The organism is Plantactinospora endophytica (assembly GCF_016862915.1).
GTDB classification, from domain to species: Bacteria; Actinomycetota; Actinomycetes; order Mycobacteriales; family Micromonosporaceae; genus Plantactinospora; species Plantactinospora endophytica.
This window is the reverse complement of sequence record NZ_BONW01000013.1, coordinates 1-461,373: the sequence shown is the minus strand read 5'-3', so window position 1 is coordinate 461,373 and position 461,373 is coordinate 1. Positions and strand designations below refer to the sequence as shown.

The following is a 461,373-nucleotide window of genomic DNA, read 5'->3' as shown; positions in this document are numbered from 1 at the left end:
GTCCTCGTCCATGCCGCCGGCGTACGCCACGATGGCGCCGATCGGCACGGTGCCTGGACTGACCGAGCCCGGCTCGTCCGTCCCAGCCGTCATGATGCTCCCTCCCGATACTTGTCGCCCCGTACGGGCGACGGTCGTGGTGGGCAGACGGGCCGAGTGGCCGGGCTGATACCGACGTGTCGGCTAGCGGACTTGCCCCGAGTCGCGGACCAGCGGAGGCCCTGCCTGTCGACGAGCGACGACACAGCCCGTCGGTGAGCGGGGGCACAGCTCGTAAAGCGTCCTAGGACAATGTTGACCGTCGCGGCGGCGTCGGGCGTACCGGGCGGCGCGGAGTCCGCCGGGTTACCGTTACGGCATGTCCCGGGAGACGTGGACCGTGATCTTGGTGCTGGGTGGCATCGTGGCCGTCGCCACGCTGGTCGGAGCCATCATGCTCGCGGTCAGGGTGCTGCGTACACGCAAACTGCTCGGCGAGTTGGGTGCCGGCGGCAAGGTGGCGTTCTACGGTGCGCTGATCTACACGGTGCTGCCGGTCGACCTGCTGCCCGATCCGATCTACCTCGACGACATGGGCGTACTCGCCGGTGCGCTGCTCTTCCTCACCCGGCTCGTCCACCAGCGCCGGACGGACCGCGTCGGCTCGTTACGTGGTGACTCCGGGGACAGCGCCCCGAAACCGCTGGGCGGTGCCACCCGGGACAGGGCGGGCCGGCCACGGTAACGGCCGGATTCTGCTAGGTTGGCCGCCGTGGCAGTCGTACGCGTGTTCGAGGACGACGATTACGGCCCCGAATACGGCCTCCTCGTCGTGCGCGACCCGGACGGATCCGAAGAGCCGGACGACGAGGTGGGGTTGCCGCGCGAGCGCGAGCAGGGCACCGAACCGACCGGCACCTTCGCCGGGGCGGGTGCGGGCTGGCTCACCGCTCAGGCCGGCGACGGCTGTCACGTGGTGCGCCTGGAGCTGCACGACGACGGTCCCCCGCCGGCCGACCACGCGGACTTCGACGAGGTGCTGGAGACGTCCTACCGCGCCGGGTCCGGCGGTCTGTCGCTGACCGTGCTGACCGGTGGCGTCGGCGGGGTCGACCTCGATCTGGGCGGTGCCGGCGACTACCGGGTCCGGGTGGCGTGCCGGCGGGGCGACACCGAGGACGGGTTCGGAGATCGCTGGCTGTTGCGTTTATGGCCCGATGCCGCACCCGGACCACCGGTCTGGCTGGCGCGTACCCGGCCCGCCGTGGGTCCGGGCTACGACGGCTGGCAGTCCGAGCTGGGGTACGAGCCGATGGAGCTGGCGGGGATCGTCGGCGCGGCGGCCCGGGAGCACGGCGGGCCGGTGACCGTGGCGCAGCTCGACGACTGGGGCCGTGCACATCTGCGCCCGGCCGGCTGGCTCGACGCTCCAGTGTGGCCGCCGCCCCGCGAACCGCTCAGCACCGGCCACGAGGACCTCGACCGACGCAACGCCACCCAACGGGCGGAGGTGCTGGCCCGGCTGGCCGGTCAGCAGCACCGGCTCGACGAGATCGCCGCCGAACTGGGCGTGCCGCCGGTACGCCGCAAGCGCGACCTGCTGCCGCTGCTGGCCGCCGCCGGCATCCTGCGGCCCGAGGGCCCAGGCGGTTACCGCGCCGGACGGCCGGCCCGGGTGGACACCGTACTCTCCCTGCCGCCCGACCGGGTCCGGGCCGTGCAGCAGCAGGACGCCCGCAACCGGTACGGCCGGCTCGCCGAGGATCTCGATGCGGTGCTCAGGTGGACGTCCCGGTTACCGCTGGAAGTTCCGGCCGCCGAGCTGGCCGAGCGGCTGCTGGTGAGCGAGGCGGAACTCCGCGACGGGCTGGCCTTCGCGGAGCGCGCCGGCCTGCTGCACACCGACGGCGCGGAGCCGCTGCGGATGTGGCCGGGCCGCCGCCCGCAGCCCGCCCCGACAGTACCGACAGCACCGAAGGCGCGGGCGCCGCGCAGCGCACCGGCTCGGCCGGCGTCACCGAGCACCGCGTCGGCCGCCGCACCGACGCTTCCCGGGCCGGCACCGGACCGAAACCCCGGGGCGGGGAGCTTCCGGCTGGGCGCGATGGTGCGGTTCACGGGTAACGCGGCGGACGACCGTCGGGTGCGCGCGGCGCATCCACGGCGCAGCCGGAAGGAACCGGCCGGCCCGCCGTTCGGTGCGCCGCCACGGGCCGGCGTGGTCGAGCCGGACGGCACCGTGCTTGCCTGGCACGACGGCACGCGGGTGGAACTCGCCCGACTCGGGGCCGCGCGCTGGAGCCGGGCCCTGCAGACCACCCTCGGTGTGCTGGTGCTGGGTCACGAACAGCCGGCCCGACTGGTCTCCACGGCCGGCGAGGTGACCGGGTTCGCCGACATCCGCACGCCGGGCGTGCTGCTGGGCGACGGCCGGCGGATGGCGATGGTCGACAGCGAGCACCGCCGGCTGGTGTCGCGGTACCGGCTGCGGGTGATCGACCTGGCCGGCGGCCCGGTACAGACGATGCCGTGGCCGCACGACCGGGCGATCGGGCTGCTCGGCGCGTACCGGGACACCGTCTTTTTCGTCGACCAACAGGCCCACGGTGTGACGATGCGCTGGACGCCCGGTGCCGAGCCGGAGCCCTACCCGCACCCGGTGCAGCAGATCGACCCGCTCACCGGCACCGGCGGCGCGCGGACGGCCCGGGGCGTGACGGTGGTGCGGCCGGACGGGACGTCGGTGACCGTGCCGGTCGACCTGTCGGCCCGGCTCGCGCCGGGCGGCACCGGACTGTGGACGATGCGCTCCCACCCGCCGGCGCTGACGCTGTTCCCGGTGCGGCCGGAGGTTGCGCCGCAGGTGTGGTGGTTGCCCGAGGACAGCCGGAGTTCACCACAGGGGACGTACCGGGAGCCGGTCTGGGAGGACATCGAACACGTGCTGTTCGGGTACCAGCCCTGGCACTTCCCGCGCGAGCCGGCGAGCGGGGTGCGGCTGTCGGTACGCGACGGCACGGTCGAACGGTTACCCGCCATCGGACCGCGCGGACGGTCGGTGATCTTCGTGGAGCCGCTGCTGACGCCGTAGCCGTCGGGCGGAAACGGAGCGCCGGAGTCGACCGTCGCATCCGGAAAGGCGCCGGGCGTCAACCGTCGCCCTCTGGAAGGCGCCGGGACCGACCGTCAGGCAACCGTCAGGTTCGCGGGTGCCGGGTCGTCAGGTACGCGCGGTCTGCTGGAACTCCCTGATCCACGACCGCTGGGAGTTCTCCGTCATGGCCGCATCGCTCCACCGGCTCGGCGCCTGGGCCTGTCGGCGCCGCCGGACCGTTCTGCTGGCCTGGCTGGCCGTTCTCGTCGCCATCGGTACGCTCGCCGGCACCGTCGGCGGCACGTACTCCGACGACTTCTCGATCCCCGGAACGCGCGCCCAGCAGACCCTGGACACCGTCGCCGAGCAGTTTCCCGCCTCGTCGGGTGCCGCCGCGCAGGTGGTGTTCGTCGCGCCGGCCGGCGGCCGGGTCGCCGAGTACGAAGCCGTGATCGGGCAGACCCTCGCCGCCGCCGCGAGGGCGCCGCAGGTGGCCGCGGTGGTGGACCCGTTCACCGCGCAGACGGTCTCGTCGGACGGTCGGGTCGCCCTGGCGTACGTGGACTATCCCGTGAGCCGGGCCCGGCTGGCGGACGGCTCCCTCGGCGCGCTGGAGGACGTGTTCCGGCCGGCCCGCGAGGCGGGGCTGCGGGTGGAGGTCGGCGGGTCGGCGTACGGCGACAGCTCGGGTGAGGGTGGCCACGGCGCCGAGGCCGCGGGGTTGCTGGTCGCGCTGGTCGTCCTCGTCATCACCTTCGGTTCGCTGCTGGCGGCCGGGCTGCCGCTGCTCACCGCGCTGCTCGGGGTGGCCGCGACCGTCGCCGGCCTGGCCACGGTAGCGGGCCTGCTGACCCTGCCGACGACCGCGCCGGCCCTGGCCCTGATGCTGGGGCTGGCGGTCGGGATCGACTATGCGCTGTTCATCGTCGCGCGGCACCGGTCGCAGTTGGCGGCCGGGATGCCGGTGGCCGAGTCGGTGGCCCGGGCGATCGGCACGGCCGGTACCGCCGTGGTGTTCGCCGGGCTCACCGTGGTCATCGCGCTGGCCGGGCTGACCGTCGTCCGGATACCGTTCCTGACCGCGATGGGACTGGCCGCAGCCGCCGCCGTGGTCGTCGCGGTGCTGGTGGCGGTCACCCTGATCCCGGCCGTGCTCGGCTTCGCCGGGGACCGGCTGCGCCCGAGGCCCGGCTCGCGGGCCGTCCGGCGGGAGACCGGGTACGGCCGACGCGCCCTGAGCGCGCGCTGGGTCCGGCTGGTCACCCGCCGGCCGCTGGTCACGACGCTCGCCGTCGTCGCGGCGCTCGGCGTGCTGGCCGTACCGGCGCCGGGGTTGCGGCTCGCGCTCACCGACAACGGTTCCGCGCCGGCGGACAGCACGCAACGGCAGGCGTACGACCTGACGGCCGCCGCGTTCGGGCCGGGCTTCAACGGCCCGCTGCTGGTCCTGGCCGACCTGACGGACGAGGATGACCGGCAGGGCGCCGCCACGGCGCTGGCCGAGCGGCTCGGCGCGGTGCACGGGGTGGCCGCCGCCGGACGCCCGCAGTTCTCCGCCGACGGCCGGTACGCCCTGCTGACGGTGATCCCCGAGACCGGGCCGCAGGACGAACGTACGGAACGACTGGTCGCCGAACTCGAAGCGGTTGGCGGGAAGTCCGTCGGGGTCACCGGCGTGACCGCGTTCGGCATCGACATCTCCGCGCTGCTGAGCGCCTCGCTCGTACCCTTTGCCCTGCTCGTCGTGGGTCTGGCCGTCCTGCTGTTGATGGTGGCCTTCCGGTCGCTGGTGGTGCCGCTGAAGGCGACCCTGGGCTTCCTGCTGTCGGTCGGCGCGACCCTCGGCACGGTGGTCGCGGTGTTCCAGTGGGGCTGGCTCGCCGATCTGGTCGGGGTCGCCCGCACCGGGCCGGTGATCAGCTTCATGCCGGTCATCCTGCTGGCGGTACTGTTCGGCCTGGCGATGGACTACGAGGTGTTCCTGGTCAGCCGGATACACGAGGAGTACGCCCGCAGCGGCGACCCGCAACGCGCGCTCACCCACGGGTTCCGGGCCTCGGCACGGGTGGTCGCGGCAGCCGCCCTGATCATGATCGCGGTCTTCGCGAGCTTCGTCCCGGCGGGCGACGCCACGCTGATGCCCATCGCCTTCGCCCTCTCGGTCGGCGTACTGCTGGACGCGTTCCTGATCCGGATGACGCTCGTGCCGGCGGTGCTGGCGCTGACCCGGCACCGCGCCTGGTGGCTGCCCAGGTGGCTCGACCGGATGGTGCCGAAGCTGGACGTGGAGGGCACGCGGCTCACCGGGCGCGTTTCCGTCCCGGTGGTGAGATAGGGGACGTGGACAGCATTCTGGTGGTGGACGACGACCCGGGCCTGCGCGAGCTGCTGCTGTCCGCGCTGCGGTTCGCCGGGTTCGAGGTCGAGGCGGTCGGCGACGTACCGGCCGCGCTGGCCGCGATCACGGCACGTACGCCCGACGCGATCGTGCTGGACGTGATGCTGCCCGGCACGGACGGCTTCGACCTGCTGCACCTGTTGCGCTCACGGGACGTACAGGTGCCGGTGATGTTCCTGACCGCGCGCGACGATCTGGACGACCGGGTACGCGGGCTGCGCCTGGGCGGCGACGACTACCTCGGCAAGCCGTTCGACGTGGTGGAGGTCGCCGCACGGCTGGAGGCGCTGCTACGGCGTTCCCGCCGGCTACCGCCGGTGGTGCCGGACGGCGTGCTGCGCTGCGCCGACCTGGAGCTGGACGAGGCGCGGCACGTGGTGACCCGGGGCGGGCGTCCGGTCGACCTCTCCCCCACCGAGTTCCGACTGCTGCGCTACCTGCTGGCCAACACCGGGCGGGTGGTCTCCAAGGCGCAGATCCTGGACCACGTCTGGCAGTACGACTTCGGCGGCGACGCGGGCGTGGTGGAGCGGTTCGTCTCCAACCTGCGCCGCAAGATCGACTTTGGCGGCCCCTCGCTGATCCACACCGTGCGGGGGTTCGGCTACAGCCTGCGGCCGGTGCGGCGGTGAACCGGTCGTCCCGGTGGCGGCTGACCCTCGTCCTGCTGCTCGCCGGGCCGGAGGCCGCGGTCGCCGCCGCGGTCAAGCAGGCGTTCGATGCCCGGCGGCGGGCCGAGGACCGACTGCGCAGCTTCGTCGCCGACGCCAGCCACGAACTGCGTACCCCACTGACGACCATGCACGGCTGGATCGACCTGTACGTCCAGGGTGGCCTGCGCGACCCCGAGCAGCTCGACCACGCCATGGAACGGATGCAGGCCGAGGTGGGCCGGATGCGGCTGCTCGTCGACGAACTGGCGCTGCTGGCCCAGCTCGACGCGGCCCGGCCGCTGAACCGTACGCCGGTGGACGTGGTGACGCTGGCCGGCGAAGTGGTGGACGACGCCCGGGTGGTCACCGCTGACCGGGCCATCACCCTGGCCGGGGTGGCGGAGGCCGTCGTCGACGGGGACGGCCCACGCCTCCAGCAGGTGCTGCGCAACCTCGTCGGCAACGCGGTGCAGCACACCCGCCCCGGCACCCCGGTCACGGTCACCGTCAGCCGTCAGGACGGGCAGGTGGTGGTCGCGGTACGCGACGAGGGCGCCGGCATCGCGCCCGAGCATCTGCCGCACGTGTTCGAGCGGTTCTACCGCGCCGACCCCAGCCGCAGCCGCGACGGCGGTGGCTCGTCGGGGCTGGGGCTGGCCATCGTCGAGGCGATCGTCACCGCGCACGGCGGCACGGTCGACGTCACCTCGGCGCTCGGGCAGGGCACCACCGTCCGGGTCACCCTGCCGGCGACAGCCAGCCCGGACAGGTCGGCGGCGGACGCGGTCGTCAGCGGCCGCAGGACCCCACGTCGACGCGGAGGTATCTGGCGTTGACCCAGCGGCAGAGCCAGGTGCCGACCACGATGCCCCCGATCGTGACGAGCGCCGGGACGTAGCCGCTGGCCACCTGGACGATCGGGATCGCCGGGCAGCCGCCGGAGAGCGCCCAGCCGCCGCCGAACAGCACCGCACCAGGAATCACACCCTTGTGGATGCGTCCCGGCGAACGACGTACCCGGATCAGGGCGAAGACCACGACGACGAGCGCGACACCGCCGGCGAACGCGCCCAGCATGCGCAGGTCCTGGAACGTGAACATGCGGTTCAGTTCGGCGAAGTCACCGAACCCGATGTTCGCCACGGTGAAGCCGAGGGCGAGCCCGGCGATGACGTTGGCGATGAGAAGTCCGCCCCGGGTACGCATCACACCACCTTCCAGAGCAGGAACGACACCAGTACGGCGGTGCCGAAGAAGACGGCTGTCGCCACGAGGCTGTCCGGATGGAGCCGGCCACAGCCGTTGAGCCCGTGGCCCGAGGAACATCCGCCGGCCAGCCGGGTGCCGAACCCGACGAGGATGCCGCCGACGAACAGGGCGCCGACCATCTGGGGTGGGCTGTCGGTGACGATCTCGCGGAAGCCGTCGCCCATGTCCAGGCGGAGGTCGAACCGTCCGGCCGTGACCGCCGCCAGCCAACCGCCGACGAGGATCGACAGCAGCAGGGCGGCCTGGGTGACCAGTGGCGCCGGGCGGGTAGCCGTGGTCGGTTCCACCGCCCGGTCGGGCGCCTGCGTGTCGACGGCGTACGGCGGGGCGGTCGGGCCGGGGCGGGTGCCGAAGTGCTCGGCGGTGGCCGCCGCGAGCGCCTCGGTGAGGGCACGCTCGTCGGTGAACTGGGCCTCCAGCCGTTCGGCACGACGCTCCTCGCGCCAGTGCAGGACGCGATCCCACGCCGACGACACCCCGAACGACCGGTCGGTGCTCACGGTGTAGTTGATGGTGACGACGGCGAGGCCGAGGGCGCCTGCCCACCAGGGCCAGTAGTTGCTCATGCGGGACCTGAGATCCAATCGGTGAGTCGGGTCCACCAGCGGCGCCGTCGTTGCGGCGACTCCGCCGGGGTGCTCGCGGGGGTCTGCTCGGCGGGGGGAAACAGCGGGTGCGCCGGCGGTCCGGCCGGTGCCGACGCCTGCTCGAAGAAGGCTGCCGGCGGCGGGTCCGACGGCTGCCGGAGACCGCGCCCCGGCCCACCTGGCGGCGTCGGTCGGGCCGGTGCGGCCGGGTCGACACGGGCAGCGGCGGCCCGCAGGTGCTGCGCGTTGGCGCCGTTCGGCAACAGGACGATCGGCACGACGGCACCGGTCAGGGACAACCGGTACCGCGCACAGTCCCGCCAACCGTCCCCGGTGTCGCAGTAGTATTCCCGCCAGCTCCGCAGACTGGCTTTGAGCAGCGGAAACAGCGGGCATTGTCCGGCGTGCGGGCAGGTCATATCGCTCCAGTCTGACCGGCTCCACCGCCCGGCGGCGGTCGGGCGCGGTCCCTGTCTGCTGATCCAGCCGGCAAGCATAGAGCATCCAGAGTGCGACGACAGTCGATGCACGACGGATCGCACCGACCTCGGTGGCGCCGGTTTGCGAGCCGGCAATGGCGGTCCCCGACGGGCCGCTGGAGCGATGACCGGAGCGTGGGTGGTCGGTGGCAGCACCGGCACCGTGGGCTCCAGCGCCGGCACGGCGTTGGGGTCACCGAACCGGCGCGGCGACCTCAGTGCAGGCCGAGGCGGAAGACCTCGAAACCGGCCGCGTACCGGACACCCAGGCGGCTGCCGGTCTGCCGGGAGAAGCCCTCCAGGAACTCCTCGGGGTCGAAGTCCCCGGCGCCGAGACCCCGCAGATAGGCGGCGTGCGCCTCCAGCGACCGGACGCCCAGGTCGAAGGTGTCGGTGACGTCGACCGCGTGCTTCGACAGCGGGGAGCCGGCCGCCCACACCTCCCGGACGCCGCCCCACCGCTCCAGCCCCTCGTCGAGCTGGTCACGGAACACCCAGCGGTTGGCCGCGTCACGGACGGCATCGAGTACGGCCCGGCCGGTGACGATGTGGTCGGCCATGTTCAACGCGTCGCCGCCCTCGTCCCAACTGTCGCGGAAGTTGTTGGTGATCACGATGTCCGGCCGGTACCTCCGGATCACCCGGCTCAGGTCGCGGCGCAGCGCGACGCCGTACTCCAGGACACCGTCGGGCAGCCCGAGGAAGTCGACCTGGGAAACTCCGACGATCGCCGCCGACGCGCGCTGTTCCGCCTCACGCGTCGGCCCGGCCTCGGTCGGGTCCATCCCGTCGATGCCCGCCTCGCCGCTGGTGAGCAGCACGTAGGTGAGCTCCTTGCCCTGCCGGGTCCAGCGGGCGACCGCCGCCGCCGCGCCGAACTCCAGGTCGTCCGGGTGGGCGACGATGGCGAGCCCGCGCTGCCAGCTCTCGTCGACGGGCTGGAGCGGGTTCTGCACGGTGGGCGTGTCAGCAGTCATGGAACCCATCTTCCTCGACGTCGCCGCCGATGCCCTGACCAGGGACACCACGGTACGGCGCGACGCCTCGTCAGCCGCGTCCCGAAAGGTGCGACCGGACGACGGGCCACCGGGTCCGTTCCGGCCGAAACCGACCGCCCGGCCGGACGATCCGGTACCGGTAACCACCAGATCAAGATCGAGCCAGAACAATGCCATCGGGACGAATGCGTTGGTACTGTGCGCAAGTGTCTCCCCCGCTAGCCGCCGAACGCACCCGGACCGACGCGACCGCAGATCCTCCCGCGCCAGCGCGTGACCGGCCCCGACGCGAAGCTCCACTCTCCTGGCTGCTGCTTCTGCCATCGGTCGTGGTCTTCGCCCTGTTCATCTTCTGGCCCCTCGCCCGCACGTTCTATCTCTCCACCCACGGCAACGACATCTTCGGTGCGCCGAGCACGTACGTCGGTCTCGACCACTACACCGAGATGTTGTCGGGCGAGTTCGGAGAAGTACTGGCGACGACGGCGTTGTTCACGCTGGTCAGCGTGCTGCCCGCGATAGTCGGCGCGCTCGTCGTGGTGTTGCTGCTGGAGGCGCGGCTACGCGGCGTACGGGTGCTGCGGACCGCCTTCGCCCTGCCGTTCGCCTTCTCCGTGGCGACCGCGTCGGTGGTCTTCGCCGTCATCTACAACCCGGCGATCGGCATCGCGAACGGCCTGCTCGGAGCGGTCGGGATCGACCGGGTCGACTGGCTCACCGACCCGTCCATCGCGCTGCCCGCCGTCGGCCTGGCCACGGTCTGGATGAACCTCGGCTACAACGTGCTGGTGCTCTCCGCCGGGGTGGCGGCGATCCCGCCCGAGGTGGTGGAGGCGGCCCGGCTCGACGGCGCCACCGGCTGGCGGCTGGCCACCGGCATCACCATTCCGCTGCTCTCCCCGCAGCTGTTCTTCCTCGTCGTGGTCTCCACGATCCACGCGTTGCAGAGCTTCGGGCAGATCCACATCCTGACCAAGGGCGGTCCGGACGACGCGACCACCACCCTGGTCTACTCGATCTACGAGCGGGCGTTCGCGTTCGGGTCCTCCGACTTCGGCGGGGCGAGCGCGCAGGCGGTGGTACTGCTGGCGATCATGCTGATCTGCACGGCGGTCCAGTTCGGCATCCTGGAACGGCGGGTGCACTACCGATGAGAAGACCCGACCCCGGCCGGATCGTCGTCTACGTCGTCCTCGGGCTGGCCCTGATCCCGGTGCTCTTCCCGGTCTACTACGCGTTCGCCGGTGCCGTGATGGGCCCCGGTGACCTGGCCAGCTATCCACCGTCGCTGGTGCCGAGCGCCCTGCACTGGGCGAACTTCGGCGACGTCTTCCGGTCGGTGCCACTGGGCCGGTTCTACCTCAACTCCGCCGTGCAGGCCGGCGTGATCACCCTCGCCCAGGTGGTGACCAGCATCCTGGCCGCGTACGCCTTCGCGTTCCTGCGGATGCCGGCCAAGGCCGCGACCTTCGGTCTCTTCCTGGCCACCCTGATGGTGCCGTGGGAAGCGATCATCATCCCCAACTACCTGGCGATCTCGGACTGGGGGCTGACCCGGGGCGGACTGACCTATCTCGGGCTGGTACTGCCGTTCCTCGCCTCGGCGTTCGGCACCTTCCTGCTGCGCCAGGCGTTCCTCCAGTTCCCGTCCGAGCTGCGGGACGCGGCGGTGATCGACGGTTGCGGCCACTGGCGGCTGCTGTGGCGGGTGGTCGTACCGCTGTCCAAGCCGTCGATCGCGGCGGTTGCGGTCTACGTCTTCCTCTCCGCGTGGAACCAGTACTTCTGGCCGTTGATCCTGATCCGGGACGCCGAGTACCAGACCCTCCAGATCGGCATCTCGCAGCTCAACGACGCCGAGGCGGCCCAACCCGGCCTGGTCCTGGCCGGCGTGGCGCTCTCCCTGCTCCCCACGTTGGCCGTGGTCCTCTTCGGCCAGCGGTACATCGTGCGCGGGCTCACCGCCGGCGCGCTGCGGTAACCCCTGCCGAGGACCAACGAACCTCTGGAAAGGAGTAGCAATGGCAACTTCGCGGCTACGTCGGACGGGTGTGGCGGCCGTCGCCCTGCTCGTCGCCACCGCGCTGGTCGGCGGGTGCGGCTCGGGTGCCGACGACGGCGACTCCGCCGGGGCTCTGGACGCGCCGGGTGCCGAGGTGCTGGACAGCGCAGACGGCACGACGACCGTCGAGTTCTGGCACGCGATGAAGGGCGCGAACGCCACGGCGGTCGACAAGCTGGTCGCCGACTTCAACGCCCGCAGCGGTGGCAAGGTCGAGGTCAAACCGGTCTTCCAGGGCAGCTACGACGAGACGATCGCCAAGTACAAGGCGTCGGTGCAGCAGAAGAACACCCCGGCGCTGATCCAGGTCTACGACATCGGCAGCCGGTTCATGGTGGACTCCCGGCAGGTCGTGCCGATGCACCGGTTCATCGAGAAGGACGCCTTCGACACCGCCGAGATCGAGCCGAACATCGCCAGCTACTACTCGGTCGAGGGCAAGCTCTGGTCGATGCCGTTCAACTCCTCGACCCCGCTGCTCTACCTCAACAAGGAGGCGTTCGAGCGGGCCCGGCTCGACCCGACCAAGCCGCCGAAGACCCTCGCCGAGATCGGCGAACTGGCCAAGCGGCTCACCGTCAAGGACGGCAGCGGCAAGACCACCCAGTACGGCTTCGGCGCCGCGATCTACGGCTGGCTGCTCGAACAGCTCCTCGCCACCGACGGCAAGGAGTACTGCGACAACGGCAACGGGCGGGACAAGCTCGCGACGAAGGTCCAGTTCGACCAGGCCACCGGCGTGCAGGTGGCGCAGTGGTGGGCGGACCTGGTGCGCAACGGGTACGCGACGAACACCGGGCGGAAGACCGACGACGCCCAGGCGGCGTTCAAGGCCGGTACGGTCGCGATGCACCTCGAATCCACGAGCGTGCTGCGCGGGTACGTCGACGCCGCCAAGGGCAGGTTCACGGTGCTGACCGCGCCGTACCCGAAGGTGACCGACGCCTCCGCCGGTGGACCGATCATCGGTGGCGCCTCGCTCTGGATCAACGGCGTCGGGCACAGCGACGCCGAGAAGCGGGGTGCCTGGGAGTTCGTCAAGTTCGCCTCCGGCGCCGCCCAACAGGCGCAGTGGCACACCGGTACCGGCTACGTGCCGATCAACCCGAAGGCCCTGGAGGAACAGATCGACAAGGACTGGGTGGCCCAGTACCCGCAGTTCCGGACGGCGGTCGACCAGTTGCACGCGCTCCCGCCGTCGGTCGCGTCGGCCGGCTGCCTGCTCGGCGTGATGCCACAGGCGCGGAAGGCCGCCGAGGACGGCCTGGAAGCCGCGATCGTCGGCGCCAAGCCGGCCGAACAGGCGTTGAAGGACGCCGCCGCGAGCGTCCAGCCGGAGATCGACAGCTACAACAAGTCCGTCGGCTGACCCCAGCGGCGACCGAAGCCATAGCCCGGCGGACGACCGTGGGCGACGTCCAGCACCGCTGGACCCACCCCCGACGGTCGTCCGCCGTGCCGATTCATCAGTCGGACTGCTGACACGACGGCTTCTCAGCCGGCGACAGGGGGTCAGATCGGAGGACGCGACGGGAGTGCCGGGTCGAGGGGAGGCCGGATGGCAGTGCACGAGGACCCCGCACCCTCGCTGCCCGTGCGGCAATACGCGGGTAGCCCGATCGAGGCCGAGAACCGGCGGCTGCTGACGGAGGCCGCCGCGCTCTCCGACACCGAGGTGCTCACCGAACTGGTGTCCCGGCATCCCCAGTTGCTGAACGCGTACGTGCTTCGGCAGGAACTCGACCGGATCCCCGAGCCGGAGCGGATCCTGGAGAACCAAGCCTTCCGGGTCGTCGCCCTGCTCGATCGTGGCCGGAACCTCCTCGAAAGCAACCCGGAACGCTACCCGCTCGGTCACGGACCGATCGAGCCGATCTGGACTGCGGTGACGCAGCGGTACATGAGCCGCCCGGAGGCGGCCCGCCACGCCGCCACCCCCGACGTGGTGTGGCGGGTGTCAGGTGCCTATCTGCGCGCGCTGTGTCGGACCGTGACCCGGCTGGTGCAGGACGAGGCGCGGCGTGCCGACGGCTGGGATCTGCAGGAACTGGTGCTCGCCACCGTGCAGGCGCTGCCCACTGTGGACGACTCCGGAGAAGTGGGCCGGATGGCCGCCGCCGACTTCGCCTACATGTACGACGAGACCGCCGGCGACTGGCTGCTGACCACGTTGGTCCAGCTCGGCGCCGTGCCCGACGGCCGGATCTACCGGCGGGGTCAGGCGATCGCCGCGAACCTGGTCCAGCGGTTCCAGGCCAGGGGCGAACGGCAACGTGCCGGGCGGGCACTGCACCGGGTCGCCAGCCTGGGCGTCGACCCGTACAACGGCCTGCCCGTCGACGAGGAGGTCGTACGTCGGGAGCTGCGCCGCCGGCTGACCGGTGCGCTCGATGCCGCCGAGGCACGGGAACTGGACTGGGCGGAAGCCGACATGCCACCGCCGCTGGAGGCGCTGACCGTGGCGGAGCGGCAGTACCGGGAAGCCACCGCGCTGCGGGTCGGCCACGAGAGCGGCCTGTCCGCGAAGGGACATCTGGAGACGTTGTACGGGCTGCGCTCGCTGGGCCGGGAGGTCGCCGACGAGGAGCTGCTGACCACCGCGCGGACGGCTCTGGCCAAGCTCGACCCGGACAGGTCGGAGCAGCACATCCTGTCGATCCACACGATGTTGCGGGAAGCCGGGCTGGCCGTCGGAGAATCCGCCGCAGCGCTGCCGCCGGACGGTGGTGTGCCCGATGCGTCCGGCCCCGATTCGAGCGAGGCACACTTCCGGGAGCTGGAACTCGGCTTGCAGCGGGCGCGTCAGGTCGGAGCCGAACAGCGGGAGAAAGCACTGTGGATACTCGTCGGGCTGCACACGTACGCGGACACGCTGGGTGACGTGTACCGGGAGCGTCTATGGCGCGAGGAAGTGTCGCAGTTGGCGAACATCGTGCGACACGGGAGCCCTCGGGTCCGGCGCGGCCCGCTGGCCCGGCACGACCGCAGACCGTTGACCAGACTGGCCGGAGCCGTGGACCGCGCGCTCCGCCTACAGCGGGACGACCGGGAGCAGGAGGCGCTCGACGAGCTGGCCGGCGCGCCGTCGGTTGCCGATCTCGGCACCGAGTGGCAGAAGCTGTCCGAGCCGCTCCGGTTCTGCGCCATGGGCCTGTCGGTCGGCGCCGCCGTGAACGCCGTACCCGTCGATCCTGCCGCCGCCGTCCGCAGGTACGCGAAGGCTCTCGAGCACGCCGGTGGGCTGCGCCTGGCGGGCACGGTCGCCGACCTGCTCCGGCGGATGGGCTGGCTGGCCCGGGACGCCCCGGGTGCTGCGGTGGCGTTCGAGATCTGCGTTGCCCTGCTTCCGGTCGCGCTGCCGCTCATCCGCGCGAACCCGCAGATCCGGTACGAGTTCCAGCACACCTGCCTGCTGGCGTTCGCCGCCGGTGCCCGCAGCGACATCGACGCCCGGACGGCCGACGTACTGCGACAGATGGTCAAGGGACTCTCCTTCGCGGTGGCCCTGCGGCGAGACGCCCGTTATTCGCCCGTGGACGACCCGGACGGGCGTCGGTTGCTGGCCGAGATCGAGGGGCTGGAGGTCACGGACCCGGCCGCCGGTCACCCGCTGTTCGACCAGGACACGTTGCTCACCACGTACGTCAACAGTCGCGAGGTGCGTCCCGGCGCCAACCCGGAGGAGCGACTGGCCAACCTCCAGCGCGCCTTCGACGAGCGGGTGTTCGAGCGGCTCGTGGGCGGTGGAGATGGCGGACACGGCGTACGGGTACCGGGTCTCGCCCTCGACCAGCTCGACGACCGTACGGCCGTGCTGGACCTGCTACTCGGTCTCGACGTCGACGGACAGTTGGTGGTGTACACCTGGTTCCACACCAGTGCGGGCACGCACCTGCTGGCCCGGCGCAGTGCCGATCTGCCCGGCGCACCGGTTTGGCACGGGGACAACCGCGAGTTGCTCGTCCATCCGCTTGCCGCCGAGGTCCGTGCGGTGCGACAGTCGATTCAGGACTATCCCGGCCTGGGGCGGCCGGTCTCGTCGGAGGGGGCGGAAGCGCTCCGCGCGATGGCCGACCAGCTGTTCGGGGACGGTGGGGAGCTACTCGACCTCGCGGCCGCCGGACGGGACCGGTTGATAGTGGTGCCGCACGGGCCGCTGCACTTCCTCCCGTTCCACCTGCTGCCGCTCGGGGACCTGCTGCTCGCGGACGTCTTCACCGTCAGCATCCTGCCGAACCGGGAACTCCTGCACGCGGCACCGGCGCCGCCCGCCGAGCGGTCGGCGACCTCGCTCGGCCTGTCGTTCGGTGCCGGCGAACCGTTCGGGCTGCCGCCGTTGACCGCCTCCGAGCGGGAGGTACGCGAGGTGGCCGATTGCTTCGGCACCGGCCCCGTACTCGACAGCGCCGCCACCGAGCAGGCGTTCGTGGCCGCCCTGCGGAGCAGCCGGTACGTACACCTGTCGACGCACGGCCGGAACAGCACGGCCGGCGCGGCCTTCCAACTGCTCTACCTCTGGCCGGCCGGCGACTCCGACGGCCGACTGCACGCGTTCGAGCTGCTGGACCTCGACCTGCACGGTCTCGAAGTCGTGTCGCTTTCGGCGTGTGAGACGGCACTCGGCCGCTTCGATCTGCTCGACAACCTGCGCGGACTGCCGGCATCCCTGCTCCTTCGCGGCGTACGCACCCTGATCGGCACGCTCTGGGAGGCCGAGGTGGACGCGTCGAGCACCTTCTTCACATCGTTCTACGCGCATCTGCGTACCGACCCCGACGACGTGGCGGCGGCCTTCCGCTCCGCCCGCGACGTCACCCGACAACGGCACCCGGCGTACCGGGACTGGGGTGCCTTCTACCTGATGGGAGCGAGCTGAGCATGTTGCTGCCCGAGGCCGGCCTGGACTGGACCGAAACCGTGCTGGCCCCGGAGAGTCGGGCCACCAAGGGGGTTCCCGAGGCGACACCGGACGAGCCCCTCGCCACCCGCATCCTGCTCGGCGGGCCGGTCTGCCGCCCCCTGCACGCCGACGCCGTCGACGATCCGGGCGTGGCGGCGACGCTGACCACCGAGCGGGACGCCAGCGACTACACGATGGTCGACCTCGGCGTCACGTTCAATCCGGCCGACGGGGAACGGATCCAGAATGCCTGGGTACAGGTGATGCTGAGCGTGCCGGCCGGTATCGAGCCGGCCATCGCCTGGTCGATGACCCCGGAACGGCTCGCCTCGCCCGACCTCCTGACGACGGAGATCGAGGTCAGGACCGACCTGAAGATCCTCTCTCTCGGTGCCAAGACCTCCCGCGCCGTCACCCGGCAGGACACCTTCCTCCAGGCGCTGAATCCGCTCCGGGCCGATCCGACGTGGGAGTTCTCCCGCACCAGCAGCGCCGAGATCGTCGGCGCACTGCGGATGGCGCTGATGGTCCGCTCCGCCGTCGGCAGTCCGGTCCGGGGTGCGCTCCGCATGGTCGCCGTGATCCGCCGCAAGCGCTTCAAGGCCATCCCGTACACCGTGCTGGCCGCCGACGGCAACCACACACCGGAAGCCGGCGCCGTTATGTTCGACGTGCGATGACGCCCGACAACCGCCGGGCGGACCACCCGGCGGCGCCGCTCGGGTACGGTGCGCGGACCGCCGCCGGTTTCGGGGACGGCGGCGACACCGGATCCGGGCCGGACACGGCTCCTCCCCAGGCGGCACGGCGGCCAGGTGTGGACGGCGTTCGGGGACACCTCCGGACCTCACCTCGGCCATACTCCGGTGATGGGGAGGGCCTCAGCAGCGACGTGGTGCCGCGCGGCGGCGTGTCTTCTCGTCGCCGCAGTGGCCGCGTCCGGAGGCGATCAACGCCGCGGGGCGACGCCGGATCGTGGTGCGTCGACCGATGGCGCGGCGCGCGTCGCCGAGGTGCTCTGCGAGGTGGGCGACCCTGCGCAGGAGCGGCGGCGGGACCCCCCGACCGCGCCGGATCTGCGCCGGGAGTTCCTGGAGATGGCCGAGGCTGACCAGGCCGAACGTACCGGCAAGGTGAATGCCAACACCGACGCCCGCCGGACGGACCGGCTCCGCGAGGTCATGGCCGAGCACGGCTGGCCGGACGCGAACCTGGTGGGCACCGACGGTGCCAGCGCGGCCTGGCTGATCGCCCAGCACGCCGACAACGATGTCGAGTTGCAGCGCCGGGCGCTGGAACTGATGTGCGTGGCCGTGGCCGCCGGGGCCGCCGACCCGACCGAGTTGGCCTATCTGGAGGATCGGGTGGCGGCGAACTCCGGGCGGCCACAGATCTACGGTACCCAGTTCGGTGGATGCCGGGACGGACGCCCGGTGCCGGCGCCGCTCGCCGACGAGGCCGGAGTGCACGACCGGCGCGCCAGGGTCGGCCTGCAACCGCTGGACGAGTACCTGGCAGAGTTCCAGGACGTCTGCGGCGAATAGGCGATCCTGCCCCGGTGGCGGCGACGATCCGGCCTTGGGCCGGTGCTACGCGGGTGTCGTCTCGTAGTCGGGAAGCGCGGCCGTGGGAGTCCGGGGCGCCGGACGCATGGCCAGGACCAGCACGGCCAGCCCGGCGAAGATGACCGTGGCGGCGACGCCGGTGACGTGCAGGCTGGCGGTGAACGCCTCCCGCGCGTCGTGCAGCAACTCCGTACCCTGGTCGGCCGGCAGTTGCCGGCTCGCGGCGACAGCGCCGGCCAGTGAGTCCGACGTGCCGTCCATCCGACTGTGGTAGACCACTGCGGCCAGCGCACCCAGCAGCGCGAAGCCGAGCGACCCGCCGAAGTAGTTGCCGGTCTCGGACATCGACGCCGCCGACCCGGCGCGCTCGGCCGGTACGGACCCGACGACCAGACCGGTGCCCAGCGCGAACAGCGGACCGGTACCCAGCGCCAGCACCGTGATGCCGACCATCGCCATCGGCAGGGCGAGTGCACCGTCCACACCGACCAGCAGCAGGCTGCCCGCTGCCGAGCACACCAGCCCACCGGCGATCGCGGCCGTCCGCCCCGTCCGCCGGGCCAACGCCGGGGCGAGGATGGTGCCGACCGCGGTGCCGAGCCCCATCGGTGCGAACAGCATCGCCGAGGCGACCGGCGAGAATCCCAGTACGCTCTGCAGATACTGGGTCACCAGCAGGCCCGTACCCGCCATGGCGATGCCGGCGAAGACCAGCGCGACGAGTACGGCCGTGAACGGGCGGTTGCGGAGCAGCCGCAGGTCCAGCAGCGGCGTCTCCAGCCGCAGTTGCCGGCGTACGAACACTGCGGCGGTGACCGCGCCGACGACGAGGGCGACCGCCGGCACGAGCGGGTCACTCCCGACGGCGAGTTGCTTGACGCCGTAGATCATCGGGAGCACGGCCACCAGCGACAGTCCGACGCTCGCCAGGTCCAGCCTGCCGGCGTGCTCGCTGCGGTACTCCGGCAGCAGGGCCGGGCCGGCGAGCAGCAGCAACGCCATCGCCGGCACGGCGGCCAGGAACACCGACCCCCACCAGAAGTGCTGGAGCAGCAGCCCGGCGAGTACGGGGCCGAGCGCACCACCGGTGAACTGGCAGGTCGCCCAGATCGCGATGGCCCGCCCGCGCTGCCGTTCGTCGTTGAACATGTTGGTGATCAGGGCGAGCGTGCACGGCGCCAGGGTCGCGCCGGCCACGCCCAGCAGTGCCCGCGCGACGATCAGCACCAGCGGGTCGTCCGCGAAGGCGGCCACGATCGACAGCACCCCGAACGCCCCCGCACCGATCGTCAGCAGCCGCCGTCGGCCGATCCGGTCGCCGAGCGTACCCATCGTGATGACCAGACCGGCCACCATGAAGCCGTAGCTGTCACTGATCCAGAGCTGCTGGACGTTGGTGGCGCCCAGGTCGGCGCTCAGCCGTGGCAGCGCGAGGAGCAACGCCGTGGTGTCGATCGCGACGAGCGATGTCGGCAACATGAGGAGGGCTAGTCCCAGCCATGCCCGGTTGACTCTCATATCCGAAATTTCCTGTTCTCTCGATGTCCGCCTGTTGGTCGGAGCGGTCGAGAGCTTCTTGACACGGGTACGGAGGAAAAATCTCTCGCACCTGGCCCGGCCGGCGTCACCCGAACTGACGACCTCGCGGTCCGGGTGCTGCGACGGCAGAAAGTCGCGTGCGAAAGTCCTGGCCGGGATGTCAAGACGACGGCGGCGGCTCCGACTGGACGGCGGAGGGCCAGCCAGGGCCCACGAACCACGAGGAGTACCAGATGCAGTTCCTGATCAGCCTGCACCTCAACCCGGCGGTGCTGGACGCGCTGACCGACGAGGAGAAGGCGGCGATCGGCGAAGGCCACGGCAGGTTCATCGAGGCGCTGAAGGAGTCCGGCGAACTGATCAGCACGCAGGCGCTGGTGGACCCGTCGCAGGCCGCCGTGGTGCGGGTACGCAACGGCCAGCCGGTGGTGACCGACGGCCCGTTCCTGGAGTCGAAGGAGTACCTGGGCGGTTTCTACCTGCTCGACTGCGAGAGCCGGGAACGGGCGATCGAGCTGGCGGCGCAGATCCCGGACGCCGCGATCGACGGGCTGGGTGTCGAGGTCCGGCAGGTGATGTTCGCCGACGGACAATTGGAGGCATGACGGGACGAGCCATCGAGGACCTGCTGCGGGAGCTCACGCCGCAGGTCCTCGGCACGTTGGTACGTCGGTACGGCCAGTTCGAGGGCTGTGAGGACGCGGTGCAGGACGCCGTCCTCGCCGCCACCGTGCAGTGGCCGGCCGAGGGTGTGCCGGACAACCCGCGCGGCTGGCTGGTGACCGTCGCGTCCCGGCGGTTCATCGACCAGTTGCGCAGTGACCGCGCTCGCCGCGAGCGGGAGTCGGCGGCAGCCACCGACCTGGTACCCGAGGACGTACCGGACACCGACGACACGCTCGTCCTGCTGTTCCTGTGCTGTCATCCGACGCTGACCGCGGCCTCGCAGACCGCGCTCACCCTGCGGGCGGTCGGCGGCCTGACCACCGCCGAGATCGCCCGCGCGTTCCTGGTGCCGGAGGCCACGATGGCGGCCAGGATCAGCCGGGCCAAGCAGCGCATCAGGGCCGCCGGCAGCTCGTTCCGGCTGCCGGAGGGAGCGGAGCGGGAGGAGCGGCTACGGGTCGTCCTGCACGTCCTCTACCTGATCTTCAACGAGGGCTACACCGCCTCCTCGGGCGATGCGTTGCACCGCGCCGACCTCGCGCACGAGGCGATCCGGCTGACCAGGATGGTGCACGCGCAGCTTCCCGAGGACGACGAGGTGACCGGCCTGCTCGCGCTGATGCTGCTGACCCACGCCCGCCGGCAGGCGCGTACGACGGCGGGCGGCGACCTGGTGCCGCTGGCCGAGCAGGACCGCACGAGGTGGGACCGCGAACTGATCGACGAGGGCATCGAGCTGACCAGATCGGCCCTGGCCGGACCGGCGCTGGGGCCGTACCAGCTACAGGCCGCGATCGCCGCCACCCACGACGACGCGGCCACGGCCGAGGAGACCAACTGGGCGCAGGTGCACGCCCTCTACCTGATCCTGGAACGGATTGCCCCCAACCCGATGGTCACGCTCAACCGGGCGATCGCGCTCGCCGAGATCGAGGGTCCGCCGGCCGGGCTGGCCCTGCTCGGCACGCTGGACGACGACGAGCGGATGGCCGGACACCACCGGCTGCTGTCGGTGCGGGCGCATCTGCGGGAGAAGACCGGCGACACGGCCGGGGCGTACCAGGACTACCGGCGGGCCGCGCGGTCGACGGCCAGCATCGCCGAGCGGCGCTATCTGGAGTCCCGGGCCAGCCGGGTGAAGGCGTGACCGCGACCGCGCGCCACCGGGGCAACGGATTCTGACGCCCCGGGGTCACCGGCGCCCGGCGGCTGTGCCAGGCGCCGCTGCGGCGGTCAGCTCATGTCGACGGCGTACGCCTCCTCCCGCACGTCGGCGTCCGGGTGCCGGCGCAGTCCGACCAGCAGGTCCCGCCACGGTGCCGGCCAGCCGAAGCCGGCCCCGTGCCGGACGAGCGCCACCGCGAACAGGCCGCCGGCGAGGTCGCCGCGCCCCGCCAGTCGCGCGACGGCGTCGGCGAGGACCGCCGGATCGGGCCACTCCCGCAGGCCCCGCAGGCGGGCGCCGACCCGTTCGGCGGCACGGACCGCGAGGACCGGCCGGCCCGCACACAGCCCGGCGACCTCGTCCAGGTTGTCCAGCCGGCCGAGGTCGACCAGCAGCCCGACGGCCGTACCGACGAAGGCGGGACGACCGGCGAGCCACCGCGCCGACTCGACCAGCCCGGTCCGGTCGGCACCGGCCGGCCGGCTGGTGGACCGGACGACCGCGCCACGGGCGAGGAGTTCGACGCGGCGGCGGGCCGGACGGTCCGCAGCCGGGTCGCCGGGACGGTCGTCGTCCGCGTCGCGCTGCACCAGCCCGGCCAGCGCGGTGCCGAGTACCGCGTCGCCGCCCGCCCTGAGCAGGTTGGCGACCTCGATGTGCGCCATCGTCTCGCCGAGGTCGCAGAGCCGGTCCACGACCAGCTCGGTGATCCCGGCCAGCCACGGTGCCCACTCCCCGAGCTGGCCGAACGCGGCCCGCCGGACCTCCCGGTCGGTGGCCCGGCACGCCCGCACGAGGAGCGCGCCGTAGCGCGGGCGGTGCCGTTCCGGAATCGTGTACGGGTAGGCGCCCAGGACCGCGCGACGCTCCTCCCGGCTCCCGTCGACAGCGGTCCGCAGGATGGTCCAGCTCGCTTCGGTGTCCAGCCGCTGCCGCGCGGCGGAGACGATCGCCGCCCGCACGTCCCGGTGCGCATCCGGATCCGTGTACGCGTCGAGCAGCGTCGCCATCACCCGGGGCGGCCCGTAGCGGGCCAGCAGCCGGGCCGCCTCCTTCCGACTCGTGATCTTCGCGGGAGCGGTCAGCAGCTCGCCGAGCACGTCGGCCAACCGGGACGGCGGGACGTGCCGGGCAGCGCGACCGGCCGCGTACAGCGCGACCCGCGCCCGGTCGCCGTCGGCGTACCGGAGCAGCACCGGCAGCGCCTCGTCCGGCCGGTCGGTCCAGACCAACGCGCCCAGCGCCGCCTCGGTGATCGCCACCTCGGGCGCGTCGAGGTGACGCAGCACCAGTTCGCGGCCGGCGCCGGGAACTCCGGCGGCGGCCCGGATCGCCGCGACCCGCCGCCACACCCCCTGTCCCGTGTCGGCGACCACCAGTTCCTGCAACTCCACGAAACGGGCCTGCTGGCGGGGCAGCCAACGCTCGACGTGCGGTGCCCAGTCGGGCACCCACCGCGTCCCCGACTCCACGAACCGGCCGCGCGGACGGCGGTCGAGCACCAGGTCGAGCAGGTCGGTACGGGACGAGCAGACCGCCACCCACACCCCGTGCAGCGCCACCGCCGTCGGTTCGGTCTCGATCACCTCGGCGACGCGCTCCGGGCGCGAACGCGGATCGTCGAGCCAGAGCCCGATCGCCGTCCGGGCCACCGAGGGGAGCGTGTGCGGGCCGATCGCCCGACGCAGCAGGTCCTGCAACCCCGGCAGCCGCCAGGCCCGCCTGCCGAGCGCGTGGGTGAGCGCGAAGAGCGGACCGTACCGGCCACGGGCCATCCCGGCCTCGACCCAGCCGCGCAGCCGCTCGAAGACCATCGTCTCCTGGCCACGGCGCAGCACGCTGTCGAAGCGGCGCAGTACCGGCACGTTCGCGCCGGTGCTCACCAGGTCGATCGTGAGCAGCGCCCAGTCGCGCAACTCCGGCACGGCGACGTGGTGCCGGAGCACGTCGGCGGCGAGCGTGCTCAGTGCCGTCGTGGTGGCGGCCGACGCGTCGCGGGCGTCGACCGCGTCGGTGGTGAGCCGGGTCAGTCCCGCTGCCGTGTCCACAGTGAGCAGTGCTGCCACCTTCGCCAGCGCGGTGAGCGCCGCCGCGCGTACCGGGTCCTGCTCGTTGCGCAGCCGGCCCAGCCGGACGACCACCTCGCCCACCGCCTGCGGATCCCGGGAGCGGCGGGCGGCCTCGACCAGCAGCGTGTAGCCGTGCGCCCGCTCGTCGGCGTCGCCCGAACGCACCGCGACATCCAGCGCCGAGGACGCGTCCGGCCAGGCCAGGTACGCGCTCCAGACCCGCACCTCGGCCTCCCGCTCGCGGATCCTCGCCAGGCCCAGCACCCGGGTCGCCTCGCGGATCCGGACCGCCGCCGGCAGCACCTCCATGATCGCCGCATCGGGGACCAGCACCGCCGTGTCGACCTCGGCCAGGGCCCGGTCGTACAGTTCTCCGCGCCGGGCCGGCGGTACGGCGTCGAGCAGCGCCGCCAGCGCCCGGCCGTGGTCACGGAACCGACTGGCGAGCGGCGCCAACTCGTCGGTGGGCAGCGCCGCGAGCCGGCGGAGCACGGCCGGCGGCAGCGCGACCCGCTTCCGCCAGGCCGCGCGGCCGGGCGTGCCGAGCAGGCGGGCGACGCGACCGGCGTCGTGTGCCGCGAGCACCCCGTACGCGTCCAGCGCGCCGGGCAGCGACTCCTCGGGTGCGAACCGTTCGAGCAGGTCGAGCGCCTGTCCCGGGTCACACCGCAGCACCGCACCGGCGGCGGCACCCCAGATCCGTCCGCGCAGTTCTGGCGGGGCTGCGGCCAGCCGCTCGCGTACCCGGTCCAGCAGCGGGACGGAATGCCACCGGACCAGCCGCTCGAGGTCGACCGCGTGCTCCAGGTCGGGCAGCAGATCGCGTACCGTGTCGGCACCGCAGGCCGGCAGCAGCGCGGCAGCCTCCTCGTCGCCGAACCGGGCACGGACCTCGGTGACGAGCACGTCGGCGACGGCCGACGCGCGCGTGCGGCGCAGGGCCCGGTAGATCCGACGGCGTTCCACCGCCGGTCGCTCGGTCACGTCGCCGATCGGGATGCCGGCACGCAGCGCCGCGGTGAGCGCGGCACCCCTGATCGACGGCTGAGGGTCCCGCGTCGCGGCGGCGATGCCGTCGGTGTCCTGGGTCGCCAACGCGACGACCAGGGCGAGATGCCGCTCGTAGGGACCCTGTTCGCGCAGGTCGGCGCAGACCTGCACGCGGTCGGGCGCGGTCGACGCCCATGCCACGAGGCGGTTGCGCCGCTTCCGGTACGGCAGCGGATCGAGCGAGGTCAGCAGGGTACGGGTGGCGGCGAGCACGGCGTACATTCTGCCGGCGGGTCCCTCGGGACGAGATCGATTTTGTTCCCGGCGACAAGGCGTCGACGATCGTGTCGGCCGACGTCGATGCCATGCCACGGCTGACTCGGACCGCGACGGGGGTGCGTCGGCACCTCGACGCGGGCCGGCCCGCGCTCGAACCGCGACGGGCGCGTCGGCACCCCGATGCGGACCGGCCCGCGCCCCGATGGCGGTTGTGCCGGGCTCTCGGCCAGCGCTACGGGGCGATGTTGTGGTTGACGCGGAACAGGTTGCGCGGGTCGAAGGCACGCTTGAGCCGCACCAGCCGGCGGTAGGTGTCCGGTTCGTAGGCTCGTGCCACCGCCTCGGCCGTGGTGTCGTAGCCGGTCAGGAAGTTGGCCTGCCGGCCGCCCGTCGCCCAGGGCGCCATCGCGTCGGCGAGCGCGGCCAACGGCGCCCGGAACTCCTCCGCCCTGCCCGGCGCGCCGAACCCGGCGGCGGAGAGCTGGAAGGCGGCGTCCCGGTTGCCGACGGCGTTCGGCACGCGCGGTGCGCGGGCGAGCGCACCGCCGAGCTGACGGATCTCGATCATTCCTACCGGGGTGTCGACGTCGGGGCCGGCGGCGGCGACCAGCGCCTGCGCGGCCTCGGCGGGAAGTTCGCGGAGCAGGGCCGACATCTCGTAGGTCGGAGCCGGTTCGACCGGGTCGGCGTGGATGCCGGCGATCGACGTGTACGGCATCTCGGCCACCGTGTCGATCAGGGTCGGCGCGGTGCCGCGCAGATCCGCGACGAGCCGCTCACCCTGGGCCGCCGACCCCAGGTAGGCGATCCGCACGTGCACGGTGAAGCGGTCGCGCAGCGGTTCCGGCACGGTCGGCGCCGACGGCAGCCGCAGGAACGCGAACGAGACCGTCGACTCCTCCGGGCCGACGGCGACCAGCCGGCGGTACGCCTCGACCACCGGCGTGACGTGCTCGGCGGCGAAGTACAGGCTGCCGCCGTACAGGCTGGTCGTCGGCACCAGGTCGATGGTGAGCGAGGTGACCACGCCGAAGTTCCCCTGGCCGCCCCGGATCGCCCAGAACAGCTCCGGTTCGTGGTCGGCGTCGATCCGGCGGAGCGAGCCGTCCGAGGTGACGATCTCGGCGCTCCGGACGTGGTCGGCGGCGAACCCGTAGCTGCGGCCGAGGGTCGGGCTGAGCCCGCCGCCGAGGACGTAGCCGACGACGCCGACGTTGGGCGACGAGCCGGCCAGCGGTGCCAGACCCACCCCGGCCGCCGCCTCGATCAGTCGCTGTGCTGGGACGGCCGCGCCGATCGTCGCCGTACGTGACCGGGCGTCGACATCGATGCCGTCGATCCGACGCACGTTGATCATGACTGCGCCGTCTGCGGGCACCACCGCACCATGTCCCGTGGCGACCACGGCGACCGGCAGACCGTTCGCATCGGCGAAGCGTACGGCGGCCTGTACGTCGGCGGCGGAGGTGGCACCGACCACGACGGCCGGGCGTTGCACCAGGGCGGTGTTCCAGGTGGCGGTCTCCCCGGCGTACCCCTCGTCGTCGGGGAGCAGGACCGGGCCGGCGACCTCCGTGGTCAGCCGGGCCAGGTCGCGCCGGTCGATCACGTACGTCATCCCGTGGCCTTCCTACCCGCCCTCGTCGACGGTACCGCCTCGGTGCGGCCCACCACCCGGCGTCACGGATACCCGGCCGGCCTGCACAGATGCCCGGCAGGGCTGCACGGATACCGGACCGGGCTACCCGCCTCGGCGGGCCTCGGCGCGGTAGAAGACGATCCGGCCGAACCAGGCCCTGCCGCGACCGTTCTCGGTGACGTTGGTCAGGCCGGCATCGGCCAGTGCGGCGAGTACCCGCTCGGGAAGGCTGCCCGCCACCCGGGCGTCGCGGTGGACGCGGCCCGCTCCCCGCTCGGGCGGGGTGCCGTCGATGTCGACCACGTGCAGTTCACCGCCGGGACGCAGCACCCGCCCGACCTCGCGTAGCGCGGGCGTACGCCCGTCCTCGGCGAGGTGGTGCAGCATGAACGCGGACAGCACCCGGTCGAAGCTGTCGGCGGGCAGTGGCAGGTCGGTGGCGAACGCGCGCTCGTACCGGATCGGCAGCCCGGCCCGGACCGCCTTGCGGCGGGCGCGGCGCAGCGCGATCGGATCCGGATCGATGCCCACGGCGTCGACGTCGGGTTGGCGACGCCCGAGCGCCCGCAGGAGGTTGCCGGTGCCGCAGCCGATCTCCAGGATCCGCTGACCGTGCCGGAGGTCCGCCCGGTCCAGAAGTTGTCCGTGGATCCGCCCGACGCCGGCGAGCCGGGTGAGCGGATCGTAGAGGGGCAGCAGCCAGTGCTTGCCCATGGCCGGCAGGTAGGACTGCTCGCGCTCGGTGCCGGGCTGTCCGGGCATGTCACGCTCCAATATCCGATGAAGTTCGGTCGTACTCTCAGCCTCGTGCGGCGCGAAGCTACGGACAATGGAGGAACTGTGGACCGGATGCGACAAAGTTCGGTTCGGCTGTCCCGTGCTGTCGGGGTGACCGGCCAGGGCGTACCGGTCTTCGGCTTCGGGCACGTGCCCGGAATCGCTCCGATCGGGGTGGCCCGCGTCCCCCAGCACCTGCCGGCCGTCGACCCCGCCACCGGCGGCGCGCACACGCACGACTTCCTGGTCCTCTGCTACGCGCACTCGGCGGACGGGACGGTGCTGATCGACGGCCGGACGTGGACGGTGACCGACGGGGACCTGTTCGTCATCGCGCCGGGGCAGGTCATCTCCTTCGCCGACCCGTTCCAGGAGGTCGTCACCGACGGCTGGACGGTGTGGTTCCCGGCCGACGTGGTGCGACCCGGGATGTCCGGGGCGTACGCGTCGTGGCGGGCGCACCCGCTGCTCCTCCCGTTCGCCCGTGGCGCCGACCGGGCGCAGCGGCTGCGCATCCCATCGGCCGAGCGGGCGGCCTGGACCACCCGCTTCGCCGCGCTCGACGAGGAGTTGCGGGCCCGGCGCGACGGTCACCAGGAGGCCGCACTCGCCCACCTGACCCTGTTGCTCGTGGCCGCGGCCCGGCTGTCGACCGGCGTCGCCGACCAGCTACGGTCCTCGGACGAGCCGCTGCTCGCGGCCGTCTTCGAGGTCATCGAGCAGCGCTACCACGAGCCCATCTCGCTCGCCGACGTCGCCGCCGAACTCGCACTCACCGCCGGTCACCTGACCACCGTGGTACGCCGCAAGACCGGCCGGACCGTGCAGCAGTGGATCGCGCAGCGCCGGATGCGGCAGGCACGCCTGCTGCTCACCGAGACCGACCTGACCGTGGCGGCGGTCAGTCGCCGGGTCGGCTATCCGGACGTCAGTTACTTCATCAAACGCTTCGGTGCGGAACACGGGGTGACCCCGACGCAGTGGCGTGTCGCCGCCCCGCCCGCTCCGTGAACGGCTCCCGGCTCCGGCCCCGTAGCCCGACGGATCAGCCAGCCCGGCAGGTGGTCAGCCGCCGTAGCCGACGAATCAGCCAGCCTGGCCGACGGTCAGGCGGCGTGGCCGTCTGGTCACCGGGCGCGGTCGAGGCGGTTGGCGTTGTCGTAGGACTCGCGGGCGTCGAGCAGTTCGTCCCAGTGCCGCTCGGCCCAGGCACAAGCCACCGCCATCGGTTCGAGCATGCTGCGGCCCACCGGCGTCAGCTCGTACTCGACGTGCGGGGTGCGCACGGTGCGCCTGACCAGACCGTCCCGTTCGAGGGAGCGCAGCGACTGGGTGAGGACCTTGGGGGTGACGCGGCGCAGCGGCACCCGCAGCTCGGAGAACCGACGGGGCCCGTGCTCCAGGCAGCGGATGACGAGTGCCGCCCACTTGTCGCCGAACCGGATCGGATTGAGCGAGGACGGGCACAGCTCGTCGAACATGTCGGCGGGCAGGGGTTGCCTCATGCGCCTCACGATAGCCGGTATCCGGGTGGTAACCGCCGGTCCCGATAGCGTCGGCGCACCGGCCGGAGGTACGGACCCCGGCCCTGGTGGAGGGCGGTTTCTCATGGACATCGTGGTCTTCGGTGCAGGGGGCCGGGCCGGGCGGCAGGCCGTCGCCGAGGCGCGTCGGCGTGGTCATCGGGTCACCGCGGTGGTGCGGGAACCGGCCGGCCACGGCGACCTGGCCGATGCCCAGGTGGTGGCGGGCGACGTCACGGACGCGGTGAGCGTCGCGCAGGCGGCCGTCGGGCAGGACGCCGCGATCAGCGCGGCGGTGGACCTCTCCGTGCCACCGCACGACTTCTTCACCGAGTCGTCCCGCGCCCTGGCCGCCGGTCTGGCGAAGGCGGGCGTACGTCGGCTGGTGGTGGTCGGCCTCGCGTCGATCCTGCCCGGGGCGTCCGGTGCCGCCCTGATGGACGAGCCCGGCTACCCGAACGAGTACCGCTCTTTCTACCTCGGCCACGCGGCGGGCCTCGACGAGCTGCGGGGCTGCGATCTCGACTGGGCGTACCTGGCCCCGGCGGGCGACTTCGACCGGGCCGGCGCCCGCACCGGCCGCTACCGGTTCGCCGAGCACGGCGATCCGGCCAGCCGGATCAGTTATCCGGACTTCGCGGTCGCGCTGCTCGACGAGATCGAGGCGCCCCGGCACCACGGCGCCGCAGTGAGCGTCCGGGAGGCATGAACGCGGCGGCGCCCACGGGCCGGCCTCGACGTCGGCCCGGCCGAGTGGGACGCCGCGCAGGCGCCCCGGCCGGTCAACGCGCTGCGGCGCTCCGGCCGGTGACTCCGCACGCGGCTCGGACCACGGGTGCGGACATCACGACCTGGGGACGGGCGGGCCGAGGTAGGGGAACCGGGCCAGCATGTCGTCGTGCGGCTGGAGCCCGGTCGGCGGGATCTTGCCGTTGGTCAGCCACCCGAAGCGATAGCTGAAGACGTCGTCCACGAGCGCCCGGCCGTTGGGGTAGGAGGCGGGTTTGCTCCGGTCGTAGCGGAGGATGTCAGGCAGGCACTGCATCGCGGTCTTCTTGGCCTCCTCCGGTGAGTAGCCGCCCTTCTCCAGCAGTTGCGACCACGGGCCCAGGTAGTTGGCCACGTCGTCGGCGGGCTGCCGGGAGTTGTACCGGTTCTTCTCGCCGTCGGGGTTGATGAACGGATTGATGGTCGGGTTCCCGCCACGGTCCATCTGTTCCAGCACACCGTCGTTGCGCCGGCTGATCGAGGCCCACACCCCGATCGTCGGTCCGCCGAGCAGGTCGGAGGGTACGTCCAGCGCGATGGAATCGACGTTGTTGCCGGCGAAGTCGTCGTGTCCCGTCCATTTCATCCCGTGCAGGGCGCCCTCGACGTCGGCGAAGAACGGGTCGCTGCGCAGCCCGGCGAAGAGCCGGATCGGCGCCGGTTCGTCGATCAGGACGGGCTGGACGGTGCCGTCGAAGCTGACCGGGAAGGACTCGGCGAGCACCTGGCCGGCGGGCTCGGGCTGGCGGGCGTCGGCTCCGGTGGCGTACCAGGCGGTTCCCGTCTGGCCGCCGTTGTCGTACTCGGAGAAGGTGAAGGTGAAGGCGATGTCGGCGTGCGCGTCGCCGTCGGTGTCGATGTTGATCCGGAAGACCGCGCCGGGACAGAACTCCGGGCCGGTGCTGGCCGGTGGTACCGGGGGCGGCGCGACGGTCGGGTTCGCGTCCATGATCAGTACCGTCCGGTCGGGGTCCTCCATCGAGGCGAAGACGTACAGGTCGGTGAGTTCGAGGCGGCGGTCGTCGCCGGGAAACCCCAGGTTGTCGGCGCTGAAGTGGTTGGACATGGTGGCCCCTCGACGGTCAAGGACGGGGTTTCGGTCGCGCACGGAGATCGGCAGTGCCGTTCCGCCGCGGGACACGGCTGCTCGGCCTGCTCACGACGGGACGCTAGTGAGATCGGGGCCGCCGCACAGGCGATTCAGGTTCTCGTGCCCGACCGGGTGAACGGCCCCGCCCGGTGGAGGTGTCGGACTGGTCGGCCGATCGATGTCGGCCGTGCGACCCGTCGCACCCGGGCTGGGCCGGGGGCGGGAGGACCACGTCCGCGCCACCGGCTCGCCCCGGCGGGTTCCGGTGCCTGCCGGCAGGGGTACCCGACTACTTCATGGCGGCAATCTGGATCAGGTTGCCGCAGGTGTCGTCGAAGACGGCGGTGACCACCGGCCCCAGGTCGGTCGCGTCCTGGGTGAACTCGACGCCCAGCCCCTTCAGCCGCTCGACCTCGGCGTACACGTCGTCGACGGCGAACTGGGTGAACGGGATGCCGTCGGCGACCAGGGCACTCTTGAACGGTCCCGCCGCCGGGTGGCCGTCCGGCTCCAGCAGCAGCTCCACCCCGTCCGGGTGGGCCGGGGACACCACGGTGAGCCAGCGGGCCTCGCCGACGGGCTCGTCGGTCTTCTTGATGAACCCCAGCTTCTCGGTGTAAAAGGCGAGCGCCTTCGCCTGGTCGTCGACGAGCACACTGGTGATGTTGATGCGAATCACGGATTCGGTTCCTCTCGGTCGATGGGCCACCGCTCGACGATCGACCGCAGCGGGCCGGTGTCGATGTGGTGGAACTTGTACCGGCCCTGCCGCCGGGTGTGCACCAGTCCGGCCTGTTCGAGCACGGCGAGGTGCTGCGAGATGGCCTGGCGCGTGGAGGCCAGGCCGTGTTTCATGGCCAGCCGGCCGCAGATCTCGAACAACGTCTGGCCGTCCCGGTCGATCAACTCGTCGAGGATGGTGCGTCGTGTCGCGTCACCGATGGCTTTGAACAGCTCGGAGTCTGCGTCCATGCGCACAGTTATAGGCAAGTAGCCACTTGCCTGTCAAGCGCGACCGCAGCGGAAGAGCGCCGTTCACGCTGCCGCCGACCCCGCGACCGAACACCCGACACCCGGCATCCGGTACCCGCGCCAAGGGCGTCCGGGTAGCCGTCAGTCGTGGTCGTAGACGGTGGTGGCGACGTCGCGGTCGCACAGGGTCGCGCGGATCAGCGGCTCGACACGCTCCCACCGACCACCGGCCAGGCCGCAGCCGATGCGTGGCATGTGGACGGTGGCCGACAGCCGTACGGCGTGTTCCGCGACGGCGGTCAGGCAGCGCTCGACGGCGTCGTAGCGGATCGGCGGCCCACTGCTCCCGGTACGCGTGCCGCGCTGGGCCACCATGTTGGCCACCCAGGTGTCCGGCGGGACCTGCACCAACTGGGTGGCCCCAAGGCCGAAGTCGTTGCCGGAACGTTCACGGTGCCACTGCCGATAGGCCCGCTCGGGCTCCGGCCACCGCCGCGAGACCGCCAGGACGAAGCCCTTCCCCCAGCCACCGAGATCGTTGCAGACGTGGGCGATGATCTTCGGTCCGCTCGCCTGGGGACTGGTCGCGTCTCCCCTGATGATCTTCAGTGGCACCATGCGGTCATGCTCGCACCCGACGATCGGCCGCCGCGACCCACCCGAAGGTCGGCGCCGCAGGGCTCACCAGGCATCGGCGGCGTCGGGGCTCACCGTGCGTCGACCTGGCCGCGCAGGCGGCGCTTGTCGGGCTTGCCGGCCGGCGAGACGGGTACGTCGGCGGTGAAGGTGACCCGCCGGGGAACGCTCGCCCCGCCGAGCCGCTCCCGCACGAACGTCCGGAGTACGTCGGCGTCGGGCCGGCGCCCCGGAACGGGTACGACGAAGGCGTGCACCGCCTCGCCGGTCTCCTCGTCCGGCGCGGCCACCACGTACGCCTCGGCGACGTCGGGATGGCTGGCCAGCACCCGTTCGATCGGACCGGCGTACTGGAGTTCGGCGTTGACGATGACGACGTCCCGGGTCCGGCCCAGCAGGTGCAGGTAGCCGTCGGCGTCGCGTCGGCCGAGGTCACGGGTGCGTACCCAGCCGTCGACGAAGACCTCGGCAGCCTCGGCCGGATCGGACCAGTACCCGCCCGCCTGGGCCGGGGTGCGGACGAAGAGTTCTCCCTCGGCGCCGTCCGGCACCGGACGGCCCTGCGGGTCGCGGATCTCGACGTCGACCACGGCCGGCGGGCGCCCCACCGAGGCGAGGACCGCCGCCGGACGGCCCGTGGCGGCCTGCTCGGCCAGCGCGGCGGTCAGCTCCGTCGGCGTCACCATCGAGATCATGCCCGTCTCGGTCTGGCCGTAGCCGTGGTAGAGCACCGGTCCGAGCACGGCGACCGCCTCGGCGAGCCGGTCCGGGTCGAGCGGTGAACCCGACACCAGCAGCGCGCGCAGGCTGCCGAGGTCGACCGGGTCGTCGCGCTGGGCCGCCACCATCCTGGCCAGCCGGGGCACGGTGACCACGCTGGCGGTCGCCCGGTGCCGGGCGATCGCACCGGGCAGGAAGGGTTGCGCTCCCCCGGTCGGCTCCGCGACGACCATGGTGCCGCCGGCAGCCAGGGTGAGCAGGCCGTACTCCAGCATGACCTGGCTGCTGAGCGAGCCGAAGACCAGGTAGCGGTCGAGGTTGGCGGCGAGGTCCCGGATCGCCGGGGGCCACCGGTCCGGCTGCGGCGCCCAGGCGGCGGCGAGTGCGGCGTACGTCTGGACACAGCCCTTCGGGTTTCCGGTGCTGCCACTGGTGTAGACGACCCGGGCGACGTCGTCCGGCCGACCCGCCGGCCGGGGTGCGGTCCGTGGCACCGCAACGGTGGTCAGGTCGGGTATCCCGTCGACCCGGCCCACCGCCAGCACCGGCAGCCCGGCGGAGGCCGCCCGTAGCTCCGGGGACGCCGTCGACGGGTCCACCAGCACCGCCGCGATCCGCTGACCGAGGAGGTGCCGGAGCTGCCCGGCGGTGAGCCCGGCGCGTACCCCGGCCACCCGCGCACCGACCACCTGGGCCGCGACGATCGCGGCGAACGCCTCCGGCGACACGCCGAGGACCACCGCCACCCCGTCGCCCGGACCGATGCCCGCCTCCGTCAGCCCGGTGGCGAGCCGGGCAACGAGGTCGGACAGTTCGTCGGCGGAGACGGTCCGGGCGCCGTGTTCGAAGACCGGGCGGTCCCGACCGGCGGCGAGCAGGTCGAGCACCACCTGCGGATAGACCGACCCGGCCCGGTGCGGCTCGGCGGCCCGCTGTGGCGGTGCGGCCCGGTGCGATTGGACGGCCCGGTGCGGCTCAGCACTCCGCATCGGCCAGGTGTTCCTTGACGAAGACGGCGAGCGGCTGCTGGTGGACCCCGGCCAGATTCCACTGGTTCTCCAGGTTCTCCGCCAGGTGGTGTACGCCGACCACCCGCCCGTCCCGGTAGTGCCGGACGACCGGGTGCAGGTAGCTGGCGTCCTGCGCGGCGGTCGCGTCGTTCTCGCGCGGTCGGGGTACGGAGATGTCGAACGGGTCCACGGTGTCGTGGCCGGCTCCGTACTCCAGGGTGGTGACGAGGAAGGAGCCCTCGCCCAGCCCACCCTCGGCGAGGTACGCCACCGGCACCTCCTCGTGGTAGGTGGCGGTGCCGCCGGAGACCGCGACCACGTCCCCGAGTACGCCGAACTGCTGCCACAGCGCCGAGGAGCGGTTGATCCGGGCGATGATCGCCTCGGTGATCGCGTCCGGGGTCGCCTCGACCGGCGTCGCCGGCCAGCCCGCGCCGTGGTAGCGGGAGCGGAGGATCCGGTGCAGCGCCCGGGTGCCGTACCGGAAGCCGTGGATGAAGCCGCTCGTCGAACGCTTGAAGTCCCGCTGCTGCGTCAGCGTGCCCGCGAAGTAGAGGTCGGGGACGGTGGTCGACTCGTACGCCGAGGTCTGCTCCGGGAACCGGTCGTCGATCACCAGCCGGGGCCGGCAGCTCTCGTCGAAGATGCTCGCGTCGAAGCGGAAGCCGGTGCAGGCGATGACCCGGTCGTACTCGATCTCCCGGATCGCCTCCACGGTGCGGGCGTAGCGGAACCGGACCAGGTAGCCGCCCTCCGCCCGGCGGTGGATGCTCTCGACCGTGCCGTCGAGTACGGCGTTCTGCGACTTGAGCTGGTAGGTGTCGAGGAAGTTGTTGTTCACCGCCCGCAGGTGCCCGACGTAGTGCGTCTGCCAGGCGAACCTGACCGAGTGCGGCCCGGCCACGTGCACCACCGCGGCGGTCTCCACCAGGTTGTCGGCGGTTTCGAAGGCGGAGTTGCCCTTGCCGATGATCATGACTCGCTGGTTGACGAAGTCGCGCGGGTCGACGCTGACCGTGTCGTACCGTTCGGCGGTCTCCATGCCCTCGATCGGCGGCAGGTACAGCCGGGACACACCGGTCGCGACCACCAGCCGGCGTCCGCGCCAGCTCCGGCCGGCGTCGTCCACCGCCTCGAATCCGTCGCGGTCCCGGCCGACCCGGACGATCCGGGTCCGGTAGCTGACCCGCACCCCGGTCCGCGCCGCGAAGTCGACGAGATACCGCGACAGGTCGTCGGCGGCGGGGAAGTACCGCTCGCTGTACCGGCGGAACAACAGTTCGGGGTCGTCGCTGAGCAGGGAGTTCCAGTCCATCCGGAGGTTGAACTCGGGATCGTCGGAGCCGGTGTAGACCTTGTTGATGGAAATGAGCTGACGGTGCCGGGGATAGCTGGCGAAGAAGGTACCCGGCCCGGCCCCGGCCTCCAGGACGCGGTAGTCGGCACCGTCGCGCTCCAGCAGGGCCGCGAGTTGGAGTCCGGCCGGCCCGGCTCCGAGGATCAGGTAATCGTGCGTCATGCCGCCGGACGGTAGCCACCGGGAATCAGAGATAACTCAGATCGCTCTGAGAACCGGTGGCTACGGTCGGCCCGATGAGGACCGAGAGCGTGCCCGGAGTCGCCCGTACCGTCGACCTGGCCCGACCGCTGCGGGTGGCGGACCTGCGACGGGCCGCGACCGGGGTCGACGTCGAGATTTCCGCCCCGGTCCGGGACCGGGTGGCGCGCGGCCGGAACTACCTGCGGACCGTCCTCGGGGACGACCGCCCGGTCTACGGCGCCACCACGGGTTTCGGCGCACTCGTCGGGTTCGCCGGCCGGGACGACGAGGCGGACCAGTGCGACAACACCCTGGCCCACCTCGGGGCGGGTCAGGGACCGGAGATCGATCCGACCGTCGCCCGGGCCACCGTGCTGGTCCGGGTCTGGTCGCTGGCCCAGGGCGTCTCCGGGGTGTCCGCACGGGTCGTGGACGGTCTGGTGGCGATGCTGGCGACGACGTTCGCCCCGGCGATGCCCCGATTCGGCTCGGTCGGGGCCAGCGGTGACCTGATCCCGCTCGCCTACGCCGCGCAGTCGCTGCGCGGTCGCGGCTGGGCCTACCTGGACGGGGTGCGGATGCCGGCCGGGACAGCGCTGACCCGGGCCGGGCTGACACCGCTCGTCCTCGACGGACGCGACGCGCTGGCGCTGGTCAACGGCACGTCGCTGACCACCGCCGCCACGGCACTCGCCCTGGATTCCGTGCGCACCTCGCACCGGGCCGTCCAGATGCTCACCTGCCTCCTCGTCGACGTGCTCGGCTGCGAACCCGAGCAGTTCCTGCACCCCCGGCTGATCACCGCGTACGGGCATCCCGGCGCGGTCGACGTCGCCGCCGGAATGCGTACGCTGCTCGCTGGTGCGGTGCCGTCGACCGGCCGCCCGCTCCAGGAGGCGTACAGCATCCGCTGCGCCCCGCAGTTGCTCGGCGCGGCCGAGGGCGCGTTGCGGTACGTCGACGACGTCGTGGCCGCCGACCTGAACAGCGTCAGCGACAATCCGCTCTTCTTCCCCGACGACGATCTGGTGCTGCACGGCGGCAACTTCTTCGGCCAGCCGGCCGCCTTCGCCGCCGACGTGCTGGCGACGGTCACCGCCCAGTTGGGCAACCTCGTCGAACGCCAACTCGACCTGCTGGTCGACCCCGCGCGCAACGGTGGCCTGCCGCCGATGCTGGCCGCCGGGCCCGGCCGTCAGCACGGGTTGCAGGGGGCGCAGTTGGCGACGACCGCGATGGTGGCGGAGATCCGGCGCAACGCCGTGCCGGCCAGCATGCAGAGCCTGCCGACCAACCTGCACAACCAGGACGTGGTGCCGTTCGGGACCCAGGCGGCGCTGCGGGCGGTGGACCAGGCCGGGCTGCTCCGGCTGCTCTGCGGCTCGCTGGCGGTCGGGCTGCGCCAGGCGGTGCACGTCGGCGCCCGTCCGCCGACTGCGCCGGGCTGCGCGGCGGTGCTGGAGCGGCTGGTCGAGACGGTGCCGGCGGTCGACCCGGACCGGCCGCTCGACTCCGACGTCGTCCGGGCCGCGGAACTGCTCCACTCACTCAACGCGTCTCGGGACGAATGCTGATTTTTCTCTGAAATCTCGTTTGTAGGTTCGTTCCGTGACCGGAGAGATGCTCGACTATCTGATCATCGGCGCGGGGCCGGCCGGGCTCCAGCTCGCGGCGTTCCTCGAACGGGACGGCCGGCGCAACTACCTCGTGCTGGAGTCGGCGGACGTTCCCGGCGCGTTCTTCACGAGGTTTCCCCGGCACCGTCAGCTCATCTCCATCAACAAGCCGCGCACCGGCTCGGACGACCCCGAACTGAACCTGCGGCTGGACTGGAACTCCCTGCTCACCGACGATCCGGCGCTACTGTTCACCCGGTACACCGACCGGTACTTCCCGGACGCCGAGCTGATGGTCCGCTACCTGGCGGACTTCGCGACCGCCGCCGGGGTCCGGGTGCGCTACGGCAGCCGGGTGGTCCGGGTCGCCCGGACCGCCGAGGACGGTTTCTCGGTCACCGACCAGCAGGGTACGACGTACCGGGCCGCCCGGGTCGTGGTGGCGACCGGGGTGTCGCAGCCGTACGTACCGCCGATCCCCGGGGTCGGCTACGCGGAGCGGTACGACGCCATGTCGGTCGACCCGCACGACTTCACCGACCAGCGGGTGCTGATCATCGGCAAGGGCAACTCGGCGTTCGAGACCGCCGACAACCTGATGGAGACGACCACCCTGATCCACCTGGCCGGTCCGCACTCGATCCGGATGGCCTGGCGCACCCACTACGTCGGGCACCTGCGGGCGGTGAACAACAACTTCCTCGACACCTACCAGCTCAAGTCGGCGAACGCGATCCTGGACGGCAACGTCCGCCGTATCGTGCGGGACGCCGACGGCTACCGGGTGACGTTCAGTTTCTCCCGGGCCGACGAGGTCACCAAGGAGCTGCGCTACGACCGGGTACTGCTCTGCACCGGTTTCCGGTTCGACCCGTCGATCTTCGACGACTCCTGCCGGCCGGAACTCGTCATCGACGACCGGTTCCCGGCCCAGACCTCCGAGTGGGAGTCGGTGAACGTGCCGGACCTCTTCTTCGCCGGCACACTCTCCCAGGAGCGGGACTTCAAACGGTCGACCAGCGGCTTCATCCACGGCTTCCGGTACGCGGTCCGGGCGCTGCACCGCGTCCTCGAACGGCGCTACCACGACGTCCCGTGGCCGGCGGAGAAGCTGGACGCCACCGCCTGGTCGATGGCCGACGCGATCATCGCCCGGGTGAACCGCTCCTCCGCGCTCTGGCAGCAGTTCGGCGTACTCGCCGACGTGCTGACGGTGGCCGGGCCGGACGCCCGCTACCAGGAGGAGGTGCCGGTGGAGTACTTCACCCGGCACGGGTTGTCCACGATGGACCATCCAGCCGAACACGCCTTCCTCGTCACCCTGGAGTACGGCCCCGAGCACGACCAGGTCGACCCGTTCGACGTCTCGGTGAGCCGGGTCGCCCAGGACGTGGTCGGGCAGGCGCACGACGCCGCGTACCTGCATCCGGTGGTCCGACACCACCACCAGGGCCGGGTGGTGGCGGTCCACCACCTGGCGGAGAACCTGGAGAACCGGTGGGACCGGCCGGACGTGCACCGGGCCCCGCTGGTCGCCTTCCTGGACCGCTGCCTAGACGGCGCCGGGGACTGACGGTCATGTCCCCGGTGACGGACCGGGTGGGGCCGCGCCACAATCCCACGGCCGGCGCGGCCCTCCCGGTGAACCTCAGGGACCTGCGGGACGAGGCGTGGCGGCGGCTCGACCCGGCGCACCGGGACTACTTCACCGGCGGTGCCGGCGACGAGCGGACCCTGCGGGCCAACGAGACGGCCTTCGACGCGTACCGGCTCCTGCCCCGGGTGCTGCGCGGTGGCGGGGAGCGGGACCTGCGTACGCCCCTGCTCGGCGGAACGCTGTCGATGCCGGTGCTGGTCTCCCCCACCGCCTTCCACCGGCTGGCCCATCCGGACGGCGAGGTCGGCTGCGCGCGGGCGGTCGCCGGCGCCGACACGGTACTGGTGCTCAGCATGGCCGCCACCACGCCGGTCGAGGCGGTCGCCGCCGCCATGGACGCCGCCGACCGGCCGGGGCGGCTGTGGTTCCAGCTCTATCCGCAACCCGATCTCGGCTTCACCGAGTCGCTGGTCAGACGGGTGGAGGCGGCCGGCTGTCGAGCCCTGGTCGTCACCGTCGACTCACCGGTGCTCGGCCGGCGCGAGCGGGACCTGCGCAACGGTTTCCTCGACCTACCGCCCGGCCTGGGGTGCGAGAACATGCGTGATCCGGAGACCGGGCGGATCCGGGACATCGTGCTGGACGCCGACCTCGACTGGCCCCGGATCGACTGGCTGCGCGGGGTGACGCGGCTGCCCGTCGTACTCAAGGGAATCCTGCATCCGGCCGACGCCCGCCTCGCGGTCGCGCACGGCGTCGACGCCGTGTGGGTCTCCAACCACGGTGGACGGCAGCTGGACGGCGCGGCAACGGCCGTCGACGCGCTGCCCTCGGTCGTCGACGCGGTCGGGGACCGGGTTCCGGTGCTGCTCGACGGCGGAATCCGCCGGGGCACCGACGTCCTCACCGCGCTGGCCCTGGGCGCGACGGCGGTCGGGGTCGGCCGACCGGTGCTGTGGGGGCTCGCCGCCCGGGGCGAGCCCGGGGTACGCCAGGTCCTCGACCTGCTCCGCGCCGACCTCGGTCAGGCGATGACCCTGGCCGGAGCCGTCCGCCCCGCCGACCTCGGGCCGGATCTGCTCAACCGGATGCCGCGATGAGCGCGCTCGGCGTGCTCGGCACCGTCCTGACGGTCCCCGTGGCGGCCACCGTCTGGCTGCTGCCCCGGTGGCTGCCGCCGGCCGTGGTCCGGCTCCGGGAGCGGATCTTCGCCCGGGTGAACGGCACCGAGGGGATCCCGGTACCCGGACCGCTGGTCGGCCCCGAGGACTTCGCCCGGGTGTACGCCCATCCGGCGGCCGACGGGCGCAGCCGGGGCGCCGGGCTCTCCGACCTGTTCTGGTACTGGCTGGCGCCCGGCCCGCAGATGCACCAGGAGCACCTGGAGCCCGGCGAGCGGTACCGCACCGTGGCGAGGACGACCCGGCGGGTGCTGGCCGTGTCGCACCGCCGGTCGACGGAGCTGGCCACGGCGTCGGCGCGGCGCGTCCTCGCCGACCTGCCCGTCGACCGGAGCAGCCGGGTCCGGTTGCGGGACCTGATGATGCCGATCTGGGCCGAGGTCTACTACGAACTCGTCTTCGGCGCGGCCTGCCCGCCCGACGTCCGGGCACTGGTCGTGGCCAACGCCCACGACGTGGTCACCGCGCTCAAGTGCTGCGGACTGCGGCACATGGAGCGGCGGAACCGGCTCACCCGCTATCTGCGGGCCCGGGTCGAGGCGGGTACCTCGCCGGTCACCCTGCCGGAGCCGTTCACCGCCGAGGAGACGGCCTGGTACCTCCAGGGCGCGTTCTTCAACACCGCCGTGGTGCAGATGTCGGAGGCGATGGCGCATCTCCTGCTGGCCATCGCCCAGCACCCGGCCACGCAGCAGGAGCTGCTGGCCGCCCTGGACGACACCGACGAGGCGGGCGACCGGGTACTGGACCGGGTGATCGACGAGACACTGCGGGTACATCCGCTCTTCGGTGTGGCGCACCGGATCACCTCGGCGCCGATCCGGGTGCACGACACCGTCACCATTCCGGCCGGCTCGGTCCTGCTCTTCAACTACCTCGCGTTCCAGCGCACCGGACCGGCCGGCGACGACACCTTCGCCCCCTCCCGTTGGCGCACCCTCGACCGGGGTGAGGCGCACTTCGTCCCGTTCGGGATCGCCGCCAACCGGGCCTGTCCGGCCCGGGGCGTCGCGCCGGTGATGATGCGCGCGGTCACCCGCGAGGTGCTGCGCCGGTACGCCCTGGTCTCCACCGTCCGGCACAGCCGCTCGTTGCCGAGTCGGGGCCCCTGCTTCCTGGTACCGGCCGGTGCGCCGCCGCCCGGGCGTTTCCGGCTCCGGCTGATGCGGCTCGGCGACGGCTGGGCGGACGTGTGGCGCAGCCTCGTCCAGCTGGTGCTCGGCAGCTGGATGGTGGTCGACGCGCGACGGCAACGACTCTGTGCCAGCTACTTCGAGGAGGTTCGACGATGAGCACGGTAGGTGCGGGCCGGCAGGCCCCGGCACGAGGCGGTCCGGCATGACCCCGGTGGAGCTGGCCCCTCGGTTCTTCATCGCCGTGGTGGTCATCCTGCTCTTCTGCCGCCTGATGGCGTGGCTGCTCGGCAAGGTCGGCCAGCCGGCGGTGGTGAGCGAGATGCTGGCCGGCGTGCTGCTCGGGCCGTCCCTGCTCGGCCTGCTGGCGCCGGCCGCCCAGGACGCACTGTTCCCCACGCAGCTCTATCCGGTGCTGTACGTCGTCGGCCAGGTGGGCCTGGTCATCTTCATGTTCCAGGCCGGGTACGCCTTCACCTCGCACCCGGTGACCGGGCTGGCCGGCACCGCCGGTGCGGTGTCGATGGCCGGCGTCGTCGTGCCGCTGGGCCTGGGGGTGCTGCTGGTGCTCGCCACCGCCGGCAGTGCGCCGGTGATCGCGGACGGCGCCTCGGTCGGCGTCTCCGCCGCCTTCGTCGGGGTCGCCCTCGCGATCACCGCCTTTCCGATGCTGGCCCGGATCATCACCGAGCGCGGGCTCGCCGGGACCCGGCACGGCTCGCTCGCGCTGGCCAGCGGCGCCCTCGACGACGTGGTGGCCTGGATGCTGCTGGCCGTCGTCCTCGCCACCGCCTCGGGCGAGCCGGGGCCGGCACTGACCACCGTCGGGGGTGCGGTGCTGTTCGGGCTGGTGCTCTGGACGGTCGGGCGGCGGGTCGCCGTGGCGCTGGTCGGCAGCGATCGGCTCGGCGACCAGTCCCGGCTGCTCGGCCTGGTCGCACTCCTCTTCGCGGTCGCCTGGTACACCGACGAGATCGGCCTGTACGCCGTCTTCGGCGCGTTCGCGGTCGGTGTGGTCATGCCGCACCACGACCGCACCGACCGGCTGGTCGCCACGGTCACCCCGGTCTGCCAGATCGTCTTCCTGCCGCTCTTCTTCACCTACTCGGGTCTGCACACCGAGTTCGGTCTGCTGGGCCAGCCGTCGGTGCTGCTCTTCGCGCTCGGCTGCGTCACGGTGGCCATCGTGGGGAAGTTCGGCGCCTGCTGGGCCGCGGCCAGGCTGCGCCGGGAGCCGAACGGGGTCGCCCTGCGGATCGGGGCGTTGATGAACGCCCGGGGGCTGATGCAGCTCATCGCGATCAACGTCGGGATGGCCGCCGGTATCGTCAACTCGACGTTGTTCACCGCGCTGGTGCTGGTCGCGCTCGTCACGACGCTGATGACGACGCCGCTGCTGAGCTGGATCGAGCGGCGGGAGGCGAGGAACGCCGCTCCGCCCGACACGCAGGAACCGGCCCTAGCGGTTCAACCGGCGGGAGACAAAGCATAGAGATATCTATCACAGTCTATGTCTCGGACTGGTGTGGGATCCTCGACGTGTGCTGACGGCAAGCGAGGCGCCACCCGGCGTACACCGCCTGCTCCTGGTCGAGGACGACACGGACCTGGCGGACATGCTTACCGAGGTGTTGACCGACGAGGGATATCTCGTCGACGTCGCCCCGGACGGCCAACGCGGCCTGCACCTCGGCCTCACCCGGCCGTACGACGTCATGGTGATCGACCGGCTGCTGCCGGCGCTCGACGGGCTCAACCTGTTGACCCGGCTGCGGTCCCGGGCGGTGGGCGCCCGCGCGCTGATGCTCACCGCCCTCGGCACGGTCGACGACCGTGTCGCCGGCCTGGACGCCGGCGCCGACGACTACCTGATCAAGCCGTTCGAGCTGGACGAGCTGACCGCCCGGATCCGGGCGCTCTGCCGGCGCGCCTCCGACGGCGCCGAGACGCTGCCGATCGGCGCCGGCCGGCTCGACCTCAACCTGCGGGACGTGCTGCTTCCCGACGGCGCCCGGATATCCCTCTCCGCCCGGGAGTTCGAACTGCTGCACCTGCTCGCGGTACGGCCCAGGGCGGTGCACTCCCGGCCGGAGTTGCGCCGTCGGGTCTTCGGCGAGGCGGCCGCCACGTCCATCGTGGACACCTACGTCTACTACCTGCGCCGCAAGCTCGGCCGGGCCGCGGTGCGCACCGTACACGGCCTCGGCTACCGGTTGGGTGAGCTGTGAAGGCCCGGGGCCCGGCCGACGTGCCGGCGGGAGTCTCCTGGATGGCTGCCGAACGGGTGGTGGTGGCCCGCGCCCGGCGCCGGGTCGGGGTGCTGGTCGGACTGGCGGTGACCGTCCTGATCACACTGATCGGCGGCGTCGCCTACGCCATGCTGGTACGCGGCCAGGAGGCCCAGATCCATCGGGAACTCGCCTACACCGCGACCCGCAGCGACCCGTCCGGGCCGCCCGGATGCACCTGGCTCTTCCTCCTGCACGAGGGCGAACTGATCAGCGGCGGCATCCCCGCCCCGGCCGGCTTTCCGCTCGCGGAGCCGCTCGGCAGGGTGGTCGCCACCCGGACCGCCACGGTGGACACGGTCGAGCGCAACGGCACCGTCTACTTCGTGCTCACCCAGCCCCGGGGCGACGACGTCGTACAGGCGATCTTCGACGCCCGCTACCAGCTCGCCGACCGCCGGCACCTGCTCTTCGCGCTCACCGTCACGGAGGCGATCGGCCTGCTCGCCGCGCTCGCCAGCGGAGTGGCGGTGGGCCGGCTCGCCGTCGCGCCGCTCGCCGACGCGCTCGCCCGACAGCGCCGGTTCGTCGCCGACGTCAGCCACGAACTGCGTACGCCGATCGCCCAGGTGCACACCCGGGCACAGGTGCTGGCCCGCCGGGCCGGGAACACCGGAGTTCCCGCCGCCTACCGGGCCGAGCTGGAACGGCTGACCGGCACCACCCGCTGGCTCGGCGAGGTCGTCGACGACCTGCTGCTCTCCGCCCGGTTGGCGACGATGCCGGACGTGGAGCGGGGCACCAGTACCGTGGACCTGGCCGCGCTCGCCGAGCATGCCGTGGTGGCCGAGACCGATCGCGCCACCGAGTACGGCGTCACGCTCACGCTCAGCCGTCCGGACGTTCCGCTGCCGGTGCTCGGGGTGCCGTCCGCCCTGCGGCGGGTGATCGGTGAACTGCTGACCAACGCGCTGACCCACACGCCCACGGGCGGCCTGATCGAGGTGACGGTACGTCGCGCGGCCGAGGCGGGCCCGATCGAGTTGACCGTCGTCGACACCGGTACCGGGTTCGACCCCGCCGAGCGGATCTTCGAACGGTTCCGCAGCGGTGTCGGAACGGAACGTCGGCGCACCGGCCTCGGGCTGTCGCTGCTGCGCGAGGTCGTCACCGCGCACGGCGGCACGATAGAGGCACAGGGTCGCCCCGGTCGCGGCGCCACCTTCGTGGTGCGACTGCCGGCCAAGACCGATCCGGTGCTCGCCAGAAGCCGTCCGGGCCGCTGAGGGGCTGTCTCACTGCCGGCCAAGACCGATCCGGTGCTCGCCAGAAGCCGTCCGGGCCCGCTGAGGGGCTGTTTCGCAGATCTTCTGGCGGCCTGCGGCGGGCCTTGACGGGGACAGGTCGTGGGCTCCGGCGATTCCCGGCAACCCACGACCTCCGCCCCCCCTCGGTCGCCTTCAGACGTCCGGCGCGGACTACCAGGCGCAGCCCCAGCGCTCCTGCACCTGGATGGTGACCGGAACGCTCTGCGTAATCACCCCGTCCGACGCCGTCAGCTCCGGCTGGTAGATCCCGAACGGCAGCGGCGGCAGGGTCATCGCGATCAGGTTGAGCGCGGTAGCGCCGTTGCTCGATCCGGGCGGCAGCGGCGCGTGCGGCAGGCTCGTGGTCGTGCCGGAGGGCAGGTTCCGGGCGCCGACCTCGATTGGCCTCGTCCACGTCCCGTCGATCGTGATCCAGAAGTAGGTCCACCAGGACTCGTCGGCGGGGATGCAGATGCGCTGCCCGATGTTGGTCAGCCGCCAACTGGTCGTCGAGGTGGTACTGGTATCGGCCGCGACGGCCGGCTGGCCGCTGACCAGCGCCAGCGTCACGGCGGTGAGCAGCCCGAGCGCCAGCCGAGCGGCGCCGAAGCTCGATCGCAACATCGAAGCCTCCCAAGAGCTCGTCCGATGGGCGGCCGAGACCCGGAACTGCTGTTCCGCATGTCGCCGCCCCGAACCCGGAACCTAGCGGCCCGGTCTCAGAGGGTTATCAAAGACCGATGCCGTACCGCCGACCGCCCGTCAGCCCTTCAAACCGGTGTGGGCCAGGCCCTCGATGAACTGCCGCTGGGCGATCACGAACACGACCAGCACGGGGATCGCGGTCAGCGACGCCGCCGAGAGCTGGACGTTCCACATCGGACCGCCGTACGCGTCGACGAACTGGGTCAACGCCTGCGGCAGGGTGAACTTCTCCGGCGTGGAGAGGAAGACGATCGGCTCCAGGTAGAGGTTCCAACTGTGCAGGAAGGTGAAGATGGAGACCGCGCCGAGGGCCGGCCGGGACAGCGGCAGCCCGATCCGCAGGAAGGTCGCGAAGCGGCCCAGCCCGTCCAGCCGGGCGGCCTCCTCCAACTCGACCGGCAGCGCGATGAAGAACTGCCGCATGATGAAGGTGGCCAGTACGCTCGGCGCGCCCAGGATCGGCACCAGGATCAGCGGCCAGTGGGTGTCGACCAGCCCCGCCGCGTTGAACATCCGGAACAGCGGGACGATCGTCACCTCGCTCGGGATCAGCAGGCCGAGCAGCACCACGAGGAAGAGGGCGTTCTGCCCCCGGAAGCGGATCCGGGCGAAGGCGTAGCCGGCCAGCGCGGAGACCGCGAGGGTGCCGAAGGTGACGACGAGCGCGATGTACGCCGAGTTGAGGTACTGCCGGGCGAAGGGCTGCGTGGCGAACGCGTCCCGGTAGCCGTCGAAGTTCACCGAGGTCGGAACGAGGCTGGGCGGGAACGCGAAGATCTCCGCGACCGGCTTGACCGACGAGGTGACCATCCACCAGGTCGGGAAGACGAACGGAATGGCCAGCACGCAGAGCGTGCCGTAGAGGAGCACCTTCGTGCGGGGCGAGAGCCTACTGCTCATGGAAGACCCATCTCTTGCGCATCTGCCACTGCACGACGGTCAGCGCCAGGACGAGAAGGAACAGGAGTACGGAGATGGTGGCGCCGTACCCGAAGTGGTGGAACTGGAACGCCTGTTGGTAGAGGTAGTAGACGAGGACCGTGGTCGACGAGCCCGGGCCGCCCTGGGTGAGCACCGCGATCTGGGCGAAGACCTGGAGCGAGCCGACCACCGTGATGATCGAGGTGAGCAGGATGGTCGGGCTGATCAGGGGTACCGTGATCCGGCGGAACTGGGTCCACCGGCCGGCGCCCTCGACCCGGGCCGCCTCGTAGAGTTCGCCCGGCACGCCCTGGAGCGCGGCCAGGAAGAGCACCATGTTGAGGCCGACGTTCTTGACGACCTGCACGACGATCACCGAGAGCATCGCGGTGGCGTCGCCGCGCAGCCAGTTCGGGCCGTCGACGCCGACGGTGTCCAGCAGGCCGTTGATGCCGCCGTTGTCCTGCAACAGGAAGCCCCAGACGATGGTCCAGGCGACCAGCGACACGACCACCGGTGAGAAGAAGAGGACCCGGAAAAAGGCGGTGCCGCGCAGCCGCTGGTTGAGCAGTACCGCGAGGAAGAGCGCCAGGCTCAGGTTGAGCGCGACGAGCCCGACCGAGAAGAGCGCGGTCGCCCGGAGTACGCCGGGCAGGTTGGGGTCGTCGGCCATGGCCCGGTAGTTCTCCGCGCCGACGAAGTCGAACGTGTCGGCGAGCACGTTCCACTCGTGCAGCGAATACCAGACCACCAGGCCGAGCGGGATCAGCACGAACAGCACGCTGCCGACGAGCTGCGGCGCGATGAACAGGTAACCGGCCAGGTGGTCGCGGCGGCGGGTGGTCCACCAGCGACGCGTACCGCCCGGGGCGGGCCGGTGCGAGGTCCGGCCCGCCGTGCGGTCGTCGGTCAGCAGTGCCATCTACTTCGCCAGCAGCGGGTTGATCGCGGTGCACACCCCGGCGAGTACGGCCGGCACGTCGGCGTCCGGCTTCCACAGCGGGTCGAGCGCCGAGCGGACCGCCTGGGACAGCTCCGCCTGCCCGGTGTGGCTGGGCTTCACCACGCCGGTCGAGATGCCGTCGATCACGACCGCCTGCAACTGCTCCGGCTTGAGCAGCGGGTTGGTCTTGGCGAGCGTCTCGGTGGTGAGCAGCGAGGTACGCGGCGGCGGGAAGAACTGCGCGAGCTTCGCCGAGTTGGTGGGGTTGGTGAAGAAGGCGAGGAAGTCCGCCGCCACCTCGGCGTGCTTGCCCTTCTTGAGCACGCCCAGCCCGCCCTGGCCGATCACCGCGTACCCGCCCTTCGGGCCGGTCGGCAGCGGGACCAGGTCCCAGCCGAACTTCGCGTCCTTGAGCAGCGAGGCCCGGGAGATCTGGGTGATCGTCAGGCCCGCCTCCCCGGCGAAGAAGTCGGCGGTGGTACCCGGACCGGGGAACGCCTTGTCGGTGAAGGTCGCGTCGTGCAGGAACCGCATCGCCTCGACCATCTCCGGCTTGTCGAAGCCGCAGGTCTTCCCGTCCGCGCTCCACGCCTGCGCGCCCCAGCCGGTCCACACCGTGGACAGGTTGTCCCAGCCCTTGTAGTCGAAGTCGCGCACCACCAGGCCGGCCTTGCCGGTCTTCGCGTTGACCGCCGAGGCCAGCTTCGCCGCGTTCTCCCAGCTCCACTGGTTCGCGGCGATCAGCTCGGCGGGCGACTGCGCCCCGGCCGCCTTGACCAGGTCGGTGTTGACGAAGATGCCGAACGGCGAGGTGGAGAACGGGTACCCGTACAGCTTGCCGTCGGCCTGCCAGAGCTTCGTCGCGGCCGGGGCCAGCTCGTCGAACTGGTACCCGTCGGTGCCCTTGAGCGTGTCGTCGAGCGGCAGCAGCGCGCCGGAGGAGACGAAGTCGGGTGCCGCGTTCTCCAGTACCCAGGCCAGGTCCGGCGGGTTGCCACCGGCGATCTGCGTGGTCAGGGTGGTGGTGTAGTTCTCGAACGGAATCGCGTCGAAGGTGATCGCGGTGACGTTCGGATGGGTCTTCTTGTATTCCTCGGCGATCTCGTCGAAGAGCTTGACGTGCGCCTCGTTCGCCGACCAGGTGGTCATCCGCAGGGTGACCGGGCCGTCGTCGCCCGCGCCGCCATCGCCGGAGCCGCAGGCGGTGAGGCCGAGCAGCGCCGCCACCGCGATCGCGGCCGTTGTTCGTGCTCTCATATGAGTTCCTCTCAGTAGCCCGAGACGTCGGGCCAGCGCAGCTCGACACCCTCGGCGGTGAGACGGTTCTGGAAGTCGGCCAGCAGGCCGGGGGTGTCGCGCACGGCGGCCGGAGTGGTCCGGCGGGCCAGGCAGAAGTCGGCGAGAACTCCGGCGACCTCGCCGGTGTTCCACTCGACGGGGTGCAGTCGGTAGGAACCGTTGGTGATGTGGGTGGTGCCGATGTTCTTCCCGCCCGCGATCAGGTTGGTGACCCGCCGGGGCAGCAGCGCACCCAACGGGATCTCGAACGGGCAGGACGCGACGTCGATGTAGTTGTCGCCGCCGGTCGACGGATGCAGGTCGATGCGGTACATGCCGACGCCCACACTGTCCGGATAGGACACCGCCCCCTTGTCCCCACGTACGGCCAGCGACAGGTCCTGCTCCACGACCGTGTACCGGGCGCGGATGCGGCGGGACTCCCGGATGTACGGCGCCTGCGCGAGCCCGTCGGCGCTGCCGGTCACGTCGCCGCGCAGCCGCAGGCCGGGAAAGCCGGTGCCGCCGTCCGGGCGGGGCGCCTCGGTCTGCAACCAGTAGAGCATCGAGCGGGACAGTTCCCGGGCCGCCGCGATCCCGGCCGCCGGATCGGCGACGTCGATGACCGGCGCCTCCAGGTAGTCGATCTGCGGCCAGTTGACCAGGCAGATGTCGCTGTCGTAGAAGCCGTCCCGGAAGTTGCGCCGGGCCGCGATCCGGCGGAACGTCCAGAGGTTGCCGTCACCCGGGTCGCGCCGCTGGTCGGCCAGCACCAGGGCCGGATCGTCGTCCGGGTTCGGGGTGAACGACCGCTCGGTGGTCTCCAGGGTGCGCGGGTGCGGCGCACGGAACGACAGCAGCCGGTCGCCCCAGAACGGCGGCTGGTACGCGCGCCAGAAGTCGTACCGCTCGGGCCTGTCGATGGTGTGGTCGCCGTCGACGTGGTCGACCGCGAAGCAGACCGAGATCGCCTGCATGTTGGCCGGCTGCGCCTCGTCCGGGGCGCTCGGCTCGCCGGTCTCCGCCCGCGACTCGAAGCCGGTGACGTACTCCGTGCCGGTCAGCGGCAGCAGCTCGCCGGTCTCGGTGGCGTCCACAACGTAGGGTGCGGTGATCGTCACCTCGCGGTCCTGGTGCGCGACGGTCACCGCCGTCACCCGGTCGCCGTCGGTGTCGGCGGAGACCGCCCGGGCCGGCTGGAGGACAACCAGACGACCACTGCCCCGGTACGGCGCCAGCATGCTCTCCAGCACCGCCACCGCGACGCGCGGCTCGTGGCAGAGCCGGCTCACGTGGCCGGCGCCCGGGTTGAGGTGGCGGTCGGCGCGGGCCCGGTCGGTCAGCGGGTACCAGCGGCGGTAGTGCTCGCGGATGCCGTCCCGCAGGGCCCGGTAGGAGGCGGTCACCCCAAACTGCTCGACCCAGCTGTGCTCGTCGGGCGGTACGGCCTGGCTGGTGAGCTGGCCGCCGAGCCAGTCGTACTCCTCGGTGAGCACGACCCGCCGCCCGGCGCGCAGCGCGCCCAGTGCGGCGGCGACGCCACCGAGACTTCCGCCGACGACCAGCAGATCGCACGTCAACTCTGACAACAGATGCCCTTTCCTCCGAACGTGGCTGTTCATCGCGGCGGCGCCAGCGTGGTGCCCTCGACCTGCTCGCAGTCGAGGAGGATCTGCGTCGGGCTCTGCCCGACGTGCTCCGGGTCGACCGGGGCGCCCACTCCGGTCCGGTCCGGTCGCTGTCCCGCGCCGGACCGGACCTCGCCGCTCTCCGGGCCGGGTGTTCCCTCGATGAGCCCGGTGAGCACCTCGACCGCCTGCCAGCCCATCTGGCGCCGGGGAATCCGGAACATCGTGAAGTCCACATCGGAGGGCGCCGGCCGGGTCGGGTCACCGAGAGCCGCGACGGAGAGGTCGCGGGGGATGTCGAGGCCGCGTTCGCGGGCTGCGGCGACGATGGCGGAACCGTCCGCGTACTCCTCCATCAGCGCGACCGTCACGCCCCGGGCCAGCAACGAGTCGAGCAGTTCGGCCGGGGACCGGTCCTCGACGGGCTCGTGGATGCCGGTGACCCCGGCGGCGGCGACGGCAGCCCGGAACCCGCGCTCGCGGTCGGCGTGCGACTCCGGCGCGGCCGGCCGGTCCTGGCCGTCCAGCCCGGTCTGCGGCGCCGGACCGACCGGATGGTTGCCCTGGCCCACGTAGGCCAGGGTGCGGTGCCCCATCGCGACGGCCCGCTCGACGATGGCGCTGGTCGCCCCCGGGTAGTCGGCGCCGACGTACGGCACCGGGCCGCCGGCGTCGTCGCGCCGGCCGACCGAGACGAACGCCTGCCCCTCGGCGACCAGCCGGGCCAGCTCGTCCCGGTCGAGCGAGCGACCGAGCAGGACGCAGCCGTCGGCCAACCGCAGCCGGTTGTCCTCGTGGAAGATCCGGCGCCGACCGTCCACGACGGGAGCACTGGTGAGCAGCAGGAGGTCGCAACCGAGCGACTCGGCGCCCTCCTCGATGCCGACCAGGAACGGATGGTAGAAGTCCCCGGTGCCGGCCGGGAACACCGGCTCGTACGTGAAGACGCCGAGGATGCGGTTGCGGCGGGCGGCGAGCCGGCGGGCGATCGGGTCGGCGACGTACCCGGTGCTGCGGATGGCGTCGAGCACCCGTGCCCGGGTCTGCGGCGCGATCCGGACGTCGCTGTCGGCGCGGCCGTTGAGCACCAGCGACACCGTCGCCTGGCTCACGCCGGTCATCCGGGCGATGTCCTGTTGGGTCACGCGTCTGCTACGCGGTTCAGTCACGCTGGGTGCCCACCTGTTTCCTGCTAATACGCATTACGGTTTCGTTGGCGTGAACTGTAGTCACGGCGACCGCCCGCTCGTCAAGACCTTCCGCCGAGGAAGATCCCGGCGAAGTGCCGGTGATAATTCGTATTAGCGTCTTGACGTACCGGACCGGCGGGGATTGACTTCTGCACCAACGAGCGGCGTCCAGCTCAGGACGCCGGATCACCGAGGGTTACCGGAGGACCGTCCCATGGCCCGTACCCCTGACATCAGCCGCCGCACCCTGCTCCGTGGCGCCGCCGCGGTCGCCGGTGGCACCGTCGCCGGCCTGAGCACCGTCGCCCCCGCGCTGGCCGGACCCGCCGGCTTCCCCAGCTACCGGTACGTCCGCGACGCGTTCGCCGGGCCGCTGCGCTACAACCCGACCGGCGAGTTCATCTTCCCCTGCGTACGCGGGGTCTACGACAAGATCAGCAACCGGCTCGGCCGCTACTACCTCTACTACGGCCCGCACGACGCGCCCGGCGGAATCTGCCTGGCCTACGCGGACCGACTCGAAGGCCCCTACACCGAGTACCCCGGCAATCCCGTCGTCGACCGCAACCTGCCCGGTGGCGCGACGGTCAGCCACGTCGCCTCCCCGCACGTGGTGTGGGACGCGCCGACCCGCCAGTTCTTCCTCTACTTCCACGGCGAGAACCACACCACCCGGGTGGCGAGGTCCACCGACGGCATCCACTTCACCGACGAGACCCCGATCCTCTCCACCAACCTCGTGCCCAACACCACCGAGACCTCCTACGCCCGGGTCTTCGAGCACTCGGTCGCCGGCCGGGGCAACCGCTACGTGATGGTCTTCATGGCCGTGCACACCATCGGGCCGGGCACCCGCAAGATCTTCTGGGGCTGGTCGCCGAACGGCTGGAGCGGCTGGCAGTTCTCCCCCACCCCGCTGGTCTCGCCCACGCCCGACGGCTGCACCGACATCTCCGCCGCCCACCTGCTCAAGCGCAACGGCACGGCGTACCTGGCGTACCACGGCAACACCGGCAACATGTACCTGACCGAGGTGGGCAACAACTTCGACCGCGAGGTGCACCTGGGCGTCTTCCACCGCCCGATCGCCTCCGACAACGGGCGTACCGCGTCGCCCGCGTTCGGCACCGACGGCGGCGTCGAGTACATGCTCTACGAGGCCGGCCCACGGCTGGACGCCCGGATCTGCGTGGCCCGCGCCGTCTGACGCTCCGGGCGCGCGCCGCCCGGTCGGCGCGTCCGACAGGTACCCTCGGCCGATGTTCTCGGCCCAGGGACCGTCGCTGCGCGAACTGTGCGTCCAGGCGCTGTCCTCGGTCGAGCGCGGCTACGACCTGTTGGCGCCGAAGTTCGACCACACGCCCTTCCGCACCCCGGAGAGCATTCTCGGTGCGAGCGCCGAGGCGCTCTCCGACCTCGGGCCGTTCGACCGTGGACTGGACGTGTGCTGCGGTACCGGCGCGGGCATGCCGGTTCTCCGGTCCCGATGCCGGGGACGGATCACCGGCGTCGACTTCAGCGCCGGCATGCTCGCGCAGGCACGCACCGCGCACCCGGACGCGACCTGGGTACGCGCCGACGTCCGAGCCCTGCCCTTCGACGGGGACTTCGACCTCGCGGTCACCTTCGGGGCGCTCGGGCACTTCCTGCCCGCCGAACGGCCCGCACTGTTCGAGGGGGTGTACCGCGCACTGCGCCCCGGCGGGCTGTTCGCCTTCCCGCTCGGTACGCCACCACCGCCGACCTCGGTCTCGCACTGGGTCACGCTCGGATTCGACCTGGCGATGCGGATCCGCAACGCGGTCTGGCGCCCGCCGTTCGTGATGTACTACCGCACCACCCCACTGGCGGCGGTACGCGACGACCTGACGGCGGCCGGCTTCACCGTGACCGTCGCCGCCCTGGCCGCCCTCGGGCAGCACCGGAACGGCGGCCCACGGTACCGGCTCGTCCTCGCGCGCAGGCCGATCGATTCCCACTGACGCCCGGACCCGACGTGCTCACCCCCGGTCGGCACGCGCCCAGGTCGGGTCCGGGCCCCGCCGTTCGCCCCGCCTCGCCGGCCCGGGGCGACCCCTTGCACGGGATGGACGGCGAGGGCCGGCGGGCGGCGGGCACGGTTTCCGGGAAGCTCCGATCGGCGAGGTCGCGGACCACTAGCTTGGGGTTATGACAGCGACAGTCGGGCGGATCATCGACACCACGTTCTCCGCGCGGCGGTTCACCATCGCCAGTTCGGCGCCGTACGACGACTTCCGACGTCGTTACGAGGAGGCTGTCCCGCCGTTCGACGCGGCCGCGTTCGGCAGTCTGGTCGAGCGGAAGGCGCCCTGGTCCGAGGTGCTCGACCTGATGGACAGGTCGGCACCGCACGGCTTCCTGAACTACCACATCCTCGACGCACAGCCGCTTATGAGTCTGGCCGGCGACCTCGCGCCGTGCGTCGAATACCTGATGGGCAACCACACCGTCGCCGAACGGATGTTCCGGCACGATCCCGCGATCCTGGCGTACGTGCCCCTCCGCACCGTCATCAGCGGTTTCGACGGTGGAGTCCGGTTCACGGTCGAACAGCCGAGCAGCGCGCTCTCCTCCTTCGGCAACGACCAGATCACCGCCGTCGGCGTGGAACTCGACCGCAAGGTGGCGAAGCTGCTGGCCCACCTGGATGTGGCCGTACCACCCGCGCTGACCGGCTCCTGACCGGACCACGCCAGGCGCGCCGGCGACGACCCCTACCGGGCTCGTCGTCGCCGGCGCGACGACTCAGTCCTCGTAGTACTCGTGCCCCAGGTGGGTGATCTGCTCCTCACCCATCAGCCAGCGAAGCGTGTTCTTCAGCTTGGTCTGCTGGATGAACAGGTCGTGCTCCGGGTAGAGGCTGGGCGCGTGCTGCGGGCTCTTGAAGTAGAACGAGAGCCACTCCTGTACACCCTTGAGCCCCGCCCGCGCGGCCAGGTCCGTGAAGAGCACCAGATCGAGTGCCAGGGGCGCCGCCAGGATCGAGTCGCGGCACAGGAAGTTGACCTTGATCTGCATCGGGTAGCCGAGCCACCCGAAGATGTCGATGTTGTCCCAGCCCTCCTTGTTGTCACCCCGGGGCGGGTAGTAGTTGATCCGCACCTTGTGGTGGAAGTTGCCGTAGAGCTCGGGGTAGAGGTCCGGCTGCAGGACGTGCTCCAGCACGCCGAGCTTGGTAACTTCCTTGCTCCGGAAGCTGTCGGGGTCCTCCAGCACCTCACCGTCGCGGTTGCCGAGGATGTTCGTGGAGTACCAGCCCTCGAGCCCCAGCATCCGAGCCTTCAGCATCGGCGCCAGCACGGTCTTCAACAGGGTCTGCCCCGACTTGAAGTCCTTGCCGCAGACGGGCACGCCGGTCTCGTTGGCGAGTTCGATCATCGCCGGCACGTCGGTGGTGAGGTTGGGCGCTCCGTTGATGAAGGGCACGCCCTCCTTGAGGGCCGCGTACGCGTAGATCATCGACGGCGGGACGCTCTCGTCGTTCGCCTCCATCGCGGCTTCCAGCGCGGCCAGGCTCTCGTGCGCCGGGCCGGGCTCGATGAAGATCTCGGTGGACGCGCACCAGATCACCACCAGCCGGTCGCAGGAGTTCGCGGCCTTGAAGTCACGGATGTCCTTGCGGACGGCCTCGGCGAGTTCCAGCTTGTTCGCCTTGGACTTGACGTTGTTGCCGTCGAGCCGCCGCACGTAGTTCTGGTCGAAGACGGCCGGCATCGGCTCGATCTCCTTCAGCTCGGCCGCGACCGGTTCGATGTGGCTGTACCGGTCGAGCACCCCGCACTTCAGCGCGGCTTCGTAGGCGGTGTCCGAGATTGGGTCCCAGGCGCCGAAGACGAGCTGGTCGATGCCGGCCAGCGGCACGAAGTCGCGGATGAGCGGCACCCGACCCTCTGTCCGTTTGCCCAGGCGAATGGTACCCATCTGAGCGAGTGAACCGACGGGCTCAGCAAGGCCGCGCCTGATCAGCTCGACGCCGGCGATGACGGTCGACGCCACGGCGCCGAGCCCCACCGTCAGGACGCCCAACCTGCCGGCAGCAGGCTCGATGTGGTGCTTGGATGTCTCCACGATGTCTCCAGCCTCCAGGACGATGCCGCGCTGACGTCTTCGGCGCCCGCGCCAGCAGAGCTTGACGACTAATGCGCCGCGATACGGCCGGTCCGCGCACTTCGCTCGGCCGCGCTCTGGCGTTTGCGCGACATCCGCGCCAGCGCGCACTACCCAGCGAACCGGTGGATACGGCGGATCAGGTAGCGATCTGCCGGCCCGATGTATCGACTTGATACATCGTCACGATATGGGCTGCGGTACGTACCGCGCAAGTCGTTGGAAGTTGCTCGCCCGACACGCGCCGTGAGGATCACCGGACCGTGACAGCATTCGGGAGACCAGGGCCTGGTGCGGGCCGGGTTCCCCCGCTCGGGCCGCTGTCCCGCGATCTGGATCGGGCGCGTCGGCGCCCTGGATGCGGCGGTGCCCTGAATGGGGCGGTGCCTCGGATGCGGCGGTGCCCTGGATGCGGCGAGGTCTTCCGGTGGGTGGTCGATCGACCAGGAAGATCCGGACAACGGAGACCTGCCCCGGGTGGAGTCGTCGTAGACGCAGGCCGGCGGACCGCAGTCGGTCGACGGAATCCGGCGACGGAGGCGGATCCGATCGGGCGTAGCCGGGCGGCACCGCACGGCAGGCGGTGGCGACCACCGACCGGGGGCGCACCGCTGGGTGACGCCCGGCGGCGTACGGGTCGTGGCGGACGGCGTACGGGGCGATCAGCCGGTGGCGGCGACGGATCCCGCCGTCCGGATCGGCGACCTTCCCGTCAGCCCCGCCCCCCTCGGAGGACTGCCGGGACAGGGGGCAGCGCGACGCTGGGCGGGCCGCTCAGCAGGCGGCACTCCAGCACCAGCCAGCCCTGGTAGCCGATCTCTTCGAGTGCGGACACGGTGCCGTTCCAGTCGTAGTGACCGGCTCCGGGCTCCAGCCGGTTGCTGTCGGCGACCTGGACGTGGCCCAGCACGTCGGCGTGCCGGCGAAGCGAGTCCGCAGGATCGGCCTCCTCGATGTTCATGTGGAACGTGTCGGCCATCAGCCTGACGGTCGGCAGTCCGATCTCGCGGACGAGCGAGGCGCCGTCGGCCAACGTGTTCACCATGTAGTCCTCGTACCGGTTCAGCGGTTCGAGTAGTAGCACCCCGCCCACCCGCTGGGCGTGGTCGCCCAGTTCCGCGAGCGCCTCCAGGAGCACGGCCCGGTCCTCCTCCGCCGAGCGCGGCGGTTCGGACCGGGACATCCGCTTGGAGAACATCCCGAACGAGGCCGGGGTGATCGCGCCGAATCCTCCGGCCTCGACGATCACCGAGAGCAGGGTCTTCATGACCTGGATCGCGTCCCGCCGCTTCTCCTCGTCGAAGTCCCCGATGAAGTGGTCCATCGCCACGCAGACCGAGGGCATGACCACCCCGGCCCGGCGCGCCCGCCTGAGCTCGTCCAGCCGGTCGGCGAACTCCGGGCCGCCGCGCAGCTCGATGCCGTCGAAGCCGAGAGCCGTCGCGAACCGCCACTTCTCCTCCAGGCTCCGTCCCTCCAGCGACCGGTCCTGCACGCCCAGCCTCATCCCGGCGCTCACTCGGCACCGTCCTCGAACGTGAGCACCACCTGGAGGACCCGCTCCCGCGAGTTGTCGAGCAGCTCGAATGCCTCCGCAGCCCGCTCCACCGGCAGGACCTCCGTCACCAGTTGTTCGAGTTGGAGCCTGCCCGACGCGGCGAGGCCCATGACCGTACGTTGGAGCCGCTCCTCGTTCCACCGGTGGCCGAGCTGCGGCGAGACGCCGGAGATCTGTGAGCACCTGAGCTCGACCCGGTTGTGGTGGAACTCCTCCCCGAGCGCGAGCCCGGCGGCCTCGCCCTGGAAGAACCCGGCGGCCACCACCCGGGCGTTGTAGGAGACGGACCGGACCGCCTCGTGGAGCGCCCGGTACGAGCCGGTCACCTCGAGCGCGACATCGGCTCCCCGCCCGTCGGTCAGCTCGCGGATCCGCTCGCCGACCGAGCCCTCGTTGGCGTTGACGGTGTGGGTGGCGCCGAGCGACGCGGCGGTCTTGAGCCGGCTGTCGTGGGGATCGACGGCGATCACCTCGGCACCGTTGCGCCGCGCCAACTGAGCGACGATCTGACCGGGCACCCCGAGGCCGAACACCGCGACCGTCTCGCCGACATGGATGTCCGCGTCCAGGACCACGTTGAGGGCGATCGCGCCGATCTGGGAGAAGACGCCGAGGAGAGGATCCGTCCCGACCGGCAGCCTGCGCCGGCGTACGTAGTCGGCCGGCTTCACCGTCGAACTCCGGTGCCCCCACTTGCCCCAGACGATCTCGCCCGGTACGACGTCGTCGACCTCGGTGCCCACCTCGACGACGGCACCGACCTCCTCGTGGCCCTTGCCGTCGATCGGATAGGAAAGGGTCGTCGCCGCACCGTCGTCGCCGACCTGCCGGAACAGCCGCTGGTCGGGGTCCCAGCGCTTGCTCAGGTACGGATTGGTGCCGCGATAGTAGGACATCTCGGTGCCGGCGGAGATGCCGGAGAAGAGGGTGGCGATCCGCACCTCCGGCGGTGCCAGTTCCGCGTCCTCCTCCTCGACGATTGTCACTTCTCGCGGTGATGCGAAGCGCACGACCCGACCCATCTGTTCCTCTCTTCCCCCATTGGCACACGGCGGAGCCGGCCGGAATCCACCGGACCGCGACTGGCGTCGGTCTACTCGGTGAGACTCCCCCAGCGTGGTGGGCGGCCCGTTTCCAGGACGTGCAGGATCTCCTCGGCGACCCGCCGCCGCTGACTCAGTTCCGAGTCGGCGGACAGGAACGCGCGATGGGAGGTGACGATCACCTGGTCGAACTGCAACAGTTTCCGGTTCCACTCGTGGTCGTTCGGGTCCTCCGGCGAGAAGACGTCGCTCGCGTAACCGCCGATCCGACCTGCGGCGAGGGCGTCGTGGACCGCCTTCGGATCCACCAGTCCGCCGCGCGCCGTGTTCACCAGCAACGCGTCGTCCTTCATGTGCCCCAGGAACGAGTCGCCGACCAGGTTCTTCGTCTCGTCGTTCAGCAGGCAGTGCAGGATGACGACGTCGGCCTCCGCCAGGAGGTCCGGCAGGGTGTGCCGCTTCTGCACGCCGTACCCGATCATGTGATCGCCGTGGATGTACGGGTCGTAGCTGATCACCTTGCCGTAGAAGTTTCGGATCTTCTGGGCGGTGGCCTTGCCGATCCGGCCCAGCCCGATGATCCCGACCGTCAGTCCCTGGAGCCGACGCGGGTACCCGCCGTCGTAGATGTCCCACTGCCCCCGTTTGAGATGGTCGTTCTGGAGACAGACGTGCCGCTCCAGGGCGAGTACGAGGGACATCGTGTGCGTGGAGACCTCGTCGACGCAGTAGTCCGGGACGTTGAACCCGAAGATGCCGTTCGGTTCCAGGAACGGCAGACCGATGTTGTCGTACCCGACGCCCTGCCGGCCGATGACCTTGACGTCGCCGCGGATCGCCGCGAAGACCTCCTCGGTCATCTGTGCCCGGTAGATGGCGAGTGCGGACGCGCCTCTCAGGTTGTCGACGAAGCGCTCGCCGCTCTTCACGTAGGCACCGTTCTCGACCACGCCGAAACGGAGGTCGACCTTGTCGCCGAACACGTCCCGCTCGACGGCCGCCAGCGCCGGGTTCACTGCCCCGTTTTCGAGCGCCCAGAATGGATCGGTGTAAACAACGAGGGGTTTCACGGGCATCCTAAAAGACGATGGTCTTGACGGTGGTCATCTCTTCGATGGCGAACCTCGCGCCCTCGCGCCCGAGGCCGCTCTTCTTCACGCCGCCGAAGGGGATGAACGGCGACTCGAACTGCGGGCCGTCGTTGATGATGACGGCGCCGGACCTGATCCGCCGCGCCGCCTCGAACGCCAGCCTGATGTCGGCGGTGAAGACCCCGGTCTGCAGGCCGTAGTCCCCGCCGTTTATGCACTCGACGGCCTCGTCGAGGTCCTTGACGCGGACGATCGGGGCGCACGGCCCGAAGGTCTCCTCGCGGACCAGCGCCGAGTCCTTCGGAACGAAGTCGAGAACCTGGGGACCCAGCACCACGCCCTCCCGGGGCGGCCCGTAGAGCAGCTTCGCTCCGGACTCCACCGACTCGCTCACGCGCTGTTCCACGGCCCGCGCGGCCGGCTCGTCGATCAGGCAGCCGATGTCGTTCTGTGTCGAGAAGGGGTCGCCGAACCTGATCTTCTTCGCCTGGTCGACGAGCAGTTCGGCGAACCGGTCCGCCACGCCCTCCTGGACCAGGAGTCGTTTCACGCCCCGGCACGACTGCCCGGCCGTCGCGAAGGCGCCCTTCGCGGCGACGTCCGCGGCGAGGGCCAGGTCGGCGTCGTCGAGCACGACCAGGGCACCGCTGTCACCGAGTTCGAACGCCGTGCGAATCATCCCCGCACTCCTGGCGATGCGTTCGCCGACGGCGCGGCTCCCGGTGAAGGTGATCATGTCGACGTCGGGGCAGGTCACGAGGGTTTCGCCGACCTCGCGGGGGTCGCCGGTCACGACGGAGACCATCCTGGCCGGCAACCCGTTCGCGATCAGGCACCGCACAAACTTCACCGCGCTCAGCGGCGTCTTCTCGGACGGTTTGAGGATGACCGAGTTGTTCGCCGCGATGGCCGGCGCGAGTTTCACCACGACCTGGTTCAGCGGCCGGTTGAAGGGGGTGATGGCGCAGACGAGACCGACCGGCACCCGGAGCGTCACCGCGAGGTTCCGCTTCCGGTCGGCGGTGACGTCGGTGGGGATCGCCTCGCCGGAGATGCGCCTGGCCTCCTCCGCGCAGACCCTGAGCAGGGTGACGGCGCGCCGTACCTCCTTTTGTGCCTCCTGCACGCAGGCGCCACATTCGGCGACGATCTGGGCGACGAACTCCGCTTCGTCGCGCTCGATCTGGGCGGCGGTGTTGGCGAGAATCTCGTACCGGTCGAAGGCCGTGAGGTTCGACTCGTACGCCTTGGCGTGCCTCGCCGCAGCCAGCGTCTGCTCCCGGGTCGCCCGCGAGGCATAGCCGACGATCTCGTTGTTGAACGGGTTACGAACGGCAATCCTGTCGTCCGTCTCCAGCCACTCGCCGTCGATCAGCAACATCGCGGTCGTCACCTCCCCGTCGTACGCCCCGTCACGCGCCACGCTTGACCGGCTTCCTGAACCACCCGTCCCTGAGCCGGAACGCGCTGGTCACCATCGCGCGGTAGATCTCGATGTCGGTGTCGCCCAGGTGCGAGTACCGCTGCACGATCCGGGGTTCGAGCGAGCTGATCCCCGCGCCGTGCTGGCCCCGGAGCTTCGCGTTGAAGAGCAGGTGGAAGGGCAGGTAGGACTCGGCCGAGGCGTGCATCCCGGCGACCATGAGCGGAAACTTCCAGAACAGCTTCTCGACGTCCGTCCGCTGGCCCTCGTCGAACCCCTCCGGCGGCTTTCCGCCCGCGTCGAGGTACCTGACGAGGTAGTCGTGGATCCAGGGGAGCTTGTCCCCCCAGTCCTCCCGAGGTCCGGCCCGCTTCGAGATCAGGTCCAGCATCAGTTCGACGTTGTGCGGGCTGATGCTGAGCCACTTGGGATCGACGCCGAGAAGATACTCGCAGACGGCTGGCTGTAGGAAGGGGAACCGCGCTTCGATCGGCCCCTGCTCCATGAAGATGATGGAGGCCCGGCGCATCATGTTCTCCCAGATGTTGTTGATGAACAGGAGGCGCGCGGCATAGGTGGACTGGACGGCGTGCGGCTTGTTGAGTTCCTTCCAGTTGTCGTAGGCGCCGAGGAGTTCGTCGACGCCGTGCCCGCCGATCGTCACCTTGAACCCGTCCGCCTTCATCACCGGTGCGAGGTAGTAGTAGATCGGCAGCGGGTAGACGCTCAACGCCTTGATGTTCCGCATCTCGAAGAGCGTGATGATGTCCGGAAGGTCCTCGACGAGCTGCTCGCCCGTCGCGTAGACCTCCTTGTGGACGAGCCCGATGTCCCGGAAACCCTCGGCGGCGATCTTCGCCCGGCGGATGTCCGGCGAATCGAACCCCTCGACGGCGAAGACGTACGACGTCGGTTGGTAGGAGACGTTCCGGAAGTCGATATTGGACAGTACGTAGTACGTCGTCATCAGGCTGTCGATCCCGCCGGAGAGCATCGTGCAGATCGGCACGTCCCCCATCGTCCGGTTCCGCGCGCTCTGGTGCAGGCGTTGGTGGAGCTCCAGGCCGATGTCGAGGATCTCCTGGTCCTTCTTGATCGCCTTCACCTGGTAGTAGCAGGTGTCTTCGAGCTCGAACGTGTCGAGGTCCAGCGCCAGGTAGTGGCCCGGAACCAACTCGTGCGCGTTGTTGAGGTCGACCCGGTCCAGCGTCCGGAGACCACTCAACTGGCTGGAGAACAGGAACGTACGGCTGTCCTTGTCGTAGTAGTAGAACAGCGGTACGCGACCCGGCCAGTCGCGCGTGACGTAGAGCTTGTTCGCCTCGCGGTCCAGGATGCCGAGGGCGAACATCGAGTCGATGTCCCGGCGCTTGAGGAAGTCGATGCCCTCGGCTTCGTAGAGTTTGAGGAAGACCTCGGTGTCGCCCTCGGTCTTGAAGGGGGCGTACCCGAGGTGGCCGGCCCTGTGCTCGTCGAAGTTGTAGAACTCGCCGTTGAAGACGAGCGAGACGGGACGGTCGTCGGAGTCGTACGGCTGGTCCGACTGGCCTTCGCGGACGCCTTCCTTGTTGGAGATCTTGACCAGGTGGCGTCGGCTGCCCAGCACGACGTCCCGGTAGGCCCGGACCGTGATCCCGTCGTTGCCCCGGTTGATGTTTTCGAGGGCGATCCGGGCTTCCTGCTCGCTGACCCCGACGCCGCCAAAGATTCCGCACACCATCTACTCCAGAAGTTGTCGAAGGGCCTCTGCTGGCCGGGCGGCTCGCCGACGGTCGGAGTCGCCGCCCACCGGCGCGCTGCCCACCTCGTGAACAGTCCGTCCCGACCGGTCCGCGTGACGTCGCCGGGCCTGACCTACCGATCCGTGGCGTGCTTGCCGCCGATCATGATCCGCAGCATCTCCCGACCGCCGGAATAGGCCCGGCGCCCGTGGAACCAGAGGTCGTTGCGGAGCGCATATCCCTTGCCGGGGCTCAACGGGAACGCCTGTTCCGCCTCCTTCAACGCACGTTCCAGGGCCGGCAGCGCGTGGGCGGCGTCCACGGCGAAGTAGACGTACGGGTCGTAGCGCAGCCGCACCTCCTGGAGAACTCCGTCGTGCATCCGGAAGACCGGGCTGACCATCTCGTCGGTGCCGGTGCGGAAGATCGCCGCGTCGGGCTCGCAGAATGCCGCCAGGGCCTGCGGGTCGATCTCCTTCAGCCGGGCGACCACGTCGGTCCCGCGCAGGACCGTGGCGTCGCCGCCGTCGGTGCTCGCGCTGCGACACCAGAGCAGCAGCACCCTGGGCGGCGTCTTGATGGCCGGGCGATCGGTATGCGGCCGAAGGGTTTCCCTGGTGAAGCCGATGCCACGGTCCCGGCCCAGGCCCGGTGTGTTGCGCAGGTACGTGATGCCACGGGCATCCGCGTCGCGGTGCGGCAGCACCACGCCGTACTCCTGGGCTGCCTGGAGGAATGCCTCCTCGCTGTCGCAGTCGAAGGTCGCGAAGCCGTCGCCGGCCTCCATCGCGTCGTGCAGCATGCTGCCGGTAAGACGCCCCAGGTAGTTGGGCAGACTCAGATCGGCCAGGGTCATGTTCCTCTTCCTTCCGAGGATGCGGTCCAGTAGGTGGTCGCCCGCCGCCGTCGCCGTCGCGTCAACGGGTCGTGCACGAGCCGGCTCGCCCAGCCGAGCGGTGTGGCGACCAGCAGATATGTGAAGAGCAGCAGGGGAGCCATCGCTTGCGCAGCCTCCGGGGTGAATGGGGTCGGCGGGACGCTCAATCCAGGGGAATCTCGGCTCGCCAGTCGCTCTCCTCGGACCACGCGGGCTGCTCGCTCTTGTGCAGCAGGAAGTTGCCGATGGCGAGCATGTCGATGTTCGTACGCATGAAGCAGGTGTATGCGTCGTGCGGCGACCTCACGATCGGTTCGCCACGGACGTTGAACGAGGTGTTGACGAGTACCGGGCATCCCGTGCGGGCTCTGAAGGCGGTGAGCAGTTTGTGGTAGGCGGGGTTGCTGTCCGGGGTGACGGTCTGCACCCGCGCGGAGCCGTCGACATGGGTGACGGCGGGAATGGTGGAGCGCCGTACCCGCAACAGGTCGATGCCGGTCGCGCCGGTCTCGGTCACCGGTACCTGCTGGGCCGCCGCCACCTGCGCCACCAGCAACATGTACGGGCTCTCCTGGCGGAGGTCGAAGTAGTCCTTGGCCTCGGCGGCCAGCACCGCGGGCGCGAACGGGCGGAACGACTCACGAAACTTGATCTTGAGGTTCATCGCGGACTGCATCGCCGGATCGCGGGGATCACCCAGGATGGAACGGGCACCCAGCGCACGCGGGCCGAACTCCATGCGGTCCTGGAACCATCCGACGATCTTGCCGTCGGCCAGCGCCGCCGCGACGTCGTCCACCAGACGCTCCGGGTCCAGACGGTGGTACGGGATCCGACGACTGCGCAGGTAGTCGGCGATCTGCGCGTCGCCGAACGCCGGACCCAACAGCGCGCCGGACATCGCGTCCCGCCCGCTGCCGACGTGGCCACGCGCCGCTCCCCGGTCCATCGCCACCGCCAACGCGGCGCCCAGCGCTCCCCCGGCGTCGCCGGCCGCCGGCTGCACCCACACCTCGTCGAAGAGCCCGCTGTCGACGATCTTCCCGTTGGCGACACAGTTCAACGCCACCCCGCCGGCCAGGCAGAGCGTGGACTCCCCGGTCCGCTCCCGGGCGGTGCGCGCCAGGCCGAGCATCACCTCCTCGGTGACGTCCTGCACGGAGGCCGCCAGATCGAACTCGCGCTCCGTCAACGGCCCTTCCGGGGTACGCCGGGGACCGCCGAAGAGCTTCTCGAACGCCCGGCCGGTCATCACCTGCCCGCGCAGGTATTCGAAGTACCGCATGTCCATGTGGAACGAGCCGTCCGGCTTGACGTCGATCAGACGCTCCCGGATCAGGTCGGCGTACCGGGGCCGGCCGTACGGGGCCAGGCCCATCAGCTTGTACTCGCCGGAGTCGACCTTGAAGCCGCAGAAGTAGGTGAAGGCGGAGTACAGAAGTCCGAGCGAGTGCGGGAACCGGATCTCGGCCAGCGGCCGGAGCGCGGTGTCCCGGCCGTGCCACAGCGTGGTGGTCGCCCACTCGCCCACCCCGTCGACGCACAGGACCGCGGCCGACCGGTACGGGCTGGGGAAGAAGGCCGAGGCCGCGTGCGACTCGTGGTGCCGCCGGACCACGATCTCCGGCACCGTCCCCAGCTCCGCCGACTCGAGCTCACGCCGGACGACCTGGACCGCCCGGAGCTTGCCGTCGGCCCGCAGCCACCGGGGCAGCGTCTCGCGGAACGACGTGAAGCCGGTCGGTGCCGTACCCACCAGGGTGGCCAGTACCCTGCGGAACTTCAGCCGGGGGTCCTCGTAGTAGGCGACCGCGGCGACGTCGCCGAGCGAGACTCCCAGCTCGTCGAGGCAGTACCGGACCGCCTGCGCGGGAAACGACGGGTCGTGCCGCTTCCTGGTGAAACGCTCCTCCTGCGCCGCCGCGACGGGCACCCCGTCCCGGACGAGCGCCGCAGCGCTGTCGTGATAGAACGCCGAGATCCCGAGGACCAGCTCAGACACCGTTGTACTCCTCCGTCGCCGACGCCACCGCTGTCCCCCGCCACCGCCGGCCTGCCGGGATCCGGGCGCGCCGGGCGGCCCGCCGGGCCATGAACCCGCCGGGCGGGTTGAGCGAGCGGTATCCGGCCCGTACCCGCGCCCAGACCTCGGACCGACCGCCCGCCCCGGACGAGTCCGGCAGGCTGGACATGAGGGTGTCGACGGCGTCGGCCGCCCACGCGGAATGTCCGGTGGCGACGTTGTCGATGGTGTTGTGGATGTCCACGAAACGGGTGCTGAAGCCGTACGTCCGCAGCGCCTGGCTGGCCCGGCGGTAGCTGCCGCCCACGCCGGACAGTTCCATGGCCAGGTTGAGGCCGAGCACCTCGGGCAGGAACGTACGCGGAAACCGCCCGATGCACAGCCAGTAGACGGGCAGCTCGAACGACACGTCGCGAAAGCCCGGCCAGGCGGCGAACTCCGGCGATGCCGTGGGCGGGAGGTCGACGTCCATCTCCCGCAGCACCTCGCGGTAGATCAGCGGATGGTTGAGCGCGGCCTCGCCGTTGCCGAGCTCGTCCCAGTAGGTCGCGAAGAGCGAGTGGCCGATGTCCGACGATGCCAGTTCGTAGTCGGTGAACCCCTGGAGCCAGCTTCCGTCGATCAGCGTCAGCAGCGCCGTCTGCACGGCGTCGTCCACCACCGCCTCCCGGGGCGGCAGCGGAATGTCAGCGCTTTCCTCGAACTCCACGCCGTGCCGATCGTGCTGAGTCTGGAGCCAGGGCCGCAGGCCCTCGGTCGTCCACCGCACGGGTAGCGGCACCGACCGGGGAGTCATCCGATGCCGGGCACGGGCCAGCCAACCGTTGACGTACCGCAGAGACCAGTCGCGCAGTTCCGGGCCGCCGGTACGGGTCATCAACATCCGGTACGCCTCGCGCAGGTCGCTCGGGCCACGGCCGGGCGCCGCTCCGGCCTCCAGCAGGTCCGTCAGCACTGCCAGCCGCTGCCGGTCGGGCGTCCCTTCGACGGCGGCCCGGGTGCCGGCAGGTTCGTCGGCCACGGCAGCCGCCGGGGAGCCGGGCGTGGCCGGAAGAGCGTCGATCCACCGGCGGATGATGGTGAGGTCGTCCGGCGAGAAGACCCGGAACATCGGGCCGCGCTCGCCGACCAGTCCCGTGACCAGGAGACTGGCGGCGGACCGCCCGGGCTTCACCAGCCTGCTCCGGGCCAGTACGTCGAGGAAGGGCCGGGGGTCGTCCCGGCAGTCCGTCAACCACGCCGACAGGGACCGGTCCTCGATCCGGACCTGGTGGTGGTAGACCGAGCCCTCCCTGGCGCGGAGTCTCATCAGCTCGGCCATGTCGTACCCCGGGTCGAGCGACGCGTGTAGCTGGGCGTGCAACGCCTCGGCCTGGTCCCGCAGCGCGGCCAGCGTCCAGGCGAAGCCCGCGAGCACTCTCGCCGCCGACTCCGGGGCCTTTCCCGCCAAGGCGTCGGCGATGGCGTGGCACTCCTCGGTCGGCGCCGGACCGCCGTCCCTGGCGGCGGAATAGTCGATCGCCGCCCAGTCGGCCCGCAGCTCCGGCCTGGCCAGGGCGAGCGGGGGCGGCAACCCCACGGCCCGCAGGCACAGGTCCGCTCCGACGAGTTCCTGGCAGAAGTCGCCCGGGCGCCGGCTCATCAGGAGCAGCAGGGCCGGCAGGCGGAACGCCGTGTCGTCGATCCGCGGTTCACCGGCCAGCCGGGCCAGCGGTACGGCGTTCTCCGAGGCCCGCAGTTGCCGTAGCAGGCCGAGGTAGGCGTCGCCCCTCGCGGCACCGGGGTGACCGGCACCGATGTCGGACGCGTAGAGCCGGAGGATCCGCAGGAACAGCGGCTGGTCTGCGGTTCCCGGGCTGGTCAGCCACTGGAGCCATGCTCCGGACGCGAGGCCGAGCGGCGCCCAGCCGAGGGCCGCCCTGCGGACCACGAGTCGGCGGGCGTCGTGGTCGGCGAGGTCCGCCACCGCCCGGAACCGCTCCGCCGAGGTGGTCGACCAGTCGGCCGCCTTGCCGACCAGGCGGTCGAGAGGCTGCCCGGTGCCCGGCGAGGCCCGCCGCAGCTCCGTGCGAATCACCTCGGTCAACTCGCCGCCCGGGATGGACGCCTCGGGATCGGCGGCGCGGGCGTAGAGCCTCCGGAAGGTGGCGTCGGCGCTCGCGCCCGGCAGGTACGACGTGGTCCTCACGACGCCGTCGGCCGTCGCATCACCGTGCATGATCGTCCCCCGCTCATGGACCCGGCAGACGTGCCGGGTGAGGTGGTGCGTTCAGAACATCGGATAGATCGATGCGTCCTTCTTCCGCTTGGGAGGTCTCCTGCGCCGGAAGAGCCTGTCGATGATCCTGCGGACTAGAGACATGCCGTACTCCCTTGGGCAGCGCGCGAACTGCGCGTTCGTAGGGACGGAGACTCGTAGGGACGGAAGACCTAGACCAGTTCGAGCGCTTCGGCCGTCACCCTGGCGACGATGTCGTGACCCGTGTCGCTGTAGTGGACACGGTCGACGAACATCCAGTCCCGCTCGGTTGCCACGTCGGCGACGACGGGGTTCAGGTCGAAGAACCGGACACCCTGCTTCTCGCAGCCGACGCGGAGCGCCGTGGCGTACGCCTGCGCGAACGTCGTCGTCGCGATGTCCCCGTAGACCTCCTCCCACGGGCCCAGCTCGGACATCCGGTCGTTCTCCTGGAAGAGCACCGTCTCCTCGGGCGCGGGGGTGTAGCGCATCCACCGCGTCATCGGCTGGAGAACGTAGGAGATCCGGGTGTCCGGCCCGGCTATCCGTCGCCAGATGTCGAGCTGGCGGAGGGTCGCCTCCGCGGCGGAGCCGATCACCGTCGGGATGTCCCGGCGTACGTCGTCGAGTGTCGCGACGGTGGCGGCCCGGCGGCCGAAGAGTCTGCCGCCCTTGCGGTTGCGCTCGCGCAGCTCCGCCATCTTCTCGAAGTATTCGCCGCAGAAGAAGAACGCGCCGTGATCACCCTGCTGCCACTCGGGCAGCCGGGCCACCATGACGGCGTTGATCCCCGAGAAGATGACGATCTCGTCGATGTCCCCGAGCAGGTGCCGGTAGAGCGTGAGGAGCAGGACCTCCTGGGTGGGGTTGAAGCAGTAACTGCCGAAGTTGAGCCACGGCGCCGAGGGCGCGTACCGGCTCCAGAGAAGGGAGGCCAGCGTGGTCGAGTCGGTGGAGGCGCCCACCCCGAGCGCGGTCGAGCCACCGGCGAGAATGCGAACCGGCCCCGGCGGGACGTGGCCGGCGGCCGACGCCCTGACGCCGTCCGGTCCGGTGCTGATCCGGAATCCGGACCGATCGGTATTGACCGTGGGCGAGGCGAAATTGGCCCGGTGGAAGTACATGAGGTAGGGCACGTATCGGCGCTCGCCGGGGTCCTTCAGCGCATCGTAGTCCCGCATTTGCGGCGTGAGCTCGTATCGTTTGAGCTTCACGAGGACTCGTTCCGCCCGCTACCCGGATCGCGCGCAGTTAAATCAACACCACGGCGGCTCAACGACCATCACGTCCCCCCGAAAACGGACTTGTAACGGTTGTGTCACTCTGCCATACCGCACAACACGTCGGCAACCCCCGATGCCTCGACGGAGTCGTACCGGCCGAACGCTCCGCTTTGGACACTCGCTCCCGGCGCCATCCGCGATGCACTTCGCGGGAGGTCCCGTCGCGAGCCGGAGTGCAGGTCCTCGGTCGGATACGTGCCCGCTGACCAGCAGCTACACCCGGCAGCGTCCAATTTGGAGGAATTGGCTCACCGCGCTTGCCGACGTACTCGCGGTCGCGAAGTGCGGCCGGGTAACACCCGGTCGGCCGACGATCTCCCGCCACACACAGGGGTGGCGGCAACGATGGCCATCGCCTAGGGTTCGTGCATGGGGATCGATCAAGACGAGTTGCCGGCCGGCATCGAAGGCGGCTTCGGAAATTCAAGCGTATGGTTCTTTGACGCTTTTTCCCACCAGTCGCCGACTCACCCAGAACAGCACTAGCCCGTCGATGGTGCGCGTTCTAATCGCAAACCACACTCCCATTCACGGCTCTGGGAGCGGGACGTATATCCTGGCCTTGGCCACCGGCCTCGCCGAGCGCGGGCACGACGTCGCACTGCTGACACCTCCCGGTGGAACCCGGGTTCCCCTGCCACCGAAGATCCAACATTTCGAGGCGCACGAGCTGGCCGGCGAATTTCCCTCCTTCACCGGGCATCCATGCAGCTCGCGGCTCTACAGCCAGATGTCGCCGGATGACCTCGCCGATGTCACCGCCACCTGGGAGCGGTCCCTCGACGCCGTGATCCGGGACTGGGCGCCGACGGTCGTGCACTCCCAGCATCTCTGGCTGTTGACGAGCGCGGCGCTCAATCTGGGACAGACCGTGGTCGCCACCTGCCACGGCTCCGAGTGTCCGTACCTCGACGCCGAGCGGTCGCAGCACCGTCGCTTCCAGGACAAGGGTTCACCGGCTGCGGTGATCTCCATATCGCGCTACGTCCAGCGCCTGGCCAGCAACCACCTCATCGCCGGCACCCCGCACGTGGCGATGCTCAATCCGTACGACGCGCGACGCTTCCACTTCCGCCCGCGATCGACGGCGGGGCGCGGGCCACGCGTCGGCTTCGTGAACCGCCTGGTCGGCTACAAGCGCGGCGACCGGTTCCTCGAAATCACCCGGGGCCTCGTCGACCTCGTGCCCGACCTGGAGGCGTGGATCGTCGGCGACGGCACCGAGCGTCCCGCGCTCGAACGCCTCTCGGCGTCGCTCGGACTGGACGGGCACGTCCGGTTCCTCGGCTTCCAGCCGCTCGCGTCGATGCCGGACGTCTTCCGCGATCTCGACGCAGTCGTGATGTGCAGTCCCAGCGAGCCGTTCGGTCTCGCGGCCATCGAGGCGGCGGCGTGCGGCACCCCGGTCTTCGTACCCGACGAGGGCGGCCTCGGTGAACTCGCGGTGAGTCCCTACATCCGGGGCTACCCGCTGGAGTCGCCGGCCGTGGTGGCCGAGATCGCCGGCCTGCTGACCGAACCGGAGACCGAATCCCAGCGGGAGCGGCGCAGCCTGCACATCGCGGAGCGGTACTCGCTCGACTCGTACCTCGACCAGCTAGAGGACGTCTATTCCGGGGCGATCGCACACAGCCGGGGAGAACACCCATGAGTACGACAGACCAACCCGGTCCCGAGCCGGCCTACGCGGCACGCGCCGCCGCACTGCTGCGCGCCGCCGCCAACGACCTCAAGCGGAACGACTCGGCCGCGGAGGCGGACCTCGGCCTTCCGCCCGGGACCTTCGCCGAATACACGTCCGGCCGGCAACCGATCACCTGGGACCTGATCGGCCGCGCCGCCCGGGTGTGGCCGCTCAACGAGCGGGACCTGCTGCCCATCCACGACGACACCACACACGGGCTGCGCATGGTGCGTGCCAAGGAGTCCGAGGCGAGTTCCCGGATCATCGAGCGGGGCGGCGGACCGTACTACGAATACCGGGACACGGCCATGTCCCGGCTGGCGTCCTACCGGCCGGAGTGGATCAGGATGCTCCGCCTCGTCGAAGACGACGACCCGGACAACCCGGCCGTCAACTGGAACAAGGGGCATCTCCTCTACCAGTTCACCTACTTCGTCGGCCCGGTCAACTACTACTACCGCAGCGACGGCCGGTCGTACTGCGTGGAGATGCGGACCGGCGACTCCGTGTGGGGACTTCCGTTCGCGCCGCACTCGTTCACCGCGCGCTCGGACGCCGAGCCGGCCTACATCCTCGCGCTCACCTACGGCGGCGAGCTGACCGGCGACTCGCAGCGTGAACTGTCCGCCTTCGGCCGGGCCGCCACCGGCGCACTCGCGCTACCGCTCGGCGACCACGGGGCACTGCTGCGCTCGATCATGGCGGGCCGGTTGATGACGGTTGGCGAACTCGCCGACCGCTCCGGCCTGACTCCCGACCGGGTGGCGGCGCTCTGCGCGGCGTCGACCCGGGCCGACTGGTCCGAACTGGTGGTGCTCGCCGACGCCCTCGGTGTCTCCGTCCGCGAACTGGTCGCCCCGCACACCACGACCGAGGCCGACGTCCGCATCCAGCCGGGCCGTACCGCACCGCGCTGGGCCTACCCCGGGGACGACCGTCCCGCGTACCGGTTCACGCAGCTCGCCAGCGACCCGCTGCACCCGCACACCACGAGCCTCGAGGTCGAGGTGTTGACCTCACGACCGGACACGGCGCTGCCGGCCACCTACCAGCACCAGTACCTCTACGTACTCGGGGACGAGCCGGTGGCGGTGCGGTGGCGGCACGACGGTGAGCAGTTCGACGGCCAGCTCGAACCCGGAGACTCCGGCTACGTCGTCCCCGGCATCGAGCTGCGCCTGTCCGCCGCGAAGCCCACCCGGCTGCTGATGCTGCGGATCTCCGGTGCGGCCACACCGGACGTCCGGTTCGCGCTGGGTGCCATGCGGCCCGACGCGATCGGCCGCTACGTCGCCGAAGACCGGCTCTGGTACTGACCCCCGAACACCGCGTGCGTGCCGACAACCGCTGGAAGGGACCTCATATGACGGGCGATCCCCAGTCCCTCGTCGCGCCGGCCGGCCCAGTCGCCACCGCAGGGCGGGCGAAGGCCGCGACGTCGTGATCACCTCACAAGGCATGCTCGACACGCTGACGGCCCGGGGCTACGGACTGGTCACCGGCGTGCCCTGCTCCTACTTCAAAGGTCCCCTGCGGCTGCTCGCCCAGGGCGCGGCGCCGCGTTACATCGCCGCGGCGAACGAGGGAAGCGCGATCGCGATCGCGGCCGGCGCGGAGCTCGGCGGACAACTGCCGCTGGTGATGGCGCAGAACTCCGGCTTCGGCAACATGATCAATCCACTGACCTCGCTCGTGTTGCCCTACCGCATTCCGCTGACCGTGATGGTCAGTATGCGCGGCTGGCCGACCGCGGACGCGGGCGAGCCCCAGCACTACTGGATGGGGCGCGTGGTGCCGAGCTGGCTCGACTCGCTCGGCATCGCGTACTGGATGCTCACCTCGGACGGGCCGTCCCTCGACGAGTTGCTGCGGAACGCACGTCACGTGCTGGACGAGGGTCGACCCGCGTTCATCCTGGTCGGAAAGGGAGCCATCGCGAACGACGCGCCACCGGACCGGCCGGCGGCGTCGCCGGTGCGGCGGCCGACCCGGGACGACGTGGTGGCGGCGGTACTCGCGGAGGCGGGCAACGCGCACCTGCTGAGCACGACCGGATACCTCTCCCGCAGCCTGTTCCAACAGGGTGACAGCGACCGGAACTTCTACATGCAGGGCTCGATGGGGCATGCGGCGGGGATGGCACTCGGTGCGGCTCTGGCCAGCCCGCAGACCCGGTTCGTCGTCCTGGACGGTGACGGCGCCGTGTTGATGCACATGGGTTCGCTGGCCACCATCGGCGATCTCGCCCCGGCCAACCTGACACACGTCGTCTTCGACAACGGCGTCTACGACTCGACCGGCGGCCAACCGACCGGGCGCCGACAGACCGACTTCGCCTCGGCCGCGCTGGCCTGTGGGTACCGCGACGCGCAGCGGGTCGAGACGGCGGACGCGCTACGCGATGCACTGCGTGCGGCGCTCGGGTCGGTCGGCCCGTCCGCCATCGTCGTCCGAGGAGCGCCCGGCGGGTCCGCCGGTGAACGGGCATCGTCCAATGTGGGCGTTGCGGAGATCGGCGACCGGTTCCGCAAGAGTCTGACCGCACGTGCGCCCCTCGCCGAGGGCTGGACGCCGGCATGACCCCAGAGGTACGGATCGGTCCCGGGGTGGTGGGGCAACTTCCGGAGGTGCTCGGAGCCGCCCGGCGGGTGCTCGTCGTGCACGGCCTCAGGTCGTTCCGGGCGGGTGTCGCCGCCACGCTGGTGGACCGGCTCGACGCGGAGGTCCGCTGCTATCCGGGTGTGCGTCCGAATCCGGCCCTGGCACAGGTCCGTGAAGCGGTCGCGCTCGCCCGGGAGTACGCCCCCGACGCGGTCGTCGGTGTCGGCGGCGGCAGCGCGATGGACGTGGCCAAGTGCGCCGCGGTGCTCGCCGGGTGCGGCGGCGACCCGGAGGCGTACCTGCGCGACCCCGACCTGATCCCGGCGGACAGGACCACCATGCTGGTGCAGGTGCCGACGATCGCGGGATCCGGCAGCGAACTCACCAGCTTCGCCACGGTGTACGTCGGGCACCGCAAGCTTTCGCTCGACCACCCGAGCGCACGGGCCGACCACATCCTCATCGACCCCGACCTCGCGGCGACCGTACCGGCCCCCACGGCGGCCGCGAGCGCCCTGGACGCGCTCGCCCAGGCGGTCGAGTCGGCGTGGGCGGTCGCCGCCACGCCCGAGTCCCGTGACCAGTCCGTCCGCGCGCTCGGGACGCTCACGCCGGTGCTCGACGCGGCGACGCGGCACGGGACGTTCTCGGACCCGAGGCTGCGGACCGAGCTGGCCCGGGGCGCCGCACTCGCGGGCGCCGCGATCAACACGTCCCGCACCACCGCGGCACACGCGCTGTCCTACGCCCTGACCGCACGGCACGGCATCGCCCACGGTGCCGCCGTCGGGCTCCACCTACGGTGGCTGATCGGCTTCAACGCGGCGGCGACGGACGCGGACATCCGCCACCCGGACGGCGCCGAGGCGCTGCGGCACCTTGTCGGCGGCCTGCAACAGATCTGTCTCGACAACACCAGGATGCCACTGGAGAAGCTGATAGATCGCCTGCTCCTGATGCACGGCCTGGGCGACTTCCGGATACCCCGGCGGAACTGGCAGGACGACCTCTCCTCCGGCCGGGCGGAGAACAACCCACGCGTACTGAGCGCTGACGACGTGCTGGCCAACACGAGCGAGATGACGCACCGGAGCGTGATGACCGTGATCGCCGACCGGTAGGTCGGGCCCGCCGCACGCGTCACGGCTGACCGTACCGCCCGACGACCCGAGGAGACGCACGAGTGAGCCTTTCCCCACCCGGACCGCGCGGCGCCCGCGCACCGACTGCCACCCCCGGCTACGACCGACCGCAAGGGGAGGTCGAGAGAGGTTCGGTGCGGCTACGGACGCTTCTGCCGGGGCAGACCTGTCAGATCTGGACCGCCGAGCCCAGCGGTGGGGAGCCGGTCAGGCAGTTCGAGACGGCACTGTGCCGGCTCGAGTCGCCGAACTGGCTGTCCTCCGGCGACGCCCTGGTCCTCAACGGCGAGGGCCTGCTGTGGCGGCTGTCCCTGGCCCCGACACGACAGCTCGAAAAGATCGAGGTCACCGGCGTCCCGCAGCTCAACAACGACCACGTACTCGACCCGGACGGCGAACACATCTACCTCTCGGCCTACGACCGGCAGATATATCGCGCCCCCGTTTCCGGCGGAGCCGCCGAGCTGGTCACCACGGACTCCTCGGTCGGGGTGCAGCACTTCCTGCACGGCGTACACCCGCGCGGCGACCGGCTCGCGTTCATCGGGCTGCGGCCGGCACCCGGGGACGGACGGACCCTGGCCGACGTCTTCACGATGTCGGTGGACGGCGGCGACTACCGCAAACTCACCTCCGGACCCGGGCACTCCGACGGCTGTGAGTACTCGCCGGACGGCGAATGGGTCTACTTCAACACTGAATTGTTCGACGGGCACGCCCAGATCGCCCGTATCCGCCCGGACGGCAGCGGTCTGGAGCGGCTGACGTTCGACGACCACGTCAACTGGTTTCCGCACATTTCGCCAGACGGCAGGTGGGCGACGTACCTCGCGTTCTCGCCCGGCACGGAAGGACATCCCTCGAACGTCTGGGTCGACGTGAAAGTCGTCGCGCTGGACGACTGGTCCTCGGCCACCACCGCAGCTCGTCTCTTCGGTGGTCAGGGCACCTTGAACACCCCTAGCTGGGCCCCCGACAGCTCGGCCTTCGCCTACGTGAGTTACCCGACCGATCCCGCCGAATAGCGTCGCCGAAACCGCTGCCGGGCCGGTCGTCACGGCACCGGCCGATACGCCGTGCCCGCGTACGGACGCGCCGGAAAACGCATCCTCAGGCATTGACGGATTCACACATGTCAGCAATATAGTGGGCAGATGTCTGCTGTATATCAAGAAGGCACTCCCTCTCCCCCGGCGAAGGCTTATTTCGGCGGAGGCGCGGCTCTCTACGACCGGTCCAGGCCCACATATCCGGAGGCCCTGATCACGCGAATCGCCGGTACCCTACCCGGCCGCGACATCCTGGACGTCGGATGCGGCAGCGGCATCGAGGCCCGACAGTTCCAGGCAGCCGGGTGCACGGTGCTCGGCGTCGATCCCGACGCGCGGATGGCGGAGTACGCCCGCAGCACCGGCGTCCCGGTCGAGGTCGGTACGTTCGAGACCTGGGCGGCGGCGGGCCGGACGTTCGACGGGGTCGTCGCCGGAACGGCCTGGCACTGGGTGGACCCGCTGGCCGGGGCGACCAGGGCCGCCGAGGCGTTGCGCCCGGGCGGCCTGCTCGCGCCGTTCCACCACGCGTCCCTCACCCCGCCCGAGTTGGCCGATGCCGCCGGGATGTCGCTGCCCGCCTGGGGCAGCCGCTCCGCCGATGCCTACCGGCGGGTGGCGCCCGACTCGCTGTTCGACCTCGCCGGCCAGCGGAGGTCGCCGTTCGACCTCTACCAGCCGCTGTTCGACCGGATCGCCGACGGGATCCGGCAGACAGGCAGCTTCACCGAGCCCGAGCAGTGGCGGTTCGACTGGGAGCGGACGTACTCGCGGGACGAGTGGCTGGAGCTGCTCCCCACCCAGGGTGCGCTCGCCAAGCTCTCGCCGGACGAGCTGGCCGGGGTGCTGGACGCGGTCGGTGCCGTCATCGACCGGATGGGCGGCAGCTTCAGCCTGCCCTACGCCACCGTAGCCGTGACCGCGGTGCGCAGGGACGCCGGCTGAGCCCGTTCCAGCGCCGGTACCGGCAGCGGTGGGCAGGGGCGCTCGGGAATCACGAGCTACAGCTCGCGCGTCCGTAGAGTCGGAACTCCCAGCCGGGTCGCTGGACCTCGTCGTTGTGCACGACGATGTCGGCACGTTCGGCCGGGCGGGACTCGGCGAAGTACAACTCCTGGGCCGGAAGGTAGCGGAGCCGGAAGCGCCGCTCGACCTCGGCGACGGAGTCGAGCCGCGCCAGGTCCCGGATTCGGGCCCGCTCCACCAACCGCTCGGACGAGGCCGACACGAAAATGCGGAGGTCCCACAGGTCGACCAGTTCCGGGCGCTGGAGGAACACCCCGTCGACCAGCAGCACCGCGTGCACCGATGCCGTAGCCGGCGGCTCGGACAGCGCGGTGTCGGCATGCCAGTCGTACACCGCGGGCCGGTACCGCCGGTCGCCGCCCGGCCCCAGCGGATCGAGCAGGACCCTACGCAGCGCGCCGTAGTCGAAGGAGTCCCGGTAGCAGGCATCGGGCGAGCTCCTGCCACGCCGGTAGCGCACCACCCGGGGCAACATGAAGTTGTCGATCGACGCGCGGATGACCTCGCGGCCCCGGGCGCGCAGGACCACGGCGAGTTCGTCGGCCAGCATGGTCTTGCCGGCGGCGGGCGGGCCGTCGACGGCGACCCGGAGCGGGTACGCGGCCGTGGCGGACCCGATCGCCCCGGCCAGCCGGTCGAGAAGTTCACCACGAGTGCCGCTGGCCATCTCCCGCCCCGTTCCGCCGTCGACCCGCCTCGGCACAGCCGCTGTGCCGACAGGCTGGCCAGAATCCACGTGACCTGACAGCGAACCGGATCGGACGGGACCGACCGCCCCGCTCATTCTGAACCGCGCGCGGCGACTCCGGCGGGTGCGGCGTCCGCCGACGCGGCGCGGGGCGCGTACCGGCTCGGCGGCCGGGGCAGGCCGTAGTGCTCCCGCAGGGTGGTGCCCTGGTACTCCGACCGGATCAGTCCACGCGTACGCAGTATCGGCACCACATGCTCGACGAACAGCTCGAACCCGGACGGCAGCGTCGCCGGCATGATGTTGAACCCGTCCGCCGCGCCTTCCCGCGCCCACTGCTCGATCACCTCCACGACCTGCTCCGGAGTACCCGCGAAGGTGCGGTGTCCCCGGCCGCTGCCGAGCCGCCCGACCAGCTCCCGCACGGTCAGCTTCTCCCGGCGAGCCAGTTCGACGATCAGCGTGAACCGGCTCTTGTCGCCCTCGATCTCCTCCTCGCTGGGCAGGTCGTCGGGGAGCGGCTTGTCCAGCGGCAGTTGCGCCGGGGTGAGGCCGAGCTGCCGGGCCAGCCGGTCACGACCCGACTCGGCCAGGACCAGCCGGTCCAGTTCGGCATTCAGCTCCAGCGCCTCGGCCTCGGTCGAGCCGATCACCGGGACGATCCCGGGCAGGATCTTCACGCCGTCGGGGTCCCGCCCGGCGAGCTTGACCCGGCGCTTCAGGTCGGCGTAGAACGCCTGCCCGTCGGCGAGGGTGTGCTGGGCGGTGAAGACCGCCTCGGCGTGCCGTGCGGCGAAGTCCCTGCCGTCCTCGGACGATCCGGCCTGCACCAGGACCGGGTGGCCCTGTGGGGAGCGGGGGGTGTTCAGCGGGCCGCGTACCGAGAAGAACCGCCCGCGATGGTCGATCGTGTGGATCTTCGATTCGTCGGCCCACACACCGGCTTCCCGGTCGGCGACGATCGCGTCGTCTTCCCAACTGTCCCAGAGCTTCTCGGCGACGGAGACGAACTCGTCCGCCCGCTGGTACCGCTCGAAGTGGGACGCCTGGGAGTCGAGGCCGAAGTTGCGGGCGGAGGCGTCGCCCGGGGTGGTGACGATGTTCCAGCCGGCCCGGCCGCCGCTGAGCAGATCCAGCGCAGCGAACCGGCGGGCGAGATTGAACGGGTCGTTGTAGCTGGTCGAGGCGGTGGCGATCAGTCCGATCCTGGTCGTCGCCCGGGCCACCGCCGTCAGCACCGTGAGCGGGTCGATCCGCCCGGCGGGCCGGCGGGCCGCCCCCTCCAGCGCGACATGGTCGGCGAGGAACACGGAGTCGAACATCACGGACTCGGCGAGCTGGGCGAGCCGCTCGTGGTACTCGATGTCGAGGTTGGCCAGCGGGTAGCTGCCGGGAAGCCGCCACGACGCCTCGTGGTGGCCGCTGCCGTTGTTGAACAGGTTGAAATGCAGGGGCCTGCCGTGCGGGAAGCCAGGCATCAGTCGGTCACCACCACTGAACCTTTTTCAACCTGAACCGCGCGGCGCTCACGCACCGCGTCCGACCCTGCTGTCCGGCGGACCGCAAGGGGAGGTTGAAAAAAGTTCACCGAAGGCTTGCCGATGGACGGTCTCCACGCCACTGGCATCCCGGCCACCCGCTGTTGCGGCCCCGTCCGGGCGATGTCGATGTGTGCGCTGCCCGCTCCGACGTGTGCGGGCAGCGACCGTACGCCGAGCGGCGCCGGGCCGTCGGCGGCGCCGGACATTCGTCGACCGGTGTCCTGGATGGCCGTCATGACGATTCCTCTCCTGTTCTGCAACGGCGTCGACCGCGTCCGATCACCACGGATCCGGGCCGGTGCCGATGACGGTACGCAGCCCGGGCCGCGTCATGCGGCGTGGACCTGGTGCGGAAGGTGGGTGCCGAAGGCGCGGTTGTGGTAGGTCAGCGGCCGGGCCCGGGTCGGGCGTGCGGACAGAACCTCACCGAGCAGCACGACGTGGTCACCACCTTCGACGAGCTGACTGACCCGGCAGGCCAGGAAGCCGGCCGCGCCTGGAATGCGCGGCACACCACCGTCGGACTGCCAGGGCACACCGGCGAACTTGCCGGTCCCGCCCTTGCGGGCGAAGTTGAGCGCGAGGGCGGACTGCTCGCTGGCGAGCACGTTGACGCCGAAGCAACGGGTGGCACGGACGACGGCCAGCAGGTCGGAATGCCGGCCCAGCGAGACCAGGACCATCGGCGGGTTCATGGAGAGCGAGGCGAAGGCGCTCACGGTCGTACCGTGCGGCAGGCCGCCGGACACGGCGGTGACGACCGAGACCGGCGTGCAGACGTGCGCCATCACCTCGCGGAATTCGTCTTGGAGGAACGCGGGCTGGCCCGCGTCGTCGGTTGCGGTCAAAGCGGTCTCCGAAGGATCGAAGAGCGGAGTCGAAGTAGTGGCCGAGGCGGGACGGTGAGCAGACTCGCGGTGTCCGGTGCGGCAGCTCCAGCGGCGTGACGGCGAGACACCGGGCTGCGTACTCTCAGGCGCCTCGGGTCGCCGGTTGCTGGATGCGCCGTGCTGCGATCTGTGCTGCGGGTGCGGCCACCTCCAGGGCTGCCGCCACCTGGGCCGGCGGACTGGTCCCGTCGATCCGGACGACGACCCCGAGCGCCTCGTAGTGGTCCAGCAGTTCCACGGCACCCTGACGTTGCCGCGCCAGACGCCTGCGGAAGGTCTGCTGATCGTCGTCCGGGCGCCGGACGAGTTGCCGGCCGCACCGGACGCAGGCCGTACCGGGCACGGGAATCGCGTCGGCCACGATGGTCTCGCAGCTCGTGCACACCTCGCGCGTCATCACCCTGGCCGCGGCGACCTCGTCGGGGACGTTCAGGTAGACGAGCCGGTCCACCCGCAGGCCACGATCGCCGAGCACGCCGTCCAGGGCGCGGGCCTGCGACCTGTTGCGCGGGAAGCCTTCCAGGACGACCCGGGTGGCGGCCGGCAGGCCCTCGTCCAGCCAACTGGCGATGCCGTCGAAGATGAGTTCGTCCGGATGCCAGACCTTCGTGTCGTGGAATTTCTTGGCCCGCAGCCCGAGGGGCGTGCCCTGTTCGATCTGCCGCTCGAAGAAGACCCGCACTCCGAAATGGATGAGTCCGGGAAAGCGACGCCGGAACGCCCTCATCGCGGTGGACTTACCCGCGCCGGGCGGACCGGTGAGGATCATGACCGGTACGTCGGCGTGGCGGTCGGTCGCGGCAACGGTGGCAGGGGTGGTCGGCACGGATGTGTCCTTTCGTACGGATGCGGTGTCGATCGTCGCGAACAGCGGCGGACCAGGTCATGCCTCGGCGGGCGAGGCGGATCCGGCCGGTCCCGTCCTCGCTCCGCGCCCACAGCGGGCGTACGGCGGCTCCGCGTGCTCGGGACGATCGGTCAACGCCTTCGTCGTCCAGTCGGACAAGGATGAAGCGCAGCCGGGCCAGCGGCCCAACGGTCGGCCCCGACGACTCGGGTGGTAGCCGGTCGCGGGAACCCCGGTAGCCACATCCGGTGCGAGGATCTCCGGCCGCCGCAGCCTGGGGCAGGACGGCGGACGGAGACGTCATCTCGGCCGACCGCGACGTCGGTTGCACCGGATTCGGGCCGGCCGCGACCTCTGGTGGTGTCCCCACCCCAGGTCCCGCGCACAGACCCTCTTAAGTCGGGGGTCGAGGACCGCCGCCTCGCTGGCCGTCGCTCAGCGCTCGTTGGCTGGCTCCGGCACGCCCTGCCAGGGAGCATCGCCCAGCACGTCGTTCATGCCGATCAGCTGGAACATCTCGCCCAGGGTGGCCAGCGAGGACTCGACCTCGGAACTCGAGTCGTGCTTGGCGATCGACGCCAACGTCTCGGAGACCGCCTTGGTCGAAGCCCGGATCGCCTGGTTGGCATAGATGATGGCGCTGATGCCCATCTCGCCCAGCTCGCGGGCGGTCACGTTCGCATATGTGGTGGGTACGCACAACACGGGCACGTCCCGACCGGTCCGCTGCCAGCGGTCGCAGAACTCACGGATCTCACCGGCGTGCGAGGCCCGGCTGTGGATCAGCACCGCGTCGGCGCCCGCGTCGTGGTAGAGCTCGGCCCGGGACAGCGCGTCGTCCATGCCGGCACCGGCGATCAGGGACTCGAGCCGTGCGATGACCACGAAATCGGGGCCGCGTTGGGCGGCCTTCGCGACCGCGATCTTCTGGGCGAACGCGCCCGGAGCTTCCATCAGGTGGCCGTCACGGAAGCTGTTGCGCTTTGGGTACTGTTTGTCCTCGATGCAGATCGCGTCGATCCGCGCCGCCTCGTAAAGCTGCACCATCCGACGGACGACGTTGATGTCGCCGAATCCGGCGTCCACATCGGCGATGACGGGAAACCTGCACGCGGCGCGCATCTGGACGGCCGCGTTGAGGAACTCGGTCATCGTGAGCAGACCGGCGTCGGCCACCCGGAACGACGACGATATGCCAAGGCCACCGGCCCATACCGCATCGAATCCGGCGTTCTCGGCGAGTGCCGCCGTGAGCCCGTCGTGTGCACCCATCACCCGCAGGTAACCTGGACCACCAAGCAGCTTACGAAAGGTACCGTCCACCGTCTCACCTTCCCCGTGTACGTCAGCTCGCTCTGGTCAGCCGTCATCCGCCGCACCGGTGCGGCTTTGGACGATTATGGCCTCCATCAGGCAACCGCAATCTCATCACAAGAGATGTATTCGTGGCAAGAGCTCTCCGCGCGTCCCCTGCGTCATCAGAATGCGATGTAGACCATTATCGGGCAACCACTACCCCGACTCTTGGCCACCGGCCGAAATCGCCAGCAAAATGGGGCATCGCCCGACAGTCGGTCACAGATAAATGCGCCGCCGACGGACCGACGGAATGCCGGATCCGCAACCGGCCCGGCCGTCCGATACTCGGGCCGGACTTCGGGCTTTCCCCAGGGAGACCGCCTGGACAATCCCGTTTCCAGGAGGGCAGGGGTCGGAGGCGACGGGGAAGGTGTTTCATTGGACCGCCTGGCGGCGGTAGTGCACTGTGCGTGGCCGGACTGTCGTCCCGCCTCCCCCGTCGAATGGCCAGCCTAGGGAGGAATACGGGGTGCCGGGAAGAGCCAGTCCGGGCAGCCCAGGTGGTCCAGGCCGGGGCGCGGTCGGTGGACCGCCGGGTGGGGCCGACAATGCGCGGGTGGCACAGGTCGGGGCCGGCGAGGCGACCGGGCGGCTACCAGGCGCTCGCGGTGGCGCCACCGTAGCGCCGCGCGCGACATCATCCCGTCCGGTCGGCGACCCGGCCGACGGAACCTCCGACCATCCGCCGATCCCGGCGGTTCGACGGTGAGGACGGTGACGTTGTCGAGGATGACCCCGCCGGATGTGGGCGGGCAGGGCGGCGCGGGCCCCACGATGGTGGCGTGACCGGTCCGTTCGAGGAGGACGCGGGACTCGCCGTCGTCCCGAGCGGTGTCAGGGTGAACCTCGGAGCCGTGGACGACAACTGTCTCGGTGTCCCGACCGAGCAGGCCCGGACGGATCACGGCGCCATGCCGACCGGCACAGTCGATCGGCAGCCCGCAGGCCCTCCACCCCAGGTCGCCTCGCACCGTCTGGACCGCCTCACCGTCGGCGAGGCCCTGCGATCTCCGCAATGCCAGCACCGACACGATCGCCGAAGCCGACAGCAGGGGCCGGCCACGCATGGACGGGAACATCCTGTCCGGGAACAACACCTCACGATGCTCGGCCGGCAACGCACACACACTGCGCGCCGGCACCAGACGCCCACCCAACGCCGCAGCGTCCCACGACTCCGGCTCGGGACCGGAACGACCCTGCACCCATCGAACTATAGATCAAACCCAATCGAACCGGAGTGCCCGTACGCCGGATTATTCGTCGGTCCGCTGTAGACGGCCGGGTTCTGCGGAGTATAGCTCGACCGGAATCGTCGCATAGCCCGTTGCGGATATCCGCAACGTTCGTCGGGCCGATTCTGATCGGGCCTACCGGGTCCGTCCCGACAGTCCGGCTGGCCTGCCGATGCGGCCCACCCGCACCGGCGGCGGAGCAGTCACGTCGCCCGGGATCGACCACGACGCCGTGGACGGCCGTCCACGACATCGCGGACTCCATATCGGACAGTCACCGGCGATCGCCGCGGTCCGGGCCGGGAACATCCGCGAGCATACCCCAGAAACCGATGATCGGAATGCACGCGTGGATCGAGACTCGTGTGGACCTTGACGATGTGCGCGGTTCGGCTGTTACATTCAGCGCGCCGACGGGGATCGATGGGCGATGGTGATTTCCCCGTGCGGTCGTCTATGGCGTCTCACGACGGGACGGTTTGCAATGGGAGGCTCGACCCTTGTGCCGGGGGCTCGGCAAGGGCTCGGCTCGAAGGCGGAATTACCCGGATGCCTCGAGGAACGGGAACGCGCAGGCGTTGTGCCCGTCGAGCAGGTGGCCGTGCGGCGCGTCGGCGCCGTGGCCCGTAGCTGGGCGAACACCAGCAGCAACCACCACGTCGCCGTGGTCGGGCGTGCTCCGTGGCGCACGGCGCGCCGGAGGATCCCCAGACGTGGGTGACGCGAGTTGTCAGCCGGTGCCGCGAGCTGACGATCGGGCCGGAGCACGGACGCTGGAGGTCGTGTCATGAACGCTGTCCTGCCGCAGGAGGCGGAACGGGTCAAGCTGGTCCCGGCGATGCTCGATCGCGCCGTCCTCGCCCGCGCCGAGGCGACCGCCGTACGCGACCGGGACGGTGCGCTGACGTACGCGGAGTTGGACCGGCTGTCCTGGGCGGCTCGTACCTGGTTCGCCGAACAGGGCGTCGGCCCCGGCGACCGGATCGTCATCCGGGCCACCGGACGAGGTCTCATGGTCGCGGCGCTGTACGGCTGTCTGCGGCTCGGCGCCGTCGCCGTGCCGTACAGCCCCGAGCTGACCCCGCACCAGCTCGACTATCTGGTCTCGGACACCGCGCCTGCCCTCCTGATCGGCGCCGACCCGGACCAGTCGGCCCGGTACGCGGTTCCGGGCGCCACCCTCGATGGTCTCGCCGCCGGGCTGGCGGCGGTGTCGGAGCGCCCGGCGGTCCTCGGTGCCGGCACGCCGCCCGGACCCGCTCCGGACGATCTGGCGCTGCTGCTCTACACGTCGGGCAGTACCGCCCAGCCGAAGGCGGTGGCGTGCACCCATGCGCAGATCTGCTTCGCCGCCGGCGCGATCGCCGACCGGGTCCGCTACCGGCCGGAGGACGTGGTCTTCTGTCGCCTTCCACTCTCCTTTGACTACGGCCTCTACCAGGTCTTCCTCTCCACCCTCGCCGGCTGCACGCTGGTGCTGGCCGACGCCGGGCAGCACACCAACCTGATCGGACAGTTGGCGCGGCACGGCGCCACGGTGGTGCCGCTGGTGCCGTCGCTGGCCACCATGCTGCTCGCCCTCGGTGCCCGGCAGTCCGTCGCCGCCCAGGAGGTGCGGGTGAGGCTGTTCACCAACACGGGCGAGCAGCTACCGCCCGCCACGGCCGACGCACTGCGCGCCCGGTTCCCGGGATCGGGCGTACAGATGATGTTCGGCACCACTGAGTGCAAACGGATCACGGTGTCGGAGACGGACGCCTATCTGACACGGCCCGGTTCGGTGGGTCGGGCGCTGCCCGGAACCCGGGTACGGATCCTCGGGCCCACGGGCGACCAGCTTCCGCCGGGGGAGATCGGGGAGATCTGTGTCTCCGGTCCGCATCTGATGGAGGGCTACTGGAACGCGCCCGAGCTCACCGCCGAGCGGTACCGCCGGGACGCCGGCACCGGCGAACGGGTCCTGCACACCGGTGATTTCGGCCGGCTGGACGCTGACGGGCACCTGTACTTCGAGGGCCGTCGGGACCACATCTTCAAGTTACGCGGCATCCGGATCTCCACCACCGAGGTGGAGTCCGCCGCCGCCGCGCTGCCCGGGGTACGCACGGTGGCGGTGGTTCCGCCCGCCGTGGGCCGCGAGGCGACGGTCTGGGTGGCGGGCGAGACCACCGGCGAGGACGTGTTGCGGCACCTGCGGGAGCTGCTCGGGCCGGCCAAGACGCCGCCCCGCTGCCGGGTCCTGCCGGCCCTTCCGCTGACCCGCAACGGCAAGGTCGACCGGCTCCGGCTCGAACGGATGACGCAGGAGAGCGAGACATGAGCGGCACCACGACACCGGACGAGGTACGCACCGCGCAGCTTGGCTGGTCCACGGCGGCGACGCTCGTCGCCCGCTACGGCAGCCCGCTCTACGTCTACGAGCTCCGGGCGGCGGAGGAGGCCGTCACCGAACTCCGCCGTTGCCTGCCCGAGCCCAGCGCGTTGTACTACTCGCTCAAGGCCAATCCGCACCCGGTGCTCACCGGCGCGCTCCATGCCGAGGGATGCCGGGCCGAGATCAGCTCGACCGGTGAGCTGGAGGCGGCCCTCCAGGCGGGGATTCCCGGCGACCGGTGCCTCTACACCGGACCCGGCAAGAGCCGGCAGGAGATCTCCGCCGCCCTCGCCGCAGGGGTGCGCAGGTTCTCGGTGGAGTCTGCCGCCGACTACCGGAAGGTCGACCGGGAGGCATCGGCGCTCGGCACCACCGCGCACTGTCTGCTGCGCGTCAACTCGCAGCGCAGCCACGGCGGCAGTGGACTGCGGATGACGGGTGCCGCCACGCAGTTCGGCGTGGACCTGGCCGAGCTGCGGCGCGCTCCGGCCGCGTACGCACCGCTGCCCGGAGCCCGGATCGTCGGCCTGCACTTCTTCCCGCTGAGCAACGCGGAAGCCTGGCAGGCGGTCGCCGACGAGATGGTCGCGAGCATCGAAGAGGCGGCCCGGCTGCGGGCGGAGCTGGGCATCGAGCTGCGGGTGGTGGACCTGGGCGGCGGGTTCGCCGCGCCGTACGCCGCCGCCGGGCCGTCCCCGGACTACTCCTCGCTGCGCCCGGTCCTCGAAGCCGCGCTGGACACGCACCTGCCCGGCTGGCGGTCGGGACGACCGGAGATCGCCTTCGAGTCCGGACGGTTTCTGGCGGGCCGGTGCGGCCGGCTGTTGTGCACCGTCGAGGACGTCAAGCGCAGCGGGGACCGCACCTTCGTGGTGCTGGACGGCGGTATCAACCAGCTGGGCGGACTGTCCGGACTGGGACGCCTGCTGCCGCTCAAGGCGGCGGTCCGGCAGTTCGCGGAACGCGGTGCCGGCCCAACCGGTCCGGACGAGGAGACCGTTGCGGCACAGGTGTGCCAGGGGGCGGCCACGGTCGTGGGACCGCTCTGCACCCCCGCCGACCGGCTCGCCGCCGACCAGATGCTGGCGGGCGCCCGCCCCGGGGATCTGGTCGAGATCCCCAACGTCGGTGCGTACGGCCTGACCGCGAGCCTCGTCGGCTTCCTCGGCCGGCCGGCCGCCGCCGAGGTGGTACTCCGGGACGGTACGCCGTGCGACGCGTCCCGGCTGACGCTGCGCCGCGATCCTGTCGTCCCGTCCGTCGCGCCTGCCTCGGACAGTTCCGACCACATGGGGGAGTGATGGAGTCGTCCCGGCGAAGCGAGGTGCTCGAGGCAGCGGCCCGGGTGCGTACGGTGCTGCGGCAGCATGCCGACGCGGCCGACGAGGAGGCACGGGTCAGCGAACCGGGGATGGCCGAGTTGCGGCGCAGCGGCCTGATGGGGCTGCTGGTACCGCAGGAGCACGGCGGCCTCGGCGGAGATCTGGCGGACCTGGTGGAGATCGCGCAGCTCCTGGCCGACGGCTGCACCTCCACGGCGATGATCTGGGCGATGCACTGCCAGCAGACCGACGCGCTGGTCCGGTTCGCCGCTCCGGCGCTGCGTGACCGGCTGCTGCCCCGGGTCGCCCGTGGCGAGCTGTACCTGGCGTCGATCACCACCGGTCCGGGCACCAGCGGTCATCTGCTCTCCAACGCCTCCCCGCTCAGCGGTACGACGGAGGGGCTCCAGGTGCTCCGCGAGGCACCCATCGTCACCGGCGGGACGCACGCCGAGGGCTTCCTGATCACGATGCGCAGTTCGCCGGACGCCCCGGAGAGCGAGATCTCGCTGGTCTACGCCGACCGCGAGCAGTTGGACGTCGTCGAACGTCAGGACTGGGACACGCTGGGCATGCGCGGCACGCACAGCCTCGGGCTCAAGCTCACCGGTGTGGTGCCCCGGTCGCAGGTGGTGGGCGAGGACGGCGGATTCCGTACGGTGGCCCTGGAGAGCATGGCGCCGGTCGGGCACCTGGCCTGGGCCGCCTGCTGGCTCGGTGCCGCCCGGAGCGCACTCGGCGGGCTCGTCGGACTGCTCCGCTCCCCCGAACGACCCCGGAGCATCGACGTCCGCTCCGAACTGGTGGCCGAGCGGCTCGCCCGGATCCGGATGGACCTGGAACTGGTCGGCGGCTACCTGCACCGCGTGACGGACGAGGTCGGCCAGCTCCGCGCCGCCGGATCGAGCCTGGCCGGTACGGCGACGCAGATCCATCTGAACACCCTGAAGGTCACCGCCGCGGAACTGACCTTCCGCAGTGTCGACCGGATGGTCCAGCTCGCCGGCCTGTCCGTGGGATACCGGCGCCGGTCTTCCGTGCCCCTGGAGCGCCACTTCCGCGATCTGCGGTCGGCCGCCCTGAACTACTCGAACGACCGCCTGCTGACCGCCACGGGAGCGCTGACCCTCATGGACCGATCCGTACAACTGGCGTGACCTCTGGACCGCTCCGGACACCTGGCGTGACCTCGCCGCCCACGGCCCGAACAGGAGAAACGCGATGACCAGTGCCAACTGGCCGGATGACTTCGAGAAGGCGGTCCGGCAGCACCTGCCGCTGCTCGGGGAGGGCGCGCCGCTCACCGCCGAGTCGTCCCTACCCGCGCTGGGCCTGGACTCCCTGGCCACCGTGGGGCTGCTCGTCGAGGTGGAGGAGGCGTTCGCCGTCCAGTTCCCGGACGAGGATCTGCACGCCGAGACCTTCGCCACCCCCGCCGCGCTGTGGGCCGTGGTCGGACGGCTGCGCGACGGGGCGGAGACATGACCGGCGACCGTACGCCGGCTCCGCTGACCTTCGGTCAACTGTCCGTGTGGCGGGTGATGGAGAGCTATCCGCTGGAGCGCTGGTCGGAGACGTACCTGCGGGAGTGCGTTCCGGTGCCGGCCGGTACCACCACGGACCAGGCCGTCCGGGCGGTCGGCACGCTGTGCCGCCGGCACGAGTCGCTGCGTACGCTGTTCGTCGACTCTCCGGCGGGGCCGCGTCAGCACGTCCGGCCCGCGCCGGAGACGGTCGCCGTCGAGGTGGTCGAGCACGACGACGCGACCACGGTCGCGGCCCGGCTGGCCGAGGAGCGGATCGCCCGGGAGAGCGAGTTCGGCTGCCGGTTCGCGGTGGTCACCCGGGACGGACGGCCGCGTACCGTCGTGATCGTCGTGGACCACATCGTCTCCGACGGGTACGGGCTGATCCGGCTGGCGGCCGAACTGTCGGCGCTGCTGGGGTCGGCGAGCCCGACGGGTGGGCGATGGCTGGCCGAGACTCCGCCCGCCCCGGCCGACCTCGCCGCCGAGCAGTGGTCGCAGGCCCGGCACCTCCACCGGACGACGGTGCTGCGGCACTGGCAGGAACTCCTGCGCACCCTGCCGGAGAAGCAGTTCCCGGTCCCCCGGTCCGACGGGGACGTTCCGGGCCGGATCGAAGCCGTCCTGTACTCGGCAGGCGCGCGGGCGGCACTGGAACTCCTCTCGGCGCGTACCGGGGCGTCGCCGCAGAGCCTGCTGCTCTCGCTGAGCGCGGTGGCGTGCGCCGCCGTCACCTGCACCCGGCAGCCGGTGCTGACGTTGCAGTCCGGCAACCGCTCCCACCCGCGCTGGAAGTCCATCGTCAGCTCCATGAACCAGTACGTCCCGCTCCCGGTCGACCTCGGCCCGCCCCGGGCGGAGTACGCCGACCTCGCCGCCCGGCTGCAGGCATCGGCGCTGCGGGCGTACCGGATGGGCTCCTATGACTTCGACGCGGTCACCGACCTGGTGCGTCGGGAGCGGGAGATCGATCTCGGCTTCGACCACTTCTTCAACTTCATGCCGACCGACATCGTGGCCCGGCCCGCCGCCGAGCTGGCCGGTCACCCGCCGCCCCGGATCGTGCAGAGCCGGCCGAGCCGCCAGATCGGACCCCGCTTCGACATCAAGATCCGGCCGGGCGCCGAGATGCCGGTCGTGCTCCGCGTCGACCCCGAACTGTTGCCCGCGCCCCGGCTGCGTGCGCTCGCCGGATGGTTCCACGAGCAGTTGTACCGGCTGGCCGACGGAACGGACACCACCGTGCGCCAGGTGGCCGACCGCTGCGCACTGGCTCTGGAGGGATGACGGCGGATGACCCGATGGCGAACGGTGGGGCGGCAACGGCTCGAGTTGCTGAGGCTGCTCAGCGGTACGGGGCGCGGGACACTGACCGGGCTGCTGCTGGCACACCTGGTCTCCGCCCTGGCCCCGGCCGCCACCGCCCTGGCCATCGGGTGGCTGCTCACCCGCGCCCTACAGGCGGGGTCGGTCGGCGAGATGCTGCCCCACCTGGCCCTGGTCGCGGTCGTGGTGCTGACGGGGCAGTGCACGGAACTCTGCCGCGAGCCGCTGGACGTACTCGCCGCCCGCAGGATCGACGGCCGACTCCGCTCGGACCTGCGTCGCCGGGTGTCCGAACCGAGGGGCATCTCCCACCTCGACGACGGCGAGTACGGCACGGACGTGGCCCGGGTGTCGGAGCTCGGCGGCTGGCGTACCCGTACCCCGGGGACCGGCGCCGTCGGTCAACTCGTCCTGCTGGGGCGGCTGGCCGGGGCGGTCGGCTGTGCCGGGGTGCTGGCCTGGTACGAGCCCTGGCTGGGGGTGGTACTGCTGACCCTCACCCTCCTGATGCGGGCCGTCATCCGGCGGCAGTGGGTACGGCTCGGCACCATCTGGGACGCGCGGGCCGGCGACCGCAGCCGGATGGCGTACTGGTCGGACACGCTCACCGGCTCCGCCGCCGCCAAGGAGGTACGGCTGTTCGGTTTCGGCGGCTGGCTGAACACCCGGCACCGGGCACAGGCCGAGGAGTGGCTCGGCGAGATCTGGCGCGAGCGGCGGGGCATCCTGCGCCGGCAGTGGAGCACGTTCGCCCTCGCCGGAGGAGCGGGCTTCGCGGCGCTGTACGTCCCGGGTACGGCCCTGGCGGGCGGCGAGCTGACGGCCGGTGGCCTGGTGACGATGGTCCTCGCCGCCTGGGGGGTCTTCGCTGCCGGGGTGATGGGACACGAGGCGTTCGACATCGAGTACGCCACCGGCGCGTTGCAGGCGTTCGAGCGGCTGCGCTCACACGAACTGGCCACCGCAGGGCGGGCGACCGCAGAGCAGGAGCCCGGGGAGCGGCCGGCCCCCGAGTCGGCCCCGCACATCAGCTTCGAGGGGGTCGGGTTCTGCTACCCGGGCACCGACCGCAGGGTGCTCGACGGCCTGGACCTGGAGATCCGGCCCGGCGAGGTGCTGGCCGTCGTCGGCCGGAACGGCGCCGGGAAGACCACCATGCTGAAGGTGCTCGCCGGGCTGCAACAGCCGACCGAGGGGCGGGTACGGGTCGACGGCACCGACCTGGCCCAGCTCGACGTCACGTCCTGGCGACGCCGCATCTCCGCGGTCTTCCAGGACTTCGTGCACTATCCGCTCACCGTCCGGGAGAACATCGCCCTGGGTGCGCCGGAGGCCGAGGCGACCGACGGGAGCATCATGGCCGCGGTCGAGGCGGCGGGTGCCGGTGACCTCGTCGAGCGGCTTCCGCACGGGCTGGACACCCTGCTCAGCCGGGAACACCGGGGTGGTGTCGACGTCTCCGGCGGGCAGTGGCAGAAGATCGCCATCGCCCGGGCGATGTTCGCGGTGGCCCACGGTCGCCGACTGCTCATCCTCGACGAACCCACCGCCCATCTGGACGTCCGGGCGGAGATGGGCTTCCACCAGCAGGTGATCGCCGCCGTCCCGGACGTGAGCGTGGTGGTGATCTCGCACCGGCTGTCGACCGTACGCAACGCCGACCGGATCGTGCTGCTGACCGGTGGCCGGGTCACCGAAGCGGGCGACCACGGCGAGCTGATGGACCTGGACGGCCACTACGCGAGGCTGTACCGGCTCCAGGCGGACCGGTTCGGCGACGGGTCGACGGCAGTCGGTGCGGCCAGGGCCACGGCGCCGGCCCGCCCGGAAGGAGCATCGGCGTGAGGGCCGGGGCCAGCGTGGTACTCGCCATGCTGCGCATCGCCCACCGGGCGGACGCGAAGGCCACCACCACCGTCCTGGTGCTGGCGTTCCTGAACGCCATGGCGGTGGCCGCCACCGGCCTGGCCGTGCGCAACCTGTCCGACTCCGCCGGGCTCGGCGGAGGGCACGGGATCCTGCTGGCCGCCTCGATCGGCGCCCTCGCCTACGCCATGATCGCCTCGGCCCAGCGGGTGCAGAACAACCTACAGGTCGACCTGACCGAGCGGGTCGACCTCGAACTCTGCCAGCGGCTGCACACGATGACCGCCGATGCCCCGACGCTGGAACATCTGGAACGCACGGAGTTCCTGGACCGGCTGAGCCAGATCCGGTCGAGCACCGAGACCCTCGCGGGCGCCTGCTGGGGGGCGGTCAGTGCCGCCTCGTCGCTGCTGAGTCTGGGACTGAGCGCCTGGCTGCTGGCCGACGTGCACCCGGCGCTCGCCGCGCTGGTGCTGCTGGCCGCTCCGCCGCTGTACTTCTCCCGCCGGGCGTCGGCGCTGCTCGCCCGTGCCCGGGACTCCAGCGCCGGGGCCGAGCGCCGGGAGCTGCGGCTACACCGGCTGGCCACCTCGGCGGAGGCGGCCAAGGAGCTTCGGATCAGCGGCAGCGACCGGTACGTGGACGGCCGCGCGGCCGAATACTGGGAGCGCGCGACCCGGCAACTCGTACGCGCACTGCGCGCCGCGTCGCTCTGGCAGGTCGCCGGCTGGACCTGCTTCGCCGCCGGTTATCTGGCCGCCCTCGCCTTCGTCGCGCACGAGGTGAGCCAGGGCCGGGGAACCCCGGGCGACCTGCTGATGGTGGCCAGCCTCTCGGCGTACCTGCGGACGCAGCTCACCGGCACGGTGAACGGGCTCGCCCAACTCGCCGAGGGGCGGCACACCGTCCGCCACTTCCGGTGGCTGGAGACGCACACCGAGCGGCAGGCGCACGGCGGTACGAGACCGGTGCCGGCCCGGCTGACCGACGGCATCCGGCTGCGCGGGGTGACCTTCGGCTACCCCGGCACCGACCAGCCCGTGCTGCGCGGGGTGGACCTGCACCTGCCGGCCGGCGCCACGGTGGCGGTGGTCGGCATCAACGGCGCGGGAAAGACCACCCTGGTCAAGCTGCTCACCGGAATGTACGAACCGGCGCAGGGCGAGATCCTGGTCGACGGCGTACCGCTGCGACAGCTCAGGCTGGCCGACTGGCGGGCCCGGACGACCGCCGCCTTCCAGGACTTCTTCAAGCTGGAGGGCCGGGCCCGGCACGCCGTCGGGGTCGGCAGCGTGTCGCAGGTCGACGACACCGAGGCGGTACGCGTGGCGGTGGACGCGGCACAGGCGCGGCAGGTGACGGAGCGGCTGCCGCAGGGACTCGACTCGATGCTCGGCCGGACGTTCGGGGGTGCCGAACTCTCGCACGGCCAGTGGCAGCGGCTGGCGCTGAGCCGGGCACTGATGCGCCGCAAGCCGCTGCTGGCGGTGCTGGACGAGCCGACCGCCGCGCTGGATCCGCAGGTGGAGCACGAACTCTACGAGCGGTTCACCGGCCCCGCCCGCCCGGCCGACACCAGCGACGGCGGCATCACCCTGCTCGTCTCGCACCGGTTCTCCACGGTCCGGGCGGCGGACCTCATCGTGGTGCTCGACCAGGGGCGGGTGGCCGAGCTGGGCACCCACGACGAACTCAGCCGCAACCAGGGGAAGTACGCCGAGCTGTACACCGCGCAGAGCCGGGCGTACGCGCCGTGATCCCGCTGTCGCACGCCCAGCAGCGGCTGTGGTTCCTCGACCGGCTCTACGGCGCCGACCCGACCTACCACCTGCCGGTCGTGCTGCGGCTGCGGGGACCGCTGGACCGTGCCGCGCTACGCGCCGCCCTCGGGGACGTGATCGCCCGGCACGAGTCGCTGCGCACCGTCTTCCCCGACACCGACGGCACGCCCTGGCAGCGGGTACTGGCCGCGCCGGCCGAGGGCCCGGAGCTGACCGTGACCGCCGTCGCGCCGACGGAGTTGGACGCGCACATCCAGGCCGCCGCGTCGGCACCGTTCGTACTCGCGGACGAGCCGCCGCTGCGGGCCGACCTCTTCGTGAGCGCGGCGGCCGACGCCGTGCTGCTGCTGACGCTGCACCACATCGTCGCCGACGGCTGGTCGATCGAGGTGCTGCTGCGCGACCTGGCGACCGCGTACCGCTCCCGCAGTGGCGGCGCCGGCCCGCCCGACTGGCCGGAACTGCCGGTGCAGTACGCCGACTACACGCTCTGGCAGCGGGAACTGCTGGGCGACCGGCACGACCCGGAGAGCGTCGCCGGCCGGCAGCTCGGCTACTGGCGCGACACCCTGGCCGGCGCCCCGGCCGCCCTGCCGCTGCCCGTCGACCGTCCCCGCTCCGCCGTCGCGGGTCACCCCGGGGCCGGCGTCGCGGTCGACTGGGACGCCGACCGGCACCGGGAACTGCTGCACCTCGCCCGGCAGCAGAACTGCACGGTGTTCATGGTGGTGCAGGCGGCACTGTGCGCGCTGTTGTGCAGGATGGGGGCGGGCACCGACATCCCGCTCGGCACGGTGACGGCCGGGCGTACCGACGAGGCACTCGACGATCTCGTGGGCTTCTTCGTCAACACGCTGGTGCTGCGTACCGACCTGTCCGGTGATCCGTCCTTCACGGAGCTGCTGCACCGGGTCAGGGGTGTGGCCCTGCCGGCGTACGCGCATCAGGACCTGCCGTTCGACCTGTTGGTGGAGGAGCTCAACCCGCCGCGTTCGGCGGACCGGCACCCGTTCTTCCAGGTCATGCTCGCCTTCGACACCAGAGTGCGGCAGGAGCTCGACTTCGGCGCGGTCACCGTCGAGCGGCCGGCGGTGGACGTGCCGGCGGCGAAGGCCGACCTGAACCTGCAACTGACCGAGCACGTCGACGCCGACGGCACCCCGAGGGGGATCTCCGGGGTCCTGGAGTACGCCGCCGACATCTTCCGCGCCGAGACGGCCGGGTTGCTGGCCGACCGGCTGTCCCGGCTGCTCGACGCGGCCGTCCGGGCACCCGGCCTGCCGATCAGCGCGCACTCCCTGCTCACTCCGGACGAGCGGGATCAGGTGCTGGCGTCCTGGAACGACACGGCCCGGCAGCTACCCGTGACGACGCTGCCGGCGGCGTTCCGTGCCCAGGCCGCACGCACCCCGCAGGCCACCGCCCTCGTCTCGGCGCACGGTTCGCTGACGTACGCGGAGCTGGACCAGCAGTCGGATCGGCTGGCCGGCGGGCTGCGCGAGTTGGGGGCGGGTCCGGGGACCGTCGTCGCCGTGGGACTTCCGCGCTCCGCCGCGCTGGTCGTCTCGCTGCTCGCGGTGGTGAAGGCGGGCGCCGCCTATCTGCCGCTGGCCCCCGGCGATCCGGACGAGCGGCTGCGGATGATGCTGCACGACGCCCGGCCGGTCTGCGTACTGGGCGACCGGGAGCTGTGCACGCGGCTGGACGGCGGCGAGGTCCGCGTGGTCACCCCGGACGAGCTGACGACGGACCCGGCGCCCGGCACCGGTGAAGCCTCCGGCACCGGGCCGGCGCTCCGGCCGGGGCATCCGGCGTACGTCATCTACACCTCCGGTTCCACCGGGCGCCCCAAGGGCGTGGTCGTCTCGCACGCCGCGATAGACAACCGGCTCCGCTGGATGCAGGCGGCCTGTCCCCTCGCCGCCGACGACCGCGTCCTACAGAAGACTCCCAGCGGGTTCGACGTCTCCGTCTGGGAGTTTTTCTGGCCGCTCCGGGTGGGGGCGACGCTGGTGGTGGCCGGGCCGGACGAGCATCGTGACCCGGCCGCCCTGGCAGGTACCATCGTGGACAGACACGTCACAATTGTCCACTTCGTACCGTCGATGTTGGACCTGTTCCTCACCGAGCCGGCCGCCGCCCGCTGCGCCGGGCTGCGCCGCGTCTTCTGTAGCGGCGAGGCGCTTCCCCGCGAATCGGTGCTCACCTTCCACCAGGTCCTGCCGGGCGTCGCCCTGACGAACCTGTACGGGCCGACCGAGGCCGCCGTCGACGTCACCCGGCACGACTGCGTGCCGGGCGAGCAGGGCCCGGTGCCGATCGGCCGCCCGGTCTGGAACACCCAGGTGCGGGTACTGGACGACCGGCTGGCCCCGTGCCCGGTCGGGCTGGCCGGCGAGTTGTACCTCAGCGGGGTGCAGCTCGCCGACGGCTACCTGGCCCGGACGGCGCTGACGTCGACCCGGTTCGTGGCGGACCCCTACGGCCCGCCGGGAAGCCGGATGTACCGCACCGGTGACCGGGTCCGCTGGACGCCGGACGGCGTGCTCGTCTTCCTCGGCCGAGCCGACGACCAGGTCAAGCTGCGTGGCCAGCGGGTGGAACCCGGCGAGGTGGAAGCCGCGCTGCTGGCCGAGGAGTCGGTCGGTGGCGCCTGCGTGGTGGTCCGCGAGGACACCCCGGGCGACCAGCGGCTGGTCGGGTACGTCACGCCGGCCGCCGGACCGTCGGCGCGCGGATCGGTGCACCCCCAAGCCCTGCTCGCGAGCCTTGCCGACGTGCTTCCCGGCCATCTGGTGCCGGCCACCGTCGTGGTGCTGGACCGGCTCCCGCTCAGCCCGAACGGGAAGCTCGACCGCCGGGCTCTGCCGCCGCCCCCGGTCGACGTACGGCCGGGCCGAGCGCCGGGTACCCGGGTGGAACGGGCCCTGGTGCGGCTGTACGCGGAACTGTTGGGCGTACCCGAGGTGGGGGTGGAGGACGACTTCTTCCGGTTGGGCGGACACTCGATGCTGGCCGTCCGGCTGGTCCGGCGCATCCGTGCCGAACTCGCGGTGAACCTGCCCGTGCAGAGCATCTTCCGCCATCCCACCCCGGCCGCGCTGGCCCGGCAGTTGTCCCGGAGCGAGGCGGCGGAGAAAGCCTTCGGGCCGGTACTCGAACTGCGCTCCGACGGGCCGGGCGAACCCCTCTTCCTCGTCCACCCCGGCACCGGCCTGAGCTGGTGCTACTTCCGGATCCTGGAGTTTCTGGGTACCGGCCGGCCGGTCCACGCGCTACAGGCCCGAGGCTTCGCCGAGGCGGTGGCGGGTGACCCGCTGCCGGCACCGCCCCGGACCGTCGACGAGATGGCCGCGGACTATCTGGCCCAGATACGGAAGATCCAGCCAGCCGGCCCGTACCACCTGGCCGGCTGGTCCTTCGGCGGCCTGGTGGCGCACCGGATGGCCACCCGGTTGGAGCAGGAGGGGGACCGGGTGGCGGCCCTGGTCGTCCTCGACGGCTACCCGGAGCCGCCCGGGGCGGAAACCGCGAGCCGGCCGCTCCGGGAGGCCCTGCACAACGTGCTCGGCGTCCCGCCCGACGACGCTGCCGGCAACGCCCGGAACCCGGCCGAACTCGACGGTCGGGTCCTGGACGAGGTGCGCCGGCGCTTCCCTCCGCTGGCCGATGCCAACGACCACGGGATCCGGGCGGCACTGAGGATCGGGATGAACAACCTCCGTCTCCAGTACGCCTTCGTGCCGGAACTCCTGCGCGGCGACATGACCCTGGTCGCCGCCCGCTCGGGGAACCCGTCGACATGGCAGCGGTTCGTCGCCGGCCGGCTGACGGTGCTGAACCTCGACGTCGGGCACCACGACCTGTTCAGCACCGGGGCGGCGGAGACCGGGCGGTTGCTCGCCAGGATCCTCCCCGGCCGCACGCCACCGCCCGGCCACGATTCCGAGGAGACGTGAGGAGAGTGCCGTGAGCAACCCGTTCGACGACGACGAGGCGCGGTTCCACGTGCTGGTGAACGACGAGGGTCAGTACTCTCTGTGGCCGGCCGCGCTGGCCGAGCCGGCGGGCTGGTCGGCCGTACTGCGCGACGAGCGGCGAGCCGAGTGCCTCGCGCACGTCGAAGCGGTGTGGCAGGACATGCGGCCCCGCAGCCTGGTCGCCGCGACGGGGCAACAGGACGGGCCGGGGGCCGCCGAGTGACGCAGCGGAACACCGCGCTACCGACGCCGGTCGCACTGTTCGAGGAACACGCGGTACGGGCGCCGCAGGACGTCGCCGTGGTGTGCGCCGGGGTCCCGCTGCGCTACGGCGAACTCAACTCCCGGGCCAACCGCCTGGCCAGACTGCTGATCCGGCGGGGCGCCGGCCCCGAGTCCCTGGTCGGGCTGCTGCTGCCCCGGACCGCCGACCTCCTGGTCGCCCTGCTGGCGGTGGGCAAGGCCGGCGCCGGGTACGTCCCCTTCGACCCCGCCCATCCGGTACGGCGCAACGGAGCGATCCTCGACGACACGAGGCCGGTGCTGGCGCTGACCGCAGCGGAGCCGGCACCTGCCCCGGACTGGCTCACGGTCCCCCACCTCCGGCTGGGCAGCCCCGAGACCGCCGCCGCGCTGGCCGCCCTCCCGGACACCGACATCGAGGCCGCCGAGCTGCGGGGCGTACGGCATCCCGAGCACCCCGCCTACGTGCTGCACACCTCCGGATCCACCGGGCGGCCCAAGGGCGTCGTCGTCACGTACGCGGCCCTGGCCAACCTGCTGGCCGACTTCCGCCAGCGGCTCGCTCTCGATCCGGCCGACCGGCTGCTGGCCGTCACCACGCTCGGCTTCGACATCGCGGGTCTGGAGTTGTTCCTGCCGTTGACCGGCGGCGCGACCGTGGTGCTCGCCGCCGAGGCGGAGCAGCGTGACCCGGCGCGCCTCGCCGCCCTGATCCGGCAGGCCGGGATCACGGTCATGCAGGCCACGCCGTCCCTCTGGGAGGTCCTGCTGGACACGTCGGCGGTGGACCTGTCGCGGGTGCGGGCGGTGGCGGGCGGCGAGGCGTTGTCGGCCTCGCTGGCCGAACGGATGCGCGCGGCCGGCGCCGTGCTGACCAACGCGTACGGGCCGACGGAGACGACGATCTGGTCCACGGCGTACAGCCTCGACCAGCGGAAGCGGGACGGCGCTCCGCCGATCGGTACGCCGATCCGGCAGACCCGGGTCCACGTGCTCGACGAGCGGCTGCGGCCGGTCCCGGACGGGGCCGTGGGCGAGCTGTACCTCGCCGGGGCCGGGGTGGCCCGGGGTTATCTCCGCCAGCCGGGGATGACGGCCGCCCGGTTCGTCGCGGACCCGTTCGGCCCGGCCGGAACGCGGATGTACCGCACCGGCGACCGGGTCCGGCAGGCGGCCGACGGCTGCCTGGAGTTCGTGGGCCGGGTCGACCACCAGGTGAAGATCCGCGGTCATCGGGTGGAACTGGGCGAGATAGAGACGGCTGTCGAGGAGTTGCCCGGCATCGCCCGGGCGGTCGTCGTGCTCCGCGAGGAGCGGCCGGGGCAGCAGCGGCTCGCCGCCTACGTGGTACCGCTCACCGGCGCCGAGCCGGACCCCGGACGCATCCGCGCCCTGCTCGCCGAGCGGCTCCCACGTCACATGGTTCCGCACACGGTGATGCTGCTGCACACCCTGCCGCAGACCCCGAACGGCAAGGTGGACCGCGCCGCGCTCCCCGCTCCCGGGCCTGCGGCGGGGGCCGGCACCGTCGCACCCGGCTCCGCCGCCGAGGAGCGGCTGTGCGGCGTGTTCGCCGAACTGCTCGGCGTGCCCCAGGTGGGCGCCACCGACGACTTCTTCGAACTCGGCGGCGACTCCCTGCTGGCGATCCGCCTGATCGGCCGGATCCGCGACGAGTTCGGCGGTGCACCGGACGTACGCGAGTTCTTCGACGCGCCCACCGCCCGCGAGCTGTCCGGCCGGTTGCGCCGCCCAGCCGTCGCCCGCCCCGGTCCGGTACCCGCCGAGCGTCCCGCGCGACTGCCGCTGTCCTCGGCGCAGCGGCGGCTGTGGTTCCTCAACCGGCTGGAGGGGCGTACGGCCACCTACAACACCCCGTTGCGGCTGTGGCTGCACGGCCCGCTCGACCTGCCGGCGCTGGAGGCGGCGCTGGCCGACGTCGTCGCCCGGCACGAGCCGCTGCGCACCAGGTACCCCGAGGAGTCCGGCGAACCGTGGCAGGAGATCGTGCCGCCCGCCGACGCCCGGCCCGCGCTGCCCGTGACGGCGTGCGCGAGCACCGCCGAGGCCGGGCAGCTCGCCGAGGCGTTCTTCGCGGAGGGCTTCGCGCTGAGCACGGACCTCCCGCTCCGGGCCCGGCTGCTCCGTACCGGTCCGACGGAGCACCAACTGCTGCTCGTGGTCCACCACATCTCCTTCGACGGCTGGTCCACCGCCCCGCTGACCCGGGATCTCGTCGCCGCCTACGGCGCCCGCCACAACGGCGCCGTGCCCGTCCTCGCCGAGCTGCCGCTCCAGTACGCGGACTACGCGCTCTGGCACCGGCGGCTGCTGGACCGCCCGGAGGAACCCGCCAGCCCGGCCGGCGCTCCGCTGCGCTACTGGCAGTCCGTGCTCAGCGGCGCGCCCGAAGAACTCGAACTGCCGTTCGACCGGCCCCGCCCGGCCCGGGCCTCCTATCGTGGGGCGACCGTCACGATCGAGGCCGACGGCGGGCTGCACCGCGAGCTGGTCGGGCTGGCCAGGAGCCTCGGGGCAAGCGTCTACATGGCCTTCCAGGCGGTGCTCGGCGCCCTGCTCACCCGACTGGGCGCGGGCACCGACCTGCCGATCGGCTGCCCGGTCGCCGGACGCGACGACGCGGCGCTCGAAGACCTGGTCGGCTTCTTCGTCAACACACTCGTGCTGCGCACCGACACCTCCGGCGACCCCGGCTTCCGTACGCTGCTCAGCCGGGTGCGGGACGTCGACCTCGCCGCCCTCGCCCACCGTGAGGTGCCGTTCGAGCTGGTGGTCGAGGCGATCGGTCCGTCCCGTTCGCTGGCCCGGCACCCCCTGTTCCAGGTCCTGCTGGTGTCCCAGGGCGCCGCGCCGCCCTCGTACGAGCTGGGTGAGCTGGGCGTGGAGTTGGAGGAGGCGGCCAACCGGAGCGCCAAGTTCGACCTCTCCGTCAGTTACACCGAGCGCCTGGCGCCGAACAGGAAGCCGGACGGTCTCGACATCACCATCGAGTACGCGACCGACCTCTTCGACCGCTCGACGGTGGAACGCATCGGCGGGTACCTCCTGCGGCTCATGCAGTCCGCCGTGCGCGACCCCGACGTGCCGATGAGCCAGCTCGACATGCTTCCCGAGCCGGAACGGCACCACCTGCTCGAAGGCTGCAACGACACGGCGAGGGCGGTGGACCGGCGGTGCCTGCCGGAGTTGCTCGACCGCCAGGCCGCACGTACGCCGGACGTCGTCGCCGTACGCCATGAGGACCGGTCCCTGAGCTATGCGGAGCTGGGTGCGCTCTCGAATCGGATGGCACGGCTGCTGGTCGGCCTCGGTGCGGGGCCCGAGACGGTGGTGGCGATCCGGACACCGCGATCGCTCGACCTGATCGTCGCCACGATCGCGGTGATCAAGACGGGGGCGGCCTACCTTCCGCTGGATCTCGGCTATCCGGCCGAGCGGATCGCGTACATGTTGCGGGACAGTCGGCCCGTCTGCGTGCTCACCACCGAGAGCACGACCGCCGGAACCCCCGGGGACAGTCCCCGGCTCGTGATCGACAGTGCCGAGACGAAGAAGCTGCTGGACGCCCTGCCGGACACCGACGTCGGCGACCACGAGCGCATCCGGCCGGTGCGGCCGGAGCACCCCGTCTACGTGCTCTACACGTCCGGCTCGACCGGGCGGCCCAAGGGAGTGGTGCTGCCCTCCCGGGCGATGGTCAACCTGCTGGCCTGGCACGCCGAGACCATGGCCGGCGGGGTCGGCAGTACGACGGCCCAGTTCGCGAACCTGAGCTTCGACGCCGCGGCGCAGGAGATCCTGTCGGCCCTGACGACGGGCAGGACCCTCGCCGTACCCCTGGACGAGTGCCGGAAGGACTCCGAGCAGTTCGTCCGGTGGCTGCACCGGATGCGGGTCAGTGAACTCTTCGCCCCGACACCGGTCGTCGAGACGCTGGCCGACGCCGCGCACCGGCTCGGCCTGGAGCTGCCGTACCTGGCCCACGTCGCGCAGGCCGGCGAGGCGCTCACGCTCGGCCCCGTACTGCGCCGGTTCTTCGCACCGGGCGGTGGGCGGCGGCTCTACAACTACTACGGCCCCACCGAGACGCACGTCGTCACCGGCTGCCTCGTGCCGGACGCGTGCCTGACCGGCGGGGACAACCCGCCCATCGGCCCACCGATCTGGAACACCAGGGCGTACGTCCTGGACCCGGCCCTGACGCCGGTACCGCCCGGCGTCGCCGGTGAGCTGTACCTGGCCGGCGACCAGCTCGCCCGGGGCTATCTGCACCGCCCCGGACTCACCGCCGAACGTTTCGTCGCCGACCCGTTCGGAGCGCCGGGAACCCGGATGTACCGGACCGGCGACCTGGTGCGCCGGCGTCCCGACGGCTCGCTGCACTTCCTCGGCCGTACCGACTTCCAGGTGAAGCTGCGCGGCTTCCGGGTCGAACCGGGCGAGGTGGAGGCGGTGCTCGCGGAGCGGCCGGAAGTCGTCCGGGCCGTCGCACTGGTCCGGGAGGACCGTCCGGGGGACAGACGCCTGGTGGCCTACGTGGTCGGTGGCGGGGGCGACGCACCGGACCCGGCCGGGCTGCGGGAGTACGCGGCGCGGCGGCTTCCCGACTACATGGTGCCGGCGGCCGTGGTGGTGCTGCCGCAGATACCGCTCACCCCGAACGGCAAGGTCGACCGGGCGGCCCTGCCCCCTCCGGTGTACGCGACCAGGACCGACGGCCCCGGCCCGGCGAACGCGCGGGAAGCCGCCCTGTGCCGGATCTTCGCCGATGTCCTGGGCGTGCCACAGGTCGGCCCGGCCGACGACTTCTTCGGACTCGGCGGCCACTCGCTGCTCGTCACCCGCCTGATCAGCCGGATCCGGGCCGAACTCCACTGCGAACTGGACATCCGCGACGTGTTCGACGACGCCACGGTACGCGGGATCGCGGCCTGCCTGAACCCGACCGTTCCGGCGCGGCCCGCCCTGCGCCGGATGCGCCCACCGGAGACCACCTGAGGAGGACCCACGAATGAGCCCCGTCCCCGACACCGCCCTGTGCGAGCTGACCACCGCCTACGAGCGGGACGGCTGGTGCACACTCCCGTACCGGCTCGGCGGGTCCGCGGTCGAGCTGCTGCGGGATCGGGTCGGAGCAATCGCCCGGGAGGTCAGGCCGGAGGTGGTCTGGGAGAAGGGCGGAAGGGTCGTCCGCGCCGTCCACGGCTGTCACCGCTTCGACGAGGTGTGCGCGGCGCTGACCCGCCATCCGCTGCTGGTGGAACTTGCCGAGGCGTTCGTCGGCGGACCGGTGTACGTCTACCAGTTCAAGGTCAATCTCAAGCAGGCCCACGAGGGCGCTGCCTGGCCCTGGCACCAGGACTTCTCCTTCTGGCACCGGGAGGACGGCATGCCCCGGCCGGTCGCGGTGAACATCGCGATCTCGCTCGACGCCGTGCACGAGGGGAACGGACCGCTGACCGTCATACCCGGCTCGCACCGGCTGGGTCTACAGGACCCGCACACCGACGGGAACGATCCGGGGCGCTCCGACTGGCAGCGGCACGTCTCGGCGGACCTCGCCTACACCGTCACCCCACAGCGCGCCGGAGAGTTGGCGGGCGAGCTGGGCACCCGCCTGATCACCGGCCCGGCCGGGTCTCTGCACGCCTTCCATCCGAGCATCGTGCACTCCTCGTCCAACAACGGGTCGGCGGACCGGCGGGCGCTGCTGCTGATCACGTACAACTCGGTGCGCAACGTCCCACCGGCGCCGACCCGGCCCGAGTTCCTGGTGGACCGCAACGCCGCGCCGATCGTCCCGGACGACGACCGGCGCCTCGAACTGAACCCGCTGTGACCGTGGTGGGCCACGAACGGCCCGGCCTGCGCGGCCATCAGCTCGCGCGGCCGGTCTCCGCTGCCACGGGGACCGCGACCCCTTATCGGAAGGAGATGCAGCATGCAGGAAGTCAACGAGGAGCAGCGGAGAGTCTGGCAGCTCCTCGAATCGGTCGCGGTCACCGACTTCTCGGATTCCTGGTTCGAGCAGGCGGTCGACCTGGCGAAGGGGTTGACGGACCCGGACCTGCTGATCGCGCTCGCGGCCAGGCACAAGATGACACCGGCGGTGGCCGAGTTCTACCGCAGTGCCGGGCTGACCCGGACCCTGCCGATCGGAATGCGCGACCTGCTGGCCGGCTCGCTGGCCTGGAACCGGTACAAGGTCGAGAAACTGCGGGACGAGAGCGTCGAGATCGCCGGCCGGTTCGCGGAACACGGCGTACCGGTGGTGTTCAACAAGGGGATCGCGCTGCAACACACCCTCTACGACGGTCGAGGTGTCCGCAGCTTCGGTGACCTCGACCTGATGCTCCATCCGGACGACATCCCGGCGGCCCGGGCGGCGTTGCAGAGCCTCGGCTACGTGCCGGAGCAGACGTACGACCCGGATCTCGGTCGGCTGGTCCCGCTACCCCGGCAAACCGTCCTCATGTACCGGCTCTACCCGGATCATCTCCCGCACTTCCACCGCATCGACCCGGAATCCGGTGTCCCCGTCTACAAGGTCGACGTGGCGCTGAGTCTCACCTGGCACGGCAGCGGCTGGCAACTGCCGATGGCGGAGGCGATGGGAAGCGCCCGGGAGACCCAGGTCGGGCCGCACGCCCGGCACCTGCTGCCGACGCTCGGCCACGAGTACGCGTTCCTCTTCGTCGTACTGCACCTGTTCCGCGACTGCTGGTTCGAACGCGCCATCGCCGAGGGCGGACTCCGGATCACCCAGTTCGCCGACGTCTGGCGGTACTGGCAGCGTTGGGGCCGGGATCACGCGGAGCAGGTACGCACCCTCGTCCGGGACAACGACCTGGGGCCGGCCGTCGCCTGGATCACCCACTACGTCGACGCCCTCTACGGCAGTACGATCACCGCCGACCTCGACGTGCGGGCGTTCTGCGTACCGGAGTGGCTGCGCAGTGCCGCCGGCACCGACGGCGGCTTCCTCGGCTGGGACGGTGACATCCGCGACCGGCTCTACAGCCCGGCCCCGGCCGCGCTGGTACCCGCCGACGAGCCACCGCACGGCGCGCGGGCGCGCGGCCGGACCTCCTGAGCGGACGCGGCGGTGGCAGACCGCTGAGCCCGGCACCGTCCTGCACCCGGGTTCTCCGCACGTCCGGTCAACCTTTCCCGAGGAACCGTCGTCCTTGGTGGCGACGGAAGGAGAGCCCGTGCGTTGGAGACAGAACTTCGACGGGTTGGACACCCTCGTGGTGGAACGGGGCGACGCCTTACTCGCCACGGCGGTGCTGCTGACCGGCAGCCGCGCCGCCGCCGAGGACCTGCTGCAGGCGGGGCTGGAACGGCTGATGCGGCGCTGGAACCGGATACACGGCGACAAGGAGGGATACCTGCGTCGGACGATGTACCACCTCGCGGTCGACCAGTGGCGCAGCCGCCGGCGCCGGCCGGAGGTCCTGGTCAGTGTCGAGCCACCGGGTCGGTCCGACGGTACGGACGCACTGCACCTGCGGCAGGCACTCGTCCAGGCACTGGCCACGCTGCCCCCACGCCAGCGGACGGTGCTGGTGTTGCGCTACTGGGAGCAGTTGAGCGAGGCGGAGGCCGCCGAGACGCTCGGCTGCTCGATCGGCACCATCAAATCCACCGCCTCACGCGGGCTGTCCCGGCTGCGCGAGGTCATGGCTGCCTGGGCGGTCGACGACGCCCCGGCTCTGAACGGAGCGGCACGATGACCACCGACCTCGAACACGAACTGATCGCCGGCATGCGCCAGGAGGTCGAAGGCATCGCCCTGACCTCGGACGTCGTCGGGGCGGCGCGGCGCCGTCACCACCGCCGGACGATCCTGCTGCGGTCGGCGTACGCGGTGGGTGTGCTGGGTCTGGCCGGGGTGACCGCTGCCGTGCTGACGGTGGGCGGGACCGGGCAGTCGGGGTCGGCCGGGCAGTCCACGGTGGCCGGTGCGACGGTGCCCCGGCTGGAACTGGTCGCGGCGGTCACCGCCAGTGAGAACCTCAGCTACCGGATGCGGCTGACCACCGGGGCGGGGCCGAGCGGGCTGACCTACGAGGGCGCGTTCGACCCGAGGACCGACACCGGCTACGTCCGAGTGCCGCAGGACGACTCGGTCATGACCGAACTGCTGGTCGACGGCACCCGGTACGTCGGCGGCGAGGCGCCGCAGGGTCCGCTGCCGCCCGACAAGGGGCCCGGCGAGACGTACGGGCGCTACGGCCAGTACCCGGGCAAGCACGACCGGCTGTCGCTCTACGGCGACTCCGACACGGTGCTCGGCGCCGCCGCGCCCGATCCGGCGGCCCTGTTCGCGGCGCTGCGCGGCGTCGACGCGACAGTGACGGAGAACCCGGACGGCACGCTGCACTTCGAGTACGCCAGCCGGGACGACGACGGGTCGAGCAGCACGTCCGGCGACATCATCCGGGACGGCAACGGCCGGATCGCGAAGGTGACGCTCACCGGCACCTGGCAGTCCTCGGCGAAGGGGCGGACCGACACCGGCTCGTACACCGCGACCCTCGAACTGTTCGACTACGGCGTCGAGGTGGAGGTGCGGCGCCCGGCCGACGTGGTACCGGCCAGGTAGGTCGCTGCTGGGCACGGTTGCCCGTCGCTGATGCCGCTGACGGTGTTGCCGGTGACGCGGCGCCCGTGCCCGGCCCTGCCCTGCCGTAGCCGCCGGCTCCGGACCGAGCCGAGCCCCCCGACAAGCTGGCGGCCCGGGGTGAGAGGGTGGTGGCATGCGTCGACTGTCGCCGCTGCTGCTGATCGTGACGGGGGCCGACTTCCGAGCCTCCCCGACAACGGTCCTGAGGAGTTGGTCAGTCCCTGGTGGCGCGCTCGGTCGCGGCGCGGTCGCTCGCCACGATCAGGTCGCGCCGTCCTGTGCGGCGCACCGCGCCCGGCTGTCGGGTACCGTCACTGGCCGTGCGCCAGACCCGCCTCGACCTCGACCGGATCCGCGCGGCCCGCAACGTGATCGATCCGGTCTTCCTGACCACGCCGCTGTACCGGTGTGAACCCCTGGGACGCCAGCTCGGCTGCACGACGAGCATCAAGTTGGAGACGGCGAACCCGGTACGCAGTTTCAAGGGCCGGGGCACCGAACTGGTCACGAGCCGGCTGGCCGAACAGGGCGGAATGGCGGCCGTCTGCGCCAGCGCCGGCAACCTCGGTCAGGCGCTGGGCTGGTCGGGTCGTCGCCGGGGCCTGGACGTGACGGTGGTGGCGTCGCGCTTCGCGCCGACGGTCAAGCTCGACCGGATCCGTGCCCTCGGCGCGCAGCTGGAAGTGGTGGACGGCGACTTCGAGCTGGCCCGTACCCGGGCGGTGGACCTCGCGGAACAGCGCGGCGTCCGGCTGGTCGAGGACAGCCTGGACATCGAGACCTGCGAGGGCGCAGCGACCATCGGCCTGGAGCTGGTGAACGCGCTGTCCTCCGGCGACGCCGTCCTGATCGCCCTCGGCGGCGGCGCCATGGCCACCGGCGTCGGCCACGTCCTCCGGGCCTTGGCACCGGGAGTCGAGGTGATCTGCGTACAGCCGCTCGGCGCACCTGCCATGACACTGTCCTGGCACGAGCGCAGGGTCGTCACCACCGACTCGACCGACACCATCGCCGACGGCGTCGCCGGCCGGTACCCCATTCCGGCAGTCCTGGACGATCTTCTCCAGGTGGTCGACGACGCGGTCCTCGTCTCCGAGGCGTCGATCGTCACCGGGATGCGGATGCTGCTGGAGCACGCGGGGCTGGTCGTCGAACCCTCGGCAGCGCTCGGCGTCGCCGCGATCCTGGAGGACCCTGACCGCTTCGCCGGCCGGCACGTGGTCACGATCATCTGTGGCGGCAACGTCGACCTGGCCGCGTACCAGCGTTGGGTTCAGCGGTAGGTCCTGGCGGACGCCGTGACCCGACCGGCACCCACCGCCGGCCCAACCACCCAGACGCACCGAATCCGCGAGGAACGTCGCACCGGAGCGCAACCGTTCGGGACGGCGGCCGGCGCCCGCCCCGGGTACCTCCGCCGAGCCGCCGGACGTCGCACGGTGAGTGACCGAATCGGCCACGCGGCGGATCGGACTGTGGGCAGGATGGAACCCGGATCACCGGAGCGGGACCGCCCCGCCGAGGGAGGTGTGGGATGGCCGCCGGCCGCCGGATTCCGCCGAACTTCTTCAGCATCCCCTTCGGCTTCGCCGGCCTGGGCAACACCTGGATCGTGGCCGGGCTCAGCGGCCACGTACCGACCTGGATCGGCAACGCCCTGCTGGCACTCGCCGCCCTGACCTGGCTCGCCGTGCTGCTGGCGTACGCGGCGTACGTGCTGCCCAGGCCGAGAGCCCTCGTCGACGACGCGCGGGATCCGGTGGCCGGGGCGTTCCTCTCGCTCGCCGTCGTCACCCCGCTGCTGCTCGCCGCGCAGGGCGTCGTCCCGCACGCCCCGGGCGTCGGGCGGGTACTCGTCGACGTCTTCCTGATCCTCACGCTCCTCTTCGGCGGCTGGATAACCGGGCAGTGGATCTACGGCCGGATCGACGTCGACCAGATCCATCCCGGCTACTTCCTGCCGACCGTGGCCGGCGGGTTCATCGCCTCGGCAGCCGCGTCCGCCGTCGGGCAGCGCACCCTGGCGGACGTCATGCTCGGGCTCGGGTTCATCTGCTGGCTCGTGCTCGGCTCGCTGATCCTGAACCGTCTCTTCGTCGGGTCACCGCTGCCGGCTCCGCTCGTACCGACCCTGGCGATCGAGGTGGCCCCCTCCGCCGTGGCCGCGCTCGCGCTCTTCGCCCGCAACGGCGGCCGGGTCGACATCTGGGTGACGCTGGTCTCCGGGTACGGGCTGCTGCTGGTCCTCGCGCAGATCCGGCTGCTTCCGCTCTATCTGAGGCTGCGGTTCGCCCCGGGCTTCTGGGCGTTCACGTTCGCCTGGGCGGCGGTGGCGACGACCGCCCTGCACTGGATCACCGCCGGCAAACCGCCCGGCCACCGCGTCTACCCGTACCTCGTGCTGGCGGCCGTCTCGGCGCTGATCGGCGGCATCGCCGTACGGTCGGTCGTGGCTGCGGCCCAGGGTCGGTTCCTGCCGCCGCCCGCCCCACCGGCCGGGCCGGACCGGTGAGCCTGCGCCCCCGGCGGGGAGGCCTCCCGATCGCGCTCGACCTGGCCGACCAGCGATGTGCTGTCAGGGCCGGAGGAGTTGCTCGAAGTTCGTCACCCGGGTGCCGTAGCGGGAGTTCGAGCCCTCCAGGATGGCTGCCCTGAGCACGTCGGTCCGCACCTCGGCGACGGTACGCGGCGAGGTCACCCGTCGGGTCCGCTCGTAGTTCCAGACGATGACGTCCAGGAAGACCGGCGCCCGCAGCCGCCACCCGGACAGCAGCAGCGCCTGGGAGATCGCCGGGTACGGCGTGTACTGCGGGTTGGTGAGCCAGTCGCGCAGCTCGGTCTCCCGAACGCTGAAGTCCACGCCGCACCAGCCGAGTGCGCGGATGACGGCGGGGGCGAGGGAAGGGCCGTTCTGGCCCGGGTTCAGCCGGAGCAGTTCGTCGTAGAGGCGTGTCGCGTCGGTGAGCGCGGCCTGCCCTTCCCTGCGCTTCGCGTCCTGCTCGAACCTCTCGGCGAGGGCGAAGAGCGCCAGGCCACGCTCGATCCACGGCTGGGGGATGCTGGCGCGGTTGTCGGCGCGTACCGGCGCGTTAGCCGTGCGGAAGTCGAGCCTGATCGGCGACTGTTCGGCGCCCGGGTGCCGGATCTCGACCAGCCCGTCGTGGCCGCCGGGTGCCCGCAGGTATTCGCCGCTCACCAGCGGAAGCGTGCCGAGGTCGGTGACCGGCTCGCTCTGGTCGATCACCCGGGCGTCGTACTTCTGTGCGACGAGCAGGTACCAGAGGGTGAAGTGCTTGTCGTCCGGGGTGTGGAACTCGTAGGCGCTGCCGTAGTCGAGTCTGGCCGGCAGGTGGCTGTTGCGGCTCGTCGTCAGGTTCCGGAAGGTGTCGAAGTCCATCCCGGCCGCCTCCCGGGCGTAGAGCAGCGCGAGGTTGTCCAGCGGGAAGAGGAGTTGTTCGGGTCGCGCGGGCGGCGTCCGGTAGACGGCGACGTAGAAGCCGAGGTGGGCGAGGTTGCTGAAGATCCAGGGGCCGACCGGTTCGAAGGCGCCGGTCCGGGAGACCCGGAGGTTCAGCTTGTCCTCGCCCTCGCCCTTCCAGCCGAGGAAGAGCAGTCCGTTGTGCGACGCCAGGGCCACGGGCTGGGTGCTGATCTCGTCGAGTACGACCTTGCCGTCCAGGCCCTCGATGCCGAACGCGCCCGCCGTGTTGCCGATCAGCACCACCCTGGCCACGTTCAGTTTCTCGTCGCCCCGGCCGGCCCAGCCGAGGAAGAGCCGACCGCCGTGCGACGCCAGGGCCGGAGCGTGGTGGCTGGTCTCCGAGAAGGTGTACGTCCCGTGGAAGCTCGCGCCGTTGTCGGCGGAGAACTTCAGGTTCAGGTTGTCGTTGCCGGATCCCTTCCAGGCCAGGAAGAGCCGGCCGTTGTGCGAGGCCAGTGCCGGGGCGTCGCTGCTCGTCTCGTCGAGTACGACCTTGTCCTCGACCCCCTCGATGCCGAACCCGCCCGCCGTGTTGCCGATCAGCACCACCCTGGCCACGTTCAACTGCTCGTTGCCCCGGCCGGTCCAGGCGAGGAGCAGCCGGCCCCCGTGCGACACCAGCGCCGGGCTGTGCTCGCTGGAGTCGCCGAGCGTCGTCGTGCCCTGGAAGGTGCGGCCGGCATCGGTCGAGAACGCCAGGTTGAGCTGGTTGTTGCCGGAGCCGCGCCAGGCCAGGAAGAGCCGCCCGTCGTGCGAGGCCAGCGCCGGTGACCTGTCGGTCGAGTCGCCGAGGGTGACCACCTCCTCGACGCCCTCGACGCCGTCGATGCCGAGCAGGTTGGTGTCGAGCACCTTGGCGACGTTGAGGTTGTCGTTGCCGGACCCCTTCCAGCCGATCAGCAGTCGACCGACGTGCGGGGCGAGCGCCGGGTAGGTCGAGGTCGAGTGCTCCTCGATGGTCTTCTTCTCGGCGGGCCGCAGGTTGGCGCCGGCAGCGATCCGGCGGTGCACGCCGATGTTGACCGCCTGGGCCCGGAAGGTGTCGGGATCCTCGGGGTCGTCGGCGTACGGGTCGACGAACGGGTCCGGGTACGGCTCGAAGCGGATCAGGTCGTGGAACCTGGTGTCCACCCGGGTGGGGATCAACGTCGTCGCCTGCGCACGTGAGGTCTGCTCCCATGCCTCCACGCCGATGTCGATCTCGTCGTGCCCGTACCCGCTGTTCAGGAAGGTTCCGCCGGCCGAGAGCAGGAACGACGGCGATCGGAAGTAGATTTCGAGGCCGGCGTCGGCGATGTCGGTCGAGCCCCGTAGTCGGGGCCGCGTTCCGTGGTGGAACCGGTGCAGGTACTCCGGGTTGTCGTGGTTCATCGCCAGGATGTACGCGGCCGGCGGCGGACGGTACGCCGCAGTCGACGCGATGAGCGCGGGGAAGTCCAGCGACGAGGGAAATCCGGTCGGCTGGTTCTGGGCATCGATCAGGCCGGTGTAGGCCAGGAAGTAGCCGGCGGTCTGGTCGCCGCTGGCGGCGTACAGGAAGTTGCGCTCGTTGGCGTGGTGACTGATCCGGTGCTGCTGCCGCCGGTACGGGCTGACCCGACGCCCACGGTTGCTCGACACGGCGAACTTCACCATGACGTAGTCGAGCACGATCTGCGCCGCGGTCCTGATCTTCTCGTCGCGGGCGAACTCGTGCAGGTTGAACAGCGGGTGCAGCGCGTGCCGGGCGTACGGGCGGGAGTTGAACTCCAGGAAGTCGTGCTTGACGAGCACCTGAAGGTAGCCCAGCAGCCAGCCGGTGAGTCCGTTCGCCGAGTTGTCGAACCTCGCCTCGCCGGTCCGGTCGTGCAGGAGTTGGTTGACCAGGTACCGACTGCTCTCGATCATCAGCAGGTGGTTCTCGGTCTCCGGGATGTCGATGTTGAGGAAGGTGACCTCGACGATCTCGATCTCCGGCGGGTGTCCACCCGACAGGTGCGCCGGCACCAGCCGGTCCAGGAGGAAGTTGAAATCCTCGTCGGTCAGCAGGTGCCGGTACCGGTACGCGAGGACCATCAGCCCCTTCAGGGCCATGTCGTAGTCGCGCCGGGTGCCCACCTCCCCGTCGCCCTGGTCGAGCCGGCGCAGCGCCTGCGGTGCTGCCGTCCGACTCGGTACCCCGCCGACGGCGAAGTCCGGGTCGTCGGCGACGGCGTGGAAGTGCGCGATCAGCGTGACCGTGTTGTTCTCGTCGGCCGTACCGTTGACGGTGCTCAGCGGGCGGGTGCTGGCAAAGTACTTGGCGATGCCGGCGGCCCTGGCCCGGTGGCTCGCGAATGCCTGGCCCGGCGAGCCGTCGAGCGCGACCGGGTCGAGCCAGCGGACGGGAGCGGACGGATCCGCCATCAGCCGCTCGGCGACGGCGACCTCGTGGGCGAGCGGGTCGGCCGCCGTTCCGACCGGAACCGTGGTCGAGCCCGCCTCGGCGGTCGTCACGGGTAGGGCGGCACCGGCGCCCAGCAGTACGCCCGCGCGGAGGAGCCGACGTCGGCTGATCGGTGTCTGCTCGGACTGACTCACGGCGATCCTTCCGCACGCCCCAGCGAGGGGGGATTTACCGGCGATGTCCCGCCAGGGGGATTGGCGGGCGATTCGATCGGAATCGAAGGTGACGACAGACGGATTTCCGCACGACCGAGGGTGGACCCGGCGCGACCGGTCCGGCGGTCCGGAAATCTCGAATCAGCTTCCAGCATCCCGGATCGGCCGTCGAGAGTCATAAGTGAAATTGCGCTATGGGCGCGGGTCCGTTCGCAGCCCTGTTGAATGTTCGCGCGCGATCGTGGTGCGGGTGGAGAAAACCGGCGCCGTACCCCGCACTACGCATTTACCATCTTCATCGTTCCCACCCCGGCGGCCCTACCGTCCTCGGCGGGCTCAGCGACAGGTGCTGCCGGCGAAGCGGAAGAGGGAGTCGGACACGTCCGCCCGGATCGCGGCGCGTCTCGTCCGCGAGCCGGACGCGCCCGCGGCCACACCCCTCCAAACGCGGCGTTCCACGCGTGTAGGTAATGTGCCCCGCATACCTTCGGCCGCCGACTCGTTCCGCGACTACGTACAGGCGCGCGGCGCGGCGCTGTCGCGTACGGCGCTGCTGCTGAGCGGCGACACGCATCTGGCCCAGGACCTGGTCCAACAGACCCTCGTCGGGGTGGCTTCGCGGTGGGAGCGGATCCTGGCCGACGGCGACCCGGACGCGTACGTGCGGCGGGCCCTCTACCACCAGCACATCTCGTGGTGGCGGCGGTGGCGACGGGAGCCGGTACCGGTCGAGCGACTGCCCGAGCCCGCCGGGTTCGACCCGCACGGGCCGCTGGAGACCGCGATCGTGGTCCGGCAGGCTCTGCGTCGGCTCGCCCCGAGGCAGCGGGCGGTGCTGGTGCTGCGCTACTTCGAGGACCTCAGCGAGGCACAGACGGCAGAGGTGCTCGGTATCAGCGTCGGCACCGTCAAGAGCCAGACCCGCGACGCGCTCGCCCGGCTGCGGGTCGTCGCCGCCGATCTCGTCGACCCGCAGGAGGTACCCCGATGACCGCCCGGTTGACGCAGGCGCTCCTCGACGCGGCGGAGGTCGCTCCCCCGGTACCCTCTCCGGACCTGTTGTGGCGGCGCGGCCGGCTCCGTCGGCGACGGCGCCGGACCGCCGCCGTGCTGGCCTGCCTGCTGCTGGCCACGGCCGTCGGCTGGCCGCCGGCACGGTCCGGAACCGCCCTCGACGTCGGCGGAGCGGACCCGGCGGGACTGCCGGCGTCGGTCGCCGAGCCGTACCTGTGGCAGCGCACCCTGGACGGCGGTCCGAACGGGCCGGTCAAGCTGACCTTCACCACCGGCCACAGCCTGAACCTGGAGAGCGCCCTGGTCCTGATCGGACGGGACGACAGCTATCGGCTGGACTACCTGTCGCCGGGCGAGGAGGGCGGCGCGCTCTCCCCGGACGGGCGCTGGCTGCTCGGCCGGCACCTGCGCGATCTCGTCGGCGGCGGGACGCGGAAGCTGGACCGCCGGCTCCGTGGCTACCCACCGGCGGTGTGGGCTCCGGACAGCCGGGCCGCGGTCGGCGTCTTCGGCGACGACGGCGGCATCGTCCACGACCCGCAGGGCCAGCCGCTCGACGGCCCGGAGGACGAGATCGTCCTCGTCGACGTCGCCGACGGCACCACGCGGAGCATCGCCACCGTCCCGGAGGCCGCGCAGTGGCAGGCGGCTTTCTCGCCGGACGGCAGCAGGCTCGCCCTGCACACCTCGCTCCCCGACCGCGACAGCGTGTTGACCATCGTCGACACCCGCACGGCGAGCCCGCTGCGTACCGTGACCCTCACCGAGCGGCAGCGGCTCGCCGGGCCCGCCGCGTGGACGCCCGACGACGCCCAGCTCCTGCTCGCCGTCGGTGACGGCTGTGCCTGGGCGGCGTACTGCGCCGACCAGACCTGGCATCTCCAGCGCCTCGACCTGGCCACCGGTACGGTCGTCGACGAGACCGTACGCGGCCGGCCCGGCTTCCCCAGCGTCATCGCCTGGCGCGACGGTGAGCCCGTCGTCCAGCAGTTCCACGACGACCGTCCCTGCGACACGGTCGCGGTCACGGAGACCGGTACCCGGGTCCTGCCCCTCCCCGCCGCCGGACTCGGCTGCCCCGACTACGCCCGCGACCTGCTCCAGCAGGGCAGCCTCGGCGGCCCCGCCATCACGCCGGCACTCTGGCAGGCGCAGTGGTGGGCGTACGCCTCGGTTGCCGGACTGCTCGCCGCGCTCGTCCTGACCGTTCGACGGATCAGCCGCCGCATCCGTGCGGCGGGCCGGCGAGCGGGCCGCGCCGGGTAGGCGACGGCGACCGGCTCGCTCGGGAGGTACCGGTCGGGACGGGTCGCGGCAGCGGGGCGTGGAGAATCCGGTCCTCGCGGCGGAGGCACCGCCGGGGCCGGATTTCCCGCGCCTTGCACGGATCGTCACGGATCTGGGCCGGACGGGCTGTCGCCTCAGTGCTCTGCGGCCAGCACCGCCTGCTGGCGGGCCAGCAGCCGGGACACGCCCTCGGCGGTCATCGGCCGGGCCAGGTGGTAGCCCTGGCCACGGGTGTAACCGAGTTGACGGAGTACGGCCGCCTGCTCGGCGTTCTCGATCCCCTCCGCGATGGTGTCCAGGCCGAACGCGTGGGCGAGCTGGATCACCGCCCGGGCGACCGCCTGCCGGGCGTCGGCAGCGGCGGCCTGACCGTCGTCGATCTCGATACCGTCGACGAACGACTTGTCCAGCTTCACGATCGCGGCCGGAAAGGCGCGCAACAGGCTCAGTGAGGATTCACCGGTGCCGAAGTCGTCAAGCGACAGCCGGATCCCCATACTGTCGAGTTCGAACAGCGCCCGGGAGACCTGCTGACCGCGAAGTACCGCCGACTCGGTCACCTCGAGCACCAGCCGCTCACACGGCAGCCCGCTGTCGGCGAGCGCGGCGGTCACGTCGGACACGAAGTCGGGGTCGTGCAGTTGCCGCGCGGAGACGTTCAGCCCCGCCTCCTCGAGCGCCTCCGGGCCGAACTCGGCCGACCACGCCGCCGCCTGGCGGCAGGTCTCCCGCAGCACGAACCGACCCAGTGGCACGATCAGACCGGTCCGTTCGGCCGCCGGGATGAACTCGGCCGGGCCGACGACACCACGACTCGGGTGATGCCAGCGGACCAGCGCCTCGACACCGACCACCCGGTCGCTGTCCAGTCGCAGGATCGGCTGGTAGACCAACCGGAACTCGTTGTTGCCCAGTGCCCGCCACAGCTCGCCGCCGAGCTGCATGTGCGCCAACACCGGCTCCCCCATGCCCGGGACGTACCGCACGAAGCTCGCCTTGCCCCGCTGTTTGGCGGTGTACATCGCGACGTCGGCGTCCCGGAGTACCGAGTCGACGGTGGCGCCGGGCACGGCGGTGGCGATGCCGATGCTGGCCTGCACCAGCAGACGGTGCTCGCTGATCGGCCGGTTGAGGGCGGTCAGCAACCGGCCGGCCAGCTCCTCCGGGTCGGCGTCGGCGCCGGTGAGCAGCACCGCGAACTCGTCGCCCGCGACCCGCACCGGCAGGCCGTCGTCCCCGACCTCGGCGCGCAGCAACTGCGCGACCGAGACCAGCAACCGGTCCCCGACGCCGTGGCCGAGCAGGTCGTTGACGGTCTTGAAGTCGTCCAGGTCCACCAGCAGCACCGACGCCGGCGCCGTCGTGGCCAGCGCGGTCGCGAGCCGGTCCCGGAACAGCGCCCGGTTGGCCAGCCCGGTCAGACCGTCGTGACTGACCTCGTACTGAAGCCGCTCCTCCTGGACGCGCGTGTTCCGAAGCAGCCGGGCGTTCTCCCGGAACGCGATGAACTGCCGGGCCCCGACCAGCCCGGTCACCACCACGGCGGCGACCAGGACCATCCGGACCGGCCAGCTCAACCGCGCACCGAACGCGACCGCGACCAGCGGCAGGTCGATCGCCGCCACGGCCAGGTAGGGCAGCAGCACGCCACCTCGGGCCGGACCGCGACGAGCCCCGAGTACGGCCCGCCGCTGCGCCGCGACCCCCGCCGTGACCAGCACCGGGGTCAGCGGCATGACGATCGCCTGGGCCGGGATGCCGGCGGCGTACCCGAACCGCACCGCGAGCACGGCCACGATGCCGGCGATGACGCCACCGCTGGCCGCGACGAGCCGTATCGCGGCGCGGTCGACGGGGCCGCCCGCGACATACGACACCTTCGTCGCGGCGCCGAGCGTGACCAGGAACGCCAACCCGACCAGCACCATCGCCTGCGGGCTCCACGGCTCGTCGGCGGAGAGCATCGGGGCCAACCCGACGTACCACAGCGTGGTCGCGCAGCCGAGGAACGCGATCGTACGGTCGAGCACCACGCGCCACCGCTCGGTGCCCCGGGTCAGGACGACCGGTACCCGGGCCACCGCCCAGATGGCGATGCCGAACCCGATCGCCACACAGGCCGCGGCCGGTAACGGCATGCTGCGCGTACGGGCCTGGGCGGCGTGCGTCAGCATGTCCACCGCCAGCCAGCCGTAACCGATCGTGATCACTGCCGCCGCGACGAGCACGGCGCGCCAGAACCGTCGGGCGACCGGATCGAGAGCGCCGCCGCGCAGCATGTGCAGGACGGACGCGGTGGCGAGCACGCCGCCGAGCGGCACGAAAATGTACGCGAGCGCCTCGGTGCCGGCGCCGACGGTGAGGTGTGCCACGCACCAGGCGGTGCCGAGGGCGGCAACTGCGGTGGTGGCCATCAGATATCGCCGGGCAGCTTGACAATCCCTCGCACCAGCGAAATCGACCGCGGGACTCGCCGTTGACCGAAGCGCCTCTGGCGTCACGGCCAGACAATATCCCGCCAATTGTCGACCGTACCTCACCCGAACGTGCGGAACCCCCCGATGGACGCACCGCGCTACGACGCCTTTCGAGGGTGGGCACCGCACGACAGGCTTCGCCGGAAAGTGCTGCCCGACAAGCGAGGCACCTACGGCTCTGCCCAACAACCGCAGAATGCGACATGCGTTAGGGAACGACTGCGAGAGCAGTTCGAAATGGGGTCACCGGCTTTCGCGGAGAGACGATGGCGCTGGCGAGGCCACCCATCGCCGGTCGGTGCGAGTCGGGTCTACCCGCCGGTCAGTCTCGACGCGCCGACTCACGAGCCGTCGGACATCCTGTCCGGCCATTCCGAACCGATTCGGGGCCGGCTCCTCCCCGACGCGCACTGCCGCGTCGAGGCCGACGGCCTGCGGCGACCCCGCCCGTCGCCGGCTCCACCGTGACGACATCGCGCATCCCCGACCATCCCATCGAACGGCTGGATCGAGGTCGGTTCCGCCGCGCGCCGCCGAGTTGCACCACGCGTCAGTGATCGTGTCAGGGACGTGTCAGTGGCGTGGCGGGCCGGACGCCGATGGTGGTCGCATGACGAAGAACAGCACCTCCTCGGCACGACTCGCGGACGAACGGACCACCAGGTCCACCACCCTTGCCGACCGGCGCAGCGGTTTCTCCGGAGCAGGGCTGCGCAGACTGCGCGACGTACTGGTCCGGCACGTCGACTCCGGGACGATTCCCGGGCTGGTCGCCCTGGTCAGCCGGGGCGGCGAGACGCACGTCGAAGCGATCGGGACGATGCGGCACGACGGCGGCGCGCCGATGCGCCGGGACACCATCTTCCGGATGGCGTCGACGTCCAAGCCGGTATCGATCGCGGCGGCGATGGTCCTGCTCGACGAGTGCCGGCTCCGGCTCGACGACCCGGTGGAACCGTGGCTACCCGAACTCGCCGACCGGCAGGTACTCAAACGGATCGACGGCCCGCTCGACGACACGGTGCCCGCCCGGCGGCCGATCATCGTACGGGACGTGCTGACCTCCACGTTCGGGCTCGGCATGGACATGACCTCCCTCGGCACCCCGATCATGGGCGCGATCTTCGAACAGGGCCTCACCCCCGACCTTCCGGAGCCGATGCCCGAGCCCGACGAGTGGCTGCGCCGCCTCGGCACACTTCCGCTCATGCACCAGCCCGGAGAACGCTGGCAGTACCACATCGGCAGCGACCTTCTCGGCGTCCTCGTCGCCCGCGTCACCGGCCAGCCGTTCGAGACCTTCCTGCGCGAACGCGTCTTCGACCCGCTGGGTATGAAAGACACCGGGTTTTACGTACCCGCCGACAAGATCGACCGACTGCCGATCCTCTACGCCCCCAACCCACAGACCGGTGAGTTCACGGTGTGGGACGAGGCTGCGGGCGGACGGTGGGGCCAGCCTCCGGCGTTCCCCGGCGGCGGCGGTGGACTGGTCTCCACCGTCGACGACTACCACGCCTACTTCCGGATGCTGCTCAACCACGGCACGCACGGCAACCAGCGGATCCTGTCCCGACCCGCCGTCGAGCTGATGACCACCAACCGGCTCACCCCCGAGCAGCAGGCCGCCCGGACCGCCATGGCCCGCGACAACGTCCACATCTCGTTCGGCCAGGGCCAGCACGGCGGCTGGGGCTTCGGAATGGCCGTCCGCACCTACCGTGGCGACTACGCGCCCGTCGGCCAGTTCGGCTGGGACGGCGGTAGCGGCACCTCCAGTTACGCCGACCCCGACAACCAGCTCACCGGAATCCTGCTCACCCAGGTCGGAATGTCCGTCCCGAACGCGGCACGCCTCATCCACGACTTCTGGACCACGACGTACCAGGCGATCGACGACTAGACATCCGGCCCGTCGTCGAGCAGGTGGGACACGCGCCAGGCCACGCCCCGCTCGGGCGTGGCCTGGTGCGTATGCGGTGCCGCCGCGGTCGGTGGCCGGGGAGGCGGTGACGACTTCCGGGTCTACACGCGGGCCTGGCGGCGGCCCGCGATCATGCCGGCGGCGAGCGTGGCCGCCATGAGTCCGACGAGAATGAGCAGCGGGGTACCGGAAATGCTGAGCACCGGGGCCTTTCCGACGATGAGCACGTGGAATGTGGCGCGGGTCAGGGCCGGGACCAGGAGAAGCGTGAAGGCGACAGCCGGCATCCGTGCGTCGATCGGCGCGGCGACGACAGCCAGCAGCGCGAACGCGTAGAGGGACATCGTCGGAGCGTCCGACCAACCGTTGATCGGATTTGGCGTCGATGCCGCGACTGCCAGCACGCCGAGCAGGGGCCAGATCCACGGCCTCGTCACGGCCCTTCGTGGCGCCCGGAGCAGTGGGAGCAGGGCCAGCAAGGGCAGCAGCAGAGACCAGACAAGGGTGTCCGACCCGTACCAGAAGTATTCGGCGCGGCCGGGGGACGACCACGGCTTGACCTCCCAGAGCGACGTCAGCACCGCCACCACCATTGCGCCGAACGCCGACCTGTACCTACCCCACGCCGTCATGAGGATCGCGATGGCCAGCGTCGTGGGCATGACGACGTGCCACGGGAGTATGGGATACGGGTGCTCGGACGACAGAGCCGCAAGCCAGGAAATCGGCGTTTCGGTCCAACGCGTCAGCCCGTAGATGAGTAGTGCCAGGGTGCACAGCCGCAACGTGGAGGAACGGGCTGCCCGGGCGTCGAGTCGGTCCACGCCGGTGCGGGCGCGCAGACCGCCGACCACCAGAGCCCACGATTCCCGTACGCTCGGCCGCCGCTGCTTCTCGTCGGCGCCGGCCAGCACGATCTCCAGGATCTCGTCCGCGCGGTACTCGCGGTAGGAGCGCGGGTACGCCTTCAGCAGCCACCGGTAACGACGTTCGAGGTCGGTCACGTCAGCACCGTCCGAACCGCCGCGACCGACCGCACCTGCCGACCGCGTACCGCCTGTGCGGCTGCCGCCATCCGCTCCGCTTCCTCGCGCAGTGCCACCAGCCCCTGCTCGGTCAGCTCGTAGGTGCGGCGGGCGCGGCCGTTGACCACCGACTCTTCCGCCACCCGCACCATCTCTTCGCTGGTGAGCCGGTCCAACGCGGCGTAGAGAGTGCCCGCCAACAGGCGTACCCGTCCGCCGGACAACTCCTCCGCCTGCTTGACGATCGCGTAGCCGTGCAACGGCTCGTCCTGAAGGGCGGCCAGGATGAAGTAGGTGGGCTCGCGCATCGGCAGCCCCGGCTTCTTTCGACTCATGACACCACTATATCTAGATGATCGATGTATTAGTCAAGCGTGTCTCCGAACCGGGCGACGGAGCCCGGCCGACCCACGGAAGGTGCTGGTCGAGCGCGGTCGGCGACCTGCGCCCACCGCACCACGATCCCTCCTCACCGACCGTAGGCTCACCGGCATGACGAATATCCAGACGCATACTCTCGCCGTACCCGGCGTCGACCTGGTCTACGACGTCCGTGGCCCGCTGCCCCCGGTCGGCGGGCATCCCGCGTTGCTCATGATCGGGCAGCCGATGACGGCGGAGGGCTTCGAAGCGCTCGCCGCACACTTCACGGACCGCACGGTCGTCACCTACGACCCGCGCGGGCTGGGCCGCAGCGTCCGCAACGACGGCCGGTTCGACCACACGCCGCAGCAGCAGGCCGGCGACCTGCACCTGCTGGTCGAGGCGCTCGGCGCCGGTCCGGTCGACGTGTTCGCCAGCAGCGGCGGTGCGGTGACCGCCCTGGAGTGGGTCGCGGCCTACCCCGGCGACGTCGTCACGCTGGTGGCGCACGAGCCGCCGATCAACGCCGTACTTCCCGACGCCACGGCCGCCGAGCGCGCCCGCGCAGCCTTCCACGAGGCGTACCAGACGAAGGGCACCGGCGCGGGCATGGCCGCGTTCATCGCGATGACGTCCTGGCAGGGCGAATTCACCGAGGCATACTTCGCGCAGCCGGCGCCCGATCCGGCGATGTTCGGCATGTCGACCGACGACGACGGTACGCGCGACGATCCGCTGCTGTCGAAGAACTCGTGGGCGGTCACCGACTACCGGCCCGACGCGAGCGTGCTCAACGCGGCACCGACCCGGATCGTGATCGCGGTCGGCGAGGAGTCGGCGGAGACGTACACGGCGCGTACCGCCCTGGGCATCGCGGCGCTGCTCGGTCAGGAGGCTGCCGTGTTCCCCAGCCACCACGGCGGCTTCCTCGGTGGTCAGCTCGGTTACGCGGGCAAGCCCGAGGAGTTCGCGGCGCGGCTTCGCGAGGTACTCGACGGCGCCTGATCGTCGCGGGCGTCCGGGGCGAGCGGAACAGCGCCGGTACGTGTGGTGGTCAGGCCGGGGTCGAGCGCCGACCAGACGCGCTGGCCGGCCCGAGGCGGGCTCGGCCGTGCAACCGAGCCCGCCCGCGCCAGCTCCACCCGATCCTGATCGCCGGCCGCGACGACGCTCACCCGAGCCGGCACACGCCGTCGCCCGCGAACGACCGGGAAGGTCCGAGCCGGACCTGTGTCACCTCATCAGCGTTGCAGGGTCAGCAGACCCGGCCGGTAGGGCAGGAGACCGTAGTCGCCACCGGAGTTGGGCGAACGTCCCTGGTAGAGCAGTTGCAGGTTGCAGGGGTCGACCGTCATGGTCTGGTCCGCGTTGCTGCGGATCAGTTCGCCGTGGCTGATGTCGTTGGTCCAGGTGGCGCCGCTGTTGGCCTTGCCGGCGAAGGGACTGCTCTCGCTCGTGGCCTGTGGGGTCCAGGAGCCGCCGAGGCTGGTGGCGGTGAACGACCGGAAGTAGCGGCCCTGGGAGCCGATCGCCTCGACGAGCATGAGGTACCGGTTCTGGCCCTGGAGCTTGTAGACCTGAACTCCTTCGAAGAGGTTGTTCGTCGAGTCGGTCATGATCGTCGTGTAGCTGGAGCCGAAGCTGCCCGGGAAGTTACCGATCGGCATGCTGGCCCGGTAGATCCTGCCGTTGTCTCCGGCGAAGAAGAGGTACATGTTCGTGCCGTCGCCGATGAGGGTCTGGTCGATGGGCCCGGTACTGGAGTTGGAGATGCTTCCGGTGAAGAGCGTCTGCGGCGAGGACCAGCCATTCGCGTTCGTGGGGTTGCTCGACGTCCGGTAGGAGAAGGCGGTCCCACCCCACTGGTAGGCGAGTACCCAGATGTTCCTCGGGGCGAAGTAGAAGAGGGTGGGCGCGACGGTGGCCGAGGACATCGCGTTCTGGCTGGCCGAGCCCATGTTGGACCAGTTCGAGAAGACGCTGAAGTTCATCGAGCCCCAGGTCGTACCCGTGTCGTGCGTCGTCGCGTAGACCAGATGCCCGCCGTTGTAGGGGGCGTAGGTGAAGTCCTTGAGCGAGACCCACCCCGACCTCGGTTGCGCCAGCGCGCCGGTGGACGTCCAGCGGTACGTCGACGGAAGGTTGCAGGTGCCCGACGGCGGCGGTGTCGTCGGCGGCGTGGTGGGGGTGCCGCCACCGTCGACGCGGACGAGTTGCCACTGCTGGTTGTTGCCGTTCCAGTCGTCGTACTGCACGACGTTCCCGCCGTCGGCGGTCGAGGCGCCCTGCACCTCCACCGTCTTGTTGCTGTTCCGGTTGATCAGCCGGACGTAGCCGCCGTCGGAGTCGGCCAACCGGAACTGCTGGTTCGCCCCGTTGCTGTCGGCCCACTGCACGATGCTGGCACCGTTGGCGGTCGACCAGTTGTAGACGTCCAGCACCTTGCCGGACAGCCGCGACCGCAGCCGGTAGTAGCCGCCGCCCGAGTCCACGAACTGCCACTGCTGCTGGTTGCCGTTGTTCCGCGCCCACTGCACGATCCGCGCACCGTCGTTCGTGGCGAGGTTGTACACGTCCAGGGCCTTGCCGCTGTTGCGGTTGACCAACACGTACCACGCGCTCGTGTCGACCGTCGCCGCCGATGCCGGCGCCGGACCGAAGGCGACCGCAGCGGTGGCGACGAGGGCGGCCACCAGGGCGACGACGAGCGCAAACCGCCCGCGGCGTCGCGGAACGCGGACCGTACTCTGGCGGGCCGGCCCTGGAGCCGGCGGAACTGGTGGCGCCTGCGCCACGACATCCATGGTGTTTCTCCTTTACCCGAACCACCCGGGGCGCGGTGAGCCACGGGTGGGAGTGGTGGCGTTCCTCGCATTCCCGGAACGGGCACGGGCAGAGGCGCGGGGTGGCCGGCGATCTGTCCTTCCGGGGGTACGGGAACCGAACGGTGTTACCGCTAACATGATTGGCCCGGATTGCCCCGAGGACGTCAAGTGGGACACGGAGGAGCCGCTCAGGCGGACGTACGACATATTGCCAGATTGTTTCGAGTCATTCAAGAGGTGGATGTCAATGCATAACGGGCCGAGCATCCCATCGCCCAATGCGGACAGGTTCCACAAAGCCCGACTCGTACAGCGGCGCCTGATAACAGTTTTCGCGGGAGGGAATCGGATTGCCCGCCAAAGAAACCCAAGAGCAGTTTTCCGTTATCAATGCCGGTGCCGCGCGGTCGCGGTGCTCCACAGGCACGGGCACGGGCACGGACAGGGGGCGCCGGCCCGGCGGGCGGGCAACCGCCGCCCAGATGGTGGTGACCCACGTCATAGCCGGGTTCTGTCAGCAATTCGGGTGCCGTCCCGTTCAGAAGGCACGCGAACAGACGGGAGCAGAGACATGCGGCACCGCATCACCGTCCTCGGCGCCGGGTACGCCGGAGCCTCCGCAGCCGGATACCTTGCCCGCCACCTCCACCCGGACGACTTCGAGATCACCGTGGTCAACGCCGAACCCGACTTCGTCGAGCGGATGCGCCTGCACCAGCTCGCGGCCGGCCAGGAGCCGCGTCGCCACGGGCTGGCGGAGATGTTCGCGGGCACCGGCATCCGGCTACGACTGGCGCGCGTCACCGCCGTCGACGCCGGGCAGCGAACCGTCACCGTGACCGGCGGAGAGGGCGAGGACCGGATCGAGTACGACACCCTTCTCTACACGCTCGGCAGCACCGTCGGCGACCAGGGCGTGCCGGGCGTGCACGAGCACGCCTTCGACGTCGCCGGACGGCCGGCGGCGCTGCGGCTGCGCCGCCGTCTGGACGAGCTGGGCGAGGACGGAACGGTGCTGGTCGTCGGCGGCAACCTGACCGCGATCGAGGTCGCCACCGAGATCGCCGAATCCCGTCCCGGGCTCCGGGTCACCCTCGCCACCAGCGGCGAGCTGGGCGGTTGGCTGGGCCCGAAGGGGCGTCGTCACCTACTGCGCGCCTTCGACCGGTTCGGCATCGCCGTCCACCAGCACACCACCATCACGCGCGTCGAGGAATCCGGTGCCGTCGCCGCCGACGGCACCGTCTTCGCCGCCGACGCGTCGGTGTGGGCGGCCGGTTTCGCCGTCCATCCCATCGCCGCCGCCAGCGGGCTCAGGGTCGAGGACGACGGTCGGATCACGGTCGACCGGATGATGCGCTCCGTCTCGCACCCGGAGGTCTACGCCGCCGGTGACAGCGCGTACGCCATCGGCGACAACGGTAGGCCGCTGCCGATGTCGTGCGCCTCGGCCGGATTCACCAGGATGCAGGCGACGGCAGCGATCGTCGGGGACCTGACCGGTCACAAGATCTCGAAGACGTCGCTGGCATACCTCGGCAACTGCGTGAGTCTCGGCGGCAGGGACGCCGTCTTCCAGGCCGTCGACGGCGAGGCACGCGCGAAGTCCTGGGCACTGCGCGGCCGTCCGGCAGCGCGCCTGAAGGCATTCGTGCTCAGGGGCGCCGCGTGGAACATGAGCAACCCGACGTACGGACTGCCGGCTCGCAGACACCGCCTGACGACAGCGCCGCTCCGCACTGCCCATCCGGTCGCCAACTGACGCGACCCGCATGGACATTGCCTCGATGGAGCGTTTCGAGGCCAACCGGAACCGGTTGGCCTCGCTCGCGTACCGTCTCCTCGGCTCGGCCGCGGACGCCGAGGACGCGGTGCAGGACACGTTCCTGCGCTGGCATGCCGCCGACCGGGAACACATCGAGGTCCCCGAGGCGTGGCTGACGAAGGTGCTCACCAACCTCTCCCTCGACCGGCTCCGTTCGGCGACGATGCGCCGCGAACGGGCGGTCGGCGACTGGCTGCCCGAACCCCTGCTGGACGGCGACCCGATGCTTGGCCCCGCCGACGCCGTCGAGCAGCGCGAATCGGTGACCCTGGCGGTGCTGACGCTGATGGAACGCGTCCCGCCGGTCGAGCGGGCCGTCTACGTCCTGCGCGAGGCCTTCTCCCACACGCACGCGGAGATCGCCGGGATCCTCGACATCACCGAGTCCGCGAGCCAGCAGTACGCCCACCGCGCCCGGCGCCGGATCGCCGCCGAGCGCGTCGTCGGTGAGATCGACCTCGCCGCCGCCCGCCGAATCGTCGAAGCCTTCGTCGACGCCGCGTCCTCCGGCCGCACCGAACGACTGGTCGCACTGCTCACCGACGACGCGACCGCGATCTCCGACGGTGCCGGGCAGGCCGGAAAACTGCTGCGGTACTCGGTACCGGAGCGGGTCGCCGCCGCCCTGCGAGCCGGCTTCAAGCCGACCCGGGCGAAGCGGAAACTGGTCGGCGGCCCCCTGGCGATGCATGCCGGTGTGGTCAACGGCTCCCCCGCCGTGATCGCCGCGATCGAGGATCGGGTCGTCGGCGTGGTGGTCCTGGACGTCCGCGACGACAAGGTCGCGGTCGTCCGCGGCATGGCCGGCCCGGGTCGGCTCGCCCGCCTCGCCGAAGAATGGCAGCGGCGCGAGCACGACGACTCCCTCCTCACGTCGTGGTGACCGGAGCGCGTGTCGCACCGACTCCACCGCCGCGCGGCGCGGCGCCGTCACCTGTCGACCCGGTTCAGGTCCGGTAGCGCGTGCTCGGCCGCCCCGCCCCGGCTGCGTCGTAGCCGACGAGCGTCGGCGGGCCGTCGGAGACCTTCGCTACCGCAGCGCCTCGAAGTGCTCTTTCATCGCCGGGTAGTAGTCGTCGAAGTTCGGCATCGGCTGGCCGTCGCGCGACGCCACCAGCGCGTCGAGGTAGTACTCCCAGCCCGGACCGACGTCGCCGACGCCCTCGGTATCGGTCAGGTGCTGCGTGAACCGCAGTTCGGTCACGCCCGCACTCTCGACCAGCACCATGTCCAGGTGCCAGCTCCCGTGCTCGTCCACGGCGGAGACCGCCAGCCGACGTGGCGGCTCGCACGCGTCGATGGTGAACTCCATCCAGGGCTGGCCCTCCTCGTGCGCCATCTGCACCTTGATCGTGCGTCCCGGCGCCGCGTCGCCCTGCCACGGGCCGAACCAGCGTGCCGTGCGCGCCGGATCGGTCAGGCTCGCCCAGACGTCGGCCATGGGAGCGCGGAACGTGCGGGTCAGCACGAGGTCGTCGCCGAGCAGCCGGCCGGTGGGTGTGGGGCTCATGCGGTCTCCTTCTGAGACGGGTGCTGCGCGGCGGCCGTGTGCCGCTCGCGGCGGGTGCGGTAGACCTCGGTCTCCAGTGCGTCGAGGCGGTGCTGCCAGCCGGCCGGGCGGGTCAGCCGCCCCAGCCACCCGGTCAGTTCGTCGAGCGGGGCGGTGACCAGTGTGTAGACACGTCGGCGCCCGTCGGCCGTGTCGCGCACCAGGCCGGCCTCGCGCAGGACGCGCAGGTGACGGCTGACGGCCGGCCGGCTGATCACGAACCGGTCGGCGATCTGACCGGCCGTGAGTGGTTCGTCGCGCAGCATCAGCAGGATCTCCCGCCGTACCGGATCGGCGATCGCACCGGCCACCTCGTCCACAGAGGAAGCGTAACCGACACGTTACGCTTTTGGCAACGCCAACGACCGAGACCGTCTTCAGTCAGCCCGCACCAGGGCGCCCGGGCAGTCACGAAGCCGACCACCGACCACCGGCCACAGCATCGAGCACCGAGCACCGAGCACCGAGCACCGAGCACCGAGCAGGATGCCGTGGTACCCGGGCGATCACCGATTCCGGTGGTTCGGCGTTGCCCTTTCGGTCATCCGGGCCCGTACCTGGGACAGGCTCGGCACGGAACCACGGGCGCCGAAGCCCTCCGTCGCGATCGCTCCGGCCGCCGTCGCCGAACGGGCCGCCTCGTCCAGCGGCTGCCCCTCGGAGAGTGCGACCGCCAGGGCGGCGGTGAAGACGTCTCCGGCGCCGGTGGTGTCGACGACGGCTGCCGGGCAGGCGGGTACGGAGATCGGGTCCGCGCCGGCCGGGTGGATCGTGCACCCGGCATCGCCCCGGGTGACCACCACGGCCTGCACGCCCATCCCGAGCAGCCGGTCCACTCCGCCGAGCGCGGACAGTTCCGACTCGTTGGGCGTGAGTACCGAGACGAGCCCGAGCAGGGCTGCCGGCAGTGGGCGGGCCGGGGCGGGGTTGAGCAGGAAGCACCAGCCGCGTGCCCGCGCGGTCGCCGCAGCGGCCTGGACGGCGTCGAGCGGGACCTCCAGGCAGGCGACCACGACGACGTCGTCGCCCCGCACGTCCGCCAACGCCGAGGTGACCAGTGCCGGGGTCACCTCGGCGTTGGCGCCCGCGACGATGGCGATGGAGTTCTCCCCCGCCTCGTCGACCAGGACGATGGCAATCCCGGTCGGACCCGGAACCGTCGACACCGCGTCGACGAGCACCCCTCGGTTGGCCAGGTCGGCCCGGGCGGCCGTACCCCGCTGGTCGTCGCCGAGGGCGGCGACCAGGTGGGTGGTCGCGCCGAGGGTGGCCGCAGCGGCGGCCTGGTTTCCGCCCTTGCCGCCGTGCGTCTCGGTGAACCGTGACATCACGACGGTCTCGCCGGGCAGCGGCATGCGGTCGCCCACGGCCACCAGGTCGACGTTGACCGAGCCGACGACGACCACGGTGCTCATCGGAGCCTCCCGATGTGCGCCCTGCCGGAACCGGGGCACCGTTGCGGGACCGGAAGCAGCTTCGACACCGGCTCCGCAGCCGGTCGGGCCGGCTCGGGAACGCGGGCCGGTGGAAACGGCACAGGTACCGGCCGGCCGGCGGTCCGACGGTGGTGACGCGGTCCGGCCCGGTCGCGTCCGGCGGTAGGGGTAAGGCCTGGCGGCTCAGGCGCCCGGCCGTGAACGGACCTGCCCGGGCGGCGAGCGGCTGGCGGGTACCGACGGTTCGGGGCGGGGGCGCAGGCGCGGGTCACGCCGACTCCCGCACGACGAGGGCGCCGGGTACGACGATGTCCCGGACGGGGCCGTCGAGTTCTCCGGTTATCCGTTGCAGAAGCAGCCGGCCGCAGACCGTCCCCTTCTCGTAGGCGCGGTTGTCGATGGTGGTCAGTGCGGGGCGGACGAGGGCGGCGGCGTCGATGTCGTCGAATCCGGTCACCGCCACGTCGTCGGGGACGGTACGTCCGGCGGCCTGGAGGGCGTCGATCGCGCCGATGGCGGCGAGGTCGTTGACGCAGACGATCGCGTCGAGGGTGGGGTCGTCGGCGAGGGCTGCCGCGACGGCGGCGCGGGCGCCGCGACGGGTGTAGTCGGATCTGATCACGAGTTTCGGGTCGAGGGCCAGCCCGGCGCCGAGTAGCGCGTCCTCGTAGCCGCCGAGCCGGCCGGCGGCGGGGCCGATCCCGGTCGCGCCGACGAAGGCGATCCGGGTACGTCCCTGGCGCAGCAGGTGCCGGGTCGCCTCGGCCACGCTGACCCGGTCGTCGCCGTGCACCCGGTCGGCGATCGGCGGTGCCTTCATCGGGCCGAGCATGACCACCGGGGTGTGTGGGCCCAGCAGTCCCCCGAGCGCCTCGGCGGGGGTACGGAACAGGTCGATGATCAGTCCGTCGACCGCCCGGCTGACCATGTCGGTGATGAACGCGGCCTCCCGGGCGGCGTCGCCGTCGGTACTGCAGACCACCACCTGGTAGCCGGCGTCGCTGATCGCGTCCTGCACGCCGCGGGCGACCATCGGATAGAAGGGGTTGGTGATGTCGGACATGACGAACGCGACGGTCTGGGTGCGTTGGGTCCGCAGGCTCACCGCGAGTTGGTTGGCCCGGTAGTTCAACTCCTTGACCGCGGCCTGGACCCGCTCCCTGGCCTCGGCGGAGACGGGCCGCCGACCGCTCAGCGCGTGCGACACGGTCGTCGGGCTCACCCCGGCGATCTCCGCGACGTCTGCGATGCGGGGTCGGGGCATTCGCACTCCTTGCGAGGGTGGACAGCGCAAATCGTTTTGGTGTCCCGGGGCTGGCTCTGATGGTGCTGAGCAGTCTGCGCTGAGGTCCTCAGGCTTGTCAAACATCAGTTTTCCGACCTTCAGGAATTATCGATGACCTCGGGCCGGAACAGGGCGTCCCGGTCTCTTCGGCACTAGCGCAAATCCATTTGCGCGCTATCGTGTTCTCCCACCACGGCCTCCTGACGTTCGAGGGAGTGAAGCCCGATGACCGAACCACGCGACCGCATCCCCGACGCGGTCCTCGGCCCGGCCGTCGGCCGCTTCGTCCCGCCGGGTGTCGCGGGGCACGCACATCCATCGCGCCAATTGTCCTGCATCACCGGCAGGACGGAACCGAGGACGACGTGCACGACCCATTGAGCGCCTACGACCTGGTCCACGACGAGCTCGCCCAGGCCCGGGAGACCGGGTACCAGGTCGACGAGCTCGCCGCCGAACTCGCCGCCCTCGACCCCGGCGACACCACCGCACTCGAACAGCTCTACCAACGGGTACTCGACGCGCCGCGTCGGGCGGACTGGCCCTACCAGGAACCCGAGGGCCTCGACGCCATCCTCGCCAGCCTGCCGAGCGACCCGCACCGACCCGCACCCGTCGGGACGGAACTGGAGGACAAGGTACGCGGCGGCTGGCTCGGCAGGATCGCGGGCTGCAACCTCGGCAAGCCGGTCGAGAACGGCCAGCACTGGACCTCCGCACACCTGCGCGACTACCTGGAGCGGGCCGGGGCGTGGCCGCTGCGCGGGTACATCCCGGCCCTCGACCCGATGCCCGACGGCTTCGTACTGCGGGAGAACTGGGTGCACACCACCCGTGGCCGGGTACGCGGTTCCGCCCGCGACGACGACATCGACTACGCCATCCTCGGCCTGCACCTGCTGGAACAGCACGGCGACGGGCTCGAACCGCGACACGTCGCCGACGCCTGGTTGACGCTGCTGCCTTTCCTCCAGACCTACACCGCCGAGCGGGCCACCTACCGCAACCTGCTCGGCGGGGTACCGGTCGAGCGGGCGGCCACGCACCGCAACCCGTACCGGGAGTGGATCGGGGCGTTGATCCGTGGCGACGCCTTCGGCTGGACCAACCCGGGCCGGCCCCGGGACGCGGTCCGGCTCGCCTATCAGGACGCCTCGCTGTCGCACACGGCGAACGGCGTCTACGGCGAGATGTGGGCGGCGGCGATCGTGGCGAGCGCGTTCACCGCCGGCACGGTACGGGAGGCGTTCGACCGCTCGCTGCTCTCCGTACCACCGGGCTCGCGCCTGTACGAGACGCTGACGGCCGTCCGGGACCTGCGCGACTCCGGCGCGACCTGGGAGACGGCGTTGGACACCATCCAGCGGCGCTGGGGCTCCTACGGTTGGGTGCACACCGTCAACAACGCCGCGCTGATCGCCGCCGGTCTGCTCTGGGGCGACGGCGACTACGCCACCACTGTCGGGCTGACGGTGCAGGGCGGCTGGGACACCGACTCGAACGGGGCGACCGCCGGCTCCGTCGCCGGGGTCGTCCTCGGTGCGGCCCGCCTGCCGGAGCACTTCGTCGGACCGCTGCGGGACCGTACCCGGTCGGCCCTGTTCGGCTACGACAACTCGGCGATCTCCGCACTGGCCCGCCGGACCGCCGCCCTCGCCGCACCGGGGGCACTGTCGGCGCGGGCGTCGGCCGGAAGCCCGGGGACGCCGGTCCGGGACGAGGCCGACGTCGTCACCGTGCAGGGGGGTGGCGTGGGGCGCCCGCGATACCACGTGACCGCGCCGGGCAACTGGCTCAACGACCCCTGCGGCCCGCTGTACTGGGACGGCAGGTACCACCTGTACTACCAGTACAACCCCGATGCGCCGAAGTGGGGACTGATGCGCTGGGGCCACGCGGTCTCGGACGACCTCGTGCACTGGACGGACCGGGGAGTGGCGCTGCGGCCGACGGCCGACGGACCCGACGCGGACGGCTGCTGGTCCGGCTGCGCCCGGATCATCGACGGGCAGCCGGTGTTCTTCTACACCGGCGTCACCGGCACCGGCCCGACCCAGGCGCAGGCGCAGGTCCGGGCCGTCGGTGACGCGACCCTCGACCACCTCCGGCTCGAGCCCGCGACCGCGATCGTCCCGGCGGCCGGCGACCAACACGGTACCCGCCACCAACGCGACCCGTTCCTGGTCCGGCACGACGACCGCTGGGTGATGCTGCTCGGCACCGGCATCCAGACCTCCGAACCGGCCGGCCGTGGCGCGGTGGTCGCGTGGGAGTCGACCGACACGCTCACCTGGTCCTACCGGGGCATCGTCTACTCCCGGCCGGGCGGCATTCGGCCCGGCCCCGGCGTGGCACCCCTCGACCTCGACACCGGACCGGTCTGGGAGTGCCCGCAGCTCGTGCGCATCGACGACGCGTGGGTACTCATCCTCTCGGCCCAGTTGCCGCAGGGGCCGGGTCCGCTCTGCCCGTACGCCGTCTGGTTCGTCGGGGACTTCGACGGGGAGCGGTTCGAGCCGACCTCGATGGGACTGATGGACGCCGGGAACGTCTTCTACGCACCCGCGGTCGCGGAGGGCGTACCGGGCCGGACCCTGCTGTGGGGGTGGATTCAGGAGGACGCGGGCGAAGCCTCGGACGGGTTCGCCGGCGCGCTCAGCCTGCCCCGGGAACTGGCCGTCGCGGACGGGCGGCTGCTGATGCGCCCGGCCGCCGAACTCGATGCGCTCTGGGGTCCTCCGCTGTACGACGAGGACACCCTCACCGTCACCCCGGACGACCCGGTGCGGCTCGCCGGGGGCATCGCGCCGGAGTACCGGCTTCGGTTCGGGTTGTCGCCGCAGGCCGGGCGTGCCGGTGCCCGGCTGGGTCGCAACGGTGACGGGGACGAGTTCTGGGTCGGGGTACGCGACGGCCGGCTGGTGGCCGGCGTGCTGCGCGGCGACGAACTCGTCGAGCGGCACTCGGCCGTGCTGCCGCCGCTGTCCCCCGGCGCGGGCGACCCGACGGTCACCGTCTACGTCGACCACTCCGTCGTCGAGGTCTTCGCGGCCGACTCCTGCGTGCTGACCTGCCGGGTCTATCCGGAACTGGACTGCTCGGACGGCATCTGGCTGGACTCGGCGGCGACGGGGGCGGAGTTCCACCGGATCCAACTCAGCGGCGTCGGGTCATGACCGACGCCGTCCCACCCCGCACCCCCGACCGTCACCGGACCCGGACGGAAGCCCGCGTGCGCGCACGGGCTCTCCCGGCGGTCGGTCCCGCAGCTTCATCGAATTCATCGAGAGGAGATAGAGATGCGATTCAGGAGTAAGGCGGCCCTGGGCGTCGTCGCGGCGCTCGCCCTGGCCGGCTGTCAGGAGAGCGGTACGCCGACGGACCCGACGAAGATCGGCGGGACCGTGTCGCTGTGGTATCTCGAGGACCCCGTGCCGGAGTTCCTCGAGTCCGTCAAGGCCGGCTTCGAGGCGAAGTACCCCGGTACCACCGTGGAACTGACCGAGGTGCCGGAGGACGGCTACGTAACCAAGATCGACACGGCGATCCTCGCCCAGGAGCCCCCGGACGTCGGCTTCGTCTACGAGCCGCGGTGGATGAAAGCCGGCAGCATGATGCCGCTCGACGACGTCATCAAGTCGGAGGGCATCAAGACCGACAACATGAACCAGGTGGCGCTCAGTGAGTGCGAACTCGACGGGAAGCTCTACTGCCTCGGCTCGCTGACCGGCTCGGTCGTACTCGTCTACAACAAGGACCTCTTCGACAAGGCCAAGGTGGCCTACCCGGCGGCCGACAAGCCGATGACGATCGACGAGTACGCGACGATGGCCCGGGCGCTGAAGGCCGGCCTCGACGGCGTCTTCGGCTCCTCCGCCGGAGCGCCGTACACCTGGTCCGACCGGCGCACCCACTTCAGCGACGACGGCAAGAAGATCAGCGGGCTGGTCAACGACAGCTCGACGATCCACCTGTACGAGGTGCTGGCCGGACTCGGTCGCGACAAGGTCTCGCCGTCGCCGGCCGAGGCCGAACTCGTCTCCCCCGGCGACATGCTCGGCGGCGGCAAGCTGGCGATGGCCATCACGGACATGGAGTTCGCCGCGAAAACGCTGGAGCAGGGCAAGTTCCGCTGGGGTGCGGCACCGCCCCCGGTGGAGAAGGCCGGCGACCCGTCGTTCGTCTTCGTCGGCACCGACAAGTACGGCGCCTTCTCCGCCTCGAAGAACCCCGCGACGGCGAAGGCACTGGTCGCCTTCATCGCCACCGAGGGCAACCGGATCCGGATGGAGAAGACCGACCAGCCGCCACTGGACGCCACGATGCTCGCGACCTGGGCCGGTGACAACGCCTCCCGCAAGGAGGTGGTGAGCGTCCTGTCCACGAGCAAGCGGCCGGGGCTGTTCGTCCCCGGGTACTGGGAGGTCCTCGCGACCCTCGGCGACCTGTACGACCAGATGGCCACCGGCGAGGCCGACCCACGCGGCGCCATCGAGAAGGAGGCTCCCGAGCTGCAGAACAAGCTCGACCGGGAATGGGAGACCTGGGAGAACATCAAATGACGGCCGGGGTGGCGGTGAACGTACCGCCAGCTTCGCCGCCACCCGACCGGGCGGTAGGACGGTCTTCCGGGCGGCGACGCCGTTCGGCGTCGGAGCGGCGGGAGGCGCGGGCCGGAATCCTGTTCGCCAGCCCGTGGCTGATCGGGATGCTGGCCTTCACCGTCGGACCGATCGTCGCCTCGATCGTGATCAGCCTGACCGACTGGAGCCTCTCCTCGTCGCCGAACTTCGTCGGCCTGGACAACTACTCCGACATGTTCGGTAGCCGCGACTTCCGCAACTCGGTCACGGTGACGCTGACCTACGTGCTCATCGGGGTACCGCTGTTCCAGGTCGCCGGGCTCGCGCTCGCGCTGCTGCTCAACCTCAAGCTGCCGGGCATGCGGATCTTCCGCACCATCCTGTTCCTGCCCGCCGTGCTCAGCGGGGTGGCGGTCGCGGTCCTCTGGTCGCAGTTGCTGAACCCGGACGGCCCGGTGAACGACGCGCTGCGGCTGCTCGGCGTCGCCGACCCGCCCGGCTGGCTGTCGAGCCCGCGCTGGTCGGTGCCCGCGGTGGTGCTGATCGGGCTCTGGAGCACCGGAACGGGCGCCATCATCTACCTCGCCGGCCTCCAGAACGTGCCGCCGGAACTCTACGAGGTCGCCCGGATCGACGGCGCCGGTCCGATCCGGGCCTTCTTCCGGATCACGCTTCCGATGATCACGCCGACGCTGCTCTTCACCCTGCTCAACGGGATCATCGGGGCGTTCCAGATGTTCGACATCGCCTACGTGCTCGGCGGCAGTCGGGGCGGCAGCGGCGGATCGCTCTCGTTCTACCTGCTCTACCTGTGGAACGAGGGCTTCCGGAACGGTCGGTTCGGCTACGCGTCCGCGCTGGCCTGGGTGTTCGTGGTGGTGGCCGGCGTACTCATCGTCGCGATCCTGAAAACCTCGAACCGGTGGGTATACGAAGAATCGGGAGAACGGTGATGACCGGACGATCGGCCAGCCGGGTGATGTCGGGCTCGCTCGCGTACCTGTTGCTGCTGGCGCTCAGTTTCACGATCCTGCTGCCGCTCGGGTGGATGATCACCGTCGCCCTGAAGCCCGACTACGCCCCGGTCTTCACCTCGCCGACGCAGTGGTTTCCCACCGGCGACTGGCACTGGGAGAACTTCGGTCGCGCCCTGAGCGACCCCGCGCGGCCGTTCCTGCGGTACACCCTCAACACGCTGGTGATCGTCGCGCTGAACATCGTCGGGACCGTCATCTCCTGCTCACTGGTCGGCTACGCGTTCGCGCGGCTGCGGTTCCGGGGCCGCGAGTTCCTGTTCGGCGTACTCATCGTGACGCTGCTGATCCCGTGGCACGTACTGCTCATCCCGCAGTTCCTCATGTACTTCAAGCTCGGCTGGTACGGCACCATCCTGCCGCTGGTCGTGCCCGCCTTCTTCGGGAACGCGTTCTTCATCTTCCTGATCCGGCAGTACATCCGCACCCTGCCACGGGAACTCGAACTCGCGGCGACGGTGGACGGCTGCAACCGTCTCCAGGTCTTCTGGCACGTCGTGCTGCCGCTGTGCCGGCCGGTACTCGCCGTCTGCGTGGTCTTCTCGTTCCTCACCTCGTGGAACGACCTGCTGGGCCCGCTCATCTACCTGCTGCGCAACGAGGACTACACGGTGGCGATCGGGATGGCGAACATGGTGTCGCGGGCGAACCCCAAACTGAACCTGCTGATGGCGGCAAACCTGATCATGATGGTGCCACCGATCGTGCTCTACTTCGTGGCGCAGGAGAAACTCGTCGGCGGGATCGCCTCGGTCGGCATCAAGGGGTGATGCCCCTGGGGAAGGATACGGTCCATGCCGTCGCCGCCGAACGCACCGTGCAGGAGCAGCCGATGACCACCGACGCAACGATGCTCCGGATCAACCAAGGGGTGCAGTTGCATCATCAGCAAGGCCGGCGTGAGGCCGCGCGCGACCTGTTCGCGCAGCTCTGGGACGAGATCGGCGGAGAGCGGGGCGATCCTCTGCACGTCTGCGTCCTCGCGCACTCGATGGCCGACGTGCAGGACGACGTACACCAGGAGTTGGTCTGGGACCAGCGAGCACTGGCGGCGGCCGAGCTGCTCACCGACGCCCGCACCGCCGAGGCCGGGGTGACGCTGCCGGTGGCCGGTCTGTACCCGTCGTTGCACCTCAACCTGGCCGACTGCTACCGCAAACTCGGCGACCTCGGCCGTGCCCGCGAGCATCTCCAGCTTGCCCAGGCGCGGATCGGCGCGCTCGGCGACGACGAGTACGGTCGGCTGATCAAGGGCGGCCTGGACCGGTTGACCCAGCAGCTCGGCTGAACCGCGGCCCATCGGCAGGAGTTCCCGGTCACGAACTGCCGAGCGGACGTGGGGGCGGCGGGTTCAGAGCATCCGACGTAGCGCGGTCTCCACGGCGTTGATCAGCGGGTCACCCTCGGTCCGTGGATGCCGCGCGAGACCGAGCTCGACGTCGGGCAGGGCCGGCAGGGCGTTCGGATCGTGGCAGACCATGGCCGGTTCGAGGTTGCCGGGCATGAGCGCCGCGACGCCGAGCCCGGCCCGGACCGCGGCGAGCACCCCGACCAGGCTGTTGCTCTCGAACGCCACCCGCCAGGGTCGCTCGGTACGCTCCAACGTCTCCAGCACCGAGGTACGCCAGGCGCACGTGTTGGAGAACAGCACCACCGGCAGCGGATCGGCCGTCACCTCCACACCGTGGCCGACGGCCCAGACCAGTGGGCGGCGGACCGTCCAGCGGGGTGGGCCGGGAAGGTCCGGCACCTCGTCGAGCACGAGGTGGACCCGGCTGGCGTCGTAGGCTTCCCGCATCGCGGCCCTGGAGAGGCTGAGCACCTCCAGCGTCGCGCCGGGGTGCAGCCGGGCGAGGTCGGCGAGGGCCTGCGAGAGCCGGGACGCGGCGAGGTCCTCGAGCATCCCGACGCCGCAGTGCCCGGTGAGCGCGCGCCCGGTTTCGGTGAGCGCCTGTAGGGAGAGCGAGAGGATGCGTTCGGCGTACGGCAGAAGCTCCTCACCCGCCCGGGTCGGCGAGACGCCGGCCGGTGACCGGTGCAGCAGTGGCCGGCCGACGACATTTTCGAGCTTGCGTAGCTGCTGGCTGAGCGCGGGCTGGGTGTGTCCGAGCGTGGTCGCGGCACGGCTGATGCTGCCCACCTGCACGGCGGTGACGAACGACCGGAGCAGGACGATCTCGAGATCTCTTGCCATAAGAAATCATTATGGCAGCTCCAACAAAAGTGGCACTTCCTATGATCCGACAAAGGATCTAGCGTCACAGGAATGACCGGATACCGGCAGGTGCTCGCCGTGCCAGGAATGGCATCGCTGCTGGGCGTCTCGCTGCTTGCCCGGACCGCGATCACGGCCGACGTGATGGCGCTGACCCTGTACGTCGTGCTGGGCCTGGAGCTGAGTTACGCGGCGGCGGGCGGTGTCGCGGCGGCCCTGACCGCCGGAGTGGCGGTGGGTGGGCCGCTGCTCGGCCGCATGATCGACTCGCGGGGCCTGCGCACCGTGCTGCTGGTGACCGTCCTGGTGCAGGTCGCGTTCTGGCTGAGCGTGCCGCTCCTGTCGTACGGGTTCCTGCTCGGCGCCAGCTTCGTGGCGGGTCTGCTGATGGTGCCGGCCCAGGCGGTGACCAGGCAGGCGATCGCCGCGATGACGAGGGCGGAGCAGCGCCGGGCCGCGTTCGCGCTGGAATCGGTGCAGGGCGAGCTGTCGTACATCGTGGGCCCGGCGGTGGTGATCCTGGGTGCGGCGACGACGTCCCCCGAGGTGGTGGCGTGGGGGGTCGGCGCCGCGATCGTGGCCGGCGGTGCCGGGATCGCCCTGCTCAACCCTCCGGTACGGGCCGAGGACGAGGCGGCTGCCGGCGCCGCCGGACGGCCGCCGCGCCGGCAGTGGCTCAGCGCCGGGATGATCGCCGCGCTGACGATGGCGTTCGGGACGACGACCCTGCTCAGCGGCGTCGACCTGGCCATCGTCGCCACGTTGCGGGAAGCGGGTCAGGTGTCCTGGGCCGCCGTGGTCGTGGTGGTGTTCGGCGTGTCGTCCGTCGCCGGTGGACTGGTCTACGGCGGGTTGACCCGGCCGATGCCCACCTGGCTGCTGCTCGGCCTGCTCGGGCTCGTGACCGTGCCCGCCGGACTCGCCCGCGACTGGCCCTGGTTGTGCGTGGCCGTCGTCGGCACCGGGCTGCTCACCGCGCCGACCCTCGCCACGGTGGCCGACGCGGTGAGCCGGCTGGCGCCGGCCGGCGTACGGGGTGAGGCGACAGGCTTGCAGTCCTCGGCGCAGAGCGCTGGTTTCGCGCTCGGATCCCCGCTCGTCGGCGTGGCGATCGACCTCTCCGTGCCGGCGAGCGGCTTCGCGGCGGCCGGGCTGGCCGGCCTGGTGGCCGCATCGGCCGGATACCTGCTGTCCCGCCGCTCCCCCACTCGGACGGCGGCTCAGGTCGGCGAGTTCGGCGGTACCCGGGGACCGGACCTGGAGCCACACGCCGCCGAGGCCCACCCCGGCAGGTGAGGTCCGCAAGCGTGCCCGCTGCCGACCCCTGCCCGCGCGTCCGTCGGCAACCCCGCCGAACGCACCGGACCCGCCCCTGCCGGCATCCACCCAAACGACGGTGTACCAAGCATGTATCGACGAAAGGTACTTTCACCACAGGCCGACTGTTGTCGAACCGGACGGCGTCAGCCGGCCTGGCTGCGTCGCTTCCTCCGGCGACGCAGCCCTCCACCGGATCCCGGCCGCCACTCTCGTGCCCGCGGAGAAGATCGCAGCCCCCTACCCGGACCTCGGCCGCCGGTAGGCGAAGCCGACGACACCTACGCCACCGACCATGCGGACCGACCGGGCCGCACGATGTCCGAACAGCGATCCGGCGGACCGGCCGGGGATCGGCCGGACCTGGATTCCGCGCTGTCAACCTCGACATCCGGGTAGCTGGGAACAGCTTGACCTCGGATCCGACCGAAGGGTGCACCCATGTTCCGTTCGCGTTTGTCCAAGCTGCTGATGACCGTTCCACTGGCCCTCGGCGCGACGCTGACGACCGTCGCGCTGGCCGGTCCCGCTGCGGCCGGAGCGACGAAGGTCCCGCACGGTGCGGCGACGAGCGCACTGGTCGAGTGGACCTACTGGGGCACCTACCCGACGAGAGCCGAGTGCGAGGACGTGGGCGAGGAACTGGAGCGGCAAGGACTGATCTTCGACCACGCCTGCAACTACCGGCGGGGCGAGTACGAACTCCGGGTCAGGGTACTGATCTGAGTACCCGGGGCGCCGCACCGTACCCTGGACGATCGAGGGGTGTCGTTCCCGCCCTTCCGTCGGGATCCGCTCGACGGTGACGCCGGAGCCGCCGCAGCACAGTCCGAGACCGTCGCGGACGCCAGCCAAGCCCCTCAGGTGAATCGCCGCCGGGCAGCTTCCCGGACGGCGGAGCCCCAGGGTGGTCACGTCGCGGTTTCCGACGGAGGTGTCCGTACCGTGCCCAGTCCAGTCCGACCCGAGTTCGCCGTCCTCGGCCCCGTCGAGGTCCACGTCGGAGCCGTGTCCGTACCGCTGGCGGGCCCCCGGATCCGTGCCCTCGTCGCGGTACTCGCGCTGCGTGCCGGCGAGCCGGTGCCGGTGTGGCGGATCGTCGAGGCGCTCTGGGAGGGCGAGCCACCCGGAGGCGCCCGCAACCAGGTGCAGGTCTACGTCTCCCGGATCCGCAAGGCCCTGCTCGCCGCCGGCTGTGCGGAACCGGTGGTACGGACGCGCGGTGAGGCGTACCTGCTCGACGTCGAGCCGGATCGGGTCGACGCCCTGCGGTTCACCCGGCTCGTGGCGGCGGCCGAAGCGGCGCGGACCAGCGACGGCGGGCCGGCCGAGCAGGCCGAACTGCTGCGCGAGGCGCTGGCGCTCTGGCGCGGCAACGCCCTCGCGGACGTCACCGGCGCGATGCTCGGCGTGGAGGCCGCCGCGCTGGAGGACCTCCGGTGCGCCGCCCAGGAGCGCCGCGTCGACCTCGACCTCGCCCGGGGGCGGCACGGTGACCTGGTGGCGGAGCTGCGCGGCGCGGTGGCGGAGCGGCCACTGCACGAAGGGTTCCGGCGCCGGCTCGTGCTGGCGCTGGCCGGCTGCGGCCAACCGGCCGAGGCGCTCGCGGCGTACCGGGAAGGGCAGCGGCTGCTCCGTGACGAACTGGGCCTGGATCCCAGCGAGGAACTCCAGGAAACGGTCCGGTCGATCCTGCGGGGTACCGCGCCGAGGCCCGACCCGCCCGCCGACCGGGGGGTGCCGGTGGGCGGACGGTTCGCCACGGTGACGAGCTGTTCGCTGCCGCCGGCGGTGGCGGGATTCGTGGGACGCGGCACCGAGGCGGAGGCGCTGCGGGCCGCCCTGGACCGGGTCGGCGACTTTCCGGCCGTGGCGCTGGTGACCGGTGCGGGTGGGATCGGCAAGTCGACGCTCGGCATCCGGGTGGCGCACGACCTGCGTGCCGCCTTTCCGGACGGGCAGCTCTTCGTCGACCTGCGCGGAAGCCAGGCAGATCCGATGCCGCCGCGTGAGGCACTCGGGCACCTGCTCCGCGGTCTGGGCGTGACCGGCGCGCTGCTGCCCGACGACCTGACCGAGCGACTGCTGCTGTACCGGTCGATGGCCGCCGACCGGCGCATCCTGGTGATGCTGGACGACGCGGCGCACGAGCACCAGGTGCGGCCGTTGGTTCCGGGCGCGGGCGGCTCGGCGGTGCTGCTGACCAGCCGCTCCCGGCTCGTCGGGCTCGACGACGCGACCCGGGTCGAGCTGGGGGTGCTGACCCGCGCGGAGTCGCTGCGGCTGTTGGGCAGCATCGCCGGGGAGGACCGGCTCGCGGCGGCACCCGTGGCCGCCGACCGGATCGCGCGGCTGTGCGGGGACCACCCGCTCGCGGTACGGATCGCCGCGGCCCGCCTCGCCGAACGCCCGCACCTGCAACCGGGCCGGCTGGCCGCCGAACTGTCCGACGAACGGGCCAGGTTGGACGCGCTGCGCGCCGGTGACCTGGAGGTACGCGCGACGTTGGCGGTCAGCTACGGCGGGCTGACCGACCCGCAACGGCGGGCGGTACGCCTGCTCAGCCTGGGCGACGTGCCGGACTTCCCCGCCTGGGCGGCGGCCTGTGTGCTCGACCTGCCGCCGGACGAGGCCGAGGAGATCGTCGAACGGGTCGCCGACGCACGGCTGCTCGATCCGGTCGTCACCGACGGCGGTACCGGCGAGGTCCGGTTCCGTTTCCACGAACTCGTCCGGCTCTTCGGCCGCGAACGGGCGGCGGCCGAGGAGACGGCGGCGGCGCGGGCCGGGGCGGTGCGTCGCCTCCTCGCCGGCTACCTGGTCGCCGCCGAGGAGGCGGGTCGGGTGGCGACCGGGATCGTCGGTGCCCCGCCCCTGGACGCGCCCCGGTACCCGCTGCCCGAGGACCGGCTGTCGGCCATCCGGGCCGACCCGCCGACCTGGTTCGCCCGGGAGCTTGCGGCGCTGGTCGCGCTGGTCCGGCAGGCCGCCACGGTCGGCGAGGCGGTGGCGGCCTGCGGGCTCGCGGCGAGCATGGCGGAGTTCCTGGAGACGAGGAACTTCCACGACCACTGGTTCGACACGCACAGCCGGGCACTCGCCGCGGCCCGCGCCGTGGACGCCGTACCCGCGATCCTGGCGATGGTCCGTAACCTCGGCGAGCTGCACACCATCCGCGACGACCACGCCGCCGCCCTCGACTGTTTCACCGAGGCGCTGGCGCTGTCCCGGCAGACCGGCGATCTCGGGTACGCCGTCGCCGCACTGGTCGGTCTCGGCTACCTGCAACGCCTGGCCGGCCACTACACCCGCAGTATCGAGTCGTTCACCGCCGCCGCCGAGGCTGCCCGTCGCGCCGGTAACCGCAACGGCGAGATCTACGCCGAGCAGGGCGTCGGCGCGGTCTGGTTCGAGCAGGGACGCCTCGACCAGGCCGCGACCCGGTACACCGAGTGTCTGCGCCGCAGCCGGGTCGCCGGATATCGGGCGGTCGAGGCGCAGGCGCTGCGCGGTATCGGGCTGGTGCAGCTCGCCCGGGGCGAGGCGGTCGAGGCGGCGGAGTCGTTCCGCCAGGCCCGGGAGATCAGCGCCGCGCTGGGCGACCGGCTGGTCGAGGCGTACGCCGTGCAGTTGCTGGGGCATGCCCACGCGCTCACCGGCGAGTACGCGCAGGCCGAAACCCTGCTGCGGCAGGCCAACCGCGTCTTCGAGCGGTTCGACAGCCGGTTCGGTCTGGCGATGGTGCTGGTCAGCCTCGCCACCATGCGGCTGCACCAGCACCGGGTCGAGGAGGCCCGCGCGCTGTTGGAGCGGGCCTGCGGGCTCTGGCGCCGGCTCCGGATGCCGTACTGGGGCGCGCAGGCGCTGGACCTGCTCGCCGAGGCACGCAGGCGGACCGGTGACGGCCCGGCGGCAGACCGGGCCGCAGCCGAGGCCCGGGCGCTGCGGTCCACCGTCGATGCCGAGACGGTACGGGCGGGTGCGTCGTAGCTTTCCGACGGATCGGCACGGTCCGCCGCTGAATTTTTTCACGCGTCCGGGTTCAGCCGGGTGTCAGCGCAGGTACAGCGCCGGTCGGCAGTCTACTGACGACAGTTACCCCTGCCACGAAACGGAGACGCACCATGCGTTCACCGAAGCGGATCCTCGCGACGCTCGGCGCCACAGCCATGCTGAGCACCGCGCTGGTCGGCATCACCGCCGCACCGGCCAGCGCGGACCCCTGCCCCTCGGGGGCGGCGTGTGCCTACACCAACGAGAACTGGGTCGGCACGGCCGGCCCCGTCTACGGGGACAACAACAACCTGCGCCAATACGCCACCTGGAACGGCGCGGAATCGATCTACAACAACGGCAACAGTTGCACCGTGTACATCTACTCCGCCCTCAACCGCGGCGGCGCCCGCTACCCGCTCGCCCGTGGCACGGGCTGGCGGACGCTGAGCGGTTCGTCCCTCTGGCACCACGCCTGGAGCAACAAGTGGTGCACCCCCTGATCCGACGTGCTCTCTCCGCGTTCGCGGCGGCGGCACTCGTTGCGGTGGGCCTGGTCGGCTGTGGGGGAGACCCCGCCGCCGACCGGGCCCGCCCGGCCCGGCTGTATCCCTTCGCCAGCGCGGTGTACTACACGCCCGAGGAGGAGCGGGTGATCCACGACGCGCTCGAGAACCGGACCGTGGAATGTATGCGCGAGCGCGGCTTCGACTACCAGCCCGTAGGCGGTGGGTCGGCCGACGTGGAGCCGGACAACCCGTACGCGCTGCTCGACACGCGTACCGCTGCCACCCACGGGTACGGGATCGTGCCGGCGGAGATACAGCAGCGTCAGCGGCCTGCGGCGACGGACACTCCGCAGACCGATCCCACGTACGACCGGGCGCTCGTCGGCAGCCAGGACGACCTGGTCACGCTGTCGCTGCCCGGTGGCGAGCAGGTGTCGGTGGCCGTCGGCGGCTGCGTGACGGTGGCCCGGACGAAGGTCTTCGCCGCCGACTGGGACACCCTCTACTACACGTTCCAGTCGCTCAGCAACCAGGCGATCGAGCGGACCGGCAAGGATCCGGCGGTGAACGCCGCAGTGGCGTCCTGGTCGGCGTGCGTCGCCGAGTCGGGTTACCGGGCGGCGACCCCCGGCGAGTTGCGCGAGCAGCTCGCGCAACGGGCGCGCCAGGCCACCGACGACGCGGCGGTGCGCGAGGTGGCGCGTGCCGAGTTGGCCGCCGCCGGTGCGGACGCCGCCTGCCAGGAGCGTGCTCGCCTGCGCGAAGCGACGGAACAGGCACAGGCCGCTGCCGAGGCTGCGCTGCTCACCGCTCCCCTACAGCAGGACCTGGCCCGCCTTCGACACCTCAAGCAAGCAGCCCTGACTTCCTCCCCGCCCCCATGATCCGCTTGGTCGGGGGCCGACTCCGGCGTGTCGTCGGCGTGACACGTACGGGCGCCCCTGACCAAGCGGCTCCAGCCGAGCTGAAGGTCCGTACCCCCGAGCGGACCTGACGTTCCGGGCGGAGCCGGACCGGGCTGGGTGCGGACGGTGTGTGGCCGTCCGCACCCGGCCCGTCCGGCGTCGCCGACCGGCCTCAGCGGGCCGGTGCCGGGGTCGCCCGGCCCAGCGCGGGCGGGCGGACCGGGGACATCTTCTCCAGGTAGCGCCAGAGGGCGTCGCCGCCGTTGTACAGGCTGCGGTCCTGCTTGCGCGCCTCGAACAGCGCGGTGAAGCCGGGTGTGGCGTTCTTGGCGAAGAAGTTGTTCGCCAGGGTCGCGACCCGGTAGGTCGAGCTGAGCCGCAGCGGTTTCCCGCCGATCCGCACGCTGTCGGGGTCGACCCGGTCACCGACCGGCCTGGACAGGTCGTAGCGGTACCGGACGTTGTCCGACACCGCCATCTGCCGGTACGTCACCGCGCCGTCCGCCGCCTGCTGCCACTGGCTCTCCAGAAGCTGGTCGAGCTGTGCGCCGGTCACGTCGCCCCGGACCAGTCCCACCCCGATGCCGCTGTCGTAGACGGTGCCGAGCGCGAGTTCGGAGAAGAGCACCCGGCCCGGGGCGTCGGCCGGGTTGGCCGGGTCGGCGGCGTACCGGACGTCCCGGCGCAGGATGCCGGGCATCGCGACCGCCAGGTCGGCCCTGCCGTCGGAGTTCGCGGCCCAGAGGAACGCGTCGGCGGTGACGTTGTACATGCTCGACTCGGCGCCGTCGCCCGGGGCCCGGGTCAGGTCGGCGGTCACCCGCGCGACCGGCAGGTTCGACCGCTTCGCCAGCTCCGACCGCCAGTAGTCGGCGATCCGCAGCGTCTCCGGGTCCGGGGTCACGTCCCGGGTGTTGGGGTGGTTGACCGAGGTCGTCCGGTCCCGCAGCACCTCGCCGGTACGCGGGTCGAGCTGAAGGTTGATCTCGTTGAACAGCCGGCCGTGGTTGGCCGCCTCCACCACCGGGCGCGGGTTGCCGGCCGGGTCGGGGAGCATGCAGTTGACCAGTGCGTGCCAGTGCCCGGTGACGATCGCGTCGACGTCCGGGGTGATCCGGGCGTTGGCGTCGACCATCGGGCCGAACGGGTTGACGCACTCGTCGTACCCGGCGCCGGACTGCTGGGAGAAGCCCTCGTGGACGACCGCGACGATGGCCCGTACGCCCTGCCGGCGCAGCACCGCCGCGTACCTGTTGACCGTGTCGGCCTCGTCGAGGAAGTCGAACCCCTTCGGGGTGTAGGACATCTGCTCCTCGGACATCAGCTTGGTGGTGGCGTGCACGAAGCCGACCGGCAGCCGGCCGCCGCGCCCGTCGCTGACGTACTCGACGTGGTACGGCGGCAGCTTCGGCTTGCCGCTGCGGTCGTCCACCAGGCTGCCGGAGTAGTAGTCGTAGTCCGCGCCGTGGAACCGTCGGCCGGTGGAGTCGGTGAAGCAGACGTCGTTGTCGGGGCGCCACCGGCAGGTGCCGTCGTCCATGTGCCGGAGGAACTCGTAGCCCCGGTCCATCTCGTGGTTGCCGACCGTGGAGAAGTCGAGCCCGATCGAGTTCAGGTACTCGATGGTCGGCTCGTTCCAGAACCACCCGGTCTCGTTCGGCCAACCGCTGAAGTCGTCCCCGGCGGAGAAGAGGATCGAGTTCCGCTGCCCGGCCTGGCGCTGCTTGAGGTGTGCCGTCAGGTAGGCGCCGCCGCCGACCTGGGCGGCCGGCTCGCCGGCCCGGGCCCCGGGCACCGTCGTGGTGTATTCGCCGAAGTAGCCGTGCAGGTCCGTGATGGACAACAGTTGCACCGGGACCGGCGTACCCGGCCGAGCGTCGGCCGCGCCGAAGACCGGCGCGCCCGCAGCGGCCGGCGAGGCCGCGCCACCGGCCAGCAGCAGGCCGGCGGCCACCACCGCGACCAGGGCGGATCGGCCACGCCGGAACATCGGACCGGGCCGGAGCAATCGAGCGCTGTCACGCATGTGTCGGGCTCCCAAGGGTGGTACGGGTTGGTTCGCCCGGACAGCCTCCGCCCAGTTGATCAACATTGCGTGAACCGTGGTGGTGCCCGACCTGACGACGCACTGACGACGCGCCGCCGAGCTGGCCGGATCGCTGCGGGCCGGCGGCCGGGTCGGGTGACCCGACGGGCTCGTCGAGCCGCCGACGAACGCCTACGAGTCCTCGCCGAGGGCCGCCGCGAACTCCACAGCGATGGAATCCTCGCCGATACCCGCCGCGGACTCCGCAATGATGGAATCCTCGCCGATGCCCGCCTCGAACTCTGCGGTGAAGGATGCCTCGCCGAGGGCCGCCAGGGTTCTCGCGGTGATGCGGTCGACGTCGAAGCGCTCGGCCTCCGGCATCGGCGCCCCGGTCGATTCGCGGATCCGGGCGGCGGCGCCCAGCAGGCGGGCGGCGGCCACGGGCTGCCCGGCGAGGGATCGCGCGCCGGCCAGGCCCTCGAAGGCGAGCGCGAGGGCCCGGGGGTCGCCGCCGGACCGGGCGACGACCAGTCCCTCCCGGTGCCGCGCCAGAGCGGTGTGTCCGTCGCCCCGAAGCTCTGCGAGGAAGCCGAGTTCGGCCAGGAGCAGCGCGGGTCCGGGACCGAACTCGACCGTACGGTGCCAGTCCAGCACCGCGAGAAGGTGCTCCTCGGCGGCGTCGAACCTGCCCTCCCGCCGGGCGCCGAGAGCCAGGCCGATCTCGGCGTGTATCTCGCCCGCCCGGTAGCCGTGCTCGGCGGCCAGGTCCATCGCCCTCCGGTGGAGTTCTCCGGCTCGCTCGACGTTGCCGAGCAGCAGCGCGATCCTGCCGAGGCCGGTGAGTCGGTCGGCGGCCTCCGTCCAGAGTCCCAGTTCCTCGGCCAGCCGCAGCCCATCCTGGTGTATCTGGACGGCACGCTGGTAACCGCCGGTGATCTCGGCCAGGGCCGCCAGCGGATAGCTGGTGTGCAGCCGCCCCCAGCGGTCGTCCAACTCCTCGAACAGGCAATGGCCGTGTTCACCGCTGCTGCGTAGCGCGGCGAGGTCACCTCGCATGAGGGCCTGCTTCGCCCGGGTGCTCTGCGCCGCGGCGATTCCCCAGCGGTCGCCGACGGTGCGAAAGGTCGTCAGCGCCCCGTCCACCAGGATCTCGCTGCGGGCGAGGTCTCCGCCGCTGGTGAAGAGCGCGTAGCCGAGGAACCACTCGGCCCGGGCGAGACCGGTCGGGTCGGCGGTGTCTCCGTCGGAGACCGGACCCGGCGGACCGTGAACGGCATCGCTGTCGGCTCCGGCCAGCAGCGTGAAGCCGGCGTGCCAGAGCGCGACACGGGCGCGGAGGTGCGCCGGAAGGTCGGCGGCGACGGCCAGCACCTCGGCCAGCGACCGCCGAGCCTCGCCCAGTCGCCCGCGCAGGAACCAGTACCAGACCAGGGCGAGGGCGAGACGTGTCGCGTCGGCCGGGCTCTGCCGGTGCACGGCACGGTCCAGGGCGACCCGGAGGTTCGCCGTTTCCTGGTCCAGACGCGTCAGCCAACGCTGCTGGCCGGGGCCGCGCAGCTCGGCGTCGGCCCGTTCGGCGAGGGCGGTGTAGTAGGCGTGGTGGCGCAGTTGCGTGATCTCGGACTCGCCCGCCTCCGCCAGGCGTTCGAGCGCGTACGCCGCGACCGACTCCGGCAGGCGGTACCGGGGGCCGTCGCCGACGGTGACGAGGGAATGGTCCACCAGTCGGATGAGCGGGGCGAGCGCGTCCTGTTCACGGCCACACACCGCCTCGGCGGCATCCAGGGTGCAGCCGTCGGCGTGCACCGCCAAGCGCCGCAGAACCATCCGCTCGCCGTCGTCGAGCAGGTCCCAGCTCCAGTCGATGACCGCGCGCAGGGACCGCTGGCGTGGTGGCACGCCACGGTGGCCGTTGGCCAGCAGCCGGAACCGGTCGTCCAGCCGGGCGGACAGCTCGGGTACGCCGAGCGCCCGGACCCGCGTGGCGGCCAACTCCAGCGCGAGGGGAAGCCGGTCGAGGCGGCGACAGATCGTCGCGACGTCCTCCGCGTTGTCCGCACCGACGACGAACCCGGGAACGTTCGCCGCGACACGTTCGGCGAACAGGCGCTCGGCGTCGGACTGCGTCAGCGGCGGCACCGTCCACACCGTCTCACCGGCCAGCCCGAGCGGCTCTCTGCTGGTGGCCAGGATCCGCAGGCCGGGAGCGGTGGCCAGCAGCCGGTGGACGATGTCGGCCGTCGAGTCGACCACGTGCTCGCAGTTGTCGAGCAGCAGCAGGAGTCGTCGGGTACGCAGCGCCTCCGCCAGGGTCACCGCGCCGTCCTCCCGGACTTCCAGGGCGGCACTCAACTGCTCGGCCGCTCCGGTGGATCCGGCCAGGCTGACGTACCGGACGCCGTCGGGGTAGGCGTCAACCAGTTGTCCTGCCGTCTCCTCCGCCAGCCGGGTCTTCCCCACCCCGTTAGGGCCGGTCAGGGTCACCAGCCGGTTGACGGCGAGCAGTTCGCGTACGGCGGTCACCGCCGTACTCCTGCCGATCAGGTCGGTGAGCGGGGTCGACGGCGGCGCCGGCGGTTCTCCGCTGACCCTCGTCCGGGCCGGAAGAGAGGTCTCCAGTGCTGCGTCGTGTTCGAGGATCGCCTGGTGGAGACTGGTCAGCTCTGGGCCGGGGTCCACGCCCAGCTCGTCGGCCAGGTGTTTGCGCAGCTCGGCGTAGCCGGCCAACGCCTCGGCCCGCCGCCCGGCCCGGTACAGGGCACGTAGCTGGACGGCCCGCAGCCGCTCCCGCAGCGGATGGCGCGCCACCAACTCCCCCAGTTCGCCGATCAGCGCGTGGTGCTCGCCCAGCTCCAGTCGGGTTTCGGCCAGTGCCTCGATCGCGGCCAGCCGTTGCTCCGCGAGCCGCCCGGCGGCCGTGCGGACGAACTCCGCGTCGACCAGGTCGGCGAAGGCATCTCCCCGGCACAGTGCGAGCGCTTCGTGCAGCAGCTCCGCTCTGGCGCGAGGATCCACGGTGGCGTACGCGGTGGTCGTCAGCTCGACGAACCTGTCCGCGTCGAGCGCACCGGGGTCGATCCGCAACAGGTACCCCGGGGGGCGGGACACCACCAGCGCCTCCGCGCCGGGTTCGGCCTGGGCCAGGGCACGACGCAGCCGGGAGACCTTGGTCTGTAGGGCACCGGCCGGGTTGCCGGGCAGCCTGTCCCCCCACAGGTCGTGCACCAGCCGGTCGACCGACACCGGACGTCCCGCGTGCACGAGCAGGTCGGCCAGCAACGCGCGGACCTTCGCCTCGGGGATGTCGACGGTCGCCCCCGCCGTCGTCGAGACGGTGAGCGGGCCCAGCACGGAGAAGTACATGGCAGCACGCTAATCCACCGTTCGACAGAGCCCGCCGGAGTTCCGCCAGCGACTCGACAGCCGACCGACAGCGGCGGCAGGCACGGTGTTCTCGCAGCTCGGGTCATCCACCCGGGCACCTGTCGCACATGGAACGAGGAGCGCTCGGATGTCGGAGAACAAAAAGCAGTCGCGCACGGTGTCGGTCATCGGGCTGGGTCAGATGGGCACCCGGCTGGCCCAGGCTTTCCTGGCCGCCGGCTACCGGACGACCGGGTGGAACCGCAGCGCGGAGAAGACCGACGCGCTCGTCGCGCAGGGTGCCCTCGGTGCGGCCACCGTGGCCGACGCGGTCGCGGCGAGCACCCTGGTGGTGGTCCGCCTACCGGACTACGGGATCGTGCGGAGCCTGCTCGATCCGGTGGCCGGGAGCCTGCGCGGCCGGGTACTGGTCAACCTGACCTCCGGCACGACCGAGGAGGCAGGCAGGATGGCCGACTGGGCGGCCGGGTACGGCGCGGCGTACCTGGACGGCGCCGCGATGAGCGGTACCCGCCTGGTCGGGCGGCCCGAGGCGCTGTTCGTCTTCAGTGGCTCCCCGGCGGCGTTCGCCGAGCACCGGACGGTGCTGACGAGCCTGGGCAACGCCGTACACCTCGGTGCCGACCCGGCGCTGGCCGCGCTGTACGACACCGCGTTGTTCGGTCTTGCCTGGGGTGCCCTGGCGGGCTTCTACCACGCCGTCGCCCTGGTCGGCGCGGAAGGCGTCGACCCGACCGCCTTCGCCACGGTGGCGACCGGCCACATGCCGTTCGTCACCTCGCTGATGGCCGACCACGCCCGCCAGATCGAGGACGGCCGCTACCCGGACGACGACGGAACCGTACGGGTGCACGCGGCGGCGATGCAGCACCTTCTCGACACCAGCGCCGCCCAGGGCGTCGGCACGGACGTGCCGGAGCTGGTCAAGGCGTTGCTCGACCGGGCGGCGGGCGCGGGGTTCGGCGGCGACGGCATCGCGAGCGTGGTCGAGACGATCCGGAAGGGCGCCAGCAATGTCTGAGCAGGGCAGGCCGAACGTGACGGTCCTCGGGTTGGGCCGGATGGGCACGCCGATCGCCGCCGCGTTCCTCCGCGCCGGGTACCCGACGACCGTGTGGAACCGCACCACGGGAAAGGCGGACGGCCTCGTCGCGCAGGGCGCCGTCCACGCGGCCACCCCCGCCGAGGCGGTCGCGGCCAGTCCGCTGGTGGTGGTCCCACTGCTCGACTACGACGCCGTACGGCGGGTACTCGGACCGGCCGCCTCCGCCCTGTCCGGCCGGGTCCTGGTCAACCTCGCCAACGGCGCCCCGGAGCAGGCCCGGGAGCTGGCCTCCTGGGCGACCGACCACGGTGCCGACTATCTCGACGGCGCGATGATGGCGCTGCCGCAGACAGTCGCCACCCCGGAAGGATTCTTCCTCTACAGCGGTTCCGAGCGGGCCTTCACCACCTACCGCGCCGAACTGGACGTCATGGCGTCCAGCCACTACTTCGGCGCGGATCCCGGTCTGGCGGAGATCCACGACCTCGCCCTGCTGGGCACCGGGTACGCGGCCCTCACCGGATTCCTGCACGCCGCGGCGCTGCTCGACGCACTGGGTACCGCTCCGGCGGACTTCGCCCCACTGGCTTCCAGGTGGCTGACCGGAATGGCACAGTTCCTGCCCGAGCTGGCCCGGGAGGCCGGGGCGAGGGCCTACGACGGCGGCGTTTCCACGGTCGACCTGAACCGGGTCGCGGTGGACAACCTCGTCCGGATCAGCCGGGCCAACGGGGTGGGCGGCGACGTACACGAACCGTTGCGGGCCCTGCTCGACAGACGGTCGGCCGACGGCCACGGGGAGGAGAGCTTCTCCAGCGTGTTCGAGCTGCTGCGGCCCAGGGACGCCGGGCAGCGGTGAGCCGCCGTTGCGCCTCCTACAGTGGGCGCGCGCGCTCCACTCCGGGTGAAAACCGGACAAACTTCTTCGAGTCGCGGTACCGTTCCGTCATCCGGGCCGACCGTCACCGCAGCCACAGTCGACGGCCGGTGCCGTCCTCGGCCGAAGAAGGGATCGCGTGACAGCTCCGTCCGACCTGGCGTTCGCCCGTCGCCTACCGCCGGCCGAGGCGGTCGCCGAGGAAGCACCACTGATCGCCGGTGCCGCCCACGAGATGGCCGCCCGGTTCCGGGCCGGCGGCCGACTACTGGCCTTCGGTACCGGTGCGGGGGCCGCCGACGCGGCACACCTGGCGGTCGAGTTCGTCCATCCGGCCGTCGTCGGTGCCCGGGCGTTACCGGCGATCTCGCTGGTCAACGACGGCGCCGCGCTGACCGCCGTGACCCGGGCCCACGGCCACGGCCAGGCGTTCGCGGCGCAGTTGCGGATGCTGGGGCGCCCGGGCGACATCGCGGTCGGCATCGGTCCGAGCCCGCTCTGCCGGAGCGTCCGGCGGGGCCTGGCCGAGGCGGTGAGCGGCGGACTGCTGACCGTCGCGCTGACCGGTACGACCGAGCCGGTGCTGCCCGGCGTGCGGCACTGGTTCGCGGCCCGGACCGACGACCCACGGATCGCCAAGGAGATCCACGTGACCGTCTACCACATCCTCTGGGAACTGGTGCAGGTCTTCCTGGACCAGCCGGCGCCGCACAGTAGTGCCCGGGAGGCGGTGCGATGACCGGGGATTCCGCGACCGATCCGGCGCCCCGGCCGGCGTGCGCCGACGAGGTCTGCCTGACCTGCGGCGACCACGCCGAACCCGGCACGGTGCTGGAACTGCGGCCCGACCGGCTCGCGCTGGTGCAGACGGCGGCCGGCCACGAGGAGGTAAGTGTCGCGCTGGTCTCGGCCCGGGTCGGCGACACCGTCCTGGTGCACGCCAAGGAGGCGATCGGAATCGCCCCTGCCCCGCCCGGAAGGACGGACCGGTGACCGCGCCCGACGCCCTGGCCCTGTATCCCTTCCTCCGGCCAGGTGCCGACGACCCCGACGCCCTGCTCACCGCCGTCACCCGGTCCACAGTGGAAAAGGTCCGGCAGATCGTGACCCTGCGCGAACAGGTACGCCAGCGGTACGGCCCGGAACTCGACGCCTGCGGGTACGCCCTGGCGGCGGCGTTCCGGTCCGGCGCCCGGCTGTACGCCTTCGGCAACGGCGGCAGCGGCACCGACGCCGCCTCGGTCGCGCAGCTTTTCCTCGCCCCCGACCCCGGCGGCCGGGCCCTGCCCGCGACGTCGCTGACGGCCGACGTCGCGCTGCTTTCGGCGCTCGGCAACGACGTCGGATTCGACGTGGTCTTCGCCCGCCAACTCGCCGTCTTCGGCCGACGCGGGGACATCGCGGTGGGGTTGTCGACCAGCGGCGGCTCGACCAACGTGCTGGACGGTTTCACCGAAGCGCGCCGGCTCGGCATGCTGACCGTGGGACTGGCCGGCTCGGGCGGCGGCCGGATGGCCGAGGCGGGCACCGTCGACCACCTCTTCGTCGTGCCGTCGTCGTCGGTGCACCGGATCCAGGAGGCGCAGACCACCGTCTACCACGTGCTGTGGGAGCTGGTCCAACAGGCGCTGGCGGGACCGGGCTGACCCCGGTGGGCGGCGCGGTGCGGTGCCGGGTCCGGGTGGAGGGGACCGTCCAGGGCGTCGGGTTCCGGCCCTTCGTGTACGCGCTGGCCACCGAGTTCGGCCTCTCCGGGCTGGTCGGCAACGATCCCGGCGGCGTCTTCATCGAGGTCGAGGGGGCGGCGCCGGCGGTGACCGCGCTGGTCGACGCGGTACGGGACCGGGCACCCGCGCTGGCGGAGGTGGACCGGGTCGACGTGACCCGCATCCCGGTCACCGGGAGCCGGACCTTCGAGATCGCCCCGAGCCGGCCCACCGGCAGCCGATCCACCACCGTGGCCCCGGACGCGGCGACCTGCGCCGACTGCCTCGCCGAACTCTTCGACCCGGCGGACCGGCGGCACCGGTACCCGTTCGTCAACTGCACCAACTGCGGGCCCCGGTACACCATCGTCACCGACCTGCCGTACGACCGTCCCGGTACCACGATGGCGGGCTTCGCGATGTGTCCGGACTGCGCCAGGGAGTACCACGATCCGGGTGACCGCCGGTTCCACGCCCAGCCGGTCTGCTGTCCCGCCTGCGGTCCGACGCTGGAGCTGGTCGGCGCGGACGGCACACCGGTACCCGGCGACCCGGTGCGGACCGCCGCCGCGTGGCTGGACCAGGGCGCGGTGGTCGCGGTCAAGGGGTTGGGCGGATACCACCTCGCGGTGGACGCCACCGACGAGGAGGCCGTCGCGACGCTGCGCGCCCGGAAACGCCGGCCCGGCAAGGCGTTCGCGGTGCTGGCCCGGGACCTGACCGAGGCGGCCCGGCTCGGCGTACTCGACGAGGTGTCCGCGCGGCTGCTCGATGGTGCCCGCCGTCCCGTCGTACTGCTGCCGCGCCGGGCCGGCGCCCCGGTCGCGCCGTCGGTGGCCCCGGGGGACCGGCTGCTCGGCGTGCTGCTGCCGTACACACCGCTGCACCATCTGCTGGCCGGAGCACTCGACCGCCCCCTGGTCCTGACCAGTGCGAACGTGTCGGACGAGCCGATCGTGCACCGGGACGACGACGCCGGGCGGCGACTTCCCGGGCTCGCCGACGCGGTACTGCGGCACGACCGACCGATCCACGCGCCGTGCGACGACTCCGTGGTCCGGGTCGTCCGGGGCCGGCCGACCTCCGTCCGGCGCGCCCGGGGGTACGCCCCGGAGCCGATCGTGCTGCCGTGGCCGTCGCCGCGTCCGGTGCTCGGCTGCGGCGGGCAGACGAAGAACACGTTCTGCCTGGCGGACGGGCGACGGGCGATCCTCTCCCCGCACGTCGGCGACCTGGACAGCTATCCGGGTACGGTCGCCTTCGCCGACGGGGTGGCGCGGCTGTGCCGACTGTTCGGGGTGACCCCGGCGGTGGTCGCGCACGACCTGCACCCGGACTACCCGTCCACCCGGTACGCCCGCGCGCTGCCCGACGTCGAGCTGGTCGCGGTGCAGCACCACCACGCGCACGTCGCCGCCTGTCTGGCCGAGAACGGCGAACCGGGGCCGGTCGTCGGGGTCGCCTTCGACGGCACCGGGTACGGCACCGACGGCACCGTGTGGGGCGGGGAGTTGCTGGTGGCGGACCTGACCGGATTCGTGCGCGCCGGCCACCTGCTGCCGGTACCGATGCCGGGCGGTACGGCGGCGATCCGGCAGCCGTGGCGGATGGCGGCGGCCTACCTCTCCGCCGCCTACGACGGGCAGGTGCCGGACGGACTCGACGTGGTACGCCGGAACGCCGACCGGTGGCCCGACGTGCTGCGGCTCGCGGCGCGCGGGGTGAACTCGCCACCGACCTCCAGCGCCGGACGGCTCTTCGACGCCGTCGCCGCCCTGCTCGGGGTGCGGGACGTGGTCGACTACGAGGGACAGGCGGCGGTGGAGTTGGAGCAGTTGGCCGACCCGGGCGTCCGGGACGGCTACCCGGTGACCGTCACCGGCCCGCCCACCGTCGACCCGCCCGGCGGCGGCGTACACGGTGTCAGCGCGCCCGTCGTCGGCGTGCACGGCGTCGACCTGGTCCGGGGGGTGCTGGCGGATCTGCGGCGCGGCGTGCAGCCCGCGGTGATCGCGGCGCGCTTCCATCACGGGCTCGCGGCGGCGACGGTCACCGCCGTGCGGCGGATCGCCGAGACCGCCGGCCTGGGCACGGTGGCCCTGTCCGGCGGGGTCTTCGGCAACCCGCTGCTGCTCGGTGCGGTGACCGACGGGCTGACCCGGCACGGTCTGCGGGTGTTGACGCACCACCGGGTGCCGTGCAACGACGGCGGGATCAGTCTCGGCCAAGTCGCGGTGGCCGCCGCCCTGGACCGGGTGGCCGCCGCGCGGTCCGGGGCGGGTGAGCCCGGGTCAGCAGATCCGGGGCAGCGGGTCGCCGACGAGCAGGTCCACGATCCGGGTACCGCCGATTCCCGTGCGTAGCAGCACCAGGCCCGGCGGGTCGGCCCGGACCTGGCCGATGATCGCCGCCTCCGCGCCGAGCCGATGACCGCGTAGCGCCCGCAGTGCCGGTTCGGCGTACCCGCCGTCGACGACGGCGACGAACCGGCCCTCGCAGGCGACGTAGAGCGGGTCGATGCCGAGCAGTTCACTGGCGCCGGTGACCTCGGGACGGATCGGGATCGCCGACTCGTCGACCACGATCGCCGCCCGGGACGCACCGGCCACCTCGTTGAGTACGGTGGCCACGCCGCCCCGGGTCGCGTCGCGCAGTGCCCGGACCCGGCCGGGAACCGCGTCGAGGAGCCGGGCGACGACCTCGGACAGGGCGGCGGTGTCGGAGCGCAGGTCGGCCTCGATGTCCAGGTCGCCCCGGGCGATCATGATCGCCGTGCCGTGCTCGCCGATCGGCCCGGAGAGCAGTATCGCGTCACCGGGGCGCGCGTTGCCGACCGAGAGCGCGACCGGCCGTTCGAGCAGTCCGACCCCGGCGGTGTTGATGTAGCAGCCGTCGGCCTTCCCGCGCTGCACCACCTTCGTGTCGCCGGTGACGATCGACACGCCGGCCGCCCGTGCCGCGCTGGCCATCGAGCTGACGATCCGGCGCAGGTCGGCGACGGGGAAGCCCTCCTCCAGGATGAACCCGGCCGAGAGGTAGCGCGGCGTCGCGCCGCAGACGGCCAGGTCGTTGACGGTGCCGTTGACCGCGAGGTCGCCGATGTCGCCGCCGGGGAAGAACAGCGGCGAGACGACGAACGAATCCGTGGTGAGTACCGCCCGCGCCGGGCCGAGCGGCAGGGCCGCACCGTCCTCCAGCGGGCCCTGCCCCGGGCTGCCGTACGCGTCCAGGAAGATCGCCTCGACCAGGGTCTGCGTCGCCTTGCCACCGGCGCCGTGGGCCAGGGTGATCCGCTCCTCCCGGACGGTGGGCCGGCGGCTGCGGGCGCGCTCGATCCGGTGCAGCACCTGCTGTTCCCGGCCGGGTCGGTCGGGTCCGGCCGGCACCGGGTCGGATGCCTCCCGCAGCGCGTCCCGCACCGCGCGTTCGGCCCACTCCGCCTGGCGCTGCGGTACGACCCGTTCCTCGTTCACACCCGCGTCGCCTCCCGGACCCGTTCCCGGCTGAACCGGCCGAAGTTGTAGTACGCCGCGCAGGCGCCCTCGGCGGAGACCATGCAGGTCCCGATCGGGGTCTCCGGGGTGCAGGCGGTGCCGAAGACCTTGCACTCCCACGGCTTCAGCACGCCCTTGAGGACCTCGCCGCACTGGCACGCCTTCGGGTCCGCGACCCGGATTCCGGGTACCTCGAAGAGGCGTTCCGCGTCGAAGGCCGCGTACTCGTCGGCCATCCCGAGCGCGGAGTACGGGATGAACCCCAGTCCCCGCCACTCGAAGTACGGGCGCAGCCGCATCACCCGGGCGATGGCGGCCAGCGCGATCGGGTTGCCGTCCTCCGGCACCACCCGGGCGTACTGGTTCTCCACCTCGCAGCGGCCGTCGGCGAGCTGACCGAGCAGCATGTGCACCGACTGGAGGATGTCCAGCGGCTCGAAGCCCGCGACGACCAGCGGCTTGCCGTGCTCCCGGGCGATGAAGTCGTACGGCCGGCAGCCGATCACCGTCGACACGTGCCCCGGGCCGAGGAAGCCGTCGAGCCGCAGGTCCGGCGAGTCGAGGATCGCCTTGATCGCCGGGATGATCGTGACGTGGTTGCAGAACACGGAGAAGTTGTCGACGCCCTGCTCGGCGGCGCGGAGTACGGTCATCGCGGTGGACGGCGCGGTGGTCTCGAAGCCGATCGCCATGAACACGACCCGGCGGTGCGGATTCTGTCGGGCGATCTTCAGCGCGTCGAGCGGTGAGTAGACCATCCGGATGTCGGCGCCGGCCGCCTTCGCGTCCAGGAAGGAGCTCTGCCCACCCGGTACCCGCATCATGTCGCCGAACGAGGTCATGATCACGTCCGGCTGCTCCGCGATGTGGATCGCGTCGTCGACCCGGCCCATCGGGATGACGCAGACCGGGCAACCGGGCCCGTGCACCAGTGTCACGTTCTCCGGGAGGTAGTCCTCCAGGCCGTGCTTGTAGATGGTGTGGGTGTGGCCGCCGCAGACCTCCATGAACTTGTACTCCCGGCCCGGCCGGCACCGGGCGGCGATCTGCCCGGCCAGCGCGCGGGCCCGGCCCGCGTCGCGGTACTCGTCGACGAACCGCATGGGATGCCTTCCGTTCTCAGCCGATGTTGGAGGTGCGCAGCGCGTCGAGTTCGTCGGCGTACGGCTGGCCCATCTCCTCCAGGTAGGCCAGTACGGCCTGGGCCTCGGTCTCGGAGATCTTCGACAGGGCGAAACCGACGTGCACCAGTACCCAGTCGCCGGGCTGCAACTGCTCGTCGGCGAGCAGCGCGACGTTGATCCGGCGACCGACGCCACTCACCTCGACCAGGGCCAGGTCGGGTTGGTCGGCGACGAACCGGACCAGCTCACCCGGGATACCCAGACACATCCGCCGGCTCCTCCCGTGCGGCGCGGAACCGGCCCGGTGCCGGCACCGGGTCCACCGGCGAGGGGCCCGCCGGCACCGGATCCACCGGCACCGAATTCATCGGCAACGGGTCCACCGGCGAGCGGTCCGCCGGCACCGGATCCACCGGCAACGAGCCCACCGGCACCGGGTCCACCGGCACCGAATTCATCGGCGAGTCCGCCGGCTGGTCGGCCGGGCCGAACCGGATCGACTCCAGCACCAGTTCGTCGCCACCGGACAGTTCCACGTCGGCTCCGCCGCAGTTCGGGCAGACGGCGAGGGTGTCCAGCGAGTCGGCGCGGTGCCCGCACGAGCGGCAGGTAACGCTGGTCGGGGTGACCACCAGGTCGACGGTGGCGCCCTCGGCCGCGCTGCCGGCGGCGACCATGGCGAACGCCTGGTCGAAGGCGTCGTCGAGTACGGCGTGCCGGACGCCGACCCGGATCCGCACGTCGCGCACCGGTCGGCCGGCCGCCCGTTCCCCGATCAGGTCGACCAGCCCTGCACACATCCCGATCTCGTGCATATTCGCTACATCCGCTCCATCTTCACATAGCGCTTCAATCCAGACCATTCAAGCACTAAAAGGGCAGAAATGCCGGCGGCTGCCAGAACCGCCACCGCGTACAACTTGGTCTTCATCTCGGGTCTCCCGGGTCGCCGTCCGGCGGGTCGTCCACCGGTGCGGACCGCCGGGCCCGGTCGGACCCAGCGGCGATCAGTTCCGACAGGGTCTGCTCGACCAGCCGGACCGCCTGCTCCACCGCTGCTTCGACCGGCGCGCTCAGCCCGACCAGCACGTCCTCGCCGAGCACCTCGGTCGGCAGTGTCGCCGGCTCGCAGCAGAGCACCAGCCTGCGTTCCGGCACCCGGCCGAGTTCGGCGGCCAACCGCAGCACCCTGACCGGATCCATCCCGTGCGGCTCCACCGTGGAGCGCCCGGCCCAGCCCTGCGCCGCGTCGAGCAGCGTGAGGGTGCCGGCCGGCTCGCCCCGGGGCGCCGCGTCCACGAAGACCACCGCCGCGTAGTCGCGTTGCAGCGCGTAGACCAGGTCCATGCCCCGGATGCCGAACTCCACCACGTCCACCTCGGGTGGACACGGCCGCTCGGCGAGCCGACGTACCACCGCCACGCCGAAACCGTCGTCGCCGAGGAAGACGTTGCCGATCCCGGCGACGAGTACCCGCACCGGAGCGGCGTCGGTACTCGCCGGACCGAGTGGCTCCACGTCGGCCAGCCCGTAGAAGAACCGGTGACCGGGCAGCCGGGCGTCGCCGAGGTCGCTGCCCGGATCGTCCTCCAGGGTCACCGCGAGGTGCAGCTCACCCGCCTCGTCCTGCTCCACGCTGCGCACCACCGCGACCCGGCCGCCGAGCGCCAGGTCGAAGATGTCGGCGGAACCGCGCGGACGCAGCCGTACCCGGCTGCCCGCCCGGACAGTGCTGCCGGCCACCACGACGCTGTCCGGGCCCCGGCTCTCCATCCGGGTCCAGAAGTCCGTCCCGCTCACGACCGCTCCCCGACCGGCGCCACCGCCGAGTCCGACGCCGCCGCCGCTGCCGAAGCCGACGCCGACGCCGACGCCGACGCCGACGAAGCCGAAACCGAAACCGACGCCGACGCCGACGCCGACGAAGCGACCGAAGCCGAAACCGCCGAGGCCGAAGCGACCGAAGCCGAAACCGCCGAGGCCGAAGCGGCTGGTGGCGAGGAGACCGGTGCCGACGGCCGGCGGACCTCGCGGAGCCGCCCACCGAGTCGTAGCAGCTCCGCCGGGGACAGCTCGGCGCACCGGTCAAGGATCTCCCGGGCCCGTGGGTCGGTGTCCCGGGCCTCCCGCCGTTCCTCGTCGGTCAGCGACAGGATGCTCAGGGTGAGTAGCTGGTCGATCTCGGTGGCGTCGAAGAGGTCGCCGGGACTCTCCGGAGCGATCTGCGGATAGTCGTAGAGGATGATCGGCGCGGACAGCAGGGTGCGCCGGTCACCCTCGGCGCCCACCAGCACCGGCCACGCGCCGACGTTGCGGCAGGTCGAGGCGAGCGGGCGCAGTTCCTCCGGCGGGTCCGTCGCGGAGACGAACCGGCCCTGGCCACTGCGCAGGACGGTGTGCGCCGACAGCAGCGCCCGATGCGCCGCCTCGGCCCGGGAGTCCCCGGACCACGAGGTCGTGTTGCGGGTACGCACGGCGACCCGGAACAGCCCGGCCGACAGTCGTTCCGCCCCGATCTCCACCTGCCCGCGCAGCGTCTGCCAGCCGCGCACCACCTCTCCGACGGTACGTCCACCCGCGTCGGTCAGCTCCTCGACGACCTCGCCGGCCGGGTACCCCAGCTCGATCCGGTACCCGGCCGCCACCAGTCCCGCCAACGACAGTCCGGTGACCACCGCGCTGCGTTCGACCGACTCCTCGCCCGCCAGGTGGCGCTGCCCGTGCACGGTCAACTCCGGCAGCCACGCCCCGCCGGGTTCCCGGACTCGCCGGGTGACCAGGTGCAGGAACCGTACCTCCACGTCGAGCCGGGCCGGCCCGTCCGCCTCCACCAGGCACTCCGTCTGGGTCGACGGGGTGTCGCCGGTGCCGCCGGCCGCGCAGTGCTCCGGTGGGAAGAGTCCGCCGAAGGTCCAGCGCTGCTGGTTCTTCCGGGCCGACCGGCGGTACGGCCACAGCAGGTAGCCCTCGTAGAGCACCGCCTGGGCGATCTGTCGTACCGGGTCCGTGCTCATCCGCCGCTCCTGGTCGGTCCGGTGTCGCCGAGCAGCCGTTCGACGGTCTCGCTCCAGGTGGCCAGGGCATGGCGTGCCTGGTAGGCCCGCAACCGGTCGACGGTGTCCCGGTCCAGCCGCAGCCAGGCGCTGCCGGGAAAGTGCCGCTCCATCAACTCCCGCCACACCCGCACCGGCATCCCGTGGGTGGCCCGGGTGTCCCACGGGATGTGCGCCGCCCGCAACCGTCCGTCGACGGTGTAGAAGACGGTGCCGGAGAAGAGGAACTCCAGCGGTACCTGACCGTCGGCCAGCGCGTGCAGGTACTTCGCCGCCGCCACCTCGAAGTCGTACGTGCAGGGCACCAGGATGTAGACGACGGTCTCCCCGGTGAACGGCGGCACCTGCGTGGTGGCGTGGGTCCAGAGCAGTCCGCGCAGCGCCCGGTCCCACCCCTCGGGCGGGCCGAAGAGGTCGCGCAGCCGATCCGTCTCGTCGGCGTCGTACCGGCGGCGGTCCGCCGCGAGGTGGATCTGGGTGGCCAGCGTGATCGCCCGGACCGGCAGGCCGGCGGGCGCGCCGACGCGGGCCCGGAACCGCAGCGTCGGCACGGCCGCGAAGTCGACCGCCTCGGCCCGTTCGACGGCGACGGTCAGCGTCGGCGCGGCCTCCTGGACCGGCCCCACGGAGCCGACGGCGGTCATCGGATGCTCCACGGTCAGGCCGGCGACAGGTTGGGCATGCCGGGGTCGATCGGGTCCCGGGACTTCGGGTTGATCCCGGTGGAGCGCGCGGCGGTGGACCGCCCGTCGGGCAGGTGGCCCTTGGCCCGCTCGTAGTGTCCGCAGGCGTTGCCCTGGTGGGTGCCCTTGGTGTGCGAGGGCGTGTCGGGGCGTACGTCGGGCCGCCCCGTCCTGATCCCGTCGGTCATCCGTGCCTCCTCGAACTCGTCGGATCGGTCAGCGTCCCGACGGTGCCACCGGTCGCGCTGTTCGGATCGGTCAGCTTCCCGGCGGTGCCACCGGTCGCGCTGGTCGGATCGGTCAGCTTCCCGGCGGTGCCGGCGGGGGTGGCGGGGGTGGCGGGCAGTGGTCGGGCCCGGTCGCGCAGCCGGGTGAAGAAGGCCGCGATCTCGCGCCACACGTCCGGTCCACCGGCGAGTCCGGTCCACCGGCTGCGGATCAGCCCGACCAGGTCGTAGCAGTCGTCGATGGGTACCAGCCAGTGCTCCCGGACGTCCGGCGTCCGGTGCACCAGCAGCGCCTCGACGTCCGGGACGAGCCGGTCGAGCACCGGGTTCGCCGTCACCAGCCGGGCCCAGTCCGCGAGGTCGAGCAGGGACTCCACCGCACCGGCCGGGCTCGGGTAGAAGGCCACCGTCCGGCCCGCCCCGGAATCCACGAAGAAGAACGCCGTGTCGACCGGGATCCGCAGACCTGCCCAGGCCGCGTCGTCGAGCGCGAACCCGGTCAGCCGCCACCGCCGGTCGGGGACCAGCCGATAGCGGGCCGGATCGCCGGGCGGCCGGTCGAACAGCAGGGCGCAGGCCCGGCAGGCACAGCGCAGCACCCGGTCGGCGGTGTCGACCAGGTGCCGGTGTTCCGCCGGGACCTCCGCCGCGCACAGGTCGCACCGCTGCGCGCCGTCGCCCGCCCGTGCCACCGCTCCCACCTGCTCCACCGGCCCCGCCTGGCCCGCCGGCCCCGCCGGCTCCACCTGGTCTGCTCGGTTCGGCTGGCTGGTGTTCGACCGGGTCACGAGCCGGCGCAGCCCGGCGGGCCGGACCGGATACCGGACGGTGTCGCGGGATGGCGGACGGGACGTCATCGGTCCGTCCCGACCGGTGCCGCCGGCTGGTCGTCGCCGTGCCGATGCCGCCGAAGGCTGCCGACCGGGATCAGCGCCGGTGCCGGCCGGGACTGCTCGACGTCGACGTGGGCGATCTCCGGAGCCGCCGCCCGGACCGCCTCCGCCAGGCCGGCGGCGGTGGAGGACCCGCAGCCGGTGCCGGCGGCCGGCAGCCGCAACCGGACGGTGTCGCCGGCCACGTCGAGCAGTTCGGCCGGTACCCCGCTGGCGCGGGACCAGGTCCGGACCGCGTCGGCGACCCGGGTGGCGGTCTCCACCGGGTGCAGCCCGTGCAGCAGCAGAAGATGTGCGACCAGGCCGTCGGCGGCGAGTTCCGTGACGAGGTCGTCGCCGCCGGCCCGGACCGCCGTCGCGATGATCCGGGCCAGTCCCTCGCCGTAGAGTTCCAGCAGCGCCCGGACCAGTTCGACCGCGTCCGCCCGCAGCGCCGGGTCGGCTCCGGACGCGACCCGTTCCAGCAGTCCCTCGGCCCGGTCGACCAGCTCTGTCGCGGCCCGGTCGGTCAGTGTCATCGTCGTACTCAGCCGGGGACGCTGGTGCCGAGGGTGGGCGAGTGCAGCCGTTTGAGGACCTGGCCGTCGCCGAGGTACATGTGCACGCCGCACGGCAGGCAGGGATCGAAGCTGCGCACCGTACGCATGATGTCGATGCCCTTGAAGTTCTCCGGCCCGTTCTCCTCGAAGATCTGGGTACCCTGCACGGCGTCCTCGTACGGACCCGGGGTGCCGTAGCTGTCGCGAGGGCTGGCGTTCCACGGCGTCGGCGGGTACGGGTGGTAGTTGGCGATCTTGCCGTCCCGGATCACCATGTGGTGCGAGAGCAGGCCGCGTACCGCCTCGTGGAAGCCGCAGCCGATGCCCTCCTCCGGTACCTCGAAGTCGGTGAACACCTTCGTCCGGCCGGCCCGGACCTCGGCCAGCGCCTGTTCGACGAAGTACACGGCCATCGCGGCCGAGTAGGCGACGAAGTAGATCCGGGCCCGGTTGCGTTCGATGGTGTTGGCCCACTTCGGGATCTTCCATTCGAGTTGCATCTCGGGGAACGCCGCGCTCTTCGGCAGGTTGATCTCGACGCTGTCCCCGGTGGCCCGGACCGTACCGGTGTCGACAGTGCCGGCCAGCGCGGTGGACCAGAGCCGGGCGAGCGGGCCGCCCCCGGTGTCCAGCGCCAGGTGCTGCTGGGAGCGGTCGTCGAACCAGCGCGGGCTCATCACCCAGCTGTAGTTGCCGTTCTCCAGGTCCCGCTTCTGCGGCTTGGGCAGCGTGGTCTGGTTCCACGGGTGGCGCTTGTCGACCGGGTTGCCGAGCGGATCGCGTTCGACGAACGTCTCCTCGCCCTGCCAGTCGTCGTAGTACGAACTGCCGAGCAGGATCCGGATGCCGAGGTTGATGTCGACCAGGTTGGTGGTGCGCAGCGCGCCGTCCAGCACGATGCCGGGCGAGACGAACATCGCCTTGCCCCACTCGTCCATGTGCCGGTAGTCGTAGTTCACCACCGCCGGGTTCTGGAAGGCGCCCCAGCAGCCGAGCATGATCCGGCGCCGGCCGACCTCCTCGTAGCCGGGCAGCGCCTCGTAGAAGAAGTCGAAGAGGTCGTCGTTCATCGGGACGGCCTTCTTGACGAAGTCGAGGACCTTCAGCAGCCGTACCAGGTAGTCGGTGAAGAGCTGCGGTGTGGCGACCGTGCCGACCCCGCCGGGATAGAGCGTCGACGGGTGGACGTGCCGCCCCTCCATCAGGCAGAACATCTCCCGGGTCAGCCGGCTCATCTGGAGCGCCTCGCGGTACATGGAGCCGGTGAACGGGTTGAACGCCCGCATGATGTCCGCGATAGTCCGCAGCCCGTGGACGTTCCCGCGCGGCGCCTCGGTGGTCTCGGCCCGGCGCAGCAGGCTCGGGTTGGTCTCCTTGACGATCTGCTCGCAGTAGTCCACGAACACCAGGTTGTCCTGGTAGAGGACGTGGTCGAACATGAACTCGGCGGCCTCGCCCAGGTTGATGATCCATTCACCGAGCGGCGGGGTCTTGATCCCGTACGCCATGTTCTGCGCGTAGATCGAGCAGGTGGCGTGGTTGTCCCCGCAGATGCCGCAGATCCGGCTGGTGATGAAGTGCGCGTCCCGGGGGTCCTTGCCGCGCATGAACACGCCGTAGCCCCGGAAGATCGACGAGGTGCTCTTGCACTCGACCACCTCGCGGTTCCGAAAGTCGATCTTGGTGTAGATGCCGAGGTTGCCGACGATCCGGGTGATCGGGTCCCAGGACATCTCGACGAGTTCGCGGGACTCCTGCTCGGTCTCCTGTTGCAGAGCCATGCCGTGCCTTCCTGACCCGATCCCGGGCGGTCTACGTCCTCGGCCAGCGCGGCTGGTACCCGCTGGTCAGCTCGGGGCGGTTGTGGTGCCATTTCGGTTCCTTGTTGACCGCGTGGTTGGTGATGCCGCGCAGCCGACGGATCAGCGACCCGTAGGTGGCGGACGCGACCGAGGAGAGGGTCGCGCCCGGTGGTTCGTCCATGAACGGCATGAACTTGTCCGGGAATCCCGGCATGGTGCAGCCGATGCAGATCCCGCCGACGTTGGGACAGCCGCCGATCCCGTCCATCCAGCCGCGTTTCGGTACGTTGCAGTTGACCACCGGCCCCCAGCAGCCGATCCGTACCTGGCACTTGGGCGAGTTGTAGTCCCGGGCGAAGTCGCCCTGCTCGTAGTAGCCGGCCCGGTCGCAGCTCTCGTGCACCGTCTTGCCGAACAGCCAGGTCGGCCGGAGCTGCTGGTCGAGCGGGATCGTCGGGGCCAGCCCGGCGGCCTGGTACAGCAGCCAGGTCAGGGTCTCCATGAAGTTGTCCGGCTGTACCGGGCAGCCCGGTACGTTGACGATCGGCAGCCCGCCCGCCGACCGGAAGTCCGGTCCGAGGTAGTCGGCCAGACCCATGCAGCCGGTGGGGTTGCCGGCCATCGCGTGGATGCCGCCGTACGTCGCGCAGGTGCCGATGGCCAGCACCGCCCACGCCTTCGGGGCCAGCCGGTCGAGCCACTCGTTCACGGTGATCGGCTCGCCGGTCACCGGATCGTTGCCCATCGCGGTCCAGTAGCCGTCCCCGTTGATCTTCTCGTTGGGGATCGACCCCTCCATCACCAGGATGAACGGCCCCAGCTCGCCCCGGGCGGCCTGGTGGAAGGCCGCCATGAACCCGGCGCCGGTCTCCACCGCCAGCAACTTGTTGTGCAGATGCACCTTGGGCAGGCCGGGTACCAGGCCGAGGACCACGTCCTCCACGCTCGGCAACGTCGCCGCCGTGACGGAGACCGAGTCACCGTCACAGCTCATGCCCTCCGAGGTCCACAGGATGTGGATCTCGTCGATGCCTGTGCCCTGCGCAGTTCCGGTCACGTCAGTTCCGCCCGCTATGTCGGTTTCGGCTACCGGTTCCTTCCTATCAGCGTCGTCCCGGGATAGCGGGCGAATGCCCTGATTCCCTCAGGTGGCCGGAGATAGCCTGCGGCTATCTCGTGATAGCGAGTTTCATTTTGACCCCCGATTGCGTCGACGGAATGCTGTATACAACATCCCGCCAGCGAATCGGAGCCGAACCCATGGCGAAAATCCTCTGCGTGCTCTACGACGACCCCGTCGACGGCTACCCCACCTCCTACGCCCGGGACGACCTGCCACGCATCGACCACTACCCCGGCGGCCAGTCCACCCCGACCCCGCAGGGAATCGACTTCACCCCCGGCCACCTGCTCGGCAGCGTCTCCGGCGAACTCGGACTACGCCGCTTCCTCGAACAGCGCGGGCACACCCTGGTCGTCACCTCCGACAAGGAAGGTCCCGACTCGGCCTTCGACCGGGAACTTCCCGACGCCGACGTGGTCATCTCCCAGCCGTTCTGGCCGGCGTACCTCACCGCCGAACGGATCGCGAAGGCCCGCAACCTCAAACTCGCGATAACCGCCGGCATCGGCTCCGACCACGTCGACCTCGACGCCGCGATCGCGCACAACGTCACCGTCGCCGAGGTCACCTACTGCAACAGCATCAGCGTCGCCGAACACGTGGTCATGATGATCCTCGGACTGGTCCGCAACTACCTGCCCGCACACCGCATCGCCACCGACGGCGGCTGGAACATCGCCGACTGCGTCGCCCGCTCCTACGACGTCGAAGGGATGCAGGTCGGCACCGTCGCCGCCGGCCGGATCGGACTCGCCGTACTGCGCCGGCTCAAGCCGTTCGACGTACGACTGCACTACACCGACCGGCACCGGCTGCCCCGGGCGGTCGAGGAGGAACTCGGGCTCACCTTCCACGCCAGCGCGGCGGAGATGGTGCCGCACTGCGACGTCGTCACCGTCAACGCACCGCTGCACCCGGAAACCGAAGGACTCTTCGACGACAAACTGATCGGCAGCATGAAGCGCGGCGCGTACCTGGTCAACACCGCCCGGGCGAAGATCTGCGACCGCGACGCCGTCGACCGCGCCCTGCGCAGCGGCCAACTCGCCGGGTACGCCGGAGACGTCTGGTACCCCCAACCCGCCCCGCCGGACCACCCCTGGCGGACCATGCCGCACCAGGGAATGACCCCGCACATCTCCGGCTCGTCGCTCTCCGCCCAGGCCCGCTACGCCGCCGGTACCCGGGAGATCCTCGAGTCCTGGCTCGACGGCGCCCCGATCCGCGACGAGTACCTCATCGTCGACAAGGGCGGACTCGCCGGCACCGGCTCACACTCGTACTCGACCAACACCTCCACGCCGGCACGGTAGCCGAGCGGGCCGGAAGTCCGATCAGGACACCGGCCCGGGAGCGGCGGTGTCGACCTGGTCCGTCGGTGTCGTGGAATGCCGGTACTGCCAGCACGAGGGACGTGACGCGGGACGGCGCGTCATGTCCCTCGTGTTTTGGCGACCTGGGCCGGTCACCGCACACCCTGCCGCACCTCCAGGAGCGGCAGGCCCGCCGCGTACCGCCGGAAGAAACCGGCGGTCGGGGTGTCCGCCGTCGCGACCGCGTCCGGGGTGCCCTCCGCGACCACCGCACCCCCGTCCGGACCAGCTCCCGGCCCCAGGTCGATCACCCAGTCCGCCGACGCGGCGACGGGGATGTGGTGTTCGGCCACGACGACGGTGTTGCCCGAGTCGAGCAGCACGTCGAGCGCGTCCACCACACGCTGGACGTCGGACGGGTGCAGACCCGAGACGGGCTCGTCGAGAACGACGAGGCCGGCCTTGCGGCTCGCCGCACCGCGCTGGATCGCCGAGGCCAGCTTCAGTCGCTGCGCCTCGCCGCCGGACAACTCCGTGGCGCTCTGGCCGAGTTGGAGATAGCCGAGCCCGACCTGGTGCAGGGCTCCGAGGGTCTCCGCGAGTTGCCGGGGCGCGGCGAACCGCTCCACGGCCTCGGCGACGGTCAGCTCCAGCACCTGGTCGATGGCCAACCCCTGATATCTGATCTCCAGAGCCTCCGGCTGGTAGCGCCGGCCCTCACACGCGTCGCAGACCACCCACACGTCCGGCAGGAAGTGCATGTCGACAAGCTTGCGGCCGTAACCGGTGCAGGTCTCGCAGCGCCCGCCACCGGCGGTGTTGAAGCTGAACCAGGAGGCGGTGATGCCACGCCGGTACGCCGCCTCGGTCTCGGCGAACAGCTTACGGACGATGTCGAACGCCTTGCTGTACGTGGCCGGGTTGGACCGCGGCGTCCGGCCGAGCGGTTCCTGGTCGACGACGGCGACCCAACTGAACCCGTCAATACCGATCACCTCCCGCACCGTGTCGGTCGCCGTCCCGTTCAGCGCAGCCGCCACGCCTGCCCCGAGCGCACCGAGCAGGCTGCTCTTGCCGCTCCCACTCACCCCGGTCAGGCAGGTGAGCCGACCGGCGGGAAATCGCACCAGCTCTGCGGTCACGTTGTGGGCACGCAGTCCGTGCAGCTCCACCCAGCCGGTGTCGTCGCCGGGCTCGACGTGCTGATGCCGGCCGTGGGCGACCGGACGGCGGGTCCGGCGTAGCTGCGGCGCCGCACCCGCCAGGTAGCGCCCGGTCAGCGACCTCGGGTCGGCGGCCACGTCGGCGGGCGGCCCCGACACCAGTACCTCGCCGCCAAGACGGCCCGCGCCGGGCCCCATGTCGATCACCCAGTCGGCCATGGCGATCAGCTCGGGGTCGTGCTCGACGAGGAGCACCGTGTTGCCGGCCTCGCGCAGTTCCAGGGCGACGTCGAGCAGGTGCGCCTTGTCCGCCGGGTGCAACCCCGTCCCAGGCTCGTCCAGCACGAAGACGATGCCGCTCAGCTCCGTGCTGAGCTGGGCGGCGAGCCGGGTCCGCTGCAACTCGCCCCCGGACAGCGTCGCCGCGCTCCGGGACAGTTGGAGGTGGGCCAGGCCGAGCCGGTCCAGGATTCCGAGCCTGCGGCCCAGATCCTGGAGCAGCGGCTCACCCACCTCGCGCTGCCGGGTGCCCAGGTCGTCCGCCACGCGCCGCGCCCAGGCGCGCACCTCCCGTACCTCCACTTCGAGCAGGTCGGGGTAGGTCAGCCCGCCGAGCCGCACGGACCGGGCCACCTCGTCGTACCCGCTGCCGCCGCAGGTGCCGCAGGGCCGCTTGCGCATGTACGGCAGGTACCGCTGCTTGGCGCTGGACGTCTGGGCGTTCACGAACACCCGTTCCACCTCGGCGAGCGCGCCCCGCAGCGGCTGGCTGGAGGTGTAGGTCAGCAACGCCGTCTCGTTCTTGTTCGGTATGTCGACGGTCGCCTCGATCTTCTCGTCACCCGTGCCGTACAGCACACCGTGCCGGAACTCCTCGGGCAGCGACTGCCACGGCCGGTCGAGGTCCACGCCGCGCTTCTCGGCGAGCGCCGGTACGAACGCGTGCTCCCCGGACCGCCATTTCGCGTACCAGGGCGACGCTCCCGCGAAGAGCGGAAGCTCCGGGTTGGTGATGACCAGGTCCTCCTGGGCCTGCCAGCGCCCGCCCACCCCGTGGCAGTCCGCGCAGCTCCCCTCCGGCGAGTTCCGGTCGAAGTGGCCGGTCGTCAGGTACCCGTCCGCACTGCCCGCCGCCGGGTCCGCGCCGATTCCCGGAAGGCGGGAGTACAGCAGTCCCAGGTGCCCGTCGATGCCGGTGATCGTCGCGACCGTGGAGCGGGGGTTGCGGTTCAGACGGCGCTGGTCGACCGCGAGCGTCGCGCCGAGACCCAGGATGCGGTCGACCTTGGGCCGGTTGCGCTGCGTGATGTACTGCCGGACGAACGGCGAAAGCCCCTCCAGGTACCGAAGCTGGGCTTCGTTGTGCAGGGTGTCGATGGCCAGCGAGGTCTTGCCGCTGCCGCTCACTCCGGTGAAGGCGACGAGCCGCCCCTTGGGAATGCTCACGGACACGTCCCGCAGGTTGTTGGTACGGGCCCCCAGCACGTCGATGGTGCCGCTCCCGGCACCTCCGACGTCCCCTACGAATGCAGTCAACCTTCGTTCACCTCTCACGATGCCGGGTCGCGGATCAGGACCGGGAGGCCCCGGTGAGCTTGCCGAGGTCGGGGGCGTAGACGGTCATCCAGTGCGGATGCAGCCGGTAGTAGACCACCTCGTTGTCCCAGTCGAAGAGGTCGTCGCCGTAGAAGTCCTTCAGGTACGCGAGCACGTCCGGCCAGCCCGTGGCCGGCTCGCCGTCCCGGGGGTTGAGGATCTCCACCTTGCCGTGTGTGAACACGCCCAGGTCCTCGCCGCGCATGTGTGCGGCGCTGACGGCGGGCCGGGCCGCGAGGTGGCGCGCCTTGACGGCGTCGCGCGCCGTGCCGAAGTACCACTTGCCGTGCAGGAAGTGCCCGTCCACCCCGCTGATCCGTGGCTCGCCCTTGGCCGTGACCGTGGACAGGGCGAGGGTGCACATGCCGGTGAGTACCTGGGTGAGCTGCTCCGCGGTCAGTGTGCGCTCGGTGTTGATGATCGAGCGGAGGTGCGAGGCGGAGCCGGAGAGGGAGGCGTCGAGCAGGGCCTGCAACTCTTCGAGATCTTCTGGGGTTTCGCGCATGACAGTCCTTGTCTTTTCCGTGTCTACCTGTGCCCGGTCGACGCCCACCATCGACGCCGAGCGGCGGAACCATGCTCGACGAAAAATCTGACACCCTGCGTCAGGTTTTCCTGGGTCTTCCGGACATCGCCGGGCGGGCGCCTGGCCGGACGCCGCCCGGCGACCGGCGCTGACCGGCTCACGTCCGCTCGCCGAGCACCGACTCCACCGCCGGGGTCTCGGCGCGTCCGAGCAGGTGCGCGACGGTCAGCAGTACCGTGAGTACGGCCAGCGCCCACAGGATCGGCAGCAGGATCGTCAACGGTGCCAGGGCGGCGACGACCAGGTTGGCCGTGCCCCGGCGGCGCACCGGTCGACGGGCGCGTTGCCAGATGAGCTGGTCGGCGAGGAGGTAGGCCACGATTCCGCCGGCCAGGGTGACCTGCCCGATCGTCGCCGTCGCGTCGAGGTCGTGCCCGGGCCGGGGCAGGGTCGTACGCAGCCCGAAGGCGACCAGGACGAGTCCGACGACGAGGAACAGGTGTAGGTAGGCGTACGCGTCCCGGGCCAGGGCGCCGCGCCGACGGTTGGTACGGAGTTCGACGAACCGTTCGGCGACGACGACGTCGCTGCCGACGTAGATCCACCAGAGTGCCGAGATCAGGGCGGCGCTGAGGGCGACGGCGACGAAGGTGGCCAACACGATGGGCGGGTCGCTGGCGGCGAAGCCGGTGGAGATCACCGCTTGGCCGAGCGCGATAAGGATGATCAGGTTGAACCGACCCATCCATCGGCTGACGGAGTGCAGCCGCCAGTTACGCGAGCCGATGAGGTATCCACCGCCGACGTCGATGGCGATGGCGGCGATCCAGCATGCCGTGGTGAACGGGGTGAGCGGGTCGCCGGTGGTCGGGGCGGTCAGCACCGCGCACAGCAGCAGGCTCACCCCCACACCGGTCGGTACCGCCGCGCGGGCGACGACGGCGCGCGGGCCCGGGTCGTGCCGGAGCACCCGCCAGAACGCCACCAGGTGCAGCAGCCGCGCCGCCGCGTAGGAGGTCACGACGACCATCGGACCGGGCAGCCCTCCCGCGACGTACTGGAACGTCTGGGGTAGCGCCACGCCGAGCATCAGGGTCAACGCCACCGCAGCGAAGATCACGAGTCGCCGCGCGTTGTCCGCGCTGCGGATCGTGGTGGTGAACCAGGTGTAGTTGACCCACGACCACCACAGCAGCGCCAGGACGGCCAGCCCCTTCAGTAGCCCCACCGCTGAGAGGTGCTGCGTCATCAACACGGTGACCTGGATGAACGCGTACACGAAGGCCAGGTCGAGGAAGATCTCCTCGGGGGTGGCGTCCACCTCTCGGCCGGCCGTCACCGCCACGCCCCGATGTAGCTGGCGGTGGCGGCGGCGCAGCACGGTGACGTGGGCGACGATCAACCCGACCAGCACGCCGGCGAGGAGCGTGAGCGAGCCCAGCGCGCTCAGGGTGCGGGCCGGCACGGCCAGCCCCGCCACCAGGACGACGCCGAGCACCGGACCACGCCCGACCCGCCGGACGGTCCGCCACTCGAACGCCATCAACCCGAGCAGATACAGGACCACGCCGCCGTAGAGGGCCGCCACGTCCGACCCGATCCACCGCTCGGGCGGACCGCCCGGTGCCGCGCCGACGGCCTTCTTCAGCCCGAACGCCACCAGGATGAGCCCGGCGATCATCGGCAGGTGCAGCAGGCTGTAGGCGTCGCGGGCCCGGCGTGACCGCTGGGGTATCGGGGTGTGTTCCAACGCCTGTTCGCCGGCGGGCGACGCGATGTCGAAGTACGCCCACCACAGGAACGCCACGACGACGAACCCGAGGGCGGAGCCGCCGAGGACGGACCAGGTGATCGGATGATCGTCGCCGAAACCACGACTCGTCCCGAGCGAGATGATCGTCTCGCCAAGTGCGATGAGCATGATCAGGTTGTGCCGCTCCGCCCAGTGCCGGACCGATACCAGCCGCCAGGTGCCGCTGCCCGGCGCCCGCAGCCCCAGGTAGTCGATGACGATCGCGATCGCGAAGAGCAGAAGCTGCACGGTGAGGGCGATCCGTCCGGACGGAAGGTGGTGGGGCAGCAGAGCGGCGCACAGCAGCAGCGGAAGACTGCCGGTCAGCGGCAGCCAGGCTCGTACGGTGGGTAGGGACGATCCTTCCGTCCTCCGGCGGGCTCGGATGATGATCAGGATCGATCCGATCCTGGCCGCCAGGAATCCGACGACGAAGACGAGGGGCCCGACAAGCCCGGAGGTCTGGTCGACGAAGACCTCCGGAATCGCGACGGCGGCGAGCAGGATCGCGATGGCCGCCGCGAACACCGCGACGGGCCGGGCGCCGCAGTCGAGCCGGACCAGGTTTCCCAGCCAGGCGTACCCGATCCAACTGCGCCACATCAGGGCCAGCACCAGTGCTCCCTGGAGGAGCCCGTTCGGAGCCGACCGTGCCGTCATGAGATGGGTGATGTTGATGAAGGCGTAGACGAAGACCAGGTCCAGGAAGAGCTCGGGACGTGTCACTCCGCCATGCGTCGCGGGCTTGATCCCTCCGCCCGCTCCGAACGCACCCTGCGAGGTCCCCTCCTCACCGTCACCGACCACGCACCTACTGTGCCAACGAACGCCAGGCCCGGGGGTGAGAACCGCCCAGGACCCGGCCGGGACCGGGCCCGACCCGGCGTCCCCACCGGTGCCGGTCCGGCGGCGGTCCCTATCGACCCAGGAGGGCGGCGTGGGCCGCCGCGAGGCGTTGCGGCTCGGGGCGTACGGAGGTGTCGCCGGACACCTCGTCGGCCCATCCGAGTAGTCGGTGCAGGTGAGGGTCGGTCGCGGTGGTCGTGGTGCGGGGGCTGCCCATGACGACGTCGCCGCTGGTCCCGTCGACGGCGATGACCGTTCCCGCCGGGATCGTACGTCCGCCGGCTCGCACCAGGTCGTCGGTGACGGTGAGGTTCGCCGCGCCCACGACGGCTGGTTTACCCATCGCTCGTGCCACGACCGCGGCGTGGCTGGCCGGGCCGCCACGGGCGGTGACGATCCCGGCGGCGGCAGCGATGCCGTGCATGTCGAGCGGTGAGGTTTCCGGACGTACCAGGATGACGGGACCGTCGGCGGCCATCCGGGCCGCTCTGTCCGAGGTGGTCGCCACCCGGCCGATCGCGACCCCCGGGCACGCGCCGAGGCCACGGGTGAGGAGGTCGGCCCCGTCGACGGCGAGTCGGCGGGTGTGGACACGTTGGAGGTGCAGGGGCGAGACCCGGAGCAGCGCCTCTTGGCGCGCGATGACGCCCTCGTCGACCAGGTCGGTCGCGAGGCGGACGGCGGCGGTACCGACGAACCGGCCGGGGCGTACCTGCAACAGCCACAGTTGCCCGGCCTCGAAGGTGAACTCCAGGTAGCAGGCGTCCCGGTGGTACTTCTCGACGCGGTCGAAGGCATCGAGGAGGCTGGCCCACACGTCCGGTTCCCGGTCGGCCAGCTTGGATAGCGGCCGGGTCGACGATCTGCCCGAGACGACGTCGTCGCCCTGGCGACGGAACAGGACTTCGCCGAACGGGGTGGGCTCGCCGGTGTCGGGGTTGCGGGTGAACGCGACGCCGCTGCCGCTGTGGTCGTCGCGATTCCCGAACACCATCGCCTGCACGATCACGGCCGTGCCGAGGTCGGCTGGGATGGCATGGAGTTCGCGGTACGTCTTCGCGCGCGGCGTGTCCCACGAGGAGAACACCGCTGCCAGCGCCATCCCGAGTTGTTCGGTCGCGTCGTCCGGGACCGGCCGGCCGGTTCGTTGCGCGAAGGCGTCTTCGACGGCCCGGATCGCGACGGACAGCCGGGTCCGGGCGTCGGCCACCTCGGTCCCGGTCGCCTGGCGCACGACGGCTTCGATGGTCTGCGCGTCCAGGTCCGTGGTCGCGGCGGCGAAGCTGGACACGAATTCGAGTCGCGATTCGAGCGCGAACCGGATGTCGCCGGTCTCCGCCGCCAGTGCGCTCGTGGCCGTGGTGCCGAGGCCGAGGTTGAGAACGGTGGTCATCATGCCGGGCATCGACTCCCTCGCACCGGAGCGCACGGAGACTGCCAGGGGTCGCGGCGACCCACCGAGCTTGCGGCACGTCGCGTCCTCGAGTTGGGCGACGGCGGCCGCGAGTTCGTCGTCGAGGCCGTCGGGCAGACGGCCCTGGCGGAGGAAGGCGCGGCATGCCTCGGTGCCGATGACGAATCCCGCCGGCACGGGCAGTCCGAGCCGTTGCAGCACGGCGAGGCCGTACGCCTTGCCGCCGAGAACGTCGACCGGCTCCTCGACCTCCGGCGAGAGTGGACGAATCCAGCTCATCGGGGAATGTCCAGGGTGGCGAGCAGGTCTTCGTGCAACTGGAACCACACGATGTGGTACGACTCCATACTGTCCGTCAGGTAATCCAGTTCCCCGGCCCTGGCCCGGGCGAGGGCGTTGGCGAGGCGGACGCGGTACCGGCCGAATCGGGGCAGTGCCCTCGACAGATCCGCGCAGACGACCTCCGCGCGTCGGTCGAAGTCCACGAATCTGTCCAGTACCCGGGCGTCGTAGCCGGGGCTGGTGTGGTCGTTCGCCGTCAACATGCCGTCGACGGGTCGCAGTTGCCAGGCCGTGCAGAGGTCGAGCAGTTCCGGGTTGAGGACGAGAAAGCGCTCGAAGGCGTCGACCACCGAGGCTCGGGTACCGGCCGAATCCAGTTCGTCGGCGACCCGCCTGGCGTCGGCCGCCCGGCCGGCCTCGGTGAGACCCCATCCGCCGAAGTCACCGGCCGTATGGCTGACGTGGCCGGCGACCGCAAGGTCGATCAGCTCCGACTCGACGTCGGGCTCGCTGAGTCCGGTCGCCGCGGCCACCCGCGCGAGGCCGGTGAATCCGACGCAGCGGAGGGCGTGGAGTACCAGGAAGTCCGCGCCGGTCGAGGAGGTCGACCCGGGGTGGGTCACGCCCCGGACCCGCTGGATCGTGTGGTGTTCGAGGCGCCGGCGGTCGCCGCGGCATGGCCTGCCCCCCGGCCCTCGGCCCGGGCGACGATCCTGCCGTTCTCGACGCGTACGGCGGCCTCGGTCTCGTCGTCGACGTCCGGCAGACCGACGGCCGTGGCGATCGAGGCGCGATCGTCGAGCACCAGGCGCAGCGGCGGCCATGCGTCGGCGGCGAACACGCGCCGCAGGCAGGCGGTGAGGTCGCCGATCCTGAGCCGGACGAGCCGGCCGGTCTCGGCCGGATCGCTCGTCACGACGATCACGGTGACCTGTTCGTTCGGCCGGGCGGCGCGGACGGCCTCCTCGGCCGCAGCCAGCCGGCTGACCCCCAGGACCACGATCACGCCGTCGGCGTCGAGGTTGACCCGATTCCCGGTGACCTGGTCGGACGACTCGGTCGGCACCGCCCAGGTGTCGTCGCAGGGCTGCGCCGAGGGCACGTACGGCAGGTGCGGCGGGTTCCAGACATCGGCGAGGTCGATGCCGGCCAGGTGCTCGCACGCAGCCGCCACGTCGAACGGGTCACCGAATCCGGGCGCCGTCTCGGCCAGGCCCGCCGAACCGTTCAACACCGTCAGCACCAACTGGGCGAGCCGCACTCTCCGGCTGTTCGGCGGCAGGTGTGCTTCGAGCGTGCGGGCGAGCAACAGCGCTTCCAGCCGGATGACCTGGGCCAGCGCGGTCCGGGCCGGTTCGTCGTCGAGCACCCCGGACAGCGAGCGCAGTTGCAGGTGACCGCCCGGCGGTGCGTCGCCGACCAGCGGCAGCCGTTCGAGCCAGGCCCGGGCGAACGACCCCAGCGCCCGCGCCACCGACGTCGGCGACGACTCCGGGACCTCCTCGACGGCGGTGCGTTCCACCATGTCGATCAACACCGCCAGGTACAGCGCACGCTTGCTCGGGAAGTTCGAGTACACCGCACCACGGGTCATCTCGGCACGCTCGGCGATCCGGTCGATCTTCGCCTCGACGTAGCCGCGCTCGGTGAACTCCTGTCTCGCTGCGGCCAGCACCGCCGCGCGGGTGCGCTCCTGCTGCTGCACGCGACTCAATCGGACCATGCCCGCTCCTTCCGTCCACCCATGGCGTTACGATACCCTCCCCATCCAGATGTTCTCAACATCCCAATGATTCGAACACGGGAGGTGTCGATGGACGAGTACGGGTTCGACGCCGAGGGGTTGGCCAAGCGGTTCGACAAGACCGACGCGCTCGACGGCGTCACCCTGGCCGCCCCTCGCGGTCAGGTGCTGGGACTGCTGGGCCCCAACGGTGCGGGCAAGACCACCATGATCCGCATCCTGGCGACCCTGTTACGGCCCGACGGCGGACGTGCCGCCGTCGCGGGGTTCGACGTCGTACGGCAGCCGGCCAGGGTGCGTCAGCGGATCGCGCTGTCGGGCCAGCACACCAGCGTCGACGAGGAACTGACCGGACTGGCGAACCTGGTCATGATCGGCCAGCTCCTCGACCTGCCCCGGCGGCACGCCACCCAGCGGGCGGCGACACTGCTGTCCCGGTTCGGGCTGGAGGAGGCGGCCAGGAGACCGGTGGCCGGCTACTCCGGAGGCATGCGTCGCCGCCTCGACCTGGCGGCGAGTCTGGTCGGCCGCCCCGAGGTGGTCTTCCTCGACGAGCCCTCCGCCGGCCTCGACCCCGGCAAGCGGGAAGAGCTGTGGCAGATGATCCGCGGCCTGCGTGCCGACGGCGTCACCGTCCTGCTGACGACCCAGTACCTCGAGGAGGCCGACGCCCTCGCCGACACCATCGCCGTCATCGACCACGGACGGGTGATCGCTTCCGGCACACCCGCCGAGCTGAAGCGACAGGTGGGCGGGCACACCGTCACCGCGAGGCTGACCGATCCGGCCGACACCGACACGGCCGCCGCGATCCTCACCGCCGTCACCGACCAGGTCCCGGAACGCTCCACCCACCACGAACTCGTCGTGTCGGTCGCCGGCGACGGCGAGTTCTTCGAAATCGTCGACCGGCTGCGCCGAGACGCCATCGGCATCAGTGAACTGTCGCTGCGCCTGCCCAGCCTCGACGAGGTCTTCCACGCCCTGACCGGAGCTCCCCGCACCCCCGCCGACGACACCTCGACGAAAGCCGCATGATGACCACCACCGCGCGTACCCATGGACAACCGCAACTCCGGCCGCCCGCCTGGCTCCGGCACAGCCTCGTGCTCGCCCGACGCAGCCTCGTCAAGACCACCCGCAACCCCGGCCCCATCGTCAACGGAGTCGTCACACCGGCGCTGTTCATGGTGCTCTTCCTCTACCTGTTCGGTGGCTCGGTCGCCGGCTCCACCACCGACTACCTGCAGTACCTGTTCCCCGGCATCCTCGTCGTCGGCGCCGGCCTGGCCGGAATGGTGTCGACCGGGACGAACATCAACCTCGACCTCAAGAACGGGGTCACCGACCGGTTCCGCAGCCTGCCGATCAGCCGGCTCGCACCCCTGCTCGGCTCCGTGCTGGCCGACATCGTCCGCTATCTGCTGGCCGTGGCCATCCTCTTCGGGATCGGTACGGCCCTCGGCTTCCGCCTCCACGGCAGTCTCGCCGCCGCCTTCGCCGCCGCCGGCCTGGCCATCCTCTTCGGCTTCTGCCTGAGCTGGCTCACCGTGTTCCTCGCCGTCCTGGCCAAGGACCCGAACGCCGTGCTGGCCTTCAGCTTCATCACCTTCCTGCCGTTGCAGCTCGGCACCAGCCTCGCCGGCCCCACCGACACCCTGCCCGGCTGGCTACGGGCCTGGGCCGAGATCAATCCCGTCACCCATGTCATCGACGCCTGTCGTGCCCTGCTGAACGGCACCCCGGTCGGCGGCACCCTCACCACCGCGCTCGTCTGGTGCGCGGTGCTCTTCGTCGTGTTCTGCCCGCTCGCCGTCGGCACCTACAGCCGCCGACAATGACCCGGGCACAGCACACGATCGACGGATGGGCGGGGAGGCAGCGTGGCGAACCGGTTCCTGCACCTGCTACGGCACGGCGAGGCCGTCGACGACGGCGTCCTCAGCGAGCGGGGTCAACGACAGGCCAGGCTGGCGGGCCGCCGGCTGGCCGGCCTGCCCATCACGGCGATCCACCACAGCCCGCTCGTCCGCGCGGTCCAGACCACCCAACTGGTCAGCGAGTTCCTACCCGGCGTACCCGTACACGCCTCGGAACTGGTGGGCGACTACCTCCCGCCGGTGCCCGACCCGACCGTGCTGCCCGAGGTCTACACCAGGTTCCTCGACGGTATGACGGCACAGGAGTACGCCGTCGGCGCCGAGTTGGCCACCGCCGCGATCGAACGACATGCGGTGCCCGCCGAGATCGACACCCACGAGCTGATCGTCACCCACAACTTCCTGATCGGCTGGTTCGTCCGGCATGCCCTCGACGCTCCCGCCTGGCGCTGGCTGGGCCTCAACCAGGGCAACTGTGCCCTGACCACGATCCTGTACCGCCCCGACCGGCCACCGGCGGTGGTGCTCTTCAACGACATGGGGCACCTGTCCCCCGACCTACGGTGGACCGGCTTCCCCGCCAAGCAGCACATCTGAGCACCGCCACCACGTCCCGCGCTGCCGGCGGGCGGCGCCCGGATCGTCGACGGGAATCCATGGCCGGCGACGTCGGGCGGACCGTCCCGCCGACGATCCGGGCCGTGCTGCCGCAGGTCACCGCAGGGTGGCGCCCGTGCCGTGTGGCGAGAACGGGCGGCTTCAGTCAGCGAAGGGGGCCGGCCACGGAGTACCGGAAGCGGCGTCCCAACGCCGGACGGTGGCGCCGTCCACGCTGAACAGGGTCGCTCGGCCGGCGATCCTGACCGCCGCGATACCCGTGACGTCGCGGCGGTGGCCACTCAGCGGCGGACCGGCCGGTTCGCCGGTTTCGGCGTCGAAGCGGTGGAGTTGCTGGCCACTGCCGATCGCGAGCATCGGGCGGCCACCGAGTTCGTAAGCGCAGAGGGCGGCCGGCTGCGGGAGCCGGATCGGCGGCCCGATCGCGCTGCCGGACACGGCGTCGAGGCACCACACCGGCCCGGGAGGGTAACGGCCACTAATGACTGCGAAGCAACGTCGCACGCCGAGGCGGAAGCAGGTGAAGGGGTTCGTGAAGGGCGCCATCGGCATCTCGGTGGCCTGTCCGTGGGCGAAGTCGAGGTCGTACATGCTGTCGCGGCCCACCGCGAGCAGGCGGCGCTCGCTGCCGTCGCGGTAGGGGTACAGACGTTGACTCCAGCCCGGTCCGGAAACCCGCAGCGTCGGGCCGAGCCGGTACCCGGCGCGACTGTCACGCCGGGTCACGCGGCCGTCGGAATATCCGACATAGAGGTCGCCGTCGCCGGCCGTCACCGCCACCACTCCCGGCAGCAACGGCCAGGGCCGCAACCGCGGCCCGAACCGCGTCGCCTCCCATCCCTGCTCGCCGCGCCGCCAGAGCCGCAGCGGGCCGCGGTGGCCGCCCTCCCGCCGAGGACCCTCGACCGTCAGGACACCCGGACCGTCGGCATCGGTGAACGCCACCGCGCCGCCGGGCCGCGGCGGAGCGAACATGGCAACGACATCGCCCGATTCCGGAGCCAGAAAGTGGCGGTCGCCGACCACCAGCAGGTCGCGGCCGTCCCCGGCCACCACCTTGATGGACCGGCCGGGCAGCCGGGCAACCTCGCGGGCGAGCCTACGCCACCGAGGCTCGTACGAGCCGGCGTACGCGAGCGTGCCACCCGTGCTCCGCTCGGCCAGGCGCACGATCGTCGACCTGACCGCCGGCACGAGCCGGGCGGCTTCGTCGAAGGCCGGCCGGGCGGCGTGCAGTTCGCCGCGTAGCCCGTCCACCCAGGCGTCGAGTTCGGCGTCGGGGGCGCCGGGACGGTCCATCGGCGCGTTGACGATCTGGTTGATCAACTCAATCGCCGACACGGTGGCGCCGTCCGACGGATGCGCGGCCGCGATCCGGGCCAGGAACCGGATCACCGGCACGCCGGCCGGCCAGTATCCGTGATCGATCGCGTACCTCATGTAGCTGTAGTCGACGTCATCGGCGATCACGTCGTCGATCGGGTCGGCGGCATACGGTGCCGGTCCCGTCCCGGTGTGTTCGGCAAGCTTCCGCAATGCGGCAATCAGCGCTGGCGCAGCGGGGCCGAGCATGGCGTCCCACGGCACCTCGGTGATGCCCTCCAGCGGCCGGTCCCAGGTCACGCCGATCATGGTCGCAGGTCCTGTCCGACCTGCTCAACCGGGTTGTCGCGAGCGAAGTCGGCGGCAGTTCCGGGACAGGTCGTGCCCGCGCGCCACGCGGAGCGGCGCTTGCCGGCCCCGGTTCTCGGCGCCCGCCCGATCGCACCCGCGCCATGGTCCTGGCCGACTCGGAGCAGGTGGCGGTGGACGAGCGGAGCGGACTACGCTGATCGGCGTTCGGTGTCTTCCGTACTGCGGAAGGATTCCCGGTGACCGACAACCCCTCCGGTGTGGCTGACGAAGCGGTCGCGCTCGATTCGGGTGTCCCGCACCCGGCCCGGGTCTGGGACTACTGGCTCGGCGGCGAAGACAACTTCGCCGCCGACCGGGCGGCCGGTGATCAGATCCGCGCCGTACTGCCGGATGTCGCGGAGGCTGCTCGCGTCGATCGGGCCTTCTTGATCCGGGCGGTCCGATATCTCGCCGGCACGGCGGGGATCCGCCAGTTCCTCGATATCGGCACCGGTCTTCCCACCGCCGACAACACGCACCACGTGGCCCAGTGGGTGGCACCGGAGAGCCGCGTCGTCTACGTCGACAACGATCCGATCGTGCTGGCGCACGCCCGTGCCCTGCTGGCCGGGGCCGCGCAGGGCGCGACCGACTACATCGACGCGGACGTACGCGACCCCGACGCGATCCTGCGGGCCACCGAACGGACACTGGACTTCCGCCAGCCGGTGGGGATCATGCTGTTGGGCGTCGTTCAGTTCGTCGTCGACGACGCCGAGGCACGGGCGGTCGTACGACGGCTCGTGGCCGCCGTGCCGTCCGGCAGCTACCTGGCGATCGCCCATCCGATCGTCGGGGTGAGCGCGGAGCTGGAGGAGGCCGTGCGGCTCTGGAACGAGAGCGGTTCCGCACCGCAGGCGCTCCGGACACCCGAGCAGATCGCCATGTTCTTCGACGGTCTCGAGGTGCTCGAGCCGGGTGTGGTCCCATGTCCCCGCTGGCGGCCTCGGCCCCACGAGGCCGACGCCGACCGTGACGTGGCGCCGTGGCGCGTCTGCGCCGTCGGACGAAAACCCTGACCACCCGCGAGCCGCCTCGATTCGTCGTCCCCTCGGCGTCCGAAGGCCCGTCGGCTCCGGAACTCTCTTCAGCGGCGTACGCGGGCCGGACCGACCTGTCGAGCCTGGTCACCGCGCACGGTGCGGGTTCTGCCGCGGGACGTGCTTCAGACCCTCAGCGCCTCGGCGGCACCACGACGAGCCGCCGCCCATACCCGGTCTCCGGGCATCGGGCTGGCCGGCGTCGACCGGTGGGGTCAGGGTTTGCGGCCGACCACGCCGTAGGCGGTGACGTCGCGTGCGGCGGGCCGGGGTTGCGGCTCCGACTCGGCCCGCCACTCGGCGAGTGGCACGATCCCCGGCGACACCAGCTCCAGGTCGGTGTAGAACCGGCCGATCTCCTCGGCGTTGCGGGCCCGGCCCTGGCCGTTGGCCGGGTTCTCCCGCCAGGCCGCCTCGATCTTGGCGGCCAGCTCCGGTGGCAGGAAGTCGTTGGTGAAGTGGGTCATCACCAGCGCACTGCCGGCGGGCAGCGGCGCGAGCAGTTCCTCGACCAGGGCGTACGGGTCGTCCTCGTCGACGATGAAGTGCATGATCGCCACCAGCAGCACCGCCACCGGCTGCTTCAGGTCGAGCGTGGCGAGCAGGTCCGGGTGGCTGAGGATCTCCCGTGGTCGCCGCAGGTCGGCGTCCAGATAGGCGGTACGCCCCTGCGCGGTGCTGGTCAGCAGCGCCCGCGCGTGCGTCAGTACGATCGGGTCGTTGTCCACGTAGACGATCCGCGACTCGGCGGCGATCGACTGCGCCACCTGGTGGGTGTTGTCCACCGAGGGGATGCCGGTGCCGATGTCGAGGAACTGCCGTATCCCGGCTTCCTGTGCCAGGTAACTCACCGCCCGGCGGAGGAACCGGCGGTTCTCCTGCACCGCCATCCGGGCGCTCGGGTAGACCTTCAGCATCGCCTCGGCGGACTCGCGGTCGGCGGCGAAGTTGTCCTTGCCGCCGAGCAGGTAGTCGTAGCGACGGGCCGGGTGCGGCACCGTGGTGTCGATCCGGGAGGCGATGCCCTCGACCGACGGTGATGGGGAACTCGGGTCGGGCACCGACACCTCCAGACCTACACCGGAACCGCGCCCATCGTATGCGACCTCGGGTGTTACCGGGCGCCGGGGTGGATCATCGTCGCGGCCGACGTCGACCACGCCTGTCTGCGATGTTTCCGGCAGCCCTGCCCGGGTCCCAGGTAGGTGGACCCGGGCAGGCGACACGGCTTCCGGCGCGCCGACCGGGGAGGACCGGCCCGACCCGCTGGTCGTCCGCTCGGCGATGCGGCGTCGTCGACGCATTACCCGCATCGCCGCCCGGGTGCGGTGGGCCGGTTACCCGAACGGACGGATCCGGGTGTTCTGGAAGGACGTGTACCACCAGGTCCCGTGCCGCTTGACGGCGATGTTGGTGTTGACAGACAGAGCCTCCTCGGAGCAGGTGGTCTCGCCCGGCCAGAGGACACAGCCGGTGCGGACGATGACCGCCAGGTCCGGCTCGGGAAAACGCACCTGCTCGGTGAGCGTGCTGAGCCGGGTGCCCCGCAGGTACATGTCGAAGTAGCTCTGCATTCCGGCCTCGATGCCGGCCCTGGTCCGCAGATGGTCTCCGTTGAAGGTGACCACGTCCGCGTCCGGCGTGTGGATCGCCGCGTAGGCGGCGCCGTCACCCCGGGCCCAGGCGTCCTCCTGCCGTTCCTGGAGACGGTCGAGCGCCGCCAGATCGTGCTGCCGCGACGCTGCCGCATCCCTGCCGGCAGGCGGGGTCGCGGCGACCGCCGGGGTCATGCCGCCGACAACCGCCGCGCCGACCACCATGGCGAAGACCAGACGCCGGTACCTTCGCTGCACACTCATCATTTCTCCTTTCGATCGAACAATTTCCAACGGTCAGGTCAGGACAGTCCCTGACCCCAGGCCCTGCGCCACTTCCGAATGCCCGGCACACCCTGATCCGGAATCCGGAAAGAGTTCGCCTCGTCGACGGTGTGAGGGCGGAGAAAGAGTCGGCCATGACGGCGCGGGATCACCCCCTGGTACCACCGCGCACCAGTCGGCTGGCACCCCAGGCGACCAGTCCGGCGACCGCGCCGACGAGTAGCCCGGTGAGAAGGCCGCTGAACGTCGCGAAGACCCGGATCACGAGTTCTTCGGTTCCGGGCGACAGTTCGTTTTCCAGGTTGCCGCCGAGGGTCGCGTCGGCAGCCCCGCTCCGATCCCACAGGAGTTGGTGCACCAGGGCGAGGAATACGCCGTAGAGGCCGCCGACCACGAGCAGGGTGAGGAACGGCTTCGGCACCCGGGCCGCGAGCGCGACCATGATCCAGATCACCGGAGGGACGAAGACCAGCAGGAGGTTGACGAAGTCGCCCTCCTGGATGACGTCGAGGTCGTGCAGGACGACGCGGGGCACGGCGAGCAACGCCAGCCCGATCAGGGCGATCCACGGCAGGCCGAGGGTACGGACTTGCTTCTGCATGAGTAGGAAGCTATGCGGGCGGGCGGCTGCTGCCATCCGTCCCGGAGCGGGAGTGTGTACGTCGAGAAGCGACGTCGCCGTCGCCCCGCGACTACAGTTCGCCGGCCCCTGCTGCGGTTGGCAGATCCTAGGCTGGACGCATGGACGGACGCACGGGCCGGCTCGTGCCCTGGATTGTGGACGCCCTGCTCGGGCTCACCGTGATCGCCACGCTCACCGCCGTGATCTCGGCCCGGCAGGGCGGCAAGGAACCGGACGCGCTGGCGTACCTGTGGGCCATCGGACTCGGCGCGCTGATGCTCGCACGCCGGCAGCATCCCCGCGCGGTGCTCCTGTTGAGCGCCTTCGGGCTGATCGTCTACTACGTGGGCGGTTACCCCGCCGTCGGCGTCGGCGTTCCGCTGGCGGCCGCCCTGTTCTCCGCCGCGGAGGGCGGCCGGCTCGCCGCGGCGACCGCGACCGCCTCGGCGGTGCTCGTCGTCTCGTTGGCGTACCGGCTGCTCGCCGGACAGGACGCCGCCTACGTGCTGGGCTACGATCTGGCCACGCAGGTGACCTCGATGGCGATGGCGATCGCGCTCGGCGACGGCATCCGCAGCCGCCGCGCCCAACGCAGGCACCAGCGGGACATGGCGGAGCTGCTGGCTCGACAGTACGTCCAGGAGTCGGAGAGCCGCGTCCGCGAGGAACGCCTGGCCATCGCCCGCGAGCTGCACGACTCGATCGGCCACACGGTCTCGGTGATCTCACTGCACGCCGAGGTGGCCCGGGAGGCCGCGCCGCAGGGGTACCCGGTCCTGGACACCGCACTGCAACGGATCAAGGAGGCATCCTCGGCCACCATGCGGGAACTGCGGACCACCGTCGGCCTCCTCCGCTCGGCCAAACCGGCCGGCCGAGAGTCGATCTCGCTCAGCGACCTCTCTCCCGTGCTCGACGCGGCCCGCTCCGCCGGGTTCGACGTGGACGAGCGCGTCGAGGTGAAGTCCGAGACGCTGCCCCGGACCATCGACGTCGCGGCGTACCGGATCGTTCAGGAGGCGGTGACCAACGTCGTCCGGCACTCATCCGCGAGCCGGGTGAGCGTGGTCGCCGCCGCGGACGGGACGACGCTGCGGCTGACCGTCACCGACGACGGACCGCCACCTGACCGGCCCCGGCGCGGCGGGCACGGGATCGCCGGGATGACCGAACGGGCGAGCGCGCTCGGCGGTTCACTACGCACCCGACACGAGCCTGGCGGGTTCGTCGTCGAGGCCGACCTGCCGCTCGGGGAGGACGCGTGATCAAGGTGGTTGTCGTGGACGACCAGGAACTCGTCCGGGCCGGACTGCGCAGCCTGTTGGAGAACGACCCCGGCATCGAGGTCGTCGCCGAGGCCGGCAACGGGGTACGAGGATTGGCCGAGGTCCGCCGGCACCTGCCGGACGTCGTCCTGATGGACATCCGGATGCCACACGGCGACGGGATCGACGCCACCGCCCGGATCACCGCCGACAAGTCGCTGAGCAGGGTACGGGTGCTGATGCTGACCACCTTCGACGAGCCGGACGAGATCGACCAGGCGATCCGGGCGGGCGCCGCCGGCTACCTGCTCAAGGACACCAGTTCCGAAGATCTCCGGCAGGCGGTCCGGACCGTGGCGGCCGGCGGCAACATGCTCTCCCCCTCCGTGACGAAGCACCTGATGGAGCGGGTGGCCCAGCACGGCCAGACGTACGCCCGGGATCCGCGGCTGGACAGCCTGACCGACCGCGAACTGGAGATCCTCGCGCGAGTCGGACTCGGCGAGAGCAACCACGAGATCGGCAAGGTGCTGTTCATCAGCCCCGCCACGGCCCGGACCTACGTGAGCCGGCTGCTCGCCAAGTTACAGGCCCGCGACCGTACCCAACTCGCCGTCATCGCCCACCGCGCCGGGCTCGCCGAGCCCAGGTGAGCGCGGAGCAGGATTGCCACAGCCCGCCTTCACTCCGTCGTGAGCAGGTGGAACAACACGTGGTCCTGCCAGCTGCCCGCAATCTTCAGATAGGAAGGAGCCACCCCGTAAGGCCGGAACCCGTTACGCAGCAGCACCTGCTGCGATGCCGTGTTGTGCAGCAACGTCTCCGCCTGGAGCCGGTGCAGGTCGAGTTCGCCGAAAGCGAGAGCGATGGCATCGGCAACCGCCGCCGTGGCGAACCCCCGGCCCTGGTGCGACGGACTGACCCAGTAGCCGAGCACCGCGGACTGCAGTGCGCCCCGGGTGATCCCGTTGATGTTCAGCCGGCCGATCACCTCGTCCCCGTCGACGATGACGAGCGGGACCATGGTGCCCTGGACATGAGCCTCCAGCGCTGTTTCGAGGATCGTGCGCTGGTTGTCCAGCGTGAACCACGGGTCGTCACGCACTGGTTCCCACGGTGCGAAGGCTTCCCAGTTCGCGCGCAGCAGCGCGGTCACGGCGGAGGCATCGTCGACCGTGGCGACGCGGGTGACCGGCATGTCGTGACTCCATCGTTCCAGGGACCTGACCAGCGCAGACCATACCAAGGAAGGCTCCCGGGCTAGATCATCATCTGCTGGATCTCGGCGAGGATGTGGCTGGAGACCAGCATCCGGTCCGGCCCGACCGCGCCGGCCGGCACGGTTACCGGCCGCACAGGCCGACCACGGAGCGTGACGACTTCGGCTGATGCGCGGGCACGGACCAGGGCAGTGGGAGGTCGCGTCGCGGACGGCCGAGGAACGCTGGGGTCGCCGACCAGATCGAGCAGGCCCGTGGGGTCGGGGCAACCATGACGACTAACGCGCTCGCTGTTCGTCGCTCCCCGGGCGGGCCGGCGTCGGTGCCGGCGAGGGATCACGGGAGCTCAAGTCGGACGACCTGCGAGCGGCCAGCAGTTCCGACATGTTTTCCCTGCACCAGGCCCGGGCGGCCTCGACAAGAGTCAGCAGGCTCCGACCGAGCGGCGTGAGTGCGTACTCGACGCGCGGCGGATTCTCGTCGTACGACGTACGGGTGACGAGGCCGTCCCGTTCCATCGCGCGCAATGTCTCGGTCAGAACCTTCGGCGTGATCGTCCGCAACGGCACTCGGAGTTCGCTGAACCGACGCGGCCCATGCTCCAGGCAGAGCACCACCATTGCGGTCCATTTGTCGCCGATCCGAAACGGCATCACACTCGACGGGCACGCCGGATCGAACATGTCCGCGTCAAGCTGGGACGTCACCGCTCAAACCTAACCCAGTACCGTTGCGGTAACCTGCCCCCCGCCGACTAGCGTCGCGCCATGACCAGCATCGCGATTTTCGGGGCCGGCGGCCGGGCCGGGCGCGCCGTGGCCATCGAGGCACACCATCGTGGACACCACGTGACCTCGGTCGTTCGCAATCCCGACAAGTATCCCGACATCACCACTGCGGTAAGCGGCGACGTGACCGAACCGGAGTCGGTCGCCAGCCTCGTACGGGGTCACGACGCCGTGGTCCACGCGGTCAGTCCCGCATCCGGTCCGGAGGCACTCGCCGCCCTCGACCTCGATCCGGGCTTCTTCGTCAAAGCCGTCGACGCGCTTCTCTACGGCCTCTCCCGGGCCGGCGTACCCCGACTGGTCGTCATCGGCCTGTTCGCCAACCTCAAGGACGCGGAAGGCCGCCTTCTGCTCGACGATCCCGCCGTACTGCCCGTTGAACTGCGACCCTTCGCCCTTGCCCACACGGCCGGTCTGGACAGGCTCGCGACAGCAGACACCGTGGTCGACTGGCTCATGCTCACGCCACCGGCCGCATTGCGGACAGACGCTCCCCGCACCGGCCGCTACCAGATCGGCGGGGAACGCGTACCGGACCGAGAGGTCGCACACCTCTCGTACGCCGACCTGGCCGTCGCGACGATCGACGAAATCGAGTCGCCTCGCCACCACCGCACTCGCGTGTCCATCGCCAGTGAAGCCTCGTACGGCGCGCACCGCGTCGGGTGAAGCATCGGAGCGCGCCGGGCCCGGGACGGTGGGCCCGGCAGTCATCGGGCGAAGAACCGCCCGAGCACCGAGGCGAGTACCGCCGGGTCGGCGACGTGGGTCTGGCCGTCGAGGAGCCGCCGTTCCGCCTTCGGGATGCTCGCGGCTATCGCGTCCGCGGCATCGTCGAAGAAGCCCGGCTGAAGTCCACCGGTATGCGGGTCCGACGATCCGCCGGTGGCCACAAGCGTCGGTTGGGTGATCCCGGCCAGCCGGGCTGTCGGTGGCCGCCCGTCACCGAGGCAGGCCGCGTCGTAGGCGAGGGTGGGTGCGAGGGCCTCCAGACCGGCCCACACCGGCGATCTCCGCGCTCCCGCGATGTCCTCCTCGGATGCGCCGGCAAGCCGCATGAACAGTTCCACCGCGTCACCCCGCCGGCCGGCGGCCAGCACCCGCCCAAGCTCCTGCACGTACCGCGCGTAATGCCAGGCCATCCCCTCGTCCGTCATGTACGGCACCTCGTACACCGCGATGCGGTCGATCGGCAGCCCCGCCGGGGCAGCCTCGAACACGAGCGCACCACCCGACGAGGCACCGAACACGTGCGCCGATCCGCCTGCCTCGGCGATCAGCGCGGCCAGGTCCTCGATCTCGCGTTCCACGGCGTAGGGCGCGGTGTCGCCGCTGCCGCCCCGTCCACGGCGGGCGTAGTTGTAGACCGTGAACCGTCCGGCCAACTCCGAAGCCAGCGGCGCGTTCTCCGCACCGTCGTCAAGGCCACCACCGACCAGCACCACCGCCGGTCCACTACCCGTCCGCTCGTACGCGATCGCTGTGCCGTCCCTCGACGTCACGTACCCCATCCGACCCTCCTCCGGCAGGACCGACGTGCGCCGCAGAGACTAGTCCGTCCACGGCGTTCGCAGGCCCCGTACCTGCCACACCGAACAATGCCGAACCGATCCGAACACCGCTGCGGGCGGGGCCATGGAGTCGACCCGCACCGAAGTCCGGATTGTTCGGCATACACATGCCAGATGCCGGTCGACGGGTGGGGCGCCGGATCGGGCAGGGCTGCTCGCGGCGGCCGTGCCGCGTGCTGACACACCGTCGGTCGTCGGCGTGCACGACCAATTTCGCGACGTTGGCGCGGCACGGGCATGCTTGTGCCGTGGATGCATCAGCGCCCGGGACCCGACCCGATCCTGCGGGAGATCCTCCTCGCCCCGAGGAGGCCCAGGTAGCCGCCGAGCTTCTCGACGCGCTGCGCCGGCTGCGGTTGTGGTCCGGGCTGACGTACCGCCAGTTGGAGGCCAAGGCGGCGGCAGCCGGCGACGTGTTGCCCAGCAGCACCATCGCCACCGCCCTGGGCCGGTCCACGCTCCCCCGCGAGGAACTCGTCGCGGCGCTGACCAAGGCATGTGGTCTCGGTGAGGCCGATGTACAGCGCTGGGTCACCGCCCGCAGGAAGATCGCGATGCACACCACGAACCTGCGTATCGGGGAGTTGGCGGAGACATCCGTGGCGGCGGAGACGTCTGGCGGGCCGTCGGTGCCCGCAGATGTCGGTTCGCCGCCCGGCAGGGCGCAACCGCCGTTGGAATCGGGCGCCCCGGACCAGCGACCGGGCCGGTCTTTCCCGCCGCCGAACGTGATCCGGCGGCTCTGGCAGCCGTTCCCGTTGCTGGCCGGCGCCGTCGTCGCGCTGCTGCTGGCCGTCGGCGGATACCTGCTGTGGGAGAGGATCGGTGGCGGCGGGCGGGCGGCCAGTCCGTCGCCGGACGGTACGGCCAGCGACGCGGGTCTGCTCCTCGGCGACGCCGGCAGTTTCGCGCAGATCCGTCCGGCACACGCACCGGAGCTGTGCGTCAGCGCGGGACGCGACGAGCGGGTCGACTACGCAGAACCGCTCGCCACGCTACGTGCCTGCACCGTGCAGGCGCCGCCCCGGACCTTCCTCGAGCCGGTCGACGACAGGCACGTCTTCATCGAGTGGCATCACCCGACCGAGGGCATCGGCTGTCTGACGTTGCTGACCGACGGGGTTGCCAGAGACTCGCTAGAGCCGTGGAACGACTGCGACGAGTCCCGCTCGCAGCAGTTGTTCCGGTTCGAACCGGTCGGGGCGACCAACCGCTTCCGGCTGAGGCCGGCGTACACCGACGGATGCATGGGCCTGCGGGACCAGGCCGCCAAGCCGGGTACGGGCGTGCTTCAGGGGCGCTGCACCACGGGGCCGGACCAGGAGTTCCTCGTCGACCTGTTACCACCTGCCTGAGCGGCCCCGCTGGCGTACCTGCCCAGGTGGTTGGTGCCACGGTGTCAGAGTCCCGCCGTGACGGTGACGCCGGTTGCCGCCCGTCGTGGAGTCGTGACCCCGGTTACCAGGTTGCCGGTGGACGCGACCGACAGCGTCGTACCCGACGCGAGTTGGTAGTCGAGACCCACACCGGATCCGTTGCCCCGGATCGTGTTGCCGACCACGGTCGCGTTGCCGGTGCCGTAGTTGACCCGCAGTGCCAGGAAGGTGCCACCACCGCCGTTGAACCGGAAGATCCGGTTTCCCGCGATCGTCGACGCCGCCTCCCCCTGCACGGACACCTGCAACCCGACGGTCACGAAGTCTTCGATGTAGTTGTCCGACACGGTGCTGCCGAACAGCCGCTGGGCGGCGATCGCCGCGCCACTCGTACCGTAGACGTGGTTGCGCTGGACCATCCAGCCGGCCGTGTTGTCCAGGGCGATCCCGTCCGCACCAGAGTCCGCGATCCAGTTGTCGAGCAGTTGCCAGTCGGTCACGGAATTGCCGGTGTCCTCGACGAAAATGCCCCGGCCGCCCGACTCGCCGATGTGGTTGCCGACAATCCGGCCGTTGACCTGCGTGTTGACCAGCGCGGTGCCGTCCGCGGACAGATTGGTCAACCGGATCCCGTGTCGAGCCGCGCCCAGGATCTCCACGTCCTCGATCACCGACTGCCAGGACCGGACCACGAGTACGTCGCCGGCGCGCGGATTGCCGGCCCGGTTGCCGTCCAGGGACACGGATCGGACGGCGATGGGCGCCCCGGTGTACGGATCGTTGTCCAGATAGGAATCCGAGGCGAGCATGGCCGGCAGGTTCGCGCCGTCCGCCTGCCGGATGACCGTCCCGGCCCGGGACAGACCACGGTAGCTGCGTTCGCCGAGCAGTTTGATCCGGCCGTCGATCAGACACGGCCCGTCGATGACGATCTCGTCACCGGGTGAACTCGCCGCGATCGCACTGTTCAGGTTCTCGTCGTCCGAGACGGTGTTGGCGCAGGCGATCGTGACCTGCTCGGCGTGGGCCGGGGCCATCACTCCGAACGGAGCCAGCATCAATACCACCGATACCACGCAGATCACCGAGAGTGCAGGAACCAGCTTCTTGAGCCACGTCATGGTCCGGACCCTACTTCCGCCGCTCCGACTTCCCGTCGTACGGCGACGTTCGACTTTGTACGGAACCGTTCGAGCCCGCCGTTCGCCCATCTCCGGCCGTCGGAATCGACCTGCCCGGCGACGCCGACCCCAGCGTCCCGCGCGCCCTGATGACCCCGCCGGCGGCCTGCGCCGCCTGGCTTGACGAAGTGCTCGCCCAGCTCACCGACCACCCGGCGCACCTCGTCGGCTTCTCGTACGGCGGCTGGATAGCCATGAACCAGGCCACCCGGGCATCTGAACGGGTCGCCTCCATCACGCTGCTCGACCCCGCCGGGCTCACCAAGCCGACGCCCGCTTCTGGTGGTGGCTCTCGATCAGCGGCCTGGCGACCCTGGCCCCGATGCCGCTGCGCCGCCGCCTAGCCCGGTGGCTGGACAGCTCCGCCATGCTCGAACCGGACCTGATGACGCTCATGTGGGCCGGTACCCGCGGCTACCGGGCGGAGCCGAAGTTCCCCGGCGTCCTCACCGACGAGCAACCCCGCGCCATCGACGTGCCCGTCCTACTGGTCGCCGGCGCGCGTAGTGCCATGCTCACCCCGGCCGAGGCCCACGCCCGGGGAAGCCTCATGCCACACGCGGAGGTCGCCATCGTGCCCGGCAGCCACGGCGGCTTCAACCGGATCGACGAACTGAACGACCGGATCGCCGCCTTCATCAGAGCCCAGGCCACCGGCGAGCGGGCGACTCCCTGACGAGCCCCGATCCCCACCACGAACGAGGCGGCGAACTGCCGCACATCCGTCGGCAGATCGTGCCGGCCACCGCCACGCGACGACGGCTGCGCCCCGGCGTGGCACGGCAGGCGGCGGGCTGGAGATTCTCCCCTGCAACCGCACTGAGCTAACCCAGTTGTGGCGATAGGGCGCCTGACGGATCGACGGAACTTGCGCCGGGTCCCCGACTCGCCGAGCAACTGCGCCAGACCCACCAGTTCGTGCGAGCGATCGTCGGCGTTGGCGCCCGGACCGAGCCGGCCAGGCTGCGTGTCATCGACATCGAGGGGCGGTGCCCGGGTCGGCCCGTCCCCGGGCATCGGCATACTGCTCGGGTGCGCCTGCGAGGCTGCCACGCCGCGACCGGCGGGACAGGAAGCGTTGTTGTGCCACCGCAGGTTGCGTTTGCGACTCGTGGACCGGTCGCGGTAGCAGGTGGCTCATGCGCTCGCCGGTGCGGCGAGCGCGTCGAGTTGGCGTAGGTCTTCGGCATCGAGCGAGATGTCGGCGGCGTCGAGGTTCTCGTCCAGGTGGGCGAGGGACGCGGTGCCCGGCGTCGGGAGGACAACCGGTGCGCGGTGCAGCAGCCAAGCGAGGGCGATCTGGCTGATGGTGGCGGCGTACCGCTGTGCGATCTCGGCGATCGTGCGCGAGTGGCTGCCTTCGCCACCGGTTGTCAGGACTCCCTTGCCGAGCGGGAACCACGGCAGGAACGCGATGTTCCGCGCCTCGCACATGGCCAGTACCCGTTCAGAGTCACGGTGGACGAGGTTGTACCGGTTCTGCACCGACGCGATCGTGGCCTCGGCGAGGCAACACTCGAGCTCGTCGGCGGTCACCGTGTCGACCCCGATGTGCCGAATCTTGCCTGCTCGCTGAAGCTCGACGAGCGTACCGAGTTGCTCGGCCAATGGCACCTCGGGATCGATGCGGTGCAGCTGGTACAGGTCGATCGTGTCGACCTGGAGCCGGCGGAGGCTCGCCTCGCACTGCGCCCGCAACTGTTCCGGACGTCCTGCGTGATGCCAGACGTCCGGCCCCGTACGCACCACCCCGCCCTTGGTGGCGACGACCAGTCCGGTGGGATATGGATGCAGTGCCGCGGCGATCAGTTCCTCGACGACGTCGGGTCCGTAGTTGTCGGCGGTGTCGATGAGCGTGACCCCGCGCTCCACGGCCCGGCGCAGGATGGCGGTGCTGCGTGCGGCGTCGAGGCGGGCCTGCCAGTAGCCGGGGCCAGCGAGCTGGCCGGAGCCGAAGCCGAGACGGCGCACCGGGAGGTTTCCGCCGAGCTGGAAGGTTTCGTCGGACATCTTCTCGTGCTCCTCTGGTGACCGGGTCAGTAGCTGTGGGCGGCGGTGACTTCCGCGGAGACGGACAGCGCATGGTCGGCCGTCGGGCCGCGCAGCGCGCGTAGGGCGAGGGTGAGCGCGTCGATGGCGGTGAAGTGGGCGAGCCGGCTCGCCACGGCCTCGAGGCCGAAGACGAGGTCCTGTCCTCCGGCAACGAGGGCGCAGGCGCTTACCTCGGTCAGCGGTGACCGGGCATAGCTGGTGACGGCGACGACGGTCGCGCCCCGGTCGCGGGCCCGTCGGGCCGTGTCCACGGTGGAACGGGTCGCTCCGCTGTGGCTGATGGCCAGGCACACGGCATGCTCGGGCAGTAGATCGGCGGCGAGCTGGGCGGTGAGCGGGTCGGGCGGCAGGTCGACCGGCAGGCCGAGCGCCCGCAGCCGGTACGCCGCGTCAACCGCCGTGGCCCCCGACAGGCCGGTGCCGGCGATGAGGATCCGGGATGCGGCGTCGATGCGCTCCGCCGCAGTGCGCAGCTCATCCACGGCCAGGGTCGCGGGCAATCCCGCCAACGCCTCCATGGCGGCGCGGATGGTCTGGGTAAGGGCGTCACCGACCACACCGTCGCCGGGGTCGGATACCGGCTCAAGCCCGCTCGGACGATCCCGGGCTGCATCGATCTTGACCTCTTGATAGCCATGGAAGCCGAGCCGCTGGCACGCGCGCACCACGGTCGACTGGGCAGTGCCAGCAAGTGCCGCGACGTCGTTGACGCTCAGGTGCACGAGTTCGACGCCCTGGTCGAGCAGCACTTGGGCGACCCGCGCCTCGGCCTCGCGCAGTTGCGGCAACCGGGCCCTGATCCGCGCCGCAAGCCGCCCCGGGGAAGTTTGTTCCACGAGACGATCATAACAGGGAAGTTCATTCCACGCGGGTTGGTGTCCGGGTACGGCTGCCCGGACCTTGGGGTCCGGCCGCCTCTTCTCGTTCCCGGACATCGGCCGACCGCAGCGTCCGTATCTGCCGCCGCTGGGCGCGCCACCACAGAGCCGGGGACGTGCGCCCTGCGGCGGTGCGACCGGAACAATCGACCTGACCTCGGGACGTACGCCCGTGGCGGCGTCGCGGTACCCGCGCAGATCGCGGCGGGGCTCGCACCCCGCCGCACTGCCTCCGTTACTGGGCGACCACGTCGAAGCGGTCTACGAGCATGTACGTGCCCGATCGTTTGACACCGCGCAGGGTGTGTGAGCCCTGCGGTAGTCCCCGGACGCTGTAGATCACCTGTTGGGTCAGGCGGGTGCTGCTGCTGGTGTCCACCGTGGCTCGCAGGACCCCGTCCAGGTAGATGTCCACCACGCCCTGGTCGGAGTTGCGCTCCGACAGGTAGTCGATGCCGGTGCCGTTGAACGTGTAGGTGAACGACGCGCCGTTGCTGGTCGTGTAGTGCACGTCGTCGTTGTAGTCACCGAAACCCCGGTTGCTGCTGACCGCCCAGCCGGTGCTGTACGTCGCCACGTTGTCGTTGAACCGCTGTACCGTGCTGGCCGCCGGATAGAGCTGCGACTGCGGCACGATCTGGGCGGGCGTGTTGGGGCTGCTCCAGATGAGCTTCATGTATGCCGAGCCGCCCTGGTCGGTCTGTTCCAGGCGGATGTCGTGACGACCGGCGGTGAGTGTGACGCTGCCCTGGTCGACGCTCGGTGCGTGGGGTACGGCGTTGTCGATGACGAGTTGCCCGTCGATCCACAGCCGGACCGTGTCGTCCGATACGGCCGTGAAGGTGTACCTCTCGGAGTACCGGGGCTCGATCGAGCCGGTCCAGCGGCTGGCGAAGTTGTCGGTGCCGATCGAGGGGGCGGGAGAGCCGCTGAAACGCCAGGCGTAGTTGACGGTCGGATCCGTTCGGGTGACTGTCGGCGTACCGGCGAAGGTGGTGTTGTTCCAGTATTCCGCCTTGAGGCCGGAGCCGGTGCCGACCGCCGCCGGTGCGGGGGTGGTGATGTCGGCCTCGATGACGGTGGCGATGGCGTTGGTGGCGCCGCCGCTCGGCAGGAAGTCGTAGCCGTCGCCGGCGCGGCGCACACTCACCGGTGACGCGCTGCCGAGCACCCGGGCGCCCGTGACCGTGAACGGCGACCGTTGGCTGAGGTGCAGAGTGGTGGCCCAGTTGTTGACCACGAGGTAGAGCTTGTTGCCCTTGCGGGTGACCTTGCCCCAGGTGGGCTGGCCGACCAGGCCGGTGTAGCCGGTGCCGGTGATGGCCGCGCCGTTGGTGGCCATCCAGGTGCCGACGCCGTTGAGGGCGGCGGACTGTCCGGCCGAGACCGCCCCGGTGGGCATCGGGCCGATGTTGAGCAGGAGGTTGGCGCCGTTGCTCGCGAGGTGGGCCAGGTCGCGCACGAGTTGGGTCGGTGACTTGAAGTTGGTGTCCCAGGCCGCGTACCCCCAGGTGTTGTTGATGGTCATGCAGGTTTCCTGCAGTTGCGCCGAGGGCGGGGAGCCGGCGAGAGCCTGCTCAGGGGTGCCGTAGTCACCGTCGACGAGGCGACGCTTGCCGATCCGGTTGTTGGTGACGACCTGGGGTGAGATGGCGCGGACGAACCGCTCCAGATCCTCGCCGTTCTGTTCCGACCACGGGTTGGTGGGGTTGGTCTCGGCCCACTCGCCGTCGAACCAGAGCAGCGCGGGATCGTAGTTGGTCACGAGTTCCTGCAGCTGCGCCTTCATCTTGGTGACGTACGCCGGGAAGTTCGCGACGAAATCCGGGTCGTGCCAGTCCCAGATCGAGTAGTAGAACCCGAGCTTGATGCCGTTGGCGGTCGCGGCGTCCTTCAGCTCGCGCAGCAGGTCGCGGGAGAAGCCGGAGTGGTCCCGGAGGTTCCACCGGTTGACCCGGGTGGGCCACATGGCGAACCCGTCGTGGTGCTTGGAGGTGATGACGATGTACTTCTGGCCCGCCTGCTTGGCCATCTGCACGATCGCGTTCGCGTTGAACGACGAGGGGTTGAAGGTGGCGGCCTTGGCCTCGTAGTCGCTCCACGGGATGTTGCACTGCCGCTTGATCCACTCGACCTCGCGGCACGTCCCGTACTGGCCCTGGTAGACGGCGTACGGGCCGAAATGGATGAACATGCCGAAGCGTGCCTCGTCGAACCAGCGGGTGCGGGTTCCACTCAACGCGTCGTCGACGACGTAGTTGTCGCCCGGCGCGGCGGCGACCGGTGCCGGTGGGATGACGACCATCGCCGCCATCGCCACCAGCAACGACAGTCCTATCCGGAATGTTGACCGCATGGCGTCCTCCCCTGCGCACGCGCCATCCACACGCCGGCCCGGACGGCGGGCGGTAGATGTTCAGAGATGGAAATGACTCGATAATATTCCCGAAACATCCGACGTCTGTCAATGGGTTGGTCGTGGCCGGCGGGATGAAAGAAGCAAACTTCGAGGATTTTGGAAGATTCATCGGACGAGAGGGCGCCCAGCGACGAGCAGCCGACCTGTTCGGATGCGTCGTCGGTGCCGGCGAGACCGAGATCGGGTCGGGGCCCTCCCCCACCGGCCGGCGAAGACGGAGGCCGAGGATACGGTGTCGGTCATGGTTGCTTCCGCGGATGACACCACGTCAGGCGCGGCCGGCTCGGACGCCCTGCGCGACGCCGCCCGCCTCCTGTTCGACCACGGTCCGGCCGGCTGGCACACGGCCACGTTGTCGGTCGATCTGGTCGCCCGCGGCCACGGCGGCGAGGGCGCGCGGTACCGCACCGCCGACGGCAGCGGCGTCTACGTCCCCGAGATGAGTCATTCCGCGATCGCGGACCCGATGAGCGAGCTGTTCGGCCGGCTCGCCGAGGGGACCAGGTTCCGGCAGGTCGCGGTGCACCTGACGGTCGACGCCGACGGCGAGTTCGACGCGGTCGCCCGGTTCGGTCTGCGCGGGTCGAGTGTCGGCAACTCGTACACCGTCGTGCTCCGCAAGGACCTGCCGCCGGAAACGCTCGATCCCGAACCCGTCGTCCTGGACCCCACGTACGCCGGTGATCCCGACCGTGCGGTCGCGCTGCTGCTGGACCAGGCCCAAGGGGACCTGCCGCCCGGCGCGGCCGAGGATGAGATCGCGGCCGTGGAGGCGAAGCTGGGCCACCGGTTGCCACCGGACCTGCGGGCTCTGTACGCGCTCGCCGACGGGGGCGGCACCGTCGACGGCTGGAACCGGTACCCGCTCGCCGAACTCACCGGCATGTACGAGATCACCTCGGCCCCGGCCGAGGACTCCTGGCCAGGCGTGTGGAACCGGGTCATCCTCGACGCCGACCCGGCCGACACGATCCGCCGGGCGAGCGGCCACCCCGGCTGGATCCCGATCGCCGACGACTCCGGCGGCAACTTCCTCGTGGTCGACCTCGCGCCGGCCCGGCACGGCCGGCCGGGCCAGGTCATCAACGTAGGCGTCGACTGGGGCACCCGGCCGGGGTACGTCGCCGACTCGGTCACCGCAGTGCTGGCCGGCCGGCCTCGTCCGGTCGTCACGCGACCCGACCTCCGGCTGGAGATGCGCGGCGGCGAGATCGACCTCGAACCGCTGCGGCGGCTGCCGGACGTACAGGAACTGCGGCTGTACTACGGCACCGTGGACACCGCAGAACTCGCCGGGCTGCGGCGGCTGCGTTCGCTGTCGATGACCGCCGGGGCGGACCTGGAACCGCTGCGGGAGCTTCCGGTGGAACATCTCCAGGTGAACGGGGCGTCGGATCTTGCCCCACTGGCCGGCCATCCGACCCTGCGCTCGCTGGGCCTGCTCCGAGGCGCCGCGCCGAGTGACCTGACGCCACTGCGGACCGTCGCGAACCTGCACGGCCTGTCCCTCGCCGACGCGCACGTGGCCGACCTGGCCGTACTGGCCGACCTGCCGTCGCTGGTGTACCTGGAGCTGTCGTTCGAGCAGTGGCGACAGCTACCACCGCTGTTGGACCTCACCAGGCTGCACGCGGCCACCCTCGGCGGCAACCCGACCCACCGGCAGGCCATCGAATGGCGATCCCTCTTCGACGCCGGCCCAGCGGAAACGGCCCGCCGCACCAGGTCCGCCCGCGGCCGCCTGTAACCGCAGCGCGGCGAGCCTCGGCCCCGTTCATCGAGAAGTAAGGTGACCTCCAATCGCCTTCCGGGCGGCCTCGATGAAATTGGCCCGGTGCAGGGTCCGTGCGGAAATTGCTGCGCGGTGTGCGGCGGAGTCGAGCACGGCCGCGCTGTCGAGAGCACCTTGGTGCGTACCCAGGACCTGTCGTTGGCTGCGGTATTCGTCGCCGACGCTGGCAACGACCAGGTCGGCGTGCTCGGCAACGTCGTACGGGCCCTCCAGCAGGACGACGCTGTGTGCCTCGTCGAGCGCCCGCAGTGCCGGATAGACCGGGTCGACCAGGTGTGGCTCGGGTGGCTCCGGGGGCGGCGCGGTCCAGCGGTCGTCCAGACGCCGGTATGCCTCGTCCACGCGCCCGAGGAAGTGCACGTAAGCATCGCGCCGAACGTCGCGCTGGCGGGACGCTCGCTGCTCATCGCGCTCCGCTGTCGAGAGCGCGGCTTGGTGACGTAGCTGGGCACGACTCACCCACGCCGAGACGCCTCCGGTCAATCCGACCGCGACCAGGGTGGACGCTGAGGTGAGTAGCCCCACTGCCACTGCATCGTTCACAGCAGATCATTCTTCCGGGTCCGATTCTCCGTACGCGACCTTCTTCCGGGCGGACGTCGGTCGCGGCTGCAAGTGCGTACCGGTCCCCGTTGGTTGTCTCACGCGGCGGACCGCGTCGCGGGTGAGGAGGCGTGTTGCGCGGGTGACACCGACGACGAGCAGGTCGACCAGGTTCGGCGTCGGCTACAGCGGCATCGCGTACACGATGAAGTCGCGGAAGTCTGCCACCTGGTCGTACAGCCGGCGGGCGGTGTGGTTGTGCTGCTGCGTGTGCCAGTAGAGCCGGGCACATTCCTGCTCGCGGGCCCACTCCTCGACAGCCCGGATCAAGGCTCGGGCGACACCCCTGCCTCGCGCGTCCGGGGCGGTGAACAGGTCCTGGAGGTAGCAGACGTCAGGCGAGGTCGTGCTGGCGTGGACGAGGAAGTGGGCGATGCCGACCAGCCGGCCGTCGAGCCGGGCGCCGAGCGCGTGAATCCGCTCGTCCCGCTGGAACTCCCGCCAGGCACGGTCGTAGTTCTCCGCCGGCCAGGTACGCCCGTAGAAGGCGTTGTAGCCGGAGAACAGCTCCTCCCAGGTGGGCCGGTCGTCGGATTCGAGTCGGGTGATGCTGATCAAGGGTTGTCCTTTCGGCGTTTCGTAGGGTGCGTCCGCCCTACGGCCGCGCGGCGGAGCGGCGACCCGGATCCCGGTCCGCCGAGCAGTTCGAGGACGTCCGCCGGCCGGTGGGCCATCGTCACCCCGGCCGGTGCGGGGGCTGTGATGCCCCAGCGGGCGTGAATGGCCAGCGACCCGGCCGCCTCGGCACACTCCAGGTCCACCTCCGCGTCGCCGACGTACGCGGCTTCGGCAACGTCGACGCCCAGGCGCTGACAGGCCAGCATCAGACCTTCCGGTGCGGGCTTCGGGTCGGCGACCTCGTCACCGCAGACGACGACCGCGAACGATCGGTCGAGCCCGGTGGTGGCAAGTACGAGATCCGTGGTCCGCCGGGTGGCGGCGGTGAAGATGCCGAGCCGGTAGCCGGCCCGGCCGAGGTCGTCGGCCAGGTCGAGTACGCCGGGAAACGGTCGGACGTCTGAGACCGCCGCCGCGAAGAGCCCGTGGAAGCACTCGACGTCCGCAGCCGAGGCCGGGCGGCCCAGGAAGTGGGCGAGTACGACCGGTGTGGGCCCGACGTGCCAACTGGCGACCACGGTTGCCGGCGAGACCATCGGCCCACCGAGGGCGCGGATCGTGTCGACGTACACGGTGGGGGTGATCGTCATCGTGTCGACCAGGGTGCCGTCCAGGTCGAAGACGACCCCGGCCTGGCCGACGCGAGGCGGCGCGGTCACGCGCGGTCCGGACAGCGGCGGCGGGCGGGGACGGTCTGGCGGTACGACGCCGGCGGCTTGGCGCGGACCCGTCCCGCGAGATGCCGGTCGGCGGCCACGGACACGCCGCTCACAAGGAACATCCGGTCATCGTCGTCACCGTCGGCCTCACCGCCAAGGTCCAGTCCTGACGACGTGGCATGTCGGCCGGCTCACCCCGGCGACCGCCGGTTGACGCATTCCGTTATGGGTATATGATCGCTACCATGGCACGAGCAGCGACGACGTCGGACGTCTTCAACGCGATCGCCGAGCCGCAGCGGAGGGAGATCCTGATGCTGCTGCGGGCGGGTGAACGGCCGGTGACCGAGTTGGCCCAGGAGTTGGGGATGACCCAGCCGGGGGCCTCCAAACACCTGCGGGTGCTCCGGGAGGTCGGGCTGGTGCGGGACCGCAAGGCAGGCAAGCAGCGCCTGTACGGGCTTGACGCCCGCGGGCTGCGACCGGTCCACGAGTGGGCCGGCGGGTTCGAGCGGTTCTGGAACGAGAGCTTCGACCGGCTGGACGCGTACGTGCAGGACCTGAAGCAGGCAAGGCAGGAGGAGTAGCTGATGAGTGAGACGGGACGAGGCGCGTCGGCGCAGTCCGCGACGGCCGACCGGGAGGTCGTGATCTCCCGGGTCATCGACGCCCCACGGGAGGTGGTGTTCGAGGCGTTCACCGAGGTCCGATACCTGTCACGGTGGTGGGGACCGGAGGGGTTCAGCACCACCACACGGGCGTTCGAGTTCCGCGTCGGCGGGGAGTGGGACTTCGTGATGCACGGACCGGACGGGACGGACTACGCCGAGTGGATCACCTGGACCGAGATCACCCGGCCGGAGCGGATCGCGATGCTGCACGGTGAGTCCCGCGACGATCCGAACGCCTTCGAGTCGGTCCTGACGTTCGCGCCCGACGGTGCGGCGACCCGGATCGTGATGCACACGCTGTTTCCCACGAAGGAGCTGCGAAACGAGGCGGTCGAGAAGTACCACGCGATCGAGGGCGGCCGGCAGACCCTGAGCAACCTGGCCGCCTACGTCACCGAGATCGTTCGGAAGGACGCGGAGGGCTGATGGCGGGGAAGGTGTTCTTCAGCGTGTCGATGTCGCTGGACGGGTTCATCGCACCCGAGTCGCTCGGCGACCTGATGGGTCGGCAGTGGGTGGAACTGCAGCGGTGGGTGTTCCCGCTGCGGTTCACCCGGGAGAACCTGAAGCTCGGCGCGGGCGGCGAGGAAGGGCGCGACAACGACATCGTGCGGGAGACGTTCGAGCGCACCGGCGCGAGCGTGATGGGCAAGCGCATGTTCGACGCCGGCGAGCAGGCGTGGCCGGAGGAGGCGCCGTTCCACACCTCGGTCTTCGTCGTGACGCACGAGAAGCGTGACCCCTGGGAGCGGCCGGGCGGGACCACCTTCCACTTCGTCGACGACGGCATCGAGTCCGCGCTCGACCAGGCCCGCAAGGCCGCCGGCGACCGGGACGTCCGCATCGCGGGCGGCGGCGCGACGATCCTGGAGTACGTGAACGCCGGCCTCCTCGACGAGTTCTCGATCGCGCTGTCGCCCGTGCTGTTCGGCTCCGGAATCCGCCTGTTCGAGGGCGTGGACGCGTCCAGGGTCGCGCTGGAGCCGGTCCGTTCGGAGTCCTCCCTGAGGGTGACGCACCTGACCTACGCCGTCCGGGAACGGTAGGGCACGGCGGACGACACGCGGCGGACGGCGGGCGCGAGGGAACATCACCCACGCGGTCGGCACGATGCGGTGGCCCCGACCGCAGCGGGACGGCCGCCGAGGCGCAACGCGGTGTCTTCGCGGATCTGGCCGGGTACCTCCGGCGCCGACCCTGGACCGATGTCTGGCTCATGGGTAGGTGGCCTGACTGAGGAGGGACTCGGCCTTCGCCTTCAGCAGCGGTACGGACGCCGCGTCCGATGTGGACAGCAGAGTGTGCAGCACGGCGGTGGCGCCTCGGGAGTCGCCGCCGGTCAGCAGCGCTTCGGCAAGGCGTAGGTTCGCGATGAACACCCCCCGGGGGTCGCCTGCCTCGACCATCCGCCGTAACGCCTCGCGTGCGTCGCGCATGGCAGCAGGTAGGTCGCCGCGTGCGCGTCGCAACCGGCTGTGGTGGACGAGCAGCCAACCGAGGCCATGGGCATTGTCGACCGCGTCGGTCACCTCGCGCGCCTGCGCGTACGTCGAGTCGGCCAGGTCCAGCTTCCCGAGCGAGATCGCGCAGTCCAACTTCCGGACCAGCAGGGCACGGTGGCTGTCGGTGTTCCAGATCGTGTGCGCGTGCGCCAGCGCCCGATCCAACAGCGGCAGTGCCTCGGCCGGTCGGTCCTGGAGAACCAGGGTCTCGGCGTGGGTACGCAGCGCCAACACGATGTCGTCCCGATCGCCGGTCGCGTACGCGATCGTGGTCGCCTCCTCCGCGTGCACGAGTGCCGGCCGTCCCTGGAACATCCGGGCGAACGCGAGACCGGTGAGGCTGTGCACCAGCTCGTGGTGCAGAGCCAGGCGACGGAACACGGCCACCGACTCCTCGAACTCCGACGCGGCCTCGTCGAGACAGAGGGAGAGCAGGACATCGGCGCGGCTGCTCGCCTGCCGGCTGGCGACCCGCTCGTCCCCGGCCGCGCGGGCGGCGTCCCGGACGATCCCGCGCACCCGGACGATCTGCTCGTAGCCGCCACGAATGGACAGCGGCGGGATGATCATGTCCGCCAGCAGCGCCGCCTTGTCGTAGCTGCCCAGTCGGCACGCCTGCGTAATGGCGAACAGCAGTTGGCTCCGCTCGGTCCGCAGCCACGCGCCCGGGTCGGCGGCAAGGCCGGCGATGTCCACCGGTCCTGCCTCGATATCGTCCGGCAGCGTGTCGGGCGGCAACCCGTCCTTCCGGTCCACCCGCAGGTGCACACCGTGCGCCAGGACGAGGAACCTGTCCAGCAGCCGCTGGTACGCAGCCCGGGTCACCTCTTCGTCCTCGCGGCCGGCCAGCTCGCGGGCGAACAACGCGACCAGGTCGTGCGGCCGGTACCGTAGCTGACCGGTCAGGTCCAGGCCGACCGGCTCCAGCAGCCCGGCGGCCATGAGCTGTTCGACGTCGCGTTCGCCGTCACCGCCATCGGTGATGGCGCCGAGCGTCCAGGCGGCGAAGGACTCGGCGGGCAGCAGGCCCATCCGGCGCAGCGCCAGTTGGACGGGGCCGGCCAGCCCGGCATAGCCGACCGCCAGCTCCGAGCGGACCGCCAGGTCGCCCACGGCCAACTCGTCGAGGCGTCGGTGCTCGTCCTGTAGCCGCTTCGCCAGTACGCGCAGTTGCAGGGTGGGCCGGGGCTGGAGCCGTGCACCGATGATGCGCAAGGCGAGCGGGAGGCGGCCGCACAGATCCACGAGTTCCTCTGCGGCCGGCCGCTCGCCGGCGACCCGGCTCGGATCGAGGATCCGACTGAGCAGCGAAATCCCCTCCGCGACCGAGAACGGCTGCAGGCGGTGGCGAGCGGCCGCGGGAAGCTCGTCCAGCGACCACCTGCTGGTGATGAGGACGGCCGAACCTGCCGTGCCCGGCAGCAGCGGTGCGACCTGCTTGGCGTCGGCGGCGTCGTCGAGCACGATCAGGATCCGGCGGTCGGCCACCCGCGCGCGGAACGCCGCCGCCCGCGCCTGCACCGAGTGCGGTTGGGCGTCCGGTAGCAGCCCCAGCGCATACAGCAACTCGCTGAGAACCTCGGGAGCGTCCCGGGGAGCAGGGCCGCCGCCGCCCAGGTTGACATAGAGCTGACCGTCCGGAAACCGGTCCCGTACCTGGTGCGCGACGTGCACGGCGAGCGCGGACTTGCCGACGCCGGCCACCCCACTCAGCACGACGATGGGTACCGTGGCCGGCTCGCCCCCGGTGGCCAGCGAGTTGACAATCCCCGCCACCTGGTCCGCCCGGCCGACGAAGTCGCCGATCGCCGGCGGCAACTGGCACTGCGTCGTCGAGCTTGCTGACACGTCGTCGCGGGCGTCGTCGTCCATCGACTCACCGAGCAGGATCGCCTGGTGCACGGCGCGCAACTCGGGCCCAGGGTCCAGGCCCAGCTCGGTGCGCAGCAGCGCCGCGACGTCACGGTAGACCTTCAGCGCCTCGGCCTGCCGTCCCGACCGGTAGAGCGCCCGCATCAGGTGTGTCCGCAGCTCCTCCTGGAACGGGTACGCCGCGGCGAGTGCCCGCAGCTCCTCGACCACCGCCTGGTGGTGCCCGAGCGCCAACTCCAAGGCGAATCGGCGTACGGCCGCCTCAAGGCACCGCTCCTGAACCTGCGGCACCTCCTCGCGATGCAATGCCGCCGAGTCCACGTCGAACAGGATCGGACCGCGCCACAGCGCCGTCGCCGCCCGCAACGACTCCAGTGCAGCCGACCGGTCGCCGCGCTCCAGGGAAATCCGCACGCCCTCCAGAAGCTCGTCGAACTCCTGCAGGTCGCAGGAGCGCGCCGGCAGTTCGATGACGTACCCACCGCTGCGCAGGTGGATCGCGGCGTCAGCACCGAGCAGCCGACGCAGCCGCGTGACGTACGTCTGGAGGGCCGCTCGCGTGTCGGCGGGTGGGTCGTGCTCCCACAGCCGGTCGACGAGGACGCCTACCGGTACGACACGGCCGGCGCGCAGCAACAGCGACGCCAGGATGATCCGGACCTTCATCGCCGAGATGACGACGAGCGCGCCGTCCCGCCGAACCTCCAGGTCCCCCAGGATGCGGAACTGGACGGCACCCGCCACCGGCCCTCCGGAAGATGCAGCGGCCACGGTCGAGCGGTTCGTCGTAGGCACGGCCGGCTCCGTCACTCGTTGCGGTGTCACCGGGCTACGCGGAGTGCGTCAGTCCGGCCCGGGTAGCCGGAGCGGTTGTCGTCGTAACAGGCCCGGTTGAGACGTGCGGGGAGGGCGGCGTCGGATGCGCTGACCAAGGCAGCTCCTTCAGCTGGGTCGTACCGGCCGGACCTGCCCGGCAACACCTACATGTCCGCTACACGGGGAATATTTCATCGAAATGCATGAAAGCGCGCCGTCACCGGGGCGCAAGCGGGCGCACGTATGCTCCGCGTCGGTAGTGCGGGCGGGCATCTCCGCATCCCGCGTTCCAGCATGATCAATTGGGGGCGGCGCCGGTGGACGAGAGGCGTCCGGAATGGGAGCCGGCGTGATCCGCGTGCCGCATGCCGAGGATGTACGCATGCGGCGAGTTGCGCTGGTCGGTGTGCCGCGCCTCGCCAAGGATATCGCCCTTCCGCATCGCGTACCGCAAGCGAGCCTCGACGACCTGGCCGACCAACTGGCCCGCACCCGCCGGGCCGACGACATGCCCGAGTAGAAGGTCGTCGACGCTCGGCACCGCGCTCAGCCCCGAGGCGTCCTGACCAACGTAGATCCGCCCGTTCTGCACCGCACTCCCCCGACCACGCACCCCCGAAAGCCCGGAAAAACCGACCGAAAGGGACCATCAGTGACCTTCACCGTACTCACCAGCGCTCTTGACGCATTGCGTCAGGTCACCACCGTGGCCGTCGACACCGGCCGGCTCGACGACCCGACCCCGTGCTCGGAATGGACAGTGGCGCAGGTGCTGTTCCACGCCGCCGGCGACCAGCACGCCTGGGCGTCCACGGTCGGAGCCGGCTCGTTGCCGTCCTATGACCCGTTCAATCCGCCCCGTCGGCTCGACGGCGGCGTCCAGGACACGGTCACCAAGGCGATCGAGGCGGCTGCGGGTGCCTGGGCCGGTGTCGACCCGACGGCGTCGTCGGTGCGTACGCCGCTGCCGCCCGTGCCGGAGATGGCGCCGGCACTCGCCGCCGCCGCATGCGCCCTCGACGCCGCCGTCCACGCCTGGGACGTCGCCGTGGCGACCGGCCAGCCGGCACCGCTGACCGTCGCACTGGCCGAACAGCTCATGCCGGCCGCACACGCGACGGCAGAACCGCTGCGCGGTTTCGCCTACGCCCCCGCCCTACCCGTACGGGCCGACGACGACCCGGTCGCCGCCCTGCTGCGTTACCTCGGCCGCAACCCGCGCTGGACACCTGACGGCATCTGACCCGCACCGCCGGGTTCACCGACCCTGAACGCCGTCCGAGGAGTTCGTCGGGTGAAGGCGGAGACAGACGGGCGAAAGGATTACGTCAGTTCGGCGACGGCGCCGCCTTCTATCGTGTTCCCACGAGCTATCCCGTCAGGGACAGACCGGCCGGTATTCCGCCGCCCTAAGGGCACGGATCGGGAAACCGGACGACCTATCTGTGAATCGAGAGGACGTTCATGCACCTGAAGAAAGTGGCGCTGGGAGTGGCCATTACGGCCATGGCGACGTTGGGAATAGCCACCGCCGCAGCAGTACCCGCGAGCGCCGCGTACCAGGCGCCGGAAGCACCTGCGAGTGCCGTGATGGCCACGAACGGCGATGTCAGCATCGCGGGTGAGAACTACGTCCAGTGCGGCTACTCCTACCAGGACTGCGTTCACACCCGGTCCAACTTCAGGCGGTACTACGCAGTCTCGCCCATCTACCAGTGGCCCTGGGACTGCACTCTCCCTGGCGGGTGCCCCGGGGGAGCATACTATTTCTACTACTACAACTGACGATCCGGCCTGATCAGGGCCGTTTCCAGTCGTGGTACCAGAGGTCGGGCCGGGGTCGGATGACCCCGGGCCCGACCTTTTCCCAGTCCGGCCGAAGCGCCGATTGAAGCCGGTGCGCGAGGACGGACCGGGCACCAACGTGACGGCGTGACGGTGCAGACCTCCGTGCGGAACGGGCTCGGCGCCGAGTGGCGGGCCGAAGGCTTGGCTGGTCCATGCGGTGGACGACTGCATTCTTCGTCGTTCCGCCGATCAGTCCGACGTTGGTGACAGAGCGTGTTGCCGCCGCGACGATTCTGCGGGGACGGTGACTGGCGACCACCGTCGCGCGCCCCTACCGGGGTGGAGTTGCGGTGCACCCGATCCGGGAGTCGCCGGTGGTCGAGGCCGACCGATCGGCGCGACTCCGGCCAGCCGCAAGCCACACAAAACGCCCGCCGAATGACACACGACCAGTGCGGATTGTGAGAAGGCCAATCGAAAACAGCCAACCTCCAGCCGCCCTCTATCCTTCCTGCTCCCGGGCCCTTACCCTCGTTGACCTGGGAAAAGGAGCTGAGAGAGCATGAACGGAAGCAAGACACGAACACGCCGACCGCGGCTGCTGGCCTTCGTGGTCGCCGGCGCGGCCACGGTAGCCGGGCTGGCCGTCGCGTCGCCGACCTACGCCGCCCAGGCACCCACCAACACCTGCCCGCAAGTCGAGATCATCGGCGCCCGGGGCAGTCTCCAACCGCCCGGCCTCGGCATCAACCTCACACCGCTGGCCCAGCAGATCACGCAGCAGTCGCCGCAGACCGTCCGCACCACCGCACTGAACTACCCGGCAACACTGTTCAACTACGCCGGCAGCGTCCGGCAGGGCGTCACCGAACTCCAGCGGGTCATGGCAGCCACCGCCGCGAAGTGCGCCGACACCCGCTTCGTCCTGACGGGGTACTCGCAGGGCGCCAACGTGATAGGCGATGCCCTGGTCGGTGGCGGTCTCGGTGGAAGCTCGGCACTCACCGCCGACCTCGCCGCCCGGATCTCCTCCGTGCTGCTCTTCGGCGACCCGACGTTCACCGCTGGCGAGTCGTTCAACGTCACCGATGGCCGGGCCTCCGGCATCCTCCCCCGCAGAGCAGGCCAGCTCAACGCGTTCGCCGACCGGATCCAGTCCTACTGCAACGCCAACGACCAGTTCTGCCAGAACGGGTCCAGCAGCCTCGCCGCGCACCTGGACTATCGGAGCTACCTGGGCCAGGCCACCGAGTTCGCCGTCGACCGGGCAGGCGACGACTAAGGCGGTTGACCCGGCTGGTGGTCGCGGTCCGGATCAACCACCGGCGGTACGTCGAGGTGGCCCCACCACCCCAGGTGGGGCCACCGAGCCGGTGACGGCCGGCGGCTCGCCGACTCCGGCCAGCAAGGATCTGGCACCCTGTCGGCGAGCCTGGGCCACGAACTCCGCCTCGGCTACGGACATCCCTGAGCGGCCGTCGTACCCTTCGATGCCTGGCGTTGCGCGTCTGCGGCGAAGCGCTACGTGACCCGGTTCACCCACCCCGCTCGAACGAGGATTTCTGCGGCGACGTCAGCAGTCGGGCGGTCGTTCCTGACTGTGAAGTCCTCGACACCCGTCGTGTTCGGCACGATCCCACGCTCGTCGAGTGCCCTGAGGTGTCGTTCCAGCTTCGATCCGCTGTCTCGTTGCCGCAGGCGGCTGACGACGGTTTCCCTGTCCGCGATCAACCTGACGACGCGGACCTCACAGCCTGCGAGGCTCGCGGCATATTGTTCCCGCTGGGTCAGGCTGTCGATGACGGCGGCGACGACGAGATACCGGGCGCCGACGGCCGTGTAGTTGGCCCACACCGCCGCCAGGTTGCGGCACTTGAGCTCGTCATAGAACCGACCACTCAGCCGGCCTCCGTCGGGCGGAGGCCCGAACTGCGCCAGCATGTCGGTGTCGACCACGGCGACGACGTGGCCCGCCGTGGTGAGCAGCTTGCCGACCGCCTCCGCCACCCTGGACTTCCCGACCCCGGCGACTCCGGTCAGAAACATCGCCTGATGCACAGACACTCCTGTCCCGCGCCACCTGCGGTTGATGGACCCGAGTCCTCACACCTGTTGGGAGAGCATCTGCCACCCGCGCTCCTGCCACGGCTCGTCCCGGCGCCGGAGTGCTCCGGCACGGTCTTCGGCCGTCACCTGCGCGATCTTGGCTTCATCCGGGCTCATCCAGCCATCGCGGCACGCCTGCTCGTACTCGTCCCAGTCTTCGATCTCGACACGCGAATCCCGCATGTGCAACACCGGGTCGAGTTCGAGATCGACATATCGCCAACCTGCTTCGGTAGCCTCCGGCGGAAGGCACACGTCGATCTCCAGTCGTCGGTCAGCAGGGTCGTCAACCCACCACGCCACCCACGGACGGCCCGGCGCGAGCAACACCACGACGGACACCGAAAAACGGCCACTGTCATGCGGAGCACCCCACGGTGAACCAACTGGGCCCCACAACCACAACCCGTCGCCGTCTTGAAGGATCGACTGAAAATCGAACCAGAAGACGCCTCCGGGGCGTTTGATCTTGGACAGACGTACATTCTCGCTGCATTGAAGTGCTTCCATAGGAGCACGTTAGCCTCTGCCCTCCCTTGAGGGGCTCGCGGAGTTCGCGGCACGTTCCGGCGGGACATCCGGTCCCCTTATAGGCTCACTCGACATGCGCGTGACCCACTCGCTCCTGCACGCCGAGGACCTCGCCCAACTCGTGGAACGGGAGTACGCCATTGCGGCACCCATCAAGGTGAGCTTGCTGAATCGCGGCTTCAACGACACCTACCTCGTCACCGACGTCGAGGGCGGTCGCCGCGTGCTGCGGGTCTACAACCGGGAAAAGTACTGGATCCGTTCGGAATCCGACCTCCGCTTCGAGCTCGACCTGCTCGAGCACCTGGCCGCGGCCGGGCTGGGCGTCATCCGCCCGTACCAGCGGACCTCCGGCGACCGGCTCGGCCGGCTGACGGCGCCCGAAGGCGATCGATGCTTCGCCCTGTTCACCCACGCGCCCGGCACGCCCTTGTACGAAGGCACGCTGACCGCCGAGCAGTGGCGCGAGTTCGGCTCCGGCATCGCCCGGATGCACCTGGAGATGGACGCCTTCCTCACCAGCCACGACCGCTACCACCTCGACGAACGCATCCTCCTCGAACGGCCGCTGGCCAGCCTGGCACCGTATGCCGGCTCGGGTCGGGCCGCAGCGGACCTCGCCGAACTCGGCAAGCTCGGCGAGCGACTGACCGGCGAGATCCAGCGGCTCCGAGCGATCGGCGGCGCATACGGGATCATCCACGCAGACCTGCACCGGGGGAACACCAACATCGACGGCGACGGACGGTTCGTCACGTTCGACTTTGACCACTGCGGGTTCGGGTTACGCGCGTACGACCTGGTCAGTCTCTATCGCGGGCCCGACTCACCGGAGGAGGAACGCGAAGGCTGGGCAGCGGTCCTCGCCGGCTACCAGCAGGTCCGTCCGCTGAGCCGGAGCGAGGTGGCCGGCTTCCCCGTACTGGCTGCCTGCCGGGCGTTGTGGGACATCGGTGATTGGCTGGGTGCCGCCAACCGCAACGGCGATGCCTGGGTGACCGAGGCGGTGATCGCCAGGCTGCTGGCGGACGTCCGCAAAGCGGAATCGGATCCCACACCCTGGCTGGCCGGCGAGGCCACATTGGAGCAGAATCCACCACCCGCCGACTCCAACCCACACGGTTGCCGCAGCAGATGTCACTGAGCGAGAACGGCGGAGCGCCGGCCGAGGTGTGCGGCCGGCGTTCCGTTCCTTCTCTTCTGTCGTCAGGTCAGATCCACCACTGGAAGTGCCAGATCGGAGGGTTGCCGGGCACAGTGGAGTCCGGAGGGAAAGCCTGGCACGGTCCGACGGTGTGCCCCCATGCGGCATAGATCTGATCATGCGATCCGGTAGCCGACTCCCGGCGTCGTGGCGATGATCGGTGGGTCGCCGAGTTTGCGCCGTAACCGGCCCACGGTCACGGCGACGGTGTTGGTGAACGGGTCGGCGTTCTCGTCCCAGACCTGTTCGAGCAGGGCCTCGGCGCTCACGAAGCCCGGGCTGGCCCACAGCAGCGCCTGCAACACGGCGAACTCCTTCACCGAGAGGTTGAGTTGCCGGCCGTCGCGAACGACGGTCCGGCGTACCGGGTCCAGTCCGATCCCGGCGACGTGCAGCGTCCGGGGCCGCGCGTCCGGCTTGCGGCGGGCGAGTGCCTGGATCCGCAGGATCAGCTCGGGAAAGTGGAAGGGCTTGGCGAGATAGTCGTCCGCGCCCAGGGTCAGCCCACTGACCCGGTCGCCGGGCGCGCTCGCCGCGGTCAGCATCAGCACCATCGGCCGGGCCACCCGCTCGGTGATCATCTGGCACAGCGTGTCGCCGTGCAGGCCGGGCAGGTCCCGGTCCAGGACGACCACGTCGTGCGCGGTGAGGTCGAGTTTGGCGCTGGCGGTCAGCCCGTCGTGCGCGAGGTCGACTGCCATGCCCTGGTCGCGTAGACCTTCGGCGAGGACCTCGGCGAGGGCGTGATCGTCCTCGACGACGAGGATCCTCATGCCGCCACCGGTACTCTCGCGGCCGGAAGCGTGATCGAGACGCGCAGGCCGCCCCCGGGTCGGGCGAGCAGGGCGAGCTGCCCACCGTGGGCGGCGGCGACGGCGGCCACGATCGACAGCCCGAGCCCGGAGGAACCGCCGCGTTCGCCGCCGAGCCGCTCGAACGGCTGCGTCAGCCGGTCGACCTCCCGTTGGTCGAGAACTCGACCACCGGTCTCGACCACCAGCACCAGCTCTGTGCCGCTCCCGGAAGCGGTGATTCCGATCCATCCGCCGTGCTCGTTGTGTGTCACGGCGTTGTCGACGACGTTGCCGACCAACCGCGCCAGCAGCGCGGGGCTGCCCTGGGCGCTCGTTCCCGGGGGTACGTCCACCGTCACGCCCAGCCGCTTCGACGTCACGTCGGCGGTCCTTTCCCGCAGGGTCGTGCTGACGAGGTCGCCGAGGTCGACCGGGCCGGCGTCGGCCAGCGTGCCGTGCTGTGCCCGGGCCAGTACGAGGAACCCGTCGAGCAGGTGATCGACGCGGTCGAGCTGCCGACGCAGCCGGTCCGCGAGCAGCACCGTCGACGGGGCCGGGTCGGGCTTGGCAACCGCGACGTCCAGCGACGCCCGCATCGTCGCCAGCGGCGTACGCAGTTCGTGGGAGGCGTTGGCGACGAAGCGGCGCTGCGCGACGAACGACGCCTCAAGCCGTGCGAGCAGCCCGTCGATGGTGTCGGCGAGGTCCTTCACCTCGTCGGCCGGGCCGGTGACCGCCAGCCGCCGATCCAGGCTGTCGGCGGAGATCCGCCGGGTGGCGTTGGTGATCAGGCGCAGTGGCCGCAGCACGCGCCTGGCCAGTACCCGGCCGAGCAGCAGTGACACCACCGCCATCACGACCAGCGCCAGCAGCGAGCCGGCCAGCAGTTGGCGGGACTGCTGCACGTGCGCCGTGGCCAACTGGTGCTCCAACTGCCGGATATGCTGCTGCGCCCCGCCGGGGCTGCCCTCGGTGCGGGGGTCTCCGGCGGGGGCGACGCTGGTGATGCTGCCGCCGCCGGAAAGCAGGAAGGTCAGACCCAGCAGCCCGATACCGGACACGAGGAACACAACGGCATAGAGAATCGTGAACCTCACCCGCACGGTCCCGCCGATCAGCCTGAACATGCCTCCAGCATGCCGCGCGCGATCTAACAACAGCATGACGGCGCCGGTTCGGGCCGCGTTAGGTGCCGACGCCTAGAACCGACGGCATGTCGACCACCGAACTCCTCCGGCGGGAATGGTCCGCGTTCCGCCGCCCGGGCCGCCTGACCGCACTGGCCGCCGCAGCCCTCGCCGTCATCGCGCTGGGCCTGCTGTACGCCTTCGGCAACCAGGCGTCCTGCCCCGGGCCGTGCCCGACCGCTCCCGTCACCGGCGACGGCGCCACCGTCAGCGACAGGTTCTGGTTCCTGCACCGCGATCTGGGCCGCGAGGGCAGCATCACGGTCCGGATGACCTCGATGACCGGGACGATCACCTACCCGCCACCGGACCATGATCAGATAGTGTCCGGGCTGGTGCCGTGGGCCAAGGCCGGGATCATCGTCAAGGACGGCGTGCGGCCGGGCTCGCAGTACGCGGCCGTCATGATGACCGGCCAGCACGGGGTGCGCTTCCAGCACGACTACGGACACGACGTCGCCGGAGGTCCGGGCGGCGTATCGGAACGGTCCCCGCGCTGGCTGCGGCTGAGCCGCTCGGGCGACACCGTCACCGGCTTCGAGTCCGCGGACGGCGAGCAGTGGCGCACCGTCGGGGCGGCGACGCTCGACGGCCTGCCGGACAAGGTCCAGGTCGGCCTCTTCGCCGCCTCCCCCGGCGACCTCACCCTCCGGAAGGTCGGCCTCGGCGGCGCGACCGAGGAGGTCCGGTTCACCCAGGCCGTCGGCGTCTTCGACAACGTCACCGTCGAGGGCGGCACCACCGGCGCGTGGGCCAGCGACTCCGTCGGCGAAATGAACCACACCGACTGGGAGAAGTACCACAACGCGTCGGGAGCCGTGGAGAAGGAGGGCGTCATCAGGGTCAGCGGCACCGGCGACATCGGGCCGCTCGGTGACGAGGGCGCGCGTACCGTCGAGAAGACCCTGCCCGGCCTGGCAGTCGCCCTGGTCGTCGCGCTCGTCGTCGCGGCCCGCTACGGCGCCCGCCCAGGTCTCGGAACACCCTCCCGACAGGTGATCGCCGCCCGGATGGCCGTCGTCGGGGCGGCCACCTTCGTCGCCGGAGCGGTCGCCGTCGGCGTCGTCCTCCCGGTGGGCACGGCGATCCTGACGGGCAACGGTATTCCGGTGCAGCCGATATCCGTACTGACCGGTGCTCGGCTGGTCGTCGGGGTCCCGGTGGTGCTGGCGCTGTGCGCCGTCCTCGCGTACGGGCTCGGCGTGTGGCTGCGTCGAGGCTGGGCGGCGATCCTCGTCGGGCTGTCGCTGGTCGCCCTGCCCTACGCCGTCACCTCGGTCCCACTGCTGCCCGACCCGGTCTCCGAGTGGCTGCTGCGGCTCACTCCGGCCGCCGGCTTCGCCGTCAAGCAGACGGTGGTGGAGTATCCGCAGGTCATCGCGCATTACGCGCCGTCGGCCGGGTACTTCCCGCTGCCCTGGTGGGCCGGGCTCGCCGTGCTCTGCGCGTACACCGTGATCGTGGTCCGAATGGCCCTCGGCCGCAGGCAGGCGGCGGACACCGACTGGCGATAGCAGGTGGTGCGGGGGCGGTGCCCCCGCACCGCCTCGGACGATCCGGGCCGAGCCGGCCGGGTCGACGGGTGACGTCGACCCGGCCCGGGTCTGGGCATCGCCGAGGAACGGGCCGAGCGGTTCGACGTCATCGGCCCCACGGCTGCCGCGCCAGCTCAGAAGGTGACGTCGGCGCACCAGTAGTAGTCTGGACTGTCTGATCCATCCGCTATGCCCGGAAACTGCCTTGACGTACGCCCGAGCCAAACGTCTTCGAAAAAATCTGGGCGGGGTTGTCGATTGGGAGTGGTCCTCTTCGTAGCCCTGGTGAGAGCCCGGCACGGAGCCGGTCCCCACAGCCGCCGGAGGGCATGATGACCACCACTGTGAACACGACCCCCGCCACCGCCTCGACCGTCGGTGTACTGGTCCGGGACGGCGTTCTCGCTACGGTCGCGGCGAGTGTCGCCACCATGGCCGTCGCCGCCGCCGGCCACGCGGCGGGGATCAGCCTCGATATGGCCGGCGCCCCGATCCCGGTCAGCGGGTTCGGCGTGCTGACCGCCGCCTTCTCGTTGATCGGCGTGGTGATCGCCGGGCTGATGTCCCGGTTCGCCCGGCGTCCGCGGCGCACGTTCGTCCGTACGACGGTGGTGTTGACCGTCCTGTCGCTGGTGCCGGACGTGATCGCCGACGCGGGGGCTGCCACCATTGCGCTGCTGATGCTCACGCACCTGGTCGCGGCCGCGATCGTGATTCCCGCCCTCGCCCGCCGCCTGGCCGCCTGACCTGTCACCACTCCACCGTCGAGCTACCGGAGGACCACAATGAGGCAGTACCTGCTTTCCGTGCACTTCGTCGAGGGCGCACCGGCGCCGTCCGACGAGGAGATGCAGACCATGTTCAGGGAGACCGATCGGATCAACGACGAACTACAGGCCGCGGGCGCCTGGGTCTTCGCCGGAGGACTCACCTCACCGGACAGCGCCACCGTCGTCCGGATCGAGAACGGCAACCCCACCATGAGCGACGGGCCGTTCGTCGAGACCAAGGAGCACATCGCCGGATTCTGGGTCATCAAGTGCGCGGACCTGGACCAGGCGCTGACCTGGGCCGAGAAGTGCGCGGCGGTCTGCGGCCCGATCGAGGTGCGACCCTTCGACGACCTGTCCCAGGCCTGAGCGCGAGCCGGTCACCCGAGATGGACCTGGCGAGCATCTACCGCGCGGAGTACGGCCGCTGCGTCGCCACCCTGACCCGCCTCCTCGGTGACATCAACCTCGCCGAGGAGGCGGTCCAGGACGCCTTCACCACGGCGCTACAGAAGTGGCAGACCCTGCCACCGAACCCGGGCGCCTGGATCGTGACCACCGCACGCAACCGGGCCGTCGACCGGCTCCGCCGGGAGTCGACCCGTGAGGCCCGGCACGCGCAAGCCCTGCTGCTGCACCACCAGGACGACCCCCAGGAGGTGGGACCGGTGAAGGACGACCAGCTACGACTCATTTTCACCTGCTGCCACCCGGCGCTCGCCCCCGACGCGCGTACCGCCCTCACGCTCCGCCTGATCGGTGGCCTCGAAGTACCGGAGATCGCCCGGGCCTACCTGGTCCAGGAGGCGACCATCGCCCAGCGGATCGTGCGCGCCAAGAAGAAGATCCGCGACGCCGGCATCCCCTACCGGGTACCCGCCGAACATGAGCTGCCGGACCGGCTGCCGCCGGTGCTCACCGTGCTCTACCTGATGTTCAACGAGGGCTACGCCTCCACCGCCGGAGAGCTCATCGATGCGGATCTGTGTGCCGAGGCGATCCGGCTCGCCCGCGAACTCGCCGCGTTGATGCCCGACGAGCCCGAGGTCCTCGGCCTGCTCGCCCTGCTGCTGCTGACCGAGGCACGCCGCCCGGCCCGGCTCGACCCGGCCGGCGGACTGGTGCTGCTGGCCGACCAGGACCGGTCGCTGTGGAACCGGGCCCTCATCGCCGAGGGCCACGACCTGGTTCGCCGATGCCTGCGGCGCAACCGGCCCGGCCCGTACCAGATCCAGGCCGCGATCAACGCGGTGCACACCGACGGCGCCGCCACCGACTGGCCGCAGGTCCTGGCACTGTACGACCAGCTCCTCGCGCTCGCGCCGACCCCGGTCGTCGCGCTCAACCGTGCGGTCGCCGTCGCCGAGGTGCACGGACCGGCGGTGGCGCTCGCCGCACTGGAGGACGTCGACCTGCCGGGCTACCACCGACTGCCCGCCACCCGGGCCGAACTGCTGGCCCGGCTCGGACGCCACGAAGCGGCCGCAGCCGCCTACGACCAGGCCACGGCGCTGGCCACAAACGAGACCGAACGCGCCTTCCTGGAGGCTCGTCGTGCCGAACTCACCCAAACGTGGAGCCCAACATGACCGTCACCTACACCTTCGACGTCTTCTCCAGCCTCGACGGCTTCGGCACCGCCAGCGGCAACTGGGGCGGCTACTGGGGTAAGCAGGGCCCCGAGTTGCTCAAGCACCGTCTCGCCCAGTACGGCGAGGAGCAGCGCATGGTCTTCGGGGCCGACACGTACCGGGTGTTCGCCCGGTTACTGGCCGCGAGCACTGCGGAGTCCGAGGTCCGTGACGCCTGGGTCACCCGGATGCGGAACCTCCCGGCGACGGTCGTGTCGCGCACGCTGGAAGGACCCCTCGACTGGCCGGACGCGACCGTGGTGAGCGGTGACGCCGTCGACGTCGTCGCCCGGCTCAAGGAAGAGTCCGAGGTACCCCTGCGGTCGCACGGCAGCCTGTCGATGAACCGGGCGCTGATGGCCGCCGGTCTGGTCGACCTCGTCCAGGTGACGCTCTTCCCGGTGATCACCGGTCAGACCGGTACGGAGCCGATCTTCCAGAGGGCGGCCGATTTCGACCTGGAGCTGATCGAGAGCCGGACCCTCGACGGTCGCACCCAGGAACTCGTCTACCGGCCCACCCTGCACGGCTGAGTCCCCCGGGTGCTCATCTTCGGGCGGGTCCGACTCGGCGACGGTCTGGCACCGTCGGGCGCCCGGTGCTGTCTGCGGAGTCGGTCACGCCGATGTGTTCGGTCACGCACGACCAGGGTATGCCGAACAGCTCGCCAGTCGGCCTCGGCTGGTGCTGTCGGATCGATCAGGAATCAAGAAGCTCGGGCCGCACCGCCGTAACTAGCGTGCCCGCTATGGGAACTCCGCTGAACTACAGTAGATCGATTCGCCAAATCCACCGCTGGCTGTCTATTGCCTTCACGGTGACCGTCATCGCCACTTTCCTCGCCCTGACCCAGGAGGAGCCCGCCGCCTGGGTGTTCTACCTGCCGCTGTTCCCGCTCGTCCTGCTTCTGCTCACCGGCCTGAACCTATTCCTGCTGCCGTATCTCAGCAGGTGGCGCGGAGGCCGAGGCAGCACGGCACGGAGCTGACATCGGCGCGCTCCGGAGCGTGATTCCAGGCCCCCGTCGATTCAACGCACTGCGTTGTCGACCGACCAGTCGTCGGTATTCCGGCGGGCGTCGCGCATCACCGGCAGGCCCGCGTCGGTCAGCGCGCCGCGCCGCCGGAACGGCACGCCAGGCACCTCGAAATCCTGCCGGGCCGAGCCGAGCCGACACCGACGCCGAGGGCAAGGGCGAGCCGGGCCGCCGCTGAGTCGGTCGAGGTTCGCCGCCAGCCGGGGCGGCGAGCAGCAGGTGCCGGTACGGGACGATGAGCACCGTGATGCCCAGCACGGCTAGCCAGCCCGTCCGGCTTGCACCACACAAGCACTCAACCCCGGACACCGCAGATCGCGTCTCACCCTGCATCCGCACGGAAACGCAAGGCGGACGCGACCTGGAGGTGGCGTGAGTCAGCACGACGACGAACAGTTTCGGCTGTTCGTACAACGACAGTGGGGGTCGTTGGTCCGAACGGCCTACCTGCTGACCGGCGACAGGGGGACATCCGAGGATCTGGCGCAGTCGGCGTTGGAGAAGACCCATCGGCGCTGGGACCGAGTGCTGCGCAGGGACGCGCCCGAGGTCTACGTACGCCGGGTGATGGTCAACACGGCGATCTCCTGGCGGCGTCGGCGGCGGTTGCTCGAAGTGCCGCTGCTGACCTCGGACAGCGCGCTGACGCGGGACGCGTACGCGCAGGTGGAGGAGCGGCAACTGCTCCTCGCCGCACTGCGGCGGTTGCCGCCCAGGACCCAGGCGGTTCTGGTGCTGCGCTACTTCGAGGATCTCAGCGAGGCGGACACCGCCGAGGTGCTCGGCTGCTCCGTCGGCTCGGTGAAGAGCCAGGCGTCGCGCGGGCTGGCCCGGCTACGGGCCGAGTTCTCCCCGCCCGCCCCGCAGTCCCCGGTACGGCTCGAGGAGGAAGTGGCATGACCGAGAGCTTCGCAAGCTCGACGCTCAGTCCCGCGCTGCGGCAGGCCGCACACGGCGTCACCGTACCCGAGGACCCGTGGCCGGGGTTCGCCCGGCGCGAACGGCGGCACCGGCGGACGCGGCTGATCCGGGCGACGGTGGCCGCTGCAATCGGAGCCGTGCTCGTCGGGGTCCAGACCAACGTGGTACCCCTGCCCGGCTGGGCGCCCGGCATCGCGGTCGCCGCCGCCCCGGCGGCGCTGCTCGACGGGCCGCCCCGGGGCTCGCTGGCCGGCGACCAGTCCTGGCTGGACACGCTGCGGGCGCGGATCGGCACCGATCCGACGATGAGCACCGACACCCCGTTGGGTGGCTGGAACCCGGACGGCATCTGGAAGATCGGTGACCGTGACCGGATTCGTCTGCTCTACGGCAGTGACCAGCCGGGCCACCGGGTCGCGCTGGTAGCGGTGCCGCTGCGGCTCGGCCTACTGACCAAGCAGGCGCTGGTCTGGTACACGGGTCCGGCCGGGGCCGGCGCCCAACAGATGCGCTACGCCGGCCACAGCGAGGGCGTCGACGACCCGGTGATGACCCTGATGCAGAGCAGTCCCGACCAGGACGGATTCGCGGTCGTCGTCGGGCCGGTCGGTTCGACCGTGACGATCAGTGGCGACCCTCGTTACACGGCGAGGGGAACCCTGGAGTACCAGGACATCGCCAGGGCGGACGGCAGCGGGATCGGGCTCGCCGCCCTGCCCACCGCGCCGCTTCGGAACGAACCCGTCGTCCGGGTCAGCCGTGGCGACCGCGTGCTGTTCCAGGGCGGCCTGGGCGGCGGCCCGTACGCCGCGATCGACCCGACCGGTCCGGAGATGGACGCCCTGCTCGCCGCCGCCCGACGGGGCGCCCGGAACGCACCGCTGGAGGACGCCGCCCTGCGCCGCTTCATCGAAACGGCACTCCTCGACAGTCACCTGCCGGCTGCCGGGACGACGGTACGGCTGCGATGGTCGGGCAGCGAGCAGGGTCAGGCCGCCGCGCTGCTCACCGTGCAGCCTGCCGGCGGGGGGATAATCGCGTACGCCATGCACGGCGACGACCGGACCGGCTGGCGGACCGACCTGCGGCTGCTGCTGCCGGCCGACGGTGCCGACCAGCGACCGATCGGCTGGCGGATCCGAGCCGACGACAGCACCCGCACGCCGACGGACCAGGTGCGGATAGTCGCCCCGCCGGACGCGGCCCGCATCACGGTCACGGCCGGCGGCGCACCCCCGGCCACGGTCACCCTCGACGCGTCACACGCCGGCACCACCCGGGTACCGCCGGACCAGCCGGCCAGCCTCACCGCGTACGCCGCGGACGGCAGCGTCCTCGGCACCACTCCGTTGCCGCCGGTCGAGGCCGACATGTCGGGCCTGCCGGGCGACAGCCCGGCAACCCGGGTGACCTCCTGAGGACCGCAAGCGTGGCCGAGCCGTCCCAGGGCGGCTCGGCCACGCCGAGCGGGTCCAGAACCGGCGCCCGCGCCCAGCCTCCCCATTCGGTCCGGGCGCGACGTGGCGTGAGAGTCGGGCTCAGGTACCCGTCAGGCGGGACGCGCCTCTGGACGCTTCGGGACGCGTGTCACGAGCCTGGTGCCGGTCGGTACCCGGCTCCGGGTCGCCGTCGCCACGGGGTGGGAACCGGGCGTCGATCTCCTTCGCCTGCCGACGCGTCCGAGGTCACGCAGGTAGGTGCTGACCGCCTGGCCACTGAGCAGCCAACAGCACGAACAGGGCGGTGGCGGTGGAGTCGACGACGGCCAGCGTCAGTGCGGGAAGAGAACTCTCGGTCGAGGATCGATCTCATCTCGAAACCGCTCGATGATATGGCTGACCTGGAGCATGTCGTCGGTGGCGCGGATGCGGTCCAGGTACAGCGAGTGTGCCGCCAGCCCGGCCAGGTCGAACGTGAAATACATCGCCATCAGCGGATTGACGAACAACGGTGTTCCGTCGGTACGACTGTCCAGCGGCACGTCCCCGACGGCTCCGGTCAACGCTGCGGCGATCTGCCCGTTGACGATGCTCGCTCGGCCCGGCGTGCTGGCTTGTGCATGCTCGACCGCCTCGCGATAGAGCGCCGCCTCCCGCCCGTGCGACGGTACGGTGAACGCTCCCAGGTAGGCGCCGCCACGGTCGAGGGCGGCGATGTTCTCCAGGACCTGAACGTGGTTGATCCCGTGGTAGGCATCGACTCCGAACCCGATGGCAGCGACGAGCTTTGTCGCCACCGGCGTACCGGCCACTGCGGCAAGGCTTGTCGCGTCCTCGACCGGTGTACCCAGTGCGGCCTCGTCACCGCGCATGAGGATGTCGGTGCCACCGTCGACAAGCACGATCGCGTCGAGGTCGAGCCGTTTGGTGAGCCGTCGGTAGGCGCTGCGTAGTGGCCGCACTCCGGTACGGGGAAACGCGTAGACGGTGGCGGGCAGTGCGTGCAGGGCGAGCCAGCGGGCGAGCGTACGCTCCGGAAAGTAGTCCTCGTAACCGGTCGTGCCCGGGGTCACCGCCGCAACGCCCGGTTCCAGCCAGACGTCCTTGTCCAGTCCGTAGAGGTTGACGAGCGACAGGTTCGCGAAATACACCGTTCTGCCCTCACACAGGAGAGACAGTCCGAGCGGCAGCCCGGCGTAGACGTCAAAGCCGCCGCCGGCTCCCGCGATCAGCACGCGCCGGGCGGTCTTCAACGCGTCGAAGAACGGCAGTTGCCACACCAGATCATGATCTCCGGGGTCACCGATCCCCGCACCCGAATAACCATGTCCAGCACACATCGCGCGGCACCTGCTCGGCCTCGCCGCGTCGCGTCAGCATCCACTTCTGCCCCCGTGGGTGCGGACTGGCCGTGATGGCGGACGACGAACCTCGGCCGGGTCGCGCGGTAAGCCCGCCAACGCCGCTGACCGGCCCGACCGGCCGCCTGCCGACTGCCCCGACCGTCGTGTCCCGGCCACGGCATAGGCTGAGCGGCGTGGATCTTCCCGAGTTCGACGCGCTTGCCGAACCGCTGCGTCAGAAGTCCGCCGCCTCGGAGGCTGAATTCGGCTTCGCGCTCATCGAGGGGCACACCGCGACCGCTGACGAGATTGCCACCGCCGAGCGCCGAATGGCCGTGATCCTTCCGCAGAAATACAAGACGTTCATGATGCGCCACGGCGGAGGCGCGTTCGGTTTCATCGAACTGTTCCCGATCACGGCCTCTCCGGAGCGGTACGGCAACGAACTCTGCACCGTCAACGACCACGAGTTCCCCGACCGCGACTTTGTCGCCGTCGCTCCGGTCGGTACCGGCGACCACTGGGGTTTCCCCGTTACCAACGGCCGCTGCCATGACGAAGTCTGGTTCCGCTTCCATGACGCCGGCGACGACGAACTTGTCGCCCCAGACTTCCTGCACTTCGTCGCAATCCACGGACTCAGGCCGTAGTCGGCGACCAGGCAGATCGGGCACCGAGACAACCGGTTGCGACGGAGTGACAGGATGCCCGGCATGTCAGTAGAGCTTCGACCGATTCGACGACAGGATGTTCCAGGGCTTACCGGTTTGCTGGGTCAACTCGGGTATCCGACCACCGAGGCGGCCGTGCACGGACGACTCGACTACTGGCTGGACGACCCCTCGAGCTGGCTCGTCGGCGCCGACGACGACGGTGAGTTGATCGGCGTCGCGGCACTGGGTGTCCAGCCGATGCTTGAGGTGACCGGAAAGCTCGGGCGTCTGCTCGCACTGGTCGTCGACGAGCGCTACCGCGGCCGAGGGGTGGGCCGGTCACTGGTCACGGCCGCCGAAGAGCAGGCCCGCATCGCCGGCTGCGTGAAGATGGAGGTCACCAGCAGGCGCTGCCGGACGAGAACCCACGAGTTCTACCAACATCTTGGGTACGAGGACATGTGCACGTCCTCGGCCCGCTTCGTCAAGAGCCTCGCTGGATAGCCTCCGGTCGATCGTTCCTCCCCGCCGGCATCGAAGAATCTCGTCAGGTACGCCGACGGCACGTTCATGGCCAGGTGGCCAGCACGCTCAGCCCGCCGACACCTGCCGGAACGGACGGCGCAGCGGCAGCAGTGCCAGCAGCATCAACAGCCCGCCGAACGGCATCAGATCCAGGTCCACCGACGGCAGCAGCACACCGACGAGCAGGACCACCGGGCTCCACCACGGCAGCCGGCCCGCTCTGGCGGCCAGCACCGCGACCAGCACGATGCCGACGAAGAAGAACAGCGGCCCGACGTCGTAGATCGCGGCTCGCACACCGGGTAGACCAGAGAACTCGTGCTGCAGGCTGCGCAACTCCTCCCTGTCGGTAGCCACGAACGCCTGCACGATGTCCACCCCGAACTGCACCACGCACGTCGCGAGACCGACCAACGTCGCGCCGACCGCCGACTCGCGGACCACTCCCCCGGGCAACAGCGTCCGCAGCCCCAGCACCAGCGGCACGAACAGAAGGAAGCCGGCCAAGCCGAGAAAATGGGCAAGCTGCCAGTCGAGACCCGGCCCATACACGTCGTCGAGCCTGCCGACGTAACGGACCACGCCATAACCAATCATCGCGAGAGGCGCGCCGACCAGAGCAAGCCTCGCTGCTTTCGTCATGCAGAGGATCATGACCGCGTACCGGAGTACGGCGCCTCCGGCGGAACCCCCACCCGCGACCCTGACAACCCCCGCAGAAACGACCCTGACCGCGTACCGGCGGACGAGCACCCCGAAGACGGCGAGCCCAACAGCGCCGCCGTGGCAGCCGTCGCAGCCGCCACGGTGCAAATGGAGGCTGGCACGTCGGTGCGAAACGGCGAAATGACACACCGGTGCGTCGGTGGTTTTCGGGCAGCGGGCTGCTTGCCAGCGGGTAGTCCACGTGGGACGATCTCGCTCAAGATTTTGCCTGGTCCCTTGTGGGCCATCACGGGGAGGGCGATTTCGTGCTGGTCGCCTTGGGTTTGGATTCCGTCGCGGAGAGCGTCTATCGGCAGATGCTCGCCCAACCGGACTGGGGGGTGACCGAGCTCAGCGCCCATCTCGGCATCACCGATACGCAGGTGCGCGCCGCCCTGGACTGCCTGTTCGAGATGTCACTGGTTCGTAACTCGATGGATCGCCCGGGCACGCTGCACGTGGTAAGTCCGGATGTCGGGTTGAGTGCCGCGCTGGCTCAGCAACAGGCTGAACTTGCTCGCCGCCAACAGCAGGTTGCGGAGAGTCAGGTCGAAATCACTCGGTTGATCGGCCAGTTCGGAACGGCACATCAGCATGCCTCGGCTCCGGCGGCGACTCACCTGTTCGGTATCGACGCGGTGCAGGACAAGCTGGCGCAACTGGCTCGCGAGACCGAGTTCGAGATTCTCACCTTCATGCCGGGCGGTGCCCAGTCGGCGGAAGCGTTGGGGCATGCCCGTCGTAACGACACGGAGCTTCTCGAACGTGGTGTCCGCATCCACACCGTCGGCCTGGACAGCATCCGGAACGACCCGCAGACGCTTGCGCACGCGCGTTTCCTGACCGACAGTGGCGCGGAGTTCCGGACTTCGCCCATTCTTCCGCCGCGCATGATCCTGGCGGATCGTCGTGCCGTCCTGGTGCCGATCGACCCGGCCGACACGCGCAAGGGTGCCCTGCACCTGACTGGTCCAGGGTTCGTCGCCTCGATGCTGGCGCTTTTCACACAGGTGTGGGAGATAGCGACACCGTTGGGCGCCGCGCGCGAGCCGGAGCGTGAGGGGCTGAACGCCCAGGAACGCGCGTTGCTGGAGCTGCTTGGCCAGGGTTTGACGGACGAGGCGGCTGCGGTACGGCTCGGTGTGTCTCCACGGACGGCCCGGCGGATGATGGCTGACCTGATGGAGCGTCTTGAGGCCCGCAGTCGGTTCGAGGCGGGTCTGAAGGCGGCCCAGCGCGGTTGGCTGTGACACGGCAAGTAACCGATCGGAGACAAGGCATGGGAACCTCGCCCCAGCACGCCCAGCCGAAGGCGAGGCGACGGGTGGCCATCGGTGACGTCGTCTTCGGCGGTGACCACCGGCCCATCATCTCGGGCCCCTGCTCGGTGGAGCCCGGCTACGTGGCACATGCGGAGGCGGCGGCGGCCGCGGGCGCCGACGTCCTCCGGGGCTGCGTCTTCAAGCCACGGTCCGCCCCGGATCGCTTCCAGGGCATCGGTGCCGAGGGCATTCCGCTGCTCGACGAGGCGCGCGTCCGTACCGGTCTGCCGATCATCGCGGAGCCGCTGGACGGCGACGACGTGCGACTTCTGCGCGACCACGTCGACGGCTTCCTGATCGGAGCCAGGTCGATGCGCAACAGCCGCCTGTTGGAGGCGGCCGGCCGGGCCGGAATCCCGGTCATTCTCAAGCGATCGTTCGCCGCCACCTACGACGAGTGGCTGGGGGCGGCCGACTACGTGCGCGCCACGGGGAACGATGACGTCATCCTGTGCGAGCGAGGCATCCGTACGTTCGTCACCGAGACCCGCAACACCCTGGACATCGCGGCGGTTCCGGTGCTGGCGGGCCGGACCGACCTTCCGGTCATCATCGATCCCAGCCACGCGGCGGGTCGCCGGGAGTGGGTGCTTCCGCTCGCCCTCGCGGGTGCCGCGGTCGGTGCCGCCGGCATCATCGTCGAGAGCCATCCGGTGCCGGACCAGTCGTGGACCGACAGTTGTCAGGCGTTGAGCACTCCGGAGCTGCGCAACCTGATCGAGCAGGTCAGGCGCTTGACGAGTCTGTGTGAGCTGTCGAGCACATAGCCACGGCCGAGTCGTACGGTCCGCACCGCGCCGGGGCGGCGCCGGGTCTGACGATCGCCGGTCGTACCCGTCCGGCGCCCAGCCGACCGGCTGTCGACCGCCTCGGCCGTCAGGACGGCGAGACGCCTGTCGGGTGTCGGCCGCGTGGACTCGCGGCCGGCACCCGACAGGCGATCTCCGTCGGAGTCCGTCGATCAGGTTGCCATGACGGGCTCGACCACCCGGGCCGGCTCCGCCGCGCGTACCGGCTCGGAGGGCTGGGCGGGTCGGGTGATCCGAGTCAGCTCCGCCACCGGGCGGGTGACGTGCTGGCGCAGGAGCAGGAACGGAACGCTGCACAACACGGTGCCGAGGCCGGCGTACACGAATCCCCACCGGAGCGCGTAGTCGCCGATGTAGCCCCAGCTGATGTAGGCGACCGGCATGACTCCGATCGCCGCCATGTACACCACGGAGAAGACCCGGCCGAGGAACTCCTGGCTGACCTCCTTCTGGATGTAGGCGAAGAACAGCGTGTTGAAGCCGCCGACGAAGAATCCCTGTGCGGCGGAGAACAGCAGCAGCGCGGTGACGGCCGGCACCACGGGGATGAGCGCCAGCGACATCCCTCCGGCGGCGATGAGTGCCGCGAGCAGCCGGTTGGTGGGGACGATGTCGTGGAGGAACAGCAGCAGGAGGGTGATCGCGATGCCGCCGACCGCCTCGGCGGTGAGGGCCCGTCCGTACGTCGCGCTCGATCCGTGCAGCACCTCGGTGACGTACAGCGGTAGGAGGATGTTGAACGAGATCAGGAAGAAGTTGACCGCGGCGCAGAGGATCACCATGTTTCGGATCAGCGCCCGGCTGTTGATGTAGCGGAATCCGGCGCGCAGGTCGGCGAGTACGCCGGAGACGTTCTTTCCGTTCGTGACGTGCTGGTAGCGGATCGCCGCCGCCGCGAGGGCGGACAGCCAGAACGACACGCCGTTGAGCACCATCGCTCCGCCGACGCCGACGACCGGCAACGCGACGAGCGCGGCGCCCAGCAGCGGACCGACCGCCTTGGTGGTCTCGGTGAGGTTGTTCGACACCGAGTTGGCCTTGACCAGGTGTCGTTCCTGCACGAGCAGCGGGACGATGGAACGCGCGGCCGGTCGGTAGAGGGCGGCGCAGGTGCCGAGGGCGAAGCAGGACAGCGCCAGCAGCGGGACGTTGAGGGTGTTCCGGTAGGCCATCACCGCGACCCCGAAGGCCACCGCACCACTGACCACGTCGGTGACGACGAGGATCGCCTTCTTGTTCCACCTGTCCGAGAGGACGCCGCCGATCGGGCCGATGAAGGCGATCGGTGCCAGGGCTGCGGCCAGCAGGTATCCGGTGAGTACGGCGGACCCGGTCTCGGAGACCACCCACCAGGCGAGCACGAGGTCGAAGACGACGGTGCCGAGGGCCGAGACGAACCCGCCCGACACCAGTGCGAGGAAGCTGCGGTGGTAGAGGCTGCGCACGGTCACAGCACCACCTCGAGCGCCTCGTCGTAGCTCCGGACGAACTCGCTGATCGGCGGGTCGGCGGGGCCGGGCTGGTAGCGGCCGAGGACCGAGCAGAAGTAGTCGGCGTTGAGGCCGTCCGGGTAGAGGACAGCGCCCGGCTGCTTGTAGCAGAGGCAGCGCAGCACCTCCTGACGCTCCGCCAGCTCCGCCAGGCCGCGGATCTCGCGGATCACCCCGGACCGGGGGTGCGGGAGGTTGTACCAGAAGTAGTGCGTGCCGGCCGCAGCCGAGGTGGCGGTCGGTGTGCCGACGGCGACCTCGAACTCGTTCCACGAGGTGGCCATGGTCGCGTGGTACAGGACGCGGGCGAAGTCGACCCCGTGCGCCTGCTGGAACAGCGGGTAGAAGAGGCCGCCGGCACCGGGGCGGTTGGTGGTCTCCAGGACGTACGGGACGCCGCCGCGCAGCCGGATCTCCGTGTGGGTCGCGCCCGAGCGGATGCCCAGCGCGCGTACCGCGTCGTGGGAGAGGCGGATGATGTCGGCGGCGACGGTCGGCGGCAGTTCGGGGTCGATGTGGTAGAGCCGGTCGGGATAGTACGGCCCGACCGCGGCCCCCTTGGACATCAGCCCGTCGCAGGCCGGAACGCCGTCGAACCACACGGTGTCGACGGAGTACTCCTCACCGTCGAGGTACTCCTCCACCACGATGCCGGCGTCCGGACGCTCCCGTCCGATCACCGTCGCGTTGATCATCGAAACGGCCTGGAGGTGTTCGAGGAGTTCCCGTTCGGAGTCCACCTTACGAACGCCGCAGCTCGCGTACCCGTGCGTCGGCTTGACGATCAACGGGTAGCTGAGGTCGGCGCAGGTGTCCCGGACCTCCTGGGCGGACCGGAACGACCACCCCCGGGGAGTGGCCACCTCCGCGTCGAGCCAGATCCGCTTCATCGTGGCCTTGTCCCGAGACCGCAGCGCGGTTTCCCGGCTACCGTGTCCGACACCGAGCGCGTCGGCCAGGCCCGCCGTCTCGGTGAGGAACATCTCCTGCGCGGTGAGCACCGCCGTCGGCGCGCCCACCGTACGGCGGACGGCCGCCATCGCCTCCGCCGGATTCTTGCGGACGTCCGCGCGGATGACGTTCGGCCCCGTGGTCCGGGCGTCCTTCGTCAACACGTACACCCGGTCCTGCTCGGCTTCCGCGACCCGGGTCATGTCGGCGACGAAGAAGTCGGGCGACTCGACCACCACCAGCGAACGGTTCATGCCTGGCCCTCCATCCGTGCGAGGCCCTGCCGGAGCTGGCCGGGCAGGTCGGGTGCGTCGCGCAGGGCCAGCAGAACCCGGTCGAGACCGAACCCGATACACATGGTGCTCGGCGTCGTACCGTCCGAGCCGCGCAGCCCGAACGGCTTCGCGAAGTGCTGACCGTGCTTGTTGATCGATGCCATGGCGACCGGTTCACCGTCGTCCAACTGCACCAGCATCTCGATCTTGCTGTCACTGACCAGCTGGGAGAAGAGCTGCTGCTGGGCGTTGTCGTTGAAGAAGATGTCGGTGGCCGTCGCGAGCTGGTACTTGAACCCGAACAAATCCGCGACGGCCGCCATCATGGCGACGAGTCGCTGGTGCACCTGGGCCAGGTGACGCTGGCTGCCGAAGAACACGCCCTCCCGCATGGTGAACTCGCGGAGGCGTTCCCGGTTGTTGAGGTTGCCGGACTCGTCCCGGAAGCACGAGCCCGACAGGGTCAGCACCAGGTTGTCGACCGGCCGGTGCTCGACCAGCGGATAGGCGTGCAGGCACAACGCCGGGTTCAGGATGTCCCTCGGCGTACGCAGGAACTCGTGTAGCCGTTCCCGGTCGTTGTCGCCCCGCCAGTAGGGCAGGAAGCCCTCGAAGTCCTCCATGTCGGTGGTCACCGGCGCCACGAAGCTCAGATGCTGGCAGCCGGTGTCGAAGTGCCCGGCCCGGTCGACGACCGTGGCGGGCAACATCGAGGGCACCCGGATCTCCGTGGCGCCGTGCGCGCGCTCGAAGAAACGGCGGAGGAAGTCGTCGACGGCGCGCAGCCGGTACGCCTCGACGCCGCCGTAGACGTTGAGGCCCCGCTCGCGCGGCAGCACCTCGCCGAAGCCCTCCGCCGGAAGCGTCGTCCGCGCCTCCTCCAGGTCGGCCACGAGGCGTACGGCGGCGGCCCGCAGCGCGGTCGCGTCCTCGGCGCTCAGGGCGGGGGCGTCGGTACCGGCGGCCGGGTCGTAGACGACCCTGGAGCTGAGCCGCTCGCTGATCGACGCGTACGAGGCGGCGACCCGCTCGACCACCGAGGTGACCTTCCCGGCCGGAAGTGCCTCCGTGGAGTGGAGGCGAACCTCGGTGGCGGTGATGTCCACCTGCTCGATCTGGGGGAAGTGGAAACGCAGCCGGGTGTGCATGGTGGGCCAGAGGTTCTCCTGCAGCGCGAATGGCAGGCTGAGGGTGGGCATTGTCAGACCTCCGTCAGGGCGAGTCCGAGCTGACGCTCAAGTCCACCGAACGTCTGCAGGGCGCTGATCGTGAACGACTCGTAGTCGATCTGGTAGTTGAACAGTTCCGTCATGCGAATCGCGATCTGCATGGTGGCCAGGGACTCCAGTCCCAACTCGGTGAGGTCGACGTCCCGGTACGCCGGGTAGTCGGCGACCGCCGCGGCGATCGTCGCTTCGGGGAGCAGGCCGGTGAAAAGTGGCTCGATCCAGTGCGACAACGTATTCTCCTAAAATTCACGAGGGCCGGCATTCACGAAAAGGCCGGTAGGAAGATGGCAGCTATCGGGTCAGCCATGCGTCGATGACGGCGTGCACCGTCGGGGCGGCGTCGCCGATCAGGCTGAAGTGGTCCAGGTCCAGAACGTCGGTGCGGGAGATACCCGGCGCGAAGGCGCGCCACAGGTCTCGGTGTCGTATTGCGTCGCCACCCCGGGTGAGAAGGACCGCCGCCCGCCCGTGGTACGCCGATGGTCGGTAGTGTTCCGCAGCCCGTGCGTTCGAGGTGTAGGTCCGGACCAGGGCGCTCACGTAGTCGAAGGCGAGAGCGGCGGGCAGTATCCGCGCCTCGACCGCCCGCGCGCTCAACATCGCGATCAGTTCGGAGTCCGTCCCGACGGTCCCGGGATCGAACTGCGGCTCAAGACCCAGGCCACGGGAGATCAGCGCGAGGGTGACCGCAGTGTTCTCCGGAGCGACCGGAACGGTCGGCGGTGCCGTGTCGAGAATGCCGACCAGGGCCACCTCGCGGCCGGCCATGGTCAGTTGACGAGCGGTTTCCAGGGCCACCAGACCACCGATCGAGTAGCCGAGGATCTCGCACGGTCCGTCCGGCCGGCACTCGTTGATCGCCGCTGCGAACCGGCGGGCCGACTCCGCCAACCGGTACGACGGGGCGGCTGTGCGGTTCTCGAGCCCGTACACGTCCCGACGCGCCGCCAGCAGTCGGGCGAGGGGACGGTAGTGGCTGGTACTCCCGCTGATGCCGTGCGCCCAGAACAGTGCCGGGCGGCTTCCACTGACCGCGATCTCGACGAGACGTGCGGCATCGCCGCCATGTCGTGCACGTTCACCGTCGTCGCGTCGCCCGCGTTCGTCGCGCCGGCCCACCCCGGGCGTGGCTACGGGTTGCATCGGATAGGTTGTCGACACCTGTTTCGCCCTTTCGACGGAATGTGGCGGGTGATGCGGACGTGTGACCCGGTGCCGCTCAGGTGCCAGCCAGCCCAGGTACGGTCCCGGCCACGCTCCATTGCCGCAGTTGTGGTGACATCACGAGCGCCCGTTCGACCAGCTCACGGGCGACCGTACGAGCCACTGTCTGATCCATCGACACGCTGAAGACGCCGATATCAACCCTGCCCCGTACGGCTCGTACCGAAATGTGTTCCACTCGGTCCTCGGCACGGGCTGCTGCCCACAGCGTGTCGACGAGACGTGCGGCACCGCCGTCGAACGTCGTTCCGGCTTCGGACGAGAGCGTTATCAGCGTCAACTGCATGGCCGGGCTAATCCCAGATGAGACTGTCGGTGTGCACGACGCCGCCCGCCTGCTCGGTCACGGCGGCCGGACCGTTCACCGCGGAATTCACCAGCAGTGGCGTGACAGCGCCGAGGATCGCGAGAGCAATACCGATGATTCCGACCCGGATCCGCATGACCTTCGTCCAATCTGACGGGAGCGACAACGTGGTTTTTTCCAGGAGACGATTCCGGTTAGCCCGAGGGCTTCGTCTTTCGTCTGGAACCAATCTTCGTCGCGGTCCGACGGATGGAGAAGGTTTCCGAGGTGGCCGGAACCGCCTGTGGACGGAAGCGGCCACGTCCGGCGGTATCGCCGCGTTCGCCGGGCGGCGACGTCCGGCGGCCCTGCCTGGCCACCTGCGGCGGGTCGCTCCGGGCGGCGGCGGACGGCAGAAACTCGGGTGGCAGCGGACCAACCGGTCCGCCGCCACGATCACGCCAGGGTCAATTCCGGCATGCCGGTCTGGTCAAGGCAACCCGCACCGTGCGTCGGGTCGACGGGTGCTACTTCTCGGTCGTGCCGGGTTCGCCGCTGACGGATTCCTGGTAGATGTCCGCGTAGGTGCGGGAGTCTTTCACCAGCTCGTCACAGAAGGCCGCGACGTCGTCGCCGATGAGCTCCAGGACTCCCTTGCCGGCCGCGACGCCCTCCTCGAAGAAGTCGAGGAGGCCCGAAAGCAGCGTGCCGTCAGCCAGTCCGACCGGCCCGATCTTGAAGTAGTACCGCTGTATCTCCTTGTAGACGATCTGGTAGTCCCGTGGGAGTGCCTTGACCCGGGCCATGTGCGCCCGCCACTGCTTCTTGCCCTCGATCATGTCCTGGATGCCCACGTCAGCCTCCTAGCCGGCCCAGTTTCCTGGCAACATTCCGGTTCAACTGCTCGCGCCACCGGTCGCGATAGGTCCGAACTCCCTGGCCGCCGGCCAGCGCCGCGCAGAAGCCCGCGATGTCGTCACCCAGCACCTCGTCGATGTGCTGCCCCTCGGACGCCGTCTCTTCGAGCAGCCCCAGAGCACCGTCGAGGATCGGCATCAGGTTGCGGCCGGTGAAGTTCGCGTAGGGGAAAAGATGAGTGACGATTTGTCCCCACGCCGTCTGGTAGTCGGCCGGCAGCGCCGCCGCCCTGGCTTCGAAGGTCTTCCATTCCCTGGTGAGATCGCTACCTGTGATGGTCTCCCAGAAGTTCATCTCCCGCCCTCCTTCGAGCTTGTCGATCCGTGCCGAGACGTACTCCGACGTCCGGGTGCCGTCAGCTGATTTTGCGGCGGTAGATGGCCATGGCGGAGAGGTAGGTGACGACGAGGATGCCGAGGCACCAGGCGAGGGCGGTCCAGATGTCGCTGTCCACCGGTTGTCGGGTGAACAGGTCGCGGATGGCGTTGACGATGGCCGTCACGGGCTGGTGTTCGGCGAAGGCGCGTACCGGGCCGGGCATGGTGTCGGTGGGTACGAAGGCGGAGCTGATGAACGGCAGGAAGATGAGCGGGTAGGAGAAACCGCTGGCGCCGTCGACGGACTTCGCGGTGAGGCCGGGGATGACGGCGAGCCAGGTCAGGGCGAGGGTGAACAGGCTCAGGATGCCGGCGACCGCGAGCCAGGCGAGGACTCCCGCGCTCGTGCGGAAGCCCATCAGCAGCGCGACGCCGACGACGACCACGAGTGAGATCAGGTTGGCCACCAGCGAGGTCAGTACGTGTGCCCACAGTACGGACGACCGGGCGATCGGCATGGACTGGAATCGTTCGAAGATGCCGCTCTTCATGTCCAGGAAGAGCCGGAACGCGGTGTACGCGATGCCGGAGGCGATAGTGATCAGAAGGATGCCGGGCAGCAGGTAGTTGACGTACGAGTCGGTGCCGGTGTCGATCGCGCCGCCGAGGACGTAGACGAAGAGCAGCATCATGGCGATCGGTGTGATCGCGGTGGTGATGATGGTGTCGACGCTGCGGGTGATGTGGGTCAGGGATCGGCCGAGCAGGACGGCGGTGTCGCCGAGGAAGTGCCTGTTCATCGTCGTTCCTTCACTTGTCCGCGCCGACGTTGCGGTCCTTGGTGGTGCCGCTGGCGCCGTCGGCGTCACCCTTGCCGTCCGCGCCGACGATGGCGAAGAAGACGTCTTCGAGGGTCGGCTGCTTCTCGACGTACTCGACCTTCGCGGGCGGGAGGAGTTGCTTGAGTTCGGTGAGGGTGCCGTTCACGATGATCCGACCCTCGTGCAGGATCGCGATCCGGTCGGCGAGCTGTTCGGCCTCGTCCAGGTACTGCGTGGTGAGCAGCACCGTCGTACCCTGCGCGGCGAGTTCCTTGACGGCCTGCCACACCTCGATCCGGGCCTGCGGGTCGAGCCCGGTCGTCGGCTCGTCCAGGAAGATCACCGGCGGGTTGCCGATGAGGCTCATCGCGATGTCGAGCCGGCGGCGCATGCCGCCCGAGTACGTCGACACCTTCCGCCCGCCCGCGTCGGTCAGCGAGAACCGGGCGAGCAGGTCGTCCGCGACGACGCCCGGGTTCTTCAGGTGCCGCAGCCGGGCGACCAGGACGAGGTTCTCCCGCCCGGAGAGGACCTCGTCGACGGCGGCGAACTGCCCGGTGAGGCTGATCGACTCCCGCACCCTCGCCGCCTGGGCGGCGACGTCGAAACCGTTCACCCCGGCCGTACCGGCGTCCGCCCTGAGCAGCGTGGACAGGATCTTCACCACCGTGGTCTTGCCGGCCCCGTTCGAGCCGAGCAGCGCGAAGATGCTGCCCCGCGCCACCTCGAAGTCCACGCCACGCAGCACCCGCAACTGCTTGTACGACTTCTCCAGACCCCGCACCTGGATCGCGGGCCCCGGAACCTGCCTGGTCGTCACCTGTGCTCCTCCGCCCGCTCGATGCTCTCGATCGCCTGCGTCAGCCGCGCCCGCTCCCGGTCGACGTATCCGCCCTTCCGGTAGTTGCGGACCAACTCCTCCACGAACTCCACCGGGTCCTCCCCGACGATCTCGCGGATCGGGGTCCCGTCCGCCGCAGCCCGCTCGAACAGGTCGGCGACATCCTCGAACAGCGCGGCCGCGCTGTCGCCGGTCACCGGCCCGAAATGCATCAGGTACCGCTCGATCGCCTCGACCGCCGCCCGATAGTTCGGCGGAAGTTCTTTCACCCGCGCCTTGTACGCCCACCATCGGCGCTTGGGGCCGATGACCTTCGCGAGAAAGCCGCCCTTCTCCGCGTCCGACATGACTAGCTGCCTCCTTCGTGTAGCTGTTCCAGTCGTTCTGCGAGGAAGCCCCAGGTCCTCCAGAACTCTTCGAGGTACTCCCGGCCCTGCGCGTTGAGGGAGTACACCTTGCGTGGTGGCCCCTTCTCGGACGGGACCTTCTCCACGTCGACGAGTCGCTTCTGCTCGACCCTGACCAGCAGGGCGTAGATCGTGCCCTCGGCGATGTCGGAGAAGCCCTGCCCCCGCAGCCACGCCGTGATCTCGTAGCCGTACGCCGGCCGCAAGGCCAGGATCGCCAGGACGATGCCCTCCAGGGTTCCCTTGAGCATCTCGGTCATCTGCTTGCCCATGGACACCTTCTCCGAGCTACTCGGTATCGCTGACTACCGGTAGAAAGTATCACTGACTACCGGTACTTAGCAACAGCGAATACTGGAGCCGGACAGGTCGCGTTGCGGACCATCGACGACGAGCCGGTCGTCGAGGACCTCGACATCCGAACCGGTCAACTGTGCGCCGGTAAGGCGGGCCGGCCGCCCAGCCTCGTTCGTGGGCCATCAATCAGAGCGCGCCGCACTCGAAGTGATCATGAGCGGCGGCGTCGACGGCGCTTTACTCGATTCCCGGCGAAGTCCGGCGGTTCTGCGCCACGATGTCTGCGCGTCGGCAGTACGACCAGGCCGGGGACGGGGGCTGTCAGGGAATGGTGCGGGGGTGGATCGCGCCCAGGGGTGCCGGGCTGCGCGGCTGGCTGTTGCAGGGGATGCGACCGGGCCGGGTCCGGGGCCCCTACACGGCGCCGGAAACTCCCCACCAGCGGGCGTGGTGGCGGGTGATGTGCCTGACCGGCCTGGATTACTTCTCGACCCTGGGATACCAACCCGGCATCGCCGCACTCGCCGCCGGCGCCGTCTCGCCGGTCGCCACGCTGGTCCTGGTGGCGCTGACCCTGTTCGGCGCCCTGCCCGTGTACCGCCGGGTGGCCCGGGAGAGCCCGCACGGACAGGGGTCGATCGCGATGCTGGAACACCTCCTGCCCCGCTGGCGAGGCAAGCTGCTGGTACTGGCGCTGCTCGGCTTCGCCGCCACCGACTTCATGATCACCATCACCCTGTCCGCCGCCGACGCGACCGCCCACATCCTCGAAAACCCCTACCTACCCGCCCCGATGGCGGACGCGCAGGTCGGCGTGACGCTGGTGCTGATCGCCGCGCTGGGCGCGGTGTTCCTCAAGGGGTTCAAGGAGGCGATCGGCATCGCGGTCGTCCTGGTCGCGGCCTACCTGATCCTCAACGCGATCGTGATCGTGGCAACCCTCGGACATCTGTGGAGCCGGCCGCACCTGGTCGCAGACTGGCGGAACCTGCTCGTCAGTGAACACCCGGATCCGTTCGGGATCCTCGTGGTGGCGCTGTTGGTCTTCCCCCGACTCGCGCTGGGCCTGTCCGGCTTCGAAACCGGAGTGGCGGTCATGCCGCTGATCCGGGGACGGGCAGCCGACGATCCCGCCCGACCCGAAGGACGCGTCCGCGGCGCCCGGCGGCTACTCGTCACCGCCGCGTTGATCATGAGCGTTTTCCTGATCACCAGTAGCTTCGTGACCACCGTGCTCATCCCCCACGAAGAGTTCGAGGCGGGCGGGCAGGCCAACGGCCGGGCCCTGGCCTTTCTCGCCCACGCCCACCTGGGCAACCTCTTCGGCACCGTGTACGACATCAGCACCGTGCTGATCCTGTGGTTCGCCGGCGCGTCGGCCATGGCCGGCCTGCTCAACCTCGTCCCGCGCTACCTGCCCCGCTACGGCATGGCACCCGACTGGACCCGGGCGCTCCGCCCCCTCGTCATCGTGTTCACCCTGGCGGCGTTCCTGATCACCCTGGTATTCCGGGCCGACGTCACCGCGCAGGGCGGCGCCTACGCCACCGGCGTCCTCGTCCTGATCACCTCGGCCGCCCTCGCCGTCACCCTCTCCGCCCGCCGCCGCCACCAGACCAGGTCGGTACTCGGGTTCGGGGCCATCACCGTGGTACTCGGGTACACGACAGTCGCCAACATCATCGAACGACCCGACGGCGTACGGATCGCGATCCTGTTCATCGTGGCGATCATCGTCACCTCGATCCTGTCCCGGGCGCTGCGGGCCACCGAGCTACGCGTCACCGACGTACGCCTCGACGCCCTCGCCCGACAGTTCACCGCCGACGTGATCACGCATGGCGGCGAGCTACATCTCATCGCGAACGAACCTCACGAGCGCGACGAGACCGAGTACCGCGAAAAGGAGGCCGAACAGCGCCAGCACAACCACATCCCCGCCGGTGAACCGGTCCTGTTCCTGGAAGTGACCGTGCGGGATCCGTCCGAGTTCGAATCCGACCTGGTCGTGACCGGCGAAGAACGGTTCGGCTACCGCATCCTGCGGGTCGAGGGCGCCAGCATCGCGAACACCCTCGCCGGCTTCCTCCTGCACCTACGCGACACCACCGGCCGACTCCCCCACATCTACTTCGCCTGGACCGAGGGCAACCCGGTGACGTACCTGCTGCGATACCTCTTCCTCGGCGACGGCGAGATCGCACCCCTGACCCGCGAGGTACTACGCCAAGCCGAGCCCGACCCCGACCGCCGGCCACTGGTACACGTCGGATAGCCCGTCGCCGACCACCCACACCGCGCGCGGGCACCAACCGCTGCTCGCCGGCAGTGCCGCCCGGTGGTCGACGTTCCGAACTGTCGACGTGTGGACGGGGCGTCAGCGGGCCAGGCGTCCTGGCACCGCGCAGAACACCCACTCAGGTTGGTAGGCGGCTACGTCCGTACACCCGTCGGCGGAGTTGACAGTGCCATAGCTACCGGCTATCTATTAGCGGTCCGGTCGGAAGGAAGAGGTGTGCCCGGGTGCAGGACGTGGTGCTGGCCATGCTGGCGAAGGAGCCGGCGCATGGGTACGAGTTGCGTGGCCGGATGCGTGACGCGCTCGGGCCGCTGGGCGAGGCGATGAACGCCGGGCAGATCTACGTGGCGCTGGCCCGGCTGGGCAGGACCGGACTGGTCACCTCGGAGCGGGCCGATGGCCTGCCGGACCGGCCTGACCGCCGGGTCTACGCGCTGACCCCGGCCGGACAACAGCGGGTCGCGGGCTGGCTGGCCGAGGTGAGCTGGCCGAAGCCGGACCTCACGGAGTTTCACCTGAAGCTGGTGGCCGCCGCGGCCGGTCGGCTGGCTGATCCGGTGGCACTGGTCGACGCGCAGCGGCGCGAGGTGCTGCGCCGGCTGCGCGACACCCAGCGCGCGGCGCTGGACCGATCGGTGGATCCGGTCGTCGGTGTGCTGTTGGAGGGCGTCGTGCTGCGGCTGCGGGCCGATCTGGAGTGGCTGGAGGTGTGCGAGCGCATGTGGACCGAGCGTGATCGGACTGGGCGGAAGGCGGAGGTATGACCGGTTCGACGGCGTTGCGGGCGCGTGGGCTGACCAAACGGTACGGTTCGCACAACACGCTGGTACGGGCGGTCGACGAGGTCGACCTGGACGTGCCCGCTGGACAGACATTGGCGATCATGGGCCCGAGCGGCTGCGGCAAGTCCACCCTGCTGCACCTGGTCGGCGGGCTGCAGCGCCCGACCGGCGGGCAGGTGTGGCTGGCCGAGCGCCGGATCGACACGATGAGCGAACGGGCCCTCGCGCGGCTGCGGCGCGACGACGTCGGGTTCGTCTTCCAGTCGTTCCACCTGATGGACGAGCTCACCGCGGTGGAGAACGTCGAGCTGGCCGCACTGCTGGCCGGTCGGTCACCGGGGCGGGCCCGCAAGCGGGCGCTGTACCTGCTGGACCGGGTCGGGCTGGCCGACCGCGCCGCGCACCTGCCCTCGGCGCTGTCCGGTGGGCAGCGCCAGCGGGTCGCCATCGCCCGTGCGCTCAGCAACGAGCCGCTGGTCGTGCTGGCCGACGAACCCACCGGCAACCTGGACAGCGCCGCCACCGTGGAGGTACTCCGGTTGTTCGAGGAGCTGCACGCCGCGGGACAGACTCTCGTGGTGGTCACCCACGACGCCCGCATCGCCGCGGTCGCCGACCGGGTGATCTCCATGCGTGACGGGGCGTTCGCCGACGACAACCGGTTCGCCAGCACCACTACCGGCACCGTCTACGGCGGGTGGCGGTGACATGTCCGGGCGCCTGCTGCTCGTCTGCCGGCTGTTGATGCGGGACCTGCGCCGCCGCCGGACCGAAACCGTCCTGCTCCTGGTCGCCATCACCGCCGCCACGGCCACCCTGACCCTCGGCCTCACCCTCAACGAAGTCGCCGAGCGGCCGTACCAGCAGACTCGGGCCGCCACCGCCGGCCCGGACGTGATCGTGACACCCCGGGCCACCGGTCAGGCCGCGTTGGACGAGCTCGCACCGCTGACCACCCGGGCTGGCGTGACCGACCACAGTGGACCCTTTCCGATCGCCTACCTGACGATGACGGCCGGCGGCATATCCGCGCACGCCGTCGTCCAGGGCCGGGAGGCCGCACCGGCATCGATCGACCGGCCCGCCGTGACCGACGGCACCTGGGTACGCCCCGGTGGCGTGGTCGTCGAGCGTGCCTTCGCCGACGCCGTCGGCGTTCGCGTGGGCGACACGGTCGACGTCGACGGCCATCCGCTGCGCGTGGTCGGGACCGCGGTCACCGCCGCGAGAGCGACGTATCCGTATGCCGGGTGGCACTACCCGGGCAGCGCCCTGGTCGAGCGCGGCGGCCTGGTCTGGGTCGACCACCGCGACATCGCCACGCTCGCGAGCAACCAGCCGCTGTCGTACACCCTCAACCTCAGACTCACCGACCCGGCGGCCAGCACCACGTACCCCGTCGGCGACCAACTCACCACCTGGCAAGCCATCGACCGCCTCAACAGCCTGCTGTACGGCGACGCGCAGGTGGCGCTGCTCGTTGGCAGTTGGCTGCTCAGCGGCCTTGCGCTGGCCGGGGTCGCCGGCATCGTCACGGGCCGGATCGTCGGCCAGCGTCGCCGGGTGGGGCTGCTCAAGGCCGTCGGCGCCGGACCGGCCATGATCGCCGCCGTCCACTTCACCGAGTACCTCGTGATCGGGCTTGCCGCCGCCGCCACCGGCCTGGCCGGCGGCTGGTTCGCCGCACCTGTGCTGATCCGCCCCAGCGCCGGACTCATCGGCACCGTCAACGCCCAGCCACCCGCGCTGCGCACGGTGATCGCCGTGACGGCCCTCGCCCTCACGATCGCCGTGGCGGCCACCCTGGTACCGGTGGTACGCGCCGCCGCCACCAGCACCGTCCACGCGCTCGCCGACGCCGCGACGCCGCCCCGGCGCCGACGGTGGCGCATCTGGCTGTCGCGGCGGCTGCCCATCGCCCTGCTGATCGGGGTACGCATCAACGCCCGCCGACCGCGCCGCGCCCGGCTGGTCACCGTGAACACCCTGATCACCACGACTGCGCTCGTCGCCGTACTCGTAATCAACACCCGGGTGGAGCACTTCGACCTCGGCTACACGGAACTCGCCAACCCCCGCACCGAGCGAATGGACCAGGCCCTGCCCGTCGTCATCGTCGTGCTGTGCCTCCTTGCGCTCATCAACGCCGTCGTGAGCACCTGGACCGCGGTCCTCGACGCCCGGCAGCCGCTGGCCGTCGCGCGGACGCTCGGCGCCACGCCCGCGCAGGCCGGCGTGGGCCTGGCGGTAGCGCAACTGCTGCCCGCCATACCCGGCGTCGTAGCGGGGATCCCGGCCGGCCTCGGGCTCCTTACGCTCGTCAGCCGTACCGAGATCCAGTACCCGCCCGGTTCCTGGCTGCTCGCCACCGCGCTCGGAGTCCTGCTCGCTGTCGCCGCGCTCACCGCCCTCCCCGCAATGGTTGCCACAAGACGCCCGGTCGTGGACACACTCGTGTCCGCACCGACCTGACGTCCGTCACGACGGTTGTGGTGCCACTCGCGGCCCTACACCTGGATTGGAACCACTACGACGACCCTGCCCTGTGGAACGCCCGGTAGTGCTGCCAACGCCGGGTCGGGTGGGTGATCCAGCCGTCGCCTGCCGCCAGTAGGGTCACCCGATGACCGCGTACGACATCGCCGCCGGGCTGCCTTCCATCGGCCGGTTGCGGCAGCGCTGCATGGCATTGGCTGTGCTTGAACGCGTCGTCGACGGTGGGGCCGCCTACTACGCCTATACCTCCGCGTGGGGTACGGAGGAGGCGGCGCTGATGAGCAATGGCAGCGGCGACGAGTGGGCCGTCGTGTTCACCGCCGACGGCGCGTTCATCCGGGTCTTCGATCATGAGTCGGCGATGTCGCCCTACCGGGATCCGGACCGGGAGTTGTGGCCGGGGCTGCTCGACGGCATCCCGGTGGTGTTGCGTCCGCAGGTGGAGGAACCGGCGTTCTGCGACGAGTCCGGGCAGTTCATCGCCACCGCGGTGCTGTGGCGGTTGGTCGGTGACGACCGCTGGCACGCCGGCGAGGGCATCACCTTCCCACCACCGCTCGGGCCGTACGACACCACCGGGCCGGACGGGTCCGGCATGCTCGAGATCCTGCTCGACGACATCGTCGACCGGTTCGTCGAGTTCGCCGGCGACTACTACGAGATCGAGGTGGACCGGGCGGCGGTCGAGCACGTCGTTGCTCACCGGCCACTCACCGACACCGTGGTGCGGGCCCTCAATCCTCAGCTCAGCTTCGCCGACCTCAGGGACGACATCGCCGGCATCGGTTACCCGGTCGCCGTGGTGTAGCGGCGGCTCGGGCAAGCCGCTCGCCGAGCGACAGCGGACGTCCGGCACGGACCAGCGACACCTGTCGGCGGCAATCCCGTACGTCGACCGACCCGGACGGCCCGCGACGAAGCATGTCGGTTCCGATTCCGGCTGGTCGGCGCGCAACGGTTCCGGCATGAGGGTGGAGGGCGCGTTTCGATCGCTACAGTCGTCGGATGACAGCTGGAGTCATCGTTCCCGGACTCGATTACGGTCCGCAGGCACCGCTGCTCGACCTTGCCAGCGAGGCACTTTCCGACCGTGCCGTACCGGTAGAGACGGTGAATTGGACCGTTCCGGACGGCCTGCTGGACATCGGGCCGGAACCATTCGTCCGGGCGCACGTCTCTGCGGCGCTACACCGGCTGGCCGGCGCGGCGCCCGACGCCCAGCCGGTGATCATCGCAAAGTCGCTCGGTACCTATGCCGCCATGCTCGCGGCCGAACAGCAACTCCCAGCGATCTGGCTGACGCCGCTCCTGCACATCGACGTCATCGCCGAGGCGATCGGACGAAACCCGGCGCCCACACTTCTTGTCGGAGGAACCCGCGACCCGAGCTGGCTGCCTGACATCGCCGCGGCAACGAGCAAGAACGTCGTCACCATCACCGACGGCGACCACAGCCTGCGGCCACCCGGACCGCTCCGCGCCTACGCCCAGGCCCTCGGCGACGTCGGCACGGCGATCGAAGAATTCCTGTCCCGACTCCCGTAGCCGGTACCGCCATCCCACTGCCGACGGCATCGACAGCACTTTCTCCCATAAGCCCACCCCAACGACCAGGACGACGACCCTGAACCCTCATAGGCAGACCGCGTGATTGACGAGTGCGGGGCGGGTGAAGGGGCGGTGATGGTCGTTTCGACGGTCTGTGGGTGCGTTTCGCTAGGGTGGTGGCCACCGGCGGAGGGAAGCTTCGTGCAGTCGCAGATCGAACGGATCAAGGCGTGCCTCAACGGCGGTCGACGCCGTGACGAACATCCGGCGGTACCGGTCACGCCCGAGGAACTGGCCGTGGAAGCGGCCGCTGCGGTGGCCGCCGGTGCGGAGGCGTTGCACTTGCATCCGCGCGAGCGCGGCGGCGCGCAGTCGCTGCATTTCGGTGATGTGGGGGCAGCCGTCAGCGCGGTTCGTTCGGCTTGTCCGGGCGTGCCGGTAGGGGTGACGACCGGATTGTGGATCAGCGACGGCGACGTCGGACGGCGGCTCGCGCTGGTGGACAGCTGGGCCGACCTGCCGTCGGCGGCACGGCCCGACTTCGCCTCGGTCAACGTCGGCGAGCCCGGCTTCGCCGACCTGGTCGAGGTGTTGCGGCGGGCTGGCATCGGAGTAGAGGCCGGGGTGTGGTCGACCGCCGACGCGCAGCGGCTGGCCGCCAGCCGGGTGTCCTGGACCCGCATCCTGGTAGAGGTCGTCGACGGTACGGCCGAGACAGCCGTTGCCACAGCCGACGCGATCCTCACGAGCCTCGACGATTTCGGGATCACCGCACCGCGCCTGTTGCACGGAGAGGAGGCGACGTGCTGGCCGCTGGTTGTGCACGCAGGCCGGTTGGGGTTGCCCACGCGCATCGGGCTGGAGGACACCGTCGTCGGCCCGGCTGACGAACCGGTAGTCGACAACGCTGACCTGGTTCGCCGGGCGCTGGCTGCCTGGAATGCAGCCGCGTCACATCGTCGCTGACCTCTCACACGCCATGCACATCGGACCATCCGACCGTCCTTGTGACGGCCGGAGCGCCGGTCGCTCCGAGGTGACGCCCCCCGTCGGACGGCGGCAGAGCGGCTAACCGCCGGCACGCGTCCCCGTGGGTGGCGTCGAGGCGGCTACCGCCCGAGACGAGATCGCCCCAACCGCAATTTTCACCGCACCTGTCGATCAGAATGAATCGCATTCACGCAATAGCTTCGCGTAGCCGATACGAAGCGTTCAGCAATCTCCCAGGGGCCATTGCTAACGTCCCCGGCCAACCGGATCCAGTGTGGACGACCCCGATCATGACGTCCACGTGGAGATGGCGTCCGAGATTGTTCTACCTTCTCGCAGGGAGATGTGCGTGGTCTTCAAGAAGATGTTGGGTGCCTTCGGTGTCGGCGCACCTGCCGTCGACACCGTCCTGCCGAATCCGAACACCCGCCCCGGCCTCGCCCTGCCCGGGCAGGTGAACCTCACCGGCGGCGGCCACGACGTGGAGATCGAGCGCATCTCGGTCAGTCTGGTCACCCGGATCGAGGTCGACGGCGCCGACGAGGAGTACGACGCGTTCGTCGAGTTCCACCGGGCCGACGTCTCCGCCGGGCTGCACCTGCGCGAGGGGCAGGAACTGTCACTGCCGTTCCAGATCGGTATGCCGTGGGAGACCCCGGTCACCGACCTGTCCGGGCAGCGGCTGCACGGCATGACGATGGGGCTGCGCACCGAGGTGTCGATCCGGGGCACCCTCGACAAGGGCGACCTCGACCTGGTCCACGTCTATCCACTGCCGGTCCAGGAACGCATCCTCGAGGCGTTCGGCGCGCTGGGCTTCCGGTTCAAGGGCGCCGACCTGGAACGCGGGCACATCTACGGCCTGCACCAGAGCCTGCCGTTCTACCAGGAGATCGAGTTCTTCGCCGCACCGCAGTACGCGCACGGGATCAACGAGGTCGAGCTGAGCTTCGTCACCGACCCGCACGGCGTACAGGTGGTGCTGGAGTTCGACAAGCGGGCCGGCCTGTTCACCGGCGGCCAGGACTCGTACGGCCGCTACCGGATCGAGCACGGCGAGGCCGACCGGACCGACTGGGCCGGCGTCGTCGACGGCTGGCTACGCGAGGCTCTCGAACAACACCACGCCTACCGGGGCAGCCTGGGCGGCCACAGCTCCGCCGCCGGATACCCACCGCCGGGTTACGGCCACGGCTACGACAGCCACGCCCCCGCCTACGGGCACGGGTACGGCGGGCACGGGCACCACGAGGAGCACCACGACAGGGGGCCGGGCATGGGCGGCGTACTCGCCGGGGCGGCCGGCGGGGCCGCGCTCGGGTTCGCGGCCGGCATGGTCGCCGACGACATCTTCGACGGCGACGAGGAAGAAGCGGAGACGGACGAGGAGTAGAACCACCCGGCACCACTTCGTCTCAGTCGTGCTCGGGTTCGCCGGTGACGCTGTGCGCGGCGGCGTGCATGACCTCGGTCACCAGTCGTCGTACGTGGCCGCCGCGGGCGGCGTAAAGGGCACGGCGGCCGTCGCGGCGGATGGTGACCAGTCCCGCCAAGCGCAGTTTGGCCAGGTGCTGCGACACGGCAGGCCGGGCGGCCCCCACCGCCGCGACCAGCGACGTCACGTCGTGCTCACCGTCGCTGAGCAGCCACATCAATCGCAGCCGGGTGCCGTCGGCAAGCATCCGCAGCATGTCGGTGGCCGCCACCACCTCGTTGTCGGCAGGTAGGCGTTGTTGCAGCTCACCGGCACCTACAACGTTGTCGCGTGCATACATGAGCACATATTATCCGAGACGGATTCGGTCGGGAACGCCCGAGCCGCGCCGTCCCGAGGGAGCCAAGCCTGTGCGTGACCAGCAGCACGACAACAGCCACGACCATGGCGATCCGCGTCACGGCCACGACGAGGCACACGACCATGATCATGGCCATGAGGAGCACGGCCATGTCCATGATCACCAGCAGGGCCACGGCTCGTGGTGGCACAAGCTGCGACACGTACTCGTACCGCACTCGCACGACTCACAGGCGAAGGTCGACCCGGCGCTGGAATCGTCCCGCGAAGGGCTGCGGGCGCTGTGGATCTCCCTTGTCGGCCTCGGGATCACCGCCGCCGCACAGGCGGTCATCGTCGTGTACTCCGGCTCGGTGGCCCTGCTCGGGGACACGCTGCACAACGTCGCCGACGCGCTCACGGCCGTACCGCTCGGAATCGCGTTCCTGCTCGGCCGCCGGGCGGCGACCCGTGCCTACACCTACGGCTTCGGCCGGGCCGAGGACCTGGCCGGCATCGTCATCGTCGTGGTGATCGCCGGCTCGGCGGTCGCCGCCGGCTGGACCGCCGTCACCCGTCTGCTCAACCCCGTCGAGGTCACCCATCTGCCGTGGGTGTTCGCCGCCGGGATCGTCGGCTTCGCCGGCAACGAACTCGTCGCCCGGTACCGCATCCGGGTCGGACGCCGGATCGGCTCCGCAGCCCTGGTCGCCGACGGCCTGCACGCCCGTACCGACGGCTACACCTCCCTCGCCGTCGTCGCCGCCGCCGGCGGTGCCTGGATCGGCTGGGGATGGGCCGACCCCGTCGTCGGCCTCGCCATCGCCGTCGCGATCACCTTCGTCCTCAAGGACGCCGCCCGCGAGGTGTACCGACGGTTGATGGACGCCGTCGACCCCGCCATCGTCGACCGGGCCGAGGCAGCGCTGCGCGCCGTGGACGGTGTCCGGGACGTGACCGCGGTACGACTGCGATGGATCGGCCACCGGCTACACGCCGAAGCCGACCTCGTCGTCGACGCCCGATTGAGCCTGCTCGCCGCCCACGAGATCGCCGCCGACGCCGAACACCAGCTCACCCACGCCGTTCCTCGACTCACCGCCGCCACCATCCACACCGATCCCCACAGCCACCCCGGCGCCGGCCACCACCCCGACCTGTCACACCTACGCCGCAACCGCCAACAACCGACCACCGGCTGACCCGCGACGAAACAGAACCGATCGTGGCAACGAACATCGATCCCACCTACCGGCTACCGGCACGGTGCGCGGCGGGATGAAACGATGCCTCACTTGAGGGTGGCTGCCGCCTGCGCCGGCTGGTGCACTGTCTGGCGCAGGGATCGGATGCCCAGGTAGAGGAAGGGCAGCAGCAGGAGCAGGTCGGCCACGTGTGCGATCGACGCCTCCCGGGTGATCCGGCTGACCGGGAACGCAAGACCGCCCAGGACGACGAGGACGCCGATCGCCACGGGGGCCGCCCGCAAGCGGAGCAGCGTCACTCCGAGCGCCACCAACACCAGGGGGAAGAGCGGGCCGCAGGTCCAGTAGAGGGCGTTCGCGGCGAGCGGGAACTCGTTGAGACGCTCGACGGCCGTAGCGTGCGAGATGCCGAACATCTCTTCGTGGATGGACTGGATCGAGAACGCCAGACCGCCGGTCGCGCCGAACACGGTCAGCGGCAGGGCGATCGCGGCGTAGCGCGGAGCGCGGGGCCGTAGCTGTTCGTTGAGTGCGAGAAGGCCGATCAGCCAGCATGCGATCCCCAGGGCCGTCAGGGCGCCACTGGTGGCGCCCTGAGTGTCGTCGAGCCAGAAGAAGCCGGCGGCCAGGTTGAGCGCCGGACCGAGGATGAGGAACATCATGTAGCTGACGCTATGGTCGCCCGGCGCCTGGGGAATCCGGTGAGCGTGGCAGCGTCGCTACCGCAGCCGCGGTACGCCCGCGAGCCCGCTGCGGTAGGCGAAGACGACAAGCTGGGCCCGGTCCCGGGCGCCGAGCTTGGCCATCGCCCGGTTGGTGTGCGTCTTCGCGGTGGCCGGGCTCATCCCGAGCCGATCGGCTATCTCAGGTGTGGACCGGCCGTCCGCCACCAACGTGACCACCTCCCGCTCCCGGGCGGTCAGCGTCCCGATGCCCGGGTGCGGCTCCGCCGCGGACACGGCGAACGCGCCGATCAGCCGCCGGGTGACCGCAGGCGCCAGCAGGGCGTCTCCAGCGGCCACCACCCGGACCGCATGGCGCAGCTCCTCCGGGCTGAGATCCTTCAGCAGGAAACCGCTGGCCCCGGCCCGCAACGCGGCGTAGACGTACTCGTCCAGGTCGAACGTCGTCAGCACCACCACCCTGACGCCGCGCAGCCGGTCGTCGCCGAGGATTCGGCGGGTCGCGGTGAGCCCGTCGGTGCCCGGCATCCGGATGTCCATCAGCACCACGTCGGGCCGGTGCCTGCGGGTCAGCGCGATCGCCTCGTCGCCGTCGGCGGCCTCCGCGACCACCTCGATGCCCGGCGTCCGCTCCAACAGGACCCGGAAGCCGGCGCGTACCAGGGTCTCGTCCTCGGCCAGCAGCACCCGTACCGTCATCCCGGCAACCATCCCCGTACCTCGAAGCCACCCTGACGGGCCGGCCCGGCTCGCACCCAGCCGCCCAGGCCGGTGGCACGCTCCGTCATGCCGCGCAGTCCGTTGCCCGGCGGGCCGCCGCCGCCACACCCGTCGTCGCGCACCGCCAGCGACAACCCGTCGACGGCGTAGTGGACCTGGATCTCGATGCGGCGCGCGCCGGAGTGCCGCACCGCGTTCGCCACCGCCTCCTGCACCATCCGGTACGCCGTCGCCTCGACCGCGCGGGGCAGCGGACGCCGTACCCCCTCCTCGACCAGGGTGGCGCCGGTGGTCGCGGCGAGTTCCGGCAACCGGCGCAGCGTTGGTGCGGGCTGCTCCGGTTCGTCCGGCCGCTGGCCGTCGCGCAGCACGCCGACCGCGGCCCGTAACTCCGTCATCGCCTCCCGCGCCGCCTGGCGCACCGCCGCCAACGCCGTCCTGGCCTGACCGGGGTCGTCGTCCAGCACGTCGGCGGCCACCCCGGCCTGCACCGCGACCACCGCGAGCGTGTGTGCGCTGACGTCGTGCAGCTCGCGGGCGATCCGGATCCTGTCCTCCATGAGGCGTTGCGCAACGACCCGATCCCGCTGCGCGGCAAGCAGGCGCGAATGCTCCCGGCGGGCCCGCACCACCTCGCCGAGGAGCAGCGCCGCGACGAAGACCACCGTCGAGCCGTCGAGCTCCGCGTCCAGCGGACCCAGCCCGGCCACAGCCATCCGGCTCTGCGCGTCCACGACGATGAACAGGGCGGCCACCGTCAGCCCGATACGGCGGCGCGGTGCGACGGCGACCGAGTAGAGGGCGATCCACACCGGGACGGCGGGAGCGCCACCGGGGTACCGGAGCATGTGGTAGCCGAGGAACAGGACCACCACGACAGCCAGCACCACCGCCGGCAGGCGCCGCCGCAACAGCAGCGCCACCGCCATGCCGGCGACGATCGTGTACGCGAGAGCGTCCGGAGCCCGGTCGCCGGGCAGGTCCGGGGCGACCGCCACCCGTGCCGCCGCAGCCGTGAAGGCGAACACCGCCAGCCCGACATCCGCCACCCAGAACCGCATCACGTCACGGTACGCAACCAGCCTCGAACCGACATACCACGAACGTGGTACTCCGCCCGAGCCCAACCACGGCGGTTGACTTATGTGAATAATTGCATCCTTCAAACCTTTAGGGTCCCTTGCAGAAGTGTTACCTGATCGGCCACCCGTCATTCGTGCTGATCATCTTCGCTGCAAGCCATGCCGAGTACGCCAGACCTGCGCAGCCCTGCGCGCCAACCCGTCAGCGTGCCCGTACGGTCCTCGTCGAGGACCGCGCGGTGTGACACGCCCGACGACGTCGCGGACGTGTACGGACTGGTCGAGCAGGTCGCAGCGCGTTTCCCGGACGTGGTGGCCGTTGTGGACGGGGACGAGTCGCTGACCTACGCCGCCCTGTTGGAGCGGGCGACCCGGGTGGGCGCCGGCCTGCGGGCGCGGGGTGTCCGGCGCGGTGACATCGTTGCGCTCGGTCTGCCGCGTGGTGCGGCGGCGATCACCGCGATCCTCGGCATCCTGCGCGTCGGGGCCGCCTGGCTGCCACTCGACAGCGCGCACCCGGCGGCCCGGCGTACCCGGATCCTGGAGCAGGTGGCGCCGGTCCTGGAACTGGTGGACGCGCCGACGGACCAACCCGGCAGCGTGCCCCGGTCGACGTTCCAGGCATTGCTGGCGGCGGAGCACTCCGACCAGCGGGATTCCTGCCGGGCGGACGATCCCGCCTATGTGATCGTCACCTCGGGTTCCACCGGTCAGCCGAAGCCCGTCGTGGTGCCGCTGCGCGCACTGGCGCACTACTGCCGGCGGGCGTCCGGCGTCTACCGGCTCGGGTCGGGTGACCGGATGTTGCAGTTCGCCTCGTTGAGCTTCGACGCCTCGATCGAGGAGATCTTCCTGCCGCTGTGCACCGGGGCGACCGTGGTCGTGCGCGACGAACGGATGATCGGGCGGGCGGACCTCTTCCTGCAAACCTGTGCTGGCTGGGGAATCACGGTCCTGGGACTACCGACCGCGTACTGGCTCGAGTTGCTGGTGTCGTTGGATCGGGGCGAGGCGACCCTGCCCGCGCAGCTGCGGACGGTGGTGATCGGTGGGGAGGCCGTGCGCGCGGAAGCGGTCCGCCGTTGGCAGCGGCACGCGCCGGCCGGGGTACGGCTGGTCAACAGTTACGGCCCCACCGAGACCACCGTCGTGGCGACCACCGCCGAACTGTCCACCTGGACCGGCGACGATCCGGTCCCGATCGGGCGGCCACTGCCGGGCGTCACCTGCCGGGTGCTCGACATCGAGACCGGTGCCGAGGTCGAGGACGGGATCGGCGAACTGTGGATCGGCGGTGACGGCGTCGCCACCGGCTACCTCGGTGACGCCGAACTGACCGGTCGCCGGTTCGTCGACGACGGCGGTCGAGGTCGGGAGTACCGCAGCGGCGACCGTGTGCGCCGACGTCCGGACGGCGAGTTGGAGTACCTCGGCCGGCTCGACCGCCAGGTCAAACTCCGTGGCTTCCGGGTCGAGCCGGCCGAGGTGGAGGCGGTACTGGCCCGCGCGCCGGGGGTGCTGGAGGCGGCCGTCGAGGTCGACGAACTGAACGGTCGACCGATCCTGCGAGCACACCTGCTCGCCGCCGGCGGGGACGACCGGCCGGCCGATCCGGCGGTGGTACGGGAGTACGTCGCGCAGGAGTTGCCGGTCTTCCTGCGCCCGCACTCGATCACCACGCACCCGCGCTTCCCGAGAACGGTTTCCGGCAAGATCGATCGTGCCGCGCTCGTCGCGGCCGGTGCCGACCTGCGCGCCAAGGCCGGTGCGGCAGCAGACGCGGAGCAGCGGGCGACCAGCGACGACGACGTCTCCGGTGCCCCGTCCTCGGTACGGCGGATCTGGTCGGAGCTGCTCGGCGTCGACAGTGTCACCGACGACGACCACTTCTTCGAGCAGGGCGGCGATTCGCTCGCGGCGATCCGGCTGGTCACCCGGCTATACCGGGAACACCACCTGGAGATCGCCCTGTCCCAGGTACTCGCCCGGCCCCGGTTCGGCGACCTGGTGGCAACGGTCCGCGCCTCGGGTACGCCCGTCGACGCCGGGTCGGCACCGCCGGCCGACGCGGCCGTCCAGGACAACGGCGAGCTGACACCGCTACAACGTGACTTCGTCGTCACCGAACACCTGGTGGAACTGCCGGTACACACGCTCGGTATCCGGTACCGCCTGCCGCTCCAGGTCGAACCCGACCGGCTGCGCCACGTCCTGCGCCGGCTGGCCCGGCGGCACCCCGCGTTGCGGCAACAGATCCGGTTCGTCGACGACCGTCCGTGCCGGGTCGTCGCCGACGACGACACCGTCGTGCTCGACACGCTCGACCTGCGGGACGCGCCACCCGACGAGGCGGACCGGCAGGCGCGGCAGGCCCGGCAGGCGGCCACCCGCGTCCCGTTCGACCTGTCCGGGACGCTGCCGGTGCGGGCGCTGCTGGTGCGTCGCACGGCCGGAGACGAGCTGCTGCTCGTCGTACACCACATCGGCTTCGACGGCTGGTCGGCGGCGGTGTTCGGTGACGACCTCGGCCGGTTGCTCGGCCAGGCCGGGCCCACCGAAGGCGACGACGCCGAGGTCGGCGGCCGGGCGGCGACGGCCCTGGCCAGGCTGGTCGGCCGGGACGCCGCAGCCACCCGGAGCGCCGAGCTGGTCGGCTACTGGCGCCGCCGACTCGCCGGGCTCGACACGACCTGGGCCCTGCCCACCGACCGGCCACGGCCCGCACAGCGGACCTTCGCCGTCCAGCGGATCGCCCGTACCCTCGACCATGACCAGGTCCGTCGCTGGCACGAGCAGGCACGAAGGCACCACACGAGTCTGTTCGTCGTGGCGCTGGCCGCCGTGCAGGCCCTGGTGCACCGGTACACCGGGATCACCGACGTCACGGTGCTCGCCCCGACGGCCCGCCGTGGCACCGACCCCGAGACCGTCGACCTCGTCGGCCCGGTCGTCAACGTGCTGCCCTTCCGCGGCGACCTCCGCGACGATCCCAGCATCACCCAACTGGTGAACCGGCTCGCCACCTCGGTCGTCGAGGACCTCGCTCACCAGTACCTGCCCACCCCGGCCATCGTCGGCGCGGCGGACCTGCCGGTGGGGCGGGGCCGGAATCGGGTCAGCACCGTCTCGTTGAGCGTGCACAACCTGCCGGAGCCGACGACCGGTGGCATCCGGTACGCCGGTGACGAGCCGCCCGCCGCCGCCATGCTGGACCTCGCGGTGGCGATCGACACTGTAGACGGCCGTACGGTGCTGACGTTGGACTACGCCACCGAGCTGTTCGACGGGCGGACCGTCGAGGCGATCGGTGACCACCTGGTCGCGCTGCTCGACGCCGGCTGCCGGAACCCGGAGCTGCCGATCAGCCGGCTGGACATGCTGTCGGACGCCGAGCGGAACGACATCCTGGAGGGGCACCAGGGCACCGACCTGGCCGACATCGAGGTCCCGCCGCTGCACGGGGTGCACGAGTTCGTCGAGCGGTGGGCGCGGAAAGCTCCACACTCCCCCGCGCTGCTCGTCGACGGCACCACCGTCAGCTACGGCGAACTCGACACCGCCGCGACCCGGCTCGCCCACCGGCTGGTCGGGCTCGGGGCCGGGCCGGGAGTCCTGGTCGGCATCTGCCTGGAGCGCGACCGCGACCTCTTCGTCGCCATGTGGGCGGTGCTCAAGACGGGCGCCGCGTACCTGCCGCTCGACCCCGGCTATCCAAGCGACCGGCTGGCGATGATGCTCGCGGACAGCGCGGCGGGCATGCTGCTGACCCGCAGCGACGTCACGGTCCCCGAGCCGGCCGACGGCGTCGAGGTCGTCCGCCTCGACCGGCTCCCCGACGACGACCTCGACGTGCCGCCGCTGCCCCGGGTGGCGCCCGGCTCACCGGCATACATGATCTACACCTCCGGCTCGACCGGTAGGCCCAAGGGCGTTGTCATCACCCATGACCGTCTGGTCGCCATGGTCGCCGGCTGGCAGCACACCTACCGGTTGAGTCCGGAGTGGAGCTATCTCCAGGTGGCCAGCTTCTCCTTCGACATGTTCGTCGCGGAGACCCTGCGCGGCCTGTGCACCGGTGGCCGGCTGGTGGTGGCACCCCGGGAGGTGCTGCTGCGCCCGGAGAGCCTCGCCGACCTGATCCGGGACGAGCAGGTGGCGTTCTTCGAGCTGGTACCGGCGGTGCTGCGCCGGCTGCTGGACCACCTCGACGCGACCGGTCGCGGACTGCCGTCGATGCGGGTACTGATCGGTGGCGGGGAGAAGTGGCACGTCGGGGAGTACAGGCTGGCCCGACGGATCGTCGGCGAACATGCCCGCGTCGCCAACGCCTACGGCGTCACCGAGGTCACCGTCGACAACACGGTCTTCGAGGGTGAGGTCGACGACCTGCCCGACGACGCGCCGCTGCCGATCGGGCGCCCGTTTCCCGGCCATCGGATGCACGTCCTCGACCGCCACGGCGCACCCGTACCGCACGGCGTGGTCGGGGAACTCTACCTGGGCGGTTTCGGGGTCGCCGACGGCTACCACCGAAGGCCCGAGCTGACCGCCCAACGGTTTCTTCCGGACCCGACCCGCCCGGGCGGCAAGCTCTACCGCACCGGTGACAGCGCCCGGCGGCGCCGCGACGGCGTGGTGGACTTCCTGGGCCGCCTCGACGACCAAGTCAAGATCAACGGACATCGGATCGAACTGGGCGAGGTCGAGGCCGCCCTCACCGCCCTGCCCGGGGTACAGGCGGCGGCTGCCTCGGTGCACACCACGGCACGCGGGATCGATCAGCTCGTCGGCCACGTCGTGCTCCGCGACCCGGGGCAGAGCTGGTCGGCGGAGCAGATCCGGGCGACGCTCGCCACCCGGCTGCCCCGGCACCTGGTCCCGGCCCAGATCACCCTCCTCGCGTCGTTGCCCACGACGCCGAACGGCAAACTCGACCGCCGCGCCCTCCCCACGCCGACCGACCGCCTGGCCACCGGCCGCCCGACCGACCGGACACCGCTGAGCAGCGTCGAGCTGCGGGTGGCCCGGGCCTGGGTCGACGTCCTCGACCTGGGCGAGCCGGCCGCGCTGGAGCCCGACGACGACTTCTTCGCCCTCGGCGGAGACTCGTTCGCCGCCCTGCGCGTCGTGCGGCGCCTCGACGCCGAGGTGACCCTGATCGAGCTCTACCAGAACCCGACCGTACGCGCGCTGGCCGAGGTACTCGACGCACGGGCCCCACGCGGCGCCGGTCTGCTGCACCGGCTCACCCCGGACGACGCCGACGTCGACGCCGGCGGCGTCACGGTCGTCGCGGTCCCCTACTCGGGAGGGAACGCGATCGCGTACCGCCCGCTCGCGCTCGCCCTCCCCGAGACCTGGGCGCTGCACGCCGTCGAGCTGCCCGGACACGACCCCACCCGGCCGGACGAGCCGCTGCGACCCGCCGAGGAGGTCGCCTCCCGGGTCGTGGACGAGATGGCCGGACTGCGCGGACCGGTGCTGCTCTACGGGCACTGCCTCGGCGTCGCCGTCACCGTGGAGATCGCGCGTCAGGCCGAGGAGCGGGGCCTGGATCTGGTCGGGGTGGGGCTCGGTGCCGGCTTCCCGACCGCCCGGCTCCCCGGCCGGTTGCTCGACCGGATCTACCGGCTGGTGCCGACCGACCGGTTCACCTCCAACCGTGAGCTGATCGCCTACCTGCGCGGCCGGGGCGGTTTCACCGACCTCACCGACCCGGAGGACGTCGAGTTCGCGCTGCGCAACGTACGGCACGACGCGCGGGACGCCGAACGTTACTTCACCGACCTCTACCGGGCGCGGACGGTGACGCCGCTGCGCGCGCCGGTACGCAGCATCGTCGGAAGCCGGGACCGGGTCACCGAGCACCACGCCGAGCGGGTACGCGAGTGGACCCACGTCGCGTCCGACGTCGACCAGGCCGTGCTGCCCGACGCCGGGCACTTCTTCGTCGGCACCCACGCCGAGGAACTCGCCGGTGCGCTGACCGGTCTGGCAGCGCCGGACCGGCCCCGTTCCTCGCCAGCGGCGGCACCGCTCCCCGGACCGGAACCACGCCTCGGACTGTTCGCCCTGGTCACCGCCGGCCAACTGGTGTCGATGATCGGCAGCGGCCTGAGCTCGTTCGTACTGTCGATCTGGGTGTTCGCCCACACCGGCTCGGTGGGTGCGTTCGCGGTGCTGAGCGCCATCGCGGTGCTCCCCGGTGTCCTGATCGGACCGGTCGGCGGGGCCGTCGCCGACCGCTGGGACCGCCGCCGGGTGATGATCGCCAGTGACGTCGGCTCCGCCCTCGCCGTGGCCGGGGTGGCGCTGCTCGTCCTGCTCGACGGCCTGGCGCTCTGGCACGTCTTCCTCGCCGTCACGATCACGTCGGTGGCCGGGGCGTTCCAACGTCCGGCGTACCTCGCCGCCGTCGCGCAGATGGTGCCGAAGCGCTACCTCGGGCACGCGAACGGGATCAGCCAGCTCGGTGTGGGCATCAGCGCGGTCTTCGGCCCGCTGCTCGGTGCGGCCCTGTACGCGCTGGTCGACGTCACGGGGGTACTCCTGGTGGACCTCGCGACGTTCCTGGTCGGAGTCGCCACACTGCTGTGGGCGAGGATCCCGGACCTCGCCTTCCGCCGCCGTGAGGAGAACTTCCGTACCGAGATCTCCCGGGGTTGGGCCTACATCGTCCGCCGCCCCGGCCTCCGGGCCGCGATGTGGTTCTTCACCGTCGACCAGCTACTGTTCGCCCTCGGCTTCGCGGTGGTCACCCCGATGCTGCTGATCAAGCACTCGCCCGCGGCGGCCGGGTTCGCGCTCGGCGCGGGTGGCGTCGGCGGGCTGGTCGGCGCGCTCGTGATGGGTCTCTGGGGCGGCACCAGGCGTCGGATGGACGGCGTGCTGCTCGCCATGGCCGCCGCGAGCCTGGCGATGGCGCTGGCGGGTCTGGTTCCCACGGCGTGGTGCGCGACGGTCGGCATGTTCGGTCTGGCCCTCGGGGTCGCGGTGGCCGAGGCCCACTTCATCGCCATGATCCAGACCAAGGTCGGTTTCGAGTTGCAGGGCCGGGTCCTGGCGCTCTTCCTGTCGGTCATGATGCTGGCCACGCCGCTCGGCTACCTCGTCGTCGCCCCGCTGGCCGACACCTGGATACGCCCGTTGCTCGAACCGGGCGGGGCACTCGCCTCGTCGGTGGGGGCGGTACTCGGCACCGGACCCGGCCGGGGCCTCGCGTTCCTGGTGGTGCTCAGCGGACTCGCCCAGTTGGCATGGGCGTACCGGGGGTGGCGCAACCCGGTGCTGCGCAACCTCGAGGACGACCTGCCCGACGCCCTGCCGCCGGCCCGGCTCGGTGACCGGGACGAGATGCAGCGCCTCGCGGACGAGCAGTTGGCCGCCCGTGTCTAGCCCGCGAACATCCGCCGCGACCGTCGACATCTCCGCGCTGCTGCCCGGCGCGCGGGTGCTGGCCCGCGACGAGAGCCGGTACGCCTCGGGCAGCCACAAGCAGCCGTCCGCGCAGGCCGTGGCCGCCCACGCCCGTGCCCTCGGATACGACCACGTCGTGATCACCAGTTGCGGCAACTACGGCCGGGCGATGGCGGTGGCGGCCCGGGCCAGCGGCCTCGAATGCACGGTGCTGATGCCCTCGGTCGGCAACGACGGCGGCGCGGACATCCGCCGGCTGGGCGCGCGGACGGTGATCGTCGAGGGCACCTACGAGGAGGTCCACGACCAGACTCCCCGGTACGCGGCGCGACTCGGTGCCGCCGACGGCAACGTCGACGGCCCCTTCGCCGCTGCGGTGCTCTCCGGTGCCGGCGACGTCGTCGAGGCACTGCACCACGAGTTGGACCGGCCTCCGGCGACGTTGTGGGTCCCGGTCGGCAACGGCACCACCCTGGCCGGCATCGGCCGCCGGGCACGGGCCCTCGGCTGGCCGACCGTCCTGCACGGCGTCACCTGCCTCGACAACAACCCGGTCGGCACCAGTTGGCCCGGCGAATACACCCCGCTCATCCCGCACCGGCTGGTGACGACCGCCGTCAACATGCCGCTGGCGAGCTGGCACTCGCTGCACGGCCCGGAGGCGATGGCCGTGCTGCGCGAGGTGGGCGGCCAGGTCCACGGCGTCGACGACGACGCGATGGTCAAGGCGGCAACCGTCCTGGCCGACCACCACCTGTACCCCACACCGGGCGGTGCGGTCGCGCTCGCGGGCCTGCTCGCGCACGCCGCCCGCGAACCACTCGGACCCGGGAGCCACGTCGTGCTTCTCGGCGGGCGAGAAGCCCATGACGAACTCCAGGAGGACCCACGATGAACGCCACCACCGGCAATCACCAACTCGACGATCTCGTCACCTTCTACATGCGCGAACTCGACGACCGGAAGAGCATCTTCGACGTCTGGGAGCGCGGCGAGGCGTACGGCGACTCGGTCACCCCGGCGACGTGGTCCCCCGAGTACCGGCGGTGGATCGGACAGCTCCTCGTCGACGCGCTCGACGGCGACCCGGCCGGCGTACTCAGCCTCGGCAGCGGCAACGCGGCCGTGGAGGCGGACCTGGTCGCCGCCGGCCACCGGGTACTCGCCGTCGACGCGCTGCCCAGGGCGGTCGAACTCGCCACCGCGAAGGGCGTGCCGGCGGTCTGCGCCGACCTGACCCGGTGGGCTCCCGAGGACGACTTCGCCGTCGTCTACCTGGACGGGGTCCTGGGCCACCTGCACGCGTCGGGTGCGGTCGGACCCGTGCTGGCCCGGGTACACGACTGGCTCGACCGTGCGGAACGGCCCGGCACGCTGGTCGTCTCCAACGACGGCCCGCCGTCCGACGCGGCAGCCTGTCCCGCCCCGGGCGTCAACGGGTTCCACTGGCTGTCCGTGGACTACCTGGTGGACGCGGCGTACGCGGCGGGCTTCGCCTCGGCCACCGGCCTGACCTACCGCTACCACCGTCCCATCTCCGGTGAGCGGATCCGCTCGGTCGCCGTGGCCCGGGCCCGGTGAGCGACCCGGCCCCGGGTCCGTGGAGCCGTGCCGGGGCGCTGGCCCTCGCGGCTGCGTCGGGGCATCCGGTACTCGACCTCTCCCTCGGGATACCGCCCGATTCGCCGCCCGCACTGGCGATGGCCGGGCCGGAACCGTCGGATCTGACGAACTATCCGGCCACCGCAGGATCGCCGCGATTCCGGGCCGCCGGCCGCGACTACCTCGCCCGCCGGTTCGGTGTCGCGGTGCCCGTCGACGCGGTGGCGCCCTGCGTCGGCGCCAAGGAGTGCGTGGCGACGCTGCCGGCGCTGCTGCGCCACCGCACCACAGGACACCGGGACACCGTGCTCGTACCGGCGCTGAGTTACCCGCCCTACCGTGCGGGCGCGGAGTTCGCCGGGCTGCGGGTGTGGCGGGTGCCGACCGACGAGCAGGGGCGGATGGACGTCGCGGCCCTGCCGACCGAGGTCGCCGAGCGGGCGGTGTGCCTGTTCGTCACCAGTCCGGGCAACCCGACCGGCCTGTCGGAGCCGCTGCCGGTGATCGCCGAGTGGGGACGGCGGCACGACGTCCCGGTGGTCAGCGACGAGGCGTACGCGGAACTGTGCTGGGCCGGTCCGCCCCGGACCGTACTCGCCACCGGGATCGCCGGTGTGCTCGCCGTACACAGTCTGTCGAAGCGTTCGCACGTCCCCGGCCTGCGGGTCGGGCTCCTCGCCGGCGACCCCGAACTGGTCCGCACGGTGGTCGGGTGGCGCCGGGAGGTGGGTCTGATTTCACCCGGGCCGGCTCAGCGGGTCGCGGCCGACCTGCTGGCCGACGACGCCCACGCCGACGTGCAGCGGGAGCGCCACCAGCACCGGGTGCACGGGCTGGTCACGCTGCTGCGGGACATCGGCGTCGAGTGCCGACCACCCGAGGGCGGCATGTTCGTCTGGGCCCGGGCGCCCGAAGGATCCGGTCGACAGTGGGCCGACCGCCTCGCCGCCGAGTACGCAATCGTGACGACTCCCGGCGACGTCTACGGACCCACCGGTGCCGACCACGTACGGCTGGCCGCGGTCGTCGACCCCGCCCTGCTCCGGGAACGACTCGCTCCCGTCCGTTCCCGTTTTCCCGCCGACCAGGAGAAGAGCCGCCGGTGACCGACCTGACCAGCCCCGTACCAGCCGAGATCGACGAGTTGTGGGAGCGGCGCGACAGCCTCACCCCGGACGACGGCCAAGCGCGCGAGATCGTGGTCGCCGCCGTCGACCTCCTCGACCGTGGCGAGGCCCGGGTCTTCCACCTCGACCCCGACACCGGCTCGGTGCACTCCGACGAGCGCGCCCGACGGGCGATCATCCTCTGCTTCCGGGTCCTCGACCTGCGGCCGACGGAGGCGGGTCCGTTCCACCACCACGACCGCCTACCCCTCAAGAGCGACTTTCCCGGGGTCCGTGTCGTACCCGGGGCGATCGCCCGCTGGGGCAGCCACCTCGAGCCCGGGGTGGTACTCATGCCGAGTTTCGTCAACATCGGCGCCCACGTCGGCGCCCGGACGATGGTCGACACCTGGGCCACCGTCGGCTCCTGCGCACAGATCGGCCGCGACGTCCACCTCTCCGGCGGCGTCGGGATCGGCGGTGTCCTCGAACCCGCCGGCGCGGTCCCGGTCGTCGTGGAAGACCACGCGTTCGTGGGCTCCCGCGCCATCCTCGTCGAGGGCGCCCGGGTACGGACCGGTGCCAAGCTCGGCGCCGGTGTCCTGCTGACCGGCCGGACCCGGGTCTTCGACAGCCTCACCGGCGACGAGTTGCCCCGAGGCGAGGCGCCCGCATGGTCGGTGTGCGTGGCCGCCACCTACCCCCGGCAGCATCCCGGTGGCGAGTTCGGCGCGCCCTGCCTGCTCGTCATCCACCGCCTGGCACCGGGGGAAACCCCGGACGCACTCGCGCTCCAGGACGTCTTCCGGGCACACGACACCGCCGGCTGAGCATCCGAGCGTCAGGAGACCCCCATGCCGATGAGTCCGTCGTTCGCCGCACGGTTCGAGCCGATCGCGCGGGACGTCGCCGAGCATTTCGGAACCCCCTTCCACATCTACGACGAGCGCGGCATCGAGGAGACCTGCGCGGCGTTCAACGACGCCTTCGCCGGCACCGGGTACCGCGAGTTCTTCGCCGTCAAGGCGCTACCGAACCCGGCCGTGCTCGCCGTCGTCGCCCGGTACGGCTTCGGCTTCGACGCCAGCTCCCCGGCCGAACTCGCCGCGGCGGCAGCCGCCGGTGCGACCGGCGCCGACATCTGCTTCACCTCCAACAACACCCCCCGAGACGAGCTGGTCGAGGCCCTGCACGTCGGTGCCCTGGTCACCATCGACGACGAGGCCGTGCTGCGACAGCTCCTCGCCCTCGGTCCGCCCCCGGCCCGGCTGGCGTTCCGGCTGCACCCGTCGGCAGCCGACGGCACCGTGCACGCCGGCCTGCTCGGCGACACCGAGTCCGCCAAGTTCGGCATCCCGGCCGACCGCCTGGTACCCGCGGTGACGACGGCGACCGCCGCCGGGGTCGAGGACATCGGTCTGCACCTGATGCGCGGCTCGCAACTGATGCACGCCGAGCCGTTCTCGCGGACCCTCGGCACCCTCCTCGACCTCGCGGTACGGCTGCGGGACGAGGCCGGCGTCGCCGTGTCGTCGGTGAACCTCGGCGGCGGCATCGGAATCCCGTACCGGCCCGGCGAGACACCGTTCGACCTGAAGGACTTCGGCGCCACGATCACGGCGCAACTCGAACGCTGGGAACGGCACACCGGACAGCGGCGACCCCGGCTGCACCTGGAGAGTGGACGGGCGGTCACCGGTCCGCACGGCGTACTCGTCACCCGGGTGATCAACCGGATGCACAAGGCGCGCACGATGATCGGGGTGGACGCCGGGATGAGCGCGCTGATGCGTCCCGCGCTGTACGACGCCTACCACCACGTGACCGTGCTCGACGGGCAGTCCCGCCCCACCGAGGTGGTGGACGTGGTCGGGTCGCTCTGCGAGAACAACGACAAGCTCGCGGTGCAGCGCGAACTGCCCCGTACGGACGTCGGCGACCTGATGATCGTCCACGACACCGGGGCCCACGGCTGGTCGATGGGCTTCACCTACAACGGCCGGCTGCGCCCGCAGGAACTGCTGCTGCACGCCGACGGCACCGTCAGCCGGATCCGCCGGGCCGAAACCGTCGCCGACCAGCAGGCCACCCTGCGGTTCCCGGCGACCGTGCTGAGCGTGCGGCGGAACCCGTCAACGGTCCGGTGACCAAGGCAGTAGCCGCCCGCCTTCCACGGGTCACCGAGCTTGCGTTGCAGCAGCGCGATCGACTTCAGGTACGAACCGTCCAGACCCCGCCCGCCGACTGCGGAATGACCGCGCCGACCGTTCCCGAGATCCAGCGCCGGCTGACCACGGCGACCATGCGGCGAACTGCACCGACTCCTGGACCTCGAGTTCCATCTGGCCCGGTCCGACTGGCGCCGATGCCACCAGGCCCGAGCCCGGTGGCACCACTATCGCTCACGCTTCGCACCCACGCATGGCGACGTGTCCCGGTGTTCGACCTTGCCAATTCTCTTGCAGACGGACGTGGTCAATGGTCGAATGCCGTTCATGGTGCCGGCCTGTCGAGAGTCCTCGATGCTCTATCAGGCCGCCGACGGCAGGGAGCTGCCCTTGCTGGTCTTCGAGCCGGGCGACGGCACACCGCCGCGTGCCGGCATCGTCCTGTTCCACGGCGGCGCCCTGCGCGAGGGATCGGCCGACGGGCTCGCCCCGCATTGCCGGAAATTGGCGTCGCGCGGAATCTTCGCGGTGTCAGCCGGGTATCGGCTGCTCGGTCGTGGCGCTGCCAGCATCGACGACTGTATTGCTGATGTTCGGCGTGCGGTCGAGCAGTTCGGCCGACTGGCAGCGGTGCGCGGGCTCGAAGCGCCGCACCTGGCCTCGGGTGGGAGCTCAGCCGGTGCACATCTCGCGACTGTTGCGGCGATGACCCCGGAGGCGTCCACCACGGCACCGGAGCCCGGCATCGCCGCCGTGGTGGGCCTCAATCCTGCGGGATTGAATCTGCGCTCCTTCGAGCCGGAAGTGCAGCGCCGCCTCGAACAGCAGGTCGGTATCGCGGCGGGCAGACTGACCGAGTACTCGCTGATCGAGTTCGTGCGGCCGGGGAATCCGCCGATGCAGATCCACCACGGCACCCACGACGAGGTCGAGCCTATCGACTCTGTGCGGCAGTTCCGGGACGCGATGGTGCGCTCCGGCAACGAGTGCACGCTACTCGAATACGAACACGCCGAACACGGATTCCACTACCCCGGCAACAGCGGGCACTTCGACGAGGTCATCGACGCCACGGCGCTGTTCCTCCTCGACCGGATCGCAACGAAGTGAACGGCAGAGTTCTACTTCCGTGAGCGAAGTCCGACTGCCGGACCAGGATCGGCGGAGGCGTACCGGCGGGCCCGCGAGCGACTACTGGCCGCAGGCGTCGCCGAGCGAGACTTCGTGGTGCTGTTACCCATGCACGGCGGGAGAGAGGCAGCAGGAGGGTCGACGGTTGGCACGGGGTCGGCTGGCCGAGGGTCCGGGAAGGGCTGGCACCGCTGCACGAGCTGGTCGCGGCGCGGCCGTCTGCCTCGCGGGCGGAACTCGAAGTCGGTCGACGCCGCCGGGAGGGTGCGGATCGGGATCCCCACCCCACCGACCACCGCCACATCAACCAAACGTCAGCGCTTCAACCTCTGTAGCAGCTCACGCATTCACCCGCAGTAATCGGCACCCACAGATTCGTCGCCTGCACCAAACGGTGTAATGGTAGATCAACATCGTTTCAACATCGTTATACATTTACCGAATACTTTGGCGTTATGACAATTGATCGTTCCTCGCGGGCAAGACGCGGGGCTGCCGTCGCGACCATGATCGCAGTCACAGCGGCAAGCGTGCTGTTCGGCACACCTGCGGCGGCCAGTCCGGTCCCCGTACCCCAAGCGGCGCTCACCGACCGAGCCTTCGGCCAGGTCACCGAGAATCATCTCCAGGGTTCCGATCGGATCAAGACCGCCGTGCTGTCGGCCGAGTTCGTCCAGTGGTACCGCCTGCACCCGGGCGCCACGGCCCAGCAGGCACAGACCCACCTCGCGGCGCGGAGGCAGTTGCTCGACAACTCGCTGACCGCGTTCGATTCACTGGTACCCGAGCAGGACCTGGTACTCAAGTCCGTCGACGTCCTGCTCGGCGTGCCCGGCGGCGACACCCGGACCTCGCCGGAGATCACCGGCCTGGTCGGCGCCGTGATCGGCAAGACGGTCGAGCCGTGGGACACCCGCGAAGAGCTCGCGTCCGGCGCGCTGCGCACCGCCCAGTGGCTACGCGGCCGTGACGACGCGCTCGCCGCGGTGTGGTCCGCGGTCCGCCAAACGGCGGCAGCCAACGTGCCGTTCGCCACCGCCTGGAACGCCGTGCTCGGTACACCGGCAGGGGTGGACGTAACCAGCACCTACGATGACCTCAAGGACGACCCCGCACTGTCGCTTGTGGACCTCGACGCGATCCTGGCGCTCCAGGGCGACCCGGCGGCGTACGTCGACGCGGCCAAGCAGCAGGTCGGATCCCTGCACACGCAGCTACTCGACATGAGCGTGGCCATCCGTCAGGAGATCGGCGAGACCGATCCCAAGTGCCCGCCGGACGGGCCGCCGAGCGCCGCCTGCACCGCGGCGGCCAAGAAGGCCGCCGAGGATCGGGACAAGGAGCGGCAGCAGAAGATCTCCGACATCAAGACCGGGCTGGGCATGGTCTCCACCATCATCGGGTTCGCCGACCCCGACGCCGGCAAGAAGGCCAAGGTGATCGGCGAAGCGGTCCTCACCACGGTCAGCACGATCTCCAAGTACGCGGCGGCGATCGCCGGCCGAGGCCTGGCGGACGCGATCTTCAGCACCGCCACGTTGGCGATGACCGGCAACATCTTCGGCGCCGTGATGTCGGTCATCGGGCTCTTCGGCAAGAGCGGACCCTCGCTGGACCAGCAGATCCTTTCCCAGGTCAAAGCGCTGCGCGACGAGGTACGGGCTCTCGGCAACGAGATGCGCGCCAGCTTCGCGCGTGTCGAGGCTCAGATCAACACGGTGTACGCGAACATGATGTCCCAGTTCGACAGGCTGAACGAGGCGATCGCCGGCAACACCGCGCAGATCAGCCTCGTGCAGCAGCAGGTCGCCCAGCTCGGCCTGCGCCTGGAGGACGTCGCCGCCACCGTGCTGGCCGCGATCGGTGACGCCGTCCTGCACGACGCCCGTGCCGACATCAACCGGTACATCGGCTACCTGGAGAACTTCGGCCAGCCGATTCCGACGTACGGGGAGTTCCTCGGGCCGGAGAACGAGTTCCATCTGACCTCCACGGTGCTGGCCAGCGGCGCCTCCTTCGTAGTGCCCAAGACCGACGCCGACAACCCGGCGCTCGACCCGACCAACGTGCTCAACAGCTTCGGCGAGGCCCGGTCGATCAACTACCTGGCTCGGATAGCCAGTTGGCGCGACCCGTCGATCGCCGAACCAGCGACGCCGGTCGGCAACCCGACGGTGTGGAACCTCGGGGCGCAGTCGTACGCCATGCTGCTGCTGCAGAACCCGACCTACGCCGCTCAGATCAGTGCCGGCCGCCCGGGGCAGATCGAGGCGGAGGGCACGCGCATCATGGACCTCGCGGCCAGCTTCGGTCGCCCGGTCAACGGCAACGCCAACGCCCTGATCAGGGGGCTGGCCAACGACTACGTCGCGGCCACCAACGAGTTGTCGACCGCGCTGGCCGCCTTCCGAACCAACGAGATCCAGGTCCGTTGGGAGCCGGACGCCAACGGCATCCAGGTCAAGACCCCCAAGGCGTACGACCTGTTCTGGGACACGGACAAGCCGCTCGCCCCGGCGCCGGCGAAGGCAGACGAGTCGACGGTGCCGCACTGTAGCGGCGCCGCCGGCCCGATCAACCGTCCCAGCAACGTGAGCTACGGCAACATGTCGAACGTGGTGCGGATGCTCCAGTACGCCTACACGCCGCGTCTTGGCGAGCCGCCGGCCGGCGTACGGGAGCTGCCCGAGGTCAGTTACTGCTACACGCCGAGTTGGTACTTCGTACGCGCGGACGGCTACGAGCACGGAATGATCCGCTTCTGGGGCAACCTGCGGCTGGATATCCACAGCAGGTTCCGGCTGAACTCCTCCGCGCCCTGGCAGAACGCACGGACCACCCACTACACCTGGCCCGAGGAGGAGCTCTACAAGGTCGACTGCCTGACGTTCATGTGCGACCGGGAAACCCCGCCTGAGCAGGGCCTGGCCCAAAAGTGGCCATCCGGGCAGTCCACCTTCTCGTGGGCCGCGACCCAGGTGGACAACGCGGCGGTGGACGCCTCGCTGACGTCGACCCTGCGCAGTTTCCTCCAGGACCGGCAGAAGTCCATGTACGACCGGGTTCGGGACTCGACCACCCAGGTCAGCGGGCCGGTGCCCAACGCGCTGAAGAAGATGAACACGGCGGCGCGGCTGCTCCAGGCGTACACCCGGCTGGGCCTGCCCAACGCACTGGACTCGGACGACGTGCTGTCCGCGCACCTGTTCGGGCAGTACCAGATCCCGGTGAACATGCCGACGGATGCCAAGATAGGCAACGCCTATGGAAAGGCGGGCGAGAACTACGCGTTCTGTGGAAGCTCGCCCTGTTCTCTCGACCCCAGCCGCCCGCTACGCAACCAGGTCAGTCTCAAACTGCCCTGCGAGCCTGCGGTCGACTCGTCCAACCTGCCCGGTGACCCGCTCGGCGACTGCCTGGTCACCAGCGCACGGTCCCGCACCGCGACACTGCTGCAGCGGTACGAGGAATGGGCGGACCAGATAACCGCCGGGCTTCACCACGAGCGGCTGCCCTGGATGAACGACACACTCACCGGGCTCCGTATCGCCACGAGCCTGACCCGCCCCTGACACAAGCGTTGCCGGCGCCTCCGGGCGCCGGCAACGTGCCATTCACCGAAGTGAGGGCAACGGCGACTGGTGCTGGACAGCCTTCACCCGGGCGGCCAGCCCACCTGCGATCAGCGTCGCTCGTCGGCGACGCGTCGGGTGATCTCGCCCGGCGATGCGGGCCGGCCGAAGTACCAGCCCTGGCCGGTGTCGCAGCCGGCGGCGCGCATGCGCCGGGCCTGGCTGGCGGTCTCGATACCTTCGGCGGTGACGGTGAGCCCGAGCGTGTGGCCCAGGGCGACGACGGTGGCCAGGAAAGCCGTGTCGTCCGGCTGGCGCACTGCCGGCGGTGGCGGTTTCCCGATCCGTGGCGCGGGCCGGGTGAAGCTGCCATCGAGCTTGAGCCCACGCAACGGCAGGGTACGCAGGTTGGCCAGGTTGGCGTACCCGGTGCCGAAGTCGTCGATGACGATCCGCACACCGAGTTCGACCAGAGCGGCCAGGGTGGCCCGGATCGGGTCCGTCAGTTCGATGACCGCGTGCTCGGTGACCTCCAGTTGCAGCCGGTACGGCGCCAGGCCGGTGCGGTCGAGGATCTGCGCGACGGATGCCACCAGCCCGGTCTGGTGGAGTTGCCGGACGGCGATGTTGACGTTGACGTAAAGCCCGTACCCGTCCTGCTGCCAGGTGCTCGCCTGCTGGCAGGCCTGCTCCAGCAGTCGGTGCCCGAGCGGCACGATCAGGCCGGTGTGCTCCGCGAGTTCGATGAACTGCCCGGCGCCCAGCACGCCGAGGCGCGGGTGATGCCAGCGGGCCAGCGCCTCGACGCCGGCAATGTGACCGTCGCGCAGGTCGACCAGCGGCTGGTACGCGAGGGCGAACTCACCGTGGCGCAGAGCCGCCGGCATGGCTGCGGACAGTCGGTAGCGCTCGGCATCGGCGGCGCTACGCTCGTGTGCGAACAGCGCCCACCTGGCCTTGCCGTCGGCCTTCGCCCAGTGCAGCGCGATCTGTGTGGCGCGGATCAGCTCGGCGGTGTCACCGGACCCGACGGACCGCTCCGCGACTCCGGCACTGGCGGTGACGGGTATCTCGGTGTTGTCGATGTGGAACGGCTCGGCCAGTGCGTTCAGCGCCTGGTCGGCGACCTTGACGGCGTCCTCGGCACAGGTGGTGCCCTCGATCAGGATCGCGAACTGGTCGCTGTCGAAGCGGGCGACCAGATGGCCGGCCGGTTCGGCGAGGGCCCGCAGCCGGTCGGCGGTCGCCGCCAGCAACCGGTCGCCCACGTCGTGACCGAGGATGTCGTTGACCGTGGCGAACTCGTCCAGGTTGATGCAGCACATGCCCACCCGCCTCGACGGCGGCCCGGTGGCGAGGACGCGGTCCAGCCGTTCTACGAACAGCGTCCGGTTGGGCAGGTCGGTCCACGCGTCGTGGGTGGCAAGATGCCGGAAGCGGGCCTCATTGGCTCGGAGTGCCTGCTCGGCGCGGGTCTGCGCGGCCAACGCGGCCAGCCGGACGGCATCCTGGGCGTCCAGGCTGCGGTCATGGACTGCAGCCGTGAACCCGGCCGCCAGTCCTTCCAACAGTGCGGTCAGCCGGATGGGCATCGCGGCGTCGGCGGGCAGTCCGAGGTCGGCCGCGAGCCGGGTGTTCAGGATCGCGATGGTGCGACCCAGCGCGTCCGGAGACGCGAACCCGGCGGCGACGAGATCCTTCCCGACACCGATCCCGGCGGTGGGGTCGGGTGGCTCGGCGAACAGGCCGCCGACGAGCCGTTCGGCCAGCGACCTGACGATCCGGTACCGCTCGGCGGCGCTGATCGGCACGTAATGCGCCCGGTGCAACGCCTTCGCCCACGCCCGCGCGAACGTGTCCAGGCCGTGACGGTACCGGTCCTCGGGGGAACCGGCATCGCGATGGCCGGTCACACCGTACGCCCAACTCCTACGTAAAAACTCATCCGCTCTGGATGATCCCCGACATCTTCGGGAGAGTCCGGACGCCACAGGGGTGACCACACCACGCCGGGTTCGATCAGTTCGAGTCCGTCGAAGAACCGCTCGACCTGCGCGCGGGTACGGGCCGTGACCGGTGTGGTGGTCCGACCGCTCAACCGCGCCCCCTCGCCCAGCTCCTCGGGGCGGCTGTCGGTCGTGACGTGGCTGATGGCCAGGTAGCTGCCCGGGCAGAGCGCCGCACGCAGCCGGTTCAGGATGCCGTACGGGTCGTCCTCGTCGGGGATCGCGTGCACGACCGACGCCAGCAGTAGTCCCGTCGGTTGGTCCAGGTCCAGCAGGGCCCGGGTCGCCGGATGGTCGAGGATGACTTCGGGCCGGCGCAGATCCTCCTGGATTGCGGTGGCGAACTTGTTGCCGGACAGGATCTGCTGGCTGTGTGCCACCGCCACCGAATCGATGTCCACATAGACCACCCGGGCGTCCGGCACGACCTTCTGGGCGATCTCGTGCACGTTACCGACGGTCGGAATGCCCGAGCCGATGTCCAGGAACTGACGAATCCCCATGTCGATCATGAAGCGGACGGCGCGGTGCAGGAACTCCCGGTTCGCCCGCGCCACCAGTCGCAGGTCCGGCACTGCCGCGATGGCCTGCCGGGCAAACTCACGGTCGATGGCGAAGTTGTGGGAGCCACCCAACCAGTAGTCGTAGGCGCGCGCGACGCTCGCCTTGCTGAGGTCTATGCCTTCGGGTGCCCAGTCCGGCCGCTCCATCGCTGCCCTCCTCGTCAAGCCCGCACTGCCCGCCGAAACCGCGCCCGGGGCAGGGCCGCGACCAACAACAACGTGCTTCGCGTACTCCGTCGGGCCGTGATCGTGGGCCCAACCCTAGCTGACCAACGGATCGATACCCATCCCCCGCCTCGACCCGGTACGACCTACTGCCCCTGTCGTACGCATGATCCAAGGGTGTTGTCGCCGGACACCGGCTGGGCCGGCCGGCGGTCGGCCAACCGGCGCTGCCGGAAAGACCGCTGATCAAGCCTTTGCGTCGCGGACGTCTTCTCCGTGCTCGGCGAACGCTTTGAAGTCCTGCATGTGCTGTTGCGACTGCTTGCGAAAGGTGCCGGGCATCAAGAGCCCCACCAGCCGCATCAGCAGACCATTGAACCGGTACTCGCTCTCGCTCTGCCAGAGCGTCGTCTGCGGACCGGCCTCGGTCAGTCGGTCGCGCACGGCGCTCCACATGCCCTCGCCGACGATCTCGCGATCGAAGTGAACGACGCTCTCCCTCGGAATCCCGTGCAGGTCCACCGGTTCCCGGCGGGTGATGGTCTCGGTGCACTCGATCTTCTGCTTGCCCATCTGCATCACGACCCGCGACGTGGTGCCGACCTGCCCGTGTGCGCCACTGAGCGGCTCGTGCAGCACCATGCCCCGCAGCCACTTCGGCAGATGTACCGGGTCGGCCAGCAACTGGGCTACCTTCTCCCGCGGCAGGGCGATCTCGATCGAGACGGTGTACTTCATGGCAGCGCGCTCCAGATTCGAGTGAACGAGCGCACGTTACCAGCGCCGGGCGCGCACTGATCTCGGCACTTATTTCATTGACCCAAGATCGCGGCCTCAGTTCAGGGCGCCGGCCGGCGCCGAGGCCGCCGCCCGCCAGGGCCAGGTCCATGAGCAGCGCGCCAGCCAGGCCGTAGTCGAGGTTCGCGTCGGTACCTCTGGCCACGCCCCCAAGGCACGCCGTGCGGCAGATCCGGGCGTTCCGGTCGTCCGCAGCGTGCGGTCGTGCGGGCCGGTCGGCCTGTCAGGAACGCTGCGGCGATCCGCCGCGTACCGCATGCTGCCATTCACGCGCGAGGATCGCGTACTGATAGCCGTCTACCCAACCGAGTTCGGCATGCCAGGAGTCCTCCACACCGTGCTGTTCACGTCTCATGCCAGCCTTCTCGAGCACCCTCGCCGACGCCGGATTGTCGGCGTTGCAACCCGCCGTGACGCGCCGAAGCCCGAGGTGGTCGAACGCGGCCCGCAGGAGGCCGCGAGTCACCTCGGTTGCCACCCCCTTGCCGGCAGCATCTGGCTTGACGATGTACCCGACAACCCCTTCGGTGCGCTTGGGCTTCCCGGGCTGTCCCATCCCGTCCACGATGTCGAGGAAGCCCGAGTGCGAGCGCAAATCACTTCGCGCCCGTTCGGCCAGGAAAGGCGATGCCGTCACGGGGAGTTGGAGAACGCCGGTCTTGTTCGGCACGATGCGTCTCGGCGGTGGCCGGCTCGAAGTCTTGCGAACACCGAAGTGGCCCGATGCGCGATCGGGTCAGGCGAACATGACCGTGATCGTCAGGCCGCCGTCCTGTCTCGGTGTCGCCGTGACGGGCGCGTCGTGCGCGGTGGCGATCGCCCGCGCGATCGACAGACCGAGTCCCAGGCCCGGCCCTGTCCGTGCTCGCCCAGTCGCTGGAACGGCTGGAAGAGGCGCTCGATCTCGGTCGCGGGCACGGTCGGGCCGGTGTTGGTCACGGTCAACATGCCCGAGCCACAGGACACCTCGACCCAGCCGCCGGGCACGTTGTGCCGGATCGCGTTGCTCAGGAGGTTCACGACGAGCCGCTCGGTGAGGGCGCGGTGCCCGGTCACGGGGCACGGTGCAACCGACGTACGCAGTGTGACGTCCGGCGGCCGGCGGACACCGACCACCTCGGTGATCACTTCGCCGAGGTCGAATGGATGGCGGACCTCGATGCCGGCATGGCTGCGGGCCAGGGTGAGCAGGGCATCGATCAGTCGCTCCTGCTGCACACCAGCGTCAAACCGATCGTGGCACTGGGCCGGCAGCTCGTCGCGCCGGGCTGAGCCAGGCGGGTTCGCCGAGCGTGCTGACGCTTGGAGAGCCGTTGCCGTCCCCCTTGACTGCCTGCTCAAGGGGGACGGCCACCTGCGGCCTGACACTCCACCGACATGAGACGTCCGATTCCCGCGGCGTTGTGCGCAGTGGTGACCAGCGAGCTACGGGCATCTCTCAGCCAGGATCCACAGCACCGGCCACGCCCAGCGGCAGTGGTGCCTGGCCGGTCAGTGGGCGCTGGTGTCGGCCACCCGGTCGTCGACCATGTTCCGGTACTGCTCGCTTTCCTCAAGTCCGGCCTCGATCATGGCGGCCATCTTGGCGTGATCGGCCGCGCCTACCGCACCACCCAGCGCCTCCGCGAGCACGTCGAACGGATCGTCACGAGGCAGTTCCGCGATCCGTGCGGCCAGTTCCTCGACGGTCCACAGGGCATCGTCCTTGTCCACCCGAGGCCCCTGCGACCAGCCCTTGTTGATGATCACAGAGCCACCGCGCACGGAGAGCACCTGACCGGTGAGCGGGCAGCCGGCGCTGGCCAGGTAGGCGGCGACCGGCGCGATCACGGCCGGCGAACGCGGGTCGTAGTCACCGGCGGGTGGGACGTCCTGCATACCCGGCACCGGCAGGGTCATCCGGGTACGGATCATGGACGGTGCCAGGCAGTTCGCCCGCACACCGAGACGCCCCAACTCCAGGGCGTGCACCACGGTCATGGCCGCCACGCCAGCATTGGCGGCCGCATAGTTGGACTGGCCGGGCAGCGGGTTGAGCAGTCCAGAACCCGACGCGGTGTTGACGACCGCCCGATCGGTTCGATCACCGGCCTGATAGCGGGACCGCCAATGCCGGGCCGCCGCCGCAGTCACGTTGAACGTGCCCTTCAGCTTCACATCCGCCACGACGTCGAAATCCTCGTCGGTCATGAAGTAGACCGCACGGTTACGTTCGATCGCCGCGTTGTTGACCACGATGTGCAGGTCACCGAAGGTGTCGACGGCGGTGTCGACCATCCGACGAGCACCGTCCCAATCGCTCACGCTGTCGGTGTTGGCGACCGCCTGCCCGCCGTGTGCGGTGATCTCGGCGACCACGGCGGCGGCGACGCTCTCATCATCGCCCGTCCCGTCCAGCGCCACTCCAGGATCGTTGACCACGACGAGCGCGCCCTCGGCGGCGAACAACAGTGCCTCCTGGCGGCCGATGCCCCGGCCGGCTCCGGTGATGAGGGCGACCCTCCCGGTCAGGCTTCCCATGTCGACCACTCCCGTCACTACATCCGATGAACTGATTCATCCAGTGTAGCGATACACGCGATGTAGTAAGTTAGCGGGATGACGGATGGCGCGGGACTACGCGAACGGAAGAAGCAACGCACCAGGCAGGCGTTGATCGCCGCAGCCGTGCGACTGTTCACCGAACAGGGCTACGAGCAGACCAGCGTCGCCCAGATCGCGGCGGCCGCCGAGGTGACCACCCGGACCTTCTTCCTGCACTTCCCGAGCAAGGACGATGTGCTGTTCGCCGACGCCGGCACGCGCATCGACCTCGGGCTACGCACCATCGCCGAGCGGCAACCCGAGGAGCCGATGGCGGACGTGCTGGCCCGCGTCATGACCCAGATGATCAACAACACCACCAGCGGCGACCACGCCAACGGCCTTGCCGCACTGCGCGCCCGACTGGTGATGTCGACACCCACCCTGCTGGCCCGGATGCTGCACCGTCTGCTCGGGGCGCAGGTCGAACTGGCCGACGCGCTGCACCGGGCATATCCGGCAGAACTGGACGAGGTCGCCGCAGCCGCCGTGATCGGAGCATTGACCGGGGCGGTCAGTACTGCCGCTTTGGCCAGCCATGCGCGGGGCGACGATCCCCAGGGTGTCCGGGCGGCGATGTTGCGGGCGACCACGATCGCGCTGCCCCGCTGACAGGTCGAAGCGAGTCCCGCGATCGTTGAACCAGTCCAGTCGAACGACTTTGCCGGACCCCACAGGGCCGGCGGCGAACACCCGACCTGCCCGGCGATAGCCGTGTACGGCCTGCGCAGGTCATCCGGCCGCCAGGTGATGCTCAACGACATCGACCGCAGATGCCTGAGGCCGTCATCTTCTCTTTGCTCGGCCAGAACATGGCCGGCAAGACCAGCATGGTCCAGATCGTGCCGACCCTCGTCCCCACCAACGCGGGTCAGGTCCCGCATCTGCGGCCACGACGTGCTCCGTGATTCCGATCGCGTACGGGCGGCGATCGGTGTGATCGGGTCAATCCGTCGACGCCGCCACCACTTCGGTGTGCGCTGGCGGTTGCCCGCACCGATTCGGCATCAGCTCACCGCCTGCTGCACGAGGGCGCCGATCCGCGCCTCTACCTCATCGGTCACCTCGGTCAGGGCGAACGCGGCCGGCCACATTGCGCCGTCGTCCAGCTTCGCCTGGTCACTGAAGCCGAACGTCGCGTAGCGCGTCTTGAATTTCGCCGCAGGCTGGAAGTGGCAGACGATCTTGCCGTCGAGTGCGTAGGCGGGCATCCCGTACCAGAGTTTAGCGGCGAGAGCCGGGGCGCTGGCTTTGACGATGGCATGAATGCGCTCTGCCATGGCCCGGTCCGAATCCTGCATCTCGGCGATCTTCGCGAGCACGTCCCGTTCCGCCTCCGCCGCCTTGTCCGCCCGCGAGCCGGGGCGCGCTGCCTTTTTCTGCGCTTGAGCGTGCTCCTTCATCGCGGCACGCTCATCTGCCGTGAAACCCTCGTAGGTGCTGTTGTCGTTGCTGCTCATGGGATACCAAATCCTTAATGACGTGATGTCCATATTGTCGCGGGCTGCACAGCCCTCTGGTCAGGTCGAGGCCAGCTGTCCGTACGATCAAGATCGGCCGCGTTGGGCCTCGCCGTTACTGCTCCTACGAGGCGGAGGCGGCTTCCCACTCGAAACCGTCCGGGTCGGCGTAGGTACCGGCACTGCCGCCGATGACGAGCCGGTGTGCTCCGCTGCCGTCGGGAGAAACGCCTGCGTCCTTGGCGGCGGCACGGCGGCCGTAGAGCGCCAGCCTGATGTTCGTGGTGGCGAACTCGACGTACCTGCGGCCGAAGCTCTTGGCCACGGGCAGGCCGCGCTCGACGTAGAACCGCCTGGTCGCAGCAACGTCAGCCACTCCCAGCAGGAGGACGATGTCGTCGACATGTCGGCTGGCCGGTCCGGTGTTCTTCTTCGACGATGTCGCGATCTTCCAAATCGTGCCGTAGGGATCGCGTAGCACCCCGCCGTAGCCCCAGAAGCCCTTCGCGGCCGGCTTCAGCGGGGTCGCTCCAGCATTGAGAGCCGTGTCGAAATAGCTGTCGACAGTGTTCGGCTGGGACACCACGAGCGACATGACGAACCCGCGAAAGCCGGTCGTCGGCGTCTGTGCAGCGCGTACCCGCACTCGGGCGCCCAGATCGAAGGCCTCACTGTAGAAGGCACTGGCGGCTGAGGGATCGGGCACTTCGAGCGTGACAGCTTCTATGGAGGACATCGCAGGGCCTTTCCATAAGGTCGGATTGCGGCTGTCACGCCGCAACTACGAGAGGAGTACGTTCGTTGCTGTTGGAGATGTCGTCGGAATGCTCTCGCTGACGGCCGGCGCGGACCCGGTTGCTCGTCAGTCCTGGATCAGCCCCAGGACAGATCCGACACCGGATGCAGCACGGTCTTGACTCCCTGGGTGGCAGAGCCGACCACGGTTACCCCTTCAGGTCGCAGGCCGCCGTCGGCCCGATCGGCGTGTGTTCACAGCCTGCCCTCCGCCACGTCCAGTCCGGATCCGTGGTGACCACGGAGCCGACCACGGAACCGGAACACGCAGGGGCTGACAGGATGCGGCGATGGTTGCCATGTCACCTCGGAAAGCCGGGGTGCATTCGCTGGTCGGAGACCCTTCAGCAACGTCGAGATCGGGGTACGACGGTATGTCTCGGTGCGTACCGTGGAGACACACGTCTCCCCGCTGCTGCGCAAACTGGAGGTCCCGGCTCGGGGGCAGGACCGGCTCGCGCTGGCGGTGGCCGGAGAAGCCGAACCCGGCACCGTAGGCCGCCGTGCCGCAGCACCGGTTCGGAGCATCGGCGGATCGAATGTGTAGCGCTCGACCGGCGCGCCTGACCGTCGACCTTGACCGCGAGTACGCCCTCGGCGACAGCCGGCCCGCCTACCTGCGGCGCCTTCCGACGTGGCTCACACAGGCAGGCGGTGAGCCAGCGCGGCGCAGTGCTGCCTGACCATAAGTAACGTAACAGCGATCTTGCCGTGGCACCATCGGGTACACGACCGACCGCGCAGGTCGGCGGCCATGGTTATCGTCGTCCGATGCCTACTCACAAGACCACTGCGGCTTCGGCGGGTACGTGGACGCTCGGCGACCTGACCGTCAACCGGATCGGATTCGGCGCGATGCGGTTGACGGGCAGCGCCGCCTTCGACCTCGGCACGCCGAGCGACCGCGATCGCGTCATCGGCGTGCTGCGCCGGGCGGTCGAGCTGGGTGTGAACCACATCGACACCGCGGTGTTCTACTTCTCCCCGCTGCGCTCGGCCAATGAGCTGATCAACCGGGCGCTGGCGCCGTACCCCGACGATCTGGTCATCATCACGAAAGTCGGTCCCGGCCGGGACCCGTCCGGTAATTGGCTGCCACTGGCCCGGCCGGATCAACTCCGTGGGCAGGTCGAGGAGAACCTGCGCCAGCTCGGCCGCGACCACCTGGACGTGGTGAACCTGCGCCAACACGGCCTCGACTCGATCGCCGAGCACTTCGGTGCGCTTGCCGAGTTGCGTGACGCCGGCCTGATCCGGCACCTGGGCATCTCCAATGTCCGCCCCGAGCATCTCACGCAGGCCCAGGCGATTGCCCCCGTCGTCTGCGTACAGAATCGTTATGGCGTCGACGACCGCGTCAGCGAGCAAACCCTGCGCACGTGCGGCGAGCAGGGCATAGCGTTCGTGCCGTTCTTCTCGATCGCCGGTGACGGAGGTGAGGTCGGCGGTGTCGCCGACGACGATGCGGTCCTCGCCATCGCAGCCGCACACGGCGCGACGCCGGCGCAGGTCCGGATCGCCTGGACGCTGAGCCGTGGGCCGCACGTGTTGGCCATCCCGGGTACGGGCAATCCGGATCACCTGGTCGAGAACGTGGCAGCCGGGGCGCTTCGCCTGTCCGCGGACGAGCTGGCGAGCCTCGAATAGCGCGACACCGCGCAGTTCCTCGGGCAGCGCGGGGTCGATCAACAGGATCTGACGCCAGGCGTGCACGAGCGTGGTGAATCGCGTACAGCGCGACCGCCCGACACAGCCGGCGAGAGCGAACCCGGCGCCGCAGTGGGGCAACGGCAGCCCGTAAGCGTTCGGTAAGACTCTGCGGGGCCAGGAACAGCCATAATCTGGACATCGATGATCGCTATGACATCACGGGGAGTCCAGCATGCCGAGAGGTACCCTGTCCCGCCGCCTCTGTGCCGCCGCCCTGGCTCTTGCCGCGCCACTCGCGGCGGCTCCGGTCGCCGCCCAGGCGGTCGAGCCGGCGAGTCCGCCGACCTACCGCTACCTGGACCTGGGGCCGCTCGGCACCACCCCGGGCGGCGTGACGTACAGCCAGGCGGCTGCGGTCAACGGTGCCGGCGTCGCGGCCGGACTGGCGACGACGTCCTCGCGCGGCTACAGCTTCCACGCCACCACCTGGACCGGCGGGGTGGTCCGGGACCTCGGTGCGATCGATGACGGCCGCTACGCGTCGAGTCAGGCCATGGACATCAACGACGCCGGCGTCGTCGTCGGCACCACCCACGTCAACTACACCGACCCGCCGCACGCGTTCGTCCACCGCGACGGCGCCATGGCCGACCTCGGTACCGGCTACGGAGCCGGCAGTGGCAGCGTCGCCGAGGGGGTCAACGACGTCGGGGTCGTCGTCGGCCGGCGGTACGAGGCACAGGGCGCCCCCTACCGGGGCGTGGTCTGGCGCGACGGCGAGATCGTCGAGATCGGCTCGCTGGGCGGAACCGCCGGACCGTGGGGCACACTTTCCACCGCGACCGCCGTCAACAACCACGGCCAGGTGGTGGGCGGCGCGGCGACCCCCGACGGACCGCTGCACGGCTTCCTGTGGCAGGACGGCGTCCTGCGCGACCTGGGCACGCTCGGCGGCAACAGCGAGGCGACGATGGCGAACGACATCAACGACCGGGGACAGGTGGTGGGGATGTCGCAGACCGCCGAAGGGGAGACGCACGCGTTCCTGTGGCAGGACGGCGGCATGCGCGACCTCGGCTCCCTCGGCCGGGAGCTCTCGATCGCATACGGTGTCAACGAGCCGGGGCAGGTGGTCGGGACCGTGCAGTCGGCGAGTGACCCGCTCAACGACCACGCCTTCGTCTGGTACGACGGCACCATGGTCGACCTGAACGAACGGGTACCAGGCCTGCCCGAGTCCGTGACGCTCCAGTCGGCGCAGGACGTCAACGACGACGGCGTCATCGTCGGCATCGCCTGCCCGATCCCCTGTCACCTCGGCGGCGACGAGCAGCGGCGCGGATTCCTGCTCACCCCGGTCGACTGACCGGCTCCGCCGCCGGACGCACACGAGCAGGGTCGGGTGGACAACGGTTGGCGCGACCAGGGAATCCCCGCGAGCTGTCGGTCCGGTGGCCGTGATCCCCTGCGTCGCTACGCTGACCCCGTGAGCGCCGACGGGGACGAGCGGAGACGGCGAGCGGAGACGACGAAGCGGGTGCTGGTGGTCGACGACGACCAGACCGTCAGCGACGTGATCTGCCGTTACCTGGAACACGACGGCTTCCAGGTCAGCCACGTCGGCGACGGGGAGGCGGCCCTCGCGGCCGTCGCCAGGCAGGCGCCGCACCTGGTCGTACTCGACCTCATGCTGCCCAAGATCGACGGCCTACAGGTATGCCGCGAGCTGCGCGCCCGACCGGACGGTGTACCCATCGTCATGCTGACCGCGCGCGGCGACGAGGCCGACCGGATTCTCGGCCTGCAACTCGGCGCGGACGACTACCTGACCAAACCCTTCTCGCCCCGGGAACTCGTGCTCCGGGTCCGGTCGGTGCTCCGCCGCGCCGGAGGTGACCCGCCGGCCGGCGGGCGTGAGATGATCGAGGACGGCAACCTGACGGTGCAGACCACGTCCCGCACCGCTCTGCTGTCCGGAAGGGAGCTGGCGCTGACGCTGCGGGAGTTCGACCTGCTTGTCCACCTGATGCGTCACCCGGCCCGGGTGTTCACCCGGACCGAGCTGTTGGAGCAGGTCTGGGGGTGGAACTTCGGCGACCAGTCGACAGTGACCGTGCACGTGCGACGGTTACGCGAGAAGATCGAGACCGAACCGGCCGATCCTCGACGGATCGTGACGGTCTGGGGCGTCGGCTACCGGTACGGGCCGGCCGATGCGTGACCTGGCGCTGATCTTCGCGATCGCCCTGGCTGCCGCACTCGTCGTCGGCCTCGCCGGGGCGCTGCTGCTGCGGATGCTCCGGCGTAGTTCGATCACCGTGCATCTCTGCGTGCTGCTCGCCACCACGGTGGTCGCGGTCGTGCTCGGAGTGGTGGCGGTCGCCGAGGCGATGTTCCTGTCCCCGCACGACCGGGACGTGGTGCTGATCACCGTCGGCGCGGCGGCGGTGGTCAGCCTCGCCGTCGGCGGACACTTCGGCCGCCGGCTGGCGTCCGCCGCGGTGTGGGCCGAGCAGGCCCGCCAGCGCGAGCGGCAGTTGGAGGAGGGCCGCCGGGACCTGGTCGCCTGGATCTCCCACGACCTGCGGACCCCGCTCGCCGGGCTCCGCGCCATGGCGGAGGCGCTGGAGGACCGGGTGGTGGACGACCCCGAGAGCGTCGAGGAGTACCACCGGCGGATCCGGCTGGAGACCGACCGGATGGCCAGACTCGTCGACGACCTGTTCGAGCTGTCCCGGATCAACGCCGGGGCGCTGCGCCTGTCGCTGACGGCGGTACCGCTCGGTGAGGTGGTCTCCGACGCGCTGGCCAGCACGGCTCCGATGGCCGCCGCCCGGCGGATCAAGCTGGTCGCCGCCGAGTCGGGCTGGCCCACCGTCAGCGCCAGCGAACCGGAGCTGGCCCGGGTGGTGGGCAATCTGCTGCTCAACGCGGTGCGCTACACCCCGGACGACGGCACGGTGCGGATCGAGGCGGGCCGCGAGCGGGACCACGCGTGGCTGTCGGTGGCCGACACCTGCGGTGGGATCCCTCCCGGCGATCTGCCCCGGCTCTTCGACGTCGCGTTCCGGGGCGAACGGGCCCGCACCCCGAGCACCGGCAAGGTGTCCGGGGGCCTCGGACTGGCCATCGTGCACGGGCTGGTCGAGGCACATGGCGGTCGGGTCGAGGTGGGCAACACCGCCGACGGCTGCCGGTTCGTGATCCGGCTCGTCGCCGTCTGACGAGGCGCGTTCCAGTCGCGCTTGAGCAGATCCGGCAGGTCGGCGGCGAACTCGGGGGGACGCTCGGGCGCGGGGACGGGTTCAGGCGGTCTTCAAGTCCGCGGCACCGAACGAGACGCTGAAGCGCTTGCACCAGATGGAGACGCTCCGGAAGTCCGCCGGATCCACCGAGGCGGGCAACTCGTACACCTGGTCACCACGGTTGCCCTTGAGCCGGGCCACTTCGTACCACCTGCCGTCGTCGAACACCCGCCAACCGGCGACGCCGCTGACCACCGGCCGGTCGGTCAGCCACACCCGCAGGTCCGGCCCGTTGGACGTGTCGAGATCGCGCAGGACGAGCCGGTGCCGGCCGTCGGCGAGCCGGAGGATCTGAGCGGTGCCGGTCGTCTCGTGCTCGTGGGTGACGAAGTCACCAGCGGCGAGGACCCGGTTCCCCGTCCCGGCGGCGGAGGGACTGGACACCGCGCCGGCGGACGTGGCGGTGGTTGGCGCGGTCGGCACCTCGACGACCGGTAACGCCTCGTCGACACGTGTGTCGGTGAACAGCTTCCACGGCTGGAACCAGAAGAGGCCGGAGACCGCGACGACTGCCACCAGGACGGCGCCACCCCACGACAGCGGCGACCGAAGCATCTTTGTCCACACCCGACTCAGGCTACGGGGCGATCGTCAGCCGATCCCGGCCGTCATCCATTACGGAAGTCTTACTGATTCCGGCCGGCGAGGACAGTACCGGTTCGTTTCCGGAGTACGGAGCACCCGCTGCCGCTCCGGGCGGGGACATTGGAGCTTCGAGACCGACAGGTGTTCCTGACGCGGAGCCACGCTGCGGACCGCCCTGACCGGGCTGAAGGCGCGCCCGCCAACGGGCCGGGGCCGGGTCGTGCTTCGGCAACGTGGACGACAGGGACGCTGGCGCCGGAAGCGGGTCCGCTTGGCTTCGCTGGACCGCTTCACCGAAGCTGTGTTCGGCGAGATTGAGTTCAGTATGGGGTGGGTGAACGGGCGACGACCTCCAACGGTAGCCGGCTGATGACGGCAGGCCGTTCTCCTGCAGTAGATCCCGGCAGCCATCGGAGCCGCGACGAAGCGCCTAGGAGGTTGCGGTGACAGGTCTGCTCTCGGGTAGCAGTTTGTCCAGGGTGATCGGTAGGTCGCGAACGCGGATTCCGGTGGCGTGGTGGACGGCGTTGGCGATCGCGGCTGCGGCGGAGACCATCCCGATCTCCCCGATTCCCTTCGTGCCCATCGGATTGACGTACGGGTCGTACTCGTCGAGCCAGTGCACCTCGACGTTGCCGACGTCGGCGTTGCTGGCGACGTGGTAGGTGGCCAGGTCCTGGTTGACGGTGGCGCCGAAGCGCGGATCGAGGGCGCCGTGTTCGTGCAACGCCATGGACAGGCCCCAGGTCATGCCGCCGAGCAGTTGTGAACGGGCGGTCCTGGGGTTGACGATACGGCCGACGGCGAAGACGCCCAGTTGCCGGGGAACCCGGATCTCTCCGGTGAACTCGTTGATCCGGACCTCCGCGAACTGTGCGCCGAAGCTGTGCATCGAATACTGCTGGAGGTACGGGTTCTCGGGCATGTCGGCGGTGATCGTTAGGCCCTGCGGTGGGAGCTGCCCGCCGGGCTGGTCGGCCAGGGCGTGGCGTAACTGATCGGCCGCCTCGCAGATCGCGGCGCCCCAGCTCGTGATTCCGGACGAGGCGGCAGCCTCCGAGGCGCAGGGGTAGTTGGTGTCGCCGATCTGAAGTTCCACCTGGGTCAGGTCGACGCCGAGGGCGTCGGCGGCGACCTGTGCCAGCGCCGTCCAGGTGCCGGTGCCGATGTCGGCGGCGCCGATGGACACCGTGTAGCGCCCGTCCGGATGCGCCTGGATACTCGCCGAGCCCGGTAACCGGAACACCGAGTAGAGGGCGGTCGCCACCCCGGTGCCGACCAGCCAACCCTGTGAACGGCGCGCGCGGGGGGTGGGATCACGCTGGTCCCAGCCGAAGCGACGGGCGCCCTCGCGCATACACCCGGCGAGGTTGCGGCTGCTGAACGGTAATCCGGTCAGTGGGTGGGTGTCAGTGTCGTTGCGGATGCGGAACTCGACGGGGTCGACGCCGCAGGCGATGGCCATCTCGTCCATCGCCGATTCCACGGCGAACATGCCGGATGCCTCGCCCGGTGCCCGCATGATCGAGGGAGTGGAGATGTCCAGCTTGGCGAGTCGTTGGCGGGTACGCAGGTTGGGTGTGGCGTAGAGGGTGGGTGTGGAGCGCGTGCTGTGTTCGGCGAACTCCTGGATCCTCGCGGTCGGGGCGGTGCAGCTGTGGGCGACGGCGAGCAGCCGCCCGTCGCGGTCGGCGCCGAGCTGGACCCGCTGAACGGTCGGCGGCCGGTACCCGGTCTGGGAGAACGTCTGCTGACGGGTCAGCTGGAACTTCACCGGCCGGCCGGGCACCATACGGGCGGCCAGCATGGCGAGCACCGCATCGGCCCGGGGCTGGACCTTCGAGCCGAACGCCCCGCCGACGTAAGGCGCGATGATCCGGATGCGGTCGGGGTCGAGATCGAAGACCTGCGCCAGGCATGCACGCGCGACGTGCACCCCCTGGGTGGACATGTGCAGGGTGAAGTGTCCATCTGCCCAGACGGCGATCGTGCTGTGCGGTTCCAGCGGGTTGTGGTGGTATCGCGGGGTGGTGTAGCCCTGATCGAGAGCGAACGGTGCCGAGGAGAGCGCGGCGTCCACATCACCCTTGTCGGTGTCCATCGGAAACGACGGCGCCAACTGCTCCGGCTTGTACAGGTCACGACGCCCCGCGTCGAACACGACATCGTGTGGCCGCGCTTCGTAGTCGACCCGGACCAGGCCGGCCGCGTACCGGGCGATCTCCGAGGTCTCCGCGAGCACCGCGCCGACGAACTGGTTACGAAAGGCGACCTGATCGCTTTGCAGGATGCCCAGTTCGCCGCTGGCGCCGGCCGAGGTTCTCGCGGCGTTGAGGTGGGTCAGCACGCCCAGCACGCCCGGCTGCGCGCTGGCGTGACTGCAGTCGATGCCGGTGATCCGGCCGACGGTGATGGCCGCCTCGACCGGATACAGGTAGACCGGGCGGTCGACCGGCTGCTCGAACGCGTACGGAGCATGTCCCCGTACCTTGGCCGGACCGTCGACCCGGCTCAGCGCCTGCCCCATGGCGCGGGCCGTGATGGTGGTCATCCGGAGATCCCGGTCAGGTTCAGCAGTGTTTCGACGATGGTGTTGCGGGCCAGCGGGACTTTGAACGCGTTGTGCGTCAGGGGCCGGGCTTCGGCCACCTCGGCGCTCGCCGCCGCCCAGAACTGGTCCGGGTCAGCCGGCTGGCCGCGCAGCGCCTGCTCCGCGATGGTTGCCCGCCACGGCTTGTGGGCCACCCCTCCCAGCGCGATACGCAGATCGCGCACCACACCGTCCTGAACGTCGATCGCGGCGGCCACCGATACCAGCGCGAAGGCGTACGAGGCGCGGTCCCGTACCTTGCGGTACCGCGAGCGGACCGCGTATGGCAGTGGCGGGACGTCCACAGCGGTGATCAGCTCGCCGTGTTGGAGGATCGTGTCACGCTGCGGCTCGTTGCCGGGGAGGCGGTGGAGCTGCGCCAGGGGAATCGTCCGCTCGCCGGAGGGACCCTCGGTTCGCACGATCGCGTCCAGTGCCGTGAGCGCCACGGCCATGTCCGAAGGATGGGTCGCCACACACTGCGGCGAGCTTCCCAGAATCGCCATGTCCCGGTTGAAGCCGTCGATCGCCGAACAGCCGGAGCCCGGTTCGCGTTTGTTGCATGGGGTGGTGATGTTCTGCCAGTACGGGCAGCGTGTGCGTTGCAGCAGGTTCCCCCCGGTGGTCGCCATGTTCCGTAGCTGGCCGGACGCGCCGGCCAGGATCGCCTCGGACAGCAGCGGGTAGCGGCGGCGGATCAGTGGATGCGCGGCGAGGTCGCTGTTGGGCACGGCCGCGCCGATCCGTACGCCGCCGTCGGGCAACTCCTCGACCGCGTCCGATGTGAGCTGCCGTACGTCGACCAGCAGGTCCGGCGTGAGCACCTCCAGCTTCATCAGGTCGACCAGATTGGTTCCCGCGCCGAGGAAGGCGCCCTCGGGCGAGCGCGCCAGGAGGGCCACGGCGCCGGCCACGTTCTCGGCACGCGCGTAACGGAACGGCCTCACGCTTCGGCCACCTCCCGGATCGCGGGAACGATATTCGCGTACGCGGCGCAGCGGCACAGGTTCCCGCTCATCCGCTCCCGGATCTCGTCGTCACGCATCCCGCCGGAATCCGGGGTGGCCGGTTGTTCACCGGCCGGGGTGGCGAAGCTTGGCCAACCAGCCGCTGCTTCCCCGAGCATGGCCACGGCGGACACGATCTGCCCCGGCGTGCAGTACCCGCACTGGAACGCGTCGTGTTCGATGAACGACCTCTGCATCGGATGCATCTGGCCGTCGACCGCGAGCCCGGCCGCCGTCACGATCTCGGCCCCGTCGTGCGCCACCGCCAGAAGCAGACAACTGTTCACCCGCCGCCCGTTCAGCAGCACCGTACACGCGCCGCACTGGCCGTGATCGCAGCCCTTCTTCGGGCTGGTGATGCCCAGCCGCTCCCGCAGCGTGTCGAGCACAGTGGTACGGGTATCCACCGACAATCGATGCGTATCGCCGTCCACCCGGATACTGATGTCGACGTCCATACGCCACTCCTCGCAGAAGCCTGTCATCGTCGTAGGCCGAGCCCCAGGCTAGCCGAGATAACGCCTAAAACGGACAGAACCTGAAAGATCAGGCCTAATCTACGTAGGCATCATCATGGGTTGTTCCACGCCGTCAAGTCCTCGGATCCGTTCGAGTGACGGGGACCGTGACCGCCCTGGCGCCCGGTAGAGCGCCAGGGTGACGGGGGTTGAGACTTACGGATTCGGGTACGACCGCCCGGTTGTTGGGGTTCGGCTTGAGGGCGAGGAGAGCATCATGACTGCAGTACTGCTGGTCGTCTCGGCCGCAAAGCGGTGGCGGCTCAGGGACGGCAGCTTTCACCCGACGGGATTCTGGGCCGGCGAGTTTATCAATCCCCACCAGGTCTTCACCCAGGCTGGTTATGACATCACCATCGCGACCCCCGGCGGCGTCGCTCCGACAGTGGACGAAGTCAGCTTGTCACCAAAGTTCAACAACAATGACGATTCCTTAATCAAAGCCCAGCGCGACTATCTGGCGCAAGTTGCGGACCGGCTCGACTCACCGGCCCGCCTTGAGGACGCGAACCCCGACGACTACGACACGGTCTACGTTTCAGGTGGCCATGGTCCGATGGAGGACCTCGCCGACAATCCCACCATCGGCATGATCTTCGCCGCCGTATACGCGAACAAGAACAAGATTGCCGCCGCCGTCTGCCACGGCGTCGGCGCGCTGCTGCCGGCCAGGAACGCCGACGGCAGCTGGAAGTTCACCGGGCGCAGGATAACCGGCTTCACCGATGAAGAGGAGAACGACTTCGGCTTTGGAGACAAGGCTGCATGGCTGCTGGAAAGCAGGCTGCGCGGCGCCGGTGCCGACTTCGCCGGCGGACCGGCCTTCGGCCCGTGCGTCCACGTCGACGGCAATCTCGTGACCGGTCAGAACCCGGCCTCGGCCAAACCGGCGGCGGAAGCCGTCGTCAAGGCGCTCGGACAGTAGCCGTAACACCTGAACCGTCCGGCAGCCCCAGCGCGTTGGTCTTCTTCCCTTCTCTCCGGTTTCAGGGCTGGGTGGGGGTCCGGGTCGCGGTGAGGCCCCAGGTGGTGTACGGCAGCGTGACGGTGCCGCCCAGCTCGTCAACCGCCGTGCCTACGGTCGTCAGTACCTCCGCCAGCCGGTCCGGTGGCAGGCTGGTGAGGCCGCCCGAGGTCGGCATCAGGTCCAGGAGTTCGTCGCGGGTGTACGAGCGCTCCCAGTCGTACCGCCACAGTTCGGGCTCGCCGAACCCGCCCGCCTCGCGGATTCCGTCCGCGGCTCTGGCGTACAGCGCCTGGTACGCGTCCAGGATCGAGCCCCCCGGCCGACCGTCAAACTTGATCGGCGAGTCGGGGGCCACGCGCCGGTACGCGGCGCCGAGGGTGTCCGCCACGGTGGGCGGAAGCTGGTACACATGCCCGAACGGTGCCAGCAGGCCGCCTGGCCGCAGGATCCGGGCCGCCTTCGCCGCGCCCGCGATCGGGTCGACCCAGTGCCAGGCGGTACCGGAGACGACCGCGTCGAAGGTACGCCCAGCCGGCTCCCATGCCTCGAAGGTCGCGACCTCGACCTCGAAGCCGGTCGCCCGGGCGAAGTCGGCCATCCGCGGATCGGCCTCGACACCGAGCACTGTGCGGCCGGCCGCGAGGAACTGACGAGCCTCGATGCCGGTGCCGCAGCCGACGTCGAGGAAGTCGGTGCCGGGACTGGCCGTCACGATCCGTTCGATCATGGCTTCGGGGTACGGGGGCCGGGTCCGGTCGTACCGCTCGGGGTCGATCCCGAACGACTCCGCCATCCGACGGTGCAGGTGCGGTTCCGACCCGGGCGAGGACGATATAGTGGGCATGCGCCCACCATAGTGGGCGCATGCCCACTGCTGCAACCACACACTCGCCGAGGGAGGGACTTCTCGTTGCCGACCGGCGTAGCGCTGCAAGATCCGCGCGGACTACTCTTCGACGCCGCCGTACGGGTGCTGGTCCGGGACGGCGTCACCGGTCTGACCAGTCGGGCCGTCACCATCGAGGGGGGCGTCGCCAAGGGGGTCCTACACCGGCACTTCGCCGACTTCGACGCCTTCCTTGCCGATCTGGTGCTGGACCGCATTGCCCGGGTCGAGACCCAGGCCACCGCCCTGCGGAACGCAGCCGGGACCGGCGCTGTGGCCGACAACCTGACCCAGGCCCTGATGGTCCTCTTCGAGCCGGTCATGGTATCGATCGTGGTCCTTGTCATCGCCCGCGACGAGCTGCGCACGCGGCTGCGTGCCGCCGGCACTGCCCGGTTCCCGCTCGTCGGCGAGGGCGCGGCCATGATCGCCGGGTACCTGAGGGTCGAGCGCGACCATGGCCGGATCGCGTCCGACGCCGACGTCGACACGCTCGCGCCCGCCCTGATCGGCGCCGCGCACCTGCTGTTCACCGAGCGGAAGGGCAGCCAACCGGAGCCCGCAGCCGTCCACAAGGTCGTGACCACGGTCCTGGCGAGCGCCCTGCGGTGACTGTGGTCCCACACCCGAACTCGACGGCCAAGGAATCCGCTCATCGGCATCGGCGGAGGTTCGACGGCCAACGTCCCAGGCACGCGACCGGAGGCGAACCGGACGTGGATCGTCCGGAACCGGCCGTACGATGGCCCGCATGGCCATCGCCCGCTTCCCCAGCATCGTTCTCGACTGTCCCGATCCTGGTGCGCTCGCCAGGTTCTACGGCGCGATGTTGGATTGGCAGGTCGACGTCTCCGCCGACTGGGCCGAGGTCCGCGCGGAGTACGGTCAGTGCATCTCGTTTCAGCAGGTGGATGGGTACCGGCCGCCGACGTGGCCAACGCAGGAACTGCCTCAGCAGATGCACCTCGATGTCGTCGTCGACGACCTCGATGCCGCCGAGGCGGCGGTGCTCGACCTCGGCGCGACCAAACACCCGCACCAACCCGGTGCGTCGTTCCGGGTCTTCCTCGACCCGGCAGGTCATCCCTTCTGCCTCTGCACAAACTGATCCGGACGGGCAATCCTCAATCGCAACAACGTCCGCTTCTCGGCACGATCGTGCGCCACACGCCAGCCGGGAGCCCGCAACTCGACACCGCCCTCGGCAACGGCCGCGAGGACCGGCAATCGATGTACGTTCGCGGGGCGTCGCCTCACCCACCTCTATCTCGGTGAGCGCATCGGCAAGGTACTCGGCTGGGTCTTGGATGTCGTCCCGGTCATCGCCCTGACTTGCAAGGTTCAGGCGTCGACCCGTCCATGCGGCGGCACCTCTACCGTCCGGTTTCCGGGCGTACCGCCGATGACAATCCGGCGCAGCGACGTGTTGTTGGTGGCGTGCCACGGCCCGCCGACACCAACGACGAGGCCCTTCGCCTCGGCCAACGGCAACAGACTGCCTCACGTCCTCGCCGAGTTTTTTGCGCAGCGGTGCTAACGCCCGCGCCCGTCACGAATCCGACCAGGGCCATGCGCGCTCTGCCGCAGACTGCCCGTCCCGCTCGGCCAAGGCGCCGAAGCTACTGGTCGAGCAGCCCACCGTGCCGGCGACTTCCCGCCGGTATCGTCGCCGGATGTACCTGATCGAGATCACGCCGACGCCGGCCGTTTCCGGCGACCGGAACACCATCGGTGGCTCGCCGATCCTGGCACCGGACCAGACCTGGCCGGCCTGCCGGTGCGGTACCCGGATGGCGCTCTTCTTCCAGCTCGACATCCCGCCGGACGTGCCCACCTTCGGCGGTGACCACCTGCTGGCGTTCCAGTGCCCACGACACAACGAGGCATGCTTCCCACCTCGGGAGCGGCAGCTTCCACCGCACTACTGGGACCGACCGCCGCCCCCGAACGAGATGTCGTTCTGGCGGATCCTGCGGCAACGCACCGGGGTCCCGGCCAGCACCGCCGACCCCTATCTCCGGCCGCTCCGGCTGACGGTTGCACGCGCCGAGAAGTCCGGCGGCAGGCGTGACGGCAGCCCGGCGTTCAGGGTGGGCGGGCGCCCGGCCTGGCTCCAGCGGCCGGAGCGGTACCGATGCGCCTGCGGCTCCGACCTGGCGTTCCTCGCCCAGATTCCGGAAAACCTCGGCTTTCCCAAGCGCCCCGAGGCGGACGAGCAGCAGGACTCGTTCCGCGCCGACGAGTACGGCATGTTCCTGGGCAACGAGATCTACCTGCTGGCCTGCCCCGATTGGTGCGATCCGGCGGCGGTGTGGCCAGTCAACCAGAACTGACCCGGCACTTCGGCTGTGTTTCGGCTGCCGCGGAAGCGGCCGGAATCTCCGAGATGTAGTTCTCCACCCCGAAACGACCCGGCCTCGCGCTGGCGACCGTCGGACCGGGACGAGACAGGTAGGGCTGCCCCTACCAGCAGGTTCCAAGGTCGCCATATGCCGGTCCGGCGGATCTGCCGGCAAGGTCATGGACATGCAAAACACGATTGGGTACCCGGCCCGCGACGCCGAGGTGGTCGAGTTGGTCGACGTCGTCAAGACCTATCCGGATGGCGCCGGAGTACGGGCTCTGGACGGGGTGTCGGTCGCCTTCGGGCGGGGCACCTTCTCGGCGGTGATGGGGCCGTCCGGCTCCGGGAAGTCGACGTTGCTGCACTGCGCGGCGGGGCTGGACCGGCCGGACTCGGGCCGGGTGATGCTCGCCGGTCGGGAGATCGGCACGTTGCGCGAGCCGGCACTGACCAAGGAGCGCCGCCGCCGGGTCGGGTTCGTGTTCCAGTCCTACAACCTGCTGGACGCCCTGTCGGTGTGGCACAACGTGCTGCTGCCGCAGCGGCTCGCCGGGGTACGCCCGGATCAGCGGTGGGCGCGGGAGGTGATCGCCCGGGTCGGCCTGAAGGGTCGGGAGAACGACCGGCCGGGGCAGCTCTCCGGTGGGCAGAAGCAGCGGGTGGCGCTCGCCCGGGCCCTGGCCGCCCGCCCCGAGGTGATTTTCGCCGACGAGCCGACGGGTGCCCTGGACCTGGCGAGCGGGCGCGAGGTGCTGGGCCTGCTCCGCGAGGTGGTGGACTCGCTCGGTACCGCGGTGGTGATGGTGACCCACGACCCCGCCGCTGCGGCCTGGGCCGACCGGGTGGTCTTCCTCGCCGACGGTCGGATGGTGGACGAACTGGCAGACCCCACCGCCGAGAAGGTCGCCGAGCGCATGATGGCGGTGAGCGCCCGATGATCCGGCTCGCCCTCGGCACGCTGCGCCGGCACCGCGGCGCCTACCTCGGCACCTTTCTCGCGGCCCTGCTGGCCGTGGCGTTGCTCGCCAGCGGCGGCCTGCTGCTCTTCTCGGTCCTCACCGCGCAGCCGCCGGCCGACCGGTTCGGCGCCGCGACCGCAGTGATCTCCGGCGAGCGAGAGATCACCCTGACCACTACCAAGGAGAAAAAGGACAAGGTCAAACGCAAGACCAAGAGCGAGGGGCTGACCGGCGCCGGTACCCTTCCCGCCGACCTGGCCGGCCGGGTCGCGGCGCTGCCCGGAGTGGCCGCCGCGGTGCCGGACGCCGCGTTCCCGGTGCTGCTCGCCACCGGCGACGGCCGGCCGGTACGGGGCGCCGACGACGCGCCGGTGATCGGGCACGGCTGGGCCTCGGCGTCGCTGACGCCGTTCACGCTGCGGGCCGGTGCGGCACCCCACCGAGGCGAGGTGGTGCTCGACGCCGACCTGGCCGCCCGAGCCGCCGTCCAGCCCGGCGCCTCGATCCAGATCACCACCAGGACCGGGGTGCACACGCTGCGACTCTCCGGTGTCGCCGCACCCGCACGCGGGAACGGGCTGCCCGCGCAGGGCGCGCTGTTCCTGGCCGACTCGCAGGTCGGGGAGATCTCCGGGCTCGCCGGCCCGACCGCGGTGGCCGTCGTCGCCGGACCCGGCACCGACGGGCCGGCAGTGCTCGCGGCGCTGCGTGCCGAGTCCGGGCAGGCTCCGGTGTTGACCGGTACGGACAAGGTCCGCGCCGACCTGCCGGGTGCGCTGCCGGACTACATCGCTCCGATCTCCATCTTCGGTTTCGTCATCGGCATCACCGCCTTCGCCGCGATCTTCGTGCTCACGGGCACGGTCGCGCTCGGCGTCCGGCAGCGGCTGCGCGAGTTGGCGCTGCTGCGTACCGTCGGGGCCACCCCCGGGTTGCTGCGCCGGCTGCTCGGGCTGGAAAGCGTCCTGGTCGCCCTGCTTGCCGCCGTACCGGGCTGCCCGCTCGGCATCGTCGTCGCCAATCTGGTCGCCGCCCGGTTCCGGGAGCTGGGCGCCGTACCGGCGCAGTTCACGGTCCAGACCAACATCGGAGTGCTGCTGGCCACGGTCGGCGCCGGTGTGCTCGTCGCTTTCGTCTCCGCCCGGCTCGCCGGTCGCCGCGCGGTACGGATCGCGCCGACGCAGGCGTTGGTCGAGACCGCGACCGCCCCGGGCGGCGGGCAGGCTGCCCGGCTGCTCCTGGCCGTGTCCCCGGCCGGCGGAGCGATCGCGGTGCTGACCTTCGTGCCGCTGGGCGGACAGTTGGGCGTGGGCATGGGCTTCGTCTCCTGCGCGCTGCTGCTCTGTGCCGTCGCCGCCGCCGGTCCGCTGCTGGTCCGGCTGCTCACCGCAGGCGTCGCCCGGCTGGTCGGTGCGACCGGGGTGACCGGCTGGCTCGCCGGGGCGGTCAGCCGGGCGGAGACCCACCGGGTCACCGCGGTCGCCGTACCGCTGACGCTGATGTTCGCCATCAACGCCACCATGCTGCTCAACTCGGAACTGTCCACGAAACTGGCCGCCGAGGAGCAGGCACTGCGTACCGCGCCGGCGGCGGTGCAGGTGACCGCGCCGGGCGGGCTTCCGCTCGGCACCGTCGAGCGGATCGCGGCACTGCCCGGGGTCAAGGGCGCTGCGGCCACGCTGCCGACCCGGGTCGTGCTCGACGAGGGCGGCAAGCCGGAGGATCATCCCGCCCAGGGCCTGTTCGAGGCCGGCCCCGAGCGGGCCATGGATCTCGGCGTGCGCCAGGGGGCGCTGGCCGGGAAGGACACGTTCGCGGCCAGCGACGACCTTGCCGACGCCCGCTCCTGGCGGCTCGGTGACAATGTCGGCATGTGGCTCGCCGACGGACAGCAGGTGACGCTGCGTCTCGCCGCGATCTACGAGCGCTCGCGGGGCTTCGGCGAGCTGGCGCTGCCCGCCGTACTGGTCGCGGCGCACGACCCGCGCGGGTTGGCCGCCACGGTCGCGCTGCGCGGCGACGACGTCGCCGGCGCGGTGCACGCCGCGCTGCCGTCGCTGACCGTGCTGCCCCGCACCGAGGCGGCCCCGGCCGGTGACGCGCAGGAGCAGCAGGGCGCCTGGGAACTGCTGGTCGTGATCTCGCTGGGGTTCACCGCGATCGCCGTGGTGAACACGTTCGCCATCGCGACCGGTGCCCGCCGACGCGAGTACGCCGACCTGCGGCTGGCGGGGGCGACCACCGGACAGATCTGGCGGATGGCCACCCGGGAGAGCGTGCTCGCGGTCGCGGTGGGCCTGCTGCTGGGATGTGCGGTCACCGCCATCGTGGTCGGGGCGTTCAGTACCGCCCAGGACGGACGGTTCCGGCTGGTGGTCGATGCCGGGACGTACTTCGGGATGCTCGGCGGGGTCGGGCTGCTGGGGTTGCTCGCCGGCTCGGTACCGGCCCGGCTGGTCCTGCGCCGGGGCAGCCTGCCGGCACAGGCGGAAGGACGCTGACCCGTGCCACCCCGGCCCTGGAAGACCCTGACCGGAGCGGCCCAGGTGCCGCGCACCGGGCGGTCGCTCGGATACCTGGTCACCAGCCTGGCCGCCGGGGTGGCCGGGTTCGCCTGGAGCCTGGCGTCGACGCTCGCCGTCGGGCTCGTCTCGGTCACACAGCTCGGCCCACCGGCGTTCCTCGGCGCGGCCTGGGTCACCCGGCGGCTCGCCACGATCGAGCGGCACCGGGCCGGCTGGCTCCTCGGCGCGCCGATCGGGTCTCCCTACCTGCCGGTCGAGGACGGCTCGACGCGGCAGCGGATCCGCGAGGTGGCGGTCCAGCCGGCGACGTGGCGCGACCTGGCCTGGCTCGTCGTGCTGCTTCCGCTCGGTCTGGCCGGCGGCATCGCGGGGATCGTGGTCACGGCGGTCACCCTCGGCATGGCCGTCGCGCCGGCCTGGGCCTGGGCGGTGCCGAACCCGAACGCACCGTTCCTGATCAAGCCGGCGATGACGACCACGCCGGGTCGGTTCGTGCTCAGCCTGCTCGGGCTCGCGCTGCTGCCGGTCGCCGCCTGGCTGGTGCGCCAACTGGCCGGGGGCCAGGTGTGGGTCGCCCGTGCGCTGCTGGCCCCCGGGAACCACCGGCAGCTCGTCGAGCGCGCCGCCCGACTGGCCGAGAGCCGGGCCCGGGTGGTCGACGCCCAGGCCGCCGAGCTGCGCCGGATCGAACGGGACCTGCACGACGGGGCGCAGGCCCGGATAGTCGCCGCCGGGATAACCCTGGCGTTGGCCGAACGGAAGTTGCGGACCGGTGGGGAGATCGTTCCGGACGTACGGCTGGCGCGTCGGCAGCTCGACGACGCGCTCGCCGAACTGCGCCGGCTGGTCCGGGGCATCCACCCGCCGATCCTCACCGACCGTGGCCTGTACCAGGCGCTCGCCGCCCTGGCCGCGGACAGTCCGCTGGCGGTGGAGGTACGCGGCGACCCGGCCGACCGCTACCCGGCGGCGATCGAGTCGGCCGCCTACTTCGTGGCCGCCGAGGGGCTGGCCAATGCGGGCAAGCACGCCGAGGCGACCTCCTGCCAGATCGTGCTGACCCGGACCCCCGGGCTCGTCACCGTCACCCTGACCGACGACGGTCGGGGCGGCGCCGACCTGACCGGCAGCGGCCTGTCCGGGCTGCGCCAGCGGGTCGAAGCCCTCGACGGAACACTGACCCTGACCAGCCCGGTCGGTGGTCCCACCAGTCTGCACGCGGAGTTCCCATGCGCATCGTGATCGCCGAAGACCTGCTGCTGCTCCGCGACGGGCTGGTACGAATGCTCACCGACACCGGGCACGAGGTGGTCGCCGCGGTCGACAACGCCACCGAGCTGTCCAGCGCGGTGACCACCCACCGGCCGGATCTATCCATCGTGGACGTACGCCTGCCGCCCGGCTTCCGCGACGAGGGCCTGCGCGCGGCCCTGGCGATCCGGGCCGCCGACCCGGACGCCCGGGTCCTGATCCTCTCCCAGTACGTCGAGCGGGCGTACGCCGCCGAACTGCTCGCCGACGGTCGGGGCGGCGTCGGCTACCTGCTCAAGGACCGGGTGACGGCGCTGGACGACTTCCTCGACGCGGTGGAGCGGGTGGCCGGCGGCGGAACCGTGATGGACCCGGAGGTGGTCCGGCAACTATTCGCCCGCAACAGCCGGAACCGGGGCGTGGCGGCACTCACCGCCCGGGAACGCGAGGTGCTCGACCTGATGGCCCAGGGCCTGTCCAACTCCGCGATCTGCGCCGCCCTGGTCCTTGCCCCGGTATCGGTGGAGAAACACATCACCAACATCTTCGCCAAGCTCGACCTGCCGCCCGCCACCGACTCGCACCGCCGGGTACGCGCCGTGCTGGCCCACCTGAACCAGGACCGGTAGGGCTGTCCCCACGCAGTCCAGTTGTCGCCATGATCTGCGGCCGGGCCTGCGAAACAACCATCGGGCATGACGGAAACGCTCCCGACCACGCCCGACAGGCATCCCCGGCGACCGCCGGCCCACGGCGCTGGCACCGACCGCTGCTCGTCGTCGCGGCCGGAATGCTGTTGCCGAGGCCGGTCGCCGCCGTCGGGCTCTTCTTCGACCACCGGGTACTGGTCGGTCCGCCGCAGGTCTGGGGACCATCACACAGGCAGGATGAGTAGACACCGTCTACTACCAGCTGGTAGACAGCGTCTATGCAAGCTGACGAGGGTTTACGCGACCGCCTCATCCGTGTCGGCGGCGAACTACTCGACAACGAGGGCCCGTCCGCGGTGTCACTACGAGAAATCGCCCGACGCGCCGGCGTCTCGCACGGCGCGCCGCGCCGCTACTTTCCCACCCACCTGGAGTTGCTGTCGGCCATCGCCCGCGACGGGTTCACCGACCTCACCACCCGGGCCAACTCCGCCCTGGCCGAGGCGGGAGGCAACCCACGCGCCCAGCTTGCGACGCTGGCCCAGGTCTACCTGGACTTCGCCGCCACCCGGCGCGGCCGGTACGAACTGATGTTTCGCCACGACCTGCTGGAAAGCGGCCACCTAGGGCTACGCGACACCAGCCTCCCGCTCTTCCGGCTCCTCACCGACCTGGTCGCGCAGGCCCGGCCCGCCCCCGAGCCGCCGGCCCAGGTCACCGCAGGAGCACTCTGGGCCAACCTGCACGGCATCGCCCAACTGTGGAACTGGGGCAGCCTCACCCTCGCGACCGGCGCCACCGATCCCGCCGCACTGCTCGACGCCACCCTCACCGCCCACCTCGGACCCGCTGCATGACCCGCACCCCACCCCTGTACGGGCTGGCCCAGCACACCGTCGGCCGATACCTGAGCCATTCCTGGCGCCCCACCGTCGACGGCCTCGGCCACCTCCCCGACACCGGAGGCGCGATCCTGGCCGCCAACCACCTGTCGGTCGCCGACCAACTGTTCCTCGGAATCCTGACACCCCGACACATCGCCTTCTGGGCCAAGGCCGAATACTTCCGCTCTCCCGGGCCCCGTGGCCACCTCACCCGACGAATCGTCACGGGCATGGGCGCCATCCCGGTCGAGCGGAACGGCGGCCGGGCAGCCCTCGCGGCATTCGACGCCGCAGTGCCCGTACTCCGCTCCGGCGGCCTGGTAGCCGTCTTCCCCGAGGGCACCCGCTCCCCCGACGGCCGCCTCTACCGTGGCCGCACCGGCGCAGTTCGCCTCGCCCACCAGGCCAGCGTCCCCATCATTCCGGTCGGCATCCGCGGCACAAACCACGTACGCCCGCCCGGGTCACGCCTTCCCCGACGCCACCCGATCAGCATCACCTTCGGGCCAGCCATCCCGGTGCACATCGAGGCGCCGGCGGACATCCGCCGGCTCACCGACACCCTGATGGCCACCATCCAGTCCCTCACCTGCCAGGAATACGTGCCGCACTACGCCCGTAGGTGACCACGACGCGTGTACCGCACGAGGCATCGGACTTCCCGCCAACCCAAACGGGGATCAAACCAGCACGAGAGTTGCGGTTGCGGCCCTGCTTGAGGCGGAGGTGGTCGAGAATCCGTTGCGTGATTTCGTCCGGTTCCCGGCGGACGAAGTACCACCGGCGCCCCGTACCAGGCCGCCGCCGAACTCGACCTACCGACCCTGGGCGACCGCTCTGGTCGGTCTTAACGATCCTGGCGTCCAGTTGGCGTTCAGTTGGAATCCAGTCGATGACCGCATCGTCACCGGTAGCCCTTCCGTAGTCGCAACTGTCCACTGCGTGATCGGTATCGCCCGCCGTACCGATCATCGACCCGACCGCACGGTGCCAGAGGGACAGCGACCGCAGCGCCGAAATGGAGGTTCACCGTACGCGTCCCTGAGCCATCGCGAATATCCACGGATGTCGACCACGCACTGCGGCTACGACCGACTCGCAATCTACAAGGAGCCTCATGAAACTGCGACGTCTACGATCTCTTCGGCTTCTCGTCGTCGTGTTCACCGCCTCGCTGGCGAGTCTCACCCTGAGCGCCACGCCGGCCGCCGCACAAGCAGTCGGCCCACGCGCCGCGTTCAGCGATCCCTCCGCCATCACCGTGCAGGCACCCGGTGCACCGATCCTCTGCCACGTCAGCTACGGCAACGACGTCACCGTGTACAACGGCGCCCTCAACGTGACCTGGGCCGTTGCTTGCCGGTGGACCGACGACAACCAGTTGGCGACCGAGACCGACGCCATCTTCATGCAGATCGGCATCGCCCAGCACGGCATCATCCTCGCCCCGGTGAAGACCTGCCCGGTGGCTCTCGGCCCATCTACGACCTGCAGTCACAGCGTGCCCTTCAACGGAGTGTCCGGCCGTGTCCAAAGTGTGATGGCGGCCACGGTGACGTGGAAGGACGGCTACCCTCCGATCAGAGGAACGTTCTACTCCCCCGGCTCCATCATCACCTGACCACTACTTCCGCTGACAAGCCCTCCCGAAGCGGACGCTGACAGTCCGACCGCCATCGGGAGGGCTCCAGCACGTCCGCCCCCACCAAGGTCGACTAATTCAAGGAACTCAAACAGATCCGCGCGTAGGCAGCCCGCAGCAAGGCCGTCCTGGCCGGACTCTTCACGACGTAGAGCTCCGGCCGGGTCGACGGACGAAACACCAGAGCTAGACTGGTCAACCGCCTCGGCTACGGCCGCGCGAGCTTCAACCTGCTCCGCAAACGCATCCTGCTTCAGGCGCGAGCCAACGCCACAAGATCACCGAAAGCGGCGCTCGGGAAGTCAGACCCTGCAGCAGACGCAGCCGAGTGCCCGGCTACCGCCAGGCAGCACCGGTCGGAGTACCAGCGCAATTAGGCTGCCGTGTTCCAGATCTCTTGGCTGCTGGCAAGTTCCTCGGGGCTTAGGCTAGTCGGCGGTGTTGTCGCCCGGCCGATCCGGGTCGGCGATGACGGGACCGCCTGGACCGTCCGGATCGCCGGGATTGGGGTCACCGGGGTCAGGGTCACCAGGGTTGGTCGGTGGGCATACCCCGTCGACCGGATTCGCGCAGTTCGGTGGCGGGGCCGCCGGCTTTTCTCCGTTGCCCGCCTCGCGGTTGCCCAGCCCCTTCGAGTCCGGCAGCGTGGATTTCTTGACGCCGTCGAGCGCCTTGTCCATGTACTGCTTCCAGATGTCGGCGGGCAGGCCTCCACCGCTGACGTCGCCGCCGCCGGCCTTGAGAATCTTCGGCTTCTTGGGGTTGTCGCTGCCGATCCAGACTGCCGTGGCTATCTCGGGCGTGTAACCAACCATCCAGGCATCCGCGTTCTGCTTCGTGTCACCGTACTGCCAGGTGCCGGTCTTGCCGGCCGCAGCACGACCGCCGGCAAGGCTGTGGTTGTTGGCACCGGGAATCTTCTTGAGCACCGAGGTGACCTCGTCGGCAACGTCGGCTTGGATCCGCTGCGCCGGTTTGATCTGCTCGCCACCGATCTTCTTCCACACCCCGGTCTGCTTGTCCTGCTGCTCGATCTTGACGATGAAGTGGGCCTTGTTGTACTTGCCCCGGTTGGCGAGTGTGGCGAGTCCGTTCGCATGGTCGAGCACCGTGATCGGGTACTGCCCGTACGCCACCACGTGGAAGAACGGCGACGGGGCCACCTCCTCAGGCTTTTTCTTGGTCAGGTCGACTGGCTCCGGTCCCTTGCCGCCGGTGGTCCACATCGTGGTGACCCCGGCCTGCCGCGCCATGCCGACGATGTTGTCTGGGCCGATCTTCGCGCTCACGTGGTAGAAGGGCACGTTGTAGGACTGGACGGTCGAATGGGCCAGCTCGCAGTACTTCTTGCAGTCGGGGTTCCGGCCGGCGTTGACCACCTGGTCCTTGAAACCCTCGGGCTTGAAGGGGGTGGAGTCCCAGTGCGACTCGATGGAGATCTTCGCCTCGATCGCCGCGGCCAGGGTGTACACCTTGAACGACGAGCCCGGCGGATGTCCGCCGACCAGCTTGCCGCCGATGATGTTCTTTCCGGCGTAGTCGATTCCGACGCCACTGTTGCCGCCGTAGTAGGCGAGGACGCGGCCGGTCTTCGGGTCGATCGAGACCAACGCCGCCTGGAGGTTTTCGGGCTGATCGGAAAGCGGAGAGCTTTTCTTCTCCTGCTGCGCCGCCGCCTCCGCCGCGTCCTGCAGCCTGCGGTCGATGCTCGTCGTGATCTTGTATCCGTCCGTGGCCAACGTGGTCTGACAGTTCGGTTTCGCGCTGCCGGCGGGCACGGCGCCGTCGTGGCACAGTCCCATCGCGTCCATCTCGGCCCGCACGTAGTTGACGACGTTTCCCTTGGGCGTCTTCACCCCTACCGAGGCGCTGGCGTCCCTCGGCTTCGCCACCGTCGGGTACGTGGCTGGCCGCTTGGCCGGGTCCAGCCACTTCTTCTCCACCATGCCGTTGAGCACGTAGTTCCACCGGTCCTCGGCGGCCTCCGGGTTCTGGGCCGGGTCGTAGCCCTTCACGCCGGTCTGCGGGTCGTTGACCGGCTGCTTGATCATCCCGGCCAGCACCGCGCCCTCGCCGACGTCGAGCTTCTCCGCCGACTTGCCGAAGAACGTGAGGGCGGCCATCTCGATGCCGTAGGCGCCTCGACCGAAGTAGATGGTGTTCAGATAGTGCTGCATGATCTCCTCCTTGCTGAACTCGTCGTTCAGCCGGGAGGCGAAGATCGCTTCCTTGAGTTTCCTCTGGTAACTGTCATCCGCCAGGTTCTGGTAGGCGTTCCGGGCGTACTGCTGGGTGATGGTGGACGCACCCTGCTTCGTGCCACCCGTAAAGTTGTTCCATGCGGCTCGGGCGATGCCAACATAGTCCACACCGTCGTGGTCGTAGAAGCTCCGGTCCTCGGCCGCCGCCACCGCCCACTGCACATGCTGCGGAACCTTGCTCAACGGCACGATCGTCCTCGCCTGCTGACCAAGGGTGACAATCGTCTTGCCCCTGCTGTCAAGGATCGTGGTGCCGACCGGCAACGGAATCTGGTTCGGCATGACGATATTGGTCGAGTAGTAGGTGATACCCACGACCCCGCCCCCGGCCAACATGACGAACACCGCGAACATCGCGATGACGACGTTCATCCGCTTGCGCTTCTTGGCCCGCTTCTGGGCCGCCTCGTCCAACTCACCCCGGCGACCACGGCGGGCACCGGACCGCCCTGGACGGTTCGGCTCGTCCACTCCGCTCGGACCCGCCGAGGAGACCGGGACCGCCGCCCGGCCCACGCCGGCCCGGCCACTGTCGCCACCCGCACCGCCACCAGCCACCGAAGCGCTACCGACGCTCGCGCGGCCCGCGGACGCCCCACCGGCACCGTAACGCCCGGCCAAAGCGGGCGCGGCGGAAACGGACGCGCTACCGCCAACCCGCGCCCGACCCGCCGAGGCGGAACCAGAGGTGGGCGAGACGGAAGCGACCAGACCACCGTCGACGGACGCCCGCCCCGGCGGTGTGGCCCGGCCGGGCGAGGCCCCGCCGCTGACGCTGGCTCGGGCCGACGCGCCGCCGGCCCGGCCCTGGTTGGCGGGCCAGCCGCCCCGGTCGCCGTCGGACGAGCGGCGAGCGGCTCCCGGATCGTCCCAGGACGGGCGCTGGTATGGATCGTCCGCTGGTCCAGAGTCGCCGTTCGCGCCCGGGTACTGCGCCCGACCGCGCGCGGAACTAGGATCGCCGTACGAGTTCATTCGTCACACCCTGCCGGTCGCGGTGACGGCCACTCGCGCCACCACCAGCTTGCGGTGCAATCGAGCACCGTCCATCAGGTTCCAAATCCGCCAAGCCTCCGTTGAGCGGATCCAGGATAGGACCTCACGCCGGCCGGCGGGGGACAGTCGGCCGGCAACCACGGCTGACCTCGGGTTCGGCAGTCGCCCGAAGCCCCGCTAGCGCATCCGGCGGCACTCGCCGCACGGGAGGTACCGGGTAACGCGGGCAGGCGCGTCTCTTCGAGCCGGCTGCTCAATCGGCTCCCTTGCTTCGCCCGCTCAAACGCTTACCTCATCGGTATCCGACATTGATGTTTCTGGTCTCGCCGTGTCAGTCCACCTTGGCCGCATGGGCCGCTGCCCCGGCGACGAATAGCACGTCCACCTCGGGGTTCACCGACTGCGTTTCACTGCGGTACGGACGCGTTCGGGCGGTGGGCACTTCCGAATCACGGAAGGTGTCTTGTCGCCGCACGCCGCCGTCCTGGCTGCTCCGCTTCGGTGCCGTCACGGCGCGGCGATCCGTCGTCTGGCCCGGCGGCAACTGACCGCGACATCGTTCGCGCATGGGGTATAGGGCTCGGCTCAGCTTGGCAGATTGCGGGACACGCAGGGCGGGGCGGCCGCCTGGATTCTGCACGACAAGATGCTCATTAGCACCGGAGACCTACGCAGCCGTCCGCTTCGTCGGCTGTGTGGTGGCGAAGTCGGACGGGACGAACGCCTACCTGCCCGACCTCGCTACGCATTTCCGTTGCCGATGCTATTGTTCATTGGCCTCGCGGTGGCCCTTTACCCATTCATTTCCTCCGTTCACGGGTGTAGGTGATTGCGCAGGAAGGCGAGGATCTCGCGGCGCGCGGGCCGGGCCGCCGGCACCAGTCGGGGGGTGCTGAGGAAGCTGTGGGTGGCCTTCGGGTAGCAGGACAGGCGGGCGTCGGTGCCGTCGTCGCTGAGCCGTTCGACGTACCGGCGTCCGTGGTCGGCCAGCGGGTCGAGCGCGGCGGTGACGACGAGTGCCGGTGGCAGGTCGCCGAGGTTCCCGAACTTCAGCGGTGACACGGTGTTCGGGTCGAGCGTCGGAGGCACGCTGAGGGTGCGGGCCGCGCGCAGCCGCGACAGCGGAAGCGTGGGGTTGTCGGCGTTCTCCACGAACGAGGGGTAGTCGGCCATCGTCTCGGTCCAGTCCGTGCTCGGGTAGTTCAACACCTGGGCGCGCAGCGGCGGGCCGTCCTTGCGTGCCCGCAGTGCGACGAGCGCGGCGATCATGCCACCGGCGCTCTCACCCACGACCGCGAGGGCGGCGGGGTCGATGCCCCAGCCGGTGGCCTCGTCGACGATCCGCGCGAGCGTGTCGTAGCCGTCCTCGATCGCCCTGGGCAGCACGTGCTCCGGGGCGAGGCGGTACTCCACCGCGACCACCACGGCCGGGCAGCGGGCTGCGAGATGGCTGTTGAGCCAGTCGTTCTGCGCGGCGGTGCCCGAGATGAACCCTCCACCGTGGAACGACACGATCAGCGGCAGCGCCCGTTCCGCGTTCCTCGGGCGGTGCACCCGCAGCATCAGTCGACGGCCGGGAAGGTCGATCGTGACCTCCTCGATGCGGGCACGACGGTCCGGCAGACCGGTCACGATCCGTCCGGCCCGGGACGACGCCGCGCGGTTGGCCTTCTCACGCGCGGCGATCACCTGGTCGTCGGTCATCGCCTCCCAGTCCAGGGCGTCCCGGAGAATCCGGGTACCCAAGGGAGCCCTGCCGCTCATCTCGTCCCCGACCCGGGCACGTACCGCACCATTGGCGTCTCCTGCCGTCTGTCCAGCGACTCCGAAAGCACCGCGCTGGGTGGTGACTACCAGCATCACCGGACGCCCCGCCGGGTGTCTTGGAGAAATGTTCCGCCCGGCCGGACAGCGATAGGAGCTTGGGCTCACGTCACACCCTCCAGGCCCGCTCCTACGTAGGCCACGCGATGCCGACGAGCCGAGGTCACACGATGTCGTCGACCATCCCGGGCCACGACGATCGACGAGCCGAGGTCACGCGACGGCGTCGGCCACCCCGGGCCATGCGATGTCGTCGACCACCAGCCACGGCGCGCCCGCCACGGCCGTGGGCGTCATCCCGGCGATGGCCATGACGTCCCGGCAGAGGTGGGACTGGTCCACGAAGCCGCTCTCCGCCGCCACCCGGGCGGCGCCGTGCCCCGCCGCGAGGCGGTGCGCCACGTGGTCGAATCGGACCAGCATCGCGGCGCGCTTGGGCGTGAGGCCGACCTGGGATCGGAACCGGGACCACAGCCGCTTCCGGCTCCACCCCACCTCGGCCGCCAGCCGCTCGACGCGAACCCGCCCCCGGCTCGTCACGATCCGTCCCCAGACGAAGGCGATCTCCGGATCGACCCTTCGGCCTGTCTCACGTCGTCGCGCGAGCGCGGCCCCCATGACCGCGAAACGGTCGTCCCACGACCCAGCGGCACGCAGTTGCTCCTGGATCCGTCCGGTGTCGCGCCCCCATAGATCCTCAAGGGCGACCACTGTCGCGTCCGGCTCGGCCGAGACACCCAACACCCCGTATGCGACCGTCGGCGAGAGCCGTACCTGTAGCAGGTCGACATCGCGCCCGCGCCCTCGGACGCTGCCCGAGGTCATGCCGACGACGACGCTGCCTCGCCTCCACTCGCCGCTGGCGTCGTCGACGAGCAGCGCGTCGCCGAAGTCGAGGAACACCGTGAACGCCGGGTACGGGACCATTTGGAGATTGACCGGGTCCTCCGCCCGACCACGGAACCCGGCCATGCTGATCCCCGGCGCACGGCGCGATTCTGACGGGACCGCGATCTCCACCACAGCCCCGGCGACACAGACCGGTCCTCCGGATCGCACACCGCCATGCTACGAGCCGCCCGCGCGGTGTCCGAACGACGATCACGGCAACGAGTACGCGCACCGAGCCGACCGCAGCAGTGGACGGTGGCGTCCTCCAGCGGACAGGTCCAGCAGCGTTGGGTTGTGCTTCGGCCCGGTGTGGCGGGGATGTCACGTCGCATGCATACCGGCTACTGACGATCACGGTAATCGCCGACTCTCGATCCTCAGGAGCCCAGATGCGCAGACTGCTCCCCCTGGCACTGACCGTCCTCTCCGTCGCCATGGCCCTCGCGTTGCCGACCCGGCCCGCCCAGGCCGCCCCCGACGGGACGTTGACGGTGACGTCGCCCACCTTCGCGGTCGGCACCGACCTCAGGTTCAGCTACTCCACGCCCCGGCCGAACGCGAAGAACTGGGTCGGGCTCTACCGCAATCCCGGCAACGGGCCGGTCGACCAGGCGTACGTGGGGCCGTCGCTGACCTGGACCTACACCCCTGGCTCCAGCGGATCGGCGTCGCTGTCCACGTCGGGTCTCGCGGCGGGCGACTACATCGTCTACTACCTGTTCGACGACGGGTACACCTGGCTCGCCCAGCCCGTAACGGTGCGGCTGACCACCAACACCGCGCCGCACTTCCCCGCCTCGGCGTTCACCCTGCGCAACGCCAAGGTAGGTGCCGGCTACTCGGCGACGGTACGGGGCCTGGTGCAGGGCGACACCAGCCGGCTGAGCTTCACCAAGACCTCCGGGCCCGCCTGGGCCGCCCTCTCCTCGACCGGGGTCGTCACCGGCACTCCGACCGCAGCGGGTAACGCCACGCTCGGCATCCGCGCCACCACCGCCTCGGGCACCGCCGACGCGACCGTGACGATCCGGGTCCAGTCCGGCGCGCTCGTCCCACAGTTCAACGCGCTTAGCTGGAACCTCTGGCACGGCGGCACGGTGGTCTCCGGCGGCCTGGAGAAGCAACTCAAGTTCCTGCTCGAACGGGACGTCGACGTCGTCGGTATCCAGGAGAACCAGGGCAGCGCCGCCCAGACCCTCGCCACAGCCCTCGGCTGGTCGTACTTCCAGAATTCCGACACCGCGGTCCTCAGCCGCTACCCGATCACCGCCACCACCCCCACCGTCGCCGGCTCGGCCGTCGCCGCCAGGATCGACCTCGGCGCCCGCTCCCTCCGGCTCTGGAGCGCCCACCTCGGCTACACCCCCTACGGCCCGTACGACGCCTGCTTCGGTCGCATGACCGTCCAGCAGCTCCTGAGCCGTGAGTCGTCCTCCGGCCGGACCGGCCAGATCAACACCATCATCGCCGCCATGTCGGCCGACCTCGGCAGTTCCTCGACCACGCCGGTGCTGCTGACCGGCGACTTCAACGCCCCGTCGCACCTCGACTGGACGGCCACGAACTCCCGCTGCGGCTACGGAGCCGTCCCGTGGCCCACCTCCACGGTGCCCGCCAACGCCGGCCTCATCGACTCCTACCGGCAGGCCCGCCCCAACCCCTCGACGCAGCCGGGCGTCACCTGGTCCCCCGTCTACAAGACCTTCACCGGCGGCTACGGCTACGACTCCCACTCCGGCGAGCCCGAGCCCCAGGACCGCATCGACTTCATCCACTACCGGGGCCCCCTCACCGTCCTGTCCTCCGACGCCGTCTGGGAAGGCACCCCCGCCCAGTCCAACCCGTCCGCCAACGTCTGGACCTCCGACCACGCCGCCGTCCTCACCGCTTTCCGGCTCAACTGACCCCCAGCCGACGCCGAGCGGCGGCGTGGAGACACGCCGCCGCCGGGGCGGGACCGAGATCCTGTGTCTGCGGCGGGGTCGCGGTGGTCGACTTTCAGGTTCCGCTCGTCACGAGGCTTCGAGCAGTTGGTCGCCCAATGTCGCCGGAAGGGTCCTGAATCCGCGCGAGGCCGGATAGTCGGTCGTCTTTCATTCGATGCGTAGGGCGTCGGGTCGGGTCACGGCTCGGACGAATGGCAGCGTGGCGGCGGTGGCGAGTAGGCAGGCGACCAGCGTGGTGGCGCCGATGGCGGCGTATCCGTCCCAGGGTAACGGCGGCGGGGCGATCCCGGCCGAAGCGCTGAGTCCGACGAGCAGCCAGGAGCTGGCGGCGGTGACGAGCACGGCGAAGCCGATGGTGAGCGCCAGGGGGAGCGCCGTGTACAGCAGGCTGCTGTGCCGTAGGACCCGGGCGGGAGTTCCCATCGCGGTCAGTGCCGAGTGTGCCCGGTGCCGCTCGCGGATGCCGTCGGCGGTGGTGACGGCGAGCGAGAGGCCGCCGGCCAGTACGACGGCGATGGTCATGAGGAGCGCTGCGCGGGTGTAGCCGTCCGAGGACGACCGGGCCAGCACCACGGCTTCCTCGGCGGTCAGCGGTGGAAAGGGGGTCTGCTGGGCGCCGAGGCGGGCCCGGACCGCCTCTAACGTCTCGGCCCGGCCGTCGGTAGCGACCAGGAGGTTCGGGAACCATTTGTCGGGCAGGTCGGCGGGGAGCAGTGTGGGTGGGACGAGCAGGTCACCTGCGAGCAGCAGCCCGTCGGTGCGGTTGGTGAACGCGTCGGGCAGGGTGAGGGCGGGAAGCTCCGCCGGTAGTTCGAGGATCGGGCCGGCCGGTGGACGGTCTGGCGCGGTCACCGGTTGAAGCCGATCCGTCGCCGCGATGGTCGACGAGGGGAAGTAGCTTCCGGTGAGGTAGTGCGGGGTGTTCGGACGGCAGTCGGGCAATGGCGCTCGCAGGATCCGTCCCAGGTCGCCGCAGTCGGCGATCACGGCTCGTACGTTCTGCTCACCGATGCGTGCGGTTCCGTCGCTGCAACAGTCTGTCGGTCGTACGCCGGGCGGCAGTAGGTCCAGGTGGCGGACCGTGGCGACCTGGGCGACGCCGTTCACCGCGCGCAGCGTCTCGACGAGCGGCTCCACCTGGGCGTCGGCGGCGATGGTCACCACAACGGTGTGCGGGCGTAGGGCGCCCGCCAGGCCGTCGTCGCCGTCGATCTGGTCGAGGACGGGAAGCAGCGCCACCACCCAGCCGAGCAGGACGACGACCAGAGCGGTACCGGTGACCGCCCGGGCGGCGCCGGCCGGATCGGCGATCAGTCGACGTCCGGCGAGTTGGCTGGCCAGGCCAGGTCCCCAGCGTGCCACCGCGAGGCCAGTCACTCGGGCCAGCGCGGCGGTGCCGACCGCCAGGCCGACCAGACACAGCACCGCTCCGCTCAGCAGCAGCGCACGGCCGTGCCAGGCACCCGCGAGCACGGCCCGGCGGTCGGCGTAGGCGCCGAGCAGCAGGGCGAGGCCGAGGCCGAGCGGAAGCAGCCGGGAGGCGCCGGCGCGGGCCGGTTTGGCCTGCCGCCGTACGCCGAGCGGGGACGTCACCGCGCGGCGGAGCGCGAGTGTACCGGTGAGGGCGGCCAGCGCCGGCACTCCGACCAGTACGGCTATGGCCACCGCTGGTGGCGGTGCCACGTCCTGCGGGTAGAGGCCGTTCGGAATCGGTAGTAACGCCGCCACCGGGCGGCGTAGCAGGAGGAACAGTGCGGTACCCGCCAGCACGCCGAGCACTCCAACGACCGCAGCCTCCACCGCGCCGAGCATCCGCAGTTGGCCGGCGGTGGCGCCGATCAGACGCATGGCGGCGGCCCGCCGTTCACGGCTGGCCTGGGAGAGCCGGACCGAGGTGCCGACCAGGACAGCCAGCGGCACCACCAGACCCACACCCGCCAGGGCGACCATCACCAGCAGGGTGCCCGTGGCGTTCGCCTCCTGCCCCATCCCGGTCCCGTCGACGTGCGCACCCTGGGATGCGAACAGCGATCCCTGTCCGGGGCGCTCGAAGGCCGTAGACAGCCCGGGATCGGCGCCTGGCGGGCCGACGAGGCCACCGGGCGGCGGACCCGCGACGGCGTACAACTCCTTCGGGCCGACCAGACCTGCCGAGGTGACCGTGCCCACCGTCCGTTCGGGTAGGCGTGGCGCGAGTTCCCCGCCGTGTTCGCCGGTCAACGCCGCCGCCAGGGCGGGCGACACGAACATCTCCCCCGCTTGCGGGGTCCTCGGCACGCCCAGGGGTGGGGCGACATCCGGGCCGACGACCTCGACCCGGAGTACTCGGATCTCATGCCCACGCCAGAACCCGACCGACAGCGCCGCCCGTACTCCCTCGGTGCGGGTCCCGGCGTCGGCGGTGGGCACGACCGCCCGGGCCGCGGTCTTGCCGATCCGCTCCACCGCAGCGGGCAGCGCACCCCCGACCGCGAGCAGCAGAACCACTCCCGCCGCCACCCCACCGACCATCATGAGCAGTCGGATACGTCCCGCGCGTCCGCCGGTGAAGGTGAGCCGGAGTCCAAGCGCGAGGCCCCACCCGGTCACGCTGACACCTCCGTTGACGCCGACGCGCCGTCCCGCAACACGACTTCCCGATCCGCGTACGCCGCTATGCGGGGATCGTGGGTAACCAGCACCACCGCTGTTCCCTGCTCGCGGGCCGTGCCCACCAGCTCGTCCATCACGAGTTCACCGTTGAAGCTGTCGAGCGCACCGGTCGGCTCGTCCGCGAACACCACCCGTGGCCCGGTGACCAACGCCCGGGCCACCGCCACCCGCTGCCCCTGGCCGCCGGACATCGCGCCGGGCTGTTTGCCAGCCACGTCGGCAACGCCGAGCCGGTGCAGCCACTCCCGGGCCCGCGCCTCGGCCACCCGCCGCCGTACTCCGGCCAGCCGCAGCGGGAAGGCGATGTTCTCCAACGCCGTCAGGTCCGACACCAGCGACCCGAACTGGAAGACGAAACCGAAGTCGGTGCGGCGCAGCCGGCTACGCCGGTCGTCGGACTGGTCGTCGAGGCGTACGCCGCGGTACCACACGGAGCCGCTGTCCGGCCGAAGGATGCCAGCCAGGCAGTGCAGCAGGGTGGACTTGCCCGAACCCGAGGGGCCGACCAGCGCGACCAGCTCACCGGGACCGATCTCCACGGAGACTCCGGCCAGTGCCTGGGTAGCCCCGAATGCGAGTCGGAGGTCGACCGTCCGCAGCAGGGAGCCGGTCATCGCACCTCCCGTGCCAGGTGGTCCAGCCGGGCCGCGGTGTGGTCGATCCACCGCAGGTCGGCGTCGAGGTGGAAGAGAGTGAAGTCGCAGGCGACGGCTACGGCGGTGCTGCCACCCCGTTTGCGCGCCGTCACCTCCCGCATCGTCTGGCGGTGTGCCGCGCGTTGCGCGTCGAGCACCTGCCGGGCCGGCCGCCCGGACCGCAGCGCGATCATCACCTTGACGTAGACCACTGACTGGAGGTAGGCCGAAATCCCCTCCGGCTCGGCCAGCCACCGCTCCAGGTGCGTCACCCCGTCCGGGGTCAGCGCGTAAGTCGTCCGGTCCGGACCGCCTACCCGCTCGACGGCCACCGCCTCGATCTCGCCGTTCCGAGACAGACGGGCGAGGGTGGCATACACCTGGGGTGGCTTAACCGGCCGATTCCAGCCGAACTGCGCGTCGTATTCGCGCTGGAGGTCGTAGCCGTGGCGGGGTACGGGCTCCAACAGCCCAAGCAAGGTTTCCGGAAGCGCCATGCAGGACACTAGACACTGCGTTACTAGTTCCTGTCAAGAACCGAACTGGGACGCCGCGCCGAACAACGGCGGGAAGGTTCCGAACTATCCAGTCGCCGCAGAGGGCCTCGCATGCCGCGCCGGGCCAAAGCCGGATGCGTTCGAGGTGGGCGATCGCTTGTCACAGCGACCGTGGTCGCACAGACCACAGCCGTACCTGGTCCGATCAGGCCACTGCCGATCCGCCCGATCATCCGACGCTCGCTGTGATCGAGTCTCGGTACCATGAACGCACCAATCCGCTGACCCGATGGGGAATCTCATGAGCCTGCGAGTCAGAATCGTCACCGTCGCCGCACTCCTCGCCGCCATCGCAGTGGTCGCCATCCTGACCCAGGCCCAGACTCTCTGGAACGTCGCCGGATACACCTGGTCCAACTGACGCGACTTCTGCACCTCTGCGGGGGGCTCAGCTTTCCCTCGGAGGAGCCTCCAGCCGTTGTGCTCTGGAGGAGTAAGAGGCCGTCACGTCGCTCCGGCGGACGCATGTGGCACGAGAGAAGCACCCCGGGGAACCTTGCCGCCGAACTACCGCCGGACATGCTGTCGGACCTCAGAATTCGACTGACGAGCCAAATCGGCGACTGCGATGATCTCGCAATGGTCGATGACAGCTTCTTCTTCGCGATGCCGGAACTGACGGGCAGCCGGATCCGGCTCGAACCTCTGCGGTACGAACATGCGGTCGGCTATCTGGCCGCGGCCGGCAGCGAGGAGGACGCCGCTGAGATCTTCCAGTGGCAGAGCCCACCGGGAGGGGCGCTGGCCCGACCGGTCACGGTAGAGGATGCCCGAGCGCACGTCGTCGCCGCGCTGGCCGCTCGAGCTCGCGGAGTCCGGCTTCCCTACGCCCAGATCGACGTGGCGACCGGCAGATTCGCCGGGACGACGTCGTTCGCCGATCCCGATCCACGGCTGCGCACCTTGGCAATCGGTCACACCTGGCTCGGACGGCAGTGGTGGGGTACCGGCGCGAACGCCGAAGCGAAGCTTCTCATGCTCAGTTTCGCGTTCGAGTCCTTGGCCGTGGTTCGGGTCATGCTGGTCACCGATGTCCGCAACGAGCGGGCTCGGGCCGCGATCGAGCGGCTCGGCGCTACTCGGGAGGGCACCATGCGCAAGCATCGCCGTCGCGCGGACGGAACATGGCGCGACACCCTCATCTACGCAATCACCGACGACGACTGGCCGCGGGTCAAGGACCACCTGGCTGGCCGGTTGCGGCCCCATCCACAGACCACAGCACCGATCGCGAAGTGACGGTCGTCATTGCCGTCCCGCGCGGGAGCCAGTTCGTCATGGCCGATCATCCGGATCCACCGCACAAACAGTTGATCGACCATTGGCGTGCTCCAGATAAGACGGTTCGTGCCGGTTGTCCGGCGGCGCGGGTACGCCTCGAAGTGTGGCCGACCGGCGTGCCCTGCCGTGGCGCGGACGCAAGCGCGATGCCAGCTTCGCCCGGCCCGCGCCACGGCGCTCAGAGGGTACGGGCGTAGGGGTCCCAGTCTTCCGGCACCGGCTCGACCTCCGGCGCCCGGCTCGTGACCTCGACCGGCGTACCGGAGTCGATCGACGCCGTCACCGCCGCTATCGCCTCCAGCACATGGAACGCCAGCCGTCCGTCCACCCGATGCGGCGCTCCGGCCCGTACAGCCCGGGCGATGTCGAGTGCCCCGAACCCGCGCCCGGCCACCGGCCCGGCGACCGCCACGTCGACCCAGTCGGTCGAACCGCGTCGCAGCAGGCGTAGCGGCCCGGTGAACTCGTTGGGGTCCGGCAGCGACAACGTCGCCTCGGTGCCGACGATCTCCACGTGGCCGACTCGGCGGTGCGGCGAGTCCCAGCTCAGCGTGCTCGACGAGGTCTGCCCGCCGGCGAAGCGGCTGACGAACGACACGTGCGTCGGGACCTCGACCTCGTGCTCGGTGCCGGCGCCCGGCCCGTTGACCGGGGTCCGGCGCGGCCGGGCGATCCGCCCGATGCCGTAGACGGACGCGAACGAGCCCAGCGTCTGGGTCAGCGCCGTCAGGTAGTAGGGCCCCATGTCCCACAGCGGGCCGGCGCCGCGCGACAGCAGCGTCCTGAGGATGGGATGGTCGTCCTGCGGGCCGGGCACCTCGAAAAGGGTCAGGCCGGACAGGGGTTCGCCGATGTCGCCGCGTTCGATGGCCCGCCGGGCGCTCTGCAGACCGGCACCGAGGAACGTGTCGGGCGCGCCGCCGATCCGCAGGCCGGCGGTGGATGCTGCGTCCAGCAACTGCTGTCCGTCCTCGACGGAGAGCGCGAACGGCTTCTCGGACCAGACGTGCTTCCCGGCCTCCAATGCGGAGAGTGAGACCGCCGCGTGGGCGGCCGGGATGGTCAGGTTGACGATGATCTCGATGTCGGGATGTGCGAGCGCCTCGTCCGGAGTGCCCGACAGCGGCACCCCGTAGGCGGCGGCCTGCGCCGCCGCCCGCTCCGGCAGCAGGTCCGCGATCATCACCACGGACAGGTCGGGGAACCTGGTCAGGTTGTCAAGGTACTGCGAACTGATCCGCCCCGCCCCAATGACGCCGACGCCGACCGGGCCGCTCATACGGCGGCTCCCGGCAGACGCTGCGACAGGAACGCGTGACTCGCGGCGATCCCCTCGAAGATGTCGCCGTCGTACTCGTCGAACTCGACGGCGCCGACCTCGACCTGTGGTGCCGCCGCCAGGATCGCGTCGATCGGAAGCCGGCCCTGCCCCGCCGGCCGCTGCTCCAGGTTGTCGCGGCTGATCGGCCCGTCCTTCAGGTGCAGGAACCGCACCCGGTCGCCGAAGTTCCGCACGACGGCGACCGGATCCGCGCCGCCGACGGCGACCCAGTAGGCGTCGATCTCCAGCACGACCTCCGGCCGCACCTTGTCGACCAGCAGTTCCAGGGCAGACTTGCCAGCAAACTGCCGCTCCAGCTCCCACCAGTGGTTGTGGTAGCCGACCCGTAGCCCGTGCGCCGCCGCCCCGACCGCAGCCCGGTTGAGGTGGCCGGCGATCCGGTCGACGTCTTCCTCGCTGGTCCAGAACTCCTCGGGAATGTAGGTGTCGATCACCGCCGTCGCGCCCAGCGACACCGCGGCCGCGAAGATCGCCTCGTGGTCGGTGTCGACCAGCGACGAGGTGAACGTCGCGACCGACAGACCGCTGTCGCGCAGGGCCGAGGCGACCTCGGGTCCGCGCGAGAACAGCTTGTAGGAGCACTCGACCTGCTGATAGCCGATCTCCGCGACCCGGGCGAGCGTGCCGGCGAGGTCTTCGTCGAGGGCGTTGCGAACACTGTAGAGCTGTAGGGACAGGGAGTTGAGCGATGATGGGCCGGTCACGGACACAGGAGTGGGCCTTTCGGGAGATTCAGGAGGTACGGTCGTGCAAGCCCTCGATGATGCGGATGGGGGCGACCGCGTCGCGGGGATCGACGGGCAGCGGGCCTGCACCGCGCAGTGCGAGCGCCAGGCGCGCGTAGAACTCGCGGTATCCACCGTGCTCGGTCGGCACGGCGGTCAGGGAGCCGTCGCGGCCGATCTTTCCGTGGGCGGAGGGCTCCTCCACCCCGAAGGTGGGATCCAGCGGGGACATGCCGGAGGCGAGCTGCGCCTCCTGCGGGTCGAGGCCCCACTTGGTGTAGGCCGCGTCGGATCCGAGCACCCGGAAGCGGAAGCCCCGCTGGGCGACGAGGCTGCTCATCGACAGATGCGAGCGCACCCCTGACTCGTGGGTCAGTGCGATGAAGGTGTCGTCGTCGTTGACGACTGCCGCGTGGCTGTCGAGTTCGCCGTAGACCGCGGGGGCGACCGGCCCGAAGAGCTGGATGGCCTGGTCGATGAGGTGAGAGCCGAGGTCGTACCCGACGCCGCCGCCGTCACGCCCGGCGGTGCCCTTCTTCCACTCCGGCCGAGGCCGGGCCGACAGCCACTCGAAGCGCGACTCGAAGCGCCGGATCTGGCCGAGGGCGCCGGACTCGACAAGCTTGCGGACGGTCAGGAAGTCGCCGTCCCAGCGCCGGTTCTGGAAGACGGTCAGCGCGACGCCCCGCGCCGACGCCAGCTCGATCAGAGCCTCGGCGTCGGCGGACCGCACGGCGAGGGGCTTGTCGACCACCGTCGCCAGACCGGCGGCGAGCAGACGCGACGCGATCTCGACGTGCTGCGGGGTCGGTGCGGCGACGACAGCCAGCTCGAACTCACCGGCGGCGAGCAGGGCATCCACCGACGGCAGGATCCGGACCTCCGGGTACGTCGCGGAGGCTGCCGCCGCCCGCTCCGGATTGGCCGTGACGATGCCAGCGAGTTCGTACGCCGGATCGGCCTGGATCAGCGGTGCGTGGAAGACCGCGCCCGCGAGGCCGTACCCGATGACGACGGTTTTGATCTGCTTTTCTGTCCCGGTCATCAGACCAGCTTCCCGACTTCGCCGCCGACCGGCAGGCCGGTGCGGCCCGCGAACGTGGCGAGGATCCGCTGGCAGTCGAGAATGTCGGCGCGACCGGCGGCGAGATCCGAGCGGGGCGGGACACCGGACCGGACCATGGCGTGGAAGGCCTCCAACTGGGTCTCGAACGCCTCGATCGGGCTGCGCCGCACGACGCGCCGCTCGGCGGACCCGTCGCGGCTGGTGATGGTCAGCTCGGTCGGCGCATGCAGCAGGTACGGCGACGGGAAGACCAGTTCGACGGTGCCCCGGCCGTGTACGACCCGGATGGTCTCCCGGTAGGCGGGAAAGTCGGGCAGGTAGTGCCAGGAGAGCGACCACCGACCGCCGCTGGCGAGGGACCCGACCGCGTTGATCGACGGCGGGTGATCGCCGAACGAGCGCCGGTCACGCCCCGGGTCGATCTCGGCGTGCCTGGAGGTCTGGCGCCAGATGTCGGCCCACTCCACCGTTGCCGGTGGGGCGCCGAACGAGCGCATGATGGACAGGTCGTGCGCGAGGCTGCTGACCAACGCACCCCGGTAGGCCCGCCAGGTCGCCTCGTCGGCGTCGCCGACGGCGGCGGCCCACAGCGCCTGGTCCTCGGCATCACCGGAGGCGGCCACCGAGGGTGGCAACGGCGCGGACGGGCCGACGACGCGGGCGAGCGCAAGCTGCGCGGCGCCGGTCGGGTGCAGCACCGACGCCTCGATCATGCGGATGTCGTCGACGTCGGCGAGCGCCTCGGCGGCGGCGAGCACCGCCGGGTCGTACTGCTTCATGTAGCCGAGCAGGATCGCCGGGTGGCCGAGATCGGGCTCCGCCTCGATGAGCGTGTCCACCTCGTTGGTCGTGTATGCCAGCGGCTTCTCGCAGAGGACCGGCAGGTCGCGCGAGAACGCGGCGAGGACCTGGGCCGAGTGGGATCCCCGGTTGAGCACCATCACCGCGTCGAGGCCGCCGACGTCGAGGAGGTCTTCGAGGGCGGCGAACCGGCGCGCGGCGGGTACGCCGAAGCGGTCGCCGACCGCCGCCAGGACCTCGGGCGACAGGTCGCAGATCGCCGCGATCGAGTAGAGGTCCGGCCGCTTGGAGAGCAGCGGCAGGTGGACGGCCTGGGCGACCGCCCCGAGGCCGACGATCCCGAGCCGGATCGCGGTCACGGCTGCACCATCCGCAGCGCCGACTTCACGTGCGAGCCCTGCTTCATCGCCGTGAACGCCTCTTCCCAGCGCTCGATCGGGTAGAGCCCGCCGAGCACCCGGTCGGTCTGCAGTTTGCCGTCGGCGAACAGGCGCAGCACCTTCTCCCAGGTGTTCCAGGTGTGCGAGTAGCAGCCGTAGAGCGTGACCGCCTTCTTGACCAACGGGTCGAGGGTGAAGCCGAGAGGTTGCGGACCCCAGCCCACCTTGGCGATCGCGCCGCCCGGGCGGACCAGCTCCATCGACTGTTGCAGCGCGACGCTGACCCCGGTCGCGTCGACGACGAGGTCGGCGCCGAGCCCGTCGTGCAGCGAGGCGACCAGTTCCCGCGGGTCGCCCTGGGTGACGTCGAGGACGTGGTCGGCGCCGAGCTGCTTCGCGGTCTCGAGCCGGTCCGCGTCGATCGAGGTGCCGAGGACGACCGTGGTGGCGGCGCCGCGCAGGATGGCGATCTGCAGGGCGAGGATGCCGATCGCGCCGGCGCCTTGGACGACCACGAGGTCACCGGGGTTGACGTTGGCACGTTCGACGACGGCGTTGTAGGCGACCGCGAACGGCTCGGTCATCGCTGCCGTCTCGAAGGCGACCGGGTCGGGGATGCGGTGCAGGACGCGCGGCTCGGCCAGCATGTACTCCGCCATGGCGCCGTCGCGCTTGAGCCCGTATCCCTGGCGTTGGGGGCAGAGGTTGTAACGGCCGGCGCGGCAGAGCGGGCAGACCCCGCAGATCGACGCGGCGGTCTCGCAGACCACCCGGTCGCCGACCGACCAGCCGGAGACACCGTCACCGATTGCGGCGATGGTGCCGGCCGACTCGTGGCCGAGCGTCACCGGCAGTACGCCGACCGAACTCCTACTCTGGGAGTTCTGCCACATATGAATGTCGGAGCCACACACCCCTACGGTGTGCAACCGGACGATCACCGTCCCCGGCGCCAGGACCGGTTCGGGCACGTCACGCACCTCCAGGGCACCGCTCTCGTCGGCGTATTTGACCAAAGCCTTCATGCGGCTGATCCTCCAGGATGCTCGGGGCGCGTCAACAATAGAACAGGAACCGCTCAAAGTCTGTAGTCTTCCTCCCACACTTTGGTGCTAGGGTCTCAGGCCATGAGGATCGCGGCCTTCCCCAAGGGCGACTTGGAAGCGATGGTCGTCCGCCGCAGCAAGACCGTCTTCGACTGGATCGAGGACGCGCGCACGCTCGGCGTCGACGGGCTCGAGTTGCACACCGGTTTTCTCTGGTCCGACGAGGCCGGCTACCTCGCCGAGGTCGCCGACGCCATCGCCGGGGCCGGCTTCGAGATGCCGATGATGTGCGCATCGCCCGACTTCACCCACCCCGACCCCGACACCCGGGCCCGTGAGATCGAGGCCCAGGCCTCGTACATGCGGACGACCGCGCTGCTCGGCGGCCCCGGCGCCACCTGCCGGGTGCTGAGCGGCCAGGCGCACCCCACGGTGCCGGTCGAGCAGGGCCTCGACTGGGCCGCCGGGGCGATCAACGAACTCATCCCACTCGCCGCCGAACTGCGGATCACGCTCGCCGTCGAGAACCACTACAAGGCGAGCACCTGGGCCTACCCGGAGTTCGCCCAGCGGCCCGAGGTGTTCCATGCACTGCTCGGCCGCATCGACGAGCGGGTGCACTTCGGTGTGCAGTACGACCCGTCCAACGCCCTCGTCGCCGGCGCCGACCCGGTCGAGTTCCTGCGTACCGTCATCGACCGGGTGGTCACCATGCAGGCCTCGGACCGCTTCGTCGAGCCCGGCGTCGACCTCGACGACCTCCGGTCGGCCGACGGCACCATCGGCTACTCCCCCGCCCTCAAACACGGTGTGATCGGCCAGGGTCTCAACGACTACCCGGGGATCTTCACCGTCCTGGTCGAGGCCGGCTACGACGGCTGGATCAGCATCGAGGACGGCGTCAACGGCATCGACGAACTGCGTGCCTCGGCGGTCTTCCTCCGGGAGGCTCGCGACCGCTGGTTCGGCGGCTCGACCGCCGTCAGGGTCCGGAACCACGACGCGGCCCGGCTGGCGGCCGCGGGCACCCCCTCGGGAGAAGGAGCAACCACAGCATGAGCCACTCGATCCGCGGCCTGCGGCGCGAGGACCTGACCCATGGCATCGTCCAGGTCTCGCTCGACCTGAAGAACCTCGACGACGGGCTGCGGATGGCCGCCATCGCGGCCGAGGCCGGCGCCGACTGGCTGGAGATCGGCACCCCGCTACTGCTCGCCGAGGGCACCCGGGCGGTGCGCGCGCTGCGTAGGGAATACCCCGACCATCCGCTGATCGCGGATCTGAAGATCATGGATGGCGGGTACGGCGAGGCCGCGCTCTACGCCGAGGCCGGCGCGGACGCGGTCGTCGTGATGGGCCGGGCGCACGACGCGACCATCCAACGGGTCTGCGAGGCCGGCGCCGACTTCGGGCTCCTCGTCATGGGTGACGACATGGCCGCCGACGACCGGATCGCCGAGGCGAAGCGGCTCGAGAACCTCGGCGTCGGCATGGTCCTGCACCACATCGGCCACGACCATCGCAACATGCACCGCGAGTTGGGCCTCTCCCCGCTGACCGACCTGCCGGGCATCGTCGCCGCCACCACCATCCCGGTGCAGGCCGTCGGCGGGCTCTCCATCGACCAGGCGGTGAGCTGCCCGACGATCGGAGCCGGCGTCGTCGTGTTCGGCGCCCCGCTCGCCATCGACGACGAGACCTCGTTCACGATCCCGGAGGGCGACCTTCCCGCCGTACTCGGCGACGCCATCGCCCGCGTCCACGCGACGCCGGTGAACCGGTGAACCTGCGTCAACCCGAACCGCGCGGCGCTTCCGTACCGCGTCCGATCCTGCGGTCCGCCGAACCGCAAGGGGAGGTTGGTTCTCCGACGCTCTTCCGGGGTCTGCACCACGCCACCTTCACCATGCCGGTCGGGACCGAGGACCGGGCCCGCGCCTTCTACGCGGGCGTCCTCGGCCTGACCGAGATCCCCAAGCCGGCGACCATGCGGCCGATCGGCTGCTGGTTCCGCACCGGCGCGCTGGAGATCCACGGCCTGCCCGACGCCGACTTCCACCCCAACCGGCTCGGGCATCCGGCGATCCTCGTCGACAACCTCGACGCGCTCGCCGCCCGGCTGTCCGCACACGGCGTCGGCGTCGAGCCCGACGACCGCTTTCCGGGGCACCGACGCTTCCACACGTACGACTTCTTCGGCAACCAGCTCGAGTTCCTTCAGCCGCACACATCGATCTGAAGAGGCGCGATGTCCACCCACCCCGTCACCCTGTTCACCGCCCAGTGGGCCGACCTGCCGTTCGAGGAGGTGTGCCGGCTCGCCTCGGAGTGGGGCTTCGACGGGCTGGAGATCGCCTGCAAGTCGCAACACCTCGACGTCGACCGCGCGCTCACCGACGACGCCTACCTCCGGTCCATCCGTGACCTCCTCGACCGGCACAACCTCGGCGTGTGGACGCTGTCCAACCACGCACAGGGCCAGGTGGTCTGCGACGACCCGCTCGACTTCCGGCACCAGAACATCGTCGGCAGCCGCACCTGGGGCGACGGCGACCCCGAGGGCGTCCGAGCCCGGGCCTCCGAGCAGATGAAGAAGACCGCGATCGTCGCCCGCAAGCTGGGCGCCGGCGTGGTCACCGGTTTCACCGGCTCGAAAATCTGGCGCTACGTCGCCATGTACCCGCCGGTGCCCGAATCGGTCATCGACGACGGCTACGCCGACTTCGCCGCCCGCTGGAACCCGATCATGGACGTCTTCGACTCGGAGGGCGTGCGCTTCGCGCTGGAGGTCCACCCGAGCGAGATCGCCTACGACTACTGGACCACCCACCGCGCCCTGGAAGCCATCGACCGGCGCGAGGCGTTCGGCATCAACTGGGACCCGAGCCACATGATGTGGCAGGACATCGACCCGGCCAACTTCATCGTCGACTTCGCCGACCGCATCTACCACGTCGACTGCAAGGACACCCGGATCCGCAACCGCGACGGCCGCGTCGGTCGCCTCGGTTCCCACCTGCCGTGGGGGCACCCACGTCGCGGCTGGGACTTCGTTTCGGCAGGCCAGGGCGACGTCCCGTTCGAGGACGCGTTCCGCGCGCTGGAGTCGATCGGCTACACCGGCCCCATCTCGATCGAGTGGGAGGACGCGCGGATGAGCCGCCTCGACGGCGCCCCACGGGCGTTGGCGTTCGTCCGGTCCCTGCTCTGGGACCCGCCGCACGCGAGATTCGACCAGGCATTCACCCAGCGCTGACCGGCGCCGGCCGCCGGCCGCCGGTCAAGGAGAAGTGGCCGTGCATTGGTGATCAACCACGGCCATTTCTCCTCGCACCGCACAGTCTGTCGATGGCCGGTGCGGGCATCCACCCGATCGGCGTCCCGAGCGGCCGTGCGCAAGCGCGTCACATCCGTCGAGGTGCTACCCGGAACTGGGGATCGACCGGCGACGCGCGGGCGTCTCGCCGTGACCGCTGCGGTTGGGATGAATCGCCCGGTGCGACGGTCCGTAGCTGGGCTGCGAGTGGCCTGTTGGTCGTCGGGCAAGCGCTGTGGGTGGTCCAGCCTCCGGCTGTCAGGAACTTCAGCAGCGGTGGACAGAGCCAGCCGTGGATGCCGGATCTTGTGAGGGCTTCGATGTTGGCCCGGTGCCCGGTTCTTGGCGTGCTGCCCCTCGTCGGCGATCGGGCGGTGTGTGGCCTCAGTGTGAGGTGGCCTCGATGATGGCGTCGAGCATCGTCCGGGCGGTGTGCAACTCGGCGATGGACCTGCTGATCCGGTCGCGTTCACGGCGCAGGTCGGTCAAGAGGTCGGGACATGCCGCGGCCAGGCCGTTGCCGGTGTCGGCCGTACAGGGCAGCACGTCGGCGATGGTGGTGGTGTTGAGTCCGGCGGCGAGCAGGGTGCGGATGCGTCGCACCTGTTCCACGTCGGCGTCGCCGTACTCGCGGTATCCGCTCGGTCGCCGAACTGGCCGCAGTAGGCCCTGCTCCTCGTAGTAGCGCAACAGCCGTTGGTTGACGCCGGTTCGTCGAGCCAGTTCCCCGATACGCACGGCACTCTCCACTTGACTCTCACATCGATGTCAAAGTCTAGCTTTACCTAACAGAGATCACGCGGCCACGCGGGTCCCATGATCAGTGGAGGACTTCATGAACCAGCGAACGGGCGCCCGGGTGACGGTGATAGGGCTAAGCCCGCGAGGCGCGGCACTGGCCCGCGCCTTGGCGGCGGCTGGTGGTGCCGTCACGGTGTGGGACGAGGCCGGCACCCTGTCCGAGGCGCCGCCTGCCGAGGACGTCTCCCGGGCCGACTCGTTGCAGGCGGCCTTCACCGCCGCATCCCTGATCCTCGTCTGCGTCGACGACTACGACAGCGTCCAGCGCATCCTTCGCCGAGCAGACCCGTATGTCACCTCCGCCGACGTGGTCAACCTGACATCGGGAACGAGTGCCCAGGCCGAGCAGGTCGCCGCCTGGATGGACGCCCGGGGCGGCCACTACCTCGACGGTGCGTTGATGGCCCATCCCGAGCATGTCGGCAGACCGGAGACGGTGCTGGTCTACAGCGGCTCGCACGAGGTGTTCGAGCGTCACGAGGCATCGCTCAGGCACCTGGGCGCCGCCACCTACCTGGGCGCGGCCCCTGGCACCGCCGCCCTCTACGACATGGCGATGCTCAACCTCGCCTGGGCCACCCTGATCGGCTTCTTGCAGACCGCCGCGCTTCTCGGCACCGCCCAGGTCCCGGCCACCACCGTGGCGCCACTTCTGACCCGCTGGCTGGCCGCCACCGTCACAGAGGTGATCACCGACTACGCACAGCAGATCGATGATCGGCACTACCCGGGCGACGAGGAATGGCTCGAACTGGACGCCCCACTCATGGACCACCTCATCGAAGCCGCACGGGCCTGCGGCATCGATTCCTCCCTTCCCGCACTCATCAAGTCACTGACCAACCAGGGCATCGCAGCCGGCCACGGGAAGGACAGTTTCGCCAGCCTGTTCGAGGTCATCCGCGGCTGACCTCGCCCCACCCGCGAGCGCCGACATCAGCAGGCCAAGGACTTCACACGTCAAGCTGTACCTGTCTGTGCACCAAGGCTGGTACGCCGACAGCGGGCGCCTCGCCGGGCACCCGCTCGCCGTCGACGAACGACAGGTGCTCGACAGTTACGCGGCCGTCGTCTCCAGGTGGGCACGGACCGCGGCGGCGACCTCCGCCGTGCTGGCGCTTCCACCGATGTCACGGGTACGGGCGCCGCCCGCCAACGCCGCCTCGAAAGCGGCGACGAGGTCGGTGGCCGCATCGGGGTGCCCGAGGGCGTCGAGCATCAGCGCACCGCTCCAGATCTGGCCGATCGGGTTGGCGATCCCCTGCCCGGCGATGTCCGGCGCGGAGCCGTGCACCGGTTCGAACATCGACGGGTGTCGGCCGTCGGGGTTGAGGTTGGCGCTGGGCGCGCAGCCGATCGAACCGGTGATCGCGCCGGCGAGGTCGGAGAGGATGTCGCCGAAGAGGTTCGACGCCACGATCACGTCGTAGCGGTGCGGCCGCAGCACCAGGCTCGCGGCGAGCGCGTCGATCAGCTCGCTGTCGGTCGTCACGTCGGGGAAGCCGGCGAGTACGCCACGCACGACCTCGTCCCAGAACGGCATCGTGTGGACGATGCCGTTGCTCTTGGTCGCCGAGGTGAGCCGACCGGCGTGCCCGGCGGCGCGTCGGTCGGCCGCGAGCCGGGCCGCATACCGGGCGACCCGGGTGATCCCACGCTTCGTGAAGATCGACTCCTGGATCGCGACCTCGTCCTCGGTGCCCCGGTAGAGCCGGCCCCCGACCTCGGAGTACTCGCCCTCGTTGTTCTCCCGGACGATCACGATGTCCACCGGTTCGGTGCCGGCGAGCGGCGACGACACGCCGGGCAGGCTGCGTACGGGTCGGAGGTTGACGTACTGCTCGAAGCGTCGCCGGATCGGGATCAGCAGCCCCCACAGCGTCTCGACGTCGGGGATGTCCGGCACGCCGACCGCGCCGAGGAAGATCGCGTCGTGCTCGGCGAGCCGGTCGAGTCCGTCGACCGGCATCATCCGGCCGTGCGAGCGGTAGTAGTCGGAGCCCCAGTCGAGCTGGTGCCAGTCGAAGACGATGTCGTGGCGTTCGGCGACGACGTCGAGGCACTCGATGGCGGCCGGTACGACCTCCTGCCCGATGCCGTCGCCGGCGATGACCGCGATCCGGTACCGCGCCGTGGCGGCGCCCGCCGCACCGGGCCCGCCGCCGGCCGTGCCGGACCCGCCCTCGACCAGCCTCGCCCCGCTCACGGCGTCTCCCACACCACGTCGCCCCGGTCCGACTTCGTCGGTACGGTGACGACCTCGACATCCTGTTGTTCGAGCATCCGGCGGTGCTCGTCGGAGATCCCGTCGTCCACGGTGACGACGTCGATCGGTTCCCAGCCACAGATCTTGACCATCGCCGAGGTGAAGAACTTCGACGAGTCGGCGAGCAGCACCACCCGGTCGGCGACCTCGATCAGTGCCCGCTTGGTGATCGCATCGAACCCGTTGCCGCAGAACGCGCCCCGGTCGCCGATGCCACTGGCGGCGAGGAACAGCGTCTCCACCTGGAGGTTCGCGATCGCGGCGAGGGTCGCCGGCCCGTCGAAGGACAGCGACTCGGAGTGCAGCAGGCCACCGAGGCACATGACCTCGACGCCGGGGTTGCCGATGAGGCTGGAGACGACCGGGAACGAGTGGGTGACCACCGTGAGGGAACGGTCGGTGGGTAGCAGCTCGGCGACCTGGTGGCCGGTGGTGCCGGCGTCGATCGCGACGACCGACCCCGGGCTGACCATCTCGATGGCCCGCAGCGCGATCGCGCGTTTCGCGTCGGCCATCTTGGTGTCACGCAGCCGGTAGTCGCTGCCCTCCATGTCCTGCTTCGTCAGGGAGCCGACGCCGCCCCGGAACCCGCGCGCCCGGCCCTGCTCGACCAGGCGCAGCACGTCGCGGCGGATCGTCATCTCGGAGACGTCGAACGCCTTGGAGAGTTCGGCGATCGTGCAGTAGCCGTGCTCGGTGATGAACTGCACGAGCCGCTCGCGCCGCTCAGGTGCCGAGGTGTACCTGAAGCTCTCTTCGACGGTGCTCATCTCGTGTTCTCCCCAGTCCAACGTCCGCCGGTCCACTGCTGACGCCCGGTTGCCTACTGACACTAGGATCCCTGGACCTGTGCCACGATCCGAGCGAGGGTGCGCAGCCGCTCGGCGGCGCGCACCTCCAGCGCGGTGTCCGTGTCGGGTTCGGCGACCGTGTCGGCCCAGACGGCGCGGCCGGCGAGGAAGCCCTGCGCACCGCCGAGGCAGGCTTCGCGAAGCGCCGCGGCGAAGTCGGCCGCTTCGACACCGTTGGAGAGCACCACCCACGGCACCGGGACCAGCTCGGTCATCCGCTCGGCGTGCTCGCGGACCCGGGAGACGTCGCCGGGGACGTACCCGGGCACCTCGGCCTTGTAGATGGATCCGCCCAGCGGGGCGATCTCGCGGGCGGCGTCGAGGATGCCCTCGTGCCGTGCCGCTACGCTCGTCCACACCTCGCCGTCGGCCGGCCGGGCGATCGCCTCGACCAGGCTGGCGACGCCGGCGTCGCGGGCGACGTCGAGGAACGACTCGACCAGCTCGGCCCGGGCGGCGGCCTCGCCGTCGGGGCGCCAGATCAGCAGCAGTTTGATCGCGTCGGCACCGACCTGGCGGACGAAGTCGGGGGTGACCAGCGGGTCGAGCGAGGTCCCGACCACGCCTTCACCCGGCGGCTGGTGCAGGACGTCGGCGGCGAGGATCAGCCGGCAGCCCGGACTGATCGTCTCGGGTCGCGCGTCGGTGACCGCGTAGGGGCGGTCGAGCAGCACGGCGGACGCGAACGGCGACAGGGTACGGGTGGCGATGGTCTTGAAGTGGCGCAGCGCGCTGTCGTCGGCTTCTCTGCCGTCGACGAGCGGGAACATCCGGCGCAGGGATTCGCGTTGGTCGAGGGCGAGCATGGCGAAGCCGCCCTCGGCCGTCCGGAGCGGCGCGACCAACTCGCCGGTCGCGTGGTCCGCCGTCACCTGGTTACCAGACATGGTTCTCCGTTCGTGCGCTCGTGCCCGCCGGGTCATGTTCGCTCCGGCGGGCCGACATCGTTGTGCATCGGGTGTTCGTGGTGGACTCGGTGCTGGTGGGTCGGCCGGGGTCGGCCGGGCCGTGGGTCTCGCCGGGGTGCGTGCCCAGGAACTGCCGGGCCTCGGCCGCGTCGGGGATGCCGCTCTGACCGTCGAGCGCCCGACACGACAGGGCGGCGACGGCGTTCGCCCACGCGGCCGCGTCCGTGAGCGGCCGGCCCTCGACGAGGCCGGCCAGGAGCGCACCGTGGAAGACGTCGCCGGCGCCGATTGTCGAGCCGGAGGAGGACAGCGTCGGGACGGCGACCGGCGGCACGAGCCGCGCCGCGCCGTCGACTAGGACGTGGCTGCCGTGGGCGCCGTCGGTGGCCACGACCTGCCGTGCCCCGGCAGCCGCAGCGGCCCTCATCGCCGCCGCGACATCGCCGCCATCGCCGTCGGAGTCGGTCGGGGACACCGGGAACACCGCCCGCAGCGCCGACACCGACGGGGCGTAGAGCTCCACACCACGCAGATCGAGCCCGGCGATCGGGTTGCCGCCGTCGACGCTGACCATTACCTCCGCGCGCCGGTGCGCGGGAGCGTCGGCGATGGCGGCGCGCACGCTGCCGTACCCGGTCTGGTCGACGTGCAACCACCGGGCGGCGTGCGTCGGCACGGAGGCCGGGTCCGGCGGCGCGGAGGGGCTCGTGATGATCATCCGCTCCCCGGTCGTGCGGGTGACGACCACGACGCTGCTGGCGGTGGCCGTGCCCGGCCGGGTCGTCAACCAGTGGGTGTCGACGCCGGCGTCGTCCAGCAGTGCGCGGGCCCGTTCGCCGTCCTCGTCGTCGCCGACGACGCCGCAGAAGCCGACGGGTACGCCGAGCCGGGCGAGCGCGACCGCCGCGGTCGCCGCAGGACCGCCGCCGGCCACCGTGAACGGGGCGGCGACGACGCGGCCGTCCGGCCCGGGCACCCGGTCGACGACGGCGATGGTGTCGATGGTGACCACGCCGACGCACACGACCTCGAGCGGCATGGCTACTTCACCGCGCCCGCGGTGAGGCCGGCCACCAGATAGCGCTGCAACAGCATGAAGCCGGCGACGATCGGCGCGCTGACGACCAGCGCCGCGGCCATCACCTGGTTCCAGTAGACGTTGGTCTCGTTGGCGTAGCTCTGTAGGCCGATCGACAGCGTGCGGGACGCGCTGTTGGTCAGTTGCGAGGCGAAGAGGATCTCGCCCCACGCCGTCATGAACGAGTAGACGGCGACCGCGATGACACCGGGCCGGGCGCTGGGCAGAACGATCCGGAACAGGGCGCCGAGCGCGGAGGCGCCGTCGACCCGGGCCGACTCGTCGAGGTCTCGCGGGATCCCGTTGAAATAGCTGGCCAGCATCCAGATGGAGAAGGGCAGGGTGAACGTCAGATAGGTGATGATCAGCCCGAGCCGGGTCTGGTAGACGGCCGTGAAGCCCAGACTCTTGTCGATGTTGACGAACACCAGGAACAGCGGCAGCAGAAAGAGCACGCCGGGGAACATCTGCGTCGAGAGCACGACTCCGGCGAACGCGCCGCGTCCGCGGAAGGCATAGCGCGAGATGGCGTACGACGCGAAGATCGCTATCAGCACGCTGAACGCGGTCGCGGACGTGGTGACGATCAGGCTGTTCACGAAGTATTCCGCGAGCGGCACCGTCGACCAGATGTCGACGAACGGCGAGAACGTCAGGTTCGACGGCCACCACTCGAACGCGCCCTGCACGTCGCGCAGCGGTTTGAGGGCCGAGGTGACCATCACATAGAGCGGCAGGACCGTGAAGATCGCGAGCGGGATCAACACGAGCCAGCGGAAAACCCGGAACGAGGTCTGCTCACGCATTGCGGGTCACCTTCCTGTTCCACAGCGCCCACAGGCCGGCGACGAGAACCAAGAACAGCATCAGGAGTACGGACATCGCCGAGCCGAGGCCGAAGTTCCAGCTGATGAACGAGCTGTTGTAGATGTGCATCGTCATCAGGTTGGCCGAATCGGGCGGCGTCGCACCGAAGAGCACGAACGGGGTGTTGAACTCCCGGAACGTCCACAGGAACAACAGCAGCAGCAGGGTGGCGTTGACGGGGCGCATCATGCCGAACGTGATGTGCCGGATCTGCTGCCAGGTGTTGGCGCCGTCGATCGCCGCGGCCTCGTAGACGTCCTCGGTGATGACCTGCATGCCGGCCATCGTCATCAGGAACGCGAACGGCCACTGCTGCCAGATCGAGACGATCACGAGCGAGACGAAGGCGTTGCCGCCGATCAGCCAGAACGCGCGCTCGTCGGAGATGTGCAGGGTGGTCAGCAGCTCGTTGAGCAGGCCGTTGTCGCGCTGGAGCACGAACTTCCAGGTGATGATCCCGGCGTAGGCGGGCAGCGCGTAAGGGATGAGGAACAGGGTACGCAGCAGGCCGCGACCGCGACGGAACCGTTGCAGGGCCAGCGCGGCCGACATCCCGAACGTGAACGAGATGCCGACGACGAGGAGGGTGAACACGAGCGTGCGGCCGAACGACTCGAGCAGTTGTACGCCGAGCGGTCCGGAGAAGTCCAGCGCCACGTCGTAGTTGTCCAGACCGGCGAAGGGCGCCTCGCCCCAGTTGGTGATGAAGAACTGGGTCAGCTCGACGAAACTCATCCAGATGCCGACGACCATCGGGATGACGTGGATCAGCAACTCCAGCGCGATGGCCGGGAGGATGAGCAGGTAAGGCGTCGAGCGCCGCCAGGTGAACCACTTGCGCGGCGCGGGCGCCGGGGCCTTGTGCTGCGACCTGACCAGGCGGAGCCGCCGGGCCGGCCGCTTCGGGAGCGTCACGGACATCGTTGCTCTCCTCGGCTCCGACGCCGACCCGGGGGTGCGGGGGCGGCGTCGGAGCCTCGTTGTGCGGGACAGGGACGGGTCGGTACTTCGGCTTGCCTCGCTCTGTCTCCTCGCCCCTACTTCGGCGCGGAGGCCATCTTCTGCTGGGCCTTCTCCAGCGCGGCCCTGATGTCGGCCTCGGAGACCTGCGAACCGGTGGCGGCCTTGGCTATCAGGCCGACGACCGCACTGCCGACGCTGGCCTGGAATGCCTGGATGCCCGGGATCAGCGGGAGCGGCTTGGCCTGCTCGGCGAGGACCTTCTCGAACGCCTCGGTCTTCTCCGGCTCGTCGCTGATCGCCGACTCGACGCCCTGGACGGCGGGCAGCGACTTGTACGCCTTGTTGAGAATCGCCTGCTCCTCGTCGCTCGTCATGAACTTGACGAACTCGATGGCCTCGTCGAGATGCTTGGTGTTCTTGAAGATCGAGATGTTGGACCCGGCGACGAAGCTGCCGATCTTGGTCTTGCCCGCAGGCGCCGGGATCGGCACGATGCCGTACTCGTCGGGCTTCATGCCGTTCTGGGCCAGGGTGTTGATGCCGGAGGTCTGCGCGAAGTACATTGCCGCGTTGCCCCGGGCGAACTCACCCGCAGCCTGCGCGACCTCGGCGAACTGCGCGGAGCTCGGGTTGACGACCTTGTCGCGGCTCATGAGGTCGACGTACTGCCTGACGCCGTCGATCATGCCCTGTGAGGTGAACGTGGGTTTGCCGCTAGCGTCGAACGCCGAGCCCCCGTTCTGCTCGCTGAAGATGTACGAGAAGTGCATGCTCGCGTTCACCGTCGCGCCGGGGATCACCACGCCCCACTTGTTCTGGTCCGGCTTGGTGAGCTTCTGCGCGGCCGAGACCATCTCCTCCCAGGTGGTCGGAGGCTGGAGGCCGGCGTCGGCGAACTGCTTCTTGTTGTAGTAGAGCGCGTAGACCTGGCTGTAGAGCGGCAGCGAGGTCGGCGGCTCGCCGGGCTTGCCGGAGGTGGCGAAGGCGGTGCCCACGAAGTGGTCCTTGCCACCGAGCTTGGTCAGCGCGGCGTCGTCGAACTTGTAGAAGGCGCCGGTGGACTGGAACGTCACGGCGTTGGTGTTGCCGATGTTGACCACGTCCGGGCCCTGGCCGCTGACGGCGGCCGCGAGCGTGTTGTTGGTCAGGTCGGACCACGGGACGACCTCGAGCTTGACCTTGATGCCCGTCTTCGCGGTGAACTTCTCCAGCTCGGGCGTGAGGATCTCTTTATCGTTGTCCAGGCTCGCGCCCTGGTTGCTGGCCCAATAGGTGAGGGTGACCCCGGCACCGCCGGAGTCGGCGTCACCACTAGAACATGCCGCCAGGGTGGCAGCGAGAAGGACGGCAGACACCCCTGCCGCGAGGGGACGAGTCTTCATTGCACGACTCCCTTGGTGGGGGTGGGCGAGGAGGGGGACTTCCTGGTCCCGCCCGGGTGAGTGGTGCCATTTGAACACCGACCCAAGGTTGGTGTCAACGAAACATCTTTTGAGTCTTTACGCTCAACGCCCGACCGCCTGACCAGGGGCGACCGCTGCGGGCATGTGCGTGGTCAGCCAAACCTGTGTCCCGGGTACCGGGGATGGAGTGGCGCCCGGATCAGCTACGACCGGATCGAATCGCTCACCGTGAGTAATTAGCAGCGTCTCGCCCGGCTCCGAGTCGGTCGCGACGGGCGGCACTTCACCACCGTCCGCGATGACGCGAAGGCTGTCGGTGAGATGGGCGGCTGCTCGGCCGGCTCCGGGCCACCGGCAGCCCCTGCGAACCGCGTCTGATCCGTCGGCGCCCCTCGGCGACGAGGCGGACTTCACCTCGACCTCGGACGGATCCACCGCGAGCGTCATGCCGCCCGCGACTGTCCCGCCTCCGGCAAGGTCGGGTCGATCATCTGTCCGCGTGGTGCGGGCACACGGATCGCGGACAGGCCCCGGGCCTGCCCGCCATCCGCGCCGCTCACTCGCCGGGCACCGCTCCGTCAGGGCCGGAGCACGACCAGCTTCTCCTGGAGAAGGTCCGCGATCGCATACTTCACGCCCTCGCGCCCCTGGCCCGATCCCTTGACCCCGCCGTACGGCATGTGGTCGGCCCGAAACGAGGGCGGCATGTTCACCAGGACGCTTCCTGCCTGCGCCTTCTTCGCGTACTCCAGAGACGTGGCGAGGCTGCGGGTGTAGATGGCCGTGTTGAGGCCGTAGCCCGTCGCGTTCACCTCGTCGATCGCCTGCGCCACGGAGTCGACGACGATGACGCTGACGACCGGCCCGAACGCCTCCTCGCACAGCAGGGGACTGTCCCGAGGCACGTCGACCAGCACCGTCGGCGCCAGAAGACGGTCCGTCACGTCCCCGCCGACGGCAAGGCGGGCGCCCGCTTGCTCTGCCGCGGTCATCCAGTTCAGCAGGCGCTCGGCGGCGTCCCTGTTGACCAGCGGTCCGACGACGGTGCGCTCGTCACGTGGGTCACCGTAGTCAGCGTCGGCGAACGACCGGACGAGTGCGGATATGAACCGGTCGGCCACCGGCCGCTCGACATAGACGCGTTGCAACGAGACGCAGGCCTGTCCGGAGCCGCTGAGCGCGGCCGTGGTGGCGTCGGGGACGGCGCGATCGAGGTCCGCGTCGGCGGCCACGACCATCGCGGTGTTCGAGCCGAGTTCCAGTACGTGCAGCTTCCGGGGAGACTGCGACTTCAACCGCCATCCCACGGCGGAGGACCCGGTGAAGCTGACCACGGCCACGCGATCGTCGTGCAGCCACGCGTCGACAATCTCGGACGGGGGGCCGGTGACGAGATTGAGCCACCCGGCCGGCAGCCCGGCGCGCTCGAACAGCCTGACCATCAATCCGGCGGTCAGCGGCGCGTGCTCCGACGGCTTCAGCACCACGGCGCAGCCGGCGGCCAGCGCCGGACCGACCTTGTGCAGGACCAGGTTGAGCGGAAAGTTGAACGGCGTGATGGCGGCGACGATGCCGCGGGGGCAGGGCACGGTGAAGGCGAACGTCCCCCCACCGGCCTCGACCGCATCGAGCGGCACGGTCTCACCCGGCAGGCGTCCGGCCTCCTCTGCCGAAAGACGCGCGGTGACGACGGCCCGCGCCACCTCGGCCCGGGACGCGGTGATCGGCTTGCCCAGTTCGGCCGTGATCAGGCTGGCCAGCTCGTCAGCGTGCTCCTCGACGAGCCGGCTCACGTCGGCGAGGATCCGCGCGCGGGCGTACGGCGGCAGCCCTTTCCGCATCGCGTCTTCCGCGGCGTCGACGGCTGCGGTGGCATGTTGCTTCGTCGCGACGGACACGGTTCCGAGCTCCGTGCCGGTCCACTTGTCCGAGACTGTCCAGCGTTCGGCAGTGTCCTGCCACACCCCTGCGACGTACAGTGCTTGATGCTGCATCTTGTCCTCTTCTGGTGCCGACGTCTTTCTGGTGCCGACGTCAGGCATCCGCGTCGGTGGCGAGCTTGTTGATGTTGTGGATGACGAAGGGTTCGACTGCCGAGCCTGGCCAGTGCCGTCACCCGCAGTGATCGCGATCAGAGCCGTCGTACCTCACCTGCCGTCGGGCGTGCTCGCGCTTCGTCGACCACCACGCCGAGGTCGGCGAGCGACCCGCGATCGCCGTCGGACAGGCCGTCGTCCACGACGAACCGATCCGGTACCTGCCAGTCGCAGATGCGGACTCGCGCGGACTTCGAGAACTTCGACGAGTCCGCGATGAGGACGACGGTTTCCGACACCTCGATGAGCGCACGCTTGGTGATGGCATCGAACCCGTTGGCGCAGAGGGCACCACGTTCGTTGAGCGCGCTGGCGGCGAGGAAGAGCGTGTCGATGTGCAGCTCGGAGATGGCGGCGAGCGTCGCCGGTCCGGAGAACGACATCGATTCGCTGTGCAGGGTCCCACCCAGACACTCGAGCTCGACGCCCGGGTTCATGGCCAGGGCGGAAACCACGGGGAGTGACTGCGTCACCACCTTGAGGCCCATTGCCGGGGAGAGCAGCGAGGCCAGCTGGTTCGCCGTCGTCCCGGCGTCGATTGCGATCACCGAACCCGGCTCGACCAGCTCCAGTGCGCGTTCGGCGATCGCGCGCTTCGCGGCAGCCATGCTGAGGTCACGCGCGCGGTAGTCACTTCCGAGCAGATCTGCGGGCGACAGTGCTGCTGCGCCACCGTGAAACGCGCGCAACCGCCCCCGGTCGACCAGGTAGGCGATGTCACGCCGGATCGTCATCTCCGAGACGCCGAAGCGTCGAGCGAGCTCGGAGATCGTGCAGTAGCCCTGCTCGACGACGACCTGGGTAAGAAGGTCGCGTCGTTCCGCCATCGGCGCGTGGGACAGTCGACCATCGCCTACTGACACGTCCTCGCTCCTCCGGCCGCGACCCGGGACGTCCTCGCGGTCGAGTTCTGCGCGTACGAACGCACCGGCCATGTCAGCGCACCGGTGCGGTGATGTCGGAGCCCGTTGAGCCCACACAGATCACATCCAGCATGGCGCTTTGTCCTCTTTACCCCGAGTGTCGCACGGATAGATGTGATAGTTCAAACATCAGATGTTTACATTAGCACAGGCCCCGACTAGCGTAGGCCCGACATCGAACACTCGGGGAGAGGAGAAGGGCATGCGGAACGAAGGCCAGGACGGGCCTTCACGGACCGGTCCCCCGATCCCCGACGGCCTCGCCGCCGGACCGAAGAGGCTCGTCGGCCAGGACAACCGCCAGGGACTCAGCGTCAACAGACAGCAGTCGTGCCAAGCCACCGCCGGGCGAGCCCGCATCCCCGATGCAGGACCCACCCGGCCACCCCCACCTGAAGGATGATGCGATGCGGGCGCTTCTCGTCACACGGTCCGGAGTCGGCTCGGTGGAGGAGGTGGACCCGCCGGTGCCGGCGGCCGGCCAGGTGGTCGTCGACATCGCGCTTACCGGAATCTGCGGCACCGACGCCGCGCTGTTCCACGGGAACGAGGCCCGCATTCGTCACGCCCGGAGCAGCTACCCGCTGCGGCTCGGCCACGAGTGGTGCGGCGTGGTGTGCGCGCTCGGTGACGGCGTGGACCGGTCGTGGTTGGGTCAGCGGGTCACCGGTGACACCATGATCGGCTGCGGTCGCTGTGCACGCTGCCGGGATGGCCGGCACCACGTGTGCGACGACCGGTACGAAATCGGCGTACGCAGGGACTGGCCGGGCGCGCTCGCCGAACAGTTGCTGGTACCCGTCGAGGCGCTGCGCCCCCTGCCGCCGAGCGTCACCGACCAGATGGGCGCGATGGTCGAGCCGGGCGGCAATGCGTACCGGGCCGTGGCCGCGAGCGGCGTGACCGAGGGGCAACGCCTTCTCATCCTCGGCCCCGGCACCATCGGCCTCCTCTGCGCCCAGTTCGGGCTGACCAACGGGGCCGAGGTGCACGTGCTCGGCCGCACAGCGGCTTCCCTGGAACTGGCCCGGAGCCTCGGCGTGCACGGGGCGTGGACCCAGGACATCCTGCCGGACCGGCCGTGGGACGCCGTGATCGACGCTACCGACTCGGCCCGGATGCCGCAGGCGGCCGTCGATCTCGTCGAGCCCGGGCGGCGGGTGGTGCTGATCGGCGTCTCCACCGACCCCAGCACGATCGACACCAGGACCGTCCTGCGGAAGGACCTCAGGGTGATCGGTCTCCTCGGCGCCTCGCTCGGCCTCGTTCCGACGATCACGGCGTATGCGGAGGGCCGGGTCGATCCCACGCCGCTCGTCGGGTCGATCATCGGTCTCGACGAGGTTCCGGCGACCTTGTCCGGCTGGGCGGCCACGACAGAGCGGGTCCGTCCCAAGATCCTTGTCGATCCTCGTCGTTGAGCGGAGCCAGCCGCCCTCGGCTGGCTTCCGAACCGGGACAACTGTGAGCTGCAAGCGCGTCACACGCGCGGTGAGGAATCTTCGATGGTGATGGCGGAGCAGATAACGGAACCGCTCGCCTACCACGCCGAGGGCGCCGTTTGGTGCGCCGGCTGGGGCGGCCTCAAATGGGTCGACATGCTGGCTGGTGCGGTGCTGTCCCTGGACGCCGCCACCGGCGCCGTGACGCGCCAGAACATCGGGTCCCCCGTGGCGGCGATGGTGCGGCCACGCACCAACGGCGGCTTCGTCGTTGTCACGGAGCGTGAGTTCACCCTCTGGGAGAACGATGTCCGGGTCTGGACGAGCGCACCGGTCTGGCCGAACGCCCGATGCCGGTTCAACGAGGGCGGCTGCGACCCCGACGGCGCGATCATCTGCGGCTCCCTGTCGTACACCCGCGACAGCGGGGCGGGCGAGGTCTTCCGGATGCGGCCGGACAGGACCGTCGAACGGCTCTTCGCTGGCGTCACCGTCTCCAACGGGCTGGGGTTCACCGGTGACGGCCGTCAGATGTACTACGTGGACTCCAGAACGCGCCGGGTGGACATCCTCGACGTTGACGGTGCCCGCCTGACCGACCGCCGACCGTTCGTGTCCATTCCGGACGGCATGGGCAACCCCGACGGTTTGTGGGTGGACGAGCACGACGGCATCTGGGTCGCGCTGTACGGAGGATCTGCGGTTCACCACTACGATTCCGGTGGCACGCTTCAGGACGTGATCGAGCTGCCGGTGCGTCAGGTGACCTCCTGCACTCTCGGCGGCGACAAGCTGGACACCCTGTTCGTCACCACCTCGCGCGAGCATCTCCCACCCGGGGAGCAGCCGCAGGCGGGTGCCGTCTTCGCCGCCCATGTCGGCGTGCGAGGACTTCCGGTTCTTCCGTTCACCGGATGACGTGACACAGCAGGACGAGCGGCGATCACGGTCAGAGTCCGGCTGAACCCTGGTTGGGCGGGACGGAGGTGAACCACACTTCCGCGTACGCGTCGAGGTCCGTGCGGCCACGGCCTCGGGATGCGGGTGGATGTCGGCGGATTCCAGGAACTTGCCGAACCGGTCCGTCGCCTCGATCTGCGATTCCCGGCCGGAGAACTCGCAGCGGCACGCCGGGAACACCTGATAGGTGACATCGGAGAGTCGGTCTCACAACCGGCCGGATACCCCTACCCTGCGGCCGCTCTGGGCCGCCCCGACTGCCGGTAGGACGGCTCCGGCCTCACGCCTGCCCGGCTGCGCTCGTTCCCCGCCAGATCGCCCCGGGCCGGCTGGTCGAACAGCGGCGCGACGACTCAAGCACCGCACCGGCCGGGCGCCTGTTGTCGATGGTGGCGTCGGCGCTTCTCAAGGCTTCCAGCCCGGCAGCGACGCGGTCCGCCCGGACCCGATCATGTACGGGTCCGGGCCGCCGTCGACGCTGAACCGGAACCAGTACACGGTGTCGGCGGTCAGGCCGTCGATGGTCACCTGTCCGTAGCGCTCCGGCCCGGACACCGCCTCGGACACCGGATCCCGCCACTGCTGGGCGTCCTCACGGCTGACAAAGAGGCTGACGGTGACCGGCGGGTTGTAGCCGCATGGCGGGCCCAGGAAGATGAAGTAGCTGACCGTCAGGCTCGTGGCGGTTACCGATGACACCCCACCGCTGAGCGGCAACACCGGCGGGCACGTCGGCATTGGCGGCGGCGTCGACGACGCGCCGGCCCTGGCTGACGATGTCACGGGAGACGCCCCTGCGCTGCCCACCCCACCGACGACCAGCCCGGCCAGAGCCAGGCCCGCGCCGGCGAGCACAACGCTGAACCTGTGCAGCATCCGTACCTCCATATGCAGCTTGTCGGCGGCGGCCTGCCCGACCTGGGACGGCCTCGCCCGACGATATATGGAAGTTTACCAATGGATGCGTGGACAACGGGCCCGACGGATTTCACTGCGGATCTCCCGGCAACAACCGACAAACACGGCCCTGTCCGCGCTTCCCCAGGGCGTGGCCAACTCGATCATGCCTGTCCGTCCGACACCGAGCCGACAGCGGCCCCGTTCCCCGCTTCCGCACCATTCCCGACCCCGCCGCTCAGCAGGTCCGCGCGCCGTCCCGGCGACATCACAGCATGCCTATATTTCGACTGCGGCCACTCTCGGCCAAATGGCCGTGGGCGCCGCGCCACTCGCCACGTCCATACCTGCCGAACGTCGGGGGGTCGCACCCGTCCCGCGACGAGCCCGCCCTTCGCGAAACGCCCAACCGGTACCCACGACAACCTTGACCACCTGCACGCCGCAGCCCCCGCGACCTGGTCGTAGCGCCCGAGCGTCCGCGTGGCACTCCTGGCCGATCGGCCGCGCGGATCGCGGGCAGATGGTCGGTCAGGACGCGGGCGTACGCCGCCAGGACGTCCGTGGAACGCTCGACCTGCTCCCACGACCGTTCCCGCGTTTCGGCGTGCAGTGGCGCGCGTCACGTCGTGTCAGCTCTGGGCGTTCGGCGGTGTCTTGAGGGCATGACTGAGCACGACACACGTCACAGGGTCACCGTCATCGGCGGTGGTTATGCCGGAACGCTCGCGGCAAACCATCTGCGGATGCGCGCCGACGTCGACATCACACTCGTCAATCCCTGGCCGGACTTCGTCGAACGGGTGCGGCTGCACCAGTTCGTGGCCGGCACCGGAGATGCCACGATCGACTACGGCACGCTGCTCGGCGAAGGCATCCAGTTGGTGGTCGACAGCGCCACACGCATCGACACCGCCGCCCGCGTGGTGCGGTTGGCGTCGGGCCGTGCACTGAGCTACGACTATGTCATCTACGCGGTCGGCAGCACCGCGACGATATCCTCGTCGGTGCCTGGTGCGGCCGAGTTCGCTTTCCCCGTCGCCGAGTTCGAGGCTGCGCGGCGGCTCCGCGCCAGGCTGGCGGAGTTGCCCGTCGACGCTCCGGTCACCGTGGTCGGCGGCGGGCTGACCGGCGTCGAGACGGCTGCCGAGCTGGCCGAGCAGGGACGTACGGTCACCCTGGTGTGTGGAGGAACCCTGGTGTCGTCATGGAGTGCGCCGGGTCGCCGATACGTCGCCAGGTGGCTGTCCCGGCACGGTGTCACTGTGCTCGAAGCCGACGTGGTAACCGAAGTCGGGCCGGATGCGGTCGTCCTCGCGGACGGTGCGGTGCGGTCGAGCGCTCTGACCATCTGGGCGACCGGTTTCGGCGTGCCAGGGCTGGCGGCCGAGAGTGGGTTGCGCACCGACACGCTCGGCCGGCTGCTCACCGACGAGACGTTGGCCAGTGTCGACGACGACCGGGTGGTGGCCGCCGGCGACGCCGCGGCACCGTCGGACCAGCCGCTGAGGATGAGCTGCCAGGCCGCCGGGGCGCTGGGTGCCCAGGCCGCCAACACCGTACTGAGTCACATCGCGGGGACCCCGCCGGCGGTGATCGACCAGGCCCTCACGGGATCGTGCGTCAGCCTCGGCCGGCACGCCGCCGTGCGACAGCTCGCCCGCAGGGACGACACTGCGGTGAACCTCTACGTCGGCGGCCGCCTGGGCGCCGCGATCAAGGAGTTCACCTGCAAGGTCGGGGTGTCGAGGATCCGTCGCGAGGCCCGCAAGCCGGGTTCCGCGGTCTGGGTCAGAGGCGGTCGGCGGCTGGAGCAGTCGGCCTCCGCTGCGCGGGCGGTCACGTTCCCGTGACGACCGACGAGCATGCCGAGCGGTTCACCCTGTTGCGGCCGCTGCTGTTCACGATCGTCTACGAGATACTTGGCTCGGCCACCGAATCGGACGACGTGTTGCAGGACAGCTATCTGCGGTGGGCCGAGGTGGACCTCGCGACGGTGCGGGACACCAGGTCGTACCTGGCGCGGCTGGTGACCCGTCAGGCGCTCAACGCGTTGCGGGCGAGCGCGCGCCGTCGCGAGGACTACGTCGGCCCGTGGCTGCCCGAGCCGCTGCTGCTTGACGACAACGACCCGTCGGCCGATGTGGTACTCGCCGAGTCGGTGTCGATGGCGATGCTCGTACTGCTCGAGACGCTCAGCCCGGACGAGCGGGCGGTGTTCGTGCTGCGCGAGGTGTTCGGCTTCGACTACGACGACATCGCCGCATCGGTAGGCAAGTCCGTGACGGCGGTGCACCAGGTGGCGCACCGCGCGCGAGCGCACGTGCAGGCGCGACGCAGGCGATTCCAGCCCGTCGACGCCGCGAAGACCGCGCAGGTCACCGAGGAGTTCATGACCGCGGCGGCCACCGGTGACATGGCAGGGCTGCTCACCCTGCTCGCGCCGAACGTCACCTGGACCGCCGACAGCGGAGGCAAGGCCACTGCGGCGCGCCGGCCGATGGTCGGCGCTCAGAAGGTGGCCACCCTCCTCATGGACCTCTTCCGGACAAGCGGGCAGATGCCGGGCATGCAGATCCAGACGGCCAACTGCAACAACACGCCCGCGCTGGTCGCCCACATCGGCGGCGACCAGCCTGAAGGTGTACTCCTGATGCAGATCATCGACGGGAAGATCACCAACTTCTACGCCATCCGCAACCCGGACAAACTCGTCGCAATGACGGTCGTACGGCAGATCAGCCGCTAAGGAGCCGACAAGCCACCGGTCCCGCCTCGGCAAGGCTCTCAGTGTCGTCCACCGCTGTTTCAACGGCGATCCGTCGGCGCTGCCGTTCGCCGACGACACCACTTTCGCCATCGTCGTCTCTGACATCAATGCGGCGGCTGCCCGGTGTGCGGAAACCGTGCCGCCGTCAATCCCGACAAGCTTTCCATCTTGACTGAACACCGAGGAATCCCATGCTGCGAAAAATAGTGACCTTGCCCAGCGGCAGGATTGCGAAATGGGCCATCGTGGCCGTCTGGGTCGCCCTGCTCGTGCCGGCCTTCGTGTTGGCCGGCAAACTGGGCGACGTCGAGAAGAACGATAATTCGGCCTGGCTGCCCAGCAACGCGGAGGCGACCACGGTCATCGAGCAGGCCAAGAAGTTCCAGCCCGCCGAGACCCTGCCCGCGATCGTGATCTACGACCGGCCCGAGGGCGTCACCCCGGCCGACATGGCCAAGGCCCAAGCCGACGCCGAAGCCTTCAAGGGCATCGAGAAGGTCGTGGGACAGCCACAGGGCCCATTGAAGTCCCAGGACGGCAAAGCAATCCAGACCGTGGTCCAGATTGACGACGGTACCGATGGCTGGGACGGGGCCAACAAGGCCGTCGGCGCGATGACCGAGATCGGTGAACGGAACGCCAACGGTCTCGGTTTCCACGTCACCGGACCAGCCGGTTACGCATCCGATTCCATAACGGCCTTCAGCGGAGAGGGCGCCCTCGGGATGATCACGGCGTTGGTGGTGGTCGTCATCCTGCTGTTCACCTACCGCAGTCCGTTCCTGCCACTGCTGCCGTTACTGACGGCGGGCGGCGCCCTGGTCGCGGCGGAAGCAGTGATCTACCTGCTGGCGAAGAACGCGGGGCTCACCGTCAACACGCAGACCAGCCTCGTTCTGACCGTACTGGTGTTCGGCGCCGCCACCGACTACGCGCTACTGCTCATCTCGCGGTACCGGGAGGAGTTGCGGCGGCACAAGGACCGGCACGAGGCGATGGCGGAGGCGTTGTACCGATCCAGTCCCGCGATCATCGCCAGCGCCGCGACCGTCGCGGTCAGCCTGCTGGTGCTGCTGCTGGCGAGTCTCAACTCCACAAAAGGGCTCGGCCCGGCCTGTGCCATCGGTATCGCCATCGGGCTGCTCGCGATGCTCACCCTGATGCCGGCCCTGCTGGTCATCTGCGGCCGCTGGATCTTCTGGCCGGTGAAGCCGTCGTTCGGCGCGGTGGTGACGGCCAAGGACGGCATCTGGACGCGGATCGGCACCGCCATCTCGCGCCGGCCGCGGATCGTGTGGGTCGGCACCGCGCTCGTCCTCGGCGTCATGGCGATCGGGGTGACGGGGCTCAAGGCCGATGGGATCCCGAGCAAGGGCCAGTTCACCAACGAGCCGCAGGCGGTCGTCGGCGAGGAGATCAAGTCCCGGCACTTTCCCGCAGGATCGGGTGACCCCATCTACGTCGTGGCCAACGCCACCTCGGCGGAGCAGGTCACGACCGTGCTGTCCCGCGTCCCAGGGATCGCCGACGTCGCGACGCCGATGATCAAGGATGGTGACGTCTTCGTCCTCGGGACGCTTGAGAACCCTCCCGGCAGCAAGGCTGCGATGCGCACCGTCGAGCAGGCCAGAACCGCAGTCCACAAGATCGAAGGTGCGGATGCCCGGCTCGGCGGCAGCACGGCGATCGCACTCGACACACAACAATCAGCCGCCCGCGACGCCAAGGTGATCATCCCCGCCGTACTGATCGTGGTCTTCCTCGTCCTCGCGCTGCTGCTACGGGCGATCGTCGCGCCGTTGCTGCTCATGGCGACCGTGGTGCTGTCCTTCGGAGCGGCCCTCGGCGTGAGCGCGCTGATGTTCAACCACGTGTTCGACTTCGCCGGAGCGGACGCGAACTTCCCACTCCTGGTGTTCGTGTTCCTCGTCGCCCTGGGCATCGACTACAACATCTTCCTCGTCACCCGGGTACGGGAAGACGCACAACTGCACGGCACCCGACACGGGGCGCGGACCGGACTATCCGCCACCGGCGGCGTGATCACCTCGGCGGGACTGGTGCTGGCCGGTACCTTCGCAGCGCTGGGATCACTGCCGTTGGTCTTCGCCGCGCAGCTAGGTTTCACGGTGGCGTTCGGCGTACTGCTTGACACCATGATCGTCCGCTCGGTGCTGGTCACCGCCCTGACCGTCGATGTGGGTCGATGGATGTGGTGGCCCAGCAAACTGTCCAAACACCACGACCCCCAACCGCCGACAGTCAAGTCCAACCCCGAACCGGCGCTCACCGGCGCGACCAGCTGACTACCTCCCGCCACGGGCCTCCGGTTGGCGCCGGAAGGCCCGTGGCGCAAGGTGACGCCGCTTGGGAAGGCTGGCCCCCGTCAGGTGAGGCTCGTTGAGGACGGTGGTGGCGAACGGTTGTCACGACGGACGGGCCCGGATGGTGGGTCCGGGCCGCCGTCGTCAGGGGTTGGTGAGGATGTCGTACAGGTCGGACCGGCAGTCGAGGGCGGCCTCTCGCATCGCGGCCACCCGGGCCGTCTGCGCCTCCACGGGCAGCGCCCGCAGGAAGGTCATCGCCCGGTCGACCAGTGCACGGACCGGCTCCCACAGGGTCTCCGGTGGGCTGTGCCGATCCCGCAGCCAGAGTCCGGCGACCGTTCGGGCGGCGTCGATCCGGTTCCACGTGTCGGTGTCGTCGTCGGCGGCGCCACACTTCCAGGTGCCGGCGCCGTCGAGGATGTCCTCCTCGATCGAGCCGGTGCCGGTGCTGATCGTCCCGTCGCCGCCCACCGTGAGGCTCAACTGGACGGTGTCGTGGCGTTGCTCGACGAAGGTTCCGTACCTGGCGGTTCCCTGGATCACGGCGGTCGGCGGCTGCGGCAGCCGGCGGAGGGTGGTCAGTGCCCGCCGGGCCGGGTCGACGAGTTGCGGCAGGGTCGGTTCGTATAGCCGGGTTACGCATACCCGTGGTTCCCCGTCGGCACAGACCAGTTCGGCGGCGTGTGGGTCGCGCGGCGCCGCGCGATCGGCCGGTGGCAGCACGGACAGGGCGACGGCCAGGCCGAGCACCGCCGGTAGCGCGGCGAGGAGTCTGGTCCGGCGGGCGCCGGAGACCAGCAGGACCCAACCGGTGGCCGCGAGGGCGACGAACCAGGCCGCCTGCCCGATCACGGTACGCCAACCCACCGCCGAGTACTCGTCCGTCGGCCCGAGGTGACCGGGAATCAGCAGCAGCGCACGGGAATTGGTCTCCTCCCAGAGCAGCGGCGAGCCGATGATCATCACGAGCCCGCCGAACGCCAGTACCGGCCCGGTCAGCCGCGACGGCATCAACCGGCCGAGCCCGAGGCCGAGTACCCCGGCCGTCGCGACGCCCAACGCGCCGAGCAGCACCGGCCAGTACCAACCCGGCGGCTGGTACGACGCGGCCAGCACCGCGCGGGCCGCCCCGTCGAGCAGACTCAGCATCCACCCGAGGGCGAGGAGCCCCGCGACGAGCACCGCCACCAGGGCCGCCCGAGCGGCGCGGGTACGCGGCGTCGACTCCACCAGCTCGGTCCGCGCCGGCCAGTCGCGCCGACCGAGCCAGGCGCAGCCGGCCAGGACCAGCGGCCACAGCAGTCCCAGGTTGTGGTAATGCACCAGCACCGCCGCCATCCACAGCCCGCCCCAACGCTCGGCGTCAGCGAGCAGAGCCCAGCCGAGCACGGCGGTGAGTACGGCGGTGAGCGCGGCGACCCACGGCACCGCTGATCGACGCGACCCAGCCCGGACGATCCAACGGGTCACCGCACACCAGCAGTCTCCTGGTGGCCCTGCACCGGCAGGTCCGACCGGCGGTTACGCCGCGAGGCGAGCAACGCGGACGCCACGATGATCTGCACCGCCAGCACGAGGGCCTGGGTGAGGGGGGACTTGACGGTCAGCAGGGCGATCGTCGTGTTCACGCCGAAGTGGACCGCGATCGAAGCGGTGACGCCGGCAAGTTCGTAGGCGTAGCCGGTGAGCAGTGCCATCGGGAAGACGCTGAGGGTGAACAGCAGCCCGCTCCAACTGAACAGGCCGAACTCGGCCTGGATAGTCCCGTCGATGAAGAACAGCGGCAGATGCCACACCGCCCAGGCGGCACCCAGCATCAGCCCGGCCCGCAGGCGGCTCGTCGAGGCGAGCAGGCGAGGGTACGCCGTGCCACGCCAACCGGGCTCCTCGGCCAACGGGCCGGCGATCAGCATGCTGATCAGGAACGGTACGGCTCCGCCGGCCGTCGCGATCAGCTCCCGTCCCTCGGTCAGGCTCAACGTGGGGCCGCCCAGGGCCTCGGAGAGCAGCGCGGCTGCCAGCACGGTTGTCGATGCCATCACCAGCATGGGCAGTACCCAGAGCAGTCGCGCGCCCAGTCGGGTCCGCACCGTGTGGGTCGGAACGGGTTCCCGGCGGCGGGAGCGCCGCACCCGGACCACGATCGCGCCGATCACCGGGCCGAAGCCGCCGAGCAGGAAGGGAATGACGGTGGGCGAGGTCGTCGCCGATCCGTCGAGTGCGATCGCGACAAGCCAGAGAACGAAGGTCCACGTGAACGTGACGACCCAGAAGATGGTCAGGCCGCCGTCTCGGCGAGCAGGGGTTGCGATGGTCATGCCTCTTCCTTCACTTGTTGGATCAGGACTTCGACGAGGGACCTTCCGTCCCGGCAGGGACGGGATCGGTTGTTACGGGGCGCCGGTCGCGCAGGGCGTCCCCTGGAGTCGGTGGGCGAGCCAACCGCTCACCTGCGCGAGCAGCTCGCCGTCGACCGGCTGGCGCAGCAGCCGGGGATACGAGCGCACCGACGGCCGACCGGGGTCACGCCGCAACGGATGGGTGAGGTCGGGGATCCGGTGGACCTCGACCTCACCGGGTACCAGCCGGCGGATCTCGTCCAGGTCCGCCGGGTCGACCTGGATGTCCTTGGCACCGGTTATCGCCAGCACCGGAACCCGGATGTTCGCCAGGTCCGGGCGCGGGTCGTGGCCGAGCATCTCCCGCATCCACCGGGCGTTCACCGGTCTTCCGGCGACTCGCAGCACGTCTGTGCTGGTCGTCTTGATCCGGGTCAACTGCCGGGCAGCCAGGGATCGCAGGACCGGCAGCAGCGGCCGTACGGGTGCGGGTAGATCGCGGGCGATCATCCCGGCCTGCCACCGCAGGGCCTCCTCACCCGGACGGGCGAACCCGGCCAGCAGCACCACCGCGGCCACCTCCGGGCGGGTGCCGAGAGCCATGGCGTGCACAGCCCCCTCGCTGTGCCCGACCACGCCGATGGCGTCCGGCCGGATGTCGGGCCGGCCGGCCAGGGCGCGTAGCGCGGCGGCGGCATCCTGTCGGTTGTCGGCGAATCCGGTCGCCCGCCAGTCGCCGGCTGTGGCGCCGACACCGCGCCGGTCATAACGCAACGTCGCGATCCCGTCCCTCGCAAGCGCGGTGGCCAGCGGCGGTCCCAGTTCCATCCGGAGCCGGCTGCCGGTGTTGGCGTCACGATCCAGCCGCCCGGAGGCGTGCAGCAGCAGGACGGCCGGGTGCGGACCGGGGCCGGCGGGCAGGGTCAGCGTGCCGACCAGGGGCAGCCCGTCGTCCGCGATGGCGGTCATGTCGACGTCCCGCATGTGCGCGCCCACCTCATCATTCTTAGCTTTGAGAACATTATCAGCTCTGGGATCATTATCGTATGTGGGAACATGGGGCATGGCAACTGCGGACCTTCTCCTCCACCCAGTCCGGATCCGGATCCTGCAAGCGCTGTTCGACGCCGACCCGCTGACCACAGCCCAGTTGCGCGACCGCCTGCCCGACATCCCGCCGGCGACCATGTACCGGCACATCGCCGTACTGGCCGACGCGGGCGTGCTCGAGGTGGTGGAGGAAAAGCGGGTACGCGGCACGGTGGAGCGCAGCTACCGGGTACGCGGGGAACAGGCGGTGGTCGACCCGGCGGCACGAGCAGCGATGACGCGGGAGGACCACCAGCGTGCGTACACCATGTTCTCGGCATCCCTGATGGGGGACTTCGACCGCTACATCGCCCACGAGAACGCCGACCCGAACGCCGACGGCGTGGTCTACCGGCAGGCGGCGGTGTGGCTGACCGAGGAGGAGTTCACCGAGTTGGTCGGGGAGATCGAGAGCGCCGTCGTCGCTCGGGTCGGCCTGGGCAGGGATGACGGCCGCCGACGAAGGGTCGTCAGCCTCGTCGTCGTGCCGGACAAACCCAGGACGGAGACTGGCGCGGACGCCAGCCCCGAGCGGCACACCTAACCCTTCGATCCGTGGTCCCACGGCGTCCGTACAGGTCCAGGGCTTGCCAGCGCCGCATACAAAGATCGGTCGATAGGCCGGGCCGCCTCGCGGGAGCCCCGGATCCGGCTGCGTCCCGTGGCGTTCGCGTCAGTGTCCTGAGGTCCGAGCAGCCACGGAGCACGCAGCCGGCCCATCCACCCGTGCTCGAGCGTCCCGTGCTGACAGTCTCGGCCGCACACATGCCGAGATGGATACTCAGAACGGCGGCGAGTCGGTGGCGGCGCCGGTCCACGACTGCTCGGGCGGCCGGGGTTCATGCCGCTGCAAAAGTGTCACCGCGTCCCTGACTCTTCCGCGTTCGATTAGATGCGACGCCAAGGCGCTTCTGGCCCCGCCCTGCTGTTCAAGGATGGTGATGGCTTCCTCAGCGCGCCCAGCATCGGCCAGTAGCTCGGCGATGGATTCGACCGCGTACAGGGTTTCACCCTCGGGATGCGCTTTCGCAAGCTCGATCGCCTCTTCAAGGCGCCCGCACGCGACCATCAGCGGAAGCCGCATGCTGAAGAACTCCCAATACTCTTCTCCGAGGCGCTCTCTCAAGGTGTCGAGGTAGGCCAGACCGTCCTCGGCGCGCCCCTGGGCGGCGTAATGCTCACAGAGCGTGTGGACGAGCCAGTCGTCCGCGCCACCCGCATCTGCCGTCGATCGCAGCATCTCCAGTGCCTCGTCACCTCGACCGTGGCGTGCTAGCAGTTCCGCGAGCTGTACCGCCTCGTTGCCACCCCGGTTCGGCAAGTGCTGATACACGCCGATCGCGCCGTCCACGTCACCGCGTTCCTCCAACAGCTCCGCGAGACGCTGCGCGGCGTGCCCGTGATGCTCGGAGGCCGCGTACGCCCGTAGTTCCTGGATCCGATCATGCCGGGCCAGCAGGTCGGCCAGCTGATCGCGATTGTTGATCGAGGTGGTGCTTCGCGTGTGCAGCAGGGCGATCGCCTCGTCGATGCGGCCCTGACGCTCCCGGATCTCGGCAAGCAGGCCGACGGCAAACGGATCCGGTGCACCGCAGCTGCACGACAGATCGTCACAGCGACGCTCGATCACCTTGACGCGGGCGGTCAGCAGCTCGGCAGCGTCGTCGTCGCGGCCCGCGCCCGCGGCGACGGCCACCAGCGCAGTGGCGAGGAACCAGTCATGAACGTGCGGCTCCAGCAGAGCGAACGCGTCATCGCCGCGACCGTTCCTGCCGAGCAGGCGCGCGAAGTAGTCCAGTGCCAGCCGATTCTCGGCGTCTGCGTAAGGACGGGTCAACGTGATCGCTTCCTCGACCTGCCCCCAGCTCTCCAACAGGTCCGCCATGGTCTCGGCAGCCTTCCACCAGCCGGTGGCGACGTACGGGGCGAGCAGCTCCCGCGCCTCCGCCCGACGTTCCTGCCCGGCAAGCAGCTGTGCCCACGCCCGGGCGCAGAACCACTCCCCGCGGCCGGCCTGCCACTTCACCTCTTCGACATGCCCGAGCGAGATGAGCCGGGAGACCAAGGCCGGGGGAATGCACCCAGAGAGCGTCCGCGCGCGGTAGTCAAGATCATCGGCATTCACCAGGGAACCCTAGCCCAGCTTTGAAAGTCTCTATGATCGTTCTTTAGCGGTACCTCGGGACGGCTGCGTCCGACCGCCGCCGTTCGGATCTGGTTATACGTTTCTTACCGGCACTCCAACTCGTGCGTCCGGCCGGGGCACCTGAACGGCGGAGCAGAACGAGTGGGAACCCACGGAGGGCCGTCGCCGGCGACCGGTTCCAGGTCGTACTCGCCGTTCGTGTCGAGGTTCACGAGACCATCAGTTCCGTTCGGTAGTCGGCGGCCAGACGAGCCGCACGCTGTCGGCACTCGTCTTGTTCCTCCGCGCTCAGAAGCGGCGGCGGGGCGGTGGGTCCGTCGACGGGGTCACCCACCTTGAGGAAGTACTCGTCCTGACCGGCAGGGCTGCACATACACAGCAGGCGGGCGGGCTGGTCGGTGGCATTGCCGAAGAAATGCGGCGCGTTGGCCCTGCTCGCCGCGCACGAGCACGGTGTAGGTGCCGCCGGCGATGGCTAGGTGTACCAGGCCGGAGTCACCGGGCCGCACCTGGACGAGTTCGCGTGCCGGATCGTCGGGTGGTAGCGCTGAGGGCGACATTCAATCCTCCGTCGGACGACTCAGTTGACGGTTGTGTCGGATGGTCGTCCGGTGCGACTGTCGGGGCTCTGACGCTCGGCGGTGTCCGGGCCCGTGCCAGAGCTAGCGCGGGGTGGGTCCGGCCGCGCCTGGGCCGTCCTCGATGTCGACTTCGGCGGCGTGCAGAGGCGTGCCGCAGTGGGAGCAGCGCAGTTCGGCGTGGACGTGGTGGTCGCAGGTGCGGTGGCGGATCAGCACGGGTGGGCCGGCATCGCCGGCTGTCCAGCGGTCACCCCAGGCGGTGATGGCGAGCAGGATGTCGCAGAGCTGGTAACCCTTGTCGGTGAGCGCGTATTCGTGTCGCGGCGGGTGGTGGGCGTACTGGCGGCGTTCGAGCACGCCGTGCGTGACGAGCCACCGCAGGCGTTCGGCGAGTACCTTGCGCGAGATGCCGAGGTCGCGCTGGATGTCGGAGAAACGGGTGATGCCCACCCAGATGTCACGCAGGATCAGCGGCGACCACGGCTCGCCGACGATATCCAGGGTGCGGGCGATCGAGCAGGTCATGTCGGCGAACGAGGTTCTCTGCATGGTCACGATCCTGTTGGTTGCTTCAGGGAACCAACCAACTGTATCGTCGGTCTCCTTAAGGAACCGATGAGAGGGATGACCGTGCCTCTTCCACCGATCGTGACCGCCGAGGAGTGGCAAGCGGCCCGGGACCGCCTCCTGGCCAAGGAGAAGGCCGCCACACGAGCCCTGGACGCGCTGGCCGCCGAGCGCCGCCGGCTGCCGATGGTCCGTTTCCGTGCCGATACCACGTTCACCGGGCCGGGCGGCGCCGTTCGGCTGCCCGACCTGTTCGAGGGCCGGCGCCAGCTCGTCGTCTACCAGATGATGGATCGAGGCCCGGACGCGTACTGCTCCGGCTGCGCCGCCGTCATCGACAACGTCGGCCACCAGGCGCACCTGCACGCTCGCGACACCACGTTCGCCGTCGTCTCCGACATGCCGTACGCGCAGTTGCGGCAGTACTGGCAGCGGATGGGCTGGACCATCCCGGTGTACTCGTCCCGAGGCGGCGACTTCAGCCTGGAGTGCGGTGCCGGCAAGGGGTTCGCGCTCAGCGTCTTCCTCCGCGACGGCACCCAGGTCTATCGCACGTACGTCACCACCGCCCGCGGCGTCGACCGGCTCCGCCTGGACTTCAACCTGCTCGACCTCACACCGTTCGGGCGCCAGGAGACCTGGGAGGACTCACCGGAGGGGTGGCCGCAGACCGAGCCCTACACATGGTGGCGGCTGCACGACGAGTACGAGCAGCGACCTCAGTAGGGCGGCCGTGACGACCCGGACCGAGCCGCCCGCCGAGCTGCTGTTCGCCCCGAAGACGCGGCGCCGATAAGCAGCGACCCCAGCACGGTCGTGCCATGGTCCGCGGCGGTCGAGCGAATGGCCACTGTCGGCAAGGTGTGACTCGCGACCGGCCGAGCCAGCGGCCGGCCGCACGTCCAACCGGTGCTCGCGGCCTGGCTCGACGTGGCGTTGTCCATCAGTATCCGACCTGGCTCGGTCAAGGGGCGCAACCTGGCCCGGGACGGACGGTGTGCCGTCGCCGTGAGCACCAAGCAGCCGTGCAGCGTTGATCAAGCCGCCGTAAGCTCGACGGGCTGGGGCTGCCGATCCCCCAACGTCCGGGGGCGTCGTCGGCGCCGACAGGTCGGCTGTCAGGTTGCCCGTCCGGCGTGCAGCCGAACCCTCTCCGTACTCCGCAAGCTGGTGATCTAGACCCGATGAGTCCCGTGCTGCCGCTCCGTACCAACCGGCTGCTCCTGCGCGACTTCGATCCGTCCGACGAAGAGGCGGTGCACGCCTTCGCCGGCGATCCGGCCGTCACCCGATTCACGGACTGGGGGCCCAACACCCGCGCCGACAGCGGAGCGTTCGTGCGTAACTGTGTGGCGCAGGCCGCCGACCCACACCGCACGGCGTTCAATCTCGCGGCAGTGGCCGGTGACCTGCTCGTCGGATCGGTCGCCATCTGGGTGGAAAACGCCACCCACCGCCGAGGCGAGATCGGCTTCGTCTTCCATCCGTCGGTCTGGAACCAGGGCTACGCCACCGAAGCGGCGCGGGAGCTGATCCGGTTCGGATTCGCAGAGCTCGGCCTGCACCGCATCGCCGCGACGTGCCATCCAGACAACACAGGCTCGGCCCGTGCCCTCGTCAAGGCGGGACTGCACCAGGAGGGCCGGCTGCGCGACCATCTGCTCGCCCGCGACCGCTGGCGGGACTCGCTGCTCTTCGCCGTCGTACAACCCGGCTAGAACCCGCAGGTCAGCGGCGGGGTAGCACGCCCAGGAGGGTCGCGGTCAGGGCCAGCTTCAAGGAGTCCCTCAGCTCCAGATGGAAGCGGGCCAGGTCGGGCTCGGCCTGGTAGGCCGCCTGCAGGCTGGGTGGGGGTGTGCTGTACGCCGACAGCGCGCCGGCCATGACCATGGTTTGCAGGCTGAACAGTGTCGCGTTCTCGCCCAGCTCCGGTAGGTACTTCTGGATCAGGGCGGTCATGGTTGTCAGGCGGTCCAGAGAGGCGCGCTTGTAGCGTGCTACGACCTCGACGGACACGTTGTGTTCCAGAACGCTGCCCTGTGCGCCGAAGAGGTCGCACAGCACCACTCGGCCAGAGAGCGAACGGCTGAGGATGTCGGCCACCGCTGCCGCTCGCTCGGCCATTGGTAGATCTTCGTCGATGCCGACGGCCAACTCGCCCGCCAGTTCCGTCAGCCACTCCTGGAGGAAGTGGTCGAGCAGTTCTAGCAGCACCGCCTCGCGAGACTCGAAGTAGCGCAGCACGTTCGGCTTCGCCAGGCCTACCCGGCGACTGAGCTCATTGAGCGTGACTGCGGCCACAGGCATCTCGTCGAGCATCGCCGACGCCATGTCGAGGATCGCTCGTCGGCGGATCTCCCGCTGCTCTTCGGTTCGCGCCCGCTGGAAAGTCACGATCGCCAGCCTAACTTACGTACCTGCGGTACGTTGACAACGTACCGAAAGTACTTTAACGTTGCCGGCACAAGATACCTTCGGTACGTTAGTTTGGCAAGGGAGCCTGACATGAGCGAGAACTGGACGAGAGATAACATTCCGGACCAGCGCGGGCGGGTGGCAGTGGTGACCGGGGCCAACACCGGCCTGGGGTACGAGACCGCCAAGGCGCTCGCCGAACGCGGGGCGTCCGTGGTGCTCGCCGTGCGCAACGTCGACAAGGGCGAGCAGGCCGCGGCCCACATGACCGGCGACGTGACCGTGCAAGCGCTGGACCTGACCTCGCTCGCCTCCGTCCGGACTGCGGCGGCGGCGCTGCGGTCCCGGCTCGACCGGCTCGACCTGCTGATCAACAACGCCGGCGTGATGTACACCCCGAAGCAGACCACCCGGGACGGCTTCGAGATGCAGTTCGGCACCAACCACCTCGGCCACTTCGCGCTCACCGGGCTGCTGCTGGACCTGATGCTGCCGGTGCCCGGCTCGCGCGTCGTGACGGTCAGCAGCACCGGCCACCGCATCCGGGCCGCGATCCACTTCGACGACCTGCAGTGGAAGCGGTCGTACGGCCGGGCCGCCGCCTATGGTCAGTCCAAGCTGGCCAACCTGATGTTCACGTACGAACTGCAGCGCCGGCTTGCTACCCACGGCACCACCGTCGCGGTGGCCGCGCACCCCGGCATGTCCAGCACCGAACTTGCCCGCAACATCCCCACGGCCCTCCGGCTTCCGCTCACCTGGCTCGCGCCGCTGATCACCCAGACGCCGGCGATGGGCGCGCTGCCGACCCTGCGCGCCGCCACCGACCCCGCCGCGCTCGGCGGCCAGTACTACGGTCCCGGCGGACGCAACGAGATCATGGGCCATCCCCGACTGGTCACCTCCAGCGCGGAGTCTTACGACATAACCGTCCAGCAGCGACTGTGGGCCGTCTCCGAAGACCTCACCGGGGTGAAGTACCCCGTCGTCCAGTCGAAGCAGAACTCGTTTTCCGCCGGACCGGCCGTCACGATGTAGGCACCTCTTTGTGTCAGGGCGCTGCTGACGTCAAGGGTTCAGGGTGGTTGGTGGCGGGTCCGGAAAGTGGCTTGTCCGAAGGGCCGATGTCCGGGGTCAGGTCGGTCACGCTGGATTGCAGAGTCGTCCCCGACTGCCCTCCCGGGCCTGCCACCTGCCGTCGTTCCGGTCGTCGATCAGACGACCGTAGACCACGTCGGAGAGCTGTCGCTTGAGCGTACGCATGGCTTCCATGGACGTCTTCCCGGCGGCCTTTCGCAGTAGGCACGGCCCGGGAGGGCAGACACCGCTAACCCGCCGATGCGGCGGCAACATGAGTCTGGTGTGCGATCCCACTACGCTGAGCTTCATCCGATCGGGTCTCTCGTTGACCGCCGCCTCCTGATACCGGCGTTTGCGATGGGCGCCCTCCGCCGACCCACAGCCTCCGGGTTAGCTGGGCTCGGCCGCGCAGGCGACGTCGCGGTGCGGGCGCTGCCCGGTGGTCAGGAAGGTCGTCACCGTGTCGTTGGCGCAGGTGTTCCTGGCGAACAGCAGGTAGGCGCCGTGGCCGCCCTGGTCGGCCGTGACCATCCTGGCCCGGTCGCCGAACGCCTTCCTGAGTTCGCGGGCGCCGGCGAGTGGGGTTCCGGGGTCGCGGAGGTTCTGGACCATGAGTACGTTCGACGGCCCTCGGTCACCGATGCGCACCGGCGGCTCGATCGGCGACGGCCAGAAGGCGCACGGTCCGATGTTGGCCGTGGCCGCCCCGATCAGCGGGTACGTCATCCGGTGGGCGGCAACCTCACGCTGGTAGCCGCGGATCGACCGGGGCCACATTGAGTCACCGCAGAGCACGTGGAGGCGGCTGGAGAGCGAGTTGTCCGGGTCGGCTATCGGCGGCGCGGGTGGCAACGGCCGGCCGGTGTCGAGCGCCTGCCAGATCGTGGCCAGCGTGGTGAAGCCCACGTCGGTGTAGAGCAGGTCGAACGTGGTGCCCCGGAACAATGAACCGTCGATGCCTTGCACCGGTGTCTCTGCCAGCCGGGCGGCGAGTTCGAAGTACTTCGCGCGCACCTGCTTCGGCGTGGTGCCCAGCCCGTACTGCGGGTTGGTCGCGGCGAAGTTCGCGAAGTCCGGGAACCGCTGCTCCATGCCGAGGGCCAGCCTCTGGAAGGCCGTGTGGTCGTATCCGCCCGGACCCAGGTTGCTGTCGAGCACGATCCGGTCGCTGCGCTGCGGGAACATCGTCGTGTAGACGGCGCCGAGGTAGGTGCCGTACGAGGAACCGAGGTAGGAGATCTGCGGCTCGCCCAGCGCCTTCCGGATCCGGTCCATGTCCCGCGCGGTGTTCGCGGTGGTGATGTACGGCAGCATCCCGGCCGTCTCCGACGTCAGACACTGCCGAGCGATCGTCTCCGCGATCTCGGCGTCCCTGCGCACCTCGGCCGAGCTGCTCGGGTACGGCAGGTTGAGCCGCGCCACCTGCTCCGGCGTGTAGTCACAGGTCACCGGCGCGCTGTGGCCCACACCGCGAGGGTCGAACCCGATCACGTCATATCGGTCCCGGACGCTCTGCGGCAAGGGCTGCGGGAACACGGGGTTTCCCAGCAGGCCCGGGTAACTCAGCCCTCCACCGCCAGGGCCACCCGGATTGGTCAGCAGCACACCGCGGCGCTGTGACGAATTCTTGCTCGGCAGCCGGGAGACCGCGATGTCGATCGTCCGCCCCTCCGGGTGCCGGTAGTCCAGCGGGACCTCGACCGTCGTGCACTCCAAGGTGGGCGAGGCGATGTCCGCCGGGCACGGTCCCCACGACAACGTGCTCGGCGTCGCCGTCTCCGACACCCCACGCGCCGACGCCATCGTCCCTGCGGCGGCGACGACGGCGAGGGTCACTGACAAGGCTCTCCGCAACAGACTTCTCGTACCCACCGCGCCAGTGCAAACCATGTTGTCACGACACGGTCAAGGTGGTCCGGGCGCGCTGGTCTGGATTCACGTTGCGTACGCCGTGCTCCGAGCCACCCGTGCACGGCTACGCGCTGACGCCGTCGTCGGGCTGCCTGCTCATGGAGTAGCACCGACAAGACTTCTGTACCGATCGGAATAGAACTCGTGAGGCTCCTGTTGTCGCCCATCGAGACGCCCTCCACGGGCGAGCCTCACGACAAGATGCCCTCGGCCCCAACCCGGCGAGAGGCCACGGAAAGGGGAAGACTCATGTCCGACACCAACCTGCGCGACTTCTACAGGCGCTACATCGAGGCGCTCAACGCGCACGAGTTCGACCGCATGGACGAGTTCGTCCACGAGTCCATCGTCATGCACAGCGAGCGGAGCTCCCGCGCGGCCCTCGTCGCACAGCTCAACAGCATCACCGACGCAGTCCCCGACTTCCACTGGGAGACCCAGGAACTCGCCATCAACGGCGACCGCCTGGCCGCCCGCCTGCTCAACACCGGCACACCGGTAAAGGAGTGGCTCGGGGCCGCTCCCACCGGCAAGTCGATCGAGATCGTCGAGTACGCCATCTACCGGATCCGCGACGGAAAGTTCCTGCACATGTCCGCCCTTCACGACGCCGAAGCCCTACAGAAGCAGCTCGCAGGCTGACCCGATCAGACTCGACGCCCAACCCGAGCGGGTGCCCCGGGCCATCCCGCCGGGGCACCCGCCCCGTTCGACGCGCCTCGTAACTACGTTCTCAGCAGGGACGGTCCGAACGAAAACCCGACCAGGGAGGGCAAGGTCTACTGCGCGGGCGTGCTGGACACCTAATCGCGGACGGTCGTCGGCTGGTCGATCGACGCTACGCAGACCGCCACCTCGATCTGATCATGTGTGGGCGCCCGTGACGACTGACAACCTTGACCCTGTTCCAGGAACACGGTCTCTTCTGGGTGCGACCATGCACCTGCTGTTCGTACCGGAAGGTAGGACCGATGGCTGAGACCGACGCGCCGACCCTGGCCGAGGACCTCCTGCTCCTGCTCTTCCAGCCGGACGCGGGCCTGCGGCCGGGCGCCGGCGTCATCGCGGGCGAGAACACGCTCTTCTACGTGCTGGCCGGAGCGGTGCTGGCGGATCTCGCGCTCGCCGAGCAGGTCGAGACCGAGCGCGGCCGGACCGGGGCGACGCTGGTCAAGGCCGTCGAGAGCCGGCCGCCGTCGGACGAGATCCTCCGTGCCACCTGGGACTACATCCTGGAGAAGCCACGCAACGTGCAGACGGTGCTGGCCGCGAAGGGGCCCCACCTGCGCGGGCCGCTGCTGGACCGGCTGGTCGAGCGCGGTGACCTCCGCCGCAGGAGCCGCAAGTCACTCGGCGTGTTCACCACGACCTCCCTGGAGGACGGCGGCACCGGCCGCCGGGCGGGCCTGCTCGCCGACGTACGGGCTGTGCTCGTCGACGGCGCCGACCCGCAACCCCGAGTCGCGGCGCTGGCTGCTCTGATCTCCGGCAGTGGCACGCTGCCTCAGTTCCACCCCGGGATCCCTTGGGGCACCCCGGTGATCACCCGCGCCAAGGAACTCAAGCAGGGCAACTGGGGAGCCGAGGCCGCCGCCGAGGCGGTGACGCGCACCGTCACCGCCATCGTCGTCAGCAGCGTCGTCGTCGCGACCACGGTGCTCCCCCAGCAGCCTTAGCGCCTGCGCGCCGGACCGTCAGGAGGCCGGGCAGGTGGTGTCCCTGAAGGGCTCACCGTCGACCAGCCAGGCCGTACCGACGCTGAGAGCGCACGCGTTGCCACCGTAGACGTAGACGCCGTGCCGGTTGTCATCGACGGTGACCAGGCGGGACCGATCGGCGAACTCCCTGCGGTAGATCTGTCCACCTTGCAGCGGCGTGGCGGCGTCGCGCCGGTTCTGCATGATGAGGATGTTGGCCGGCCCTCTGTCGTTGATCTTCACCTGGGGTTCGGACGGCCCGAGCGGCCAGAAGGCGCAGGCGTTGATGTTGCCCGAGGCCGCGCCGAAGACCGGGTACCTCTCGCGGTCCTCGGCGACGCTGCGCTGGTATGCCTCGACGCTGCCGGGCCACTCGCTGTCGTTGCACGTCACGGCCAGGAATGCCGAGAAGGCGTTGGAACTGGGGATGGGCTGGGCGTTCGGAGCCGGCAGGCCAGCACGGGTCGTCATCAGCCGCTTGGCCGCCGCCTCGTCGGACGCCTTCAGCGACTGCCACAACTGAGCCAGCAGGGGGTAGGTCGTGTCGTTGTACAGGCCCAGAAAGGTGAACTGGCGGAAGACCCGCCCGTCCAGACCCGGGATCGGCTCCCGGTCCAGTTGCTCGCCGATGGCGAAGTAGGTGTTGCGCACCTCCTTCGAGGTGCGCCCCAGCCCGTACGCGGTGTGTCGATCCGCCGCCCACCTGGTGAAGTCCGGGAACGCCTGCTCCGCGCCGAGCCCGAACCGGCGCAGGGCGGCACGGGTCAGCGCGGTGTCACCGAGGTTGCTGTCGATGATGACGCGGTCGGTCGTGGCGGGAAACATCGAGGCGTACGCGGCGCCCAGCGCCGACCCGTACGAAAGCCCGAAGAAGCTCGCCTTCTCCTCGCCCAGCGCCACCCGGATCCGGTCCAGATCCCGCGCCGTGTTGGCCGTCGAGATGTGCGCCATCCGGCCGTCCGTGTCGTTGGCCGCGCACTGCTCGGCGACGGACCTGGCGGCCTGGGCGTCCGAGGTGACCGTGGCGGAATCCTTGGCCCACGGCGGTACGTTGCCGGGATAGCCCTGCTCGACGGTGAACTTGCAGTCGACCGGTGCCGAGTGGCCGACTCCGCGGGTGTCCATGCCGATCAGGTCGTAGGCGTCGAGGACGCTGGCCGGGATGCCGCGGTTGACCAGTTGGGCCGGCATGTCCAGCCCGGCCAGGCCGGGACCGCCGGGGTTGAGTAGCAGCACACCGCGCCGCTTCTGCGGGTTGACGCTGGCGATCCGGGAGATCGTCAGGTCGATCGTCGTGCCGGCCGGCTTCCGGTAGTCCAGCGGCACCGGCACGGTCGTGCACTGGATTGCGGGAGATGTCGCGGCGACCTCGGCCGGGCAGGCGCCCCACGTCGCCGGGCCGGCGCTCGCGGCTGGCACTGCTAGCGCCCCGCCGAGCGCCACTGTCATTGCCAGTACCAGGCCCGCGTCACGCCTTTTCTGCATGCGGTCAGTGGAAACCGTGTGCCGACGACACAGTCAAGCTGTGCTGCGCGGTGCCCTTCTCGGTCTGCCGTGCCGGATCGCCTGTCCTGTACGCCCAGGCGCGGTCGAGCACGGTGACCGACGTCCTCCGCGAGCCCGCCAGCGAATACCGCTGCTGACTCGAACGAATGCCGGTCAGCGGCGGGTCACTCGGTCAGTCGAGGACGGCGGTGGCTTCGATCTCCACGACGAAATCGGGGGTGAAGAGCGCCTGGACACCGATGATGGTGATGGGCGGCGTCGGTGCGGGTAGGCCCTCGGCCTGCTGCGCGCGAGCGATTCCGGCCAGGACCTCGTCCCACTTCTCCGGCACCCAATCGACGATGTAGAAGGTCAGTCGCGCGAGATCGCCGACGTCCCCTCCCGCGCCTCGGACGCCGATGATGATGTTGCGCAGCGCGGCGTGGACCTGGCCGGCCAGATCCGGTGCGGCGGGCTTGAAGTCCGGAGTGACGCCGGCCTGTCCGGCCAGCAGCATCAGCCGAGATCCGGTCCCCACCGCGACCGGCGCATAGTCGCTCTGCTGAAGCAGTCCGTCCGGGTGCATGAATTCCACGGCCATCCGGGTCTCCCTATCGCGTTGCCGCTGGCTTTCACCCCGAGTGCAACCCATGTTCCAGGAACACAGTCAAGTCGCGGCACGCCCACACGGTGCTGATGGCCGGCCCCCCGACGCGACAACCGCACCATCGTCAGCTTCCACCAGTTCGACGGCACTCCCCTGCCGCCCGACTCAACTGGCTCGACGAGCAGCCAGCACACGGCGCCTTTGCGCCGTCGATCACCTGGCGCGGCTTGGGGCGGCGGGCCGACGACGTGGTCGGTGCCCTGCGCGACGGCACCTTGCACGGCAAGGTCGTGGTCGACGTCGACCGAGCATCGCGTGGCGGTCGGCTTCGGCACCGATCGGATCCGAGGTGTTACCGTTACTTCAACACCGACCGGAACAGAAGTATTGACTCGGTCCCACATGCGGTGCGAGCAGTAGGGGGACGACGTGGCCTGGAGCACCCGGGAACTCGCCGAGCTCGCCGGCACCACGGTGAACACCGTCCGGCACTACCACCGGATCGGCCTGCTCGAGGAGCCGGAACGCCGGTACAACGGGTACAAGCAGTACCGCGTCCGGGACCTCGTCTGCCTGCTGCGCATCCGGCGCCTCGTGGGTCTGGGAGTCCCGCTCTCCCGGATCGGGCCGGCCGGCTCGGACGGAGACATCGCACCGGACGTGCTGCGCCAGGTCGACGCCGACCTCTCAGCCGAGGTCGAGCGTCTGCAGAGAGCCCGCTCCGACATCGCCGTCATTCTCCGCGACGGCGCCCCGGCCGACGCACCGGCGGGCTTCGAGTCCGTCGCGCCCCGCCTGTCCGCGTCCGACAGATCACTCATCCACATCTACACCCAGCTGTACGACGACGACGCGATGAAGGACCTGCGACACATGGTGGAGTCCGACACCGATCCCATCAACGCGGAGTTCGACGCACTGCCGGCCGACGCGGACGCGACAACCCGGCAGAACGTCGCCGAGCAGCTCGCGCCCATCCTCGCCCGGCACCTCGTCGACTATCCCTGGCTGAGCAACCCGGCAGGGCACCTGTCCAAGAGCGAGCAGGTCACCCAGCAGACCTTCGTCGACGCCGTGGTCGCGCTCTACAACAGCGCCCAGGTCGACGTACTCGGGCGAGCCAGCGTCCTCGCGCAGAAGCTGCTGCGGGAGACACGCGAAGCAGAGAACGACGGGGACCCGGCCGGGCCAGCGACCGGTCCGTGATCCGTTGCTGCCGGCGTACATGCTCGGAGGTCGCGCGCATCTCCTCGGCCAGCGGCTCCGGCTGCTCCCACGCGACGCAATGCCCGCCTCGTAGCAGATCGCGCTCGGGTACCGGGCCGTCCTGCTTCGGGGTACGCGAGGCGCTGGTCGGCGTCGCAGAACGGTACCCCGGACGGCCGTGCTTGCGGCGCGATCGGAACAGAAGTCCTTGACTTGGTTGTGGGAACAGCAACCCTGTCTCGTGCGCGCGGCAGGAGAGGACGACGCCCCGGTCGGGTCAGGAGACCCTCGGCCAGGAGATCATCACCTGGTCGACGATCTCGTCGAGCTCGGCGCGGCCGAGGCCGTTGGCGGCGTGCACAGGAATGCCGAAGGCCAGCGCCATGACGTAACGAGCCAGCCGCCTCGGGGCCGCGTCGCCCGGCAGGTCGCCACTGTCGACGGCACGGCGGAACCGCTGCTCGAGTCGCTCGACGGCTTCGTTGCGGAACTGGACGAGCGCGTCGTGCGCTGGACGGTTCCCGTCACACGCCGGCAGCGCGCCCTGAATGGTCAGGCATCCCGCGAACTTCCCGGGGAGAGTCGACGTGCGGACCGCTCCACGCAGCAGCGCCTCGGTCGCCGCCCGTGCGGTCGGCTGCTCCAGGGCGTCGTCGAAGTAACCGGCCGGGCCGTCCGCGTACCGCTGCAGAACCTTGCGGAACAATTGTTCCTTGTTGCCGAAGGCCGCGTACATGCTGGTTTTGGTGATTCCCATGGCGCCGGTCAGATCGGTGAGGCTGGAGCCCTCGTATCCCTGCTCCCAGAACACCCGCATGGCGCGCTCGAGCGCCTCGTCGGTGTCGAACCCCCGGGGCCGGCCGATCACTGTGCTGCGGGAACCGCCCATGCCACGAGCGTACCCCTCGGTACAGAACAGGGCTCATCCGTGCAGCGCGACTCGACCGTGTGGCGACGACCGGACCGTGTGGCGACCACAGCCTTTCTACCGAAGAGATGTCGCGGCGGCGGCATCCCGGGCGTGCTCGGCTCCGTCATCGAGGAGAGCGATCGCCAGTCCGATTCCGCTGCTGGCGCCGGTGACAACAGCGATCTTTCCGTCGAGCCGTCCTGGCATGGCAACCTTCCTGGTGGGGGTATCGCTCCGATCGGGGCATCCCAGACTCCTCCCGCTGGGGCGGTTGCCCGTATCGGGTCGGGGCCGGATCAGTCGGGGGCCGGCTCAGGCGGTTGTGGTGCGGGTGAGTTCGAGGACGGGGATGGTGCGGATTCCGGCGGTTTTCTTCGCGTACTCGGCGAAGCCGGGGTGGTGGCGGGCTTGCTCGTCGAACCGCCGGTCACGTTCGACTCCGATCACCTCCCGCACGATGACGGGATAGGTCTCGGTGCCGCGCTCGACCGTGGCGCGACCGGCCGCGGTGAGGTTGTAGTACCAGTCGGGGTTGTCCGGTGCGCCGCCCTTCGACGCGAAGACGTAGATGGTGTCGTCGTCGGATTCGTGGGGCAGGTACATCAGTGGGCTGACGAGTTCACGGCCGGTTCTGCGCCCACGGTGGTGGACCAGCACCATCGGCGCCCCGGTGAACGGGCCGCCGACCCGGCCTTCGTGCGCCCGGAACTCTTCGATGATTTTGGTGTTCCAGTCGCTCATCCGGTGTGCCTCATCTCTGGGGTGACGATCGTGGATGTTGTTTCGTTGGCTGGCGGGCAGTGGCCTGCGGGGTCAGCCGCGCGCCGTTTGGCATCGACGTGTGCCGGGGCGGGGTGATGCGTCAGGTCATCGGGTTCCGGCGGTGGCGTTGCTCAGCGTGGTGGTGAGGCGCGCGATGGCGTCTTCGGCGGTGGGGAGCGGTCCGAGCAGTCGCGCCTGGCTGCGGGTATCGGCGACGTAGGCGCCGCTGTCGAACCAGCGGAACATCGCGACCATGTCCTTGACCATCGGGACGAACGGCCCGACGGCGGCGCCTACGACGCGGGTGACCGTGGCGGGCACGGCCCGCACCTTGACCGTCTGCCGAGCCTGACGACTCATCAGGTCTGCCACCTCGCGGACGCTGACGGGCCGGTCCCAGCCGATGTCGATGCGTTCGCCGTCGGTCACCTCGGCGTCCACGGCTGCGGCCAGGGATCCGGCGAGGTCCGAGGTGAGCACGAAGGTAAGCGGGACATCGGTCTTGCCCATCCACAGCAACCCCTTTTCCAAGGGGTTCCTGGTCGTGGTCGCGAGTTGGTCGAGGAACGCGCCGGGGCGTAGCGCGACGAACGGGACGCCCCGTTTGTCCAGGTGGTCCTCGGCGAGTTTCTTGTGCCAGAAGTGCGGGACCTGTGGGGTCTGGTCGCTGGTGAGGATGCTGGTCAGGACGAACCGACGCACGCCGACGCGGTGGGCGGCCTCGGCGAGGTTCTCGTTGCCGATCGTGTCGATGTCGTGGGCGTCCTTGCCCCTGCGGGTGTAGCCGGCCGCGGTGGTGATGACGGCGTCGGCATCCCGCATGGCGGCGACCAGCGAGTCGAGGTCGAGCATGTCCCCCCTGGCGATCTCGACCCCGCGGGCCTCGAGCTTGCTCGCGTCGGTGGTCGGGCGAACGAGAGCCCGGACGCGTTTGCCGGTTTTGAGCAGTTCGTCAACGACTTGGCCGCCGAGAGCGCCGGTGGCACCGACGACGAGGACCGGGGTGGTCTGGGTCATGTGTCTTACTCCTTGCCAGGTGCGCCACGGGAGGCTGGAATCGTCGGCCCGCGAGAACTCGGTGAGGTTGCAGGTCATCCGGAGCCGGGTGATGTGGCAGTTGGGTACGCCGCCGGTCCACTGACTCGGGACGGGTTCGGCGTCGCGGCAGGTCAGGGTTCCTGTAAAACTAGTACACGCAATAGATAGTATGGGCAGCGAACTGTCGCTTGCATGTACCGTAGCGCCATGTCTGCCGAACGTCCAACCACCGCCGACGCGAGCCCTTCGACTCATCCCGATGGAGACGCAGGCACGGTCGGGCCGGCGTTCGGGGACGCGATGGCTTTGATTCAGCTCTCGGGGCTGATTCAGGAGACCGTCGCGCGCGTGGCCGGCCGGCAGCGGCTGACACCTGTGCAGGGTCGCCTGCTGTGGGTGCTGACCGAACAGCCGCGCGGTATGGCCGAGCTCGCCCGCATCTTCGCCGTGGGGAAGGCCAACCTGACCGGGCTGATCGACCGCGTGGAGCATCGCGGCCTGGTCGAACGATCGCTGGTACCAGGAGATCGGCGGGCTGTTCAGGTGGTCCTGACCGACGACGGCCGACGCGCCGCGCTCGCGTTCCACCGGGACGTCACCAGCGAACTAGCCGGTCTCCTAGAGCCCCTCACGCCCAAAGCACAAGACGACTTTCGTCAGGCCGTGACCACGATCTCCCACTCGGCCGGCCATTCCACAGCCTGGGGCCCCTGCCAAGCCTGCTGACAGCCGCACCCACACACCACGAGCCGGCCGTTGACCACACCGCCGTCGATGAGCAGACGTCCCAGGCGAGCCCGCTGGGCCGACCGGGAAAGGCGAATGAGGTCGCCACTTCTCGCAGCGATCGAAGATCACAGGTAGGCAAGGCCGGCGCACTTCCCCCGCCGCCGGGCGTCGGCAGCCCGGAGATGATGTTCCTCTACAGCGGCCCGCGCGCCGTCTTCGACGCCTACCGCTCCACCCTGGCGACCCTGGGCGACCCGCTGCACCTGGGCACCGACCCGGGGTTGGCCTCCCTCTACGACGCTGCCCTGCTCGGCCTGATGTGGTCCACCATGACCGGCTGGCTGCACGGCACCGCACTGGTCAACGCGGAGAAGACCGAGGCCACCGCCTTCACCACCGTCGCGGTCCGCTGGCTGTCCGCAGTGGCCGGCTTCCTGACCACGTACGCGCGGCAGGTGGACGACGGCCGCTACCCGGGCGACGACGCCACCGTCGACGTACAGATCGCCACGATCGACCACCTGATCCACGCGGCGGCCGCCCGTGGCATCGACGACGCGCTGCCGGAGCTGTTGAAGGCCACCATGGAACGGGCGAAGGAGGCCGGTCACGGCTCCGACAGCTACGCGAGTGTGATCGAGGTCCTGAAGAACCCGGGCGGCGGCAGGTGACCACCGCAGCCGCGACCGAGGTCGGTAAGGGAGCGTCTGGGCACCGGTCCGTGGCCCGACCGGTTGTCCGCGATCACCGACGAATGCCTGGCCAGGCTGCTCAGCGGAGCCGACCAGGACTTTTCACGCCCGGCCGGCGACCTCGACTGGACCTGCCGACAGACCCTCGACCACATCGCCCTCGGCGTGGTCGGCTACGCGGGCCTGCTCATCGCCCGCCCCGTCGACCGCTACATCACCCTCTTCGCGTCACTCGACCCGCAGGCCCCGATCCACGCCTGCCTGGAGGGACTCGGCATCGCCGCATCCCTGCTCACCGCCACCGTCCGGCACACGCCTCCGCAGGTCCGGGCCTGGCACCCCTGGGGCCACTCCGAGGCCGCCGGCTTCGCGGCGATGGGAGCCACGGAACTGGCCGTCCACACGTACGACCTGGCCCGCGCCCTCGGCATCGTCTGGACCGCGCCCGACGCCCTCAGCGCCGCCGTCGTCGCCCGGCTCTTCCCCGACGCCCCGCCCGGGCACGGCCCATCCGACACCCTGCTCTGGTGTACGGGCCGGCTCCCACTTCCCGGGCTGCCCAGGCGGACCCGCTGGCAGTGGGACGGCACCGTGCGCTGACGAGTCGATCCCGAGGTCCACGCCGTCGGGAACCGGCGCCAACGTGCCGATTCCCGACGTGTCGACGGTCACCTCGACCGTCGCGGTATCCGGGGGTGCGCTGGCTAAGCCTCGACGACATCACCGGTAGGGGTGGACGTCGTCGATTCCTACAGCGACAACCTGGTGGTGACCCTGGTAGCGCCGGACGGCAGCACCCACCTGCTGCGCAACCAGATCGGCGACGCCAATGATGACATCCACGAGACCTACAGGCTGAACCTCTCCTCGGAGCGGCGAAGTGGCACCTGGAAGCACGCGTCAGCCGGGCTGACAAATCATCCGGTCGCGCCCCCGTGGCGGTAGTCAACCAGTAGATCGTGACGCTGGCACAACCCCTGCTCCGGAACGCAACACCCGCTCGCCGGAAACGCCACCTGCGCCGCACATCACGATGGCGTTCCGACTGCACAGGCGGCCAAGAACTGGATGAGTCGATGCTCAGGTCGGTCTCATCCTGGGCTCACAGATGATCGGCAGGGTCGGGAGCATCAAGTCGCCGATGCGCGGACAGGACTTTGATGGAGAATGCTCCCTCCCCCACTCCCTGCTACGAACCTGCCGGCGTCGCTGGCGCAGGGCCCCTGGTTCTCCGGCCGGCCGATGTCCATGGCCCGGCGCCGCGGCGCTGGTCCGCACCGTCGCCGATCCGGCCCGGACGTGTGCCGCAACGTCCCGGGCGGGTCCACCCGGCTCCCTGGTTCCGCTGGTGGATGCCGGGCTAGACGGTCCTGGCGCTGGCGGTGGGGCTCCTGCTGTATTCGGTCGGGTCCGCCGGCGAGCCTTCCGGGGTCGCGGTCGGCGGCGTGGGCTGGTGGACGGTTGTCGTCGTCGCGCACCTGCCCCTGGGCGTGAGCCTGTCCCTGCTGGTCGGCGGGTTGGTGGAGCGTCTCGGCTACTTCCGGTACGGGCGACGACCGGTACGCCCGGGGCAGTTGCCGGCGCCGCATCCGACGGTCTGCGTGCAGTTGCCGATGTTCAACGAGCACGCGGTGGCCCGGCGGGTCATCACCGCCGCCTGCGGCCTGACCTGGCCGACCGATCGGCTCTCCGTGCAGGTGCTCGACGACTCCACCGACGCCGACACCCGTGCGCTCGTCGAGCGGATCTGTGCCGAGCTGAGGGCGGCCACCGGGGTCGACTGCACGGTGCTGCACCGCACCGATCGGCAGGGGTACAAGGCCGGCGCGCTGGAGGCGGGACGCAGGCTTACCGATGCGGAGTTTCTGGCGATCCTCGACGCCGACTTCGTACCGCCGCCCGATTACCTGCTGCGGGTGATCCCCCACTTCTACCTGACCGATGGTCGGCCGGACGAGGGGCTGGCGCTGGTCCAGGCGCAGTGGGGGCACCTGAACCACGACGAGTCGGTGCTGACCCGGGCCCAGTCACTGTGGGTCGACGACCATCACACGCTGCAGATGTCCTGGCGGTCGGCGAGGTGGCGGTTCGTGAACTTCACCGGTACCGCCGGGATCTGGCGGGCGGCGGCGATCGAGGCGGCGGGCGGTTGGCGGGCGGCGAGCCTGGTCGAGGACTGCGAGTTGAGCTTTCGCAGCCTGTTCGCCGGGTACCGCACGCTGTTCGTCAAGGAGATCGTGGTACCGGCCGAACTGCCGGCGACGTACACGGCGTACAAGGCCCAGCAGCGGCGTTGGACGCGGGGCTGGGTGCAGTTGCAGCGGCTGCACCTGGCAACGCTCACGTTCCGGTTCGAATGCTCGCCGGTCCGGCGTATCCATCTGCTATACCACATGTGTACGGCGTGGCAGTGGCCCGCCTGGCTGCTGTGGATCACCCTGCTGCCCTTCCTCATCATCAACAACCTCTGGTTCGGCGAGTTCGGTGCCGAGGTTGGCGTCGCCGTCTACCTGCTCCCCACCGTGCTCTGGGCGGCGGTCGCCGCGACGGTGGCGACTCTCGAGACGAGGAACACCTACCCCGAACGGCGCACGCCGACGGTGCTGGCCCGGCGGGTCGGTCGGATCGTGCCGCATCTGCTGATCAACGCGGGGATGCTCCCCCACCAGTTCAGCGCCTTCTGCGAAGGGATGTTCGGCGCCCTGTACGGCGAGTTCGAGCGCACCCCGAAGGCCGCGACCGTCACCGTGTCCGGCGGCCCGCCCGGCGGGACGGCTGTCGCGACGAGGCGCTACGGCGTCAAGGTCCACTGGCCGTACGTGTTGGCCGAGGCGGCCTTCGTCGGCCTCCAGTTGGCCTGGGCGGTGGTGTTCGCCGTGCATGGGCTGGTGCTGTGCTCGCTCGGCGCGGTGGTCATGGCCCTGTGCGTCCTCGCCGTGGCGTACTTCTACGGCGACCACGCCGGCAGGGTCTGCTTCGTCGTCGACGAGGCGGCGGCGGTCGCACGCCTCCGTGCCGGGCTCAGGAAGCTGCCACATCGATGGAGGTAGTACGAAAGGCGTGCGGTCTCGCTACCGGAACGCCGGCCCGAACGCGAACGCCCGCCACGCCTCGGCGGGAGCCACCGGTGGAGGCTATTTCACCGGTACCGAAGTTCATGGCTCGTCGGCTGCCGGTCGGAGGATGCCGAGCGGAGCCAGCGGCGGTGAGTGGCTGTGGCGATGCCGTGCACCAGGCGGGCGAGGCCGGCTGCGCCTTCCTGGTCGTCAGCCCGGCGGACAGTGGTGACGATCGGGTGGGCCTCGTCGAGTTCGACGCCGGCACGCAGCAGCACGAAGTGCATGACCAGGCCGCCCAGGCGAGCGTTGCCGTCGTCGTACGGGTGGAAGAACGCGACGTCGAGATACGCGCGGGCCGCGCGGGCCGCCACCGGGACCGTCAGGTCGGCGGCTTCCGACAGGCACGACTCGTACCGCTGCTGGGTGTCGGCGTGTAGCCCGTACCGATCCCGGCCGTTCTTGGCGAATGCCGGACCCTGGCGGAAACTGACGGACGGGATGCCACGCAGCATCGCGTTCCAGCGGGCCGTCATGTCCGGGGTGGGGCTGACGCCGTTGGCTGCCGTACACCGGACCTCGTCGTACGCGGCCAGCAGCAGGCTCTGCCGTCGTTGGTCGTCGCCGACCGTGGCATGAGCGGCGAACCCGTCCCGGAGAGCGCGGATCGGGGTTCGCAGGTGCGGGACGACGTCGCGCCACGGTACCTGCTCGCGGACCCGCTGCCAGGTCGTGAGCTGGTCAGGCACCGCCACCTGCCCGGCCAGGCGCTCGGCCACCGATGCGACGAGTTTCCGGTCCGGCTCCGACCAGCTGGCGAACCGGCCGCCGATGGCGTGTTCGAGCAGCTTCTCGTGCTCGTCGGGGGCGATGCCGGCCGCGTCGAGGAACCAGCCGAGGACGGTGGTGCAGCAGCGGTACCAGGCGGACTCGTACTGGGTGCGGTCGCCGACGGCGGTCACCAGGTGAGCGACCGCGCGTTCCCAGCCGTCCAGGTCCTCGCCGGTCAGCGGGAGGAATCGGTAGAACCGTTCGGCGGTGTCCTGCAACCAGTCGCGCCACTCGATCAGTGCGGCGGCGACGACGACGGCGGTCTCGTCCGGGGTCGTGACCGAGTGTGGGAAGCAGCACCAGTTGCCGACCGGCCCGCCATCGAGGTCGCCCTCGCCGACCGACCAGCGCCAGCCGACGGCCCACAGCCCGTACCGTTGTGTGAGACCGATCGATACGCTGTCCAGCCACAGGTCCCGTAGACGCCAGTCCGTGTCCTGCGCCGGCAGATTTTCGGCCGTGACCAGGCCGGCCGCCACGGCCGCCACTGTCGCCGGATCGAAGTCCCGCTCTCGCGGGTCGACGTCGGCCCAGTTGAGGCTTGCCGGGTGGGGAACACTTCGGGTGAAGTGTGCGGGGTTGAAGCGGCTGATACCGGGTGCCTTCACCGCCCGCCAGGCCGCCGGGTCGCCGGTGCTGTCGGTCGTGACCGGCGCTGCTGCGGCGAACCGGCCGCGGGCGTCGGTGGCGAGTTCGACAGTCAGTTCGTGCCAGGCCACCAGAGCCTGGGCGAGGCGGTCCAAGGTCTCGGCCGGCGTCGTGATCGTCAGTTCCACGTCCCACCAGATCGGGATGACGCCACGGCCCGGGTAGTCCTCCATCACCACCGTGTGCTGCCAGCCCACCGCCCAGGTGCCGAGGCGTTCGACCAGCGCCGCCGTCATCCGGTCCCGCCAGAAGTCGGCGAGCCGCCAATCGGTCTCGGCCGGCGGGACCTCGGCGGCCGGGGGCAGTGACCGGACCAGCTTGGCCACACCGGCCGGATCGAACTCGGGGCGGGTGGCGGGGTCGACGTCACGCCAGGTAAGCAGTCGGAACTCGGGCAGTTGGACACGATCAACGGTCAACGCAATCAGCCTTCCGTTGGGCAGCCGGCCAGGCTACCCGGCTGAAAGCCACCGGCCTGGACGAGGATAGGCACGATAAGTCAGCTCGCGACGACGGTCACCCGAATTAGATCCGCTGCACGGATTCAGCCGCGATCCGCGCTTACTCCGCCGTCCTTCGGTGACCAAACGTAGTTGGCTCAGGCAGCCGTCCTGGTGCCGACGGCGGTCCTCGACGCACCCGGCGTCGATCCGTCAGCTTGTAAATCTTCGTAACTCATCGTGTACCTGGCTCTGCGCTCCAAGCCGTACGCCGACATGGGTGCGGTGTCGCCGCCCTGCGCATGCAGGTCCTAGGTGGAGTCGCGGCACCGTCAGCCCTCGACGTAAGGCGGTGTTCTCCGGTCGGAGGTCCGGGTCCGAGGCCGGCCGCCCGACCGGCGGTTCTGTCGATGCCCGACCGTTTCCTCGTCCCGTTTTTTGTCGGTGTGCCGGCCGGTGATTTTCAAGATCACTGACGGATGTCGGACGCGTGAAGGACAGATGATTTCGCTACGGAGAATCATCCTCGCGGATGTCTTCCGCCGTTCCACCCCAGGTGGTATGGAGCCAGGAAGGAACATTATGATCAAGAAATGGGCCAGGAGCGCGGTCGCCACGCTCGCCATGTTGGCCACCGCCGGAGTGGTGGTCGTGGCGGCACCGTCGCCGGCCGTGGCGGCGCCGAGTTGTAGCGGCTCCAACTGCACCAACCGGAACCCGGACACCAACGGCTGTGCGCCCGACGGTCGCACGGTGGCCGAGGCATGGTACTCGATGAACTCGGTCCGCCTCGAACTGCGTAGGAGCACCGCCTGCAATGCCCTCTGGGCACGGATGACGCAGACGGTCACCGGGACCCAGTTCCGGATCCAGTCGCTGCGGATCGAGCGGCAGGAGAACTTCAACGACGGCGACGGGTACCAGCCCACCCATACCTTCTACAAGCCGTTCTCCGGGGAGTATCACCAGCAGATTCAGGTCTGGACCAACATGGTGAGCGGGCACAGTTCGCGCGATCGCGCCCGGGCCTGTTGGCAGAACTTCCCGGGCGAGGTCTACAACTGCACGGGCTGGGCTGGCTGACGCCGGCCGACCGGGGCGGTCGCGCAGCTCCGGCGCGCGGCCGTCCCTGGCGAGGCGCCGCGTCGGTACCGGTTCGGCGGGCCGGTCCGCGGCCGGACGACCACTCCGGCGATCCGCACCATCGGCGTGCCGGGGCAGAACGGAAAGCCCGATCCCATGCGGCAGAAGGAGACCATCCATGCCATGGCACCCCCGCCGGCGAGCCGTCCGAACGGTGGCCGCGACGATTGCGACGTTGCTCTGTGCGAGCCTGGCCGGCGTGCCCGGTCCAGCCGCGGCCGGACCGCCGCCAACCGACGACCGGGCGTCCAGCCCGGCGCCGCCCGCCGACCCGACCACGGTGTCGCCCGCCGATCGCGACCAGGTCATCGGTGCCGGCTGGCGGACCTCCCAGGATCTGCTCTGGACCACGGTCGGCGACAGTCGGGGCTTCCACCTGCTGGTCGCCGAGGCGAGCACCGGCTTCACCTGGCGTACGGCGGCGACGCTCGTCGAGCCCTCGATCTCCAGTGACCAGTGGGTCGGCAACGTCTGCCTCACCGGCTCCGGTGACCGGGCCGTGGTGGCCTATCAGCCCCGGCACTTCACCAACCGCGAGCACCTGTTCAACCGGGGCGCCTTCGCCGCGATCGTGGACCTCGGCACCGGTCAGGTGACCAAGCTCGACACCAACGTGAGCATCGCGTACCACAATCCCGGCTGCGGAGCCGACGAACGAGCCGCGCTGGTCACCGGTGGCGCCACTGATCTCGGTATGACCCGGGTGCAGGTGGTGGACACCGTCACGCGGTCGATCACCATGGAACGCCAGCTGTCCGGGCAGGTCACCTCGGCCGTACCCTTCGGCAAAGGCTTCGCCGCGATCCGCGCCTCCGACATCCTGGCGGTGAGCGGCACCGACCCGGAGCAGGTGGTGGCCAGCACCAGAGGCCTCAGCGCCCACCTACGCCCGGTCGGCGCCAACGGGATGGCCTTCCTGGAGCGGGTGGACGACCACACCGCCCTGGTACGGCACGTCACCGACGGAGTCGTGCGGGACATCGCCCGCGGACCGGCCACCGACCTCGGCCTCGCACCAGGACTCGGCGGCCAGGTCTTCGTCACCGGATCCCCGACCCCGGTGGCCGCCATGCCGGCCGGGATGCGCGCGATCAAGGTCCCCGCCACGTCGACCCTGTCGACCACCGGCGCCGCCGCGGTGCTGCGCACCGACCGGTCCGGTACCGCGAGTGGTGCCGAGCCCGCCGCAGTCTCCATCGTGGCCACCACCCCGACCACCGGCAAGGCGACGACCTTCCAGGTGACCCCCGGCCTGCGGCCGGCGAACGAACTGGGCAGCGGCAGGCGGCCGGCACCGCAGTTGTCGGCGTCGGCCGTCGGAATCGCCTCGGCCACCTCGCCGTTCGAAGAGGACAGGTACTGCTCCGTGCCGCGAAACACCCTCGACAACCAGGTGGAGCAGCCGCACTGGAAGCAGGTGGAGTGGGCGGCGAACATGGCTGTTCAGGACGCCCTGACCTTCACCCGGCCGGCCGGGTGGCGCGGCTCCGGTCTACCCGCCTGGACACCGCGTTCGGTCGCTCCGCCCAAGGCACTCGCCGGTGGCGGCACGGTGCCGGCGCAAATCATGCTCGCCATCCTGGCCCAGGAGTCCAACCTGTGGCAGGCGTCCTGGCACGCGCTCGAGGGAGTCGTCGGCAACCCGCTGGTCGGGGCCTACTACGGCACCCGGGAAGGCTGGTTCATCGACTGGGCGGAGGCGGACTGCGGCTACGGGGTCGCGCAGGTCACCGACGGCATGCGGCTCGCCGGGCGGGGCAAGCCCGGCGAGGTGATCCGGCCGTACACCCAGCAGCGGCAGATCGCGCTGGACTACGCCACGAACATCCAGGCCGGGTTGCAGATCTTGCAGGACAAGTGGAACCAGACCTACAACGCGGGCATCCGGATCCACAACGCCGACCCGTCGCGGATCGAGAACTGGTTCGCGGCGGTGTGGGCGTACAACAGCGGGCTGAACCCACAGGCGTCGACCGGAAACACCAGCGGGTGTACGCCGGGACCGTCCTGCACCGACCACCGGGGGGCGTGGGGGCTTGGCTGGGGCAACAACCCCGCCAACCCGGATTATCGGTTCGACCGGAATCCCTTCCTCAACGGCGAGAACGGAGAGGGCAGCCCGTCCGACGCGGCCCGGCCGCAAGACTGGCCGTATCCCGAAAAGATCATGGGTTGGGCGGCATACCCCATTGTGAAGACCGACTTCCGGTTGGACGGGTTCTACGAGCCCGCCTACCGCCAGGCGTGGTGGCTCAATGAGATAAACCGCAGCCAGGGCATCAAGCCGTGGCTCGACACGTTCTGCGGCACCTTGAACAATTGCAGCCTGGATAGGAACACCGGCGAAGGCTCGTGCGGCTACGCCGACTACCACTGCTGGTGGCACTGGCCGGCCTCCTGGCAGACTGCCTGCGAGCAGTCCTGTGGATACCGTGCCGACCTCATACCGGTCGGCACCGCGGAGCCCGCACGGGGAACGCACTATCCGCCGCAGTGTCGAATTGAAACCATGCCGGCGGACGCCTACATCATCGACGACCAGCCCGCCTCGTCACCGGTCGTCCGATCCGACCTGTGCCCGACCAAGACCCGCAACGACGGGACCTTCACCCTCCAGTTCAGCGGCGCCGCCAACGGCACCTTCCCGGCCAAGCGCGACTTCCACCAGATAGGCAGCGGACTCAACGGTCACTACTGGTTCGGCCACGAATACAGCCCCGAGACCGAGGCCGCCAGCAGGGTGAAGGTCACCGGGACCTGGCAACTCGGCCGCAGCCTCAACCAGTGGGCCAAGGTGTACGTGCACATGCCGAACCGGGGCGGCCGGACGCAACAGGCGCACTACAAAATCGACAGGGGAGCCGGTGCCACGGGCGGGCCCCGCTACAAGTGGCGGGTCCTCGGCCAGAAGTACGAGCCGTACAACCGATGGGTCTCGTTGGGTACCTTCCAGTTCAACGGCACGCCGAGGATCGAACTCAGCAACATCACCCGCACGGCGATCGACAGGTCGGGGGTGGACTCGGTGATGTGGGACGCGGTGGCGATCGTCCCGTTGTCGGCGAAACCCCGCAACTTCGTGGTCGGGCTCGGCGACTCGTACTCCTCGGGGGAGGGTGTCATCGACAACGCCGCCCGCGACTACTCGCCGGAGTCCAATCACGACGGCGATGGGGTGACGGCCTACCGCAACGGATGCCACCGGTCGCGGTACTCCTGGCTGCACCAGGCGTCGCTGGCTGACGACCAGCGGTCCATCGGCACCCGGTCCGACCAGCTCGACCCGCAGATGGACCTCCAGTTCCCGGCCTGCTCGGGCGCCCAGGCGGAGCACATGTTCCCCTCCGGCCACAGTCCGATCACGAATCTGACGGTCAACGATCCGGCGACGGGACAGCCGTTCAAGACCGAATGGGGCGAGCCCGCCACCGGGACCATGCGGGAGGTGACCCAGATGGATCGGGGGTTCCTCGACGAGAACACCACCCTGGTGACCCTGACCGTCGGTGGAAACGACATCGGCTGGCACGGCGCTCTGAAAGAGTGTCTGGCCAACGTCCTCATGGACTGCATGAACGCGGAGGTCGACGACGAGCGGATCGCTGACTTCATCCCGATCAACATCACCCGTTACCTGCCGAACACCGTGACCGCGGTGCTCCGTGCCATCAAACTGTTGGCCCCCAATGCCAAGGTGGTGCTGCTCGGCTATCCGGAACTCATCTCCAACCAGGCCGACTGCCTCCGGATTCCCGGTATCCCCTTCCAGATCTCGACGGCGGAAGACGAGTGGATCCGGCAGATGGTGCACCTGCTCGACTCGACGCTGAACGACATCGTCACCAACGCCCGGAGCAGTCTGGGGCTGAACGTCCGGTACGGCAGCTCCATCGGCGAGTTCCTCGGAAGCGGAATCTGCGGTGCCAGCCCGGGGATCCACTCGGTGCTTCTCGGCAACACCGACGGGGAGAAACCCAATCTGTTCTCCTCGCACAGCTTCCACCCGAACATGCGCGGCGGGCAGCTCTATCGCAACGTTCTGAACCGGGAGTTGCGAGCCCTGGGCATCTAGGCTCGTTCCTCTCTCACGTCGGTCACGCCGCGCGAGTGGGCGGCAACGCGGGCCCTGGGCGCGCATCGTGACCGACCTGCGGCGGGGTTTCCGGCTAGGTCCTCCCTCCCCCCGGGGGACCGACACCGGAGACCCCGTCGCCGTACCGAGGTTTGGGGGCATCGACCGGAGCGGGCCCGGTGGCCAACTTCCCGGACGAGGGCAACAGGCGCCTTACGCCGGCTCGTCGGCGGAGTGACGACCGGTGTCCGGTGCCCCCGCTCGACGGCATCTGCCCTCGGCCCGACGTAGCGCGGTTCGTAGCCGGCGTCCGTCGCGGTCGATTGGTGGCACTAGCCTGGCGCGGCATGGGATTGGACTACGTGCCGGCGCGTCCGCGTCCGGACGCGGACCTCGACGAGGTGCGGAGACTGGCCGGGATACACAGCCGCCATGTCCGGTCGGGTGCGGCGCGTTCGGGCGGTTGGGCACCGATCGAGCAGTACACCATGCCCGAGTGCCTTGTGGACGAGACGCGAGAGTCCGCCACCCACCCGTCCACGGCTGTCGACCGGCTGCGACCCCAACTGGAGATCGTCCCCGACACGAATGGGAACTGGCCCTGCTTCCGGGTCAACGTCATCGCCTACAACCCACTCCTCCCGGTCTCCTGGCGGAAGGCCGCGCTGACCACGATGCTGCCCGACGAGGCCACCGAGTCGGTCGACCGGTGGCGACGCTGGTACGCCCACGTCACCGCCGGCCGAATGTCGCACCACCTCGGCCACCTGCTCGCCTGGCAGGCGTACCAGGAGTTGCTCGGCATACAGGCCGAACTCGTCCGACATGCGACCGCGACCGTGAGCCGGACGAACGCCTGGGCCCAACGGGACGCCCTACACCAAGCCCGCCAACGCATCTTCAACCTGCCCGAGGTACCGCCGCTCAACGCGCCAGCACCGCCACCAGCTGTGCCAGATGACGTACCGGATGCCGGCCGAGACGAGGCAATACGAGCGCTCGCCACGCACATCGACCGAGTTGGCGAGGCCGTCCGGGACTTCAACCGGGCGATGCCCCGAGGTGGGGTAGGCCGCCGCCCCGAGCCGTTCGACCCTGCTCATCGACCCGTACGGGACGAGTGGCTGGAGCAGTTCTTCGACTGGATCGAGCCCTTCCTACGGACAGGACACGGCTTGTACCTGTGGGATTGAGAGCCCCTCGACCGTTGCGGGAGAGAGCCGCTCGGCACGCTCAACTCGGCGAGATCGGACGGTGCGCGCCAACCTACGTTGCCACGCTCTGTGACCGGTGCGCCGCCGGCCGCCGCGCATGCTCTGCGACAGTTGAGGATGCCTGGCCGGCCGTTCGACAGGACTTCGCGGGTTCATGGTTGGTAGCGGGCAGCCGCGTCGGGGGTGCGGAAGCGTTCCGCATGTTCGGCCACCCACTGCTCGAAGGTACGCGCCGGGCGACCAGTCACCTGCGCGACGGTGTCCACCACGCTGGTGGACTCCTCGCTGGGAGCGGCGTACCAGCCCACGACATACTCGGCGTCCGCCCGGGACACACCGGTGGCCGTCAGCCGGTCGACGGCCTGTTCATGGGTGATCGGGACGAAGGTGACATCACGGCCGATGGCCCGGGACAGGACGGCGATCCGCTCGCGCGGGGTCAGCGATTCCGGCCCGGTCAGGTTGTACGCACGCCCCGCGTGGCCGTCCTCGAGCAACGCCACCGCCGCGACTGCGCCGATGTCGGCCTCGTGGACCAGCGCGCTGGCAAAGTCGTACGGTTCCCGCACGACGCCTTCGCTCCGGACCGAGTCGATCCAGGCAAGCGTGTTGGACATGAACTCCTGCGGTTCCAGACGGGTCCACTGGACGCCCGAGTCCGCCACCGCCTGCTCGGCCGGCCCCACCCAGCCGCCCCACACCACGGTGATCCGCCGCACGCCCGCGTCGACCGCCCGCCGTACCAGCTCGGGCCCGGCCTCGGCGAGCCCTGTCGTCACCGTGACGTGCAGCCGATGGACGCCGTCGAACGCGGCGTCCAAAGTCCCCGGCGCCGTGTGCGTACCGGCCACCAGCTCCACCTCGGCCGGGAGCCGTCCCGCGGCCGCAGCGGGGTCGCGGGTTAGTGCCCTGACGCGCTCGCCCCGGCGGACCAGCTCCGCCACTACGTGCCGGCCGGTGTTTCCGGTGGCCCCCGTCACCAACGTCGTCACAGCGACTCCTTTCGTCACCGGCGACTCTAGAATCTCAAGCTCACTTGAGATCAAGGGCGAGACAGATTCCGGCCCTCGACCGAAGCCGGTCTTCCACCTGCCTCAGGGCGGGTCGGCCTGCTCCGAGCTCGAACAGCCCGACAAAGGTCACGGTCGACCGACGACGACACGGAAGGCTGTTCGCGAGGCGTGACGGCTTTGCCTGCGGGCGGCACGCACGGTCGGCGGCGGATGCGGAAATTGCGACCCGCGATCGCGTTGCTGAGCCAGGCGGACGAAGTCTCTCAGCCAGACGTCACCAGTCCCGCCACTCATCCGTGATTTCGTGGCGCGTCATTCGATGGCGTCCGGCGAAGGCGTCCAGGTCTATCCCGGCATCGTCCAACACACCCTCGATGTACTCGCAGAGTCGTTCCCGCTCGTCGGTTTCATACGCTGCTCCGTTGTACCGATCGTTGACCGCGTTAAGGGCCCTCACGGTCCGCTCGATCACCTCGAAGATCTCCGCGTCAGTTGCCGGCTCCCAGCGATGACTGACCAAGCTGGCGACGTCCGCCTCGAACCCCGTCAACACCTCGTCCGTCTGGGCCAGCATCTCTGCGGGGAAGAGTCTTGCCGCGCTCGCGTCATCCGGGTCGAGCGTGCCCGCCGCTGTCTCGGTGGCCTCAGCCGCCACGTGTTCCCGCCACCCTGCCGTCGGCCGCGCCATCACGACCGGAAGGGTACTGGTGGGACGAATCGCGTACCCACACTCCATCAAGCCGCATGCCGTAACCAGCCACTCTCCCGATCAAGGGCGCACAAGGACTTCCCACGGCGGGCAAGGACCTAGCCGTGCACCACCCTGACCCCGGAGGCCGTGCGGACAGTGACGGTCGTGCTGGCAGTCACGCACGATCGGCGGCAGATCCGGACGCCTGATCCTGGCGGGCCGTATGGCAGACAGGAAGGCACCGCCGATGACTCGGCTCCGTGGCGTTGCGGTTCTGGGCCATCAGCCGATCGGTTGGCCGAAGACGCCGATCGGCTATTTCCATGTGCGACGGACACCCCGCGACGCTTAGGAAGGAGGCATGACCAACGAGGTGACCGTTCCCCTGCTGCCGTGCGCGTCCATCGACGACATCGAAACCTTCTACGGAGTTCTCGGTTTCCGGACCACGTACAAGCAGCGCAAGCCCAACGCGTGTGTGGGAGTACAGCGGGAAGACCTGCACCTACAGTTCTTCGAGATCCCCGGGTTCGACCCGGAGCAGTCCTACGGCTCCTGTCTCGTAATCACCGCGGACATCGAGGGACTACACCGGGCGTTCGCAGCCGGCATGCGCGCTGCGTACGGCAAGGTACTGGTGTCCGGAACACCCCGGATGACCCGGCCCAGGGCACGGAAGAACGCCGACGGGGTGGGCGGGTTCAGCATCATCGACCCGGGCGGCAACTGGATCCGCGTCTTTCGGGACCCCACCACCGCACCCACCCCGGCCACCACGCCTGCCGGACGACTGGCCAAGGCCCTGTCGAATGCCGTCGTGCAGGCCGATTCCAGGGGGAACGTCGGACAGGCCGTCCGGATCCTCGACAGCGCGTTGGCCCGCCCGCAAGCCGACGACGACCCTGTCGAGCAGGTAGAGGTCCTGGTCTACCGCGCCGAACTCGCGATCGTGCTGGACGATCCAAAGACTGCGACCGAGATGCTGGCCCGCGCCCAGTCCGTCACGCTCACGGAAGGCGAATCCGAAAGGGCGACACCCGCGTTCGACAACGCCGCCGAACTCGCAGCAGCACTGCGGTGACTCACCACACGAACGCCCTCCCTCATCTCGCCAGTTCCGGGCGTCGACCCGAAACGGCAGGCTGTTTACGAAGTGTGACGGCGGAGGAGGCAGTGGCGTTGGCAGTGCGCAGCCTGCCCGCCGAACTCACTCCCGTGACATACGGCGCAGCTGGATCGTAGTTGCTCGTTCCGGGCATCCGCTCATCGGCAGTCCCGGGCCTCGACCGACACGAAAGGCGGTTCACAAAGCGTGACGGCTCTGAGTGCGGGCGGCGCGCACGGTCGGCGGTATGAGCGGATGGTGACCGCTGTTGGGTGGCCGGGCAGCCCTGCGCCCAGGATGGCTGATCTGATTCAATGCTGAGGAGCAGGGCGCAATGGCTCACCATTGAGCTCGGTTTGTCCGCCTAGGCTCCACCAGAGCGCGCCATCAATGGTCAGGTACGGATACCAGACGCCTGCCGCGCCACCGGTCTCGAGCACGTCGGCGACGGTTGTCAGGTATGCCTCCAGCGACGGCCAGGCGTCCGAGAAGTCCGCAGGGTTGCTGGTCGGCGCCCAGCCCACGCGGGCGAATCCGGACCCGGGTCGCAAGTCGATGACTTGAAGACCACAGTCGCCATCCCCGAAAGGAAGCCAACGTTCATGCCACCACGGCTCTGCCTCGGCACCGTGCCGAGCGAAGCCGTCGACATCGGGTGCGATCTCCATACGCACCTGGCGATGCTCGACGATGCCCGTTACGGAGAGCGGAGTCGCTTCAGGCAGGATGCTCGCCCACTCCGTGAGGCCGTCGTGCCGGCGCAGCGATTCAACCAGTTCCGCGGGAAACGGCAGGCCGAGCTCGGCTTCGGCAGCGGTGATCGATTCCGAGGCCGCCGGTCGCGCCAGCACATCGGTGCTCGCTGGCGCGTGCCGTCGCATCCAGCCCTCAATCCGAACCCATGCCTCCGTCACTGATGCCACTGACGAAGTATAGGTAGCCATCCGCCAAGCCGCCGATACGTCGGTTAGCGAACGCACGCACATCGGAATGCCGGACACCGCGTGCCAGCCATCCGCCACCACGCTCAGTGACTCGTGCGCAGCCAGCCGCCGCGCATGCTCCGCGGCAGTTGGGTGCGTCGTAGACTTCCGCCGGTGCCAACTCGCCTCCTCCGCCGTCGCTGGGATGAGTCACGAGGCGACGATCGTTTTACAGTCCCTACCAGAGGTGCCGTTGGCGAGGCAGACCCGAGCGAGGCGGTCGGCACCGATCGGGCCAGTGCGGTCAGGCCGGCTCCGGGCGCTTCTCAGGCCACCCGCGCAGGTGTTCTACGAGGTTGCCGCGGACGGCCTCCAGACAGGGTCGGTAAGCAGATCCGCGGTGACGCTCTGATCAGGACAACGGCGCGCCGGTCCGGGACGGACCGGCGCGCCGTTGTCAGGGGGTCAGGCCGAGGCGAACCGGAACCTCTGGTTGGTCGAGTTCTGGCAGTTCCACTGCACGAGGCGTGCGCCGTCGAGTAGTGAGTTGCCGTTGACGTCCAGGCAGAGGCCGCTCAACGCGGAGACGACGGTGTAGACGCCACCGGTGCCGGTAGTCTCGACCCGGAACCGCTGGCCCGCGCCGCTGTTGCAGGTGGATTGTTGGAGGAAGGCGCCGGGCGCGGTGGAGCCGCCGGTGACGTCGAGGCACTTGCCGCTGTGCACGGCTTTGAGCTGCATCGTTCCGCTGCCGGCGTCGACCGCCTGCCAGCGCTGGTTGTTCCCGCCAGTCGCTGCCCACTGCTGGACAACCGCGCCGTCGGCGGTTGACTGGGCGTTGACGTCGACGAGTTTGCCGCTGTGCTCGGCGGTCAGCGTCCAGGTGCGGCCGGCCACGCCGCCGGAGTCGGGCGTGCCGACCCCGGTTCCGCCGAACGTGATGGAGTCCACGTCGAAGGAGTTGTTGGTGCTGGCCTTGAAGACCAGGTAGAGAATGCGGCTGCCGGTGATGCCTGTGGTGTTCACCGTCGCCGTGGGCTGGTAGTTGTCCCAGCCGCCGGTGTTGGCTACCGGTGTGGTGGCCAGCAGGGTTCCGGTGGGAGAGTCGGCTCGCAGTTCGATCGAGCCGCCGCCGAAGGGTGAGGAGACGCGGTAGCTGACGTTTGTGATGCCTTGCAGCGCCATGGGTGTGAACGAGATCCAGTCGTTGTTGGAAATGTCGCCGATCCGTCCTCCGCTTTCCGCGCCGGCCTGGCTGACGACCCGGATCCCGGACTGGGCGGTGAAGTACTCGGCCTGCTTGTGCTTGGGTTGCAGGATCGCGTGACCGTAACCGGTGAGTGGTGCCGCTCCGCCGGCGCCGCCGTTGTCGGTGTATTTGGCGTTGAGGACGTAGTACAGGTTGGCGCCGTCGGGGTGTCCGCCGAGCAGGTCGGTGGAGATGGTGCCCGAGCAGCCGGGGTAGTCGGTGGTTTCGTGCTGGTGGTCGTCGTGGCCGAGGGCGGGGTTGACCAGGACCTTGGTGCAGTCGATTGGCGCTCCGCCGGGGTCGGTGACGGTGACGGTGTATGGGACCCGGTCGCCGAAGGTGAGCATGCCGCCGTTCACGGGGGTGGTGATGGTGACGACCGGTGCGGTGTTGCCGACGGTGATCTGGACGTTGGAGTAGCCGGCGCGGCCGGTGTTGTCGGTCACCTTGAGTTGGGCGGTGTAGTTGCCGTTGTTGGTGTAGACCTTCGACGGGTTCGCCGCCGTCGAGGTGGTTCCGTCGCCGAACGTCCATTGGTAGGTGATGGTGTCACCGGGGTCGGGGTCGGCGGATCCGGCGCTGGAGAACTGCACGGTCAGTGGTGCGTTGCCGTTGGTGGGCGTGCCGGTCGCTTTGGCGACCGGCGCTCGGCCGCCCTGGATGTAGTCGATCCGGTACAGGCCCGAGTCGTTGTTTCCGCCGCCGAAGTTCGACCCCCACTCAAGGAGGTATAGCGAGCCGTCGGGGCCGAATGTCATGTCCATCGGCTTGTTGAAGAGGGTGCTTGGCATGAAGGGGTTGGTCCGGGTCACCGTGGTGGCGCTGTCGAAGTGGACTTCCTTGACGTAGTTGCGTGACCACTCGTAGAAGAAGTGCGTGCCGTCGTAGTACGGCGGGAACTTGGTGGCCGAGGGGTTGTTCGCGTTGTACCGGTAGACCGGTCCACCCATCGGAGCGGAGCCGCCGCTGCCCAGTTCGGGGAAGGTCGGCGAGGCGCCGTAGCCGTACCACATGTTCGGCGCGACGATCGGGCGTAGGTTGGCCAGGCCGGTGTTGTTGGGCGAGTTGTTGACCGGTGCCGCGCAGTTGAACTTGGCACCGACCACCCCGGTGTCCGGGTTGAACGGCGCGTACGCCTGGTTGTCGCCGTGGCAGAACGGCCAGCCGTAGTTGCCGGCTGCTTTGATCACGTTGAGTTCGACGAGCCCTTCCGGCCCCCGGTTGGTGGCCGGGCCGCCGCGGTCCGGTCCGTAGTCCGCCAGGTACACCCAGCCGTTGGCGGGATCGATCGAGAACCGGAACGGGTTGCGGAAGCCCATCGCGTAGACCTCGGGTCGGGCCTGGGCGGTGCCCTGCGGATAGAGGTTGCCGCTCGGGATGGTGTAGCCGCCGCCGGCCGAGGGGCGGATCCGCAGCAGTTTGCCCCGTAGGTCGTTGGTGTTGCCGGCGCTGCGGGCCGCGTCGAGGTGGGATCGTCCGGTCCGCCAGTCGAGGGGCGCGTATCCCTGCCAGTTGCTGTCCAGATTGGGTGGTGTGTCGTCGCCGGTACCGATGTAGAGGTTGCCGTCCGGGCCGAAGGCGAGGTACCCGCCGGTGTGGCCGGGCTCGGGGTGGGTGCGGTCCCGGTAGGCGGGGATGTCGATCACCGTGGTCGGGTTGGCGGTGTTGAGGGTGTCTCCGGTGAGCGTGAACCGGGAGACCCGGTTGATGTCGGTGGTGCTGTTCAGCGGTGAGTGGTAGAGGTAGACGTAGCCGTTACTGGCGAAGTTGGGGTCCACCGCGACGCCGGTGAGGCCGTCCTCGCCGCCGGTGTAGACGCTGAGCGTGCCGGCGGTGACGGTGGTGTTCGTGATCGGCTTGAAGATCCTGACTTGTCCGGCCCGTTGGACGTAGAGCACCCGGCCGTCGGGCAGCACCGCCAGCGCCATCGGGTCGGCGGTGTTGTCGTCGAGGGTCCGCTTCTCGAAGTTGCCCCAGACGGTGCCGCCGCAGTCGCCGGGCTGGTTGCCCGCCGCCCACCTCACTCCGCCGAGGACGTGGTTACGGAAGCCGGGCTCGCTGTACGAGGCGGTCGCGTGGCCCATCGCCGTCGTCCACACCTTGCCGGTACCGATGGTTCGGCACCAGGAGATCGGGTGGTCGTTGCCCATGGCCGCGCCGCCCGGGTTGTAGGTGCGCTCGTCGGCGGTCACCAGCACGTGAACGTCACCGCGGGGGTTCCGGTCGAAGTTGTACCACTCCTCGCTGCGGACCCACCGGTCCGGTAGTCCGGCGGTCGACGGGTGTGCCCGGTCGGCGACGATCGCCGTGCCGGTGAGCACGCCCGGTGAGTGCTCCGGCATGTGGGCGCCGGCGTTGACCGTCTGGTCCCACCAGGGGTACTCGCCCTCGATACCCATGTCCGTCGCGTTGTGTACCGCGACGATGCCCTTGCCGCTGGCGAGGAAGCCCTCGACGGCCTGGCGTTGCGCCGCGGTGGTCCAGACCATGCCGGAGGTCTGGAACATGATCAGTACGTCGAAGGTGGCCAGGTTCGCCGGGGTGAACGCGGTGGCGTCCTCGGTGTGGACGAGTTCGAAGTTGTTCTCGGTGGCCTGCTGCTGGAACATCGCGATCCCGGCCGGGATGGAGTCGTGCCGGTATCCGACGGTCTTGGTGAACAGCAGCGCCCGGAACACCGGTGCCGCCTCGGCCGGTCTGACCAGGGTCAGGGAGAGAAGTACGCCCATGATCAGGGCTGACAACAGGACGGGACGTCGCACTGCCGTCTCCTTTCGGCGGGACAACGGGTTGACTGACCACGGGCGCGGGGCAGCCGTCCGATCCGTGCGCAGGATCGGACGTGAGGTTGGTGAGGTGGTGGTCCGGCAGCCGTTCGCCGCAACGGAATGCCGGGTTCCCCGTTCTCCACACCCGGCGTGACTCGGTGTCACGGCCGTGGGGTGCTTCGGAGCCCTGGTCTGGAGGCCAGATTGCGCCGCGCATGGACAGAAGTCAACATGTCGATCACCAGAGCGATGCCTGCCGGGCGGGAAACTGATGGAAGTGCCTGGTCATCGGCCAGGCGAATCCAATTAGGATGATCAATAACCGGCGGTTGACACATAGAGCGCTCTCTCAGCCTCGTTCATCCGACCCATTGACACCAACCGAAGAGTGGAAATGGCATCCAGATCACGAGACAACGAGGTTTCCGGCGGGTTGCGGTGTTGCCAGCCATCATTGAAACATTTACCCTCCTCGCACCGGCATTCGTTGGGTTCGACAAAAGTTCGACGTCTTTCGGCGAAAGCACTCCCAGTCAGATCCCGGAAGTCGGCTCATGCCACTCGGCACCCGCGGACGGCGGACGCGTGGCGCGGCAACTGGAGGGCCCTGTTGGTAACGATCCGTAGCGAAACCGCCGAGTCCGGCGGAGACCCTCCGCTGCTCGAGCTACGCGGCATCACGAAGGCGTTCCTCGACGTGCGCGTCCTGCACGGCATCGACCTCGACCTGCGGCGCGGCGAGGTGCACGCCGTCGTCGGCGAGAACGGCGCGGGCAAGTCCACCCTGATGAAGATCATTTCCGGTGTGTACCCGCCGGACGGCGGCAGCGTCGCGCTCGACGGCAGGCCGGTGAGTTTCCGCAGCCCCCGGCAGGCGCAGTCGGCCGGCGTCGGGATCATCCATCAGGAGTTCAACCTGCTGCCCGAGCGCACCGTCGCCGAGAACGTGTTCCTCGGCCACGAGCCGCTGCGACGCGGCCTGGTGGACACGCGGACGATGCTGCGGCGTACCGCCGAACTGCTTGACGCCGTCGGCGAGACGTCCTTCGCGCCGACCGCCCGGGTGGGAGGACTCGGTGTCGCCCGGCAGCAGGTCGTCGAGATCGTCAAGGCTCTCGCCCTCGACGCCCGGCTGCTGATCATGGACGAGCCCACCGCGGCGCTCGCCGACCACGAGGTCGAACTGCTCTACGGGCTGGTCCGCCGGTTGCAGGAACGCGGCATCGGCGTCCTCTACGTGTCCCACCGCTTGGTCGAGGTCTTCGACCTGTCCAGCCGCATCACCGTGCTCAAGGACGGGCGTCGGGTGACCACCGTGCCGACGGCGCGGACCAGCCAGGACCAACTGGTCCGACACATGGTCGGCCGGGAACTGGCGCACTACTACCCGCCCCGGGCCGAGCCGGGGCGGGCGGACGAGGTGCGGCTGTCGATCCGGAACGGGGCCAACGACCGGCTGCGCGGCGTCGACCTTGATCTTCGGGCCGGAGAGGTGCTCGGGATCGCCGGGTTACAGGGTTCCGGCCGGTCCGCGCTGGCCCGTGCCGTCTTCGGCGTCGCTCCCTTCACCTCCGGCGAGGTGCGCCTCGGCGGGCGCCCGGTGCGGCTGCGTACCGTCCGGTCGGCGGTTCGAGCCGGGATCGTGTACATCACCGAGGACCGCAAGGGCGAGGGAATCGCCGCACGACAGTCGGTACTGGACAACGCGCTGCTCGCCGGCCGCGCCGTGTTCCCGCGCTGGGCCGGCCGCGCCGCGCGTACGGTGCGTGTCCGCGAGTTGCTGGCCGCCGTCGAGGTCCGTGCCGCCGGCGACCAGCAGGAGATCCGTTTCCTGTCCGGCGGCAACCAGCAGAAGGTGGTGCTGGCTCGCTGGCTCGCCCTCTCCCCCCGGGTGCTGCTGTTCGACGAGCCGACCCGGGGCATCGATGTCGGCGCCAAGTCCGCCATCCACGATCTGGTCCGCCGACTGGCCCGGGACGGGGCGGCCGTTCTGATGATCTCGTCCGAGCTGCCCGAGCTGCTCGGCATGAGCGACCGGATCGTGGTGATGCGCGACGGCGCCGTCGCCGGGGAACTGCCCGCGCAGGCCACGGAGGAGGACGTGATGGGTCTCGCGACCGGTGCCGTCCGGGGAGAGCCCCGATGACCGCCGCGCCGTCCGCCCCGCAGCGCACCCCGGCGGTCCCCCGCCGGGAGGTCCGGACGCTGCGTACCGCCGTCGGCGCCGACCCGGCACGCGGTGTCTTCGTCGCGCTCGCCCTGACCCTTGCGATCGGCTGGGTCGTGGTGGCGCTCGACGGCGGGCAGTTGCTCAACCAGTCGAGCGTGGTCAGCCTGTTGCACGTCGCGACCGGCCTCGGTCTGGTCGCGGCCGGTCAGACGCTGGTGATCCTCGGCGGTTCGCTCGACCTGTCGGTCGGCTACGTGGTCAGTCTCAGCACCCTGATCGCCGCCGAGACGATGAACGGCAGCGACAGCAGGATCGGCCCGGCGATACTGCTCGTGATGGCGGTCAGCGTCGCTGTCGGGCTGGTCAACGGGTTCCTGGTCGCCACCGTCGGGATCAACGCGTTCATCGCGACGCTGGGCGTCGGCCTGCTGCTCAAGGGCTACCTGGAGAACGGCTACGACGGGCCGGCCGGCAGCACCGCCCCGACCCTGGTGCAGACCCTCGGCTACCAGCGCGTCGGGCCCGTCCCGGTCGCCTTCCTGCTCTTCCTCGCGGTCGCCGCCGCGATCTGGTTCGCGCTGCGCCGCACCCGGTACGGGCACCATCTGGTCGCCGTCGGCGGTGACGCGCAGGTCGCCCGGCTCTCCGGGGTACGCAACGACCGGGTGCTGATCCTCAGCCACGTGCTCTGCGCGCTGTGCGCCGGGCTGGCCGGCGTCTACCTGGCCAGCCGGCTGGGCTCCGGCGCGCCCCGGGTCGGCGTCGAGAGCTTCTACGACCTCGAGTCGATCGCCGCCGTGGTACTCGGCGGAGCCGCGCTGGCCGGCGGTCGGGGCGGCGTGGTCGGCACCGTCGGCGGCGTGCTGCTGCTGGCGAGCGTCGACAGCGTGTTCAACCAGCTCGACGTCGACGCGTTCTTCAAGCAGGTCGTCCGAGGCGTGATCATCATCGCGGCGGTGGCACTGTACGCCAGACGGCGGCACCGCCGCCATCGCGAGCGGAACGGGGCGCGGTCGTGACCGCCGAGGTGACCCGGGAGCCGGAAGGTGCCGCCGCGCGGCCGGTGGCCGGCGGGGTGGTCCGGGGGCGGCTGGTCCGGCCGGGCGGCGTGCTGCCGATCGTGGTCATCCTCGCGCTGCTGCTCGTGCTGATCGCGATCCAGCAGCCCGATTTCTTCCAGCCCGCGTCACTGCTGTCGTTCCTCGGCCGGTCCGCGCCGATCATCATCCTCGCCGCCGGCCAGTACTTCGTGATCGTCTCCGGGGAGTTCGACCTGTCGGTCGGGTCGCTGGTCACCGCCCAGGTGGTGGTGGCCGCCCGGCTGATCGACAGCGACCCCGGCCGGACCTGGCCGGTGGTGCTGCTGCTGTTCGGCTTCGGTCTGCTGGTCGGCGTGGCCAACGGGCTGGTCACCACGACCCTGCGGGTCCCGTCGTTCATCACCACCCTCGGCATGTACCTGATCCTGGTCGGTGCCGTCTACCTCTGGTCCGACGGGGCGCCACGGGGCGGACTGTCCGACGAGTTCCGCCGGTTCGGCCGGCTGGCCTTCGAGGATGTGCCGCTGCTTGGCCGGCTGCCGTACGCCCTGCTGGTCCTGCTCGCGGTCGCCGTCCTGCTGCTGCTGTTCAGCCGCTCGGACGCCGGCCGCACCCTGGTCGCGGTCGGCGACAACCCGCGAACCGCCGAACTGACCGGGGTCCGGGTCGGTCGGACCAAGACCGTCGCCTTCGTGATCAGCGGTCTCGCCGCCACCGTCGCGGCGATCCTGCTCGGCGGCTACAGCGGCGTGTCGTTCCAGGCCGGGCTCGGGCTGGAGTTCACCGCCATCACCGCGGTGGTACTCGGCGGGGTGGCCCTCGGCGGCGGCCGGGGCGCGCTGCTCGGCGCCATGCTCGGCGCGCTGACCCTGGAAACCCTGTTCACCCTCATGAACTTCTACGGCGTATCCGGCGCGCTCAAGTCCACCGTCCAGGGCTTGATCATTCTGGCCGCCGTGTCAGTCGGCGCACTGCGTCGCAGGTAACGGCCCTTCCCACCATCAGGAGGAGATCGATGAGACGACCCGGTATCGCGGTGGCGCTGGCGTCGGTCGCGACGCTCGTGCTTGCCGGCTGCGCCACCGACACCCCCACGCCGAACCCGTCGCAGTCCGGGGCGACGGCGGACGCCGGCACCGGCGTGCAGTCGAAGTTCTTCGTCCAGGCCGACTACGACCGGGAGATCGCACTGCTGGGCGCGACCGCCACCGGCCCGGCGGACCGGCCGTGGGAGCAGGTGCTCGACCCGCGCCCGGTCGACACCGCGAAGTACAAGAAGCCGGGGCCGTACAAGGTCTGCTTCTCCAACGCCGCCCTGAACAACCCCTGGCGGCAGGTGGGCTTCAAGACCATGCAGGCCGAGGTCGAGGCCCAGCGGGCGCTGATCAAGGAGTTCGTACACGTCGACGCCGAGGGCAAGGACCCGAAGCAGATCACCGACATCAACGACCTGCTGGGCAAGGGCTGTGACGCCCTGATCGTCTCACCGAACACCACCGCGACGCTCACCCCGGCGGTCGAGACGGCCTGCGCGAAGGGCATACCGGTGGTCGTCTTCGACCGCGGCGTCGACACCGACTGCCCGGTGACCTTCATCAACCCCATCGGCGGGTACGGCTTCGGACACGTCGGCGCCGAGTTCCTCAGCCAGAAGGTGCCCTCCGGCGGGAAGGTCCTGGCCCTGCGCATCCTGCCCGGCGTCGACGTACTGGAGACCCGCTGGTCGGCCGCGAAGGTCCAGTTCGACAAGGCGAACGTCAACGTCGTCGGCGTCGAGTTCACCGACGGCGACCCGGCGAAGACCAAGACCATCGTCACCAACTACCTCCAACGGCACGGCACCATCGACGGCATCTGGATGGACGCCGGCGCCACGGCGGTCGCCGCGGTCGAGGCGTTCCAGGACGCCGGCAAACCGCTGCCCGCGATCAACGGCGAGGACCAGCTCGACTTCCTCAAGCTATGGAAGGACAAGCAACTCACCGCCATCGCGCCGACATACCCGACGTATCAGTGGCGGACCCCGGTCCTGGCCGCGCTGAAGATCCTGCGCGGTGAGCCGGTCTCCAGCCCGTGGAAACTCCCGCAACCGACCATCACCCAGGACAACCTCGACCGGTACGTCGACGAGGCCATGCCGCCGCTGCACTACGCGATGTGCGGCTGCACGGACCTGCCGGGCTATCCGCAGCGGTGGAAGTGACGGAGACGCGGTGTTCCCGATCGGGGTGAACCCGTGGGTGTGGTCGTCCCCGGTCGACGACACCGCCCTGAGCGGCCTGCTGCCGAGAATCGCGCAGTGGGGTTTCGACGCGGTCGAACTGCCGGTCGAGCAGGTCGGCGACTGGGACCCGGACCGTACCAGGACACTGCTGGACCGGTACGGACTCGCCCTGGCCGGGGTCTGTGCGGTGACCCCGCCGGGGCGAGACCTGGTCCGGACCGATCCCGGCACCGTGGCCCGGACTCAGACCTACCTGCGGCACTGCGTCGACCTCGCGGCGGCACTCGGCGCACCGGTCGTCGGCGGCCCGCTGTACGCCGCCGTCGGCCGTACCTGGCGGATGTCCCCGACCGAACGCACCGCCTGCTACACCGAGTTCCGGACCCACCTCGCGCCGGTGGCCGAGTACGCCGGACGGCACGGCGTCAGCCTCGGCATCGAGGCACTCAACCGCTACGAGACCAGCGTGGCCAACACGATCCGGCAGCTACTGGAGCTACGCGAGGGGCTGCCCGACAACGTCGGCATCATGATCGACACCTATCACATGAACATCGAGGAGGCCGACCCGTACGCCGCGATCGACGACGCCGGCCCGCACATCAAGCATGTCCAGGTCAGCGGAACCGATCGCGGCGCGCCGGGCCGTGACCATTTCGACTGGCCGCGCTTTCTCGCTGCCCTGCGGAACACCGGCTACCGGGGACCGATCTGCATCGAATCGTTCACCTCGGAGAACGAGACCGTCGCGACCGCCGCCTCGATCTGGCGTCCGCTCGCCGAAACCCAGGACCGGCTCGCCACGGACGGCCTGATCTACCTGCGGCGACTCCTCGGCCTCGATGGAAACGGATGATCCATCGCCCTCACCTGGGTCACGCCCGAGCTCATGCCGCCGAGCAGTTGAGAACGGGCGGTCCTGAGGTTGACGGTACGGCCGACGGCGAAGACGCCCAGTTGCCGGGGAACCGCGGACCTCGCCCGCCGCCGCTGCGACGCCCTGTTCGCCATGCTCCGCAACAAGATCCCCTACCAACCACGGCCAACGCCCGCACTCGCCACCGCTTGGCAGAACCCACCCCACGAGAATCCGTTACGTGATCAGCTCGCTCGTCGCTGAGCCGAGTCCGTGGTCGGACCGGGTCGGCCAGCAGGAGCGGAGGTCTGTCGCATCACCGAGATGAGTACTGCTGCCAGCGCGCCGTGCATCAGCACGAGAGTCACTCGGCTGTCGGCCGAGAACCCGGGCATGTACGGCAGCGTGCCGAGGAACACGATGGCGGCCACCACGGTCCAGATCGTTATCGCCTTGGCGGTGAAGCGCTCCAGGATGGTCAGGAGGGCCCAACCCGCCAGGCTGGCGATCGTGGCCGCGCCGAGAACCTCGCCGAACTCGAGCGGTCGCAGGGTCCGCGATCCGAAGGTCTGCGGTACTTCGGGTTGGGCGCCGATGGTGACCGCGACGGCGTAGACCAGGATCGCGGACAGTACGGCTCCGATCACGCCTGCCGCGCGGATGAGGTGCCGCCGGGATTGTGGCAGGACCCGCTGTCGTGTCGTGCTCATGATGGTTGCCTCCGAAGGCTGATGGGGCGGAGGCGCCCCAGGTCGTGGCGCCGCCGCCGGAGTGGGTACGCCGGTGGCTGGCGTGTTCGCTGCTCACGGTGCCGGTGTGGCATCGAGGTCGGGGTTGCCCGGCTCCCAGGAGAGGTCGAGTTCGCGGATGTACTCCATGTGCTGCTTCTGGAACTCGCGTCCCTCGGTGAGGAAGCGTTCGAGGATCTCCAGTTCCTTCGTCGTGTACCGGTTGAAGTTGTTGATCGACCAGGCCACGACCGGTCCGTACAGCTGATTGCTGACGTGGTCGGCGAGTTCGGTGAGTCGGATGACCACCCGACGGCGGTCGACGGTGTCCCGGATCCGCTCGATCAGCCCGCGTTCCGCCAGGCGATCCACCACGGTGGTCAGGGCGTTGACGGTGACACCGCAGGCCGTGGCCAGGGCGGTGGCGGTCATCGGCCCCTCGCTCAGGGCGTCGAGGCAACGACCGTCGGTCCGGTTGATCCCCAGCTTGTGGAAGGCGGCGTCGTCGAGCAGGTCGGTCTGTAGACGCGCGGCACGCCACGCCCGTATCAGGTCGACGATCACCTCGTCTCGGGTTCGCCTCGACATCTAACGCTCCGATCCTAGAACACTTCGACTATCGAACCAATCGAACTTCGAAAGAAGTTCTCATTCCTCGCCACCCACCGGGCACCAGGAACCTCTCAACGGGATAGCACACCAACTCCTCGTGCGGCCGGCCCACCTCTGCCCCGGTTCCCAGGGAGCAGCATGACGGTGGTGGTCGCAGGCCATGGATCAGGTGGCCGACCTCCGGAACGTCCAGGGTCGGGGCGGGAAACCGCCGCTGGGGCCGTCGCCCCCACCACCCGCCGTCCGCATCGCTCGATCAGCGCTGAGACGCGGACGTGAACGGGGCCAGGAGGAGATCGGTGAGGCGCCGTGTGGCGGATGGCTCACCGTTCAGGCGTAGCGTCCCCGAGTCCACTGCCGACGCCATGGTGATCCGGCGGTCGCAGACGGCTCGGAGGGTGTCGAGGTCGGTGGTGAGCGTCGCGTCGGGGCGCCCGGAAGCCGTGTCGCGGCGGATCCGGACCGAGTCGTCGACGACCTCGGCGAGGTAGGTGTCGGCGTCGATGTGGAGCTCGTAGACGCCACGCAGGTCCGCAGCCCGAGCCGGGTCGACGGCCGCCTTGATGCTGAGCAGCAGTGAGTCGGCGCCGAGGGCACCCTCGGGTATTGGTCGGGCCTGGCTTCCCCAGCGTCCGAGCTGTAGGAGCAGGGGCTCCAGGGCCCGGCCCCATTCGGTGAGTTCGTAGAGGTGGACCCGGGTCGGTGGTCCGAGGTCCCGCCGTCGCACAACGCCGTGCTCGGTCAACTCGCGGAGCCGCTGGCTCAGCACGTTCGGGCTCATCCCGGGCAGGCCGCCGAGCAGGTCGTTGAAGCGCTTGGGGCCGAGCAGGAGGTCGCGCACCACCAGCACCGCCCACCGTTCGCCGATCACATCCAGTGCACGCGCCACGCCACACGGATCCCCATAGCTACGCATGCCGCTCATGCCGTCAGACTACCTGTCACTCCTAATAAAGGAGCATTGCTTGTTTTCTAGGAGCTGACCCTCTAGCTTGGCTCCCATGAGCCTCCCCAACACCCCCGCGACGGGTCTGCGACAAGGTGACGTGAAGCTGTTGGAGACCCCCATCGCGCAGCGCCTGCTCAGTACGCCCCTGGTAGCGCGCATGGCATACACCGGCAGGGACGGAGCCCCTCGACTGATCCCGGTGAACTTCCTGTGGACCGGCGAGGAACTGGTCGTCGGCGCGTTCGCCGGCAACTACAAGGTCCGTGACCTGCGGACACGGCCCGACGTGGCGGTCTGCATCGACACTGCCGAAGGGCTTCCACAGGTACTGATGCTGCGCGGGAAGGTCACCCTGGCCGAGGTCGACGGCGTCCTACCCGAGTACGCCACCATCCAGCGCGCGGGAATGGGCGACGAGGTGGGCGACGCCTACGTGAAGGCGATCGACAAGCCCGGCCTGCGGATGGTCCGGATCGGCCTGCGCCCCACCTGGGTCGGAGTCCTCGACTTCCAGGAACGGTTCCCGGCGATGACCCCCGAACCCGTCCAGGCGGCCCTGCGCGGCGAGGGATAGCCGGCTCAGGCGAGGGCGTGCGCAGGTGCCGGAGGCTTGGTGGCGGCCCGATCAGGGCGTAGCGGAGGCAACGCGGCGATCCTCGCAGGCACCGGCAACACGTCTGTCGGTAGAGGCAGGCCACAGATCGATCTGTTCGGCCTACCGAGATCTCCTTGGCCTGGGCCACGGGGCACTGAAGGAGTCTTGGCGCGCGTATCGCCGGAGTAGAGGGCGCCGATCGAGTGTCGTTGGGCGCTCGTAACCGGCTCCGGCACTTGAATGATCCCTATGACGTGACGACAACTCCGCCGATTCCTGTCCGCCCGGCCGGGGTGCCTACGAACTCGACCGTGAGGCCGGCGCGGACGCGCTCCCCGAGGACGTCGACGATGGCGTCCGTGACTCCGGACACGAGGCGGGCAACGATCTCGTCGGCGTCGGGCCGGCTGAACGCCGCCTCCCTGATGCCGAACGTGACGCTGGGTGAGGGTGCCTCTGCCGGATTGCCGCCGATACCCCAACGACCGGGAGGCAGGCCGATCAACTGCACGACCGCGATGCTTCGGGCCCACTCCCCATAGACGGCGACGACCGCATCGGTCAGGTTCCGAATCAGTGCGGTCTCACGGCCGGCCAGGTCGCTCTCCAGCACATGCACGCTGAGGTGGGGCATACCATCCTCCGGGAACGGTTTGAACGCAAATTAGCTTTGCATGCAAAGGTATTTGGGAGGTGGGCGGATGTCAACACCTGACACCACGGACGACACGGTCAGGAAGTTGCTCCTGGTGATGCCAAGGTTGGTCGGCAGGGTCAAACGGCTGCCTCTGCCGGAACAGCTACGGTCGCTTGAGCTGGCGCCGAGGCACTTGTCGATGCTGTCCCTGCTCCTACTCGACGGCCCGCTGACCGTCTCCCAACTGGCCGGGATGCTGGGTGTGGCACCGACCACGGTGAGCCTGATCGTGAGCGATCTGAGCCGCAGAGGAGTCTTGGTACGGCGCGAGGACGACACCGACCGGCGCCGCCGCATCGTTGACATCAGCCCTGAGAGCCGCCCCGCCATCGCCCAGTGGCTGTCTCCAGGTGCCCACGCATGGCGACAGGCCCTCGCACCGCTGAGCCCGGCACAACAACGCACATTCGTCGACACCTTGCTCAGGTACGAGGCAGCCGTCTCGACCCCGGCGCAAACGGCACCAGCGAACGGTTGACAGCACGGGCGAGGTAGCCGACGCCGACGGCGAGATCCTGCTGTGCACGAAGCACCTGGCCCGGGCCTTCCAGATGGTCAAGGACCGGATGCGGGCCTGGCAAGCGGACGGCTCGTCGACCAGGGTCGGTCCATGTTGATGTGGACCGTTGGTCGCGCTGGCGTCCAGGTCTGGTTGGCCAATTCTGTGGCTCGTCAGGTGATGGGTAGGCCGGCCAGCCCGGCGGTGAGGCCGAGGAGGGCGCTGACCCCGAGTACGCGCAGGACGGACCATTTGAGCCGGAAGATCAGCACACCGGCGATGACGGCGATGCCCAGTGGTATCCACCGCACCGTGGCCAACTCCGGCAGTTCCAGGCGCAGCGGCCCGCCGCTGATCGTACGGCTGTCGGCGAACAGGGTGTGGACGGTGAAGTAGAGGCCGAGATTGGCGATCACGCCGACGACGGCGGCGGTGATGCCGGTCAGCGCGGCGGAGAGGGTGCGGTTGGTGCGCAGTCGTTCGACGTAGGGGGCGCCGAGGAGGATGAACAGGAAGCAGGGCACGAAGGTGACCCAGGTGGTCAGCAGCGACCCGACCACTCCGGCAACCCACGGGTCGAGGCTGCCCGGGTGGTGGTAGGCGCCGAGGAACGCGACGAACTGCACCACCATGATCAGCGGCCCGGGGGTGCTCTCGGCCAGGGCCAACCCGCGAACCATGTCCCCGGCTGAAAGCCAGCCGTAGTCCTCGACGGCCCGTTGGGCGACATAGGCCAGGACGGCGTAGGCGCCGCCGAAGGTGACCACTGCGGTGCCGGAGAAGAACAGGCCCTGCTGGGTGTAGACGCTGCCGACCCCGGTGGTCGCGGCGACCAGCGCGACCGGGGCGAACCAGGCGACGAGTCCGACGGCGAGGATCGTGGCGGCCCGCCGACCGGACGGGCTGTGGTGGTGCAGCGCGTCGTCCGGGATCAACGGTGCCGGCCCGTCGGTGCCGTTGCCGCCGTGCCCACCGGCCGTGACGAGGTGTGGCTGCCACCGGTGCACGGCCCAGCCGGCGAGCGCGGCGAGCGCGATGACGACCGGGAACGGCACGCCGAACACGGCCAGGGCGACGAACGCGACGACGGCGAACCCGACCAGCACCCTGTTGGTGAGGGCTCGGCTGCCGACCCGCCACACCGCTTGGGCGACGATCGCGACCACGGCCGGGGCGAGGCCGGCGAACAGGGCGGTCACAGTGTGGGCGTCGCCGTAGCCGACGTAGATCGCCGACAGCGCCAGCAGCGCGACCAGCCCGGGGAGCACGAACAGGGTCCCGGCGACGAGACCACCTCGGGTGCCGTTGAGTAACCAGCCGACGTAGATCGCGAGCTGTTGGGCTTCGGGACCGGGCAGGAGCATGCAGTAGTTCAGGGCGTGCAGGAACCGGCGTTGGCCGATCCAGCGGCGCTCGTCGACCAGATGCCGCTGCATCACGGCGATCTGCCCGGCCGGTCCGCCGAAGGTCTGCAACGAGATGGTGAACCACGCCTTCACGGCCTGGCCGAAGGGTACGACGTCGCGGGTTGCCGGTGGTTCGATGGTCGTCACCGCAGGACCTCCATCTCGATCGGGGCAGCCGGTCAATCTCGGGCAGACGGGCAGGATCCAACGCGCGCACACCTCGGGCAGCGTCGCGTTCGTGGGGTGGGCGGGTTATGCGGGCGTGCGTCCGAGAAGCAGGGCGCGACGGTGGTATTCGTAGAGGCCGTCGAACAGGGGCCCGGTGAGCTCCAGGACCCGGGGGTCGTCGCAGATCATGGACAGGCCGCGCAGCGCGACGTCCAAGCCGGCCGCCTCCGGCGCGTCGTAGCGTCCGTCGTCGATGTCAGCCTCGTGCACGATCTCAGCGATCCGCCACAGCACCGGGTCGGCGAGGTCGTAACGGCGCAGGATCGTCTCGAACGTGCAGTCCGACCCGTGATGCGACAGGTCAACTCCGCGCATGTCGAACGGCGTCGCGTTGGCTGGCACCTCGGACGGATCCGCGACGAAGACGAACTCGGCCTCCGGGTCGACATGCCGGCGGATCAACCACGCACAGGCGGCCCGATCGATGTGCACCCCGGCCCGGGTCACCCACCTCACGACGCACCGCCGTGCACCGGCTCCGTCGCCGGCTCACCGGCGAGTGTGGCGACCGCCCGCTGGGCGGCCTCCCGCTCCGGTGGCGCGAAGAAGTCCCGACGCTGGATCCGGCGCAGCTCCCCGCGCAACCGGCGGACCGCCGCAGCCCGCGCCGGCCCGGCCAGCTGGGTGGAGGTGTCGGCCTCGGCGGCGAGCTTCGCGTACTCGACCGCGCGGGCCGCCGCCATCTGCCCAGCCAGCTCACGCTCCGCCACAGCCGATGCCGGCCGCGCCAGCCACACACCCGCCGTACCGTTCGCGGCCAGCACATCGTCGGCAACCCACTCCAACTGCTCGCGGGTTCGCGCATCGGCAGGCAGCCCAACAAGGCCATCGACCAACTGAGCGACGCCGAGTTGCTTGAGCCGCCGCCAGATCGCGATCCGTGGCGACGACGGCTCCCGAGGCACCCGGTAGGCAAGCAGCACCCACTCACCCGGTTCCGAACCCACAGCCACCACCTCCGTCTGACGCAACGAGGATTACTGTAACCACGGTTGCATCTTGGGGTCTAGTGGTCGTCCCGCAGCCCCCGGGAAGGTACCGCCGCACCAGCCGCAGCTCCTCCGAGTGTTCCGGATCCCAGGTGGAGACGACCTGCCGGCGAGATACCCGGCGCAGCTCGGTCAAGCCGCGGTACAGGTCGGGCCAGTGGTGCACGGTTCGCACCCCCATCGCGGCGTCGAACCGCTCGTCGCCAAAGGGAAGCTGCTCCGCGCGGGCCAGTACCCCGCGCTGGCCGGGATGCTGTTCGAGCATGACTCGGGAGGGGTCGACCGCGGTGACGTCCACGTAAGGCGGCTCGCAGGAGCCAGCGCCCGCACCGACGTTGACGACGCTGCGCTCCGCCGAGCGCGTCGCGGATCAGCGCGGTCAGCCGCGGATCGGGCCGGCGTACCCGCCGGTAGCCGCCGCCGATCCGGTCGTAGGTCGCGGGGCTCCGCCCGGCTGAAAGGGCCTCATGCTTCGTACCGGCGGTCAGCGCGGGGCATCTTCATGGCGTACCCGGGCCAGGACACCGGCGCGGTACACGGCGAGCGGGTGGCGCAGTACCGTGATGTCGCTCCTCGGGTCGCCGTCCACAAGCAGTAGGTCGGCGTCGAATCCGGGTTGGACGCGGCCCTTGCGCCGCCCGAGGCCGCACACCTCGGCGCCGACCGAGGTGGCGGCGGCGAGGGCTGCGGTGGCGGGGATGCCGGATGCGACGTACTCGACGAGGGTCTCCGGCAGAATCCCGTGCGGCTTCGCAGGGCCGAGTCCCGCGTCCGATCCGGCCACCAGGCGGACTCCGGCCCGGTACAGGGTGGCGGCGCCCTCGCGCAGCGCGGCCTCGCTGAGCCCGGCCCGCGCCGCCATCGCCACCACCTCCGGCGGCGTGACCACCGCCGGGTCGGTACCGAGCGTGGCACACACCGCGACCCCGGACGCGGCCAAGCGGTCCGCGAGCTCGTCGGGAACGTGAGCGCCGGTCGCGGTCACGCAGGTGCAGTGCTCGATGCCGTCGACACCGACGCGCAGCGCCTGCTCGACCGCGTCGAGCGCGTGCGCGTGCGCGGTCACCGGCAGACCCAGATCGTGCGCCCGGGTCAGCGCCGCAGTCAGCTCCTGGTCGCTGAACTGCGGCCGGGTGGTGTCGGTACCAGGCGTGAACACCCCACCGCTGGCCATCACCTTCACCAGATCTGCGCCGGCCGCCGCCCGCTGGCGTACGGCCTCAATGATCCCGTCGACGCCGCTCGCCTCGCCCCCCATCGACCAGCAGTGCCCGCCGACGCTGGTGACCGGCGCGCCCGACCCCACCACCGTCGGCAGGTCGTCGCGCACCTTCCGGTCCCGCCATCGGAGCACGGCCCCGCGCCGGTCACCCAGATCCCGGACGGTCGTGACGCCGGCCGCCAGGTGCGCCCGCAGCGACGCCTCGACGACCGCGTCGAGTTCGGGCTCGGAACGCTCGGCGAGCCGGCCGAGCGCGTCGGGCCCGGCATCGGCGCACAGGTGCACGTGCGCGTCGACCAAACCGGGCAGCAGGGTGCCGTCCGGCACATCGCGCACCGACCAGCCCTCCGGCACCTCCGCCCACCCCCGGTGCACGTCGGCGATTCGCCCGTCCTCCAGCAGGACCAGCACCCCGCCGTCCACCAGCCGCTCACCGTCGAACATCCGCGCCGCTCGGACAGCACGCTTCGTCATCGACCCTCCCCGATATCTTGAACCGTTCCGACCGGACTGGCGGCTGACGGCGCCCCGCGCACACGGGGCCTGGTCGGCCCGACGTACGACGCGGGCGCCACCAGCAGTCCGGCGCCGTAGAGTGTGTAACTCCGCTGCTTCCCGCAGCAACGGCAGGACCCGAGCACCGGGGTCATCGCAAACCCGGGCGGTCGACCGGCGACGCCGGAGCACGCCGTCGGGCTCGTTCCGCGGAACAACCGACCCCAGCGGTGCGGCAAGGCCATCGGCAGCAGGGTGCCGGCGAGGAGCATCGCGACGACGAAAGCGGTCATGAACGTCCAGGAGATCTCCGGTGCCTTGCCCGACACGAAACCGTGCACGATCTCCGCGCCGAAGCGTGCCAGGCAGGCGGCGACCGCCAGGTATCCGGCGAGATACGCCCAGTACGGTGACGGAGCTTCTCGCAGTGCCGACGACGGGTCATGAACGCGGCCGCATCCGGCGCCCCATTCGATCAGCAGGATCACCACTGTCGACAGCACCGAGGGCACCACCGGATGCCACCCACCGGGGAGGAAGGACTCACCCGGCTCGGCGAATCGGGGCGTGCCGCGGACCGCCCAGCATGCGTGCACGACCGCGTACGCCCCGACCCACACCACGGCGCCCGCCGGCACCCGCCTCTTCCAGACGGCGGTCGGGTCCACGATGGCGTCGGCACCGAGGGTTCCCATGTCGCTCCGCCCGATCGGTCTCAGGAGGCGGCCGGCTCGGATGAGTTGCTCGCCAGGTGGTCATCGCGGGGGCTGTTCGCGGTGTGTTGGCCAGCACACGAACCCGCTGGAGATCGCGTCGGGGGCCACGCCGAGCCTGGGTCGGCCCGGTGGCCGGCAGGTCCACCAGCGGTTCGAGACGCTATCGCGCCGGTGCCCGAACCAGGTTGACGCGCCGACGGTAGTCGGCGGCCACGGCCAGCACGAGGGGACCCCAGGCGATCAGTGGGACGTAGTAGCGGAGTACCTCCCAGCCGGGTACCGGGTGCGCGGGTTCGTCGCGGCCGACTCCGACCCATCCGCGCGGCACGAAGTGGAACGTCTGGTTCAGCACGATGTACCCGGTGATGGCGACGAGCAGTGCCCCGCCGGCCACGGCGAGGATCACGACCGGGCGTGCCGGGATCGGCCGGCCTCCGAGCAGCGGCACCCAGTGCGGAACCTGTTCGCCCCAGCGGTGCACCAGGCCGAGTGTCGCCAGGGCGAGCACCGTCGACAGGGCGGAGAGCAAGATCATGTACCACGCGGTGGCAGCCTCGTCGGTGAATACGAGGGACACTCGCCAGACCGCGGACGGCAGCACGCAGAGCGGGACGGCGTAGGCGGCCCAGACGGCCCAGGGTGACGGCGCCGCAGCCCAGGTACGTCCAGTGTCGGTGGAGGTCACGAGTGCTCCGATCCTCGAGGCCCGACGTCATCGCGACTCGTCCGTCGACCGTCATGCACCAATGGTCTGCGCCGACGGGCGACACCTCATCCCCGGCGGAGGGGAATGGACTCCCTCTCCGGGGGGACCCGCCGCCCGGTGTCTTGTTCCGCTTTCCTGAGCGATCCCTGCGACGCTGGTTGACCGGCCGAGGAGCAGCGTGTCACCCGGCGGGACCGCGCCCTGACCGGCTCCGCCCCGGCAGCCGGGGAAGGACGGTGGCGACCCGGTCGCCCCGGGAGCCTGCGACGGTGCGCCGCCGGTCAGAGATGTGACACGAGGCCGGATTCCCAGGCCCAGGCGGCTATGCGGACCCGGGTGTAAGACGACGGGCCGGCCCGGTCACCTATACCGCGCCGGACAGGTAGTCGCGACGTCGCTGCGGATCGAGCTTCTCGATCGCGTACCGCAGCGTGACTCGCGGCATGACCCGGTAGCGGCGTTCCAGGAACTCTTCCTCCGCCGCCCTGTCACGGTTGCCCACCTCGCGCAGCATCCAGCCCACGGCCTTCCGGACGAGGTCGTGCGGGTCGTGCAGGAGCTGATCGCTGAGTCGGAAGGTCCACTGGAAGTCCCCGGCTTTGATGAAGGCGAAAGTCGCCATGATGGCGATGCGTCGGTCCCACACCAGGCTCGACTCGGCGAGCCGGTCCAGGACGCTCCGGTCCTTGTCGATCAGCCAGGGGCCGACGATGTACGGCGCGGACGAGTCCACGAGGTCCCAGTTGTTGATGCGGCCGGTGTTGGCCAGGGTGATGTGGAAGATCTGGCTGCGTTCCGCCTCGTCTCCCTTGGCGAATCTCCGGACCAGGATGAAGAGTGCCGTCAGCCTCTCCTCATGAACGGTGCTGCCCAGCAGCTGCGTCGTCCCTGCCAGGGAGAGTTCGCGCCAGTACCGGGCGGCCACCCTGCGCTGTTCGGGCACCGTCACACCGATGGCCCGGTCGCCCTCGCCGTATCCGCCGGGCGTCATCTGCAAGAACCGGCTCACTCGCTCGGCGCGGTGTGGGTCGGCGAGGCTGGCGAGTTCGCGGCGGACGTCGGCGGTCGTGGCCATGACCTGCAAGGCTACCGCCACGCCGGTACGAGGAACGGTGGCGACGGCGGCGGCTGGTAACTGTCGAAGTCGGGCGGCCACCCATTCCGGTCACCCCGCTCGGGCGGAGCCGGGCACCCACCCGGTACGGGGCCGCGATCACATGCCGTCCATCACGACGTGGACCCGGTCGAACCGCCGGGCGGCCAGGTCGGCCCGGCGGATCACCCAGTTGATCAGGTCGGACTCTCCCGCCTCGTCGGAGTAGGAGCCGTCACCGGCGGCCAGCAGCACCCAGTCGTCGTCCTCGGGCACCTCCGACGCGGCGTCGCCCGCACCGGCCGCCTCCCGCCTGGCCGCCTCCCTGACCGGATCGTGGTTCCACACCCAGGGATAACCGCCCAGTTGCATCATTCCGTTGTGCACGATCTCGCTCTCGGTGTTCCACCACGCACCGCCGAGTTCCTCGCCCCGCGAATGCTCAGCGGTGCTTTCGGCGCGGTTGGGCAGCGAGGGGTCGATCGACAGACGCAGGTTCGCCCCGGGCAACGTCCAGTCGCCGTACTGGGGGTCGAGGTCTCGGCCCCGCTCGACAACCGTCGTGCCGGCGGGAACGTGGACCACCGTGCCCGCCGGGCGGTCCTCCCAGGCCGGGTCGGGGTCACCGAAGAACAGCAGCTCGCCGTCGGGCGGCAGCGGCAGGTCCGTCGCCGTACGAGGCAGGGCCGCGCAGTCGATCGCGGCGACGAAGGTGAACGGAGGATGGGGCAGGTCGGCCGGGAGCATCGGGTTGCCGCCCCACCGGCCCACCACCGGCCCGTCCGCCTCAGGACCCAGCGATGCGCACGGGCGGACGGTGTCCAACCACCGCTCCACGTCGGCGGCGGGGATGCCCCGTCGGGCCGCCTCCGCGTGGAATGGACCAAGTTTCTGCACAGCCTCGGAAATCATGGGCGCATGTTAGAGGCCGTGTTTCAGAGGTGGGTCGGCTGGTCGGTGCTGGCTGTAGCTCTTCGGCGGGTCGGTGATCGATAACTAGCGAGGTCTCACGACACTGATTCCCCTGTTTCGTCTTGTCTGGCCCGTCGTCGGCGAGCAGCCAGTCGCCGGCTCTCGGCTACTTCTCTTCTTCACTCCCCTTCGGGTTCCGCCACCGGTCCGAGCTTGGTCCGGTGCGCTCTGCGTCGAACGGGTTGTCGCTGGCTTCGTCGGTGTGTTCGAAGCTTGGCCGGCGTACCTGTTCCGGTTCCGGCACCTCCACCGGACGGGCGCCGGACCGCTCTGGCGGATGGTGCGCGACGGCGCCCTCGGCGCCGTGCGCGCCCTCCGCCGTCGGTGGCTGCGGCACCTGACGCTCGGGACGCACCTCGTCCCGCAACCGCTGGGGTGGTTTGGCGGCCCGCTCGGGCAGGTTCCGTCCGAGATCGGCGACGAGAGGGCCGTACTTGGCGTCGAAGGCGGGCCGCTCGGAGCGGATCTTCGGCATACGGTCGAAGTTCCGCAGCGGCGGCGGACAACTGGTGGCCCATTCCAGGGAGTTACCGAACCCCCACGGGTCGTCAACCTCCACGGCCCGTCCGAACCGCCAGGACTTCCAGACGTTGTAGATGAAGAACAGGGTGGAGGCGCCGAGGACGAAGGAGCCGATGGTCGAGACCGTGTGCATGGTGGTGAAGCCGTCGGTCGGCAGGTAGTCGGCGTAGCGGCGGGGCATGCCGTCGTTGCCGAGCCAGTGGTGGATCAGGAACGTGGTGTGGAAGCCGAGGAACATGGTCCAGAAGTGGACCTTCCCGAGTCGTTCGTCGAGGAGCCGGCCGGTCATCTTGGGGAACCAGAAGTAGACCCCGGCGAAGGCGGCGAAGACGATCGTGCCGAAGAGTACGTAGTGGAAGTGGCCGACCACGAAATAGGTGTCGTGGGTGTGGAAGTCGACCGGTGGGCTGGCCAACAGGACGCCGGTGAGACCGCCGAAGAGGAAGGTGACGAGGAAGCCGATGGAGAACAGCATCGGGGTCTCGAAGGTAAGCTGTCCCTTCCACATGGTGCCGATCCAGTTGAAGAACTTGATCCCGGTCGGTATGGCGATGATGAAGGTGAACGCGGAGAAGAACGGCAGGAGAACCTGGCCGGTGGCGAACATGTGGTGCGCCCAGACGGTCAGGGAATAGAGGAAGATCACGACGAGTGCGGCCACCATGGTCTTGTAGCCGAACAGGGGCTTCCGGCTGAAGACCGGAATGATCTCGCTGATGATGCCGAAGAACGGCAGCGCGACGATGTAGACCTCGGGATGGCCGAAGTACCAGAACAGGTGCTGATACAGGAGCGGGCCGCCGTGTTCGGCCGCGTAGACGTGAGCACCGAGGACCCGGTCGGCGAGCAGGGCTAGCAGGGTGGCCGCCAGCAGCGGGAAGACGACGACGGCCATCAGGGCGGTGACGAGCATGGCCCAGGTGAACAGCGGCATCCGGAACATGGTCATGCCCGGTGCCCGCAGGGTCAGGACCGTGGTGATGAGGTTGACCGATCCGAGGATCGTGCCCAGTCCCGAGAGGACGAGACCGATGACCCACAGGTTGCCGCCGATGCCGGGCGTGTGTTCGTAGCGGCTCAGTGTCGGGTAGGCCGTCCAACCGAAATCGGGTCCGCCGCCGGGGATGAGGAAGGCGCCGAGCACCATCAGGCCACCGAACAGATACAGCCAGTACGCCAGCGCGTTCAGTCGGGGGAAGGAGACGTCCGGGGCGCCGATCTGCAGTGGTACCAGATAGTTGCCGAACGCGAACGCGAGCGGGGTGGCGAACAGCAGCATCATGATGGTGCCGTGCGAGGTGAACAGCTGGTTGTACTGCTCCGGGGAGAGGAACTGCATCCCCGGGCGGCCGAGTTCGGCGCGCATCAGCATCGCCTCGAGTCCGGCCACCAGGAAGAAGCCGAAGGACGTGGTCAGATACAACAGTCCGATCTGTTTGGCGTCGGTGGTGCCCAGTAGGCGCAGGAGTTGGCTGCCGGGCACGGCCTTGCGGATCGGCCCGGGGTACCCGCCGGATCGGGCGGGGGCCAGAATCAGCCGGCCTGGGTCACGTCCGGGCTCAGTGATCACCTGCTTCCGCATCGCTGTTCATCCCATCGACGAGCGGACTGGCCGGGCGAGGGAGACCCGTTGAGGTCGAGCTACCGGCGGTGCGGGGCAGGGGTGACGGTGGCGTCGGCGGTGCCGGTCAGCTGGTGGGCTGGAAGACGGCCCGTACGCATCCGTCGATTTTCTGTTTGAACATCTCGTAGCCGCGCGGAGCCTCGTCCAACGGCATGGTGTGCGTCGCCAGATGCTCCGTGACCAGCTCGCCGCGGGCCATCCGCTCCAGCAGCATCGGAATGTAGCGCTGTCCGTGCTGCTGCGCGCCGCGCAGGGTCAGGCCCTTGTTCATCAGCGCGCCGAGCGGGAACTTGTCCACCATCCCGGCGAACACGCCCAGGACGAACACGCTGCCGCCCTTGCGACAGTTGTAGATCGCCTCCCGGGCGGCGACCGGACGGTCGGACTCGATCCGCAACTGCTGCTTGATCTGGTCGTACCAGAGTTGCGGGCCGCCGCTGTGCGACTCCATCCCGACCGCCTCGATGCAGACGTCCGGGCCCCGACCGCCACTGCGCTCCAGCAACTCGGCACCGATGTCCTGCTGCTCGTAGTTCAGCGTCTCGACGCCGAGATGCGTCTGGGCCATCTCGAGGCGGTTGTCGAGTCGGTCGATCACGATCACCCGATCGGCGCCGAGCAGCACGGATGCCCGGGCCGCCATCTGCCCTACCGCGCCGGCGCCCCAGACCGCCACGACATCGCCCGGTTTCACCCCGGCGAGGTCGGCACCCATCCAGCCGGTCGGGGCGGAGTCGGAGGCGAACAGCGCGCGCTCGTCGCTCACGGCGTCGGGGACGGTGAAGGCGCCCTGGTCGGCGTAGGGGACGCGGATGTACTCGGCGTGGCTGCCGGCGAACCCGCCGAGTGCGTGCGAGTAGCCGTAGCAGCCTCCGGGCGCGGAACCCCACACGTTCTCGGTGATCATCGGGTTCGTGTTTCCGTTGTCGCACAGCGAGAACTGTTGTTGCTGGCAGTACCAGCACTTGCCGCAGGAGATGAACGAGCAGACGACGACCCGGTCGCCTACCTTGTGGTTGCGTACCTGCGGGCCGACCTCGACGATGTCGCCGAGGAACTCGTGCCCGAGGACGTCCCCGCGTTCCATGAACGGCACGTACCCGCCGAGCAGGTGCAGGTCCGACCCGCAGGTCACGGTCCGACGGACCCGTACGATCGCGTCCTGCTCGTTGCGGATCTGCGGGTCCGGAACCTGCCGTACCGCGAGTTCGTTGGCTCCCTCCCAGACGAGCGCCTTCACAGCCGTCCCTCCCGTCGACCCTGTCGGGTGGCCATCTGCAGTGGTTTGTTCAACGGAGTCGACTCGGTGGTGGGCGGATAGTCCGGGTGGAGAACCTCACTGGTCTCGATGAGCTGCTTGGACTCTCGCAACGCGGCCCGGATCGCCTGCTCGGGATCCCGGCTGGTGGCCCGCCGGGCGGCGGCAACAGGAAGCCGGGCACCGTCGCGCAGCCGGACGGCGATCTCGGTGCCCCGGTCGCCGGCGGCGGGCCGGACCTGGACCTCGACGGCGTCGCCAAGGCCGGCCAGCGGCTCGGGGAACTGTCCGCCCGGAGCGACGTCGCTGGCCGGCCGGTTCACCGTCGCGACATGCCAGCGCGGCCCGCGCGGCCGTGCCTGACCTCGTTGCCAATGGTCGCTGCCCCGGCCAGCCCCGCCGAACAGCCGCCGGGCGACCATCCCGCCGGCCAACGCGACCGCTCCGCCGATCAGCCACCTCATGTCCGCCCCCGTCGCTTGACCTGCTCGTGCGGGCGCCGTCGATAACGGCGTCCCTCAGAGGCAAACCATCCCATATAGGGTGGGCTTCGCATGTGTGATTCCGGCACTCGGTGAGTTCCGACAGCGGGTCAACCGACCGCTCCCTGGACGAAGCGGTGACGCGTGTCGCGTGCCGGTTCGCGCCGAGCCGAGCCGGACCGCGGCGGAGTTGGTTCGTGGAAAGAGCTGCTGTCGGGCGCGGAACCCATGACCTGCTGGCCCCTGTCGGAATGACGGGCCACGACGATCCGCAGACGATGCAGCGGCTGGCCGCGCCCCCGGCGGGGGTGTGGGGACGGCGGCACCTTGTCGACCAGAAAGACGTCGGCGCGTCGTCCGATGATCGGTTGCCTGCGTTACCCGCTGCGACAGGCAACACACCCTCGTAGCGGGACGTTCCTCCGCGCGCAGGCCCTCGCTCCGCTGCGGGCATGTGACCTGATTGTCCGCCCTCGATCGAAAGTGCCGTTCGCTGGCCTGTTTGCCGGTGCCCGCGCCGGGAAGGCGACCGCGAGCGGGCGATGCGCTGCCGACGGGGCGGCGCCGCGAAGGGAGGCCGCAGAACATGGCGCAGAGCCAGCAGCCACTGACCGGCAAACGAGTCGCTTGCCTCGCCGCCGACGGGGTCGAGGACGTGGAGTACACCCAATCCCGGACCGCCGCGGAGCAGGCAGGCGCCGAGGTCCACCTGATCTCGCTGCAACCCGGCGAGATCCAGTCGATGAACCAGGACATCAATCCGGCCAACCGCTACCGGGTCGACCGGACCGTGAACGAGGCCGACGCGGCCGACTACGATGGCCTGTTGCTGCCCGGCGGGACGGTCAACCCCGACCGGCTCCGCATGAACCCGCAGGCGATGAACTTCGTCCGGGCGTTCTTCCAACAACAAAAGCCGGTAGCCGCGATCTGCCACGGCCCCTGGTCGTTGGTCGAGACCGGGACCGTCAACGGCCGCACCGTCACCTCGTTCCCCAGCCTGCGCACCGACATCCACAACGCGGGCGGAAACTGGGTAGATCAACAGGTGCAGGTCGACAACGGCCTCGTCACCAGCCGCAGCCCCAGCGACCTCCCAGCCTTCTGCGCCAAAATGATCGAGGAGTTCGCCGAGGGCAAACACACCCGCCAGATGGCGACAGCCTGACCCGGTGGGACCCAGAACCGGGAGGATCGGCCCTCTGCTGGTCCGTCCGGTTGCCGGTGCCGCTACAAGTGGCCGCTGGAGCCGCTGCGGCACGCGTGCCGCCGCCCGGCGGCTGCTCAGCACTGTCACCACCGGCCGGAATCTGGCTGGCGCTCAACACCGGGCGGCTGAAGACGGCAATGATCAAGCTGAAGGACGGCCTTGAGTGTTGACGACGGCGCCACAGACCGGCGCCGCGCCCGGATGAGCGGCCGGGCCGGTGGCGACAGCATGGTGACCGGGCGCGGGTCCATCGTCGTGGGCGTCGTGGCTGCCCCTGGGGCCGCGGCCGACCTGGCACGGGAGGCCGTCACGGAGCTCGCCGACCGGCTCCGCAGCCGGGTCCCGCAGGTCGACTGGGCGGTACGCCTGCAGGTGGCGCGGCTCGTCGAAGGGCCCGCCGACCTCGGCCAGCTCATCCAGGCAACCCGGCGCCGGATGCTGACCGAGGGCTGGAAGCTGGTCCTCTGCGTGACGGACCTGCCATTGCAGACCGCGCGGCGACCCGTGGTCGCGCACGCCAGCACCACCCACGGCGTCGCGGTCCTTTCCATGCCCGCACTCGGTCCCGTCGCTGCGGCCCGGCGGATGGCCGAGGCCGGAGACCGGCTCCTCGCGGCACTGCTCGGCGATACCGACGCGGTCGGCGACCCGGCGCAGGCCGGCCCGCACCGTCGGCGCGTGGCCACCGGACGGCGGGCCCGGGAACTCGGCGCGCGCGTGAACCCCCAGGCGTCCGGCATCGGCCTGCTGACTGGAGTAATCGGCGGCAACCTGCGGCTGCTACTAGGCATGCTCCGGGCGAACCGGCCGTGGCGACTGGCCGTCCGGCTCTCCCGGGTACTGGTCGGCGCCTTCGCGACCGCTGTCCTCGCCCTGGTGAGCGCCGATATTTGGCAGCTGTCGGCGACCCTGGGCAACCTGCGGCTCGCCCTGCTCGCGGCCGGCTCCGTCCTGGCGGTGGTGCTGACCATGGTGCTTGGCGCGCGCCTCTGGGAACGGGTTCCGCACGGCCCGGGTGCCCGGGAGCAGGTCGTCCTCTTCAACGTGGTCACCCTGCTCACCGTCGTGATCGGCGTTCTCGCGCTGTACGCCGCACTCGCCGCGCTGACCATCATCGGGACGATCGCCCTCGTCCCCTGGGATCTGCTCGCCGAATCCACCGGCCAACGGGCCGGCGTCGCCCACCAGATCAAGCTGGGCTGGCTGGCCAGCTCGCTGGCGACAGTCGGCGGCGCGCTCGGTGCCGGACTAGAGTCCGACTCGGCGGTACGGGAGGCGGCGTACCGCTATCAGCCCGACGGGGAGCTGGCCGGCGAGCAGCATGGACCGGACCCGACCGACGGGGCCGGACCGCGACCGAGCGACGAGCCCAGGTCACCAGGCAGAGACAACTCTGAGCCGGAGCGGAACCGCGAGACCGGCTGACAGCCCCGGCGAGCGCTGCGATCAGGACCCGGTCGCAGCGTTGCCCACGGCGGCGCCGACCGCCAGCACGGCGACATCGTCGGAGGCTGTTCCGCCGGTAAGGCTGGCCATCACGGTGGCGCGGACCACTGCGGACCGCGACGAGGCGGCGGCTGGCCGACGGCGCCTTGGAGAGGGTTTCCTCCGGTACCGCAGTTCGTTGTCGTGCAATCAACGATGAAGGTTCCATCGAATTATGGATCGTGCTCGTGAAGTCGGTGGAACTCGTCAACTCATTGACGAACGCTCCAGATCACCGCCGTATCGACATGGCCGGAAGGCGGCTCCCTGGGGGCCAGACAACCGCCCTGAGCTGTGGATATGTGGCTCCGAAGGCTGTCGGATCGGGGTCACTGCTTATCGATGTCCACTCCTGGGCGGGCTAGCGTCATGGGCGCGGGAAAAGTACGAGAGAAGGATTTTGCCATTGGTGGATGCGCCGTGCCGCGACCCTCATCCTCACCACGTCGGCGGTGACGGGCGCGGCCTCGGGCCCCGGGCCGGGCCGACGGTCCAGGAGACACCCCGTTCGGGAATGGTTCCCTCAGGTGATCACCGTCGGATGTTTCAGGGGCGTGCGTCGAATTGGACCCGGGCTTCGAAGACACGGTCCATGTGCGTCTCCGCCCAGCTCTTGATCGCGATCATGACCGGGAACAGTTCATGGCCGAGCGGGGTGAGCGCGTAGTCGACGCGGACCGGCACCGAGGCAGTGACCGTGCGGGTGACCAGGCCGTCGCGCTCCAGCGTCCGCAGGGTCTGGGTAAGCATCTTCTGGCTGACGCCGGCGATGCGCTGGGCGAGCTCGCCGTGCCGCTGCGGGCCGTTGGCGAGCGCCGGGATCACCAGCGCGACCCACTTGTCGGTGAGCCTGCTCAGCAGCTCACGGGTCGGGCAACCTTCCAGGAACGCGTCGTAGTCCCGTTTGGCCTGTTCGCGGCGTTGTGCCGCGGTCGTCGTCGCCATCTTGCCTCCTCCGGTGCCCTAGGCACTCCACGGTACCTACTTTCTCACAGTGCCGATGATTCGTACGGTCATGGTGATCACGAGATCCCACGGAGGAGACGGCGATGCGCGCAGTCAGCTATGAACAGTTCGGAGGGCCGGAGGTCCTGCACGTGGCCGACGTGCCGGTGCCCGAGCCCCGGCCGGGGCAGGTGCGGGTGCGGGTCGCGGCGTCAGTAGTACATCCGGTCGATCTGATGATCCGCTCCGGCCGGTTCCCGGCCCCGTTGCCGACCGGTCTGCCGTACACGCCCGGCTGGGACGTTGCCGGCAGCGTCGACGCGGTCGGCCCATCGGTCGAGGAGTTTACGGTCGGCGACGAGGTCATCGGCTTCTCGCCGTGGCTACAAACCACGGTCGGTGCCCACGCCGAGTACGTAGTCCTCGACGCCGCCTGGCTGACCTCCGCGCCCACCGGCATCCCCGCCATCGAGACGGCGACCCTGCCGACCAACGGCCTCGCCGCTGCCCAGGCCCTCGACCTGCTCGCGCTCCCGGCGGGTTCGGCCGTGCTCGTCACCGGCGCCGCCGGTCAGGTTGGTGGGTTCGTTCTGGCGCTGGCCCGGGCGACCGGTCTGCACGCCACGGGACTCGCCGGGGCCGACGACCGCGAGTTCGTCGAGTCGCTGGACGCGGCGTTCCTGTCGCGCGCCGACGATCCGACGGGGACGTTCGACGCGGTCATCGACCTGGCGGTGATCGGCCCCTCGCTGCTGGACCTCATCCGGGACGGCGGCGGCTACGTGGCCGCGTCACCCCCGCTTCGCCCGGAGCCGGTGCGGGGAATCCGGACCTTCGCGCTGGAGGTGCTACCGGACGGATCCCGGCTGGGCGAACTGGTCAAACTCGTCACCAGCGGCAACATGCCGCTCCGGGTCGCTGACGTGTACCCCTTCGCCGACGCGGCGGCCGCCCACGACCGGCTGGCCCAAGGCGGCGTGCGCGGCGGCGTGGTGATCGTCCCCTGATCCGCAGCGAAAGCTCGGCCGTCGCGCTCCACGGTGAGCCTGCCGCTCGCACCACGCCTACCGCACCGCGTGGCGCGAGCGTCTTCGCCTGATCGACCGTGAACAGGTCTCCTGGTCAGGTGAACGACATCGCCGGGGTGGAACTCCGCCAGCGGCCTGTTGCACGCCGCGCGCCTCCGAACCTGCTATTGAGGGCGTGCAGCCGTGTACGGATTGGCATCGACGATCGGGCCCACTGTCGAAGCGATCTAGGACGTTGCGAAGGAGCGGGTGGTGGAGGTAGTAGCGCGTCACTCCTGGCTAGGCGAGGTACGTCGTTATGACGAGAACCAGTTGCTCGCCACGATCGACATCGATCCTGCGGTTCGACCAGCTAGGTTGAACGGCCAAACCGATGCTGAGGTACTCATCGCGGCAGGGCCGGCCCTGGACGGCTACGCATTCGACGCCTTATTGACACAAGCGGCGGAAGGCATCCGGGCCGCTCTGGCCGACCTGGAGTCGATCAAGTCATTCGCTGTCGCGCATGTACCCAGCGAGTTGCACTACGACTACCCGGAGGTCTCGAAGACTCCGCTGGAGGAACGCCTGTTCCTCGAAGGCTTCACGGTGACCGCGTCCACCGAGATGGAGGTCAGCTTCGACTTCGGCGACTCGGACACGCTCGTGGTCCGGCTTGACGCGCATGGCCGTAGTCGAGGCGCGTATGTCGATCGCTGACCTCATGCGCGTAGCGCCGTATCGGCGGCGCGGACCTGATGTAGCAGCGGCTGGCCCGCGACGAAGCGACCGACCTCGTCTACTACCAGCCGACCGACGCGGCGCCGCTCGAGTCCGATACTGCCGGCGATGTGTGGGGTGAGCACCACGTTGGGCAGCGTATAGACCGGCGAGCCCGGTTCGGGTGGCTCGGGATGGGTCACGTCGAGGAGCGCGAATACGTCCTGACGCCGGTGCAGGACCCGGATCAGCGCGGGTTCGTCCAGCACCGCACCGCGTGCGGTGTTGATGATCGTGGCACCCTCACGCATCGAGGCGAGCAGTTCCTCGGTGATCAGCCCCGAGGTCTGTGGCAGAGAGGGCGTGTGCACAGTGATCACGTCGGCGCGGCGGAACAGCTCGTCGATTCCCACGAGCTCGACGCCGAGAACGGCCGCACTCGCGGCGTCTACGTACGGGTCGGCGGCAAGCACATGAACGTCGAGTGTGGACAGCCGTTGGGCCACCAGGCGGCCGATCAGGCCCAGTGACAGTATGCCGACCGTCGAGCCGAACGTGCCGGGCGCCGCCGGCCGGGATGGGAACCGGTTGAGCCGGCGTACCGCGCGTTCGAAGCGGTGGGCGTGCTTGAGCGCCAGCGTCACCTGCGCGAATGTGAACTCGGCGACTGGTACCGCGTTGGCGGCGGCGGCCGACACGATCTGGATGCCGGTGGCCCAGAACTCGTCGGTGACGATCGGCCGCACCGATCCACCGCCGTAGAAGACCGCACGGAGCCTGGTCGCGTGGGAGAGCAGAGTGCGGTCCAGCCGGGGGCCGCCCCAACCGGTGACGAGCAGCTCGACGTCGGCCAGTAGCGCCGGTCGCGTGCTGACCTGCTCAACCGTCGCGTCCGGGCCGGCCCAGCGGACCAGGCGGTCCAGGTGGGCACGTTCCTCCGGTCCGTATACGTCGTCGACCAGGTCGCGCGGCATGACCAGCAGGGCCGACGGACGGTGCGCCGCGTCGGCGAGCACCGGCGACGAGGCCCGGGGTGATGGGGACAACGCACAGCTCCTTCGTAACCGGCCACGCTGAGTGGGGAAGGACCAGCAGGTACCCGACGCGAGTCATCGCCGGCGTGCCGGCACCACGGTGTGGTGCGCCGCCGTATGTGTGAGCGGCGCACCAACCCTCGTGCTCTGTGCAGAAACAGCCGGCGATCGAGTCGAGCGCGACGGGGCAGCGGCTCTCCCATCCGCACCGGTCGCGCTGCCGGCAACGCCGCTACCCGCCAGCTCCGTCGTTGCGGTCCGGGCGCTTGCTGGCGCCGGGCGCGCTTGGCCGGAGGCGTTCCCGCTGGCAGGACTGAGCGACAGTGATGTTCTCGAAGGTGCTCGGCGTGGATGCGTAGAGCCCGACGCCGCCGCTGCGGACAACGGTGTCCCGAGCCGTCAGGACCTGAACGCCGTTCAACGTCACGGTGATGCGGTCGCCGTGAATCGCGGCCCCCAGTCGAACGGGGCCTGTCAACGGGTTGCTGATCGATGCCGAGCCCACCCCGACCGGACCCGACGCGTGAGCCTCGCGGACGATGTTCGCGTACCGGGTTCCTTCGCTCGTCTTGCCGATGTGGATCCGGTACCCGTACGAGTCCGTGGTGTCTCGCAGCGATATTCCCGCGTTACCGACGGATCCGTTGATCGTGACCGTGGTCTCCGCGACATAGTCGCACGCCTCGGAGAAGCGCGACGGCAGTGTCGAATCGGCGAGGACGTGTGCCCGGCCACCGGCAGGAGGCGTGAGGTGCAACTGTCCCGAGGCGACGGACACACCCCCGGCTATTGCTCGCCAATTGGCCTGATCGATCCCTTCCCTGATCACGATGTTGTCGAAGGTCGCGGCCCGCCGATGCGTGAAGGCGGCGGCACCACCCGTCGGTAGCTGTGAGTCGTCCGCGGAGATCGACGTGTCGCCGACTTTGGCGGTCAGATGCTTCCCGATCGCGGAAACGATCAGCTTGTGCGGGATATTGGCGCCGACGGGCAGTGCGGTCTCCGCGAGAATCGTGGTCGTCCCGTCGTATATCTTCACGAGCTGCAGCGTCGCCCCGGACGAGGAGTTGAGTACGTTGGCCCGGTAGTAGTTCCGGGGATCGTGGTAGCGAAACGCGAGACCGGTACGGGCCGTCGTCTGGCCGCGTGCCCCAGGAACGATGTCCGCGGCCATAACCACGTCATCCGGTACATCTTGCAGCGCCGCGAACGACACAATGTCCGCGGTCGAGGTCTGTGCCAACTGCGTGTCCTGACCGGCACCGGTCAGCGCCCAGGTGCCCTGCACCGGCGTCCAGCCGTCGAAGGATCCGTTGAAGTCGTAGACGGTGCGGTCCAGGCTGGCATCGACGAACTCGTCGTCGAGTACGGGTGTCGGGGAAAACGACGCCTGGACCGACACGGTGACGAGGTCGCCCGTGCGGGTGAACGCGGTCGGGGTCCCGTTCACCGTCACCGCGTTGACGTTGGGCGCGGTGACGGAGAGCGTGCCGGTGAACGGGTCCCCAAGCGAGATCTGGGCGGTCGCGCCTCGCAGTTCCACACTGACGTCGGACACCGGCGCGGATGCGGCGACAACGGTGGCACCCTGGTCGACCAGCGACGACCCGCGGGTCAACGCGTACCGGGTAAGCCCGCCGCCCGAAGCACGCTCGAGGTAAGCGGTCTCGGCGTTGGTCGTGGCGGCCCCGAACGCCCTGGACGAGGGATTCGCCTCCCGCGAAAGGTAGAAGCGTCCCGTCGCGTCCGGCAGGCCGATTTCCATCGCGGTCGCCACGGAGTGACCCACCCCGGACATGACGATGCGCCTCGCCGTCACCGTGGGCGCCGCGCCGGCCCTGCCGGGAACCACCACCGTGTCCAGTCCCGTCGACCCAGTGGCGCGCCAGTCGTACGACAGGTAGTCGACGTCCGTGAGTAGCTGATCGCCGACGCGCACGGCGCCGTCGTCGTGGACGGTGGGGGTGAGTGCGGCGCCGGCCGGGGGCACCGGGACGAGCCGCACGCCGGCAACCGGTGCGGCTCCGGGCACGGTGTCAAAGCCGACCGTGGCGACCTTCGTATTCGGGTTGACGGTGACCGGGTCTCCGGGGAAGTGCCAGAGTTGCCGGTAGTCGTGCGCGGCGGTGTCACCGGTCAGGTCGTCGGAGACGACCCAGTAGCCGGGCTTGATGAAGTAGACGGTGCGATCGTGCACGACCGGCTGGTAGCCCTTCGTCGTACCACGGTAGATGTCGAGGCCCGCGTTGGAGCGCCACAGCGACGTCGTGCGGGGGACGCCGGCGGTCTGCGGGAGTCCGTCGACCTCGATGGTGTTGTGCGCCTCGGTGGTGCGGCGCATCCAGTTGTTCGTCGGAGTCGCGCTGTAGTCCCCCACTCCGGAGTCGACGATCAGCGGACGCCCGTACGCCGCCATCACCAGGCTGAGGTCGTCCGGATGCCGATGCGAGGCGGTGTAGCTGGAATTCTGGTTGTTGATCAGCATGTACCGCGCGTCGGCGTCCCACCCGGAACGCTGTACCGCGAAGCTGATCGGAAACACCGTGGACGGCAGCGTCGGGGCGGTCCCCTCCGTTCGACCGGAGGCGACCCAGGTGAAATCGGGCCAGGAGTTGCGTGCGCCGGTTCTGCCGATGGCGGCCGTACCGGCATCGGCGTTCGGCGAGTCGCCCACCATCGCGACCTCAAGATTCGGCTGACGGGTCGCGAACAGCGCATCCGCGATCCAGTCCGCCGCCTGGACGATCGAATCAGGAAGGGTCCGCCCGTTGGCATCCGCCAATCTGATGACGGTGTTGAACAGATCCGCCACGTATGCCTGGTAGTTGAACGCCGGCTCGCGGTACACACCGTCGCCTTTCACGTGCGCGCGCAGGAACCGTTCCAACGAGCGCACCGCGAACCACTCCCAGCCGGGCGACGCCGAGAACTCGGGCAGGAATACGGCTGCCGCGTAGACCGAACGGGCCATGGAGACGTACCAGTTGTTCCCGACATGTATCTGCATCACGCCAGCGAGGAACTTCATCGTGGCGTGCAAGCCGGACAGGTACGCCACGAGATCACTCGCAGCGATGCCCGGGTCGGTCCGGAACACTGAAAACGCACTGACGAGCTGTGAAAGCCGCTTGGCGGCCGACAGGTTGCGGCCCTGCGGCCAGCTCTGGTTGTCGGCGAAGAAGTCGAGCGAGATGTCCATCCACGCCGCCGCGTACGCCGCACGCTTTACCGGGTCGCTCTCGTACGCGTAAGCGCTGATCAGTCTGGGCATGAACGCGAGGTCGCTCATCAAGGTCTGCGCGCCGCCCGGGGTGGTCTGCGTCCCACCCCAGGCGTCCTGCCAGTTGACGTCGATCCGCTGCTGGGCGTCGTCGTAGAAGTCGCGGGTCTCGGCGCCGAACCGGAAGATCCCCGCCGCGAGTTCGTCGGCGCTCGCGTCGCCGCCGCCCGCGTCCGCGCTCGGAGGCAGGTACTGGACGTCGGTGCGGCCCGCGTAGAACACCTTGAGCTCGCCCGCGGCGCCCGCTTCGTCACCGGCGGCGAGCTTTGCCGCCACCGCGGCGAGTTCCGGACGCGTCAGGTCGAGCAGTTCGCCGAGGTCCGACATGTCGGCCGCGGCGGCCCTGCCGGGCGACAGGACCGTCGCCACCAGAGTCAGCACGAGCGCCGCAGCGGCACCCGCACGGGCTCGACGATGCGTGTACCAGGGAAAATAGCTTCGTCTCACTACGGTCTTCTCCCTTACCCGTGAGGTTCGGTGTTAGCTGAGTCCTTCGACCGCGCCCGGGAGCGCCGAAAGAGTCCGCGGAAGTTCGCGGCCCGGCTGGTGTTACTCAACCTGGATGGGTGTCCGGCTCGTCAGCGACCCGCCTGCTCCTCGTACTCCGCCTTGATCTTGTTGCCCACCCGGTCCATGAACTGCTTGATGGCCGGCTGCCACGCCGAGACGGGTTTGTTGCCCAGCTGGATCTCCAGCAGGACCGAGTCCAGTTCCTGCTGCTCGCTGGCCGCCTTGCTGGCGACGGTCTCCGAGTAGAGCCCGAGGGTCGGGTCCGGGACGGCGAGCGGGACGCCGGCGACCTGGTGGTCGTACTGGTCCTGCACGGCCTGGCGGTTACCGGGCTCGTAGATGACGGGCGATGCCTCGGCGAGGTACCGCACGGGCAGGAGTGTCTGGCTGCGCCCGCCCTCGGTGAGGGTCGGGTCGGAGCCGTTGCGGTTGAACGTCTGGCCCTCGACGCCGTACCGCAGGGCCAGGTACTCGCTGCTGCCGAAGGGTGAGCACAACCAGTTGAGGACCTGGAGGATCTGCTTGATCCGGTTTGCGTCGTCGGTCTTGGCGATGGCGGTGAAGCTGGACAGCGTCGGACCGGGCGTGCGTACCCGGGTCCCCGTGCCATCCCGGGTGGGCGAGAGCATGCCGGTCAGACGGAAGCCGGGCACGTCTTTGGCCTGGCCGTAGAACTTGCCCCAGCCGGCGTACAGACCGATGGTGAACGAGGTCGTGCCGGCCAGCATCCACTGGTTGCGCTTGGTGTTGGGCGCGCCCGCCTGGTCGGGATGTATCACCCCGGACTTCACCAGCTCGACGGTGTCCTGGAGGGCCTGCGTGAACTGCGGTGTGGTCCCGGTGTGGGTGAAGACGCCGTCCTTGGCCTGCCAGGCGCCGGCGCCGCCGGGCCAGTTTCCGGTGATCCCGTTCATCTCCAGGATCGTGTTGAACGGGATCTGCCCGAACGCCCAGCGGCCGGCCCGTTCGTCGGTCAACGCGGCCGCCATCTGCTTGAACTCGTCCCACGACGTGGGTTGGAGGCTGAGTCCGGCCTTGGCCAGCAGGTCGGCCCTGGTGTACAGCACGGTGCCGATCCGTGCCCGCGGCACCGGGATGCCCCAGATCCGTTGGTCGTAGACGACGCTGCGCCAGGCATCGGTGGGCAGGCCGGCGAGGTTCGGGTAGGCAAGGACCGCGTCCCCGGACAGGTATTCGGTCAGGTCGGTGAACGTCGTCTTCAGCATGGCCGGCATCTGTTGGACGACACCCTGGATAGCGACCATGTCCGGCAGGTCACCACCGGCGATGGTGGTGGCGACCCTGCTCTTGTAGTCCGCCGACGCGACGTACGTGATCTTCAGTTCGGTGCCGAGCTTGTCGTTGAGGTTCTGCCAGTAGGGGTTCGAGCCAAGCGCGGGGGCGATCGGGTCGTACGTGTACGTCAGCGCCGTGACGGCCTCGCCCTGCACCGGCTGCGATGCGGCGCTGGAGGCGGTCGGGTAGGTGAAGTATCCCGGCGACACCCCGGCCGGCTCGGCCGCCAGGTCGGGCGTGGCCGCGGTGACGGGCTTGTAGGTGGGCAGCTTGACCGGCCCGGTCGAGCCGTTCGACGAGCTCGACCCGCCGTCGCCGCACGCCCCGAGCAGCGGGCCGAGCCCCGCCGCCGCGCCGAGTGCCAGGACGCGACGGCGGCTGAGGGTAGGTGCCATGACGTCTCCTTCCACATTGTGTGGACGACCGGTCAGCCCTTGACGGCGCCGACCATCAGTCCCTTGGCAAAGTGCTTCTGGATGAACGGGTAGATGAGCAGGATGGGCAGGATGGAGATGACAAGAATCGCCATCTGGACCGAGATTTGCGGTGGCAGATTCTCCAGGTTGGAGCTGAGCTGATCGGACCCGATCGGGGTGTCGTTGACGACGTAGGTGCGCAGCACCAGTTGCAGCGGCCACTTCTCCGGCGACTGCAGGTACAACATCGCGGAGAAGAACGCGTTCCAGTACGCCACCGCGTAGAACAGTCCGATCACGGCGACGACCGCCTTGGACAGCGGCAGCACGATCCGCAGCAGGATGCGCACCTCCCCCGCACCGTCCATGAAGGCGCTTTCCAACAGCTCGCCGGGGATTTCCAGGAAGAACGCGCGCATGACGATGACGTTGAACGCGTTCACCAGCACCGGCAGGATCAGGGCCAGGTAGTTGTCCAGTAGGCCCAGCTGCTTGACCGTGAGGTACATCGGGATGATGCCCGGGTTGAACAGCAGAGTGAACACCGTCATCAGCAGGATCGGCTTGTGCAGCAACGAACCCGGCCGCGACAGCGCGTACGCCAGGGTGATCGTCGCGACGAGGCTGAGTGCCGTGCCGACCACGGTGATGCCGGCGCTCACCATCAGGGCACGGGTGACGATTCCGCCGGACAGGACGGCCCGGTAGGCGTCCAGCGTCGGTTCGCGCGTCCACAGCACGAAGCCGCCCGCCCTGCTGATCTCCTCCGGGGAGGCGATGCTGGTCGTCAGCACGGCCCAGAACGGAACCACCACCGCCAGGCAGCCAAGACCGAGCACGAGTCCCCGCGCACCGATCGCCAGCCTGCTGGGCTCGCCCATCCAGGCCGGGCGCTGGCCACGGCCCGAGCGTGGCCGCCGCGACCGCGCGCCGCCGGCGGGGCGCTCCACGGAGACCGCAGGCGACACAGGTCCGCTCGTCACTTGGTGTACACCCCCTGCTCGCCCAGCGCGTGGGCCGCGCGGTTCGCGCCGAGCACGAGCGCGACACCGACAATGCCCTTGATCAGCCCCACGGCGGCCGCGGTGCCCCAGTCCCCGCCGACGATCCCGTGGTTGTAGACGTATGTGTCGAGCACCTCGCTGGCACCGGCGCCGACCTGGGCCTGTTGCAGGATGATCTGCTCGAACCCGACGGACAGCGAGTCACCGAGCCGCAGGATCAGCAGCAGGACGATCACCGCGCGGATGGACGGCAGGGTCACGTGCCACAGGCGGCGAACCGCCGAGGCGCCGTCCACCACCGCGGCCTCCATCTGCGCCGGATCTACTCGGGACAGTGCGGCGAGGAAGATGATCGTCGACCAGCCGGTGTCCTTCCAGATCACCTGTGATGTGATCATGAGCTTGAACAGCTCGGGCACGCCGACGATGTGGAATGTCGACAGGTCGGCCGAGCGCAGCCAGCCGTTGAGCATCCCGCCGTTGCCGAACATCTGCTGGAACAGTGCGACCACGATCACCCAGGACAGGAAGTGCGGCATGTAGAGGATCGACTGGGTGAGGCGTTTGAGACGTTCGCTGATCGTCGCGTTCAGGATCAACGCGAGGCAGATCGGCAGCGGGAACACGAAGACGACCTGGATCAGCGTGATGATCAACGTGTTGACGAGTGCGTTGAGGAACACCGGGTCGCCGGTGAGCACGGGCTCGAAGTTGTCCAGCCCGACGTACGGGCTGTGCCAGATTCCCAGGAACGGCTGGAAGTCCTGGAACGCGATGATGTTCCCGCCAAGCGGCAGATAGTGGAACAGCAGCAGCGCCGTGACCCCGGGAAGCGCGAGCAGCAGCAGGACCCGGTCGCGCCGCCAGCGGTTGCGCTGGCTATGCATCGTCGCTCCCCACCGGCGTACCCGAGCCGATGGGTTGGCCCGCGACGCAGGCCCGCACCGCCGCCCGCAGCGCGTCGTCGGCGTTCGCCGCGACCCTCCTGCTGCGGGCAACCGCAGGCGCCGGATCGGTGGCGATGTCGGTGACCGCCGCGACCACCGTCGCCGCGGCGCGATGGTCGAGCTCGATCACCAGGTCCGGGGCGCCGAGGTCGGCGAACATCTGGGACTTGGTCGTCTCGGTCGGCTGTCGAAGGTAGATGGTCGGGATCGCGTGCCGTGCGGCCAGGATCGGCGAATGGCACTCCATGCTGACCACCAGCGACGAGACGGCGTAGACGCCGGTCGCCTCCTCCAGCGGCCAGTACCGGTCCAGGAGCCGGACCTGCCCGAGCGTCTGTGGACTGACCAGGCTGGGAAGGTGCTCGTGCGCCAACTCAACGGCGTAGCTCATCTCGGGCACCACGATGGCCGGCAGGCCGCTGACGCGTACCCAGGTCTCGATCGCCGCCGCCAGCACTGCCAGGTCGGGCGTCACGGTCGCCCGGTTGACCGCGTCGCGCCGCATCTGCTCGCGGGTCGGATCCGTGCCGTAGATCTTCGCGTAGGGGCTGTAACGCAGTCGCGGGACAAAGCAGGCGAACCGACCAGGCTGTAGGCCGAGACGCTCCAGCAGGCGGGCAGCCGCGACGGCGTCAGTGTGGTCGAACGCGAACGTGCCGTCCGGCCCGAAGGCGAGGTCGGGCCTGGTTATCTTCTGGCTGCGCAGGGTCGTGAGGGTCAACGTTTCGCGGCAGTAGACGAAGTCGGCGCTGTCGAGGCGGTCCTTGACGTCGTCGTCGAGGTAGGACGGTGGGAGCAGATCGACCATCTGGGCCAGTTCCGGCAACGTCGCCACGGTCGGTGGGCACAGCGGATCCACGGTGACCCCGAAGTACCCGTACGGGCGGCCCACGTGCCGGCGCCACCAGTCGATCTCGGTGCTCTGGAAGGCGTCGGCACCCGATCCGTGCATCAGGACGTCCGCGCCGTCGATGGCGGCGGCCAACTCCGGCGTGCTCGGCCCGTCGGCGCCGAGCGTGCCGTCGACGACGCGCAGATCGGGCAACGCGTCTCGCAGCATGGATCGCTCGCGCTCCTCCAGCCGCACCGGCCAGAGGATGACCTCGACCTCGGGGGCGAACCGCTGGAACGCCCGCACGACACCAGGAGAGTGAGCCACGTCGCCGATGTTCACCGTCGCCCAGGACGACCGCAGGAGGACGGTGTGACGGGTCGATGTCATGCATGCTCCTTCGGTGACGTATCGTTAATTCAACGTAGGCTTGGTTAGACGTTACGTCAAGATCCGAGGAGGCTTTCAACGTGGCAACGCAACGTGACGTCGCACGAGCTGCCGGGGTGTCGCTAGCGGTGGTGTCGGCGGTGGTCAACGGCACGAGCCACACCCGGATGAGGGAATCCACCCGCACCCGGGTGCTCCGGGCGATGCAGCAACTGGGCTACCAGCCGAACCATGCGGCGCGCTCGCTTCGACTCAACCAGACCGGCATGATCGCGATGATCCTCAACAAGCTCGACAACCCGGTCTACGGACCTCTGCGGCAAGGCGTCTACGAGGCGGCGGCGGAGCACGGCGCGACGGTCCTGCTGGGCGATGCCGAGACGATGCGCTCCGGCAGCCAGTTCCTGACCCGACTACTCAGCCAGGGCACGGTCGACGGCATCCTGGTCCGCGGCGAAGGGCTGCTGGACGACGACGTAATGGCCGAACTCCACTCCCACCCCAAGCCGATCCTCATCCTGGAACACGCACCGGACCATCCCTGGATCGACATCGACGATCGCCGCGCAGGCGAGATCGCGACCCGGTTCCTGGTCAACCTCCGCCACCGCCACATCGTCTTCGTCGGGGGATCGGGATACATCTCCCAGCAGCGCTACCTGGGCTACCAGCAGGCGATGGACTCCGCCGGGCTGGCACCGGCCCCACACCTGGCCACCGGGTTCGGCGAGCAGGCCGGCGCCGACGGGCTCCGGCAGGCCATGCAGGCGGCAACCGCACCCACCGCCATCGTCGTCAACAACATCATGAGCGCGGTCGGGGTCCTGGCCGCCGCACACGACCTCGGCATCGCCATCCCCGACCAACTGTCGGTGGTCGGCATCCACGACGTCGACCTGATGCAACACCTGCGCCCGGCCGTGACCGCGGTCCGGATGCCCATGTACCAACTCGGCTGGGCCGGCGTCGAGGCGCTTTACGACCTGATCGCAGGACGGTCAGGCACGGGTGGTCTCATCACCGACCCCGAACCCGAACTGGTAATCCGAGACTCGGCGACTGCCCTGAACCCTGCGGGTGCCGAAAACCTCGTCCGTCCCGCGACCTCCTTGACCACTGAGATCAGAGCTCGCCCGCAGCCTTGATCCCGCCCGGCCCGGGCGCGGCGGGTGGTCGACGTTGGACGGCGCGCGAGGATGGCCTGTCGTGCTGTTTCGACTGGCCCACCTCGGCGTGACCAGCCAAGACCACCACTGCCGTCACCCCCGGATCCGCCGCTTCCGGCGAGGAACCGCGCAAGCCAGCTCATGGCCGGCCCCGAGGCGGTGACGATCATCGGACCACCAGGTACGACCGGAGAGCGCCGCGCCGACGATCCCGGAAAGGGATCGTCGGCACCAGGCTCGCGAGGGATCCATGGACCGACAGGCTCGGCCGGACCCGGGGCGTCCTCCCGCTACTGACCGTACGCCTTCGCGGTCCAACCGAGCGCGCCGAGGGTGCCGCCCTTGATGTCCGTGCCGACTCCGTCCGTCTTACTGGCGTCGAAGTGCACGGAGGCCGTGCCGTCGGCCTTGATCCCGAGCAGCGGCCGGCCGTTCGGGTGCGCGTCACAGTAGCCGGTGCTGAGGCTGGTGAAGAGCCCCCACCCGCTCGCCCGCAACACCTTCGAGCTGATCGTCGTCGGGGTGGCCCGGTTGACTCGCCACTCCTTGAGCTCCCCGTTGGCCTTGGTACCGATCAGCACGTCCACGGCGGCGCTGCCCGTCCCGCCGCTGCGCTCGTAGGTGAGTGTGTTGACTCCGTCCCAGCCGGAACTGGCCAGCCGGACCGGCGCCGACAGCGTGAACACGTCGTCCACGTAGGTTTCCGTGTAGCGGTACAGCGAAGTGCCGGCCACTCGGTAGAGGTACGGCGAGGCCGTTGCGAGGATGCGGGTATCGGCGAACCCGTTCTTGAGGCGGCTGGCGCTCTGCGCCGTCACGCTCCAGGTGCCGTCGACCAACTGGCCCTGACGGCTCACCTTGTAGAGCCAGCCGTCGGTCGGATGGGCGGCGTACTCGGTGCTGCGGAAGCTGGTGTCGTCGCCGGAGCCGCCGATCTGCTGGTGCGCCGAGGGCACCCAGCCGAGGTTGTCGTTGACGTACGCCTTGGTGCTGGTCGCTCTGTCGGCGTACACGTAGCTGAGGCGCTGCCCATCGGAACGGTAGGCCGCAGTGGAAACGCCGCAGTCCGCAGGAACGTCACTGAGCGCCGCGGTCGCCGGCCCGGCGGGCACGATGACTCCGGTCACGGCGATACCGGTCGCGGCGACGGTCAGCGCCGTCGCGGCGATCGCGATGGTTTTACGCATGCGGGAAGATCCTCCAGGTAGGGCAGGACTGGCGTGGCCAGTTTCGGAACGTCGGCCGTCGCGTCGTCCGGGTCTTGTGCGTCGTCACGCATCCAGGGCACAGGTGTGCTCCGTCGAGCCGGTGCGGACGGTAGAACCGTACGGCGGGGTGCGTACAACCCGGGCACAACTGGCGTACAGGCCGACCGCCCACCCCGGCCCCACCGGATGTGGCTCACCCGAAACCCTCGGCCGGCAGCGCCTCGCCGCAGGTCACGCCCGCCGTCGACGACGGACCCGAGGATCAGCCCAGACGTTGCAGCCGGCGGCGGGCGTCCTCGGCTGTCCGGTCGCCCAGTTCGTCGTAGATCTGCGCCGCTCGCCGCCACGCGTTCGCCGCCCCGGGCAGGTCGGCGATCGCCTCCCGGGTGTCGCCGAGCCGGATGAGGGTCTCGGCCTCGTGGTACCGGTCCGCGGAGTCACGGAACAGCCCGATCGCCTGTTCGTAGCAGCGCAGCGCCCGGTCGTGATCGCCGAGACGGTCGTACGCGAAGCCGAGACTGTCCAGCGTCGCCGCCTGGCCGTTGCGGTCACCACTGTGTCGCTGCTGGGCGAGTGCCTCGGTGCAGCTCGCGATGGCCTGGGTGTAGTCGCCCGTGCTGGCGTACAACCAGCCGATCGCGTTCAGCGTTCGCGCCTCCCCGGAGCCGTTGCCGGCCAGCCGGTAGAGCCGCAGCGCTTCCCGGGCGTGCGCGAGCGCCTCGTCCGGCCGGCCGAGCAGGTAGCTGAGCTCGCAGTAGTTGTGCAGGGTCTGCGCCTGGCCGGTCGGATCGCCGAGGCGCTCGTGGAACTCGAGTGCGCGCCTCAGCCGGTACTCGGCAGTGTCGTGCTGGCCGAGTCGGGTGAACGCGCGGGCCAGCAGCCGGTTCGTCGCGGCCTGCCCGGCGACGTCGTCGATCTTCTCGGCGGCCGCGAGCGCGACCTGCTGGCTGGCGAGTTGCTCCTGCCAGAGACCGCGCGGCGCGAGGAACGTGTTCAACGTCCAGGCGATCTGCCAGGCGTACGCCTCGAATCCCGTCTCGGCGGCCTGGACGACCAGGCGCAGCAGCACGCGCCGCTCCGCCGCGAACCAGGCGAGCGCGGTGTCGTGATCGGTCGCCGCCCTCCTCGCCTGCGTCGGCAGCGGCGGCACCGGGTCGATGGGCGCCCACTGCGGCTGGAGCAACAGGGCGGCGGGATAGGCGTTGTGCAGGTAGTGGTCGTACAGCCGGCGCCTGGTGGCCACCTGTTCGTCGGTGTGCTCCGCCGACTCCACCAGCTCGGCAGCGTATCCCCGCAGGAGATCGTGGAAGGCGTACCGGCCGGGCAGGTGTTCGGTCAGCAGGTGCAGCCGGGTCAGCTCACGCAGCGGCGGTACGACGGCCGGTACGGAGACTCCGGCGAGTGCCGCAGCGCTGTCGGTCGTCAGATCTGGCCCTGGATGCAGCCCCAGCAGCCTGAACAGTCGTGCCGACTCCCGGCCCAGCGCCAGATAGGACCACGAGAAGACGCGCCGGGCGTCCCCGTTCGCCAGGGCGTCCAGTCTCGCCTCGGCCGCGTGCAGCTCGGCGGCGAACGCGTCGAGTGGGAACGAGGGGTGCGTGGCGATCCGGGCCGCCACCATCGACAGGGCGAGCGGAAGCCGACCGGTGGCGGCGATGATGTCGGCGGCCGCGGTCGGCTCGGCGACGAGGCGGTGCGAGCCGAGCCGACTGCCCAGCAGGCTCAGCGACTCCTCGTCGGTAAGTACGTCCAACGTCAGGGGTACGGCGCACTCGACGGCGACCAGGCCGCTGAGCTGGTCGCGGCTGGTGACCACGACCAGACACCCACCGGCACCGGGCAACAGGGGGCGTACCTGGGCGGAGTCGCGTGCGTTGTCGAGTACCACGAGCATCCGGCGGGAGGCCAGCAGGCTGCGGTAGAGCCCGCTCCGTGCCTCCATGCTGGACGGAATCCGCGCGTGGGGCACACCGAGCGCCTCGAGGAAGCCGAGCAGGGCGTCGGCTGGGGACACCACGTCGGCATCGTCGTACCCGCGAAGGTTCACGTAGAGCTGACCGTCCGGGAAGTGCCCGGCCACCCGGTGTGCCCAGTGCAGCGCCAGAGCGGTCTTGCCGACTCCGGCCATGCCCGACACCGTGGAAATGGCCACCCTCGGCTCCTGCGCCTCGGTGCGCAGGAGCCGGTGGAGGCTGGCGAGCTCGGCGTTCCGGCCCACGAATCCGGACACCGCGAGCGGCAGTTGCTCGGGACGCCCACCGAGCGGATCCGGCAGTACGACGTCGGGCACCGAACCGCCCGCGCCGGTGGCCGGCCCCGCCGCCAGGTTCGGGTGGTGGTGCAGGATGTCGTTGTGCAACCGGGTGAGCTGCGGCGCCGGGTCCAGACCGGTCTGCTCGGCCAGTACCTGTCGCGCCTGTCGAAAGGCGTCGAGCGCGGCCGCCACATCGCCGATGCGGTAGAGACCGAGCATCAACTGACCCCACGCCCGTTGCCGCAGTGGATGCCGATCGAGCAGGGCCCGTAGTCGTTGGACCACCTCGGCCGACGAGCCGACCGCCAACATCGCGTCGGCCAGGTCCTCCTCGGCGACCATGCGCCGTTCCTCCCACTGCCGCACCCGCCGGGCCAGCAGCGGGTGTGGCGGCAGATCCGACAGCGCCGCTCCACGCCAGATGGCGACGGCGGTGGCGAGCTCACTTCCGGCCCGGGCCGTGTCTCCGGCCGCGAGCGCGTCCCTGCCCCGGGCCGCGGCCGCGTCGAACCGGTCCAGATCCCGCTCGTCGGGCCCCACCTGGAGCCGGTACCCACCGGCCGAGGCGGAGATCCCCTCCCACGACTCGCCGTCGCCCCCCAGCGACCGCCGCAGTCCCCGCACGTAGGTACGCAGGTTGGCCGCCGCTGACGGAGGCGAGTCGTCGGCCCACAGCACTGCGGCCAGTTCCTCCGTGCCGACGACCTCGTTCGGTCGCATCAGCAGCGCCGCCAACAGCAGACGCTGCTTCACCGTGCCCAGCGCGACCGGTCGGCCCTCGCGCCGGACCACCAGCGGACCAAGAAGGTCGAAACGCATAAGCACCCGTCCAGTTGTACCGGACAGGCGTGGCACCCGGCACGGGCACCGGGCTGGGCGACCCGGACCGGCCGGAACGCCCCGCCAGGCGCGACGCCCGGCGGGTCAGGTCGGGAGCACCGACAGGTCGACCGCTCCGGAGAGCCTCGCGCGAACCCTGCCGGCGTCCGGGTGGCTGGTCAGGTCAAAAATCTCCAACGCTTGTCGCCAGGCGTCGTGGGCGTCTGCGAGTCTCCCGTCGCTCTGGTAGGCGTCACCCAACCGGAACAGGGTTTCGGCCTCGTAGAAACGGCTGTCCGCGCGGCGGGACAGTCCCAGAGCCTGCTGGTAGCAGTGAACCGCCCGGGTCGTGTCGCCCAGGTGGTGATGGATGTACCCGAGGCTGTCCCAGGTGTTCGCCTCGCCGAGAATGAGGTGCAACTCCTGGTAGAGCACGAGTGCCTGCTCACACAGGGGAAGGGCACGGCGGTACTCGTCGAGTAGCGCGTGACACCAGCCTGCCGCGTTCAGGGCACGGGCCGTACCGGCCCGGTGCGCCTCTGCCACGAACCGGTCGAGCGCGCTGTGGGCGTGTTCCAGGGCCTCGGGTATCCGGCCGCCGCGCTCGAGGGTGTGGCTGAGCGCGAGGTGTGTGTACGCCAGGGCGCTGGGGTTGCCGACCGTACGGTAGAGGTGGAGCGCTTCTCGGAGCTGGGACTCCGCGTCGGCGAACCGGCCGAGCTTGCTGTGGGCACGGCCGAGGCCCAGGTGTGCCGCCGCCTGACCGGCGAGATCCCCCAGGGAGCGGGTGGTCCTCAGGGCAAACTCCCGGATGGTGACCCAGTCCTGGAGTCGACCGGACATGTGCAGGTAGGACTCGAGGGTCGAGGTCAACGGTGCGACGAGTTCCGGCATTCCCAGATCGGCGGCGCGCTCGTTCGCGGCGAGCAGGGCCTGGTGTTCGGTGTTGAACCAGGTGACCGCTCGTTCGTGGTCGGGGCTCGCGACGGTGGTGACGCCGGGGACCTGCGGTTCCAGGCGATGATCGATCTGTGGTGCGATCTGCTGGTCCGCGAGACGGGACGAGAAGAGGTAGTGGTCGAACAACCGACGTAGGGCCGCCCTGCGCTCCTCCTGGGTTTCCGTCTTCGTGACGAGTTCGGCCGCGTACGCGCGCATGAGGTCGTGCAGGGTGTATCGGCCGGGGCGGTGCTCGTCGACGAGATTGGCACTGGCGAGTTCGGCCAGGGCACGTCGTACCTCGCCGACGGGGAGGCCGACCAGGCTGGCCACCGCCTCCACGCCGACATCGACGCCGAAGTGCAGGCCGAGCAGACGGAACAGCCGCGCGACCGGCGCCGGTTGCGCCTGGTACGACCAGGAGAGGACCGCTCGGAGATCCCGGGTTCTGTCGTCGCCGGTGACCATGTCCAGGACCGCCCGGGAATCGCGCAGTTCCGCAGCCAGGTGGGCGAGAGGCAGCCGAGGCGCGGCGACGCCCCGGGCTGCGACGATCGCGAGGGCCAGCGGTAGTCCGCCGCACCGTTCGATCACCTCGTCGACCGCATCCGGCTCGGCGTCCGTACGTTCGTCGCCCAGCCGTTGTGCGAGGAGTTGTCGTGCCTCGGCACGGGGTGGCACGGCCGTCGGCAGAGGATGGGCGCCCTCGACCACGACCAGCTCCGACAGCCGGTTGCGGCTCGTGATCACGACGACGCTGCCCGGCACGCCCGGCAACAGTGGTCGGACCTGCTCCGCGTCGAGCGCGTTGTCGAGCACGACCAGCACGCGTCGGCTGGCGAGCAGGCTGCGGTAGAGACCCACCTGTGCTTCGAGGCTGACCGGAATGCGGGTGGCCGGGACGCCGAACGCCTCGAGGAAGCCGCGGACCGCTTCGTTCGGGCTCATCACCGAACCGCTCGGACCGAACCCGCGAAGGTTCAGGTACAGCTGACCGTCGACGAAGCGGTACGCGACGGCGTGGGCCCAGTGCAACGCCAATGCCGTCTTGCCCACCCCACCCGCGCCCGTGATCATCGATATGACCACCCCGGTCCGGCCCGGGTTGTCCGCCAGTTCGGACAGCCGGCGCAGTTGCGCGGAGCGTCCCACGAACTCCGCGGTCTCGGGCGGAAGCTGCCGGGGCACCAGGACGGCCGGACCGCCGCCCTGGCCGTGCCTGGACATCGCCGTCCGGCCGGGCGTGCCGGGGTGGACCGCCATCTCCGACCCGCTGGCCGAGCGGTCTCCAGCCGTGGCCACCGGTGTCGGCCCTGGCAGCCCGATGGAGGCCGGGGCTTGTCCCCGCCGGGAAATCTCGCCGTGGCGCAGGATCTCGGCGTGGATCTTGCGGAGCGCCGGCGCGGGATCCAGGCCGGTCTGCTCGGCCAGCATCCGCCGGGCCCGCTGGAACGCCTCGATCGCGCCCGCCACGTCGCCGGTCTGGTGGAGGGCCACCATCAACTGGCCCCAGGCCCGTTGCCGGAGCGGATGCCGATCCAGAAGAGCCCGCAGGCGGGGCAGCGCCGCGTCGGGGGCACCGGTGGCCAGCAACGCGTCGGCGTAGTCCTCCTCGGCGAGCGCGCGCCGCTCCTCCCACTGGGCGGCGACGTGAACCAGCGGCTCCGGCAGCGGAAGGTCGGCCAGCAGCGCCCCCCGCCAGGTGCCGACGGCCGTTCCGAGTTCGAGGGCCGCGTCGGCGGGGTCGTTCGCGGCGAGCGCGCGCCGGGCGCGCGACGCCGCCGCGTCGAAGCGGTCCAGGTCCCGCTCCCCCGGCTCGACCCGCAGCAGGTATCCGCCCGTCACCGCAGGCAGCCGGGACGGGCCGCCGTCGTCGTCCAGCCGCCGACGCAGGCCCAGTACGTAGCCGCGCAGGTTGGCGGCGGCCGACGCCGGTGGTGTGTCGGCCCAGAGTACGGAGAACAGATCGTCGACACCGACGACCTCGTTCGGGCGCAGTAGCAGGGCGGCGAGCAGCAGACGCTGCTTGACCGAACCCAGCGGGACGGCGTGCCCGTCGTCGCTTGCCACCACCAGCGGGCCCAGCAGGGCGTAGCGAAGATTCACAGTGTCATCCTGACCCGGCTTCGAGCGAAACAACGAAACAAGGAGTACGTCGCCAGCCGAACCGCCGAAGGCCGCACCGAACGCGAGATCATCCGCTGCCTCGAGCGCTGCGCCGCCCGTCAACTGTGCCGAATCATCCACGCGGCACTCACGCCCGCGACTTGACATCACATGGGGGCTTCGGCGACACCCTCGCCCGCCTCGCGGCCGGCTTCGAGGCTTCCGTGGCCACCGTGGGCGGTACCTGCGCGAGGCGGACAACAGCTACCAGGGCACCCGCGGCACCGTCTTGACCCCGTTCGCACGTCGCCGCACCCGCCCATCCCGTCGACAGAAGTCCGTCAACCGGCACCACCCCAAGATCCGAGCCTTCGCCAAACGCGCCGCCTCCACGCTCAAGACCTGGAAAGTCCTGACCAGGCTCCGCTGCTGTCCACGCCGCGCCACCCCGGTCGTCCAGGCCATCGTCGTTCTCCAAGCCGGCCAGGACGCCCGTCACCCACGATGAACTGGCCCATCCTGTCTGGCCAGCCCAAACACCGATGTTGCACGGCGTTTGCCTCTTGTAGATGCGTGGCCAAAGAACTGTGTAGACACTGCCAACGACATCTCGGCGACGCATCGGCAGGCTTATGCCAGGTCGGTCAAGGCGATACGGCTCTCGGTGACGACCGAAAAGGACACTGCCGGAGCGGCAGTCATAGGGAAGGATGCGAGCACAGAATGCAGCGACAACTGGGGCGCTCGATCGGCACCGCGTTGCTCGGAATCGCCACTCTGGTCATCATCGGACCGGCGTCGGCAGCAGCGGCGGAACCCGCAACCAGCCCCGAGACGGGCGGAGTCTTGGCCGAGTACCACGGACGTACCATCGACCTGTCAGTGAACTGGGAAGGAGCAACCATCTGCGTGGAGCAGAGCGGCACCGGCTTCCGCTGCTACGAGGATGACGCGGCCTACCGCGAAGCGGAAGGGGTCGACAGTAGGGCGACCGGCGTCGGCCGCAGAGCCTTAACCGATTGCCCGGCAAGGGTTTTCTGCCTCTGGGACAACCGGGACTACGCTGGACGACGTGTCGAGGGGAGAAGCGCTGGCTTGCATAGTCTGTCGGCCATTGGCTTCAACGACCGGGCCAACAGCGTCCTCAACAATGGGCCGTACACGGCGACGATGATCGATCTGGACTGTGGCGACGACCGCCTCCGCGCCGGTCCGGGTACCGGGCATCCCGAGCTCAGCCTGTTGCAACGCCCAGTGTGTAGCGGAAGCTACAACAACAAGTTCGAGATGGTGATTCTGCAGTAGGCCAACAACCGAAGGCCGCCCTTCATCACCAGCTTCAGTCACATCGGGGCCGTTCAGCGGACATGCTGACCGGCCCCGATGTCGTGCGTAGCCACAGGTCCGGCCCGTGTGGTTGACGACCGGCTCCGGGGTTCACGCCATCTGGCGGTGATCCGCGACCGCCGCGTGCCAATGTGTCGAGTGCTCGTTGCCGGTAGTCGCTCGGCGCGATGCCGAATCTCGTCCGGAAGACGCGGCTGAAGGCAGCGGCATGGCTGAAGCCGCGCCGGGCGGCTATGTGATGAATCGGCGTCGTAGAGAACGCCGGATCGGTCAGGTCGCGGCGGGCGCGTTCGAGGCGCTGTTCACGGATCCAGGCGGCGAGGGTGGTGCCGTCCTGTTGGAAGAGGCGGTGTAGGTAGCTCGTGGAGATGTGGTGCGCGATGGCGATGGCGTCCGTGTTCAGGCAGGGGTCGTGCAGGTGCTGTTGGATGAAGGCTCGGATCCGCAGGGTCATCGCCTGCGGCCGGGTTTGCGGTGTGAGGACGTCGGCCGTCTCCAGCGCGTTGGCGAACAGCGCCGATACCAGTTCGACCAGGATGTTGCGGAGCCGAGGGCCGTCCGAGGGCAGATAGGAGTCGATACCCGCTGCCGTCAGTTGGGTGAGGGTTCCGGCGAGCAGTGCGCCGAATCCTTCCTTGGTCGGCAACCGTAGTCCGGCCAACCGGTCGGTCCGTTCCTGCGGCAGGGCTACCAGCTTTTTGGGTATCTCGATACCTATACACGAAATCAGACCCCCGGCTCCGCGCCCGTGGAGCTCGAAGGGCTGTGACGAGTCGATCGTGTGTAGATCGGCCGGGCCGTAGGTGGCCTCGCGTCTATCCCATATGCGGCCAAGCGTCCCGTCCAGCAGGAGACAGAGGTTGTACGTCTCGGGATCGGATGCCCGGATCAGTTGCGTCGTCCGGCGGAAGATCACCGGCTCGAAGGCCATCCTCCAAACTCGCAGCGCGTCGAGGTGAATATCGTGCTGGTGTACCCGGAAGGCGGTGCTGTGGTCACTGGCCGCTCGCATGGGTGACGGGGAGACCGACATCAGCTTGCGCCAGTAGTCGAATCGGTCGCGACCCGGCAGATCCGTGCTGTTGAACTCGAAGTCGATCATTTTGTCCGCCTACCGGAAGGAGTTCGGCGTCGAGTTTGTCGTGTCGGGGTCGGTCCATACGGCTCGGCATCAGCACCTGACGTCTGCCGCCAACCACCCACATGGTGACATAGGTCGATGGGTGGCCCTGCGTATCCCCCTCACTCGCCGACGACCACGCCGACCGCTAAGCCAAGATCGCGATTCGTCACCGGTTCGTACGGGTACCGATGTTGGACAGCTGTTTCAATGTCCGCAGCCGTGCATGCGATGGCGCGGTCGACCGCCGGCCTGCGGGCGCAGACTGCGACCACGTCCCGCTCGATTTTCGCCGGTAGCCTCGGGTGCTGAAGGGTGTAGGCGAGCGCGACCTGAGGCTCGTCCGCGGTGCTCGTCCGAATTGTTTCGGCATCGCGTCCTTGGTCACCGCCAGACGCCACCGGCCAGTCGCGAGTACAACGCGCGAGCTTACGAGCCACCGAACAAGATCCACACACAACTGTTCGAAGGTGCGATGACCGCTGGTGCTGCCGAAATCTTGCAACGCGGTCTTAACAACTCTGCGTACCTGAGCCGGTGTCGACGCCATCACGACGCTGGCGCCAAGCAGATGCCCACGGAACCAGCTTACCGGGCGAGGCGCAACGCCGATCCGATGCGATACGGGTCGTTCGGCCGGGGAGGCGAGACAAGGGCGGCGACGTAGCTCACGGCGAACTCCGCAAGTTCCAACTCCCCGGGTTACCAGTACAACGGCACCTACTCGTGGCCGACGGTACGCGTTCGGCACCAGGCCAATCTGAGCCGGCCGATGAGCGGATGGCGGCGTTCAGGTCCGCTGCCTGCGCCGCGAGCAGGATGGCGGGAGCCTCGTCCTATCTCGACACCAGCTTTCCGCACCCGTCGTGACCAGCGCCGCCACGATGAGAAGGTCTCAGTAATTCTGGGCCGTCAGACGGGTGCGGCTCTTCAGGCCGTCCGGGTACCCGGAACTGTCGATGAGCGCGCGCCTGATCTTCGTTCCGTGGCCGGGTCCTAGCGCTGGCGGCGCTCGGCGAGTTGCTTCAGGTTCAGCAACTGCCGTCGAGCCATGACCAGGTCGCCGACGGAGAGCCCGAGGGCGGCCCAGCGGGGCCCCTGCATGACGACCTTGAGCAGCAAGCGCGTCGTGTCGTGCTCCTGGGGCACGAGGACGTAGGACATGAAGGCACCCATGATGGTGCTCGTCAACTGTTCGCCGGGGTCGATCGAGACGATCCTGCCCAACTTCCGTCCGCCGGTACTGGTAAATGCCTCTCCGACTTGAGGCTCGGGTAGGCCCACCAACTCTTGTGGTGAGCGGTGGCCGAGGTTGTCGATCCAGTCATAGGAGTACGGCGCAAGCCTTAATTGGGCTACCCACGGCCACACCGCTGCGGCGGGCGCCTCGACCCGCACCCCCCGCCACGCCTGTAGCGCGGGAGAGACGACGAAGGCGTCGCACGGATAGGAACGCAGCGTCTCGCTGTTAGTCACGCCCCACCGGTCACCCAACATGCGTCCATCTTCCGACGCATCGGCAACTCCCGGGCATCCGGATCTGCCGCCGAGAGGGGATGTATCGGGTCGCTGTCGCCGTCCTGCCGGTTGTGTGACGCATCATGAACACCGCTGCGGTCACATCGCCTATTTGTGCTCCCCGGGCGTGGTGGCCGGGGGGAGAGCGGCCGGCGGGAGACCGGTGGGGGTCTCCAGATCGATCTCCGGGCCGCCTAGCTCGGCACGAGCGACCCGGTTGAACTCGCGTTCTGCGTCTCGACATGCCTGAACGAAGGGCTCGGGAACCTGCCCGGCCCCGTAAGCGGCCCTCACCTCGGAAAGTTGTCCCACCGCGAGCATGAGAGCGGCAGCGGCATGGACCGTGGCCGTGGTGTGCGCGATCAGGCCGATTTCGGCTCGGTACCGGACAACCTGGGTGCGCGCCTGGCCGCCGTCGGCGTGCGGTTGGCGGGAGACCGATGACGCCAGGAGGATCGGTACGTCCGAGCCCAGTACCGTCGCCCGCCACTCCCGGCAGGCGGCGACGAACGCGGCATACGTCGCGCGCCGGTCCCGTATCGACATCGTGCTCTCCTGATGCTCCCAGGAGGCGCGCTGCACCCGCGCGTTGAGCAGCGAACCCAGCGTCACACCGACCAACGCGCCAGTCACCGAAAGGACTGCGAGGACCACCTGAGTCATGGATCCAGAGTCACCGAGAGCGTCAACCACCCCACGAAGGCCGCGACCCAACTCGCGCATCGCCCTGGCCGGCGAGCGGATGCTCTTCGCTGGGTACTGCATGATCTCCGATCGCCCCCCGGCATCCTCGTCTGCCGCAGAGCATGCGCGGCGGCTGGCGGCGCACCGGTCACAGAGCGTGGCAACGTAGGTTGGCGCGCACCATCCGATCATGTCAATGCGCGGACGTCGCTGTCTGGGCAGAATAAAGTGCGGGCGTGCAAGGGCGTGTGTGGGATGTTGTGCCGGGCGTCGGTGTCGGTCCCCTGCGGTTCGGGACGGCCCGAGAGGCATTACGTACGGTGTGGGGGTCCTGCGGAGCGTTTCGGCGCGGCGCCCACTCCGCCGATCTGACCGATCAGTACGCTGACGCCGGGTTAATGCTGACTTGCTCTTCGGCTGAGGGTCTGTATCTGATCGAGATTTCCGACCCGGACGGTGTCCGGTACGAGGGTGTGCATCTCGCCGGCGAGGTCAAGAGCGTCCTCGCCGGGTTGCGGGCCGCAGGTGTGCAGTCGATCGCTGACGACTCTGGATGGTATTTCGCTGATGGCGCTGTCGCCCTCTACACCTCCTCGACCGAGCCCGGCGCCATGGTGGAGGGCGTGACAGCATTCGGGCCAGGCCACGAGTTGGGCGCTGAGCTTGTCCCCATAGCCATCGGCGACATGGCCGTAGGCCCTGCGAACCGGTACCGGGTCCTGTCCAGTGGTCGCGGGCTTGACGCTGTTCGGTTGGGCGAGACGCGCACGGAGGTCCGCCGACGAATGCGCGGCGGGTTGTGCTGGCAGCATCGGGCTGGCTCCCGAGAACGGCATCCGCTCATGGCGCCCCTTTTTGTCAAGGCACCGCTTCGAGAACGGGTTTAGGCTTGCTGCTGGCGGGTCCGGGGACTGGCTTGTCCGACGGGCCGATGTCCGGGGTCAGGTCGGTCACGCCGGATAGCAGAGTCGTCCCCGAGTGCCCTCCCGGATCCGCCGCCTGTCTGCGTCTCTGGTCGGCGACCATGCGAGCGTGAACAACGTTGGACAGTCGCCGTTTCGGCGCGCGCATGGCCTCCATGCTCGTCTTCTCGGAGGTTATCTTCGCGTCGAAGTACGCGCGGCCCTCGGTGCGGTTGCGGAGCTGGACCACGGCCATGATGTGCAGCGTTCGGTTGATCCGCCGGTTGCCCGACACGGAAGAGCCGATGATGCTTCTGGTCACCGGAGGACGCGTCCGGCGGGGCGGTCCCGTTCCAGGAAGCGAACCGGTCACGGTCGGCGAAGCGGCGGATGTCACCGACGTCGGCGAGCCGCCGGGCCGCGCCTGAGGGGCCGATGCCGTGCAGTTCCATCAGGGTGGACCCGCGGGCGACCATCAGCTCACTGAGGTCCTTCTCCGCAGTCTTAATCTTCTTGTCGATGCTCTCGAGTTCCCCGATCAGCTCGACGGCGAGGCGGCGTCTGGTCTTGCCCACGATGTCCCTGGGTCTGATGGTCGCGACCAACGCACGTGCCACCCCAGGTAGTAGGCGCCGAGTCCGCAAGACCTCCCATGTTCCGCTTCCGTCCGCAGTCCGGCGTGGTGACGGGGCTCGCCGAGATCGACGCCACCGACGCGAAGGACTGAAATCGCTTGACCAGCGTGATGGGGTTGCACCGTGATCAACCTCTCTGCTGGTCTGTCCCCAGCCGCCCTCAGCGCTATCGGGGACCTGGAGCGCCGTGTGGTCGCGGCCGACGGCGGGCGGCTGAAACTGGAGTGGAACGCACTGCGCCACCGTTCGGGGCAGGACGTCGAGGATGTCCTGTGGTGGGACGGCGAGCGGCTGCTCGGATTCCTGGGCATCTACGCCCACAGCGCGCCCACCATCGAACTGGCCGGCATGGTCGATCCCGCCGCCCGGCGGCGCGGGATCGGTGCCGCGCTGCTGGATGCCGGGCTCCGTTTGTGTCAGCAGCGCGAGCACGCCTCGGTTCTGCTGGTCGTACCCCGAAAGTCGGTGTCGGGAAGGACGCTCGCACAGCGGCGCGACGGCAGCCTCGACCACTCCGAGCATGCCCTCCAGTTGCTCGGCGATCCCGTCGAGGTGCCCGCCGATCCTCGCGTCACCGTCCGCACCGCATCGCCGGTCGACCAGCCGGCGGTGCGGGAACTCCTACGCCTGGGATTCGGCGGGGAGCCACCCGAGGCCGCCGGCCGCGACCCGAACACCCTCGTCGTCGAACGAGGCGGCCAGCTGATCGGTACCGCCCGGTTGATCCGCGAGGGCGACCGGGCCGGCGTCTACGGCTTCGTCATCCACCCTGACCACCAAGGACGCGGCATCGGGCGGGACGTACTGCACCGCATGTGCCGCACGGCCCTCGCCGGCGGCGCCACTGCCGTCGACCTGGAGGTGGCCACCGACAACGACCGGGCCCTGAACCTCTACACCTCCCTCGGCTTCCGGCAGGTGATCACCGAGGACTATTACGCGCTGCCCGTCCGATGAGGGCGACCACAAGCCGCCAGCTACGGATACACGCCGCAGTCCAACGGCCCGCGCAGGCGCCGCAGACACGCACTCAACTGCCGCCGACCGTGCGCTCCACCAGCAACCCGAACCGCCACCCTTCGGGGTCGGCCAAGGCGTGGCCCACCTGGCCCTGATTACCGAATCTGCGGTCCCAACGGGTCGATGTGCATCTCGGAAATGGCCTCCCGGCAGCACGGGATCGGGTCCGGGCTCCCGCCGGCGGATCAGCCGCCGACCTGGACCGCCGGATCGTCCGCGTCGGCCTCGTCCGCGGCTGGCGCCGCACCGGTCGGCGGTGCCTGCCGCAGGGTGGCGATCGCGATCAGGGCCAGACTGATGAGCAGGATCGCGCTGACCCCGGCGACGACGTGGAGGCCGCTGGCGAACGCGGTACGAGCGTTCTCCAGCAGTTCCGCGCCGACCTGGTCGGGAATTTGCCCGGCAGCGGTGACGGCGCCGACGATGCTCTCCTGTGCGCTCCGCGTCGCCTCCTCGCCGGCGGCGGCCGGGATGGTCCCGCTCACCGCACCGCTGTACACGGCGGTGGCGATACTGCCCATCACGGCGAAGCCGAGGGCCATGCCGAGTTCACCGGCGGTCTCGGACAGCGAGGCGGCCGACCCGGCCCTCTCCGGCGGTGCCGACCTGAGCACGAGTTCGGTGCTCAGCGCGGCCTGCGGACCGCTGCCGGCGCTGTTCAGGATGACGCCGATGATCAGGAGGGTGATTCCACCGGTACTGTCCAGCTGCGTCAACAGCAGGTACCCGCTGGCCGCCACGAGCAGTCCGACCGCGACCACGTAGGCCGGACGGACCGTACGGGCGATCGCCGGCGCGATCATGGCGGCGGCCACCATGGCGATACCGGAGGGCAGCATCAGCAGACCGGCCCGCAGCGGGGTGAGGCCCTCGACCATCTGCAGGTAGAGGTTGACGACCAGGATGGTCCCGCCACCGACGGCCGCCCCGAACAGCGCGATCACCAGGGCTCCGCTGAAGGACCGACTCCCGAACAGGCGTAGGTCGATCAGCGGCTCGGCCAGCCGGCGCTGCTGGAACACGAACAGCGCGCCGAGGAGCAGGCCGACCACGATGGCCGCCACCGGGAACGGCTGCCAACCGTCCTTCGCCAACTCCTTGATGCCGTACACCGTCGACAGGATCGTGGCCAGGGACAAAGCCACGCTGAGCGGGTCGAGCCGGCTGGCCGAGGTGGCGTCACGGAACTCCGGCAGCAGCACCGGGCCCGCCACCAGCAGCAGTGCCATCACCGGGACCGCCAGCAGGAACACCGCGCCCCACCAGAAGAACTGCAGGACGATCCCGCCGATCAGCGGGCCGAGGGCCATTCCGCCCATGAAGCAGCTCACCCACACACCGATGGCCGCTCCCCGCTGCGCGGGGTCGTGGAACATGTTGCTGATCAATGCCAGGGTGGACGGCATCAGGGTGGCGCCGGCGATGCCCATCAGCGCCCGGGTCACGATCAGCATCTCGGGCGAGGTGGAGAAGGCCGCCAGTACCGAGGCGACGGCGAAGAGTGCCGCGCCGACCAACAGCAGTTTCCGGCGGCCGATCCGGTCGCCGAGGCTGCCCATCGTAATCAGAAAGCCGGCGATCATGAAGCCGTAGATGTCGATGATCCACAACTGCTGGATGCTGCCGGCACCAAGATCGGCGCTCAGTTGGGGAAGTGCCAGGTGCAACACGCTGAGGTCGAGTGACAGCAGCAGCGTGGGCAGCGCCAGCACCGTCAGACCCAGCCACTCCCGTCGACCGGCCCGTTGGCCGGCTCGCGGAGTTGCCGTATTCGCGTCCATGGAAGACCTTTCTGTGCAGATAGCTAAGTCAGTAGGTACGGGCGCGAGCGGTGTCATCCGTCGTACCGGTCGAGGTGGCGCCACCACCGCTGCGGGTATCTCAATTCCTCCTCCTGCCGTCCCCTTTTCTTGACCAGCAGTTCCGCGCGGGCGGGGGCCCACTCGTCTGTTTTCAACAAGGCCATCCGTGTCTCTTCCGCAGATATCGTTTCCGTAGCCCGGATCCTGCTCGGCATCGTCGCCGCCGGACCCACCGAAGGTCGCTCTGGAACGGGCACAGGCTGACGACGCCCGACCACTCGTCGGGCATGCGGCGTCATCTCGATCCGGGCCATCGCTCGGCATGGCCCTACTTGAGACGGTCACGGCCGGAAAAACTCATCGCCCCGACCGAGGACGATCGGAAACGGCATCCGACGGGCCCGGGAGGACGGAGCGCGGCGCCTCGGCCGAGCAGGGGCCCGGTCACCCGGGCAGGCTCCAGCGCCGGTCGTCCGGCAGGTCGCGGCGGGAGCCGGCCGTCGACACCCCAGGCTCCCGCGCCTGGTCAGGGAGCACGAACGGTGCCGCCCCGTCCCGGCACCGCACGTCCCCGGTACCCGCAACGGCGGTGCCGGTCGTCCGCGGTGCCGGTCGTCCGCGGTGCCGGTCAGCCGGCCGCTGTCCGTCAGAGCGTCAGCGGCAGCCCGAAGGCGGCGAAGACCTGCGGCGGGAAGCTGGTGATCTCCGCTACCGCGCCACCCTCGATCCGCAGTACGTCGAGGCCCAGTGCCCGGTACGCGGATTCTCCCGGCCGGCGTACGTAGCCGGCGACCGCCGGCTGCCGGTTGGCCTCGGTGAACACGTGCCGCCAGTCCGGCCATGCCTCGGGACCGAGCAACATCGGCGCCCAGATCTCCATAATGGCCGTCCGTCCCGTGAACCAGGCCGGCGTGGGCGGCATCGTGAAGCGGGCGTCCTCCCGCAGCAGCGCCGCCAGCCCGGCCAGATCGGCCCGCTCGGTCGCCTCGACGTAACGCCGCAACACCGCCCGTTCCTCCTCGCTCGGATCGGTGGCCGGCGTCCAGTCGATCCGCCGCTCCGGCAGGTGGAGCTTGAGCGTGGCCCGAGCCCGTTGCAACGCGCTGTTGACCGCCGCGACGGTGCCGTCCAGCAACGCCGCGGTGTCGTTGGCCGACCAGCCGAGCACGTCCCGCATGATCAGGACCGCCCGCTGTTTGGGCGGCAGGTGCTGGATGGCGGCGAGGAAGGCCAGTTCGATCGTCTCCTTGGCGACGACCGCCGCCTCCGGCTGGCCCTCGGACGGGGCGACCGGTTCGAGCAGCCGGTCCGGGTACGGCTGCAACCAGGCCACTTCGACCTGCGGCAACGGCGTACGGGCAGCGACGGCGAGGTCGCCGCCGACCGGGGCGAACGGTTGGCGCGGCTGGCGGGGGTGGCGGTCGAGGAAGTCCAGACAGGCGTTCGTGGCGATCCGGTACAGCCAGGCCCGGAAGGTGGAGCGCCCCTGGAAGCTCTCCCGCCCGCGCCACGCGCGCAGGAACGTCTCCTGGACCAGGTCCTCCGAGTCGTCGAACGAACCGAGCATCCGATAGCAGTGAACCTGCAACTCGCGTCGGTAGCGCTCGCTGAGCTCGGTGAACGCCAGTTCGTCGCCCGCCCGTACGGCGTCGACGCCGATGCTCCGCTCGGATCCGCCCGAGTCCGCTCCGATGCCGCTGATGGCACTACCCCTTTCACCCGTGCACAACGGTTCCGACGAGCGAGAACCAAGATCCACCAGACAGAACCTAGGCGATGGGTACGACACCTACCGTGAACGCGAGGTGGGGAGCGACGATCGCTCCGGCAACTGGTGAGATCATCTCTGCCGCCCGAGCGGCCAACCCGAGCTCGGAGGCCGAATTCCACATAAGACAGCCCACGCACTGCTCGGCCTGCTCGACCACGTCGTCGGAGATCGTCATGGTGGTGCAGTCGAAACCGGTCGCCCCCGGCACCTGTACCCAGTCGCCGTCGACTACGGCACGGGCATAGCCGATCTGCTCCTCGAAGGTCGAGCCGCTGAGGACCGCACGTCGCTCGGTCATCTGCCGACCAGTAGGTGACCAGGGCAGATACGTCCAATACGGCCTCGGTCGCCATGTGATACCGCTAGTTCCGCCTCGGTACAGCCGCCCGACGACCCGCTCGGCGTATGGCCCGCCCCGGGAACGTGACCTGGCGCTGAGGCTTGATCCTCCTCGCAGGACCGTCAGCCGTCGGAACGCTCTTCGAGCACTGCCACGAGGGCCGAGGCGATAAGGGCGACAGTCCGATCATCGTCGTGAGTCAACTGCCGCAGGATGCCGTGCGTGATGGTCGCCGGCATCTCGGCGAGCGCCTGGGTCAGGCGGATCCGCACCGTGGCGTTCGCAGGGTGGGCGGCGAGTTCGTCGACCAGTGCAGTCATGACCCGGTCCGCGTACCCGGGGTCGCGTGACAAAGACCCCAGGACCTCGGCCGCCTCGACGTCGTTCGTGCCTCCGACCACCATATCGACGAGTGTCGGCACGGCTGCGATCACGCCACGCGCACCTGATGACAGAGCAGCCTGCCTGCGCACCGTCGGGTCCGAGTCCCCGAGCGCGTCCGCGAGCAATGCGGTCGCCTCGACACCGGGCAGCTCGGCGATTGCCAGCACCGCACGCCGCCGGATGTCGACGTCCTCGGAGTACAGCCCGGACGCCACGCTCGCCACCCCGTCACCGCCTGCCCGCGCGAGGGCCCACCGTAGGGCGCCGGCGACGTTCGGATCAGCTTCGGCGAGGACCGCCTTGGCCAGCACTTCGACGGGAAGCGGCACGTCCTCGGCCGGGGCCAGGACGGCCTGCTGTCGGCGCGCGGCACTCGGCGAGTTGAGCCCGTGCAGGAGCGCGACGATGCGTAGGACGTCCTGCCAGCCGGAGGGCGCCGAGGCGTCGACCGTACGGAGTCGCTCGAGTAGCTCCTGCTCCCGCTTCAGCCGGTCTTCGGTCCGTCGGATGAGGGCCCCGACGAGTGCGGACGGCGCGAAGGCAGGATCCTCCAGCGCACGTGCGATTTGTCGCAGCGACAGTCCCAGGGACCGCAGACTCTCGATCTGGAAGATCCGGCGAATGTCCTCGGCCGAGTATTCGCGGTAGCCGCCCAGGGTGCGACCCGTTGGTCGTACCAGCCCAAGGGAGTCGTAGTGCCTGAGCATGCGGGTGCTCACCCCTGAGCGGCGTGCCACCTCGCCGATCAGCACCCGGTTCCCTCGACCCGCTCCGGGCCGAGCGCGACGATCCGTTTCGCCTCGTCGACGGCTGCGTCGAACTCGATATCCGGGTCGTGCAGGAGCAGTTCCGTGGCGCGGGCATGTGCACTCACCGTCGGGTCGTCGCTCGCCCTTCCCGCCCGCAGGGCCGGCTCGATCACGTCCCCGAGCGCGACGAGTGCCCGGCTGAGACTCAGCCTTACATTCCGATCACCACGACCGAGTTGCGCGGCCAACTCCGCGGCCAGCGCTGTCTGTTCGCCGTCGGGCACCAGGACCACGGCGGCCCGCCAAGCGCTTCGCGCAACCTCGTCGTCGGCGTCGTGCAGCAACGACCGCGTGATCGCGGGGTACGCACCGCTGTCACCGATCTTGGACAGCGTATGCAACGCCTGGCTTCGGGCCTGAGCACGTTCGGAACGGAGCTCCGCGCGGAGTCGGGGCACCGTGATTTCCGACGGGAGGCGGGTCAACGCCCAGGTGAGCATGTCGCGTACGAAGAAGCTCGGCTCGATTGCGCACCGTGCCACGAGCGCCTCGACGTGGCCGGGGTCGGCGTGCGTGCCAACGGCCAGAGCAGCCTGCAGTCGCGTCGACGGGTTTCCGGCGCTCAACGCGTCGAGCAGGCGGATGTCCGGTGAATTCCTGTGTGTGACGTTGACGGGGACCACCTCCTGCACCCAGTGAAGACCTTGTCACAGTGTCAACGTCAAGAACATATTGTCCCGTTCATCCATTATTGCCGGGAAACCGCCTGGTCGTACACCGGGTCGAATGTCTGCTCTTCGTAGCCCGCTCCCGGTCAGCGGGTTCGGCGGGCTGACCGCTGCCTTCTCACTGATCGGCGTGGTCATCGCCGGGCTGATGTCCCGGCGGCGGGACGTTGATGTTCGTGGACGTGGACTCGATGCTGTGGCGCGGGGGCCGCGTCCGCACGCCGTGGGACGCAGCCCCCGGGGGTCTCGTCGGCGTGGAGAGCACGCTATGCCTGCGTGGTCACCCCTGCGGAACAACTACTGATCTCGATGTTGTGTTCGCTAGCATCGATCACCCAGGGTCATTGCGTTCTCGGGTTGCTGCTGCTCACGGCGGCGATCAAGCCGAAATCACGGCCGTTGATCGCGTCGCGGAGCCGCTGGTAGACCGCCTGGTTGGATCATTGGTCGTCGTCATCGGACCTCTCCGTCACTTTGCATGCCATGGCCGGGTCCCCCGCTCGCGCCTGTTGGTCGCTCACTGATTCGGACGACGTAGAGCCTGCGAATGTCAGGAAAGGCGCCGACTCACGATCCGGTGCTGCTGCGCCGCTGCGCGCGTCGTCAACCCGGAGCACGCCCTCGGGCTGCGCTGGGCCCGGTCACCGCGACGTCCGGGCCGGCGGTGGCGCGGATCGTGGCGACGAGGTGTAGTTGACGACCCGGAACAACGGCATGATGAAGTCGCTCTGGGGCCGCGTCAGAGCGAAGAATCCACAGGTTGTGGAAGAACTCTCGGAGGACGGAAGAGTGCTGCCCTCAGCGACGGGGTAGCGGGCTTGCGTCTCCGGGTTGCTGTCCTCGGCAAGCGGTGTCGGCTTGTCGAAGTCTCGCCGCCGCCGCCCGCGATCGCGGTGCCGATGCTCCAGTCGGCTGCCCAACAACGAACATCAGCCGGAGGCGGCCGCTGATGCCGAGGCCGGGGATGTGGGCCATGCTCTGGAAGTCCGAGCTGGAGCCGCTGCCGTGGCGCTATCGGTGCTTCTGCCGGCCGAGCGCCCCGTCGAGGAAGATCGTGGTGATCGCGGCGCTCGCCTCCTCGACGCCGAGCCGGCCCTGGTTCACCTGGCTGGCAGCGCCCTGGAAGAGTCCCTGGTAGGCCGCGATCAGCGTGTGGGCGGGCAGGTCGGTACGGAGGGTGCCGTCGTTGATCCCCCGCTGGAATAGGGCGTAGAACGGGTCGACAAGTCGCGACTTCGCCTGGGCGTGCTGCTCCGGACTCTTCTCCAGCAGCCCGAGCGCCCGGTATTTGCTGGTCGCGGCGATCATCGCGCGGGTCAGCCGGGCGATCGCCTCCTCGACGGGGACCGTGTCCAGTTTGGCATCCGCGATCTTCTCGGACAGGTCGGTGAACGCCGCGTCGGTGAGGGCGTCGAGCAGCGCATCCCGGTTGGGGAAGTAGCGGTAGAGGGTGGCGCGGGACACGCCAGCGGCCTCCGCGATGTCGGCCATGCTGGCCGCCTCGCCGCGCTCGCCGAGGACCGCAGCGGCGCTGCTCAGGATGCCGGCCGCGATGTGGTCGCGGAGAGCTGGGCTTCTGGTCATCAGTGACATCGTACGGTCGCGCGCAGCGTCTTGACAAGCATGACCCATCTTGAGACAGTCATGTCTCAACCAACGACATGCAGTCTCGATTTCGGTTCCCGGCTCGATCCCGTGACAGGAGTTTTCCTCGTGGCCGAATACCTCTGCCGGCTCGGGCGGTTCGCATTCCGCCGCCGTGGGCTGGTCGCCGTGCTGTGGCTGGGCTTGCTGGCACTCACCGGCCTCGGCGCCGCGACCATCTCCGGGCCTACCTCGAACGCGTTCTCCGTTCCGGGCACCGAAGCGCAACGAGCGATGGACCTGCTGGCCGAGCGCTTCCCGGATGCCGCTGCCGGCGGCGCTTCCGCGCGGGTGGTCATCGCCGCCCCGCTGGGGCAGACGTTGACCGACCCGGCGAACCGGGCGGCGGCGGACCGAGTGGTGGCCGCGCTGCGGGCCGGCCCCCAGGTGGCAGGCGTCTCCGATCCGTTCGCCGGCGGAACGGTCAATCCGACCGGTACGGTCGCCTTCGCCCAGGTTCAATACCGGGTCGAGGCCCTGGACCTCACCGCCGAGGCTCGTGCCGCGCTGGCCGCGGCGGCGACCACCGGGCGCGACGCCGGGCTGACCGTCGAGATGGGCGGCGACGCCGCCGAGGAGTCGTCGGGGCAGCACCTTGCCGAGATCGTCGGCATCGCGGTCGCTGCGGTGGTCCTGGTCGTCACGTTCGGGTCGCTGGTCGCCGCCGGCCTGCCGCTGCTGACCGCCATCCTCGGCATCGCGATCAGCATTGCCGCGATCACCGCGATGACCGGGTTCGTCGACCTCAGCGAGGCCACCCCGATGATGGCGATCATGCTCGGGCTGGCCGTGGCGATCGACTACGCGCTGTTCATCGTCTTTCGCTACCGCCACGAACTGGCCAACACCCCGGACCGCGCGGAGGCGGCCGGCCGCGCGGTGGGCACCGCCGGGTCGGCCGTGGTGTTCGCCGGCCTGACCGTCGTGATCGCGCTGGTCGGCCTGTCGGTGGTGGGGATTCCGATCCTGACCGAGATGGGACTGGCCGCCGCCGGCACCGTGGTGATGGCCGTACTGATCGCATTGACGCTGCTGCCGGCCCTGCTCGGCTTCGCCGGTCGCCGGGTGTCGACGGGACGCCGCGTCGTCAACCCGGAGCGCGCCCTCGGGCCGCGCTGGGCCCGGCTCGTCGCCCGCCGCCCGGTGCCGATCCTGCTTCTCGCGGTCGCCGGTCTCGCGGTACTCGCCATTCCGGCCCTGGATCTGCGCCTCGGCCTGCCCGACGACGGAGCCGCAGCCTCGGACACCACTCAGCGCAAGGCCTACGACCTGCTCAGCGAGGGCTTCGGCGCCGGGTTCAACGGGCCGCTCGTGGTGGCCGTCGACGCGCCGGACGGCGCCGAGACCGCGGCGGGGCGGACCGCGGACACCATCCGGCGACTGCCGGGCGTCGCGTCGGTCACCCCGCCCACCGTCAACCGGACCGGCGACGCCGCGGTGCTGACCGTGATACCGACGAGTGGGCCGAGTAGCCAGGCCACCGAGGAACTCGTCGCCACGATCCGCGCCGCCACCGGCCCGGACGTCGCGGTGACCGGGCAGACCGCCATCGACATCGACATGTCCGACAAGCTCGGCGACGCCCTGCTGCCGTACCTGGCGGTCGTGGTGGGTCTGGCGTTCGTCCTGCTCACGATCGTGTTCCGGTCGATCCTGGTGCCGCTGAAGGCCACCCTGGGCTTCCTGCTCAGCGTCGCCGCCACGTTCGGCGCGGGCGTCGCGATCTTCCAGTGGGGATGGCTCGCCGAGGTGTTCGGCGTGGACGAACCCGGACCCATCATGAGCATGCTGCCGACCCTGATGGTCGGCCTGGTGTTCGGGCTGGCCATGGACTACCAGGTCTTCCTGGTCAGCCGGATGCGTGAGGAGCACGTGCACGGCGCCGCACCCACCCAGGCCGTCGTCGCCGGATTCGCGCACGGGGCCCGGGTCGTCACCGCCGCCGCGGTCATCATGGTCGCCGTCTTCTCCGGATTCCTGCTTTCACCCGACCCGTTGGTCAAGTCGATCGGGTTCGCACTGGCCGCCGCCGTGGTATTCGACGCGTTCGTCGTACGGATGACGATCGTCCCCGCCGCGATGACACTGCTCGGTCGCCGCGCCTGGTGGCTGCCGCGGTGGCTCGACCGGAGCCTGCCGAACGTGGACGTCGAAGGCGAGCGGCTCACCCGCCGGGCGGCGCTGCGGGACCGGGACCAGGAGCCAAACCAGCCCCAGCTGGCATCCATGTCGGTGTAGCGGACGACCCAACGTTCGAGCCCGATACCGGTAACCGTCGAACGAGAAGACCGGCAACCCCAACGAAAGAACGGAGAACTCTCCATGGCCCACGTTCCCGAACCCGACCGGTCAGACCTGTCCCGCCGCGACTTCCTGGCGCGCTCCGCCGCCATGTCGGCGGCCACCGTCGCGGTTGGGGTCTGGCCGGCCGGCCCGGCGGCCGCCGCCGGGCCCGCACCGCCGGCCAACAACCTGGTCGACGTCACCCTGCGGGTGAACGGACGCCCGCACCAACTCCGCCTCGATCCGCGGACGACGCTGCTGGACACGCTCCGGGAACGGCTCCACCTGACCGGTACAAAGAAGGGCTGCGACCGGGGCCAGTGCGGCGCGTGCACCGTGCACGTCGACGGGCGGCGGGTCCTGGCCTGCCTGACCCTCGCCGCCAGCCTGCGGGACAGGGCGGTCACCACAATCGAAGGGCTCGCCCCGGGAGGCGACCTGCACCCGATGCAACAGGCGTTCATCGACCACGACGGTTTCCAGTGCGGATTCTGCACGCCGGGGCAGATCATGTCGGCGGTGGCGCTGCTCCGGGAGGGGCACGCGGGTTCCGACGATGAGATCCGGGAGTTCATGTCCGGCAACCTGTGCCGGTGCGGCGCGTACCCGACCATTGTCGACGCGGTCAAGGCCGTCGGCCCGAGGGGCGGATCGAACTGATGCGAGCCTTCACCTTCGACACCCCGGCGACCGTGGCCGACGCGGTGGCCCAGGCCGGGGACGGCTCCGCGTACCTGGCCGGCGGGACCACCCTCGTCGACCTCATGAAGCTCGACGCCATGACGCCCACCCGGGTGCTGGACATCAACCGGTTGCCGATGCGCGGCATCCGGCTCGAAGGCGCCCGACTGTCCGTCGGCGCCCTCGAACGGATGAGCGACGTCGCAGACCACCCGATGGTCCGGGCCCGCTACCCGGTGGTCGCCGAGGCGTTGCTGCGCAGCGCGTCGCCACAGGTGCGAAACATGGCCAGCATCGGGGGCAACCTGTTGCAGCGGACCCGGTGCGGCTATTTCCGCGACCCGGACACACCCTGCAACAAGCGGGCACCCGGCACCGGTTGCCCGGCCCGGGACGGCCACAACCGGGCACACGCGATCCTGGGGACCAGCAACGACTGCGTAGCCACCCACCCGAGCGACCTGGCCGTGGCGCTGGTCGCGCTCGACGCCTCGGTGCTGCTCCGGAACCGGACCGGAGAGCGGATCGTCCGGCTCGATGACATCTACCGGCTACCGGAGAACACGCCGCACCTGGAGAACCAGCTCCATCCGGGCGAACTCCTCACCGAGGTGTCGATCCCCGCGCTCGACTGGGCCCGACGGTCGACGTACGTAAAGGTCCGCGACCGGCAGTCGTACGAGTTCGCGCTCACCTCCGCGGCCGTGGCCCTCGACGTACGGGGCGGGATGATCCGCAACGCGCGGGTCGCGGCCGGCGGCGTCGGCACCAAGCCATGGCGGCTGCCCGCCGTCGAGCGGGCCCTCACCGGCCGGCCGATGCGGCTGGACACCTTCGAGTCGGCCGTGGCGCACGCGGCCGACGGCGCCCGACCACTGGCACACAACCGCTTCAAGCCCGCACTGCTGCGCCGCACCATCGTCCGCGCCCTCACCGGACTGGAGGACTGACCATGGCCAGGTCTCTACTCGGCAATCCGGTGAACCGCGTCGACGGCCCGGTGAAGGTCACCGGCCAGGCCCGGTACGCCGCCGACAACAACCCACCTGACCTCTGCCACGGCTATCTGCTGACCAGCACGATCGCCAACGGCATGGTGCTGTCGATGGACCTCGGTGCCGCCGAGCAGTCCGGTGGGGTGATCGCGATCTACACCCCCGACAATCGGCTGCCGCTGCACGGCGAGCCGCCCTTCCTGCCCAACGTCCTCGGCGAGCGGAGGCGCCCGCTGAGCGACCACGAGGTGCGCTACCACGGGCAGATCATCGGCGTGGTCGTCGCGGACACCTTCGAACAGGCGCGGGACGCGGCCGCGCTGATCCGGGTGGCCTACCGCGAACTGCCGCCGAACTCCTCGTTCGAGGAGAACCTGGACAGGGGGGAACAACCGCCCTTCGTGGGCCTGCCGCTCGGGGTGCCGGTCGACATCGGAGTTGCCTCCATCGACGACGCCCTGGCCGCGAGCCAGGTCACCCAGGCAACCACCTACCGCCATCCGCCCCGGCACCACAACGCGATGGAACCGCACTCGGCCGTGGCCGTGTGGAAGGGCGACGAGCTGACCATCTACAGCGGGACGCAGGGGCCGGCGGCGCACGCCGAGGAACTCGCCGTGGCGCTCGCCGTCGACAAGACAAAGGTCCACGTGGTGAGCCCGCACGTGGGCGGTGGTTTCGGCGGGAAGGCGTTCACCTGGGCGCCTACGCTGCTCGCCGCGGCGGCGGCCCGAAGCCTCGGCCGGCCGGTCAAGATCGTGACCACTCGCGAGCAGCTCTACACCGTGACCGGGCACCGGTCCGCAGTGGTGCAGACGATGACCCTGGGCGCGCGCGAGGACGGCACGCTCAACGCCATCAAGCACCACTCCTTCACCGAAGCCCTGGTCGAGGACCCGGGCGTCCGTACGACACTGAGCTTCTACGCCACCCCCAACCTCCAGCTCCGGTTGCTGTGCCCACCCGGCATGAACCTCCCGACGCCGACGATTCTGCGGGCGCCCGGCGACGAGACCGGCTCCTTCGCACTGGAGTGCGCCATGGACGAGCTGGCGATCCGGCTCCAGATGGACCCGATCGACCTGCGCCTGAAGAACTACCTCAGGACCAGCCTGCAAACGGGGCTGCCCTACTCCAGCAAGCATCTGGACGAGTGCTATCGGGTCGGGGCCGCGCGGTTCGGCTGGTCCCGCCGCCGCGCCGCCCCCCGCTCGGTCAGCGACGGGGACTGGCTGGTCGGAATGGGCATGGCCAGCGCCGTCCTCGCCGCAGGGCGGGCCGCCACCACGGTCCGGGTGCTGTTCCGGGCCGACGGCACGGCCGCCGTCGCCACCGCAACGGCTGACCTGGGCACCGGGATGTGGACCATCCTGGCCATGATGGGCGCCGAGAGCCTGGGCATCCCGGTCGACCGGATCAGGCCCTCGATCGGCGACTCCCGGCTGCCGGTCGGCCCCGGAAGCGCCCCGTACGGGGCCATCGGGTCCGCCGCGACCGCCACCGTCATGCCGGCGGTGCGGGACGCGGCCGACAACGCCATCGCGGCGCTGATCCAGCACGGGGTCACCCACCGGCGCTCACCGTTGCGCGGGCTGAGCGTGGAGCAGGTGCGCTACCGGGACGGAAAACTGAGCGGCGGCGGGACGACGATCGGGTTCGGTGAACTGCTGACCACGACCCGGACCAGGGAACACGGCGCGACCACCACCAACGAGGTAAAGGAGAGCACGGAGTACGTGTTCGGTTCGTACGCGGCGCACTTCTGCGAGGTCCGGGTGAACCGCTTCACCGGCGAGGCGCTGCTGTCCCGGATGACGACCGTGGTGGACGCCGGCACCATCCTCAACGAGAAGACCGCCCGCAACCAGATCACCGGCGGCGTCATCTTCGGGATCGGTCCGGCACTGTTCGAGGGCGGCCACGTCGAGGCGAGCACCGGGCGGATCGACAACGCCAACCTCGCCGACTACCTGATTCCCGTCAACACCGACGTCCCCGACATCGACGTGGTGTTTCTTGACCATCCGGATCCCAACGTGAGCCCGGTGGGGGCCCGTGGCCTCGGCGAACTCGGCACTATCGGATCCGCCGCTGCCGTGGTCAACGCGGTCTGCAACGCGACGGGCAAGCGGATCCGCGACCTTCCGATCACTCCGGACAAGCTGTTCGAATGATCAGCGCACCACAACCGGCACACGGCATCGGCTCATGCCGGCGCTCACATCCGGCCGATTCACCTGCCGCCGGGTCTGACCCTCATGCGGCGGACCGGTCCGCGACTGCCGGGTTGCCCGCACGGCGGACCGCCGCGCCAGGCGCGGCCCGCCGTGCACGGCCGGCCGACACCTCCACCAGGATCCGCTCGACCTCGTCATGGTCGGCTGATCCGGTGCGCCATCGTCCTGTTCTGGCCGCTTCCCCCACAGCATCTCCCCCACGCGAGCCGGTCCTTCTGTCAGCGAACAGGGGAAGCGACTCGTACTCACGTTCGAACAGCGAACGTAGCGGCGGGAAGGGACCTCCGCAATGCGGCGACCAGGCAGGACCCGGAGAAATGCCGGCTGAGTCCCCCGCGCTACTTGACTGTCCGAATCCGCGTCAGACGGTAGGGCTCAGGCACGAGGGGCAGGCTTGCGCCGCGCGGGGTCTGGCAGGTGGGGCCGGTGCCGGGGTGTGTTGAGGGAGAGTCGCTGCTGCCCATGTAGCAGGGTTGGCTGGAATGGGTGCGCCGTCGCCGCCCTGCGCTCGTCGGCGTACCGACCTCCCAGTGCACGGCTCGGCGTACGGCGCCGCGTGGATGACGGCCTGATGACTCAGCTCGACAGTGCCGCCACGACGCTCGTCATCGAATAGTCGACGGGCCCTGCCGGCTCAGCAGGCCGGAGGCGAGCACTTCGAGTAGCTGACGCAGGACGTCAGCGAATTCGATCCGCAGTACCGCCAGCTCCGGATGCTCCTCGTACACCATCCTCATCGCGGGCGCGGGGCGGGAATGCGTCCAGGTCGCGCCGACCAGCAACATCGTGGCGGCGGCGAAGCGCTCCGCGTCGTGTTCGCCGAACTCGGGCACGTAGGTGCGCATATGCCGTGCGAGGACCTGCACGTGCTCGATGGCGGCCCGCTTGTAGTCGGCTGCGACCCGCGTCGAGATGTTGTGTTCCAGCACCGCGGCCTGGTTGCCCATCAGGTCGCACAGCACCGGCCGCGCGGCGCATGACGCCGAGAGCACCGCGGCGAGCCGATCAGCTCGCTGCTGTGCCGTCGCGGCTGCGTCGATGCCGTTGTCGAGCTCGGCGCCCAGCTGCCCCAGCCATTCGCGGATCTTCGCGTCGAGCAGTTCGAGCAGCACGGCCTCGCGGGATTCGAAGTAGCGCAGCACGTTCGACTTCGCCAGGCACACGCGGCGGCTCAGCTCGTTGAGACTGATCTTCGCCACCGGCAGTTCGTCCAGCATCGCGGCGGCGGTCTCGAGGATGTCCCGCCGCCGCTCGGCGCGCTGCTCCTCGCTCCGGGCCCGCCTGAAGGACGTCATGCGCCGAGTCTACAGACCGACGGTCTCTTGCCGTAGAGACTGTCGGTCTGTTAGCGTCGAGGCGATAACAGACCGACAGTCTTTAGGGAGTTGCGATGTACTCCGTGCCCGACCAGTCCGGGAAGTTCGCCGTGGTGACCGGCGCGAACAGCGGCACCGGTAAGGAGACGGCCCGTCGCCTCGCCGAGGCCGGCGCGCATGTCGTCCTCGCGGTGCGCACGCCCGCCAAGGGCGAGCAGGCCAAGGCAGACATCCTGGCGCGCCACCCTTCGGCAACGCTCGAAGTCCGCCGCATCGACCTCGCCGACCTCGCATCCGTGCACGAGTTCGCCGACGGCCTCATCGCCGACGGCACCCCGCTGGACCTGCTGGTGAACAACGCCGGCGTGATGGCCCCGCCGCAGCGGATGACCACCGCCGACGGCTTCGAGCTGCAACTGGGCAGCAACTACCTCGGCCCGTTCGCCCTGACCCTGCGCCTGCTGCCGCTCCTGCTCGCAGCCGACCAGCCGAGAGTGGCGACGATGAGCAGCGGCACAGCCAACTTCGGCCGCATCCACTTCGACGACCTACAGTGGCAACGCCGCCGCTACAGCCCCATGCTGTCCTACGCCCAGTCGAAGCTGGCCGACCTGATGTTCACCCGGCAGCTCGCGACGATTGCGGCCGAGCGCGGCTGGAAGGTCCTCAGCACCGGCGCCCACCCCGGCTACACGCGGACCAACCTGCAGACCGCCGGGGCCAGCCTCGGCCGCGACAAGACCACCCGCTCCTGGGTGTCGCGCTTCGACATTCTCCCGTCCCAGGACGTCGAACAGGGCGCCGAGCCGCTGCTGTACGCGGCGACCGCCCTGGACGTCGCCGCCGGCGATTACTTCGGCCCGTCCCGCCGGTTCGGCCTGGTCGGCCCGACGACGAAGGTCCGCCCGACCCGCCGTGCCCTCGACGATGCCGCCAACGCCCGGCTCTGGACCGAATCCGAGCGGCTCACCGCCGTCAGCCTGACCGAACATGTTTCCTAAGCGCTGACGACAAGCTCAAGCCGGTCGGCGACCGGCTTGGCACGCGCGGAGCGCCGGTCTGGGACGAACCATGGGGTACGGCAGCCGGCCCAGAAGCGTCGACAACCGTCGGATCGTCATGGTCGACGACGTATGCGTTCAAATGGGTCATCACCTCGAACTCGCCGGTCAGATCCAGCAGGCCCATCGCAGTTTAAACACGCCGTATCGGGTCCGATTCGTCGTCGGAGACCATCGTGTACGCGCAGGCGAAAGCGACGCCGTCGTTCGACATCTCGGTCATGCAGGGCGGCGGTGGCCTCCTCGGGCGTCGTCGCCCGACAGCCCTTGCCGCCGGGCGGTTCGCTGTCCAGCCAGCGACCGGGGCCGACCGATGTTATCCCCGCCCCGGCAAGCCACTGCACGGCCAGGTCCGCATCCGAGGTACGCATGCCGTGGAGTCTGCATGCGTCCAGGGTGAACCTCCATCAAATAGCGAGGTCCCTCGGGAGCTTCGCTGACCCGGTGCTGATCGGCTACGTCGCCCTCATGGTTCCTAATCCAGCCCTTCCTGGCCGCAGGGTCAGCCGTCCGCTTCTACCGCGCTGCGCTTGTCACCGAAGGTGCCGGCCAGGCACCGCTCGCCGACGTACGGGCATAGCCGATGAGAGGGCGGCTGCCCGTTCCGCGCGGCCCCGCCACGCCGCTTCCGGGGCATCGCGTTGCCCAGCCGGTCAGGTCGGACCATGCTGGTGTACACCGGCGCTTGGAAGGTGTACGAGTCCCGGGGTTGGGTAGCCCACGGACCGCGTGTGTCATCAGAGGGAGTGACAATGGGCGGCGGGCGGATTCCGGATTCCTTCACGGAGCAGACGGCGCGGGTCGGCGACGTCACGATCAACTACGTTCGGGGCGGCCGGGGCAGCACCCTGGTCCTGCTGCACGGCTATCCCCAGACGTGGTACATGTGGCGCAAGGTTCTGCCGGAGCTTGCCAAGCACCACACGGTCATCGCGCCTGACCTTCGGGGAGCCGGCGGCAGCGACGCCCCGGCAGGAGGCTACGACAAGAAGACCCTCGCCGGCGACGTGTACGGCCTGCTCACCCAACTCGGCCTTGATGACGACGTCAGCATCGTCGGGCACGACATTGGGACCATGGTCGCGTACGCGTATGCCGCCGCTCACCGCGATCACGTGCGCAATCTCGTGCTCACGGAAGCGCCTATCCCTGATCAGAGCCTGTACCAGGTCCCGTCACTGACCCCGAAGGGACCCGGCTTCTGGAACTTCGGCTTCTTCAGCCTCCCAAATGGCCTGCCGGAGCAGATCGTGGACGGTCGCGAGGCCCTGTGGGTGGATCGGTTCACCGATTCGATGGAAGTCCAGAAGACCGGCATCGGCGATGACGATGTCCGCGAGTACGCCCGGTACCTACAAGACGACGATCACCTGCGGGCCAGCTTCGACTACTTCCGAGCACTGCCCCAAGATGTTGCCGACAACGCCGAGTACGGCAAGACGAAGCTGACCATGCCGGTTCTCGCACTCGGCGCCCGGGCCAGCCTCGGGGAGGCGGTACCTACCCAGGTCGCGCAGTACGCCACGACGGTAACTGGGGGCGTTATCGAGGACTCTGGCCACTGGATCTTCGAGGAACAGCCGGCCGAACTCACCGCGCAGCTCATGCAATTTCTCCAACAGACCTGAGTCGAACCTAGCCCGCCCGACAAGAGGCGCGTGGCGCATCCGCTTATGCCGCAGAGCATGCGCGGCGGCTGGCGGCGCACTGTTCACAGAGCGCGGCAACGTAGGTTGGCGCGGCACCATCCGATCATGCCGAAAGCAGTACGTTCGATCATGGAGCTTGAAACGACTACGGGAGCTTCTAGAGGGTGCCGTCGGCCCGGTGCAACCTGTCGGGATGTGTTAACTCCAGCGTCGCGCGAATTGTCTGCAGTGCCCCCATCGCCTCGGCGCGGGTGCCGGCGTCTACCCACAGGTCTCGCCATTCCGAATCAGCACCGAGGATTCGGGCCAGCGCACGCAAAGCCAGAGGAGGGATGTCGCCGGGAATGTCGAGCGTGCCGCCCTTCAGCAGGAAGTCCGGCGCGTATGGCGTGACCAGCGGTTCCCCGCCCGGCAGTTGCGAGGCGACCACGGCGACCGCAGCGATCGCTCGGTCCGCGAGCCGGCGGGAAAGGTATGTATCCGTGTTGCCCACCACGGCGCTCAACGTGGCCCGTACAAGGGGCAGCCGCTGGTGCTCGGCGGCATCGTGCAGATTCCCGCACCAGTCGGCTGCGGTGTCGTTGTCGAACGGCCCGACGTCCCACGTGCCCATCTTTGCCCTCCGGCGTCTCGCGACGATGACCTGACGATCATTGCATCAGCGCCGGACACCGCGACCCCTCGACCAGTCGCACTCCGCCACCAGCCAGCGGGCCCGCTGGCCCGCTGGCCCGCCAGGCGAACGGACCGCCCTCGCAGTCGACCTCGGCCTCGGCGCGGTCGGCCGACGGCAGAGGAGTGCACGTGATGTTGCCGTAGAAGGTGCGCTGGTACCTGCGGACACAGCAGCGGGTCGATCCAGCCCTCCCGGCCGGTCAGCCACTGAATCACCACCCCCAGGGGAGGACGCTCCCTCCTCAGGGGGAGGTGGCCCGGCGCTGCTCGTTCCTACCGTGAGCGGCATGAAGAGGTACGGACCGCTTGACGCCATTGCGCCGTCACTCGCGATGACCGCGAGAAACGATACGGAGACCCGCGACCATGGTGCCCGAGCCGTGATGGTCAACAGGCAGGTCCGGATTGTCGCTGCGGTGTGGCAGATCGCATACGCCTTGGTCCACATGTCGTGGGCTACCAGCGCTGGGCCACGTTTTCTGAATGGCCGGGAATCGTACTTCCCCGGCGGATGGGTTCCCGTGGTCCTCGGCGTCCTCGCGGCGGTCGGATGCCTCTGCGCCGCGGTGACCGCCCGCCGCGAGATGGGCGACACCGGCCGCTACGTGCTCGCCGGGTTCAACGCCGTCGCGGGCGCTGCCTTGTGCGTGTATTCGTTCCTGTTCCCGGTGATCGTGGTATCACTGCTGTTCGAAGGCGCCCGACCCGGCAGCCTCGCCAGTCTGCTGGCGACCGGCAGCGGCATCATCGGCGGAACCCTCTGCCTGATCATCGCCGCAGGCGAGCGGCGGCTGGCCGCGCATCCTTGCGCGGCTTGCGGGCGCGCCCACGGAAGGTCACCGGAAAGCCGGGCGGAGCAGGCGCCCGTCTGGGCCTTCACCGGCGCCTACCTCGCCGTCGTCGGTTTCGTGGCCCGGATGAGCGTGTGGCTCAACGACACGATCGCCGGGCGGTGGCCGTCCGTGGCGAGCCGGGCGAACGGCATATCGTGGACCGCGATCGTGGTGTTCATGGTGCTGATGACCCTGGCCGGCACGCTGTTACCGCTGGCCCTGGCGCACCGCTGGGGCCGGCTCTGGCCGGCCTGGTCGGGGCCACTGCGCGGTCGGGCGGTGCCTCGATGGCTGGTGCTCGGCCCTGGCCTGTTCGTGGGGGCGAGCCTGACCGCATACTTCGGCATCGCCGGGATGACCGCCTGGATCCGCGGTGAGTTCGGCGGCCCGTTCCTGCGCTTGGCGCTGGAGATGGGCGGCTACACGCTCTGGGGTGTTGGGCTGCTGGTGGCCGCCGCGTCGTACTTCGCGCTGACCCGGCCGCCGTGCCCGCAGATGGACACCCGATCGGGGCTGATGGGCCCGATGGACGTCTACAGTGCGGTACGCATGAGGCAGTCGATTCGTCGATTCACCGATCAACCCGTCCCACGCGATGTTCCCAGCGCCGAACCATGTCAGTATCCCTCAGGCAGTTCACAACCGACTACGCGAAGACTCACGTCCACGGACGACATTGACGTTGCCGGCCCGCCCCGGTGGGCGCGAATCGCTGGAACGGTCGGCTGGATGGCACCCATCCTCGGCTTCGTCCCCCTACATCTACCCTGGATCTTCGCCATACCCTTCCTCGCTCACCCGGAGAGCTTCGACGCCTGGTACCACGGCCGCAGCAACGGCACGGAAAGTCTTCCGGACGGCATCTTGGGTATACCCGCCGGAGGGTTCTACCTTGCCGGGCTGACACTGCTCGCCATTCTCGGCGGAATACTCTCACTGGGCCTCATACGCCCCTGGGGACTGGTCTATCCACGCTGGATGCCATTGCTACGTGGACGCCGGGTCCCGGCATGGATCCCGCTTACGCCTACCGTGCTCGGTTCCGCGCTGATGATCGGCTATGCACTCACCCTTCCCCTCAAGATTCCCCGTGCCATCGCCGAGGCGAGCCCCGCTGATCCGTTCACGATCACCGGTGCGCTGGTCGGCCTGCCCATCTTCCTGGCGTGGACGGTGGCGCTTCCCGTCGCCGGCTGGTCGTACTTCCGGCGTACCCGCCGAGCAACCCACCAATTTTCCGCTTCCGCCTGAGTCATGCCCGAAGAGTCGAGACCGTACTCGCGTTCACAGCGGTCCGTCGGCAGATCCAGACCTAGGCAGTTCGGCATGCCCGGACCTCTCTGGCTCGGCGTACCAGGATCAACGCCTACCGAGAGCGACGGGCGCGCCAGCACCGACGCGCTCTGATTGCGGCAGATCCGGATGGCGACGAGGCTCGCGGCCAGAGAAGATTGACGCGGACGAATCAATCCGTCCCGAAAGGCCATGTGCCGTTACCCGCCGAGGGAGCGGATCTCGACGTTGGTAAAGGCAACTCGGAACGGTGGCTGCTCCTCGGTGGTGGCGGGGAAGGTGCCCAGTACGACGCGGCCCCGGGTGAAGGTGGCGTCGTCGACGGTGCCGACGCGTTGGCCGTCGCGGTCGATGCTGATGGTGGTGCGACGGGCGGAAACCGCGATGCGGGTTGTGGTGTCGGGTGGGATCGGGTCGTCGAGGGCCATGGTCCGCAGCACCGTCACGCTCGCGCCGTCGCCGACGCCGTGGGTGGCGAGCTCGACCGAGTCGGCACAGACGCGCACGAGGTAGCCGGCATTGCCGGCGAAGCGGAACCACAGCGCCGCGCAGCTACCCGGTGTCTCAAGCCGTACGTCGACGGCGGCGGAGACGTCGGTGTAGGCGTCGGTCGGGCCCGGGCAGCGGTACGGGCCGGTGCTGTCGCGGGCGACCACCAGCGCCCGGTCGAACGTGCAGGTGGTGCCTTGTGCTTCGTCCTCGCGGACCTTCCACAGCCCGGGCGCGGTCAGCGGGTCGCGCACGACCGGCGGCCCGGGCGCGGCCGAGTTCGTGGCCGGCGGGGTGGGCGGGGCCGAGTTCGTGGCCGGCGGGGTGGGCGGCGAGTTCGTCGCCGCCGTGGTGGCCTGCGAGGTCGCCGTGGGTGTCGGGGTCGCACCATCCGACCCGTCGCCGTCGTCGCCGAATGGGAGCACACCGCTGGCGATGCCCGCGACGGTCAGCGACGTGACAAGCACCGCCACCGCCAGCGCCACGCTCGCGACCCTTCCCCAGCGCCCGCCGGTACGCGCGGGCGGGGCCGGCGGCGGTGGCGCGGGCGCGGCCCCCGGAGTCCCGCCCGCCAGGCGGGTGGTGTCATGGCCGGCGGGGCGGATGGCGAAGTGTTCCGTGGCCGCCTTGGCCTCGGCTGCGGCGGCGAGCAGGGCGGGCTGCTCCGCCAGGGCGGCCTGGACGGCGGGCGGGCGTACCTGGCCGGGGGCGAGCAACATGTCGAGCAGCTCGCGCGACGTGGGGCGGGCGGCCGGGTCCTTGGCCAGGGCGCGTTCGACAAGGTCGCGCAGCGGGGGTACCAGCCCGGCCAGGTCGGGTGGTTGGGTGACGATGCGTGCGGCCACGACCGGTGGAGTGTCCACACCGAACGGTTGGCGGCCGGTGCCGGCGTACGCGAGCACCGCACCCCAGGCAAAGACGTCCGCCGCCGGGCTGATCACTCTGGCGGCGTCGGAGCCGAAGCGCTCGGGTGCCATGTATCCGACGGTGCCGAGCATCTGGTTGGTGCGGGTGTGGTGGCTCGTCGCCTCGACCGCGCGCGCGATGCCGAAGTCGATCACCTTCGGGCTGCCGGGCGCGAGCAGGACGTTGCTGGGCTTGAGGTCCCGGTGGATGACGCCGGCACCGTGGATCACGGTCAGCGCGGTCGCCACGCCGATCGCGAGCGCGTGCAGGTTGGCCGGGCTGAGCGGGCCACGCTCAGCCACGACGTCGGAAAGGCTGGGGCCGTCGACGTACTCCACCACGAGGTAGGGCGGGTCGTGGTCGGGGTCGGCGTCGAGCACCTCGGCCGTGCAGAACGGCGGTACCTGCCGCGCCCGCTCGACCTCGCCGCGAAAGCGACGCCGGAACTCCTCGTGCGCGGCGACGTCGGCCCGGATGACCTTGACGGCGACCGGTCGGCCGGCGTCGCGGGCCAAATAGACGGTGCCCATGCCGCCCTGGCCGAGCCGCCCCACCAGCTCGTACCGGCCGAGCCGCCGTGGGTCGCCGGGCTGCAGCGCCGCCGACCGCCGCTCTTCCTCGCCGGTCATCCGCCCGTCACCCCGCTCGTCCGGGACTCCGCTGGCTCTCCGGACGCGATGACGACATCGAACCCGCGACTGGCCGCGAACTCGGCCGCCTCGCGCCGCACGGCCTCCGCGCCGGATCCCAGTGCTACGACGACCGCAGGCTCGCCGCCGCGAATCAGCACGTCGGGCTCGACGGCCGCGAGTTGGGCGGCGAGGTCGGCCTCGGGGTCGCGGCTGAACCGGGCGAGCACCGGCGCGCCGAGCCCGCGGGCCCGTACCGAGTCGGCGAGGCCGGCCAGCTCCCCCATCGCGGTGGTCATGCCGAGCAGTTCTTCCGACAGGCCGCTGCCCACGTCAAGCGGCCGCGCCGGGTACGGCACGAGCCGGCTCAGCACCACCTCTGCGCTGCTGTGTCCCGCAGCGGCGGCGCCCCGCTCGGCTAGGTCGGCGGCGAGGTCGACAAGGGCCGGCGCGGGCGCCAGACCCCCGGGCAGCGAGACGAGCACGCGGTAGCCGGCCGGCGGTACCTCGGGCCGCTGCACCGCCAGTGCGTCCCGCTCGACCATCCGTCGTGGGTAGACGAGGCTGAGCAGCGGGCCGGCCATGACGGTGGTGACCAGCGCCATCACCACCATCATCGAGAACACGCGTTCGTCGATGATCCCCAGCTCCAGCCCGACCGTCAGGATCACGATCTCGGTGAGCCCTCTTGTGTTCATGAGGATGGCCAGCGCGCCGGCCGGGCGGGTCGCCACCTTGTTCAGACGGGCGGCCACGTACGCCCCGGCGAACTTGCCGCCGATCGCCACGACGAGGATCGCGGCGAGTTCCAGCAGCCCCGTCCCGCCGAGCGTGGAGAGGTCGACCCGCAGCCCGGAAAGGACGAAGAACGCCGGCAGCAGGAGCAGCACGCTGACCTGTTCGAGCCGTTCGAGGGTCTCGACCCGGAGCTTGTCCGCGCCGCTCGGCTCCGCCGCACCGGCGCGCGTCCGGGGCATGACCGCGCCGAAGAGGAACGCGCCGAAGATCGCGTGCAGTCCCAGCCACTCGGTGGCGAGGCTGGACAGCAGCAGGCCCACGAGCACCACGGCCAGGATGTCGGGCGTGAGTCGCCCGGCACGCGCCCGCGCCGTGTCGACGCGGGCCAGCAGCGGCCGCACCACGAGCAGCATCAGCAGCGTGTACGGTACGCAGAGCAGCGGCAGCCACGGATTGGCGCCGTCCGCCCCGGCGACGGCGACCACGACGGCGAGCAGCGACCACGCGACGACGTCGTCCACGGCGGCGCTGGCGAGGGCGAGCCCGCCGACGGGCGTGCGTACCATGCCGCGGTCGGTGAGAATGCGGGCCAGCACCGGGAACGCCGTGACCGCCATCGCCGCGCCGATGAAGAGAGCGAACGGCAGCGGGTCGGAGACGTCGTGCCGGCCGGCGAGCCACCCGGCGAGCAGCACGCCGAGCCCGAGCGGCGCCACGATCGACCCGATGGACACCGAGGTGGCGGTGCGACCGCGGCCGCGCAGCGAGGCGTGGTCGAGTTCGTAGCCGACGATGAACATGAACAGCACCAGGCCGAGGTTGGCCAGGCCGGACATCACGGGCCGGATCTCGGCGGGCAGCAGCCAGTCGCTGACCGCCGTGCCGAAGAGCGTCGGTCCGATGAGGACACCGGCGACGAGCTCGCCGATCACGGGTGGCTGGCCGACGAGCCGGGCCAGCCAGCCGAAGGCCCGGGCCAGCACGATGATCGCCGCGACCGCGAGCAGAAAGCTGACGAGGGCGTGCGCGCTCATGAGGCACCCTCCGCGAACCGGTCGACGCGGTCGGCCAGCGCCGGCGCGGCGGGCCGGTCGGCGGCTGGCGCGAGGCATTCGCGTACCAGGGCAGCCAGTGCCTCCGGCAGCTCCGCGCTCAGCTTGGGCGGCATGGAGACCACGCGGCGCAGCACCAGCAGGCCATCGCCCTCCGGCAGCGTGCCGTAGATGCCGGTGCCGGCCACCACGCGGTGCAGCAGCACGCCCAGCGACCAGACGTCGTGCGACGGCTGCGGCCGCTCCCCCAGCAGCAGCGCGGGGTCGACGTACTCCACCGAGTCGAGCGCCCCCATGCCGGTGATCGTGACGCCCTCGGCGAAGACGTGCGCCAGCCCGAGGTCGGACAGTCGCGCGCCGCCCTCGTGCAGGAGCACGTTGCCGGGCTTGACGTCCCGATGCACGACCCCGGCGGCGTGTAGCGCGGCGACCGCCCGCGCGGCGTGTGCCACCGCCCGCAGCGCGGCGGGCCGGTCCAGAGGCGCGGCCGGCACGGCCAGCGAACCGCCCGGCAGGTACTCGGTCGAGTAGTAGAAGATGCCGTCCTGCTGCCCGGCGTCGTACGGAGCGACGAGGTACGGCGAACGTACCGCCGCGAACGCGCGCAGCTCGCGGGTAGCCCGGCGGAACGCCACCTCGGTCGACTCGGCGGCCAGCACCTTCACCGCCACCTCGGCGGCCTCGACGGGCAGTCGGGCCGGCCGGCGGGCGAGAAAGTACTGGCCGTGGTTGCCCGAGCCGAGCGGCCGGATGAACTCGTAGTCGGCGATGCCGCGCATCTGCTCCCCTGGGATGTTCACGGGTTTCGGTGGGACTCGTAGCGCAGCCAGCGCAGCCCGAACACGAGCCGGGTGCCGGGCCGGATCTCCACCGGTACACCCGGCTGGAGCCGCCAGGGGTGCGGGTCGCCGGGCGGTTCGACGACCGTGCCGTTGGCCGATCCCAGGTCGACGGCGCGAACGGTCCAGCCGGCGAGCGTCATCCGCAGGTGCTGCCGCGACACGCCGCTCGCCGGCCCGGCGATGCGCAACGGCCGCGCCCCGTGCGCCACCGCGGGGTCGCGGTGCGGCTCACGCCCCACCACGTAGTCGGCGTCCAGCCGGAACGTGGCGCCGTCGTCGACAAGCAGCACGCCGAGCGGCGGCCGCGGGCCGAGGACGGTGACGTGCGTACGCTGCGCCATCGAAATGCCACACAGCTGGCAGTACGGCACGGCCGGGTCGTTGAAGTGGCCGTTGGCGCAGTGCACACCCTCGACAAGCAGCCGCGTCGGCTCGTTGCGCGGTGCCACCTCCGTCGGCGCGTCCGCCGCTCCGGGAACGAGCAGGACCGCCTCGAAGGGCGCGTTGCGGTCGGGTTGCCTCATGTCAGCCGCCCTCCGCGAAAGCGCCAGCGCAGGAACGGCACCCGCATCGGCCCGTTCGCGACGAGCCAGACTGCCAGCCACACGGCGGCGAAGTGTACGACGTACGCGGCGAGCGGCACGGTGTCCACTGTGGGCAGCAGGCCGGCGTCGAGCAGCAGCCAGAGCAGCAGGCCCTCGGGCACCGCCGTCAGCAGGCCGAAGAGCGACGGCCAGTCCTTCTCCCAGCGGAACTGCATGAGCAGGTGGTACAGCAGCTCCCAGCCGACCCCGAGCACCGCCACGGCGGCGAGCACCGCGAACGTGGTCCGGTAGTCGGCACCCACGAGGGGCGTGACGACCGCGGTGACAACCGAGCCCACTACCAGGAGGAGGACCAGCCGGGTCTGGATCCGGCCGGACAGCACGGGCACCACGTCTCATCCCTCCCGGACCGGCCGGCCGAACGCCCAGCGCACCCACTGCGTGGTGGAGCGGACCGACCCGATGCGGCGGCCGAAGCCACGGCGGGCGAGGTCGTCGGTGATTTCCTGCGCACCGATCTGCAGCCCGAGGAACGTGTCCACGCCCGGGAAGTACCCGCCGAGCGTGGCCGCGCCGGTGGCGTACAGGGCACCGTCGCCGCTGGCCGTCCCCTTGACCTCGAAGTGGCGCTCGACCTCCAACCGGCCCAGCGGGTTGCGGCCGGCGCCGCCGTGCGCGAGCAGGTCGGCGAGGACGCGGTGCTCGGCGATGTCGGCCTCAAGGCCGGTGCAGTCGATGATGTAGTCGGCGCCGATCTTCCGCGTGCCCGCGTCGCCGGTGACCAGGCTGACGAGCGTGCCGTCGGCGGCCGGCTCGACCCGTTCCACGAGACCCTGGCTCGCCTCGTACCACCCGCCCTCGCGGCCGGCGCGCATCTGCTGCTGCCAGCGGCGGCGCTTAGGCGTGTTGGTGCCGCCCATCCGCTTGTACTCGGTCGCCCGCTCGGCGCCGTCGAGCCGCCGCATCTTCGCCTTCAGCTGCCCGCCCCACACCGACTTCGGATAGTTGAATCCCTGGTACGCCCAGCCGTCGCCGCCCTTGCGCCGCGACCACAGGTGCGGCCCGTGCGCGCCGGTGACGAACGTGCGGAAGATGTGCACGATCTTCGTCTGTAGCCCGAACCGCTCGCGGTCGTCCATCAACCGCTGCAGCACCCGGGACGCGACGATGCCGCCGCCACGCACCATCACGGTGCCCGGCCTGGTGCGCAGCGCCTCGTACACGTGCTCGTGCGACTCGTACGCGTTGACCACGCGCGTGAAGTCACCGTACTTCTCCCGGAACTCCTGTAGGTCGGGCAGGAACCGTAGCCCGGGGTACCCGACCGCCAGGTGCACGAAGCGCGAGCGGTAGGCGACCCGCTTGGTCGGGCCGGTGCCGACCGGTGGCGTCAGCACGGTGAAGTAGCCGCCGCCCGCCCGCCGCCGCACCATCCGCACGACGCCTTTCACGAGCATCGTCGGGTACCCGATACGCCCGGACTCCCGGGCCATGCTCTTGAACACGTCGGCCACGCGCGGCGTCCAGTAGTCCGCGAAGATCGGCTCACCGAGCACGTGCACCAGCGGTCGGAGGGTCCGCTCCCGCCACGCCTCGCTCAACGCGTACGACGGAAAGCCCCAGATGTTGTCCGGCCGTGAGGACGAGTCGGACCGGATGCGTTCCGGCCCGGGGATCTGCGAGACGCGGGTCAGGTACTCGTATGTCTGCCACGGGTTGTCGATGGTGGACAGCACCCGGATGTCCGCGGTCGGTACCCCCGCGATGCGCAGGTAGTCGACCAGTACGAACGAGCCGATGCCGCCGCCCACCGTCACCAGCGGCACGTCGTACACCGGGATGCCGGCCTCCGCGACGAGGCTGTCTGGCCAGGTCGCGTTGTCCAGCAAGGCTTGCGTGAGATCGCCTCGATCTCGTAGCTCCCGCTCCGGCATACCCCGTCTCCGTCCGCCGTGCCCACATCGATATAGCCGAACATCGCAGGCGCCGCCCAGTCTCGCCCACGCGAAGTCAAGGCGATGTGAGGTCTCGCCCCCGCGAGAATCCGCTTTCAGACAGCAACGGACCTGAGTTGGGATTGTGAAGAGCGCCTTACCCGAGCGTCACGCGGTCACCGTACCGACGGTGGTCGGACTACCACAGTGGACGATCGTCCGCAGCGGCATCCGCGCATCGGCACGTCCAGACATCCTCGCAGCTGTCCACGTCCAGGTCGGCAGCTACCGAAGGTGACGGAGGTGCCATCACCGGCGCGCACGACCGGCGGCAGTTGAGTGCGTCGTAGACTTCCGCCGGTGCCAACTCGCTTCCTCCGCCGTCGCTGGGATGAGTCACGAGGCGACGAGTTTGACGGTTGGGGACGCTCCGTCTGGTACTTCGAGGTCGGTGAGGATGGCTGGCCTGTTCGGCAGGTCGAGGTCTACGACAACGGGCCGGTTCTCCGCTATGGACCTGGACATGAGGAGGACCGGTACGGGGGTTTGGGGCAGGTGAGCCTCGATGACGGGACCGCGGTCTGGAAGAACTACACCATTGCGCGAGACGTCTTCGAGCGTGTCTGGGACTCAGCCGGCGAGTAAGAGTCGAGACCTCCGCTGACATCAGCGTTAACGACCAGGCTGCGTTCTCTGCGGCAGATGCGGATGTCAAGCAGTCCGCTGTGGCTCAGAGCCGCCCGGCACGCAGATTACCGGCTCGAGTTGTCGCCGCACGAGCTTGTCAGGCGCACGGGTTCGATGATGCCGGCGGTACATCTGCGACGTAGGAATCGCCGACTATGATCCGGTGACCGCGCCAGAAGGGAGTCAGATGCAGACGTGGCGTCTCCTGGCAGGTGCCGCGATGAGCCTGGCCGTGGTTCTGGTCGGCCTCGCCTTAGCTACCAACGTCCGTGGCGTGACGGCGTGGCACGTGCGGCGGTCGATGGCAACGGCGCGCGTGCTGCGTCGAGTTCCGCCGTGGCGCTGGTCATCGGGTGGCCCGCACGAGAAGCGTCTGGCGCGTTTCGTCTTCCTGGAACGGCTGATTGGCGCGGCCTTGGCTGTGGTCGGCGTCATGATCCTCGTTGGTGTCGGTTATGGCATCTTGACCGGTCAGCCGGTGCCGATGGTGAAGTAGGATGCTCGCTCCCGACCGGCGCTAGGTTGTCGAACAGCGCAGCTCACGCTTCAGATCCAGGGACATGGCAGTCGTCCGGTAGCGCCTCCAGAGACAGGGCGCGCACGGACGGCGGCAGATCCGCGCATCCGCTCATCGGGCCGTCCGGCGGCAGGCACCTGTTGCCTCTTCGGCCTTGGTAGTCAATAGTGAGCGAGGATCTGCGCTACAGGGTGGCCGAGCAAATCACCTACCCGGGCGAGTTCCTCTGTGTCGAGTTCGTATTGCGCTCGGGTCGGGTTCATGGCGCTCACCTCGAACCGCGCGAAACCGATGGGCCAGTCGTAGTGCAGGCCGTTCAGCGGTACGACGGCACCGCAGCAGGGCACCGTCACGTCCAGGTGGTCGAAGCTCGGGCTGCCATTTCCCCTGACCAGGTCGCCGAGCCAGTCGAGACCGATATCCCGACCGCAGCGCGAGCATGTGATCTGGCTGGTATTCTCGCCGGCGTCGACCAGGGTCACCCGGTCGTAGAACTTGTACTCCACCTCCTCGACAGAGTCGTCGGGGCCTGAGAACAAGCTCGCCACGTAGGCACCGGCGCCGACGGCCGCCTCGTGGGTGGGCTGCCAGCCCGGGTTCGTCGGGATCAGGCGGATGTACAAGTCGCTCACAATGCCCAGCATGCCTGGTGCCGTCGATGCATGCTCAGTCGAGCTGCCACCTATATCGACCTCAGGCAACGCACTCAACTCGGCATGCTCGGATGGTGCGCGCCAACCTACGTTGCCAGGCTCCGTGACCGCCGCGCCGCCAGCCGCCGCGCACGCTCTGCGGGATGGAAGTGAGTTGCAAGGGCGCCATTTCTGGGTCGGCCAGTGAGTGCGCGCCCTGTCGACGTAGCCGCCGGTGCATCGAGGAGCCCTGGGCGAATACCGGGGGCGCCAGCGCGATACGCGCGTGCATTGACGGCCGGCTACGGGGAGTGCCCATCCTCGCCGGCGCCGAACCGTCCGGTTCCGCCATGCCCGGCCGTGGTGATGAACCCTCGATTGTCGTTCGGCAGCCTGACCCGTGTCGCTCATCGACCACGACGACCGCGTCCAGTTCCGCTCGATCGCGCTGCTGCTGCCTGACGACCCTCCAGCCGATTTCAGTCGGTCGTCCAACCGACTGAGCGCTGCCAGTCGGTTCCGGGCAGTTCGGCAAGTTGCTGTGCCGGTACCCGTCGAAGGGTGACCCGCGGTGCCAGCGGTGCGAGGCTCGGCATTTGTGGGTCAGAGCGTATGTGCATCTCAAACCCATTCTCCGCCAAGCAATAGACCAGGCTCCCGTCACTGGACACGAGTCGGTCGTCCGCGCGCCCCCAGCAGGAGACTCTCCCGGAGGTCGGATAGCCAGCGCCTGCCGTCCTCCGGACGAGTACGGTGACCGTGCGGCCGTACGGCCTGGCTGGTCGTTCGGAGAGTTCGAGGAAGAGGTCCGGATGGCCCGGCTGGCCAGGATACGCGTACGTCAGTTCGAAGCCGGGGATCTCCGGAACGACCAGCGGCACGCCGAGAGCGCGAAAATCGTCGACTCGCCACCGCAGTTGACTGGCTCGCTCGATGCCGACGACGGCGACGATCATGGCAGTCACGGAGAGGATCGCGCCCATTCGGGCCAGTCCAGGCAGCCGCCGACGAGTCGCCAACGCCAACGCGAGGTGCACACACAACGTGACCACGGCCCAGTACCCGGTGGTTTCCCAGCGGTCGCGTACCGGCCCGCCGATGGCCACCCCAACCGGAATCAGCACCACCAGCAGGATCGGCGCCAAGGCATGCGTCAGATAGGCTCCCGGTTCCCTTCGTCGCATCATCAACATCCACAGCAGCGGTGACAACGCGGCGATGACACATACAGCGCAGAGTGCCACGGCGAGGGAGATGAACACCGGACCCATCGACGTGGTCCAGTCCTGGTCTGCCGTCCACAGCCCGACAGCCACCACGGCCGCGACCGAGACCGCCCCACATGTCAAAGCATGCAGCGTCACAATCCGCAAGGGCGGAACGTCGACGCCGTCGCCGCTGAGGTCCGTCATGTCTTTACCGCCCCCGCATCCTGAATGCTCAGCCGTCCCGCCC

392 protein-coding genes and 4 pseudogenes (1 of these 396 only partly in view) are annotated in these 461,373 nt (G+C 70.2%); 186 read left to right on the top strand and 210 right to left on the bottom strand.

From position 1 onward, the window contains the following. Positions 1 to 93, bottom strand: partial view of a phage tail protein gene (locus tag Pen02_RS15005; protein WP_203866613.1) — the 5' portion only. It extends 627 nt beyond the left edge of the window; 93 of the gene's 720 nt are visible here — the first part of the coding sequence; the start codon lies at positions 91 to 93; the stop codon falls past the left edge of the window. Positions 94 to 358: 265 nt separating this feature from the next. Here Pen02_RS15005 and Pen02_RS15000 point away from each other — a divergent pair, with 265 nt between their 5' ends. The 5 genes from Pen02_RS15000 to Pen02_RS14980 all read left to right on the top strand — a co-directional run bounded on the left by Pen02_RS15000 (position 359) and on the right by Pen02_RS14980 (position 6,960). Next, entirely contained in the window at positions 359 to 724 is a 366-nt protein-coding gene (locus tag Pen02_RS15000; RefSeq protein ID WP_203866612.1) for a DUF1232 domain-containing protein, read from the top strand. A 27-nt stretch (positions 725 to 751) separates the two neighbouring features. Beyond that, positions 752 to 3,070: a hypothetical protein gene (locus Pen02_RS14995; protein WP_203866611.1), complete on the top strand. Its 2,319-nt coding sequence runs from the start codon at positions 752 to 754 to the stop codon at positions 3,068 to 3,070. A gap of 118 nt (positions 3,071 to 3,188) precedes the next feature. Then, positions 3,189 to 5,408: an MMPL family transporter gene (locus Pen02_RS14990; RefSeq protein WP_239140689.1), complete on the top strand. Its 2,220-nt coding sequence runs from the start codon at positions 3,189 to 3,191 to the stop codon at positions 5,406 to 5,408. Beyond that, complete coding sequence (locus tag Pen02_RS14985; protein WP_372445613.1) at positions 5,405 to 6,103, top strand: response regulator transcription factor; 699 nt, start codon at positions 5,405 to 5,407, stop codon at positions 6,101 to 6,103. The genes Pen02_RS14990 and Pen02_RS14985 overlap by 4 nt, the downstream gene beginning before the upstream one ends. Next, complete coding sequence (locus tag Pen02_RS14980) at positions 6,100 to 6,960, top strand: sensor histidine kinase (protein ID WP_203866609.1); 861 nt, start codon at positions 6,100 to 6,102, stop codon at positions 6,958 to 6,960. Before Pen02_RS14985 ends, Pen02_RS14980 begins: the two co-directional genes overlap by 4 nt. On the opposite strand, the gene Pen02_RS14975 is transcribed toward Pen02_RS14980, so the two are convergent. The 4 genes from Pen02_RS14975 to Pen02_RS14960 form a co-directional block, all read right to left on the bottom strand. Then, positions 6,914 to 7,330: a YeeE/YedE thiosulfate transporter family protein gene (locus Pen02_RS14975; protein WP_203866608.1), complete on the bottom strand. Its 417-nt coding sequence runs from the start codon at positions 7,328 to 7,330 to the stop codon at positions 6,914 to 6,916. The genes Pen02_RS14980 and Pen02_RS14975 overlap by 47 nt on opposite strands. After that, positions 7,330 to 7,959 (bottom strand): YeeE/YedE family protein, encoded by a 630-nt coding sequence (locus tag Pen02_RS14970; RefSeq protein ID WP_203866607.1) that lies wholly within the window; start codon positions 7,957 to 7,959, stop codon positions 7,330 to 7,332. The genes Pen02_RS14975 and Pen02_RS14970 overlap by 1 nt, the downstream gene beginning before the upstream one ends. Next, positions 7,956 to 8,399, bottom strand: coding sequence for a hypothetical protein (locus Pen02_RS14965; RefSeq protein WP_203866606.1), 444 nt, complete (start codon positions 8,397 to 8,399; stop codon positions 7,956 to 7,958). Before Pen02_RS14965 ends, Pen02_RS14970 begins: the two co-directional genes overlap by 4 nt. Before the next feature lie 275 nt (positions 8,400 to 8,674). Then, entirely contained in the window at positions 8,675 to 9,436 is a 762-nt protein-coding gene (locus Pen02_RS14960) for a PIG-L deacetylase family protein (RefSeq protein WP_203866605.1), read from the bottom strand. Positions 9,437 to 9,663: 227 nt separating this feature from the next. Here Pen02_RS14960 and Pen02_RS14955 point away from each other — a divergent pair, with 227 nt between their 5' ends. The 6 genes from Pen02_RS14955 to Pen02_RS14930 all read left to right on the top strand — a co-directional run bounded on the left by Pen02_RS14955 (position 9,664) and on the right by Pen02_RS14930 (position 17,963). After that, positions 9,664 to 10,611: a carbohydrate ABC transporter permease gene (locus Pen02_RS14955; protein ID WP_203866604.1), complete on the top strand. Its 948-nt coding sequence runs from the start codon at positions 9,664 to 9,666 to the stop codon at positions 10,609 to 10,611. Further along, on the top strand, positions 10,608 to 11,438 hold the full coding sequence (locus Pen02_RS14950; protein WP_203866603.1) for a carbohydrate ABC transporter permease: 831 nt from the start codon (positions 10,608 to 10,610) through the stop codon (positions 11,436 to 11,438). Before Pen02_RS14955 ends, Pen02_RS14950 begins: the two co-directional genes overlap by 4 nt. 40 nt (positions 11,439 to 11,478) lie before the next feature. Then, entirely contained in the window at positions 11,479 to 12,888 is a 1,410-nt protein-coding gene (locus Pen02_RS14945) for an ABC transporter substrate-binding protein (protein WP_203866602.1), read from the top strand. Between the two features lie 189 nt (positions 12,889 to 13,077). Then, the gene (locus tag Pen02_RS14940; protein ID WP_203866601.1) at positions 13,078 to 16,395 is read left to right on the top strand and encodes a CHAT domain-containing protein; all 3,318 of its coding nucleotides are present in this window, start codon (positions 13,078 to 13,080) and stop codon (positions 16,393 to 16,395) included. 2 nt (positions 16,396 to 16,397) lie between these two features. Further along, positions 16,398 to 17,099 (top strand): hypothetical protein, encoded by a 702-nt coding sequence (locus Pen02_RS14935; RefSeq protein ID WP_203866600.1) that lies wholly within the window; start codon positions 16,398 to 16,400, stop codon positions 17,097 to 17,099. A 345-nt stretch (positions 17,100 to 17,444) separates the two neighbouring features. Next, on the top strand, positions 17,445 to 17,963 hold the full coding sequence (locus Pen02_RS14930) for a DUF6624 domain-containing protein (RefSeq protein WP_203866599.1): 519 nt from the start codon (positions 17,445 to 17,447) through the stop codon (positions 17,961 to 17,963). 45 nt (positions 17,964 to 18,008) lie between these two features. Here Pen02_RS14930 and Pen02_RS14925 read toward each other — a convergent pair whose 3' ends face one another. Continuing rightward, the gene (locus Pen02_RS14925; protein WP_239140687.1) at positions 18,009 to 19,463 is read right to left on the bottom strand and encodes an MFS transporter; all 1,455 of its coding nucleotides are present in this window, start codon (positions 19,461 to 19,463) and stop codon (positions 18,009 to 18,011) included. A 293-nt stretch (positions 19,464 to 19,756) separates the two neighbouring features. On the opposite strand from Pen02_RS14925, the gene Pen02_RS14920 reads away from it, so the two are divergent. Both Pen02_RS14920 and Pen02_RS14915 read left to right on the top strand, forming a co-directional pair. Next, positions 19,757 to 20,128 carry a YciI family protein gene (locus Pen02_RS14920; protein ID WP_203866597.1) on the top strand — a complete coding sequence of 124 codons (372 nt, stop codon included), beginning with the start codon at positions 19,757 to 19,759 and terminating at the stop codon, positions 20,126 to 20,128. Beyond that, positions 20,125 to 21,336: an RNA polymerase sigma factor gene (locus tag Pen02_RS14915; protein WP_203866596.1), complete on the top strand. Its 1,212-nt coding sequence runs from the start codon at positions 20,125 to 20,127 to the stop codon at positions 21,334 to 21,336. The genes Pen02_RS14920 and Pen02_RS14915 overlap by 4 nt, the downstream gene beginning before the upstream one ends. Positions 21,337 to 21,422: 86 nt before the next feature. On the opposite strand, the gene Pen02_RS14910 is transcribed toward Pen02_RS14915, so the two are convergent. From Pen02_RS14910 to Pen02_RS14900, 3 genes are all read right to left on the bottom strand, one after another. Next, positions 21,423 to 24,695, bottom strand: a complete 3,273-nt coding sequence (locus Pen02_RS14910) for a HEAT repeat domain-containing protein (protein ID WP_203866595.1) — start codon at positions 24,693 to 24,695, stop codon at positions 21,423 to 21,425. A 229-nt stretch (positions 24,696 to 24,924) separates the two neighbouring features. After that, on the bottom strand, positions 24,925 to 26,310 hold the full coding sequence (locus Pen02_RS14905; protein WP_203866814.1) for an FAD-binding oxidoreductase: 1,386 nt from the start codon (positions 26,308 to 26,310) through the stop codon (positions 24,925 to 24,927). A 123-nt stretch (positions 26,311 to 26,433) separates the two neighbouring features. Then, the gene (locus tag Pen02_RS14900; protein ID WP_203866594.1) at positions 26,434 to 27,093 is read right to left on the bottom strand and encodes a class I SAM-dependent methyltransferase; all 660 of its coding nucleotides are present in this window, start codon (positions 27,091 to 27,093) and stop codon (positions 26,434 to 26,436) included. Between the two features lie 87 nt (positions 27,094 to 27,180). Here Pen02_RS14900 and Pen02_RS14895 point away from each other — a divergent pair, with 87 nt between their 5' ends. Continuing rightward, the gene (locus Pen02_RS14895; RefSeq protein WP_203866593.1) at positions 27,181 to 28,119 is read left to right on the top strand and encodes an AraC family transcriptional regulator; all 939 of its coding nucleotides are present in this window, start codon (positions 27,181 to 27,183) and stop codon (positions 28,117 to 28,119) included. A gap of 116 nt (positions 28,120 to 28,235) precedes the next feature. Here the strand turns inward: Pen02_RS14895 and Pen02_RS14890 are convergent, their stop codons facing one another. Beyond that, positions 28,236 to 28,613 (bottom strand): winged helix-turn-helix transcriptional regulator, encoded by a 378-nt coding sequence (locus Pen02_RS14890; protein WP_239140686.1) that lies wholly within the window; start codon positions 28,611 to 28,613, stop codon positions 28,236 to 28,238. 103 nt (positions 28,614 to 28,716) lie between these two features. On the opposite strand from Pen02_RS14890, the gene Pen02_RS14885 reads away from it, so the two are divergent. Further along, entirely contained in the window at positions 28,717 to 29,340 is a 624-nt protein-coding gene (locus tag Pen02_RS14885; protein ID WP_203866592.1) for an NAD(P)-dependent oxidoreductase, read from the top strand. A gap of 135 nt (positions 29,341 to 29,475) precedes the next feature. Here the strand turns inward: Pen02_RS14885 and Pen02_RS14880 are convergent, their stop codons facing one another. From Pen02_RS14880 to Pen02_RS14855, 6 genes are all read right to left on the bottom strand, one after another. Next, the gene (locus tag Pen02_RS14880; RefSeq protein WP_203866591.1) at positions 29,476 to 30,465 is read right to left on the bottom strand and encodes a DUF4331 family protein; all 990 of its coding nucleotides are present in this window, start codon (positions 30,463 to 30,465) and stop codon (positions 29,476 to 29,478) included. A gap of 313 nt (positions 30,466 to 30,778) precedes the next feature. After that, a complete protein-coding gene (locus Pen02_RS14875) occupies positions 30,779 to 31,165 on the bottom strand; it encodes a VOC family protein (protein WP_203866812.1) in 387 nt (128 codons plus the stop codon). Continuing rightward, positions 31,165 to 31,461, bottom strand: a complete 297-nt coding sequence (locus Pen02_RS14870; protein ID WP_203866590.1) for an ArsR/SmtB family transcription factor — start codon at positions 31,459 to 31,461, stop codon at positions 31,165 to 31,167. Before Pen02_RS14870 ends, Pen02_RS14875 begins: the two co-directional genes overlap by 1 nt. Before the next feature lie 141 nt (positions 31,462 to 31,602). Beyond that, positions 31,603 to 32,079, bottom strand: coding sequence for a macro domain-containing protein (locus Pen02_RS14865; protein ID WP_203866589.1), 477 nt, complete (start codon positions 32,077 to 32,079; stop codon positions 31,603 to 31,605). A gap of 89 nt (positions 32,080 to 32,168) precedes the next feature. Beyond that, on the bottom strand, positions 32,169 to 33,806 hold the full coding sequence (locus Pen02_RS14860; RefSeq protein ID WP_203866588.1) for a class I adenylate-forming enzyme family protein: 1,638 nt from the start codon (positions 33,804 to 33,806) through the stop codon (positions 32,169 to 32,171). After that, entirely contained in the window at positions 33,793 to 35,346 is a 1,554-nt protein-coding gene (locus Pen02_RS14855) for an NAD(P)-binding domain-containing protein (RefSeq protein WP_203866587.1), read from the bottom strand. Before Pen02_RS14855 ends, Pen02_RS14860 begins: the two co-directional genes overlap by 14 nt. Before the next feature lie 74 nt (positions 35,347 to 35,420). Between Pen02_RS14855 and Pen02_RS14850 the strand changes: the two genes are divergently transcribed. The 7 genes from Pen02_RS14850 (at position 35,421) to Pen02_RS14820 (ending at position 44,408) form a co-directional block, all read left to right on the top strand. Next, positions 35,421 to 36,941: an aromatic amino acid ammonia-lyase gene (locus Pen02_RS14850; protein WP_203866586.1), complete on the top strand. Its 1,521-nt coding sequence runs from the start codon at positions 35,421 to 35,423 to the stop codon at positions 36,939 to 36,941. 34 nt (positions 36,942 to 36,975) lie between these two features. Continuing rightward, positions 36,976 to 38,556 (top strand): FAD-dependent oxidoreductase, encoded by a 1,581-nt coding sequence (locus tag Pen02_RS14845; protein WP_239140685.1) that lies wholly within the window; start codon positions 36,976 to 36,978, stop codon positions 38,554 to 38,556. A gap of 68 nt (positions 38,557 to 38,624) precedes the next feature. Beyond that, positions 38,625 to 39,680, top strand: a complete 1,056-nt coding sequence (locus tag Pen02_RS14840; protein ID WP_239140684.1) for an alpha-hydroxy acid oxidase — start codon at positions 38,625 to 38,627, stop codon at positions 39,678 to 39,680. After that, positions 39,677 to 41,053 (top strand): cytochrome P450, encoded by a 1,377-nt coding sequence (locus tag Pen02_RS14835; protein ID WP_203866584.1) that lies wholly within the window; start codon positions 39,677 to 39,679, stop codon positions 41,051 to 41,053. The genes Pen02_RS14840 and Pen02_RS14835 overlap by 4 nt, the downstream gene beginning before the upstream one ends. 46 nt (positions 41,054 to 41,099) lie before the next feature. Continuing rightward, entirely contained in the window at positions 41,100 to 42,386 is a 1,287-nt protein-coding gene (locus tag Pen02_RS14830; protein ID WP_203866583.1) for a cation:proton antiporter, read from the top strand. 49 nt (positions 42,387 to 42,435) lie between these two features. Further along, positions 42,436 to 43,122 carry a response regulator transcription factor gene (locus Pen02_RS14825; RefSeq protein WP_239140683.1) on the top strand — a complete coding sequence of 229 codons (687 nt, stop codon included), beginning with the start codon at positions 42,436 to 42,438 and terminating at the stop codon, positions 43,120 to 43,122. A 41-nt stretch (positions 43,123 to 43,163) separates the two neighbouring features. Further along, entirely contained in the window at positions 43,164 to 44,408 is a 1,245-nt protein-coding gene (locus tag Pen02_RS14820) for a sensor histidine kinase (protein WP_203866582.1), read from the top strand. 192 nt (positions 44,409 to 44,600) lie between these two features. On the opposite strand, the gene Pen02_RS14815 is transcribed toward Pen02_RS14820, so the two are convergent. The 6 genes from Pen02_RS14815 to Pen02_RS14790 all read right to left on the bottom strand — a co-directional run bounded on the left by Pen02_RS14815 (position 44,601) and on the right by Pen02_RS14790 (position 51,049). After that, complete coding sequence (locus Pen02_RS14815) at positions 44,601 to 45,053, bottom strand: DUF5980 family protein (RefSeq protein WP_203866581.1); 453 nt, start codon at positions 45,051 to 45,053, stop codon at positions 44,601 to 44,603. Between the two features lie 138 nt (positions 45,054 to 45,191). After that, entirely contained in the window at positions 45,192 to 46,034 is an 843-nt protein-coding gene (locus Pen02_RS14810; RefSeq protein ID WP_203866580.1) for a carbohydrate ABC transporter permease, read from the bottom strand. Then, complete coding sequence (locus Pen02_RS14805) at positions 46,024 to 46,977, bottom strand: carbohydrate ABC transporter permease (protein ID WP_203866579.1); 954 nt, start codon at positions 46,975 to 46,977, stop codon at positions 46,024 to 46,026. Before Pen02_RS14805 ends, Pen02_RS14810 begins: the two co-directional genes overlap by 11 nt. Continuing rightward, positions 46,978 to 48,255, bottom strand: coding sequence for an ABC transporter substrate-binding protein (locus Pen02_RS14800; protein WP_203866578.1), 1,278 nt, complete (start codon positions 48,253 to 48,255; stop codon positions 46,978 to 46,980). It abuts the gene before it with no gap. 11 nt (positions 48,256 to 48,266) lie between these two features. Then, on the bottom strand, positions 48,267 to 49,865 hold the full coding sequence (locus Pen02_RS14795; RefSeq protein ID WP_239140682.1) for an FAD-dependent oxidoreductase: 1,599 nt from the start codon (positions 49,863 to 49,865) through the stop codon (positions 48,267 to 48,269). Positions 49,866 to 49,894: 29 nt separating this feature from the next. Next, positions 49,895 to 51,049, bottom strand: a complete 1,155-nt coding sequence (locus Pen02_RS14790; RefSeq protein WP_239140681.1) for a LacI family DNA-binding transcriptional regulator — start codon at positions 51,047 to 51,049, stop codon at positions 49,895 to 49,897. 259 nt (positions 51,050 to 51,308) lie between these two features. Here Pen02_RS14790 and Pen02_RS14785 point away from each other — a divergent pair, with 259 nt between their 5' ends. The 3 genes from Pen02_RS14785 (at position 51,309) to Pen02_RS14775 (ending at position 53,797) form a co-directional block, all read left to right on the top strand. Beyond that, on the top strand, positions 51,309 to 52,301 hold the full coding sequence (locus Pen02_RS14785; protein ID WP_203866576.1) for a glycoside hydrolase family protein: 993 nt from the start codon (positions 51,309 to 51,311) through the stop codon (positions 52,299 to 52,301). 52 nt (positions 52,302 to 52,353) lie between these two features. Further along, positions 52,354 to 53,076, top strand: a complete 723-nt coding sequence (locus Pen02_RS14780; protein WP_203866575.1) for a class I SAM-dependent methyltransferase — start codon at positions 52,354 to 52,356, stop codon at positions 53,074 to 53,076. 187 nt (positions 53,077 to 53,263) lie between these two features. Beyond that, on the top strand, positions 53,264 to 53,797 hold the full coding sequence (locus Pen02_RS14775; protein WP_203866574.1) for a DUF302 domain-containing protein: 534 nt from the start codon (positions 53,264 to 53,266) through the stop codon (positions 53,795 to 53,797). Positions 53,798 to 53,860: 63 nt separating this feature from the next. Here the strand turns inward: Pen02_RS14775 and Pen02_RS14770 are convergent, their stop codons facing one another. From Pen02_RS14770 to Pen02_RS14720, 11 genes are all read right to left on the bottom strand, one after another. Beyond that, on the bottom strand, positions 53,861 to 55,183 hold the full coding sequence (locus Pen02_RS14770) for an inositol-3-phosphate synthase (RefSeq protein WP_203866573.1): 1,323 nt from the start codon (positions 55,181 to 55,183) through the stop codon (positions 53,861 to 53,863). A 751-nt stretch (positions 55,184 to 55,934) separates the two neighbouring features. Next, complete coding sequence (locus Pen02_RS14765) at positions 55,935 to 56,741, bottom strand: sugar phosphate isomerase/epimerase family protein (protein WP_239140680.1); 807 nt, start codon at positions 56,739 to 56,741, stop codon at positions 55,935 to 55,937. Then, a complete protein-coding gene (locus Pen02_RS14760; RefSeq protein ID WP_203866572.1) occupies positions 56,738 to 57,766 on the bottom strand; it encodes a zinc-dependent alcohol dehydrogenase in 1,029 nt (342 codons plus the stop codon). Before Pen02_RS14760 ends, Pen02_RS14765 begins: the two co-directional genes overlap by 4 nt. 107 nt (positions 57,767 to 57,873) lie before the next feature. Then, complete coding sequence (locus tag Pen02_RS14755; RefSeq protein WP_203866571.1) at positions 57,874 to 58,899, bottom strand: C-terminal binding protein; 1,026 nt, start codon at positions 58,897 to 58,899, stop codon at positions 57,874 to 57,876. A 1-nt stretch (position 58,900) separates the two neighbouring features. After that, entirely contained in the window at positions 58,901 to 60,337 is a 1,437-nt protein-coding gene (locus tag Pen02_RS14750) for an aldehyde dehydrogenase family protein (protein WP_203866570.1), read from the bottom strand. Continuing rightward, positions 60,327 to 62,054 (bottom strand): asparagine synthetase B family protein, encoded by a 1,728-nt coding sequence (locus tag Pen02_RS14745; RefSeq protein WP_203866569.1) that lies wholly within the window; start codon positions 62,052 to 62,054, stop codon positions 60,327 to 60,329. Before Pen02_RS14745 ends, Pen02_RS14750 begins: the two co-directional genes overlap by 11 nt. A 137-nt stretch (positions 62,055 to 62,191) precedes the next feature. Beyond that, a complete protein-coding gene (locus tag Pen02_RS14740) occupies positions 62,192 to 62,914 on the bottom strand; it encodes a TauD/TfdA family dioxygenase (protein WP_203866568.1) in 723 nt (240 codons plus the stop codon). After that, complete coding sequence (locus Pen02_RS14735; RefSeq protein WP_203866567.1) at positions 62,911 to 63,057, bottom strand: hypothetical protein; 147 nt, start codon at positions 63,055 to 63,057, stop codon at positions 62,911 to 62,913. Before Pen02_RS14735 ends, Pen02_RS14740 begins: the two co-directional genes overlap by 4 nt. A 41-nt stretch (positions 63,058 to 63,098) precedes the next feature. Further along, positions 63,099 to 64,937, bottom strand: coding sequence for a carbamoyltransferase family protein (locus tag Pen02_RS14730; RefSeq protein ID WP_203866566.1), 1,839 nt, complete (start codon positions 64,935 to 64,937; stop codon positions 63,099 to 63,101). Next, positions 64,930 to 67,146, bottom strand: a complete 2,217-nt coding sequence (locus tag Pen02_RS14725) for an iron-containing redox enzyme family protein (RefSeq protein WP_239140678.1) — start codon at positions 67,144 to 67,146, stop codon at positions 64,930 to 64,932. Before Pen02_RS14725 ends, Pen02_RS14730 begins: the two co-directional genes overlap by 8 nt. Before the next feature lie 242 nt (positions 67,147 to 67,388). Then, positions 67,389 to 68,378: an SGNH/GDSL hydrolase family protein gene (locus Pen02_RS14720; protein WP_239140676.1), complete on the bottom strand. Its 990-nt coding sequence runs from the start codon at positions 68,376 to 68,378 to the stop codon at positions 67,389 to 67,391. A 175-nt stretch (positions 68,379 to 68,553) separates the two neighbouring features. Between Pen02_RS14720 and Pen02_RS14715 the strand changes: the two genes are divergently transcribed. From Pen02_RS14715 to Pen02_RS14690, 6 genes are all read left to right on the top strand, one after another. Continuing rightward, on the top strand, positions 68,554 to 70,131 hold the full coding sequence (locus Pen02_RS14715) for a glycosyltransferase family 4 protein (RefSeq protein ID WP_307837714.1): 1,578 nt from the start codon (positions 68,554 to 68,556) through the stop codon (positions 70,129 to 70,131). Beyond that, positions 70,128 to 71,480 (top strand): helix-turn-helix domain-containing protein, encoded by a 1,353-nt coding sequence (locus Pen02_RS14710; RefSeq protein WP_203866562.1) that lies wholly within the window; start codon positions 70,128 to 70,130, stop codon positions 71,478 to 71,480. Before Pen02_RS14715 ends, Pen02_RS14710 begins: the two co-directional genes overlap by 4 nt. 124 nt (positions 71,481 to 71,604) lie before the next feature. Beyond that, positions 71,605 to 72,744: a phosphonopyruvate decarboxylase gene (gene aepY, locus Pen02_RS14705; protein ID WP_203866561.1), complete on the top strand. Its 1,140-nt coding sequence runs from the start codon at positions 71,605 to 71,607 to the stop codon at positions 72,742 to 72,744. Next, positions 72,741 to 73,886 (top strand): iron-containing alcohol dehydrogenase, encoded by a 1,146-nt coding sequence (locus Pen02_RS14700; RefSeq protein ID WP_203866560.1) that lies wholly within the window; start codon positions 72,741 to 72,743, stop codon positions 73,884 to 73,886. Before aepY ends, Pen02_RS14700 begins: the two co-directional genes overlap by 4 nt. A gap of 155 nt (positions 73,887 to 74,041) precedes the next feature. Beyond that, a complete protein-coding gene (locus Pen02_RS14695; protein ID WP_203866559.1) occupies positions 74,042 to 74,932 on the top strand; it encodes a TolB family protein in 891 nt (296 codons plus the stop codon). Positions 74,933 to 75,061: 129 nt separating this feature from the next. Beyond that, positions 75,062 to 75,901: a class I SAM-dependent methyltransferase gene (locus Pen02_RS14690; protein WP_203866558.1), complete on the top strand. Its 840-nt coding sequence runs from the start codon at positions 75,062 to 75,064 to the stop codon at positions 75,899 to 75,901. 49 nt (positions 75,902 to 75,950) lie between these two features. Here the strand turns inward: Pen02_RS14690 and Pen02_RS14685 are convergent, their stop codons facing one another. The 6 genes from Pen02_RS14685 to Pen02_RS14660 form a co-directional block, all read right to left on the bottom strand. Next, positions 75,951 to 76,649, bottom strand: coding sequence for a nucleoside/nucleotide kinase family protein (locus Pen02_RS14685; RefSeq protein ID WP_203866557.1), 699 nt, complete (start codon positions 76,647 to 76,649; stop codon positions 75,951 to 75,953). A gap of 113 nt (positions 76,650 to 76,762) precedes the next feature. Next, entirely contained in the window at positions 76,763 to 78,148 is a 1,386-nt protein-coding gene (locus Pen02_RS14680; RefSeq protein ID WP_203866556.1) for an LLM class flavin-dependent oxidoreductase, read from the bottom strand. Next, a complete protein-coding gene (locus Pen02_RS14675) occupies positions 78,148 to 78,447 on the bottom strand; it encodes a hypothetical protein (RefSeq protein WP_203866555.1) in 300 nt (99 codons plus the stop codon). Before Pen02_RS14675 ends, Pen02_RS14680 begins: the two co-directional genes overlap by 1 nt. Positions 78,448 to 78,540: 93 nt before the next feature. After that, positions 78,541 to 79,059, bottom strand: coding sequence for a flavin reductase family protein (locus Pen02_RS14670; RefSeq protein ID WP_239140674.1), 519 nt, complete (start codon positions 79,057 to 79,059; stop codon positions 78,541 to 78,543). Between the two features lie 124 nt (positions 79,060 to 79,183). After that, positions 79,184 to 79,927, bottom strand: a complete 744-nt coding sequence (locus Pen02_RS14665; RefSeq protein ID WP_203866554.1) for an adenylate kinase family protein — start codon at positions 79,925 to 79,927, stop codon at positions 79,184 to 79,186. Between the two features lie 456 nt (positions 79,928 to 80,383). After that, on the bottom strand, positions 80,384 to 81,271 hold the full coding sequence (locus Pen02_RS14660) for an isocitrate lyase/phosphoenolpyruvate mutase family protein (RefSeq protein ID WP_203866553.1): 888 nt from the start codon (positions 81,269 to 81,271) through the stop codon (positions 80,384 to 80,386). A 2,058-nt stretch (positions 81,272 to 83,329) separates the two neighbouring features. Here Pen02_RS14660 and Pen02_RS14655 point away from each other — a divergent pair. From Pen02_RS14655 to Pen02_RS14580, 16 genes are all read left to right on the top strand, one after another. Next, the gene (locus Pen02_RS14655) at positions 83,330 to 84,862 is read left to right on the top strand and encodes a class I adenylate-forming enzyme family protein (RefSeq protein ID WP_203866552.1); all 1,533 of its coding nucleotides are present in this window, start codon (positions 83,330 to 83,332) and stop codon (positions 84,860 to 84,862) included. Then, positions 84,859 to 86,217, top strand: a complete 1,359-nt coding sequence (locus tag Pen02_RS14650; protein ID WP_203866551.1) for a type III PLP-dependent enzyme domain-containing protein — start codon at positions 84,859 to 84,861, stop codon at positions 86,215 to 86,217. The genes Pen02_RS14655 and Pen02_RS14650 overlap by 4 nt, the downstream gene beginning before the upstream one ends. Positions 86,218 to 86,240: 23 nt before the next feature. Next, positions 86,241 to 87,395: an acyl-CoA dehydrogenase family protein gene (locus tag Pen02_RS14645; RefSeq protein ID WP_239140672.1), complete on the top strand. Its 1,155-nt coding sequence runs from the start codon at positions 86,241 to 86,243 to the stop codon at positions 87,393 to 87,395. 64 nt (positions 87,396 to 87,459) lie between these two features. Continuing rightward, positions 87,460 to 87,723 carry a phosphopantetheine-binding protein gene (locus Pen02_RS14640; RefSeq protein ID WP_203866549.1) on the top strand — a complete coding sequence of 88 codons (264 nt, stop codon included), beginning with the start codon at positions 87,460 to 87,462 and terminating at the stop codon, positions 87,721 to 87,723. Next, the gene (locus tag Pen02_RS14635; protein ID WP_203866548.1) at positions 87,720 to 89,051 is read left to right on the top strand and encodes a condensation domain-containing protein; all 1,332 of its coding nucleotides are present in this window, start codon (positions 87,720 to 87,722) and stop codon (positions 89,049 to 89,051) included. The genes Pen02_RS14640 and Pen02_RS14635 overlap by 4 nt, the downstream gene beginning before the upstream one ends. A 6-nt stretch (positions 89,052 to 89,057) precedes the next feature. After that, positions 89,058 to 90,935, top strand: coding sequence for an ABC transporter ATP-binding protein (locus tag Pen02_RS14630; protein ID WP_203866547.1), 1,878 nt, complete (start codon positions 89,058 to 89,060; stop codon positions 90,933 to 90,935). After that, the gene (locus Pen02_RS14625; protein WP_203866546.1) at positions 90,932 to 92,713 is read left to right on the top strand and encodes an ABC transporter ATP-binding protein; all 1,782 of its coding nucleotides are present in this window, start codon (positions 90,932 to 90,934) and stop codon (positions 92,711 to 92,713) included. The genes Pen02_RS14630 and Pen02_RS14625 overlap by 4 nt, the downstream gene beginning before the upstream one ends. Beyond that, positions 92,710 to 96,696 (top strand): non-ribosomal peptide synthetase, encoded by a 3,987-nt coding sequence (locus tag Pen02_RS14620; RefSeq protein ID WP_203866545.1) that lies wholly within the window; start codon positions 92,710 to 92,712, stop codon positions 96,694 to 96,696. The genes Pen02_RS14625 and Pen02_RS14620 overlap by 4 nt, the downstream gene beginning before the upstream one ends. Before the next feature lie 10 nt (positions 96,697 to 96,706). Continuing rightward, positions 96,707 to 96,940, top strand: a complete 234-nt coding sequence (locus tag Pen02_RS14615; RefSeq protein ID WP_203866544.1) for an MbtH family protein — start codon at positions 96,707 to 96,709, stop codon at positions 96,938 to 96,940. Further along, positions 96,937 to 101,979 carry a non-ribosomal peptide synthetase gene (locus tag Pen02_RS14610; RefSeq protein WP_203866543.1) on the top strand — a complete coding sequence of 1,681 codons (5,043 nt, stop codon included), beginning with the start codon at positions 96,937 to 96,939 and terminating at the stop codon, positions 101,977 to 101,979. The genes Pen02_RS14615 and Pen02_RS14610 overlap by 4 nt, the downstream gene beginning before the upstream one ends. A gap of 13 nt (positions 101,980 to 101,992) precedes the next feature. Next, a complete protein-coding gene (locus tag Pen02_RS14605; RefSeq protein ID WP_203866542.1) occupies positions 101,993 to 102,820 on the top strand; it encodes a phytanoyl-CoA dioxygenase family protein in 828 nt (275 codons plus the stop codon). Between the two features lie 102 nt (positions 102,821 to 102,922). Further along, the gene (locus tag Pen02_RS14600) at positions 102,923 to 104,074 is read left to right on the top strand and encodes a nucleotidyltransferase family protein (RefSeq protein ID WP_203866541.1); all 1,152 of its coding nucleotides are present in this window, start codon (positions 102,923 to 102,925) and stop codon (positions 104,072 to 104,074) included. A 118-nt stretch (positions 104,075 to 104,192) separates the two neighbouring features. Next, complete coding sequence (locus Pen02_RS14595; RefSeq protein WP_239140670.1) at positions 104,193 to 104,717, top strand: SigE family RNA polymerase sigma factor; 525 nt, start codon at positions 104,193 to 104,195, stop codon at positions 104,715 to 104,717. Continuing rightward, positions 104,714 to 105,589 (top strand): hypothetical protein, encoded by an 876-nt coding sequence (locus tag Pen02_RS14590; RefSeq protein ID WP_203866540.1) that lies wholly within the window; start codon positions 104,714 to 104,716, stop codon positions 105,587 to 105,589. Before Pen02_RS14595 ends, Pen02_RS14590 begins: the two co-directional genes overlap by 4 nt. 341 nt (positions 105,590 to 105,930) lie before the next feature. After that, positions 105,931 to 106,893: a threonine ammonia-lyase gene (locus Pen02_RS14585; RefSeq protein WP_203866539.1), complete on the top strand. Its 963-nt coding sequence runs from the start codon at positions 105,931 to 105,933 to the stop codon at positions 106,891 to 106,893. Positions 106,894 to 107,144: 251 nt separating this feature from the next. Then, positions 107,145 to 108,122 (top strand): SLAC1 family transporter, encoded by a 978-nt coding sequence (locus Pen02_RS14580; RefSeq protein WP_203866538.1) that lies wholly within the window; start codon positions 107,145 to 107,147, stop codon positions 108,120 to 108,122. Between the two features lie 63 nt (positions 108,123 to 108,185). Here the strand turns inward: Pen02_RS14580 and Pen02_RS14575 are convergent, their stop codons facing one another. Then, positions 108,186 to 111,650: a hypothetical protein gene (locus Pen02_RS14575; RefSeq protein ID WP_203866537.1), complete on the bottom strand. Its 3,465-nt coding sequence runs from the start codon at positions 111,648 to 111,650 to the stop codon at positions 108,186 to 108,188. A 493-nt stretch (positions 111,651 to 112,143) separates the two neighbouring features. Here Pen02_RS14575 and Pen02_RS14570 point away from each other — a divergent pair, with 493 nt between their 5' ends. Both Pen02_RS14570 and Pen02_RS14565 read left to right on the top strand, forming a co-directional pair. Beyond that, positions 112,144 to 112,662, top strand: coding sequence for a SigE family RNA polymerase sigma factor (locus Pen02_RS14570; protein WP_307837713.1), 519 nt, complete (start codon positions 112,144 to 112,146; stop codon positions 112,660 to 112,662). Next, positions 112,659 to 113,951 (top strand): hypothetical protein, encoded by a 1,293-nt coding sequence (locus Pen02_RS14565; protein WP_203866536.1) that lies wholly within the window; start codon positions 112,659 to 112,661, stop codon positions 113,949 to 113,951. Before Pen02_RS14570 ends, Pen02_RS14565 begins: the two co-directional genes overlap by 4 nt. 155 nt (positions 113,952 to 114,106) lie before the next feature. Here the strand turns inward: Pen02_RS14565 and Pen02_RS14560 are convergent, their stop codons facing one another. Continuing rightward, complete coding sequence (locus tag Pen02_RS14560; RefSeq protein WP_203866535.1) at positions 114,107 to 116,386, bottom strand: putative bifunctional diguanylate cyclase/phosphodiesterase; 2,280 nt, start codon at positions 116,384 to 116,386, stop codon at positions 114,107 to 114,109. A 673-nt stretch (positions 116,387 to 117,059) separates the two neighbouring features. Between Pen02_RS14560 and Pen02_RS14555 the strand changes: the two genes are divergently transcribed. After that, a complete protein-coding gene (locus tag Pen02_RS14555) occupies positions 117,060 to 118,352 on the top strand; it encodes a serine hydrolase domain-containing protein (RefSeq protein WP_203866534.1) in 1,293 nt (430 codons plus the stop codon). Positions 118,353 to 118,474: 122 nt separating this feature from the next. Here the strand turns inward: Pen02_RS14555 and Pen02_RS14550 are convergent, their stop codons facing one another. Further along, the gene (locus Pen02_RS14550; RefSeq protein WP_203866533.1) at positions 118,475 to 119,377 is read right to left on the bottom strand and encodes a hypothetical protein; all 903 of its coding nucleotides are present in this window, start codon (positions 119,375 to 119,377) and stop codon (positions 118,475 to 118,477) included. Then, on the bottom strand, positions 119,374 to 119,733 hold the full coding sequence (locus Pen02_RS14545; RefSeq protein ID WP_239140668.1) for a PadR family transcriptional regulator: 360 nt from the start codon (positions 119,731 to 119,733) through the stop codon (positions 119,374 to 119,376). Before Pen02_RS14545 ends, Pen02_RS14550 begins: the two co-directional genes overlap by 4 nt. Positions 119,734 to 119,890: 157 nt before the next feature. On the opposite strand from Pen02_RS14545, the gene Pen02_RS14540 reads away from it, so the two are divergent. After that, complete coding sequence (locus tag Pen02_RS14540) at positions 119,891 to 120,766, top strand: alpha/beta fold hydrolase (RefSeq protein ID WP_203866532.1); 876 nt, start codon at positions 119,891 to 119,893, stop codon at positions 120,764 to 120,766. Between the two features lie 236 nt (positions 120,767 to 121,002). Here Pen02_RS14540 and Pen02_RS14535 read toward each other — a convergent pair whose 3' ends face one another. Continuing rightward, positions 121,003 to 122,565, bottom strand: a complete 1,563-nt coding sequence (locus Pen02_RS14535) for a non-reducing end alpha-L-arabinofuranosidase family hydrolase (RefSeq protein WP_203866531.1) — start codon at positions 122,563 to 122,565, stop codon at positions 121,003 to 121,005. Between the two features lie 592 nt (positions 122,566 to 123,157). Here Pen02_RS14535 and Pen02_RS14530 point away from each other — a divergent pair. Both Pen02_RS14530 and Pen02_RS14525 read left to right on the top strand, forming a co-directional pair. Continuing rightward, a complete protein-coding gene (locus Pen02_RS14530) occupies positions 123,158 to 124,348 on the top strand; it encodes an NAD(P)/FAD-dependent oxidoreductase (RefSeq protein ID WP_203866530.1) in 1,191 nt (396 codons plus the stop codon). 25 nt (positions 124,349 to 124,373) lie between these two features. Continuing rightward, positions 124,374 to 125,294, top strand: a complete 921-nt coding sequence (locus Pen02_RS14525; RefSeq protein ID WP_239140666.1) for a sigma-70 family RNA polymerase sigma factor — start codon at positions 124,374 to 124,376, stop codon at positions 125,292 to 125,294. Between the two features lie 147 nt (positions 125,295 to 125,441). Here Pen02_RS14525 and Pen02_RS14520 read toward each other — a convergent pair whose 3' ends face one another. The 4 genes from Pen02_RS14520 to Pen02_RS14505 all read right to left on the bottom strand — a co-directional run bounded on the left by Pen02_RS14520 (position 125,442) and on the right by Pen02_RS14505 (position 128,660). Further along, positions 125,442 to 125,921 (bottom strand): SRPBCC family protein, encoded by a 480-nt coding sequence (locus tag Pen02_RS14520; protein WP_203866528.1) that lies wholly within the window; start codon positions 125,919 to 125,921, stop codon positions 125,442 to 125,444. Continuing rightward, complete coding sequence (locus Pen02_RS14515; RefSeq protein WP_203866527.1) at positions 125,918 to 126,280, bottom strand: metalloregulator ArsR/SmtB family transcription factor; 363 nt, start codon at positions 126,278 to 126,280, stop codon at positions 125,918 to 125,920. Before Pen02_RS14515 ends, Pen02_RS14520 begins: the two co-directional genes overlap by 4 nt. Positions 126,281 to 126,466: 186 nt before the next feature. After that, positions 126,467 to 127,375 (bottom strand): PfkB family carbohydrate kinase, encoded by a 909-nt coding sequence (locus tag Pen02_RS14510; protein ID WP_203866526.1) that lies wholly within the window; start codon positions 127,373 to 127,375, stop codon positions 126,467 to 126,469. Positions 127,376 to 127,664: 289 nt separating this feature from the next. Then, positions 127,665 to 128,660, bottom strand: coding sequence for a LacI family DNA-binding transcriptional regulator (locus tag Pen02_RS14505; protein WP_203866525.1), 996 nt, complete (start codon positions 128,658 to 128,660; stop codon positions 127,665 to 127,667). Between the two features lie 386 nt (positions 128,661 to 129,046). On the opposite strand from Pen02_RS14505, the gene Pen02_RS14500 reads away from it, so the two are divergent. From Pen02_RS14500 to Pen02_RS14480, 5 genes are all read left to right on the top strand, one after another. Continuing rightward, a complete protein-coding gene (locus Pen02_RS14500) occupies positions 129,047 to 131,857 on the top strand; it encodes an ADP-ribosylglycohydrolase family protein (RefSeq protein WP_203866524.1) in 2,811 nt (936 codons plus the stop codon). A gap of 123 nt (positions 131,858 to 131,980) precedes the next feature. After that, a complete protein-coding gene (locus Pen02_RS14495) occupies positions 131,981 to 133,243 on the top strand; it encodes an extracellular solute-binding protein (RefSeq protein ID WP_203866523.1) in 1,263 nt (420 codons plus the stop codon). After that, complete coding sequence (locus tag Pen02_RS14490; RefSeq protein ID WP_203866522.1) at positions 133,240 to 134,217, top strand: carbohydrate ABC transporter permease; 978 nt, start codon at positions 133,240 to 133,242, stop codon at positions 134,215 to 134,217. The genes Pen02_RS14495 and Pen02_RS14490 overlap by 4 nt, the downstream gene beginning before the upstream one ends. Further along, positions 134,217 to 135,068 carry a carbohydrate ABC transporter permease gene (locus tag Pen02_RS14485; RefSeq protein WP_203866521.1) on the top strand — a complete coding sequence of 284 codons (852 nt, stop codon included), beginning with the start codon at positions 134,217 to 134,219 and terminating at the stop codon, positions 135,066 to 135,068. Before Pen02_RS14490 ends, Pen02_RS14485 begins: the two co-directional genes overlap by 1 nt. 62 nt (positions 135,069 to 135,130) lie before the next feature. Beyond that, positions 135,131 to 135,586, top strand: coding sequence for a hypothetical protein (locus Pen02_RS14480; RefSeq protein WP_203866520.1), 456 nt, complete (start codon positions 135,131 to 135,133; stop codon positions 135,584 to 135,586). 63 nt (positions 135,587 to 135,649) lie between these two features. Here the strand turns inward: Pen02_RS14480 and Pen02_RS14475 are convergent, their stop codons facing one another. Continuing rightward, positions 135,650 to 136,492: a LysR family transcriptional regulator gene (locus tag Pen02_RS14475; RefSeq protein ID WP_203866519.1), complete on the bottom strand. Its 843-nt coding sequence runs from the start codon at positions 136,490 to 136,492 to the stop codon at positions 135,650 to 135,652. A 72-nt stretch (positions 136,493 to 136,564) separates the two neighbouring features. On the opposite strand from Pen02_RS14475, the gene Pen02_RS14470 reads away from it, so the two are divergent. From Pen02_RS14470 to Pen02_RS14450, 5 genes are all read left to right on the top strand, one after another. Next, a complete protein-coding gene (locus tag Pen02_RS14470) occupies positions 136,565 to 137,809 on the top strand; it encodes an MFS transporter (RefSeq protein ID WP_203866518.1) in 1,245 nt (414 codons plus the stop codon). A 462-nt stretch (positions 137,810 to 138,271) separates the two neighbouring features. After that, on the top strand, positions 138,272 to 138,556 hold the full coding sequence (locus tag Pen02_RS14465) for a hypothetical protein (RefSeq protein ID WP_203866517.1): 285 nt from the start codon (positions 138,272 to 138,274) through the stop codon (positions 138,554 to 138,556). Positions 138,557 to 138,775: 219 nt separating this feature from the next. After that, on the top strand, positions 138,776 to 141,820 hold the full coding sequence (locus tag Pen02_RS14460) for an AfsR/SARP family transcriptional regulator (RefSeq protein WP_203866516.1): 3,045 nt from the start codon (positions 138,776 to 138,778) through the stop codon (positions 141,818 to 141,820). A 134-nt stretch (positions 141,821 to 141,954) separates the two neighbouring features. Then, on the top strand, positions 141,955 to 142,326 hold the full coding sequence (locus tag Pen02_RS14455; protein ID WP_203866515.1) for a peptidase inhibitor family I36 protein: 372 nt from the start codon (positions 141,955 to 141,957) through the stop codon (positions 142,324 to 142,326). Further along, positions 142,311 to 143,216 carry a hypothetical protein gene (locus Pen02_RS14450; RefSeq protein ID WP_203866514.1) on the top strand — a complete coding sequence of 302 codons (906 nt, stop codon included), beginning with the start codon at positions 142,311 to 142,313 and terminating at the stop codon, positions 143,214 to 143,216. The genes Pen02_RS14455 and Pen02_RS14450 overlap by 16 nt, the downstream gene beginning before the upstream one ends. 193 nt (positions 143,217 to 143,409) lie before the next feature. Here the strand turns inward: Pen02_RS14450 and Pen02_RS14445 are convergent, their stop codons facing one another. Next, complete coding sequence (locus Pen02_RS14445; RefSeq protein WP_203866513.1) at positions 143,410 to 145,263, bottom strand: bifunctional metallophosphatase/5'-nucleotidase; 1,854 nt, start codon at positions 145,261 to 145,263, stop codon at positions 143,410 to 143,412. 192 nt (positions 145,264 to 145,455) lie between these two features. Further along, positions 145,456 to 148,629: an AfsR/SARP family transcriptional regulator gene (locus tag Pen02_RS14440; RefSeq protein WP_203866512.1), complete on the bottom strand. Its 3,174-nt coding sequence runs from the start codon at positions 148,627 to 148,629 to the stop codon at positions 145,456 to 145,458. Between the two features lie 148 nt (positions 148,630 to 148,777). On the opposite strand from Pen02_RS14440, the gene Pen02_RS14435 reads away from it, so the two are divergent. The 6 genes from Pen02_RS14435 to hypF all read left to right on the top strand — a co-directional run bounded on the left by Pen02_RS14435 (position 148,778) and on the right by hypF (position 154,641). Continuing rightward, complete coding sequence (locus tag Pen02_RS14435; protein ID WP_203866511.1) at positions 148,778 to 149,671, top strand: NAD(P)-dependent oxidoreductase; 894 nt, start codon at positions 148,778 to 148,780, stop codon at positions 149,669 to 149,671. After that, entirely contained in the window at positions 149,664 to 150,554 is an 891-nt protein-coding gene (locus tag Pen02_RS14430; protein ID WP_203866510.1) for an NAD(P)-dependent oxidoreductase, read from the top strand. Before Pen02_RS14435 ends, Pen02_RS14430 begins: the two co-directional genes overlap by 8 nt. 157 nt (positions 150,555 to 150,711) lie before the next feature. Next, entirely contained in the window at positions 150,712 to 151,311 is a 600-nt protein-coding gene (locus tag Pen02_RS14425; RefSeq protein ID WP_203866509.1) for an SIS domain-containing protein, read from the top strand. Then, positions 151,308 to 151,565, top strand: coding sequence for a HypC/HybG/HupF family hydrogenase formation chaperone (locus tag Pen02_RS14420; RefSeq protein ID WP_203866508.1), 258 nt, complete (start codon positions 151,308 to 151,310; stop codon positions 151,563 to 151,565). The genes Pen02_RS14425 and Pen02_RS14420 overlap by 4 nt, the downstream gene beginning before the upstream one ends. After that, a complete protein-coding gene (locus Pen02_RS14415; protein ID WP_203866507.1) occupies positions 151,562 to 152,218 on the top strand; it encodes a D-sedoheptulose-7-phosphate isomerase in 657 nt (218 codons plus the stop codon). The genes Pen02_RS14420 and Pen02_RS14415 overlap by 4 nt, the downstream gene beginning before the upstream one ends. Before the next feature lie 35 nt (positions 152,219 to 152,253). Next, positions 152,254 to 154,641 (top strand): carbamoyltransferase HypF, encoded by a 2,388-nt coding sequence (gene hypF / locus Pen02_RS14410; RefSeq protein WP_203866506.1) that lies wholly within the window; start codon positions 152,254 to 152,256, stop codon positions 154,639 to 154,641. On the opposite strand, the gene hypE is transcribed toward hypF, so the two are convergent. From hypE to Pen02_RS14350, 12 genes are all read right to left on the bottom strand, one after another. Further along, a complete protein-coding gene (gene hypE / locus Pen02_RS14405) occupies positions 154,570 to 155,751 on the bottom strand; it encodes a hydrogenase expression/formation protein HypE (RefSeq protein WP_239140664.1) in 1,182 nt (393 codons plus the stop codon). The two genes, hypF and hypE, sit on opposite strands and share 72 nt — an antisense overlap. Next, positions 155,748 to 156,875, bottom strand: coding sequence for a hydrogenase formation protein HypD (gene hypD / locus Pen02_RS14400; protein WP_203866505.1), 1,128 nt, complete (start codon positions 156,873 to 156,875; stop codon positions 155,748 to 155,750). The genes hypE and hypD overlap by 4 nt, the downstream gene beginning before the upstream one ends. 16 nt (positions 156,876 to 156,891) lie before the next feature. Then, on the bottom strand, positions 156,892 to 157,164 hold the full coding sequence (locus Pen02_RS14395) for a HypC/HybG/HupF family hydrogenase formation chaperone (protein ID WP_203866504.1): 273 nt from the start codon (positions 157,162 to 157,164) through the stop codon (positions 156,892 to 156,894). Beyond that, a complete protein-coding gene (locus tag Pen02_RS42545) occupies positions 157,142 to 157,711 on the bottom strand; it encodes a hydrogenase maturation nickel metallochaperone HypA (protein ID WP_203866503.1) in 570 nt (189 codons plus the stop codon). Before Pen02_RS42545 ends, Pen02_RS14395 begins: the two co-directional genes overlap by 23 nt. 112 nt (positions 157,712 to 157,823) lie before the next feature. Then, on the bottom strand, positions 157,824 to 158,696 hold the full coding sequence (locus tag Pen02_RS14385; RefSeq protein WP_203866502.1) for a hydrogenase maturation protease: 873 nt from the start codon (positions 158,694 to 158,696) through the stop codon (positions 157,824 to 157,826). Continuing rightward, entirely contained in the window at positions 158,693 to 159,910 is a 1,218-nt protein-coding gene (locus tag Pen02_RS14380; RefSeq protein ID WP_203866501.1) for a hypothetical protein, read from the bottom strand. Before Pen02_RS14380 ends, Pen02_RS14385 begins: the two co-directional genes overlap by 4 nt. Continuing rightward, on the bottom strand, positions 159,907 to 160,593 hold the full coding sequence (locus Pen02_RS14375; protein ID WP_203866500.1) for a DUF6084 family protein: 687 nt from the start codon (positions 160,591 to 160,593) through the stop codon (positions 159,907 to 159,909). The genes Pen02_RS14380 and Pen02_RS14375 overlap by 4 nt, the downstream gene beginning before the upstream one ends. Before the next feature lie 14 nt (positions 160,594 to 160,607). Continuing rightward, positions 160,608 to 160,820, bottom strand: a complete 213-nt coding sequence (locus Pen02_RS14370) for a hypothetical protein (protein WP_203866499.1) — start codon at positions 160,818 to 160,820, stop codon at positions 160,608 to 160,610. Next, positions 160,817 to 161,716 carry a DUF5947 family protein gene (locus Pen02_RS14365; RefSeq protein ID WP_203866498.1) on the bottom strand — a complete coding sequence of 300 codons (900 nt, stop codon included), beginning with the start codon at positions 161,714 to 161,716 and terminating at the stop codon, positions 160,817 to 160,819. The genes Pen02_RS14370 and Pen02_RS14365 overlap by 4 nt, the downstream gene beginning before the upstream one ends. Then, positions 161,713 to 162,270, bottom strand: coding sequence for a NifU-related iron-sulfur-binding protein (locus tag Pen02_RS14360; RefSeq protein WP_203866497.1), 558 nt, complete (start codon positions 162,268 to 162,270; stop codon positions 161,713 to 161,715). The genes Pen02_RS14365 and Pen02_RS14360 overlap by 4 nt, the downstream gene beginning before the upstream one ends. 8 nt (positions 162,271 to 162,278) lie before the next feature. Next, a complete protein-coding gene (locus Pen02_RS14355) occupies positions 162,279 to 164,072 on the bottom strand; it encodes a nickel-dependent hydrogenase large subunit (RefSeq protein ID WP_203866496.1) in 1,794 nt (597 codons plus the stop codon). Between the two features lie 31 nt (positions 164,073 to 164,103). Beyond that, the gene (locus Pen02_RS14350; protein WP_239140662.1) at positions 164,104 to 165,150 is read right to left on the bottom strand and encodes an NADH-quinone oxidoreductase subunit B family protein; all 1,047 of its coding nucleotides are present in this window, start codon (positions 165,148 to 165,150) and stop codon (positions 164,104 to 164,106) included. Between the two features lie 203 nt (positions 165,151 to 165,353). Between Pen02_RS14350 and Pen02_RS14345 the strand changes: the two genes are divergently transcribed. After that, on the top strand, positions 165,354 to 166,529 hold the full coding sequence (locus Pen02_RS14345) for an NAD-dependent formate dehydrogenase (RefSeq protein ID WP_203866495.1): 1,176 nt from the start codon (positions 165,354 to 165,356) through the stop codon (positions 166,527 to 166,529). A gap of 152 nt (positions 166,530 to 166,681) precedes the next feature. On the opposite strand, the gene Pen02_RS14340 is transcribed toward Pen02_RS14345, so the two are convergent. The 6 genes from Pen02_RS14340 to Pen02_RS14315 form a co-directional block, all read right to left on the bottom strand. Continuing rightward, positions 166,682 to 169,228, bottom strand: a complete 2,547-nt coding sequence (locus tag Pen02_RS14340) for an excinuclease ABC subunit UvrA (protein WP_203866494.1) — start codon at positions 169,226 to 169,228, stop codon at positions 166,682 to 166,684. Between the two features lie 34 nt (positions 169,229 to 169,262). Next, the gene (locus tag Pen02_RS14335; protein ID WP_203866493.1) at positions 169,263 to 169,793 is read right to left on the bottom strand and encodes a pyridoxamine 5'-phosphate oxidase family protein; all 531 of its coding nucleotides are present in this window, start codon (positions 169,791 to 169,793) and stop codon (positions 169,263 to 169,265) included. Positions 169,794 to 169,971: 178 nt separating this feature from the next. Then, positions 169,972 to 172,332, bottom strand: a complete 2,361-nt coding sequence (locus Pen02_RS14330; RefSeq protein ID WP_203866492.1) for a low temperature requirement protein A — start codon at positions 172,330 to 172,332, stop codon at positions 169,972 to 169,974. Between the two features lie 190 nt (positions 172,333 to 172,522). After that, the gene (locus Pen02_RS14325) at positions 172,523 to 174,145 is read right to left on the bottom strand and encodes a pyruvate, phosphate dikinase (RefSeq protein WP_203866491.1); all 1,623 of its coding nucleotides are present in this window, start codon (positions 174,143 to 174,145) and stop codon (positions 172,523 to 172,525) included. Continuing rightward, complete coding sequence (locus Pen02_RS14320) at positions 174,142 to 174,771, bottom strand: transcriptional regulator (RefSeq protein WP_203866490.1); 630 nt, start codon at positions 174,769 to 174,771, stop codon at positions 174,142 to 174,144. Before Pen02_RS14320 ends, Pen02_RS14325 begins: the two co-directional genes overlap by 4 nt. After that, the gene (locus Pen02_RS14315) at positions 174,768 to 175,871 is read right to left on the bottom strand and encodes a TetR/AcrR family transcriptional regulator (protein WP_203866489.1); all 1,104 of its coding nucleotides are present in this window, start codon (positions 175,869 to 175,871) and stop codon (positions 174,768 to 174,770) included. The genes Pen02_RS14320 and Pen02_RS14315 overlap by 4 nt, the downstream gene beginning before the upstream one ends. A 90-nt stretch (positions 175,872 to 175,961) precedes the next feature. On the opposite strand from Pen02_RS14315, the gene Pen02_RS14310 reads away from it, so the two are divergent. The 3 genes from Pen02_RS14310 to Pen02_RS14300 are packed head-to-tail and all read left to right on the top strand — an operon-like array spanning position 175,962 to position 178,369. Further along, complete coding sequence (locus Pen02_RS14310; RefSeq protein WP_203866488.1) at positions 175,962 to 176,930, top strand: ATP-binding cassette domain-containing protein; 969 nt, start codon at positions 175,962 to 175,964, stop codon at positions 176,928 to 176,930. Further along, the gene (locus Pen02_RS14305; protein WP_239140660.1) at positions 176,927 to 177,733 is read left to right on the top strand and encodes an ABC transporter permease; all 807 of its coding nucleotides are present in this window, start codon (positions 176,927 to 176,929) and stop codon (positions 177,731 to 177,733) included. The genes Pen02_RS14310 and Pen02_RS14305 overlap by 4 nt, the downstream gene beginning before the upstream one ends. A gap of 42 nt (positions 177,734 to 177,775) precedes the next feature. After that, the gene (locus tag Pen02_RS14300; protein ID WP_203866487.1) at positions 177,776 to 178,369 is read left to right on the top strand and encodes a histidine phosphatase family protein; all 594 of its coding nucleotides are present in this window, start codon (positions 177,776 to 177,778) and stop codon (positions 178,367 to 178,369) included. 162 nt (positions 178,370 to 178,531) lie between these two features. On the opposite strand, the gene Pen02_RS14295 is transcribed toward Pen02_RS14300, so the two are convergent. Further along, positions 178,532 to 180,022 (bottom strand): hypothetical protein, encoded by a 1,491-nt coding sequence (locus Pen02_RS14295; RefSeq protein ID WP_203866486.1) that lies wholly within the window; start codon positions 180,020 to 180,022, stop codon positions 178,532 to 178,534. Positions 180,023 to 180,261: 239 nt separating this feature from the next. On the opposite strand from Pen02_RS14295, the gene Pen02_RS14290 reads away from it, so the two are divergent. Then, complete coding sequence (locus Pen02_RS14290) at positions 180,262 to 181,083, top strand: SAM-dependent methyltransferase (RefSeq protein WP_239140658.1); 822 nt, start codon at positions 180,262 to 180,264, stop codon at positions 181,081 to 181,083. 236 nt (positions 181,084 to 181,319) lie between these two features. Here the strand turns inward: Pen02_RS14290 and Pen02_RS14285 are convergent, their stop codons facing one another. The 3 genes from Pen02_RS14285 to Pen02_RS14275 all read right to left on the bottom strand — a co-directional run bounded on the left by Pen02_RS14285 (position 181,320) and on the right by Pen02_RS14275 (position 183,585). Then, the gene (locus Pen02_RS14285) at positions 181,320 to 182,165 is read right to left on the bottom strand and encodes an SAM-dependent methyltransferase (protein ID WP_239140656.1); all 846 of its coding nucleotides are present in this window, start codon (positions 182,163 to 182,165) and stop codon (positions 181,320 to 181,322) included. 276 nt (positions 182,166 to 182,441) lie between these two features. After that, on the bottom strand, positions 182,442 to 182,963 hold the full coding sequence (locus Pen02_RS14280; RefSeq protein ID WP_203866484.1) for an SgcJ/EcaC family oxidoreductase: 522 nt from the start codon (positions 182,961 to 182,963) through the stop codon (positions 182,442 to 182,444). Between the two features lie 169 nt (positions 182,964 to 183,132). Further along, positions 183,133 to 183,585 (bottom strand): hypothetical protein, encoded by a 453-nt coding sequence (locus tag Pen02_RS14275; RefSeq protein WP_203866483.1) that lies wholly within the window; start codon positions 183,583 to 183,585, stop codon positions 183,133 to 183,135. A 140-nt stretch (positions 183,586 to 183,725) separates the two neighbouring features. Here Pen02_RS14275 and Pen02_RS14270 point away from each other — a divergent pair, with 140 nt between their 5' ends. Together Pen02_RS14270 and Pen02_RS14265 are read left to right on the top strand one after the other, a co-directional pair. Continuing rightward, complete coding sequence (locus Pen02_RS14270) at positions 183,726 to 184,871, top strand: sensor histidine kinase (protein WP_203866482.1); 1,146 nt, start codon at positions 183,726 to 183,728, stop codon at positions 184,869 to 184,871. Next, positions 184,868 to 185,524 (top strand): response regulator transcription factor, encoded by a 657-nt coding sequence (locus Pen02_RS14265; RefSeq protein WP_203866481.1) that lies wholly within the window; start codon positions 184,868 to 184,870, stop codon positions 185,522 to 185,524. Before Pen02_RS14270 ends, Pen02_RS14265 begins: the two co-directional genes overlap by 4 nt. A 29-nt stretch (positions 185,525 to 185,553) precedes the next feature. Here the strand turns inward: Pen02_RS14265 and Pen02_RS14260 are convergent, their stop codons facing one another. Together Pen02_RS14260 and Pen02_RS14255 are read right to left on the bottom strand one after the other, a co-directional pair. Continuing rightward, positions 185,554 to 186,069, bottom strand: coding sequence for a GNAT family N-acetyltransferase (locus tag Pen02_RS14260; RefSeq protein WP_203866480.1), 516 nt, complete (start codon positions 186,067 to 186,069; stop codon positions 185,554 to 185,556). A 300-nt stretch (positions 186,070 to 186,369) separates the two neighbouring features. Next, entirely contained in the window at positions 186,370 to 186,798 is a 429-nt protein-coding gene (locus Pen02_RS14255) for a winged helix-turn-helix transcriptional regulator (RefSeq protein ID WP_239140654.1), read from the bottom strand. A 60-nt stretch (positions 186,799 to 186,858) separates the two neighbouring features. Here Pen02_RS14255 and Pen02_RS14250 point away from each other — a divergent pair, with 60 nt between their 5' ends. Beyond that, positions 186,859 to 187,548, top strand: coding sequence for an NAD(P)-dependent oxidoreductase (locus Pen02_RS14250; RefSeq protein WP_203866479.1), 690 nt, complete (start codon positions 186,859 to 186,861; stop codon positions 187,546 to 187,548). A gap of 41 nt (positions 187,549 to 187,589) precedes the next feature. Here the strand turns inward: Pen02_RS14250 and Pen02_RS14245 are convergent, their stop codons facing one another. Next, positions 187,590 to 188,390: an alpha/beta fold hydrolase gene (locus Pen02_RS14245; RefSeq protein WP_203866478.1), complete on the bottom strand. Its 801-nt coding sequence runs from the start codon at positions 188,388 to 188,390 to the stop codon at positions 187,590 to 187,592. 308 nt (positions 188,391 to 188,698) lie between these two features. Between Pen02_RS14245 and Pen02_RS14240 the strand changes: the two genes are divergently transcribed. Beyond that, positions 188,699 to 189,805 carry an RICIN domain-containing protein gene (locus Pen02_RS14240; RefSeq protein WP_203866477.1) on the top strand — a complete coding sequence of 369 codons (1,107 nt, stop codon included), beginning with the start codon at positions 188,699 to 188,701 and terminating at the stop codon, positions 189,803 to 189,805. 44 nt (positions 189,806 to 189,849) lie between these two features. On the opposite strand, the gene Pen02_RS14235 is transcribed toward Pen02_RS14240, so the two are convergent. Further along, positions 189,850 to 190,947, bottom strand: a complete 1,098-nt coding sequence (locus Pen02_RS14235; RefSeq protein ID WP_239140652.1) for a right-handed parallel beta-helix repeat-containing protein — start codon at positions 190,945 to 190,947, stop codon at positions 189,850 to 189,852. A gap of 104 nt (positions 190,948 to 191,051) precedes the next feature. Here Pen02_RS14235 and Pen02_RS14230 point away from each other — a divergent pair, with 104 nt between their 5' ends. Together Pen02_RS14230 and Pen02_RS14225 are read left to right on the top strand one after the other, a co-directional pair. Further along, a complete protein-coding gene (locus Pen02_RS14230; RefSeq protein ID WP_203866797.1) occupies positions 191,052 to 191,351 on the top strand; it encodes an alpha/beta fold hydrolase in 300 nt (99 codons plus the stop codon). Then, positions 191,330 to 191,683: an alpha/beta fold hydrolase gene (locus Pen02_RS14225; protein WP_203866476.1), complete on the top strand. Its 354-nt coding sequence runs from the start codon at positions 191,330 to 191,332 to the stop codon at positions 191,681 to 191,683. The genes Pen02_RS14230 and Pen02_RS14225 overlap by 22 nt, the downstream gene beginning before the upstream one ends. A 461-nt stretch (positions 191,684 to 192,144) precedes the next feature. On the opposite strand, the gene Pen02_RS14220 is transcribed toward Pen02_RS14225, so the two are convergent. The 3 genes from Pen02_RS14220 to Pen02_RS14210 all read right to left on the bottom strand — a co-directional run bounded on the left by Pen02_RS14220 (position 192,145) and on the right by Pen02_RS14210 (position 196,293). Beyond that, positions 192,145 to 193,017 (bottom strand): aldo/keto reductase, encoded by an 873-nt coding sequence (locus Pen02_RS14220; RefSeq protein WP_203866475.1) that lies wholly within the window; start codon positions 193,015 to 193,017, stop codon positions 192,145 to 192,147. Positions 193,018 to 193,043: 26 nt separating this feature from the next. Then, a complete protein-coding gene (locus tag Pen02_RS14215) occupies positions 193,044 to 193,895 on the bottom strand; it encodes a MurR/RpiR family transcriptional regulator (RefSeq protein ID WP_203866474.1) in 852 nt (283 codons plus the stop codon). Positions 193,896 to 194,172: 277 nt separating this feature from the next. Further along, positions 194,173 to 196,293 (bottom strand): alpha-L-fucosidase, encoded by a 2,121-nt coding sequence (locus tag Pen02_RS14210; protein ID WP_203866473.1) that lies wholly within the window; start codon positions 196,291 to 196,293, stop codon positions 194,173 to 194,175. 304 nt (positions 196,294 to 196,597) lie between these two features. On the opposite strand from Pen02_RS14210, the gene Pen02_RS14205 reads away from it, so the two are divergent. Continuing rightward, positions 196,598 to 198,103 carry an SMI1/KNR4 family protein gene (locus tag Pen02_RS14205; protein WP_203866472.1) on the top strand — a complete coding sequence of 502 codons (1,506 nt, stop codon included), beginning with the start codon at positions 196,598 to 196,600 and terminating at the stop codon, positions 198,101 to 198,103. 27 nt (positions 198,104 to 198,130) lie between these two features. Here the strand turns inward: Pen02_RS14205 and Pen02_RS14200 are convergent, their stop codons facing one another. From Pen02_RS14200 to Pen02_RS14190, 3 genes are all read right to left on the bottom strand, one after another. Continuing rightward, entirely contained in the window at positions 198,131 to 198,490 is a 360-nt protein-coding gene (locus Pen02_RS14200) for a hypothetical protein (protein ID WP_203866471.1), read from the bottom strand. A gap of 384 nt (positions 198,491 to 198,874) precedes the next feature. Then, on the bottom strand, positions 198,875 to 199,309 hold the full coding sequence (locus Pen02_RS14195) for a GNAT family N-acetyltransferase (protein ID WP_203866470.1): 435 nt from the start codon (positions 199,307 to 199,309) through the stop codon (positions 198,875 to 198,877). Next, positions 199,306 to 200,028 (bottom strand): HAD family hydrolase, encoded by a 723-nt coding sequence (locus tag Pen02_RS14190; protein WP_203866469.1) that lies wholly within the window; start codon positions 200,026 to 200,028, stop codon positions 199,306 to 199,308. The genes Pen02_RS14195 and Pen02_RS14190 overlap by 4 nt, the downstream gene beginning before the upstream one ends. A gap of 245 nt (positions 200,029 to 200,273) precedes the next feature. Here Pen02_RS14190 and Pen02_RS14185 point away from each other — a divergent pair, with 245 nt between their 5' ends. Genes Pen02_RS14185 through Pen02_RS14175 form a run of 3 tightly spaced genes read left to right on the top strand, consistent with a single transcriptional unit; the run spans position 200,274 to position 201,745 of the window. Beyond that, positions 200,274 to 200,615: an ArsR/SmtB family transcription factor gene (locus Pen02_RS14185; RefSeq protein WP_203866468.1), complete on the top strand. Its 342-nt coding sequence runs from the start codon at positions 200,274 to 200,276 to the stop codon at positions 200,613 to 200,615. 3 nt (positions 200,616 to 200,618) lie between these two features. Next, a complete protein-coding gene (locus Pen02_RS14180; RefSeq protein ID WP_203866467.1) occupies positions 200,619 to 201,125 on the top strand; it encodes an SRPBCC family protein in 507 nt (168 codons plus the stop codon). Further along, positions 201,125 to 201,745 carry a dihydrofolate reductase family protein gene (locus Pen02_RS14175; RefSeq protein ID WP_203866466.1) on the top strand — a complete coding sequence of 207 codons (621 nt, stop codon included), beginning with the start codon at positions 201,125 to 201,127 and terminating at the stop codon, positions 201,743 to 201,745. Before Pen02_RS14180 ends, Pen02_RS14175 begins: the two co-directional genes overlap by 1 nt. 168 nt (positions 201,746 to 201,913) lie before the next feature. On the opposite strand, the gene Pen02_RS14170 is transcribed toward Pen02_RS14175, so the two are convergent. After that, positions 201,914 to 204,817, bottom strand: coding sequence for an AfsR/SARP family transcriptional regulator (locus Pen02_RS14170; RefSeq protein ID WP_203866465.1), 2,904 nt, complete (start codon positions 204,815 to 204,817; stop codon positions 201,914 to 201,916). Positions 204,818 to 205,187: 370 nt separating this feature from the next. Next, on the bottom strand, positions 205,188 to 205,481 hold the full coding sequence (locus tag Pen02_RS14165; protein ID WP_203866464.1) for a hypothetical protein: 294 nt from the start codon (positions 205,479 to 205,481) through the stop codon (positions 205,188 to 205,190). A gap of 60 nt (positions 205,482 to 205,541) precedes the next feature. Between Pen02_RS14165 and Pen02_RS14160 the strand changes: the two genes are divergently transcribed. The 3 genes from Pen02_RS14160 to Pen02_RS14150 all read left to right on the top strand — a co-directional run bounded on the left by Pen02_RS14160 (position 205,542) and on the right by Pen02_RS14150 (position 207,959). After that, positions 205,542 to 206,132, top strand: a complete 591-nt coding sequence (locus Pen02_RS14160; RefSeq protein ID WP_203866463.1) for a TIGR03086 family metal-binding protein — start codon at positions 205,542 to 205,544, stop codon at positions 206,130 to 206,132. Between the two features lie 221 nt (positions 206,133 to 206,353). After that, positions 206,354 to 206,674, top strand: coding sequence for a hypothetical protein (locus Pen02_RS14155; RefSeq protein WP_203866462.1), 321 nt, complete (start codon positions 206,354 to 206,356; stop codon positions 206,672 to 206,674). 565 nt (positions 206,675 to 207,239) lie between these two features. Next, the gene (locus Pen02_RS14150) at positions 207,240 to 207,959 is read left to right on the top strand and encodes a cutinase family protein (RefSeq protein ID WP_203866461.1); all 720 of its coding nucleotides are present in this window, start codon (positions 207,240 to 207,242) and stop codon (positions 207,957 to 207,959) included. 239 nt (positions 207,960 to 208,198) lie between these two features. Here Pen02_RS14150 and Pen02_RS14145 read toward each other — a convergent pair whose 3' ends face one another. Then, positions 208,199 to 208,735: an AAA family ATPase gene (locus tag Pen02_RS14145; protein ID WP_203866460.1), complete on the bottom strand. Its 537-nt coding sequence runs from the start codon at positions 208,733 to 208,735 to the stop codon at positions 208,199 to 208,201. Between the two features lie 45 nt (positions 208,736 to 208,780). Then, positions 208,781 to 209,293 (bottom strand): ribonuclease FAU-1 family protein, encoded by a 513-nt coding sequence (locus Pen02_RS14140; RefSeq protein WP_203866459.1) that lies wholly within the window; start codon positions 209,291 to 209,293, stop codon positions 208,781 to 208,783. Positions 209,294 to 209,435: 142 nt separating this feature from the next. Between Pen02_RS14140 and Pen02_RS14135 the strand changes: the two genes are divergently transcribed. Next, complete coding sequence (locus tag Pen02_RS14135; RefSeq protein ID WP_203866458.1) at positions 209,436 to 210,458, top strand: phosphotransferase enzyme family protein; 1,023 nt, start codon at positions 209,436 to 209,438, stop codon at positions 210,456 to 210,458. 176 nt (positions 210,459 to 210,634) lie between these two features. Here Pen02_RS14135 and Pen02_RS14130 read toward each other — a convergent pair whose 3' ends face one another. Together Pen02_RS14130 and Pen02_RS14125 are read right to left on the bottom strand one after the other, a co-directional pair. Continuing rightward, complete coding sequence (locus Pen02_RS14130) at positions 210,635 to 211,291, bottom strand: response regulator transcription factor (RefSeq protein ID WP_203866457.1); 657 nt, start codon at positions 211,289 to 211,291, stop codon at positions 210,635 to 210,637. Further along, entirely contained in the window at positions 211,288 to 212,439 is a 1,152-nt protein-coding gene (locus Pen02_RS14125) for a sensor histidine kinase (protein WP_239140648.1), read from the bottom strand. Before Pen02_RS14125 ends, Pen02_RS14130 begins: the two co-directional genes overlap by 4 nt. 86 nt (positions 212,440 to 212,525) lie before the next feature. On the opposite strand from Pen02_RS14125, the gene Pen02_RS14120 reads away from it, so the two are divergent. From Pen02_RS14120 to Pen02_RS14085, 8 genes are all read left to right on the top strand, one after another. Further along, entirely contained in the window at positions 212,526 to 214,013 is a 1,488-nt protein-coding gene (locus Pen02_RS14120; RefSeq protein ID WP_203866455.1) for a DUF1349 domain-containing protein, read from the top strand. A 353-nt stretch (positions 214,014 to 214,366) separates the two neighbouring features. Further along, positions 214,367 to 214,780 (top strand): DUF6069 family protein, encoded by a 414-nt coding sequence (locus Pen02_RS14115; RefSeq protein WP_203866454.1) that lies wholly within the window; start codon positions 214,367 to 214,369, stop codon positions 214,778 to 214,780. A 39-nt stretch (positions 214,781 to 214,819) separates the two neighbouring features. Next, a complete protein-coding gene (locus tag Pen02_RS14110) occupies positions 214,820 to 215,173 on the top strand; it encodes a YciI family protein (protein ID WP_203866453.1) in 354 nt (117 codons plus the stop codon). Between the two features lie 20 nt (positions 215,174 to 215,193). Beyond that, complete coding sequence (locus tag Pen02_RS14105) at positions 215,194 to 216,393, top strand: RNA polymerase sigma factor (protein WP_203866452.1); 1,200 nt, start codon at positions 215,194 to 215,196, stop codon at positions 216,391 to 216,393. Next, positions 216,390 to 216,968, top strand: coding sequence for a dihydrofolate reductase family protein (locus tag Pen02_RS14100; RefSeq protein ID WP_203866451.1), 579 nt, complete (start codon positions 216,390 to 216,392; stop codon positions 216,966 to 216,968). Before Pen02_RS14105 ends, Pen02_RS14100 begins: the two co-directional genes overlap by 4 nt. Positions 216,969 to 217,183: 215 nt before the next feature. After that, positions 217,184 to 217,423 carry a hypothetical protein gene (locus tag Pen02_RS14095; RefSeq protein ID WP_203866450.1) on the top strand — a complete coding sequence of 80 codons (240 nt, stop codon included), beginning with the start codon at positions 217,184 to 217,186 and terminating at the stop codon, positions 217,421 to 217,423. Between the two features lie 420 nt (positions 217,424 to 217,843). Further along, positions 217,844 to 218,371: a SigE family RNA polymerase sigma factor gene (locus tag Pen02_RS14090; RefSeq protein WP_203866449.1), complete on the top strand. Its 528-nt coding sequence runs from the start codon at positions 217,844 to 217,846 to the stop codon at positions 218,369 to 218,371. Continuing rightward, on the top strand, positions 218,368 to 219,810 hold the full coding sequence (locus Pen02_RS14085; RefSeq protein WP_203866448.1) for a hypothetical protein: 1,443 nt from the start codon (positions 218,368 to 218,370) through the stop codon (positions 219,808 to 219,810). The genes Pen02_RS14090 and Pen02_RS14085 overlap by 4 nt, the downstream gene beginning before the upstream one ends. Before the next feature lie 353 nt (positions 219,811 to 220,163). Here the strand turns inward: Pen02_RS14085 and Pen02_RS14080 are convergent, their stop codons facing one another. Continuing rightward, positions 220,164 to 221,084 (bottom strand): DUF1152 domain-containing protein, encoded by a 921-nt coding sequence (locus tag Pen02_RS14080; protein ID WP_239140646.1) that lies wholly within the window; start codon positions 221,082 to 221,084, stop codon positions 220,164 to 220,166. Positions 221,085 to 221,368: 284 nt separating this feature from the next. On the opposite strand from Pen02_RS14080, the gene Pen02_RS14075 reads away from it, so the two are divergent. Both Pen02_RS14075 and Pen02_RS14070 read left to right on the top strand, forming a co-directional pair. Next, a complete protein-coding gene (locus Pen02_RS14075) occupies positions 221,369 to 221,824 on the top strand; it encodes an SMI1/KNR4 family protein (protein ID WP_203866446.1) in 456 nt (151 codons plus the stop codon). Between the two features lie 54 nt (positions 221,825 to 221,878). Continuing rightward, a complete protein-coding gene (locus Pen02_RS14070; RefSeq protein WP_239140644.1) occupies positions 221,879 to 222,331 on the top strand; it encodes a GNAT family N-acetyltransferase in 453 nt (150 codons plus the stop codon). Positions 222,332 to 222,418: 87 nt separating this feature from the next. On the opposite strand, the gene Pen02_RS14065 is transcribed toward Pen02_RS14070, so the two are convergent. Continuing rightward, positions 222,419 to 222,994 (bottom strand): hypothetical protein, encoded by a 576-nt coding sequence (locus Pen02_RS14065; protein WP_203866445.1) that lies wholly within the window; start codon positions 222,992 to 222,994, stop codon positions 222,419 to 222,421. A gap of 329 nt (positions 222,995 to 223,323) precedes the next feature. Between Pen02_RS14065 and Pen02_RS14060 the strand changes: the two genes are divergently transcribed. Both Pen02_RS14060 and aroF read left to right on the top strand, forming a co-directional pair. Beyond that, entirely contained in the window at positions 223,324 to 224,307 is a 984-nt protein-coding gene (locus Pen02_RS14060; RefSeq protein ID WP_203866444.1) for a helix-turn-helix transcriptional regulator, read from the top strand. 29 nt (positions 224,308 to 224,336) lie between these two features. Next, positions 224,337 to 225,146 (top strand): 3-deoxy-7-phosphoheptulonate synthase, encoded by an 810-nt coding sequence (gene aroF / locus Pen02_RS14055; protein WP_203866443.1) that lies wholly within the window; start codon positions 224,337 to 224,339, stop codon positions 225,144 to 225,146. A 194-nt stretch (positions 225,147 to 225,340) separates the two neighbouring features. Here the strand turns inward: aroF and Pen02_RS14050 are convergent, their stop codons facing one another. From Pen02_RS14050 to Pen02_RS13990, 13 genes are all read right to left on the bottom strand, one after another. Further along, positions 225,341 to 226,639 carry an MFS transporter gene (locus Pen02_RS14050; RefSeq protein WP_203866442.1) on the bottom strand — a complete coding sequence of 433 codons (1,299 nt, stop codon included), beginning with the start codon at positions 226,637 to 226,639 and terminating at the stop codon, positions 225,341 to 225,343. After that, a complete protein-coding gene (locus Pen02_RS14045) occupies positions 226,636 to 227,883 on the bottom strand; it encodes an ATP-grasp domain-containing protein (protein WP_203866441.1) in 1,248 nt (415 codons plus the stop codon). The genes Pen02_RS14050 and Pen02_RS14045 overlap by 4 nt, the downstream gene beginning before the upstream one ends. Then, on the bottom strand, positions 227,880 to 229,103 hold the full coding sequence (locus tag Pen02_RS14040; RefSeq protein WP_203866440.1) for an aminoacyl--tRNA ligase-related protein: 1,224 nt from the start codon (positions 229,101 to 229,103) through the stop codon (positions 227,880 to 227,882). Before Pen02_RS14040 ends, Pen02_RS14045 begins: the two co-directional genes overlap by 4 nt. 2 nt (positions 229,104 to 229,105) lie before the next feature. Further along, on the bottom strand, positions 229,106 to 229,363 hold the full coding sequence (locus Pen02_RS14035; RefSeq protein WP_203866439.1) for a phosphopantetheine-binding protein: 258 nt from the start codon (positions 229,361 to 229,363) through the stop codon (positions 229,106 to 229,108). Between the two features lie 61 nt (positions 229,364 to 229,424). Next, entirely contained in the window at positions 229,425 to 230,276 is an 852-nt protein-coding gene (locus tag Pen02_RS14030; protein WP_203866438.1) for a thioesterase domain-containing protein, read from the bottom strand. A gap of 76 nt (positions 230,277 to 230,352) precedes the next feature. Next, complete coding sequence (locus Pen02_RS14025) at positions 230,353 to 230,643, bottom strand: hypothetical protein (RefSeq protein WP_203866437.1); 291 nt, start codon at positions 230,641 to 230,643, stop codon at positions 230,353 to 230,355. 7 nt (positions 230,644 to 230,650) lie between these two features. Then, positions 230,651 to 230,800 (bottom strand): hypothetical protein, encoded by a 150-nt coding sequence (locus Pen02_RS14020; protein WP_203866436.1) that lies wholly within the window; start codon positions 230,798 to 230,800, stop codon positions 230,651 to 230,653. 370 nt (positions 230,801 to 231,170) lie between these two features. Beyond that, complete coding sequence (locus Pen02_RS14015) at positions 231,171 to 231,497, bottom strand: DUF1048 domain-containing protein (protein ID WP_203866435.1); 327 nt, start codon at positions 231,495 to 231,497, stop codon at positions 231,171 to 231,173. A 1-nt stretch (position 231,498) separates the two neighbouring features. Next, positions 231,499 to 231,855: a DUF1048 domain-containing protein gene (locus tag Pen02_RS14010; RefSeq protein WP_203866434.1), complete on the bottom strand. Its 357-nt coding sequence runs from the start codon at positions 231,853 to 231,855 to the stop codon at positions 231,499 to 231,501. Positions 231,856 to 231,916: 61 nt separating this feature from the next. Continuing rightward, complete coding sequence (locus Pen02_RS14005) at positions 231,917 to 232,678, bottom strand: ABC transporter permease (RefSeq protein WP_203866433.1); 762 nt, start codon at positions 232,676 to 232,678, stop codon at positions 231,917 to 231,919. Between the two features lie 10 nt (positions 232,679 to 232,688). After that, on the bottom strand, positions 232,689 to 233,519 hold the full coding sequence (locus Pen02_RS14000; protein WP_203866432.1) for an ABC transporter ATP-binding protein: 831 nt from the start codon (positions 233,517 to 233,519) through the stop codon (positions 232,689 to 232,691). Continuing rightward, complete coding sequence (locus Pen02_RS13995) at positions 233,516 to 233,887, bottom strand: DUF1048 domain-containing protein (RefSeq protein ID WP_203866431.1); 372 nt, start codon at positions 233,885 to 233,887, stop codon at positions 233,516 to 233,518. The genes Pen02_RS14000 and Pen02_RS13995 overlap by 4 nt, the downstream gene beginning before the upstream one ends. 2 nt (positions 233,888 to 233,889) lie before the next feature. Further along, a complete protein-coding gene (locus tag Pen02_RS13990) occupies positions 233,890 to 234,219 on the bottom strand; it encodes a PadR family transcriptional regulator (protein ID WP_203866430.1) in 330 nt (109 codons plus the stop codon). Between the two features lie 302 nt (positions 234,220 to 234,521). Here Pen02_RS13990 and Pen02_RS13985 point away from each other — a divergent pair, with 302 nt between their 5' ends. The 8 genes from Pen02_RS13985 to Pen02_RS13950 all read left to right on the top strand — a co-directional run bounded on the left by Pen02_RS13985 (position 234,522) and on the right by Pen02_RS13950 (position 243,752). After that, the gene (locus Pen02_RS13985; RefSeq protein WP_203866429.1) at positions 234,522 to 236,519 is read left to right on the top strand and encodes an APC family permease; all 1,998 of its coding nucleotides are present in this window, start codon (positions 234,522 to 234,524) and stop codon (positions 236,517 to 236,519) included. Positions 236,520 to 236,767: 248 nt separating this feature from the next. Next, a complete protein-coding gene (locus Pen02_RS13980; RefSeq protein ID WP_239140643.1) occupies positions 236,768 to 237,307 on the top strand; it encodes a PadR family transcriptional regulator in 540 nt (179 codons plus the stop codon). Beyond that, positions 237,304 to 238,032, top strand: coding sequence for an ABC transporter ATP-binding protein (locus tag Pen02_RS13975; RefSeq protein ID WP_203866428.1), 729 nt, complete (start codon positions 237,304 to 237,306; stop codon positions 238,030 to 238,032). The genes Pen02_RS13980 and Pen02_RS13975 overlap by 4 nt, the downstream gene beginning before the upstream one ends. Position 238,033: 1 nt before the next feature. Then, on the top strand, positions 238,034 to 239,797 hold the full coding sequence (locus tag Pen02_RS13970; RefSeq protein WP_203866427.1) for an FtsX-like permease family protein: 1,764 nt from the start codon (positions 238,034 to 238,036) through the stop codon (positions 239,795 to 239,797). 151 nt (positions 239,798 to 239,948) lie between these two features. Continuing rightward, positions 239,949 to 240,629: a hypothetical protein gene (locus Pen02_RS13965; protein WP_203866426.1), complete on the top strand. Its 681-nt coding sequence runs from the start codon at positions 239,949 to 239,951 to the stop codon at positions 240,627 to 240,629. Between the two features lie 197 nt (positions 240,630 to 240,826). Continuing rightward, positions 240,827 to 241,366 carry an alpha/beta hydrolase gene (locus Pen02_RS13960; RefSeq protein WP_203866425.1) on the top strand — a complete coding sequence of 180 codons (540 nt, stop codon included), beginning with the start codon at positions 240,827 to 240,829 and terminating at the stop codon, positions 241,364 to 241,366. A 204-nt stretch (positions 241,367 to 241,570) separates the two neighbouring features. Further along, positions 241,571 to 242,335 carry a 3-keto-5-aminohexanoate cleavage protein gene (locus tag Pen02_RS13955; protein ID WP_239140642.1) on the top strand — a complete coding sequence of 255 codons (765 nt, stop codon included), beginning with the start codon at positions 241,571 to 241,573 and terminating at the stop codon, positions 242,333 to 242,335. Between the two features lie 373 nt (positions 242,336 to 242,708). Next, entirely contained in the window at positions 242,709 to 243,752 is a 1,044-nt protein-coding gene (locus Pen02_RS13950) for a sporulation protein (protein WP_203866424.1), read from the top strand. 22 nt (positions 243,753 to 243,774) lie between these two features. On the opposite strand, the gene Pen02_RS13945 is transcribed toward Pen02_RS13950, so the two are convergent. Then, positions 243,775 to 244,134, bottom strand: coding sequence for an ArsR/SmtB family transcription factor (locus Pen02_RS13945; protein ID WP_203866423.1), 360 nt, complete (start codon positions 244,132 to 244,134; stop codon positions 243,775 to 243,777). Positions 244,135 to 244,204: 70 nt separating this feature from the next. On the opposite strand from Pen02_RS13945, the gene Pen02_RS13940 reads away from it, so the two are divergent. After that, a complete protein-coding gene (locus Pen02_RS13940; RefSeq protein ID WP_239140638.1) occupies positions 244,205 to 245,335 on the top strand; it encodes a cation diffusion facilitator family transporter in 1,131 nt (376 codons plus the stop codon). Positions 245,336 to 245,424: 89 nt separating this feature from the next. Here the strand turns inward: Pen02_RS13940 and Pen02_RS13935 are convergent, their stop codons facing one another. From Pen02_RS13935 to Pen02_RS13925, 3 genes are read right to left on the bottom strand one after another with little or no spacing between them, the layout of a single operon-like run. Beyond that, a complete protein-coding gene (locus Pen02_RS13935; RefSeq protein ID WP_239140637.1) occupies positions 245,425 to 246,000 on the bottom strand; it encodes a hypothetical protein in 576 nt (191 codons plus the stop codon). 57 nt (positions 246,001 to 246,057) lie between these two features. Further along, positions 246,058 to 246,720 (bottom strand): response regulator transcription factor, encoded by a 663-nt coding sequence (locus tag Pen02_RS13930; protein WP_203866421.1) that lies wholly within the window; start codon positions 246,718 to 246,720, stop codon positions 246,058 to 246,060. Beyond that, positions 246,717 to 247,802, bottom strand: coding sequence for a sensor histidine kinase (locus Pen02_RS13925; RefSeq protein ID WP_203866420.1), 1,086 nt, complete (start codon positions 247,800 to 247,802; stop codon positions 246,717 to 246,719). Before Pen02_RS13925 ends, Pen02_RS13930 begins: the two co-directional genes overlap by 4 nt. Positions 247,803 to 248,030: 228 nt before the next feature. Between Pen02_RS13925 and Pen02_RS13920 the strand changes: the two genes are divergently transcribed. From Pen02_RS13920 to Pen02_RS13885, 8 genes are all read left to right on the top strand, one after another. Next, positions 248,031 to 255,218, top strand: coding sequence for a non-ribosomal peptide synthetase/MFS transporter (locus Pen02_RS13920; RefSeq protein WP_203866419.1), 7,188 nt, complete (start codon positions 248,031 to 248,033; stop codon positions 255,216 to 255,218). Beyond that, the gene (locus Pen02_RS13915; RefSeq protein WP_203866418.1) at positions 255,211 to 256,134 is read left to right on the top strand and encodes a pyridoxal-phosphate dependent enzyme; all 924 of its coding nucleotides are present in this window, start codon (positions 255,211 to 255,213) and stop codon (positions 256,132 to 256,134) included. The genes Pen02_RS13920 and Pen02_RS13915 overlap by 8 nt, the downstream gene beginning before the upstream one ends. Then, positions 256,131 to 256,820, top strand: a complete 690-nt coding sequence (locus tag Pen02_RS13910; RefSeq protein WP_203866417.1) for a class I SAM-dependent methyltransferase — start codon at positions 256,131 to 256,133, stop codon at positions 256,818 to 256,820. Before Pen02_RS13915 ends, Pen02_RS13910 begins: the two co-directional genes overlap by 4 nt. After that, a complete protein-coding gene (locus Pen02_RS13905; protein WP_203866416.1) occupies positions 256,817 to 257,947 on the top strand; it encodes a pyridoxal phosphate-dependent aminotransferase in 1,131 nt (376 codons plus the stop codon). The genes Pen02_RS13910 and Pen02_RS13905 overlap by 4 nt, the downstream gene beginning before the upstream one ends. Continuing rightward, positions 257,944 to 258,777: a 2,3,4,5-tetrahydropyridine-2,6-dicarboxylate N-succinyltransferase gene (locus Pen02_RS13900; protein ID WP_203866415.1), complete on the top strand. Its 834-nt coding sequence runs from the start codon at positions 257,944 to 257,946 to the stop codon at positions 258,775 to 258,777. Before Pen02_RS13905 ends, Pen02_RS13900 begins: the two co-directional genes overlap by 4 nt. Positions 258,778 to 258,801: 24 nt before the next feature. Next, on the top strand, positions 258,802 to 260,094 hold the full coding sequence (lysA, locus tag Pen02_RS13895; protein ID WP_203866414.1) for a diaminopimelate decarboxylase: 1,293 nt from the start codon (positions 258,802 to 258,804) through the stop codon (positions 260,092 to 260,094). A 339-nt stretch (positions 260,095 to 260,433) separates the two neighbouring features. Further along, positions 260,434 to 261,225 (top strand): alpha/beta hydrolase, encoded by a 792-nt coding sequence (locus Pen02_RS13890; protein ID WP_203866413.1) that lies wholly within the window; start codon positions 260,434 to 260,436, stop codon positions 261,223 to 261,225. 527 nt (positions 261,226 to 261,752) lie between these two features. Further along, on the top strand, positions 261,753 to 264,818 hold the full coding sequence (locus tag Pen02_RS13885) for a hypothetical protein (protein ID WP_203866412.1): 3,066 nt from the start codon (positions 261,753 to 261,755) through the stop codon (positions 264,816 to 264,818). Between the two features lie 110 nt (positions 264,819 to 264,928). Here Pen02_RS13885 and Pen02_RS13880 read toward each other — a convergent pair whose 3' ends face one another. From Pen02_RS13880 to Pen02_RS13860, 5 genes are all read right to left on the bottom strand, one after another. Further along, entirely contained in the window at positions 264,929 to 266,809 is a 1,881-nt protein-coding gene (locus Pen02_RS13880; protein ID WP_239140635.1) for a putative bifunctional diguanylate cyclase/phosphodiesterase, read from the bottom strand. After that, the gene (locus Pen02_RS13875) at positions 266,728 to 267,534 is read right to left on the bottom strand and encodes an SAM-dependent methyltransferase (RefSeq protein ID WP_203866411.1); all 807 of its coding nucleotides are present in this window, start codon (positions 267,532 to 267,534) and stop codon (positions 266,728 to 266,730) included. Before Pen02_RS13875 ends, Pen02_RS13880 begins: the two co-directional genes overlap by 82 nt. Positions 267,535 to 267,798: 264 nt before the next feature. Continuing rightward, entirely contained in the window at positions 267,799 to 268,290 is a 492-nt protein-coding gene (locus Pen02_RS13870; RefSeq protein ID WP_203866410.1) for an SRPBCC family protein, read from the bottom strand. Positions 268,291 to 268,573: 283 nt separating this feature from the next. Further along, positions 268,574 to 268,969 carry a GNAT family N-acetyltransferase gene (locus Pen02_RS13865; protein WP_239140787.1) on the bottom strand — a complete coding sequence of 132 codons (396 nt, stop codon included), beginning with the start codon at positions 268,967 to 268,969 and terminating at the stop codon, positions 268,574 to 268,576. A 140-nt stretch (positions 268,970 to 269,109) separates the two neighbouring features. Next, positions 269,110 to 269,478, bottom strand: a complete 369-nt coding sequence (locus Pen02_RS13860) for a sensor histidine kinase (protein WP_203866409.1) — start codon at positions 269,476 to 269,478, stop codon at positions 269,110 to 269,112. An 18-nt stretch (positions 269,479 to 269,496) separates the two neighbouring features. On the opposite strand from Pen02_RS13860, the gene Pen02_RS42540 reads away from it, so the two are divergent. Continuing rightward, the gene (locus tag Pen02_RS42540; RefSeq protein ID WP_275413576.1) at positions 269,497 to 269,622 is read left to right on the top strand and encodes a hypothetical protein; all 126 of its coding nucleotides are present in this window, start codon (positions 269,497 to 269,499) and stop codon (positions 269,620 to 269,622) included. A 219-nt stretch (positions 269,623 to 269,841) separates the two neighbouring features. Here the strand turns inward: Pen02_RS42540 and Pen02_RS13855 are convergent, their stop codons facing one another. Continuing rightward, positions 269,842 to 270,870 (bottom strand): SDR family NAD(P)-dependent oxidoreductase, encoded by a 1,029-nt coding sequence (locus Pen02_RS13855; RefSeq protein WP_203866408.1) that lies wholly within the window; start codon positions 270,868 to 270,870, stop codon positions 269,842 to 269,844. A 78-nt stretch (positions 270,871 to 270,948) separates the two neighbouring features. Between Pen02_RS13855 and Pen02_RS13850 the strand changes: the two genes are divergently transcribed. Together Pen02_RS13850 and Pen02_RS42535 are read left to right on the top strand one after the other, a co-directional pair. Further along, entirely contained in the window at positions 270,949 to 271,545 is a 597-nt protein-coding gene (locus tag Pen02_RS13850; protein WP_203866407.1) for a TetR/AcrR family transcriptional regulator, read from the top strand. A gap of 161 nt (positions 271,546 to 271,706) precedes the next feature. Then, a complete protein-coding gene (locus tag Pen02_RS42535; RefSeq protein ID WP_275413575.1) occupies positions 271,707 to 271,841 on the top strand; it encodes a hypothetical protein in 135 nt (44 codons plus the stop codon). A gap of 99 nt (positions 271,842 to 271,940) precedes the next feature. Here Pen02_RS42535 and Pen02_RS13845 read toward each other — a convergent pair whose 3' ends face one another. Together Pen02_RS13845 and Pen02_RS13840 are read right to left on the bottom strand one after the other, a co-directional pair. Next, on the bottom strand, positions 271,941 to 272,393 hold the full coding sequence (locus tag Pen02_RS13845; RefSeq protein WP_203866406.1) for an iron chaperone: 453 nt from the start codon (positions 272,391 to 272,393) through the stop codon (positions 271,941 to 271,943). A gap of 124 nt (positions 272,394 to 272,517) precedes the next feature. Further along, complete coding sequence (locus tag Pen02_RS13840; protein ID WP_203866405.1) at positions 272,518 to 273,129, bottom strand: VOC family protein; 612 nt, start codon at positions 273,127 to 273,129, stop codon at positions 272,518 to 272,520. Between the two features lie 830 nt (positions 273,130 to 273,959). Between Pen02_RS13840 and Pen02_RS13835 the strand changes: the two genes are divergently transcribed. Then, a complete protein-coding gene (locus Pen02_RS13835; protein WP_203866404.1) occupies positions 273,960 to 274,835 on the top strand; it encodes an oxidoreductase in 876 nt (291 codons plus the stop codon). Positions 274,836 to 274,847: 12 nt separating this feature from the next. Here Pen02_RS13835 and Pen02_RS42980 read toward each other — a convergent pair. Then, positions 274,848 to 274,976, bottom strand: a pseudogene (locus tag Pen02_RS42980) (PaaX family transcriptional regulator C-terminal domain-containing protein); the annotation flags it as partial. Between the two features lie 94 nt (positions 274,977 to 275,070). On the opposite strand from Pen02_RS42980, the gene Pen02_RS13825 reads away from it, so the two are divergent. The 3 genes from Pen02_RS13825 (at position 275,071) to Pen02_RS13815 (ending at position 278,062) form a co-directional block, all read left to right on the top strand. Beyond that, complete coding sequence (locus Pen02_RS13825) at positions 275,071 to 276,204, top strand: DUF3466 family protein (protein ID WP_203866403.1); 1,134 nt, start codon at positions 275,071 to 275,073, stop codon at positions 276,202 to 276,204. A 120-nt stretch (positions 276,205 to 276,324) separates the two neighbouring features. Beyond that, positions 276,325 to 277,059: a response regulator transcription factor gene (locus tag Pen02_RS13820; RefSeq protein ID WP_203866402.1), complete on the top strand. Its 735-nt coding sequence runs from the start codon at positions 276,325 to 276,327 to the stop codon at positions 277,057 to 277,059. Next, positions 277,052 to 278,062, top strand: coding sequence for a sensor histidine kinase (locus Pen02_RS13815; RefSeq protein WP_203866401.1), 1,011 nt, complete (start codon positions 277,052 to 277,054; stop codon positions 278,060 to 278,062). Before Pen02_RS13820 ends, Pen02_RS13815 begins: the two co-directional genes overlap by 8 nt. An 81-nt stretch (positions 278,063 to 278,143) precedes the next feature. Here Pen02_RS13815 and Pen02_RS13810 read toward each other — a convergent pair whose 3' ends face one another. The 4 genes from Pen02_RS13810 to Pen02_RS13795 all read right to left on the bottom strand — a co-directional run bounded on the left by Pen02_RS13810 (position 278,144) and on the right by Pen02_RS13795 (position 282,783). Further along, positions 278,144 to 278,710 carry a DM13 domain-containing protein gene (locus Pen02_RS13810; RefSeq protein WP_203866400.1) on the bottom strand — a complete coding sequence of 189 codons (567 nt, stop codon included), beginning with the start codon at positions 278,708 to 278,710 and terminating at the stop codon, positions 278,144 to 278,146. 448 nt (positions 278,711 to 279,158) lie between these two features. Continuing rightward, entirely contained in the window at positions 279,159 to 281,279 is a 2,121-nt protein-coding gene (locus Pen02_RS13805) for a xanthine dehydrogenase family protein molybdopterin-binding subunit (protein WP_203866399.1), read from the bottom strand. Continuing rightward, positions 281,276 to 282,265 (bottom strand): FAD binding domain-containing protein, encoded by a 990-nt coding sequence (locus tag Pen02_RS13800; protein ID WP_203866790.1) that lies wholly within the window; start codon positions 282,263 to 282,265, stop codon positions 281,276 to 281,278. The genes Pen02_RS13805 and Pen02_RS13800 overlap by 4 nt, the downstream gene beginning before the upstream one ends. Next, positions 282,262 to 282,783, bottom strand: coding sequence for a (2Fe-2S)-binding protein (locus tag Pen02_RS13795; RefSeq protein ID WP_203866398.1), 522 nt, complete (start codon positions 282,781 to 282,783; stop codon positions 282,262 to 282,264). Before Pen02_RS13795 ends, Pen02_RS13800 begins: the two co-directional genes overlap by 4 nt. Positions 282,784 to 283,060: 277 nt before the next feature. On the opposite strand from Pen02_RS13795, the gene Pen02_RS13790 reads away from it, so the two are divergent. Continuing rightward, entirely contained in the window at positions 283,061 to 283,768 is a 708-nt protein-coding gene (locus tag Pen02_RS13790; protein WP_203866397.1) for a type 1 glutamine amidotransferase domain-containing protein, read from the top strand. A 61-nt stretch (positions 283,769 to 283,829) separates the two neighbouring features. Here the strand turns inward: Pen02_RS13790 and Pen02_RS13785 are convergent, their stop codons facing one another. Then, positions 283,830 to 284,654, bottom strand: coding sequence for a class I SAM-dependent methyltransferase (locus tag Pen02_RS13785; protein WP_203866396.1), 825 nt, complete (start codon positions 284,652 to 284,654; stop codon positions 283,830 to 283,832). 126 nt (positions 284,655 to 284,780) lie between these two features. Here Pen02_RS13785 and Pen02_RS13780 point away from each other — a divergent pair, with 126 nt between their 5' ends. Both Pen02_RS13780 and Pen02_RS13775 read left to right on the top strand, forming a co-directional pair. Further along, positions 284,781 to 285,308: a TetR/AcrR family transcriptional regulator gene (locus Pen02_RS13780; RefSeq protein ID WP_239140634.1), complete on the top strand. Its 528-nt coding sequence runs from the start codon at positions 284,781 to 284,783 to the stop codon at positions 285,306 to 285,308. 139 nt (positions 285,309 to 285,447) lie between these two features. Beyond that, the gene (locus tag Pen02_RS13775) at positions 285,448 to 285,804 is read left to right on the top strand and encodes a VOC family protein (protein ID WP_203866394.1); all 357 of its coding nucleotides are present in this window, start codon (positions 285,448 to 285,450) and stop codon (positions 285,802 to 285,804) included. 233 nt (positions 285,805 to 286,037) lie between these two features. Here Pen02_RS13775 and Pen02_RS13770 read toward each other — a convergent pair whose 3' ends face one another. Then, positions 286,038 to 286,181 carry a hypothetical protein gene (locus Pen02_RS13770; RefSeq protein WP_203866393.1) on the bottom strand — a complete coding sequence of 48 codons (144 nt, stop codon included), beginning with the start codon at positions 286,179 to 286,181 and terminating at the stop codon, positions 286,038 to 286,040. A 188-nt stretch (positions 286,182 to 286,369) separates the two neighbouring features. On the opposite strand from Pen02_RS13770, the gene Pen02_RS13765 reads away from it, so the two are divergent. The 8 genes from Pen02_RS13765 to Pen02_RS13730 all read left to right on the top strand — a co-directional run bounded on the left by Pen02_RS13765 (position 286,370) and on the right by Pen02_RS13730 (position 294,930). Next, complete coding sequence (locus tag Pen02_RS13765) at positions 286,370 to 287,029, top strand: hypothetical protein (protein ID WP_203866392.1); 660 nt, start codon at positions 286,370 to 286,372, stop codon at positions 287,027 to 287,029. Positions 287,030 to 287,222: 193 nt separating this feature from the next. Then, a complete protein-coding gene (locus Pen02_RS13760) occupies positions 287,223 to 287,978 on the top strand; it encodes an ABC transporter ATP-binding protein (protein WP_203866391.1) in 756 nt (251 codons plus the stop codon). After that, complete coding sequence (locus Pen02_RS13755; RefSeq protein ID WP_203866390.1) at positions 287,975 to 290,500, top strand: ABC transporter permease; 2,526 nt, start codon at positions 287,975 to 287,977, stop codon at positions 290,498 to 290,500. The genes Pen02_RS13760 and Pen02_RS13755 overlap by 4 nt, the downstream gene beginning before the upstream one ends. 3 nt (positions 290,501 to 290,503) lie before the next feature. Further along, the gene (locus tag Pen02_RS13750) at positions 290,504 to 291,766 is read left to right on the top strand and encodes a sensor histidine kinase (protein ID WP_239140632.1); all 1,263 of its coding nucleotides are present in this window, start codon (positions 290,504 to 290,506) and stop codon (positions 291,764 to 291,766) included. Then, complete coding sequence (locus tag Pen02_RS13745; protein WP_203866389.1) at positions 291,754 to 292,404, top strand: response regulator transcription factor; 651 nt, start codon at positions 291,754 to 291,756, stop codon at positions 292,402 to 292,404. The genes Pen02_RS13750 and Pen02_RS13745 overlap by 13 nt, the downstream gene beginning before the upstream one ends. A 299-nt stretch (positions 292,405 to 292,703) precedes the next feature. Next, a complete protein-coding gene (locus Pen02_RS13740) occupies positions 292,704 to 293,282 on the top strand; it encodes a TetR/AcrR family transcriptional regulator (protein ID WP_203866388.1) in 579 nt (192 codons plus the stop codon). Continuing rightward, the gene (locus tag Pen02_RS13735; RefSeq protein ID WP_203866387.1) at positions 293,279 to 293,935 is read left to right on the top strand and encodes a lysophospholipid acyltransferase family protein; all 657 of its coding nucleotides are present in this window, start codon (positions 293,279 to 293,281) and stop codon (positions 293,933 to 293,935) included. The genes Pen02_RS13740 and Pen02_RS13735 overlap by 4 nt, the downstream gene beginning before the upstream one ends. Before the next feature lie 491 nt (positions 293,936 to 294,426). Next, positions 294,427 to 294,930, top strand: coding sequence for a hypothetical protein (locus tag Pen02_RS13730; RefSeq protein WP_203866386.1), 504 nt, complete (start codon positions 294,427 to 294,429; stop codon positions 294,928 to 294,930). 449 nt (positions 294,931 to 295,379) lie between these two features. Here Pen02_RS13730 and Pen02_RS13725 read toward each other — a convergent pair whose 3' ends face one another. The 3 genes from Pen02_RS13725 to Pen02_RS13715 form a co-directional block, all read right to left on the bottom strand. Next, positions 295,380 to 297,626 (bottom strand): transglycosylase domain-containing protein, encoded by a 2,247-nt coding sequence (locus Pen02_RS13725; protein WP_239140628.1) that lies wholly within the window; start codon positions 297,624 to 297,626, stop codon positions 295,380 to 295,382. A gap of 1,395 nt (positions 297,627 to 299,021) precedes the next feature. Beyond that, positions 299,022 to 299,912: an alpha/beta hydrolase gene (locus tag Pen02_RS13720; protein WP_203866788.1), complete on the bottom strand. Its 891-nt coding sequence runs from the start codon at positions 299,910 to 299,912 to the stop codon at positions 299,022 to 299,024. A gap of 333 nt (positions 299,913 to 300,245) precedes the next feature. Continuing rightward, positions 300,246 to 301,004 carry a helix-turn-helix domain-containing protein gene (locus Pen02_RS13715; protein ID WP_203866384.1) on the bottom strand — a complete coding sequence of 253 codons (759 nt, stop codon included), beginning with the start codon at positions 301,002 to 301,004 and terminating at the stop codon, positions 300,246 to 300,248. 308 nt (positions 301,005 to 301,312) lie between these two features. Here Pen02_RS13715 and Pen02_RS13710 point away from each other — a divergent pair, with 308 nt between their 5' ends. Continuing rightward, a complete protein-coding gene (locus Pen02_RS13710; RefSeq protein WP_203866383.1) occupies positions 301,313 to 302,827 on the top strand; it encodes an endonuclease/exonuclease/phosphatase family protein in 1,515 nt (504 codons plus the stop codon). 189 nt (positions 302,828 to 303,016) lie between these two features. Here the strand turns inward: Pen02_RS13710 and Pen02_RS13705 are convergent, their stop codons facing one another. From Pen02_RS13705 to Pen02_RS13695, 3 genes are read right to left on the bottom strand one after another with little or no spacing between them, the layout of a single operon-like run. Continuing rightward, on the bottom strand, positions 303,017 to 305,458 hold the full coding sequence (locus Pen02_RS13705; protein WP_203866382.1) for an FtsX-like permease family protein: 2,442 nt from the start codon (positions 305,456 to 305,458) through the stop codon (positions 303,017 to 303,019). Further along, positions 305,455 to 306,135 (bottom strand): ABC transporter ATP-binding protein, encoded by a 681-nt coding sequence (locus tag Pen02_RS13700; protein WP_203866381.1) that lies wholly within the window; start codon positions 306,133 to 306,135, stop codon positions 305,455 to 305,457. The genes Pen02_RS13705 and Pen02_RS13700 overlap by 4 nt, the downstream gene beginning before the upstream one ends. Next, positions 306,132 to 306,653, bottom strand: a complete 522-nt coding sequence (locus tag Pen02_RS13695; RefSeq protein WP_203866380.1) for a PadR family transcriptional regulator — start codon at positions 306,651 to 306,653, stop codon at positions 306,132 to 306,134. The genes Pen02_RS13700 and Pen02_RS13695 overlap by 4 nt, the downstream gene beginning before the upstream one ends. 639 nt (positions 306,654 to 307,292) lie before the next feature. On the opposite strand from Pen02_RS13695, the gene Pen02_RS13690 reads away from it, so the two are divergent. Continuing rightward, a complete protein-coding gene (locus tag Pen02_RS13690) occupies positions 307,293 to 307,952 on the top strand; it encodes a GNAT family N-acetyltransferase (RefSeq protein ID WP_203866379.1) in 660 nt (219 codons plus the stop codon). Between the two features lie 220 nt (positions 307,953 to 308,172). Here Pen02_RS13690 and Pen02_RS13685 read toward each other — a convergent pair whose 3' ends face one another. From Pen02_RS13685 to Pen02_RS13665, 5 genes are read right to left on the bottom strand one after another with little or no spacing between them, the layout of a single operon-like run. After that, entirely contained in the window at positions 308,173 to 309,273 is a 1,101-nt protein-coding gene (locus Pen02_RS13685; RefSeq protein WP_203866378.1) for a Gfo/Idh/MocA family protein, read from the bottom strand. Beyond that, positions 309,270 to 310,040, bottom strand: a complete 771-nt coding sequence (locus Pen02_RS13680) for a sugar phosphate isomerase/epimerase family protein (protein WP_203866377.1) — start codon at positions 310,038 to 310,040, stop codon at positions 309,270 to 309,272. The genes Pen02_RS13685 and Pen02_RS13680 overlap by 4 nt, the downstream gene beginning before the upstream one ends. A 28-nt stretch (positions 310,041 to 310,068) precedes the next feature. Further along, positions 310,069 to 311,106, bottom strand: a complete 1,038-nt coding sequence (locus Pen02_RS13675) for a Gfo/Idh/MocA family protein (protein ID WP_203866376.1) — start codon at positions 311,104 to 311,106, stop codon at positions 310,069 to 310,071. Then, complete coding sequence (locus Pen02_RS13670) at positions 311,106 to 312,287, bottom strand: Gfo/Idh/MocA family protein (protein ID WP_203866375.1); 1,182 nt, start codon at positions 312,285 to 312,287, stop codon at positions 311,106 to 311,108. Before Pen02_RS13670 ends, Pen02_RS13675 begins: the two co-directional genes overlap by 1 nt. Continuing rightward, positions 312,284 to 313,333 carry a zinc-binding dehydrogenase gene (locus Pen02_RS13665; RefSeq protein ID WP_203866374.1) on the bottom strand — a complete coding sequence of 350 codons (1,050 nt, stop codon included), beginning with the start codon at positions 313,331 to 313,333 and terminating at the stop codon, positions 312,284 to 312,286. The genes Pen02_RS13670 and Pen02_RS13665 overlap by 4 nt, the downstream gene beginning before the upstream one ends. Positions 313,334 to 313,435: 102 nt before the next feature. On the opposite strand from Pen02_RS13665, the gene Pen02_RS13660 reads away from it, so the two are divergent. The 4 genes from Pen02_RS13660 to Pen02_RS13645 are packed head-to-tail and all read left to right on the top strand — an operon-like array spanning position 313,436 to position 316,610. Continuing rightward, positions 313,436 to 314,413: a sugar phosphate isomerase/epimerase family protein gene (locus Pen02_RS13660; protein WP_203866373.1), complete on the top strand. Its 978-nt coding sequence runs from the start codon at positions 313,436 to 313,438 to the stop codon at positions 314,411 to 314,413. Then, complete coding sequence (locus tag Pen02_RS13655) at positions 314,410 to 315,138, top strand: orotidine 5'-phosphate decarboxylase / HUMPS family protein (protein ID WP_203866372.1); 729 nt, start codon at positions 314,410 to 314,412, stop codon at positions 315,136 to 315,138. Before Pen02_RS13660 ends, Pen02_RS13655 begins: the two co-directional genes overlap by 4 nt. Then, entirely contained in the window at positions 315,135 to 315,593 is a 459-nt protein-coding gene (locus Pen02_RS13650) for a VOC family protein (RefSeq protein WP_239140624.1), read from the top strand. Before Pen02_RS13655 ends, Pen02_RS13650 begins: the two co-directional genes overlap by 4 nt. Before the next feature lie 9 nt (positions 315,594 to 315,602). Further along, on the top strand, positions 315,603 to 316,610 hold the full coding sequence (locus Pen02_RS13645; protein WP_203866371.1) for a sugar phosphate isomerase/epimerase family protein: 1,008 nt from the start codon (positions 315,603 to 315,605) through the stop codon (positions 316,608 to 316,610). A 444-nt stretch (positions 316,611 to 317,054) separates the two neighbouring features. Here the strand turns inward: Pen02_RS13645 and Pen02_RS13640 are convergent, their stop codons facing one another. Further along, a complete protein-coding gene (locus Pen02_RS13640) occupies positions 317,055 to 317,408 on the bottom strand; it encodes a MerR family transcriptional regulator (protein WP_203866370.1) in 354 nt (117 codons plus the stop codon). 97 nt (positions 317,409 to 317,505) lie between these two features. Between Pen02_RS13640 and Pen02_RS13635 the strand changes: the two genes are divergently transcribed. Further along, complete coding sequence (locus tag Pen02_RS13635; RefSeq protein WP_203866369.1) at positions 317,506 to 318,381, top strand: NAD(P)-dependent oxidoreductase; 876 nt, start codon at positions 317,506 to 317,508, stop codon at positions 318,379 to 318,381. 147 nt (positions 318,382 to 318,528) lie between these two features. On the opposite strand, the gene Pen02_RS13630 is transcribed toward Pen02_RS13635, so the two are convergent. The 9 genes from Pen02_RS13630 to Pen02_RS13590 form a co-directional block, all read right to left on the bottom strand. After that, positions 318,529 to 319,590: a tartrate dehydrogenase gene (locus Pen02_RS13630; RefSeq protein WP_372445612.1), complete on the bottom strand. Its 1,062-nt coding sequence runs from the start codon at positions 319,588 to 319,590 to the stop codon at positions 318,529 to 318,531. Between the two features lie 83 nt (positions 319,591 to 319,673). Beyond that, on the bottom strand, positions 319,674 to 320,507 hold the full coding sequence (locus tag Pen02_RS13625) for a DeoR/GlpR family DNA-binding transcription regulator (RefSeq protein WP_203866368.1): 834 nt from the start codon (positions 320,505 to 320,507) through the stop codon (positions 319,674 to 319,676). A 62-nt stretch (positions 320,508 to 320,569) separates the two neighbouring features. After that, positions 320,570 to 321,475 carry a hypothetical protein gene (locus Pen02_RS13620; protein ID WP_203866367.1) on the bottom strand — a complete coding sequence of 302 codons (906 nt, stop codon included), beginning with the start codon at positions 321,473 to 321,475 and terminating at the stop codon, positions 320,570 to 320,572. Further along, positions 321,465 to 322,535, bottom strand: coding sequence for a carbohydrate kinase family protein (locus tag Pen02_RS13615; RefSeq protein ID WP_203866366.1), 1,071 nt, complete (start codon positions 322,533 to 322,535; stop codon positions 321,465 to 321,467). The genes Pen02_RS13620 and Pen02_RS13615 overlap by 11 nt, the downstream gene beginning before the upstream one ends. 2 nt (positions 322,536 to 322,537) lie before the next feature. After that, positions 322,538 to 323,380, bottom strand: coding sequence for a carbohydrate ABC transporter permease (locus tag Pen02_RS13610; protein WP_203866365.1), 843 nt, complete (start codon positions 323,378 to 323,380; stop codon positions 322,538 to 322,540). Then, on the bottom strand, positions 323,373 to 324,362 hold the full coding sequence (locus Pen02_RS13605) for a carbohydrate ABC transporter permease (protein ID WP_203866364.1): 990 nt from the start codon (positions 324,360 to 324,362) through the stop codon (positions 323,373 to 323,375). The genes Pen02_RS13610 and Pen02_RS13605 overlap by 8 nt, the downstream gene beginning before the upstream one ends. A gap of 116 nt (positions 324,363 to 324,478) precedes the next feature. Next, positions 324,479 to 325,786: an ABC transporter substrate-binding protein gene (locus Pen02_RS13600; protein WP_203866363.1), complete on the bottom strand. Its 1,308-nt coding sequence runs from the start codon at positions 325,784 to 325,786 to the stop codon at positions 324,479 to 324,481. Between the two features lie 599 nt (positions 325,787 to 326,385). Beyond that, the gene (locus Pen02_RS13595; protein ID WP_203866362.1) at positions 326,386 to 327,849 is read right to left on the bottom strand and encodes an aldehyde dehydrogenase family protein; all 1,464 of its coding nucleotides are present in this window, start codon (positions 327,847 to 327,849) and stop codon (positions 326,386 to 326,388) included. A gap of 89 nt (positions 327,850 to 327,938) precedes the next feature. Continuing rightward, positions 327,939 to 328,838 (bottom strand): DeoR/GlpR family DNA-binding transcription regulator, encoded by a 900-nt coding sequence (locus Pen02_RS13590; protein ID WP_203866361.1) that lies wholly within the window; start codon positions 328,836 to 328,838, stop codon positions 327,939 to 327,941. Between the two features lie 395 nt (positions 328,839 to 329,233). Here Pen02_RS13590 and Pen02_RS13585 point away from each other — a divergent pair, with 395 nt between their 5' ends. Together Pen02_RS13585 and Pen02_RS13580 are read left to right on the top strand one after the other, a co-directional pair. Then, positions 329,234 to 330,247, top strand: a complete 1,014-nt coding sequence (locus tag Pen02_RS13585) for a zinc-dependent alcohol dehydrogenase (protein WP_203866360.1) — start codon at positions 329,234 to 329,236, stop codon at positions 330,245 to 330,247. Between the two features lie 84 nt (positions 330,248 to 330,331). Continuing rightward, complete coding sequence (locus Pen02_RS13580; protein WP_203866359.1) at positions 330,332 to 331,186, top strand: SMP-30/gluconolactonase/LRE family protein; 855 nt, start codon at positions 330,332 to 330,334, stop codon at positions 331,184 to 331,186. A 447-nt stretch (positions 331,187 to 331,633) separates the two neighbouring features. Here the strand turns inward: Pen02_RS13580 and Pen02_RS13575 are convergent, their stop codons facing one another. Further along, positions 331,634 to 332,083, bottom strand: a complete 450-nt coding sequence (locus tag Pen02_RS13575) for an alkaline phosphatase D family protein (protein WP_203866358.1) — start codon at positions 332,081 to 332,083, stop codon at positions 331,634 to 331,636. A gap of 605 nt (positions 332,084 to 332,688) precedes the next feature. Between Pen02_RS13575 and Pen02_RS13570 the strand changes: the two genes are divergently transcribed. The 3 genes from Pen02_RS13570 (at position 332,689) to Pen02_RS13560 (ending at position 337,201) form a co-directional block, all read left to right on the top strand. Further along, positions 332,689 to 333,978 (top strand): NAD(P)/FAD-dependent oxidoreductase, encoded by a 1,290-nt coding sequence (locus Pen02_RS13570; RefSeq protein ID WP_239140621.1) that lies wholly within the window; start codon positions 332,689 to 332,691, stop codon positions 333,976 to 333,978. Then, entirely contained in the window at positions 333,975 to 334,874 is a 900-nt protein-coding gene (sigJ, locus tag Pen02_RS13565) for an RNA polymerase sigma factor SigJ (RefSeq protein ID WP_203866357.1), read from the top strand. The genes Pen02_RS13570 and sigJ overlap by 4 nt, the downstream gene beginning before the upstream one ends. A gap of 227 nt (positions 334,875 to 335,101) precedes the next feature. Then, positions 335,102 to 337,201: an MMPL family transporter gene (locus Pen02_RS13560; protein ID WP_372445611.1), complete on the top strand. Its 2,100-nt coding sequence runs from the start codon at positions 335,102 to 335,104 to the stop codon at positions 337,199 to 337,201. 162 nt (positions 337,202 to 337,363) lie between these two features. On the opposite strand, the gene Pen02_RS13555 is transcribed toward Pen02_RS13560, so the two are convergent. The 3 genes from Pen02_RS13555 to Pen02_RS13545 all read right to left on the bottom strand — a co-directional run bounded on the left by Pen02_RS13555 (position 337,364) and on the right by Pen02_RS13545 (position 340,557). After that, positions 337,364 to 338,650, bottom strand: a complete 1,287-nt coding sequence (locus Pen02_RS13555; protein WP_203866355.1) for a hypothetical protein — start codon at positions 338,648 to 338,650, stop codon at positions 337,364 to 337,366. A gap of 38 nt (positions 338,651 to 338,688) precedes the next feature. Beyond that, on the bottom strand, positions 338,689 to 339,540 hold the full coding sequence (locus Pen02_RS13550) for a CPBP family intramembrane glutamic endopeptidase (protein ID WP_203866354.1): 852 nt from the start codon (positions 339,538 to 339,540) through the stop codon (positions 338,689 to 338,691). 72 nt (positions 339,541 to 339,612) lie between these two features. Beyond that, positions 339,613 to 340,557, bottom strand: coding sequence for an alpha/beta hydrolase (locus Pen02_RS13545; RefSeq protein WP_239140617.1), 945 nt, complete (start codon positions 340,555 to 340,557; stop codon positions 339,613 to 339,615). A gap of 67 nt (positions 340,558 to 340,624) precedes the next feature. Here Pen02_RS13545 and Pen02_RS13540 point away from each other — a divergent pair, with 67 nt between their 5' ends. Next, entirely contained in the window at positions 340,625 to 341,194 is a 570-nt protein-coding gene (locus tag Pen02_RS13540; protein WP_203866353.1) for a helix-turn-helix domain-containing protein, read from the top strand. A gap of 237 nt (positions 341,195 to 341,431) precedes the next feature. Here Pen02_RS13540 and Pen02_RS13535 read toward each other — a convergent pair whose 3' ends face one another. Beyond that, positions 341,432 to 342,775, bottom strand: a complete 1,344-nt coding sequence (locus Pen02_RS13535) for a tetratricopeptide repeat protein (protein WP_203866352.1) — start codon at positions 342,773 to 342,775, stop codon at positions 341,432 to 341,434. A gap of 683 nt (positions 342,776 to 343,458) precedes the next feature. Beyond that, on the bottom strand, positions 343,459 to 343,926 hold the full coding sequence (locus Pen02_RS13530; RefSeq protein WP_203866351.1) for a winged helix-turn-helix transcriptional regulator: 468 nt from the start codon (positions 343,924 to 343,926) through the stop codon (positions 343,459 to 343,461). Positions 343,927 to 344,007: 81 nt separating this feature from the next. On the opposite strand from Pen02_RS13530, the gene Pen02_RS13525 reads away from it, so the two are divergent. Together Pen02_RS13525 and Pen02_RS13515 are read left to right on the top strand one after the other, a co-directional pair. Continuing rightward, on the top strand, positions 344,008 to 344,670 hold the full coding sequence (locus Pen02_RS13525) for a DUF899 domain-containing protein (protein ID WP_203866783.1): 663 nt from the start codon (positions 344,008 to 344,010) through the stop codon (positions 344,668 to 344,670). Positions 344,671 to 345,128: 458 nt separating this feature from the next. After that, positions 345,129 to 345,662 (top strand): GNAT family N-acetyltransferase, encoded by a 534-nt coding sequence (locus Pen02_RS13515; RefSeq protein ID WP_239140615.1) that lies wholly within the window; start codon positions 345,129 to 345,131, stop codon positions 345,660 to 345,662. 10 nt (positions 345,663 to 345,672) lie between these two features. Here the strand turns inward: Pen02_RS13515 and Pen02_RS13510 are convergent, their stop codons facing one another. Further along, positions 345,673 to 346,338: a TetR/AcrR family transcriptional regulator gene (locus Pen02_RS13510; RefSeq protein WP_203866349.1), complete on the bottom strand. Its 666-nt coding sequence runs from the start codon at positions 346,336 to 346,338 to the stop codon at positions 345,673 to 345,675. A 111-nt stretch (positions 346,339 to 346,449) separates the two neighbouring features. Between Pen02_RS13510 and Pen02_RS13505 the strand changes: the two genes are divergently transcribed. Beyond that, positions 346,450 to 347,397: an SDR family NAD(P)-dependent oxidoreductase gene (locus Pen02_RS13505; RefSeq protein WP_203866348.1), complete on the top strand. Its 948-nt coding sequence runs from the start codon at positions 346,450 to 346,452 to the stop codon at positions 347,395 to 347,397. Positions 347,398 to 347,502: 105 nt separating this feature from the next. On the opposite strand, the gene Pen02_RS42530 is transcribed toward Pen02_RS13505, so the two are convergent. Beyond that, positions 347,503 to 347,631, bottom strand: coding sequence for a hypothetical protein (locus Pen02_RS42530; protein WP_275413574.1), 129 nt, complete (start codon positions 347,629 to 347,631; stop codon positions 347,503 to 347,505). 198 nt (positions 347,632 to 347,829) lie between these two features. Further along, positions 347,830 to 349,275, bottom strand: coding sequence for an alpha/beta hydrolase (locus tag Pen02_RS13500; protein WP_239140783.1), 1,446 nt, complete (start codon positions 349,273 to 349,275; stop codon positions 347,830 to 347,832). 324 nt (positions 349,276 to 349,599) lie between these two features. On the opposite strand from Pen02_RS13500, the gene Pen02_RS13495 reads away from it, so the two are divergent. Together Pen02_RS13495 and Pen02_RS13490 are read left to right on the top strand one after the other, a co-directional pair. After that, a complete protein-coding gene (locus Pen02_RS13495; RefSeq protein ID WP_203866346.1) occupies positions 349,600 to 349,992 on the top strand; it encodes an ester cyclase in 393 nt (130 codons plus the stop codon). A 329-nt stretch (positions 349,993 to 350,321) separates the two neighbouring features. Next, positions 350,322 to 351,026: a GOLPH3/VPS74 family protein gene (locus Pen02_RS13490; protein ID WP_203866345.1), complete on the top strand. Its 705-nt coding sequence runs from the start codon at positions 350,322 to 350,324 to the stop codon at positions 351,024 to 351,026. Between the two features lie 18 nt (positions 351,027 to 351,044). Here Pen02_RS13490 and Pen02_RS13485 read toward each other — a convergent pair whose 3' ends face one another. Together Pen02_RS13485 and Pen02_RS13480 are read right to left on the bottom strand one after the other, a co-directional pair. Then, complete coding sequence (locus tag Pen02_RS13485; RefSeq protein WP_203866344.1) at positions 351,045 to 352,379, bottom strand: alpha/beta hydrolase; 1,335 nt, start codon at positions 352,377 to 352,379, stop codon at positions 351,045 to 351,047. Between the two features lie 346 nt (positions 352,380 to 352,725). Continuing rightward, positions 352,726 to 353,133: a RidA family protein gene (locus tag Pen02_RS13480; protein WP_203866343.1), complete on the bottom strand. Its 408-nt coding sequence runs from the start codon at positions 353,131 to 353,133 to the stop codon at positions 352,726 to 352,728. A gap of 435 nt (positions 353,134 to 353,568) precedes the next feature. Here Pen02_RS13480 and Pen02_RS13475 point away from each other — a divergent pair, with 435 nt between their 5' ends. Beyond that, positions 353,569 to 354,345 carry a MerR family transcriptional regulator gene (locus Pen02_RS13475; RefSeq protein ID WP_203866342.1) on the top strand — a complete coding sequence of 259 codons (777 nt, stop codon included), beginning with the start codon at positions 353,569 to 353,571 and terminating at the stop codon, positions 354,343 to 354,345. Between the two features lie 277 nt (positions 354,346 to 354,622). On the opposite strand, the gene Pen02_RS13470 is transcribed toward Pen02_RS13475, so the two are convergent. The 3 genes from Pen02_RS13470 to Pen02_RS13460 form a co-directional block, all read right to left on the bottom strand. Further along, positions 354,623 to 355,234 carry a TetR/AcrR family transcriptional regulator gene (locus Pen02_RS13470; protein WP_203866341.1) on the bottom strand — a complete coding sequence of 204 codons (612 nt, stop codon included), beginning with the start codon at positions 355,232 to 355,234 and terminating at the stop codon, positions 354,623 to 354,625. A 333-nt stretch (positions 355,235 to 355,567) separates the two neighbouring features. Beyond that, entirely contained in the window at positions 355,568 to 355,996 is a 429-nt protein-coding gene (locus Pen02_RS13465) for a nitroreductase family deazaflavin-dependent oxidoreductase (protein WP_203866340.1), read from the bottom strand. Positions 355,997 to 356,122: 126 nt separating this feature from the next. Continuing rightward, positions 356,123 to 357,034, bottom strand: a complete 912-nt coding sequence (locus Pen02_RS13460) for an SDR family oxidoreductase (RefSeq protein ID WP_203866339.1) — start codon at positions 357,032 to 357,034, stop codon at positions 356,123 to 356,125. A 228-nt stretch (positions 357,035 to 357,262) separates the two neighbouring features. On the opposite strand from Pen02_RS13460, the gene Pen02_RS13455 reads away from it, so the two are divergent. The 5 genes from Pen02_RS13455 to Pen02_RS13435 all read left to right on the top strand — a co-directional run bounded on the left by Pen02_RS13455 (position 357,263) and on the right by Pen02_RS13435 (position 361,526). After that, on the top strand, positions 357,263 to 357,781 hold the full coding sequence (locus tag Pen02_RS13455; RefSeq protein ID WP_203866338.1) for a MarR family winged helix-turn-helix transcriptional regulator: 519 nt from the start codon (positions 357,263 to 357,265) through the stop codon (positions 357,779 to 357,781). 185 nt (positions 357,782 to 357,966) lie between these two features. Further along, positions 357,967 to 358,455, top strand: a complete 489-nt coding sequence (locus Pen02_RS13450) for an imine reductase family protein (protein WP_203866337.1) — start codon at positions 357,967 to 357,969, stop codon at positions 358,453 to 358,455. Between the two features lie 63 nt (positions 358,456 to 358,518). Then, a complete protein-coding gene (locus Pen02_RS13445) occupies positions 358,519 to 359,076 on the top strand; it encodes a maleylpyruvate isomerase N-terminal domain-containing protein (protein WP_203866336.1) in 558 nt (185 codons plus the stop codon). A 132-nt stretch (positions 359,077 to 359,208) separates the two neighbouring features. Next, a complete protein-coding gene (locus tag Pen02_RS13440; RefSeq protein WP_203866335.1) occupies positions 359,209 to 359,421 on the top strand; it encodes a proprotein convertase P-domain-containing protein in 213 nt (70 codons plus the stop codon). 437 nt (positions 359,422 to 359,858) lie between these two features. Then, complete coding sequence (locus Pen02_RS13435) at positions 359,859 to 361,526, top strand: glycosyltransferase family 2 protein (protein ID WP_203866334.1); 1,668 nt, start codon at positions 359,859 to 359,861, stop codon at positions 361,524 to 361,526. Between the two features lie 89 nt (positions 361,527 to 361,615). On the opposite strand, the gene Pen02_RS13430 is transcribed toward Pen02_RS13435, so the two are convergent. Continuing rightward, the gene (locus Pen02_RS13430; RefSeq protein ID WP_203866333.1) at positions 361,616 to 363,430 is read right to left on the bottom strand and encodes a Fic family protein; all 1,815 of its coding nucleotides are present in this window, start codon (positions 363,428 to 363,430) and stop codon (positions 361,616 to 361,618) included. Between the two features lie 603 nt (positions 363,431 to 364,033). Here Pen02_RS13430 and Pen02_RS13425 point away from each other — a divergent pair. The 3 genes from Pen02_RS13425 (at position 364,034) to Pen02_RS13415 (ending at position 369,859) form a co-directional block, all read left to right on the top strand. Continuing rightward, complete coding sequence (locus Pen02_RS13425; protein ID WP_203866332.1) at positions 364,034 to 364,534, top strand: DUF2690 domain-containing protein; 501 nt, start codon at positions 364,034 to 364,036, stop codon at positions 364,532 to 364,534. A gap of 259 nt (positions 364,535 to 364,793) precedes the next feature. Then, positions 364,794 to 368,666, top strand: a complete 3,873-nt coding sequence (locus Pen02_RS13420; protein WP_203866331.1) for a hypothetical protein — start codon at positions 364,794 to 364,796, stop codon at positions 368,664 to 368,666. 347 nt (positions 368,667 to 369,013) lie between these two features. Continuing rightward, positions 369,014 to 369,859, top strand: coding sequence for a hypothetical protein (locus tag Pen02_RS13415; protein WP_203866330.1), 846 nt, complete (start codon positions 369,014 to 369,016; stop codon positions 369,857 to 369,859). A 173-nt stretch (positions 369,860 to 370,032) separates the two neighbouring features. Here Pen02_RS13415 and Pen02_RS13410 read toward each other — a convergent pair whose 3' ends face one another. Continuing rightward, the gene (locus Pen02_RS13410) at positions 370,033 to 370,860 is read right to left on the bottom strand and encodes an NmrA family NAD(P)-binding protein (protein ID WP_275413578.1); all 828 of its coding nucleotides are present in this window, start codon (positions 370,858 to 370,860) and stop codon (positions 370,033 to 370,035) included. A gap of 307 nt (positions 370,861 to 371,167) precedes the next feature. Beyond that, positions 371,168 to 371,584 carry a hypothetical protein gene (locus Pen02_RS13405; RefSeq protein WP_203866328.1) on the bottom strand — a complete coding sequence of 139 codons (417 nt, stop codon included), beginning with the start codon at positions 371,582 to 371,584 and terminating at the stop codon, positions 371,168 to 371,170. A gap of 361 nt (positions 371,585 to 371,945) precedes the next feature. Between Pen02_RS13405 and Pen02_RS13400 the strand changes: the two genes are divergently transcribed. Then, positions 371,946 to 372,665 (top strand): DUF8817 family protein, encoded by a 720-nt coding sequence (locus Pen02_RS13400; RefSeq protein ID WP_203866327.1) that lies wholly within the window; start codon positions 371,946 to 371,948, stop codon positions 372,663 to 372,665. A gap of 335 nt (positions 372,666 to 373,000) precedes the next feature. Here the strand turns inward: Pen02_RS13400 and Pen02_RS13395 are convergent, their stop codons facing one another. Then, complete coding sequence (locus tag Pen02_RS13395; protein WP_203866326.1) at positions 373,001 to 373,612, bottom strand: SMI1/KNR4 family protein; 612 nt, start codon at positions 373,610 to 373,612, stop codon at positions 373,001 to 373,003. 465 nt (positions 373,613 to 374,077) lie between these two features. Continuing rightward, the gene (locus tag Pen02_RS13390; protein WP_203866325.1) at positions 374,078 to 377,623 is read right to left on the bottom strand and encodes a ThuA domain-containing protein; all 3,546 of its coding nucleotides are present in this window, start codon (positions 377,621 to 377,623) and stop codon (positions 374,078 to 374,080) included. A 616-nt stretch (positions 377,624 to 378,239) separates the two neighbouring features. Here Pen02_RS13390 and Pen02_RS13385 point away from each other — a divergent pair. The 5 genes from Pen02_RS13385 to Pen02_RS13365 are packed head-to-tail and all read left to right on the top strand — an operon-like array spanning position 378,240 to position 383,919. Further along, complete coding sequence (locus Pen02_RS13385; RefSeq protein ID WP_239140613.1) at positions 378,240 to 379,775, top strand: sugar ABC transporter ATP-binding protein; 1,536 nt, start codon at positions 378,240 to 378,242, stop codon at positions 379,773 to 379,775. Further along, complete coding sequence (locus Pen02_RS13380; protein WP_203866323.1) at positions 379,772 to 380,818, top strand: ABC transporter permease; 1,047 nt, start codon at positions 379,772 to 379,774, stop codon at positions 380,816 to 380,818. Before Pen02_RS13385 ends, Pen02_RS13380 begins: the two co-directional genes overlap by 4 nt. Then, on the top strand, positions 380,815 to 381,825 hold the full coding sequence (locus Pen02_RS13375; RefSeq protein WP_239140611.1) for an ABC transporter permease: 1,011 nt from the start codon (positions 380,815 to 380,817) through the stop codon (positions 381,823 to 381,825). The genes Pen02_RS13380 and Pen02_RS13375 overlap by 4 nt, the downstream gene beginning before the upstream one ends. Positions 381,826 to 381,854: 29 nt before the next feature. Then, positions 381,855 to 383,042, top strand: a complete 1,188-nt coding sequence (locus Pen02_RS13370; protein ID WP_203866322.1) for an ABC transporter substrate-binding protein — start codon at positions 381,855 to 381,857, stop codon at positions 383,040 to 383,042. Between the two features lie 10 nt (positions 383,043 to 383,052). Further along, positions 383,053 to 383,919 (top strand): sugar phosphate isomerase/epimerase family protein, encoded by an 867-nt coding sequence (locus Pen02_RS13365; RefSeq protein WP_203866321.1) that lies wholly within the window; start codon positions 383,053 to 383,055, stop codon positions 383,917 to 383,919. 245 nt (positions 383,920 to 384,164) lie between these two features. Here Pen02_RS13365 and Pen02_RS13360 read toward each other — a convergent pair whose 3' ends face one another. From Pen02_RS13360 to Pen02_RS13350, 3 genes are all read right to left on the bottom strand, one after another. Next, on the bottom strand, positions 384,165 to 384,629 hold the full coding sequence (locus Pen02_RS13360; protein ID WP_239140609.1) for a DUF6069 family protein: 465 nt from the start codon (positions 384,627 to 384,629) through the stop codon (positions 384,165 to 384,167). A gap of 93 nt (positions 384,630 to 384,722) precedes the next feature. Beyond that, on the bottom strand, positions 384,723 to 385,235 hold the full coding sequence (locus Pen02_RS13355) for a MarR family winged helix-turn-helix transcriptional regulator (RefSeq protein ID WP_203866320.1): 513 nt from the start codon (positions 385,233 to 385,235) through the stop codon (positions 384,723 to 384,725). 280 nt (positions 385,236 to 385,515) lie between these two features. Next, positions 385,516 to 386,148 carry a winged helix-turn-helix transcriptional regulator gene (locus Pen02_RS13350; protein WP_203866319.1) on the bottom strand — a complete coding sequence of 211 codons (633 nt, stop codon included), beginning with the start codon at positions 386,146 to 386,148 and terminating at the stop codon, positions 385,516 to 385,518. A 259-nt stretch (positions 386,149 to 386,407) separates the two neighbouring features. Between Pen02_RS13350 and Pen02_RS13345 the strand changes: the two genes are divergently transcribed. Continuing rightward, on the top strand, positions 386,408 to 386,782 hold the full coding sequence (locus tag Pen02_RS13345; protein ID WP_443678479.1) for a pyridoxamine 5'-phosphate oxidase family protein: 375 nt from the start codon (positions 386,408 to 386,410) through the stop codon (positions 386,780 to 386,782). Between the two features lie 268 nt (positions 386,783 to 387,050). Here the strand turns inward: Pen02_RS13345 and Pen02_RS13340 are convergent, their stop codons facing one another. Next, positions 387,051 to 387,437, bottom strand: a complete 387-nt coding sequence (locus tag Pen02_RS13340; protein ID WP_203866317.1) for a tautomerase family protein — start codon at positions 387,435 to 387,437, stop codon at positions 387,051 to 387,053. Between the two features lie 67 nt (positions 387,438 to 387,504). Here Pen02_RS13340 and Pen02_RS13335 point away from each other — a divergent pair, with 67 nt between their 5' ends. Further along, positions 387,505 to 387,978 carry a MarR family transcriptional regulator gene (locus Pen02_RS13335; protein WP_203866316.1) on the top strand — a complete coding sequence of 158 codons (474 nt, stop codon included), beginning with the start codon at positions 387,505 to 387,507 and terminating at the stop codon, positions 387,976 to 387,978. 194 nt (positions 387,979 to 388,172) lie between these two features. On the opposite strand, the gene chrA is transcribed toward Pen02_RS13335, so the two are convergent. The 12 genes and pseudogenes from chrA to Pen02_RS13275 all read right to left on the bottom strand — a co-directional run bounded on the left by chrA (position 388,173) and on the right by Pen02_RS13275 (position 399,694). Continuing rightward, a complete protein-coding gene (chrA, locus tag Pen02_RS13330) occupies positions 388,173 to 389,552 on the bottom strand; it encodes a chromate efflux transporter (protein WP_203866315.1) in 1,380 nt (459 codons plus the stop codon). 105 nt (positions 389,553 to 389,657) lie between these two features. Beyond that, positions 389,658 to 390,080, bottom strand: coding sequence for a chromate resistance protein ChrB domain-containing protein (locus tag Pen02_RS13325; RefSeq protein ID WP_239140606.1), 423 nt, complete (start codon positions 390,078 to 390,080; stop codon positions 389,658 to 389,660). A gap of 5 nt (positions 390,081 to 390,085) precedes the next feature. Continuing rightward, complete coding sequence (locus Pen02_RS13320; protein ID WP_203866313.1) at positions 390,086 to 390,580, bottom strand: Chromate resistance protein ChrB; 495 nt, start codon at positions 390,578 to 390,580, stop codon at positions 390,086 to 390,088. Next, positions 390,561 to 390,944: pseudogene (locus Pen02_RS42970) on the bottom strand (class I SAM-dependent methyltransferase); the annotation flags it as partial. The gene Pen02_RS13320 and the pseudogene Pen02_RS42970, both read right to left, overlap by 20 nt. A gap of 162 nt (positions 390,945 to 391,106) precedes the next feature. Then, a complete protein-coding gene (locus Pen02_RS13310) occupies positions 391,107 to 392,318 on the bottom strand; it encodes an amidohydrolase family protein (RefSeq protein ID WP_203866311.1) in 1,212 nt (403 codons plus the stop codon). After that, entirely contained in the window at positions 392,315 to 392,851 is a 537-nt protein-coding gene (locus Pen02_RS13305) for a hypothetical protein (RefSeq protein ID WP_203866310.1), read from the bottom strand. The genes Pen02_RS13310 and Pen02_RS13305 overlap by 4 nt, the downstream gene beginning before the upstream one ends. Before the next feature lie 364 nt (positions 392,852 to 393,215). Further along, entirely contained in the window at positions 393,216 to 393,740 is a 525-nt protein-coding gene (locus Pen02_RS13300) for a hypothetical protein (protein ID WP_203866309.1), read from the bottom strand. Between the two features lie 385 nt (positions 393,741 to 394,125). Then, positions 394,126 to 394,836 (bottom strand): DNA alkylation repair protein, encoded by a 711-nt coding sequence (locus Pen02_RS13295; protein WP_203866308.1) that lies wholly within the window; start codon positions 394,834 to 394,836, stop codon positions 394,126 to 394,128. A 138-nt stretch (positions 394,837 to 394,974) separates the two neighbouring features. Then, on the bottom strand, positions 394,975 to 395,766 hold the full coding sequence (locus Pen02_RS13290) for a DUF1963 domain-containing protein (protein WP_203866307.1): 792 nt from the start codon (positions 395,764 to 395,766) through the stop codon (positions 394,975 to 394,977). 166 nt (positions 395,767 to 395,932) lie between these two features. Then, positions 395,933 to 397,930 (bottom strand): aa3-type cytochrome oxidase subunit I, encoded by a 1,998-nt coding sequence (ctaD, locus tag Pen02_RS13285; RefSeq protein WP_203866306.1) that lies wholly within the window; start codon positions 397,928 to 397,930, stop codon positions 395,933 to 395,935. 106 nt (positions 397,931 to 398,036) lie between these two features. Continuing rightward, positions 398,037 to 399,212 carry a zinc-dependent alcohol dehydrogenase gene (locus Pen02_RS13280; RefSeq protein WP_203866305.1) on the bottom strand — a complete coding sequence of 392 codons (1,176 nt, stop codon included), beginning with the start codon at positions 399,210 to 399,212 and terminating at the stop codon, positions 398,037 to 398,039. Next, positions 399,209 to 399,694 carry an SRPBCC family protein gene (locus Pen02_RS13275; RefSeq protein ID WP_203866304.1) on the bottom strand — a complete coding sequence of 162 codons (486 nt, stop codon included), beginning with the start codon at positions 399,692 to 399,694 and terminating at the stop codon, positions 399,209 to 399,211. The genes Pen02_RS13280 and Pen02_RS13275 overlap by 4 nt, the downstream gene beginning before the upstream one ends. A gap of 604 nt (positions 399,695 to 400,298) precedes the next feature. Here Pen02_RS13275 and Pen02_RS13270 point away from each other — a divergent pair. Together Pen02_RS13270 and Pen02_RS13265 are read left to right on the top strand one after the other, a co-directional pair. Next, positions 400,299 to 400,880 carry a type 1 glutamine amidotransferase domain-containing protein gene (locus Pen02_RS13270; protein WP_203866303.1) on the top strand — a complete coding sequence of 194 codons (582 nt, stop codon included), beginning with the start codon at positions 400,299 to 400,301 and terminating at the stop codon, positions 400,878 to 400,880. A gap of 201 nt (positions 400,881 to 401,081) precedes the next feature. After that, positions 401,082 to 402,347, top strand: a complete 1,266-nt coding sequence (locus Pen02_RS13265; protein WP_203866302.1) for a hypothetical protein — start codon at positions 401,082 to 401,084, stop codon at positions 402,345 to 402,347. Positions 402,348 to 402,953: 606 nt separating this feature from the next. On the opposite strand, the gene Pen02_RS13260 is transcribed toward Pen02_RS13265, so the two are convergent. After that, positions 402,954 to 403,352, bottom strand: a complete 399-nt coding sequence (locus Pen02_RS13260; RefSeq protein ID WP_203866301.1) for a winged helix-turn-helix transcriptional regulator — start codon at positions 403,350 to 403,352, stop codon at positions 402,954 to 402,956. Between the two features lie 104 nt (positions 403,353 to 403,456). On the opposite strand from Pen02_RS13260, the gene Pen02_RS13255 reads away from it, so the two are divergent. Next, a complete protein-coding gene (locus Pen02_RS13255) occupies positions 403,457 to 404,359 on the top strand; it encodes an NADP-dependent oxidoreductase (protein WP_203866300.1) in 903 nt (300 codons plus the stop codon). Positions 404,360 to 404,632: 273 nt separating this feature from the next. Beyond that, entirely contained in the window at positions 404,633 to 405,079 is a 447-nt protein-coding gene (locus Pen02_RS13250; RefSeq protein ID WP_203866299.1) for a hypothetical protein, read from the top strand. A gap of 2 nt (positions 405,080 to 405,081) precedes the next feature. On the opposite strand, the gene Pen02_RS13245 is transcribed toward Pen02_RS13250, so the two are convergent. The 6 genes from Pen02_RS13245 to Pen02_RS13220 all read right to left on the bottom strand — a co-directional run bounded on the left by Pen02_RS13245 (position 405,082) and on the right by Pen02_RS13220 (position 414,788). Further along, on the bottom strand, positions 405,082 to 406,125 hold the full coding sequence (locus Pen02_RS13245) for a hydroxyacid dehydrogenase (protein ID WP_203866298.1): 1,044 nt from the start codon (positions 406,123 to 406,125) through the stop codon (positions 405,082 to 405,084). Between the two features lie 220 nt (positions 406,126 to 406,345). Further along, positions 406,346 to 409,840 (bottom strand): alginate lyase family protein, encoded by a 3,495-nt coding sequence (locus Pen02_RS13240; protein ID WP_203866297.1) that lies wholly within the window; start codon positions 409,838 to 409,840, stop codon positions 406,346 to 406,348. 131 nt (positions 409,841 to 409,971) lie between these two features. Further along, entirely contained in the window at positions 409,972 to 411,594 is a 1,623-nt protein-coding gene (locus tag Pen02_RS13235) for an extracellular solute-binding protein (protein ID WP_203866296.1), read from the bottom strand. Between the two features lie 32 nt (positions 411,595 to 411,626). After that, positions 411,627 to 412,583, bottom strand: a complete 957-nt coding sequence (locus Pen02_RS13230; protein ID WP_239140604.1) for a carbohydrate ABC transporter permease — start codon at positions 412,581 to 412,583, stop codon at positions 411,627 to 411,629. Positions 412,584 to 412,594: 11 nt separating this feature from the next. Beyond that, the gene (locus Pen02_RS13225) at positions 412,595 to 413,506 is read right to left on the bottom strand and encodes an ABC transporter permease (RefSeq protein ID WP_203866295.1); all 912 of its coding nucleotides are present in this window, start codon (positions 413,504 to 413,506) and stop codon (positions 412,595 to 412,597) included. Beyond that, positions 413,499 to 414,788: a polysaccharide pyruvyl transferase family protein gene (locus Pen02_RS13220; RefSeq protein WP_203866294.1), complete on the bottom strand. Its 1,290-nt coding sequence runs from the start codon at positions 414,786 to 414,788 to the stop codon at positions 413,499 to 413,501. The genes Pen02_RS13225 and Pen02_RS13220 overlap by 8 nt, the downstream gene beginning before the upstream one ends. A gap of 80 nt (positions 414,789 to 414,868) precedes the next feature. On the opposite strand from Pen02_RS13220, the gene Pen02_RS13215 reads away from it, so the two are divergent. Then, the gene (locus Pen02_RS13215; protein ID WP_275413571.1) at positions 414,869 to 415,933 is read left to right on the top strand and encodes a LacI family DNA-binding transcriptional regulator; all 1,065 of its coding nucleotides are present in this window, start codon (positions 414,869 to 414,871) and stop codon (positions 415,931 to 415,933) included. Positions 415,934 to 416,244: 311 nt separating this feature from the next. On the opposite strand, the gene Pen02_RS13210 is transcribed toward Pen02_RS13215, so the two are convergent. The 3 genes from Pen02_RS13210 to Pen02_RS13200 all read right to left on the bottom strand — a co-directional run bounded on the left by Pen02_RS13210 (position 416,245) and on the right by Pen02_RS13200 (position 423,280). Continuing rightward, a complete protein-coding gene (locus Pen02_RS13210) occupies positions 416,245 to 417,141 on the bottom strand; it encodes a hypothetical protein (protein WP_203866292.1) in 897 nt (298 codons plus the stop codon). 283 nt (positions 417,142 to 417,424) lie between these two features. After that, entirely contained in the window at positions 417,425 to 420,235 is a 2,811-nt protein-coding gene (locus Pen02_RS13205) for an AfsR/SARP family transcriptional regulator (RefSeq protein WP_239140603.1), read from the bottom strand. Between the two features lie 105 nt (positions 420,236 to 420,340). After that, on the bottom strand, positions 420,341 to 423,280 hold the full coding sequence (locus tag Pen02_RS13200) for an AfsR/SARP family transcriptional regulator (RefSeq protein WP_203866290.1): 2,940 nt from the start codon (positions 423,278 to 423,280) through the stop codon (positions 420,341 to 420,343). A 253-nt stretch (positions 423,281 to 423,533) separates the two neighbouring features. On the opposite strand from Pen02_RS13200, the pseudogene Pen02_RS13195 reads away from it, so the two are divergent. Both Pen02_RS13195 and Pen02_RS13190 read left to right on the top strand, forming a co-directional pair. Continuing rightward, positions 423,534 to 423,788, top strand: a pseudogene (locus Pen02_RS13195) (transposase family protein); the annotation flags it as partial. A gap of 215 nt (positions 423,789 to 424,003) precedes the next feature. Then, positions 424,004 to 424,585 carry a peptidase inhibitor family I36 protein gene (locus Pen02_RS13190; RefSeq protein WP_203866289.1) on the top strand — a complete coding sequence of 194 codons (582 nt, stop codon included), beginning with the start codon at positions 424,004 to 424,006 and terminating at the stop codon, positions 424,583 to 424,585. Between the two features lie 34 nt (positions 424,586 to 424,619). On the opposite strand, the gene Pen02_RS13185 is transcribed toward Pen02_RS13190, so the two are convergent. The 5 genes and pseudogenes from Pen02_RS13185 to Pen02_RS41760 form a co-directional block, all read right to left on the bottom strand. Further along, positions 424,620 to 425,729 carry a helix-turn-helix domain-containing protein gene (locus Pen02_RS13185; RefSeq protein ID WP_203866288.1) on the bottom strand — a complete coding sequence of 370 codons (1,110 nt, stop codon included), beginning with the start codon at positions 425,727 to 425,729 and terminating at the stop codon, positions 424,620 to 424,622. Positions 425,730 to 426,743: 1,014 nt separating this feature from the next. After that, positions 426,744 to 427,244 carry a polyketide cyclase gene (locus tag Pen02_RS13180; protein ID WP_203866287.1) on the bottom strand — a complete coding sequence of 167 codons (501 nt, stop codon included), beginning with the start codon at positions 427,242 to 427,244 and terminating at the stop codon, positions 426,744 to 426,746. A gap of 129 nt (positions 427,245 to 427,373) precedes the next feature. Further along, entirely contained in the window at positions 427,374 to 427,928 is a 555-nt protein-coding gene (locus Pen02_RS13175) for a hypothetical protein (RefSeq protein WP_203866286.1), read from the bottom strand. 879 nt (positions 427,929 to 428,807) lie between these two features. After that, positions 428,808 to 429,173 carry a hypothetical protein gene (locus Pen02_RS41765; protein ID WP_239140799.1) on the bottom strand — a complete coding sequence of 122 codons (366 nt, stop codon included), beginning with the start codon at positions 429,171 to 429,173 and terminating at the stop codon, positions 428,808 to 428,810. Between the two features lie 19 nt (positions 429,174 to 429,192). Continuing rightward, positions 429,193 to 429,303: pseudogene (locus Pen02_RS41760) on the bottom strand (transposase); the annotation flags it as partial. Positions 429,304 to 429,609: 306 nt separating this feature from the next. Between Pen02_RS41760 and Pen02_RS13165 the strand changes: the two are divergent. Beyond that, positions 429,610 to 430,443 (top strand): GNAT family N-acetyltransferase, encoded by an 834-nt coding sequence (locus Pen02_RS13165; RefSeq protein WP_203866284.1) that lies wholly within the window; start codon positions 429,610 to 429,612, stop codon positions 430,441 to 430,443. Between the two features lie 248 nt (positions 430,444 to 430,691). Here Pen02_RS13165 and Pen02_RS13160 read toward each other — a convergent pair whose 3' ends face one another. The 6 genes from Pen02_RS13160 to Pen02_RS13135 form a co-directional block, all read right to left on the bottom strand. Continuing rightward, positions 430,692 to 432,287 carry an MFS transporter gene (locus tag Pen02_RS13160; RefSeq protein ID WP_203866778.1) on the bottom strand — a complete coding sequence of 532 codons (1,596 nt, stop codon included), beginning with the start codon at positions 432,285 to 432,287 and terminating at the stop codon, positions 430,692 to 430,694. 667 nt (positions 432,288 to 432,954) lie between these two features. Continuing rightward, entirely contained in the window at positions 432,955 to 434,067 is a 1,113-nt protein-coding gene (locus Pen02_RS13155; protein ID WP_239140599.1) for a sigma-70 family RNA polymerase sigma factor, read from the bottom strand. A 10-nt stretch (positions 434,068 to 434,077) separates the two neighbouring features. Beyond that, positions 434,078 to 434,377 (bottom strand): RidA family protein, encoded by a 300-nt coding sequence (locus Pen02_RS41755; RefSeq protein WP_239140598.1) that lies wholly within the window; start codon positions 434,375 to 434,377, stop codon positions 434,078 to 434,080. Positions 434,378 to 434,541: 164 nt separating this feature from the next. After that, on the bottom strand, positions 434,542 to 435,555 hold the full coding sequence (locus Pen02_RS13145; protein WP_203866283.1) for a MerR family transcriptional regulator: 1,014 nt from the start codon (positions 435,553 to 435,555) through the stop codon (positions 434,542 to 434,544). Then, complete coding sequence (locus Pen02_RS13140) at positions 435,549 to 436,235, bottom strand: HEAT repeat domain-containing protein (protein WP_239140779.1); 687 nt, start codon at positions 436,233 to 436,235, stop codon at positions 435,549 to 435,551. The genes Pen02_RS13145 and Pen02_RS13140 overlap by 7 nt, the downstream gene beginning before the upstream one ends. A gap of 1,056 nt (positions 436,236 to 437,291) precedes the next feature. Continuing rightward, positions 437,292 to 437,864: a TetR/AcrR family transcriptional regulator gene (locus Pen02_RS13135; RefSeq protein ID WP_203866282.1), complete on the bottom strand. Its 573-nt coding sequence runs from the start codon at positions 437,862 to 437,864 to the stop codon at positions 437,292 to 437,294. A gap of 129 nt (positions 437,865 to 437,993) precedes the next feature. Between Pen02_RS13135 and Pen02_RS13130 the strand changes: the two genes are divergently transcribed. The 4 genes from Pen02_RS13130 to Pen02_RS13115 all read left to right on the top strand — a co-directional run bounded on the left by Pen02_RS13130 (position 437,994) and on the right by Pen02_RS13115 (position 444,057). Then, positions 437,994 to 440,162, top strand: coding sequence for an MMPL family transporter (locus Pen02_RS13130; protein WP_203866281.1), 2,169 nt, complete (start codon positions 437,994 to 437,996; stop codon positions 440,160 to 440,162). 234 nt (positions 440,163 to 440,396) lie between these two features. Beyond that, positions 440,397 to 440,867 (top strand): (2Fe-2S)-binding protein, encoded by a 471-nt coding sequence (locus Pen02_RS13125; protein WP_239140777.1) that lies wholly within the window; start codon positions 440,397 to 440,399, stop codon positions 440,865 to 440,867. Next, complete coding sequence (locus Pen02_RS13120) at positions 440,867 to 441,838, top strand: FAD binding domain-containing protein (protein ID WP_203866280.1); 972 nt, start codon at positions 440,867 to 440,869, stop codon at positions 441,836 to 441,838. The genes Pen02_RS13125 and Pen02_RS13120 overlap by 1 nt, the downstream gene beginning before the upstream one ends. Before the next feature lie 2 nt (positions 441,839 to 441,840). Further along, positions 441,841 to 444,057, top strand: coding sequence for a xanthine dehydrogenase family protein molybdopterin-binding subunit (locus tag Pen02_RS13115; protein WP_203866279.1), 2,217 nt, complete (start codon positions 441,841 to 441,843; stop codon positions 444,055 to 444,057). Positions 444,058 to 444,725: 668 nt separating this feature from the next. Here Pen02_RS13115 and Pen02_RS13110 read toward each other — a convergent pair. Next, positions 444,726 to 445,415: a TetR/AcrR family transcriptional regulator gene (locus Pen02_RS13110; protein ID WP_203866278.1), complete on the bottom strand. Its 690-nt coding sequence runs from the start codon at positions 445,413 to 445,415 to the stop codon at positions 444,726 to 444,728. Between the two features lie 95 nt (positions 445,416 to 445,510). Between Pen02_RS13110 and Pen02_RS13105 the strand changes: the two genes are divergently transcribed. Both Pen02_RS13105 and Pen02_RS13100 read left to right on the top strand, forming a co-directional pair. Next, positions 445,511 to 446,437, top strand: coding sequence for an SDR family oxidoreductase (locus Pen02_RS13105; RefSeq protein WP_203866277.1), 927 nt, complete (start codon positions 445,511 to 445,513; stop codon positions 446,435 to 446,437). An 812-nt stretch (positions 446,438 to 447,249) separates the two neighbouring features. After that, positions 447,250 to 448,125, top strand: a complete 876-nt coding sequence (locus tag Pen02_RS13100) for an alpha/beta fold hydrolase (RefSeq protein WP_203866276.1) — start codon at positions 447,250 to 447,252, stop codon at positions 448,123 to 448,125. Between the two features lie 178 nt (positions 448,126 to 448,303). On the opposite strand, the gene Pen02_RS13095 is transcribed toward Pen02_RS13100, so the two are convergent. After that, the gene (locus Pen02_RS13095) at positions 448,304 to 448,759 is read right to left on the bottom strand and encodes a DUF4259 domain-containing protein (RefSeq protein WP_203866275.1); all 456 of its coding nucleotides are present in this window, start codon (positions 448,757 to 448,759) and stop codon (positions 448,304 to 448,306) included. 349 nt (positions 448,760 to 449,108) lie between these two features. On the opposite strand from Pen02_RS13095, the gene Pen02_RS13090 reads away from it, so the two are divergent. After that, positions 449,109 to 450,905, top strand: a complete 1,797-nt coding sequence (locus Pen02_RS13090; protein WP_203866274.1) for a hypothetical protein — start codon at positions 449,109 to 449,111, stop codon at positions 450,903 to 450,905. Between the two features lie 242 nt (positions 450,906 to 451,147). Here the strand turns inward: Pen02_RS13090 and Pen02_RS13085 are convergent, their stop codons facing one another. Genes Pen02_RS13085 through Pen02_RS13060 form a run of 6 tightly spaced genes read right to left on the bottom strand, consistent with a single transcriptional unit; the run spans position 451,148 to position 458,037 of the window. Further along, entirely contained in the window at positions 451,148 to 452,971 is a 1,824-nt protein-coding gene (locus Pen02_RS13085) for a serine/threonine-protein kinase (RefSeq protein ID WP_203866273.1), read from the bottom strand. After that, complete coding sequence (locus Pen02_RS13080) at positions 452,968 to 454,743, bottom strand: cation:proton antiporter (protein WP_203866272.1); 1,776 nt, start codon at positions 454,741 to 454,743, stop codon at positions 452,968 to 452,970. Before Pen02_RS13080 ends, Pen02_RS13085 begins: the two co-directional genes overlap by 4 nt. Further along, complete coding sequence (locus tag Pen02_RS13075) at positions 454,740 to 455,561, bottom strand: protein kinase domain-containing protein (RefSeq protein WP_239140596.1); 822 nt, start codon at positions 455,559 to 455,561, stop codon at positions 454,740 to 454,742. The genes Pen02_RS13080 and Pen02_RS13075 overlap by 4 nt, the downstream gene beginning before the upstream one ends. Beyond that, positions 455,558 to 456,127 (bottom strand): FHA domain-containing protein, encoded by a 570-nt coding sequence (locus tag Pen02_RS13070; protein ID WP_203866271.1) that lies wholly within the window; start codon positions 456,125 to 456,127, stop codon positions 455,558 to 455,560. The genes Pen02_RS13075 and Pen02_RS13070 overlap by 4 nt, the downstream gene beginning before the upstream one ends. After that, positions 456,124 to 456,540, bottom strand: a complete 417-nt coding sequence (locus tag Pen02_RS13065) for a hypothetical protein (protein ID WP_203866270.1) — start codon at positions 456,538 to 456,540, stop codon at positions 456,124 to 456,126. Before Pen02_RS13065 ends, Pen02_RS13070 begins: the two co-directional genes overlap by 4 nt. Before the next feature lie 3 nt (positions 456,541 to 456,543). Next, the gene (locus Pen02_RS13060) at positions 456,544 to 458,037 is read right to left on the bottom strand and encodes a hypothetical protein (RefSeq protein WP_239140589.1); all 1,494 of its coding nucleotides are present in this window, start codon (positions 458,035 to 458,037) and stop codon (positions 456,544 to 456,546) included. Positions 458,038 to 458,989: 952 nt separating this feature from the next. Between Pen02_RS13060 and Pen02_RS13055 the strand changes: the two genes are divergently transcribed. Then, positions 458,990 to 459,265, top strand: coding sequence for a hypothetical protein (locus Pen02_RS13055; RefSeq protein ID WP_239140587.1), 276 nt, complete (start codon positions 458,990 to 458,992; stop codon positions 459,263 to 459,265). Positions 459,266 to 459,447: 182 nt separating this feature from the next. On the opposite strand, the gene Pen02_RS13050 is transcribed toward Pen02_RS13055, so the two are convergent. Both Pen02_RS13050 and Pen02_RS13045 read right to left on the bottom strand, forming a co-directional pair. Further along, positions 459,448 to 459,918, bottom strand: coding sequence for a hypothetical protein (locus Pen02_RS13050; RefSeq protein ID WP_203866268.1), 471 nt, complete (start codon positions 459,916 to 459,918; stop codon positions 459,448 to 459,450). A gap of 479 nt (positions 459,919 to 460,397) precedes the next feature. Further along, positions 460,398 to 461,373: hypothetical protein (locus Pen02_RS13045; protein WP_203866267.1), on the bottom strand; the 976-nt coding region annotated here is incomplete at its 5' end.

What these genes read in the sequence shown, in the direction of transcription:
- Pen02_RS15000 (WP_203866612.1), top strand. Translation starts at nt 359, where the DNA reads ATGTCCCGGGAGACGTGGACCGTGATCTTGGTGCTGGGTGGCATCGTG.
- Pen02_RS14975 (WP_203866608.1), bottom strand. Translation starts at nt 7,330, where the DNA reads ATGCGTACCCGGGGCGGACTTCTCATCGCCAACGTCATCGCCGGGCTC.
- Pen02_RS14970 (WP_203866607.1), bottom strand. Translation starts at nt 7,959, where the DNA reads ATGAGCAACTACTGGCCCTGGTGGGCAGGCGCCCTCGGCCTCGCCGTC.
- Pen02_RS14965 (WP_203866606.1), bottom strand. Translation starts at nt 8,399, where the DNA reads ATGACCTGCCCGCACGCCGGACAATGCCCGCTGTTTCCGCTGCTCAAA.
- Pen02_RS14960 (WP_203866605.1), bottom strand. Translation starts at nt 9,436, where the DNA reads ATGACTGCTGACACGCCCACCGTGCAGAACCCGCTCCAGCCCGTCGAC.
- Pen02_RS14950 (WP_203866603.1), top strand. Translation starts at nt 10,608, where the DNA reads ATGAGAAGACCCGACCCCGGCCGGATCGTCGTCTACGTCGTCCTCGGG.
- Pen02_RS14945 (WP_203866602.1), top strand. Translation starts at nt 11,479, where the DNA reads ATGGCAACTTCGCGGCTACGTCGGACGGGTGTGGCGGCCGTCGCCCTG.
- Pen02_RS14940 (WP_203866601.1), top strand. Translation starts at nt 13,078, where the DNA reads ATGGCAGTGCACGAGGACCCCGCACCCTCGCTGCCCGTGCGGCAATAC.
- Pen02_RS14935 (WP_203866600.1), top strand. Translation starts at nt 16,398, where the DNA reads ATGTTGCTGCCCGAGGCCGGCCTGGACTGGACCGAAACCGTGCTGGCC.
- Pen02_RS14925 (WP_239140687.1), bottom strand. Translation starts at nt 19,463, where the DNA reads ATGTTGCCGACATCGCTCGTCGCGATCGACACCACGGCGTTGCTCCTC.
- Pen02_RS14920 (WP_203866597.1), top strand. Translation starts at nt 19,757, where the DNA reads ATGCAGTTCCTGATCAGCCTGCACCTCAACCCGGCGGTGCTGGACGCG.
- Pen02_RS14915 (WP_203866596.1), top strand. Translation starts at nt 20,125, where the DNA reads ATGACGGGACGAGCCATCGAGGACCTGCTGCGGGAGCTCACGCCGCAG.
- Pen02_RS14910 (WP_203866595.1), bottom strand. Translation starts at nt 24,695, where the DNA reads ATGTACGCCGTGCTCGCCGCCACCCGTACCCTGCTGACCTCGCTCGAT.
- Pen02_RS14905 (WP_203866814.1), bottom strand. Translation starts at nt 26,310, where the DNA reads ATGACGTACGTGATCGACCGGCGCGACCTGGCCCGGCTGACCACGGAG.
- Pen02_RS14900 (WP_203866594.1), bottom strand. Translation starts at nt 27,093, where the DNA reads ATGCCCGGACAGCCCGGCACCGAGCGCGAGCAGTCCTACCTGCCGGCC.
- Pen02_RS14895 (WP_203866593.1), top strand. Translation starts at nt 27,181, where the DNA reads ATGCGACAAAGTTCGGTTCGGCTGTCCCGTGCTGTCGGGGTGACCGGC.
- Pen02_RS14890 (WP_239140686.1), bottom strand. Translation starts at nt 28,613, where the DNA reads ATGAGGCAACCCCTGCCCGCCGACATGTTCGACGAGCTGTGCCCGTCC.
- Pen02_RS14885 (WP_203866592.1), top strand. Translation starts at nt 28,717, where the DNA reads ATGGACATCGTGGTCTTCGGTGCAGGGGGCCGGGCCGGGCGGCAGGCC.
- Pen02_RS14880 (WP_203866591.1), bottom strand. Translation starts at nt 30,465, where the DNA reads ATGTCCAACCACTTCAGCGCCGACAACCTGGGGTTTCCCGGCGACGAC.
- Pen02_RS14870 (WP_203866590.1), bottom strand. Translation starts at nt 31,461, where the DNA reads ATGGACGCAGACTCCGAGCTGTTCAAAGCCATCGGTGACGCGACACGA.
- Pen02_RS14865 (WP_203866589.1), bottom strand. Translation starts at nt 32,079, where the DNA reads ATGGTGCCACTGAAGATCATCAGGGGAGACGCGACCAGTCCCCAGGCG.
- Pen02_RS14860 (WP_203866588.1), bottom strand. Translation starts at nt 33,806, where the DNA reads ATGCGGAGTGCTGAGCCGCACCGGGCCGTCCAATCGCACCGGGCCGCA.
- Pen02_RS14855 (WP_203866587.1), bottom strand. Translation starts at nt 35,346, where the DNA reads ATGACGCACGATTACCTGATCCTCGGAGCCGGGCCGGCCGGACTCCAA.
- Pen02_RS14850 (WP_203866586.1), top strand. Translation starts at nt 35,421, where the DNA reads ATGAGGACCGAGAGCGTGCCCGGAGTCGCCCGTACCGTCGACCTGGCC.
- Pen02_RS14835 (WP_203866584.1), top strand. Translation starts at nt 39,677, where the DNA reads ATGAGCGCGCTCGGCGTGCTCGGCACCGTCCTGACGGTCCCCGTGGCG.
- Pen02_RS14830 (WP_203866583.1), top strand. Translation starts at nt 41,100, where the DNA reads ATGACCCCGGTGGAGCTGGCCCCTCGGTTCTTCATCGCCGTGGTGGTC.
- Pen02_RS14820 (WP_203866582.1), top strand. Translation starts at nt 43,164, where the DNA reads ATGGCTGCCGAACGGGTGGTGGTGGCCCGCGCCCGGCGCCGGGTCGGG.
- Pen02_RS14815 (WP_203866581.1), bottom strand. Translation starts at nt 45,053, where the DNA reads ATGTTGCGATCGAGCTTCGGCGCCGCTCGGCTGGCGCTCGGGCTGCTC.
- Pen02_RS14810 (WP_203866580.1), bottom strand. Translation starts at nt 46,034, where the DNA reads ATGAGCAGTAGGCTCTCGCCCCGCACGAAGGTGCTCCTCTACGGCACG.
- Pen02_RS14805 (WP_203866579.1), bottom strand. Translation starts at nt 46,977, where the DNA reads ATGGCACTGCTGACCGACGACCGCACGGCGGGCCGGACCTCGCACCGG.
- Pen02_RS14800 (WP_203866578.1), bottom strand. Translation starts at nt 48,255, where the DNA reads ATGAGAGCACGAACAACGGCCGCGATCGCGGTGGCGGCGCTGCTCGGC.
- Pen02_RS14785 (WP_203866576.1), top strand. Translation starts at nt 51,309, where the DNA reads ATGGCCCGTACCCCTGACATCAGCCGCCGCACCCTGCTCCGTGGCGCC.
- Pen02_RS14780 (WP_203866575.1), top strand. Translation starts at nt 52,354, where the DNA reads ATGTTCTCGGCCCAGGGACCGTCGCTGCGCGAACTGTGCGTCCAGGCG.
- Pen02_RS14775 (WP_203866574.1), top strand. Translation starts at nt 53,264, where the DNA reads ATGACAGCGACAGTCGGGCGGATCATCGACACCACGTTCTCCGCGCGG.
- Pen02_RS14755 (WP_203866571.1), bottom strand. Translation starts at nt 58,899, where the DNA reads ATGCCCGTGAAACCCCTCGTTGTTTACACCGATCCATTCTGGGCGCTC.
- Pen02_RS14740 (WP_203866568.1), bottom strand. Translation starts at nt 62,914, where the DNA reads ATGACCCTGGCCGATCTGAGTCTGCCCAACTACCTGGGGCGTCTTACC.
- Pen02_RS14735 (WP_203866567.1), bottom strand. Translation starts at nt 63,057, where the DNA reads ATGGCTCCCCTGCTGCTCTTCACATATCTGCTGGTCGCCACACCGCTC.
- Pen02_RS14720 (WP_239140676.1), bottom strand. Translation starts at nt 68,378, where the DNA reads ATGCGGGACTACGATGCGCTGAAGGACCCCGGCGAGCGCCGATACGTG.
- Pen02_RS14715 (WP_307837714.1), top strand. Translation starts at nt 68,554, where the DNA reads ATGCCTCGACGGAGTCGTACCGGCCGAACGCTCCGCTTTGGACACTCG.
- Pen02_RS14710 (WP_203866562.1), top strand. Translation starts at nt 70,128, where the DNA reads ATGAGTACGACAGACCAACCCGGTCCCGAGCCGGCCTACGCGGCACGC.
- Pen02_RS14700 (WP_203866560.1), top strand. Translation starts at nt 72,741, where the DNA reads ATGACCCCAGAGGTACGGATCGGTCCCGGGGTGGTGGGGCAACTTCCG.
- Pen02_RS14690 (WP_203866558.1), top strand. Translation starts at nt 75,062, where the DNA reads ATGTCTGCTGTATATCAAGAAGGCACTCCCTCTCCCCCGGCGAAGGCT.
- Pen02_RS14685 (WP_203866557.1), bottom strand. Translation starts at nt 76,649, where the DNA reads ATGGCCAGCGGCACTCGTGGTGAACTTCTCGACCGGCTGGCCGGGGCG.
- Pen02_RS14680 (WP_203866556.1), bottom strand. Translation starts at nt 78,148, where the DNA reads ATGCCTGGCTTCCCGCACGGCAGGCCCCTGCATTTCAACCTGTTCAAC.
- Pen02_RS14675 (WP_203866555.1), bottom strand. Translation starts at nt 78,447, where the DNA reads ATGACGGCCATCCAGGACACCGGTCGACGAATGTCCGGCGCCGCCGAC.
- Pen02_RS14655 (WP_203866552.1), top strand. Translation starts at nt 83,330, where the DNA reads ATGAACGCTGTCCTGCCGCAGGAGGCGGAACGGGTCAAGCTGGTCCCG.
- Pen02_RS14650 (WP_203866551.1), top strand. Translation starts at nt 84,859, where the DNA reads ATGAGCGGCACCACGACACCGGACGAGGTACGCACCGCGCAGCTTGGC.
- Pen02_RS14640 (WP_203866549.1), top strand. Translation starts at nt 87,460, where the DNA reads ATGACCAGTGCCAACTGGCCGGATGACTTCGAGAAGGCGGTCCGGCAG.
- Pen02_RS14635 (WP_203866548.1), top strand. Translation starts at nt 87,720, where the DNA reads ATGACCGGCGACCGTACGCCGGCTCCGCTGACCTTCGGTCAACTGTCC.
- Pen02_RS14630 (WP_203866547.1), top strand. Translation starts at nt 89,058, where the DNA reads ATGACCCGATGGCGAACGGTGGGGCGGCAACGGCTCGAGTTGCTGAGG.
- Pen02_RS14605 (WP_203866542.1), top strand. Translation starts at nt 101,993, where the DNA reads ATGAGCCCCGTCCCCGACACCGCCCTGTGCGAGCTGACCACCGCCTAC.
- Pen02_RS14600 (WP_203866541.1), top strand. Translation starts at nt 102,923, where the DNA reads ATGCAGGAAGTCAACGAGGAGCAGCGGAGAGTCTGGCAGCTCCTCGAA.
- Pen02_RS14590 (WP_203866540.1), top strand. Translation starts at nt 104,714, where the DNA reads ATGACCACCGACCTCGAACACGAACTGATCGCCGGCATGCGCCAGGAG.
- Pen02_RS14580 (WP_203866538.1), top strand. Translation starts at nt 107,145, where the DNA reads ATGGCCGCCGGCCGCCGGATTCCGCCGAACTTCTTCAGCATCCCCTTC.
- Pen02_RS14565 (WP_203866536.1), top strand. Translation starts at nt 112,659, where the DNA reads ATGACCGCCCGGTTGACGCAGGCGCTCCTCGACGCGGCGGAGGTCGCT.
- Pen02_RS14560 (WP_203866535.1), bottom strand. Translation starts at nt 116,386, where the DNA reads ATGGCCACCACCGCAGTTGCCGCCCTCGGCACCGCCTGGTGCGTGGCA.
- Pen02_RS14555 (WP_203866534.1), top strand. Translation starts at nt 117,060, where the DNA reads ATGACGAAGAACAGCACCTCCTCGGCACGACTCGCGGACGAACGGACC.
- Pen02_RS14545 (WP_239140668.1), bottom strand. Translation starts at nt 119,733, where the DNA reads ATGAGTCGAAAGAAGCCGGGGCTGCCGATGCGCGAGCCCACCTACTTC.
- Pen02_RS14540 (WP_203866532.1), top strand. Translation starts at nt 119,891, where the DNA reads ATGACGAATATCCAGACGCATACTCTCGCCGTACCCGGCGTCGACCTG.
- Pen02_RS14535 (WP_203866531.1), bottom strand. Translation starts at nt 122,565, where the DNA reads ATGGATGTCGTGGCGCAGGCGCCACCAGTTCCGCCGGCTCCAGGGCCG.
- Pen02_RS14530 (WP_203866530.1), top strand. Translation starts at nt 123,158, where the DNA reads ATGCGGCACCGCATCACCGTCCTCGGCGCCGGGTACGCCGGAGCCTCC.
- Pen02_RS14525 (WP_239140666.1), top strand. Translation starts at nt 124,374, where the DNA reads ATGGAGCGTTTCGAGGCCAACCGGAACCGGTTGGCCTCGCTCGCGTAC.
- Pen02_RS14520 (WP_203866528.1), bottom strand. Translation starts at nt 125,921, where the DNA reads ATGAGCCCCACACCCACCGGCCGGCTGCTCGGCGACGACCTCGTGCTG.
- Pen02_RS14510 (WP_203866526.1), bottom strand. Translation starts at nt 127,375, where the DNA reads ATGAGCACCGTGGTCGTCGTCGGCTCGGTCAACGTCGACCTGGTGGCC.
- Pen02_RS14505 (WP_203866525.1), bottom strand. Translation starts at nt 128,660, where the DNA reads ATGCCCCGACCCCGCATCGCAGACGTCGCGGAGATCGCCGGGGTGAGC.
- Pen02_RS14495 (WP_203866523.1), top strand. Translation starts at nt 131,981, where the DNA reads ATGCGATTCAGGAGTAAGGCGGCCCTGGGCGTCGTCGCGGCGCTCGCC.
- Pen02_RS14490 (WP_203866522.1), top strand. Translation starts at nt 133,240, where the DNA reads ATGACGGCCGGGGTGGCGGTGAACGTACCGCCAGCTTCGCCGCCACCC.
- Pen02_RS14485 (WP_203866521.1), top strand. Translation starts at nt 134,217, where the DNA reads ATGACCGGACGATCGGCCAGCCGGGTGATGTCGGGCTCGCTCGCGTAC.
- Pen02_RS14480 (WP_203866520.1), top strand. Translation starts at nt 135,131, where the DNA reads ATGACCACCGACGCAACGATGCTCCGGATCAACCAAGGGGTGCAGTTG.
- Pen02_RS14475 (WP_203866519.1), bottom strand. Translation starts at nt 136,492, where the DNA reads ATGGCAAGAGATCTCGAGATCGTCCTGCTCCGGTCGTTCGTCACCGCC.
- Pen02_RS14470 (WP_203866518.1), top strand. Translation starts at nt 136,565, where the DNA reads ATGACCGGATACCGGCAGGTGCTCGCCGTGCCAGGAATGGCATCGCTG.
- Pen02_RS14465 (WP_203866517.1), top strand. Translation starts at nt 138,272, where the DNA reads ATGTTCCGTTCGCGTTTGTCCAAGCTGCTGATGACCGTTCCACTGGCC.
- Pen02_RS14455 (WP_203866515.1), top strand. Translation starts at nt 141,955, where the DNA reads ATGCGTTCACCGAAGCGGATCCTCGCGACGCTCGGCGCCACAGCCATG.
- Pen02_RS14445 (WP_203866513.1), bottom strand. Translation starts at nt 145,263, where the DNA reads ATGCGTGACAGCGCTCGATTGCTCCGGCCCGGTCCGATGTTCCGGCGT.
- Pen02_RS14440 (WP_203866512.1), bottom strand. Translation starts at nt 148,629, where the DNA reads ATGTACTTCTCCGTGCTGGGCCCGCTCACCGTCTCGACGACGGCGGGG.
- Pen02_RS14435 (WP_203866511.1), top strand. Translation starts at nt 148,778, where the DNA reads ATGTCGGAGAACAAAAAGCAGTCGCGCACGGTGTCGGTCATCGGGCTG.
- Pen02_RS14430 (WP_203866510.1), top strand. Translation starts at nt 149,664, where the DNA reads ATGTCTGAGCAGGGCAGGCCGAACGTGACGGTCCTCGGGTTGGGCCGG.
- Pen02_RS14420 (WP_203866508.1), top strand. Translation starts at nt 151,308, where the DNA reads ATGACCGGGGATTCCGCGACCGATCCGGCGCCCCGGCCGGCGTGCGCC.
- hypD (WP_203866505.1), bottom strand. Translation starts at nt 156,875, where the DNA reads ATGCGGTTCGTCGACGAGTACCGCGACGCGGGCCGGGCCCGCGCGCTG.
- Pen02_RS14395 (WP_203866504.1), bottom strand. Translation starts at nt 157,164, where the DNA reads ATGTGTCTGGGTATCCCGGGTGAGCTGGTCCGGTTCGTCGCCGACCAA.
- Pen02_RS42545 (WP_203866503.1), bottom strand. Translation starts at nt 157,711, where the DNA reads ATGCACGAGATCGGGATGTGTGCAGGGCTGGTCGACCTGATCGGGGAA.
- Pen02_RS14380 (WP_203866501.1), bottom strand. Translation starts at nt 159,910, where the DNA reads ATGAGCACGGACCCGGTACGACAGATCGCCCAGGCGGTGCTCTACGAG.
- Pen02_RS14375 (WP_203866500.1), bottom strand. Translation starts at nt 160,593, where the DNA reads ATGACCGCCGTCGGCTCCGTGGGGCCGGTCCAGGAGGCCGCGCCGACG.
- Pen02_RS14370 (WP_203866499.1), bottom strand. Translation starts at nt 160,820, where the DNA reads ATGACCGACGGGATCAGGACGGGGCGGCCCGACGTACGCCCCGACACG.
- Pen02_RS14365 (WP_203866498.1), bottom strand. Translation starts at nt 161,716, where the DNA reads ATGACGTCCCGTCCGCCATCCCGCGACACCGTCCGGTATCCGGTCCGG.
- Pen02_RS14360 (WP_203866497.1), bottom strand. Translation starts at nt 162,270, where the DNA reads ATGACACTGACCGACCGGGCCGCGACAGAGCTGGTCGACCGGGCCGAG.
- Pen02_RS14355 (WP_203866496.1), bottom strand. Translation starts at nt 164,072, where the DNA reads ATGGCTCTGCAACAGGAGACCGAGCAGGAGTCCCGCGAACTCGTCGAG.
- Pen02_RS14345 (WP_203866495.1), top strand. Translation starts at nt 165,354, where the DNA reads ATGGCGAAAATCCTCTGCGTGCTCTACGACGACCCCGTCGACGGCTAC.
- Pen02_RS14335 (WP_203866493.1), bottom strand. Translation starts at nt 169,793, where the DNA reads ATGCGCGAAACCCCAGAAGATCTCGAAGAGTTGCAGGCCCTGCTCGAC.
- Pen02_RS14325 (WP_203866491.1), bottom strand. Translation starts at nt 174,145, where the DNA reads ATGAGCTGGATTCGTCCACTCTCGCCGGAGGTCGAGGAGCCGGTCGAC.
- Pen02_RS14315 (WP_203866489.1), bottom strand. Translation starts at nt 175,871, where the DNA reads ATGGTCCGATTGAGTCGCGTGCAGCAGCAGGAGCGCACCCGCGCGGCG.
- Pen02_RS14310 (WP_203866488.1), top strand. Translation starts at nt 175,962, where the DNA reads ATGGACGAGTACGGGTTCGACGCCGAGGGGTTGGCCAAGCGGTTCGAC.
- Pen02_RS14305 (WP_239140660.1), top strand. Translation starts at nt 176,927, where the DNA reads ATGATGACCACCACCGCGCGTACCCATGGACAACCGCAACTCCGGCCG.
- Pen02_RS14295 (WP_203866486.1), bottom strand. Translation starts at nt 180,022, where the DNA reads ATGATCGGCGTGACCTGGGACCGGCCGCTGGAGGGCATCACCGAGGTG.
- Pen02_RS14280 (WP_203866484.1), bottom strand. Translation starts at nt 182,963, where the DNA reads ATGAGTGTGCAGCGAAGGTACCGGCGTCTGGTCTTCGCCATGGTGGTC.
- Pen02_RS14275 (WP_203866483.1), bottom strand. Translation starts at nt 183,585, where the DNA reads ATGCAGAAGCAAGTCCGTACCCTCGGCCTGCCGTGGATCGCCCTGATC.
- Pen02_RS14270 (WP_203866482.1), top strand. Translation starts at nt 183,726, where the DNA reads ATGGACGGACGCACGGGCCGGCTCGTGCCCTGGATTGTGGACGCCCTG.
- Pen02_RS14260 (WP_203866480.1), bottom strand. Translation starts at nt 186,069, where the DNA reads ATGCCGGTCACCCGCGTCGCCACGGTCGACGATGCCTCCGCCGTGACC.
- Pen02_RS14250 (WP_203866479.1), top strand. Translation starts at nt 186,859, where the DNA reads ATGACCAGCATCGCGATTTTCGGGGCCGGCGGCCGGGCCGGGCGCGCC.
- Pen02_RS14245 (WP_203866478.1), bottom strand. Translation starts at nt 188,390, where the DNA reads ATGGGGTACGTGACGTCGAGGGACGGCACAGCGATCGCGTACGAGCGG.
- Pen02_RS14235 (WP_239140652.1), bottom strand. Translation starts at nt 190,947, where the DNA reads ATGACGTGGCTCAAGAAGCTGGTTCCTGCACTCTCGGTGATCTGCGTG.
- Pen02_RS14225 (WP_203866476.1), top strand. Translation starts at nt 191,330, where the DNA reads ATGCCGCTGCGCCGCCGCCTAGCCCGGTGGCTGGACAGCTCCGCCATG.
- Pen02_RS14220 (WP_203866475.1), bottom strand. Translation starts at nt 193,017, where the DNA reads ATGTCCGACGAAACCTTCCAGCTCGGCGGAAACCTCCCGGTGCGCCGT.
- Pen02_RS14210 (WP_203866473.1), bottom strand. Translation starts at nt 196,293, where the DNA reads ATGCGGTCAACATTCCGGATAGGACTGTCGTTGCTGGTGGCGATGGCG.
- Pen02_RS14205 (WP_203866472.1), top strand. Translation starts at nt 196,598, where the DNA reads ATGGTTGCTTCCGCGGATGACACCACGTCAGGCGCGGCCGGCTCGGAC.
- Pen02_RS14185 (WP_203866468.1), top strand. Translation starts at nt 200,274, where the DNA reads ATGGCACGAGCAGCGACGACGTCGGACGTCTTCAACGCGATCGCCGAG.
- Pen02_RS14180 (WP_203866467.1), top strand. Translation starts at nt 200,619, where the DNA reads ATGAGTGAGACGGGACGAGGCGCGTCGGCGCAGTCCGCGACGGCCGAC.
- Pen02_RS14175 (WP_203866466.1), top strand. Translation starts at nt 201,125, where the DNA reads ATGGCGGGGAAGGTGTTCTTCAGCGTGTCGATGTCGCTGGACGGGTTC.
- Pen02_RS14155 (WP_203866462.1), top strand. Translation starts at nt 206,354, where the DNA reads ATGCACCTGAAGAAAGTGGCGCTGGGAGTGGCCATTACGGCCATGGCG.
- Pen02_RS14150 (WP_203866461.1), top strand. Translation starts at nt 207,240, where the DNA reads ATGAACGGAAGCAAGACACGAACACGCCGACCGCGGCTGCTGGCCTTC.
- Pen02_RS14140 (WP_203866459.1), bottom strand. Translation starts at nt 209,293, where the DNA reads ATGGAAGCACTTCAATGCAGCGAGAATGTACGTCTGTCCAAGATCAAA.
- Pen02_RS14130 (WP_203866457.1), bottom strand. Translation starts at nt 211,291, where the DNA reads ATGAGGATCCTCGTCGTCGAGGACGATCACGCCCTCGCCGAGGTCCTC.
- Pen02_RS14125 (WP_239140648.1), bottom strand. Translation starts at nt 212,439, where the DNA reads ATGTTCAGGCTGATCGGCGGGACCGTGCGGGTGAGGTTCACGATTCTC.
- Pen02_RS14120 (WP_203866455.1), top strand. Translation starts at nt 212,526, where the DNA reads ATGTCGACCACCGAACTCCTCCGGCGGGAATGGTCCGCGTTCCGCCGC.
- Pen02_RS14115 (WP_203866454.1), top strand. Translation starts at nt 214,367, where the DNA reads ATGACCACCACTGTGAACACGACCCCCGCCACCGCCTCGACCGTCGGT.
- Pen02_RS14110 (WP_203866453.1), top strand. Translation starts at nt 214,820, where the DNA reads ATGAGGCAGTACCTGCTTTCCGTGCACTTCGTCGAGGGCGCACCGGCG.
- Pen02_RS14105 (WP_203866452.1), top strand. Translation starts at nt 215,194, where the DNA reads ATGGACCTGGCGAGCATCTACCGCGCGGAGTACGGCCGCTGCGTCGCC.
- Pen02_RS14100 (WP_203866451.1), top strand. Translation starts at nt 216,390, where the DNA reads ATGACCGTCACCTACACCTTCGACGTCTTCTCCAGCCTCGACGGCTTC.
- Pen02_RS14095 (WP_203866450.1), top strand. Translation starts at nt 217,184, where the DNA reads ATGGGAACTCCGCTGAACTACAGTAGATCGATTCGCCAAATCCACCGC.
- Pen02_RS14085 (WP_203866448.1), top strand. Translation starts at nt 218,368, where the DNA reads ATGACCGAGAGCTTCGCAAGCTCGACGCTCAGTCCCGCGCTGCGGCAG.
- Pen02_RS14070 (WP_239140644.1), top strand. Translation starts at nt 221,879, where the DNA reads ATGCCCGGCATGTCAGTAGAGCTTCGACCGATTCGACGACAGGATGTT.
- Pen02_RS14065 (WP_203866445.1), bottom strand. Translation starts at nt 222,994, where the DNA reads ATGACGAAAGCAGCGAGGCTTGCTCTGGTCGGCGCGCCTCTCGCGATG.
- aroF (WP_203866443.1), top strand. Translation starts at nt 224,337, where the DNA reads ATGGGAACCTCGCCCCAGCACGCCCAGCCGAAGGCGAGGCGACGGGTG.
- Pen02_RS14045 (WP_203866441.1), bottom strand. Translation starts at nt 227,883, where the DNA reads ATGAACCGTTCGCTGGTGGTGGTCGAGTCGCCCGACTTCTTCGTCGCC.
- Pen02_RS14040 (WP_203866440.1), bottom strand. Translation starts at nt 229,103, where the DNA reads ATGCCCACCCTCAGCCTGCCATTCGCGCTGCAGGAGAACCTCTGGCCC.
- Pen02_RS14030 (WP_203866438.1), bottom strand. Translation starts at nt 230,276, where the DNA reads ATGCAACCCGTAGCCACGCCCGGGGTGGGCCGGCGCGACGAACGCGGG.
- Pen02_RS14025 (WP_203866437.1), bottom strand. Translation starts at nt 230,643, where the DNA reads ATGCAGTTGACGCTGATAACGCTCTCGTCCGAAGCCGGAACGACGTTC.
- Pen02_RS14020 (WP_203866436.1), bottom strand. Translation starts at nt 230,800, where the DNA reads ATGCGGATCCGGGTCGGAATCATCGGTATTGCTCTCGCGATCCTCGGC.
- Pen02_RS14010 (WP_203866434.1), bottom strand. Translation starts at nt 231,855, where the DNA reads ATGAACTTCTGGGAGACCATCACAGGTAGCGATCTCACCAGGGAATGG.
- Pen02_RS14005 (WP_203866433.1), bottom strand. Translation starts at nt 232,678, where the DNA reads ATGAACAGGCACTTCCTCGGCGACACCGCCGTCCTGCTCGGCCGATCC.
- Pen02_RS13995 (WP_203866431.1), bottom strand. Translation starts at nt 233,887, where the DNA reads ATGTCGGACGCGGAGAAGGGCGGCTTTCTCGCGAAGGTCATCGGCCCC.
- Pen02_RS13990 (WP_203866430.1), bottom strand. Translation starts at nt 234,219, where the DNA reads ATGGGCAAGCAGATGACCGAGATGCTCAAGGGAACCCTGGAGGGCATC.
- Pen02_RS13985 (WP_203866429.1), top strand. Translation starts at nt 234,522, where the DNA reads ATGTCTGCGCGTCGGCAGTACGACCAGGCCGGGGACGGGGGCTGTCAG.
- Pen02_RS13975 (WP_203866428.1), top strand. Translation starts at nt 237,304, where the DNA reads ATGACCGGTTCGACGGCGTTGCGGGCGCGTGGGCTGACCAAACGGTAC.
- Pen02_RS13970 (WP_203866427.1), top strand. Translation starts at nt 238,034, where the DNA reads ATGTCCGGGCGCCTGCTGCTCGTCTGCCGGCTGTTGATGCGGGACCTG.
- Pen02_RS13965 (WP_203866426.1), top strand. Translation starts at nt 239,949, where the DNA reads ATGACCGCGTACGACATCGCCGCCGGGCTGCCTTCCATCGGCCGGTTG.
- Pen02_RS13960 (WP_203866425.1), top strand. Translation starts at nt 240,827, where the DNA reads ATGACAGCTGGAGTCATCGTTCCCGGACTCGATTACGGTCCGCAGGCA.
- Pen02_RS13945 (WP_203866423.1), bottom strand. Translation starts at nt 244,134, where the DNA reads ATGTATGCACGCGACAACGTTGTAGGTGCCGGTGAGCTGCAACAACGC.
- Pen02_RS13935 (WP_239140637.1), bottom strand. Translation starts at nt 246,000, where the DNA reads ATGATGTTCCTCATCCTCGGTCCGGCGCTCAACCTGGCCGCCGGCTTC.
- Pen02_RS13930 (WP_203866421.1), bottom strand. Translation starts at nt 246,720, where the DNA reads ATGACGGTACGGGTGCTGCTGGCCGAGGACGAGACCCTGGTACGCGCC.
- Pen02_RS13925 (WP_203866420.1), bottom strand. Translation starts at nt 247,802, where the DNA reads ATGCGGTTCTGGGTGGCGGATGTCGGGCTGGCGGTGTTCGCCTTCACG.
- Pen02_RS13910 (WP_203866417.1), top strand. Translation starts at nt 256,131, where the DNA reads ATGAACGCCACCACCGGCAATCACCAACTCGACGATCTCGTCACCTTC.
- lysA (WP_203866414.1), top strand. Translation starts at nt 258,802, where the DNA reads ATGCCGATGAGTCCGTCGTTCGCCGCACGGTTCGAGCCGATCGCGCGG.
- Pen02_RS13890 (WP_203866413.1), top strand. Translation starts at nt 260,434, where the DNA reads ATGCCGTTCATGGTGCCGGCCTGTCGAGAGTCCTCGATGCTCTATCAG.
- Pen02_RS13885 (WP_203866412.1), top strand. Translation starts at nt 261,753, where the DNA reads ATGATCGCAGTCACAGCGGCAAGCGTGCTGTTCGGCACACCTGCGGCG.
- Pen02_RS13875 (WP_203866411.1), bottom strand. Translation starts at nt 267,534, where the DNA reads ATGGAGCGGCCGGACTGGGCACCCGAAGGCATAGACCTCAGCAAGGCG.
- Pen02_RS13870 (WP_203866410.1), bottom strand. Translation starts at nt 268,290, where the DNA reads ATGAAGTACACCGTCTCGATCGAGATCGCCCTGCCGCGGGAGAAGGTA.
- Pen02_RS42540 (WP_275413576.1), top strand. Translation starts at nt 269,497, where the DNA reads ATGGCGGACCTCGATGCCGGCATGGCTGCGGGCCAGGGTGAGCAGGGC.
- Pen02_RS13855 (WP_203866408.1), bottom strand. Translation starts at nt 270,870, where the DNA reads ATGGGAAGCCTGACCGGGAGGGTCGCCCTCATCACCGGAGCCGGCCGG.
- Pen02_RS13850 (WP_203866407.1), top strand. Translation starts at nt 270,949, where the DNA reads ATGACGGATGGCGCGGGACTACGCGAACGGAAGAAGCAACGCACCAGG.
- Pen02_RS42535 (WP_275413575.1), top strand. Translation starts at nt 271,707, where the DNA reads ATGCCTGAGGCCGTCATCTTCTCTTTGCTCGGCCAGAACATGGCCGGC.
- Pen02_RS13845 (WP_203866406.1), bottom strand. Translation starts at nt 272,393, where the DNA reads ATGAGCAGCAACGACAACAGCACCTACGAGGGTTTCACGGCAGATGAG.
- Pen02_RS13840 (WP_203866405.1), bottom strand. Translation starts at nt 273,129, where the DNA reads ATGTCCTCCATAGAAGCTGTCACGCTCGAAGTGCCCGATCCCTCAGCC.
- Pen02_RS13835 (WP_203866404.1), top strand. Translation starts at nt 273,960, where the DNA reads ATGCCTACTCACAAGACCACTGCGGCTTCGGCGGGTACGTGGACGCTC.
- Pen02_RS13825 (WP_203866403.1), top strand. Translation starts at nt 275,071, where the DNA reads ATGCCGAGAGGTACCCTGTCCCGCCGCCTCTGTGCCGCCGCCCTGGCT.
- Pen02_RS13815 (WP_203866401.1), top strand. Translation starts at nt 277,052, where the DNA reads ATGCGTGACCTGGCGCTGATCTTCGCGATCGCCCTGGCTGCCGCACTC.
- Pen02_RS13805 (WP_203866399.1), bottom strand. Translation starts at nt 281,279, where the DNA reads ATGACCACCATCACGGCCCGCGCCATGGGGCAGGCGCTGAGCCGGGTC.
- Pen02_RS13795 (WP_203866398.1), bottom strand. Translation starts at nt 282,783, where the DNA reads ATGGACGTCGACATCAGTATCCGGGTGGACGGCGATACGCATCGATTG.
- Pen02_RS13790 (WP_203866397.1), top strand. Translation starts at nt 283,061, where the DNA reads ATGACTGCAGTACTGCTGGTCGTCTCGGCCGCAAAGCGGTGGCGGCTC.
- Pen02_RS13785 (WP_203866396.1), bottom strand. Translation starts at nt 284,654, where the DNA reads ATGCCCACTATATCGTCCTCGCCCGGGTCGGAACCGCACCTGCACCGT.
- Pen02_RS13775 (WP_203866394.1), top strand. Translation starts at nt 285,448, where the DNA reads ATGGCCATCGCCCGCTTCCCCAGCATCGTTCTCGACTGTCCCGATCCT.
- Pen02_RS13765 (WP_203866392.1), top strand. Translation starts at nt 286,370, where the DNA reads ATGTACCTGATCGAGATCACGCCGACGCCGGCCGTTTCCGGCGACCGG.
- Pen02_RS13760 (WP_203866391.1), top strand. Translation starts at nt 287,223, where the DNA reads ATGCAAAACACGATTGGGTACCCGGCCCGCGACGCCGAGGTGGTCGAG.
- Pen02_RS13755 (WP_203866390.1), top strand. Translation starts at nt 287,975, where the DNA reads ATGATCCGGCTCGCCCTCGGCACGCTGCGCCGGCACCGCGGCGCCTAC.
- Pen02_RS13745 (WP_203866389.1), top strand. Translation starts at nt 291,754, where the DNA reads ATGCGCATCGTGATCGCCGAAGACCTGCTGCTGCTCCGCGACGGGCTG.
- Pen02_RS13740 (WP_203866388.1), top strand. Translation starts at nt 292,704, where the DNA reads ATGCAAGCTGACGAGGGTTTACGCGACCGCCTCATCCGTGTCGGCGGC.
- Pen02_RS13735 (WP_203866387.1), top strand. Translation starts at nt 293,279, where the DNA reads ATGACCCGCACCCCACCCCTGTACGGGCTGGCCCAGCACACCGTCGGC.
- Pen02_RS13730 (WP_203866386.1), top strand. Translation starts at nt 294,427, where the DNA reads ATGAAACTGCGACGTCTACGATCTCTTCGGCTTCTCGTCGTCGTGTTC.
- Pen02_RS13720 (WP_203866788.1), bottom strand. Translation starts at nt 299,912, where the DNA reads ATGACCGACGACCAGGTGATCGCCGCGCGTGAGAAGGCCAACCGCGCG.
- Pen02_RS13715 (WP_203866384.1), bottom strand. Translation starts at nt 301,004, where the DNA reads ATGGCCGGGTTCCGTGGTCGGGCGGAGGACCCGGTCAATCTCCAAATG.
- Pen02_RS13710 (WP_203866383.1), top strand. Translation starts at nt 301,313, where the DNA reads ATGCGCAGACTGCTCCCCCTGGCACTGACCGTCCTCTCCGTCGCCATG.
- Pen02_RS13700 (WP_203866381.1), bottom strand. Translation starts at nt 306,135, where the DNA reads ATGACCGGCTCCCTGCTGCGGACGGTCGACCTCCGACTCGCATTCGGG.
- Pen02_RS13695 (WP_203866380.1), bottom strand. Translation starts at nt 306,653, where the DNA reads ATGGCGCTTCCGGAAACCTTGCTTGGGCTGTTGGAGCCCGTACCCCGC.
- Pen02_RS13690 (WP_203866379.1), top strand. Translation starts at nt 307,293, where the DNA reads ATGGTCGATGACAGCTTCTTCTTCGCGATGCCGGAACTGACGGGCAGC.
- Pen02_RS13685 (WP_203866378.1), bottom strand. Translation starts at nt 309,273, where the DNA reads ATGAGCGGCCCGGTCGGCGTCGGCGTCATTGGGGCGGGGCGGATCAGT.
- Pen02_RS13675 (WP_203866376.1), bottom strand. Translation starts at nt 311,106, where the DNA reads ATGACCGGGACAGAAAAGCAGATCAAAACCGTCGTCATCGGGTACGGC.
- Pen02_RS13665 (WP_203866374.1), bottom strand. Translation starts at nt 313,333, where the DNA reads ATGAAGGCTTTGGTCAAATACGCCGACGAGAGCGGTGCCCTGGAGGTG.
- Pen02_RS13660 (WP_203866373.1), top strand. Translation starts at nt 313,436, where the DNA reads ATGAGGATCGCGGCCTTCCCCAAGGGCGACTTGGAAGCGATGGTCGTC.
- Pen02_RS13655 (WP_203866372.1), top strand. Translation starts at nt 314,410, where the DNA reads ATGAGCCACTCGATCCGCGGCCTGCGGCGCGAGGACCTGACCCATGGC.
- Pen02_RS13645 (WP_203866371.1), top strand. Translation starts at nt 315,603, where the DNA reads ATGTCCACCCACCCCGTCACCCTGTTCACCGCCCAGTGGGCCGACCTG.
- Pen02_RS13635 (WP_203866369.1), top strand. Translation starts at nt 317,506, where the DNA reads ATGAACCAGCGAACGGGCGCCCGGGTGACGGTGATAGGGCTAAGCCCG.
- Pen02_RS13625 (WP_203866368.1), bottom strand. Translation starts at nt 320,507, where the DNA reads ATGAGCACCGTCGAAGAGAGCTTCAGGTACACCTCGGCACCTGAGCGG.
- Pen02_RS13620 (WP_203866367.1), bottom strand. Translation starts at nt 321,475, where the DNA reads ATGTCTGGTAACCAGGTGACGGCGGACCACGCGACCGGCGAGTTGGTC.
- Pen02_RS13615 (WP_203866366.1), bottom strand. Translation starts at nt 322,535, where the DNA reads ATGCCGCTCGAGGTCGTGTGCGTCGGCGTGGTCACCATCGACACCATC.
- Pen02_RS13610 (WP_203866365.1), bottom strand. Translation starts at nt 323,380, where the DNA reads ATGCGTGAGCAGACCTCGTTCCGGGTTTTCCGCTGGCTCGTGTTGATC.
- Pen02_RS13605 (WP_203866364.1), bottom strand. Translation starts at nt 324,362, where the DNA reads ATGTCCGTGACGCTCCCGAAGCGGCCGGCCCGGCGGCTCCGCCTGGTC.
- Pen02_RS13600 (WP_203866363.1), bottom strand. Translation starts at nt 325,786, where the DNA reads ATGAAGACTCGTCCCCTCGCGGCAGGGGTGTCTGCCGTCCTTCTCGCT.
- Pen02_RS13595 (WP_203866362.1), bottom strand. Translation starts at nt 327,849, where the DNA reads ATGCCTGACGTCGGCACCAGAAAGACGTCGGCACCAGAAGAGGACAAG.
- Pen02_RS13590 (WP_203866361.1), bottom strand. Translation starts at nt 328,838, where the DNA reads ATGGCCGGTGCGTTCGTACGCGCAGAACTCGACCGCGAGGACGTCCCG.
- Pen02_RS13585 (WP_203866360.1), top strand. Translation starts at nt 329,234, where the DNA reads ATGCGGGCGCTTCTCGTCACACGGTCCGGAGTCGGCTCGGTGGAGGAG.
- Pen02_RS13580 (WP_203866359.1), top strand. Translation starts at nt 330,332, where the DNA reads ATGGTGATGGCGGAGCAGATAACGGAACCGCTCGCCTACCACGCCGAG.
- Pen02_RS13550 (WP_203866354.1), bottom strand. Translation starts at nt 339,540, where the DNA reads ATGACCATCGCAACCCCTGCTCGCCGAGACGGCGGCCTGACCATCTTC.
- Pen02_RS13540 (WP_203866353.1), top strand. Translation starts at nt 340,625, where the DNA reads ATGGCAACTGCGGACCTTCTCCTCCACCCAGTCCGGATCCGGATCCTG.
- Pen02_RS13530 (WP_203866351.1), bottom strand. Translation starts at nt 343,926, where the DNA reads ATGCAGAGAACCTCGTTCGCCGACATGACCTGCTCGATCGCCCGCACC.
- Pen02_RS13515 (WP_239140615.1), top strand. Translation starts at nt 345,129, where the DNA reads ATGAGTCCCGTGCTGCCGCTCCGTACCAACCGGCTGCTCCTGCGCGAC.
- Pen02_RS13505 (WP_203866348.1), top strand. Translation starts at nt 346,450, where the DNA reads ATGAGCGAGAACTGGACGAGAGATAACATTCCGGACCAGCGCGGGCGG.
- Pen02_RS42530 (WP_275413574.1), bottom strand. Translation starts at nt 347,631, where the DNA reads ATGGAAGCCATGCGTACGCTCAAGCGACAGCTCTCCGACGTGGTCTAC.
- Pen02_RS13495 (WP_203866346.1), top strand. Translation starts at nt 349,600, where the DNA reads ATGTCCGACACCAACCTGCGCGACTTCTACAGGCGCTACATCGAGGCG.
- Pen02_RS13490 (WP_203866345.1), top strand. Translation starts at nt 350,322, where the DNA reads ATGGCTGAGACCGACGCGCCGACCCTGGCCGAGGACCTCCTGCTCCTG.
- Pen02_RS13480 (WP_203866343.1), bottom strand. Translation starts at nt 353,133, where the DNA reads ATGGCCGTGGAATTCATGCACCCGGACGGACTGCTTCAGCAGAGCGAC.
- Pen02_RS13470 (WP_203866341.1), bottom strand. Translation starts at nt 355,234, where the DNA reads ATGGGCGGTTCCCGCAGCACAGTGATCGGCCGGCCCCGGGGGTTCGAC.
- Pen02_RS13465 (WP_203866340.1), bottom strand. Translation starts at nt 355,996, where the DNA reads ATGAGCGACTGGAACACCAAAATCATCGAAGAGTTCCGGGCGCACGAA.
- Pen02_RS13460 (WP_203866339.1), bottom strand. Translation starts at nt 357,034, where the DNA reads ATGACCCAGACCACCCCGGTCCTCGTCGTCGGTGCCACCGGCGCTCTC.
- Pen02_RS13455 (WP_203866338.1), top strand. Translation starts at nt 357,263, where the DNA reads ATGTCTGCCGAACGTCCAACCACCGCCGACGCGAGCCCTTCGACTCAT.
- Pen02_RS13450 (WP_203866337.1), top strand. Translation starts at nt 357,967, where the DNA reads ATGATGTTCCTCTACAGCGGCCCGCGCGCCGTCTTCGACGCCTACCGC.
- Pen02_RS13425 (WP_203866332.1), top strand. Translation starts at nt 364,034, where the DNA reads ATGATCAAGAAATGGGCCAGGAGCGCGGTCGCCACGCTCGCCATGTTG.
- Pen02_RS13415 (WP_203866330.1), top strand. Translation starts at nt 369,014, where the DNA reads ATGGGATTGGACTACGTGCCGGCGCGTCCGCGTCCGGACGCGGACCTC.
- Pen02_RS13400 (WP_203866327.1), top strand. Translation starts at nt 371,946, where the DNA reads ATGACCAACGAGGTGACCGTTCCCCTGCTGCCGTGCGCGTCCATCGAC.
- Pen02_RS13380 (WP_203866323.1), top strand. Translation starts at nt 379,772, where the DNA reads ATGACCGCCGCGCCGTCCGCCCCGCAGCGCACCCCGGCGGTCCCCCGC.
- Pen02_RS13370 (WP_203866322.1), top strand. Translation starts at nt 381,855, where the DNA reads ATGAGACGACCCGGTATCGCGGTGGCGCTGGCGTCGGTCGCGACGCTC.
- Pen02_RS13360 (WP_239140609.1), bottom strand. Translation starts at nt 384,629, where the DNA reads ATGAGCACGACACGACAGCGGGTCCTGCCACAATCCCGGCGGCACCTC.
- Pen02_RS13355 (WP_203866320.1), bottom strand. Translation starts at nt 385,235, where the DNA reads ATGTCGAGGCGAACCCGAGACGAGGTGATCGTCGACCTGATACGGGCG.
- Pen02_RS13340 (WP_203866317.1), bottom strand. Translation starts at nt 387,437, where the DNA reads ATGCCCCACCTCAGCGTGCATGTGCTGGAGAGCGACCTGGCCGGCCGT.
- Pen02_RS13335 (WP_203866316.1), top strand. Translation starts at nt 387,505, where the DNA reads ATGTCAACACCTGACACCACGGACGACACGGTCAGGAAGTTGCTCCTG.
- Pen02_RS13310 (WP_203866311.1), bottom strand. Translation starts at nt 392,318, where the DNA reads ATGACGAAGCGTGCTGTCCGAGCGGCGCGGATGTTCGACGGTGAGCGG.
- Pen02_RS13295 (WP_203866308.1), bottom strand. Translation starts at nt 394,836, where the DNA reads ATGGCCACGACCGCCGACGTCCGCCGCGAACTCGCCAGCCTCGCCGAC.
- Pen02_RS13290 (WP_203866307.1), bottom strand. Translation starts at nt 395,766, where the DNA reads ATGATTTCCGAGGCTGTGCAGAAACTTGGTCCATTCCACGCGGAGGCG.
- ctaD (WP_203866306.1), bottom strand. Translation starts at nt 397,930, where the DNA reads ATGCGGAAGCAGGTGATCACTGAGCCCGGACGTGACCCAGGCCGGCTG.
- Pen02_RS13275 (WP_203866304.1), bottom strand. Translation starts at nt 399,694, where the DNA reads ATGAGGTGGCTGATCGGCGGAGCGGTCGCGTTGGCCGGCGGGATGGTC.
- Pen02_RS13270 (WP_203866303.1), top strand. Translation starts at nt 400,299, where the DNA reads ATGGCGCAGAGCCAGCAGCCACTGACCGGCAAACGAGTCGCTTGCCTC.
- Pen02_RS13260 (WP_203866301.1), bottom strand. Translation starts at nt 403,352, where the DNA reads ATGGCGACGACGACCGCGGCACAACGCCGCGAACAGGCCAAACGGGAC.
- Pen02_RS13255 (WP_203866300.1), top strand. Translation starts at nt 403,457, where the DNA reads ATGCGCGCAGTCAGCTATGAACAGTTCGGAGGGCCGGAGGTCCTGCAC.
- Pen02_RS13235 (WP_203866296.1), bottom strand. Translation starts at nt 411,594, where the DNA reads ATGGCACCTACCCTCAGCCGCCGTCGCGTCCTGGCACTCGGCGCGGCG.
- Pen02_RS13225 (WP_203866295.1), bottom strand. Translation starts at nt 413,506, where the DNA reads ATGCATAGCCAGCGCAACCGCTGGCGGCGCGACCGGGTCCTGCTGCTG.
- Pen02_RS13220 (WP_203866294.1), bottom strand. Translation starts at nt 414,788, where the DNA reads ATGACATCGACCCGTCACACCGTCCTCCTGCGGTCGTCCTGGGCGACG.
- Pen02_RS13210 (WP_203866292.1), bottom strand. Translation starts at nt 417,141, where the DNA reads ATGCGTAAAACCATCGCGATCGCCGCGACGGCGCTGACCGTCGCCGCG.
- Pen02_RS13205 (WP_239140603.1), bottom strand. Translation starts at nt 420,235, where the DNA reads ATGCGTTTCGACCTTCTTGGTCCGCTGGTGGTCCGGCGCGAGGGCCGA.
- Pen02_RS13190 (WP_203866289.1), top strand. Translation starts at nt 424,004, where the DNA reads ATGCAGCGACAACTGGGGCGCTCGATCGGCACCGCGTTGCTCGGAATC.
- Pen02_RS13185 (WP_203866288.1), bottom strand. Translation starts at nt 425,729, where the DNA reads ATGATCGACTTCGAGTTCAACAGCACGGATCTGCCGGGTCGCGACCGA.
- Pen02_RS13180 (WP_203866287.1), bottom strand. Translation starts at nt 427,244, where the DNA reads ATGTTGGGTGACCGGTGGGGCGTGACTAACAGCGAGACGCTGCGTTCC.
- Pen02_RS13175 (WP_203866286.1), bottom strand. Translation starts at nt 427,928, where the DNA reads ATGACTCAGGTGGTCCTCGCAGTCCTTTCGGTGACTGGCGCGTTGGTC.
- Pen02_RS13160 (WP_203866778.1), bottom strand. Translation starts at nt 432,287, where the DNA reads ATGGACGCGAATACGGCAACTCCGCGAGCCGGCCAACGGGCCGGTCGA.
- Pen02_RS41755 (WP_239140598.1), bottom strand. Translation starts at nt 434,377, where the DNA reads ATGACCGAGCGACGTGCGGTCCTCAGCGGCTCGACCTTCGAGGAGCAG.
- Pen02_RS13135 (WP_203866282.1), bottom strand. Translation starts at nt 437,864, where the DNA reads ATGACCAGAAGCCCAGCTCTCCGCGACCACATCGCGGCCGGCATCCTG.
- Pen02_RS13120 (WP_203866280.1), top strand. Translation starts at nt 440,867, where the DNA reads ATGCGAGCCTTCACCTTCGACACCCCGGCGACCGTGGCCGACGCGGTG.
- Pen02_RS13115 (WP_203866279.1), top strand. Translation starts at nt 441,841, where the DNA reads ATGGCCAGGTCTCTACTCGGCAATCCGGTGAACCGCGTCGACGGCCCG.
- Pen02_RS13110 (WP_203866278.1), bottom strand. Translation starts at nt 445,415, where the DNA reads ATGACGTCCTTCAGGCGGGCCCGGAGCGAGGAGCAGCGCGCCGAGCGG.
- Pen02_RS13105 (WP_203866277.1), top strand. Translation starts at nt 445,511, where the DNA reads ATGTACTCCGTGCCCGACCAGTCCGGGAAGTTCGCCGTGGTGACCGGC.
- Pen02_RS13100 (WP_203866276.1), top strand. Translation starts at nt 447,250, where the DNA reads ATGGGCGGCGGGCGGATTCCGGATTCCTTCACGGAGCAGACGGCGCGG.
- Pen02_RS13095 (WP_203866275.1), bottom strand. Translation starts at nt 448,759, where the DNA reads ATGGGCACGTGGGACGTCGGGCCGTTCGACAACGACACCGCAGCCGAC.
- Pen02_RS13090 (WP_203866274.1), top strand. Translation starts at nt 449,109, where the DNA reads ATGAAGAGGTACGGACCGCTTGACGCCATTGCGCCGTCACTCGCGATG.
- Pen02_RS13085 (WP_203866273.1), bottom strand. Translation starts at nt 452,971, where the DNA reads ATGACCGGCGAGGAAGAGCGGCGGTCGGCGGCGCTGCAGCCCGGCGAC.
- Pen02_RS13080 (WP_203866272.1), bottom strand. Translation starts at nt 454,743, where the DNA reads ATGAGCGCGCACGCCCTCGTCAGCTTTCTGCTCGCGGTCGCGGCGATC.
- Pen02_RS13070 (WP_203866271.1), bottom strand. Translation starts at nt 456,127, where the DNA reads ATGAGGCAACCCGACCGCAACGCGCCCTTCGAGGCGGTCCTGCTCGTT.
- Pen02_RS13055 (WP_239140587.1), top strand. Translation starts at nt 458,990, where the DNA reads ATGAGCCTGGCCGTGGTTCTGGTCGGCCTCGCCTTAGCTACCAACGTC.